414 protein-coding genes, 4 tRNA genes, 9 pseudogenes and 1 riboswitch (2 of these 428 cut by a window edge) are annotated in these 458036 nt (G+C 58.8%); of the genes and pseudogenes, 244 read left to right on the top strand and 183 right to left on the bottom strand.

Annotation, left to right across the window (positions count from 1 at the left end; genetic code table 11):
• A protein-coding gene (locus tag AB4N43_RS11690; RefSeq protein WP_059181574.1) for a glutathione S-transferase family protein crosses the window boundary here: on the top strand, nucleotides 1-487 show its 3' portion. The gene continues 449 nt to the left of window position 1, outside the view; the window shows 487 of its 936 coding nt (coding positions 450-936); the start codon falls outside the window, past its left edge; its stop codon occupies nucleotides 485-487.
• Nucleotides 488-586: 99 nt separating this feature from the next.
• On the opposite strand, the gene AB4N43_RS11685 is transcribed toward AB4N43_RS11690, so the two are convergent.
• Both AB4N43_RS11685 and yejK read right to left on the bottom strand, forming a co-directional pair.
• Nucleotides 587-937 carry a glutaredoxin family protein gene (locus AB4N43_RS11685; RefSeq protein WP_027924874.1) on the bottom strand — a complete coding sequence of 117 codons (351 nt, stop codon included), beginning with the start codon at nucleotides 935-937 and terminating at the stop codon, nucleotides 587-589.
• Entirely contained in the window at nucleotides 937-1941 is a 1005-nt protein-coding gene (gene yejK, locus AB4N43_RS11680; RefSeq protein ID WP_027924875.1) for a nucleoid-associated protein YejK, read from the bottom strand. The genes AB4N43_RS11685 and yejK overlap by 1 nt, the downstream gene beginning before the upstream one ends.
• A 394-nt stretch (nucleotides 1942-2335) precedes the next feature.
• Here yejK and AB4N43_RS11675 point away from each other — a divergent pair, with 394 nt between their 5' ends.
• Nucleotides 2336-2617 carry an HU family DNA-binding protein gene (locus AB4N43_RS11675; protein WP_007905514.1) on the top strand — a complete coding sequence of 94 codons (282 nt, stop codon included), beginning with the start codon at nucleotides 2336-2338 and terminating at the stop codon, nucleotides 2615-2617.
• A 110-nt stretch (nucleotides 2618-2727) separates the two neighbouring features.
• Here AB4N43_RS11675 and rlmF read toward each other — a convergent pair whose 3' ends face one another.
• The 5 genes from rlmF to AB4N43_RS11650 all read right to left on the bottom strand — a co-directional run bounded on the left by rlmF (nucleotide 2728) and on the right by AB4N43_RS11650 (nucleotide 9374).
• Nucleotides 2728-3750 carry a 23S rRNA (adenine(1618)-N(6))-methyltransferase RlmF gene (gene rlmF / locus AB4N43_RS11670; protein WP_460154073.1) on the bottom strand — a complete coding sequence of 341 codons (1023 nt, stop codon included), beginning with the start codon at nucleotides 3748-3750 and terminating at the stop codon, nucleotides 2728-2730.
• 176 nt (nucleotides 3751-3926) lie between these two features.
• Nucleotides 3927-6773 carry a valine--tRNA ligase gene (locus AB4N43_RS11665; protein WP_027924877.1) on the bottom strand — a complete coding sequence of 949 codons (2847 nt, stop codon included), beginning with the start codon at nucleotides 6771-6773 and terminating at the stop codon, nucleotides 3927-3929.
• 223 nt (nucleotides 6774-6996) lie between these two features.
• Nucleotides 6997-7386, bottom strand: coding sequence for a DNA polymerase III subunit chi (locus tag AB4N43_RS11660; protein WP_460154071.1), 390 nt, complete (start codon nucleotides 7384-7386; stop codon nucleotides 6997-6999).
• A gap of 8 nt (nucleotides 7387-7394) precedes the next feature.
• Complete coding sequence (locus AB4N43_RS11655; RefSeq protein ID WP_059181573.1) at nucleotides 7395-7823, bottom strand: DNA polymerase III subunit chi; 429 nt, start codon at nucleotides 7821-7823, stop codon at nucleotides 7395-7397.
• A gap of 60 nt (nucleotides 7824-7883) precedes the next feature.
• Nucleotides 7884-9374, bottom strand: a complete 1491-nt coding sequence (locus AB4N43_RS11650; RefSeq protein WP_027924880.1) for a leucyl aminopeptidase — start codon at nucleotides 9372-9374, stop codon at nucleotides 7884-7886.
• 308 nt (nucleotides 9375-9682) lie between these two features.
• Between AB4N43_RS11650 and lptF the strand changes: the two genes are divergently transcribed.
• From lptF to pdxJ, 8 genes are all read left to right on the top strand, one after another.
• Complete coding sequence (gene lptF / locus AB4N43_RS11645) at nucleotides 9683-10801, top strand: LPS export ABC transporter permease LptF (RefSeq protein WP_027924881.1); 1119 nt, start codon at nucleotides 9683-9685, stop codon at nucleotides 10799-10801.
• The gene (gene lptG, locus AB4N43_RS11640) at nucleotides 10794-11855 is read left to right on the top strand and encodes an LPS export ABC transporter permease LptG (protein ID WP_027924882.1); all 1062 of its coding nucleotides are present in this window, start codon (nucleotides 10794-10796) and stop codon (nucleotides 11853-11855) included. The genes lptF and lptG overlap by 8 nt, the downstream gene beginning before the upstream one ends.
• A 170-nt stretch (nucleotides 11856-12025) precedes the next feature.
• Nucleotides 12026-13825: a translation elongation factor 4 gene (gene lepA, locus AB4N43_RS11635; protein WP_027924883.1), complete on the top strand. Its 1800-nt coding sequence runs from the start codon at nucleotides 12026-12028 to the stop codon at nucleotides 13823-13825.
• A 5-nt stretch (nucleotides 13826-13830) separates the two neighbouring features.
• Nucleotides 13831-14685 carry a signal peptidase I gene (lepB, locus tag AB4N43_RS11630; RefSeq protein WP_027924884.1) on the top strand — a complete coding sequence of 285 codons (855 nt, stop codon included), beginning with the start codon at nucleotides 13831-13833 and terminating at the stop codon, nucleotides 14683-14685.
• Between the two features lie 184 nt (nucleotides 14686-14869).
• Nucleotides 14870-15559, top strand: a complete 690-nt coding sequence (gene rnc / locus AB4N43_RS11625; protein WP_027924885.1) for a ribonuclease III — start codon at nucleotides 14870-14872, stop codon at nucleotides 15557-15559.
• Nucleotides 15552-16454, top strand: a complete 903-nt coding sequence (era, locus tag AB4N43_RS11620) for a GTPase Era (RefSeq protein ID WP_027924886.1) — start codon at nucleotides 15552-15554, stop codon at nucleotides 16452-16454. Before rnc ends, era begins: the two co-directional genes overlap by 8 nt.
• A 171-nt stretch (nucleotides 16455-16625) precedes the next feature.
• On the top strand, nucleotides 16626-17315 hold the full coding sequence (gene recO, locus AB4N43_RS11615) for a DNA repair protein RecO (protein ID WP_027924887.1): 690 nt from the start codon (nucleotides 16626-16628) through the stop codon (nucleotides 17313-17315).
• A gap of 47 nt (nucleotides 17316-17362) precedes the next feature.
• Entirely contained in the window at nucleotides 17363-18106 is a 744-nt protein-coding gene (gene pdxJ / locus AB4N43_RS11610; protein WP_027924888.1) for a pyridoxine 5'-phosphate synthase, read from the top strand.
• 62 nt (nucleotides 18107-18168) lie between these two features.
• On the opposite strand, the gene mltF is transcribed toward pdxJ, so the two are convergent.
• A complete protein-coding gene (mltF, locus tag AB4N43_RS11605; protein ID WP_027924889.1) occupies nucleotides 18169-19629 on the bottom strand; it encodes a membrane-bound lytic murein transglycosylase MltF in 1461 nt (486 codons plus the stop codon).
• A gap of 273 nt (nucleotides 19630-19902) precedes the next feature.
• Here mltF and purL point away from each other — a divergent pair, with 273 nt between their 5' ends.
• Nucleotides 19903-23799, top strand: a complete 3897-nt coding sequence (gene purL, locus AB4N43_RS11600; protein WP_027924890.1) for a phosphoribosylformylglycinamidine synthase — start codon at nucleotides 19903-19905, stop codon at nucleotides 23797-23799.
• Nucleotides 23800-23804: 5 nt separating this feature from the next.
• Nucleotides 23805-24116: a YqfO family protein gene (locus AB4N43_RS11595; RefSeq protein WP_059181570.1), complete on the top strand. Its 312-nt coding sequence runs from the start codon at nucleotides 23805-23807 to the stop codon at nucleotides 24114-24116.
• A 305-nt stretch (nucleotides 24117-24421) separates the two neighbouring features.
• Here the strand turns inward: AB4N43_RS11595 and nagE are convergent, their stop codons facing one another.
• The 7 genes and pseudogenes from nagE to AB4N43_RS11560 all read right to left on the bottom strand — a co-directional run bounded on the left by nagE (nucleotide 24422) and on the right by AB4N43_RS11560 (nucleotide 33138).
• Nucleotides 24422-26137 (bottom strand): N-acetylglucosamine-specific PTS transporter subunit IIBC, encoded by a 1716-nt coding sequence (nagE, locus tag AB4N43_RS11590; RefSeq protein WP_194939947.1) that lies wholly within the window; start codon nucleotides 26135-26137, stop codon nucleotides 24422-24424.
• Nucleotides 26138-26183: 46 nt separating this feature from the next.
• Entirely contained in the window at nucleotides 26184-28700 is a 2517-nt protein-coding gene (gene ptsP, locus AB4N43_RS11585) for a phosphoenolpyruvate--protein phosphotransferase (RefSeq protein WP_460154063.1), read from the bottom strand.
• A gap of 152 nt (nucleotides 28701-28852) precedes the next feature.
• A complete protein-coding gene (locus tag AB4N43_RS11580; protein WP_460154208.1) occupies nucleotides 28853-29863 on the bottom strand; it encodes an SIS domain-containing protein in 1011 nt (336 codons plus the stop codon).
• Nucleotides 29864-29878: 15 nt separating this feature from the next.
• Nucleotides 29879-30961, bottom strand: a pseudogene (nagA, locus tag AB4N43_RS11575) (N-acetylglucosamine-6-phosphate deacetylase); the annotation flags it as partial.
• A 30-nt stretch (nucleotides 30962-30991) separates the two neighbouring features.
• Entirely contained in the window at nucleotides 30992-31723 is a 732-nt protein-coding gene (locus AB4N43_RS11570; RefSeq protein ID WP_027924896.1) for a GntR family transcriptional regulator, read from the bottom strand.
• A gap of 313 nt (nucleotides 31724-32036) precedes the next feature.
• Nucleotides 32037-32540 carry a L,D-transpeptidase family protein gene (locus tag AB4N43_RS11565; RefSeq protein WP_027924897.1) on the bottom strand — a complete coding sequence of 168 codons (504 nt, stop codon included), beginning with the start codon at nucleotides 32538-32540 and terminating at the stop codon, nucleotides 32037-32039.
• A 46-nt stretch (nucleotides 32541-32586) separates the two neighbouring features.
• A complete protein-coding gene (locus AB4N43_RS11560; RefSeq protein ID WP_027924898.1) occupies nucleotides 32587-33138 on the bottom strand; it encodes an NUDIX hydrolase in 552 nt (183 codons plus the stop codon).
• A 146-nt stretch (nucleotides 33139-33284) separates the two neighbouring features.
• Between AB4N43_RS11560 and AB4N43_RS11555 the strand changes: the two genes are divergently transcribed.
• The 5 genes from AB4N43_RS11555 (at nucleotide 33285) to purT (ending at nucleotide 36520) form a co-directional block, all read left to right on the top strand.
• Nucleotides 33285-33884 (top strand): CoA pyrophosphatase, encoded by a 600-nt coding sequence (locus tag AB4N43_RS11555; RefSeq protein WP_027924899.1) that lies wholly within the window; start codon nucleotides 33285-33287, stop codon nucleotides 33882-33884.
• Between the two features lie 53 nt (nucleotides 33885-33937).
• Nucleotides 33938-34462, top strand: a complete 525-nt coding sequence (locus tag AB4N43_RS11550) for a gamma carbonic anhydrase family protein (protein ID WP_027924900.1) — start codon at nucleotides 33938-33940, stop codon at nucleotides 34460-34462.
• Entirely contained in the window at nucleotides 34459-34674 is a 216-nt protein-coding gene (locus AB4N43_RS11545; RefSeq protein WP_027924901.1) for a DUF1289 domain-containing protein, read from the top strand. Before AB4N43_RS11550 ends, AB4N43_RS11545 begins: the two co-directional genes overlap by 4 nt.
• 97 nt (nucleotides 34675-34771) lie before the next feature.
• The gene (locus tag AB4N43_RS11540; protein WP_027924902.1) at nucleotides 34772-35239 is read left to right on the top strand and encodes a 7-cyano-7-deazaguanine/7-aminomethyl-7-deazaguanine transporter; all 468 of its coding nucleotides are present in this window, start codon (nucleotides 34772-34774) and stop codon (nucleotides 35237-35239) included.
• 99 nt (nucleotides 35240-35338) lie between these two features.
• Nucleotides 35339-36520 carry a formate-dependent phosphoribosylglycinamide formyltransferase gene (purT, locus tag AB4N43_RS11535; RefSeq protein ID WP_027924903.1) on the top strand — a complete coding sequence of 394 codons (1182 nt, stop codon included), beginning with the start codon at nucleotides 35339-35341 and terminating at the stop codon, nucleotides 36518-36520.
• Between the two features lie 86 nt (nucleotides 36521-36606).
• Here purT and AB4N43_RS11530 read toward each other — a convergent pair whose 3' ends face one another.
• The 3 genes from AB4N43_RS11530 to AB4N43_RS11520 all read right to left on the bottom strand — a co-directional run bounded on the left by AB4N43_RS11530 (nucleotide 36607) and on the right by AB4N43_RS11520 (nucleotide 40191).
• Nucleotides 36607-37920 (bottom strand): MFS transporter, encoded by a 1314-nt coding sequence (locus tag AB4N43_RS11530; RefSeq protein ID WP_027924904.1) that lies wholly within the window; start codon nucleotides 37918-37920, stop codon nucleotides 36607-36609.
• Between the two features lie 210 nt (nucleotides 37921-38130).
• Nucleotides 38131-39366 (bottom strand): transporter associated domain-containing protein, encoded by a 1236-nt coding sequence (locus tag AB4N43_RS11525; protein WP_194939945.1) that lies wholly within the window; start codon nucleotides 39364-39366, stop codon nucleotides 38131-38133.
• 12 nt (nucleotides 39367-39378) lie between these two features.
• Nucleotides 39379-40191, bottom strand: coding sequence for a cytochrome C assembly family protein (locus AB4N43_RS11520; protein ID WP_027924906.1), 813 nt, complete (start codon nucleotides 40189-40191; stop codon nucleotides 39379-39381).
• A 195-nt stretch (nucleotides 40192-40386) separates the two neighbouring features.
• On the opposite strand from AB4N43_RS11520, the gene ffh reads away from it, so the two are divergent.
• The 5 genes from ffh (at nucleotide 40387) to rplS (ending at nucleotide 43959) form a co-directional block, all read left to right on the top strand.
• Nucleotides 40387-41763: a signal recognition particle protein gene (gene ffh / locus AB4N43_RS11515; protein ID WP_027924907.1), complete on the top strand. Its 1377-nt coding sequence runs from the start codon at nucleotides 40387-40389 to the stop codon at nucleotides 41761-41763.
• A gap of 251 nt (nucleotides 41764-42014) precedes the next feature.
• Nucleotides 42015-42266, top strand: a complete 252-nt coding sequence (rpsP, locus tag AB4N43_RS11510; RefSeq protein WP_007944872.1) for a 30S ribosomal protein S16 — start codon at nucleotides 42015-42017, stop codon at nucleotides 42264-42266.
• A 5-nt stretch (nucleotides 42267-42271) separates the two neighbouring features.
• Complete coding sequence (gene rimM, locus AB4N43_RS11505; RefSeq protein WP_008014731.1) at nucleotides 42272-42808, top strand: ribosome maturation factor RimM; 537 nt, start codon at nucleotides 42272-42274, stop codon at nucleotides 42806-42808.
• Complete coding sequence (trmD, locus tag AB4N43_RS11500) at nucleotides 42790-43563, top strand: tRNA (guanosine(37)-N1)-methyltransferase TrmD (protein ID WP_154503229.1); 774 nt, start codon at nucleotides 42790-42792, stop codon at nucleotides 43561-43563. The genes rimM and trmD overlap by 19 nt, the downstream gene beginning before the upstream one ends.
• 45 nt (nucleotides 43564-43608) lie before the next feature.
• A complete protein-coding gene (rplS, locus tag AB4N43_RS11495; protein WP_003175895.1) occupies nucleotides 43609-43959 on the top strand; it encodes a 50S ribosomal protein L19 in 351 nt (116 codons plus the stop codon).
• Between the two features lie 58 nt (nucleotides 43960-44017).
• On the opposite strand, the gene AB4N43_RS11490 is transcribed toward rplS, so the two are convergent.
• Entirely contained in the window at nucleotides 44018-45829 is a 1812-nt protein-coding gene (locus AB4N43_RS11490; protein ID WP_460154056.1) for a cation:proton antiporter, read from the bottom strand.
• Between the two features lie 106 nt (nucleotides 45830-45935).
• Between AB4N43_RS11490 and xerD the strand changes: the two genes are divergently transcribed.
• The 6 genes from xerD (at nucleotide 45936) to AB4N43_RS11460 (ending at nucleotide 52653) form a co-directional block, all read left to right on the top strand.
• Nucleotides 45936-46832 (top strand): site-specific tyrosine recombinase XerD, encoded by an 897-nt coding sequence (gene xerD, locus AB4N43_RS11485; protein WP_027924909.1) that lies wholly within the window; start codon nucleotides 45936-45938, stop codon nucleotides 46830-46832.
• A 207-nt stretch (nucleotides 46833-47039) separates the two neighbouring features.
• Nucleotides 47040-47771 carry a bifunctional protein-disulfide isomerase/oxidoreductase DsbC gene (gene dsbC, locus AB4N43_RS11480; protein WP_010462985.1) on the top strand — a complete coding sequence of 244 codons (732 nt, stop codon included), beginning with the start codon at nucleotides 47040-47042 and terminating at the stop codon, nucleotides 47769-47771.
• A gap of 133 nt (nucleotides 47772-47904) precedes the next feature.
• Nucleotides 47905-49209 (top strand): homoserine dehydrogenase, encoded by a 1305-nt coding sequence (locus tag AB4N43_RS11475; protein ID WP_027924910.1) that lies wholly within the window; start codon nucleotides 47905-47907, stop codon nucleotides 49207-49209.
• A gap of 109 nt (nucleotides 49210-49318) precedes the next feature.
• The gene (thrC, locus tag AB4N43_RS11470; RefSeq protein WP_059181564.1) at nucleotides 49319-50728 is read left to right on the top strand and encodes a threonine synthase; all 1410 of its coding nucleotides are present in this window, start codon (nucleotides 49319-49321) and stop codon (nucleotides 50726-50728) included.
• A 121-nt stretch (nucleotides 50729-50849) separates the two neighbouring features.
• Complete coding sequence (locus AB4N43_RS11465) at nucleotides 50850-52202, top strand: transporter substrate-binding domain-containing protein (RefSeq protein WP_059181563.1); 1353 nt, start codon at nucleotides 50850-50852, stop codon at nucleotides 52200-52202.
• Nucleotides 52203-52365: 163 nt separating this feature from the next.
• Nucleotides 52366-52653, top strand: coding sequence for a DUF3509 domain-containing protein (locus AB4N43_RS11460; RefSeq protein ID WP_027924913.1), 288 nt, complete (start codon nucleotides 52366-52368; stop codon nucleotides 52651-52653).
• A gap of 170 nt (nucleotides 52654-52823) precedes the next feature.
• Here AB4N43_RS11460 and AB4N43_RS11455 read toward each other — a convergent pair whose 3' ends face one another.
• The gene (locus AB4N43_RS11455; protein WP_059181562.1) at nucleotides 52824-53750 is read right to left on the bottom strand and encodes a TIGR02285 family protein; all 927 of its coding nucleotides are present in this window, start codon (nucleotides 53748-53750) and stop codon (nucleotides 52824-52826) included.
• Nucleotides 53731-54930 carry a CaiB/BaiF CoA transferase family protein gene (locus AB4N43_RS11450; protein WP_410921457.1) on the bottom strand — a complete coding sequence of 400 codons (1200 nt, stop codon included), beginning with the start codon at nucleotides 54928-54930 and terminating at the stop codon, nucleotides 53731-53733. The genes AB4N43_RS11455 and AB4N43_RS11450 overlap by 20 nt, the downstream gene beginning before the upstream one ends.
• A gap of 147 nt (nucleotides 54931-55077) precedes the next feature.
• Here AB4N43_RS11450 and AB4N43_RS11445 point away from each other — a divergent pair, with 147 nt between their 5' ends.
• From AB4N43_RS11445 to AB4N43_RS11435, 3 genes are all read left to right on the top strand, one after another.
• A complete protein-coding gene (locus AB4N43_RS11445) occupies nucleotides 55078-55620 on the top strand; it encodes a YaeQ family protein (RefSeq protein ID WP_027924916.1) in 543 nt (180 codons plus the stop codon).
• Nucleotides 55621-55675: 55 nt separating this feature from the next.
• A complete protein-coding gene (recJ, locus tag AB4N43_RS11440; RefSeq protein ID WP_460154052.1) occupies nucleotides 55676-57385 on the top strand; it encodes a single-stranded-DNA-specific exonuclease RecJ in 1710 nt (569 codons plus the stop codon).
• Nucleotides 57386-57636: 251 nt separating this feature from the next.
• Nucleotides 57637-58743 carry an NADH:flavin oxidoreductase/NADH oxidase gene (locus AB4N43_RS11435; RefSeq protein ID WP_027924918.1) on the top strand — a complete coding sequence of 369 codons (1107 nt, stop codon included), beginning with the start codon at nucleotides 57637-57639 and terminating at the stop codon, nucleotides 58741-58743.
• Nucleotides 58744-58949: 206 nt separating this feature from the next.
• Here AB4N43_RS11435 and AB4N43_RS11430 read toward each other — a convergent pair whose 3' ends face one another.
• Nucleotides 58950-60575 (bottom strand): glucan biosynthesis protein D, encoded by a 1626-nt coding sequence (locus tag AB4N43_RS11430; protein ID WP_460154051.1) that lies wholly within the window; start codon nucleotides 60573-60575, stop codon nucleotides 58950-58952.
• 392 nt (nucleotides 60576-60967) lie between these two features.
• Between AB4N43_RS11430 and AB4N43_RS11425 the strand changes: the two genes are divergently transcribed.
• Nucleotides 60968-61153 carry a hypothetical protein gene (locus AB4N43_RS11425; protein ID WP_027924920.1) on the top strand — a complete coding sequence of 62 codons (186 nt, stop codon included), beginning with the start codon at nucleotides 60968-60970 and terminating at the stop codon, nucleotides 61151-61153.
• Between the two features lie 101 nt (nucleotides 61154-61254).
• Here AB4N43_RS11425 and AB4N43_RS11420 read toward each other — a convergent pair whose 3' ends face one another.
• The 8 genes from AB4N43_RS11420 to AB4N43_RS11385 all read right to left on the bottom strand — a co-directional run bounded on the left by AB4N43_RS11420 (nucleotide 61255) and on the right by AB4N43_RS11385 (nucleotide 71332).
• A complete protein-coding gene (locus tag AB4N43_RS11420; protein WP_460154050.1) occupies nucleotides 61255-62739 on the bottom strand; it encodes an APC family permease in 1485 nt (494 codons plus the stop codon).
• A gap of 242 nt (nucleotides 62740-62981) precedes the next feature.
• Nucleotides 62982-64406, bottom strand: a complete 1425-nt coding sequence (locus AB4N43_RS11415) for a gamma-aminobutyraldehyde dehydrogenase (RefSeq protein ID WP_059181560.1) — start codon at nucleotides 64404-64406, stop codon at nucleotides 62982-62984.
• Nucleotides 64407-64571: 165 nt separating this feature from the next.
• Nucleotides 64572-65381: an ABC transporter permease gene (locus AB4N43_RS11410; protein ID WP_194939941.1), complete on the bottom strand. Its 810-nt coding sequence runs from the start codon at nucleotides 65379-65381 to the stop codon at nucleotides 64572-64574.
• Entirely contained in the window at nucleotides 65371-66318 is a 948-nt protein-coding gene (locus tag AB4N43_RS11405) for an ABC transporter permease (RefSeq protein WP_007948691.1), read from the bottom strand. The genes AB4N43_RS11410 and AB4N43_RS11405 overlap by 11 nt, the downstream gene beginning before the upstream one ends.
• A 1-nt stretch (nucleotide 66319) precedes the next feature.
• Nucleotides 66320-67357, bottom strand: a complete 1038-nt coding sequence (locus tag AB4N43_RS11400; RefSeq protein WP_027924925.1) for an ABC transporter ATP-binding protein — start codon at nucleotides 67355-67357, stop codon at nucleotides 66320-66322.
• A 236-nt stretch (nucleotides 67358-67593) separates the two neighbouring features.
• The gene (gene ydcS, locus AB4N43_RS11395) at nucleotides 67594-68745 is read right to left on the bottom strand and encodes a putative ABC transporter substrate-binding protein YdcS (protein ID WP_027924926.1); all 1152 of its coding nucleotides are present in this window, start codon (nucleotides 68743-68745) and stop codon (nucleotides 67594-67596) included.
• Between the two features lie 82 nt (nucleotides 68746-68827).
• Nucleotides 68828-70315 carry a gamma-aminobutyraldehyde dehydrogenase gene (locus tag AB4N43_RS11390; protein WP_081743987.1) on the bottom strand — a complete coding sequence of 496 codons (1488 nt, stop codon included), beginning with the start codon at nucleotides 70313-70315 and terminating at the stop codon, nucleotides 68828-68830.
• A gap of 102 nt (nucleotides 70316-70417) precedes the next feature.
• Entirely contained in the window at nucleotides 70418-71332 is a 915-nt protein-coding gene (locus AB4N43_RS11385) for a LysR family transcriptional regulator (protein WP_027924928.1), read from the bottom strand.
• A 176-nt stretch (nucleotides 71333-71508) separates the two neighbouring features.
• Here AB4N43_RS11385 and AB4N43_RS11380 point away from each other — a divergent pair, with 176 nt between their 5' ends.
• The 16 genes from AB4N43_RS11380 to AB4N43_RS11305 all read left to right on the top strand — a co-directional run bounded on the left by AB4N43_RS11380 (nucleotide 71509) and on the right by AB4N43_RS11305 (nucleotide 91074).
• A complete protein-coding gene (locus AB4N43_RS11380) occupies nucleotides 71509-72192 on the top strand; it encodes a tellurite resistance TerB family protein (RefSeq protein ID WP_027924929.1) in 684 nt (227 codons plus the stop codon).
• 231 nt (nucleotides 72193-72423) lie between these two features.
• The gene (locus tag AB4N43_RS11375) at nucleotides 72424-75093 is read left to right on the top strand and encodes a YncE family protein (RefSeq protein WP_460154046.1); all 2670 of its coding nucleotides are present in this window, start codon (nucleotides 72424-72426) and stop codon (nucleotides 75091-75093) included.
• A gap of 367 nt (nucleotides 75094-75460) precedes the next feature.
• Nucleotides 75461-77083 carry a methyl-accepting chemotaxis protein gene (locus tag AB4N43_RS11370; RefSeq protein WP_027924931.1) on the top strand — a complete coding sequence of 541 codons (1623 nt, stop codon included), beginning with the start codon at nucleotides 75461-75463 and terminating at the stop codon, nucleotides 77081-77083.
• Entirely contained in the window at nucleotides 77083-77619 is a 537-nt protein-coding gene (locus tag AB4N43_RS11365) for a chemotaxis protein CheW (protein ID WP_460154044.1), read from the top strand. The genes AB4N43_RS11370 and AB4N43_RS11365 overlap by 1 nt, the downstream gene beginning before the upstream one ends.
• Complete coding sequence (locus AB4N43_RS11360) at nucleotides 77616-78878, top strand: CheR family methyltransferase (protein ID WP_027924933.1); 1263 nt, start codon at nucleotides 77616-77618, stop codon at nucleotides 78876-78878. Before AB4N43_RS11365 ends, AB4N43_RS11360 begins: the two co-directional genes overlap by 4 nt.
• Nucleotides 78875-79558 carry a chemotaxis protein CheW gene (locus AB4N43_RS11355; protein ID WP_027924934.1) on the top strand — a complete coding sequence of 228 codons (684 nt, stop codon included), beginning with the start codon at nucleotides 78875-78877 and terminating at the stop codon, nucleotides 79556-79558. The genes AB4N43_RS11360 and AB4N43_RS11355 overlap by 4 nt, the downstream gene beginning before the upstream one ends.
• Complete coding sequence (locus AB4N43_RS11350) at nucleotides 79555-81825, top strand: response regulator (RefSeq protein ID WP_460154042.1); 2271 nt, start codon at nucleotides 79555-79557, stop codon at nucleotides 81823-81825. The genes AB4N43_RS11355 and AB4N43_RS11350 overlap by 4 nt, the downstream gene beginning before the upstream one ends.
• Nucleotides 81822-82832: a chemotaxis response regulator protein-glutamate methylesterase gene (cheB, locus tag AB4N43_RS11345; protein ID WP_027924936.1), complete on the top strand. Its 1011-nt coding sequence runs from the start codon at nucleotides 81822-81824 to the stop codon at nucleotides 82830-82832. The genes AB4N43_RS11350 and cheB overlap by 4 nt, the downstream gene beginning before the upstream one ends.
• A gap of 48 nt (nucleotides 82833-82880) precedes the next feature.
• Nucleotides 82881-83882, top strand: a complete 1002-nt coding sequence (locus AB4N43_RS11340) for a response regulator (protein ID WP_027924937.1) — start codon at nucleotides 82881-82883, stop codon at nucleotides 83880-83882.
• Nucleotides 83883-84152: 270 nt separating this feature from the next.
• A protein-coding gene (prfB, locus tag AB4N43_RS11335; protein WP_155953740.1) for a peptide chain release factor 2 occupies nucleotides 84153-85248 on the top strand; the annotation gives its coding sequence in 2 pieces (ribosomal slippage) (nucleotides 84153-84224 and nucleotides 84226-85248; 1095 coding nt in all).
• Between the two features lie 71 nt (nucleotides 85249-85319).
• Complete coding sequence (gene lysS, locus AB4N43_RS11330) at nucleotides 85320-86822, top strand: lysine--tRNA ligase (protein WP_027924939.1); 1503 nt, start codon at nucleotides 85320-85322, stop codon at nucleotides 86820-86822.
• Nucleotides 86823-86921: 99 nt separating this feature from the next.
• The gene (locus AB4N43_RS11325) at nucleotides 86922-87638 is read left to right on the top strand and encodes a TetR/AcrR family transcriptional regulator (protein WP_027924940.1); all 717 of its coding nucleotides are present in this window, start codon (nucleotides 86922-86924) and stop codon (nucleotides 87636-87638) included.
• Between the two features lie 175 nt (nucleotides 87639-87813).
• Complete coding sequence (locus tag AB4N43_RS11320; RefSeq protein WP_027924941.1) at nucleotides 87814-88368, top strand: hypothetical protein; 555 nt, start codon at nucleotides 87814-87816, stop codon at nucleotides 88366-88368.
• A gap of 36 nt (nucleotides 88369-88404) precedes the next feature.
• A complete protein-coding gene (locus tag AB4N43_RS11315) occupies nucleotides 88405-89682 on the top strand; it encodes a flavohemoglobin expression-modulating QEGLA motif protein (RefSeq protein ID WP_027924942.1) in 1278 nt (425 codons plus the stop codon).
• A 151-nt stretch (nucleotides 89683-89833) separates the two neighbouring features.
• Nucleotides 89834-90748: an alpha/beta hydrolase gene (locus AB4N43_RS11310; RefSeq protein WP_027924943.1), complete on the top strand. Its 915-nt coding sequence runs from the start codon at nucleotides 89834-89836 to the stop codon at nucleotides 90746-90748.
• Nucleotides 90745-91074 (top strand): hypothetical protein, encoded by a 330-nt coding sequence (locus AB4N43_RS11305; protein WP_027924944.1) that lies wholly within the window; start codon nucleotides 90745-90747, stop codon nucleotides 91072-91074. Before AB4N43_RS11310 ends, AB4N43_RS11305 begins: the two co-directional genes overlap by 4 nt.
• 192 nt (nucleotides 91075-91266) lie before the next feature.
• Here AB4N43_RS11305 and AB4N43_RS11300 read toward each other — a convergent pair whose 3' ends face one another.
• The 3 genes from AB4N43_RS11300 to AB4N43_RS11290 form a co-directional block, all read right to left on the bottom strand.
• A complete protein-coding gene (locus tag AB4N43_RS11300) occupies nucleotides 91267-92055 on the bottom strand; it encodes an OmpA family protein (protein ID WP_059181555.1) in 789 nt (262 codons plus the stop codon).
• Between the two features lie 56 nt (nucleotides 92056-92111).
• Entirely contained in the window at nucleotides 92112-92513 is a 402-nt protein-coding gene (locus AB4N43_RS11295; protein WP_027924946.1) for a DUF4398 domain-containing protein, read from the bottom strand.
• Nucleotides 92514-92820: 307 nt separating this feature from the next.
• Nucleotides 92821-93165, bottom strand: a complete 345-nt coding sequence (locus AB4N43_RS11290) for a hypothetical protein (protein WP_027924947.1) — start codon at nucleotides 93163-93165, stop codon at nucleotides 92821-92823.
• 214 nt (nucleotides 93166-93379) lie between these two features.
• Between AB4N43_RS11290 and ppc the strand changes: the two genes are divergently transcribed.
• The 7 genes from ppc to AB4N43_RS11255 all read left to right on the top strand — a co-directional run bounded on the left by ppc (nucleotide 93380) and on the right by AB4N43_RS11255 (nucleotide 100687).
• Complete coding sequence (ppc, locus tag AB4N43_RS11285; protein WP_460154036.1) at nucleotides 93380-96010, top strand: phosphoenolpyruvate carboxylase; 2631 nt, start codon at nucleotides 93380-93382, stop codon at nucleotides 96008-96010.
• 288 nt (nucleotides 96011-96298) lie between these two features.
• Entirely contained in the window at nucleotides 96299-96946 is a 648-nt protein-coding gene (adk, locus tag AB4N43_RS11280; protein WP_027924949.1) for an adenylate kinase, read from the top strand.
• An 87-nt stretch (nucleotides 96947-97033) separates the two neighbouring features.
• Complete coding sequence (gene tsaB, locus AB4N43_RS11275) at nucleotides 97034-97708, top strand: tRNA (adenosine(37)-N6)-threonylcarbamoyltransferase complex dimerization subunit type 1 TsaB (RefSeq protein ID WP_460154034.1); 675 nt, start codon at nucleotides 97034-97036, stop codon at nucleotides 97706-97708.
• Nucleotides 97709-97967: 259 nt separating this feature from the next.
• Nucleotides 97968-98273, top strand: a complete 306-nt coding sequence (locus AB4N43_RS11270; RefSeq protein ID WP_027924951.1) for a hypothetical protein — start codon at nucleotides 97968-97970, stop codon at nucleotides 98271-98273.
• A complete protein-coding gene (locus AB4N43_RS11265; protein WP_027924952.1) occupies nucleotides 98273-99133 on the top strand; it encodes a DUF72 domain-containing protein in 861 nt (286 codons plus the stop codon). The genes AB4N43_RS11270 and AB4N43_RS11265 overlap by 1 nt, the downstream gene beginning before the upstream one ends.
• Before the next feature lie 34 nt (nucleotides 99134-99167).
• Nucleotides 99168-99989: an isocitrate lyase/PEP mutase family protein gene (locus AB4N43_RS11260; RefSeq protein ID WP_460154031.1), complete on the top strand. Its 822-nt coding sequence runs from the start codon at nucleotides 99168-99170 to the stop codon at nucleotides 99987-99989.
• A gap of 2 nt (nucleotides 99990-99991) precedes the next feature.
• A complete protein-coding gene (locus AB4N43_RS11255) occupies nucleotides 99992-100687 on the top strand; it encodes an extensin-like domain-containing protein (RefSeq protein ID WP_194939937.1) in 696 nt (231 codons plus the stop codon).
• Between the two features lie 18 nt (nucleotides 100688-100705).
• On the opposite strand, the gene AB4N43_RS11250 is transcribed toward AB4N43_RS11255, so the two are convergent.
• Nucleotides 100706-101326, bottom strand: a complete 621-nt coding sequence (locus AB4N43_RS11250; protein ID WP_027924955.1) for a hypothetical protein — start codon at nucleotides 101324-101326, stop codon at nucleotides 100706-100708.
• 93 nt (nucleotides 101327-101419) lie between these two features.
• On the opposite strand from AB4N43_RS11250, the gene AB4N43_RS11245 reads away from it, so the two are divergent.
• On the top strand, nucleotides 101420-102202 hold the full coding sequence (locus AB4N43_RS11245) for a class I SAM-dependent methyltransferase (RefSeq protein WP_027924956.1): 783 nt from the start codon (nucleotides 101420-101422) through the stop codon (nucleotides 102200-102202).
• Between the two features lie 118 nt (nucleotides 102203-102320).
• Here AB4N43_RS11245 and AB4N43_RS11240 read toward each other — a convergent pair whose 3' ends face one another.
• Nucleotides 102321-102965, bottom strand: coding sequence for a TetR/AcrR family transcriptional regulator (locus AB4N43_RS11240; RefSeq protein ID WP_027924957.1), 645 nt, complete (start codon nucleotides 102963-102965; stop codon nucleotides 102321-102323).
• Between the two features lie 93 nt (nucleotides 102966-103058).
• Between AB4N43_RS11240 and AB4N43_RS11235 the strand changes: the two genes are divergently transcribed.
• From AB4N43_RS11235 to AB4N43_RS11225, 3 genes are all read left to right on the top strand, one after another.
• The gene (locus tag AB4N43_RS11235) at nucleotides 103059-104159 is read left to right on the top strand and encodes an efflux RND transporter periplasmic adaptor subunit (protein ID WP_027924958.1); all 1101 of its coding nucleotides are present in this window, start codon (nucleotides 103059-103061) and stop codon (nucleotides 104157-104159) included.
• 6 nt (nucleotides 104160-104165) lie between these two features.
• Nucleotides 104166-107231, top strand: a complete 3066-nt coding sequence (locus AB4N43_RS11230; RefSeq protein WP_027924959.1) for an efflux RND transporter permease subunit — start codon at nucleotides 104166-104168, stop codon at nucleotides 107229-107231.
• 95 nt (nucleotides 107232-107326) lie between these two features.
• Nucleotides 107327-108694 carry a Fic family protein gene (locus AB4N43_RS11225; RefSeq protein ID WP_460154028.1) on the top strand — a complete coding sequence of 456 codons (1368 nt, stop codon included), beginning with the start codon at nucleotides 107327-107329 and terminating at the stop codon, nucleotides 108692-108694.
• Nucleotides 108695-108758: 64 nt separating this feature from the next.
• On the opposite strand, the gene AB4N43_RS11220 is transcribed toward AB4N43_RS11225, so the two are convergent.
• The 3 genes from AB4N43_RS11220 to plsB all read right to left on the bottom strand — a co-directional run bounded on the left by AB4N43_RS11220 (nucleotide 108759) and on the right by plsB (nucleotide 112689).
• Nucleotides 108759-109448, bottom strand: coding sequence for a DUF4197 domain-containing protein (locus tag AB4N43_RS11220; RefSeq protein ID WP_027924961.1), 690 nt, complete (start codon nucleotides 109446-109448; stop codon nucleotides 108759-108761).
• Nucleotides 109449-109488: 40 nt separating this feature from the next.
• Complete coding sequence (locus AB4N43_RS11215; RefSeq protein ID WP_050590220.1) at nucleotides 109489-110091, bottom strand: hypothetical protein; 603 nt, start codon at nucleotides 110089-110091, stop codon at nucleotides 109489-109491.
• Nucleotides 110092-110205: 114 nt separating this feature from the next.
• Complete coding sequence (gene plsB, locus AB4N43_RS11210) at nucleotides 110206-112689, bottom strand: glycerol-3-phosphate 1-O-acyltransferase PlsB (RefSeq protein WP_027924962.1); 2484 nt, start codon at nucleotides 112687-112689, stop codon at nucleotides 110206-110208.
• A 165-nt stretch (nucleotides 112690-112854) separates the two neighbouring features.
• Between plsB and AB4N43_RS11205 the strand changes: the two genes are divergently transcribed.
• On the top strand, nucleotides 112855-113064 hold the full coding sequence (locus AB4N43_RS11205) for a cold-shock protein (protein ID WP_010462862.1): 210 nt from the start codon (nucleotides 112855-112857) through the stop codon (nucleotides 113062-113064).
• A 135-nt stretch (nucleotides 113065-113199) separates the two neighbouring features.
• Here the strand turns inward: AB4N43_RS11205 and AB4N43_RS11200 are convergent, their stop codons facing one another.
• From AB4N43_RS11200 to AB4N43_RS11185, 4 genes are all read right to left on the bottom strand, one after another.
• Nucleotides 113200-113577 (bottom strand): hypothetical protein, encoded by a 378-nt coding sequence (locus AB4N43_RS11200; RefSeq protein ID WP_007947690.1) that lies wholly within the window; start codon nucleotides 113575-113577, stop codon nucleotides 113200-113202.
• A gap of 84 nt (nucleotides 113578-113661) precedes the next feature.
• Nucleotides 113662-114471 (bottom strand): putative RNA methyltransferase, encoded by an 810-nt coding sequence (locus AB4N43_RS11195; RefSeq protein ID WP_027924963.1) that lies wholly within the window; start codon nucleotides 114469-114471, stop codon nucleotides 113662-113664.
• Complete coding sequence (gene dapE, locus AB4N43_RS11190) at nucleotides 114471-115622, bottom strand: succinyl-diaminopimelate desuccinylase (RefSeq protein ID WP_027924964.1); 1152 nt, start codon at nucleotides 115620-115622, stop codon at nucleotides 114471-114473. Before dapE ends, AB4N43_RS11195 begins: the two co-directional genes overlap by 1 nt.
• Before the next feature lie 197 nt (nucleotides 115623-115819).
• Nucleotides 115820-118411 (bottom strand): glycosyltransferase, encoded by a 2592-nt coding sequence (locus tag AB4N43_RS11185; RefSeq protein ID WP_059181551.1) that lies wholly within the window; start codon nucleotides 118409-118411, stop codon nucleotides 115820-115822.
• Nucleotides 118412-118629: 218 nt separating this feature from the next.
• On the opposite strand from AB4N43_RS11185, the gene tcdA reads away from it, so the two are divergent.
• Nucleotides 118630-119445 (top strand): tRNA cyclic N6-threonylcarbamoyladenosine(37) synthase TcdA, encoded by an 816-nt coding sequence (gene tcdA, locus AB4N43_RS11180; protein ID WP_032833614.1) that lies wholly within the window; start codon nucleotides 118630-118632, stop codon nucleotides 119443-119445.
• A gap of 31 nt (nucleotides 119446-119476) precedes the next feature.
• Here the strand turns inward: tcdA and AB4N43_RS11175 are convergent, their stop codons facing one another.
• From AB4N43_RS11175 to AB4N43_RS11160, 4 genes are all read right to left on the bottom strand, one after another.
• On the bottom strand, nucleotides 119477-119881 hold the full coding sequence (locus tag AB4N43_RS11175; protein ID WP_460154025.1) for a SufE family protein: 405 nt from the start codon (nucleotides 119879-119881) through the stop codon (nucleotides 119477-119479).
• Nucleotides 119878-121083: an aminotransferase class V-fold PLP-dependent enzyme gene (locus tag AB4N43_RS11170; RefSeq protein ID WP_027924968.1), complete on the bottom strand. Its 1206-nt coding sequence runs from the start codon at nucleotides 121081-121083 to the stop codon at nucleotides 119878-119880. The genes AB4N43_RS11175 and AB4N43_RS11170 overlap by 4 nt, the downstream gene beginning before the upstream one ends.
• 134 nt (nucleotides 121084-121217) lie before the next feature.
• Nucleotides 121218-122252: a 2,3,4,5-tetrahydropyridine-2,6-dicarboxylate N-succinyltransferase gene (gene dapD / locus AB4N43_RS11165; protein WP_027924969.1), complete on the bottom strand. Its 1035-nt coding sequence runs from the start codon at nucleotides 122250-122252 to the stop codon at nucleotides 121218-121220.
• Between the two features lie 32 nt (nucleotides 122253-122284).
• Nucleotides 122285-122593, bottom strand: a complete 309-nt coding sequence (locus tag AB4N43_RS11160; protein WP_231986532.1) for an arsenate reductase — start codon at nucleotides 122591-122593, stop codon at nucleotides 122285-122287.
• A 234-nt stretch (nucleotides 122594-122827) separates the two neighbouring features.
• On the opposite strand from AB4N43_RS11160, the gene AB4N43_RS11155 reads away from it, so the two are divergent.
• Entirely contained in the window at nucleotides 122828-124459 is a 1632-nt protein-coding gene (locus AB4N43_RS11155) for a Na+/H+ antiporter (RefSeq protein ID WP_059181547.1), read from the top strand.
• Between the two features lie 39 nt (nucleotides 124460-124498).
• On the opposite strand, the gene AB4N43_RS11150 is transcribed toward AB4N43_RS11155, so the two are convergent.
• The 4 genes from AB4N43_RS11150 to map all read right to left on the bottom strand — a co-directional run bounded on the left by AB4N43_RS11150 (nucleotide 124499) and on the right by map (nucleotide 130283).
• Complete coding sequence (locus AB4N43_RS11150; RefSeq protein ID WP_194939930.1) at nucleotides 124499-125230, bottom strand: M12 family metallopeptidase; 732 nt, start codon at nucleotides 125228-125230, stop codon at nucleotides 124499-124501.
• 165 nt (nucleotides 125231-125395) lie between these two features.
• A complete protein-coding gene (gene dapC, locus AB4N43_RS11145; RefSeq protein WP_194939929.1) occupies nucleotides 125396-126595 on the bottom strand; it encodes a succinyldiaminopimelate transaminase in 1200 nt (399 codons plus the stop codon).
• A gap of 153 nt (nucleotides 126596-126748) precedes the next feature.
• Nucleotides 126749-129451, bottom strand: coding sequence for a [protein-PII] uridylyltransferase (locus AB4N43_RS11140; protein WP_027924972.1), 2703 nt, complete (start codon nucleotides 129449-129451; stop codon nucleotides 126749-126751).
• 49 nt (nucleotides 129452-129500) lie between these two features.
• Nucleotides 129501-130283 carry a type I methionyl aminopeptidase gene (map, locus tag AB4N43_RS11135; protein WP_027924973.1) on the bottom strand — a complete coding sequence of 261 codons (783 nt, stop codon included), beginning with the start codon at nucleotides 130281-130283 and terminating at the stop codon, nucleotides 129501-129503.
• Nucleotides 130284-130655: 372 nt separating this feature from the next.
• On the opposite strand from map, the gene rpsB reads away from it, so the two are divergent.
• From rpsB to ispD, 23 genes are all read left to right on the top strand, one after another.
• Nucleotides 130656-131393, top strand: coding sequence for a 30S ribosomal protein S2 (rpsB, locus tag AB4N43_RS11130; protein ID WP_003219330.1), 738 nt, complete (start codon nucleotides 130656-130658; stop codon nucleotides 131391-131393).
• A 191-nt stretch (nucleotides 131394-131584) separates the two neighbouring features.
• Nucleotides 131585-132448, top strand: a complete 864-nt coding sequence (gene tsf, locus AB4N43_RS11125; RefSeq protein WP_007949329.1) for a translation elongation factor Ts — start codon at nucleotides 131585-131587, stop codon at nucleotides 132446-132448.
• 211 nt (nucleotides 132449-132659) lie between these two features.
• Nucleotides 132660-133403 (top strand): UMP kinase, encoded by a 744-nt coding sequence (gene pyrH, locus AB4N43_RS11120; RefSeq protein ID WP_003172271.1) that lies wholly within the window; start codon nucleotides 132660-132662, stop codon nucleotides 133401-133403.
• Nucleotides 133400-133957: a ribosome recycling factor gene (gene frr / locus AB4N43_RS11115; RefSeq protein ID WP_007949335.1), complete on the top strand. Its 558-nt coding sequence runs from the start codon at nucleotides 133400-133402 to the stop codon at nucleotides 133955-133957. The genes pyrH and frr overlap by 4 nt, the downstream gene beginning before the upstream one ends.
• Nucleotides 133958-133970: 13 nt before the next feature.
• Nucleotides 133971-134726, top strand: coding sequence for a polyprenyl diphosphate synthase (uppS, locus tag AB4N43_RS11110; RefSeq protein WP_027924974.1), 756 nt, complete (start codon nucleotides 133971-133973; stop codon nucleotides 134724-134726).
• The gene (locus AB4N43_RS11105) at nucleotides 134726-135532 is read left to right on the top strand and encodes a phosphatidate cytidylyltransferase (RefSeq protein ID WP_460154020.1); all 807 of its coding nucleotides are present in this window, start codon (nucleotides 134726-134728) and stop codon (nucleotides 135530-135532) included. Before uppS ends, AB4N43_RS11105 begins: the two co-directional genes overlap by 1 nt.
• A complete protein-coding gene (gene ispC, locus AB4N43_RS11100; protein WP_410921442.1) occupies nucleotides 135529-136719 on the top strand; it encodes a 1-deoxy-D-xylulose-5-phosphate reductoisomerase in 1191 nt (396 codons plus the stop codon). The genes AB4N43_RS11105 and ispC overlap by 4 nt, the downstream gene beginning before the upstream one ends.
• A gap of 53 nt (nucleotides 136720-136772) precedes the next feature.
• A complete protein-coding gene (gene rseP / locus AB4N43_RS11095; RefSeq protein WP_059181545.1) occupies nucleotides 136773-138125 on the top strand; it encodes a sigma E protease regulator RseP in 1353 nt (450 codons plus the stop codon).
• Between the two features lie 74 nt (nucleotides 138126-138199).
• On the top strand, nucleotides 138200-140590 hold the full coding sequence (gene bamA / locus AB4N43_RS11090) for an outer membrane protein assembly factor BamA (protein WP_027924978.1): 2391 nt from the start codon (nucleotides 138200-138202) through the stop codon (nucleotides 140588-140590).
• Nucleotides 140591-140635: 45 nt separating this feature from the next.
• A complete protein-coding gene (locus tag AB4N43_RS11085) occupies nucleotides 140636-141139 on the top strand; it encodes an OmpH/Skp family outer membrane protein (protein ID WP_010462812.1) in 504 nt (167 codons plus the stop codon).
• Between the two features lie 2 nt (nucleotides 141140-141141).
• Nucleotides 141142-142197, top strand: a complete 1056-nt coding sequence (gene lpxD / locus AB4N43_RS11080) for a UDP-3-O-(3-hydroxymyristoyl)glucosamine N-acyltransferase (RefSeq protein ID WP_027924979.1) — start codon at nucleotides 141142-141144, stop codon at nucleotides 142195-142197.
• A gap of 108 nt (nucleotides 142198-142305) precedes the next feature.
• Complete coding sequence (gene fabZ, locus AB4N43_RS11075) at nucleotides 142306-142746, top strand: 3-hydroxyacyl-ACP dehydratase FabZ (RefSeq protein WP_008154051.1); 441 nt, start codon at nucleotides 142306-142308, stop codon at nucleotides 142744-142746.
• Nucleotides 142743-143519 (top strand): acyl-ACP--UDP-N-acetylglucosamine O-acyltransferase, encoded by a 777-nt coding sequence (gene lpxA / locus AB4N43_RS11070; protein ID WP_027924980.1) that lies wholly within the window; start codon nucleotides 142743-142745, stop codon nucleotides 143517-143519. Before fabZ ends, lpxA begins: the two co-directional genes overlap by 4 nt.
• 2 nt (nucleotides 143520-143521) lie before the next feature.
• The gene (gene lpxB / locus AB4N43_RS11065; protein ID WP_460154015.1) at nucleotides 143522-144652 is read left to right on the top strand and encodes a lipid-A-disaccharide synthase; all 1131 of its coding nucleotides are present in this window, start codon (nucleotides 143522-143524) and stop codon (nucleotides 144650-144652) included.
• Nucleotides 144653-144663: 11 nt separating this feature from the next.
• Nucleotides 144664-145290, top strand: a complete 627-nt coding sequence (gene rnhB, locus AB4N43_RS11060; RefSeq protein ID WP_027924982.1) for a ribonuclease HII — start codon at nucleotides 144664-144666, stop codon at nucleotides 145288-145290.
• A 76-nt stretch (nucleotides 145291-145366) separates the two neighbouring features.
• The gene (gene dnaE / locus AB4N43_RS11055) at nucleotides 145367-148888 is read left to right on the top strand and encodes a DNA polymerase III subunit alpha (RefSeq protein WP_027924983.1); all 3522 of its coding nucleotides are present in this window, start codon (nucleotides 145367-145369) and stop codon (nucleotides 148886-148888) included.
• Nucleotides 148889-149039: 151 nt separating this feature from the next.
• The gene (locus AB4N43_RS11050) at nucleotides 149040-149987 is read left to right on the top strand and encodes an acetyl-CoA carboxylase carboxyltransferase subunit alpha (protein ID WP_027924984.1); all 948 of its coding nucleotides are present in this window, start codon (nucleotides 149040-149042) and stop codon (nucleotides 149985-149987) included.
• Nucleotides 149988-150120: 133 nt separating this feature from the next.
• Complete coding sequence (gene tilS / locus AB4N43_RS11045; RefSeq protein ID WP_460154013.1) at nucleotides 150121-151449, top strand: tRNA lysidine(34) synthetase TilS; 1329 nt, start codon at nucleotides 150121-150123, stop codon at nucleotides 151447-151449.
• A gap of 274 nt (nucleotides 151450-151723) precedes the next feature.
• The gene (locus AB4N43_RS11040; RefSeq protein ID WP_027924986.1) at nucleotides 151724-153355 is read left to right on the top strand and encodes a CTP synthase; all 1632 of its coding nucleotides are present in this window, start codon (nucleotides 151724-151726) and stop codon (nucleotides 153353-153355) included.
• Nucleotides 153356-153360: 5 nt separating this feature from the next.
• Nucleotides 153361-154206 (top strand): 3-deoxy-8-phosphooctulonate synthase, encoded by an 846-nt coding sequence (gene kdsA / locus AB4N43_RS11035; RefSeq protein ID WP_007949350.1) that lies wholly within the window; start codon nucleotides 153361-153363, stop codon nucleotides 154204-154206.
• A 156-nt stretch (nucleotides 154207-154362) separates the two neighbouring features.
• Nucleotides 154363-155652, top strand: a complete 1290-nt coding sequence (gene eno, locus AB4N43_RS11030) for a phosphopyruvate hydratase (protein ID WP_027924987.1) — start codon at nucleotides 154363-154365, stop codon at nucleotides 155650-155652.
• Between the two features lie 328 nt (nucleotides 155653-155980).
• Nucleotides 155981-156259: a cell division protein FtsB gene (gene ftsB, locus AB4N43_RS11025; RefSeq protein ID WP_027924988.1), complete on the top strand. Its 279-nt coding sequence runs from the start codon at nucleotides 155981-155983 to the stop codon at nucleotides 156257-156259.
• The gene (gene ispD, locus AB4N43_RS11020; RefSeq protein WP_027924989.1) at nucleotides 156256-156963 is read left to right on the top strand and encodes a 2-C-methyl-D-erythritol 4-phosphate cytidylyltransferase; all 708 of its coding nucleotides are present in this window, start codon (nucleotides 156256-156258) and stop codon (nucleotides 156961-156963) included. The genes ftsB and ispD overlap by 4 nt, the downstream gene beginning before the upstream one ends.
• Before the next feature lie 70 nt (nucleotides 156964-157033).
• Here ispD and AB4N43_RS11015 read toward each other — a convergent pair whose 3' ends face one another.
• On the bottom strand, nucleotides 157034-157930 hold the full coding sequence (locus tag AB4N43_RS11015; protein WP_027924990.1) for a LysR substrate-binding domain-containing protein: 897 nt from the start codon (nucleotides 157928-157930) through the stop codon (nucleotides 157034-157036).
• Between the two features lie 107 nt (nucleotides 157931-158037).
• On the opposite strand from AB4N43_RS11015, the gene AB4N43_RS11010 reads away from it, so the two are divergent.
• The 8 genes from AB4N43_RS11010 (at nucleotide 158038) to rpoS (ending at nucleotide 165183) form a co-directional block, all read left to right on the top strand.
• Nucleotides 158038-159150 (top strand): S-(hydroxymethyl)glutathione dehydrogenase/class III alcohol dehydrogenase, encoded by a 1113-nt coding sequence (locus AB4N43_RS11010; protein WP_027924991.1) that lies wholly within the window; start codon nucleotides 158038-158040, stop codon nucleotides 159148-159150.
• Between the two features lie 8 nt (nucleotides 159151-159158).
• Complete coding sequence (fghA, locus tag AB4N43_RS11005; protein WP_059181540.1) at nucleotides 159159-160004, top strand: S-formylglutathione hydrolase; 846 nt, start codon at nucleotides 159159-159161, stop codon at nucleotides 160002-160004.
• A 53-nt stretch (nucleotides 160005-160057) separates the two neighbouring features.
• Nucleotides 160058-160531, top strand: a complete 474-nt coding sequence (ispF, locus tag AB4N43_RS11000) for a 2-C-methyl-D-erythritol 2,4-cyclodiphosphate synthase (RefSeq protein ID WP_059181539.1) — start codon at nucleotides 160058-160060, stop codon at nucleotides 160529-160531.
• Nucleotides 160528-161586 (top strand): tRNA pseudouridine(13) synthase TruD, encoded by a 1059-nt coding sequence (truD, locus tag AB4N43_RS10995; RefSeq protein ID WP_194939924.1) that lies wholly within the window; start codon nucleotides 160528-160530, stop codon nucleotides 161584-161586. The genes ispF and truD overlap by 4 nt, the downstream gene beginning before the upstream one ends.
• Nucleotides 161574-162323, top strand: coding sequence for a 5'/3'-nucleotidase SurE (gene surE, locus AB4N43_RS10990; protein ID WP_027924995.1), 750 nt, complete (start codon nucleotides 161574-161576; stop codon nucleotides 162321-162323). The genes truD and surE overlap by 13 nt, the downstream gene beginning before the upstream one ends.
• A 41-nt stretch (nucleotides 162324-162364) precedes the next feature.
• Entirely contained in the window at nucleotides 162365-163000 is a 636-nt protein-coding gene (locus AB4N43_RS10985) for a protein-L-isoaspartate(D-aspartate) O-methyltransferase (protein ID WP_172825954.1), read from the top strand.
• Between the two features lie 211 nt (nucleotides 163001-163211).
• The gene (locus AB4N43_RS10980; protein ID WP_194939923.1) at nucleotides 163212-164069 is read left to right on the top strand and encodes a peptidoglycan DD-metalloendopeptidase family protein; all 858 of its coding nucleotides are present in this window, start codon (nucleotides 163212-163214) and stop codon (nucleotides 164067-164069) included.
• A 106-nt stretch (nucleotides 164070-164175) separates the two neighbouring features.
• Nucleotides 164176-165183: an RNA polymerase sigma factor RpoS gene (gene rpoS / locus AB4N43_RS10975; protein WP_027924998.1), complete on the top strand. Its 1008-nt coding sequence runs from the start codon at nucleotides 164176-164178 to the stop codon at nucleotides 165181-165183.
• 467 nt (nucleotides 165184-165650) lie between these two features.
• Here the strand turns inward: rpoS and fdxA are convergent, their stop codons facing one another.
• Together fdxA and mutS are read right to left on the bottom strand one after the other, a co-directional pair.
• Nucleotides 165651-165974 carry a ferredoxin FdxA gene (gene fdxA, locus AB4N43_RS10970; RefSeq protein ID WP_027924999.1) on the bottom strand — a complete coding sequence of 108 codons (324 nt, stop codon included), beginning with the start codon at nucleotides 165972-165974 and terminating at the stop codon, nucleotides 165651-165653.
• A 142-nt stretch (nucleotides 165975-166116) separates the two neighbouring features.
• Nucleotides 166117-168684: a DNA mismatch repair protein MutS gene (mutS, locus tag AB4N43_RS10965; RefSeq protein WP_172825953.1), complete on the bottom strand. Its 2568-nt coding sequence runs from the start codon at nucleotides 168682-168684 to the stop codon at nucleotides 166117-166119.
• A 213-nt stretch (nucleotides 168685-168897) separates the two neighbouring features.
• Here mutS and AB4N43_RS10960 point away from each other — a divergent pair, with 213 nt between their 5' ends.
• From AB4N43_RS10960 to recX, 7 genes and pseudogenes are all read left to right on the top strand, one after another.
• A complete protein-coding gene (locus AB4N43_RS10960) occupies nucleotides 168898-169632 on the top strand; it encodes a LexA family transcriptional regulator (RefSeq protein ID WP_027925001.1) in 735 nt (244 codons plus the stop codon).
• A 497-nt stretch (nucleotides 169633-170129) separates the two neighbouring features.
• Entirely contained in the window at nucleotides 170130-170477 is a 348-nt protein-coding gene (locus AB4N43_RS10955; protein ID WP_027925002.1) for a phage holin family protein, read from the top strand.
• 128 nt (nucleotides 170478-170605) lie between these two features.
• Nucleotides 170606-171169 (top strand): glycoside hydrolase family 19 protein, encoded by a 564-nt coding sequence (locus AB4N43_RS10950; protein WP_027925003.1) that lies wholly within the window; start codon nucleotides 170606-170608, stop codon nucleotides 171167-171169.
• Between the two features lie 18 nt (nucleotides 171170-171187).
• Nucleotides 171188-171312 (top strand): annotated as a pseudogene (locus AB4N43_RS10945) (lysis protein); the annotation flags it as partial.
• A 74-nt stretch (nucleotides 171313-171386) separates the two neighbouring features.
• Nucleotides 171387-171887: a CinA family protein gene (locus AB4N43_RS10940; RefSeq protein ID WP_027925004.1), complete on the top strand. Its 501-nt coding sequence runs from the start codon at nucleotides 171387-171389 to the stop codon at nucleotides 171885-171887.
• 83 nt (nucleotides 171888-171970) lie between these two features.
• Nucleotides 171971-173023, top strand: a complete 1053-nt coding sequence (gene recA, locus AB4N43_RS10935) for a recombinase RecA (protein ID WP_007907270.1) — start codon at nucleotides 171971-171973, stop codon at nucleotides 173021-173023.
• Nucleotides 173024-173031: 8 nt separating this feature from the next.
• Nucleotides 173032-173499, top strand: a complete 468-nt coding sequence (gene recX / locus AB4N43_RS10930; RefSeq protein ID WP_027925005.1) for a recombination regulator RecX — start codon at nucleotides 173032-173034, stop codon at nucleotides 173497-173499.
• A 44-nt stretch (nucleotides 173500-173543) separates the two neighbouring features.
• On the opposite strand, the gene AB4N43_RS10925 is transcribed toward recX, so the two are convergent.
• Nucleotides 173544-174662: an LOG family protein gene (locus AB4N43_RS10925; RefSeq protein ID WP_027925006.1), complete on the bottom strand. Its 1119-nt coding sequence runs from the start codon at nucleotides 174660-174662 to the stop codon at nucleotides 173544-173546.
• Nucleotides 174663-175033: 371 nt separating this feature from the next.
• On the opposite strand from AB4N43_RS10925, the gene AB4N43_RS10920 reads away from it, so the two are divergent.
• The gene (locus tag AB4N43_RS10920) at nucleotides 175034-175228 is read left to right on the top strand and encodes a hypothetical protein (RefSeq protein ID WP_027925007.1); all 195 of its coding nucleotides are present in this window, start codon (nucleotides 175034-175036) and stop codon (nucleotides 175226-175228) included.
• On the opposite strand, the gene AB4N43_RS10915 is transcribed toward AB4N43_RS10920, so the two are convergent.
• On the bottom strand, nucleotides 175229-175654 hold the full coding sequence (locus tag AB4N43_RS10915) for a PA3611 family quorum-sensing-regulated virulence factor (protein ID WP_027925008.1): 426 nt from the start codon (nucleotides 175652-175654) through the stop codon (nucleotides 175229-175231).
• 189 nt (nucleotides 175655-175843) lie between these two features.
• On the opposite strand from AB4N43_RS10915, the gene AB4N43_RS10910 reads away from it, so the two are divergent.
• The 3 genes from AB4N43_RS10910 (at nucleotide 175844) to AB4N43_RS10900 (ending at nucleotide 177887) form a co-directional block, all read left to right on the top strand.
• Nucleotides 175844-176602 carry a tRNA-uridine aminocarboxypropyltransferase gene (locus tag AB4N43_RS10910; protein WP_460154005.1) on the top strand — a complete coding sequence of 253 codons (759 nt, stop codon included), beginning with the start codon at nucleotides 175844-175846 and terminating at the stop codon, nucleotides 176600-176602.
• A 196-nt stretch (nucleotides 176603-176798) separates the two neighbouring features.
• On the top strand, nucleotides 176799-177449 hold the full coding sequence (gene erdR, locus AB4N43_RS10905) for a response regulator transcription factor ErdR (protein WP_027925010.1): 651 nt from the start codon (nucleotides 176799-176801) through the stop codon (nucleotides 177447-177449).
• Between the two features lie 75 nt (nucleotides 177450-177524).
• Entirely contained in the window at nucleotides 177525-177887 is a 363-nt protein-coding gene (locus tag AB4N43_RS10900; protein ID WP_008010143.1) for a diacylglycerol kinase, read from the top strand.
• Here AB4N43_RS10900 and AB4N43_RS10895 read toward each other — a convergent pair.
• A complete protein-coding gene (locus AB4N43_RS10895; protein WP_027925011.1) occupies nucleotides 177884-178810 on the bottom strand; it encodes a LysR family transcriptional regulator in 927 nt (308 codons plus the stop codon). The two genes, AB4N43_RS10900 and AB4N43_RS10895, sit on opposite strands and share 4 nt — an antisense overlap.
• Nucleotides 178811-178932: 122 nt before the next feature.
• On the opposite strand from AB4N43_RS10895, the gene fpr reads away from it, so the two are divergent.
• A complete protein-coding gene (gene fpr, locus AB4N43_RS10890) occupies nucleotides 178933-179712 on the top strand; it encodes a ferredoxin-NADP reductase (protein WP_003443014.1) in 780 nt (259 codons plus the stop codon).
• A 123-nt stretch (nucleotides 179713-179835) separates the two neighbouring features.
• Here fpr and tsaA read toward each other — a convergent pair whose 3' ends face one another.
• From tsaA to rimO, 6 genes are all read right to left on the bottom strand, one after another.
• Nucleotides 179836-180534, bottom strand: a complete 699-nt coding sequence (tsaA, locus tag AB4N43_RS10885) for a tRNA (N6-threonylcarbamoyladenosine(37)-N6)-methyltransferase TrmO (RefSeq protein WP_194939921.1) — start codon at nucleotides 180532-180534, stop codon at nucleotides 179836-179838.
• A 161-nt stretch (nucleotides 180535-180695) separates the two neighbouring features.
• Nucleotides 180696-181466 carry an SDR family oxidoreductase gene (locus tag AB4N43_RS10880; RefSeq protein WP_027925013.1) on the bottom strand — a complete coding sequence of 257 codons (771 nt, stop codon included), beginning with the start codon at nucleotides 181464-181466 and terminating at the stop codon, nucleotides 180696-180698.
• A gap of 193 nt (nucleotides 181467-181659) precedes the next feature.
• Nucleotides 181660-182130 (bottom strand): YehS family protein, encoded by a 471-nt coding sequence (locus AB4N43_RS10875; protein WP_008010137.1) that lies wholly within the window; start codon nucleotides 182128-182130, stop codon nucleotides 181660-181662.
• Between the two features lie 76 nt (nucleotides 182131-182206).
• Complete coding sequence (locus AB4N43_RS10870; protein ID WP_027925014.1) at nucleotides 182207-182917, bottom strand: rRNA pseudouridine synthase; 711 nt, start codon at nucleotides 182915-182917, stop codon at nucleotides 182207-182209.
• 83 nt (nucleotides 182918-183000) lie between these two features.
• Nucleotides 183001-183474: a GNAT family N-acetyltransferase gene (locus AB4N43_RS10865; protein ID WP_027925015.1), complete on the bottom strand. Its 474-nt coding sequence runs from the start codon at nucleotides 183472-183474 to the stop codon at nucleotides 183001-183003.
• 113 nt (nucleotides 183475-183587) lie between these two features.
• Entirely contained in the window at nucleotides 183588-184925 is a 1338-nt protein-coding gene (gene rimO, locus AB4N43_RS10860; RefSeq protein WP_027925016.1) for a 30S ribosomal protein S12 methylthiotransferase RimO, read from the bottom strand.
• 288 nt (nucleotides 184926-185213) lie between these two features.
• Between rimO and AB4N43_RS10855 the strand changes: the two genes are divergently transcribed.
• A complete protein-coding gene (locus AB4N43_RS10855; protein WP_027925018.1) occupies nucleotides 185214-187115 on the top strand; it encodes a potassium transporter Kup in 1902 nt (633 codons plus the stop codon).
• Between the two features lie 190 nt (nucleotides 187116-187305).
• On the opposite strand, the gene AB4N43_RS10850 is transcribed toward AB4N43_RS10855, so the two are convergent.
• A complete protein-coding gene (locus AB4N43_RS10850; protein ID WP_027925019.1) occupies nucleotides 187306-187629 on the bottom strand; it encodes a DUF3077 domain-containing protein in 324 nt (107 codons plus the stop codon).
• 531 nt (nucleotides 187630-188160) lie between these two features.
• Between AB4N43_RS10850 and AB4N43_RS10845 the strand changes: the two genes are divergently transcribed.
• Nucleotides 188161-188451, top strand: a complete 291-nt coding sequence (locus tag AB4N43_RS10845) for a Phd-YefM (RefSeq protein WP_027925020.1) — start codon at nucleotides 188161-188163, stop codon at nucleotides 188449-188451.
• A gap of 71 nt (nucleotides 188452-188522) precedes the next feature.
• The gene (locus tag AB4N43_RS10840; protein WP_460153999.1) at nucleotides 188523-188750 is read left to right on the top strand and encodes a type II toxin-antitoxin system RelE family toxin; all 228 of its coding nucleotides are present in this window, start codon (nucleotides 188523-188525) and stop codon (nucleotides 188748-188750) included.
• A 389-nt stretch (nucleotides 188751-189139) separates the two neighbouring features.
• Here the strand turns inward: AB4N43_RS10840 and AB4N43_RS10835 are convergent, their stop codons facing one another.
• The 4 genes from AB4N43_RS10835 to AB4N43_RS10820 form a co-directional block, all read right to left on the bottom strand.
• Nucleotides 189140-190438 (bottom strand): virulence factor family protein, encoded by a 1299-nt coding sequence (locus AB4N43_RS10835; protein ID WP_059181529.1) that lies wholly within the window; start codon nucleotides 190436-190438, stop codon nucleotides 189140-189142.
• Complete coding sequence (gene mprF / locus AB4N43_RS10830; RefSeq protein ID WP_059181528.1) at nucleotides 190438-193080, bottom strand: bifunctional lysylphosphatidylglycerol flippase/synthetase MprF; 2643 nt, start codon at nucleotides 193078-193080, stop codon at nucleotides 190438-190440. The genes AB4N43_RS10835 and mprF overlap by 1 nt, the downstream gene beginning before the upstream one ends.
• A gap of 278 nt (nucleotides 193081-193358) precedes the next feature.
• Nucleotides 193359-193435 (bottom strand) — tRNA-Met (locus AB4N43_RS10825).
• Nucleotides 193436-193668: 233 nt separating this feature from the next.
• Nucleotides 193669-193745 (bottom strand) — tRNA-Met (locus AB4N43_RS10820).
• Nucleotides 193746-194045: 300 nt separating this feature from the next.
• Between AB4N43_RS10820 and dinB the strand changes: the two genes are divergently transcribed.
• Nucleotides 194046-195107 carry a DNA polymerase IV gene (gene dinB, locus AB4N43_RS10815; RefSeq protein ID WP_027925673.1) on the top strand — a complete coding sequence of 354 codons (1062 nt, stop codon included), beginning with the start codon at nucleotides 194046-194048 and terminating at the stop codon, nucleotides 195105-195107.
• Between the two features lie 102 nt (nucleotides 195108-195209).
• Here the strand turns inward: dinB and AB4N43_RS10810 are convergent, their stop codons facing one another.
• From AB4N43_RS10810 to AB4N43_RS10795, 4 genes are all read right to left on the bottom strand, one after another.
• Nucleotides 195210-196163 carry a hypothetical protein gene (locus AB4N43_RS10810; RefSeq protein WP_027925672.1) on the bottom strand — a complete coding sequence of 318 codons (954 nt, stop codon included), beginning with the start codon at nucleotides 196161-196163 and terminating at the stop codon, nucleotides 195210-195212.
• Nucleotides 196164-196180: 17 nt separating this feature from the next.
• Nucleotides 196181-197896: a proline--tRNA ligase gene (locus AB4N43_RS10805; RefSeq protein ID WP_027925671.1), complete on the bottom strand. Its 1716-nt coding sequence runs from the start codon at nucleotides 197894-197896 to the stop codon at nucleotides 196181-196183.
• A 130-nt stretch (nucleotides 197897-198026) separates the two neighbouring features.
• The gene (locus AB4N43_RS10800) at nucleotides 198027-199586 is read right to left on the bottom strand and encodes an AmpG family muropeptide MFS transporter (RefSeq protein WP_059181527.1); all 1560 of its coding nucleotides are present in this window, start codon (nucleotides 199584-199586) and stop codon (nucleotides 198027-198029) included.
• Nucleotides 199587-199630: 44 nt separating this feature from the next.
• Nucleotides 199631-199984 carry an MGMT family protein gene (locus AB4N43_RS10795; protein ID WP_027925669.1) on the bottom strand — a complete coding sequence of 118 codons (354 nt, stop codon included), beginning with the start codon at nucleotides 199982-199984 and terminating at the stop codon, nucleotides 199631-199633.
• Between the two features lie 164 nt (nucleotides 199985-200148).
• Between AB4N43_RS10795 and AB4N43_RS10790 the strand changes: the two genes are divergently transcribed.
• Nucleotides 200149-201156 carry a DUF481 domain-containing protein gene (locus tag AB4N43_RS10790; protein WP_027925668.1) on the top strand — a complete coding sequence of 336 codons (1008 nt, stop codon included), beginning with the start codon at nucleotides 200149-200151 and terminating at the stop codon, nucleotides 201154-201156.
• A 114-nt stretch (nucleotides 201157-201270) separates the two neighbouring features.
• On the opposite strand, the gene AB4N43_RS10785 is transcribed toward AB4N43_RS10790, so the two are convergent.
• The gene (locus AB4N43_RS10785; RefSeq protein WP_002554837.1) at nucleotides 201271-201480 is read right to left on the bottom strand and encodes a cold-shock protein; all 210 of its coding nucleotides are present in this window, start codon (nucleotides 201478-201480) and stop codon (nucleotides 201271-201273) included.
• A gap of 354 nt (nucleotides 201481-201834) precedes the next feature.
• Between AB4N43_RS10785 and dcd the strand changes: the two genes are divergently transcribed.
• Together dcd and AB4N43_RS10775 are read left to right on the top strand one after the other, a co-directional pair.
• A complete protein-coding gene (gene dcd, locus AB4N43_RS10780; RefSeq protein ID WP_007904652.1) occupies nucleotides 201835-202401 on the top strand; it encodes a dCTP deaminase in 567 nt (188 codons plus the stop codon).
• Nucleotides 202402-202508: 107 nt separating this feature from the next.
• On the top strand, nucleotides 202509-202718 hold the full coding sequence (locus AB4N43_RS10775) for a hypothetical protein (protein WP_007947208.1): 210 nt from the start codon (nucleotides 202509-202511) through the stop codon (nucleotides 202716-202718).
• Nucleotides 202719-202765: 47 nt separating this feature from the next.
• Here AB4N43_RS10775 and pdeM read toward each other — a convergent pair whose 3' ends face one another.
• The 10 genes and pseudogenes from pdeM to AB4N43_RS10725 form a co-directional block, all read right to left on the bottom strand.
• Nucleotides 202766-203422, bottom strand: coding sequence for a ligase-associated DNA damage response endonuclease PdeM (gene pdeM / locus AB4N43_RS10770; protein ID WP_027925667.1), 657 nt, complete (start codon nucleotides 203420-203422; stop codon nucleotides 202766-202768).
• A complete protein-coding gene (locus AB4N43_RS10765; RefSeq protein WP_460153995.1) occupies nucleotides 203422-205908 on the bottom strand; it encodes a ligase-associated DNA damage response DEXH box helicase in 2487 nt (828 codons plus the stop codon). Before AB4N43_RS10765 ends, pdeM begins: the two co-directional genes overlap by 1 nt.
• A gap of 158 nt (nucleotides 205909-206066) precedes the next feature.
• Nucleotides 206067-206831: an ABC transporter ATP-binding protein gene (locus AB4N43_RS10760; RefSeq protein ID WP_027925665.1), complete on the bottom strand. Its 765-nt coding sequence runs from the start codon at nucleotides 206829-206831 to the stop codon at nucleotides 206067-206069.
• Nucleotides 206832-206844: 13 nt separating this feature from the next.
• A complete protein-coding gene (locus AB4N43_RS10755; RefSeq protein ID WP_027925664.1) occupies nucleotides 206845-207963 on the bottom strand; it encodes a succinylglutamate desuccinylase/aspartoacylase family protein in 1119 nt (372 codons plus the stop codon).
• Between the two features lie 24 nt (nucleotides 207964-207987).
• The gene (locus AB4N43_RS10750; protein WP_027925663.1) at nucleotides 207988-208698 is read right to left on the bottom strand and encodes an ABC transporter permease; all 711 of its coding nucleotides are present in this window, start codon (nucleotides 208696-208698) and stop codon (nucleotides 207988-207990) included.
• On the bottom strand, nucleotides 208695-209423 hold the full coding sequence (locus AB4N43_RS10745; RefSeq protein ID WP_027925662.1) for an ABC transporter permease: 729 nt from the start codon (nucleotides 209421-209423) through the stop codon (nucleotides 208695-208697). The genes AB4N43_RS10750 and AB4N43_RS10745 overlap by 4 nt, the downstream gene beginning before the upstream one ends.
• A 57-nt stretch (nucleotides 209424-209480) precedes the next feature.
• On the bottom strand, nucleotides 209481-210263 hold the full coding sequence (locus AB4N43_RS10740) for a transporter substrate-binding domain-containing protein (RefSeq protein ID WP_027925661.1): 783 nt from the start codon (nucleotides 210261-210263) through the stop codon (nucleotides 209481-209483).
• 310 nt (nucleotides 210264-210573) lie between these two features.
• Nucleotides 210574-212260, bottom strand: a pseudogene (locus AB4N43_RS10735) (ATP-dependent DNA ligase).
• Nucleotides 212257-213291, bottom strand: a complete 1035-nt coding sequence (locus tag AB4N43_RS10730) for a ligase-associated DNA damage response exonuclease (RefSeq protein WP_027925659.1) — start codon at nucleotides 213289-213291, stop codon at nucleotides 212257-212259. Before AB4N43_RS10730 ends, AB4N43_RS10735 begins: the two are co-directional and overlap by 4 nt.
• A 189-nt stretch (nucleotides 213292-213480) precedes the next feature.
• Nucleotides 213481-215931: a penicillin acylase family protein gene (locus tag AB4N43_RS10725; protein ID WP_460153993.1), complete on the bottom strand. Its 2451-nt coding sequence runs from the start codon at nucleotides 215929-215931 to the stop codon at nucleotides 213481-213483.
• Between the two features lie 428 nt (nucleotides 215932-216359).
• On the opposite strand from AB4N43_RS10725, the gene AB4N43_RS10720 reads away from it, so the two are divergent.
• Nucleotides 216360-216917 (top strand): cysteine hydrolase family protein, encoded by a 558-nt coding sequence (locus AB4N43_RS10720; protein ID WP_027925657.1) that lies wholly within the window; start codon nucleotides 216360-216362, stop codon nucleotides 216915-216917.
• Nucleotides 216918-217100: 183 nt separating this feature from the next.
• On the opposite strand, the gene AB4N43_RS10715 is transcribed toward AB4N43_RS10720, so the two are convergent.
• The 3 genes from AB4N43_RS10715 to AB4N43_RS10705 all read right to left on the bottom strand — a co-directional run bounded on the left by AB4N43_RS10715 (nucleotide 217101) and on the right by AB4N43_RS10705 (nucleotide 218452).
• A complete protein-coding gene (locus AB4N43_RS10715) occupies nucleotides 217101-217319 on the bottom strand; it encodes an SEC-C metal-binding domain-containing protein (protein ID WP_194939912.1) in 219 nt (72 codons plus the stop codon).
• Complete coding sequence (locus AB4N43_RS10710) at nucleotides 217316-217810, bottom strand: LEA/WHy family protein (protein ID WP_460153991.1); 495 nt, start codon at nucleotides 217808-217810, stop codon at nucleotides 217316-217318. Before AB4N43_RS10710 ends, AB4N43_RS10715 begins: the two co-directional genes overlap by 4 nt.
• A 165-nt stretch (nucleotides 217811-217975) precedes the next feature.
• Complete coding sequence (locus AB4N43_RS10705) at nucleotides 217976-218452, bottom strand: YchJ family protein (protein WP_027925655.1); 477 nt, start codon at nucleotides 218450-218452, stop codon at nucleotides 217976-217978.
• A 437-nt stretch (nucleotides 218453-218889) separates the two neighbouring features.
• Between AB4N43_RS10705 and AB4N43_RS10700 the strand changes: the two genes are divergently transcribed.
• The 4 genes from AB4N43_RS10700 to AB4N43_RS10685 all read left to right on the top strand — a co-directional run bounded on the left by AB4N43_RS10700 (nucleotide 218890) and on the right by AB4N43_RS10685 (nucleotide 223149).
• Nucleotides 218890-220263, top strand: a complete 1374-nt coding sequence (locus tag AB4N43_RS10700; protein ID WP_460152538.1) for a transposase — start codon at nucleotides 218890-218892, stop codon at nucleotides 220261-220263.
• A gap of 258 nt (nucleotides 220264-220521) precedes the next feature.
• The gene (locus AB4N43_RS10695; protein ID WP_154946640.1) at nucleotides 220522-221466 is read left to right on the top strand and encodes a hypothetical protein; all 945 of its coding nucleotides are present in this window, start codon (nucleotides 220522-220524) and stop codon (nucleotides 221464-221466) included.
• Nucleotides 221467-221560: 94 nt separating this feature from the next.
• The gene (locus AB4N43_RS10690) at nucleotides 221561-222364 is read left to right on the top strand and encodes a hypothetical protein (protein ID WP_154946639.1); all 804 of its coding nucleotides are present in this window, start codon (nucleotides 221561-221563) and stop codon (nucleotides 222362-222364) included.
• A 248-nt stretch (nucleotides 222365-222612) separates the two neighbouring features.
• Nucleotides 222613-223149, top strand: coding sequence for a hypothetical protein (locus tag AB4N43_RS10685; protein WP_154946638.1), 537 nt, complete (start codon nucleotides 222613-222615; stop codon nucleotides 223147-223149).
• A 131-nt stretch (nucleotides 223150-223280) separates the two neighbouring features.
• Here AB4N43_RS10685 and AB4N43_RS10680 read toward each other — a convergent pair whose 3' ends face one another.
• A complete protein-coding gene (locus tag AB4N43_RS10680) occupies nucleotides 223281-225116 on the bottom strand; it encodes a retron Ec67 family RNA-directed DNA polymerase/endonuclease (RefSeq protein WP_154946637.1) in 1836 nt (611 codons plus the stop codon).
• Nucleotides 225117-225496: 380 nt separating this feature from the next.
• On the opposite strand from AB4N43_RS10680, the gene AB4N43_RS10675 reads away from it, so the two are divergent.
• The 6 genes from AB4N43_RS10675 (at nucleotide 225497) to AB4N43_RS10650 (ending at nucleotide 230961) form a co-directional block, all read left to right on the top strand.
• The gene (locus AB4N43_RS10675) at nucleotides 225497-225670 is read left to right on the top strand and encodes a hypothetical protein (protein WP_191629274.1); all 174 of its coding nucleotides are present in this window, start codon (nucleotides 225497-225499) and stop codon (nucleotides 225668-225670) included.
• A gap of 522 nt (nucleotides 225671-226192) precedes the next feature.
• Nucleotides 226193-227419 (top strand): molybdopterin-dependent oxidoreductase, encoded by a 1227-nt coding sequence (locus AB4N43_RS10670; protein WP_414929074.1) that lies wholly within the window; start codon nucleotides 226193-226195, stop codon nucleotides 227417-227419.
• Between the two features lies 1 nt (nucleotide 227420).
• Nucleotides 227421-227762 carry a hypothetical protein gene (locus AB4N43_RS10665; RefSeq protein WP_074877428.1) on the top strand — a complete coding sequence of 114 codons (342 nt, stop codon included), beginning with the start codon at nucleotides 227421-227423 and terminating at the stop codon, nucleotides 227760-227762.
• Entirely contained in the window at nucleotides 227759-228250 is a 492-nt protein-coding gene (locus AB4N43_RS10660; RefSeq protein WP_414929073.1) for a c-type cytochrome, read from the top strand. Before AB4N43_RS10665 ends, AB4N43_RS10660 begins: the two co-directional genes overlap by 4 nt.
• On the top strand, nucleotides 228247-229695 hold the full coding sequence (locus AB4N43_RS10655; protein ID WP_460153987.1) for a cbb3-type cytochrome c oxidase subunit I: 1449 nt from the start codon (nucleotides 228247-228249) through the stop codon (nucleotides 229693-229695). The genes AB4N43_RS10660 and AB4N43_RS10655 overlap by 4 nt, the downstream gene beginning before the upstream one ends.
• Nucleotides 229696-229698: 3 nt before the next feature.
• Nucleotides 229699-230961: a cbb3-type cytochrome c oxidase subunit II gene (locus AB4N43_RS10650; protein WP_414929071.1), complete on the top strand. Its 1263-nt coding sequence runs from the start codon at nucleotides 229699-229701 to the stop codon at nucleotides 230959-230961.
• Here the strand turns inward: AB4N43_RS10650 and AB4N43_RS10645 are convergent.
• The 5 genes from AB4N43_RS10645 to AB4N43_RS10625 form a co-directional block, all read right to left on the bottom strand.
• A complete protein-coding gene (locus tag AB4N43_RS10645) occupies nucleotides 230952-231206 on the bottom strand; it encodes a hypothetical protein (RefSeq protein ID WP_154946631.1) in 255 nt (84 codons plus the stop codon). The two genes, AB4N43_RS10650 and AB4N43_RS10645, sit on opposite strands and share 10 nt — an antisense overlap.
• Nucleotides 231207-231260: 54 nt before the next feature.
• Nucleotides 231261-231908, bottom strand: coding sequence for a response regulator (locus tag AB4N43_RS10640; RefSeq protein ID WP_127929393.1), 648 nt, complete (start codon nucleotides 231906-231908; stop codon nucleotides 231261-231263).
• A 38-nt stretch (nucleotides 231909-231946) separates the two neighbouring features.
• Nucleotides 231947-235165, bottom strand: coding sequence for a hybrid sensor histidine kinase/response regulator (locus AB4N43_RS10635; RefSeq protein ID WP_460153984.1), 3219 nt, complete (start codon nucleotides 235163-235165; stop codon nucleotides 231947-231949).
• 80 nt (nucleotides 235166-235245) lie between these two features.
• Nucleotides 235246-236433, bottom strand: a complete 1188-nt coding sequence (gene pvrR, locus AB4N43_RS10630; RefSeq protein WP_008041712.1) for a response regulator cyclic di-GMP phosphodiesterase PvrR — start codon at nucleotides 236431-236433, stop codon at nucleotides 235246-235248.
• On the bottom strand, nucleotides 236420-239242 hold the full coding sequence (locus AB4N43_RS10625) for an ATP-binding protein (protein ID WP_460153981.1): 2823 nt from the start codon (nucleotides 239240-239242) through the stop codon (nucleotides 236420-236422). Before AB4N43_RS10625 ends, pvrR begins: the two co-directional genes overlap by 14 nt.
• Before the next feature lie 430 nt (nucleotides 239243-239672).
• Here AB4N43_RS10625 and AB4N43_RS10620 point away from each other — a divergent pair, with 430 nt between their 5' ends.
• The 12 genes from AB4N43_RS10620 to AB4N43_RS10565 all read left to right on the top strand — a co-directional run bounded on the left by AB4N43_RS10620 (nucleotide 239673) and on the right by AB4N43_RS10565 (nucleotide 252554).
• Nucleotides 239673-240578, top strand: a complete 906-nt coding sequence (locus AB4N43_RS10620; RefSeq protein ID WP_154946630.1) for a cation diffusion facilitator family transporter — start codon at nucleotides 239673-239675, stop codon at nucleotides 240576-240578.
• A gap of 239 nt (nucleotides 240579-240817) precedes the next feature.
• Complete coding sequence (locus AB4N43_RS10615; RefSeq protein WP_127929389.1) at nucleotides 240818-241393, top strand: fimbrial protein; 576 nt, start codon at nucleotides 240818-240820, stop codon at nucleotides 241391-241393.
• A 66-nt stretch (nucleotides 241394-241459) separates the two neighbouring features.
• Complete coding sequence (locus AB4N43_RS10610; RefSeq protein WP_127929388.1) at nucleotides 241460-242155, top strand: fimbrial biogenesis chaperone; 696 nt, start codon at nucleotides 241460-241462, stop codon at nucleotides 242153-242155.
• 37 nt (nucleotides 242156-242192) lie between these two features.
• On the top strand, nucleotides 242193-244811 hold the full coding sequence (locus AB4N43_RS10605) for a fimbria/pilus outer membrane usher protein (RefSeq protein ID WP_127929387.1): 2619 nt from the start codon (nucleotides 242193-242195) through the stop codon (nucleotides 244809-244811).
• A gap of 9 nt (nucleotides 244812-244820) precedes the next feature.
• Entirely contained in the window at nucleotides 244821-245738 is a 918-nt protein-coding gene (locus tag AB4N43_RS10600) for a fimbrial protein (RefSeq protein ID WP_127929386.1), read from the top strand.
• A gap of 20 nt (nucleotides 245739-245758) precedes the next feature.
• Nucleotides 245759-246250 (top strand): fimbrial protein, encoded by a 492-nt coding sequence (locus AB4N43_RS10595; RefSeq protein WP_127929385.1) that lies wholly within the window; start codon nucleotides 245759-245761, stop codon nucleotides 246248-246250.
• A gap of 1 nt (nucleotide 246251) precedes the next feature.
• Complete coding sequence (locus tag AB4N43_RS10590) at nucleotides 246252-246773, top strand: fimbrial protein (protein ID WP_154946629.1); 522 nt, start codon at nucleotides 246252-246254, stop codon at nucleotides 246771-246773.
• A gap of 801 nt (nucleotides 246774-247574) precedes the next feature.
• Complete coding sequence (locus AB4N43_RS10585) at nucleotides 247575-248993, top strand: cytochrome ubiquinol oxidase subunit I (protein WP_154946628.1); 1419 nt, start codon at nucleotides 247575-247577, stop codon at nucleotides 248991-248993.
• A 3-nt stretch (nucleotides 248994-248996) separates the two neighbouring features.
• The gene (cydB, locus tag AB4N43_RS10580) at nucleotides 248997-250004 is read left to right on the top strand and encodes a cytochrome d ubiquinol oxidase subunit II (RefSeq protein ID WP_127929382.1); all 1008 of its coding nucleotides are present in this window, start codon (nucleotides 248997-248999) and stop codon (nucleotides 250002-250004) included.
• Between the two features lie 15 nt (nucleotides 250005-250019).
• Nucleotides 250020-250181 (top strand): DUF2474 domain-containing protein, encoded by a 162-nt coding sequence (locus AB4N43_RS10575; protein WP_008041684.1) that lies wholly within the window; start codon nucleotides 250020-250022, stop codon nucleotides 250179-250181.
• 146 nt (nucleotides 250182-250327) lie between these two features.
• Entirely contained in the window at nucleotides 250328-251485 is a 1158-nt protein-coding gene (locus tag AB4N43_RS10570; protein ID WP_127929381.1) for a TDT family transporter, read from the top strand.
• A gap of 196 nt (nucleotides 251486-251681) precedes the next feature.
• Nucleotides 251682-252554, top strand: a complete 873-nt coding sequence (locus AB4N43_RS10565) for a LysR family transcriptional regulator (RefSeq protein WP_032832643.1) — start codon at nucleotides 251682-251684, stop codon at nucleotides 252552-252554.
• A gap of 269 nt (nucleotides 252555-252823) precedes the next feature.
• On the opposite strand, the gene AB4N43_RS10560 is transcribed toward AB4N43_RS10565, so the two are convergent.
• The 5 genes from AB4N43_RS10560 to AB4N43_RS10540 are packed head-to-tail and all read right to left on the bottom strand — an operon-like array spanning nucleotide 252824 to nucleotide 256165.
• Nucleotides 252824-253414 (bottom strand): HvfX family Cu-binding RiPP maturation protein, encoded by a 591-nt coding sequence (locus AB4N43_RS10560; protein WP_008041676.1) that lies wholly within the window; start codon nucleotides 253412-253414, stop codon nucleotides 252824-252826.
• Nucleotides 253415-253426: 12 nt separating this feature from the next.
• Nucleotides 253427-254086: a putative DNA-binding domain-containing protein gene (locus AB4N43_RS10555; RefSeq protein WP_008041669.1), complete on the bottom strand. Its 660-nt coding sequence runs from the start codon at nucleotides 254084-254086 to the stop codon at nucleotides 253427-253429.
• Nucleotides 254083-254916, bottom strand: a complete 834-nt coding sequence (locus tag AB4N43_RS10550) for an MbnB/TglH/ChrH family RiPP precursor modification enzyme (RefSeq protein WP_008041667.1) — start codon at nucleotides 254914-254916, stop codon at nucleotides 254083-254085. Before AB4N43_RS10550 ends, AB4N43_RS10555 begins: the two co-directional genes overlap by 4 nt.
• Nucleotides 254913-255215 (bottom strand): hypothetical protein, encoded by a 303-nt coding sequence (locus AB4N43_RS10545; protein WP_008041665.1) that lies wholly within the window; start codon nucleotides 255213-255215, stop codon nucleotides 254913-254915. Before AB4N43_RS10545 ends, AB4N43_RS10550 begins: the two co-directional genes overlap by 4 nt.
• Nucleotides 255216-255229: 14 nt before the next feature.
• Nucleotides 255230-256165 carry an MBL fold metallo-hydrolase gene (locus AB4N43_RS10540; RefSeq protein WP_008041663.1) on the bottom strand — a complete coding sequence of 312 codons (936 nt, stop codon included), beginning with the start codon at nucleotides 256163-256165 and terminating at the stop codon, nucleotides 255230-255232.
• 610 nt (nucleotides 256166-256775) lie between these two features.
• On the opposite strand from AB4N43_RS10540, the gene AB4N43_RS10535 reads away from it, so the two are divergent.
• The 3 genes and pseudogenes from AB4N43_RS10535 to AB4N43_RS10525 form a co-directional block, all read left to right on the top strand.
• Complete coding sequence (locus AB4N43_RS10535; protein WP_460153975.1) at nucleotides 256776-257030, top strand: DUF2790 domain-containing protein; 255 nt, start codon at nucleotides 256776-256778, stop codon at nucleotides 257028-257030.
• A 104-nt stretch (nucleotides 257031-257134) separates the two neighbouring features.
• Nucleotides 257135-257359 (top strand): hypothetical protein, encoded by a 225-nt coding sequence (locus AB4N43_RS10530; RefSeq protein WP_008041660.1) that lies wholly within the window; start codon nucleotides 257135-257137, stop codon nucleotides 257357-257359.
• Nucleotides 257360-257676: 317 nt separating this feature from the next.
• Nucleotides 257677-257824 (top strand): annotated as a pseudogene (locus tag AB4N43_RS10525) (group II intron reverse transcriptase/maturase); the annotation flags it as partial.
• Nucleotides 257825-258361: 537 nt separating this feature from the next.
• Here AB4N43_RS10525 and AB4N43_RS10520 read toward each other — a convergent pair.
• The 3 genes and pseudogenes from AB4N43_RS10520 to AB4N43_RS10510 form a co-directional block, all read right to left on the bottom strand.
• Nucleotides 258362-258573, bottom strand: a pseudogene (locus tag AB4N43_RS10520) (transposase domain-containing protein); the annotation flags it as partial.
• 92 nt (nucleotides 258574-258665) lie between these two features.
• Nucleotides 258666-259436: a group II intron maturase-specific domain-containing protein gene (locus AB4N43_RS10515; RefSeq protein WP_224794872.1), complete on the bottom strand. Its 771-nt coding sequence runs from the start codon at nucleotides 259434-259436 to the stop codon at nucleotides 258666-258668.
• Nucleotides 259409-260026, bottom strand: a pseudogene (locus AB4N43_RS10510) (reverse transcriptase domain-containing protein). The gene AB4N43_RS10515 and the pseudogene AB4N43_RS10510 overlap by 28 nt, the downstream one beginning before the upstream one ends.
• Before the next feature lie 275 nt (nucleotides 260027-260301).
• On the opposite strand from AB4N43_RS10510, the gene AB4N43_RS10505 reads away from it, so the two are divergent.
• A complete protein-coding gene (locus tag AB4N43_RS10505) occupies nucleotides 260302-260490 on the top strand; it encodes an MbcA/ParS/Xre antitoxin family protein (RefSeq protein ID WP_224794871.1) in 189 nt (62 codons plus the stop codon).
• Nucleotides 260491-260811: 321 nt separating this feature from the next.
• A complete protein-coding gene (locus AB4N43_RS10500; protein WP_224794870.1) occupies nucleotides 260812-261090 on the top strand; it encodes an XRE family transcriptional regulator in 279 nt (92 codons plus the stop codon).
• A gap of 330 nt (nucleotides 261091-261420) precedes the next feature.
• Here the strand turns inward: AB4N43_RS10500 and AB4N43_RS10495 are convergent, their stop codons facing one another.
• The 3 genes from AB4N43_RS10495 to AB4N43_RS10485 all read right to left on the bottom strand — a co-directional run bounded on the left by AB4N43_RS10495 (nucleotide 261421) and on the right by AB4N43_RS10485 (nucleotide 264893).
• Nucleotides 261421-263085, bottom strand: coding sequence for a hypothetical protein (locus tag AB4N43_RS10495; RefSeq protein ID WP_460153973.1), 1665 nt, complete (start codon nucleotides 263083-263085; stop codon nucleotides 261421-261423).
• Nucleotides 263085-264233, bottom strand: a complete 1149-nt coding sequence (locus AB4N43_RS10490; RefSeq protein ID WP_154946615.1) for a tyrosine-type recombinase/integrase — start codon at nucleotides 264231-264233, stop codon at nucleotides 263085-263087. The genes AB4N43_RS10495 and AB4N43_RS10490 overlap by 1 nt, the downstream gene beginning before the upstream one ends.
• A 162-nt stretch (nucleotides 264234-264395) precedes the next feature.
• Entirely contained in the window at nucleotides 264396-264893 is a 498-nt protein-coding gene (locus AB4N43_RS10485; protein ID WP_027925654.1) for a DUF6231 family protein, read from the bottom strand.
• 189 nt (nucleotides 264894-265082) lie between these two features.
• Here AB4N43_RS10485 and AB4N43_RS10480 point away from each other — a divergent pair, with 189 nt between their 5' ends.
• The 4 genes from AB4N43_RS10480 to AB4N43_RS10465 all read left to right on the top strand — a co-directional run bounded on the left by AB4N43_RS10480 (nucleotide 265083) and on the right by AB4N43_RS10465 (nucleotide 267760).
• On the top strand, nucleotides 265083-265772 hold the full coding sequence (locus AB4N43_RS10480; protein WP_027925653.1) for an OmpA family protein: 690 nt from the start codon (nucleotides 265083-265085) through the stop codon (nucleotides 265770-265772).
• A gap of 91 nt (nucleotides 265773-265863) precedes the next feature.
• On the top strand, nucleotides 265864-266583 hold the full coding sequence (locus AB4N43_RS10475; RefSeq protein WP_027925652.1) for an OmpA family protein: 720 nt from the start codon (nucleotides 265864-265866) through the stop codon (nucleotides 266581-266583).
• Between the two features lie 147 nt (nucleotides 266584-266730).
• Nucleotides 266731-267009 (top strand): DUF1145 domain-containing protein, encoded by a 279-nt coding sequence (locus AB4N43_RS10470; RefSeq protein ID WP_194939911.1) that lies wholly within the window; start codon nucleotides 266731-266733, stop codon nucleotides 267007-267009.
• Complete coding sequence (locus AB4N43_RS10465) at nucleotides 267002-267760, top strand: hypothetical protein (protein ID WP_027925650.1); 759 nt, start codon at nucleotides 267002-267004, stop codon at nucleotides 267758-267760. The genes AB4N43_RS10470 and AB4N43_RS10465 overlap by 8 nt, the downstream gene beginning before the upstream one ends.
• Before the next feature lie 36 nt (nucleotides 267761-267796).
• Here AB4N43_RS10465 and AB4N43_RS10460 read toward each other — a convergent pair whose 3' ends face one another.
• On the bottom strand, nucleotides 267797-268261 hold the full coding sequence (locus AB4N43_RS10460; protein ID WP_027925649.1) for a CopD family protein: 465 nt from the start codon (nucleotides 268259-268261) through the stop codon (nucleotides 267797-267799).
• Nucleotides 268262-268360: 99 nt separating this feature from the next.
• Between AB4N43_RS10460 and dinG the strand changes: the two genes are divergently transcribed.
• The 5 genes from dinG (at nucleotide 268361) to pdxH (ending at nucleotide 276373) form a co-directional block, all read left to right on the top strand.
• Nucleotides 268361-270505: an ATP-dependent DNA helicase DinG gene (gene dinG / locus AB4N43_RS10455; RefSeq protein WP_027925648.1), complete on the top strand. Its 2145-nt coding sequence runs from the start codon at nucleotides 268361-268363 to the stop codon at nucleotides 270503-270505.
• A 95-nt stretch (nucleotides 270506-270600) separates the two neighbouring features.
• Entirely contained in the window at nucleotides 270601-273111 is a 2511-nt protein-coding gene (locus tag AB4N43_RS10450; RefSeq protein WP_460153971.1) for a beta-galactosidase, read from the top strand.
• Between the two features lie 225 nt (nucleotides 273112-273336).
• Complete coding sequence (locus AB4N43_RS10445; RefSeq protein WP_027925646.1) at nucleotides 273337-274482, top strand: EstA family serine hydrolase; 1146 nt, start codon at nucleotides 273337-273339, stop codon at nucleotides 274480-274482.
• A 115-nt stretch (nucleotides 274483-274597) separates the two neighbouring features.
• The gene (locus tag AB4N43_RS10440) at nucleotides 274598-275701 is read left to right on the top strand and encodes an OmpA family protein (protein ID WP_027925645.1); all 1104 of its coding nucleotides are present in this window, start codon (nucleotides 274598-274600) and stop codon (nucleotides 275699-275701) included.
• Between the two features lie 24 nt (nucleotides 275702-275725).
• Nucleotides 275726-276373, top strand: a complete 648-nt coding sequence (pdxH, locus tag AB4N43_RS10435) for a pyridoxamine 5'-phosphate oxidase (RefSeq protein ID WP_460153970.1) — start codon at nucleotides 275726-275728, stop codon at nucleotides 276371-276373.
• Between the two features lie 5 nt (nucleotides 276374-276378).
• On the opposite strand, the gene AB4N43_RS10430 is transcribed toward pdxH, so the two are convergent.
• Nucleotides 276379-276615, bottom strand: a complete 237-nt coding sequence (locus tag AB4N43_RS10430) for a hypothetical protein (protein WP_027925643.1) — start codon at nucleotides 276613-276615, stop codon at nucleotides 276379-276381.
• A gap of 132 nt (nucleotides 276616-276747) precedes the next feature.
• Here AB4N43_RS10430 and AB4N43_RS10425 point away from each other — a divergent pair, with 132 nt between their 5' ends.
• On the top strand, nucleotides 276748-277212 hold the full coding sequence (locus tag AB4N43_RS10425) for an outer membrane lipoprotein (RefSeq protein ID WP_027925642.1): 465 nt from the start codon (nucleotides 276748-276750) through the stop codon (nucleotides 277210-277212).
• A 252-nt stretch (nucleotides 277213-277464) separates the two neighbouring features.
• Here AB4N43_RS10425 and AB4N43_RS10420 read toward each other — a convergent pair.
• A pseudogene (locus AB4N43_RS10420) lies at nucleotides 277465-278387 on the bottom strand (S-type pyocin domain-containing protein); the annotation flags it as partial.
• A 121-nt stretch (nucleotides 278388-278508) separates the two neighbouring features.
• On the bottom strand, nucleotides 278509-279696 hold the full coding sequence (gene nhaA / locus AB4N43_RS10415) for a Na+/H+ antiporter NhaA (RefSeq protein ID WP_027925641.1): 1188 nt from the start codon (nucleotides 279694-279696) through the stop codon (nucleotides 278509-278511).
• Between the two features lie 236 nt (nucleotides 279697-279932).
• Between nhaA and AB4N43_RS10410 the strand changes: the two genes are divergently transcribed.
• On the top strand, nucleotides 279933-281030 hold the full coding sequence (locus tag AB4N43_RS10410) for a PLP-dependent cysteine synthase family protein (protein ID WP_172825951.1): 1098 nt from the start codon (nucleotides 279933-279935) through the stop codon (nucleotides 281028-281030).
• Between the two features lie 117 nt (nucleotides 281031-281147).
• On the opposite strand, the gene AB4N43_RS10405 is transcribed toward AB4N43_RS10410, so the two are convergent.
• Entirely contained in the window at nucleotides 281148-282761 is a 1614-nt protein-coding gene (locus AB4N43_RS10405; protein ID WP_027925639.1) for an NAD(P)/FAD-dependent oxidoreductase, read from the bottom strand.
• A 94-nt stretch (nucleotides 282762-282855) separates the two neighbouring features.
• Entirely contained in the window at nucleotides 282856-283509 is a 654-nt protein-coding gene (locus AB4N43_RS10400) for a COG3650 family protein (RefSeq protein WP_460153969.1), read from the bottom strand.
• Nucleotides 283510-283643: 134 nt separating this feature from the next.
• Here AB4N43_RS10400 and AB4N43_RS10395 point away from each other — a divergent pair, with 134 nt between their 5' ends.
• A complete protein-coding gene (locus AB4N43_RS10395) occupies nucleotides 283644-284744 on the top strand; it encodes an acyltransferase family protein (protein ID WP_410921424.1) in 1101 nt (366 codons plus the stop codon).
• 19 nt (nucleotides 284745-284763) lie between these two features.
• On the opposite strand, the gene AB4N43_RS10390 is transcribed toward AB4N43_RS10395, so the two are convergent.
• Nucleotides 284764-285363 (bottom strand): short chain dehydrogenase, encoded by a 600-nt coding sequence (locus tag AB4N43_RS10390; protein WP_027925637.1) that lies wholly within the window; start codon nucleotides 285361-285363, stop codon nucleotides 284764-284766.
• 104 nt (nucleotides 285364-285467) lie between these two features.
• Between AB4N43_RS10390 and AB4N43_RS10385 the strand changes: the two genes are divergently transcribed.
• Nucleotides 285468-286394, top strand: a complete 927-nt coding sequence (locus tag AB4N43_RS10385; RefSeq protein WP_027925636.1) for a LysR family transcriptional regulator — start codon at nucleotides 285468-285470, stop codon at nucleotides 286392-286394.
• 146 nt (nucleotides 286395-286540) lie between these two features.
• Here AB4N43_RS10385 and AB4N43_RS10380 read toward each other — a convergent pair whose 3' ends face one another.
• The 9 genes and pseudogenes from AB4N43_RS10380 to AB4N43_RS10340 form a co-directional block, all read right to left on the bottom strand.
• Entirely contained in the window at nucleotides 286541-287023 is a 483-nt protein-coding gene (locus AB4N43_RS10380; RefSeq protein ID WP_059181513.1) for a DoxX family protein, read from the bottom strand.
• Nucleotides 287020-287782 (bottom strand): annotated as a pseudogene (locus AB4N43_RS10375) (HvfC/BufC family peptide modification chaperone). Before AB4N43_RS10375 ends, AB4N43_RS10380 begins: the two are co-directional and overlap by 4 nt.
• On the bottom strand, nucleotides 287779-288633 hold the full coding sequence (gene bufB, locus AB4N43_RS10370; protein WP_460153968.1) for an MNIO family bufferin maturase: 855 nt from the start codon (nucleotides 288631-288633) through the stop codon (nucleotides 287779-287781). Before bufB ends, AB4N43_RS10375 begins: the two are co-directional and overlap by 4 nt.
• Before the next feature lie 25 nt (nucleotides 288634-288658).
• On the bottom strand, nucleotides 288659-288961 hold the full coding sequence (locus AB4N43_RS10365) for a BufA1 family periplasmic bufferin-type metallophore (protein WP_460153966.1): 303 nt from the start codon (nucleotides 288959-288961) through the stop codon (nucleotides 288659-288661).
• A 302-nt stretch (nucleotides 288962-289263) separates the two neighbouring features.
• Nucleotides 289264-289965 (bottom strand): ABC transporter ATP-binding protein, encoded by a 702-nt coding sequence (locus AB4N43_RS10360; RefSeq protein ID WP_027925631.1) that lies wholly within the window; start codon nucleotides 289963-289965, stop codon nucleotides 289264-289266.
• Nucleotides 289966-290733: a high-affinity branched-chain amino acid ABC transporter ATP-binding protein LivG gene (livG, locus tag AB4N43_RS10355; protein ID WP_027925630.1), complete on the bottom strand. Its 768-nt coding sequence runs from the start codon at nucleotides 290731-290733 to the stop codon at nucleotides 289966-289968.
• Nucleotides 290730-291986: a high-affinity branched-chain amino acid ABC transporter permease LivM gene (locus AB4N43_RS10350; protein ID WP_027925629.1), complete on the bottom strand. Its 1257-nt coding sequence runs from the start codon at nucleotides 291984-291986 to the stop codon at nucleotides 290730-290732. The genes livG and AB4N43_RS10350 overlap by 4 nt, the downstream gene beginning before the upstream one ends.
• Complete coding sequence (gene livH / locus AB4N43_RS10345; protein ID WP_027925628.1) at nucleotides 291983-292906, bottom strand: high-affinity branched-chain amino acid ABC transporter permease LivH; 924 nt, start codon at nucleotides 292904-292906, stop codon at nucleotides 291983-291985. Before livH ends, AB4N43_RS10350 begins: the two co-directional genes overlap by 4 nt.
• A 232-nt stretch (nucleotides 292907-293138) precedes the next feature.
• Nucleotides 293139-294266 carry a branched-chain amino acid ABC transporter substrate-binding protein gene (locus AB4N43_RS10340; RefSeq protein ID WP_027925627.1) on the bottom strand — a complete coding sequence of 376 codons (1128 nt, stop codon included), beginning with the start codon at nucleotides 294264-294266 and terminating at the stop codon, nucleotides 293139-293141.
• Between the two features lie 350 nt (nucleotides 294267-294616).
• On the opposite strand from AB4N43_RS10340, the gene AB4N43_RS10335 reads away from it, so the two are divergent.
• A complete protein-coding gene (locus AB4N43_RS10335; protein WP_027925626.1) occupies nucleotides 294617-294922 on the top strand; it encodes a DUF2288 domain-containing protein in 306 nt (101 codons plus the stop codon).
• A 295-nt stretch (nucleotides 294923-295217) separates the two neighbouring features.
• Here AB4N43_RS10335 and AB4N43_RS10330 read toward each other — a convergent pair whose 3' ends face one another.
• A complete protein-coding gene (locus AB4N43_RS10330; protein WP_027925625.1) occupies nucleotides 295218-297419 on the bottom strand; it encodes a hypothetical protein in 2202 nt (733 codons plus the stop codon).
• A 196-nt stretch (nucleotides 297420-297615) separates the two neighbouring features.
• Between AB4N43_RS10330 and AB4N43_RS10325 the strand changes: the two genes are divergently transcribed.
• Nucleotides 297616-298512 carry an NAD(P)-dependent oxidoreductase gene (locus AB4N43_RS10325; RefSeq protein WP_081744011.1) on the top strand — a complete coding sequence of 299 codons (897 nt, stop codon included), beginning with the start codon at nucleotides 297616-297618 and terminating at the stop codon, nucleotides 298510-298512.
• Here the strand turns inward: AB4N43_RS10325 and AB4N43_RS10320 are convergent.
• Both AB4N43_RS10320 and AB4N43_RS10315 read right to left on the bottom strand, forming a co-directional pair.
• Entirely contained in the window at nucleotides 298403-300685 is a 2283-nt protein-coding gene (locus AB4N43_RS10320; protein ID WP_059181509.1) for a putative bifunctional diguanylate cyclase/phosphodiesterase, read from the bottom strand. The two genes, AB4N43_RS10325 and AB4N43_RS10320, sit on opposite strands and share 110 nt — an antisense overlap.
• A gap of 148 nt (nucleotides 300686-300833) precedes the next feature.
• On the bottom strand, nucleotides 300834-301199 hold the full coding sequence (locus AB4N43_RS10315; RefSeq protein WP_027925623.1) for a YkgJ family cysteine cluster protein: 366 nt from the start codon (nucleotides 301197-301199) through the stop codon (nucleotides 300834-300836).
• A 290-nt stretch (nucleotides 301200-301489) separates the two neighbouring features.
• Here AB4N43_RS10315 and AB4N43_RS10310 point away from each other — a divergent pair, with 290 nt between their 5' ends.
• Entirely contained in the window at nucleotides 301490-302839 is a 1350-nt protein-coding gene (locus AB4N43_RS10310; protein ID WP_460153963.1) for a spinster family MFS transporter, read from the top strand.
• Between the two features lie 95 nt (nucleotides 302840-302934).
• On the opposite strand, the gene rapA is transcribed toward AB4N43_RS10310, so the two are convergent.
• On the bottom strand, nucleotides 302935-305781 hold the full coding sequence (rapA, locus tag AB4N43_RS10305) for an RNA polymerase-associated protein RapA (RefSeq protein ID WP_027925621.1): 2847 nt from the start codon (nucleotides 305779-305781) through the stop codon (nucleotides 302935-302937).
• Nucleotides 305782-305999: 218 nt separating this feature from the next.
• On the opposite strand from rapA, the gene AB4N43_RS10300 reads away from it, so the two are divergent.
• The 3 genes from AB4N43_RS10300 (at nucleotide 306000) to ccoM (ending at nucleotide 306820) form a co-directional block, all read left to right on the top strand.
• Nucleotides 306000-306341 carry a hypothetical protein gene (locus AB4N43_RS10300; protein WP_027925620.1) on the top strand — a complete coding sequence of 114 codons (342 nt, stop codon included), beginning with the start codon at nucleotides 306000-306002 and terminating at the stop codon, nucleotides 306339-306341.
• A 59-nt stretch (nucleotides 306342-306400) separates the two neighbouring features.
• A complete protein-coding gene (locus tag AB4N43_RS10295) occupies nucleotides 306401-306562 on the top strand; it encodes a hypothetical protein (RefSeq protein ID WP_007935839.1) in 162 nt (53 codons plus the stop codon).
• A 144-nt stretch (nucleotides 306563-306706) separates the two neighbouring features.
• The gene (gene ccoM, locus AB4N43_RS10290) at nucleotides 306707-306820 is read left to right on the top strand and encodes a cytochrome c oxidase subunit CcoM (protein WP_027925619.1); all 114 of its coding nucleotides are present in this window, start codon (nucleotides 306707-306709) and stop codon (nucleotides 306818-306820) included.
• Nucleotides 306821-307001: 181 nt separating this feature from the next.
• Here ccoM and AB4N43_RS10285 read toward each other — a convergent pair whose 3' ends face one another.
• Nucleotides 307002-308477 carry an inorganic phosphate transporter gene (locus AB4N43_RS10285; protein ID WP_027925618.1) on the bottom strand — a complete coding sequence of 492 codons (1476 nt, stop codon included), beginning with the start codon at nucleotides 308475-308477 and terminating at the stop codon, nucleotides 307002-307004.
• A 377-nt stretch (nucleotides 308478-308854) separates the two neighbouring features.
• Complete coding sequence (locus AB4N43_RS10280) at nucleotides 308855-309055, bottom strand: hypothetical protein (RefSeq protein WP_007935837.1); 201 nt, start codon at nucleotides 309053-309055, stop codon at nucleotides 308855-308857.
• 675 nt (nucleotides 309056-309730) lie between these two features.
• Here AB4N43_RS10280 and pcaR point away from each other — a divergent pair.
• The 11 genes from pcaR to pcaC all read left to right on the top strand — a co-directional run bounded on the left by pcaR (nucleotide 309731) and on the right by pcaC (nucleotide 320594).
• On the top strand, nucleotides 309731-310573 hold the full coding sequence (pcaR, locus tag AB4N43_RS10275; protein ID WP_027925617.1) for a pca regulon transcriptional regulator PcaR: 843 nt from the start codon (nucleotides 309731-309733) through the stop codon (nucleotides 310571-310573).
• Nucleotides 310574-310715: 142 nt separating this feature from the next.
• Entirely contained in the window at nucleotides 310716-312062 is a 1347-nt protein-coding gene (locus tag AB4N43_RS10270; protein ID WP_027925616.1) for a 4-hydroxybenzoate transporter PcaK, read from the top strand.
• A 270-nt stretch (nucleotides 312063-312332) separates the two neighbouring features.
• Nucleotides 312333-313190 carry a CoA transferase subunit A gene (locus tag AB4N43_RS10265; RefSeq protein WP_059181506.1) on the top strand — a complete coding sequence of 286 codons (858 nt, stop codon included), beginning with the start codon at nucleotides 312333-312335 and terminating at the stop codon, nucleotides 313188-313190.
• A complete protein-coding gene (locus tag AB4N43_RS10260) occupies nucleotides 313190-313969 on the top strand; it encodes a CoA-transferase subunit beta (protein WP_027925614.1) in 780 nt (259 codons plus the stop codon). Before AB4N43_RS10265 ends, AB4N43_RS10260 begins: the two co-directional genes overlap by 1 nt.
• Nucleotides 313966-315171, top strand: coding sequence for a 3-oxoadipyl-CoA thiolase (gene pcaF / locus AB4N43_RS10255; RefSeq protein ID WP_172825950.1), 1206 nt, complete (start codon nucleotides 313966-313968; stop codon nucleotides 315169-315171). Before AB4N43_RS10260 ends, pcaF begins: the two co-directional genes overlap by 4 nt.
• Nucleotides 315172-315208: 37 nt before the next feature.
• Nucleotides 315209-315913 carry a protocatechuate 3,4-dioxygenase subunit beta gene (gene pcaH / locus AB4N43_RS10250; RefSeq protein ID WP_027925612.1) on the top strand — a complete coding sequence of 235 codons (705 nt, stop codon included), beginning with the start codon at nucleotides 315209-315211 and terminating at the stop codon, nucleotides 315911-315913.
• Between the two features lies 1 nt (nucleotide 315914).
• Nucleotides 315915-316481, top strand: a complete 567-nt coding sequence (pcaG, locus tag AB4N43_RS10245) for a protocatechuate 3,4-dioxygenase subunit alpha (RefSeq protein WP_027925611.1) — start codon at nucleotides 315915-315917, stop codon at nucleotides 316479-316481.
• 192 nt (nucleotides 316482-316673) lie between these two features.
• Nucleotides 316674-317978, top strand: coding sequence for an MFS family transporter (locus AB4N43_RS10240; RefSeq protein WP_059181505.1), 1305 nt, complete (start codon nucleotides 316674-316676; stop codon nucleotides 317976-317978).
• Between the two features lie 45 nt (nucleotides 317979-318023).
• Nucleotides 318024-319388, top strand: coding sequence for a 3-carboxy-cis,cis-muconate cycloisomerase (locus AB4N43_RS10235; protein ID WP_059181504.1), 1365 nt, complete (start codon nucleotides 318024-318026; stop codon nucleotides 319386-319388).
• Between the two features lie 11 nt (nucleotides 319389-319399).
• Complete coding sequence (gene pcaD / locus AB4N43_RS10230; RefSeq protein ID WP_059181503.1) at nucleotides 319400-320188, top strand: 3-oxoadipate enol-lactonase; 789 nt, start codon at nucleotides 319400-319402, stop codon at nucleotides 320186-320188.
• Between the two features lie 13 nt (nucleotides 320189-320201).
• Nucleotides 320202-320594, top strand: coding sequence for a 4-carboxymuconolactone decarboxylase (gene pcaC / locus AB4N43_RS10225; protein ID WP_027925607.1), 393 nt, complete (start codon nucleotides 320202-320204; stop codon nucleotides 320592-320594).
• A gap of 129 nt (nucleotides 320595-320723) precedes the next feature.
• Here the strand turns inward: pcaC and AB4N43_RS10220 are convergent, their stop codons facing one another.
• The 7 genes from AB4N43_RS10220 to emhA all read right to left on the bottom strand — a co-directional run bounded on the left by AB4N43_RS10220 (nucleotide 320724) and on the right by emhA (nucleotide 330820).
• On the bottom strand, nucleotides 320724-321542 hold the full coding sequence (locus tag AB4N43_RS10220; RefSeq protein ID WP_059181502.1) for a methyltransferase domain-containing protein: 819 nt from the start codon (nucleotides 321540-321542) through the stop codon (nucleotides 320724-320726).
• A 20-nt stretch (nucleotides 321543-321562) separates the two neighbouring features.
• Nucleotides 321563-321931 carry a DUF1641 domain-containing protein gene (locus AB4N43_RS10215; protein WP_194939897.1) on the bottom strand — a complete coding sequence of 123 codons (369 nt, stop codon included), beginning with the start codon at nucleotides 321929-321931 and terminating at the stop codon, nucleotides 321563-321565.
• Between the two features lie 26 nt (nucleotides 321932-321957).
• Nucleotides 321958-323148: an NAD(P)/FAD-dependent oxidoreductase gene (locus tag AB4N43_RS10210; protein WP_194939896.1), complete on the bottom strand. Its 1191-nt coding sequence runs from the start codon at nucleotides 323146-323148 to the stop codon at nucleotides 321958-321960.
• Between the two features lie 192 nt (nucleotides 323149-323340).
• Nucleotides 323341-324600 carry an OprD family porin gene (locus AB4N43_RS10205; protein WP_059181500.1) on the bottom strand — a complete coding sequence of 420 codons (1260 nt, stop codon included), beginning with the start codon at nucleotides 324598-324600 and terminating at the stop codon, nucleotides 323341-323343.
• Between the two features lie 437 nt (nucleotides 324601-325037).
• A complete protein-coding gene (gene emhC / locus AB4N43_RS10200; protein WP_059181499.1) occupies nucleotides 325038-326498 on the bottom strand; it encodes an efflux RND transporter outer membrane subunit EmhC in 1461 nt (486 codons plus the stop codon).
• On the bottom strand, nucleotides 326495-329659 hold the full coding sequence (gene emhB, locus AB4N43_RS10195; protein ID WP_027925601.1) for an efflux RND transporter permease subunit EmhB: 3165 nt from the start codon (nucleotides 329657-329659) through the stop codon (nucleotides 326495-326497). The genes emhC and emhB overlap by 4 nt, the downstream gene beginning before the upstream one ends.
• A gap of 3 nt (nucleotides 329660-329662) precedes the next feature.
• A complete protein-coding gene (gene emhA, locus AB4N43_RS10190; protein ID WP_027925600.1) occupies nucleotides 329663-330820 on the bottom strand; it encodes an efflux RND transporter periplasmic adaptor subunit EmhA in 1158 nt (385 codons plus the stop codon).
• Between the two features lie 265 nt (nucleotides 330821-331085).
• Here emhA and emhR point away from each other — a divergent pair, with 265 nt between their 5' ends.
• Entirely contained in the window at nucleotides 331086-331718 is a 633-nt protein-coding gene (gene emhR / locus AB4N43_RS10185; RefSeq protein WP_027925599.1) for an efflux system transcriptional repressor EmhR, read from the top strand.
• Nucleotides 331719-331941: 223 nt separating this feature from the next.
• Here the strand turns inward: emhR and AB4N43_RS10180 are convergent, their stop codons facing one another.
• The 3 genes from AB4N43_RS10180 to AB4N43_RS10170 are packed head-to-tail and all read right to left on the bottom strand — an operon-like array spanning nucleotide 331942 to nucleotide 334523.
• A complete protein-coding gene (locus AB4N43_RS10180; protein ID WP_027925598.1) occupies nucleotides 331942-332991 on the bottom strand; it encodes an alkene reductase in 1050 nt (349 codons plus the stop codon).
• A 28-nt stretch (nucleotides 332992-333019) separates the two neighbouring features.
• On the bottom strand, nucleotides 333020-334186 hold the full coding sequence (locus AB4N43_RS10175) for an MFS transporter (RefSeq protein WP_027925597.1): 1167 nt from the start codon (nucleotides 334184-334186) through the stop codon (nucleotides 333020-333022).
• 34 nt (nucleotides 334187-334220) lie between these two features.
• Nucleotides 334221-334523, bottom strand: coding sequence for an ArsR/SmtB family transcription factor (locus AB4N43_RS10170; protein WP_007983055.1), 303 nt, complete (start codon nucleotides 334521-334523; stop codon nucleotides 334221-334223).
• 171 nt (nucleotides 334524-334694) lie between these two features.
• Here AB4N43_RS10170 and AB4N43_RS10165 point away from each other — a divergent pair, with 171 nt between their 5' ends.
• The gene (locus tag AB4N43_RS10165; protein ID WP_027925596.1) at nucleotides 334695-335273 is read left to right on the top strand and encodes an acyl carrier protein phosphodiesterase; all 579 of its coding nucleotides are present in this window, start codon (nucleotides 334695-334697) and stop codon (nucleotides 335271-335273) included.
• Between the two features lie 107 nt (nucleotides 335274-335380).
• Here the strand turns inward: AB4N43_RS10165 and AB4N43_RS10160 are convergent, their stop codons facing one another.
• Both AB4N43_RS10160 and olsB read right to left on the bottom strand, forming a co-directional pair.
• Nucleotides 335381-336172: a lysophospholipid acyltransferase family protein gene (locus AB4N43_RS10160; protein ID WP_027925595.1), complete on the bottom strand. Its 792-nt coding sequence runs from the start codon at nucleotides 336170-336172 to the stop codon at nucleotides 335381-335383.
• Nucleotides 336172-336927 (bottom strand): L-ornithine N(alpha)-acyltransferase, encoded by a 756-nt coding sequence (olsB, locus tag AB4N43_RS10155; protein WP_027925594.1) that lies wholly within the window; start codon nucleotides 336925-336927, stop codon nucleotides 336172-336174. Before olsB ends, AB4N43_RS10160 begins: the two co-directional genes overlap by 1 nt.
• A gap of 154 nt (nucleotides 336928-337081) precedes the next feature.
• Here olsB and AB4N43_RS10150 point away from each other — a divergent pair, with 154 nt between their 5' ends.
• From AB4N43_RS10150 to AB4N43_RS10130, 5 genes are all read left to right on the top strand, one after another.
• Nucleotides 337082-337960, top strand: coding sequence for an acyl-CoA dehydrogenase middle domain-containing protein (locus AB4N43_RS10150; RefSeq protein ID WP_059181495.1), 879 nt, complete (start codon nucleotides 337082-337084; stop codon nucleotides 337958-337960).
• A 157-nt stretch (nucleotides 337961-338117) separates the two neighbouring features.
• Nucleotides 338118-339212: a serine hydrolase domain-containing protein gene (locus tag AB4N43_RS10145; RefSeq protein ID WP_460153952.1), complete on the top strand. Its 1095-nt coding sequence runs from the start codon at nucleotides 338118-338120 to the stop codon at nucleotides 339210-339212.
• A complete protein-coding gene (locus AB4N43_RS10140) occupies nucleotides 339209-339529 on the top strand; it encodes a hypothetical protein (protein ID WP_059181493.1) in 321 nt (106 codons plus the stop codon). The genes AB4N43_RS10145 and AB4N43_RS10140 overlap by 4 nt, the downstream gene beginning before the upstream one ends.
• A 209-nt stretch (nucleotides 339530-339738) precedes the next feature.
• The gene (locus AB4N43_RS10135; RefSeq protein WP_027925590.1) at nucleotides 339739-340329 is read left to right on the top strand and encodes a YceI family protein; all 591 of its coding nucleotides are present in this window, start codon (nucleotides 339739-339741) and stop codon (nucleotides 340327-340329) included.
• Nucleotide 340330: 1 nt separating this feature from the next.
• Entirely contained in the window at nucleotides 340331-341488 is a 1158-nt protein-coding gene (locus AB4N43_RS10130) for a phospholipase D-like domain-containing protein (RefSeq protein WP_027925589.1), read from the top strand.
• 149 nt (nucleotides 341489-341637) lie between these two features.
• Here AB4N43_RS10130 and bglX read toward each other — a convergent pair whose 3' ends face one another.
• The gene (gene bglX / locus AB4N43_RS10125) at nucleotides 341638-343929 is read right to left on the bottom strand and encodes a beta-glucosidase BglX (RefSeq protein WP_460153949.1); all 2292 of its coding nucleotides are present in this window, start codon (nucleotides 343927-343929) and stop codon (nucleotides 341638-341640) included.
• 235 nt (nucleotides 343930-344164) lie between these two features.
• Here bglX and AB4N43_RS10120 point away from each other — a divergent pair, with 235 nt between their 5' ends.
• The 4 genes from AB4N43_RS10120 to AB4N43_RS10105 all read left to right on the top strand — a co-directional run bounded on the left by AB4N43_RS10120 (nucleotide 344165) and on the right by AB4N43_RS10105 (nucleotide 347547).
• Nucleotides 344165-344773, top strand: a complete 609-nt coding sequence (locus tag AB4N43_RS10120) for a LemA family protein (RefSeq protein ID WP_027925587.1) — start codon at nucleotides 344165-344167, stop codon at nucleotides 344771-344773.
• Nucleotides 344774-344807: 34 nt separating this feature from the next.
• Nucleotides 344808-345563, top strand: coding sequence for a TPM domain-containing protein (locus tag AB4N43_RS10115; RefSeq protein WP_059181490.1), 756 nt, complete (start codon nucleotides 344808-344810; stop codon nucleotides 345561-345563).
• A gap of 28 nt (nucleotides 345564-345591) precedes the next feature.
• Nucleotides 345592-346209, top strand: coding sequence for a TPM domain-containing protein (locus tag AB4N43_RS10110; protein ID WP_027925585.1), 618 nt, complete (start codon nucleotides 345592-345594; stop codon nucleotides 346207-346209).
• A 123-nt stretch (nucleotides 346210-346332) separates the two neighbouring features.
• Entirely contained in the window at nucleotides 346333-347547 is a 1215-nt protein-coding gene (locus AB4N43_RS10105) for a class I SAM-dependent methyltransferase (protein ID WP_059181489.1), read from the top strand.
• Between the two features lie 74 nt (nucleotides 347548-347621).
• Here the strand turns inward: AB4N43_RS10105 and AB4N43_RS10100 are convergent, their stop codons facing one another.
• Nucleotides 347622-348512: a DMT family transporter gene (locus AB4N43_RS10100; protein WP_027925583.1), complete on the bottom strand. Its 891-nt coding sequence runs from the start codon at nucleotides 348510-348512 to the stop codon at nucleotides 347622-347624.
• A gap of 301 nt (nucleotides 348513-348813) precedes the next feature.
• Between AB4N43_RS10100 and AB4N43_RS10095 the strand changes: the two genes are divergently transcribed.
• The 3 genes from AB4N43_RS10095 to AB4N43_RS10085 all read left to right on the top strand — a co-directional run bounded on the left by AB4N43_RS10095 (nucleotide 348814) and on the right by AB4N43_RS10085 (nucleotide 350225).
• Nucleotides 348814-349395, top strand: a complete 582-nt coding sequence (locus AB4N43_RS10095; RefSeq protein ID WP_027925582.1) for a DJ-1/PfpI family protein — start codon at nucleotides 348814-348816, stop codon at nucleotides 349393-349395.
• A gap of 14 nt (nucleotides 349396-349409) precedes the next feature.
• Nucleotides 349410-349715: a ribbon-helix-helix domain-containing protein gene (locus AB4N43_RS10090; protein WP_027925581.1), complete on the top strand. Its 306-nt coding sequence runs from the start codon at nucleotides 349410-349412 to the stop codon at nucleotides 349713-349715.
• 165 nt (nucleotides 349716-349880) lie between these two features.
• The gene (locus AB4N43_RS10085; protein ID WP_027925580.1) at nucleotides 349881-350225 is read left to right on the top strand and encodes a YegP family protein; all 345 of its coding nucleotides are present in this window, start codon (nucleotides 349881-349883) and stop codon (nucleotides 350223-350225) included.
• 118 nt (nucleotides 350226-350343) lie between these two features.
• Here AB4N43_RS10085 and AB4N43_RS10080 read toward each other — a convergent pair whose 3' ends face one another.
• Nucleotides 350344-351363 carry a DUF4917 family protein gene (locus AB4N43_RS10080; RefSeq protein ID WP_027925579.1) on the bottom strand — a complete coding sequence of 340 codons (1020 nt, stop codon included), beginning with the start codon at nucleotides 351361-351363 and terminating at the stop codon, nucleotides 350344-350346.
• A 156-nt stretch (nucleotides 351364-351519) separates the two neighbouring features.
• On the opposite strand from AB4N43_RS10080, the gene yiaY reads away from it, so the two are divergent.
• On the top strand, nucleotides 351520-352668 hold the full coding sequence (gene yiaY, locus AB4N43_RS10075; RefSeq protein ID WP_027925578.1) for an L-threonine dehydrogenase: 1149 nt from the start codon (nucleotides 351520-351522) through the stop codon (nucleotides 352666-352668).
• Here the strand turns inward: yiaY and AB4N43_RS10070 are convergent.
• The gene (locus tag AB4N43_RS10070; RefSeq protein ID WP_460153945.1) at nucleotides 352665-353831 is read right to left on the bottom strand and encodes a multidrug effflux MFS transporter; all 1167 of its coding nucleotides are present in this window, start codon (nucleotides 353829-353831) and stop codon (nucleotides 352665-352667) included. The two genes, yiaY and AB4N43_RS10070, sit on opposite strands and share 4 nt — an antisense overlap.
• Before the next feature lie 18 nt (nucleotides 353832-353849).
• Complete coding sequence (locus AB4N43_RS10065; protein WP_410921416.1) at nucleotides 353850-355082, bottom strand: aminotransferase class I/II-fold pyridoxal phosphate-dependent enzyme; 1233 nt, start codon at nucleotides 355080-355082, stop codon at nucleotides 353850-353852.
• 198 nt (nucleotides 355083-355280) lie between these two features.
• On the opposite strand from AB4N43_RS10065, the gene AB4N43_RS10060 reads away from it, so the two are divergent.
• From AB4N43_RS10060 to AB4N43_RS10040, 5 genes are all read left to right on the top strand, one after another.
• Nucleotides 355281-355463 (top strand): hypothetical protein, encoded by a 183-nt coding sequence (locus AB4N43_RS10060; RefSeq protein ID WP_059181487.1) that lies wholly within the window; start codon nucleotides 355281-355283, stop codon nucleotides 355461-355463.
• 65 nt (nucleotides 355464-355528) lie between these two features.
• Nucleotides 355529-356167, top strand: a complete 639-nt coding sequence (locus AB4N43_RS10055) for a LysE family translocator (RefSeq protein WP_027925574.1) — start codon at nucleotides 355529-355531, stop codon at nucleotides 356165-356167.
• An 18-nt stretch (nucleotides 356168-356185) separates the two neighbouring features.
• On the top strand, nucleotides 356186-357535 hold the full coding sequence (locus tag AB4N43_RS10050; protein WP_027925573.1) for a sensor domain-containing protein: 1350 nt from the start codon (nucleotides 356186-356188) through the stop codon (nucleotides 357533-357535).
• Nucleotides 357536-357651: 116 nt separating this feature from the next.
• Nucleotides 357652-357810, top strand: coding sequence for a KGG domain-containing protein (locus AB4N43_RS10045; protein WP_081744010.1), 159 nt, complete (start codon nucleotides 357652-357654; stop codon nucleotides 357808-357810).
• Nucleotides 357811-357885: 75 nt separating this feature from the next.
• Nucleotides 357886-358389, top strand: a complete 504-nt coding sequence (locus AB4N43_RS10040) for a DUF4142 domain-containing protein (protein ID WP_027925572.1) — start codon at nucleotides 357886-357888, stop codon at nucleotides 358387-358389.
• 66 nt (nucleotides 358390-358455) lie between these two features.
• Here the strand turns inward: AB4N43_RS10040 and AB4N43_RS10035 are convergent, their stop codons facing one another.
• Nucleotides 358456-358866, bottom strand: coding sequence for a low affinity iron permease family protein (locus AB4N43_RS10035; protein WP_027925571.1), 411 nt, complete (start codon nucleotides 358864-358866; stop codon nucleotides 358456-358458).
• 291 nt (nucleotides 358867-359157) lie between these two features.
• Here AB4N43_RS10035 and tam point away from each other — a divergent pair, with 291 nt between their 5' ends.
• Nucleotides 359158-359928, top strand: coding sequence for a trans-aconitate 2-methyltransferase (tam, locus tag AB4N43_RS10030; RefSeq protein ID WP_194939885.1), 771 nt, complete (start codon nucleotides 359158-359160; stop codon nucleotides 359926-359928).
• Nucleotides 359929-360189: 261 nt separating this feature from the next.
• Here the strand turns inward: tam and AB4N43_RS10025 are convergent, their stop codons facing one another.
• The gene (locus tag AB4N43_RS10025) at nucleotides 360190-360918 is read right to left on the bottom strand and encodes a class I SAM-dependent methyltransferase (protein WP_027925569.1); all 729 of its coding nucleotides are present in this window, start codon (nucleotides 360916-360918) and stop codon (nucleotides 360190-360192) included.
• A 612-nt stretch (nucleotides 360919-361530) separates the two neighbouring features.
• On the opposite strand from AB4N43_RS10025, the gene AB4N43_RS10020 reads away from it, so the two are divergent.
• Nucleotides 361531-361716 (top strand): hypothetical protein, encoded by a 186-nt coding sequence (locus AB4N43_RS10020; RefSeq protein ID WP_027925568.1) that lies wholly within the window; start codon nucleotides 361531-361533, stop codon nucleotides 361714-361716.
• A gap of 491 nt (nucleotides 361717-362207) precedes the next feature.
• Here AB4N43_RS10020 and AB4N43_RS10015 read toward each other — a convergent pair whose 3' ends face one another.
• From AB4N43_RS10015 to AB4N43_RS09940, 16 genes are all read right to left on the bottom strand, one after another.
• Nucleotides 362208-362477, bottom strand: a complete 270-nt coding sequence (locus AB4N43_RS10015) for a hypothetical protein (RefSeq protein ID WP_027925567.1) — start codon at nucleotides 362475-362477, stop codon at nucleotides 362208-362210.
• A 709-nt stretch (nucleotides 362478-363186) separates the two neighbouring features.
• Nucleotides 363187-363552, bottom strand: a complete 366-nt coding sequence (locus AB4N43_RS10010; protein ID WP_460153940.1) for a DUF7079 family protein — start codon at nucleotides 363550-363552, stop codon at nucleotides 363187-363189.
• On the bottom strand, nucleotides 363537-364319 hold the full coding sequence (locus tag AB4N43_RS10005) for a hypothetical protein (protein WP_410921412.1): 783 nt from the start codon (nucleotides 364317-364319) through the stop codon (nucleotides 363537-363539). Before AB4N43_RS10005 ends, AB4N43_RS10010 begins: the two co-directional genes overlap by 16 nt.
• 10 nt (nucleotides 364320-364329) lie before the next feature.
• Nucleotides 364330-364875 (bottom strand): PAAR domain-containing protein, encoded by a 546-nt coding sequence (locus AB4N43_RS10000; protein ID WP_410921411.1) that lies wholly within the window; start codon nucleotides 364873-364875, stop codon nucleotides 364330-364332.
• Between the two features lie 328 nt (nucleotides 364876-365203).
• Nucleotides 365204-365277, bottom strand: a tRNA-Gly gene (locus AB4N43_RS09995).
• Between the two features lie 181 nt (nucleotides 365278-365458).
• Complete coding sequence (locus AB4N43_RS09990) at nucleotides 365459-366343, bottom strand: alpha/beta fold hydrolase (protein WP_410921410.1); 885 nt, start codon at nucleotides 366341-366343, stop codon at nucleotides 365459-365461.
• A 311-nt stretch (nucleotides 366344-366654) separates the two neighbouring features.
• A complete protein-coding gene (locus tag AB4N43_RS09985; RefSeq protein WP_460153937.1) occupies nucleotides 366655-367347 on the bottom strand; it encodes a pseudouridine synthase in 693 nt (230 codons plus the stop codon).
• A gap of 56 nt (nucleotides 367348-367403) precedes the next feature.
• Entirely contained in the window at nucleotides 367404-367598 is a 195-nt protein-coding gene (locus AB4N43_RS09980) for a cysteine-rich CWC family protein (RefSeq protein ID WP_027925563.1), read from the bottom strand.
• 3 nt (nucleotides 367599-367601) lie between these two features.
• Entirely contained in the window at nucleotides 367602-369089 is a 1488-nt protein-coding gene (locus AB4N43_RS09975; RefSeq protein ID WP_460153935.1) for a sensor domain-containing diguanylate cyclase, read from the bottom strand.
• A gap of 189 nt (nucleotides 369090-369278) precedes the next feature.
• Nucleotides 369279-371057 (bottom strand): allophanate hydrolase, encoded by a 1779-nt coding sequence (atzF, locus tag AB4N43_RS09970; RefSeq protein ID WP_460153933.1) that lies wholly within the window; start codon nucleotides 371055-371057, stop codon nucleotides 369279-369281.
• Nucleotides 371058-371082: 25 nt separating this feature from the next.
• Nucleotides 371083-374712 carry an urea carboxylase gene (gene uca / locus AB4N43_RS09965; protein WP_460153931.1) on the bottom strand — a complete coding sequence of 1210 codons (3630 nt, stop codon included), beginning with the start codon at nucleotides 374710-374712 and terminating at the stop codon, nucleotides 371083-371085.
• Nucleotides 374713-375015: 303 nt separating this feature from the next.
• The gene (locus tag AB4N43_RS09960) at nucleotides 375016-375657 is read right to left on the bottom strand and encodes an urea amidolyase associated protein UAAP2 (protein ID WP_410921406.1); all 642 of its coding nucleotides are present in this window, start codon (nucleotides 375655-375657) and stop codon (nucleotides 375016-375018) included.
• 11 nt (nucleotides 375658-375668) lie between these two features.
• The gene (locus AB4N43_RS09955; protein ID WP_027925558.1) at nucleotides 375669-376394 is read right to left on the bottom strand and encodes an urea amidolyase associated protein UAAP1; all 726 of its coding nucleotides are present in this window, start codon (nucleotides 376392-376394) and stop codon (nucleotides 375669-375671) included.
• Between the two features lie 12 nt (nucleotides 376395-376406).
• Complete coding sequence (locus AB4N43_RS09950; protein WP_027925557.1) at nucleotides 376407-377195, bottom strand: ABC transporter ATP-binding protein; 789 nt, start codon at nucleotides 377193-377195, stop codon at nucleotides 376407-376409.
• Complete coding sequence (locus AB4N43_RS09945) at nucleotides 377192-378007, bottom strand: ABC transporter permease (RefSeq protein ID WP_027925556.1); 816 nt, start codon at nucleotides 378005-378007, stop codon at nucleotides 377192-377194. Before AB4N43_RS09945 ends, AB4N43_RS09950 begins: the two co-directional genes overlap by 4 nt.
• A gap of 16 nt (nucleotides 378008-378023) precedes the next feature.
• Nucleotides 378024-379091, bottom strand: a complete 1068-nt coding sequence (locus tag AB4N43_RS09940) for a putative urea ABC transporter substrate-binding protein (protein ID WP_027925555.1) — start codon at nucleotides 379089-379091, stop codon at nucleotides 378024-378026.
• Nucleotides 379092-379152: 61 nt separating this feature from the next.
• Nucleotides 379153-379253, bottom strand: a riboswitch (guanidine-I (ykkC/yxkD leader).
• Nucleotides 379254-379536: 283 nt separating this feature from the next.
• Here AB4N43_RS09940 and AB4N43_RS09935 point away from each other — a divergent pair.
• The 5 genes from AB4N43_RS09935 to AB4N43_RS09915 all read left to right on the top strand — a co-directional run bounded on the left by AB4N43_RS09935 (nucleotide 379537) and on the right by AB4N43_RS09915 (nucleotide 388331).
• The gene (locus AB4N43_RS09935; RefSeq protein WP_059181471.1) at nucleotides 379537-379770 is read left to right on the top strand and encodes a hypothetical protein; all 234 of its coding nucleotides are present in this window, start codon (nucleotides 379537-379539) and stop codon (nucleotides 379768-379770) included.
• Between the two features lie 167 nt (nucleotides 379771-379937).
• Nucleotides 379938-380390: a hypothetical protein gene (locus AB4N43_RS09930; protein ID WP_081744009.1), complete on the top strand. Its 453-nt coding sequence runs from the start codon at nucleotides 379938-379940 to the stop codon at nucleotides 380388-380390.
• A 253-nt stretch (nucleotides 380391-380643) separates the two neighbouring features.
• Complete coding sequence (locus AB4N43_RS09925; protein ID WP_460153928.1) at nucleotides 380644-381849, top strand: glycosyltransferase family 4 protein; 1206 nt, start codon at nucleotides 380644-380646, stop codon at nucleotides 381847-381849.
• A 30-nt stretch (nucleotides 381850-381879) separates the two neighbouring features.
• A complete protein-coding gene (locus AB4N43_RS09920) occupies nucleotides 381880-382737 on the top strand; it encodes a hypothetical protein (protein WP_027925551.1) in 858 nt (285 codons plus the stop codon).
• A gap of 2 nt (nucleotides 382738-382739) precedes the next feature.
• Nucleotides 382740-388331, top strand: a complete 5592-nt coding sequence (locus AB4N43_RS09915) for a calcium-binding protein (RefSeq protein ID WP_460153927.1) — start codon at nucleotides 382740-382742, stop codon at nucleotides 388329-388331.
• Nucleotides 388332-388454: 123 nt separating this feature from the next.
• Here AB4N43_RS09915 and AB4N43_RS09910 read toward each other — a convergent pair whose 3' ends face one another.
• Nucleotides 388455-389567, bottom strand: a complete 1113-nt coding sequence (locus AB4N43_RS09910) for an enoyl-CoA hydratase/isomerase family protein (protein WP_027925549.1) — start codon at nucleotides 389565-389567, stop codon at nucleotides 388455-388457.
• 132 nt (nucleotides 389568-389699) lie between these two features.
• Here AB4N43_RS09910 and ung point away from each other — a divergent pair, with 132 nt between their 5' ends.
• Nucleotides 389700-390392 (top strand): uracil-DNA glycosylase, encoded by a 693-nt coding sequence (gene ung, locus AB4N43_RS09905; protein WP_027925548.1) that lies wholly within the window; start codon nucleotides 389700-389702, stop codon nucleotides 390390-390392.
• Between the two features lie 94 nt (nucleotides 390393-390486).
• On the opposite strand, the gene AB4N43_RS09900 is transcribed toward ung, so the two are convergent.
• Genes AB4N43_RS09900 through AB4N43_RS09885 form a run of 4 tightly spaced genes read right to left on the bottom strand, consistent with a single transcriptional unit; the run spans nucleotide 390487 to nucleotide 394530 of the window.
• On the bottom strand, nucleotides 390487-391527 hold the full coding sequence (locus AB4N43_RS09900; RefSeq protein WP_027925547.1) for an AbrB family transcriptional regulator: 1041 nt from the start codon (nucleotides 391525-391527) through the stop codon (nucleotides 390487-390489).
• Entirely contained in the window at nucleotides 391520-393034 is a 1515-nt protein-coding gene (locus tag AB4N43_RS09895; protein WP_027925546.1) for a tripartite tricarboxylate transporter permease, read from the bottom strand. Before AB4N43_RS09895 ends, AB4N43_RS09900 begins: the two co-directional genes overlap by 8 nt.
• A 1-nt stretch (nucleotide 393035) precedes the next feature.
• A complete protein-coding gene (locus tag AB4N43_RS09890) occupies nucleotides 393036-393494 on the bottom strand; it encodes a tripartite tricarboxylate transporter TctB family protein (RefSeq protein ID WP_027925545.1) in 459 nt (152 codons plus the stop codon).
• Between the two features lie 58 nt (nucleotides 393495-393552).
• The gene (locus AB4N43_RS09885; protein WP_027925544.1) at nucleotides 393553-394530 is read right to left on the bottom strand and encodes a Bug family tripartite tricarboxylate transporter substrate binding protein; all 978 of its coding nucleotides are present in this window, start codon (nucleotides 394528-394530) and stop codon (nucleotides 393553-393555) included.
• 394 nt (nucleotides 394531-394924) lie between these two features.
• Between AB4N43_RS09885 and AB4N43_RS09880 the strand changes: the two genes are divergently transcribed.
• Nucleotides 394925-395596 (top strand): response regulator, encoded by a 672-nt coding sequence (locus tag AB4N43_RS09880; RefSeq protein WP_007944085.1) that lies wholly within the window; start codon nucleotides 394925-394927, stop codon nucleotides 395594-395596.
• Nucleotides 395589-396977, top strand: coding sequence for a sensor histidine kinase (locus AB4N43_RS09875; RefSeq protein ID WP_027925543.1), 1389 nt, complete (start codon nucleotides 395589-395591; stop codon nucleotides 396975-396977). Before AB4N43_RS09880 ends, AB4N43_RS09875 begins: the two co-directional genes overlap by 8 nt.
• 115 nt (nucleotides 396978-397092) lie before the next feature.
• Here the strand turns inward: AB4N43_RS09875 and AB4N43_RS09870 are convergent, their stop codons facing one another.
• Both AB4N43_RS09870 and ygfZ read right to left on the bottom strand, forming a co-directional pair.
• On the bottom strand, nucleotides 397093-397914 hold the full coding sequence (locus AB4N43_RS09870) for an HDOD domain-containing protein (RefSeq protein ID WP_027925542.1): 822 nt from the start codon (nucleotides 397912-397914) through the stop codon (nucleotides 397093-397095).
• A 34-nt stretch (nucleotides 397915-397948) separates the two neighbouring features.
• Nucleotides 397949-398890: a CAF17-like 4Fe-4S cluster assembly/insertion protein YgfZ gene (ygfZ, locus tag AB4N43_RS09865; RefSeq protein WP_460153923.1), complete on the bottom strand. Its 942-nt coding sequence runs from the start codon at nucleotides 398888-398890 to the stop codon at nucleotides 397949-397951.
• Between the two features lie 149 nt (nucleotides 398891-399039).
• Here ygfZ and AB4N43_RS09860 point away from each other — a divergent pair, with 149 nt between their 5' ends.
• Nucleotides 399040-399294 (top strand): FAD assembly factor SdhE, encoded by a 255-nt coding sequence (locus AB4N43_RS09860; protein WP_027925540.1) that lies wholly within the window; start codon nucleotides 399040-399042, stop codon nucleotides 399292-399294.
• On the top strand, nucleotides 399278-399730 hold the full coding sequence (locus AB4N43_RS09855) for a protein YgfX (protein WP_460153921.1): 453 nt from the start codon (nucleotides 399278-399280) through the stop codon (nucleotides 399728-399730). Before AB4N43_RS09860 ends, AB4N43_RS09855 begins: the two co-directional genes overlap by 17 nt.
• On the opposite strand, the gene nadB is transcribed toward AB4N43_RS09855, so the two are convergent.
• Nucleotides 399699-401315: an L-aspartate oxidase gene (gene nadB, locus AB4N43_RS09850; RefSeq protein ID WP_059181469.1), complete on the bottom strand. Its 1617-nt coding sequence runs from the start codon at nucleotides 401313-401315 to the stop codon at nucleotides 399699-399701. The genes AB4N43_RS09855 and nadB overlap by 32 nt on opposite strands.
• A 555-nt stretch (nucleotides 401316-401870) precedes the next feature.
• Between nadB and rpoE the strand changes: the two genes are divergently transcribed.
• The 4 genes from rpoE (at nucleotide 401871) to AB4N43_RS09830 (ending at nucleotide 405642) form a co-directional block, all read left to right on the top strand.
• Complete coding sequence (gene rpoE / locus AB4N43_RS09845; RefSeq protein ID WP_007944079.1) at nucleotides 401871-402452, top strand: RNA polymerase sigma factor RpoE; 582 nt, start codon at nucleotides 401871-401873, stop codon at nucleotides 402450-402452.
• A 30-nt stretch (nucleotides 402453-402482) separates the two neighbouring features.
• Nucleotides 402483-403070, top strand: a complete 588-nt coding sequence (locus AB4N43_RS09840) for a sigma-E factor negative regulatory protein (RefSeq protein WP_027925537.1) — start codon at nucleotides 402483-402485, stop codon at nucleotides 403068-403070.
• Nucleotides 403071-403078: 8 nt separating this feature from the next.
• A complete protein-coding gene (locus AB4N43_RS09835) occupies nucleotides 403079-404035 on the top strand; it encodes a MucB/RseB C-terminal domain-containing protein (RefSeq protein WP_027925536.1) in 957 nt (318 codons plus the stop codon).
• Between the two features lie 182 nt (nucleotides 404036-404217).
• On the top strand, nucleotides 404218-405642 hold the full coding sequence (locus tag AB4N43_RS09830; RefSeq protein WP_460153918.1) for a DegQ family serine endoprotease: 1425 nt from the start codon (nucleotides 404218-404220) through the stop codon (nucleotides 405640-405642).
• Nucleotides 405643-405715: 73 nt separating this feature from the next.
• On the opposite strand, the gene AB4N43_RS09825 is transcribed toward AB4N43_RS09830, so the two are convergent.
• Nucleotides 405716-407149 carry a M48 family metalloprotease gene (locus tag AB4N43_RS09825; RefSeq protein WP_027925534.1) on the bottom strand — a complete coding sequence of 478 codons (1434 nt, stop codon included), beginning with the start codon at nucleotides 407147-407149 and terminating at the stop codon, nucleotides 405716-405718.
• Between the two features lie 98 nt (nucleotides 407150-407247).
• Between AB4N43_RS09825 and AB4N43_RS09820 the strand changes: the two genes are divergently transcribed.
• Nucleotides 407248-407487 (top strand): sulfurtransferase TusA family protein, encoded by a 240-nt coding sequence (locus tag AB4N43_RS09820; protein WP_027925533.1) that lies wholly within the window; start codon nucleotides 407248-407250, stop codon nucleotides 407485-407487.
• Between the two features lie 31 nt (nucleotides 407488-407518).
• Entirely contained in the window at nucleotides 407519-408589 is a 1071-nt protein-coding gene (locus AB4N43_RS09815) for an AI-2E family transporter (RefSeq protein ID WP_027925532.1), read from the top strand.
• A 114-nt stretch (nucleotides 408590-408703) separates the two neighbouring features.
• Here the strand turns inward: AB4N43_RS09815 and AB4N43_RS09810 are convergent, their stop codons facing one another.
• Nucleotides 408704-409177, bottom strand: a complete 474-nt coding sequence (locus AB4N43_RS09810; RefSeq protein WP_027925531.1) for a peroxiredoxin — start codon at nucleotides 409175-409177, stop codon at nucleotides 408704-408706.
• Nucleotides 409178-409187: 10 nt separating this feature from the next.
• Nucleotides 409188-409748: a glycine cleavage system transcriptional repressor gene (locus tag AB4N43_RS09805; RefSeq protein ID WP_027925530.1), complete on the bottom strand. Its 561-nt coding sequence runs from the start codon at nucleotides 409746-409748 to the stop codon at nucleotides 409188-409190.
• Between the two features lie 325 nt (nucleotides 409749-410073).
• On the opposite strand from AB4N43_RS09805, the gene dapA reads away from it, so the two are divergent.
• The 5 genes from dapA (at nucleotide 410074) to AB4N43_RS09780 (ending at nucleotide 413764) form a co-directional block, all read left to right on the top strand.
• Nucleotides 410074-410952 (top strand): 4-hydroxy-tetrahydrodipicolinate synthase, encoded by an 879-nt coding sequence (gene dapA, locus AB4N43_RS09800; protein WP_027925529.1) that lies wholly within the window; start codon nucleotides 410074-410076, stop codon nucleotides 410950-410952.
• A 17-nt stretch (nucleotides 410953-410969) separates the two neighbouring features.
• The gene (bamC, locus tag AB4N43_RS09795) at nucleotides 410970-412085 is read left to right on the top strand and encodes an outer membrane protein assembly factor BamC (protein ID WP_027925528.1); all 1116 of its coding nucleotides are present in this window, start codon (nucleotides 410970-410972) and stop codon (nucleotides 412083-412085) included.
• A gap of 4 nt (nucleotides 412086-412089) precedes the next feature.
• Entirely contained in the window at nucleotides 412090-412848 is a 759-nt protein-coding gene (locus tag AB4N43_RS09790) for an MBL fold metallo-hydrolase (RefSeq protein WP_123433871.1), read from the top strand.
• Between the two features lie 28 nt (nucleotides 412849-412876).
• Nucleotides 412877-413590, top strand: a complete 714-nt coding sequence (gene purC / locus AB4N43_RS09785; protein ID WP_007944067.1) for a phosphoribosylaminoimidazolesuccinocarboxamide synthase — start codon at nucleotides 412877-412879, stop codon at nucleotides 413588-413590.
• An 84-nt stretch (nucleotides 413591-413674) separates the two neighbouring features.
• A tRNA-Ser gene (locus tag AB4N43_RS09780) sits at nucleotides 413675-413764 on the top strand.
• Between the two features lie 140 nt (nucleotides 413765-413904).
• Here the strand turns inward: AB4N43_RS09780 and AB4N43_RS09775 are convergent.
• Nucleotides 413905-414195: a DUF3077 domain-containing protein gene (locus AB4N43_RS09775; RefSeq protein ID WP_059181455.1), complete on the bottom strand. Its 291-nt coding sequence runs from the start codon at nucleotides 414193-414195 to the stop codon at nucleotides 413905-413907.
• A 605-nt stretch (nucleotides 414196-414800) separates the two neighbouring features.
• On the opposite strand from AB4N43_RS09775, the pseudogene AB4N43_RS09770 reads away from it, so the two are divergent.
• Nucleotides 414801-414983: pseudogene (locus tag AB4N43_RS09770) on the top strand (toxin-antitoxin system HicB family antitoxin); the annotation flags it as partial.
• Between the two features lie 171 nt (nucleotides 414984-415154).
• Nucleotides 415155-415487, top strand: a complete 333-nt coding sequence (locus AB4N43_RS09765) for a hypothetical protein (RefSeq protein ID WP_460153914.1) — start codon at nucleotides 415155-415157, stop codon at nucleotides 415485-415487.
• Between the two features lie 29 nt (nucleotides 415488-415516).
• On the opposite strand, the gene AB4N43_RS09760 is transcribed toward AB4N43_RS09765, so the two are convergent.
• Together AB4N43_RS09760 and AB4N43_RS09755 are read right to left on the bottom strand one after the other, a co-directional pair.
• The gene (locus tag AB4N43_RS09760; protein ID WP_460154207.1) at nucleotides 415517-416122 is read right to left on the bottom strand and encodes a cupin domain-containing protein; all 606 of its coding nucleotides are present in this window, start codon (nucleotides 416120-416122) and stop codon (nucleotides 415517-415519) included.
• Nucleotides 416123-416187: 65 nt separating this feature from the next.
• A complete protein-coding gene (locus tag AB4N43_RS09755) occupies nucleotides 416188-418149 on the bottom strand; it encodes an oxidoreductase (protein WP_460153913.1) in 1962 nt (653 codons plus the stop codon).
• A 217-nt stretch (nucleotides 418150-418366) separates the two neighbouring features.
• On the opposite strand from AB4N43_RS09755, the gene AB4N43_RS09750 reads away from it, so the two are divergent.
• From AB4N43_RS09750 to AB4N43_RS09685, 14 genes are all read left to right on the top strand, one after another.
• Nucleotides 418367-419416: an ABC transporter substrate-binding protein gene (locus AB4N43_RS09750; RefSeq protein ID WP_027925901.1), complete on the top strand. Its 1050-nt coding sequence runs from the start codon at nucleotides 418367-418369 to the stop codon at nucleotides 419414-419416.
• Between the two features lie 75 nt (nucleotides 419417-419491).
• Nucleotides 419492-420274 (top strand): class II aldolase/adducin family protein, encoded by a 783-nt coding sequence (locus AB4N43_RS09745; protein ID WP_027925900.1) that lies wholly within the window; start codon nucleotides 419492-419494, stop codon nucleotides 420272-420274.
• Nucleotides 420275-420525: 251 nt separating this feature from the next.
• Entirely contained in the window at nucleotides 420526-421173 is a 648-nt protein-coding gene (locus tag AB4N43_RS09740; protein ID WP_027925899.1) for a TetR family transcriptional regulator C-terminal domain-containing protein, read from the top strand.
• A 92-nt stretch (nucleotides 421174-421265) separates the two neighbouring features.
• Entirely contained in the window at nucleotides 421266-421982 is a 717-nt protein-coding gene (locus tag AB4N43_RS09735; RefSeq protein WP_027925898.1) for a response regulator, read from the top strand.
• A gap of 5 nt (nucleotides 421983-421987) precedes the next feature.
• Entirely contained in the window at nucleotides 421988-422761 is a 774-nt protein-coding gene (locus AB4N43_RS09730; protein ID WP_027925897.1) for a substrate-binding periplasmic protein, read from the top strand.
• Nucleotides 422758-425019, top strand: coding sequence for an ATP-binding protein (locus AB4N43_RS09725; RefSeq protein WP_460153909.1), 2262 nt, complete (start codon nucleotides 422758-422760; stop codon nucleotides 425017-425019). The genes AB4N43_RS09730 and AB4N43_RS09725 overlap by 4 nt, the downstream gene beginning before the upstream one ends.
• A 193-nt stretch (nucleotides 425020-425212) precedes the next feature.
• Nucleotides 425213-426625 (top strand): amino acid permease, encoded by a 1413-nt coding sequence (locus AB4N43_RS09720; protein ID WP_460153907.1) that lies wholly within the window; start codon nucleotides 425213-425215, stop codon nucleotides 426623-426625.
• Nucleotides 426626-426957: 332 nt separating this feature from the next.
• Nucleotides 426958-427749 carry an enoyl-CoA hydratase/isomerase family protein gene (locus tag AB4N43_RS09715; RefSeq protein ID WP_194939864.1) on the top strand — a complete coding sequence of 264 codons (792 nt, stop codon included), beginning with the start codon at nucleotides 426958-426960 and terminating at the stop codon, nucleotides 427747-427749.
• A 41-nt stretch (nucleotides 427750-427790) separates the two neighbouring features.
• Complete coding sequence (locus AB4N43_RS09710; protein ID WP_059181450.1) at nucleotides 427791-428951, top strand: acyl-CoA dehydrogenase family protein; 1161 nt, start codon at nucleotides 427791-427793, stop codon at nucleotides 428949-428951.
• Nucleotides 428952-428969: 18 nt separating this feature from the next.
• On the top strand, nucleotides 428970-431069 hold the full coding sequence (locus AB4N43_RS09705; protein WP_460153905.1) for an acetate--CoA ligase family protein: 2100 nt from the start codon (nucleotides 428970-428972) through the stop codon (nucleotides 431067-431069).
• Between the two features lie 10 nt (nucleotides 431070-431079).
• Nucleotides 431080-432687 (top strand): 5-guanidino-2-oxopentanoate decarboxylase, encoded by a 1608-nt coding sequence (locus AB4N43_RS09700; protein ID WP_460153903.1) that lies wholly within the window; start codon nucleotides 431080-431082, stop codon nucleotides 432685-432687.
• A 27-nt stretch (nucleotides 432688-432714) separates the two neighbouring features.
• Nucleotides 432715-433905, top strand: coding sequence for a pyridoxal phosphate-dependent aminotransferase (locus AB4N43_RS09695; protein ID WP_460153901.1), 1191 nt, complete (start codon nucleotides 432715-432717; stop codon nucleotides 433903-433905).
• Nucleotides 433898-435313 carry an aldehyde dehydrogenase family protein gene (locus tag AB4N43_RS09690; RefSeq protein WP_027925889.1) on the top strand — a complete coding sequence of 472 codons (1416 nt, stop codon included), beginning with the start codon at nucleotides 433898-433900 and terminating at the stop codon, nucleotides 435311-435313. Before AB4N43_RS09695 ends, AB4N43_RS09690 begins: the two co-directional genes overlap by 8 nt.
• A gap of 67 nt (nucleotides 435314-435380) precedes the next feature.
• Entirely contained in the window at nucleotides 435381-436085 is a 705-nt protein-coding gene (locus AB4N43_RS09685; protein WP_460153899.1) for an NAD(P)H-dependent oxidoreductase, read from the top strand.
• A gap of 190 nt (nucleotides 436086-436275) precedes the next feature.
• Here AB4N43_RS09685 and AB4N43_RS09680 read toward each other — a convergent pair whose 3' ends face one another.
• Nucleotides 436276-436467 carry a YegP family protein gene (locus tag AB4N43_RS09680; RefSeq protein ID WP_010462174.1) on the bottom strand — a complete coding sequence of 64 codons (192 nt, stop codon included), beginning with the start codon at nucleotides 436465-436467 and terminating at the stop codon, nucleotides 436276-436278.
• A gap of 277 nt (nucleotides 436468-436744) precedes the next feature.
• Between AB4N43_RS09680 and AB4N43_RS09675 the strand changes: the two genes are divergently transcribed.
• The 6 genes from AB4N43_RS09675 to AB4N43_RS09650 all read left to right on the top strand — a co-directional run bounded on the left by AB4N43_RS09675 (nucleotide 436745) and on the right by AB4N43_RS09650 (nucleotide 442352).
• Nucleotides 436745-437713, top strand: a complete 969-nt coding sequence (locus AB4N43_RS09675) for a glycosyltransferase family 2 protein (protein ID WP_460153897.1) — start codon at nucleotides 436745-436747, stop codon at nucleotides 437711-437713.
• 3 nt (nucleotides 437714-437716) lie between these two features.
• A complete protein-coding gene (locus tag AB4N43_RS09670; protein ID WP_310271170.1) occupies nucleotides 437717-438427 on the top strand; it encodes a class I SAM-dependent methyltransferase in 711 nt (236 codons plus the stop codon).
• Complete coding sequence (locus tag AB4N43_RS09665) at nucleotides 438424-438810, top strand: GtrA family protein (RefSeq protein ID WP_027925885.1); 387 nt, start codon at nucleotides 438424-438426, stop codon at nucleotides 438808-438810. The genes AB4N43_RS09670 and AB4N43_RS09665 overlap by 4 nt, the downstream gene beginning before the upstream one ends.
• On the top strand, nucleotides 438807-440930 hold the full coding sequence (locus AB4N43_RS09660; protein ID WP_460153894.1) for a DUF6311 domain-containing protein: 2124 nt from the start codon (nucleotides 438807-438809) through the stop codon (nucleotides 440928-440930). Before AB4N43_RS09665 ends, AB4N43_RS09660 begins: the two co-directional genes overlap by 4 nt.
• Before the next feature lie 72 nt (nucleotides 440931-441002).
• Nucleotides 441003-441929, top strand: a complete 927-nt coding sequence (locus tag AB4N43_RS09655) for a LysR substrate-binding domain-containing protein (RefSeq protein ID WP_410921396.1) — start codon at nucleotides 441003-441005, stop codon at nucleotides 441927-441929.
• A gap of 57 nt (nucleotides 441930-441986) precedes the next feature.
• Nucleotides 441987-442352: a 5-carboxymethyl-2-hydroxymuconate Delta-isomerase gene (locus tag AB4N43_RS09650; protein ID WP_027925882.1), complete on the top strand. Its 366-nt coding sequence runs from the start codon at nucleotides 441987-441989 to the stop codon at nucleotides 442350-442352.
• A gap of 2 nt (nucleotides 442353-442354) precedes the next feature.
• Here the strand turns inward: AB4N43_RS09650 and AB4N43_RS09645 are convergent, their stop codons facing one another.
• Entirely contained in the window at nucleotides 442355-443287 is a 933-nt protein-coding gene (locus AB4N43_RS09645) for a LysR family transcriptional regulator (RefSeq protein WP_027925881.1), read from the bottom strand.
• A gap of 109 nt (nucleotides 443288-443396) precedes the next feature.
• Nucleotides 443397-444581 (bottom strand): cyanate transporter, encoded by a 1185-nt coding sequence (locus tag AB4N43_RS09640; RefSeq protein ID WP_027925880.1) that lies wholly within the window; start codon nucleotides 444579-444581, stop codon nucleotides 443397-443399.
• 402 nt (nucleotides 444582-444983) lie between these two features.
• Here AB4N43_RS09640 and AB4N43_RS09635 point away from each other — a divergent pair, with 402 nt between their 5' ends.
• From AB4N43_RS09635 to AB4N43_RS09610, 6 genes are all read left to right on the top strand, one after another.
• Nucleotides 444984-446366, top strand: coding sequence for a glutamine synthetase family protein (locus AB4N43_RS09635; RefSeq protein WP_027925879.1), 1383 nt, complete (start codon nucleotides 444984-444986; stop codon nucleotides 446364-446366).
• Nucleotides 446367-446534: 168 nt separating this feature from the next.
• Entirely contained in the window at nucleotides 446535-448184 is a 1650-nt protein-coding gene (locus tag AB4N43_RS09630; RefSeq protein WP_059181439.1) for a phosphoethanolamine transferase, read from the top strand.
• A 71-nt stretch (nucleotides 448185-448255) separates the two neighbouring features.
• Nucleotides 448256-448918 carry a class I SAM-dependent methyltransferase gene (locus AB4N43_RS09625; protein WP_194939859.1) on the top strand — a complete coding sequence of 221 codons (663 nt, stop codon included), beginning with the start codon at nucleotides 448256-448258 and terminating at the stop codon, nucleotides 448916-448918.
• A 122-nt stretch (nucleotides 448919-449040) separates the two neighbouring features.
• Nucleotides 449041-450174 carry a ribonuclease D gene (gene rnd, locus AB4N43_RS09620; protein ID WP_027925876.1) on the top strand — a complete coding sequence of 378 codons (1134 nt, stop codon included), beginning with the start codon at nucleotides 449041-449043 and terminating at the stop codon, nucleotides 450172-450174.
• Nucleotides 450171-450464, top strand: coding sequence for a YcgL domain-containing protein (locus AB4N43_RS09615; protein ID WP_007898694.1), 294 nt, complete (start codon nucleotides 450171-450173; stop codon nucleotides 450462-450464). Before rnd ends, AB4N43_RS09615 begins: the two co-directional genes overlap by 4 nt.
• A gap of 121 nt (nucleotides 450465-450585) precedes the next feature.
• Nucleotides 450586-451518, top strand: a complete 933-nt coding sequence (locus AB4N43_RS09610) for a D-2-hydroxyacid dehydrogenase (protein WP_027925875.1) — start codon at nucleotides 450586-450588, stop codon at nucleotides 451516-451518.
• Nucleotides 451519-451580: 62 nt separating this feature from the next.
• Here the strand turns inward: AB4N43_RS09610 and AB4N43_RS09605 are convergent, their stop codons facing one another.
• Complete coding sequence (locus AB4N43_RS09605) at nucleotides 451581-452174, bottom strand: nitroreductase family protein (RefSeq protein ID WP_027925874.1); 594 nt, start codon at nucleotides 452172-452174, stop codon at nucleotides 451581-451583.
• Between the two features lie 165 nt (nucleotides 452175-452339).
• On the opposite strand from AB4N43_RS09605, the gene AB4N43_RS09600 reads away from it, so the two are divergent.
• Complete coding sequence (locus AB4N43_RS09600; protein ID WP_027925873.1) at nucleotides 452340-452789, top strand: YcgN family cysteine cluster protein; 450 nt, start codon at nucleotides 452340-452342, stop codon at nucleotides 452787-452789.
• Nucleotides 452790-452823: 34 nt separating this feature from the next.
• Nucleotides 452824-454053, top strand: a complete 1230-nt coding sequence (locus tag AB4N43_RS09595) for a hypothetical protein (RefSeq protein WP_460153889.1) — start codon at nucleotides 452824-452826, stop codon at nucleotides 454051-454053.
• A gap of 111 nt (nucleotides 454054-454164) precedes the next feature.
• Here the strand turns inward: AB4N43_RS09595 and AB4N43_RS09590 are convergent, their stop codons facing one another.
• From AB4N43_RS09590 to AB4N43_RS09575, 4 genes are all read right to left on the bottom strand, one after another.
• Nucleotides 454165-454542 carry a YgaP family membrane protein gene (locus AB4N43_RS09590; protein WP_027925871.1) on the bottom strand — a complete coding sequence of 126 codons (378 nt, stop codon included), beginning with the start codon at nucleotides 454540-454542 and terminating at the stop codon, nucleotides 454165-454167.
• 91 nt (nucleotides 454543-454633) lie between these two features.
• Complete coding sequence (locus AB4N43_RS09585) at nucleotides 454634-455104, bottom strand: RNA methyltransferase (RefSeq protein WP_008153126.1); 471 nt, start codon at nucleotides 455102-455104, stop codon at nucleotides 454634-454636.
• 193 nt (nucleotides 455105-455297) lie between these two features.
• Nucleotides 455298-455669, bottom strand: a complete 372-nt coding sequence (locus AB4N43_RS09580; protein ID WP_007944009.1) for a YajD family HNH nuclease — start codon at nucleotides 455667-455669, stop codon at nucleotides 455298-455300.
• 50 nt (nucleotides 455670-455719) lie between these two features.
• Complete coding sequence (locus AB4N43_RS09575; protein ID WP_027925870.1) at nucleotides 455720-456406, bottom strand: spermidine synthase; 687 nt, start codon at nucleotides 456404-456406, stop codon at nucleotides 455720-455722.
• A 95-nt stretch (nucleotides 456407-456501) separates the two neighbouring features.
• Between AB4N43_RS09575 and AB4N43_RS09570 the strand changes: the two genes are divergently transcribed.
• Complete coding sequence (locus tag AB4N43_RS09570) at nucleotides 456502-456792, top strand: hypothetical protein (protein WP_027925869.1); 291 nt, start codon at nucleotides 456502-456504, stop codon at nucleotides 456790-456792.
• Here AB4N43_RS09570 and AB4N43_RS09565 read toward each other — a convergent pair.
• Nucleotides 456789-457262, bottom strand: coding sequence for a cyclic nucleotide-binding domain-containing protein (locus AB4N43_RS09565; RefSeq protein ID WP_460153886.1), 474 nt, complete (start codon nucleotides 457260-457262; stop codon nucleotides 456789-456791). The two genes, AB4N43_RS09570 and AB4N43_RS09565, sit on opposite strands and share 4 nt — an antisense overlap.
• Nucleotides 457263-457494: 232 nt before the next feature.
• Nucleotides 457495-458036, bottom strand: the end of a protein-coding gene (locus AB4N43_RS09560; protein ID WP_027925867.1) for a S9 family peptidase. The gene runs 1513 nt beyond the window's last position; only the last 542 of its 2055 coding nucleotides appear in the window; the start codon falls outside the window, past its right edge — the gene reads right to left on this strand; it ends in the stop codon at nucleotides 457495-457497.

Below are 458036 nucleotides of genomic sequence, written 5' to 3'. Positions count from 1 at the left end.
GCAGGCGAAACATCAATGGCCGACGATCATGGCGCGGCTGGAACAACAGTTGCAACGCGAGCAGGGTGACTTCCTGCTTGGCGAGCCGTCGATTGCCGACTTTGCTCTGGTCCATTCACTGTGGTTCCTCAAGGCGACGCCGGTCACTTCACCGCTGGTTGATGCCTATCCGGCTGTGTCGGCCTGGTTTGGGCGGGTGATGGGCTTCGGGCATGGTGCGTCCAGCGAGATGACGTCCGCGGAGGCACTGGAGGTGGCGCGCAATGCCACGCCAGCGGCTTTGCCGGATGAGCAGTTCGAAGAACCGAACGGGTTTGAACCTGGCGAGCAGGTGAAGATCGCGGCCATCGATTACGGCGTTGATCCGGTGGTGGGTGAATTACTGTTTGCGGGCAGTGAGGAATTGATTCTGCGCCGTGAAGACGAACGTGGCGGCGTGGTGCATGTGCATTTTCCGCGCTTTGGGTTCCGCATCGAGAAGCATTGACGTACAAACTGTGGGAGTGGGCTTGCTCGCGATGGCTGCGTGTCAGTTAACGATGATGTCGACTGATGCACCGCTACCGCGAGCAAGCTCCCACAGTTGTTATTTCAGGGCCGCGAGGATTGCGTCCGGGTCATACCCGCGAATCAGCGTCCCGTTCACATCGATGATCGGAATCCCGCCACCCCCCAACGCCTCATACGCCGTACGCGCCTGGGCATCCTTCTCGATATCGAATTCCTTGTACGGAATGCCTTTCTGATCGAGAAAACGCCGGGTCAGTTTGCAGTAACCGCACCAGTCGGTGGCATAGAGCACGACGTTGGCCTTGGCCTGTGCCTGCTCCGACACCACTTGCGAAGGGTTGAACACCCGCTCGATCTTGCCCCAGTTCTGGTAAACCACAACGACCAGCAGAATCAGCAGGAATTTCTTCAGGATGCCGTTCAGCATCAGTTGCGTCGCTTGAGCTGGTCGGTCAACTGAGTTGGCAAGCCCTTGATGATCAGTGTGCCGGCTTCTTCGTCGTACTCGATCTTCGAGCCCAACAGGTGCGCTTCAAAGCTGATGGACAGGCCTTCCGCGCGGCCAGTGAAGCGGCGGAATTGATTCAGGGTGCGTTTGTCTGCCGGAATCTCTGGCGACAGGCCGTAATCCTTGTTGCGGATGTGATCGTAGAACGCTTTCGGACGTTCTTCGTCGATCAGCTCGGAGAGTTCTTCCAGGCCCATCGGTTCGCCGAGCTTGGCCTGGCTGCTGGCGTAATCGACCAGGGTCTTGGTTTTCTCGCGGGCGGATTCTTCCGGCAAATCTTCGCTTTCCACGAAATCACTGAACGCCTTGAGCAGGGTGCGGGTTTCCCCCGGGCCGTCGACGCCTTCCTGGCAGCCGATGAAGTCGCGGAAATACTCCGAAACCTTTTTCCCGTTCTTGCCTTTGATGAACGAAATGTACTGCTTGGACTGTTTGTTGTTCTGCCATTCGGACACGTTGATCCGCGCGGCCAGGTGCAATTGGCCCAGGTCCAGGTGGCGGGATGGGGTCACGTCCAGCTGATCCGTCACAGCAACGCCTTCGCTGTGGTGTAGCAGCGCGATCGCCAGGTAATCGGTCATGCCCTGCTGGTAATGGGCGAACAGCACGTGGCCGCCTACTGAGAGGTTTGACTCTTCCATCAGCTTTTGCAGATGTTCCACTGCCACCCGGCTGAACGACGTGAAGTCCTTGCCGCCCTCGAAGTATTCCTTCAGCCAGCCGCTGAACGGGTGCGCGCCGGATTCGGCATGGAAGAAACCCCAGGCCTTGCCTTGTTTGGCGTTATAGCTCTCGTTAAGGTCGGCAAGCATGTTCTCGATGGCGCTCGACTCGGCAAGTTCAGAGTCGCGGGCGTGAAGAACTGCAGGTGTGCCGTCGGGTTTTTTGTCGATCAGGTGGACGATGCAATGACGGATCGGCATGGGCTTCTCGGCTGATTGAAGAGAGGAGGGCGTGCTCCCCGAAAAAGTGCCAAGTGTACCGCAACCACTGGTTTTGGCGCGGCATGAAGGGTAAATCCGGGGCGACCGGCGGCGCTTATGCGTTTTTTTCCCGTTTTAGAGCAATAAAGCTGACCAAATGGGTAGCTAGAGGCGGATATTTCCCCGTCTCTGTGCTAGTTTTGCCCCGTCTTGCGCGAAGTCACTGCGTTAAGCGTGCATTCAGCATTTGTCAGGTCGAACCAAACCCTGATTTCGGTATCTATAACCCCGATCCAGTGGTTATTGGCCGAGGGTGCCAGATCCAGAAGATCGGGCTCGATGGCTGACACTGCACTCTGCAATCCATATGAATTTGATAGGGAAGGAACACTACATGGCTCTTACTAAAGACCAACTGATCGCCGACATCGCTGAAGCTATCGACGCGCCAAAAACCACCGCGCGTAACGCTTTGGACCAACTGGGCCAAATCGTTGCTGATCAGCTGGAAAACGGCGGCGAAATCACTCTGCCAGGTATCGGCAAACTGAAAGTGACTGAGCGTCCTGCCCGTACTGGCCGTAACCCTTCGACTGGCGCTGCCATCGAAATCGCTGCCAAGAAAGTTATCAAGCTGGTTGTGGCCAAAGGCCTGACCGACGCTGTTAACAAGTAAGACTTGTTAAAAAAAACCGTGCTCCGGAGCAATCCGGACACGGTTTTTTTATGTCTGCGATTCAGCGATTGTCCTGCACCACCGCTGAACCAACGCAGGAGTGAGCCTGCTTAGCTCTTGCGAACCCAGCGTTCGCGCCAGACCTGCTGCTCGGATTTGGTCTGGAAGGTCCAGGCCACGAAGCGGCTCTGCTTCTGGCCCTGGGACATTTCCACCACCTGGCTTTCCAGCACACCGGCTTTTTTCAGTGCCGTCTGGATTGCAGGCAGGTTCGAGGCCTTCGAGACCAGCGTGCTGAACCACAGCACTTTATGCTGGAAACTCGCACTTTCGGCGATCAGTTGCGTCACAAACCGCGCTTCGCCGCCTTCACACCACAACTCAGCCGATTGACCACCGAAGTTCAGCACCGGCAATTTACGTTTCGGGTCGGCACGGCCCAGGGCACGCCATTTACGCTCGCTGCCCTTGGTCGCTTCGTCCATCGAGGCGTGGAACGGCGGGTTGCACATGGTCAGGTCAAAGCGTTCACCCGGCTCCAGCAAGCCCAGCAGGATGTGCTTGGGATTATTTTGCTGACGCAACTGGATGGCTTTGTTCAGACCGTTGGACTGCACGATGGCTTTGGCGGCAGCGACGGCCGTCGGGTCGATTTCCGAACCGAGGAAGTGCCAGCGGTAGTCGCTGTAGCCGATCAACGGATAGACACAGTTGGCGCCCATGCCGATGTCGAGCACTTTGACCGGCGCGCCGCGAGGGATTTCACCGTCATTGACGCTGGCCAGCAAGTCGGCGAGGAAGTGCACGTAGTCGGCACGCCCCGGAACCGGTGGGCAGAGGTAATCCGCCGGGATGTCCCAATGCGCGATGCCGTAAAACGACTTGAGCAACGCCCGGTTGAACACACGCACCGCGTCGGGGCTGGCGAAGTCGATGCTTTCCTTGCCGTACGGGTTGATGATCACGAACTTCGCCAGTTCCGGCGTGGTTTTGATCAGTGCCGGGAAGTCGTAGCGACCCTGATGGCGGTTGCGCGGGTGCAGGTTGGCTTTTTCACGCGGTTCCACGGCTTTGGTCGGGGTGGCGGTGTCAGGCTTTTTGCGCGCAGGTCTTGGTGTGCGGGGGGCGTTCATGGGCGTTGTCGATTCGGGTATGGCTAAAAGTGACGGGTATTGTCCCACATCCAGCCGTTGTGAACCCAATTGTGACAAACACCACATTCCCCCTGTAGGAGTGAGCCTGCTCGCGAAGGGGCAGGCACAAAAAAGGGAGGCCGTTACGGGCCTCCCTCTTTCATTGCGATGTGCCGTTACAGACTGGCAATCCGCGCATGCTGCTCGGCCAGCTTGCCCAAAGCCTGTTCGGCTTCGGCCAGTTTGGCGCGCTCTTTCTCGATGACTTCAGCCGGAGCCTTGTCGACGAAACCAGCGTTGGACAGCTTGCCACCGACGCGTTGGACTTCTCCCTGCAGACGCAGGATTTCCTTGTCCAGGCGCGCCAGTTCGGCGTCCTTGTCGATCAGGCCAGCCATCGGCACCAGCACTTCCATCTCGCCCACCAGTGCGGTGGCGGACAGCGGTGCTTCTTCGCCGGCAGCCAACACCGTGATCGATTCAAGACGAGCCAGCTTCTTCAGCAGTGCTTCGTTCTCGGTGAGACGGCGCTGGTCTTCAGCGCTGACGTTCTTCAGGTAGATCGGCAGCGGTTTGCCAGGACCAATGTTCATTTCGCCACGGATGTTACGCGTGCCGAGCATCAGTTCCTTGAGCCATTCGATGTCGTCTTCGGCGGCCGGATCGATGCGCTCTTCATTGGCCACTGGCCAAGGTTGCAGCATGATCGTCTTGCCCTGAATACCGGCCAGCGGCGCGATGCGCTGCCAGATTTCTTCGGTGATGAACGGCATGAACGGGTGCGCCAGACGCAACGCCACTTCCAGGACGCGAACCAGTGTACGGCGGGTGCCGCGCTGACGCTCGACCGGCGCGTTTTCGTCCCACAGCACAGGCTTGGACAGTTCCAGGTACCAGTCGCAATACTGGTTCCAGATGAACTCGTACAGGGCTTGCGCCGCCAGGTCGAAACGGAACTGGTCGAGTTGACGGGTCACTTCGGCTTCGGTGCGTTGCAGCTGCGAGATGATCCAGCGATCCGCCAGGGACAGTTCGTAGGCTTCGCCGTTCTGGCCGCAGTCTTCGCCCTTGTCCAGAACATAACGCGCGGCGTTCCAGATCTTGTTGCAGAAGTTGCGATAGCCTTCAACGCGGCCCATGTCGAACTTGATGTCACGACCGGTGGACGCCAGCGAGCAGAAGGTGAAGCGCAGGGCGTCGGTGCCGTAGCTGGCGATACCGTCGGCGAACTCGTCGCGGGTCTGCTTCTCGATCTTCTTCGCCAGTTTCGGCTGCATCAGGCCGGAGGTGCGTTTCTGTACCAGCTCTTCCAGTTCGATACCGTCGATGATGTCCAGCGGGTCCAGGACGTTGCCCTTGGACTTGGACATCTTCTGGCCTTGGCCATCACGCACCAGGCCGTGCACATAAACGGTCTTGAACGGAACCTGCGGCGTGCCGTCTTCGTTCTTCACCAAATGCATGGTGAGCATGATCATCCGGGCAACCCAGAAGAAAATGATGTCGAAACCGGTCACCAGCACATCGGTGGAGTGGAATTTTTTCAGGAATTCGGTCTGCTCAGGCCAGCCGAGCGTGGAAAAGGTCCACAGGCCCGAACTGAACCAGGTGTCGAGAACGTCGTTGTCCTGTTGCAGCGCAATGTCCGGACCGAGATTGTTCTTGGCGCGCACTTCGGCTTCGTCGCGACCGACGTAGACTTTGCCCGACTCGTCGTACCAGGCCGGAATCCGGTGGCCCCACCACAACTGACGGCTGATGCACCAATCCTGGATGTCGCGCATCCACGAGAAGTACATGTTTTCGTATTGCTTGGGCACGAACTGGATGCGGCCATCTTCAACGGCTGCAATCGCTGGCTCGGCCAACGGCTTGGTCGACACGTACCACTGGTCGGTCAGCCATGGCTCGATGATCGTGCCGGAGCGGTCGCCTTTCGGCACTTTCAGGGCGTGATCATTGACGCTGACCAGCAGACCGGCGGCGTCGAATGCAGCAACGATTTGCTTGCGGGCTTCAAAGCGGTCGAGGCCGGCGTATTCGGCCGGGATCTTGCCGTCGATGCTTTCGTTCAGCGTGCCGTCGAGGTTGAACACCTGGCAGGCCGGCAGTACGGCAGCGTTTTTGTCGAAGATGTTCAGCAGTGGCAGGTTGTGGCGTTTGCCGACTTCGTAGTCGTTGAAATCGTGGGCCGGGGTGATTTTCACGCAGCCGGTGCCGAATTCAGGGTCGCAGTAATCGTCGGCGATGATCGGGATGCGGCGGCCGACCAGCGGCAGCTCGACAAATTTTCCGATCAGAGCTTTGTAGCGTTCATCGTTCGGGTTAACCGCGACGGCGGCGTCGCCGAGCATGGTTTCCGGGCGAGTGGTCGCGACGATCAGGTAATCATTGCCTTCCGCGGTTTTGACGCCGTCGGCCAGCGGGTACTTGAGGTTCCACAGGAAACCTTTCTCGTCGTGGTTTTCCACTTCGAGGTCGGAAATCGCCGTGTGCAACTTGGTGTCCCAGTTGACCAGACGCTTGCCGCGGTAGATCAGGCCGTCTTCATGCAGGCGCACGAAGGCTTCTTTCACCGATTCCGAGAGGCCGTCATCCATGGTGAAGCGCTCGCGGCTCCAGTCGACGGACGAGCCGAGGCGACGGATCTGACGGCTGATGTTGCCGCCGGATTCATCCTTCCATTCCCAGATTTTCTCGAGAAATTTCTCGCGACCCAGGTCGTGGCGGCTCTGGCCTTTGGCTTCGAGTTGACGCTCCACCAGCATCTGCGTGGCGATACCGGCGTGGTCGGTGCCCGGCTGCCACAGGGTGTTGCGACCCTGCATGCGGCGGAAACGGATCAGGGCGTCCATGATCGCGTTGTTGAAGCCGTGACCCATGTGCAGGCTGCCGGTGACGTTCGGCGGCGGGATCATGATGGTGTAGGACTCGCCCGCGCCTTGCGGGGCGAAGTAATTCTCAGACTCCCAAGTGTTGTACCAGGAAGTTTCAATGGCGTGCGGCTGGTAGGTCTTATCCATGCGCGGCGGGACCCTATTGGCATTTATTCAGGAAAAGCCGGCAAGTATAGCGGGGCATGGGGCGCAGGGCGAGCAGGTGCGGACAGGGCGCAGTCAAATCCAGCGCTGATCTACTGTGGGAGCGAGCTTGCTCGCGATGGCGGTCGGTCGGTCAACATGGATGTTGAAGGTTATGGCCTCATCGCGAGCAAGCTCGCTCCCACAGGGATTGGGGGGATTCTGGTTATTCGTATTGGCTGAGAAGCCGTTCCATCCGCGCTTCAAGGCGACGTTTGATTTCGGTTTCAATATGCGGGGCGAAGTCGTCGATCACGTCTTGCATGATCAACATCGCAGCAGCGCGCAGTTCGCCGTCCAGGTGCAGCAGGGCGTCGGGGCCTTTGCTGGTGTTCGGCGCGGGTTGCGCGGCAGGGGTGGGCGGTGGTGTCGGTTCGACCGGCTGCGGCACATTGCCGACAGACTCGAACAACATGGGAATCTGTTCCTGATCACCGTCGATGACCGTGTCGGTCAGCAGCGGAGGTTGCAGGTTGTCATCGCCGAGCAATTGGCGGATCGACTCGAGGTCGTCCAGCAGGTGCGCGGACTTTTGCTGCGGTTTCGGAGTGTCCATCGGAATGCTCAGAGTCGCTGTAAACGGTGGTCTTGCAGAGGATAGCCCTGTTCGCGGTAGAAACGGAAACTCTCCCGCGCAGCCGCACGAATCGTCGGATCTTCCACCACTATTTCCGCCACGCGGGCAAATTTGTTGGCGAATACCGGCACTTTCAGGTCGAGATTGACCAGCAGGTCCTGGTGCTGACCGCAGTCTTCACCCAGTCCCAGCACAATCAAACCGTCCGGTTCACTGTCGGCGGGCCCATGAGGGACGAAGCTTTCGCCCTTGAACGCCCAAAGGCGCGCATCAAGGTCGTCGCGCTGGCTAGCATCGCTGCAATGCAGGTAAATGCGGTGGCCCATGCGCCAGGCTTTTTCGGTGAGCTTGCAGGCGAAATCCAGGCGTGCCGAAGGATCGGCGCTGGGCAGGATATAGAAGTCGACTTTGGTCATTGCGGTTCCTGAGCCAGGCGCGGCGTCACCCAAAGGCAACGCCACCCCGGTTCATCGGTTTCAGGCTTTGGCGCGGTCCAGCAGGTATTGGGTCAGCAATGGAACCGGACGGCCAGTGGCGCCCTTGTCCTTGCCGCCGCTGGTCCATGCGGTGCCGGCGATGTCCAGGTGCGCCCAGTTCAGGTTCTTGGTGAAGCGCGACAGGAAGCAGGCTGCGGTGATAGTCCCGGCTTTCGGCCCGCCAATGTTGGCGATGTCGGCGAACGGGCTGTCCAACTGCTCCTGGTACTCATCGAAGAGCGGCAATTGCCAGGCGCGGTCGTCAGCGGTCTGGCCGGCGCTCAGCAGTTGGCCGATCAGTTCGTCGTTGTTACCCAGCAGGCCCGAGGTGTGGGCGCCCAGGGCCACGACGCAGGCGCCGGTCAGGGTCGCGATGTCGATCACGGCTTGCGGCTTGAAGCGTTCGGAGTAGGTCAGGGCATCGCACAGCACCAGACGGCCTTCGGCGTCGGTGTTGAGGATTTCCACGGTCTGGCCGCTCATGGTGGTGACGATGTCGCCAGGGCGCGAAGCGTTGCCGCTCGGCATGTTCTCGGCGCACGCCAGGATGCACACCAGGTTGATCGGCAGTTTCAGCTCAAGCACAGCACGCAGGGTGCCGAACACGCTGGCAGCGCCGCCCATGTCGTACTTCATTTCATCCATGCCGGCGCCCGGCTTCAGGCTGATGCCGCCGGTGTCAAAGGTGATGCCTTTGCCGACCAGGGCATACGGCTTCTCGGATTTCTTGCCGCCGTTGTATTGCATGACGATCAGGCGCGGAGGCTGGGCGCTGCCCTGGCCCACGGCGTAGAACGAACCCATGCCCAGTTCCTTGATTTTCTTTTCATCAAGAACTTCTACTTTCAGGGTTTTGAATTCTTTGCCGAGGTTCTTGGCCTGCTCGCCGAGGAACGTCGGGTGGCAGATGTTCGGCGGCAGGTTACCCAGATTACGGGTGAAGGCCATGCCGTTGGCGATAGCGGTGGCGTGAGTCACGGCGCGCTCGACTTCAGCCTGCGCAGCCTTGATGGTCAGCAGGGTGACTTTCTTCAGGGCGCGAGGTTCCGCTTTCTGGCTCTTGAACTGGTCGAAGGTGTATTCGCCGTCCACCAGGGTTTCAGCCAGCAGGCGGGTCTTGCCGTAGCTGTCGCGGCCCTTGACCACGATTTCGTCCAGCGCCAGCACGGCGTCGGTGCCGCCCAGGCCTTTCAGGGTGTTGAGTACGCCGGCAATGATTTTGCGGAACGGGCGGTCGCCCAGCTCTTCGTCCTTGCCCACGCCAACCAGCAGAACGCGGTCAGCCTTGAGGTTCGGCAGGCTGTGCAGCAACAGGCTCTGGCCGACTTTGCCGGCGAGGTCGCCGCGCTTGAGCACAGCGCTGATCGCACCACCACTCAGTTCGTCCAGCTGTTTGGCCACGGCGCCGAGCTTGCGGCCTTCGCCGACGGCGACGACCAGCGTGGCGGTCTTCAACGTTTCTGGGCTAACGCTTTTTACAACCAGTTCCATGTCCGGGTCCCTGAATAATGGTCAACGTGCGTGGGCAAAACGGCGACGCACAGACGCTTGCTTATATAGATGGTAAGACGCAGGTCACGGCCCGCGACAAAGGCCGCAGTTTGAACCTCGCTCCCTGCGCCTGACAACCCTCGGTTGTACGATCTTCAACGCATTGAACGCCAGCTTGAGCATGCGCAGTGACAGGGGCACTCATTCACAGGATAATGCGCCATCTTTTTCGGCGGCTCTGCCCTGCAGGCTGTCTGATACGTTTGCTTGTTTGGCCGCCTTAGCCTGACAACCCTGGAGTGTCTGGTTTGATTGTCTTCCGTTATCTGTCCCGCGAAGTCCTGTTGACCTTGAGCGCAGTCAGCGCCGTGCTGCTGGTCATCATCATGAGCGGTCGCTTCATCAAATACCTCGCCCAGGCGGCCTCGGGCCTGCTGGATCCGGGCTCGCTGTTCCTGATCATGGGCTTTCGCCTGCCGGGTTTCCTGCAGCTGATTCTGCCGCTGGGCCTGTTTCTCGGGATCCTGCTGGCGTACGGTCGCCTGTACCTCGAAAGCGAAATGACCGTGCTGTCGGCCACCGGCATGAGCCAGCAGCGACTGTTTGTCATTACCCTGTTTCCGGCCACGCTGGTGGCGTTGATCGTGGCCTGGCTGAGCCTGAGCCTGGCGCCACAAGGTGCCAATCAGTTCCAGCTGCTGCTGAATAAACAGGATGCGCTGACCGAGTTCGATACCCTCGAGCCGGGTCGCTTCCAGGCGTTGCGTGACGGGACCCGGGTGACCTACACCGAACAGTTGACCGATGATCGCGTCAATCTGGCAGGTGTGTTCATTTCGCAGAAGAACACCAACTCTGACCAGAAGGATCGCGGGATTTCCGTGCTGGTGGCCGAGAAGGGCCGCCAGGAAATCCGCCCGGACGGCAACCGCTACCTGATTCTCGACAACGGTTATCGCTATGACGGTAATCCGGGGCAGGCCGACTATCGCGCGATCAAGTACGACGAGTACGGGGTATTGCTGCCAAAGCCGGACGTCAGTGACGAAGTGACCGACCGTGATGCGATGAGCACTCGTTCCTTGATGGGGACCGAGGACACGCGCTTGCGCGCCGAGTTGCAATGGCGTCTGTCCTTGCCGTTGCTGGTGTTCATCGTGACGCTAATGGCGGTGCCGTTGTCGCGGGTCAACCCGCGCCAGGGCCGTTTCCTCAAGCTGCTGCCGGCGATTCTTCTTTATATGGCTTACTTGACCATCCTGATTGCCGCCCGTGGCGCCCTCGATAAGGGCAAGATCCCGCCGGCCCTTGGGTTGTGGTGGGTTCACGGGGTGTTTCTGATCATTGGACTCGGGTTGCTTTACTGGGAGCCGTTGCGCCTGAAGATGGCGAGTCGCCGCAGCGCGCTGGAGGTGGCTCGTGGTTAAGCTCGATCGCTACATCGGTAGCAGCGTATTCATGGCCATCCTGGCGGTACTGGGGATCATTCTCGGCCTGGCGACACTGTTTGCCTTCATCGACGAGATGAGCGAAGTCAGCGATACCTATACGCTGATGGATGCTTCCAGTTACGTCTTGCTGACGGCGCCGCGCCGTCTTTACGACATGTTGCCAATGGCGGCACTGATCGGGTGCCTGATTGGCCTGGGCAGTCTGGCCAGCAACAGTGAGCTGACCATCATGCGCGCCGCGGGTGTGTCGATCGGTCGTATCGTCTGGGCGGTCATGAAGCCGATGCTGATCCTGATGGTCGTGGGCGTGCTGATCGGCGAATACGTGGCGCCGGCCACCGAAGTCACGGCACAAGCCAACCGCTCGCTGGCCCAGGGCAGTGGCGATGCGCAAAGCGCCAAGCATGGCTTGTGGCACCGCCAGGGTGATGAGTTCATCCACGTCAACTCGGTGCAGCCCAACGGCATTCTTTACGGTGTGACCCGCTATCGCTTCGATAAGGAGCGGCACATGCTGTCGTCAAGCTTCGCCAAGCGTGCCGAGTTCGACAAGGATCACTGGCAGCTCAGCGACGTCACGACCACGGTGTTCCATGACAAGAGCACCGAAGTGGTCACCACCCCCGTCGAGCGCTGGGATATTGCCCTGAGCCCGCAGTTGCTGGACACCGTGGTGATGGCGCCCGAGTCGCTGTCGATCAGCGGATTGTGGGGTTACATCCACTATCTGGCGGATCAGGGCCTGAGCAATGGCCGCTACTGGCTGGCGTTTTGGGTCAAGGTGTTGCAGCCACTGGTGACGGCGGCGCTGGTACTGATGGCGATTTCCTTCATCTTTGGTCCTTTGCGTTCTGTGACCCTCGGCCAGCGGGTGTTTACCGGCGTTCTGGTGGGCTTCACCTTCCGTATCGTCCAGGATTTGCTGGGGCCTTCGAGCCTGGTGTTCGGTTTCTCGCCGCTGTTTGCGGTGCTGATTCCGGCCGGTGTCTGTGCCCTGGCGGGCGTCTGGCTGTTGCGCCGGGCTGGTTGATCGGGGGTTTTTCCTGACCCCGTCGCCATCTGAATCGCCCCTGTCGCAAGACCGGGGCGTTTTTGTACGTGCCGTCTGACCTGCGAACGTGACGCTTGCGCCGTGGATCAGGTACAATTCCCGGCTATTTTTCGGCGGGCTATGCCTGCAGCCTTTTTGAGTGTTGATCCGTGAGTGATTTGAGTCATATCCGCAATTTCTCCATCATCGCCCACATTGACCATGGCAAGTCGACGCTGGCTGATCGATTCATCCAGATGTGCGGCGGCCTTGCCGAGCGCGAAATGGAAGCCCAGGTACTGGACTCCATGGACCTGGAGCGTGAACGCGGGATCACCATCAAGGCCCACAGCGTCACCCTTTATTACACCGCTCGCGATGGCATCAAGTACCAGCTGAACTTCATTGACACCCCCGGCCACGTTGACTTCACCTATGAAGTCAGCCGGTCGCTGGCGGCCTGTGAAGGTGCGTTGCTGGTGGTCGATGCCGGTCAGGGCGTTGAAGCGCAGTCGGTTGCCAACTGCTACACGGCGATCGAGCAGGGCCTGGAAGTCATGCCGGTCCTGAACAAGATCGACCTGCCACAGGCCGATCCGGACCGCGTCAAAGAAGAAATCGAAAAAATCATCGGCATCGATGCTACCGATGCGGTCGAGTGCTCGGCCAAGACCGGTCTGGGCGTCGACGAAGTGCTCGAGCGCCTGGTCGCGACCATTCCTGCGCCGACCGGCAACTACGAAGATCCGCTGCAAGCGTTGATCATCGACTCCTGGTTCGACAACTACCTGGGCGTTGTTTCCCTGGTGCGTGTGCGTCACGGTCGTGTGAAGAAGGGCGACAAGATCCTGGTCAAATCCACCGGCAAGATCCACCTGGTGGACAGCGTCGGTGTCTTCAACCCGAAACACACCCCGACGGTTGACCTGAAGGCCGGTGAAGTAGGCTTCATCATCGCCAGCATCAAGGACATTCACGGTGCGCCAGTAGGTGACACCCTGACCTTGAGCTCGACGCCAGACGTTGACGTGCTGCCAGGTTTCAAACGCATTCAGCCGCAGGTTTACGCCGGTTTGTTCCCGGTCAGCTCCGACGACTTCGAAGATTTTCGTGAAGCCCTGCAAAAGCTCACGCTCAACGACTCGTCCCTGCAGTACACCCCGGAAAGCTCTGACGCCCTGGGCTTCGGCTTCCGTTGCGGGTTCCTCGGCATGCTGCACATGGAAATCATCCAGGAGCGCCTGGAGCGCGAGTACAACCTGGACCTGATCACCACGGCGCCGACGGTAATTTTCGAGCTGTTGCTGAAAACCGGTGAAACGATTTACGTCGATAACCCGTCGAAGCTTCCGGACCTGTCCTCGATCGAAGACATGCGTGAGCCGATCGTGCGGGCCAATATTCTTGTGCCGCAAGAGCACCTGGGCAACGTCATTACCCTGTGCATCGAAAAACGTGGCGTGCAACACGACATGTTGTTCCTCGGTTCCCAGGTCCAGGTGACCTACGATTTGCCGATGAACGAGGTGGTCCTGGACTTCTTCGACCGTCTGAAATCGACCAGCCGTGGTTATGCGTCGCTCGATTACCATTTCGATCGTTATCAATCGGCTAGTCTGGTGAAACTGGATGTGCTGATCAACGGTGACAAGGTCGACGCTCTGGCGCTGATCGTGCACAAGGATAACGCGCACTACAAAGGTCGCCAGCTGACCGAGAAGATGAAAGAACTGATTCCGCGCCAGATGTTCGACGTTGCGATCCAGGCCGCCATTGGCGGGCAGATCATTGCGCGAACCTCCGTCAAGGCTCTCAGAAAGAACGTATTGGCCAAATGCTACGGCGGTGACGTTAGCCGTAAGAAGAAACTGCTTGAAAAGCAAAAGGCCGGTAAAAAACGCATGAAGCAAGTCGGCAACGTGGAAATTCCACAAGAAGCCTTCCTTGCAGTGCTCAGGTTGGATAGTTAGGTCCTATGTCACTAAATTTCCCGCTGTTGCTGGTCATCGCCGTGTTCGTCTGCGGCCTGTTGGCGTTGCTCGATCTGGTTTTCCTGGCGCCGCGTCGGCGTGCTGCCATTGCCTCCTATCAGGGCAGCGTCAGCCAGCCTGACGGGGTGGTGATCGAGAAACTGAACAAAGAGCCGCTGCTGGTCGAATACGGCAAGTCGTTCTTCCCGGTGTTGTTCATCGTGCTGGTCCTGCGTTCGTTCCTGGTGGAACCGTTCCAGATTCCGTCCGGCTCGATGAAACCGACCCTGGACGTGGGCGACTTCATTCTGGTGAACAAGTTTTCTTACGGGATCCGCCTGCCGGTGATCGACAAGAAAGTCATCGAAGTCGGTGATCCGCAGCGCGGCGATGTGATGGTGTTCCGTTACCCGAGCGATCCGAACGTCAACTACATCAAGCGTGTAGTGGGCCTGCCGGGCGACACGATTCGCTACACCGCCGACAAGCGTCTGTTCGTCAACGGCGAGTCGATAGCCGAGCAACTGGTCGGCTCCGAGCCGGGAACGCTGGGCAGCGCTGAGCTCTACAAGGAAAAACTCGGCGTTGCCGAGCACTTGATCCGCAAGGAAATGAGCCGCTATCGCGCCACGCCGGACCATTCGTGGACCGTGCCCGCCGGGCACTATTTCATGATGGGCGACAACCGCGACAACTCCAACGACAGTCGCTACTGGGATGATCCAAGCATTCCCAAGGATCTGCTGGGCATGGTTCCCGACAAGAATATCGTCGGCAAGGCCTTCGCAGTCTGGATGAGCTGGCCGGAACCCAAACTCAGTCACCTGCCGAATTTCTCGCGGGTTGGCCTGATCAAGTAATCACACACGGCGCTGTTGAACACAGCGCCGAATGCTTTTCTGGAGTCGGCACAATCGGCGCCAGCAGCATGAAGCCAATGATATTCAGGACGTTATTTTTGAACACAGCGTTAATTGTCCCAGGCCTGCGCCGTATCACGGCGATGGCGGTGGAATCCAACCACGAACTCAGCGTGGGTAAACCGTGAGCGTCTCCTTAAGTCGTCTCGAGCGTCAGCTCGGCTACACCTTCAAGGACCAGGAACTGATGGTTCTGGCCCTGACTCACCGCAGCTTTGCCGGGCGTAACAACGAACGCCTGGAGTTCCTCGGTGATGCCATTCTTAACTTCGTCGCTGGCGAGGCGCTGTTCGATCGCTTCCCGCTGGCCCGCGAAGGCCAGTTGTCGCGTTTGCGCGCACGCCTGGTGAAAGGTGAGACGCTGGCCGTACTGGCCCGCGGTTTCGATCTGGGCGACTACCTGCGCCTGGGCTCTGGCGAACTGAAAAGCGGCGGCTTCCGTCGCGAGTCGATTCTGGCCGATGCCCTGGAAGCGCTGATTGGTGCGATCTACCTCGACGCCGGCATGGACATGGCGCGCGAGCGTGTGTTGGCCTGGCTGGCCGGTGAGTTCGAAGGCCTGACGCTGGTCGACACCAACAAAGATCCAAAAACCCGCCTGCAGGAATTCCTGCAATCGCGTGGTTGTGAGCTGCCACGTTACGAAGTGGTGGATATCCAGGGTGAGCCGCATTGCCGGACGTTCTTCGTCGAATGTGAAATCACCCTACTGAATGAAAAAAGCCGAGGTCAGGGTGTGAGTCGTCGTATTGCCGAACAGGTAGCGGCCGCCGCAGCACTGATTGCCCTGGGTGTGGAGAATGGCAATGACTGATACAAACGCAACTCGCTGTGGCTATGTTGCCATCGTCGGCCGTCCCAACGTGGGCAAGTCCACGCTGCTGAACCACATCCTGGGTCAGAAACTGGCGATCACCTCGCGCAAGCCGCAAACCACCCGCCACAACATGCTGGGCATCAAGACCGAAGGCGCCGTGCAGGCGATCTACGTCGACACCCCGGGCATGCACAAGGGCGGCGAAAAGGCGTTGAACCGCTACATGAACAAGACCGCTTCGGCGGCGTTGAAAGACGTCGACGTGGTGATCTTCGTGGTTGACCGCACCAAGTGGACCGACGAAGACCAGATGGTTCTCGAGCGCGTCCAGTACGTGACCGGTCCGCTGATCGTGGCACTGAACAAGACGGATCGCATCGAAGACAAAGCCGAGCTGATGCCGCACCTGAGCTGGTTGCAGGAACAGCTGCCGAACGCGCAGATTATGCCGATCTCGGCCCAGCACGGGCACAACCTCGAAGCGCTGGAGCGTGTGATCGCCGGTTACCTGCCAGAAAACGATCACTTCTTCCCGGAAGACCAGATCACTGACCGCAGCAGCCGCTTCCTCGCCGCCGAACTGGTACGCGAGAAAATCATGCGCCAGATGGGCGCCGAGCTGCCGTACCAGATCACCGTGGAAATCGAAGAGTTCAAGCAGCAGGGCAAAACCCTGCACATTCATGCCTTGATCCTCGTTGAACGCGACGGCCAGAAGAAGATCATCATTGGCGACAAGGGCGAGCGCATCAAGCGCATCGGCACCGAGGCGCGCAAGGACATGGAGCTGCTGTTCGACTCCAAGATCATGCTCAACCTCTGGGTGAAAGTGAAAGGCGGCTGGTCTGATGACGAGCGCGCGTTGCGTTCGCTGGGTTACGGCGACCTGTAAACCTGTTCCAGATACACCGAAGCACCCTGTGGGAGCGAGCTTGCTCGCGATAGCGGTCTGCCAGTCAACATCAATGTTGAATGCCAGGCCCTCATCGCGAGCAAGCTCGCTCCCACATTGGTTTTGGGTAGTTTATAAATCTGTGCTCACTCATTGAGAACGCTGACTTCCATGTCCCAAACCCCACCCATCGGCCAACCCGCCTACGTCCTCCATTCCCGCGCCTACCGCGAAAACAGTGCGCTGGTGGATTTCCTCACGCCGCAAGGTCGGCTGCGGGCGGTGTTGCGCAGTGCGCGGGGCAAGGCGGGGACGTTGGCGCGGCCGTTCGTGCCGCTGGAAGTCGAGTTTCGCGGGCGTGGCGAGCTGAAGAACGTCGGGCGCATGGAAAGTGCCGGCGTCTCCACCTGGCTCAGCGGTGAGGCGTTGTTCAGCGGCCTCTACCTCAACGAACTGTTGATCCGTCTATTGCCTTCCGAAGACCCCCATCCCGGGGTATTCGATCATTACGCCGCGACTCTGCTCGCGCTGGCCGAAGGTCGACCCTTGGAGCCGTTGTTGCGCTCGTTCGAATGGCGCCTGCTGGACGACCTCGGCTACGGCTTTGCGCTGACCATGGACATCCACGGCGAACCCATCGCGCCGGACGGTCTCTACCGTTTGCAGGTGGATGCGGGGCTGGAGCAGGTCTATCTGCTGCAACCCGGTTTGTTCAATGGCACCGAACTGTTGGCCATGGCCGATGCTGACTGGTCCGCGCCCGGTGCACTGTCCGCTGCCAAGCGGCTGATGCGCCAGGCATTGGCCGTGCATTTGGGCGGTCGTCCTTTAGTCAGCCGCGAGCTGTTTCGCAAGCCGTAGTCTCCCCGTATGCTGTGCGCCGAATCTTTAAATTCAGGAGCGCTTCCGTGACCACCAGCAATCGCATTCTTCTTGGCGTGAACATTGACCACGTTGCCACCCTGCGTCAGGCCCGGGGCACTCGCTATCCGGATCCGGTCAAGGCGGCACTGGACGCGGAAGAGGCGGGCGCTGACGGCATCACCGTGCATTTGCGCGAAGACCGCCGGCACATTCAGGAACGCGACGTTCTGCTGCTCAAGGACGTGCTGCAAACCCGCATGAACTTCGAAATGGGCGTCACCGAAGAAATGATGCTGTTCGCCGAGCACATTCGCCCGGCGCACATTTGCCTGGTCCCGGAAACCCGTCAGGAACTGACCACTGAAGGTGGTCTGGATGTAGCGGGGCAGGAAGCACGGATCAAAGCCGCCGTGGATCGCTTGTCGAAGATCGGTTGCGAAGTGTCGCTGTTTATCGACGCGGATGAACGCCAGATTGAGGCCTCCCGTCGTGTGGGTGCGCCGGCGATCGAACTGCACACCGGGCGTTACGCCGATGCCGAAACACCGACTGACGTGGCCGAAGAGCTCAAGCGCGTAGCCGATGGTGTAGCGTTTGGCCTGGCTCAGGGGTTGATCGTCAACGCCGGGCACGGTTTGCACTACCACAACGTAGAAGCCGTGGCGGCGATCAAAGGCATCAACGAGCTGAACATTGGCCACGCGCTGGTGGCGCATGCGTTGTTTGTTGGCTTCAAGTCGGCGGTGTCGGAAATGAAAGCGCTGATCCTGGCCGCCGCAAAAGCCTAAAGCCCAGACACAAAACCCTGTGGGAGCGAGCTTGCTCGCTCCCACATTGGTTTGGGGGGCTGTTAGAGCGGCGCAGGTTCCTGAGCCGGTTTCGACTTGTCGATCCCCGGCACATGCAGATTGCCTTCGGCCACCTGGTCACCTTCAAGCTGTGGCTGCGTGACCCACGTCAGGATGTCGTAGTAACGACGGATGTTCGCCACGAAATGCACCGGCTCGCCGCCTCGGGCGTAGCCATAGCGTGTCTTGCTGTACCACTTTTTCTCGGAAAGGCGCGGCAGGATTTTCTTCACGTCCAGCCATTTGTCCGGGTTCAGCCCTTCCTTCGCCGCCAGTTTGCGCGCGTCATCCAGGTGGCCGCTGCCAACGTTGTAAGCCGCCAGGGCAAACCAGGTGCGATCCGGCTCCTGAATCGACTCGTCCAGTTGATCCTTCATATAGGCCAGGTACTTGGCGCCGCCCATGATGCTCTGCTTGGGGTCGAGGCGGTTGGACACGCCCATCGCCTGTGCGGTGTTCTGGGTCAGCATCATCAGGCCGCGCACGCCGGTCTTGGACGTCACCGCCGGTTGCCACAACGACTCCTGATAACCGATCGCGGCCAGCAGGCGCCAGTCGACTTGTTCCTTCTTGGCATACGCCTTGAAGTGCTGTTCGTATTTGGGCAGCCGCTGCTGCAAATGTTGGGCGAACGTGGTGGCGCCCATGTAGCCGAGGACGTCGACATGCCCGTAATAGCGATCCTTGAGGCGCTGCAGGGTGCCATTTTTCTGCACCTTGTCGAGGTAGGCGTTGATTTCGTTGAGCAGGCTGTTGTCTTCGCCGGCGGCCACGGCCCAGCTCTGGTTGCTGGCGTCGCCGAGGTCAAAGGCGACCCGTATGTTGGTGAAGTACACCTGGTTCATCGCGACTTCGTTGGAATCGACCAGCGTCAGGTCGATCTGGCCTTCATCGACCATGCGCAGCAGGTCGACGACTTCAACCGCGTCGGATTCTTCGTATTCAATGCCGGGGTATTTCTTTTTCAGCTCTGCCAGCTGTTCGGCGTGGGTGCTGCCCTTGAGCACCATGATCTTCTTGCCGACCAGGTCGCCCGCATCGGTCGGCCGTGACTGGCCGTTGCGGTAGATGATCTGTGGGGTGACTTCCAGGTAGGAGTGGGAAAACCGCACCTGCTTTTTGCGTTCCTCACTGCTGACCAGGCCGGCAGCAGCCAGCACCGGGCCGTTAGGCTTGCCCACCTGATTGAACAGGTCGTCGAGGTTGTCGGCGGTCTCGATCTTGAGTTCCACCCCCAGATCGTCGGCGAAGCGCTTCACCAGCTCGTATTCGAAGCCGGTTTCACCGTTACGATCCTGAAAGTAGGTGGCGGGGCTGTTTCGGGTAACCACCCGCAGCACGCCATCCTCCTTTACGCGCTCCAGCGTGTTGGGTTTATCAACACAGCCACTGAGCATCAGGAAGAGTCCGGTTGCGATCAGCCATTTGGCGTACCGCGGACGCAAAGCCGTTGGGGAAAACATCTGCGCAGTATACGCAAAGGACCACGGCCGCCATATCTCGACAGAGGAGGGCTTGTCTGCTAGGCAATTGAAAACCGCTCCGGAGCCCGCAGGAATGGGCCCGAACCGCATTTTGTGACAGAAAAAATAACCCTTTTTGAGCGCCATTCTCAGGCCTGGATCCCCGGTCCGACACTTGGGTGCAGCCGCCTGTACCGTTTCGGGTGATGTCGCGGGCGGTTTAGGCTAGAATGCACGGCCTCAAAGCACACCCCTCCCGAGGCTGTCCCGAAGATGTTGATCCTGCGCGGCGCTCCTGCCCTTTCTGCCTTTCGCCACAGCAAACTCCTTGAGCAACTGAGCCAGAAGGTCCCGGCTGTCAGCGGCCTGTATGCTGAATTCGCTCACTTCGCCGAAGTGACCGGCGTCCTGACCGGCGACGAACAGCAGGTGCTAGCGCGCCTTCTGAAGTACGGCCCAAGTGTTCCGGTACAAGAGCCGACCGGCCGTCTGTTCCTGGTGTTGCCGCGTTTCGGCACCATCTCGCCGTGGTCCAGTAAAGCCAGCGACATCGCTCGCAACTGCGGCCTGAGCAAGATCCAGCGCCTGGAACGCGGCATCGCGTTCTATGTAGCCGGTCAGTTCAGTGACGCCGACGCGCAACTGATTGCGGACGGTCTGCACGACCGCATGACGCAAATCGTTCTGGCCAACCTCGAACAGGCCGCCGGCCTGTTCAGCCACGCCGAACCGAAGCCGCTGACTGCGATCGACGTGCTGGGTGGCGGTCGCGCCGCGCTGGAAAAAGCCAACACCGAGCTGGGCCTGGCCTTGGCCGAAGACGAAATCGACTACCTGGTCAATGCCTTCGTCGGCTTGAAGCGCAACCCGCATGACATCGAACTGATGATGTTCGCCCAGGCGAACTCTGAGCACTGCCGTCACAAGATCTTCAACGCCAGTTGGGACATCGACGGTCAGAGCCAGGAAAAAAGCCTGTTCGGCATGATCAAGAACACCTACGTGATGCACAGCGAAGGCGTTCTGTCGGCTTATAAGGACAACGCCTCGGTGATCGTCGGCAACGTCGCCGGCCGTTTCTTCCCGGACCCTGAAACCCGCCAGTACGGCGCGGTGCAGGAACCGGTGCACATCCTGATGAAAGTCGAAACCCACAACCACCCGACTGCGATTGCCCCGTTCCCGGGCGCATCCACCGGCAGTGGCGGTGAGATTCGTGACGAAGGCGCGACCGGTCGTGGCGCCAAGCCGAAGGCTGGCCTGACCGGCTTCACCGTGTCCAACCTGCAAATCCCGGGCTTCGAACAGCCGTGGGAAGTGCCATACGGCAAGCCTGAGCGCATCGTCACCGCGCTGGACATCATGATCGAAGGCCCACTGGGTGGCGCCGCGTTCAACAACGAATTCGGTCGTCCGGCCCTGACCGGTTATTTCCGTACCTTCGAACAGTCGATCACCACCCCGCGTGGCGACGAAGTTCGTGGTTACCACAAGCCGATCATGCTGGCCGGCGGCATGGGTAACATCCGTGCCGAACACGTACAGAAAGGCGAGATCACTGTTGGCTCCAAGCTGATCGTGCTCGGCGGCCCGGCGATGTTGATCGGTCTGGGCGGCGGCGCGGCTTCCTCCATGGCCACCGGCACCAGCTCGGCTGACCTGGACTTCGCTTCCGTACAGCGTGAAAACCCTGAGATGGAACGTCGCTGCCAGGAAGTCATCGACCGTTGCTGGCAGTTGGGTGACAAAAACCCGATCAGCTTCATCCACGACGTGGGTGCGGGCGGTCTGTCCAACGCCTTCCCGGAACTGGTCAACGACGGCAACCGTGGTGGCCGTTTCGAACTGCGCAACATTCCAAACGACGAGCCGGGCATGGCCCCGCACGAAATCTGGAGTAACGAATCCCAGGAACGCTACGTGTTGGCGGTCGGCCCGGCCGACTTCGAACGCTTCCAGGCGATCTGTGAACGTGAGCGTTGCCCGTTCGCCGTGGTTGGCGAAGCCACTGCCGAGCCGCAACTGACCGTCACCGACAGCCACTTCGGCAACAGTCCGGTGGACATGCCACTCGAAGTGCTGCTGGGCAAAGCCCCGCGCATGCACCGTTCGGCCGTTCGTGAAAACGAACTGGGCGACGACTTCGATCCGTCGACGCTCGAGATTGCAGACTGCGTAGAGCGCGTTCTGCATCACCCTGCCGTGGCGAGCAAAAGCTTCCTGATTACTATCGGCGACCGCACCATCACCGGCCTCGTGGCCCGTGACCAAATGGTCGGCCCGTGGCAGGTTCCGGTGGCCGACGTTGCCGTCACCGCCACCAGCTTCGACGTCTACACCGGTGAAGCCATGGCCATGGGCGAGCGTACTCCGCTGGCACTGCTGGACGCTCCGGCGTCGGGCCGCATGGCCATCGGCGAAACCCTGACCAACATTGCCGCTTCGCGCATCAACAAGATCTCCGACATCAAACTGTCGGCGAACTGGATGTCCGCTGCCGGTCACCCGGGTGAAGACGCGCGTCTGTACGACACCGTGAAAGCGGTCGGTATGGAACTGTGCCCTGAGCTGGGTATCACCATCCCGGTGGGCAAGGACTCCATGTCCATGGCCACGCGCTGGAGCGACGAAGGCGTCGACAAGACGGTCACTTCGCCAATGTCTCTGATCGTGACCGGTTTCGCGCCAGTGGCTGACATCCGTCAGACCCTGACCCCGGAACTGCGCATGAACAAGGGCACCACCGACCTGATCCTGATCGATCTGGGCCGTGGCCAGAACCGCATGGGCGCCTCGATCCTGGCCCAGGTGCACGGCAAGCTCGGCTCGCAAGCGCCGGACGTCGATGATTCCGAAGACCTCAAGGCCTTCTTCGCGGTGATCCAGGGCCTGAATGCCGACGGTCACCTGCTGGCGTACCACGACCGTTCCGACGGTGGTCTGCTGACCAGTGTGGTGGAAATGGCCTTCGCCGGTCACTGCGGTCTGAGCCTGAACCTCGATGGCCTGGCAGAAACTTCCGCCGACATCGCCGCGATCCTGTTCAACGAAGAACTGGGTGCTGTGATCCAGGTTCGTCAGGACGCGACCCCGGACATCCTTGCGCAGTTCAGCGCGGCCGGCCTGGGCGACTGCGTGTCGGTGATCGGTCAGCCGATGAACAACGGCCAGATCAACATCACCTTCAACGGCGAAACCGTGTTCGAAGGTCAGCGTCGTCTGCTGCAACGTCAGTGGGCCGAAACCAGCTACCAGATCCAGCGTCTGCGTGACAACGCCGACTGCGCCGAGCAAGAGTTCGACGTGCTGCTGGAAGAAGACAACCCGGGCCTGAGCGTCAAGCTCAGCTACGACGTCAACCAGGACGTCGCCGCGCCTTACATCAAGAAAGGCATTCGCCCACAGGTTGCCGTACTGCGTGAGCAGGGCGTCAACGGTCAGGTGGAAATGGCGGCCGCGTTCGACCGCGCCGGTTTCAACGCGATCGACGTGCACATGAGCGACATTCTGGCCGGCCGTGTCGACCTGAACGACTTCAAAGGTATGGTCGCTTGCGGCGGTTTCTCCTACGGTGACGTCCTCGGTGCCGGCGAAGGCTGGGCCAAGTCCGCACTGTTCAACAGCCGTGCTCGCGATGCGTTCCAGGGTTTCTTCGAACGTACCGACAGCTTCACCCTCGGCGTGTGCAACGGTTGCCAGATGATGTCCAACCTGCACGAGCTGATCCCGGGCAGCGAATTCTGGCCGCACTTCGTACGCAACCGCTCCGAGCAGTTCGAAGCGCGCGTGGCGATGGTTCAGGTCCAGGAGTCGAACTCGATCTTCCTGCAGGGTATGGCCGGTTCGCGCATGCCAATCGCTATCGCTCACGGTGAAGGCCATGCCGAGTTCGCCAGCGAAGAAGCGTTGCTGGAAGCGGATCTGTCGGGTTGCGTGGCGATGCGTTTCGTCGACAACCACGGCAAGGTCACCGAAAAATATCCGGCCAACCCGAACGGCTCGCCGCGCGGGATCACCGGTTTGACCAGCCGCGACGGTCGCGTAACGATCATGATGCCGCACCCGGAACGCGTGTTCCGCGCTGTGCAGAACTCGTGGCGTTCAGAAGACTGGAACGAGGACGCACCTTGGATGCGTATGTTCCGTAACGCTCGCGTGTGGGTGAACTAAGCGTCGTGTACAAGCTGAGCTTTTTTGTTCCGGCCAGTCATGTGGAGCAGGTCAAGAGTGCCGTATTCGCCGCCGGTGGCGGACGGATCGGCGCTTATGATCATTGCGCGTGGCAGGTGCTCGGCCTAGGCCAGTTTCGCCCGTTGGATGGCAGTCAGCCGTTCATTGGCGAAGCGGGGCAGGTCGAGCAGGTTGAGGAATGGAAGGTTGAGCTTGTGGTCAGCGATGAGTTGATTCGCGCGGTGGTGGTGGCTTTGAAAGAGAGCCATCCCTATGAGACGCCGGCTTATGAGGTGTGGCGGTTGGAGGATTTCTGATCTTCCTGGCTGCTGAAATGAGAAACCCGCTGAATTTGCGTTCAGCGGGTTTTTTGTTGGCTGCGATGGCGGCCTGATAGCCGACCGATCCCTACCAGATGCACCCAATCCAACTGTGGAGCTGGCTTGCCAGCGATGGCGGCCTGTCAGCCGACCAATCTCCACCAGATACACCCAATCCAACTGTGGGAGCCTGGCTTGCCAGCGATGGCGGCCTGATAGCCGACCTATCTCTACCAGATGTGCCCAATCAAAAATGTGGGAGCGAGCCTGCTCGCGAAGACTGACTATCAGGTACCAACGATCTAAACCTTGGCACTCACCTCACTACGATTCACCAACACCTCCAGCGCATCACTCAAACTCGATGCCTTGTCGCCGATCAGCAGATGCCAAACGCCGCCCTCAAGTTGGCTAACCCCCTGACACCCCAGCGCCTTCAAATCACATTCCGACAACGCCTTGCCATCGGCCAGTTGCAACCGAATCCGGGTCATGGCAATGCAGTCCATCTGCAGCACATTCTCGCCTCCGCCCAAGGCATTCAGCCATTGCTGCGCCTCTGAAGTCGCCACAGCAGCAGGCTTCGGAGCATCGATTACCGCAGCCGGTGAAGACACAATCGCTCGCCCCAACGCCGGCATCGCCAAGCGAATTTCATCCGCAATGCTGTCCGCCATTGGCCCAACCACCACCTGCAAACTTCCGCCTTTCCCCGGACGCACCACCGCCATCGCCCCCAGCGCTTTCAACTCGGCATCGTTGGCTTTGTTGCGATCCACCATGTCCAGTCGCAACCGTGTCGTGCACGCACCCACCGTGATCAAATTCTGCGCGCCACCCAGCGCCTTGATGTAAGCCCCGGCCCGTTCGTTCTCGGCGACCACCACCTTGTCGCCCGTCGGCACTTCTTCACGCCCCGGCGTTTTGAGATTGAAACGGCGAATACAAAAATCAAACACCACGTAGTAGATCACCGCATAAGCCAGCCCTACAGGAACCACCAACCAACCATTGGTGGATTTCCCCCAGCCGAGAATCATGTCGATGAACCCACCGGAGAAGGTGAACCCGAGGTGAATGTTCAGCGCGTTGGTGATTGCCATCGACAACCCCGTCAACAGCGCATGCAGTAAATACAGAAATGGCGCGAGGAACATGAAGGCAAATTCGATCGGCTCGGTCACGCCGGTCAGAAACGAGGTGAGGGCCATCGACAGGAAAATCCCGCCCATGACCTTGCGCCGCTCCGGCAGGGCGTTGCGGTACATCGCCAGGCAGGCGGCGGGCAGGCCGAAGATCATCATCGGGAACATGCCGGTCATGAACTGGCCGCCCTTCGGGTCGCCGGCGAAGTAGCGTGACAGGTCGCCGGTGACCATGGCGCCCGTGGTCGGGTCGGTGAAGTTGCCGAAGACGAACCACGCCATGTTGTTGAGGATGTGGTGCAGGCCGGTGACGATCAGCAGGCGGTTGAACACGCCGAAGACGAAAGCACCGAAGCTGCCGCTCTCCATCATCAAGGCGCCGAAGCTGTTGATGCCTTGCTGGATCGGTGGCCAGATCAACCCGAAGATCACGCCCAGGCCGACGGCGGCAAACCCGGTGACGATGGGCACAAAGCGCCGGCCGCCGAAGAACGCCAGATACTCCGGCAGCTTGATGTCCTTGAAGCGGTTGTACAGAGCACCGGCCATCAAGCCGCTGACGATCCCGGCGAGCATGCCCATGTTGATGTTCGCATCCAGCACCTTGAGGGTGGAGATCATCACTAGGTAACCAATCACCCCGGCCAGGCCTGCGGTGCCGTTGTTGTCCTTGGCGAAACCGACCGCGATGCCGATGGCGAAGATCATCGCCAGGTTGGCGAAGATCACTTGGCCGGCGTCGTGGATGATCGCGATGTTCAGCAAATCGGTATCGCCCAAGCGAAGTAATAACCCGGCAATCGGCAGGATCGCGATCGGTAGCATCAATGCGCGCCCGAGGCGCTGCAGGCCTTCGATGAAGTGTTGGTACATGGCGGTTCTCCCTGTGCTCTTTTTATTTGAGAGTTGTAGTTGTTGTTCAGCTCAGAGGCCATTGCTGGTGGCAGGCGTGACGCACGGCCGCAGCGCTGCTCAGTTTGAGCAGGTCGTGGCTGATGCGTCGGCATTCGGCGGCGTCGAGGTGGCGCACGCGGTCTTTGATTTCGCCGATTTGCACCGGGCTCACCGACAACTCGCTGACCCCCAAGCCAATCAACACCGGCGTCGCCAGCGGGTCGGACGCGAGTGCACCGCAGACACCAACCCAACGGTTATGCACCGCCGCGCCCGCGCAGGTCTGTGCGATCAAGCGCAGCAGCGCCGGGTGCATGGCGTCGACGCGTGAAGCGAGGCCCGCGTGGTCGCGGTCCATGGCCAGGGTGTATTGCGATAAGTCGTTGGTGCCGATGGACAGGAAATCTGCATGTTCGGCCAAGTGCTCGGCCATTAATGCGGCGGCCGGGACTTCGATCATCACCCCAAGCTCCGGGCCTTCACTCACGCCGAGCTCAGAACACAACGCCTCAAGGCGCTTGCGAATGTGCAGCAGCTCGTCGACCTCGGTGACCATCGGCAGTAGGATCCGGCAGCGCGATATCGGGCGAACATGCAGCAGTGCGCGCAGCTGCTGATCGAGCAATTCCGGGCGCACTTGAGCCAGGCGAATGCCGCGCAGGCCAAGCACCGGATTGGCCTCGACCGGCAGGGGCAGGTAATCGAGTTGCTTGTCGCCGCCGACGTCGATGGTGCGGATGATCACCGATTTGTCGCCCATCGCATCGAGCACGGCCTGATAGGCGAGGCGCTGTTCCTGTTCATCCGGCGCGGTGTTGCGATCCACGAACAGAAACTCGGTGCGCAGCAGGCCGACGCCATCGGCGCCATTGGCCAGCGCGTCGGCCGCTTCTGTGCTGGACGCGACGTTGGCGGCCACCTCAATGTGCAGTCCATCGAGCGTCAGTGCACGGGTGTACGCCTGAGACTGTTGAAGAGCGCGGCGCTGCTGATGATCGAGTTGCGCCTGACGCACGTCGGCCAGGCGTTCGGCTGTCGGTGCCAGTTCGAGACGAGCACCGTCAGCGTCCAGCACCACCGATTGACCTTGCTCAAGATTCAGCAGCGTCGAGCCCAGTGCAACCATGCAAGGCAAGCCTTTGCCACGCGCAAGAATCGCCACGTGGGAGGTCGCGCCGCCCTCGGCCATGCACAACCCGGCGACGCCTTGCTGGCTGAGTTGCAACAAGTCGGATGGGGTCAGTTCGTGCGCCGCGACAATGGCGCCCGCCGGCACGTCGTACTGCCAGGCTTCGCCGAGCAAGGCGCGCAACACGCGTTGTTTGAGGTCGCGCAAATCATTGGCTCGCTCGGCCAGCAACGGGCTGCCGAGTTGTTGCAGGACTTCGCACTGGGCGTCGATTGACTGGCTCCAGGCGTGGGTCGCGGCGGCGCCTTGGACGATGGAGGCATTCGCCGCGTCCAGCAGTGCCGGATCTTCAAGCAGCGCCAGGTGTGCCGCAAAAATCGCTTCTTCGTCGGTGTTCTTGTGCTTTTTGGCCTGGGCCAGGGTGTGCTCGATTTCGCTGCGCACGAGGATCAGCGCGGTATCGAGCGCATCTTGTTGCTGCTCGGAATCATGACCGCCGGCGTCAACCGGCAGGCTGATGGCGTGCAATCGAAACAGTGGCCCACCCACCAGACCTGGCGCGGCACAAACACCGTGCAGCACACCGGCTTCGGCCGGACGATTGCGTTGGGCAATCGGCGTTGGCGCGGCAGCGTGGCTGTCTTCGGCCAAGGCGGTGGACAGCGCGGTCAACAAAGATTGCAGCGCCGCTTCGGCGTCCACGCCCCGGCAACTGACTTGCACTTCATCCTGCTCGCCGACCGCCAGCGCCATCAGCCCGATCAGGCTGTCACAGGTCGCCGATTTACCACCGAAATGCAGCTGCGATTTGCTCTTGAAACCTTGCGCGGTCTGGCGAATCAGCGCCGCAGGACGCGCATGTAATCCTCCGCGAAAGGCGACCTGAACATGCCCGTTAACTTCGATGCCTGAGGCGTCGGTTTCGACCTGGGCTCCGCAAGCCTGCCGGCGAATGATGTGCAGCAAAGGCTCGCCGACCTTGACCGATTTCAGAGTGATCGGCCGTGCTTGAAAATCCCCGCTGTTGGTCAGGATCATCAGGCTGACCAGGCTTTTGCACTGCTGCGCAACCTTGTCCAGGTCATAGCGTAACAGCGGCTGGCCATTGCTGACCCGCGCGCCTTCCTTGACCAGCATCGAGAAGCCTTCGCCCTGCAACTCGACGGTGTCGAGGCCCAGGTGCAGCAGCAGTTCGGCGCCGTTGTCGGCGCGCAAGGTGATCGCATGACCGGTTCGGGCCACGTGCACAACGAGGCCAGCGCAAGGGGCATGAAGGGTGTCGTTCAGTGGATCGATGGCGATCCCGTCGCCCATGGCGCCGCTGGCGAACACCGGGTCCGGGACCTTGGCGAGCGTGAGCACCGGGCCGCTGAGCGGGGCGCTGAGGGTCAGCTCTTTATTGTTGTTCTGCATGGCTCGGTCTCATTAAAAAACAACAGTTCGGATCATCTCGCCCTGTAGCCGCTGTCGAGTGCAACGAGGCTGCGATCAGTTCAAAGCAGGATCAAAAGACCGCAGCCTCGTTGCGCTCGACAGCGGCTACGGGGTTATTCGTTGCCGTTCGATCAATGGGTACGCGTGACTTTGCTCAAATGACGCGGTTGGTCCGGGTCCATGCCACGAGCGACGGCCAAACCGGCAGCCATCACGTAGAAACTCTGGATCGCCAGGATCGGATCAAGGGCCGGGTGTTCGGCGCGGGTCAGGGTGAGGTCGCGTTCGGCGATGTCATCAGGCGCGGCCAGCAATACACAGGCGCCGCGTTGGCGCATGTCGGCGGCGAGGCTCAGCAAACCGGCCTGTTCGGCACCGCGTGGGGCGAAGATCAGCAATGGATAGTGTTCATCGATCAAGGCCATCGGGCCGTGGCGGACTTCGGCGCTGCTGAACGCCTCCGCCTGAATCGCCGAGGTCTCCTTGAATTTCAGCGCCGCCTCCTGGGCGATGGCGAACCCGGCGCCGCGACCGATCACCATCAAGCGTTGGCAATTGCGCAGGGCGTCGATGGCCATGCTCCAATCCTGTTGCGCGGCGTCACGCAGACCTTCCGGCAGGGCGTTGCCGGCTTCGAGCATTTCTACATCTTCTTTCCAGTGCGCGATCAGACGAGCGCTGGCGCTGAGCGTGGCGATAAAACTCTTGGTCGCGGCGACGCTGCTTTCGGTGCCGGCCAACAGCGGCAGGCTGAATTCACAGGCTGCTTCCAGTGGCGAACCTTCGGCATTGACCATGGAAATGCTCAGGGCACCACGCTTGCGCAGCAGGCGCAGGCTGTTCACCAGATCAGGACTCTGCCCGGACTGCGAGAAGGCAAACGCCACCTGGCCGCTGACCTTCAGCGGCGCTTGCTGCATGGTCACCACTGACATCGGCAACGACGCCACCGGAATGCCCAGCAGTTGCATGGTCAGGTAGGCGAAGTAACTGGCGGCATGGTCGGAGCTGCCACGGGCGACGGTCATTGCCACTTGCGGCGGCTGACGGCGCAGGCGTCCGGCGATCTCGATCATCTGCGGGTCGAGCTGTTGCAATTGGGCCTGCACGGCCTCGAACGAGGACAGCGCCTCTTCAAGCATTTTGAAGTCAATGTCTTCTCCTTCGACCATGACGGCGGTCAGTGTGAGTGAGCGATCCAGCCGCACGCAGTCGGCCCAGCTGCCCGGTGTGAGGCGGCCGCGTTCTTCAAGGCCGAGGTAATCGGCGGGGAATTGCGAAAGGCGTTGCGAGGCCTCGGCAATCGGCAGACCGATCTTCACCAGATTGCGCAACGCTTGATCCATGGTCAGGGTGCTGCCGGCGAGGGTGCCGTCGGGCAAGCGTACGCCGCCCAGGCATTTGGTCACGGTGTGGCTGCCGAGTTTGTATTCACCGTCGGGCATGCCGGCGGCGGCGGTGGAGTCGGTCACGCAATACAGGCACGGGATCGAGCGCAGGGCCACGCGGATCGCGCCGGGGTGCACATGCAGCAGGTCCGGAATCAGCTCGGCGTATTTGGCGTGGGCCAGTGCTGCGCCGACGATGCCCGGCTCGCGGTGATGCAACGGGCTCATGGCGTTGTAGAGGTGAGTGAAACTGCTCGCACCCGCCGCCAGCGCTGCGACGCCTTCCTCGTAGCTGCCGAGGGTATGGCCGATTTGCATGCGCACGCCCCGAGCGCTGAGGGCGCGGATCAAGGCGTCATGGCCGGCGATTTCCGGGGCGATGGTGATCACGCGGATCGGCGCCAGCGCCAGATATTCTTCGACTTCGGCCATCAGCGCGGTGTGGGCGAAATTCGGTTGGGCGCCGAGTTTGCCAGGGTTGATGTACGGGCCTTCGAGGTGCACGCCGAGTACCCGGGCGCTGCCTTTCGGGCGCGTCTCGCAGAACTCGCCGACCGCTTTGAGCACGCTGAAAATCTCTGCGCTGGGCGCAGTCATGGTGGTCGCCAGTAGCGACGTGGTGCCGAAACGCACGTGGGTTTTGGTGATGGTTTCGAAGGCCGAGGCGCCTTCCATGATGTCTTTGCCACCGCCGCCGTGCACATGCAGGTCGATGAAACCCGGCAGCAGATAAGGCAGGTCGTTATCTGCCGGATCGCACGGTTGGCCTTCGATCGACACGACCTTGCCGTGTTGGTGAATCAGCCGGCCGCGAACCCAGCCGTGGGCGGTGAGGATGTTGTCTTCGGACATTTCGGTTCTCGGTCTTGGTGACGCAGTTCTTTATCGACGAAGCTCTGCGACAAAGTCGTAGTAATCGTTGCGGCAATAGGTGTCGGTGACTTCGATGGGGGTGTTGTCTTCCAGGTAACCGACCCGCGTCATCAACAACATGGCGGTGCCAGGGGCGATGCCGACCAGGGCGGCGAATTCGTCCGAGGCGTTGATCGCCTGGATGTGTTGCAGCGCGCGCACGACCGGTTTGCCGATGCCGTCGAGGTATTCGTAGAGGGAGTCGCCCACGGCCTGCGGTTTGGGAATGATCGAGGCGGGCAGGGTGCTCATCTCGATCGCCATCACGGTGTCGTCGGCTTTGCGCAGGCGTTTGAGACGCGCGACCTTGTCGTTGGGCGACAGACCGAGGCGGATCAGTTCTTCGTGGGTCGGCGGGGTGATTTCACGTTCCAGCCATTGCGACCCCGGAACGAAGCCCTTGAGCCGGAGCATTTCGCTGAATCCCGAAAGACGCGACAGCGGTTGTTCCAGGCGTGGGGTAATGAACGTGCCGGAACCCTGATGGCGGCGGATCAGGCCTTGCTCGAACAACACTTCCAGCGCCTTGCGTGCGGTGACGCGGGAGATGCCGAGCCTTTCGCTGAGGCTTCGCTCCGACGGCATGGCCTGTTCGGCTTTCCACTGGCCGGCATGGATGGCCGCTTCCAGATTGCGCGCCAGTTGCAGGTACAACGGCGTGGGTTGGGTGTCGTCGGGGCGCAGGGCCTGGAGATCGTTCATGGCAGGAGTCCGGGGCGGATATTGGAATGTTGTCGCCCGTGAATGGGCTGAAAATTAATACCACTTAAATACCATGTCAATGCCAGTACTTGGCTGTGGGCGTGGAAAAACCTGCCCTGATAGGCGGACTTATAGGCGGGTGGATTGAAGTGGTATTAACGAGGGGGCTTTTGAACGCAAAGATCGCAGTCTGTGGTGACGCTTGCGCGGGGAATTGGTATCACCCCGGCAGGCGTTGTCTCAGGCTGCGATCTTTTGAGATTATTTTTTGCTGGCGACCGAAGGTAGCCGTTTGTGGCGAGGGGGGCGGAGTTTACGGGCGGATTTCGATCATCGTGCCGTCCGGTACCAGGTTCCAGACTTCGCGCATGTCCATGTTGCGCATGGCGATGCAGCCGTCGGTCCAGTCCAGGGTGTGGAACAGGTCTTCAGGGGTATCTTCCGTGTCCGGGGTGCCGTGGATCATGATCATGCCACCGGGATCGACACCTTCACGCCGCGAACGGGCGGAGTCGCTGATGTTCGGGTAGGAGATGTGCATCGCCAGATTGAAGCGGTCGCTGACTTTGCGCCAGTCCACCCAATAGAGGCCTTCTGGCGTGCGTTTATCGCCCTCCATCAGCTTCGGCCCCTTGGGATGTTTGCCCAGGGAAATGCGATAGGTCTTGAGCGGCTTGCCGCCATTGATCAATTGCAATTGGTGGGCGGACTTGAGAATCAGGACTTTTTCGATGGCTTTGCCGTCCAGGGTTTCCGCTACGGAAGCCTGCGACATTGCGACGAACGACAAACAGAACACGGCAAGCAACCAGCGCATTGAAACGATATCCCTAGAGGTGTCGGCTATTTTAGTTATAGATGTTTTAAGTGATGGCAGGCTGAGCAAGTGGCGGGATCGACTCGGACCGCACAGGGTAATCCTCGGTCCGCCGGTCAGCGAAGAAGCATTCTAAGGTACGACCCACGGTGCGGAAAGCCAGGTCGGACCAAGGGATGTCGGCTTCTTCGAAAAGCTGCACTTCCAGGCTCTCGGGGCCGGCTGAAAAGTCCAGGTCCGCAAGCTCGGCACGAAAGAACACATGCACCTGACTGATGTGCGGCACGTCGATCAGCGTATAGATGCTCAGGTTGCGTACCCGGGCGCAGGCTTCTTCGGCCGTCTCACGAATGGCCGCCTGCTCGATGGTTTCGCCGTTTTCCATGAAACCGGCCGGCAGGGTCCAGTAACCGCGCCGTGGCTCGATGGCGCGTCGACACAGCAACACCTTCGAACCCCAGGTCGCGACACAGCCGGCGACGATATTGGGGTTCTGGTAATGAATCGTATCGCAGCTGTCACAGACAAACCGCAGGCGTGAATCGCCTTCGGGAATGCGCTGGGTCACCGGGTTGCCGCACTGACTGCAAAATTTCATGCTTGGGTTCCTGAATGCTGCGCCTATCTTGGCGTGCGGCGGTGTCTGTCGGCAAGTTGTCGTTTAGCGACATGCCGTGTTTATGGGGTTGGGCGGTCGGTTCGATTGGTGCATGATGCAGGGTAAGGCACAGATCGAGAACACTCATGCTGGACGAGCTACTTCATCGGGTAAGCAACCACACGCCGACAACGCTGGAAACCGATAAACGTTTCCCCGAAGCCGCGGTTCTGGTGCCCATCACTCGCAGTGATGAACCGGAACTGTTGTTGACCCTGCGCGCCAGCGGGCTCTCGACCCATGGCGGCGAAGTCGCCTTCCCCGGCGGACGCCGAGACCCCGAAGACCCCGACCTGATTTTCACCGCGCTCCGTGAAGCCGAAGAAGAAATCGGCCTGCCGCCGGGCCTGGTCGAAGTCATCGGCCCGCTCAGCCCGCTGATCTCCCTGCACGGCATCAAGGTCACGCCCTATGTCGGCGTGATTCCGGACTTCGTCGAGTACCGGGCCAACGATGCCGAGATCGCCGCGGTGTTCAGCGTGCCGCTCGAATTCTTCCGTAAAGATCCACGCGAACACACCCACCGCATCGATTACCAGGGCCGTAGCTGGTACGTGCCGAGTTATCGTTATGGCGAATACAAGATCTGGGGCCTGACGGCGATTATGATCGTCGAGTTGATCAACCTGCTCTATGACGCCAAAATCAGCCTGCATCAACCGCCCAAGAGTTTTATCAACACCTGAAGCCATCGTTCGTATGGCGTGAACCGAGCCTGCCTGGCCTTGAGGACAACAAGATGAAATATCGCCTGGGCGACGCCCGCGTCGAAACCCATCCGCAGAGCTGGGTCGCACCCAATGCCGTGCTGGTGGGCAAGGTCAAACTGGAGGAGGGCGCCAACGTCTGGTTCAACGCCGTGCTGCGCGGCGACAACGAACTGATCCTGATCGGCAAGAACAGTAACGTCCAGGACGGCACCGTGATGCACACTGACATGGGCTACCCGCTGACCATCGGCACCGGCGTGACCATCGGCCACAACGCCATGCTGCATGGCTGCACCGTGGGCGATTACAGCTTGATCGGTATTAATGCGGTCATTTTGAACGGTGCGAAGATTGGCAAGAACTGCATCATCGGCGCCAATTCGCTGATCGGCGAAGGCAAGGAAATCCCGGACGGTTCGCTGGTCATGGGGTCGCCGGGCAAAGTGGTGCGGGAATTGACCGAGCCGCAGAAAAAGATGCTCGAGGCCAGCGCCGCCCACTATGTGCATAACTCGCAGCGCTACGCCCGCGATCTGGCCGAGCAGGAAGAATGAGCGCCACAGAACGGCCGGTGCTATCGCCCTGCGTGAATATTTGCGCGTTGGACGACGATGACATTTGCACCGGGTGTCAGCGCACGGTGGAAGAGATCACCCGCTGGAGCCGAATGACCAACGACGAGCGCCGCGCGGTGTTGGGGTTGTGTCATGAGCGGGCCAAATCCAGCGGCCTGCTCTGGATGATCGGCAAAACCCCAGACCTGTAGCAGCCTTCGGCCGCTGCTACAGGGTTTGCGTCGGGTTTGGTTGTTGGGCAGGGCTGAAGTAATCTGTGCGCCAAATTGACAGGTATCCCCACGCCCCATGCTCTTCCTGATCGCCTACATCTGCAGCGTCGTGCTGATCAACTACGCCTTTTCCACTGCCCCGCACCTCGACATTATCTGGTCGGCCTGGGGTGGGCTGGTGTTCGTGCTGCGCGACATGGTGCAAACCCGCTTCGGCCACGGCGCCATCGCCGCGATGCTGGCCGCGCTGGTGCTGTCCTACGTCACTTCCGATCCGTCCATCGCATTGGCCAGCGCCACGGCATTCGCGGTGTCCGAGTGCATCGACTGGCTGGTGTTCAGCATCACCAAGCGCCCGCTGCACGATCGCCTGTGGATAAGTTCGGCGCTGAGCATTCCTCTCGATACCTTCATCTTCTTCGGCATGATCGACGCCTTCACCCCGGGCGTGATCCTCACCGCCATGGGCTCGAAGTTCGCCGGCGTGACCGCCGTGTGGCTGATCATGGCCTGGCGCTTGCGCAAACAGGCCGTCGTCAGCTGAAGCCAAAGCCTTCGGTTCATGTAAAATGCCGCGCTTTCTCCCCATGGGAAGCGCGCCAGGCGCCGCATCCCTCGATGATCCGCTTCTTGAGGACCTGAGATGACCCGTATCGGAACTCCATTGTCGCCAACCGCGACCCGCGTATTGCTGTGTGGCTGTGGTGAGTTGGGCAAGGAAGTGGTGATCGAGCTGCAACGCCTGGGCGTTGAAGTGATTGCCGTGGATCGCTACGCCAACGCGCCGGCCATGCAAGTCGCCCATCGCAGCCACGTGATCAACATGCTCGACGGTGCTGCCCTGCGTGCCGTGATCGAAGCCGAGAAGCCGCACTTCATCGTGCCGGAAATCGAAGCCATCGCCACCGCCACCCTGGTTGAACTGGAAGCCGAAGGCTTCAACGTGATCCCGACCGCGCGCGCCGCGCAACTGACCATGAACCGCGAAGGCATCCGCCGCCTGGCCGCCGAAGAGCTGGACCTGCCGACCTCGCCGTACCACTTTGCAGACACCTTCGAGGACTACAGCAAAGCCGTTGAAGACCTCGGCTTCCCGTGCGTAGTCAAGCCAGTGATGAGCTCGTCGGGCAAGGGTCAGAGCCTGTTGCGCAGCGCCGATGACGTCAAAACCGCGTGGGACTACGCGCAAGAAGGCGGTCGTGCCGGCAAAGGTCGCGTGATCGTCGAAGGCTTCATCGACTTCGACTACGAAATTACCCTGCTGACCGTACGCCATGTCGGCGGCACCACGTTCTGCGCGCCGGTCGGTCACCGTCAGGAGAAGGGCGACTATCAGGAATCCTGGCAGCCGCAAGCCATGAGCCCGGTTGCCTTGGCTGAGTCCGAGCGCGTTGCCAAAGCCGTGACCGAAGCCTTGGGTGGTCGTGGGCTGTTTGGCGTTGAATTGTTCATCAAAGGGGATCAGGTGTGGTTCAGCGAAGTCTCGCCGCGTCCGCATGACACCGGCCTGGTGACCCTGATTTCCCAGGACCTGTCGCAATTCGCGCTGCACGCGCGGGCAATTCTGGGCCTGCCGATCCCGTTGATCCGTCAGTTCGGGCCTTCGGCTTCGGCGGTGATTCTGGTGGAGGGGCAATCGACCCAGACCGCTTTCGCTAACCTGGGTGCGGCATTGAGCGAGCCGGACACGGCGTTGCGTTTGTTCGGCAAGCCTGAAGTGAATGGTCAGCGCCGGATGGGTGTGGCGTTGGCGCGGGATGAGTCGATTGAATTGGCTCGGGCTAAAGCGACCCGTGCTGCTCAGGCTGTTGTTGTAGAGCTGTAACCGAGGCGCGACTATCGCGAGCAAGCTCGGCGCCTACAGGGAACGCGGTTCCTGTAGGCGCCGGGCTTGCCCGCGATGGCGATCTATCAGGCCACCCGATTCAAATCGTTGTGACGCGTCTCCTTCAGGCACAGCACCGCAATCAAGCTCAGCACCGCCGCCCCCGACACATACCCTCCGACATAACTCAAACCCCCCATCGCTACCAGTTTCTGCGCAAAGAATGGCGCCGCCGAGGCCCCGACGATCCCGCCCAGGTTGTAGGCAGCCGACGCACCGGTATAGCGAACGTGAGTTGGAAACAGCTCCGGCAGCAACGCACCCATCGGCGCAAACGTCACGCCCATCAGAAACAGTTCGATGCACAGGAACAGCGCTACACCCCAGGTCGAGCCGTGAGTCAGCAGCGGTTCCATCAAGAACCCGGACAGAATCGCCAACACGCCACCGATGATCAGTACCGGTTTGCGTCCATAACGGTCGCTGGCCCATGCCGACAGCGGCGTTGCGGCGGCCATGAACAGCACGGCGAAGCACAGCAGGGCGAGGAAGGTTTCACGGGTATAGCCGAGGGTCGACACACCATAACTCAGCGAAAATACCGTCGAGATGTAGAACAGCGCGTAGCACACCACCATCGACCCGGCGCCCAGCAGCATCGGTGCCCAGTATTGGCTGAACAGCTCGACCAGCGGGATTTTCACCCGTTCCTGACGGGCCATGGCATTGGCGAATACCGGGGTTTCGTGGAGCTTGAGGCGCACGTACAACCCGACCATCACCAGGACGGCACTGAGCAGGAACGGAATCCGCCAGCCCCACGAGCGGAATTGTTCGTCATTGAGGGTCATGGCCAGGGTCAGGAACAGCCCGTTTGCCGCCAGAAAACCAATCGAAGGGCCAAGCTGCGGAAACATACCAAACCAGGCGCGTTTGCCCTTGGGCGCATTCTCGGTCGCCAGCAACGCCGCACCGCCCCATTCACCGCCCAGTCCCAGGCCTTGGCCAAAGCGCAGCACGCACAGCAGGATCGGTGCCCAGGCGCCAATGCTGTCGTAACCCGGCAACACGCCGATCAACGTGGTGCAGACGCCCATCAGCAGCAGCGAGGCCACGAGGGTGGATTTTCGCCCGATACGGTCACCGAAATGGCCGAATAACGCTGAACCCAGCGGTCGCGCAAGAAAGGCGATGCCGAAGGTGAGGAACGCCGACAGCATTTGCGCGGTGCCGGAGGTCTGCGGGAAAAACACCGGCCCGATCACCAGTGCGGCCGCAGTGGCATAGACGTAGAAGTCGTAAAACTCGATGGCGGTGCCGATGAAGCTCGCGGTGGCCACCCGAGTGGCGGAGTTCGTCGGCGCAGGCGTGGTTTCGGTATAAGTCGTGCTGGTCGTCATGCGGTTATCCCTGACAGTCATGTGCCCCAGTGGAGCGAATTATTATGGTCGAACACCCAGGGATGTGGGTTTTGATGCGGAGTGCGGGTAGCACAGGGGTGGGGCGGGGCTTGGGTAAGCGCTCCGATTATAGGAAGGCGCCTAACGATCAAACAAGCGCAAATCCTTGTAGCAGCCTTCGGCAGCTGCTACAGGGGGAGGGCGGGGTGATTAGAGGATGGCTGGCACCGAGCTGGTATGCCAGATCAGCACCCGCGTGACGCGATTATCTTCGGTTTCCAGAATCTCCAGCCGGTAGCGCCCGATCTTCAGGCAGACCGCGCTGTCCGGAATGGTTTCCAGCGCTTCGGTCACCAACCCGTTAAGGGTTTTCGGACCGTCACTAGGCAGATGCCAACCGAGGCTCTTGTTCAGATCGCGAATTGACGCCGCACCATCGATCACCAGGCGCCCGTCGGCCTGCGGATGGATGTGCGGATTGTCCAGGCTGTGCTGGCTTTCGAATTCGCCGACGATTTCTTCCAGAATGTCTTCCAGGGTGACGATGCCAAGCACTTCGCCGTACTCGTCGACCACCATGCCCAAGCGGCGCTGCTGCTTGTGGAAATTCAGCAATTGCAGCTGCAGCGGGGTGCTTTCCGGGACGAAATACGGGTCATGGCTGGCCGCCATCAGCGCCTCCATGGTCAGGCTGGCATCCGGCAGCAAATGACGAATGTGCCGGGTATTGAGCACCGCTTCAACCTGGTTGATGTCGCTGTGGAAGACCGGCAGGCGCGTGCGCTTGTTGTGGCGCAATTGCTCGATGATTTCCTCGATCGGGTCGTCGAGGTTGATGCCGTCGACGTCACTGCGCGGCACCAGAATGTCGTTGACCGTGATGTTGTCCAGCGCGTGGATGCCGGACAGCGGGTGCGGGCGGCAGACATTGTGGTCGTGATCGTCGTGGCGATCCCCGGGTATTTCATCTTCGCTCTGCTGCACCACTTTGACTTTGCGGGCGAACGGTCGCATCAGCAATTGGCTGATGGCGTTGAGCAGCCAGGCGGCCGGGTAGATGATTTTCAGAGGAACACCGAGCAAGGTGTTGCCCAGGTTCAGCACGGCGTCAGGGTAGCGAGTCGCGAAGGTGCGCGGCAGGTAGTCGGCGAATATCAGCAGTGCGGCGCCAGCACCGATGCAGGCAGCCCACGGACCATTGGCCGACCAAGTGAAAATCGCCAGCAAGGTGCTGATGACCATGACCAGCGCGCGACACAGGGTATTGCAGAAAATCAGGCTGTTGAGCGGAAAGCTCAGCTTCGCCACCGGTTTGTCGCTTGAGCGCGAGGCGGTGCGCTGGGCCAGCAAATGCTGTTGTGCCACTTCGATGGCGGTAAACAGCCCCGACCATAAAATCAGCAGGGCCAATACAGCGAGCATCGGCCCTATGGGCAAGTCGTCCATTAATGCCGCTCGTCAGATATGCAGGATGTATTCACGAACCAGCTTGCTGCCGAAATACGCCAGCATCAGCAGGCAGAAACCGGCGAGGGTCCAGCGAATCGCCTTGTGTCCACGCCAGCCGAGTCGGTTACGGCCCCACAGCAGCACGCTGAAGACAATCCAGGCCAGGCACGCCAGCAAGGTTTTATGCACCAGATGCTGGGCGAACAGGTTGTCGACAAACAGCCAGCCGGAGATCAATGACAACGATAGCAGGGTCCAGCCGGCCCACAGGAAACCGAACAACAGGCTTTCCATGGTTTGCAGCGGCGGGAAGTTCTTGATCAGCCCTGAGGGATGCTTGTGCTTGAGCTGGTGGTCTTGAACCAGCAGCAGTAGCGCCTGGAACACCGCGATGGTGAACATGCCATAAGCGAGGATCGACAAGAGGATATGGGCGAGGATGCCCGGCTCTTCGTCAATGACCTGTACGGTGCCGGCCGGCGCAAACTGCGCCAGCAGCACGGTCGCGGCCCCCAACGGGAACAGCAATATGAGCAGGTTTTCCACCGGGATTCGCGAGCAGGCCAGCAGGGTCAATGCGATGACCGCTGCGGCAATCAGGCTGGCGGCGCTGAAAAAGTCCAGGCCCAGGCCGATCGGCGTCAGCAGGTGGGTGAACAGGCTGGCGCTGTGGGCCAGTACGGCCAGCACGCCGAGCGTGACCAGCAGGCGCTTGTTCGCCTTGGCGCCGGTGGCCAGACGAGAGCCCTGATATAGAGTCGCAGCGGCATATAAGCAGGCGGCGGCGAGAGTGGTAAGCAAACTGGGTGACAAGGGGAGCATAAATCCTGTTAGGCAAGCCCGAAAGGCGCTGAGTTTGGCATAGAACCCCCGCTGCACGAAAGTGTGAGGTGTCCGCCAGACGCAGTCTTCGCTATAATCCGCGACCTGCCCACGCCGCAGGCTCGCCGAGCACATGTTTATTCCGGTCTGGGCCGCCATTATCCCGGTCTACACAGGGCCTGAAAGGATCGCGCAATGTTTGAAAACTTAACCGACCGTCTCTCGCAGACGCTGCGCCATGTCACCGGCAAGGCCAAGCTGACCGAGGACAACATCAAAGACACCCTGCGCGAAGTGCGCATGGCGTTGCTCGAAGCCGACGTCGCCTTGCCAGTGGTCAAAGACTTCGTCAATTCGGTCAAGGAGCGCGCTGTCGGCACCGAGGTGTCGCGCAGCCTGACGCCGGGCCAGGCCTTTGTGAAGATCGTCCAGGCCGAGCTCGAAAGCCTGATGGGCGCAGCCAACGAAGACCTGAACCTGAGCGCCGTTCCACCTGCCGTGATCCTGATGGCCGGTTTGCAGGGCGCCGGTAAAACCACCACCGCCGGCAAGCTGGCGCGCTTCCTTAAAGAGCGCAAGAAGAAGTCGGTCATGGTCGTGTCCGCGGACGTTTACCGTCCAGCGGCGATCAAACAGCTGGAAATGCTTGCCGGTGAAGTCGGTGTGACCTTCTTCCCGTCCGACCTGAGCCAGAAGCCGGTCGACATCGCGCAAGCGGCTATTAAAGAAGCAAAACTGAAATTCATCGACGTGGTCATCGTCGACACCGCCGGTCGTCTGCACATCGACGAAGAGATGATGGGCGAGATCAAGGCGCTGCACGCCGCGATCAACCCGGTCGAAACGCTGTTCGTGGTTGACGCCATGACCGGCCAGGATGCTGCCAACACCGCCAAGGCGTTTGGTGATGCACTGCCGCTGACCGGCGTGATCCTGACCAAGGTCGACGGTGATGCCCGTGGCGGTGCCGCACTGTCGGTTCGCGCCATCACCGGCAAGCCGATCAAGTTCATCGGTATGGGCGAGAAGAGCGACGCGCTCGATCCGTTCCACCCTGAGCGTATTGCTTCGCGCATCCTCGGCATGGGCGACGTGCTCAGCCTGATCGAACAGGCCGAAGCCACCCTCGACAAGGACAAGGCCGACAAACTGGCCAAGAAACTGAAGAAAGGCAAAGGCTTCGACCTCGAAGACTTCCGCGATCAGTTGCAGCAAATGAAAAACATGGGCGGCCTCGGCGGCCTCATGGACAAACTGCCGAACATCGGCGGCGTCAACCTGGCGCAAATGGGCAATGCCCAGGGTGCGGCAGAAAAGCAATTCAAGCAGATGGAAGCCATCATCAACTCCATGACCCCGGCCGAGCGCCGCGACCCTGAGATGATCAGCGGTTCGCGCAAGCGCCGGATTGCCATGGGTTCCGGCACTCAGGTGCAGGACATTGGTCGCTTGATCAAGCAACACAAGCAGATGCAGAAGATGATGAAGAAATTCTCCGCGAAAGGCGGAATGGCCAAGATGATGCGCGGCATGGGCGGTATGTTGCCCGGCGGCGGCATGCCAAAGATGTAAAGAATTCGCGTCGGCAGTCATGTCGGCGCAACCCCCACACGGAAGTGGGATCTCCAGCAAACCCGCACTTGGCGGGAGCTGACTGGCCGTTTTCAACGACGGCTCTATAGCAAATCTGGATGGCGTCCGATAGGCCGCCGGAAAAAGTCATTTGCAAAAGTCCGGATATTCCTTAGAATATGCGGCCTTTCGGGCACCTATGCCCGCTGTGCCTTTAGATTTGCAGCACCGACTACAGGAACGATGTTCACATGCTAACAATCCGTCTTGCCCTTGGCGGCTCCAAAAAGCGCCCGTTTTACCACTTGACCGTAACCGACAGCCGCAACCCGCGCGACGGTTCGCACAAGGAACAGGTTGGTTTCTTCAACCCTGTTGCTCGTGGTCAAGAAGTCCGTCTGTCCGTGAACCAAGAGCGCGTAGCCTACTGGCTGAGCGTTGGTGCACAACCTTCTGAGCGTGTTGCTCAGTTGTTGAAGGACGCGGCTAAGGCTGCGGCCTGAGCAATATGAACGCGACGCCAGCTGTTGCTGATGATTTGATCGTTATCGGCAAAATTTATTCGGTTCATGGCGTTCGCGGCGAAGTGAAGGTGTATTCCTTTACTGATCCGACAGAAAACCTGTTGCAGTACAAAACCTGGACGCTCAAGCGCGAAGGCAATGTGAAACAGGTCGAGCTGGTCAGCGGACGTGGGAACGACAAGTTCCTGGTCGCGAAGCTCAAGGGTCTTGATGATCGTGAAGAAGCTCGTCTTCTGGCCGGTTACGAGATCTGTGTGCCGCGCAACCTGTTCCCTGAATTGACCGACGGCGAGTACTACTGGTACCAGCTGGAAGGTCTGAAGGTTATTGATCAACTCGGGCAATTGCTCGGGAAAATCGATCATCTTCTGGAAACCGGCGCCAATGATGTAATGGTGGTCAAGCCTTGCGCTGGCAGCCTGGATGATCGCGAACGCCTGTTGCCCTATACGGAGCAATGCGTGTTGGCCGTCGACCTTGCCGCAGGCGAGATGAAGGTGGAATGGGATGCGGACTTCTAAGCGTGGCTAACTTGCGCGTAGAAGTGATCAGTTTGTTTCCCGAGATGTTCTCCGCCATCAGCGAGTACGGCATCACCAGTCGGGCGGTGAAACAGGGGCTCTTGCAGCTCACCTGTTGGAACCCGCGAGACTACACGACGGATCGACATCACACTGTGGATGATCGCCCATTTGGCGGTGGTCCGGGCATGGTGATGAAGATCAAGCCCCTGGAAGATGCTCTGGTTCAGGCCAAAGCAGCAGCCGGGGAGGCGGCGAAGGTAATTTACCTGTCCCCCCAAGGCCGTCAACTGACTCAGTCGGCGGTGCGCGAGTTGGCGAATCTGGATGCATTGATCCTGATTGCCGGCCGCTATGAAGGCATTGACGAGCGATTTATTGAAGCTCATGTCGATGAAGAGTGGTCGATTGGCGACTATGTACTGTCTGGCGGCGAGCTGCCGGCGATGGTCCTGATCGATGCGGTTACACGACTGCTGCCTGGAGCTTTAGGGCATGCGGACTCCGCCGAGGAAGATTCCTTTACGGATGGTTTGCTGGATTGCCCGCACTACACCCGACCGGAGGTGTATGCGGATCAGCGTGTTCCCGACGTGTTGCTAAGTGGCAATCACGCGCATATCCGGCGTTGGCGTTTACAGCAGTCCCTTGGTAGGACCTTTGAACGACGCGCCGATCTTCTGGAAAGCCGCTCGCTTTCTGGAGAAGAGAAGAAGCTGCTCGAGGAATACATCCGCGAGCGGGACGATAGTTAACAACGTATCGATGGTAGATCCGACGATTTACCTTAGGAGCACAGCATGACTAACAAAATCATCCTTGCACTCGAAGCAGAGCAGATGACCAAAGAGATCCCTACCTTTGCCCCGGGCGACACCATTGTCGTTCAGGTGAAAGTGAAGGAAGGCGACCGTTCGCGTCTGCAAGCGTTCGAAGGTGTTGTTATCGCCAAGCGTAACCGCGGCGTAAACAGTGCATTCACCGTTCGTAAAATCTCCAACGGTGTTGGCGTAGAGCGTACTTTCCAGACCTACAGCCCGCAAATCGACAGCATGGCCGTTAAACGTCGCGGTGACGTACGTAAAGCCAAGCTGTACTACCTGCGTGACCTGTCCGGTAAAGCAGCTCGCATCAAGGAAAAACTGGCTTAAGTCCAGCTTCCGATGCAGAAAAAAGCAGCCTTCGGGCTGCTTTTTTGTTGCCTGCGATTTACGCTGCCGCGCTATCTTCAGGCTGAATCAATGCCAACACCGTCCACCCTGCCGAAGGTTTAAGCGCACAGTCCGGCGTCACCACATGCACCCAGCCGCTGTCATCGCGAGCAAACAACAACGTCGCCCGCTCACCATGCAACGCCTGATACTCCTCCCAGCCAAAGCCCTCGGTCAGATGCGTGCTGTACAGCTCCGCCCCCTGATGCAGCTGATTGGCCAGTTTTACGTAAGTTAACTCCTCATTGCCCAGCAAACGCCCGCGATGCTCATGGCTGGCGCGATGCTTGTCGGTGCGTCGGCTCTCCTGACCGCTGGCCAGCCCGAACAAGCGTTGATGACCAAAGTCATGACGAAAGCGCATCGACGCCAGTGTGTTCAGTTCGCCGGACGGCGATAGCGTCAGCAAATGTCCCAGCCCGACCAGGTCCAGGTGCGCGTCCGCATGCTGCGACGCCGGATTGCCGAAGTACGTCGGCAAGCCCTCCATGCGCGCCGCTCGAATATTTTCCCAGCTCGAGTCCGTCAGGAGCACTCGACTGCCCAGTTGTTGCAAGGCTTTGCCCAAGGTTCGCGCCGGAGCGTTGGCCCCGACGATCAGAAAGCCGCTGGGCGCCGGTTCAGCCACTTTCAGCAAGCGCGCCAACGGTCGCGCTGTGGCACTTTGCAGCACCACCGTGCCAATGATCACGGCAAACGTCAGCGGCACCAGCAGCAAGGCACCTTGGTGACCGGCCTCATGCAGGCGAATCGCGAAAATCGCTGACACGGCCGCCGCGACAATCCCGCGCGGGGCTATCCACGACAGCAGCGCCCGTTCGCGCCAGCTCAGATTCGAGCCGAGGGTGGAGAGCGTCACGTTCAAGGGACGTGCGATGAACTGAATGATCAGCAGCAGAATCAGCACCAGCGGCCCGAGGCCGATCATGGCGTTCAGATCGAGGCGCGCCGCCAGCAAGATGAACAGCCCCGAAATGAGGAGCACGCTGAGGTTTTCCTTGAAGTGCAGGATATGCCGCACATCCACCCCTTTCATGTTGGCCAGCCACATGCCCATCAAGGTCACGGCCAGCAGTCCGGACTCGTGCATCACTTCGTTGGCGGTAATGAAAATGCCCAGCACCGCGGCCAGCGCGGCCAGATTGTGCAGGTACTCCGGCAGCCACTGGCGCCGAATGATCATGCCGAGCACCCAGCCACCGGCCACCCCGAACACGCCGCCGCACAGAATCACGCCGCCAAAGGTCAGCAAGCTATGGCTCAAGCCTTCACCCGCGGCGCTGGCGATGATGAAGCTGTAGACCACCACGGCGAGCAAGGCACCAATCGGGTCGATGACGATGCCTTCCCAGCGCAGGATGTTGGCGATCGACGCTTTGGGCCGCACCACGCGCAACATCGGCACGATCACCGTGGGGCCGGTGACCAGCGTCAGGCTGCCGAACAAGATGGCGAGCAACCAGTCGAAACCCAGCAGGTAATGGGTCGCGACGGCGATGACCACCCAGGTCGAGAGCGCGCCGATGGTGACCAGTCGATGCACCACGCTACCTATCTCGCGCCATTCCGACAGGTGCAGCGTCAGGCTGCCTTCAAACAGGATCAGCGCCACCGCCAGCGACACCAGCGGCATCAATAGCGGCCCGAACATGGCCTGCGGGTCGAGCCAGCCCAGAATCGGCCCCACCAGAATGCCGGTGAGCAGCAGGAAAAGAATCGCCGGCAATTTCAGGCGCCACGCCAGCCACTGACAACCCAACGCCGCTGCGCCGATACCGCCAATCGCCAACAGAATCTGCTGTTCGTTCATTGAAGCTCCTGTTCCTTGAAGTAGCGGGCTATGAAAGACTAGCGGCCATTTATTCCGTTCACCCTTTTTTCGCACGCTGTCTCAAGACTGCGTGTCTAGAGCGATCATGCCTGCTATCGATCATCCCCTGATAGACCAATTCCTCGACGCCCTGTGGCTGGAGAAAGGTCTTTCCGACAACACCCGCGATGCCTACCGCAGTGACCTGGCCCTGTTCAACGGCTGGCTGCAGGAGAAGGGCCTGGAGTTGGTCAATGCCGGTCGCGAGTTGATCCTCGATCACCTGGCCTGGCGTCTCGAGCAGAACTACAAACCCCGTTCCACCGCGCGATTTCTCTCAGGTGTGCGTGGCTTTTATCGCTATCTGCTGCGGGAAAAACTGATCGCCGTCGACCCGACCTTGCGCGTCGACATGCCTCAGTTGGGGAGGCCGTTGCCTAAATCCCTGTCGGAAGCCGACGTAGAAGCCTTGCTCAAGGCGCCGGATCTAAGCGAGGCCATCGGCCAGCGTGACCGCGCCATGCTCGAAGTGCTTTACGCCTGTGGTTTGCGAGTGACCGAGCTGATCAGCCTGACGCTGGAGCAAGTCAACCTGCGCCAGGGTGTGCTCAGGGTGATGGGCAAGGGCAGCAAGGAGCGACTGGTGCCGATGGGGGAGGAGGCGATTGTCTGGGTCGAACGCTACATGCGCGACGCCCGTGGCGAGCTGCTCGGTGGTCGTCCCAGTGATGTGTTGTTTCCCAGTCAGCGCGGCGAGCAAATGACCCGCCAGACCTTCTGGCACCGCATCAAGCACCAGGCCAAGGTCGCCGGGATCGGCAAGTCGCTGTCGCCCCACACCTTGCGCCATGCCTTCGCCACGCATCTGCTCAACCACGGCGCCGACCTGCGTGTGGTGCAAATGCTGCTCGGCCACAGCGATTTGTCGACGACCCAGATCTACACCCACGTCGCCCGGGCGCGCTTGCAAGACCTGCATGCCAAACATCATCCGCGCGGTTGACACAGGACTCTGTAGCAGCCGGACGCAGGCTGCGCCAGCCGCTACATAAAGCGTCGTGCACCGTGAGCGAAATGTCGTGCATCAGGCGCATTCGGCCACACGGACCTTATGTGGTAGGCTTTGCCGGTTTGTACGATGGGCGGTTATGACCCGGTGTTTCGGCACGGGCGTTCTGATCGTCCCATTTGTCCGCCTTCAGGAGTTCTCATGCGTCTGACCCAGATTTTCGCCGCCGCCGCCATTGCGTTGGTCAGCACCTTTGCCGTCGCCGATGACGCGGCCGACAAAGCCATTCGTAAAAGCCTGGAAAACCTCCAGCTCGAAGTACCGGTAGAAAGCATCTCCGCCAGTCCGCTGCCGGGCCTGTACGAAGTCAAACTGCAAGGCAGCCGCGTGCTCTACGCCAGCGCCGATGGCCAATATGTGGTTCAGGGCTACCTGTTCCAGCTCAAGGACGGCAAACCGGTCAACCTGACCGAGAAGACCGAACGCCTGGGCGTGTCCAAACTGGTCAACGCAATCCCTGTCGCGGAAACTGTGGTCTACCCGGCCATCGGTGAAACCAAGTCGCACATTACCGTGTTCACCGACACCACCTGCCCTTACTGCCACAAACTGCACGCCGAAGTGCCTGAGCTGAACAAGCGCGGCATCGAAGTACGCTACGTCGCGTTCCCGCGTCAGGGCCTTGGCTCGCCGGGTGACGAGCAACTGCAAGCGGTCTGGTGCTCGAAAGACAAGAAAGCGGCCATGGACAAAATGGTCGACGGCAAGGAAATCAAGGCCGCCAAGTGCGATAACCCGGTTTCCAAACAGTTCGCCCTCGGTCAGTCGATCGGCGTGAACGGCACACCGGCCATCGTTTTGGCCGACGGTCAGGTCATTCCGGGCTACCAGCCTGCGCCACAAGTCGCCAAACTGGCATTGGGCGCGAAGTAAATTCGCATCGTCACGGTCAGCCATTGACGATCGTGGTCCGGCAGCGTCATCGCCAGGCCATTAATAGAGAGCCGCGAGCACGCGGCTGTTTTCACGGCCGACCTTGAGTCGGCCGTTTTATGGGGAGTTCACAGTGAAACCGGTCAAAGTAGGCATCTGTGGGTTAGGAACCGTCGGTGGCGGTACCTTCAACGTACTTCAGCGCAACGCCGAGGAAATTGCTCGTCGTGCCGGGCGTGGAATCGAAGTGGCACAAATTGCCATGCGCACGCCAAAGCCTCAGTTCCAGACGACCGGTATTGCGATTACCAACGATGTCTTCGAAGTGGCCACGAACCCTGAGATCGACATCGTTATAGAGCTGATGGGCGGCTACACCGTTGCCCGCGAGCTGGTACTCAAGGCCATCGAGAATGGCAAGCATGTGGTCACCGCGAACAAGGCATTGATTGCCGTTCACGGTAATGAAATTTTCGCCAAGGCTCGCGAGAAAGGCGTGATCGTGGCGTTCGAAGCGGCTGTGGCCGGTGGCATTCCGGTGATCAAGGCGATCCGTGAAGGCCTGTCCGCCAACCGCATCAACTGGGTCGCCGGCATTATCAACGGCACCGGCAACTTCATCCTCACCGAAATGCGTGAGAAAGGTCGCACCTTCGAAGACGTGCTGGCCGAGGCGCAAGCCCTGGGCTACGCCGAAGCCGATCCGACCTTCGACGTTGAAGGTATCGATGCCGCTCACAAGCTGACGATCCTGGCGTCCATCGCGTTCGGTATCCCGCTGCAGTTCGACAAGGCTTACACCGAAGGCATCACCAAGCTGACCACCGCTGACGTGAATTACGCCGAAGCGCTGGGCTACCGCATCAAGCACCTCGGCGTGGCTCGCAGCACTGCGGCCGGTATCGAGTTGCGTGTGCACCCGACGCTGATTCCGGCCGATCGTTTGATCGCCAATGTCAACGGCGTGATGAACGCCGTCATGGTCAATGGCGATGCTGCCGGTTCGACCCTGTTCTACGGCGCAGGTGCCGGCATGGAGCCAACCGCTTCGTCGGTGATCGCCGACCTGGTGGACGTGGTTCGCGCCATGACCTCCGACCCGGAAAACCGCGTACCGCACCTGGCCTTCCAGCCGGATTCGTTGTCGGCGCATCCGATCCTGCCGATCGAAGCCTGCGAAAGCGCCTACTACCTGCGCATTCAGGCCAAGGACCATCCGGGCGTGTTGGCCCAGGTGGCGAGCATCCTCTCGGAGCGCGGCATCAACATCGAATCGATCATGCAGAAAGAAGTGGAAGAGCATGACGGTCTGGTGCCGATGATCCTGCTGACGCACCGTGTGCTGGAACAGCACATGAACGACGCGATTGCCGCCCTTGAAGCGTTGACGGGTGTGGTCGGTCCGGTTGTACGGATCCGCGTCGAGCACCTGAACTAAACAAAAGCAGCGGCAAGCTGCGAGCTCCAAGCGGCAAGTCAAAGGCAGTCCGGCTTTTACTTGCAGCTTGTAGCTTGAAACTTGAAGCTCAAACCAAAGGTTTGCCCCTATGCGTTATATCAGTACCCGCGGCCAGGCACCGGCCCTGAATTTCGAAGACGTCCTGCTGGCCGGTCTCGCCACCGACGGCGGTCTGTACGTCCCGGAAAACCTGCCACGATTCACCCAGGAAGAAATCGCTTCGTGGGCCGGCCTGCCGTATCACGAGCTGGCTTTCCGGGTGATGCGCCCGTTCGTTACCGGCAGCATCCCGGACGCCGATTTCAAAAAAATCCTCGAAGAAACCTACGGTGTGTTCTCGCACAGCGCCGTTGCGCCGCTGCGTCAGCTGAACGGCAACGAATGGGTTTTGGAGCTGTTCCACGGCCCGACCCTGGCGTTTAAAGACTTTGCCCTGCAACTGCTCGGTCGTTTGCTCGACTACGTGCTGGAAAAGCGCGGGGAACGCGTGGTAATCGTTGGCGCCACCTCCGGTGATACCGGTTCGGCCGCCATCGAAGGCTGCAAGCACTGCGAAAACGTCGACATCTTCATCCTGCACCCGCACAACCGTGTGTCCGAAGTGCAGCGTCGCCAGATGACTACCATCTTCGGCGAGAACATCCACAACATCGCCATCGAAGGCAACTTCGATGACTGCCAGGAAATGGTCAAGGCGAGCTTCGCCGACCAGAGCTTCCTCAAAGGCACACGCCTGGTCGCGGTGAACTCGATCAACTGGGCGCGGATCATGGCCCAGATCGTTTACTACTTCTATGCATCGCTGCAACTGGGTGGCCCGGCGCGTTCGGTATCGTTCTCGGTGCCGACCGGTAACTTCGGCGACATCTTCGCCGGTTACCTGGCGCGCAACATGGGCCTGCCGATCAATCAGTTGATCGTCGCCACCAACCGCAACGACATCCTGCACCGCTTCATGAGCGGCAATCAGTACGTCAAGGAAACCCTGCACGCCACGCTGTCGCCGTCGATGGACATCATGGTCTCGTCGAACTTCGAGCGCCTGCTGTTCGACCTCCACGGTCGCAACGGCGCAGCGATTGCCGGGCTGATGGACAGCTTCAAGCAGGGTGGCGGTTTCAGCGTCGAACAGGAACGCTGGACCGAAGCCCGCAAGCTGTTCGATTCCCTGGCCGTGGATGACGCACAGACCTGCGAAACCATCGCCGAAGTGTACGAACAAACTGGCGAGCTGCTGGACCCGCACACCGCCATCGGCGTGAAGGCTGCGCGCGAGTGCCGTCGCAGTCTGGACATTCCAATGGTGATCCTTGGGACGGCCCATCCGGTCAAATTCCCGGATGCCGTGCAGAAAGCGGGTGTAGGAAAAGCGCTTGAACTCCCTACACATCTTTCTGATTTGTTTGAGAGAGATGAGCGTTGCACCGTGTTGCCAAACGACCTGAAAGCCGTGCAGGCCTTTGTCAGTCAGCATGGCAACCGTGGCAAGCCGTTGTAACCGCTAAAAGCTGTCACATTTTGAAGCCCGTCTCCTGACGGGCTTTCTCATTTCTGCGTGCCACACTTGTTGCGTTTTCGCCCCATGAAGGACGGGCGAGTTGATCGCGAAGGAAGTGGTAATGCAGTTTTTCAAAAGGCTCGGACCAGCCGTGTGCTGGATGTTTTTAGTCAGTGTCATGGGCTTTACCCACGCGGCGCTGGCAGCGCAATGGGTGAATTCCGAGGCGAAGGAGGCGGTTGTCGATGCGACGATCAAACTCGACGCAGAGGAATTGCGATGGATTGCCGAGCACCCGCAAGTCACCGTCGCATCGGTGCAGTACCCGTTGTATCTGTTCAAGGATGAGCACGGCCGATGGAGTGGCTTGAACAACGATCTGCTCAATCGCATCAGTGCCATGACAGGCTTGAAGTTTGTTCACGAAGAATCGTTTTCCACTGATCAGATGCTCGGGCGTCTGGAAAGCGGCGCCGCGGACATGAGCACGACACTGGCAGTGAATGACGAACGCAAAGGCTTTCTGGATTTCAGTCATGCCTTTGGTGGTGCTGGCTGGGTGTTCGTGGGGCGGGCAGAAGAACCTCTGGTGCAGTCCCTCGAGCAGTTGTCGAAAAAAGTCCTGGTGCTGCCGACCCGGCATGCACTCGAAGGTACGATTCGCCACGACTATCCGGCGATCGAACTGCGCTCGGTCAAAACCTATGCCGAAGCCAGGGCATTGGTTGAAAGCGGTGAAGCCTTTGCCACCATCGAAAATGAAATCGGGGCGCAGCTGTATCCGCTGGGGCAACTCAAGGTCGGGCGTGCGGTGGAGGGCAAATGGGAGGCCGATCATCTGGCCGTACGCAAAGGTCAGTCGCCGTTGCTGAGCATCCTCAACAAGGCGCTTGAGGCCTTTCCACCTGCCGAGTTGCGGGCCATTCGCTTGACGTGGCTCAGCGGAATCGGATCAATGAAGACGCCCACCCTCTGGCAGCGGCTTAGCGATTGGGGGTGTTGGGGCTTGGTTGTCGTCGGTCTTTTTGGTCTGCTTTCATTGCTCTGGAACCGACGCCTGGCCGGCTTGAACCAGCAACACCTGAACGACGAGATGAACCTCAACGATCAACTCGCCTTCCAGCATGCCTTGATGGATGCCATGCCCGATCCGGTGTTTGTACGTGATCTGCAAGGGCGTTTGATCATGTGCAACAAAAGTTATGAAGAGAGTCTGGCAACCCGTTTCGACCAGATTCAGGGGCGACAGTTGATCGAACTCGATCTCCTGCCCAAAGTGACGGCAGAGCGCTTGCATGCAGAGTTCATTACCCTGTTGAGTACACGCAAGCCCCGGTTCGTTGAGCGTCAATTGGAGTTCAAGAACGGTGTCAGGGATATCTATCAGTGGACGGTGCCGTTCTACAGCGGCGATGGCCAATTGCGCGGTCTACTCGGAGGCTGGACGGATAAAGACAGGCGGCGGGGTAAGTGATGCGGCTGTTTTTTCCCTGTCATCTTTGCCGTGCATGCTCTATCGACCAGAGGCGCCGACGCGCCTGCACCTGGAAATCCAGAACTTTCTTCTCGGGCCAGTGGTCATTAACTGTGAGCACGCCCCAGGCACTTTGTTTTCGGACTATTGAGTGGTGATCGAGATGGAAAGTATCAGTCTATTGCTCGGTGAGGCACTGAGCCCGTATCAGGTCACGCTGACCCCGTCGGGTGCCCATGGCGAATGCCTGGTGACGTTGAAGAATGCGACCGGCGCGATAGTGGTGGAACGCGCCTTCAATCAGGCTCAGTTGACCGACAAGCGTCTGCTGACCGATGTCGTCGACGGATTGCACCGCGACGTGCTCATTGCCGAAGGACGGCTGGAGCCCTGTGTTATCGCGGCGTTGCGTAATGCAGCCCAGGAGAAAATGCTGGCTCGCAGAAATTGACGTGATTGTTGTGGGAACCTTCCTGCGCTTAGGTCAGTCAGACCATGTAACAGCAGGATCAAGCATTGTGCTCCGGTGCTTGTAGCTTGCTGCTACTGGTCTTTATGTAGGCCACGTTTAACCCCGAGTCGTCTCCCCACTTCTCGGGGTTTCTTTTTGCCCGCGATTTGTCAGTGCTCGGCCTGATGCTCGAAAAACGCCTTGGTTTCTGCCAGATAATCCTTACGCCTTTCGGGATCGAGCCAGTCGGCATACAACGGGTCCAGTCGCTCATGAGGCAGTGTGCGCAATAGCTGGTTTATTCTGCTGATCGCCTGGCGTCCCTGGTCTGTATTGGTGCAACCGATGTGCCCTGACATGTATTTGCCCGTGCCCTTGATCGGATAAAACGCCAGTTCATCATCGGAAATGTGCTCTTGACGAGCCAGGTAGCGAATTTCTGGCCAGTAACCCAGCACCACCTGCAATCGTCCCAGACGTTGCATCTGCAACAGGCTGCCGAGCGCATCGTTGCCGTAGTGAGGCGTCAGAGCACCGGCCGGTGCCTGCTTTAGCAATGCATCGAGGACTTGTCCGTAACTGCGTTCGGCCACCACGCCGACTTTCTTGCCACTGCCGGCCAACAGCGCTGCCAAATCGACTTCACCATCGCTCAGAAACGGTTCAAGCACGGGTCGATTTTCCTTGCGAACCACAAGTCCATTGCTCACGGCGCGGAAGGCTGGAATCGAAAAGGCGATCCACTGTTCCCGCTCCTTGGTCCAGACCAGCGAGGGATCGCAGGTAAACGACGGTTCGTGAAGCATCTGCATACCGCGGGCGCGGTTGACCCGCATCAGGATGTGTTCGTATTGCGGCATGCCGGCAATCAACAGCGGCAGCATCTGATCGATGATCCCCTGACCTTTTTTCGGGCCCTCGAAGATCATCGTCGGTGGCAAATCACGCAGCAACCAGATCAGCGTCTCTTTAGGTTGCGCCGAGACGGGGAGTGCCAGCCCGGCCAACAGCCAGAAAGCCGCCATTGCGCACCCGTTGCGGGGGGCGTGGAGGGCTGATGAAAGCAGGCGCTTCAGCTTAGATGGCCCCGTCTTCACGCAGCTTTTCGATCTGTACCTTGTCGTAACCAAGATCGTGCAGTACCTGCGCATTATGTTCGCCCAACTGCGGCCCGACCCATTCCGAAGTGCCGGGTGTCTCTGAGAGTTTCGGCACAATGCCCGGCATCTTGAAATCTTTACCGTCCGGAAGCTTGGCCTGCAGGAACATTTCCCTGGCCAGGTATTGCGGGTCGCTGAACATGTCTTCGGCACTGAAGATCCGGCTGGCCGGCACGTCAGCCTGATTCAGCCGTTCGATCACGGTATCCAGCGGCAGTGAATTGACCCAGCGATCGATCACGCCGTAAATCTCGTCACGACGGCTGTCACGTCCGTCGTTGCTGGCCAGTACCGGGTCATTGGCCAGGTCTTCGCGGCCGATGATCAGCATGAACCGTTTGAAAATCGCATCACCGTTGGCGCCGATCTGCACATGTTTGCCGTCGGCGCTGGTGTGGATCGAAGAGGGTGTGATGCCCGGCATGATGTTGCCGGTGCGTTCGCGAATGAAACCAAACACATCGAACTCCGGCACCATGCTTTCCATCATGGCGAAGATGGCTTCGTACAACGCCACGTCGACCACTTGGCCGAGGCCGCCGTTCACTTCGCGATGACGCAGGGCCATCAGCGCGCCGATTACGCCCCAGAGTGCTGCAATCGAGTCACCGATGGAAATCCCGGTGCGCACCGGTGGTCGGTCTTCGAAACCGGTGATGTAGCGCAAGCCGCCCATGGACTCACCGACCGCGCCGAAACCTGGCTGGTCCTTCATCGGCCCGGTCTGACCAAAACCGGAGAGACGTACCATCACCAGTTTCGGGTTCAACGCGTGCAGGACGTCCCAACCCAGGCCGAGCTTTTCCAGCACACCGGGGCGAAAATTCTCGATCAGGATGTCCGCTTCAGCGAGCAGTTTTTTCAGAATCGCCAGGCCATCCGGGTGTTTCAGGTTCAGGGTCAGGGACTTTTTATTGCGCGCCTGGACGAACCACCACAGCGAGGTGCCTTCGTACAGTTTTCGCCATTTGCGCAATGGATCGCCACCGTCGGGGGATTCGATCTTGATCACTTCGGCGCCAAACTCGCCGCAAATGCGCGAGGCAAACGGCCCGGCGATCAACGTACCCAATTCGATGACTTTCAGACCTGAGAGCGGTTTTCCGGTGAGCGGCATGCGGGATCCTGTAGGACAAAGGCTGAGCAGAGATAGCGTTTTAACATAGCCGAACGTCAGACGAGCAAGCAGAATCGCCTTCAGTTCGATGATTGCCTACAGCATCGGTTAGACTTGCCGCCTTTCCTCGTATCAAGAAGCCCGTTCATGGCCCAGCCGTCCACGACCTACAAGTTTGAACTGAACCTCACCGACCTCGACCGCAGCATCTACGAGACCGTGAAGCAGACCATCGCCCGTCACCCTTCGGAAACCGAAGAGCGCATGACCGTGCGGCTGTTGGCCTACGCCTTCTGGTACAACGAGCAGCTGTCATTCGGTCGTGGTCTGTCTGACGTGGATGAACCTGCCCTGTGGGAAAAGAGCCTGGACGACCGCGTCCTGCACTGGATCGAAGTCGGCCAGCCAGACGCCGATCGCCTGACCTGGTGCTCGCGTCGCACCGAACGCACGAGCCTGTTGGCTTATGGCAGCCTGCGCGTCTGGGAAACCAAAGTGATCCCTGCGATCAAAAACCTGAAGAACGTGCACATTGCTGCCGTGCCTCAGGAAATCCTGGAAACCCTGGCCAAAGACATGCCACGGGTGATCAAGTGGGACGTGATGATCAGCGAAGGGACGATTTTCGTCACCGACGACCGTGGTCAGCACGAAGTCCAGTTGCAATGGCTGCAAGGCGAGCGCGGCTAATACTGCGCTGGCAACAGACTCATCCCACGTAATCAAGAGAAGCTTCCGTCACCCCATGCGTATCGAACCTCGCCTGTTGCCCGACACCCTGCCATTTCTCGGTGATTTGCCGCCGCTGCTGACCCGCCTGTACGCGGCGCGGGGCGTGCTGACCGAGGCTGAACTGGACAAGAGCCTGGCGCGGCTGATTCCGTTCCAGCAGCTCAAAGGCATCGATGCCGCCGTGGATTTGCTGGTGACGGCGCTGGAACAGCGCCAGCGCATTCTGATCGTCGGCGACTTTGACGCCGATGGTGCCACGGCCAGTACCGTGGGCGTGTTGGGCTTGCGCCTGCTGGGTGCGGCTCACGTCGACTATCTGGTGCCAAACCGGTTTGAGTACGGCTATGGCCTGACGCCGGAGATTGTCGAAGTCGCGTTGACCCGTACGCCGCAATTGCTGATCACCGTGGACAACGGTATTTCCAGTGTCGAAGGCGTGGCGGCGGCGAAAAAGGCCGGTCTAAAAGTGCTGGTCACCGACCACCACTTGCCCGGCGATGAAATGCCGCTGGCCGATGCCATCGTCAATCCGAACCAGCGAGGGTGCGATTTCCCGAGCAAGGCATTGGCCGGTGTCGGGGTGATTTTCTATGTACTGATGGCGCTGCGTGCGCGTTTGCGCAGCCTTGGCTGGTACGAGAGCATGCCGCAGCCGAACATTGGCGAGTTGCTGGACCTGGTGGCGCTGGGCAGCGTCGCCGACGTGGTGCCGCTGGATGCCAACAACCGGATTCTGGTCCATCAAGGTCTGGAACGGATTCGCGCCGGGCGTGCGCGGCCGGGGATCAAGGCGATTCTCGAAGTCGCCAAGCGTGAGCCGGCGCGCATCACCTCTACCGATCTGGGCTTCATTGTCGGCCCGCGCCTTAACGCGGCAGGGCGGCTGGACGACATGAGCCTGGGCATCGAATGCCTGCTCACCGACGACGCGGGGCTGGCGCGGGAAATGGCCGTGCAACTCGACGGCATGAACCAGGACCGCAAATCCATCGAACAGGGCATGCAGCGCGAAGCGCTGGCGCAACTGAAGGATTTGCCGGTCGAGTCGATGCCGTTCGGTTTGTGCCTGTTCGATCCCGAGTGGCACCAGGGTGTCATCGGCATCCTTGCTTCACGGATGAAAGAGCGCTATTTCCGCCCGACCATCGCCTTTGCCGATGCCGGTGACGGCTTGCTCAAGGGCTCGGGGCGTTCGGTTCAGGGGTTCCACATTCGCGACGCGCTGAGCGTGGTGGCCGCGCAACATCCCAACCTGATCAGCAAGTACGGCGGCCACGCGATGGCGGCCGGGCTGACGCTACCGGAAGCGAATTTTCCGCTGTTTGCCGAGGCCTTTGATGCGGAAGTGCGTCGGCAATTGCGTGAAGAAGACCTGACCGGCCGGCTGCTGTCGGACGGCACGCTGGCGGTCGAAGAGTTCCACCTCGAACTGGCGCGGGCCCTGCGTCATGCCGGTCCTTGGGGGCAGCACTTTCCGGAGCCGCTGTTCCATGGCCTGTTCCAACTGGTTGAGCAGCGCGTTGTCGGTGAACGCCACCTGAAAGTGGTACTGAAAAGCGAATGCGGTTCGGTGAAACTCGACGGCATCGCTTTCGGCATCGACCGTGATATCTGGCCGAACCCGACCATCAAGTGGGTGGAACTGGCCTACAAACTCGACCTCAACGAGTTTCGCGGTAACGAAACCGTGCAGTTGATGATTGCCCACATCGAACCGCGGTGACCCCATCGCGGGCAAGCCTTGCTCCTACAGGCGCATGGCGTGCCCGCGATAGCGATCTTCCTGACGCCAAATATCCCAGGAACCCTCCCTCATCCCCCGATGTCGACTAGGCTCTAAGCACTGCTTGATTATCCTTGTGACGTCTTGTCGAATTTTTTGCCCGCGGGGGCGGGTGCTGCGCCTTTTTCCTGTCACTCGTCGACTTTTCAAACAGAACCCTGGAGCCTGCCCACTGATTCGAGAGGTGCCCCATGAGTCTGCTGCTTGAACCCTATACCCTGCGTCAATTGACCCTGCTCAACCGTATCGCGGTCTCCCCGATGTGCCAGTACTCCAGCGTCGATGGGCTGGCCAATGACTGGCACCTTGTCCACCTCGGCAGTCGTGCGGTCGGTGGCGCCGGCCTGGTGTTTACCGAAGCAACCGCCGTCACCGCCGACGGGCGCATCACCGCTCAAGACCTTGGCCTGTGGACTGACGAGCAGATCGAACCCCTGCAACGCATTACCCGCTTCATCGCCGCTCAGGGCGCTGTGGCCGGCATCCAGTTGGCACACGCCGGGCGCAAGGCCAGCACTCATCGGCCGTGGCTCGGCAAACATGGCAGCGTTAAACCCGAAGACGGCGGCTGGGTGCCGGTAGGCCCGTCGACTATTGCTTTCGACCCGCAGCACACGCACCCAAGGCAACTCGAAGAAAGCGAGATCGCTGAGGTCATTCAGGCTTTTGTCGCTGCTGCCCAGCGTGCATTGACCGCCGGATTCAAAGTGGTCGAAATCCACGCCGCCCACGGTTACCTGTTGCATCAATTTCTGTCGCCCCTGAGCAATCAGCGCCGCGATCAATACGGTGGTTCATTCGAGAATCGCATCCGACTGGTGCTGCAAGTCACCGAAGCGGTGCGTGCGGTATGGCCTGAAGAACTGCCGCTGTTCGTGCGGGTATCGGCCACCGATTGGGTGGAAGATGGCTGGAACCCGGATGAAACCGTGGAGCTGGCGCGCCGCCTCAAAGGGCTGGGCGTGGACCTGATCGACGTGTCCTCGGGCGGTACGGCGGCCAATGCCGAAATTCCGACAGGACCCGGTTATCAAACCCGCTTCGCCGAGCGCGTGCGCAAGGAGTCGGGCATTGCCACCGGTACGGTCGGCATGATCACCGAGCCGGCCCAGGCCGAACATATCTTGCGCACATGCCAGGCGGACATCATCTTCCTGGCGCGAGAACTGCTGCGCGATCCGTATTGGCCGCTGCATGCCGATGATGATTTAGGCGGGCGCAAGGCTATCTGGCCTGCGCAATACCAGCGGGCGACGCACCGGGATCAGCCGATACATGAGTCGGATTTGCGTGACTGAATGCGGCTGTAAAACCAAAAAGCCCCGATCGATGTGATCGGGGCTTTTGCGTTTCTGGGCGGGAACATTTGTCGCCTGTCAGGCCGTCTTCGCGGGCAAGCCCGCTCCCACAGGGTTCAGTAGAGTTCACTCCTTTTGTGCAACACAGCCGATCCTTGTGGGAGCGGGCTTGCCCGTGAAGAGGCCCGCCCAGACAACCCTTAACTTCAGGTGTACTTACGCTTATCCGGCGCCGGCGGAAAGTACTGATACAACCAGGTCTCACTCAACGTCCGGTCATTGGTCCGGATGAACAACCGCAGCTCTACCGGCTCCACGCTGTCATTGGTCGGGAACCAGTCAAAGGTAATGCGATAACCCTTGATGTCGTCCAGCACCAACACATTGAAATCCTTCACCTGCCCGTTCGAGCACGTCACCACGGGCTCGATCCCTGCGCCTTCCGGCAAGCGATCCAGACCGCCACCGGTGAAGTCCACCGCAAAGCGCCGCGCCCAGACTTCCGGGTAATGCTCGCCCGGCGCCCAGCCTTCGGTGAAGCCGCCCATGCCCGAACGGGTCGCATTGACCCGCGCCAGCGGCGTGCCGACCGGAGGCAGCGCGCTCCAGTAGAGCTTGTAGCCGTAATTCAGGGAATCACCGGCCGCGACCGGTTTTTTCGGGGTCCAGAACGCGACGATGTTATCCAGCGTCTCGCCGGTGGTAGGAATTTCCAGCAGATCGATAGAGCCTTCGCCCCACGCCGTTGTCGGTTCTACCCACAGGCTCGGACGCTTGCTGTACCAATCGACGGTGTCCTGGTAGCTGGCGAACTCATGGTCGGTCTGTACCAGGCCGAAACCTTTCGGATCGGTGTCGGCAAAGGCATTGAATTGCAGTGTCGCGGGGTTGTTCAGCGGGCGGCAGATCCACTCACCGTTGCCGCGCCACATCGCCAGACGATCCGAGTCGTGGATCTGCGGGTGAATGGTGTCGCACATGCGCCGCTCATGGGTGCCGCAGCTGAACATGCTGGTCATCGGCGCGATGCCCAGTTGCTCGATGGCGGTACGCGCGTTGATGTGGGCATCGACAGCCATGACCACCTGACTGGCCTGGCAATCGATGTCGAAACGGTAAGCACCGGTCGCGCTCGGCGAATCCAGCAGGGCGTAGACCACGAAACGGGTGCTGTCCTTGTCCGGCGTCTCGAACCAGAACTTGGTGAAGTCCGGAAACTCCTCGCGCTTCTTGGCGTACGTATCAATCGCCAACCCGCGCGCCGACAGACCGTACTGGCCGGTGGCGTCTACCGCACGGAAGTAACTCGCGCCGAGGAAAGACAACACATCGTGCCGGTCCAGCTCCGGAGCCTTGAACAGCTTGAACCCGGAAAACCCCAGGTCGCCCGTCAGCTGCTTGGTGTCGACCGTGGTTTTTTCATAGTTGAACAGCGAAGGGCGGAAATGCACCGCCCGCGCCTGACGCGTCTTGGGATCGACGCTGTACATGCGCACCGGCTGCTTGAACCCCATGCCGACGTGGAAAAACTGCACGTCCAGCTGACCGTTCAAATCCTTCCACAGCGAGTGATTCGCGTCGTAGCGGATCGCGTTGAAGTTCTGCGGCGTCATGGTCGCCAGCGTCGGCGGCAGCACCTGCTTGGTGTCCTGATAGCGGTTGCCGGCGAGCTGCTTGGCCTGAATCTTCAGCGCTTCAAAATCGAACGCTTGAGCCTCGCCATCCGCCGTACCGTTGCCCGCCCAGGCACGGCTGGCCAACAGGCCGGTGGCGGACAAACCGGTGTAGGCCGCGATGGCCATGGACGCTTTGAGCAAATTCCTGCGATGCATAAGTACAACCTGTCGTGAGCAATCCCGCGCCGTTCCTGGCACGTGCTGGATCAAAAATAACGGTTCGGACATGCCTTCGACCAAACGCAACGGACTGTAAAGAGATGCCAAATAGCTTAAACCGTTCGATCACAGACCAAAATTGATGGATAGCACTTTGATGGTTCGGCAATGAAACAAGACATTTCGGTTCATTTTTCTGACAGCGCCTTCTGATTTATAGGGCATTTCTGCTTTTTTTGACTAATTACTCTAAAAACCGCTTTTCAGTGCCGGGAATGTTCCTATTCTGTGCTCATGACCGGCTCCAGCCCTTAAGGCCGGCGACAAACAAAAAGGAGAGGGCGATGCGGTTTTTGAAGTTTTCTCGGTCTTATAGAAGGACATCGTCGATGACAAAAGTACAAGGCATCACCGAAATGTTAGGCATTCTTCCTTGCCTGGCCAGCGGCCGGCGAAGGCGCCGACTCAGCCCGGACGAAATGAAGTTGTTGGAACGGTATCGAGAGCTGTCGGAGAGCGACCGGATTGCGATGCGGTATCTGGTGGATGCGATGCGGACTGTTTCGCGGTTTTGAGGGTTGGAGATTAAGTCTTGTTGGAAAGCCAAGGGGCGGACTGTGAAGTCTGCCCCTTTTTCATCTTTTACCCCGCATCGCTGCGGGTTGAGCAAGTATGTTTACCGACTAGCCTTCCAAGCGTCCCCCGAAGGCGCAGTCCCGTGGTCATACGGCTTGGCCATCCACATGTACAACAAGCCCAAACCAATCACGATCGCCGTGCTCAGCACCATGGCGTAGTTGATGTACCACGCTGCATCCGGTGTGCGTGGCCAGGCCATGTTGACGATCGCGCCGACGCCGTAGGCCAGCGCGCCGATGTTTACCAGCCAGCCCCACGCACCGAGGGTGAATTTGCCGCTCGGTTTCCAGCCTTTCATGCGGGCATAGAGGGCCCCGAGTACGATCATCTGGAAGGCCAGGTAGATGCCGATCGCCGCGAAGCTGACGATGGTTGCCACGGCATCCTGCAGGAAGAAGCCGAGGATGATGATCAGCGCCGGCAGGACACCGGAGACGAACAGCGCCGCTACCGGCACCTGAGTGGCTGTAGAGATCTTTTTCAGCAGTGAGCTGCCGATGATCATTTCATCGCGCGCGTAGGAGTACAGCAGACGGCTCGCCGCCGCTTGCAGGCTGATGACGCAGGAGATAAAGGAAATCATCACCACGCCCATCACCACTTTCGAACCGACCGGGCCGAAGGCGTTGTTGAGGATGGTGGTGACCGGGTCTTTGTCGGTGCCGTTGATCACGGTTTGCATGTCCGGCACGGCGAGGATCAGCGCCAGGCAGGCGAACATCGCTGCGATGCCGCCGATGTAGATGGTCATGCGCATGGCCACCGGGATTTTCTTGCTCGGGTTCGGGGTTTCTTCGGCCACATCGCCGCAGGCCTCGAAGCCGTAGTACAGGAACATCCCCGCCAGCGAAGCGGTGAGGAAGGCGGGCAAGTACGAGCCGTCGACGCTGATGTCGAAGGTGTTGAACAACACGCTGAGCGGCTGATGACGCTCGAACACCAGCAGGTAAACGCCGACGATCACCGCGCCGACCAGCTCGCACAGAAAACCGAACATGGCGATGCGCGCCAGTACCTTGGTGCCGCTGAGGTTGACCAGGGTGGCGAACAGCGTGAGGAACAGGGCGATGATGATGTTGGTGTTGTTGCTCGGCTCAAAACCCATCATGGCGGCCAGGTACGGACCGGCACCGACGGCAACGGCGGCGATGGTGACGCACAGGGCGATGGAGTAGATCCAGCCGACCATCCACGCCCAGCGTTTGCCCACCAAGCGGCGGGCCCACGGGTAGACGCCACCGGAAATCGGGAATTGCGAAACCACTTCACCGAAGATCAGGCACACCAGCAACTGGCCGCAACCGACCAGCAAATAGGCCCAGAACATCGGTGGCCCGCCTGCGGCCAGACACAGGCCGAAGAGGGTATAAACCCCTACGACCGGCGAGAGGTAAGTGAAGCCCAGGGCGAAGTTTTCCCACAGGCTCATGCTGCGATTGAAGTTCGACGTGTAACCCAGTTTGCGTAACTGCTCGGCGTCGCTGTCGGCGACGGCTACAGCGAGTTCGGGTGTTGTACTCATAGTGTGTCAGCTCCGGAAAATCGGCAGATTTCGGATGTCCGAAACCGTGGCGGGGCCGTGAGGCGCTGCCCGGATCGGTGGTTATTGTTTTGGCTTCTTTGGGGTGGAACCTGGGTGATGCTAAGTGCCGGTTTCTTCCTTGAGTTTGCGGTGATGCCATCGCGGCGGTGCGGCGATCCGACAAGCCCGGCTCCCACAGGTCTTGCGCAATCCCTGTGGGAGCTGGCTTGCCTGCGATGCTTTTAGTGTTTGAACATCACATGCCGGACGACGGTGTAGTCCTCCAGGCCATACATCGACATGTCCTTCCCGTAACCGGACAGTTTCTGACCGCCATGCGGCATTTCACTGACCAGCATGAAATGCGTATTCACCCACGTGCACCCGTATTGCAAGCGAGCAGACATCCGATGGGCGCGGCCGACATCCGCGGTCCAGACTGACGACGCCAGGCCGTAGTCCGAATCGTTGGCCCAGCCCAGCACCTGCGCTTCATCGGTGAATTGGGTCACCGACACCACTGGCCCGAACACTTCGCGGCGAACGATTTCGTCATCCTGATGCGCATCGGCCAACACGGTCGGCTCGAAGAAGAACCCGTTGCCTTCCACAGTCTTGCCGCCGGTGATCAGGCGAATGTGCGGTTGCGCGATAGCGCGCTCGACAAACCCGGCCACACGGTCGCGGTGTTGCGCGGTGATCAGCGGCCCCAGTTCGGTCGACGGATCATCCTGCAAACCGTACTTGATGCTGCTGACCGCCTCGCCGAGTTTCTCGACGAATTTTTCGTAGATGCCAGCCTGCGCATAGATGCGGCACGCGGCGGTGCAGTCCTGGCCGGCGTTGTAGAAACCGAAGGTGCGGATGCCTTCCACGGCGGCGTCGATGTCGGCGTCATCGAAGATGATCACCGGGGCCTTGCCGCCCAATTCCATGTGCATGCGTTTGACGCTGTCGGCGGTGCTGGAAATGATGTTCGAGCCCGTGGCAATCGAGCCGGTCAGCGACACCATGCGCACTTTCGGGTGGGTGACCAATGGGCTGCCAACCGATGGACCACGACCAAACACCAGGTTGAGTACGCCGGCCGGGAAAATGTCCGACGCCAGTTCGGCCAGACGCAGGGCGGTCAACGGGGTTTGCTCCGACGGCTTGAGCACCACGGTATTACCGGCGGCCAGGGCGGGGGCGATTTTCCAGGCGACCATCATCAGCGGGTAGTTCCACGGCGCGATGGAGGCGATCACGCCGACCGGGTCGCGGCGGATCATCGAGGTGTGGCCCGGCAGGTATTCCCCGCCCGCCGAACCGCTCATGCAACGGCTGGCGCCGGCGAAGAAACGGAACACGTCGGCAATGGCCGGGATCTCGTCGTTCAGCGCGGCGCTGTAGGGTTTGCCGCAGTTGTCCGATTCCAGTTTGGCCAGCTCTTCGCCATGGGCTTCGATGGCGTCCGCGAGTTTGAGCAGCAGCAGAGAACGTTCTTTCGGTGGGGTTTGCGACCAGCTGTCGAAGGCAGCATCGGCGGCGCGCACGGCCGCATCGACCTGGGCTTCGCTGGCTTCATTGATTTCCACCAACACGCGACCGAGGGCCGGGTTGAATACGGGTTGGGCGGGGCCTTCGCCGTCGATCAGTTGGCCGTTGATCAAGAGTTTGGTTTGCATGGTTCTGTCCTCTTCAAAACTATTGTTGTTCTTCTGTGGAAATCAGGCCCTGTGGGAGCGGGCTTGCCCGCGATAGCGGTTTTACAGTCGACACATGTGTTGAATGTCAGTCAGTCATCGCGGGCAAGCCCGCTCCCACAGAGATAATTGTTGTCTGTGAGTTGTTTACTTACCGCCGCTCCCGGCAACACTCTCGCCACCCCGGGTCAGGTAATAGGCGCCAAGGATCGGCAGCATGGTCACCATCATCACCAGCATCGCGACGACGTTGGTCACCGGCACGTCCCGAGGGCGGCTGAGCTGGTTGAGCAGCCACAGCGGCAGGGTGCGTTCATGGCCGGCGGTGAAGGTGGTGACGATGATTTCGTCGAACGACAGGGCAAACGCGAGCATGCCGCCAGCCAGCAACGCCGAGCCGAGGTTCGGCAGGACGATGTAGCGGAAGGTCTGCCAGCCATCGGCACCGAGGTCCATCGAGGCTTCGATCAAACTGTGCGAAGTGCGGCGCAAACGGGCGATGACGTTGTTGTAGACGATCACTACGCAGAAGGTCGCGTGGCCGACGATGATGGTGAACATCCCGGGCTCGATCCCCAGCGTCTTGAAGGTCGCCAGTAATGCGATCCCGGTGATGATCCCCGGCAACGCAATCGGCAGGATCAGCATCAGCGAGATGCCTTGTTTGCCGAAGAAGTCCCGGCGGTACAACGCCGCTGAAGCGAGGGTGCCAAGGACCATGGCGATCAAGGTCGCGATGGAGGCGATCTCCAGCGAGAGCTTGATTGCTTCCAGCACGTCCGGCCGCGAGAACGCCACGCCGATCCACTTCAGGGTGAAACCCTTGGGAGGAAAGCTGAACGCGGCATCTTCGGTATTGAAGGCGTAGAGGAAGATGATCAGGATCGGGAAGTGCAGAAACACCAACCCGCCCCAGGCTGCGATTTTCAGGCCTATAGAGGCTTTCTCAGAGTGCATCGAAGGCCCCCAGTCGTTTGACGATAGTCAGGTAGATGGCGATCAACACAATCGGCACCAGGGTGAAGGCCGCCGCCATTGGCATGTTGCCGATCGCGCCTTGCTGGGCGTACACCATGCTGCCGACGAAGTAGCCCGGTGGGCCGACCAGTTGCGGCACGATGAAGTCGCCCAGGGTCAGGGAAAAGGTGAAGATCGAACCGGCGGCAATGCCCGGAATCGACAGCGGCAGAATCACTTGCATGAAGGTCTGGCGCGGTTTGGCGCCGAGGTCTGCCGAGGCTTGCAACAGCGATGGCGGCAGACGTTCCAGCGACGCCTGGATCGGCAGGATCATGAACGGCAGCCAGATGTAGACAAACACCATGAAGCGACCCAGATGCGAGGTCGACAAGGTGCTGCCGCCCACGCCCGGAATGCCCAGCACAAACTGCAACACCGGCTCCAGCCCCAAGTGCTGAACGAACCACTGTGCGACACCGCCCTTGGCCAGCAGCAAGGTCCAGGCATACGCCTTGACGATGTAACTGGCCCACATCGGCATCATCACCGCGATATAGAAAAACGCCTTGGTCTTGCCGGTGGTGTAGCGCGCCATGTAGTAGGCGATCGGGAACGCGACGATGGCGCTGGCGATGGAGACGACGACGGCCATGCTCAAGGTGCGCAGGATGATGTCGAAGTTCGACGGCTGGAACAGCGCCGCGAAGTTCGCCAGGGTCAGGTCGGGTGTGACCGCCATGGTGAAGTCATCGAAGGTGTAGAAACCTTGCCACAACAGCACCAGCAACGAGCCGAGGTAAATAGCGCCGAACCATAGCAGCGGCGGCACCAGCAGCATCGACAGGTACAGGTTCGGCCGGCGATACAACAGGTTGGAAAACCTGCGCAACGGCGAACCGCTGGCCGGGGTTTGAGGGATAGCCACGGTGTTCATCTCACACCCCGCCGACAACGGTGTCGTGCAGCGGGATCATCGCTTCCCGTGCCCAGCGAGCGCTGATGCGTTGCCCGGTCTGGTGCTGGGCGCTGACGTCCAGCCATTGGTTGTTGGCCTGGCTGATGTTCAGGGTCTGACCGTTTTCCAGTTTCATCTCGTAGCGCGTGGCGCTGCCTTGGTACTGAATGTCGTGGAGCAAACCGCTGACTTCGATCTCGTGGCTGGCCAACGGCCCTTCGGCAAATCGCACGTGTTCCGGGCGAATCGAAAACGGCTGTGGGTTGCCACTCAACTGCTTCGCCAGATCGCCGCGAATCACATTCGAGGTGCCGACGAATTCGGCGACAAAGGTCGTGGCCGGTTTCATGTAGAGATTGCGCGGGGTGTCGACCTGTTCGATGCGGCCTTTGTTGAACACGGCTACGCGGTCAGACATCGACAGCGCTTCGGTCTGGTCGTGGGTGACGAAGATGAAGGTGATGCCGAGTTGGCGTTGCAGTTTCTTCAGCTCGCTTTGCATTTGCTCGCGCAGTTTCAAGTCAAGGGCGCCCAATGGCTCGTCGAGCAGCAGCACACGCGGGCGATTGACCAGCGCGCGGGCCAGAGCCACACGCTGGCGTTGACCACCGGACAGTTGCACCGGTTTGCGCTCGCCGTAGCCGCCGAGGGCGACCATGTCGAGGGCTTCTTCGGCGCGTTTCTGCCGTTCGGCTTTACCAACGCCTTTGACTTTCAAACCGTAGGCGACGTTGTCGAGGACGTTCATGTGCGGGAACAGCGCGTAATCCTGAAATACCGTGTTGACGTCACGCTCATACGGCGGCAGCCCGGCGGCTTCTTCGCCATGAATGCGGATCGAGCCTGCACTCGGTTGTTCGAAACCGGCAATCAGGCGCAAACAGGTGGTTTTGCCCGAGCCGGAAGGGCCCAGCATGGAGAAAAACTCGCCGTCCTGGATGTCGATGGAAACCCGGTCTACGGCTTTCACTTCGCCGAACAGACGGGAAACGTTGGTGAACTGGACTGCAAGCGTCATGGTGCGGTGCTCCAAAAAAGGCGAGGGCCGTCACAGCGGCCCTGCCTGGACTTCTGAAAAATCTGAATCAACTTTCTGGTTGGAAAACTTATTGTGGCGAGGGAGCTTGCTCCCGCTGGAGTGCGCAGCACTCCCAAAAGGACTGATGCGGTCTCTCTGATTGACCGCATTAACGGGTTTTGGGGCAGCTTCGCCACCCAGCGGGAGCAAGCTCCCTCGCCACAGGGGCCGGTGGGTTAGCGGCCGCCCATAATCGCGATGTAGTCCTGGGTCCAGCGGCTGTATGGCACGAACTTGCCGCCTTCAGCCTGCGGGGTTTTCCAGAAGGCGATCTTCTCGAACTGGTCGAAACCATTGGTCTTGCAACCTTCAGCGCCGAGCAATTCGCTGCCGGTGCACGCCGCTGGCACCGCTGGCAACGAACCAAACCACGCCGCCACATCACCCTGGACTTTCGGTTGCAGCGACCAGTCCATCCACTTGTAAGCGCAGTTCGGGTGCTTGGCCTCGGTGTGCATCATGGTGGTGTCGGCCCAACCGGTGGCGCCTTCTGTCGGGATGGTCGACGCAATCGGCTGCTTCTCGTTCATCAGGCCGTTGACTTGATAGGGCCAGGCGCCGGACGCGACCACGCCTTCGTTTTTGAAGTCGCTCATCTGCACGGTGGTGTCGTGCCAGTAGCGGTGGATCAGCGGCTGCTGCGCGCGCAGCAGATCGAGCACGGCTTTGTACTGGGCTTCGGTCAGTTCATACGGGTTCTGGATACCCAATTCCGGCTTGGCGGTTTTCAGGTACAGCGCGGCGTCGGCGATGTAGATCGGGCCGTCATAGGCCTGCACGCGTCCCTTGTTCGGCTTGCCGTCCGGCAGGTTTTGCGCATTGAACACCACGCCCCAACTGGTCGGCGCAGTCTTGAACACGTTGGTGTTGTACATCAACACGTTCGGGCCCCACTGATATGGGGTGCCGTAGGTCTGCTTGTTGACCACGTACCACGGCGCATCTTTCAGACGCGGGTCGATGTTCTTCCAGTTCGGGATCAACGCGGTGTTGATCGGCTGCACACGCTTGCCGACGATCAACCGCAACGAAGCATCGCCAGACGCGGTGACCAGGTCGTAACCGCCCTTGGCCATCAAACTGACCATTTCATCGGAAGTGGCGGCGGTTTTCACATTGACCTTGCAGCCGGTCTCCTTCTCGAAACCGGTCACCCAGTCGTAGGCCTTGTCGCTTTCGCCACGTTCGATGTAGCCCGGCCAAGCCACAATATCCAGCTGACCTTCGCCGGCCCCCACCGCTTTCAGCGGTTCGGCGGCCTGGAGGCTGGCACTCGCCAGCAGCGCGGTGGTGATTGCACTGAGCAGTGCGGTCTTGTGCACGAACATGGGAATTCCCTCTTCTTTAATTATGGTCGGGGCAGTTGTGAACGTGGTGAAGCATGCCGTTAGCGGCTTGTTATTAGCGTAGTCAGAGATGCTGTCCGTGGCGCGCCATGATGTGGCGCACCACGCTGTAGTCCTGGAGCGAATCGCTGGATAAGTCTTTGCCGTAGCCCGAACGCTTCAAGCCGCCATGGGGCATTTCGCTGACCAGCATGAAATGGCTGTTGATCCACGTGCAGCCGTACTGCAAACGCGCCGCGACCTGCATCGCCTTGTCGAGGTTCTGGGTCCAGACCGAGGAGGCGAGGCCGTATTCCGAGTCGTTGGCCCAGTCCACCGCTTGTTCGAGCCCATCGAAACGGGTCACAGTGACCACCGGCCCGAACACTTCGCGCTGGACGATCTCATCGCTCTGCTTGCAGCCGGCCAGCAGTGTCGGTTGGTAGTAGAAGCCAGCGCCGGAGTGCACTGCCGCGCCGGTCACCCGTTCGATATGCGGCTGGCCGAGGGCGCGTTCGACGAAACTGGCCACGCGGTCGCGCTGGCGGGTGCTGATCAGCGGGCCGATTTCATTGTCGGCGTCGCGTTTACCGGCAAAGCGCAGGCTGCTGACCGCCGCGCCGAGCTCGGCCACCAACCGGTCATGAATCCCGGCTTGTGCATAAATCCGGCACGCGGCGGTGCAATCCTGACCGGCGTTGTAGTAACCGTAAGTGCGCACGCCTTCGACCACCGCTTGAATGTCCGCATCGTTGCAGACGATCACCGGCGCTTTGCCACCGAGTTCAAGGTGCGTGCGTTTCAACGTCTTGGCAGCGGCCTGGAGGATTTTTTGCCCGGTGACGATATCGCCGGTCAGCGACACCATGCGGATTTTCGGGTGGCTGACCAAATGGCTGCCGACGCCTTCACCGCCGCCGCAGACGATGTTGATCACGCCGCGCGGCAGGATTTCTGCCAGTGCCGGGGCCAGGGCCAGGATCGACAGCGGCGTGTGTTCGGACGGTTTGAACACCAGCGTGTTGCCGGCGGCGAGGGCCGGGGCGATTTTCCACGCGGCCATCATGATCGGGTAGTTCCAGGGCGCAATGGACGCGACGACCCCGATAGGATCGCGACGGACCATGCTGGTGTAGCCCGGCAAGTATTCGCCGCTGAGCTGGCCGGTCTGGCAGCGCACGGCACCGGCAAAGAAGCGGAACACATCCACCGTCGCGCTCAAGTCGTCCTGACGAGCCAGGTGCAACGGCTTGCCGCAGTTCAGGGATTCGAGACGGGCGAGGAGGTCGGCTTGTTTTTCGATGGCGTTGGCGATGTCCAGCAACAGGTTTGAACGTTGCTGCGGGGTGGTCCTCGACCAGCTGGCAAAGGCGTTATGCGCGGCGAGGATGGCGGCTTCGACTTGCTCGGTGCTGGCTTCGGCGATGTGGGTCAGCACTTCCCCGGTGGCGGGGTTGAGGATCGGTTCGACAAAACCCTGACCTGCGACCAATTCGCCATCGATCAACAACGCGGTGAACAACGGGGTCTGCGCGCCAGCCATTTTTCGGGTTCTCTTTTCTTGTGTGGCCATGCTGCTCCCTGTGACTGGGGCCCGGCCGTCTTATATAGATGCAGCAAGACTAGTGCGCGGACCCGAGGTCGACAAATACTAAATACTGAAGGTGGCGTTCGATTAAATAGATGGCTTGCGTCCGCCGTGGGGTTGCTCGCGGGCGACGGTCAGGAAAGGATCGACCAGCGCCGGACGCGCAGTGCCGCGGCGCCAGGCCAGGCCGACGTCAAGGGTCTGACTCAAGTCGGCAATCGGCCGCGCTTCAATGATGTCGCCCTCCAGCGACCACGGTCGATAGGTCATGTCAGGCTGGATCGACACGCCCAAACCGGCGGCCACCAGGCTTCGCACGGCTTCCGTTGACGCGGTTCTCAGGGTGATGCGCGGTTGCAGGGAAGCGGCGGACCACATGCGCTGGGCGTTGCGGTCCATTTCATCGACGTTCAGTTGAATCAGCGGTTCGCGCGCCACGTCGGCGAGGTTGATGCTGTCGTGTTCGAGCAATGGATGCTGCGCCGGCAGCCATAAACGGTGGGGCGAATGCGTCAGGACTTCGGTTTGCAGGGCGTGACGGTCTTCGAGGTTGGAGAGGATCAGCACACCAACGTCGATCTCGCCGCTGACCAGCAAATGCTCGATGTAGGGGCGTTCATCCTCCATCACCCGGATCTCGACGTTGGGGTAGGCGCGCTGAAAGCGGGTGAGCAAATCCGCCAGGTAGTAACCGGCCACGAGGCTGGTTACGCCAATGATCAACTGGCCGGCCACCTGGTCGGTGCTCTGTTGCAGGCTGCGTTTGGCGTTATCGACGGTGGCGAGAATCAGGTGCGCCTGGCGCAGAAACTGATGGCCCTGGTGAGTCAGGCTCATGCCCTTGGCGTGTCGGTTGAACAGGCCGACGCCAATCTCTTCTTCCAGTTGCTGAATCGCCAGGGTCAAGGTCGATTGGGAAATGAACGCGGTTTGCGCGGCGGCAGAGATCGAACCGGTCTCGGCCACGGCGATAAAATGACGAATCTGACGCAGGGTCATCATGGGGAAAGTACCCGGTGGACGGTTTTTATAGATTTGCTTGAGTGTATATCGTTTTAATCGATGGGCCTGTGGGCGTTACAGGATATGAGCAACATCTGGAAGCACTCTCGCCGGCAGGGGGCGGCCACTTTCGATCTAGGCTGGTGGCCGGTTACCCCTTTCGTGGAGACGGCAAAATGAATACCCGTGGTTTGCTCGATCAACTGCTCAAGTCCGGTCAGGATCTGGTGAAGAACAAGGCTGGAGGCAATCAGAACAAGGCGTCCAGCGGTGGGCTCGGTGGTTTGCTCTCGGGCGCCAGCGGCGGTGCGATAGCGGCGGGTGCCATGGGGCTGTTGCTCGGCAGCAAAACGGGCCGCCGTGTTGGCGGCAAGGTGCTGACCTATGGTGGCCTCGCCGCACTGGGTGTGATTGCCTACAAGGCGTTCGGCAACTGGCAGGCCCAACAAGGCACTGCCTCGCAGAGCGAACCGCAAACCCTGGACCGCTTGCCTGCGGCGCAGGTCGAGTTACACAGCCAGGCGATTCTCAAAGCCTTGGTGGCCGCCGCCAAAGCCGACGGCCACATCGATGAGCGCGAACGTGCGTTGATTGAAGGCGAATTCACCAAACTCGACAACGATCAAGAATTGCAGCACTGGCTGCACGCCGAACTGAACAAGCCGCTCGACCCGTCCGACGTCGCCCGTGCTGCGTGCACCCCGGAAATGGCCGCCGAAATGTATATCGCCAGCGTGATGCTGGTGGATGAGCAGAACTTCATGGAGAAATCCTACCTCGATGAGTTGGCGCGGCAATTGAAGCTGGAACCGGGGTTGAAGGCGGAGTTGGAGAGGCAGGTGAGACAGGCATCGATGTAGCCGACGAAGGTTCTCGAAACGGCCTCTACTACCTATTCATAATCCGCCGCTCTTGCAAAAGCGGGGCGGGTTTTATCGCTTGTGGGGGGGATGAGACGAATAACTCAGTCAGTGCCGCTCGTCTTAAAACACCACGTACCTGTTAATTCTGACAGTAGCTGGAAAATCATTTAAGGCATTTGATACCGCTACCTACGCCGCTCTCTCGCGGCGCGACAAGGAGCGTGTGTGATGACCGATCTTTCAAATGATTCCAAGACCCTGGCGCTGTCACCCCCTTACATTGTCGATGCAACGCCGGACGTCAAAAGCGAAGACCCCACTGCAGGAGTGCCGCTGTTAGGGGTTCCTTTGAGGCTTACAGGGGGCGGGCATCTGAAAGTGGTTGTGGATCCGCCCTCTCCGGGGGCGGATTCTGTGGTACTCCATCTCAACGGCAGTGTCACGCCCATCGACGCCCCTGTGACGGTCGATCCGGTCACAAAACGCACCACGTTCGAAGTGTCCGGGGCTCTGCTTCGCAATGGCCTGCAATATTTCAATTATGTAGCCAAGCGTATCGGTGGCAGCGATGAGCCGTCGCCCAATCTGTGGGTGCTGTACAGCAGGGATCGCCCAGGTGGTCTGGACCCGATAGTCGACGACCAAGACATCCACGAAGGGCTGGTTATTGATCTGCCTGAGGACGTCAAACAAAGCGGTGTCGACCTGGTAGCGGCCGAGCGAGGCGTCCCGCTTACCGTCTCTTACGCGTTTGCCAAATTGCACGACGTGGTGACCGTAAACTGCAACGGATTTCCGTTCAATCACATTGTGACGGCGGGCGATATCGGTGGCGGGTTCGACATCTTGCTGCCTAAAGCCGCTTTCATTGGCGGCGGCAACAGCCTGACCTTCAAGATTTTTTATACGGTCAAGGACCAACTGGGAAACAGTACCCAAAACTCACTGCCATCGCCGGCCCTCTCGATCAAGGTCGACCTGACGCCCAAAGTTGAACTCCCACCTGCGCCTTTTGTGCCAGCGCTGGCAGGTAATGTGATCTTTCCCGGCAAGCACACCGCGGGTTTCGTGGTCCGGGTGGATTGGACCAAAGGCTTCAAACCCGGTGATAGAGCCAAACTGGTGGTGAAGGGCGGAGCTGCGGGAGCAGGAACACCGGTATTCAACTTTGTGGCGTTCAATGCCAACTTCCGCGCCAATTTCCAGCTGACCCCGGCGTTCATTCTGGCGAACGCAGGCCGGGAGGTGGTGTTCACGTGGACTCTGTTGAGTGGTGGCGTGGAGACCGGGTCCGAGCCGCTGACCCTTATAATCGAAAGCGTCAATGTGACGGATACGAATTTTCCCAAGCCGGAAATTGTTGAGGCTTATGGGACGAACGCTGTGGATCTGCGGGCGTTTACAGGCGATGCAAAGATCGTCTGCGCACCTTGGCCATTTATTGGAGTGGGGCAAAAATACTGGCTGCATGTCTTGGGCACTGGCATGGATGACAACCCCAAGACTGTCCCCATTGCTGTGGGAAAAACCTTGACGCCGGAAGAGATCCACAACGGGCTAGACGGTGTGGTGCCACGTAAAGAGCTGGAGCTGTTCAAGCCGGGGCATCAGTTGAGGGCGCGGCTGCGCGTGGACTTCTACCCCAATGAAAACGTAGACACGATCAGGACGTTCACGCTGACCTACTACACGCTAGTCACCGCCGGGATGAAAGCCATCCTGGAGTTCATTAATGCACCTTATCGCGTTGCGCCCTTGGGTCGCCTGACCGACATATCGTTGAAACTGGTTGACGAAACGGGCAATTTCATCAGAGAGGCGTCGGTACGTGTGACTATTCCGGGCATTTTCAGATACTCGGACGGCACGACAGGGCGGCGTGAGTTTAAGACGAGTTTACTTGGTGAGTTGGTCATCCGGGGGGTGACTGGGCCGGATGCGCCAGCCACCAATTACACAATCACGGCTGAATATAATGGTAAAACTGTGATTGCGAAGTTAAATGTGACGGCCAGAGGGGCGGTTGGAGAAGTAGATCTTGGCTTTGTTCCACACACTTATATTGGTCATGGGTACCATACGCTTATGGTAAGCCCGGATGGGACCAAGATATGCGTGATGAAACCCGCTAATGATAATGGCAGTTTGGCAATTATCGATGCCGAGACCTTGCAGATGTCCGACAAGTCTGTGGCGCGTTTGAACGCCTTTAACTTTGCGATCGGACTTGATAGCAATCAGGTCTTTATAAGCAGCACTCACAGCTATAGTCGTACAGTTTATGATTTGTCGACTGGAACGCAAGTGCTGATTCCAACGAATACTTATAACTCGGGGGGATGTGTCTTTGATCGGGAGGGTGCTCATGCCTATGTGACAAGTCAACAAGGGTTGAGAAAGACCGATATCGTGTTTAAGCGTGAAAAGGATATTCCAGGCCCGAGCAGCAGTGGTCCAATTATTCTGAGTTCCGACGGTCGACGTATATTTACTTTCGCTGGTGGGTCTCTATATGGCATTGATACAAGTAATGACACGTTAGTCAAAGTCGTCTCGCAAGGCTGGAACGCAAATACAATTGCAATAAGTCCGGACGGTAAACGTCTTTACGCCGATGATAGGTCTTCCCCAAGGATCAGAGTTATTAACCCCGAAACATTGCTCACTATCCAGTCGGTCGACGTTTTGAAACCGGGCCTGATTACCTTGAGTCCGGATGGGCGGATACTCTTTTTTGCCAGTGAAGGAACCGTAACGGTTCTCGATTCCTTAAGCCTTAAGGAGGTCAAGACGTTCCCGGTCCAGGGTGATCCCTGTGCCCTAGGGTGTAGTCCTGATGGTTCCCGCCTCTATATTGCCTATAAATCCAAAACATCTATCACGGCTATTCAGGTCTAGTAACCCTGTAGGCAAGTACGCGCACATTAATAAGATGGCTGATTGTCTATTCTTGGGAACTGATCAGTCGCTTAAACCCCGCCATCGCTCTTTGCGAGCAGGCGCGCTTTTGCATTGGACCGCGTCCATTCGGACAACTTGGTTCAATGTGGGAGCCGTGCTTGCCCGTGAAGACGCCTTCAGCCTCACCCCATCACCCTCAGGCGCATCCACGACTCATTTCTTCCGATCCTCCACCGACACCCTCTCCCGATCCCACCGTCATCCCACGGTCTCCACCCAGGGCGAGAATTGGCGTCCCCCGTCTTATAAATGAAACACCCTCGGCTATACTCCGCAGCACTTGAACGACCCCCGAGGACTGACTGTGAAGAACTGGACGTTGCGCCAACGCATCTTGGCGAGTTTTGCGGTGATCATCGCCATCATGCTGTTGATGGTGGTCGTCTCGTATTCGCGGCTGTTGAAGATCGAAGCCAGTGAACAAAGCGTTCGCGATGACGCGTTGCCGGGGGTGTATTTCAGCTCGATGATTCGCAGCGCCTGGGTCGACAGTTTCCTTCGGACCCAGGAAATGCTCGGCCTCAAGGAAGGTCAGGGCATCAGTGCCGAGGACGCCGCCGATTTCCAGGCGTTCGAGGCGCGACTGGTGGAGCAGATCAATAACTACCGTGCCACCGTCACAACGGAAGAGGACAAGGTCGAAATCGCGGCCTTCGAAAAACTGCATGAGGATTTTCAGAAGATCCTGATGAAGGTGCTCGACCTGCATAAGAACAATCAGGAAGCCGACGCCATCAAGCTGTTCAACGAACAGCTGACCCCAGCGTGGACCGCCGGCCGGATGAAACTCAATGACATCATCCGCGAAAACAAAACCGTGGCCGATAACGACATAGCCGCCATCGACGATGCCGTGCTTGAGGCAAAAATCAGCATGGGAATTTCCCTGCTGGTGGCGGTATTGGCTGCCGGTTTCTGCGGTTTGTTGCTGATGCGCGCGATCATGGCGCCGATGAACCGGATCGTGGAAATCCTCGAAATCATGCGCACCGGTGACCTCAGCGGTCGTTTGAACCTGGAGCGCAAGGACGAATTCGGCGCGGTGGAAACCGGCTTCAACGACATGATGACCGAGCTGACGTCGCTGGTGTCTCAGGCCCAGCGCTCATCGGTACAAGTCACCACCTCGGTCACCGAGATCGCCGCCACGTCCAAGCAGCAACAAGCCACCGCCACCGAAACCGCCGCCACCACCACGGAAATCGGCGCGACCTCCCGTGAAATCGCAGCGACCTCCCGTGATCTGGTGCGCACCATGACCGAAGTGTCCACCGCGGCCGACCAGGCCTCGGTGCTTGCCGGTTCCGGGCAGCAAGGGCTGGCGCGCATGGAAGACACCATGCACTCGGTGATGGGCGCGGCCGATCTGGTCAACGCCAAACTGGCGATCCTCAACGAGAAGGCCGGCAACATTAATCAGGTGGTGGTGACCATCGTCAAAGTTGCCGACCAGACCAACCTGTTGTCGCTGAACGCCGCCATCGAGGCCGAGAAGGCCGGTGAATACGGGCGCGGTTTTGCCGTGGTAGCCACTGAAGTGCGGCGTCTGGCGGACCAGACTGCCGTGGCCACTTACGACATCGAGCAAATGGTGCGCGAGATCCAGTCGGCGGTATCGGCCGGGGTCATGGGCATGGATAAATTCTCCGAAGAAGTGCGCCGTGGCATGTCCGAAGTGCAGCAGGTCGGCGAGCAGCTGTCGCAGATCATCCACCAGGTTCAGGCGCTGGCGCCGCGGGTGTTGATGGTCAACGAAGGCATGCAGGCCCAGGCCACCGGCGCCGAACAGATCAACCACGCGCTGGTGCAGTTGGGTGATGCCAGCAGCCAGACTGTCGAGTCGTTGCGCCAGGCCAGTTTTGCCATCGACGAACTGAGCCAGGTGGCCGTCGGCCTGCGCAGCGGCGTTTCGCGATTCAAAGTCTGATGAGCGAACTCGCGGCTAAACGCGGCGCCGGAGTGCCGGTCAAGCAATCGTTGTACCTGGTGTTTCGCATCGGCAGCGAGCGCTTTGCCTTGCAGGCCATCGAAGTGGCGGAAGTGCTGCCGCGGCTGCCGTTGAAACCGATTGCCCAGGCACCGCATTGGGTCGCCGGGGTGTTTGCCTATCGTGGCGCGGTGGTGCCGGTGATCGACCTCAGTGCGCTGACCTTCGGGCAACCGGCGCAGGCCCGCACCAGCACGCGGCTGGTGCTGGTCAATTACCGCCCACATGAATCAACCCCGACGCAATGGCTGGGGCTGATTCTGGAGCAGGCGACTGACACGCTGCGTTGCAACCCGGCGGACTTCAAGCCCTATGGCCTGGAAAATCGCCAGGCGCCTTACCTCGGGCCGGTACGCGAAGATGCGCAAGGTTTGCTGCAATGGGTGCGGGTTGCCGATTTACTCGATGATCAAGTTCGCGCGCTGTTGTTCCCGTCGCCGCCTCTCGATCCGGCGCTGCTTGAGGAGCGGCCATGAGCAGCGATCAACGATTTTTCGATTTCCTCAAGGAGCGTATCGGCCTCGACGTGACGTCGGTCGGCCCGGCGATCATTGAGCGCGCAGTGCGTCAGCGCAGCATTGCCTCCCGTGCGCTGACGGCTGACGAGTATTGGCACACGCTGCAAGGGTCGCAGGATGAACAGCAGGCGCTGATCGAAGCGGTGATCGTGCCCGAGACCTGGTTTTTTCGTTACCCGGAATCGTTCGCGACGCTGGCGAAACTGGCCAGCAAACGCCTGGCCGAGATCAACAACATGCGCGCGCTGCGGATTCTCAGCCTGCCGTGCTCAACCGGCGAAGAACCCTATTCCATCGCCATGGCCTTGCTCGATGCCGGACTAAAGCCCCATCAGTTCAAGGTGGAAGGTATGGACGTCAGCCCGCTATCGGTGGAAAAAGCCCGGCGTGCGTTGTACGGCAAAAACTCGTTTCGCGGTCAGGACATTGCCTTTCGTGACCGGCATTTCAGCGCCGAACGCGACGTCTATCGCCTCAGTGATCGCGTGCTTGAGCAGGTGCGCTTGCAGGTCGGCAACCTGCTCGATCCGGCGTTGCTGGCCAGCGAGCCGCCGTATGACTTTGTTTTCTGCCGCAACTTGCTGATCTATTTCGACCAGCCGACTCAGCAGCAGGTATTCGAGGTGCTCAAGCGCCTGACCCATGTCGACGGCGTGCTGTTTATCGGCCCGGCCGAGGGCGGTTTGCTCGGGCGTTTTGGCATGCGTTCGATTGGCATTGCGCAGTCGTTTGCGTTCAGCCGTCAGCGTGTGCCGGAGCCAGAACCGTTTCCCCTGTTCGTGCCGGCCCCGTTGCCGGTGCGACAATCGGCGCGCAGCGTGCCTCCGCCACCGGTGCGCAATCGACCGTTCGCCACCCTCACGCCGCCCCCGGTCACGGCGAAAGCCTCGGACGCCACCGCGTTGCTCGCGAACATCGCCGTGCTGGCCAACGAAGGCAAAAGTGTTGAAGCGCGCATCGCGTGCGAACAGTATTTACGCAGTCACGAACCGGTCGCCCAGGTGTTTTACTGGCTGGGACTGCTCAGCGATGTCAGTGGCAACGCCCTCGAAGCCCAAGGTTTTTATCGCAAGGCGTTGTACCTTGAACCGCAACATCCCGACGCGTTGATGCACCTGGCAGCCTTGCTGCAATCCCAGGGCGATGCGGCGGGTGCCAGACGATTGCAGGACCGCGCCGCCCGCAGCGGGCGCGCCGACAGTGAGCGTAAACGATGAGCGCCTCCGACACCTTGAACGTCACCCATGAAGATGCCCAAGCCATTGACGATTGCTGGAACCGCATCGGTATTCACGGTGACAAGTCCTGCCCGCTGTTGGCCGAACACATTCACTGCCGCAACTGCGCGGTGTACTCCGCCGCCGCCACGCGTTTGCTTGATCGCTATGCGTTGCAGCAGGACGACCGCGTGCAACACTCGGCGACGGTCGAATCGGACATAAAAACCCGATCGCTGCTGATGTTTCGACTCGGCGAAGAATGGCTGGCGCTGGCCACTCGCAGCCTTATGGAAGTGGCGCCGTTGCAAGCCATTCATTCCTTGCCGCATCAGCGTTCCCGGGCCTTGCTCGGCGTGGCGAATGTGCGCGGCGCATTGGTCGCGTGCCTGTCGCTGGTGGAATTGCTCGGGCTCGACGCCACCCACAACGTGGCTTCCAGCGCGAGGGTCATGCCGCGCATGTTGATCATCGCCGCCCATGGCGGGCCGGTGGTAGTGCCGGTGGACGAGGTCGACGGGATTCATGCCATCGACGAGCGCATTCTCGAGACTGTCTCACAATCCGGCACTCAGGCGAGCGGCAAGTACACCCGCGGCGTGTTGCCCTTCAAAGGTCGTAGCTTGCGTTGGCTGGATGAAGAACAATTGCTGTCTGCTGTGACCCGGAGCCTCGCATGACCCCCGAGCAAATGCGCGACGCCTCGTTGCTGGAGCTGTTCAGCCTGGAAGCCGAAGCCCAGACCCAGGTCCTGAGCGCAGGCCTGCTGGCATTGGAGCGCAATCCGACCCAGGCCGATCAACTCGAATCCTGCATGCGCGCGGCGCATTCGCTCAAGGGTGCGGCGCGGATCGTTGGTGTCGACGCCGGGGTCAACGTTGCCCATGTGATGGAAGACTGTCTGGTCAGTGCTCAGGAAGGGCGCCTGTACCTGAGTCCCGAGCACATTGATGCGTTGTTGCAAGGCACCGACCTGCTGATGCGCATCGCCACACCCAACAACAGCGTGACGCCATCGGATATCGAAACGTATGTGGGGTTGATGACGCAGTTACTCGATCCGCTGGCGCCCGCCGCGCCGCTGATCGACGGGCGTCAATCCGAACAACCACGCGTCGAGCTGCCGGTGCCGGTGGTTGAGCCGCCGCCTGCCGCGCCAGTTGATGCTCCCCAAAAGACCAAGCGCACCACCGAAAACGGTGAGCGCGTGCTGCGCGTGACGGCCGAACGCTTGAACAGCCTGCTCGACCTGTCGAGCAAATCCCTGGTGGAAACCCAGCGCCTCAAGCCGCACCTGGCGACTATGCAGCGCCTCAAGCGCATGCAGAAAAACGGTCTGCGGGCCCTGGAAAACCTCAACGTCCATCTCAAGGATCACGCCTTGAGTCTGGAAGCCCAGGAAGCACTCGCAGATGCACGGCGGTTGCTGGCGGAATCCCAGCAACTGCTGAACGAGAAAAACGCCGAGCTGGATGAATTTGCCTGGCAGGCCAGTCAACGCGCACAGGTGTTGTACGACACGGCGCTGGCCTGTCGCATGCGCCCATTTGCCGATGTGTTGACCGGGCAGGTACGCATGGTTCGCGATTTGGGCCGGGACCTGGGCAAACAGGTTCGTCTGGAGATCGAGGGCGAGAAAACCCAGGTCGACCGCGACGTCCTGGAAAAACTCGAAGCGCCACTGACGCACTTGCTGCGCAATGCTGTGGATCACGGCATCGAGTCCCCGGAACAGCGGCTGCTGGCCGGTAAATCGGCGGAAGGTGTGATTCGTCTGCGCGCCTCCCATCAAGCCGGACTGCTGGTGTTGGAATTGAGTGATGACGGCCATGGTGTTGATCTGGAAAAGGTCCGTCGCACGGTCATCGAGCGGCAGTTATCCCCAGCGCAAACCGCCGCTCAACTCAGTGAAGAAGAGCTGCTGACGTTTTTATTCTTGCCCGGTTTCAGTCTGCGCGACACGGTGACCGAAGTGTCCGGGCGCGGCGTGGGACTGGATGCGGTGCAGCACATGGTCCGCCAGTTGCGCGGTGCGGTGGTGCTGGAGCAGACGGCGGGCGAGGGCAGCCGTTTCCACCTCGAAGTGCCGCTGACGTTGTCGGTGGTCCGCAGCCTGGTGGTGGAGGTCGGAGGCGAGGCTTATGCGTTTCCGCTGGCCCACATCGAACGCATGTGCGACCTCGAGCCGGAAGACATTGTGCAGGTCGAAGGCCGGCAGCACTTCTGGCACGAAGGGCGGCATGTCGGGTTGGTGGCGGCCAGTCAACTGTTGCAGCGCCCGATCAACCCGAACAGTCAGCAAACCCTCAAGGTCGTGGTCATCCGCGAGCGCGAAGCGATTTACGGCGTAGCGGTCGAGCGTTTTATCGGCGAGAGGACGTTAGTGGTATTGCCGCTGGACGAGCGACTGGGCAAGGTGCAGGACATCTCCGCCGGGGCGTTGCTCGACGACGGTTCGGTGGTGCTGATCGTCGACGTCGAAGACATGCTGCGCTCGGTGGATAAGTTGCTCGATACCGGGCGCCTGGAACGCATTGCCCGCCACAGCAATCAAGCGGTCGAGGCGGCGCGCAAGCGGATTCTGGTGGTCGACGACTCACTGACGGTTCGCGAGTTGCAACGCAAACTGCTGCTCAATCGCGGCTACGAGGTGGCGGTGGCCGTTGATGGTATGGATGGCTGGAACGCCCTGCGTTCGGAGGATTTCGATCTGCTGATCACCGACATTGATATGCCGCGCATGGATGGCATCGAATTGGTGTCATTGTTGCGCCGCGACAACCGCCTGAAATCGCTGCCGGTGATGGTGGTGTCGTACAAGGATCGTGAAGAGGATCGCCGTCGTGGACTGGACGCCGGGGCCGACTATTATCTAGCCAAAGCCAGTTTTCATGACGATGCCCTGCTTGATGCGGTGGCTGAGCTCATCGGTGGAGCACGGGCATGAAAATCGCAATCGTCAATGACATGCCCATGGCGGTGGAGGCCTTGCGCCGCGCCCTGGCGTTTGAGCCGGCGCACCAGGTCATCTGGGTCGCCAGTGATGGCAAGGAAGCGGTGCAAAAGTGTGCCGAGCAGACACCGGACCTGATCCTGATGGATTTGATCATGCCGGTGATGGACGGGGTCGAGGCCACCCGGCGGATCATGGCCGAAACGCCGTGTGCCATTGTGATCGTTACCGTCGATCGCCAGCAGAACGTACACCGGGTGTTCGAGGCCATGGGCCATGGCGCCCTGGACGTGGTCGATACCCCGGCGCTCGGCGCCGGTAATGCCCAGGAAGCGGCGGCGCCGTTGTTGCGCAAGATCATGAACATTGGCTGGTTGATCGGCGAGCGGGGTAACCGCGAGCGAACTGTGCCGAGCCCGTTGCGCAGTGCTGGGTCGCGCCAGCGCCTGATTGCCATCGGCTCATCCGCCGGCGGACCGGCCGCGCTGGAAATTCTGCTCAAGGGCTTGCCGCGAGATTTTTCGGCGGCCATCGTGCTGGTACAGCATGTCGATCAGGTGTTCGCCGCCGGCATGGCTGAATGGCTCGGTAGCGCCAGTGGCTTGAATGTGCGCCTGGCGGTCGAGGGCGAAGCGCCTCAGGCCGGAACCGTGTTGCTGGCCGGCACCAACCACCATATTCGATTGTTGAAAAACGGCACGCTGGCCTACACCGCCGAACCGGTCAACGAAATCTACCGGCCCTCGATCGATGTGTTTTTCGAGAGTGTGGCCAATTACTGGAGCGGAGACGCCGTAGGGATTTTGTTGACGGGTATGGGACGTGATGGCGCACAGGGGCTTAAACTCATGCGCCAACAAGGTTACCTGACCATCGCTCAGGACCAGAAAAGCAGTGCGGTATACGGAATGCCCAAAGCGGCCGCGGCCATCGACGCCGCCATGGAGATTCGCCCACTGGACAAGATAGCGCCACGATTGCTGGAGATATTCGCCAAATGACCGCCATTAGCAGCAATCCTGGCCCAAGAAGTACTCAGGTGACCGCACATGAATGACTTACAGCTCGACGGCTTCAAAACCGACGAAAACGCCGCCATGGTGTTGTTGGTGGACGATCAGGCAATGATCGGCGAAGCGGTGCGTCGCGGGTTGTCGAACGAAGACAATATTGACTTCCACTTCTGCGCAGACCCGCATCAGGCCATCGCGCAGGCGATCCGCATCAAGCCGACGGTGATTCTTCAGGATCTGGTGATGCCGGGTCTGGACGGCTTGAGCCTGGTGCGCGAGTACCGTAATCATCCGGCGACCAAGGACATTCCGATCATTGTCCTGTCGACCAAGGAAGACCCGCTGGTCAAGAGCGCGGCGTTTGCCGCCGGGGCCAATGATTATCTGGTCAAGCTGCCGGACAACATCGAGCTGGTGGCACGAATCCGCTATCACTCGCGCTCCTACATGACGCTGTTGCAGCGTGACGCGGCGTACCGTGCGTTGCGGGTCAGCCAGCAGCAACTGCTCGACACCAATCTGGTGCTGCAGCGGCTGATGAATTCCGATGGCCTGACCGGGCTGTCGAACCGCCGGCATTTCGATGAGTACCTGGAGCTGGAGTGGCGCCGTTCGCTGCGTGACCAGAGCCAACTGTCGCTGCTGATGATCGATGTGGATTACTTCAAGTCCTACAACGACAGCTTCGGGCATCTGGAAGGCGACGAAGCCTTGCGCAAGGTCGCGGCGGCGATCCGCGACGCCAGCGCTCGTCCGTCTGACCTGCCGGCCCGTTACGGTGGCGAGGAGTTTGCGTTGGTACTGCCCAACACCACGCCAGGCGGTGCACGCCTGGTGGCGGAAAAACTCCGCCAAACTGTGGCTGCACTGAAGATTCCGCACCTTTCGCCGACCGAAGGCTCCAGCCTGACCATCAGCATTGGCCTGTCCACCATGGTCCCGCAACCGGGCAGCGATTGTCGGCAATTGATCTCGGCGGCGGACAAGGGGCTGTACCTGGCGAAGAACAATGGGCGCAATCAGGTCGGAATCGAGTGAGGTAATGCACGACCTGTAGCCGCTGTCGAGCCTACTAGGCTGCGTCCGGCGGCGAAGCCGCCGTAAAACCGTACAGCGCGGTCCTCCAGACAAACCGTGTGCGCAGGATTGGCGAGGACTTCGTCCTCGGACGCGGCCTCGCGGGGCTCGACCGCTGCTACAGGAATGTTTGAGTCATTCGCGCCTAAAGCCGCCAGGCGGGCTGCCGTGGAGGCCTGTTTACGTTATACTCGCCGGCTTTCAAAAGTTCGCCAACGAGTGCTGCCCGCCATGGAAATCAACCCGATCCTTAACAGTATCAAGGACCTGTCCGAGCGCTCCGAAACTATTCGGGGGTATCTTTGACTACGATCAAAAGCATGAGCGTCTGACTGAAGTCAATCGCGAGCTTGAAGATCCGTCTGTCTGGAACAACCCGACGTACGCTCAGGAACTGGGCCGCGAGCGGTCCCTGCTGGCGCAGATCGTCGAAACCCTCGACGAAATGCACTCCGGCCTGGCCGACGCCAAAGACCTGCTGCTGATGTCCGCCGAAGAAGAAGACCAGGCCGCCGTCGATGACGTCGCCGCCGAAGTCGAGCGCCTGCGCGAGTCGCTGGAAAAACTCGAATTCCGTCGCATGTTCAGCGGTGAAATGGATGCCAACAACGCCTACCTGGACATCCAGGCCGGCTCCGGTGGCACCGAGGCCCAGGACTGGGCCAACATCCTGCTGCGCATGTACCTGCGCTGGGCTGACAAACGCGGTTTCGACGCGACCATCATGGAACTGTCCGCCGGTGAAGTCGCCGGGATCAAGGGCGCGACCGTGCACATCAAGGGCGAATACGCCTTTGGCTGGTTGCGGACCGAGATCGGCGTGCACCGTCTGGTGCGCAAGAGCCCGTTCGACTCCGGCAACCGCCGCCACACCTCGTTCTCGGCCGTGTTCGTGTCGCCGGAAATCGATGACAACATCGAAATCGACATCAACCCGTCGGACCTGCGCATCGACACCTACCGCTCCTCCGGTGCCGGTGGTCAGCACGTAAACACCACCGACTCGGCCGTACGTATTACTCACGTACCGACCAACACCGTGGTCAGCTGCCAGAACGAACGCTCCCAGCACGCCAACAAAGACACCGCGATGAAAATGTTGCGGGCGCGCTTGTACGAGCAGGAAGTGCAGAAACGCAACGCCGCGTCCCAGGCCCTGGAAGACACCAAGTCCGACATCGGCTGGGGTCACCAGATCCGCTCGTATGTACTCGATGCGTCGCGAATCAAGGATTTGCGCACTAACATCGAACGCAGCGACTGCGACAAGGTGCTCGACGGCGACATCGACGAATACCTGGTGGCCAGCCTGAAACAAGGCCTGTAAACCGCCAGTCAAGACCTCAAGTCCCCTGCCACCGGTGGGGGCAACGAACCTGTGATGGAATTTTTAAAGACATGAGCGACCTAGAACTCGACCCGCAAGCCCTGCAACAGGAAGAAAACTCCCTGATCGCCCTGCGCAAGGAAAAGCTTGCTGCCGAGCGCGCCAAGGGCAATGCCTTCCCGAACGACTTCCGCCGCGACAACTACTGCAATGACTTGCAGAAACAGTACGCGGACAAGACCAAGGAAGAGCTGGCAGAGGCTGCAATCCCGGTCAAGGTTGCCGGTCGCATCATGCTCAACCGTGGCTCGTTCATGGTGATCCAGGACATGACCGGTCGCATCCAGGTCTACGTCAACCGTAAAACCCTGTCCGAAGACACCCTGGCCGCGGTGAAAACCTGGGACATGGGCGACATCATTGCTGCCGAAGGCACCCTGGCCCGTTCGGGCAAGGGCGACCTGTACGTCGAAATGACCAGCGTGCGCCTGCTGACCAAGTCGCTGCGCCCGCTGCCGGACAAGCACCACGGCCTGACCGACACCGAACAGCGCTACCGTCAGCGTTACGTTGACCTGATCGTCAACGAAGAAGTGCGCCAGACCTTCCGCGTTCGTTCGCAAGTCATCGCGCACATCCGCAGCTTCCTGATGCAGCGTGACTTCCTCGAGGTCGAAACGCCGATGCTGCAAACCATCCCGGGTGGCGCAGCAGCCAAGCCGTTCGAGACTCACCACAACGCGCTGGACATGGAAATGTTCCTGCGTATCGCGCCTGAGTTGTACCTCAAGCGCCTCGTTGTCGGCGGTTTCGAGAAAGTGTTCGAGATCAACCGCAACTTCCGTAACGAGGGCGTTTCGACTCGTCACAACCCTGAATTCACCATGTTGGAGTTCTACCAGGCGTACGCCGACTACGAAGACAACATGGACCTGACCGAAGAACTGTTCCGCGAACTGGCGCAGCTGGTTCTGGGCAGCACCGACGTGCCTTACGGCGACAAGGTGTTCCACTTCGGCGAACCGTTCGTACGTCTGTCGGTGTTCGATTCGATCCTCAAGTACAACCCTGAGCTGACCGCTGACGATCTGAATGACATCGACAAGGCGCGTGCCATCGCCAAGAAGGCCGGCGCCAAGGTGCTGGGCTTCGAAGGTCTGGGCAAGCTGCAAGTGATGATTTTCGAAGAGCTGGTCGAGCACAAGCTGGAACAGCCGCACTTCATTACCCAGTACCCGTTCGAAGTGTCGCCACTGGCCCGTCGCAACGATGACAACCCGAACGTCACCGACCGTTTCGAACTGTTCATCGGCGGCCGTGAAATCGCCAACGCCTACTCCGAGTTGAACGACGCGGAAGACCAGGCCGAGCGCTTCATGGCGCAGGTCGCCGACAAGGACGCGGGCGACGACGAAGCCATGCACTACGACGCCGACTTCGTTCGCGCGCTGGAGTACGGCATGCCGCCAACGGCGGGTGAAGGTATCGGTATCGACCGTCTGGTGATGCTGCTGACCAACTCCCCGTCGATCCGTGACGTGATCCTGTTCCCGCACATGCGGCCGCAAGCGTAAGTGTTTCAATTAAAAAGCCGCCTTTTCAGGCGGCTTTTTATTGCCTGTCTGGTACAAACGTATCAATTTATTGCTTTCATCTGAGAGGAAAGACCTGTCGTGAATCGTGCAATGGCTCAAGAAGGTGCAGCGGGTATCGCCACTGCGGTCGCTGAAAGTGTTCAGTACCAGGGCCGCAAGGCCAGCCGACAGGGCAGCGAGCAGCGTCGACAGGACATTCTCGATGCGGCGATGCGCATTGTCGTGCGCGATGGCGTGCGGGCCGTGCGCCACCGCGCAGTGGCGGCCGAGGCCGGTGTGCCGTTGTCGGCCACCACCTACTATTTCAAGGACATCGATGACTTGCTCACCGATACCTTTGCCCAATACGTGGAGCGCAGCGCGGCGTTCATGGCCAAGTTGTGGGTGAACAATGAGGGCTTGCTGCGCGAGATGGTGATCAGCGGCGACGGCAGCCCCGAGGCGCGCTCCCAGCTGGCGGACGACATTGCACGGTTGATGACGGACTATGTTCACCGGCAATTGATCAACCGTCGCGAACACTTGATGGCTGAACAGGCGTTCCGTCAGGAGGCCTTGTTGAACCCGCGCCTGGCGGAATTGGTGCGCTCGCATCAGCAGATTCTCCTCCAGGGCACCTGCCAGCTTTTCGAGGTGTTGGGTTCGCGTGAGCCACGAGAGGATGCCAAAGTGTTGACGGCGATTATCGGACGGATGGAATATCAGGGCCTGCTCAACGACGCCGAGCCTGTGGGTGAAGAAGAAATGCTCGGTATCCTCAATCGCTACATGCACTTGGTACTCGCGTCGGTGTGAGTTGAGCACGGTCCCCGTAGCCGCTGGCGAAGGCTGCGTTCGGCGACGAAGTCGTCGTAAAACCTGCCACCGTGTTCCTTCAGGTTGATTCGGGATTCAGAGTTTACGACTGCTTCGCAGCCGAACGCAGCCTTCGGCAGCTGCTACAGGACTGCGTGTGCATAGGGAGTGTTGAATGAAAGCCTGGCGCGTCATTGTGATCGCCTTGTCGTTCCTGCTGCTCAGTGGCTGTCTGGTGACCTTCAAGGAACCGCTGCCCGCGAGCGACCCCGCGCCCAAAGGTTTGCTCGGCAAATGGACCAGCACTAACGCCTGGGGCGAGCCGATGAACCTGGAACTGACGCGCATCGGTGACCATCGTTATCAGGCGGTCAGCTACTTCAAGGCCAAACCCGGCGAACGCGAAGCCTATCCCTTCACCGTCTCGCGCCATGGCAGCCGCTGGTACCTGTCGGCGAAAGTGCCAGCCAAATACGGCGGCCATTTCACCATTGCCGGTTTCGAACTCACGGACAAACATGAATTGGTGGTCTACAACCTCGACCTCGAGCAGATCAACCAGGCACTCGGACAAAAAGTCTTGAGCGGCGAAGGTTTTCAGACCGACGACGGCGACGGCGTATTGGTCGACAACGCACTGGATCAGGTCTTCAGTTACCTCGACGATCCGGCCAATTCCGATGTCTTCGTCGAAGCGGTGCGCTATCAACGCCTGGCCAACAGCAAATAGACTCAGCACATAACGGTTTTTCTACAGGAGTTTCGGGTGGACGATTACCAGCAGACGATACGCATTTTGTCCGATCGCATTGTGCTGGCGCAGACGCCGATTCGCGTCCTCGATGCGGTCAAGTGGGACGACAGCATCCGCAAGGGATTCCTCAAGGCCAAGGGCAAGGAAATGCCGGCGGTGGACCGCGATTACTACCTCAATCGGCCACTGACGTTCGACTCCAGCAAAGTGAAACTGGAGTTCCAGAACATCGAGCGCGACATTACCCGCCAGCTCGGCCAGTTCAACCCGGTCGGCCAGATCATGCGCCGCATGTGCAAGGAATACCGGATGGTGGTGCGCATGCTGGAAGCGCGCGGCACCGAGGATTTTGGCCTGATTTCCCAGGAACTGTACGGTGCTGCGTCCGACGCGTTCCACGCCGGTGACCCGACTCTGGCCGATCTGGGGCTGATGCTTTCCGATTACCTGAACAACATCGACGGCCGTGGCGATCTCAAGGATGAGCCAAAAATCCTTACGGCCAAGGAAGCCGTGCACCTGCTGCAAACCCGCTTGAACAAGGTCTTTGGCGAAGCCGAGGAAACCATTCGGGTGTTCGAGTCCGACGGGATCGTCGCCGATGCGGCGGCCGGTGCGGACTACATCAAGATCCGCGCCGATGCGATGTTCAACGACCGTGACGTGCGCGCCCTGGAAGTCCACGAAGGGCTGGTGCATGTCGGCACCACGCTCAACGGGTTGAACCAGCCGATCTGCACCTTCCTGTCCAAGGGCCCGCCGTCGTCGACGGTGACCCAGGAAGGTTTGGCGATCCTGATGGAAATCATCACCTTCGCGTCCTACCCGAGTCGCCTGCGCAAACTCACCAACCGTACCCGCGCCATTCACATGGTGGAGGAGGGCGCGGACTTCCTGCAGATCTACGAGTTCTTCCGCGAGCAAGGCTTCGAAATGGCGGAAAGCTACGGCAACGCCAGCCGGGTATTCCGTGGTTCGGTGCCCGACGGTCTGCCATTTACCAAAGACTTGTCCTACCTCAAGGGCTTCATCATGGTTTACAACTACATTCAGTTGGCCGTGCGTAAAGGCAAGCTTGAGCAGATCCCGCTGCTGTTTTGCGGCAAGACCACGCTGGAAGACATGCGCACGCTGCGCCAGTTGGTTGATGAAGGGTTGGTGGTGCCGCCGAAGTATTTGCCGGATCAGTTCCGCGACCTGAACGCGCTGTCGGCGTGGATGTGCTTCTCCAACTTCCTTAACCATTTGAGCCTGGACCGGATTGAAGCGGATTACTCCAACATCCTCTAACGATCCCGAATACCCCTGTAGGCGTGAGCCTGCTCGCGATTGCGTTTCAACATTCAACATTGATGTTGGCTGACACACCGCTATCGCGAGCAGGCTCACTCCTACAAGGGGATGTGTATTTTCAATTCTGAATTTTGCGAGGTTTCAACGGATGAGATTCCTCGGCATGGTTTGCCTGCTTCTGACCTTGAGCGGTTGCAGCTCCCTGCTGTTCTACCCCGAGCCCGGCCAGTTGTTCACCCCGGAAAAAGCTCATCTCGAATACCGCGAAGTCACCCTCGTCACTGCCGACGGTCTCAAGCTCAACGCCTGGTGGTTGCCGGCCAAAAAGGGTGTCGACGTCAAAGGCACGGTGCTGCACCTGCATGGCAATGGCGGCAACTTGCCGATGCATCTGGGTGGGAGCTGGTGGCTGCCCAAGGCAGGTTATCAAGTGCTGCTGATCGACTATCGCGGCTACGGTTTATCCGAAGGGAAACCGAGCCTGCCGGCGATCTATCAGGACATCGACGCCGCGTTCAAATGGCTCGACCAGGCCCCCGAAGTCAAAGGCAAACCGCTGATCCTGCTTGGCCAAAGCCTCGGCGGCTCGATGGCCGTGCACTACCTGGTTCAACACCCCGAACGTGAGAAACAGCTCACGGCCCTGGTCCTCGACGGAGCACCGGCCAGCTATCGCAGCGTCGGCCAATTTGCCTTGAGCACTTCATGGCTGACCTGGCCGTTCCAGGTGCCGTTGTCCTGGCTGGTGCCGGACGATGAAAGCGCGATCTACTCGATGCCGCAGCTCAAAAGCGTGCCGAAACTGCTCTATCACAGCATCGACGATCCAATCGTGCCCCTTTCCAACGGCATCCGTCTGTATCAAGCTGCGCCGCCGCCGCGTGTGCTGCAACTGACCCGAGGCGGTCATGTGCAGACGTTCGCCGACCCGGTCTGGCGAAAAGTCATGCTGCGTTATCTCGACGACCCGCAGCATTTCAACGGCCTGCGCCGCCTGGGTGAAATCCCCAATTACCCGGCACCCCCGAATTCAGAAGATGAACCACCAGAGAGCCCGCAATGAGTGAAGAACGTAACGCCATCCCGCTGATCATCACCGGTATCTGCAGCATCCTCGGCACCGTGGGTGCCTTGTGGTACTACGGTTACCTGCATTTCGCCAAGCCTGAGGACGCGTTGCTGCTCAACGAATTCACCATGCTCAAGACCATGCCGGGCGAGGACTACAAAGTCTCCCTGGAGCCTGCCGCGCAAGTGGCGCAGTGCATTGATGGCGTGCTGGTGCTGTTTGATACCGAGCAAAAAGGCCTGACCGGTGTGCTGGTCGACAGCAAGAAAAAGGCGGTGCGTTGCATGGGGCAGGAAACCCCGCAGAAGCTGGAGCAGTAACCCCATTTTGCGAGCACCAAATTTCCTCTGTGGGAGCGAGCCTGCTCGCGAAGGCGGCGAGTCTGCAAAAACATATTTTGAATGTTGAATGGCTTTCGCGAGCAGGCTCACTCCTACAGGATTTGTTTTTTGCTCCATGAAAAAGCCCCGACTGAGCCATCAGCCGGGGCTTTTTGTTTAAGCAGATGTTACTTAGTTCGAGCTAACCGCCGAACGCGGAATCACCGGCTGGTTATCATTGGAAATGGTCACCTCCACCCGACGGTTCATCGCCCGGCCCGACACGCTATTGTTTTCAGCAACCGGGTATTCCTTGCCATACCCCTGAGCCACGATGCGCGCCGGATCAACGCCCATTTTCACCAGTGCCGTGCGCACCGAATCGGCCCGACGCTCCGACAGCGACTGGTTGTGGCCCTCGGTGCCGGTGCTGTCGGTGTAACCCTCGACGATCACTTTGCGATCCGGGTTTTCCGAGAGGAACTGCGACAGTTTGTTGATGTTCGCCAGACCGCTGGGCTTCAGGTCTGCGTGGTCGGTGGCAAACAACACATCACCAAACGTCACCAAGGTGCCGCGGTCGGTTTGCTTGGCGTTAAGGCTGGCCTGCAACTGCTTGATCTGCGTGTCACGCGCATCCAGACGCGCCTGGGCACGTTGGGCCGAAGCGTTTTTCAAGTTGGCTTCAGCGGTGCGCAGGGCGATGGTCTGCTTGGCCACTTCAACGCGCTGATTGGTCAGGTAAGCCAGTTGATCGACCTTGGCCGCGTCTTGCTTGTCGCGGTACGCCTGATCGGCTTTGTCCAGGTAATCACTGGCGTCTTTGGTTTCCAGTGCCGCAACTTTGCTCGCTTGCGGGTTGGCTTGCAGGCCGCTGTAGTTGGTGCGCGCCTGTTCCAGGTTCGCGTTAGGCGGGGTGGAGCAGGCAGCCAGGGCAACACTGGCGGCGAGGAGAGCGGGGATCATCAATTGTGTACGCATAATCATTCGTCCTTTTTAATCGGTAAGAGCTTCAGGTCCGGGGTCTGGATGCGCGCTTACTGCACGGTGCGCTGACTTTCCTGACGCAGTTCCTGAACACCTTGCTGAGAGTCCTTCAGTGTCTGTTGAGCTTTCATCGCCTGAGCCTTGCGTTCGGCCACACGAGCGTCCCACTCGGCTTGCTCGGCGAGCATCCGCGCCTCGTCATACTTTTTGTCGTGCATGGCGATTTCGGCTTGTTTGAATTTGTCTTGAGCGGACTTCATCTCCACAGCCGCAAACTCGGTGCCGCCGGCACTGACCGCGTCATTGACGGCGGATTGGGTGACCGCGTATTGCTCGGTCGGCGGGTTACCGGCGCAACCGGCCAGAATGAAACTGCTGCCAATTGCCAGGGCAGCCAGTTTCAGGCCACGCAAGTGGGTGGATGAGGTGGTTTTCATAGTCTTCAACTCCATTGGAATTACTCCTGTAAAACTTGAATATCCATCCTGGTATGGAGCCGTAACCGACTGACGTGATGTGCAAAATGAGACGACCGTACCAGGCGTGGTTACTGGTTACGACCAAAGGCATTTTTTAAAAGTTCAGAGAAATTCACCGTGCCTGCGAAAAAGCACGAAAGGCTCTATATCGGGAACTTTGGCGGCGAGAGGCGGTATTCCGGGGCTTTTTATCGCTCAGGAATTCACGTTTTTTGATGGGTATTACTTCCCTGTAGGAGCCCCCTTGCCACAGGGCTCCCACAGTTTTACATCAGCAGGATCAGTGTTTCTGCTTGTCACTACCGACCGACAAATCATGCAAATGCCGCCGCGACAATGCGAGAAAACGCGGTGTAGGACCGACGTCTTCGTACAGCGGATCACCTTCTTCATCAGTCGCCACAACGGTCGAGCCCTTCACATACGGAAAGCTTTTTTCCAGCTCTTCCAGGGCGGCGCCAATCAGCTCGCCGAGCAGTTCTTCAGGTTGGCGTTTGGGGTACATCTCGGTAATGGCCGCCAGCCGTGCGGCGGCTTCCACGTCCAGGTGAATCGTGTAGCCCGTCTCGGTCAGGCGACCCTTGGCGTTTTCTTCCCAATGCTGGGCAAGCTCGCGAATTTTCATAGTGACCTCAATGCGTTCCTGCTCGTGGCAGGCCGTTTCAGTGTCCGGCAGTGGCCGGCGAAAGCCGTTGTGCGGCTTCCTCTTCAGACTAGCTTCTGCGCGCCGGGTTTAAAGTCCCTTCGTCGTTTGCTTGTAAGAACGGCTTTACGGCGGCACTCTTGGGGTCAAAGCATGATGTTCATGGCCGCCCGGATTTTTTGCTGGAGAACTGCTGATGACCGATATTGATGCACGCTTGCGCGAAGACGTTCACCTGTTGGGTGAGTTGTTGGGCAACACCATTCGTGAACAGTACGGGGACGGTTTTCTCGACAAGATCGAGCAGATCCGCAAGGGTGCCAAGGCCGACCGCCGCGGTTCCATGAATGCCGAACTGAGCGCCAGCCTCAACCAATTGAGCGAAGACGAGTTGCTGCCGGTGGCGCGGGCGTTCAACCAGTTTCTCAACCTGGCCAACATCGCCGAGCAATATCAGCTGATTCACCGCCGCGAAGCGTCGCAGCCCGCGCCTTTTGAGGCCCGCGTGTTGCCGGAACTGCTCGCTCGCCTGCGCGCCGAGGGCCACAGCGCTGACGCTTTGGCCCGGCAATTGGGGCGACTGGAAATCGAACTGGTACTGACCGCGCACCCGACCGAAGTGGCGCGCCGCACGCTGATCCAGAAGTACGACGCGATTGCCGCGCAACTGGCCGCGCAAGACCACCGCGACCTGACCCCGGCCGAGCGCGAGCAGATCCAGGCGAAATTGCAGCGCCTGATCGCTGAAGCCTGGCACACCGAAGAAATCCGCCGCACCCGCCCGACACCTGTTGATGAAGCCAAATGGGGCTTCGCGGTGATCGAACATTCGCTGTGGCAGGCGATCCCCAATTACCTGCGCAAGGCCGATAAAGCCCTGTTTGACGCCACCGGCCTGCACTTGCCGCTGGAGGCCGCGCCGATTCGTTTCGCCTCGTGGATGGGCGGCGACCGCGACGGCAACCCCAACGTGACCGCTGCCGTGACCCGTGAAGTGTTGCTGCTGGCGCGCTGGATGGCCGCCGATTTGTACGTGCGCGACGTCGATCACCTGGCGGCGGAACTGTCGATGCAGCAGGCCAGCGAAGCCTTGAAAGCCAAGGCCGGAGACAGTGCCGAACCGTATCGCGCGGTGCTCAAACAGTTGCGTGAACGTCTGCGTGCCACGCGCAATTGGGCGCACGCCTCTTTGACGACGACCACCCCGGCACCGGCCGATGTGCTGCAAAACAACCGTGACCTGCTCGATCCGCTGGAGCTCTGCTATCAGTCGCTGCATGAGTGCGGCATGGGCGTGATCGCCGACGGTCCGCTGCTCGATTGCCTGCGTCGGGCAGTGACGTTCGGCCTGTTCCTGGTGCGCCTCGATGTGCGTCAGGACGCCTCGCGGCATACCGCCGCCCTGACCGAAATCACCGATTATCTGGGCCTCGGACGTTACGAAGACTGGAGCGAGGAGGAGCGCATCGCCTTCCTGATGCGCGAGCAGAACAACCGTCGACCGTTGCTGCCGGCGTATTTCAAACCCTCTGCCGATACCGCCGAAGTGCTGGCGACCTGCCGGGAAATCGCCGCCGCCCCCGGCGCTTCACTGGGTTCGTATGTGATCTCCATGGCCGGTGCCGCCTCCGACGTGCTCGCGGTGCAACTGCTGCTCAAAGAGGCGGGCGTACTGCGGCCGATGCGCGTGGTGCCGCTGTTCGAAACCCTGGCGGACCTCGACAACGCTGGCCCTGTGATTGAAAAGCTATTGCTGCTGCCGGGCTATCGTTCGCGCTTGCAAGGCCCGCAGGAAGTGATGATCGGCTACTCCGACTCGGCCAAGGATGCGGGGACGACAGCGGCGGCCTGGGCGCAATATCGGGCACAGGAACGCTTGGTCGACATCTGCCGCGAGCAGCAAGTGGAACTGCTGTTGTTCCACGGTCGCGGCGGCACCGTGGGGCGTGGCGGTGGTCCGGCGCACGCGGCGATTCTGTCGCAGCCGCCGGGTTCGGTCGCCGGGCGTTTCCGTACCACCGAGCAAGGGGAAATGATTCGTTTCAAATTCGGCCTGCCGGACATCGCTGAGCAAAACCTTAATCTGTACCTGGCCGCAGTGCTGGAAGCGACCCTGCTGCCACCGCCGCCACCAGAGCCTGCGTGGCGCCATTTGATGGACGAATTGGCCGCCGATGGGGTCAAGGCGTACCGCGCCGTGGTGCGTGAGAACCCGCAATTCGTCGAGTATTTCCGCCAGTCGACGCCGGAACAGGAATTGGGCCGCTTGCCGCTGGGCAGTCGCCCGGCCAAACGCCGCGCCGGCGGAATCGAAAGTCTGCGCGCGATTCCGTGGATCTTCGGCTGGACTCAAACGCGCCTGATGTTGCCGGCCTGGCTCGGCTGGGAAGCCGCGTTGAGCAAGGCGCTTGAGCGCGGTGAAGGCGAGTTGTTGGGGCAGATGCGCGAGCAATGGCCGTTCTTCCGCACCCGCATCGACATGCTGGAAATGGTCCTGGCCAAAGCGGATGCAGATATCGCCCAATCCTACGATGAGCGTCTGGTCGAGCCGGATTTGCTTCCTTTAGGTGTGCACTTACGCGACCTATTGTCGCAGGCGTGTGCCGTGGTGCTTGGGTTGACTGGTCAGTCGCAGCTACTGGCACATAGCCCAGACACCCTCGAATTCATCCGGTTGCGCAACACCTACCTCGACCCGCTTCATCTATTGCAGGCGGAGTTGCTGGCCCGTTCGCGACAACAGGATGTGGCCCAAGGCAGCCCGGTAGAACAGGCGTTGCTGGTGTCTGTGGCGGGGATTGCCGCCGGTTTGCGAAATACCGGCTAAGGTTTTTGCCGTGGGGCGAGGCACTCGGCGCAGGCGGCGGGTGCCTGTGGGCGAGGGCCGGAAAAGGTCGGTCAGGCGACAGTTAATGATGGGGTTGCGACTTGGGGCACTCCATCAAAAGGTCACGTCAGGCAGCGGTTTCTCCGACTTTCGGCGGCTTGTGTGGTCCGGGCCTGCTGTGTATCTTGATCAGCCTTTGGCCGTTTGGGCGGCCACGACCCTATTTTTGAGATTGGCCCCACGAGGCGAATCTGACGTTATCCATATAAAAAATTGAGGAGCACATCGATGCGCGTCATTCTGCTGGGAGCTCCCGGGGCCGGTAAAGGTACTCAGGCTAAGTTCATCACCGAGAAATTCGGCATTCCGCAAATCTCCACTGGCGACATGTTGCGTGCAGCCGTCAAGGCCGGCACCGAGCTGGGCCTGATCGCCAAGAGCGTCATGGACAGCGGCGGTCTGGTCTCCGATGACCTGATCATCAACCTGGTCAAGGAACGCATCAGCCAGGCCGATTGCGCCAACGGTTTCCTGTTCGACGGTTTCCCGCGCACCATTCCTCAGGCTGAAGCCCTGGTGAAGGCCGGTGTCGAACTGGACCACGTGCTGGAAATCGACGTCAAAGACGAAGACATCGTTCAGCGTATCGCCGGCCGTCGTGTTCACGAGGCCAGCGGCCGCGTGTACCACATCGTCTACAACCCGCCGAAAATTGCCGGTAAAGACGACATCACCGGCGACGAGCTGGTACAGCGCAAAGACGACACCGAAGAAACCGTGCGTCATCGCCTGTCGGTCTATCACGCCCAGACCGAACCTCTGGTGAAGTTTTACCAGGAGCTGTCCGCCGCTCAAGGCAAACCGAAGTACAGCCACGTTGAAGGTGTTGGCTCGGTTGAAGCGATCACCGGTAAAGTGCTTGAAGCACTGAGCTAAAAAAACGCTTCATCTTCTACGGCCCGCTTGCGGGCCGTAGTTGTTTATACTGGCGCACTTTTTCTGACCTCTCTTACGGAAACATCGATGAGCACCTTGCTGGCCCTGGACACCGCGACTGAAGCTTGCTCCGTTGCCTTGCTGCATGACGGCAAAGTCACGAGCCATTACGAGGTGATCCCGCGCCTCCATGCGCAGAAGCTGTTGCCGATGATCCAGCAATTGCTTGCCGATGCCGGGACCACGCTGCAATCAGTCGATGCCATCGCGTTTGGCCGTGGCCCGGGCGCGTTTACCGGTGTGCGGATTGCCATTGGCGTAGTCCAGGGCTTGGCATTTGCGCTGGATCGCCCGGTGTTGCCGGTGTCGAACCTGGCCGTGCTGGCGCAACGCGCGTACCGTGAACACGGTGTGAGCCAGGTGGCGTCCGCCATCGATGCGCGGATGGATGAAGTGTATTGGGGCTGCTACCGCGAAACGGCGGGGGAGATGCGCCTGGTGGGCAATGAAGCCGTGTTGCCGCCGGAAGTGGCGGCGTTGCCGACGGATGCCAGTGGCGAATGGTTTGGCGCGGGCACGGGTTGGGGGTATGCCGAGCGCATTGCCGTGAACCTGACCGGGCAGGACGCGGGCATGTTGCCGCATGCCGAAGACCTGCTGACCCTGGCGCGTTTTGCCTGGGAGCGGGGTGAGGCGATTGTGGCGGATGAGGCTCAGCCGGTTTATCTGCGCGATAAAGTGGCGACGCCTAAGGCGCGTTGATTTCTCGGTATCGAGTAGGTCCAATCGCGGGCAAGCCACGCTCCCAGAGTTTTGAGCCAGCTGCAGACGTTGTGAACCACCCAAATCCTGTGGGAGCGTGGCTTGCCCGCGATGGCGATCTACCCAGCGCAGCCAATCGTCGATTTATACCCCCAGCTTTTAAACCTTTTCCCGATTCTGTGTTCTAGTTATCACCAAGCGGTTTGCGAAGCGTTCAATGCGCCACTAAACTGCCATCATTGATACCGGACATGTACTCATGCGTATAGACGGCGTTTCCTCTCAGTCCTACCCCATCAAGCGCAAGCCTCGCAAAGGCCCTGTGGCGGAAGACGATTACGTCGATATCGACGGTGAGCTGGAAATTCCCTCCGAAGAGCAAATGGCTGCCCGTGCCGCCAAAGCCTCGGCGCAACGCCTGAGCAATCTGCCGGCGCGCCAGCAAGACATGATCTACCACCGCGCCATGAGCAAAAGCGTCGCCACGGCACTCGCCAGCTACCTGAGCACGGCCACTTTTGTCGATTGGGATACGGATGTGCTGGGTCTTGACCTGTACATCTGATGCGACTGCCTTACTACCTCGGCTGCCCGTCCTGGAGTGAAAACGCCTGGCGCGATTATCTCTATCCGCCAGACGCGAAATCCTCCGAATTTCTAAATCTCTATACCCAAGTATTCAACGCCGTAGAAGGCAACACGACTTTCTACGCGAGCCCGGCTGCGTCCACTGTCGAGCGCTGGGCCGAGGCCATGCCCGAACACTTTCGTTTCACCGCCAAGTTTCCTGGCGATATCAGCCATGGCGGTGACCTGCGCGAGCAACTGACCGCCGCCGAAACCTTTGTGCAATTGCTCCGCCCCTTGGGTGAGCGGGTTTCGCCGTTGTGGCTGCAATTGTCGAAAAGTTTCACGCCGCAGCGATTGCCCGAACTGGCCGCGTTCATTGATGCGCTGGATCACCCGCTGGCCATCGAAGTGCGCCACGATGCGTTTTTTGCCAAGGGTGATGCCGAGCGCATGCTCAATCGCCTGCTGCTGGATCGCGGTGTCGAACGGATCTGCCTTGATCCGCGTGCGCTGTTCAGCTGCACGTCGACCGATCCCTCGGTGCTCCACGCCCAATCGAAAAAGCCCAAAGTGCCGCCACGCCCGGCGGCGTTCACCCAGTTCCCGCAGGTGCGTTTCATCGGCCATCCTCAGCTGGAAGCCAACGATCCGTTCCTGCAGCCGTGGGTCGAAAAAATCGCCACATGGATCGAAGAGGGGCGCACGCCTTACATCTTCCTGCACACCGCCGACAACCTGCTGGCCGCCAGGCTGGCGCAACGTTTTCACGCACAACTGATGCTGCGTTTGCCTGGCCTGCCGCCGCTGCCTGAGCTATACAGAGAACCCGCAGCAGAACAACTTGGCTTGCTCTGAGGCGGATTCGTCCCCCTTTTCAGGAGTCTGCCCAATGGATGCGCAAACCCTTCGAGCCCAGGCGTTCAAAGCGCTGCACGAACGCGACGCGGCTTTTGTCATTCCCAACCCGTGGGACGCCGGCTCGGCGAAGATGCTAGCCAGCCTCGGTTTCGAGGCGCTGGCAACCACCAGTGCCGGCTACGCTTTTTCCAATGCGCGCCCGGATGGCGCATTGACTCTCGACGATACGCTGGCGAATGTCCGGGCGATTGTCGCGGCCACTGATCTGCCGGTGGCGGTGGACCTGGAAAACGGTTTTGCCGACGACCCCGTCCAGTGCGCCCAGAGTATTTTGCGCGCAGCTGAGGCCGGTGCGGTTGGCGGCTCTATCGAAGATGCCACGGGCCGTGAAGCGGCGCCGATCTACTGCTTCGAACATGCCGTGGCGCGGATTGAAGCGGCGGTGGCGGCAGCGCGCAGTTTGCCGTTCCCCTTCATGCTGACCGCGCGCGCCGAGAATTTTCTGCACGGCAATCCTGATCTTGCCGACACCCTTCGCCGCTTGCAGGCGTTCGCCGAGGCCGGTGCCGACGTGCTCTATGCGCCGGGGCTGCGCAGTGCCGAAGAGGTATTGGCGGTGGTCCGTGCCGTGGCGCCCAAACCGGTCAATGTGTTGATGTCCGGCGGGCTCAAGTTGACGGTCGAGCAGTTGAGCGAAATGGGCGTCAAGCGCATCAGCGTCGGATCGGCCCTCGCGTTGGCGGCGTATGGCGAATTTTTCCGGGCGGCTGAAGAGATCAAGACTTCCGGCACGTTCGGGTTTACCTCGCGCTCCATGCCGTACGCGAAGGCTAATCTACTGTTCAAAGGCTGACGATGCGGTTGAGGGGATGGCTGTTGTTGATGCTGGTGCTCATTGGCGCGTCAGGCTTGAGTGTCTGGCGCGGTTGGGTCTCCCTGCCGCCACCGTGGAACCCTTGGGCGCCACTGGACGTAAACGCCGAACCGAATCTGCTGACCCGCTACAAGTTGATGCGCTTGAGCGATGACCCACAGTTGTGCGATCAGGCCCTGAGCAATTCCGGATTGCGCGTGACTCGCCAAGCCGACAGTCCCGACGCCACATGCCCGCTGATCAACACGTTGCGTGTGCAGGGTGGCGAAGTGGCCCTGAGCAGCAGCTTCCTTGCCAGTTGCCGCCTCGCGGTGTCGTTCGCGCTGTTCGACCGGCATGTCCTGCAACCCGCGGCGCAGGCGGTTTACGGGCTGGCGGTGACGCGAGTCGAGCATCTGGGCAGTTTTGCCTGTCGCAATGTGTATAACCGCGACAAGGGCAGGCTCAGTCAGCACGCGTCGGCCAATGCCCTGGACATTGCCGGTTTCCGCCTCGCGGATGGGCGAACTGTCAGCGTGCTCAAGGATTGGCCAAAAGATAATCAGGACGCGCGTTTTCTGCGTCAGGTCCGCGACGGTGCGTGCGACCTGTTCAGTGTGGTGTTGAGCCCGGATTACAACGCCGCCCATCACAATCATTTTCATGTGGATGCCGGGCCGTGGTGGGTGTGTCGCTGATGGCCTGTTATTGAAGGATCAGGCGGCGATGCGCAGGTTTTGCAGAACGATCGGGCGAGCCCAGCCATTATCGAAGTCGAGTTGTTTCTGTTGTTCCACCAGCTCTTCGGGGGAGAACGGTGGGAACGGTTTGTCCAGCAGGTCCATCTCGAATTCGGCGATCGGCAGGTGCAGCGGACGCGGTTGTGGCGCCGGGCCGGCTTCCGGCACGGGTTGACCGGCGGTGAGCACGATAGGGCGAACCCAGCCGCTTTCGAAGTCCTGTTGTTTTTGCTGAGCGACGATTTCTTCCGGCGGGAACGGTGGCGCCGGTTTGTCGGCCAGGTCCATTTCGAACTCGGCAATCGGCAAAAACAGTGGCTCCGGTGGGCGGACCACGGTATCCGTCACATTGCATTCGCGCTGGGAGACGATGTGTGCCAGCAGATCGCTGCCGACGGTGGGCTCGACCGGGCTGTCGAGATCGACCGGTGGAAACTTGAGCGACTCGGGAACCCCATCACCTGGCTGATCGGCCAGCGCCCGGGCAAAAAAATCTTGCCACAGGTGACTGACACCGCCCAACGCCTGGGTGTTTCGCAGGTTGTAATCGCCGTAGGGCGAGATAAAACCTGTGATTGTGGGTTGAAAGTCTGACATTTCTCTCGGTCGACGCTCAGCTCTGGCAAAATGCCCGTTAGTTTTGTTATCGGCCGTTTTTGCCGATCATTAATTTTTTGAGCGTGTTTTCCGATGATTGATCAACCGGCAGTTTGCCGCATCCATGTCGAGGCCCTGGGCACGACCTTTCAGCCCCAGGCCGAGCAATGGGCCGAGCGCCTGGGCTTGCCGTTGCAGGTGGATGATGGCGAGTTCGCCTTGCAGGTCGGCGAGCAAGGTTTGCAGCTGCAACAACTCGGGGCGGATGCGCCGGGGCCGGTGCGGGTGGACTTCGTCGAAGGCGGGGCGGCGCATCGCCGGTTGTTCGGTGGCGGCACGGGACAGATGATCGCCAAGGCTGTTGGCATCGCGCAGGGCGTGCGTCCGCGTGTTCTGGATGCCACGGCGGGCCTCGGCAAGGATGCGTTCGTGCTGGCGAGCCTGGGCTGCGAGATGAGCCTGATCGAGCGTCAGCCGCTGATCGGCGCCCTGCTGGAGGATGGCCTGGCGCGCGGCGCGGAAGATTTCGACGTGGCTCCCATCGTGGCGCGCATGCGTTTGCTCAAGGGCAATTCGATTGAAGTGATGCGTAACTGGGAGGGTGAGCCGCCGCAGGTGATCTACCTCGACCCGATGTTTCCCCATCGCGAGAAAACCGCGTTGGTGAAGAAGGAAATGCGCTTGTTCCGGCCGTTGGTGGGCGATGACCCGGATGCGCCGGCGTTGTTGGAGGCCGCATTGGCGTTGGCCAGCCACCGGGTAGTGGTCAAGCGGCCGCGCAAGGCGCCGTGCATTGCAGGGCCGAAGCCGAGTCATGCGCTGGACGGGAAATCCAGCCGGTATGACATTTATCCGAAGAAAGCGCTCAAGCCCTGAGACCGAGTCGCTCCCATCGCGAGCAAGCTCGCTCCCACATTGGATCTGTGCAACGCCAGAGATCCTCTGTGGGAGCGAGCTTGCTCGCGATGGGGCCAGACCAGTCACCCCATTTCTATCAGGCTGTCTGCGGCCGATAAGCCCGCATAAACAACCCCACCACTTCCTGCACATGGTCTTCGGCCGCCTCCCCGGTCACCGGCCCGCCGCAGCCATACAGCAACCGAAAATTGCCCCCACCCTTGAGCAAGCAGAAGAAATGCTCAGCCGCATTACGCGGTTTATCAATGCTCAGCACACCGCTTTGATCAACCTTGGTCAGCAACCGCTCCATGCCATCCAGCATGCGTTGCGGCCCGGCCTCGAAAAAGATCAGCGAGAGTTTCGGGTCCTGGCTGCCGAGGGTGATCATCAGGCGGTGCAGGTTCACGGATTCGTCGCTGTTGATCAGCTGATGAAAGCCGTGCGCGATATTCAGCAGCACCGTTTCAACCGCAACCCCATCCGCCAGTTCGAAAAACAGCGGCGGCAGTTGCTCTTCGCACTTGGCGACCACGGCGGCGGAGAACAGCGTTTCCTTGTCGTTGAAGTGGCTGTAGACCGTCAGCTTGGACACGCCCGCCTCAGCCGCCACGGCATCCATGCTGGTGTTCGCGTAACCCTTGCTCACAAACAGAATTTTAGCCGCATCGAGGATGGCCTGGCGCTTGGCCAGATCCTTGGGGCGGCCCGGACCGCTGGGTGCTGAAAGATTGTTCGACATATTCCGCTTTAATACTGGACTGGTGAGTTTGCTATTAATACCATACTGCTCAGTATAATTATTCCAAGCACCATTAGCGAAAGGTCGTTCACCATGTTCCGCTATGCCTTGTCCCTCGCGTTGCCAGTCAGTCTGGCGTTTTTTTTGACGGCGTGTGGTCACGAAGAGGCGCCGCAAGTCACCCTTCGTCCGGCCATGGTGGTCCAGCCAGAGCCTTCGGCGCAGGCGATGGAAAGCTATCCCGGTGAAGTGCGGGCTCGCTATGAACCGGATCTGGCGTTTCGCATTGGCGGCAAAGTCAGCCGACGACTGGTCGAGGAAGGGCAGCGCGTCAAGGCTGACCAGCCTCTGGCCGAGCTCGACCCTCAAGACGTACGCCTGCAACTGGAAGCCACCCGCGCGCAGGTCGCCGCCGCCGAGGCCAATCTGAGCCTGGTGCGCACCGAGCGGGATCGCTACAAGACCCTGATGGACCGTCAGATGGTCAGCCATTCGCAGTACGACAATGCCGAAAACCTTTACCGGTCCGGTGAAGCCCGCCTCAAGCAAATCAAAGCCGAATTCAATGTCTCGACCAATCAGGCGAGCTACGCGGTACTGCGCGCGCCCCAGGATGGCGTCGTGGCCAAGCGGGCCGTGGAAGTCGGGCAAGTGGTGGCCGCCGGGCAAACCGTGTTCACCCTCGCCACCGATGGCGAACGTGAAGTGCTGATCAGCCTGCCGGAACAGAGTTTCGGCCGCTTCAAGGTCGGTCAGCCCGTGTCGGTAGAACTCTGGACCCAACCGGATCAGCGCTTCGCCGGCCGCATCCGCGAACTGTCGCCCGCCGCCGATCCAAAATCGCGCACCTTCGCCGCCCGCATCGCGTTTACCGCCGGCAAAGTCCCGGCGGAGCTTGGCCAAAGCGCCCGGGTGTTTATCCAGACGGCAGAAACCATCGCGCTGTCGGTGCCGTTATCGGCGGTCACCGCGGAAAACGGCGCGACCTATGTGTGGGTGCTCGGGGCCAACAACACCCTGAAAAAAGCCCCGGTGCGGGTCGGTCCGTTCGGCGAGAAAACCGTGACTGTGCTCGAAGGCCTGAACGCCAGCGACTGGGTAGTGGCCGCCGGTGTCCATGTGCTTCACGACGGGCAGCAAGTGCGTCCGGTGGATCGCTCCAACCGCGTGGTCAATCTGGCGGACAAGGAGTAATTCCCGATGCGCTTCAACCTTTCCGAATGGGCGTTGCGTAATCGCCAGATCGTACTGTTCCTGATGCTCTTGCTGGCCGTCGTCGGTGCGCTTTCCTACACCAAGCTCGGTCAAAGCGAAGACCCGCCGTTTACTTTCAAGGCCATGGTGATTCGTACCAACTGGCCGGGGGCTACGGCTCAAGAAGTGTCGCGTCAGGTCACTGAACGCATCGAAAAGAAACTGATGGAAACCGGCGAGTACGAGCGCATCGTCTCGTTCTCCCGTCCGGGTGAGTCCCAGGTCACCTTTGTCGCGCGCGATGCCATGCATTCCAAGGACATTCCCGAACTCTGGTATCAGGTCCGCAAGAAGATCAGCGACATCCGCTACACCTTGCCGCCGGGCATTCAGGGGCCGTTTTTCAACGATGAGTTCGGCACCACCTTCGGCAACATCTACGCCCTGACCGGCGACGGTTTTGATTACGCGGTGTTGAAGGACTACGCCGACCGCATTCAGATCCAGCTGCAACGGGTCAAGGATGTGGGCAAGGTCGACTTGCTCGGGCTGCAGGACGAGAAGATCTGGATCGAGCTGTCCAACGTCAAACTCGCCACCCTTGGCTTGCCATTGGCCGCCGTGCAGCAAGCGCTTGAAGAACAGAATGCGGTGTCGACGGCCGGGTTCTTCGAAACCACCAGTGAGCGATTGCAGCTACGGGTCTCGGGGAATTTTCAGACGGTCGATGAGATCAAGAACTTCCCGATTCGCGTCGGTGATCGCACGTTCCGCATTTCCGATGTGGCCGACGTTCGCCGCGGTTTTAACGATCCTCCCGCACCGCGTATGCGCTTCATGGCCGAAAATGCTATCGGTCTGGCCGTGGCGATGAAGGATGGCGGCGACATTCTGGTGCTGGGTGAGGCACTGGAAAAAGAGTTCGACCGCATCCAGAACAACCTCCCCGCCGGGATGCAATTGCGCAAAGTGTCGGACCAGCCCGCCGCGGTGAAAACCGGGGTCGGCGAATTCATTCAGGTGCTGGTCGAAGCCTTGGCGATTGTGTTGCTGGTGAGCTTCTTCTCACTTGGCATGCGCACTGGCATGGTGGTCGCACTGGCGATTCCGCTGGTGCTGGCAATGACCTTTGCCTGCATGTATTACCTCGGCATCGGCCTGCACAAGATTTCCCTCGGCGCGCTGGTGCTGGCGCTGGGCCTGCTAGTGGACGACGCGATCATCGCCGTGGAAATGATGGCGATCAAAATGGAGCAGGGCTTCGACCGTATCAAGGCAGCCAGTTATGCCTGGACCAGTACGGCGTTCCCGATGCTCACCGGTACGCTGATCACCGCCGCCGGCTTCCTGCCGATTGCTACCGCGCAATCGAGCACCGGCGAATACACCCGCTCGATCTTCCAGGTGGTGACCATCGCGCTGCTGGCCTCGTGGGTCGCTGCGGTAGTGTTTGTGCCGTACCTGGGGGAAAAACTCCTGCCGGATCTGGCGAAAATTCATGCGGCGAAACACGGCACGGATCAGCCCGACCCTTACGGCACGCCGTTCTATGAGCGGGTCAGACGTTTGGTGGAATGGTGCGTACGGCGACGCAAAACGGTGATCGTGCTGACGATCATGATGTTTGTTGCCTCGGTCATGCTGTTCCGTTTCGTGCCGCAACAGTTTTTCCCGGCGTCGGGGCGGCTGGAGCTGATGGTCGATCTGAAACTGGCCGAAGGCGCCTCCCTGAGCAACACCGCCGACGAAGTCAAACGCCTGGAAGCCTTGCTGAAGGACCGCGCCGGTATCGACAACTATGTGGCCTACGTCGGCACCGGTTCACCGCGTTTCTACCTGCCACTGGATCAGCAACTGCCGGCGGCGAGCTTCGCGCAAGTGGTGGTCCTGGCCAAGACCATCGAGGATCGCGAAAGCCTGCGCACCTGGCTGATCGAAACCCTCAACGAACAATTCCCGGCCCTGCGTGGGCGGGTCACGCGTCTTGAAAACGGGCCTCCAGTAGGCTATCCGGTGCAGTTCCGGGTGACCGGCGAGCACATCGACGAAGTCCGCGCCCTGGCCCGTAAAGTGGCGGCCAAGGTTCGCGAGAATCCGCACGTTGCCAACGTCCACCTGGACTGGGAAGAACCGAGCAAAGTGGTGTACCTGAACGTCGATCAGGACCGCGCCCGAGCGCTGGGCGTGAGCACGGCGAACCTGTCGAAGTTCCTGCAAAGTTCCCTGACCGGTTCCAGCGTCAGCCAGTACCGCGAAGACAACGAGTTGATCGAAATCCTGCTGCGCGGCACCTTGCACGAACGCACCGAACTGTCGTTGCTGCCTAGCCTGGCCGTGCCGACCGACAATGGCCGCAGCGTTGCACTGTCGCAGATCGCGACGCTGGAATACGGCTTCGAAGAAGGCATCATCTGGCACCGTAATCGCCTGCCCAACGTCACCATTCGCGCCGACATCTATGGCAAGGAACAACCTGCCACGCTGGTGCAGCAGATCATGCCGACGCTCGATCCGATTCGCGCCGAATTGCCGGACGGCTACTTGCTGGACGTCGGCGGCACGGTCGAAGATTCCGCCCGTGGACAGAACTCGGTGAAGGCCGGTGTGCCGCTGTTCATCGTGGTGGTGTTGACGTTGCTGATGCTGCAACTGCGCAGCTTCTCGCGCACGGTGATGGTGTTCCTCACCGCGCCGCTGGGGCTGATCGGCGTGACCTTGTTCCTGTTGGTTTTTCGCCAGCCGTTCGGTTTTGTCGCGATGCTGGGGACCATTGCGCTGTCCGGGATGATCATGCGTAACTCGGTGATTCTGGTGGACCAGATCGAGCAGGACATCGCGGCAGGTCTCAAGCCCTGGCAGGCGATTATCGAGGCGACCGTGCGCCGCTTCCGCCCGATTGTGTTGACTGCATTGGCGGCGGTACTGGCGATGATTCCGTTGTCACGCAGTGTGTTCTTCGGGCCGATGGCGGTGGCGATCATGGGCGGTCTGATCGTGGCGACGGCGTTGACGTTGCTGTTCTTGCCGGCGTTGTATGCGGCGTGGTTCAGGGTGAAGAAAGAGCCGGTCTGACTTCCTACATGTATTTCAGAATCCTCTGATGTTGAGTCAGAGGACTCTGAATGCTGTACTCACGACTCAGTTTTACGAGTATTGAGACAGTCGTCATGAAGAGGCCACCGGTTGTAACGGGCAGGACCGATCCGGTGTTCGACCTGTTGATGAAATTCCCCCACAAGGAACGCCTCCCTGACTACCTGGCCCTGCTGAAGCCGCTGGATGATCAGGGGCGCTACCTTCCATTTGATGAATTGCGTTACCGCTGGGCGCCGGGGCTGGATTCCAGAGTGTGCTGGGCCTTGGTCAAAAAGGCCCGGACAACACAATATTCCTGCCTTCTGCCCTTGGGCGAACCGGTCCAGTGGTGCAACTTCGTGCTGACGCCATTGGCGCAGAAAGCCATTTCGGCAGTCGATCGGCAAACCACCCCCGCTGCGCTGGAATACATGACCAACCAGATCGATGAGCGCGCGCATTTCAGCTATCTGCTCAATGACCTGATCGAAGACGAAGCCATCAGCAGCAGCCAACTCGAAGGCGCTGCCACCACCACGCGGGTGGCAAAGGACATGCTTAAGCGCCATCGCCTGCCGCGTACACCCGATGAGCGAATGGTCATTGGCAACTATCAGATGATGAACTTTGCCTGGGAAAAGCGTTATGAACCACTGAGTGTGGAACTCATCACTGCAATGCACCGTGTTGGCGTCGAGGGTATTGATGACGCGCAGTATTCGCCGGGTGAATTCAGAGGCAACGATGATGTGGTGGTGCAGGACGGTGAGGGCAACACCGTGCATACACCGCCGCCCGCCGCAGGGCTGGTGTCACGCTTGCAGGTGCTGACGAAGTGGATCAATCAGTCCCACAACGATATCAATTGTGAGGACTACCTCCATCCGCTGATGAAAGGCATCGCGCTGCATTTTGCCTTGGGTTACGAGCATCCTTTCCGCGATGGCAATGGTCGTGTTGCGCGGGCGCTGTTTTACTGGTTCATGTTCAAGAATGATTTCTCGGCATTTCGCTACATCGCGATCAGCGTGTTGTTGCGCAACGCACCCGTGAAATACGGGCGGTCGTATTTGAATACCGAGGCCGATGAGCTGGACCTGACTTACTTCATTGATTTCCAGTGTTCGGTGGTCCTGCGGGCCGTCAGCGGTTTTACCGAGGTCTATCGCAAGCGTCTGGCCTACGCCGAGCGCTTTGATCGCTGGTTGATGGCGTCCGGCTTTTTCGACCAGCTCACCGAGAAGCAACGCGCCGTTTATCAAGTGGCCAAGAGCGGGATGGCCAAGGAGTTCACCGCCGTCAATGTGAAGGAAAATCTCGACTGTTCTTACAACACGGCTTCGGCGACCTTGAACGGGCTGGTTGATCTGAAGGTGTTCGAGAAACGGAAGATGGGCCGCGAGTGGGTATTCTTTTTACGGGCGGCCCCCGTTACACCATCCATCATCGAGGCCGTTTAAATGAAAAGCCCGCTGAAGTCGTAAAGGTCAGCGGGCTTTTTCTACAGGGTTCAGGCGCTCGGAATTACAACGTTCCAAACACCTTTTTCGCCAGACTGGTCGCCGCTGCCGCGGGGTTCTGGCGAATGGTTTCTTCCTGTTTGCCGATCATCTCGAACAAACCGTTCAGGGCTTGCTCGGTCACGTAGTTTTCGACGTTGGCGTTCTTGGCATCCAGCACACCCATGGTCGCCGCCTGACCGGCGAACGTGTTGTATTGCTTGGCCAGGCCGACCTGATCAGTGGCTTGCTTCACAATCGGCAGGAACTTCGTGCGGATCTGTTCGCGACTGGTTTTGTTCAGGTATTGAGTGGCCGAGTCATTGCCGCCGCTGAGGATGCCCTTGGCATCTTCCACACTCATTTTCTTCACCGCGTCCACGAGGATCGGCTGGGCCTGGGTCACGGCAGTTTCAGCCGCTTTGTTCATGCTGGCTTCCAGTTCGTCGACCTGATCGCCCATGCCGAACTGCTTCATCTTGCCGGCGACCTTGCCGAGTTTGCCCGGCAAACCGATTTTCACCTCAGGGTTGTTGCTGAAGCCACCCGGTGTGCCGAGTTGTTTGACCGCCAGTTGTGCACCTTGGGTCAGGGCATCCTTGAGGCCGCCAGTGGCATCTTTTTGCGACAGGTCGTTGAGCGACAGCGCCAGTGCGCTGGCAGAGATCATCAGGCCTGCGCAGAGGCCGGCGAAGCGAAGGGTAGGGCGGAACATGACAGCTTCCTTGTTCGGTTTATTGTGAGCGTGAAGGTTATCAGGCTTTGCTGAAGGGTTTTAATACAACAGAACCGGGATAGACTTCGATTGAGTTGCGGTATCCATTTTCAATCGCCGTCAGGGTATAGCGTTTACCTGGCACAACAGTGTTCGGATCGTATTCCAGATAAAACGCCTCTGCCATTTGTTCACTGATATGCACTTGAGTCAGTTGCAACGTCGCATTGTCGTGCTCATGGGCAACAATGGTCACTGCGTGTTCAGGCGCCACCGCTTGAGGTTCTTGCGCCTGGATGTAGAGGCGACCGATCGGGCTCAGGTGCAGTGTTTGGCGGTGTGGTGCGCGGTGAACAACAATGAAGTGGTCCAGATCAATCAACAGCGGCACACCGTTGTGGGTCATGCTGACATTCACGCGGTATTTGACGCTGACATCGGAATAACTGTGCGCAAACGTAAAGTTCCAGCGGCCGCTGTACAGCAACGGTTTACGGGATTGCGCCACTTTAATGAGAGCCTGAGTGTTTGCCGTATAAACGCTTATATAAGTCTCGGCCTCGCCACCGTCAGGGGGTATAAAGTCTTCAGGCAAACTCAATGTCAGGGTGATGTAGTGGGTGGGGTTATCTAATGAGTTCATCGTGATATCCATATCGTGGTGGGGTACTTGAAGGGATCTATTAATCCATAATCGGACAACTATAAGAACGTCCCTGTTCTTATAGTTGTTGTCAGGGCGTTACTGACGATCCCACTAAGCCTGATCCGCCGCATCTTCACTGCGATGCAACGCTACCTGACGGATCGACAAGCGAATCTCCGCCGGCAACACCCGTTTGGCCGCGCCTTCGGCCAGTTCGCCGAGCAATTCGTGATAGCTCAACTTGCCGGCTTCGTCGCGCTTGAGCACCTCGAGGTCCAGCATCGTCTGGATGAAGTGACGGAACAGGCTCTTGTCGAAGAATTCCGGGGCGTTCAGGCCATGGAGGATCGACAGGCGCTGGGCCATGACCGTGCACAAGTCTTCCAGCTCCTCGGCGCTGATGCTGTTCTGGCCGCTGTTGAGCAGCAGGGACACGGTCATGTAGAAGCGCTGCAAGGTCTGGGCGATGCTCTTGGACAGCAAGGTCAGCAGCACAAAATGCCGTGAGCTGGGTGCCGGGCGCAGGTAGACATCGTTTTCGAAGCGCAGCAGGCCTTGTTCGACAAACGCTTGCAGCCATTGGTCGATCACGGCGTCCAGTTCATCCATGGACCAGCGAATGAACAGTTCCGATTGCAGGTACGGATACAGTGCGCGGGTGTAACGCAGGATCTGGTCGCGGTTCATGCGCGAAGCGCTCTGGAAAAAACTCGCGAGCAGTGCCGGCAACGCAAAAATATGCAGTACGTTGTTGCGGTAGTAGGTCATCAGGACGGCGTTCTGCTCGTCCAGGTACAAAATTTTGCCCAAGGCATCGCTCTGCTCGGACAGCAGGTCCATGTCCTTCACATGCTCGATCAGCGCACGACCGTCACCTTCCGGTAGCGTGGTGTGCGGCGAATACGGAACCTTGCGCAGCAGTGCCAGATATAGATCGAGCACCCGCGCCATGGCGCGATCATCCAGCGCCAGACGGCTGGTGGACAGCAACGCCAGCGCCACCAGATTCACCGGGTTGATCGCTGCCGCTTCGTTGAGATGCTGTGCGACTTTATCGCCGAGGCGGTTAGTCGTTTCGTTGAGCCAGGCCGGTTTGAATTGCGGGCCGAGTTCCTGTTGGCGCCAGTCCGGCTGTTCGCTGTCGAGGAACTCCGCCAGTTTGATCGGCTCGCCGAAGTTCACCGCCACCTGGCCGAAGCGCTGCTTGAGCGCGCCGATGACCTTGAAAATATCGAAGATCGACTCTTTCTTCTTGGTCGCACCACGCAGTTCACCGAGGTAGGTCCGGCCTTCCAATACGCGCTCGTAACCGATGTACACCGGCACAAACACGATGGGCATGCGCGACGAACGCAGGAAGCTGCGCAGGGTAATCGCGAGCATCCCGGTTTTCGGTTGCAACATGCGCCCGGTGCGCGAGCGGCCACCCTCGACGAAGTATTCGACCGGGAAACCTTTGGTAAACAAGGTGTGCAGGTACTCGTTGAACACGGAGGTGTACAGCGGGTTGCCCTTGAAGGTGCGGCGCATGAAGAACGCACCACCGCGACGCAGCAGGCCGCCGATCCCCGGCATGTTGAGGTTGATCCCGGCGGCGATGTGCGGCGGGGTCAGGCCATTGCGGAACAGCAGATAGGACAGCAACAGGTAGTCGATGTGGCTGCGGTGGCAGGGCACGTAGATCACTTCGTAACCCGGGGCGACCTTTTGCACGCCTTCGATGTTGTTGACCTTGATGCCGTCGTAAATCTTGTTCCAGAACCAGCTCAACACCACTTCCATGAAGCGGATTGCGGTGTAGGTGTAGTCGGAGGCTATCTCGTTGCCGTAGCGCAGGGCCTGGGCCTTGGCTTTCTCCGGGGAGATGTTCTCGCGCTCGGCTTCGTCGAGGATCGCTTGCTTGACCAGTGGCTGGTTGAGCAAGCCCTTGACCAGATTGCGCCGGTGGGAAATGTCCGGGCCGATGACGGCGGCTTTGAGGTTGCGGAAGTGCACCCGCAGGATCCGCTGGGCCATGCGCACGGTGCGCTCGTGGCCCTTGTTGTGATCGATCAGCTCGCGCAGGTGAATCGGCGCGGAAAACTGCACGCGGGTCTTGCGTCCGAGCACGATGATACTCAGCAAGCGACGCAGGCGACCGGTGACCGCCCAGCTGTCGGCGAAGAGCAATTTCCATGGGCTCGATTCGCTGTCCGGCGACTGGCCCCAGAACACGCTGACCGGAATGATCTGCGCGTCTTCGGCGGCATTCTGGCTCAGGGCACTGACCAGGCGAGTCAGGGTGGGCGGCGCGCCGCGTTTGTCCTGACGGCCGAGCCAGTCGGGCTCTGGCGTGAGGTAAAAGAACGCGGCGGGTTCCACCAGGTTACCCACTGAAACCGGCAACACCGGGCGAGGCAGGCCGGCCTTGCTGCATTCGGTGTCGACCACGGCGAGGTCGGTCAGCGAAGGGTTTTGCAGGACGTAGAACACCGGACGACTGCGGTCGAGGTTGAGGGTAAACGACGACTGGTTGATCGTCTCCGAGCGAACCCAGAGATACAACAGTCGGCGCAGGGTGCCAAACACAAGACGGCGGAACGGGGAACGGGTCATACGGCTTCTGCATGAGTGAATAAAACCGAGCGTTTGCTCGGGTGGGCGATAGTGTGCCGTATTCACCGAAAATCGGCAAAAAAGCGGCTAAGTAAAGTGAGTTGAGAGTTTTGACGGCTGTCATATACTCGGCCGTTCAAAATAAAAACAAGGGGGTACTGATTCATGGCTACGCGCGAAACCGGCAACGTGAAGTGGTTCAACGACGCCAAGGGCTACGGCTTTATTCAACGCGAGGACGGGGTGGACGTGTTCGTGCATTACCGCGCGATTCGCGGCGAAGGGCACCGTTCGCTGGCTGAAGGCCAGCAGGTTGAATACGCCGTGGTGACCGGCGAGAAAGGGCTGCAGGCTGAGGACGTTGTAGGTTTGTAAACCCGATCTTCAGATCACCCAGAACCACTGTGGGAGCGAGCTTGCTCGCGATGACTGACTGACATTCAACATTGATGTTGGCTGACAGGGCCCCATCGCGAGCAAGCTCGCTCCCACAGGTTTTGTGTGCTGGTTTTAAGCAGTTTTCCAGGTGATTTCTTCTTCACCGTCAGCGCTGATACGCATCCAGCGATCCGCTGTCTCTTCACCTTCTTCCTCGACCCACGTACCCGGCGCGCAACGCACTTCGACGTTCAGCGCGGCAAAGGCTGCGCGGGCGCAGGCAATGTCGTCTTCCCATGGGGTCTGGTCGCTGTCCAGAAACAGGCTGTTCCATTTGCCCACGGCTTTTGGCAACCAGGTCACCGGCACGTTGCCGGCCTTGCACTTGTATGTCTGGCCTTTCTGAACCCAGTCGGTGCACGGGCCCAACGCAGTGCCGAGCCAGGCCGCGATGGCCTTGTAGTCGACGTCGGCGTCTTTCAGGTAAATCTCGATATCGGGTTGGCGCATGGATGTCCTCACTGCGGGTCTGAAAAATCCATTCGCGGATTTAGCCGGCCTCAAGCCGTTGCTCAAGACCAAAAAATTAAGGGTTTATTGAAGAACGAAGTAATCGTAGCGCATCGACACAGTGACCTCGAACGGCTCGGCCTGTTCGATGACCGCTGCGCGGCGTTCGGCACTGGCGCGCCAGCCGTGGGGCGTCATGGCCAGCAGGTTCGCGCGGTCCTGACCCTCTGCAAGCGTCAGTTTGAATTCCAGGGTTTCACTGTGCGCCAACGCCATGCCGTCCGGCACCAGGGCCAGATGCTTGTCGTCGGTGTATTCGCGGACTTCGTCGTACAGCCGCTCGCGTAACTCCATCAGATGGCCGCTGGTCGGCCCGACTTTCATCAAGCCGCCACCGGGGCTGAGCAGGCGTTTGGCTTCTTCCCAATCCAATGGGCTGAAGACGCTGGCGAGAAACTGGCAACTGCCGGAAGCCAACGGCACCCGCGCCATGCTGGCAATCAACCAGGTCAGCTGCGGGTTGCGTTTGCAGGCGCGTTTGACCGCTTCGCGGGAGATGTCCAGCGCGTAACCGTCGGCATTGGGCAAGGCCTCGGCGATTTGCGCGGTGTAGTAACCCTCGCCACAGCCGATGTCCAGCCAGCGCTGTGGCGCATAGTGCGCCGCCAGTTCCGCCAGACGCTTGGCCACCGGCGCGTAGTGGCCGGCGTTCAGGAAATCGCGGCGGGCTTCGACCATGGCCAGGTTATCCCCAGGGTCGCGGCTGTTTTTGTGCTGCACCGGCAACAGGTTCAGGTAACCCTGGCGCGCGCGGTCGAACCGATGCCCGGCGGGGCAGGCCACGCCGTTGTCCACCGCGTTCAGCGGTTCACTGCAGATCGGGCAAGCGAGCATCAGGCGAGCAACTTGATCAGGGTCTGGTAGTAGATTTCGGTCAGCACGTCGAGGTCGGCGGCCAGTACACGCTCGTTGACCTGGTGGATCGTGGCGTTGACCGGGCCCAGTTCAACCACTTGCGTGCCCATGGTCGCGATGAAGCGACCGTCGGAGGTGCCACCGCTGGTGGACGCCTTGGTGTCGCGGCCGGTGATGTCCTTGATGCTCGACGCCACGGCATCCAGCAACGCCCCCGGCTCGGTCAGGAACGGCAGACCGGACAGCGCCCAGTCGATGTGCCAGTCCAGGCCATGCTTGTCGAGGATGTCGGCGACGCGTTTTTGCAGGCCTTCAACGGTGGATTCGGTGGAGAAGCGGAAGTTGAACACCGCCACCAGGTCGCCCGGGATCACGTTGGTCGCGCCGGTGCCGGAATTGACGTTGGAGATCTGGAAACTGGTCGGCGGGAAGAAATCGTTGCCGTGGTCCCAATGCTCGGCGGCCAATTCGGCCAGGGCCGGGGCAGCGAGGTGGATCGGGTTCTTGGCGAGGTGCGGATAGGCCACGTGGCCCTGAACACCACGAACGGTCAGCTTGGCACCGAGGGAGCCGCGACGGCCGTTCTTGACCACGTCGCCTACCAGCGTGGTGCTCGACGGTTCGCCGACGATGCACCAGTCCAGACGTTCCTTACGCGCGGCGAGGCGTTCAACCACCGCCTTGGTGCCGTGGTGCGCCGGGCCTTCTTCGTCGCTGGTGATCAGGAAAGCGACCTTGCCCTTGTGGTCCGGGTAATCGGCAACGAAGCGCTCGGCGGCCACGGTCATCGATGCCAGGCTGCCCTTCATGTCCGCCGCGCCACGGCCGCAGAGCATGCCGTGTTCGTCGATCAGCGCATTGAACGGGTCGATCTGCCAGGCCGTCACCGGACCAGTCGGCACCACGTCGGTGTGACCGGCGAAGCACAGCACCGGGCCGTCATGTTTGCCGTGGGTCGCCCAGAAGTTATCCACATCTTCGATGCGCATCGGTTCCAGCATGAAACCGGCATCGCCCAGGCGCTGCATCATCTGCTTCTGGCAATCGGCGTCGACCGGCGTCACGGACGGACGGCGGATCAGGTCGATGGCGAGTTGAAGGGTCGGCGAAAGGTCGGCGTGGGCCGTCATGGAAAACTCCGGAAGCTAATTGTGTAGGAGCAGAATTTGCTCGCGATGAACGATGATGAGGTCTTTCTGTTACACCGAGTCGCATCAATCGCGAGCAAGCTTTGCTCCTACAGGAATTGGTGCTGGGCGCGCAAAATGGCGGTTATCTTAAAGCAAAACGGCGACCATTGGCCGCCGTTTAGTGCATCCATACAGATTTAGACGGCGGGTGCCGGCTCCGGCTCGGCGGCCGGTTTCGGCAGCGAAGACAGGAACGCCATGATCAGCGCCGCCAGGTATGGCAGCGATTGCACCAGCAACATGGTCACCCAGAAGCGCATGTCGTTGCTCGGCAAGCCGTTGACCAGAAAGATCCCCAGCGCCGCGCCCCACAACAGCAGCATGATGAACACCTCTTCACGGGCCTCCGAAATTGCCACCCAGAAGCCGTGGTTATCGGCGTTTTTCGGGGTGCGGAAGAACGGAATGCTGCTGGTGAAGAAGCCGTACAGCACCGCTTTGGCGATGGTGTGCGACAACGCCAGCCCGGCCAGAGCCGCGCAGAACGCATCTTTGAGGTTCACGCCGACGGCGCGGCGATACAGGAAGATGATCTTGCCGACCTTGAACACGAACAGCGCCAACGGCGGGATTGCGAAAATCAGCAACGGAGGATCGACCCGCTGCGGCACGATGATCATCGCCGCCGACCACAACAATGCGCCGACCGTGAAGAAGATGTTCATGCCATCTGCGACCCACGGCAGCCAGCCCGCAAGGAAGTGGTAACGCTGGCCACGGGTCAGCTCGGTGTCCTTGCCGCGCAGCAGGCTGGCGGTGTGGCGCTTGATGATCTGAATCGCTCCGTAGGCCCAGCGGAAACGCTGTTTCTTGAAGTCGATAAAGGTATCGGGCATCAAGCCTTTGCCATAGCTGGTGTGGTAATACGCCGCCGACAGGCCTTTTTCGAACACGCGCAGACCCAACTCGGCGTCTTCACAGATGCACCAGTCAGCCCAGCCGAGCTCTTCAAGCACCGAGCGCCGGGTCATGGTCATGGTGCCGTGCTGGATGATCGCGTCACGGTCGTTGCGGGTGACCATGCCGATGTGGAAGAAGCCTTTGTATTCCGCGTAGCAGAGCTTTTTGAAGGTGCTTTCGTTCTGATCGCGATAGTCCTGCGGCGACTGCACCACCGCAATTTTCGGATCGGCGAAGTGCGGCACCATGTGCTTGAGCCAGTTCGGATCGACGCAGTAATCCGAGTCGATTACCGCGATGACTTCGGCATCCTTGGCGGTGTGCGGGATCAGGTAGTTCAGCGCGCCGCCCTTGAAACCGGCCAGCGGTGCAACGTGGAAGAACTTGAAGCGCGGGCCGAGGGTTTCGCAGTAATCGCGCACCGGTTCCCAGACCGCAGGGTCCTTGGTGTTGTTGTCGATGATCAGGACTTCGAAGTCCGGGTAATCGAGGTTGGCCAGCGCGTTGAGGGTCTGTTTGACCATCTCCGGCGGCTCGTTGTAGCAGGGCACGTGGATTGAGACTTTCGGTCTGTAGTCCGAGTCGCCCACCACCGGCAGGAATTCACGACGACGCTTGTGAGTCCAGACCGCTTCGGCCAGTTCATGCGCCTCGGTCAGCAGAACGATAAAGACCCCGAGCGCGCCGAGGGCCAGGAGGAATCCAACTGTCAGGCTGAACCAGGTGCTGTATTGCTGGCTGTAGTCGTAACCGATCCACACCAACACCGAACCGCACAGGAACGCGATAAAGGTCAGGAAGGTACGGCCACGCTGGCGCAGGGCCGAGCCGTCGATCATCAGCAGGGTCAGGGACAGCAATGCCAATACGGCCGAGCCGATCGCCAGCACGCGCCATTGCGGGATCGCGACCACCGGGCCCTCGAAGTTGAATTTCTGCTGGCGCGCGGCATTGAACACACCCCAATACGCGCCCACCGAACCTTCGTCGCTGGCCTTCCACGGCTGGTCAAATGCTTCGATCACGAAGTAGTTGAAGCCCTGGCGGTTGAGTTTGTTGACCAAGGTGCGCAGGTAGATCGCCTGATCCGCCGGGCTCGCATCGGTGCCGCCACGCATACGGCCGTTGCTCGGCCAGCCAACCTCCGAGAGCAACAGCGGTTTTTTCGGGAACATCTTTTTCAGGTCGCGGGCGCGGTCAAGGACGAACTGGCCGGCTTTGTCCACCGGGATGAATTCCCAGTAAGGCAAAACGTGGGCGGCGATCAGGTCGACGTGCTTGGCCAGTTCCGGGTGTTCTTCCCAGACGTGCCACTGCTCGGACGTGGTCACCGGCACCTTCACGGCGGCGCGCACGCGATCAAGGATCACGCTCAGTTCGGCAGCGGTAATTTCCTTACGGAAGATCGCCTCGTTACCGACCACCACGCGAACCACACTGCGGGAGGTGTTGGCAATTTCGATGGCACGGGTGATTTCGCGCTCATTGCGCTCCTGGTCCGGGCTGATCCAGATCCCCAGGGTCACGCGCAGGCCGAATTCCTCGGCGAGCTTGGGAATGTCTTCCAGGGTGCCGTCGACCGAGTAAGTACGGATGTTGTCCGTCAGCTTACTCATGATCTCCAGGTCGCGACGCATTTGATCGTCGGTCGGGTACTGCTCTTTCTGCGGGTACTGGCCTTGCTGGAACGGCGAGTACGAGAAGCCGGAGATCTGTTCAGGCCAGTTGGGGGCGGTGACCGGGCGGTTGATCAGCGCCCAGAAGCCGGTAAACAAGGCTGCGATGGCGAGCACCACGACCAGGTTGAGTCCAAATTTGCGGGATGACATAGCTATTTCAGGTTCCAAAGACTGTGGAACGAAGGAACGGTTGGCGGTCGCCAAGGGGCGCGCATCCTACACCGGGCATTCTCTTTTCGTACAGCGGACAGGGAATTGCCGGACATTGGGCAATTTGCTTTCACATAAGTTCTTACACTTGTAGCCAGAAGGTTAAAAGTTCTCGCGCAGTGGCCCTATAATGCGCGCCGGTTTTTGGGGTATTGGTCATGAGTACAGAAGATCCGCGGTTTGCAGGCATCGCCCGTTTGTATGGCATCGAGGGGCTGGAGCGCCTGCGCGCTGCGCATGTGGCAATCGTTGGCGTCGGCGGCGTGGGTTCGTGGGCTGCGGAAGCCATCGCCCGGTGTGGCGTGGGCGAGATTTCGCTGTTTGACCTCGACGACGTCTGCGTCAGCAACGCCAACCGTCAGTTGCACGCGCTGGACAGCACCGTCGGCAAACCCAAAGTTGAAGTGATGGCCGAGCGCCTGCGCGGGATCAATCCGGACTGCTCGGTGCACGCGGTGGCGGATTTCGTCACCCGCGAGACCATGGCCGAGTACATCACGCCGAACATTGACTGCGTGATCGATTGCATTGACAGCGTCAACGCCAAGGCCGCGCTGATTGCCTGGTGCAAGCGGCGCAAGATCCAGATCATCACCACCGGCGGTGCGGGTGGGCAGATTGATCCGACGCTGATTCAGGTGTGCGACTTGAACCGTACGTTCAATGATCCGTTGGCGTCGAAAGTGCGCTCGACCTTGCGTCGCGACTACGGCTTCTCTCGCACCGTGACTCGCCATTACAGCGTGCCTTGTGTGTTTTCTACTGAGCAACTGCGCTACCCGAAACCGGATGGCAGCATCTGTTTGCAGAAGAGTTTTGTCGGCGATGGCGTGAAGCTGGACTGTGCGGGCGGGTTTGGTGCGGTGATGATGGTAACGGCGACGTTCGGGATGGTGGCGGCGACCAAGGCTGTGGACAAGATTGTGGCGGGTGTTCGGCGCCCTTCGGATCGGGTCAAGCCTGAGGTTGGATAATTGTTCCCACGCAGAGCGTGGGAACAATCAGTTACTGAGCCATCTCATTCATTCGCTGGAGCACGGCATTCAGGCCATTGCTGCGCGACGGCGACAGCTGCCGCGAAAGCCCGAGTTGATTGAACCACTCCGGCAAATCCACCTGCCGCAATTCAGCCGCCGACAACCCGTTGACCCGCGCCAGCAGCAACGCCACCAACCCGCGAATCAACCGCGCGTCGCTGCTTGCCGCAAACTGCCAATGACCGTCCAGCAGCGCGCCCACCAACCAGACCTGGCTTTCACAGCCATGCACCCGGTTGGCATCTACCTTATCCACATCGCTCAACGCCGGCAGGCGGTCGCCCCATTGCATCAGCAATCGCGCGCGCTGTTCCCAGCCGGCAGCGTTTTGGAACGTCTCCAGCGCCGCCACCGCATCGGCAGGCAGATTCATCTCAACAGCTCCAGCGCCTGATCCAGCGCTTCAAAGAATCGCTCCAGGTCTTCGGAATCGTTGTACAGCGCCAACGACACCCGGATCGCCCCGGCCAGTTCGAAGCTTTTGAGGAGCGGCATCGCGCAGTGATGCCCGGCGCGAACGGCAATTCCCTGTTCGGTCAGCAAATGCGCCAGGTCTGAGTTATGCACACCCTCGACGACAAAACTCGCCAGGGCCAGTTGCGGTTTGCCCAGCAATCGAATGCCGTTACGGGCCTCAAGACCCTTCAGCAAGTAATCATGCAGCGCGGCTTCATGGGCGTTAACGGCGCCCTGATCGAGCCCGGTGAGGTAATCCAGGGTCGCGCCCAGACCAATCACAGCGGCAATAGGTGGCGTTCCGGCCTCTAAACCCAGCGGGGCAGGGCGGAAGCGTGCGTGGTGGTAATCCGCATCCAGCACCATTTCGCCGCCGAATTGCCAGTGACGCAGTTGCTTCAGTGCCTCGTTGCGGCCGAACAACACACCGAGGCCATCGGGGCCATAGAGCTTGTGGCTGGAAAACACATAGAAGTCGCAACCCAGTGCCTGCACGTCATGCCGGCCATGCACCACGCCTTGAGCGCCGTCGACCACGGTCAACGCATCGTGCGCCTTGGCCATCGCCATTAAGGACGGCAGTGGCTGCCAGACGCCGAGCACGTTGGACAGCTGACTGACCGCCAGCAAGCGGGTTTGCGGCCCAATCAACTGCGCGGCGGCCTCAAGATCGATCAAGCCGTCGGCATCCAGCGGCAGGATCACCAGATTCAGCTCGCGCCGCTGGGCCAGTTGCTGCCATGGCAGCAGGTTGGCGTGATGCTCCAGGGCGCTGATGACAATCTCATCGCCCGGATTGAAAAGATGTTCCAGGCCATAGGCCAGGAGGTTCAGCGCGGATGTCGCGCCATGGGTAAAGATGATCTGCCCGCCATCGCCAGCATTCAGCCATTGCGCGACTTTGCTGCGACTGGCCTCGAACGCTTGGGTGGCGTGGGCGCCGGGCAAGTGTTGCGCCCGATGCACATTGGCTGCGCCATTGGCGTAGTAATGCGTCAGGGCATCCAGCAGGGCTTGAGGCTTTTGCGTGGTGGCGGCGTTGTCCAGATAGGTCTGGTCTTGCCGTTGCAGAGCGGCGATGGCCGGAAAATCGGCGCGCCAGGGAGAGGGGATCATCATGTTATTTCGGCCCTGGTAAACATGGGCGGGTGTACGCCAAACCCGTAGGAGCAAAGCTTGCTCGCGAAGCTTTTAGTGGCCTCAGGGGCCCCATCGCGAGCAAGCTCTGCTCCTACAGGTGATCGTGACGTCGCTTAGTTGTGAGCGTGCAGCGCTTCGTTCAGTTCGATGGCCGATTTGTGGGTTTTGCATTCCACGGCACCGGTCTCCGAATTGCGACGGAACAACAGGTCAGGTTGGCCGGCCAGTTCACGCGCCTTGACGACTTTGACCAGCTTGTTGTTTTCGTCCAGCAGCGCCACTTTGGTGCCAGCGGTCACGTACAGGCCCGACTCAACGGTGTTGCGGTCGCCCAACGGAATACCGATACCGGCGTTCGCGCCGATCAGGCAGCCTTCACCGACCTTGATCACGATGTTGCCACCGCCCGACAGGGTACCCATGGTCGAGCAACCGCCGCCCAGGTCCGAACCCTTGCCGACGAATACGCCAGCGGAAACGCGGCCTTCGATCATGCCCGGGCCTTCGGTGCCGGCGTTGAAGTTGACGAAACCTTCGTGCATCACGGTGGTGCCTTCGCCGACGTAAGCGCCCAGACGGATACGTGCCGCGTCAGCGATACGCACGCCGGCCGGTACCACGTAGTCGGTCATTTTCGGGAACTTGTCCACCGAGAACACTTCCAGCAACTCGCCACGCAGGCGGGCTTCCAGTTGATGCTCGGCCAGTTCGGACAGGTCGATCGCGCCCTGGCTGGTCCATGCCACGTTCGGCAGCAGCGGGAACACGCCGGCCAGGTTCAGGCCATGGGGCTTGACCAGGCGGTGCGACAGCAGGTGCAGCTTGAGGTAAGCCTCAGGCGTGGAAGTCAGTTGCACGTCTTCGGCCAGAATGGTCGCGACCAGCGGCTTGTGGCTCTCGGCCAGACGGGTCAGCAGGGAAGCCTGGGCAGCGTCGACGCCTTTCAGCGCTTCAGCCAGTTGCGACGCCTGAGCGGTGCTGAAAGCGATGGCCTGATTGCCTTCGGTGTAACCCAGGACCGGCGCGATGGCGGCGATGACTTCAGCCGACGGATGCAGGACAGGGGCGGCGTAGAACACTTCCAGCCATGCGCCTTGACGGTTTTGAGTGCCGACACCGAAGGCCAGGCTGAACAGGGAATTGGACATGTGAATACCTCTACAAAATTGAACGGGCTGGCTTACTTGAGCGCTGCCGCGTAGATATCTGGCTTGAAGCCAATCAGGGTTCGGTCACCGAGATCGAGCACCGGGCGCTTGATCATCGAGGGTTGTGCGAGCATCAGTTCGATGGCTTTCGGCTGGTCGAGATCGGCTTTGCGTTCGTCGTCGAGCTTGCGAAAGGTCGTGCCTGCACGGTTCAACACCACTTGCCAGCCGTGCTCGTCGCACCATTGGGTCAGGTGTTCACGGTCGATTCCGGCCGTTTTGTAATCATGAAAGTCATAGCTGACAGCGTGTTCATCGAGCCAGGTGCGCGCCTTTTTCATGGTGTCGCAGGCTTTGATGCCGAAAAGGTGCAACGTTTTGCTTGAAACGGTCAAGGAATTGCCCCCTTTGCAGGTGCTGAAAAAAAAGGTGACGGATTATGCCATGGCCTTCCGGTTAAAACGCAAAACCTGTGGGAGCTCAGATCCGCCTGCGACATTGGTGTAACGTCCGTCGTGCAGTCTATGCGGCTAATATGGCACTTCGATGCTGTCGATTGCTGGGAACCGCGCTTTATGCAAACCGCCTATACCGTTCTTATCCTGTTGATGCTGGTCGGCGTTTCGCGTCTGATCGGACGGGTGATCCCGCTGCCGCTGCCCTTGGTGCAAATTGCTGCCGGGGCGTTGCTGGCGTGGCCGACCCTGGGTTTGCACGTGGCACTCGACCCGGAACTGTTCCTCTTTCTGTTCCTTCCGCCGCTGCTGTTCTCCGACGGCTGGCGCATGCCCAAGCGTGAGTTCTGGCGACTGCGCGGGCCGATCCTGACGTTGGCGGTGGGATTGGTCCTGTTCACTGTAGTCGGCGCGGGTTACTTCATTCATTGGTTGATCCCGAGCATTCCACTGCCGGTGGCCTTCGCCCTTGCCGCCGTATTGTCGCCGACGGATGCCGTGGCGGTATCGGCCATTTCCCGCAATCGCTTGCCCATGCCCTTGATGCACATGCTCCAGGGCGAGGCGCTGATGAACGATGCCTCGGGTCTGGTGACCTTCAAATTCGCTTTGGTCGCTGCGGTGACGGGCGTGTTCTCGCTGGCCAGTGCCAGTCTGGCGTTTGTATTGGTGGCGGTTGGAGGCCTGGCCGTCGGCGTGGCACTGAGCTGGCTGGTCGGGCGCTCGCGGTCGTGGATGATTGCTCGCGGTTGGGATGACCCGGCGACTCACGTGGTGTTCATGTTGCTGCTGCCGTTCGCCGCTTATGTGTTGGCTGAACGGCTCGGTGCCTCGGGCATTTTGTCGGCGGTGGCGGCGGGGATGATGCAGAGCTGGCTCGACTTGCTGCCGCGCCAGACCAGCACCCGACTGCTCAACCGCAGCGTTTGGTCATTGCTGGAATTTGCCTTCAATGGCCTGATTTTCCTGTTGTTGGGCTTGCAGCTGCCGGACATCATCAAGGCGGTGGCCAGCCATGAAACCTCGCTGTGGCCGACGCTGCTCTACCGCTGTCTGGATGTGCTGGCGATTTTCCTGGTCCTGCTGGTGTTGCGGTTTGTCTGGGTGCAGAGCATCTGGCGTTTGTCGGTGTTGATGCGGCGCTTGCGCGGCAAAGGCGAGATGACGCATGTGCCGACGATGCGTTCCTGTTGGCTGCTGACGGTCGGCGGAGTACGCGGTGCGGTGACGTTGGCGGGCGTGCTGTCGGTGCCACTGATGATGGGGGGCGAGGCATTCCCTGAGCGCGACCTGCTGATCTTCATCGCGGCCGGGGTCATCCTGTTGTCGCTGATTTCAGCGTGTATCGGCTTGCCGCTGTTACTGCGCGGCATTGAAATAAGTCCTGACGACAAGCGCCGCAATGAAGTGCGAGACGCGTGGCGCAAGACCGCTGAAGCGGCGATTCATGCGCTGGAAATCGAAGAGGCCAAGCCTGTAGACGCGAGTGAGGCAGCGTTGGCTGTCGAACTCAAGGCACGGATCATGTCCGAGTATCGGCATCAGCTGGATGTGTTCAATGATTCGGCGGAAGCCCAGGCGCTGGCCTTTCAGATGGATCTGCTGGAGCGCCGATTACGACTCAAGGCGCTGCGGGCGCAACGCCTGGAGTTGTATAACCTCAGTCGTCATCACCAGATTGGTGATGACGTGCTGCGAGAGGTGTTGGGTGAGCTGGACTTGAGTGAGGCCAATCTTGGGCTGGTTAAATAGTCTAAGCGGGCTCACTCGGATCTATGGATAACTTGATTGCTAACGTTTTGGATAAAGCAACGACATCAGTTTCTTATCTTTTTTACTTATTTTACGGTTGATAGGGATTTCCCAATTTTTTAGAGTCAGCGTGTTAGCGACCGGGTGGTGCATGATGGATTTTCTGTCGTACGAGGTATAAATCGCTTCGATTGTATTGAAGGGCTCAAAGAGATTGCTATCGACCTGTTCTTTGGTCAACGGGTTCATCTCTCTATTCTGGTAAAACTCATACACCTTCGGTTTGTCCCAGGGAATATTGGCTTCGGGGTGTTGATGTTCGTGCATTGCTCCCAAGGCGTGACCAAACTCGTGAGTCACAATCACTGCGAAATCTTCATGGTCAGGTTTGACTCCCAGGTTCATGGTCGGCCAGTCGGGATGAATCAACAGCGCGTCGGTGCCCAGCATTGAGCTGTTTTCATTGTTCCTGGTAGCGATCCGAATCTCGCCCTGCAAATCATCGACGAACTCAAACTTGAGATTGATATACGGCAGCCATTGGCTAGCGGCGTCGATGATTTTCTGTTTGTGCTCATCGTCGGGGCCATCGATAAAAGCGATTTTGAGCGTGCGTCCGTTTGCCCAGAGTTTCGAGTAATTGATCAGCGAGCGTTTGCGCCGGGTGCCGGTTGCGGAACCTGCGTTATCAGGGTTTTCGTTAACAGCAGCGTCGTAGGATTGTTGATCATCGGGCCACTGGATGAGGTTGCAGTCTTCAATACTGTTCATTGGCTACTTCTTCCATGAAGTTAGAGTAAAAGTCGTGTGAGTGCGCACAGCAATGCGCTACATGAGAGTAAGGGGCGGCTGCAGTTCAGTGAACTTTAATTTTGGCAGAAGTGTAACTTGCTGTATGAGAGGCCCGCGCTGCGTTGCACAGTGCGGGCCGGATACTTACTTATTACGAGTAATAAAGTCGCGAATTCGCTTCGCCGCTTCTACGCATTCGTCCAACGGTGCGACGAGTGCCATGCGCACGCGACCAGCTCCCGGATTAGCGCCGTCAACTTCACGGGACAAATAGGAACCCGGCACTACCGTCACGTGTTCTTCAATAAACAGGTCACGGCAGAACGCTTCATCGTCGCCTGCAACATTGGGCCACAAGTAAAAACCGCCATCCGGACGCTGCACGTCCATCACCGGGCTGAGGATTTCCAGCACCGCGTCGTACTTCTCGCGGTACAGCGCACGGTTGGCGCGCACATGCACTTCGTCATTCCATGCGGCCACGCTGGCCAGTTGGGTCTGAACCGGCATCGCGCAGCCGTGGTAGGTGCGATACAGCAGGAAGCCCTTGAGAATGTCTGCGTCACCGGCCACAAAACCCGAGCGCAGGCCCGGCAGGTTGGAACGCTTGGACAAGCTGTGGAAGACCACGCAACGTTTGAAGTCTTTGCGACCCAGCGCCACGCAGGCGCTGAGCAGGCCGGCTGGCGGGGTTTGTTCGTCGAAGTACAGTTCGCTGTAGCACTCGTCGGCGGCGATCACGAAGTCGTATTCATCCGCCAGGGCGATCAGCTTTTTCAGAGTGTCGACCGGGATCAGTGCACCGGTCGGATTGCCTGGCGAGCACAGGAACAGGATCTGGCAGCGTTTCCAGATGTCTGGCGAAACGGCATCGAAGTCCGGATTGAAGCCGTTTTCGTCCAGGCACGGCAGGTAGTGCGGCTTGGCCCCGGCGAGAAACGCCGCGCCTTCGTAGATTTGATAGAACGGGTTCGGGCTGACTACCAACGCATCGTCGCCACGGTTGACCACGGTCTGCGTGAAGGCGAACAGCGCTTCGCGAGTACCGTTGACCGGCAGCACGTTACGCGCCGGGTCGAGCCAGCCGTTCGGAACGCTGAAACGGCGTTCGCACCAGGCGGCGATGGCTTCACGCAGGGCCGGGATGCCGAGGGTGGTCGGGTACACGGCCATCTGATCCAGATTGCTGGCCAGGGCTTCGGCCACGAAACTTGGCGAGCGGTGTTTCGGCTCGCCGATGGACAGCGCGACAGGGCGTTTGTCCGGGTTTGGCGTCACGCTGCCGAGCAGGGCGCGGAGCTTCTCGAAGGGGTAGGGCTGCAACTGGTTCAGAGCGTTGTTCATCGGTAGATCTCGTTCGGTGTGGGGGCTGGCTTTTGTAGGCGCCAGGCTTGCCCGCGATGCAGGCGCCTCGGTTTGTCAGTGCACCGAGGTGATGCTATCGCGGGCAAGCCCGGCTCCTGCATAAGCGCTTTCCCACAGGGAAAGTTGGTTTGTTCAGATGCTGATGCGGGAAAGCTTGATATCGGGTTCGTGGCTGACGCTCAGCTGTTCAACGATTGCATCCTGCAAGCGGCTGCACAGCAACGGGTCCGACAATTGCTGGTTGTTCGCGTCGGTAATGAAAAACACGTCCTCCACCCGCTCGCCCAGCGTGGCAATCTTGGCATTTTGCAGCGACAGGTCGAACTCCAGGAAGATCGTGCCGATTCGCGCCAGCAGGCCTGGACGGTCGGGCGCCGTGAGTTCCAGGACCGTGACCGGACGCTGGGCGTCGTTGTGGATCGTCACCTGTGGCGCAAAGGCGAAATGCTTGAGCTGGCGCGGCACCCGGCGCTGGATGATGGTCGGGTAATCGTCCGGATTGCGCAGGGCTTCGGTCAGGCCGTCACGGATCTGCTTGACCCGCGCCGGGTTGTCGCCAATCGAGTCGCCGTCGGTGTCGAGCACGATGTAGGTGTCGAGAGTGAACTGGCTGCTGGAGGTGATGACGCGGGCGTCATGAATGTTCAGGTTGAGCTGGTCCATCGCGGCCACGGTCACGGCGAAGAAGTCGTGCTGGTCCGGCGCATAAATGAAGATCTGCGTGCCGCCCTCGAACTCGCGCTGAGTGGTTTCCTTGATCAGCACCAGGGGTCCGCCGTCGGCCGGCTGCTGGAGAATCGCGTCGCTGTGCCAGGCCACGTCGCCGGCGGTGTGACGCAGGAAGTAGTCATCGCCGAGCTGCGCCCACAGTTGCTCGACGTCGTCCGGGTCGGTACCGCCGCGCACGAGGATGTCCAGTGCCGCGCTCTGGGTCTGGCGGATCTGCTCTTCGCGATCGACCGGATTCTCCAGGCCGCGGCGCAAGGCGCGCTTGGTCTCGGTGTAGAGCTGGCGCAACAGGCTGGCACGCCAGGAATTCCACAGGGTCGGGTTGGTGGCGTTGATGTCGGCGACCGTCAGCACGTACAGATAATCGAGGCGGGTTTCATCGCCGACAATCTGTGCGAAATCGTGGATCACCTGCGGGTCGGACAAGTCCTTGCGCTGTGCCGTGGTCGACATCACCAGGTGGTTTTGCACCAGCCAGACGATCAGGCGGCTGTCCCACACCGGCAACTGATGGCGCTGGCAAAAGGCTTCGGCATCCACCGCGCCGATTTCCGAGTGGTCGCCATGCCGGCCCTTGCCGATGTCGTGGTAAAGCCCGGCCATATAGATCAGCTCGGGCTTGGGCAGCTTGCCCATGAGCTTGGCGGCCAGCGGGAATTTTTCCGACACTTGTGAGTACTGCAGCTTACGCAGGTGTTTGATCAGGTTCAGGGTGTGTGCATCGACCGTATAGATGTGGAACAGGTCGTGTTGCATCTGGCCGACGATGAAGCCGAACTCCGGCAAATAGCGCCCGAGGATGCCGTAACGGTTCATCCGGCGCAGGTTGCGGTGAATACCGATCTTGCACTTGAACAGCTCGATAAACAGGCTGGTGTTACGAATATCGTTACGGAAGTCGTCGTCGATCAGGTGCCGATGTTCGCGCAGGAGACGGATGGTATCGGCGCGAACACCTTTGATTTCCGGCTGCTGGGCCATCAGCACGAAGATTTCGAGCATGGCAAACGGCGTGCGCCGGAACACGTTGTCGTTGCGCGCCTCGATGTAGCCGTCGTGCAACTGGAACCGCGAGTTGATCGGCTGCGGTGGCGCTTCGTCTTCCGGGGCGAGGATGACTTCTTCGAAGTGCTGGATGATCAGGTCGCTGAGCTGGGCAATGCTCATGACCACCCGGTAATACTGTTGCATGAAGTTTTCGATGGCTTGCTTGGCGTCATCACCGACGAAGCCCAGCAGCCCGGCAATCGAGCGCTGGTGATCGAACAGCAAGCGATCTTCGGAGCGACCGGCGAGCATGTGCAGCGCGTAACGGACTTTCCAGAGAAATTCCTGGGACGAGGCCAGCAGGGCGTTTTCGCTCTCTACCAGAAAACCTTCGCCGGCCAGTGCACGCAGGTTCAGGGTGCCGTATTCACGACGGGCCACCCACAGAATCGTCTGGATATCCCGCAGGCCGCCGGGCGAACCTTTGACGTTGGGTTCCAGGTTATATTCGGTGTCGTTGTATTTGTGATGACGGGCTTTCTGTTCGGCACGCTTGGCCAGAAAGAAGTCCTTGCTTGGCCACATGTGCGCGGTGCTGGTGACATCCAGCATGCGCTGGCGCAGGCGCTCGGGGCCGCAAATAGTGCGACTTTCCATCAGGTTGGTGACCACCGTCAGGTCCGCGCGGGCTTCAACGGCGCATTCATCCACCGAACGAACACTCTGACCGACTTCCAGGCCGATGTCCCACAACAGCGTCAGAAAACGCTCAATGGAATCGCGGAAAACCTCGTGGTCGGCGCTGTCCAGAAGGATCAGCAGATCGATGTCGGAATACGGGTGCAGTTCACCGCGACCATAGCCGCCGACCGCGACCAGCGCGATGTCGGCGTCTTCACTCCAGTTGAACTGCTCCCAGGCCTTTTGCAGGATGTTATCGACGAACCAGGCGCGATCCTCGATCAGCCGGCGAATGTCGCGGCCGCTGCGAAAGCGCCCGTCGAGAACCTCGCGGGCCTGGCGGATCGCCTTCTTGAAGGCGGCAATCGGGCTTGCCTTCAGGGCCAGTTCAGCCTGGAACTGGCCGCGGTCGAAGAGTTCGGGATCCACCTGCGGCATCGATTGGCTTTCCTGTCTATCTATAAGGCTGAGAGCGTTGCGGTCCGGATCAGGCCGAAACGCGCGCGATGGTGTCGTCGGCGCGCAGGGTGAAGATCTCGTAACCGGTTTCGGTGACCAGCAGGGTGTGCTCCCACTGGGCCGACAGCTTGCGGTCCTTGGTGATCGCGGTCCAGCCATCGCCCAACACCTTGGTGTCGGCCTTGCCCTGGTTGATCATAGGCTCGATGGTGAAGGTCATGCCCGCTTTCAGTTCCATGCCGGTGCCGGCACGGCCGTAATGCAGGATTTGCGGCTCTTCGTGGAACACTTTGCCGATTCCGTGACCACAGAATTCGCGAACCACCGAAAAACCGTTCTTTTCGGCGTGCTTCTGGATGATTTCGCCGATGTCGCCGAGGCGGCAGCCGGGTTTGACGATTTCAATCGCCTTGTACATGCATTCCTGGGTCACTTGCGACAGGCGCTCGGCCCAGACCGGCACGGTGCCGACGTGGAACATGCGGCTGGTGTCGCCGTGGTAACCGTCCTTGATGACGGTGACGTCGATGTTCAGGGTGTCGCCATCCTTCAACGGCTTCTCGTTCGGAATACCGTGGCAGACCACGTGGTTGATCGAGGTGCAGATCGACTTCGGGTAGCCTTTATAGTTGAGCGGCGCGGGAATGGCTTTCTGCTCGTTGACGATGTAGTCGTGGCAGATGCGGTCCAGCTCATCGGTGGTGATGCCCGGTTTGACATGTTCGGCAATCATTTCCAGCACATCGGCGGCCAGTTTGCCGGCGATGCGCATTTTTGCGATGTCCTCTGGGGTTTTGAGGGTGACGGTCATACAGGCTCTCTCTGCGCTCGATGGCGCTTGTCAAAACGAAATGGGCGGTGTGCGATCGATCTTCGCGGCCCTGAAAAACCTGATTCTATCAGACGATCAGTGCAAATCTGAGCCTTCGTGCGTCGCATCTCTCTATAGATAGGCGCATTCTTGAACGATTCCACGGGTCTATTAAGGGTGCGCATCAGGATTTGAGAATCCGGGTTCCGTTTTTTTCAGCCTTGTGGTATAAAATGCGCCGCTTTCCGGGGATACCCCGAAAGGCTTAAATCCACACACGTGTCGACACGATGACCTGGGTGCCTTCAGCTGATGCTGCTGGTTGGTCATTGGGATACGTGGAGGCCAAACCCGACTTATTAAGGAACTATCATGTCCCAAGTCAACATGCGCGATATGCTGAAGGCCGGTGTGCACTTCGGTCACCAAACCCGTTACTGGAACCCGAAAATGGGTAAGTACATTTTCGGCGCGCGTAACAAGATTCACATCATCAACCTTGAAAAAACCCTGCCAATGTTCAACGAAGCTCTGACTTTCGTAGAGCGTCTGGCCCAGGGCAAAAACAAGATTCTGTTCGTCGGCACCAAGCGTTCCGCTGGCAAGATCGTTGCTGAAGAAGCAGCACGTTGCGGTTCGCCGTACGTCGATCACCGCTGGTTGGGCGGCATGCTGACCAACTTCAAAACCATCCGTGCTTCCATCAAGCGTCTGCGTGACCTTGAAGTGCAAGCCGAAGACGGTACTTTCGCCAAGCTGACCAAGAAAGAGGCGCTGATGCGCACTCGCGACCTGGAAAAGCTCGATCGTTCCCTGGGTGGTATCAAGGACATGGGCGGTCTGCCAGACGCTCTGTTCGTTATCGACGTTGATCACGAGCGCATCGCGATCACCGAAGCCAACAAGCTGGGCATCCCGGTTATCGGCGTAGTCGATACCAACAGCAGCCCGGAAGGCGTTGACTACATCATCCCAGGCAACGATGACGCAATCCGCGCTATCCAGCTGTACATGGGTTCGATGGCTGACGCTGTGATCCGCGGTCGCAACCACGTTGCTGGCGGCACCGAGCAGTTCGTTGAAGAAGCTCCGGTAGCAGCAGCTGAGTAATTGACGCCTTGGCGTTGACTCAGTAAGCAAAAAGGGGGCTTGGCCCCCTTTTTGCCACCTCGAAAACCGTTTGTCGGCCCCGCACTTGCAGAGCTGTAACGTGCAGCGGCTTACAACGGTGGTTCGGGAAGAATTGATCGCCCGTTCGATCGGGTGGAATGGTTGAAAACCTATCCAAGAGGATTTTGAAAATGGCAGCAATTACTGCAGCGTTGGTTAAAGAACTGCGTGAGCGTACCGGCGAAGGCATGATGGATTGCAAGAAAGCCCTGGAAAAGGCTGACGGCGACATCGAAAAAGCCATTGATGACATGCGTGCTTCCGGCGCAATCAAGGCTGCCAAGAAAGCAGGCAACGTGGCTGCAGAAGGCGCTATCGCTCTGAAAGAAGACGGCAAATCTGCTGTTCTGCTGGAAGTGAACTCGCAGACTGACTTCCTGGCCCTGCAGGACGACTTCAAGGCATTTGTTGCTGCTAGCGTTGAAAAAGCGTTCGCTGACAAACTGACCGACGTCGCTCCGCTGATCGCCGCTCAAGAGGCTGATCGCCTGGTACTGGTTGGCAAGGTTGGCGAAAACGTCAACATCCGTCGCCTGGTACGCGTTGAAGGTGATGTTGTTGGTGGTTACCTGCACGGCAACAAGATCGGTGTTGCAGTTGTCCTGAAAGGCGGCAACGTTGAACTGGCCAAAGACATCGCTATGCACGTAGCGGCCAGCAACCCAGAGTTCCTGCTGCCTTCGGAAGTTTCTGCCGAAGCAATCGAGCGTGAAAAAGCTGTGTTCCTGCAGCTGAACGAAGAAAAAATCAAAGGCAAGCCAGAAAACATTGTTGAAAATATGGTCAAAGGCCGTATCAGCAAGTTCCTGGCTGAAGCAAGCCTGGTTGAGCAGGCGTTCGTCAAGAACCCTGAAATCAAGGTTGGCGAACTGGCCAAGAAAGCCGGTGCTGAAATCGTTTCTTTCACCTACTTCAAAGTAGGCGAAGGCATCGAGAAGCCAGTCGACAACTTCGCTGAAGAAGTTGCTGCCCAGCTGGCTGCTGCCAAGTCGTAAGACGGTTTTTTAAACTGTCGCCCTGAAGAGGCTGCCCGCTTACGCGCGCAGCCTCTTTTCAGATGGGCCGCCAATTTTTAATTGGTTTCCCGTTGGAACTGGCTTACAAAGCCATGTTCCGATGGCGCTGAAGCAGCGCCAAGCTAGAGTGAACGCAGCTGTAAACAGCTCGCAAAGAATTTTTTAAAATACGCCGCAGGAGAGATTCGCAATGGCTCAGCAGGGCAGTGGTTATCAGGCTCGCTATAAACGCATTCTACTCAAGCTTAGCGGCGAGGCCCTGATGGGCTCGGAAGAGTTCGGGATCGATCCGAAAGTTCTGGATCGCATGGCGCTGGAAGTCGGCCAGCTGGTCGGTATCGGCGTTCAGGTCGGTCTGGTGATCGGTGGTGGCAACCTGTTCCGCGGTGCAGCGCTGAGCGCGGCCGGCATGGATCGGGTGACGGGCGACCACATGGGCATGCTGGCCACTGTGATGAACGCCCTGGCCATGCGCGATGCGCTGGAACGTGCCAATATCTCGGCCATCGTGATGTCGGCTATTTCCATGGTGGGCGTGACCGATCACTATGATCGCCGCAAAGCCATGCGCCACCTGAACGCCAAGGAAGTCGTGATTTTCGCGGCGGGTACCGGTAATCCATTCTTCACCACGGACTCGGCGGCCTGCTTGCGTGCAATCGAAATCGATGCCGATGTCGTGCTCAAGGCGACCAAGGTCGATGGCGTCTACACCGCTGACCCATTCAAAGACCCGCATGCCGAGAAGTTCGATCATCTGACTTACGATGAAGTGCTGGATCGCAAGCTGGGCGTGATGGATCTGACGGCCATTTGCCTGTGCCGCGACCACAAGATGCCATTGCGCGTCTTTAACATGAACAAGCCCGGCGCCCTGCTGAATATCGTGCATGGTGGCGCTGAAGGGACCCTGATCGAGGAAGGCCAACAATGATCAATGAAATCAAGAAAGACGCTCAAGAGCGCATGCAGAAATCCCTGGACTCTCTGAACCATGCATTTGGTCAGATTCGTACCGGCAAGGCTCACCCAAGCATCCTGGGTAGCGTGATGGTGCCGTACTACGGCACAGACACGTCCATTACCCAAGTGGCCAACATCACGGTAAAAGACTCCCGCACCCTGCAGGTCGTCGCGTTTGAGCGCAACATGCTCGCGGCCGTCGACAAGGCGATCCAGAGTGCTGGCCTGAACCTCAACCCGACCAACCTGGGCGAGTTGCTGCTGATCTCCATGCCTGCCCTGACTGAAGAAACCCGCAAGGGCTTCACCAAACAGGCGCGCAGTGCCGCTGAAGATGCTCGTGTTGCCGTGCGCAACATTCGTCGCGATGCCTTGGGTGACCTTAAGAAGCTGGTCAAGGACAAGGAAATCAGCGAAGACGAAGAACGTCGTGCCGCTGCCGATATCCAGAAGCTGACCGACAAGGCTGAGGCTGACATCGATGCGGCCACCAAGCAGAAAGAAGCCGACCTGATGGCCGTATAAGGGTCGCGTTTTCATGGATAAGACCAAGCAGACTGCGCCGTCCGCGGTGCCGCGCCATGTCGCGATCATCATGGATGGTAATAATCGCTGGGCGAAGAAGCGCTTTATGCCGGGTGTCGCCGGGCATAAAGCGGGCGTGGATGCGGTTCGTGCGGTAATCGAGGTGTGCGCCGAGGCCAAGGTCGAGGTGCTGACCCTGTTCGCTTTCTCCAGTGAAAACTGGCAGCGCCCTGCAGATGAAGTCAGTGCCTTGATGGATCTGTTCTTCAAGGCATTGCGTCGCGAGGCCAAGCGCCTCAATGACAACAACATCAGTCTGCGCATCATCGGTGATCGCTCGCGCTTTCACCCCGAGCTTCAAGCTGCCATGCGTGAAGCCGAAGCGATGACCGTCGGTGCCAACCGTTTTGTCCTGCAGATCGCCGCCAACTACGGCGGTCAGTGGGACATTGCGCAAGCCGCTCAGCGTTTGGCGCGGGAAGTTCAGGCCGGGCATCTGCGCCCGGAAGACATCACTCCGGAATTGCTGCAAACCTGTCTGGCCACGGGCGATCTGCCGTTGCCAGATTTGTGCATCCGTACAGGTGGCGAACACCGCATCAGCAACTTCCTGCTGTGGCAGCTGGCTTATGCCGAGTTGTACTTCTCCGACCTGTTCTGGCCGGACTTCAAACACGATGCCATGCGAAGTGCGCTGGCCGATTTCGCTTCTCGCCAGCGCCGCTTCGGTAAAACGAGCGAGCAGGTCGAGGCTGGAGCCCGGGTTTAATGCTTAAACAACGAATCATCACCGCACTGATCCTGCTACCGATCGCTTTGTGCGGGTTTTTCCTGCTCGAAGGGTCCGGTTTTGCGCTGTTCATCGGGCTGGTCGTGACGCTTGGTGCCTGGGAATGGGCGCGGCTGGCCGGTTTTACCGCCCAGCCGATTCGCGTTGCCTATGCTGCAGTGGTCGCGTTGATGCTGTTTGTCATGCACATCCTGCCGGGGCTTGCGCCCTGGGTACTGGGCGCTTCGGTGCTCTGGTGGGCGGTGGCGACGTATCTGGTGCTGACCTATCCGCGTTCCAGCGAACATTGGGCCAGTGCCGCCTGCAAGCTGATGATTGGTTTGCTGATTCTGTTGCCGGCCTGGCAAGGTCTGGTCCAGATCAAACAGGAGCCCTTGGGGAACTGGTTGATCATGGCGGTGATGGTGCTGGTCTGGGGTGCCGATATCGGCGCGTACTTTTCCGGTCGTGCCTTCGGCAAGCGCAAACTGGCGCCACAGGTCAGTCCCGGCAAGAGCTGGGAAGGCGTTTACGGAGGCCTGGTGCTGAGCCTGGTCATCACCGCAATCGTCGGCTTGGTGCGCGACTGGAGTTTCGCCCAGATGCTGATGGGGCTGATCGGCGCGGCAGTGATTGTCTTCATTTCCGTGGTGGGTGACCTCACCGAAAGCATGTTCAAGCGTCAATCAGGCATCAAGGACAGCAGTAACCTGCTGCCGGGGCATGGTGGTGTGCTTGATCGAATCGACAGCCTGACGGCTGCGATCCCGGTATTTGCCGTGCTGTTGTGGATGGCTGCACCGTGAGCCGCCCTCAACAGATTACTGTGCTGGGGGCGACCGGTTCGATTGGTCTGAGCACCCTCGACGTGATTGCTCGTCATCCTGCGCGTTATCAGGTGTTCGCCTTGAGCGGGTTCACTCGCTTGAGTGAGCTGTTGGCCCTGTGTGTGCGTCATACGCCGCGGTTTGCGGTCGTGCCGCAAGCCGATGCTGCCCGAACCCTGCAGGACGATTTGCGCGCGGCCGGCCTGTCGACCCGTGTGCTGGTAGGGGAGGAGGGGCTGTGTCAGGTTGCTTCCGATCCTGAAGTCGATGCCGTCATGGCGGCCATCGTTGGCGCGGCGGGCTTGCGTCCGACCCTGGCGGCGGTCGAGGCGGGCAAAAAGATTCTGCTGGCGAACAAGGAGGCGCTGGTCATGTCCGGCGCCCTTTTCATGCAGGCCGTGCGCAAAAGCGGCTCGGTGCTGCTGCCGATCGACAGTGAACACAACGCGATTTTCCAGTGCATGCCGCAGGATTTCGCCCGTGGGCTGGGTGTGGTTGGCGTGCGTCGGATTCTTCTGACGGCCTCTGGCGGTCCGTTCCGACAGACACCTTTGTCTGAACTGACGCATGTTACCCCCGACCAGGCGTGCGCTCATCCAAACTGGTCCATGGGGCGCAAGATTTCGGTCGATTCGGCCAGCATGATGAACAAAGGGCTCGAGCTGATCGAGGCCTGCTGGCTGTTCGATGCCAAACCGTCCCAGGTCGAAGTGGTGATTCACCCTCAGAGCGTGATTCATTCTCTGGTCGACTACGTCGATGGTTCGGTGCTCGCGCAGTTGGGTAATCCGGACATGCGAACACCGATCGCCAATGCCCTGGCCTGGCCGGAGCGTATCGACTCGGGTGTGGCGCCGCTGGACCTGTTTACCATTGCGCGCCTGGACTTCCATGCGCCCGATGAAGAACGTTTCCCTTGCCTGCGCCTGGCGCGTCAGGCTGCCGAGGCTGGTAATAGCGCACCGGCGATGCTGAATGCGGCGAATGAAGTGGCTGTGGCGGCGTTTCTCGACGGGCGGGTTCGCTACCCGGAAATCGCGAGTATCATCGAGGAAGTGTTGAACCTCGAGCCTGTAGTGGCGGTGGATGATCTCGAGGCCGTGTTCACGGCTGACGCGAAAGCGCGAGTACTGGCCGGGCAATGGTTGAGTCGTCACGGGCGGTAAGTGCTGCAATACGTTGGTCCATGCAGCACCGGATAGGATTGCGGAGAAAATAGATGAGCGCGCTCTATATGATTGTCGGCACCCTGGTGGCTTTGGGTGTGCTGGTTACCTTCCACGAATTCGGCCATTTCTGGGTCGCACGTCGCTGTGGGGTCAAAGTGCTGCGTTTCTCCGTAGGCTTCGGCATGCCGTTGCTGCGCTGGCACGACAAGAAAGGCACTGAGTTCGTAGTGGCTGCCATCCCGTTGGGCGGCTACGTGAAAATGCTCGATGAGCGTGAAGGCGAAGTGCCGGCCGATCAGCTCGAACATTCTTTCAATCGCAAATCTGTCGGCCAGCGTATCGCAATCGTGGCTGCCGGCCCGATTGCCAACTTTCTGCTGGCCATGGTTTTTTTCTGGGTCTTGGCAATGCTCGGCAGCGAGCAGGTACGGCCGGTTATCGGTGCGGTCGAATCCGGCAGTATTGCCGCCAAGGCCGGTTTGACTGCGGGTCAGGAAATAGTTGCCATCGATGGCGAGCCAACGACCGGCTGGGCTTCGGTGAATCTGCAACTGGTTCGCCGTCTTGGCGAGAGCGGTTCACTTCAATTGTTGGTGCGTGAGCAGGGTTCCACTGCGGACTCTCCTCGCGAGCTGATGCTGGATAAGTGGCTCAAGGGTGCTGACGAACCGGATCCGATCCGTTCACTGGGTATCCGTCCTTGGCGTCCGGCGTTGCCGCCCGTGTTGGCCGAACTTGACCCTAAAGGGCCGGCGCAGGCTGCTGGCCTGAAGACCGGCGATCGCTTGCTGGCTCTGGATGGCAAGGCGCTGGACGACTGGCAACAAGTGGTCGACACCGTCCGTATGCATCCGGATACCAAAATCATGCTGCGCGTCGAGCGCGATGGTGCTCAAATCGATGTCCCTGTGACGCTGGCCGCTCGCGGCGAGAGCAAGGCGCCTACCGGTTACATGGGGGCCGGGGTGAAAGCGGTCGATTGGCCGCCAGAGATGATTCGCGAAGTCAGTTACGGTCCTGTGGCCGCGATTGGAGAGGGTGCTCGACGCACCTGGACCATGAGTGTACTGACCCTCGATTCGCTCAAGAAAATGTTGTTCGGTGAGCTCTCGGTAAAAAACTTGAGTGGACCGATAACCATTGCTAAAGTGGCGGGCGCTTCTGCCCAGTCGGGCGTTGCTGATTTCCTGAATTTCCTTGCTTATCTGAGTATTAGCCTGGGAGTTCTGAATTTGTTGCCTATTCCTGTACTGGATGGGGGGCATTTGTTGTTTTATCTGATCGAGTGGGCGCGTGGTCGTCCCTTGTCGGATCGGGTGCAGGGTTGGGGGATGCAGATCGGTATCAGTTTGGTGGTCGGGGTGATGTTGCTTGCTCTGGTCAATGATTTGGGCCGTCTGTAACACTTCGCTGAATTGCGAATCTGCCGCATTTTGCGGCAGTTTGTTTATTGCCAGTTGGAATAAGAAAGGACTTCATGAAACGTCTGCTGCTAACTGCGGTTCTCACCGTATTGATGATCGCCGAAGTTCACGCCGAGTCCTTCACTATCTCTGATATTCGCGTCAATGGCCTCCAGCGGGTCTCCGCGGGTAGCGTCTTTGGTGCTTTGCCGTTAAACGTCGGCGAACAGGCGGACGATCGTCGCCTGGTGGAATCCACTCGTGCTTTGTTCAAAACCGGGTTCTTTCAAGATATCCAGCTGGGCCGCGATGGCAACGTCCTGGTCATCACGGTAGTCGAGCGCCCATCGGTCGCGAGTATCGAGATCGAGGGTAACAAGGCGATCTCCACTGAAGACCTGATGAAGGGCCTCAAACAATCCGGTCTGGCCGAAGGCGAGATCTTCCAGCGTGCCACGCTCGAAGGTGTGCGTAACGAACTGCAGCGTCAATACGTCGCTCAGGGTCGCTACTCGGCCACCGTCGACACCGAAGTGGTACCGCAGCCACGTAACCGCGTCGGCTTGAAGGTCAACATCAACGAAGGCACCGTCGCGGCTATCCAGCACATCAACGTGGTGGGTAACACGGTCTTCCCTGACGAAGACCTGATCGACCTGTTCGAACTGAAGACCACCAACTGGTTGTCCTTCTTCAAGAACGACGACAAGTACGCCCGTGAAAAACTCTCCGGTGACCTGGAGCGTCTGCGCTCCTACTACCTGGACCGTGGCTATATCAATATGGATATCGCTTCGACCCAGGTATCGATTACCCCGGACAAGAAACACGTCTATATCACTGTCAACGTCAACGAAGGCGAGAAGTACACCGTTCGTGACGTCAAGCTGAGCGGTGACCTGAAAGTCCCTGAAGATCAGGTCAAGTCCCTGCTACTGGTTCAGAAAGGCCAGGTGTTCTCGCGCAAGCTGATGACCACCACCTCGGAACTGATCACTCGCCGCCTCGGTAACGAGGGTTACACCTTCGCCAACGTCAGCGGCGTGCCTCAGCCTCACGATGAAGACCACACTGTCGACATCACCTTCGCTGTCGATCCGGGCAAGCGTGCCTACGTTAACCGCATCAACTTCCGTGGCAACACCAAGTCCGAAGACGAAGTGCTGCGCCGTGAAATGCGTCAGATGGAAGGTGGCTGGGCTTCGACCTACCTGATCGATCAATCCAAGACCCGTCTTGAGCGTCTGGGCTTCTTTAAAGAAGTGAACGTCGAAACCCCGGCTGTACCGGGCGTCGATGACCAGGTTGACGTGAACTACAGCGTTGAAGAACAAGCTTCCGGTTCGATCACTGCGAGTATCGGTTTCGCGCAAAGTGCCGGCCTGATCCTCGGTGGCTCGATCACCCAGAACAACTTCCTGGGTACCGGTAACAAGGTCAGCATCGGCTTGACCAAAAGCGAATACCAGAGCCGCTATAACTTCGGTTATGTCGACCCGTACTGGACTGCAGACGGTGTGAGCCTGGGCTACAACGCTTTCTATCGCACCACCGACTACAAAGACCTCGACGTCGACGTAGCCAGCTATGCCGTAGACAGCCTGGGTGCTGGCGTGAGCGTCGGTTACCCGATCAGCGAGACGTCGCGTCTGACCTTCGGCCTGACGGCACAGCAAGACAAGATCAAGACCGGTCAATACACCGTCGACGAAATCTTCGACTTTGTTAACCGTGAAGGCGATCAGTACCTGAACTTCAAGGCGTCGGCCGGCTGGTCCGAGTCCACCCTGAACAAAGGCGTATTGGCGACCCGTGGTCATTCTCAAAGCCTGACGGCGGAAGTCACTACACCAGGTAGCGACCTGTCGTTCTTCAAGCTCGATTACCGTGGCCAGTTGTTCCAGCCATTGTCTGAGAACTACACCATGCGCCTGCACACTGAATTGGGTTATGGCGATGGTTACGGTTCGACCGATGGCTTGCCATTCTATGAAAACTACTATGCTGGTGGTTTCAACTCGGTTCGTGGCTTCAAGGACAGTACATTGGGCCCGCGCAGTACGCCGAGCCGTGGTCAAGGATCTACCGGTAACCCGGGCACGCTGGCTGACCCGGATCAGGATCCACTGCCATTCGGTGGTAACGTCCTGATTCAAGGTGGTGCGGAGATTCTGTTCCCGCTGCCGTTCGTCAAGGATCAACGTTCCCTGCGTACCTCGGTATTCTGGGATGTGGGTAACGTGTTCGACTCCAAGTGCGAGCAGACGACCAACACTAATCCTGCGTCGAAGTCCAATACGCAGTGCAACGACATCAGCCTCAGCAACATGGCCAGTTCCGTCGGTGTAGGTGTGACATGGGTCACTGCGCTGGGTCCGCTGAGTTTCGCGCTGGCAATGCCAGTAAAAGAACCGGATAACGCTGAAACTCAAGTGTTCCAATTCTCTCTTGGTCAGACGTTCTAAGCGTCTGCCCCAAAATAATGACAATGGATTTTGTAGGGGTGCATCGTGCGTAAGTTGACTCAATTGGTTCTCCTCGCCACCGTACTGGTAGCAGGCCCGGCTTTTGCCGACATGAAAATCGCCGTTCTGAACTATCAGATGGCACTGCTGGAATCCGACGCGGCCAAGAAATACGCCGTGGATGCCGAGAAGAAATTTGGTCCGCAACTGAGCAAGCTCAAGACGCTGGAAAGCAGCGCCAAAGGCATTCAGGACCGTCTGATGGCTGGTGGCGACAAGATGCAGCAAGGCGAGCGTGAACGCCTTGAGCTCGAGTTCAAGCAAAAGGCCCGTGACTTCCAGTTCCAGTCCAAGGAGCTGAATGAAGCCAAAGCCGTTGCCGACCGTGAAATGCTGAAGCAGCTGAAGCCGAAACTGGACAGTGCTGTGGAAGAAGTCATCAAGAAAGGTGCTTTTGACCTGGTCTTCGAGCGTGGCGCAGTGATTGATGTCAAACCTCAGTACGACATCACTCGCCAGGTTATCGAGCGCATGAATCAGCTGAAGTAACTATGACTGCGACTATAAAGCTTGGCCAATTGGCCGAGTTCCTCGGCGCCACGCTACGTGGCGACCCGGAGAAAGCAATTACTGGGCTAGCCACTTTGCAAGAGGCTGGCCCAGCTCAGTTGAGCTTTCTCGCAAACCCTCAATACCGTAAATACCTGGCAGACAGCCGGGCCGCAGCGCTGTTGCTGAAGGCCGCTGATGCCGAAGGTTTTGCCGGTAATGCGCTGGTGGTGCCTGACCCGTATCTGGCCTACGCGCGTATTTCCCACCTCTTCGATCCAAAACCGAAAGCGGCTGCCGGAATTCATCCGACAGCCGTTGTGGCCGAGGACGCGGTGGTTGACCCGGCCGCGAGTATTGGTGCCTTTGCGGTGATCGAAAGCGCGGCACGTATTGCTGCCGGCGTGACTATCGGCGCGCATTGCTTCATCGGTGCCCGTTGCGAAATTGGCGAAGGTGGCTGGCTCGCCCCGCGGGTCACGCTGTACCACGATGTGCGCATCGGTAAGCGTGTGGTGATTCAGTCAGGTGCCGTACTCGGCGGCGAAGGCTTCGGCTTTGCCAACGAGAAAGGTGTCTGGCAGAAAATCGCCCAGATCGGTGGCGTGTTGGTCGGCGATGATGTGGAGATTGGCGTGAATACCGCTATCGACCGCGGCGCATTGGCCGATACCGTTCTCGGTAATGGCGTGAAGCTCGACAACCAGATCCAGATCGCCCACAACGTTCAGGTCGGTGATCACACCGCCATGGCCGCCTGTGTCGGGATCTCCGGCAGCACCAAAATCGGCAAGCATTGCATGCTCGCTGGCGGTGTCGGGCTGGTAGGTCATATCGAAATTTGCGACAACGTTTTCATCACCGGGATGACCATGGTGACCCACTCGATTACCGAAAAGGGCGCCTATTCTTCCGGTACGGCCATGCAGCCAGCAGCCGAATGGCGCAAAAGCGCGGCTCGCATCCGTCAGCTCGATGACATCGCGCGGCGTCTGCGACAGCTGGAAAAGCGTGTAGGGGAAGTGACCCCTGACGGTAATGCTTCATCAGATGGCTGATACCATTTCCATATCAAGTGTGCACAGCCGTTAGACTGCCTGCTTGATTTGCTAGAGGGGCGCGCGTCAGTCGCACGCTCCCAATCTTTACATAGGCTTCCCCCCGAAATGATGGACATCAACGAGATTCGCGAATACCTGCCTCACCGTTACCCGTTCCTGCTGGTGGACCGGGTCGTGGATCTGGATGTGGAAGGCAAGCGCATTCGCGCCTACAAGAATGTCAGCATCAACGAACCGTTTTTCAATGGTCACTTCCCTGCGCATCCAATCATGCCGGGCGTACTGATCATCGAAGCGATGGCTCAGGCTGCCGGCATTCTTGGCTTCAAAATGCTCGACGTGAAGCCTGCCGACGGCACGCTCTACTACTTCGTCGGCTCCGACAAGCTGCGTTTTCGCCAGCCTGTCACCCCAGGCGATCAGTTGATCCTCGAGGCCCGCTTTATCAGCTGCAAGCGTCAGATCTGGAAGTTCGAATGCCAGGCTTCGGTCGACGGCAAGCCAGTCTGCTCCGCTGAAATCATCTGTGCGGAACGCAAACTATGAGTTTGATTGACCCTCGCGCAATCATCGATCCGACGGCCATTCTGGCCGACGACGTCGAGGTCGGCCCGTGGTCGATCGTCGGCGCAGGTGTGGAAATCGGCGAGGGAACAGTGATCGGGCCGCACGTGATTCTCAAAGGCCCGACCCGAATCGGTAAGCACAACCGCATCTACCAGTTTTCGTCGGTAGGTGAGGACACGCCCGATCTGAAATACAAAGGCGAAGAAACCCGTCTGGTCATCGGTGACCACAACGTCATCCGGGAAGGCGTGACGATTCACCGCGGGACCGTTCAGGACCGTTCGGAAACGACCCTGGGCGATCACAACCTGATCATGGCCTATGCCCACATCGGTCACGACAGCGTCATCGGCAACCACTGCATCCTGGTCAACAACACGGCGTTGGCCGGCCATGTGCACGTTGAAGATTGGGCGATCCTCTCCGGTTTTACCCTGGTTCATCAGTATTGCCACATTGGCGCCCACAGCTTTTCCGGCATGGGCACGGCCATTGGCAAGGACGTTCCAGCGTACGTCACCGTGTTTGGCAACCCTGCCGAAGCGCGCAGCATGAACTTCGAGGGCATGCGTCGTCGTGGCTTCAGCGAAGACGCAATCCACGCGCTGCGTCGTGCCTACAAGGTTGTTTACCGCCAGGGCCTGACCGTCGAGCAAGCACTCACCGAACTGGCCGAGCCCTCGGATCAGTTCCCGGAAGTCGCGGTGTTCCGTGATTCCATCCAGTCTTCGACTCGCGGCATCACCCGTTAATCATGGCTAATCTGCGTATCGCGCTGGTAGCGGGTGAGGCTTCCGGTGACATTCTGGGCGCGGGTCTCATGCGCGCACTCAAGGCTCAGCATTCTGCGGTGGAGTTCATCGGTGTCGGTGGTCCGTTGATGCAAGCCGAGGGCCTGACCTCGTATTTCCCGATGGAACGTCTTTCGGTCATGGGCCTGGTGGAAGTGCTGGGCCGATTGCGCGAACTGATGGCGCGGCGCAAGAAGCTGATCGCCGACCTGATCGCCGAGAAACCGGACGTGTTCATCGGTATCGATGCCCCGGACTTCAACCTCAATATCGAACTCAAGCTGCGTCAGGCCGGGATCAAGACCGTGCATTACGTCAGCCCGTCGATATGGGCGTGGCGGCAGAAGCGTGTGCTGAAGATTCGCGAAGGCTGCGACCTGATGCTGACGCTGTTCCCGTTCGAAGCAAAATTCTATGAAGAGAAGGGCGTGCCGGTGCGGTTCGTCGGGCACTCCCTGGCCGATGCGATCCCGCTTGAGGCTGATCGGGCCGCGGCGCGTGCCGAACTTGATTTACCGGACGGTCCGCTGGTTGCGCTGATGCCCGGCAGTCGCGGCGGCGAAGTGGGGCGCCTTGGTGCGTTGTTCCTTGACACCGCTCAGCGTTTGCGAGCCCTGCGCCCTGGCGTGCGTTTCGTCATGCCGTGCGCCAACCCGGAGCGCCGTGCGCAGCTTGAAGAATTGTTGGCCGGCCGCGATCTGCCGCTGACCTTGCTCGATGGCAAATCCCATCTGGCGCTGGCCGCCTGTGATGCGGTTCTGATCGCTTCCGGTACGGCGACCCTTGAAGCATTGCTGTACAAGCGGCCGATGGTGGTGGCGTATCGACTGGCGCCCCTGACGTTCTGGATTCTCAAGCGCATGGTGAAAAGCCCTTACGTGTCCTTGCCGAACCTGCTGGCACAGCGTCTGTTAGTGCCCGAGTTGCTGCAGGACGATGCAACGGTCGAAGCCTTGGCTCAGACGCTATCGCCACTGATCGAGGGTGGTGAAGAACAGACTCGCGGCTTCGACGAAATTCACCGGACCTTGCGTCTGGACGCCTCCAACCAGGCTGCGGATGCAGTGCTGAAGCTGATCGGCCAAGTACAATGAGTAAAACAAGCATGCAAATGGGGCTGGATTTCACCTTGGTCGCTGAAGTCGAGGAATTGGTTGCCGGTGTTGACGAAGTCGGTCGCGGTCCACTCTGCGGTGCCGTGGTGACGGCTGCGGTGATCCTTGATCCGAGTCGGCCGATCCTCGGCCTCAACGATTCGAAGAAGCTCACCGAAGCCCGCCGCGAAAAGCTCTACGACGAAATCTGCGAAAAGGCCCTGAGCTGGTGCATCGCTCGGGCCGAAGTGGAAGAGATCGACGAACTGAACATCCTGCACGCCACCATGCTGGCGATGCAGCGCGCGGTCGAAGGGCTGCACATCCAGCCGAAACTGGCGATGATCGACGGCAATCGTTGCCCGAAACTGTCCATGCGCGCGGAAGCGGTGGTGCAGGGCGACGGCAAGGTTCCGGCCATTGCCGCGGCATCGATTCTGGCCAAGGTCAGCCGCGACCGCGAGATGGCGGCATTCGAACTGATTTACCCCGGTTACGGCATCGGCGGGCACAAAGGCTACCCGACGCCCGTTCATCTGGAAGCGCTGGCCCGCCTTGGCCCGACGCCGATTCACCGCCGCTCGTTCGCCCCGGTGCGCCTGGCGTACGAGGCGCGGGAAAGTCTGATCGAGAGTTAGTCGCAAGGCTGATGTTTTACTCAAGGCCCGGTACAATCCGGGCCTTGTTGTCTTCACGTTTCTAGACAGGATCACTATGCCGGCTTCATTCGTTCATCTACGCCTGCACACTGAATATTCCCTGGTCGACGGTCTGGTGCGGATCAAACCGCTGGTCAAGACCCTGGTCGGCATGAACATGCCTGCCGTAGCGGTCACCGACCAGAACAACATGTGTTCCCTGGTCAAATTCTACAAAGCCGCCATGGGCGCCGGGATCAAGCCGATCTGCGGTGCCGACTTGTGGTTGTCGAACAAGGACCCGGACAACGCCCTGAGCCGGATCAGCCTGCTGGCCATGAACGCGGTCGGCTATCGCAACCTGACCGAACTGATTTCCCGTGGCTTCATCGACGGCCAGCGCAACGGCTCGGTGATCATCGAGCGCGAATGGGTCGCCGAAGCCAGCGAAGGCCTGATCATGCTGTCGGCGGCGAAAGAGGGCGAAATCGGTCTGGCCATGCTCAGTGGCAACCCGGCTGAAGCGGAAAACCTCGCGCGCGAATGGATGGCGGTGTTCCCGGATCGTTTCTACCTGGAAATCCAGCGCACCAACCGCCCCAACGACGAAGAGCAGTTGCACGGTGCCGTGGCCCTGGCCGAGAAAATCGGCGCGCCACTGGTCGCAACCAACGATGTGCGCTTCATCAAGCAGGAAGACTTCGCCGCCCACGAAACCCGCGTTTGCATCGGTGAGGGCCGCGCCCTCGACGATCCGCGGCGTTCGAAGAACTACAGTGATCAGCAATACCTCAAAAGCGCCGAGGAAATGGCCGAGCTGTTCAGTGACCTGCCCGAGGCGTTGGAAAACACCGTCGAAATTGCCAAGCGCTGCAACATCGAAGTGAAACTGGGCAAGCACTTCCTGCCCAACTTCCCGATTCCCGATGGCATGACCATCGACGAGTATTTCCGCAAAGTGTCGTTCGATGGCCTGGAAGAGCGCCTGACCGTTCTGCTGCCCAAAGACACCACGGAAGACTACGAGGCCAAGCGTCAGGTCTACGTCGACCGGTTGAATTTCGAGCTGGATATCATCATCCAGATGGGGTTCCCCGGTTACTTCCTGATCGTGATGGACTTTATTCAGTGGGCCAAGAGCAACGGCGTGCCGGTAGGTCCGGGCCGGGGGTCGGGCGCCGGGTCGCTGGTGGCCTATGTACAGAAGATCACCGACCTCGACCCGCTGGAATACGACCTGCTGTTCGAACGTTTCCTCAACCCGGAACGGGTATCGATGCCCGACTTCGACGTCGACTTCTGCATGGACGGTCGCGATCGGGTAATTGAATACGTGGCCGAGAAATACGGTCGCAACGCGGTGAGCCAGATCATCACCTTCGGTTCCATGGCGGCCAAGGCTGTGGTCCGGGACGTGGCGCGGGTGCAGGGCAAGTCCTATGGTTTGGCGGATCGTCTGTCGAAGATGATTCCGTTCGAAGTCGGTATGACCCTGGAAAAGGCCTATGAGCAGGAAGAGATCCTGCGTGACTTCATCAAGGTCGATGAAGAAGCCGCCGAAATCTGGGAGATGGCCCGCAAGCTTGAAGGCGTTGTGCGTAACGTCGGTAAACACGCCGGTGGTGTAGTGATTGCGCCGACCAAACTGACCGACTTCTCGCCGATCTATTGCGATGAAGCCGGTGACGGCCTGGTAACCCAGTTCGACAAGGATGACGTTGAAGCCGCCGGTCTGGTGAAGTTCGACTTCCTCGGTCTGCGGACCCTGACGGTTATCGACTGGGCGCTGAAAACCATCAACCGCGACCGCGCCAAGGTCGATCAGCCGCCGCTGGACATTGCGTTCATTCCGCTGGACGACAAGCCGACCTACACGCTGCTGCAAAAAGCCGAAACCACGGCGGTGTTCCAGCTCGAATCCCGCGGCATGAAGGAGCTGATCAAGAAGCTCAAGCCCGACTGCCTGGAAGACTTGATCGCACTGGTGGCCTTGTTCCGTCCGGGCCCGTTGCAATCGGGCATGGTGGACGACTTCATCAACCGTAAGCACGGTCGCGCCGAACTCGCGTACCCGCACTCGGATTACCAGTACGAAGGCCTCAAACCGGTACTGGCACCGACTTACGGCATCATCCTGTATCAAGAACAGGTGATGCAGATTGCCCAGGTCATGGCCGGTTACACCCTCGGTGGTGCGGACATGCTGCGTCGGGCCATGGGTAAGAAAAAGCCCGAAGAAATGGCCAAGCAGCGCGGCGGTTTCATTGAGGGCTGCGCGACCAACAACATCGATGCGGACCTTGCCGGTAACATTTTCGACCTGGTAGAGAAGTTCGCCGGTTACGGCTTCAACAAATCCCACTCCGCGGCGTATGGCCTGGTGTCGTACCAGACCGCGTGGCTGAAAACCCATTACCCGGCACCGTTCATGGCGGCGGTGCTGTCGGCGGACATGCACAACACCGACAAGGTCGTGACCTTGATCGAGGAAATTCGCAGCATGAAGCTGCGCCTCGACGCGCCGGATGTGAATGCCTCCGAGTTCAAGTTCACAGTGAATGACGAAGGCCGGATCATTTACGGCCTCGGTGCGATCAAGGGTGTGGGCGAAGGTCCGGTAGAGGCGATCACCGAGGCGCGCCAGGACGGTCCGTTCAAGGACCTGTTCGATTTCTGCGCCCGTGTCGATCTCAAGCGGATCAACAAACGTACCCTCGACGGTTTGATCCGCAGCGGTGCGCTGGATCGTCTGGGGCCTTATTTCCATGACGAGCCGAAAGCTTATCAAGCGAGCATCGACCAGAATCGCGCGGTGCTGCTGGCGGCGATGGAAGGGGCGATCAAAGCTGCCGAGCAAACTGCTCGCACCCAGGACAGCGGCCATGCCGACCTGTTCGGCGGGCTGTTTGTCGAAGAAGACGCCGACGTCTACGCCAGCCACCGCAAGGCCAAGGAACTGACGCTCAAGGAACGGCTGAAAGGGGAGAAAGACACCCTGGGCCTGTACCTGACCGGTCACCCGATTGACGAATACGAAGGTGAAATCCGTCGCTTTGCCCGTCAACGCATCATCGATTTGAAACCGGCCCGCGATACCCAGACCGTCGCCGGCATGATCATCGCCCTGCGGGTGATGAAGAACAAAAAGGGCGACAAGATGGGCTTCATCACCCTCGATGACCGCTCCGGACGGATCGAGGCGTCGCTGTTTGCCGAGGCGTTCCATACCGCGCAGTCGCTGTTGCAGACGGATGCGATGGTGGTGGTCGAAGGTGAGGTCAGCAATGACGACTTCTCCGGCGGCCTGAAGCTGCGGGTCAAGCGCGTAATGAGCATGGAAGATGCGCGCACCAACCTTGCCGAGAGCCTGCGCCTGAAGTTGCAGACCAAGGATTTGAAGGGTGATCAGCTACGCTGGCTGGGTGAGTTGTTCAAGCGGCATCGCGGCGCATGTCCGATCACCATGGAGTACACGAGCCCCGATGCAAAGGCCTTGCTGCAGTTTGGCGAGACCTGGCGAATCGATCCGGCGGATGCGTTGATTCAAGCCTTGCGTGACCAGTTCGGGCGAGACAACGTCTTCCTCCAATACCGTTGACGGTCAGGTGACATCCTTGTGATTCAGAGCTGCCCCTGATCTCGACCCAATTTTTAATCTCGACCTGAACGCGCCTGTCCCTTAAGGTAGGGCGCGAATAGACAACCGGCCGGCCCAAGCTCTCTTGGACGTCGACCCAAGACGGACGCCTATGAACCCGAATTTTCTAGATTTCGAACAGCCGATCGCCGACCTGCAAGCCAAGATCGAAGAGTTGCGCTTGGTCGGTAACGACAATTCGCTGAATATCGGCGATGAGATCTCCCGCCTGCAGGACAAAAGCAGCACGCTGACCGAAGACATCTTCGGCAAGCTGACCAGCTGGCAGATCGCACGTCTGGCGCGTCATCCGAAACGCCCTTATACCCTGGACTACATCGAACACATCTTCACCGAGTTCGACGAGCTGCACGGTGACCGTCACTTCTCCGATGACGCTGCCATCGTGGGTGGTATCGCCCGTCTGGACGACCAGCCAGTGATGATCATCGGTCACCAGAAAGGCCGTGAAGTGCGCGAGAAGGTTCGCCGCAACTTCGGCATGCCGCGTCCGGAAGGCTACCGCAAGGCGTGCCGCCTGATGGAAATGGCCGAACGCTTCAAGATGCCGATCCTGACCTTCATCGACACCCCGGGCGCTTACCCTGGTATCGACGCTGAAGAGCGTAACCAGAGTGAAGCGATCGCCTGGAACCTGCGTGTCATGTCGCGCCTGAAAACCCCAATCATCGCCACCGTAATTGGTGAAGGCGGTTCCGGTGGTGCGTTGGCGATTGGCGTTTGCGATCAGTTGAACATGCTGCAGTACTCGACCTACGCGGTGATTTCGCCGGAAGGTTGCGCCTCGATTCTGTGGAAAACCGCCGAGAAGGCCCCGGACGCCGCTGAAGCCATGGGCATCACCGCCGAGCGCCTGAAAGGCCTGGGTATCGTGGACAAGGTCATCAGCGAGCCATTGGGCGGTGCACACCGTGACCCTGCCGCTGCGGCCGCCTCGATCCGTGCCGAACTGAGCTCACAACTGGCGATGCTGAAGAAGTTCGACAACGACGCGCTGCTGGCCCGTCGTTACGCGCGACTGATGAGCTACGGTCTCTGATCTGACCTCGCTTTTCCCATGTGGGAGCGAGCCTGCTCGCGATGGCGGCTTAACATTCAACTAATCTGTTGGCTGTTAGACCGCTATCGCGAGCAGGCTCGCTCCCACATTTGTTTTGTGCAAAGGGAACGCCATGAGTCGGCCAATGATTGATCTGCCTGCCAGGCTTTTGCAGAATTTGAAACCGTGGCGCAATGCTACGGCCTGGCGCGTCGCCTTTAGTGGTGGGCTCGATTCCACCGTCCTCCTGCACTTGCTCGCCCACCTGGCAAAAACCGAATCCCTGCCTGCGCTCAGCGCTATCCATGTCCATCACGGCCTTCAGGTCGCGGCTGATGCGTGGCCGGCACATTGCCAATCCGTCTGTGATGCCTTGAGTGTGCCGCTACACGTCGTTCATGTTCAGGTTCAATCCGGCGCCAGCCTCGAGCGTGCCGCCCGGGATGCGCGCTATGGCGCATTCGTTGAAGCCACTCAGGCCAATGAACTGCTGCTGACTGCTCAGCACCGTGACGATCAGGCGGAAACCCTGTTGTTTCGACTGTTGCGCGGGGCGGGGGTGAGAGGTCTGTCGGGGATGCCGAGCGCGCGTCCGTTGGGGCGGGGTTATCTGCTGCGACCCTTGCTGGATGTCAGTCGCGCCGAACTCGAAGCGTATGCAACGGAGCATCAACTGCACTGGATCGAAGACCCTTCGAACCAGGATCGGCAGTTTTCGCGCAACTATCTGCGGCATCAGGTGTTCCCGGTATTGACCGAGCGCTGGCCGCAAGCGATGGCGACCATGGCTCGCAGCGCCGCGCACTTGAGCGAAGCACAGGCATTGCTGGATGAGCTGGCGCAAATCGATCTGGCCGAAGCGACGACGGTCAATGATTTTGACTGGCTGGGCGTGCCCTCATTGGCGCTCGCTCCTCTTTTACGACTCTCCGCCGCTCGTCAACGCAATGCGCTAAGCCATTGGCTCGCAGCGCTGACTCGATTGCCGGACAGCGACCATTGGTCGGGTTGGGAAGATGTGCGCGACGCTACGGGTGATGCGCGTCCGGTCTGGCGGCTGGCGGATGGCGAGCTGCATCGGTCGGCCGGGCGTATCTGGTGGCTGTCGGGCTGTTGGCTGCGCAATCCGCCGCCTGCCGTGCATTGGACCGATCCTTCGAAGTCGCTGGCGTTGCCGGAAAATGGTCTGCTCACGCTCACCGGGCAAATCCCCGATGGCCCGCTGCAAATCCGCTATCGTGAGGGAGGTGAGGTCATGCATTTAGCTGATCGCGGCCACCGCGACCTCAAGCGTTTGCTCAATGAGCGTGGGGTTCCGGCCTTCGCCCGTGGCAGATTGCCGCTGCTCTGTCGCGACGAGCAATTGCTGGCAGTGGGCAGCGTACAGGGCTTGAATGGCAGTGGGCAGGACGGCTGGCTTTTGCATTGGCGGCCACCTGGCGAAGATCAAGGTTTGAGCTGAAAGGGGCTTTCCGGTAGACTACGCTCCCTTCTTGATACAACTTCTGTGGATTCGCCTGAATTGCAGGAGTTGCCGATTACCAAGCAGTCTTTGCTGGGCGATTCCAAAAAATGTGTAGCGAGCAACGCACCGGTGTTTTATCTGCCGGTCTGTCCCAACGCGGCGGTTTTTTTGAAAGGTGCACTGTGATTAATGCAGGTGATCGGGGGCTTCGGCCTTCCTTCGCTTTCCCCGGCGGCTCGGACCGCTTTAACGCAGACTTCTAGGGTTTTTCATGACGCGCTACATATTCGTCACGGGCGGTGTTGTTTCTTCATTGGGGAAAGGCATCGCATCGGCTTCATTGGCGGCCATCCTGGAGGCGCGGGGACTTAAGGTCACCATGCTGAAGCTGGACCCGTACATCAACGTTGACCCGGGCACCATGAGCCCGTTCCAGCACGGTGAAGTGTTCGTCACCCATGACGGCGCCGAGACCGACCTGGACCTGGGCCACTACGAGCGGTTCATCCGCACGACCATGACCCAGAACAACAACTTCACCACCGGCCGTGTCTACGAGCACGTGCTGCGCAAAGAGCGCCGTGGTGATTACCTGGGCGCAACCATCCAGGTGATCCCGCACATCACTGACGAAATCAAGCGCCGGATCATCAAGGGCGCCGGCGATGCCGACGTGGCGATGGTCGAGATCGGTGGCACCGTGGGTGACATCGAGTCGCAACCGTTCCTGGAAGCGATCCGCCAATTGCGTTTCGAAGTCGGCGCCAAGCGCGCAATGCTGATGCACCTGACACTGGTGCCGTACATCGCCACGGCCGGCGAAACCAAAACCAAGCCGACCCAGCATTCGGTCAAGGAACTGCGTTCCATTGGCCTGCAGCCGGATGTGCTGGTTTGCCGTTCCGATCACCCGATCGACATCTCTTCGCGCCGCAAGATCGCGCAGTTCACCAACGTTGAAGAGCGTGCAGTGATCGCGCTGGAAGACGCCGACACCATCTACAAGATCCCGGGCATCCTGCATTCCCAGGGCCTGGATGATTTCGTCGTCGAGCGTTTCGGCCTGCAATGCGGCAGCGCTGACCTCTCCGAGTGGGAAGCGGTGGTTGATGCCAAGCTGAACCCGGAACACGAAGTGACCATCGCGATGGTCGGCAAGTACATGGAACTGCTGGACGCCTACAAGTCGCTGATCGAAGCGATGAGTCACGCCGGCATCAGCAACCGCACCAAGGTCAACCTGCGCTACATCGATTCCGAAGACATCGAAAACCAGGGCACCGCGCTTCTGGAAGGTGTTGACGCGATCCTCGTACCTGGCGGCTTCGGTCTGCGTGGCGTGGAAGGCAAGATCACCGCCGTTCAATACGCTCGCGAAAACAAGGTTCCGTACCTCGGCATCTGCCTGGGCATGCAAGTGGCCGTGATCGAGTTCGCTCGTAACGTGCTGGGCTGGAAAGATGCCAACTCCACCGAGTTCGATCGTGCCAGCGGCCATCCGGTCGTGGGTCTGATCACCGAGTGGGAAGATGCTACCGGCGCGGTGGAAACCCGTACCGAATCGTCTGACCTGGGCGGCACCATGCGCCTCGGTGCTCAGGAGTGCCTGCTGGAGCCGGGTTCGCTGGTGCACGACTGCTACGCCAAAGACGTCATCGTCGAGCGTCACCGTCACCGCTACGAAGTGAACAACAACCTGCTGCCGCAGATTATGGAAGCCGGTCTGAAAATCACCGGTCGTTCCGGTGACGGCGCGCTGGTTGAAGTGGTCGAAGCTCCGGATCATCCATGGTTCGTTGCTTGCCAGTTCCACCCTGAGTTCACCTCGACGCCACGCGACGGTCACCCGTTGTTCAGCGGTTTCGTTAAAGCAGCATTGATTCAACACCAGAAGAAGGCATAAATCTGATGGCGCAGAAGATCATCCGCGTAGGCGATATCGAGATTGCCAACGACAAGCCAATGGTGCTTTTCGGTGGCATGAACGTGCTGGAAAGCCGCGACATGGCGATGCAGGTCTGCGAAGAGTATGTGAAGGTTACCGAGAAACTCGGCATCCCTTATGTGTTCAAGGCCAGCTTCGACAAGGCCAACCGTTCCTCCGTGACCTCTTACCGTGGCCCCGGCCTGGAAGAAGGCATGCGGATTTTCCAGGACATCAAGCAAGCCTTCGGCGTGCCGATCATCACCGACGTCCACGAGCCTGACCAGGCCGCGGTCGTCGCTGAAGTCTGCGACATCATTCAATTGCCGGCCTTCCTGTCGCGCCAGACCGACCTCGTGGTCGCGATGGCCAAGACAGGCGCGGTGATCAACATCAAGAAAGCCCAGTTCCTGGCACCGCACGAGATGAAACACATCCTGAGCAAGTGCGTGGAAGCGGGCAACGATCAGTTGATCCTCTGCGAACGCGGTTCGAGCTTCGGCTACAACAACCTGGTTGTCGACATGCTCGGCTTCGGCATCATGAAGCAGTTCGAATACCCGGTGTTCTTCGACGTGACCCACGCGCTGCAAATGCCCGGTGGTCGCTCCGATTCCGCCGGTGGTCGCCGTGCCCAGGTGACGGATCTGGCCAAGGCAGGCATGAGCCAGTCGCTGGCCGGCCTGTTCCTCGAAGCCCACCCGGACCCGGACAACGCCAAATGCGACGGCCCTTGCGCCTTGCGTCTGGACAAACTGGAGCCATTCCTGGCCCAGCTCAAAGCGTTGGACGAACTGGTGAAGAGTTTTCCGACGGTAGAAACCGCGTAAACCTCAATTCTCCGGTAAAGTACCGCACGATTTGTTGCTCAGGCCCTCGGGCCTGAGCCTTATCGTCCGCAAGTCTGCCCGCTGCACCTCACTTGCCGACGGTAAAAGATTTCCTCTAGCTGCGTCGTTTTCGTCAACTTTGGAGTGTTTACAACAATGGCAAAAATCGTCGACATCAAAGGTCGTGAAGTTCTCGACTCCCGTGGCAATCCCACCGTGGAAGCGGACGTGCTTCTCGATAACGGCATCATCGGCAGCGCCTGCGCGCCGTCCGGTGCTTCCACTGGCTCGCGTGAAGCACTCGAGCTGCGTGATGGCGACAAGAGCCGTTACCTGGGCAAAGGCGTTCTGAAGGCCGTGGCCAACATCAACGGTCCGATCCGTGACCTGTTGAAAGGCATGGACCCAAGCGACCAGAAAGCGCTGGATCACGCGATGATCAAGCTCGACGGTACCGAAAACAAAGGTTCCCTGGGCGCCAACGCGATCCTCGCCGTTTCCCTGGCTGCGGCCAAGGCAGCAGCACAGGACCAGGATCTGCCGCTGTACGCTCACATTGCCAACCTGAACGGCACCCCGGGTGTTTATTCGATGCCGGTACCGATGATGAACATCATCAACGGTGGCGAGCACGCCGATAACAACGTCGACATCCAGGAATTCATGGTTCAGCCGGTTGGCGCCAAGTCTTTCTCGGAAGGCCTGCGCATGGGCACCGAAATTTTCCATCACCTCAAAGCTGTGCTGAAGGCACGTGGCCTGAGCACTGCTGTCGGTGACGAAGGTGGTTTCGCACCGAACCTGGCTTCCAACGAAGACGCTTTGAAAGTGATCTCCGAAGCCGTGGCCAACGCCGGTTACAAGCTGGGCACCGACGTGACCCTGGCTCTGGACTGCGCGGCGAGCGAGTTCTACGAAGACGGTAAATACAACCTGTCCGGCGAAGGCCAGGTGTTCACCGCTGAAGGTTTCGCTGATTACCTCAAAGGCCTGACCGAGCGCTATCCGATCATCTCGATCGAAGACGGCCTGGACGAGTCCGACTGGGCTGGCTGGAAAATCCTCACCGACAAGATCGGCGAGAAGACCCAGCTGGTAGGCGACGACCTGTTCGTGACCAACACCAAGATCCTGAAAGAAGGCATCGATAAAAAGATCGCCAACTCGATCCTGATCAAGTTCAACCAGATCGGCACCCTGACCGAAACCCTGGAAGCCATCCAGATGGCCAAGGCCGCTGGTTACACCGCCGTGATCTCGCACCGCTCCGGCGAAACCGAAGATTCGACCATCGCCGACCTGGCTGTGGGCACCTCGGCTGGCCAGATCAAGACCGGTTCCCTGTGCCGTTCCGACCGCGTATCCAAGTACAACCAACTGCTGCGTATCGAAGAGCAGTTGAATGGCAAAGCCAAGTACAACGGTCGTGCCGAGTTCCGCGGTTGATAGAGTGCCGTGCCTCGCCAATACTGCGCCTTTTTGACGGTGCCTTTTGTCGTCATACTGCGTTGCCGCTCCTCGCCATAGCCAGCTATGACTCGTCGCGGCGCCTTGTCTGACAACAACAGTCACTCGTCAAAAAGGCGCGTATTGGTGAGGCACGGCACTGCATGGTAAAAAGACACCGGATTGTGTCGGAAAAATCGCTACAGCGACGTTTTTGCCACTAATCTGATGCCTTATAAGCACAAGCCTGGATTTTCCAGGCTTCGTGCTATCAGAAGCTTCAATGTTTTTGCATGGCTGTCTTTTTTCACTGGAAACCTGATATTCGATGCGCAGTCCCAATTGGTTGTTCCTAGTCTTGCTCTTGTTGCTGGCTGGCCTGCAATACCGCCTGTGGGTGGGTAATGGCAGTCTGGCGCAAGTGGCAGAGTTGACTCAGCAGATCAAGGATCAACAGGCTGAGAACGAAGGGTTGCTGGAGCGCAATCGGGTCATGGACGCCGAAGTCGGTGAGTTGAAAAAAGGCATGGAGACCGTCGAAGAACGGGCTCGCCATGAGTTGGGCATGGTCAAGGACGGTGAAACCCTTTACCAGCTGGCTCGATGAATTCCCCATTACCGGCCTTCTGGGCCGTGATTCCTGCCGCGGGCGTCGGTGCCCGTATGGCCGCAGACCGTCCCAAGCAATACTTGCAACTGGGCGGGCGCACTATTCTCGAACACAGCCTCGGCTGTTTCCTTGATCACCCGTCCCTGAAGGGGTTGGTGGTCAGTCTTGCTGTTGATGATCCTTATTGGCCAAACCTGGCCTGTGCTGGCGACTCGCGAATTCAGCGGGTTGACGGCGGTGCCGAGCGTTCCGGGTCGGTGCTGAATGCGTTGCTGCATTTGCATGCGTTGGGTGCTGATGATGAAGACTGGGTGTTGGTGCACGATGCTGCGCGGCCGAATCTGAGTCGTGACGATCTGGACAAGTTGCTGGGTGAGCTGGCAAATGATCCGGTCGGCGGGTTGCTGGCGGTTCCGGCGCGCGACACCCTCAAGCGGGTCGACAAACATGGGCGTGTGGTTGAAACCGTGGATCGCAGCGTGATTTGGCAGGCTTATACGCCGCAGATGTTTCGCCTGGGTGCCTTGCATCGGGCGCTGGCTGACAGTCTGGTGGCGGATGCGGTAATCACTGATGAAGCGTCGGCGATGGAGTGGGCTGGTTTGGCGCCGCGTCTGATTGAAGGCCGGTCCGATAACCTCAAAGTTACGCGTCCTGAAGATCTCGAATGGCTTCGTCAGCGTTGGGCTAATCGCCGCTGAATTCTTCGCTGGCTGTTCAACCGCCATCGCGAGCAAGCTCGCGATAGGTCAGACACAGGCAACAAATAACTTAGCTCCGATACTCCGGCCGCTCAGCCAACCCTTCCTTCAAATAATCCACCAACTTGCGCACCTTCGGCGACAGATGCCGCTGCTGCGGATAAAGCGCCCATACCGCCGTGTTAGGCGGTTGATGCGCATCCAGCAGTGAAATCAATTCGCCGCTTTTCAAATGTTCCAGCACGTAATAGTCCGGCAACTGACACAACCCCACGCCCTGTAGCGCCGCATCCAGCACCGCTTGCCCACTGTTGCAGCGCCAGTTTCCCTGGACCCGCTGCGAAAATTCCCGCCCGTTCTGTTCCAGTTGCCACATGTCCGAGCTGCCAATGAGGCAGTTGTGGCGGCTCAGTTCCGACAAGCTGTGCGGGCGGCCATAGCGTTCCAGATAGGAGGGCGATGCGCACAGGTACATGCGTCGTGGTGCCAGACGTGTAGCGACCAATCGCGAATCCTGTAGGCGTCCAAGACGAATCGCCAAATCCAGACCTTCGTGCACCAGATCGAGCGGGCGGTTGCTCAGTTCGATATCGACACGCAGCTGTGGGTAAAGCCCCATGAAGCGCGTCACCAGCGGCACGATGAAGCGCTCTCCGTACGCCACGGCACAGGTCATGCGCAGCATGCCTTTGGGTTCGCTGGTCAAGTCGCCCACTGCGCGCAGGGCTTCTTCGCGACCGTCTTGCAGGCGCTGGCAATGTTGCAGGAAGGTTTGCCCGGCTTCGGTCAGCGTGACCCGGCGCGTGCTGCGGTACAGCAAACGAGTTTGCAAGCGCTCTTCCAGGCGTACGATTTGTCGACTGATATGGGAGGAAGAAACCCCAAGACGTTCCGCTGCGGCCGTAAATTGGCTGCATTCAGCCACGGCGACGAACTCGTCGATCCCTTCCCAGCGGCTTTCGGCCATCGTTGATTATCCCTATATGGCAATAATGTTTTGCTTTTGTCCTGATTATTCACCGTAAGGCCGTGTATTACACTTCCTGTCTCGTTTTTATTCGCTGGAGAATCCACATGATCAAGTCGCGCGCTGCCGTTGCCTTCGAGGCCAAGAAACCCCTCGAGATCGTCGAAGTCGATGTCGCCATGCCCAAGGCCGGCGAAGTTCTGTTGCGTGTGGTTGCCTCCGGCGTCTGCCATACCGATGCCTACACGCTGTCCGGCGCGGATCCGGAAGGTATCTTCCCGTCGATCCTCGGTCACGAAGGTGGCGCGGTGGTTGAAGCGATCGGCGAGGGCGTGACCTCGGTTGCGGTGGGCGATCATGTGATCCCGCTGTACACCCCGGAATGCCGCCAGTGCAAATTCTGTCTGTCGGGCAAAACCAACCTGTGTCAGGCGATTCGCGCGACCCAGGGCAAAGGCCTGATGCCGGATGGCACTTCGCGCTTTTCCTACAAGGGTCAGCCGATTTTCCACTACATGGGCACGTCGACGTTTTCTGAATACACCGTGTTGCCGGAAATCTCGGTCGCCAAGATTGCTAAAGAAGCGCCACTGGAAAAAGTCTGCCTGCTGGGTTGCGGTGTCACCACCGGCATCGGCGCGGTACTGAATACGGCCAAGGTGAAACCGGGTGATACCGTGGCCATTTTCGGCCTCGGCGGCATTGGTCTGTCGGCGGTGATTGGCGCGGTAAAAGCCAAGGCTGCACGCATCATCGCCATCGACATCAACCCGGCCAAATTCGAGATCGCCAAGCAGTTGGGTGCAACCGACTGCGTGAACCCGAAAGACTTCGACCGTCCGATCCAGGAAGTCATCGTCGACATGACTGATGGCGGCGTCGACTTCTCCTTCGAGTGCATCGGCAATGTGCAATTGATGCGCGCCGCCCTTGAGTGCTGCCATAAAGGCTGGGGCGAGTCGGTGATCATCGGTGTCGCCGGTGCCGGTCAGGAAATCTCCACCCGTCCATTTCAGCTGGTCACCGGTCGCGTCTGGCGCGGTTCTGCGTTCGGCGGCGTGCGCGGCCGTACCGAGTTGCCAAGCTACGTCGAAATGGCCGAGACCGGCGAAATCCCGCTGGACACGTTCATCACCCACACCATGGGCCTGGAAGATATCAACAAGGCGTTCGACCTGATGCATGAAGGCAAGAGCATCCGTTCCGTCATCCACTTCTGAGGTCGGTCATGAGCCTGGAAAATATCTCCTGCCAGAAAAGCTTCGGCGGCTGGCACAAACGTTACCGGCACCGGTCAGACGTGCTCGGCTGCGAGATGGTGTTTGCCGTATACCTGCCGCCTCAAGCGGAGCAGGGCGGCAAGCTTCCGGTGCTGTACTGGTTGTCCGGCCTGACCTGCACCGACGAAAACTTCATGCACAAGGCCGGCGCCCTGCGCATGGCTGCCGAGCTGGGGTTGATCATCGTCGCGCCGGACACCAGTCCGCGCGGTCCTGATGTGCCGGGTGATCCGGACGGCGCCTGGGACTTCGGCCTCGGTGCCGGTTTTTACCTGAATGCAACCCAAGAGCCGTGGTCGCGACACTATCGGATGCATGACTATGTCGTGCAGGAATTGCCGGCATTGGTCGAAGCTCATTTCCCGGCGTCGGACAAACGTGGCATCAGCGGTCACTCCATGGGCGGCCACGGTGCGCTGGTTTGTGCGTTGCGTAATACGGGGCGTTATCAGTCGGTGTCGGCGTTCTCGCCGATCAACAATCCGATGGACTGTCCGTGGGGTCAGAAGGCCTTCTCCCGTTATCTCGGCGAAGACCGTTCGAAGTGGCGCGAATGGGATGCGTGCGCCCTGATCGCCGAGGCTGACGAGAAGCTGCCGCTGTTGGTCGATCAAGGTGATCGCGACGATTTCCTCGCCACCCAGCTCAAGCCTGAAGCCTTGCAACAGGCCGCCAAACTGGCCGGTCATCCGCTGACGTTGCGTCTGCAACCCGGCTATGACCATAGCTATTTCTTCATCGCCAGTTTCATCGACGACCACTTGCAACATCATGCGCGCGCTCTAGGCGCCTAATGTTCGACAAAGCAGGTAGAATCACGCCCTGACAAAAATCGGGGCGTTTTTTTATGCGTATTGGCCACGGCTATGATGTGCACCGTTTCGCTGAAGGCGATTTCATTACTCTGGGCGGCGTGCGCATTGCACACGGCTTCGGGCTGCTCGCTCACTCCGACGGTGACGTCCTGCTGCACGCCTTGAGCGATGCCTTGCTCGGCGCCGCTGCGCTGGGCGATATCGGCAAACATTTCCCGGACACTGACCCGACCTACAAGGGCGCCGACAGCCGTGTGCTGTTGCGTCACGTCGTCTCGCTGATCCACGCCAAGGGCTGGAAAGTCGGCAACGTCGATAACACCATCGTTGCCCAGGCGCCGAAAATGGCCCCGCATATCGAATCGATGCGCGCGCTGATTGCCGCGGATCTTCAAGTTGAGTTGGATCAAGTGAACGTGAAAGCTACCACCACCGAAAAGCTTGGCTTTGTCGGTCGCGAAGAAGGCATTGCCGTGCACGCCGTTGCCTTGTTGCTGCGCGCATGAACGAATCGCAATTGCTTGGCCCACGGGCCTATGGTGACGCTCTCGGCACCGCTGTTCTGAAAGCCACGGCAGAAGATTTCCAGGTCGATGAAGTGCTCAACATCCCCCTCAGTGGTGATGGCGAGCATTTATGGATCTGGGTAGAAAAGCGCGGGCTGAATACCGAAGAAGCGGCACGGCGAATCGCCAAGGCAGCGGGCGTGCCATTGCGCACCGTCAGTTATGCCGGGCTCAAGGACCGTCAGGCGCTGACGCGCCAATGGTTCAGCGTACAGCTGCCCGGCAAGGCTGATCCGGATTTGTCGGCAGCAGAAAACGACACACTGAAAATCCTCAAGACCGGTCGGCACAAACGCAAGCTGCAACGTGGCGCTCACTCGGCCAATGGCTTCACGTTGCGCCTGACGCAATTCGCTGGCGACAAAGCCGCGATTGAAGAACGACTGCAGCTGATTGCCAAGCAAGGTATTCCCAATTATTTCGGCGCCCAGCGTTTCGGCTTTGACGGCGGCAACGTGGTCGATGCCCGTGCCTGGGCCGCGCGCAAGGCGTTGCCGGAGCAGCGCAACGTGCGTTCGCGCCTGCTCTCGACGGCGCGCAGTTTCCTGTTCAATCAGGTGTTGGCGGCGCGTGTTGCCGACGGTACCTGGCAGCAAGCCTTGGTCGGCGATCTGCTGGCCTTCACCGACAGCCGCAGCTTCTTTCCGGCCGGTGAAGAGGAGTGCAGCGACCCGCGACTGGCGATTCTCGACTTGCACCCGACCGGCCCGCAGTGGGGCGAAGGTGACTCGCCGGCGTCAGGCGTTGTCCATGAACTGGAGCAGGCAATCGCCGCGCGCGAAGCGGAGCTGCGCGATTGGTTGATTAACGCCGGAATGAGCCACGAACGTCGCATCCTGCGGCTGCCCATTGGCGGGTTGACGTGGCATTATCCCGAGCCTGACATTCTGCAACTGGAATTCGTCCTTCCGGCCGGATGCTTTGCCACCGTATTGGTGCGCGAGCTTGTTGATCTGGTGCCGGTGGGGCAGACGGACAGCCCATGCGTATTCTGATTTCTAACGACGATGGGGTAGCCGCACCCGGTCTCGCCGCGCTTTATGCTGCGCTGGCGGATTACACCGAATGCGTGGTTATCGCCCCGGACCAGGACAAAAGCGGCGCCAGCAGTTCGCTGACGCTCGACCGTCCGTTGCACCCGCAAACCCTGGCCAACGGCTTCATCAGCGTGAACGGCACCCCCACCGATTGCGTGCACCTGGGCCTTAACGGCCTGTTGGAGCAGCAACCGGACATGGTCGTTTCGGGGATCAACCTCGGCGCCAATCTGGGCGATGACGTGTTGTATTCCGGTACGGTGGCGGCGGCCCTTGAAGGGCGTTTTCTTGAGCGTCCTTCGTTTGCCTTTTCATTTGTCTCGCGACAAATAGAGAACCTTGCTACCGCCGCTTACTTTGCGCGCAAGTTGGTTGAAGCCCATGGCGATCTCGACCTGCCACCGCGCACGGTACTGAATGTGAACATTCCCAACCTGCCGCTGGACCATATCCGCGGTATTCAGCTGACCCGCCTCGGTCATCGCGCACGTGCTGCGGCGCCGATGAAAGTGGTCGATCCGCGGGGCAAGTCCGGTTACTGGATCGCCGCCGCCGGGGATGCTGAAGATGGCGGCCCAGGCACCGATTTCCATGCGGTGATGCAGGGCTATGTTTCGATCACCCCGCTGCAACTGGATCGCACCTTCAACGATGCCTTCAGAAGTCTCGATGGCTGGCTGGAGGGACTGCGCTAATGTCTCGTGAACAAGACGATATGCTGCGCCGCGGCATCGGCATGACTTCTCAGCGGACCCGCGAACGCCTTATCCAGCGCCTGTACGAAGAGGGCGTTTCCAACGCCAAAGTGTTGGAAGTCATTCGCCGTACACCCCGTCACCTGTTCGTCGACGAAGCGCTGGCCCATCGGGCTTACGAAGACACGGCGCTGCCGATCGGGCATAACCAGACCATCTCCCAGCCTTACATGGTGGCTCGCATGAGCGAGTTGCTGCTGGAGGCAGGTCCTTTGGACAAGGTGATGGAGATCGGTACCGGGTCGGGCTACCAAACGGCTGTCCTGTCGCAGCTGGTCGAGCGGGTGTTCTCCGTGGAGCGCATCAAGGTGTTGCAGGACCGGGCCAAGGAACGCCTGGTGGAGCTGAACCTGCGAAACGTGGTGTTTCGGTGGGGCGATGGTTGGGAGGGCTGGCCGGCACTGGCGCCTTACAACGGCATTATCGTCACGGCAGTGGCCACTGATGTGCCGCAGGCCTTGCTCGATCAGTTGGCACCGGGTGGGCGCCTGGTCATCCCTGTCGGCTCCGGCGAGGTGCAGCAATTGATGCTGATCATCCGCGAAGAAAACGGCTTTTCCCGACGTGTTCTGGGGGCAGTGCGATTCGTGCCATTGCTCAACGGGCCACTGGCCTGAGCATTTGTTTTGGCGCGCTGAATTCTCTTCGATTGGCCGTGTCTTACAGCGGCATCGATTGGTTAAACGGTATTTATCGTCAGTCAGCAAACGTGTGCGCGAAGCGAATTCGCTTCATTAAAGGTAAAGCCTGTCCGGCCCGTTATACTTGCGACATCTCGAGCCGGAACACGGCAATCCACAATTTCAGCCACCACAAAGGGAGCGGCGGGTGAGTCTCACAGTCATTGCGCAGCGTATGAGTACAACGAGCTTTCAGCGCCTGGTGACTGGCCTTGTCTTGAGCACCTTGCTGGTCGGTTGCTCCAGCACCAAATCGAGTAACGTCGGCGTCGTCGATCGCAACAACGCGGCCCCCCAACGTCCGGCAACGACGACGGGCCAGTATGTCGTTCGACCAAAAGACACCCTGTTCTCGATCGCTTTTCGCTACGGCTGGGACTACAAAGCCCTCGCAGCGCGGAACAATATTCCTACGCCCTATACGATCCATCCGGGTCAGATAATTCGCTTCGATGGCCGCACCGGATCAACGCCGACAGCGGTTGCCAGTACGAGCGATTCCACGCCTTCGTCGTCGCTGAAAACCACGGTAATCCGGCGCCAGCCGAATGGCGCAACCACCAGTACTACGGTGGTTGCACCGTCCGTCGCCAACAAACCTGCACCCGCTCCATTGCCGCCAGCCGGCCCGGCCCCGACCGGCTGGGGATGGCCATCTAATGGCATTCTGATTGGTAAATTCTCCTCAAACGGTAGTTTGAATAAAGGAATTGATATCGCCGGAGATTTGGGACAGCCTGTTTTAGCTGCGTCTGATGGGACGGTGGTATACGCCGGGAGTGGCTTAAGGGGCTACGGCGAATTAGTCATCATCAAACACAGTGAAACCTACGTCAGTGCCTACGGACATAACCGCAGGCTGTTGGTACGGGAGGGGCAGCAGGTCAAAGTCGGACAGACAATTGCCGAAATGGGGTCAACGGGTACAGACCGGGTGAAACTGCATTTTGAGATTCGCCGCCAAGGTAAACCTGTAGATCCGCTGCAATTCCTGCCACGTCGTTGATTTGTTAGCCAGCCTGTTCCGTCACGTAGAGGGAACAGGCTCCAGCGTTGCCAAGGATAAAGGCGCCGCTTGAGCTTGAGGTCGAACTCACCAAAGGACTATAACAATGGCTCTCAGTAAAGAAGTGCCGGAGTTTGACATCGACGATGAGGTTCTCCTGATGGAGACCGGCATCGCCACGGATTCGATGTCGAATGATGAAGGGGCAGCTCCACCTTCCGTTCGTGCTAAATCCAAACACTCCGCTTCGTTAAAACAGCACAAGTACATTGATTACACGCGGGCACTTGATGCCACGCAGCTGTATCTCAATGAAATCGGCTTTTCCCCGTTGCTCTCCCCGGAAGAAGAAGTTCATTTTGCGCGCTTGTCGCAAAGTGGCGATCCGGCCGGGCGCAAGCGCATGATTGAAAGCAACCTGCGGCTGGTGGTTAAAATCGCCCGGCGTTACGTCAATCGTGGGCTGTCGCTACTGGACCTGATCGAAGAGGGCAACCTCGGCCTGATCCGGGCAGTGGAGAAGTTCGACCCCGAACGCGGCTTCCGTTTTTCGACCTACGCAACCTGGTGGATTCGTCAGACCATCGAGCGCGCGATCATGAATCAGACCCGGACTATCCGGTTGCCGATCCATGTGGTCAAAGAGCTGAACGTGTACCTGCGGGCCGCACGGGAGCTGACGCAAAAACTCGATCACGAACCCTCACCCGAAGAAATCGCCAACCTGCTGGAAAAACCAGTGGGCGAGGTCAAGCGCATGCTCGGCTTGAACGAGCGGGTTTCTTCGGTCGACGTCTCGCTGGGTCCGGATTCGGATAAAACCCTGCTGGACACCCTGACTGATGACCGTCCAACCGACCCTTGTGAGCTGCTGCAGGACGATGATCTGTCCCAAAGCATCGATCAATGGCTGTCGGAGCTGACCGACAAGCAACGCGAAGTGGTGGTACGTCGCTTCGGCTTGCGCGGTCACGAGAGCAGCACGCTTGAAGACGTAGGCCTGGAGATTGGCCTGACTCGGGAACGGGTCAGACAGATTCAGGTCGAGGGCCTGAAGCGCCTTCGGGAGATTCTCGAGAAAAACGGCCTGTCGAGCGAGTCGCTGTTCCAATAAGCGATCGGCTCAACCGGCAGTAAAAGACCCCGACTGACTCGGGGTTTTTTATTGCCTGCAAGATGGGCGGGGATTGTCGCAGGTTTGTAGTCTTGCGCTGTAAGTCTTTGCTTACTCTTTCGTAAGTGTTCGTTATTTTTAAAAGGCAGTACTCGTCCATATTCCTAAGCGCGCATTCCTATCTTTTTGATTTATATGGATATTTGTTTTTGTTAAGAGCATATGACAAACGTTTTTGACGATCCCGCTCAATTGCACCAGGCAGAGAACCCTCTAGTATCTGAACTGTGTCGACGGACAGACACGCCCTTGGAAGAGGGGAACGGACATCGCAGGAAGCGGTTCATCAGGACGATGAAAAGGAATACAGGGAATAGGGAAAAATGTGGGCGGGTCAAACCGCCCCTTTTTTTGCCTGTAGAAAAGCAAAAAGGCCCGCTAGGGGCCTTTTCGGGAACGCGCGGGAATCAGCGTTCGAGATCTTTGATCTTGCCTTTGACGCCATCCCACTCTTCAGCGTCGGGCATCGATTCTTTCTTCTCGGTGATGTTCGGCCAGATTTCGGCCAGCTCAACGTTCAACTGAATGAATTCCTGCATTTCTACTGGCACTTCATCTTCGGAGAAGATGGCCACGGCAGGGCATTCTGGTTCGCACAGTGCGCAGTCGATGCACTCATCCGGGTGAATCACCAGGAAGTTCGGGCCTTCGTAAAAGCAGTCCACCGGACACACTTCTACGCAGTCGGTGTACTTGCACTTGATGCAGTTGTCGGTGACGACGAAGGTCATTTCTAATTTTCTCCTCAGGCGGCGGCAGCGGAGCCCCTTCACGTTGGGGTCGCCAGGTTCGGGAGCGATAGTCTGCTGGCCAGGCTATTAGCCAGCAGCATCCCAAACCGCGCGAGATTCTAACAGCTTGCAGGCAAGTGCGTTAGATCCGGTTCTTTAGTGTATAGAGCATTTCGAGCGCACGGCGCGGCGTCATGTCATCCAGATTGAGCTTGGTCAATTCATCCAGCACCGGGTGCGGCAGGCTGGCGAACATATCGCTTTGCTGCGGCGCGGCCGGTTTGCCCTTGGCAGGTGCAGGAATTTCATGGGGCAGGGCGGTGGCTTCCAGGCGACCCAAGTGCTCGCGAGCACGCACAATCACTTCGCTCGGCACGCCGGCCAGTTGCGCCACGGCCAGGCCGTAACTCTGGCTGGCAGGCCCGGGCAACACGTGGTGGAGGAACACGATGCGTTCGTTGTGCTCGGTGGCATTGAGGTGAACGTTGGCCACCAGCGGTTGCGCCTCCGGTAGCACCGTCAACTCAAAATAGTGGGTGGCAAACAGGGTGTAAGCGCGCAGATGGGCCAGCCGCTCGGCAGCCGCCCAAGCCAGGGACAAGCCGTCGAAGGTGCTGGTGCCGCGACCGACTTCGTCCATCAGCACCAGGCTACGTTCGGTGGCGTTGTGCAAAATGTTCGCGGTTTCGCTCATTTCAACCATGAAGGTCGAGCGGCCGCCCGCGAGGTCATCGCTGGAACCGATCCGGGTGAAAATCCGGTCCACCAAGGACAGTTCGCAACTGGCCGCCGGCACGAAGCTGCCGATGTGCGCGAGCAACACGATCAACGCGGTCTGACGCATGTAGGTGGATTTACCGCCCATGTTCGGACCGGTGATTACCAGCATACGCGTGTTGTCGTCGAGGCTCAGGTCGTTGGCCACGAACGGCGTGCTCAGCACTTGCTCGACCACTGGGTGACGACCCTGGGTGATGCGCATGCAGGGCTCGTCGACGAAACGCGGGCAGTTCAGGTCGAGGTTCAGCGCACGTTCGGCGAGGTTGCTCAGCACGTCCAGCTCGGCCAGCGCAGCGGCGGTGTCCTGCAGTGGCGGCAACTGGGCGATCAGGTCTTCGAGCAGCGCTTCGTAAAGCATTTTCTCGCGGGCCAGGGCACGACTCTTGGCCGACAGGGCCTTGTCCTCGAACGCCTTGAGTTCCGGGGTAATGAAACGCTCGGCACCTTTCAACGTCTGGCGGCGGATGTAGTCGGCCGGCGCGGACTCGGCCTGTTTGCTGGGCAACTCAATGAAGTAGCCGTGAATGCGGTTGTAACCGACTTTCAGGTGCGACAGACCGGTGCGGGCTTTCTCGCGTGCTTCCAGATCGATCAGGAACTGCCCGGCGTTTTCGCTGAGCGATTGCAGATCGTCGAGTTCGCTGTCGTAACCGGTCTTCAACACGCCACCGTCACGGATCACCGCTGGCGGGTTGTCGATAATGGCTTTTTCCAGCAGCGCCGCCAGTTCTGGATAGGTGCTGGTGGTCTTGGCCAGTTGAATGATGTGCGGCGCTTCCAGCTCGGTCATCGCCACTTGCAACTGGGGCAGCGCGCCCAGTGCATCGCGCAGACGAGCGAGGTCGCGAGGGCGGGCATTACGCAGGCCGATCCGTGCCAGAATCCGCTCGATGTCGCCGATTTCCTTGAGCTGTGGTTGCAGTTTCTCGAAGCGGTAGCCGTCGAGCAGGCACGTGATCGACGTCTGACGCGCCAGCAACACGGTCAGGTCCCGCAACGGACGGTTCAACCAACGGGTCAGCAAGCGGCTGCCCATGGCGGTCTGGCAGCGATCGACCACCGATTGCAGGGTGTTGTCGCGACCACCGGCCAGGTTGGTGTCCAGTTCCAGGTTGCGACGGCTCGCGCCGTCCAGCACCACGGTGTCATCCAGGCGTTCATGGCGCAGGCTGCGTAAATGCGGCAGAGCGGTGCGCTGGGTTTCCTTGGCGTAGCTGAGCAGGCAACCGGCAGCGCCGATGGCCAGGGTCAGGTTCTCGCAACCAAAACCTTTAAGGTCCTGAGTAGAGAATTGCTGGCACAGACTTTTCAGCGCCGAGTCGCGCTCGAAATCCCACGGCGCACGGCGACGAACCCCACGACGTTTTTCCGCCGGCAGGTCTTTTGGCCAATCGTCCGGGATCATCAGCTCGACCGGATTGACCCGCTCCAGCTCCGCCAGCAGGTTTTCCCAACCCTTGATTTCCAGCACCGTGAAATTGCCGCTGGTGATGTCCAGCACGGCCAGGCCGAACAGGCGCTCGTCACCCAGCACCGCCGCGATCAGGTTGTCCCGACGCTCATCCAGCAGCGCTTCATCACTGACCGTACCCGGCGTGATGATCCGCACCACCTGACGATCCACCGGCCCTTTGCTGGTCGCCGGATCACCGACCTGCTCGCAAATCACCACCGATTCGCCGAGCTTGACCAGTTTCGCCAGGTAACCTTCCGCGGCGTGGTAAGGAATCCCACACATTGGAATCGCTTGCCCCGCTGACTGCCCACGAGCAGTCAGGGTGATGTCCAGCAACTTGGCGGCCTTCTTCGCGTCTTCGTAGAAGATCTCGTAGAAGTCGCCCATGCGGTAGAACATCAACTGGTCAGGGTGCTGGTTCTTCAGGCGCCAGTACTGCTGCATCATTGGCGTGTGGGAAGACAGATCGGAGATGGCTTTATTCATCGGAAATTCAGGAAAACTCGTTGAAAGGTGTAGGGCAAAAGGAGGGGCATTGGCCCGGCTTTTCCGCGATGGGCGCAAGATTACCATGGGCGGTCCGCCCGACGCAGGCATGAAAGCCCCACGGCACATTTACACTGAATATGCACGAATTATGCAAAACAGCATTTGTCTTCGGCGAAAAGAACAAGCACTATGCGCGTTATGCAAAAACGCAACGTTTCTACTGTCTTAAGAGCACTGCTGGATCAGCACGGGATCTCCCCCACGGAGCTTCACCGTCGCACCGGCGTGCCTCAATCCACACTCTCGCGGATTCTCAGCGGGAAGATCGTCGACCCTTCGGATAAACACATCTCGAAGATCGCCGAGTACTTCGCCGTGAGCACCGATCAGTTGCGTGGCCGCGCCGATGTCGCGCCCGCCGCCCATGCCGCGCGCAATGAAGTGCATTCCGAACTCAAGGACATAAGTCTGTGGGACGACGATACGCCCGTCGATGACGACGAGGTGTCGGTTCCCTTTCTTCGCGAGGTTGAATTGGCTGCTGGATCAGGAAGATTCGTCATCGAAGAGAGCGAGCGCTCTAGCCTGCGCTTCGGCAAACGCAGCTTGCGTCACAACGGGGTGCAGTTCGACCAGGCAAAATGCGTGACGGTGCGCGGCAACAGCATGTTGCCGGTGCTGCGCGATGGCGCCACCGTTGGCGTGAACGCCGGCAAGTGCGGGATTGGCGACATCGTTGATGGCGACCTTTATGCGATCAACCATAACGGCCAGTTGCGGGTAAAACAGCTGTATCGCCTGCCGACCGGCATTCGCCTGCGCAGCTTCAATCGTGATGAGCACCCGGACGAGGACTACACCTTCCAGGAAATCCAGGAAGAGCAGATTGTCATCCTCGGTCACGTCTTCTGGTGGGGCATGTACGCCCGTTAACCTCGTCACCTTCAGATAAAACCCGCCATCGAGCGGGTTTTTTTTCGCCTGTCGAAACCGGCTGAGCCTTTGTCCGTGGGGCTTCAATGCGGTGGTGCATTTTAAATACGTAAAAAAATGCATTAGCGCATTGACTGTATATGCATCCATGCATATTCTTTGTCTCAAGCCGCTCAACAAAGCAGCTCGAAACGAAGTTCTTTAGTTCCACCACAAAGGCAGCGATGAACCGGCCTCAACGGTTCAGAGGGTTGGCAACTGACCCGGGTGTGCAGCGTAAAGCACCAGAAGCAGTTATCCGGCGGGCAGGGACCGCGGTCGGCGAAACAATATGAATGGACTCGTACCGCGCCAGTAGCGCCGAAAGGTCAATGCAGGACCGCATTACTGAAAAGCCCGGCAATCACCGGGCTTTTTGGAATGCCTACCTTCCATCAGGCACCTCAAGAAAACACTGTTTTAAAGAACCACTCATCAATCACTCCCGGAGGCGTGACATGACAAACGAGCAACTAGCGTTGCTGGACATGCCGATATGGCTCGTCATCGTCCTTGCCCTGGTGGGCGGGGTGTCCGGCGAAATGTGGCGCGCCGACAAGGACGGCGCTCGCGGCTGGTCACTGCTGCGACGCCTGGCCTTGCGGTCCGGGGCCTGCATGGTCTGTGGGGTCTCGGCCATCATGCTGCTGTACGCCGCCGGTGTGTCGATCTGGGCGGCCTGCGCCTTTGGCTGCCTGACAGCAATGGCTGGGGCCGACGTGTCCATCGGGCTTTATGAGCGTTGGGCTGCGAAGCGCATGGACGTGTGCGATGTGCCCCCGCGTGACACCCATCAGGATCGTTGAAACTCAAGACCAATGGATTGGCGAGCAGTGGTGCCGACCAGCATCCGGCCTGCAAGGACGCAGGTCTCCCACGGCCAGTGCCGTTCATTCAAACCCACCATAAACGGTTTATTGACCGAGGACCTTTTATGCCGCTAACCGATGGGCAACTGCTAAAAATCATGCCCAACGCCCGCGTCCAAGCGGGCGTTTTCATTTCTGCGCTCAATGCCGCCATGGCTCGTTTCAACATCAATACCCCGAAACGTATCGCCGTCTTTCTCGCTCAAGTCGGCCATGAGTCCGGGCAGTTGCAATACGTACGTGAACTCGGCAGTGAACAATATCTGAGCCAATACGACACCGGTGCCTTGGCTACTCGCTTGGGTAACACTCCTGCACAGGATGGTGATGGTCAAAAGTACTGCGGCCGAGGCTTGATCCAGATCACTGGCCGCGATAACTATCGCCAATGCAGTCTTGGATTGTTCGGTGATGATCGCTTGCTGTTTATTCCGCAACTGTTGGAAAAACCTCAATGGGCCGCTGAGTCCGCGGCCTGGTACTGGGCGCAGAACGGCCTTAACGAACTCGCCGATCACGACCAGTTCAACAGCATTACTCGTCGCATCAATGGTGGGCTGAACGGCCTGGAGGATCGTCTGCAACTCTGGGCGCGGGCGAGGGCGGTGCTATGCCAGTCTTCGGTCTGATCTCTTGGCGGGTTATTGGCGGGACTTGACCCGGCGCATGCTCAACGATGGTCGCCATCACCGACACCGGGGACCGTGGACTGATTGCCTTGCAAGCTTGTCAGGCCTATATCAGAGCCCTTGCGCCCTCACATTTTGATTGATCCTGCGCCTTGCAAGCGCGATACGCTCGTGTACGGTAGTTCTCATTCCGCTTCCGTTCGCTCAGGAGATGACCGTGAAAGAAATCACCCAACTGGCCGCTGAACTGGGCAGGCGCTTGCAGGTGCTCAATGCCCATGTCACGGCCGCCGAATCTTGCACGGGCGGGGGGATCAGCGAGGCGATCACCCGTATTCCGGGAAGTTCGGCGTGGTTCGAGGCTGGCTATGTCACTTACTCCAATCGACAGAAAACCCAGCAATTGAACGTGCCGGTCGAGTTGTTTTCGACGGTGGGGGCGGTCAGTCGCGAGGTGGTCGAGGCAATGGTTCGCGGTGCCCAGGAAAAGAGCCGGGCGCATTTTGCCGTGGCAGTCAGCGGTGTGGCGGGGCCGGATGGCGGCTCTGCGAGCAAGCCGGTGGGCACGGTCTGGCTGGCCTGGGGCGTCGGTGAGCAGGTGTTCAGCGAGGTGCAGCACTTCCCTGGCAACCGCGACGAAGTCCGCCGACAAACGGTGAAGGCCGCGCTAGAGGGGCTGCTGCGCCATGCCGCCACAGAAATCTCAAATCAGGGGTAGGCGATCCTGAATCGCTGTGGAATAATACTGGCTACTTATACAGGTGTTGGCCGTCAGGCCTTATTGATTACGTGAGGACTTTAATGGACGACAACAAGAAGAAAGCCTTGGCTGCGGCCCTGGGTCAGATCGAACGTCAATTCGGCAAGGGTGCCGTAATGCGTATGGGCGATCAGGACCGTCAGGCGATCCCGGCTATCTCCACTGGCTCTCTGGGTCTGGACATCGCGCTCGGCATTGGCGGCCTGCCAAAAGGCCGTATCGTTGAAATCTACGGTCCTGAATCCTCCGGTAAAACCACACTGACACTGTCCGTGATCGCCCAGGCTCAAAAAGCCGGCGCGACCTGCGCATTCGTCGATGCCGAACACGCCCTTGATCCTGAGTACGCCGGCAAACTGGGCGTCAACGTTGACGACCTGCTGGTTTCGCAGCCGGACACCGGCGAGCAGGCCCTGGAAATCACCGACATGCTGGTGCGTTCCAACGCCGTTGACGTGATCATCGTCGACTCCGTGGCCGCTCTGGTGCCAAAGGCAGAAATCGAAGGCGAAATGGGCGACATGCACGTCGGCTTGCAAGCCCGACTGATGTCCCAGGCGCTGCGTAAAATCACCGGTAACATCAAGAACGCCAACTGCCTGGTGATCTTCATCAACCAGATCCGTATGAAAATCGGCGTGATGTTCGGCAGCCCGGAAACCACCACCGGTGGTAACGCGCTGAAGTTCTACGCGTCGGTTCGTCTGGACATCCGTCGTACTGGCGCGGTGAAAGAAGGTGATGAAGTCGTCGGTAGCGAAACCCGCGTCAAGGTCGTGAAGAACAAAGTGGCTTCGCCGTTCCGTCAGGCCGAGTTCCAGATTCTTTACGGCAAAGGCATCTACCTCAATGGCGAGATGATCGACCTGGGTGTTCTGCACGGTTTCGTTGAGAAGTCCGGCGCCTGGTATGCCTATGAAGGCACCAAGATCGGTCAGGGCAAGGCCAACTCGGCCAAGTTCCTGGCAGACAATCCGGAAATCGCCGCCAAGCTCGAGAAGCAACTGCGTGACAAGTTGCTGACCCCGGCGCCGGACGTCAAAGCATCGCCAGTCAAAGAGACGGCTGATGACCTGGCTGACGCTGATATCTGATTGATCCGATGACCGCCGTACTCGATACACTCGTCGCGGTGCGGCGAACCGCAATGGACCTGCTCGCTCGACGCGAGCACGGTCGAGTCGAGCTGACGCGTAAACTGCGTCAGCGAGGCGCCCTCCCTGAAATGATCGACACAGCACTCGACCGCTTGACGGAAGAGGGCCTGCTGTCCGAATCCCGTTACCTCGAAAGCTTTGTTTCTTACCGCGCCCGCTCCGGTTATGGCCCTTTGCGTATTCGCGAGGAGCTTGGCCAGCGCGGTCTGCAACGGGCCGATATCGAACTCGCGTTGCGCGAGAGCGGTATCAACTGGCAGGAGCAGTTGGAGGATACCTGGCGGCGTAAATTTTCCGGGCATCTGCCGATAGATGCTCGGGAGCGTGCCAAGCAAGGGCGCTTCCTGAGTTATCGGGGATACTCCATGGAGATGATCAGCCGCTTGTTCAGTGGCCGGGGAATGGATGATTGATAAAAAATGGCCCGCTATTTCGATAGCGGGCCATTTTTTTTGCCTCACATAACCTTGGAGGGCTCGCGCGTGCGCTGCTGCGTTTGGGGGGTAGATTGCGCCCAGTTTTGCGGCAGGTTGATGTAGTCCACCAGTTCACGCAGGCGACCATGATCACGCGCGTTAAAGTTGAAGGCCAGTCGCGCCAAGTGGCTGAACTGCGCTTCATCGTGCTCTTCGCCGCTGTAGGCGTGCTGATGGAAGCGATCGCTCAGGCACAGGTCGGCAAATGCTTCCTGCATGTGGTCAAGCGTTTGCTCACTGAGGGTGTGGTTCATGCGAATCACAAACTGATGCTTGAGCCAGCGGCTGGAGTGGAAGTTGCTGTAGAACTGGTTGATCTGTTCCACCGCTTCTTCAGCGCTGTAGACAAGGCTCACAAGCTTCATGTCGGTCGGCAGGATGTAGCGGTTTTCCTCCAGTTGATGGTGAATGAAGTCCAGCGCGCCTTGCCAGAACTTGCCGCCCGGTGCGTCCAGTAATACCACCGGCACCAATGGGCTTTTGCCGGTCTGAATCAGTGTCAGTACTTCCAGCGCCTCATCCAGGGTGCCGAAACCGCCTGGGCACAGGACCAGTGCATCCGCTTCCTTGACGAAGAACAGCTTGCGGGTGAAAAAGAAGTGGAAGGGCAGCAGGTTGGCGGTGCCTTGCACCGTGGGGTTGGCATGTTGTTCGAACGGCAGGGTGATGTTAAAGCCCAGGCTGTGCTCCCTGCCGGCCCCTTCGTGCGCCGCCGCCATGATGCCGCCGCCAGCGCCAGTGATGACCATCAGGTCCGAGCGCGCCAGCGCGGCGCCCAGTTCTCGGGCCAGACCATACAGTGGGTGTTCGATCGGTGTTCGGGCCGAGCCAAACACGGTGACTTTACGTCGGCTGCGGAACTGCTCGAGTACACGGAAGGCGTGCTCCAGTTCGCGCAGGGTTTGAAGGGTTATCTTGGCATTCCAGCGGTTGTGATCTTCCTGGGCCATGCGCAGCACTGTCAGGATCATGTCGCGGTAGATGGGGATGTTGGGGCTGTTGGGTGACACCAGGTTGAGTTGTTCTTCGACCTTGTTGGTGAGGTCGTGGCCGCTTTCTTCAAAATGACGGCTTAGCAGGTCATTCGGTTGGTAAGGCATCAATTTCTCCTTCCATACAGGCTGTGTTTTCCCTTGAAGCAGGAAACATTCGCACACTTGGCACAACAAGACGCGTCGCGGGCGGCCCCTTTCCAGCCCGGAAAAGTGAATGGGATCACTATGAATCTAGACCCTCGCAGAGATTTACGCTGGCTTGATCATTGCGCCGCAAAGTGTTTCCTGGCAACCGCTTATTGACGATTTGCAAGGTGATTTCACCGCTCGTCTGAACGCACGCCGAGTGTCGGGCGCTCTGATTTACTAAGCTACAGATGCGACACGACAACTTTGCGTCAAAGGCAGGGCGCGCGGTTCTAGAAGTTGAAGGAATTTTCGCTCAAGCAGGGCGAGGAGCAGGGAGGCGGGATGTTATGGCCAGAGTGATTCTGGAGATCGATACGCGACTGTATCGATTGCTCAAGTCATCAGCCGAGACCCATCACGTGAGTCTCGAGGAGGAGTGCTGCCGACGTCTGGAGGGAACTGAGCGACGGTCACATTACTTGCAGGCGTTGCTGGCAGAATTGCGCGCCGAGGATGAACAACGGCGCGCCAAATCCGGGTGATTACTTTTTCTTCTTGGCCGCCGGTTGCAGGCAATCCGACTCCTTGAAGCGCTCGCTGGCCACCGGACGGTTGGTTTTGACCTCGGTGAACTCGTAGCGCATGGTCGCGCCCTTGGCCATCAGCTTGCGAAAGCCCGGGTTGTTGCACACGGTAGAGCCCAGCTGGAAGTAAACAGCCTTGGGGTCGGCGCGCATCTTGTCAGCGTGGCTGCTCTGGACGCTGAGGTGGTTGATCAGCTCGGTGCCTTCAACGGTATAACCCTGATCGAGAATATCTTCGTTGATCGCCCGTGGCGTGCCGACGCTGCTTTGGGCGGCTACGTTTTGCAGCATTTTGTTCAGTTCCGTGTCTTTCAAGGACGCAGCCTGAGCGCTGAAGGACGACGCCAGCAGAATGGCAGCGGTGGGAACGATAAGGCGCAGCATGAAACTCTCCTGGTTCAGTGACTGGTGCTTCGACCCGTCACATGACTGTGCGTTCAGTGGCGGCGAATTATAGGGGACGCGCTCCGGACGGTACAGGCTTGCGCTGGCTGCTCTGATAAACTGGCGGCACTTTATGCCCAGCCGAGTGCTTTTCGTGTCGATTTCCTCCTTCTGCCGGCGCTGCCTGCGATGAACCTTGCCATTCCGCCCTTTGCTGCCAACGCCGTGGCCCGCTTGCGCGATTCCCGAGAAGAAGAGGGGATCAAGCCGATTCAGGCCCGAGGCTGGAGGGCGCCGCGTTGCCGTTCCTGCCGGGTCATCGAGAGTCATTGTCTGTGCGCCTGGCGCCCGCAGGTCGAGGCGCGCTCCGGTGTGTGCCTGATCATGACCAACAAGGAAGTGTTCAAACCGAGCAACACCGGTTGGCTGATTGCCGATGTGGTACGCGACAACCATGCGTTTATCTGGTCTCGCACCGAGGTTGATGAACAATTGCTGGCGTTGCTGGCCGACCCGCAGTGGCAGCCCTATCTGGTGTTTCCGGGGGAATACGTTGAGCCCGAGCGTGTCACCAACACGGTGGACATGGACAGTTCGAAGCGTCCTCTGTTTATTCTGCTGGACGCCACCTGGACAGAAGCCCGGAAGATTTTCCGCAAAAGCCCTTACTTTGATTGCTTGCCGATCCTCAGCCTGTTGCCCGAGAAGCTGTCTCGATACCGATTGCGCAGGTCGACCCGCAGTGAGCATTTGTGCACCGCCGAAGTGGCTGCACTGTGCCTTGATCTGGCCGGGGATACCGCAGCGGCCTCGGCGCTGGACGCCTATTTCGACGTGTTCAGCCAGCATTACCTGGACGCGAAACGGCAACTGGACATGAACGTCGCCACGCCCGCTCATGCCGAGCTGATGCCCTTCGTGCAAAACTCGGCCCCAGCCATCTGCTGATTGTCGCCCATACTGCAAAGAACTGTACTGCCCATGCACCTTGACCACCCAGTCTTGGCTGGGCATGCTTGGCGCCGATTGGGGCGCGGCCAGGTTTGATACGCCGTTTTCAGCTGTTATTGGCGTTGAACGTGCCCCGTTGGTGCAGCTCCGTGGCTGTGCCTTGAGTCGTTTGAAAAACAGGATCATTTGAAAAATGGCCACATACGAAATCCTGATTGCCGATGATCACCCGCTGTTTCGAAGCGCGCTGCATCAGGCCGTGACTCTGGGCCTGGGCCCGGATGTTCGTCTGGTGGAAGTGGCGAGCATTGCCGAGCTGGAAGCCCGCCTGGATGAAAAGTCCGATTGGGATCTGGTGCTGCTGGATTTGAACATGCCCGGTGCCTACGGTTTTTCCGGGCTCGTGCTGTTGCGCGGTCAGTACCCGCAAATTCCGGTGGTGATGGTGTCCGCGCAGGAAGAAGCGTCGATCATGGTCAAGTCCCGTGAGTTCGGCGCCAGTGGGTTCATTCCAAAATCCAGCGACCTGAGCGTGATCCAGAAAGCCGTGCGTGCCGTACTGGACGGCGACGTATTCTGGCCGCCGCAAGCGTTTGAAGCGGTCAACGTTTCCGAGGAAGCCAAGGCCGCCAGCGAAGGCCTTGCCAGCCTGACACCCCAACAGTTCCGGGTGTTGACCATGGTCTGTGAAGGTTTGCTGAACAAACAGATTGCTTACGAGCTGAGTGTCTCGGAAGCAACGATCAAAGCCCATGTCACGGCGATCTTCCGCAAGCTGAATGTGCGGACCCGGACCCAGGCTGCACTACTCTTGCAACAACTTGAGTCAATTCCAAGCCACTAAACAGCTCCATGTTCACGCTATTTTGACTTTGCTTGATCTAGCGTTCCCATTCCTATCTGGTCAGTTGCCCACTCTATGTCACCTTTCAAAGGCCAAACCGGCCTCAAGCGTATCCTCAATGCCTCCGGCTATTCGCTGGATGGCCTGCGCGCAGCCTTCACCGGCGAAGCGGCCTTTCGCCAACTGGTGTTGCTCAACGTCATCCTGATTCCGCTGTCGTTCTTTTTGAACGTCAGCCGTGTCGAGCAGGCGCTGCTGATTGCCGTCTGCCTGTTGGCGCTGATCGTCGAGTTGCTGAACTCAGCGGTGGAAGCGGCCATCGATCGCATTTCCCTGGAATTGCACCCGCTGTCCAAGAACGCCAAGGACATGGGCAGCGCAGCTCAATTCGTGGCGCTGAGCATGATCGCGCTGGTCTGGGCGGTGATTCTGCTTTAAGCGATATTCGGCAGAACGATCTCGTCGCTGCGCTGAACCCCTGCGGTGAAAGCGCGGCACAGGTCGAGGAACTCGCGCATCGCCGATGTCTGATATTTCTGTTTGTGCCAGATGAAGTAGAACTGTCGCGCCAGGTCCAGGTCCGGTGTTTCCACGGGAACCAGGCTGCCACGACGGAACGCATCGCGCAGTGCCAGCCGTGAGATACACCCAATCCCCAATCCCGATTCCACTGCGCGCTTGATCGCTTCGGTGTGTTCCAGTTCGAGCCGGATATTCAGCGAGCTGCGATGGTGACGCATGGCCTGGTCGAAGGTCAGTCGTGTGCCAGAGCCTTGCTCACGCAATATCCATGCCTCGTGACTCAGCTCCTCCATGGTCGCGATACCGCGTTTGGCCAATGGATGCTGCGGTGCGCAGAACACCACCAGCTCATCCTCGACCCAGCTTTGCACTTCGATGTCCGGATGGCTGCAGTCGCCTTCAATTAGACCCAGATCAATTTCATAGTGGGCGACTTGTTGCACGATATTGGCAGTGTTCTGCACGTGCAGCTTCACCTGGCTTTCCGGATGACGCTGCATGAAGCTGCCGATCAGCAGGGTGGCCAGGTAGTTGCCGATGGTCAGGGTCGCACCGACCGCCAGCGAGCCGAAACCGGACTTGCCGTTGAGCAGGTCTTCGATTTCCTTGGACTGATCGAGCAGGGCCACGGCTTGGGGCAGCAGCTGTTTGCCGAGGGCATTGAGGCTCAGCCGTTTGCCGGCGCGGTCGAACAGCTGGCAGCTGGACTGGCGCTCCAGTTCGGTGATCGAGGTGCTCGCCGCCGATTGCGAGAGGTTGAGCAAGCCCGCAGCACGGGATACGCTTTCCTGCTGGGCGACGGCGACGAATACTTGAAGTTGACGGAGAGTAAATCGCATATCGATATAACCGATAACCCTTATCTTAATAATCCATTTAACAGATATTGTCTCTGCCTTTAGAATGCGATGCAATTGCGCACATCATCGGCGCAGGCAAAATCTCCAGGAGTCCCACGTACATGAGCAACATGAACCACGAGCGTGTCCTCAGTGTTCATCACTGGAACGACACTCTGTTCAGCTTCAAGTGCACCCGTGATCCGGGTCTGCGCTTCGAGAACGGTCAGTTCGTGATGATCGGCCTGCAACAGCCCAACGGCCGCCCGCTTATGCGCGCTTACTCGATTGCCAGCCCGAACTGGGAAGAGCATCTCGAGTTCTTCAGCATCAAAGTGCCTGATGGCCCGCTGACTTCCCAGTTGCAGCATCTGAAGGAAGGCGACGAGATCATCATCAGCAAGAAGCCTACCGGCACCCTGGTGCTGGATGACTTGAAGCCTGGCAAACATTTGTACCTGCTCAGCACCGGTACCGGTCTGGCGCCGTTCATGAGCGTCATCCAGGACCCGGAAACCTACGAGCGTTTCGAAAAAGTGATCCTGTGCCACGGCGTACGTTACGTCAACGAAGTCGCTTACCGCGAATTCATCACCGAGCACCTGCCGCAGAACGAATTTTTCGGCGAGGCCCTGCGTGACAAGTTGATCTACTACCCGACCGTGACCCGCGAGCCGTTCGAGAACGAAGGTCGCCTGACCGACCTGATGCGCAGCGGTAAGCTGTTCAGCGACATCGGCCTGCCACCGATCAACCCGCAGGACGACCGCGCCATGCTGTGCGGCAGCCCGAGCATGCTCGACGAGACCAGCGAAGTGCTGAACAGCTTCGGCCTGAAAGTGTCGCCGCGGATGCGCGAGCCGGGTGATTACCTGATCGAGCGAGCGTTCGTCGAGAAGTAAGCAATAGCGTTGTTTTACCTGTGGGAGCGAGCTTGCTCGCGATAGGGGAGTGTCAGTCGACATCAATATTGACTGACACACCGCCATCGCGAGCAAGCTCGCTCCCACAGTTGTTTCTGGTGTTTAGATTTTCGCGGGGATGACTTCCAGGACGCGGATAACCCCGGCCTCGGGATAATGCCAACGCACGTCCAGGTCCCAGAACTGTGCGCCGTATTCCCGCTCCGGTGTAGGAATCTGGTACGCCGGACGTGGGTCTTGTGCCAGGCATTGCTCGATCAACGCCACCAAGGGCTCTTCAAGGCGCTGAGCATGGCCATGAGCCTGTTGCAGCGCGGCATCCGTCCACTGCACGGGAATCAGCTGCGGCGCGGCGCTGGCGATGTTGTTGGAGGCGCTGTCGATGATGTCGGCGTAAGGCACGTAAGGTTTGATGTCGAGAATCGGCGTGCCGTCCAGCAAGTCGATCCCGGATATCCACAGGCGATTGGCTTCGACCTTGTCCAGCTTGACCACGGATTGACCGATGCCGTTGGGCCGATGCGTAGCGCGGGTGGCGAATACGCCCATGGATTTGTTGCCGCCTAGACGAGGCGGGCGGACTTTCAAGCGCGGTTTTTCTTCCAGGGCCTGGTGGAACAGGAACAGCAACCAGACGTGACTGACCTGTTCCAGGCCTTGCACCGCATCGCCCTGATCGAACGGCGCGACCAACTCCAGTACACCGCGAGCGGCCGGGGCCAGTTGCGGTTGGCGCGGGATGGCGAACTTCTCCTTGAAGCAGGAGCGCACGAAGCCGATGGGGGAAACGCTGTAGGTCATGATCTGGGGTCGAGGCGGGGTCAGGACGGGCATGATAACCCGAGCGGCCACAGGATCGGTGGTGCCAGTCAGTCCGTCATCGCGGGCAAGCCTCGCTCCCACAGGGAAATGCATTCCAACGGTGGGCGCGTGGCTTGCCCGCGATGGCCGCACCGCCAATCTCAGAGACTGAACCCACCATCCAAAGGAATAATATTCCCGGTCATATACGCCCCCGCCGTACTCGCCAGACTGATCGCCAGCGCCGCCATCTCTTCCTCTCGGCCCCAACGCTTCATCGGAATCAGCGCCGTATCCTCGGCCAACGCCTGTTCATCATTGCCAATGTGCTGGGTCATCTTGCTCGGGAAACGCCCCGGCGCGATCACGTTGACGTTGATGTGCTGGCTCACCAGTTCCCGCGCCAGAATCCGCGACAATTGATGTAGGGCGGCTTTACTTGGCCCGTAGGCATACGCCTGCTCACCAAAGGACGAAATCCCGGCCACCGAGCCGATGTTGATGATCCGCGCCGGATTGGCTTCGGAGCCGGCTTTGCGCAGCAGCGGCAAAAACTGCTGAATGCAGTTGAACACCGACGTCACGTTGAGCTGCATGACCTTTTCCCAACCCTTGACCGGGTAGCTCTCCAGCGGAGCGCCCCACGTTGTGCCGGCGTTGTTCACCAGAATATCCAGATGAGTGATCTGCTCGCCCAGGCGCGTAGCCAGTTGAAGCACACCTTCTTCGGTGGCCAGGTTGGCCGCTACGCCATGGCAGCGCCCGAATGCGTTCAACTCGTCAGCCGTTTGCCGGCAAGCTTCAGCATCCCGGGCGCAGACGTACACGGTTGCGCCGGCTTCGACATAAGCCTTGGCGATCATTTTGCCGATACCACGGGTGCCACCGGTCACCAGTGCAGTGCGGCCTTGCAGGGAAAAGTACGGGTGCATGGCGAATCCTGAGCGTTGAGGGTCAGTACACCCTAGTCGTCAGTCGCCGTCAGCGGAGCCACTATTTTTGCGAGGAATGAGGGGCCATTCGGCCCAGTCTGAGTCCGCTTCTGTAGGAACACAGCTTGCTGGCGATGGCGTTTTGAAGATCGCTATCGCACAGCAAGCTGTGCTCCTACAGGGGACGAGGCGCTTACTGCGGCCGAACGCGCAGGGTCAGGCCTTTGAGGAAGTTGCGCAGCAACTGGTCGCCACAGGTGCGGTAGTTGGTGTGGCCGAACTTGCGGAACAGCGCGCTTAGCTCAGGCTTGGACACCGGAAACTCGGCAGCCTTGAGGATCGCGTGCATGTCGTCTTCTTTCAGTTCGAAGGCCACGCGCAGCTTTTTCAGGATGATGTTGTTGGTCACCGGGACTTCGATCGGCTGCGGTGGACGGCTTTCGTCCTTGCCGCGCTTGAAGATCACCAGGCCATCGAGGAAGTGCGCCATGACTTCATCCGGGCAGCGGACGAAGCCTTCTTCGTCTTCTTCTTTCTTGTCGAGGTAAGTCAGCAGGTCTTCCATGGACACGTCCATGCCGCCGAGCTTGATGATCTCGATGACCTTCTTGTCGCTGATGTCCAGCATGTAGCGAACGCTGCGCAATACGTCGTTATGAATCATGGTGTGCAATCCTGATATTCAGCAGTGGGCGCCGCAGCAAACAGCGGCGCCGGAATGTGTGGCGGCGGGAGAAGCCTTAGAACTTCTCTTTGCCGGACAGGTAGCGCCATTGGCCCAGCGGCACTTTGCCGATGGACACACCGCCGATGCGGATGCGGCGGATGGCGACGACCTTCAGGCCGACGGCCTGGCAAAACAGGGCGATCACGCCCGGTTGCGGGTTCTTCATCGCAAAGCGCAGGCGGTTTTCGTTCTGCCAGCTGGCCTTGACCGGCGGCAGTTCCTTGCCCTTGTACGTCAGGCCGTGGTTCAGGCGGTTAAGGCCGTGAGCCACCATATCGCCTTCAACCTCGACCACATACTCTTGCTCGATCTTGCTGGCATCGGCAGTGAGTTTGCGCAGAATCTTCCAGTCCTGGGTGAACACCAGCAAACCGCTGGCGTTGGCCTGCAGGTCGGTGCTGGCGGTCAGGCGCAGGAAATGGCCCTTGAGCGGACGTTTGCTGAAGCGGTGTTCTTCGCTCAGCGTCTCGGCGCTCAGGGTGGCCATGGCGGTGTCCGCGTCCATGCCCACGGGCACGTTCAACAGGATAGTCACCGGTTCTGGTGCAGTGGCCTTGGCCTCGGGGTCGAGTTCGACTTTTTGCGTGCCGACCTTGAATTGCGGCTCGTCGATGACTTCACCGTCCACGGTCACCCAGCCGCCCTCGATGAACAGCTCCGCCTCCCGACGGGAACAGCCGACGAGTTCGATGAGGCGTTTGGAGAGACGAATCGGGTCAGTCATGACAGGGCCGTAACAAAAAAGGGGTGGGCATTGTACCTGCGTGGCGCCGGTTAATCGCGGGTCCATTTTGCAAGGTGAGACTTTTAGCCGCGTTGAGCGCGCTGATCTGCCTGCTTCATGCGCATATGCAACAGCGGATAAGGCTGGCCCATGCCGTCAAACTCGGAACGGCCGATCACTTCGAAGCCTTGTTTGAAGTAAAATCCCAGCGCTTGCGGGTTCTGTTCGTTGACGTCCAGTTCGTCGGCATTCAGGTGTTCCATGGCATAGCGTAGCAACTGTTTGCCCAGGCCCTGGCCGCGGTGGGCGGGATCGATGAAGAGCATTTCGATCTTGCCGGCGGCGACCCCGGCGAACCCGGTGATGCGTTGGCGCGGGTCCCGGGTGCAAATCAGCATCACGGCATCGAGGTAGCGGGTCAGCACCAGATCTTTCAACAACAGGATGTAACTGTCTGGCAGAAAGTCATGGGTGGCGCGCACCGAGGCCTCCCAGACCCGGGTGAGTTCTTCGTAGTCACTGTGTTTCGGGGTGTGGATGACCGAATGATGGCGCATGGCCGGATGTCCTGTGTGCAGTGGGGTGTGCGAGTCCTTTCTCCCACAAAACGATAGACGTAAAAAAGCCCCGCATCTCGTCAAGAGAGCAGGGCTTTTCGTATTTTTTGCGTTTAGATCTGTTCAGCCCACAGGTCGTATTCGTCGGCGTCGGTCACTTTGCACCAGACTTTGTCGCCCGGCTTCAAGTTGCTGCCGTTGTCGATGAACACGTTGCCGTCGATTTCCGGGGCGTCGAAGAAGCAACGCCCAACCGCGCCTTGCTCGTCGACTTCGTCCACCAACACTTCGATTTCACGGCCGATGCGCAGTTGCAGGCGCGCCGAGCTGATCGCTTGCTGGTGCGCCATGAAGCGGTCCCAGCGGTCTTGCTTGACGTCGTCCGGCACGATGGCCGCGTCCAGCAGGTTGGCCGGGGCGCCTTCGACGGGCGAGTACTGGAAGCAGCCGACGCGGTCGAGCTGGGCTTCGGTCAGCCAGTCCAGCAGGTACTGGAAATCTTCTTCGGTTTCGCCAGGGAAGCCGACGATGAAGGTCGAACGGATGATCAGGTCCGGGCAGATCTCGCGCCAGTTCTTGATGCGCGCCAGGGTCTTGTCTTCGAAGGCCGGGCGTTTCATGGCTTTCAGGACTTTCGGGCTGGCGTGCTGGAACGGGATGTCCAGGTACGGCAGGATCTTGCCGGCGGCCATCAACGGGATCAGCTCGTCGACGTGCGGGTACGGGTAAACGTAGTGCAGGCGAACCCAGACGCCGAGGGAGCTCAGGGCTTCGCAGAGTTCGGTCATGCGGGTTTTCACCGGCGCGCCGTTCCAGAAACCGGTGCGGTATTTCACATCAACGCCGTAAGCGCTGGTGTCTTGGGAAATTACCAGCAGCTCTTTGACGCCGGCCTTGACCAGGCGCTGAGCCTCGTCGAGCACGTCACCGACCGGACGGCTGACCAGTTTGCCGCGCATCGACGGGATGATGCAGAAGCTGCAGCTGTGGTTGCAGCCTTCGGAAATCTTCAGGTAGGCGTAGTGGCGCGGGGTCAGCTTGATGCCTTGCGGCGGCACCAGGTCGATCAGCGGGTTGTGATCCTGACGCGGCGGCACGGCGTCGTGCACGGCGTTGACCACTTGCTCGTACTGCTGCGGACCGGTCACGGCCAGCACGCTTGGGTGCACCTTGCGAATGTTGCCTTCTTCGACGCCCATGCAGCCGGTCACGATAACCTTGCCGTTTTCCTTGATGGCTTCGCCGATCACTTCCAGCGATTCAGCCTTGGCCGAGTCGATGAAGCCGCAGGTGTTGACCACCACGACATCGGCGTCCTCGTAAGTGGACACGACGTCATAGCCTTCCATGCGCAGCTGGGTAAGGATGCGCTCGGAGTCGACCAGTGCTTTGGGGCAACCCAGGGATACGAAGCCAACCTTTGGATTGGCCGGCGCAGGAGTGGTGGACATGTCTAACCTCGGTATTTGTGACGCCTCCAGCCGAGTCGGCAAGGCGACAAACGGGCGCTTTTCTGCGCCTCTGATCAAAAAGTGCGCAATTCTAGCGATCAGTCGTTCACTTGACCAGCTTTATGCAGGGAAATACGACGAGTGCTGCGCTATGCTTCGCGCCGTTAGGCTTTACCAAATATTTACAGTCAACATATCGTCTGTAACCTGAAGTAAAACAGCGCATGCTGCGTGGCAATGCATAGTGCTTCTTCCAAAGAAGTCCGTTCTGGGTAGTAGGAGTGGTGGATGGGTCAGGCAAGTAGTCAGGCAGCGAGCGCCGGGCATTCGGCGGCGAAGCCGATCGGCATGCTGGTCGCGGCGGTCGGGGTGGTTTACGGCGATATCGGCACAAGCCCGCTGTACACCCTCAAAGAAGTGTTTTCCGGTGGCTACGGCGTGCCGGTCAACCATGACGGCGTGCTGGGAATACTGGCGCTGATCTTCTGGTCGCTGATCTGGGTCGTCTCGATCAAGTACATGATGTTCGTGCTGCGCGCCGACAACCAGGGCGAGGGCGGGATCATGGCCCTGACGGCGCTGGCCAGACGGGCGGCGTCGGGGTATCCCAGGTTGCGAGGGTTGCTGGTGGTCTGCGGGCTGATCGGTGCGGCGCTGTTCTACGGGGACAGCATGATCACCCCGGCAATTTCCGTCCTCTCGGCGATTGAAGGTCTTGGCTTGGCGTTCGATGGCATCGACCATTGGGTGGTCCCGCTGTCGTTGGTCGTGCTGGTGGCGCTGTTCCTGATCCAGAGCCACGGCACCGCGCGAATCGGCATTCTGTTCGGGCCGATCATGGTCACCTGGTTTGTGGTGCTGGGGGCGCTGGGCGTCTACGGGATCATGCAGCACCCGGAGGTGTTGCAAGCGCTGAACCCGGTCTGGGGCGTGCGTTTCTTCACCCAGCACCCGGGCATGGGCGTGGCGATCCTCGGCGCGGTCGTGCTGGCGTTGACCGGCGCCGAAGCGCTGTACGCCGACATGGGCCACTTCGGTCGCAAGCCGATTGCCCGCGCCTGGTTCATCCTCGTGTTGCCGGCGCTGGTGCTGAACTACTTCGGCCAAGGCGCGCTGTTGCTGGGGGATCCGGAAGCCGCTCGTAACCCGTTCTATCTGTTGGCGCCAAGCTGGGCGTTGATCCCGCTGGTGGGCCTGTCGACCCTGGCCACGGTGATCGCCTCGCAAGCGGTGATTTCCGGTGCGTTCTCCCTGACCCGTCAGGCGATCCAGCTCGGCTACATTCCGCGCATGCACATCCGCCACACCTCCAGCGCCGAACAAGGCCAGATTTACATCGGTGCGGTGAACTGGGCGCTGATGGTCGGCGTGATCCTGCTGGTGCTGGGCTTCGAATCCTCCGGCGCCCTGGCCTCGGCGTACGGCGTGGCGGTGACCGGCACCATGCTGATGACCACCATCCTGGTGTCGGCGGTGATGTTGCTGCTGTGGAAATGGCCTCCGGTCCTCGCGGTGCCGGTGTTGATCGGCTTCCTGCTGGTGGACGGCCTGTACTTCGCCGCCAACGTGCCGAAAATCGTCCAGGGCGGCGCCTTCCCGGTGATCGCCGGTATCGCGTTGTTCGTGCTGATGACCACCTGGAAACGCGGCAAGCAATTGCTGGTCGAACGCATGGACGAAGGTGGGCTGCCCCTGCCGATTTTCATCAGCAGTATCCGTGTGCAACCGCCGCATCGCGTGCAGGGCACCGCCGTGTTCCTGACCGCACGCCCGGATGCGGTGCCTCATGCGCTGTTGCACAACCTGCTGCATAACCAAGTGCTGCACGAGCAAGTGGTGCTGCTGACGGTGGTCTACGAAGACATCCCACGGGTACCGCCGAGCCGACGCTTCGAAGTTGATTCCTACGGCGAAGGGTTCTTTCGGGTGATCCTGCACTTCGGTTTCGTCGACGAACCGGACGTGCCACAGGCGCTGAAACTGTGTCACCTCGATGACCTGGACTTCAGTCCGATGCGCACCACCTACTTCCTCAGCCGCGAGACGGTGATTGCCTCCAAGCTGGAAGGCATGGCCCGTTGGCGAGAGGGGTTGTTTGCGTTCATGTTGAAAAACGCCAATGGCAATTTGCGCTTCTTTAATCTGCCGTTGAACCGGGTGATTGAGCTGGGGACTCAGGTAGAAATGTAAGCCTCAACAAAAAGCCCCCGTTGCCGTGAAGGTGGCGGGGGCTTTTTTGTGTCTGGCATTTGATCCCGACCCAATGAAAATCCCTGTGGGAGCGGGCTTGCCCGCGATAGCGGTATGTCTGTCAAATCAATGCTGGATCTGCCGCCGTCATCGCGGGCAAGCCCGCTCCCACAAGGGAATTGCGGTGTTACTAGCTTACGGGACGCTCTTCTTCGGATTCGGTCTTTGTCCGGGCAGGTCGTGGGGTTAGGACCTTCAGCACATCATCAATGACTGCCTTACCCATTGCCGTCAGGTAGTGCGCGGCCCATGCGTGGCGGTCAGTGTCTCTTGCGTAGGCAGCATCCTCGGCGAATGATTTTCCGAGGAAGAGGAGGTCGGAGGCTTGGGCTAAAGCTTCGACGATGGGGACGCCGGCGCGGACGTTGAATAGCGCTTGATCCGAGCAGTAGATGAGGGGGGTGAAGCCGATGGTTTTTAAATCTGAAATCGCGGACGGATCTATTTTGCTCATTGTTTCGCTCCTTAAAACGAGGAGCTGCCACATTCGTTACCACACGAATGGGTGGCAGCTGTACGCAGGGTGGTAAACCGGAAGAGCAAAGGAACCGGCAGACCCGAAGGTCTCCCACGCACAGCCGCCATAACACTGGATGACAGGCGAAAACGCATGAAATCGTGTTGGGAGCGCTGTTGCACTTTGCTTTGCCGGGTTACCACACCCGATCACTGCATCTGCAGCGACGTCCGGAGACTATCCCGTCAAAGAAAAGAGAAAAGCGCAACAAGGCGGCAAAGTGCCCAAACGCGAGATTCGGAGTTTGCCTACAAGGTCTGCGGGCGTCATCTGATATTGCGACACCAGAAGTAAACGAAACTAAACACGGCGGGAGCGTTTACACGTCCTTCGGCTCACTTTTTCTCAGGGTGAAAAACGCTGGATGAGAAACTCGCGTTTTTTGCAGCTTGCTGTATGTCTAATTCAACGCAATACTCTGCGTAGAACTGTGTGTTCAAATTTGCATGATTGTGTAGAGAGGTGAGTATGACGGCATTACTGGAGCGTGCTGACCAAGCAATTTCGGTGACTGCAATGGTCAGGGGGTTCAGTGCGAGGCTAAAGGAGATTTCCAGCCGAGCCACCGAACGACTGGTCATTTTCAAAGACAACCAACCCGCAGCGGTCATTATCAATGTCGATGCGTATCAGGAAATGCTCGACGAGCTCGAGGACCTCCGGGTTGAAGCGGCGGCTCGAGAGCGACTGATCGGTTTTGATCAGGCCAAGGCTGTCAGCCACGACGATATGCGGGCGCGGTACGCCAAGAAAGACTAAAGGAGCTGTGGATGGTTTGGGGCGTTATCTATCATCCGGAGGTTCAGAAGGATCTGGATCTGCTGTGAGCTGTGGCGGCGAACCGCATTCTTGATGTGATCGAAGAGCGGATTATCAATGGTGAGCCAGATAAGAGCGGCAAGCCCCTAAGAGCCAGTCTTGCAGGTTGCAGACGGATCCGGACAGGCGACACACGAATTGTTTATCGAGTCGATGGCAAGGCCATTCAGGTACTGATCGTCGCAGTCGGAGCCCGACGTGATGAAGAGGTCTATGACGCCGCAGAGCGTCGCCTATAAGTAGACGCCTCCGTTGCCGTGAAGGTAGCGGGGGCTTTTTTGTGTCCGAACACATAACTTGAAGACGACGGAGACTCAATGTGAGAGCGGTGTTACTTGCTCTGGGGCAGTTTTTCTTCTGATTCGGTCTTTGTTTGGTTCGGTCGAGAGGTCAGAATCTATTGAACTGTGTTGACGGCTCGATTTTTCCAATAACAAAAGTGTCCACGTTTTATGGAGTGTGGACACTTGGACTTTCTAGCTTGATGAAGAGTCAAGACATTTAGGAGAATGGAGTCGAGGTCGAGTTCGACATACCGTCTACTAGCTGAAAGCACTTCACGTCCGCACATGTAAAAAAGCCCCCGCAACCAAACAGCTGCGGGGGCTTTTTCGTGGCGACGCTCAGATCACTCTTGCGCCGTCGCGTCTTCCTTGGCCTGTCGCTTGACGATGATGTCCACAAGGCGCTGGGCCAGTGCCGGGTAGTTCTCGTCGAAGTGGTGGCCGCCAGGCAGTTTGATCGCTTCGCCCACGGCGGTCTTGTCGGTGCAGCCGCTTTCGTCGACTTCTTCTTCGCCGTAGATGCACACCACTTTTTCCGGTGGCAGCTTGGCCATTTCCGGGCCGGTGGCGGCTTCTTTGCCGGCGTTGCCGAGCCAGCCTTCGACTTCGATTTCGAAGCTGCCGGTGCGGGCGAAGGCCAGCAGGATGATCGCGTCGACGCGCTGTTGTTCCGATTCGGCCAGGCGGTTGTAGATCGCTGGCAGTACGTCAGCGCCGAACGAGTAACCGGTCAGGATGAAGCGCTTGGTGCCCCATTTCTGCCGGTAGTGCTGCATCAGTTCGGCGAGGTCCAGGGCGCTTTGCTCCGGGCTCTTGTGCTGCCAGTAGTAGCGCAGGGTGTCGATGCCGACCACCGGGTAACCGATCTTGGCCATTTCGCCCGCTACGTCACGGTCAAGGTCACGCCAGCCGCCGTCGCCGGAGAGGAACAGGGTGACGGTGTCCTTGGCCTGGCCGGCCGGTACTTCAACAACCGGGATCTGCAGGCCACCGGCGGCTTTGTCACCGCCGACAAGAATCTTGCGCAGTTCGTTGTTCAGCACTTGCGGCAGGTTGATGTCGTAATCGCTGATGCTGGTTTCGGCGTTGGGTTGATCGCGCACGAAACCGGCGCTGGTGTCGTCCGGGTTGTCGTTCCATGCCACCAGCCAGTGGCCGTGGGCGGCGCTTTTCGGCAGCAGGTGGGTGCAACCCGGTTTTTCCAGGGCCAGGTCGACGGAAACGGCCTGAGCCTTGTCGTTCTTTTGTTCGGACAACCAGCGCCACGCCAGCACGGCGCCAGGGCCGATACCGCTGACCAGGGTCGCCGGGCCTTTGAGTTCTCTCAGGCCCGATTGCAGGGCGCGGCTTTGCAGCAGGCAGTCTTTGGGCAGGATCACCTGGACAATCTGCGCCGAGCTGGAGCGGCTCAGGGTCATCAACTGCTGATCGCTGAGCTTCTGGTCTTCATTGACCGCCACCAGTACCTGGGCTTTCGGTGTGGTCCCGGGAATCACACGGGTCATCGCCGCGCCATCAGCCGGTGTCAGCAGTTCGAGCGTCGGAGCCGGTGCCGGACGTTTCAGGTACCAGTAACCGCCACCGAGAATCAGGGCCAGCACTACCAGTGTGGCCAGTACGTACCGCAAGGAGCGTTGAATCATCAGCGTTTCACCAATCCGGTCAAGCCGCCCGCAATCAGGGCAGCAGTGTCGGCCAGGGCTACCAGCGGATCGAGTCCGGCGGGCACGGCCATATAACGGGGTTCCCAGTCAGGCTGGAACTTGTCTTTGAAGCGGCGCAAGCCTTGGAAGTTGTAGAGCTGCTCACCACGGCGGAAAACCATCGAGCCCAGGCGCTGGGTCAGTGGTGCACCACGACGGGGTTGCAACCCCGACAACGGCACCATGCCCAGGCTGAAGCGCGCGTATCCATGATTTTTATAATGTTGAATCAGGCCGACCATCATGAACTCCATGGTCAGTTTTGGCGCGTCCGGGTGCGCACGCATCAGGTCGAGGCTGGCCAGGTCATGGCCATAAGTCTCGAGCAAATTGGCGAACGCTACCGGGCGACCTTCGAAGCGGATCACCGCAATGCGGAAATGCTTGAGGTAATCATCGCTGAAACGGCCCAGCGAGAAGCCTTTCTCGCGCACGTTCTTGCCGGTCAGCCAGGCATCGGAAATCACCTTGAGCTCATCCATTGGCGCATGACCCGGCTCAAAGATCTCCAGCGATAACCCGTCGCGGGTACCGCGGTTCCAGGTGTAGCGCAGGTCTTTCATCTCTTTGCCCTTGGCTTCGAGATCAAATCGATGCAGATCGACTCGGGCTTCTTCGCCCAATTTGATCGCGGTCAGGCCGATGTCCATGTAGTACGGCAGGTTCTCGGCGCGCACCTGATAGAACACAGGACGGGCGTGGTGGACGTCGCAAAGGTCGCGGAACTGCCAGATCATTTCCGCCCGTTGCTGGGTCGGGCCGATCGGGTCGTACAACGCCACCAGGCTGCGCCCGCGGCGGGCGTACATCAGAAACGCCTCGTCGTCAGGGTGGAACAGCAGCGCCTTGTCACCGGTCAGGGCGAGGCCGCCATCCGGTTGGGCTGAAGCCATGAGGATCTTGGACGCGCGCTCCAGTTCATCCGGCGTCGGCAAATGGATGACCGGGCGGGCGGTGCGCAGCAGCCAGGTCAGGGACACCACGACCAGCAGCACGGCGGCGCCCAGCAGCGAGCGCAAGCCACGCGGCGCATCAGCATCGAGGGTGAACTGCCACCAGAGTTGATGGCTGTACGGAACGTCCTGATACGCAAACAACAGCAGCCAGATCGAGGCCCCCAGCACGCACAGGCTCGACACCAGATACAACGGCGAGAACGGCAGTTCGGTGAGGCGGCTCGGGCGATAGAACGAGCGACGGAAAACCCCCAGCAAGCTGGCGATGAGGGTCATCAGGCAGGCTTCTTCCCAGTCAAAACCCTTGAGCAGGGAGAGCAGGGCGCCGACCAGCAGCAAAATAGTGGTCAGCATCCAGGCGGCCGACAAACGTCGGCGCAGGCCTTGAGCCAGCAACAGGCACAGCACGCCGATCAGGCTGGCGCCGAAGTGCGAGGCGTCGACCAGACGATGCGGGATCAGGAAACCGATGTGTTCCAGGCGGGTATCGATTTCCGGGGTCACGCCAGAAAACAGCAGCACCACGCCAGACAGGAACACCAGCACCGCCAGAATCGGAGCAGCGAGACCGGACGCCGCGCGCAGGGACTGACGCGACTGAAACAGGCGCTGGCCTTCATTAATCAGCAGGAAGATGCAGGCCACCAGCAAAGGCAACACCACATAAATCAGTCGATACAGCAGCAGGGCGGCGGCCAGTGGTGCTGCGCCGAGTGAATCGGCGAAGGCGGCCAGCAGGATCGCTTCGAATACGCCGACCCCGCCCGGTACGTGGCTGAGCACACCCGCGGCCAATGCCAGCAAGTACACCAACAAAAAGGCGCCGAAGGGCGGAGCTTCCGGCAGCAACAGATAGAGCACGGTCGCGGCGGCGGCCACGTCCAGGGCAGTGATGATCAGTTGCAGGAAGGTCAGGCGGCGGCCGGGCAGGCGCAAGGTGCGGCGACCGACTTTGACCAACAGGTTATCCGGTGAAGGCTGTTCCGGCAGGCGGCGGCGGTAGATGCCGATGGCCAGCACACTAAAGAGCAGCAGGACAGCTGCGGCAATCACGCCGAGCAAGGTCTCGGACAGACCCAGGGCGGTAGAGGCGGCCGGCAGGTCACTAAGGGTTGCCAGCGCGGCCAGCGGAGGCAGGGCGCAACCGAGCGACAGGCTGGCAAACAACGTCATGTGAGCGACGTCTCCAGCCCCCAGGCCATGACGCGCATATAAACGGTAGCGAACCGAGCCCCCCGAGAGCATGGAAAGGCCAATGGCGTTGCCGATGGCAAAGGCCGTGAAGCCACCAAGTGCAAGGATTCGCGGCGGCAGCGTTACACCCGCATAGCGGCTGGCCGACCATTCGTAACCCAACAGAATGATGAAGCCGACGATGGTCGCACCCAGTGCGCCGAGCAGGGCCGGTTTCGGGACTTCCAGGATCGAGTCATGCAAAGCGTACAGGTCGAGTTCGCTCAACAGATGACGACAGGCAATCAGCGCGATCGCGAACAACAGCAGCGTGACCGCCAGGCCAATGGGCTGACGGTATTTGCTGATCAGATCGAGCAGGTGCAAACGCCCGGCCTTGATCGGTTGTGTCGCTGTGACGGTGTCTTGTGGATCAGACGAGTTGGCGCGCATCAATCACCTCTTGGATTGTGCGCGACAGGATGGAGGTATCGAGCCAAGTTACCAATCCCTGTAGAAAAAAATAATCACGAATATTAACGCCTCTCACCGGTTTGCGGCGATGGCCTGTCATGAGTCGTAGAGGGGGCTGCCTGAGTTGCAGCATAGTCTGAACTCGGCTGCCTGATGATCCCTGACGCTTCACGACACTGTGACAGATCATTGTTGCGAAAGGACTTTTTCTGCAGATACAAAAAAGGCCACTCTTTCGAGTAGCCTTTTTTGATGTTTGGTTGCGGGAGCCGGATTTGAACCGACGACCTTCGGGTTATGAGCCCGACGAGCTACCAGACTGCTCCATCCCGCGTCTGTGTGGCGGCATTCTACAGGCGAACGGCGGGGTGTCAACCGTTAATCCAGATATAGGTCAAATAAGCGCAAATGAGCGGGCGAACGGTTGCAGGGGAGACCTAAGTTTCGGAATCAGAACGATTTCTCATTTCTGGCCACGATCATCTAAAGGCGCCATTTCTTCGCTCACACCTACAAAACAGGCGCGCACAAAAAAGGCCACTCTTTCGAGTAGCCTTTTTTGATGTTTGGTTGCGGGAGCCGGATTTGAACCGACGACCTTCGGGTTATGAGCCCGACGAGCTACCAGACTGCTCCATCCCGCGTCTGTGTGTCGGCATTCTACAGAGGATCGCCGGGGTGTCAACCTCAAATTATGGAAAAACCTGTTCCTGTTCAACCGCTTAGCTTGCAATCAAGACCTGGATAACGGCTGAAAGGCACGCCCGGCAAGGCTTGCAGCTCTATTGGATGCTCTCAGTCGATTGATAAAATAAATGCACTGGGTCCTTTCCTACGTGTGAAAAAGAACATTCAGACTACTGGTGCTATATACAGGTGCGAGTGAGATACTGCTTATCCGACACGCCAACACGCCCTTTCTCCGTCATGAACTGCGCTTTTATATGACCCAGCGAAAAATCATCCACGTCGATTGTGACTGCTTTTACGCTGCCATCGAGATGCGTGACGACCCGCGCCTGGCCGGCAAACCGTTGGCAGTGGGTGGTTCGGCGGATCGGCGGGGAGTGATTGCGACCTGTAACTATGAGGCGCGCGCCTATGGCGTGCGTTCAGCCATGTCTTCCGGGCATGCGTTGAAGCTGTGCCCGGACCTGACCATCGTCAAGCCGCGCATGGACGCCTATAGAGAAGCGTCGAAGGAAATTCACACGATCTTTCGCGACTACACCGACATGATCGAACCGCTGTCCCTCGATGAGGCCTACCTCGACGTGTCGGACAGTGCGCATTTCGGTGGCAGCGCGACACGTATCGCCCAGGACATCCGTCGGCGGGTGTCCAATCAATTGCATATCACCGTGTCGGCCGGTGTGGCACCGAACAAGTTTCTGGCCAAAATCGCCAGTGACTGGAAAAAACCCAACGGGCTGTTCGTCATCACGCCGGATCAAGTGGAAGACTTTGTCAGCGGCTTGCCAGTCAGCAAACTCCACGGCGTGGGTAAAGTCACGGCCGATAAGCTGGGCAGGCTCGGCATCGTCGATTGCTCGCATTTACGCGAGTGGGACAAATTGGCGTTGGTGCGCGAATTCGGCAGCTTTGGTGAGCGACTCTGGAGTCTGGCCCGTGGGATAGATGACCGTTTGGTCCACAACGACAGTCGGCGGCAGTCGATCAGTGTTGAAAACACCTACGACGTAGACTTGCCGGACCTGGTGAGCTGCCTGGATAAATTGCCCGAACTGCTGGAAACCCTGGCGGGGCGCATGGCGCGAATCGATAGCAGCTATCGGCCGGGCAAGCCGTTCGTCAAAGTGAAATTCCACGACTTTACCCAGACCACGCTGGAGCAGGCCGGGGCAGGGCGGGATTTGGGGAGTTATCAGCTTTTACTGACCCAGGCGTTCAATCGCGGTGGGAAACCGGTGCGGTTGTTGGGGGTTGGGGTCAGGCTTGAGGATTTGCGGGGCGGGTTTGAGCAGATGGAGTTGTTTGAGCGGTAGTTTGGTGGTGAATTGAGGGCCTCATCGCGAGCAAGCTCGCTCCCACAAGGATCTACGGTGTTGCATAGATCCAGTGTGGGAGCGAGCTTGCTCGTGATGCTTTTAGTTCGGTCCCGGATCCGCTACCAAACGCCCTGCATCCTTGGTCAGCGACTTGAGGAATTCAGTCTGCAACTCAGGATCATTGCGCGTCAGTTCGATCAGGCTTTGTTCCAGTTCGCTGGCTTCTTCTTCAAGACCCAGGTCTGAAAGGCGCTTGACCCGGTGTACCCACTGGCTCACTTCGTCGTCTTCAAGGTCGTCATAAATCAGCCCGTGGGCTTCGAGCAACTTGCCGCGCAAAGAGCTGCTGACCGCCAGGGATGAGTCGGTATGCACATCGTCCTGCCCATCTTCGACACTGATCAGCAGGCGGGTCAGATGATTGATGTCATGTTCGGCGAACGGGCTGTCCAGCAGATTCAGGCGCAGAACGCCGTTTTTGTCGGTGCTCAGCTCGAATGTTTCCTTGCCGGCCTTGACCTCCACCGGACGCTCACTCCAGGGCAGGCTCGAGTATTCGGTGCGTTTGTCGCGCTGAACCTCGTCGATACCGGCCAGGTTTTGCTGCGCACGACCGTGGGATTGCACGTTCATGAACGGGTTGAGCCCGGCGAAACCGTAGCTCAGCCAATCCTTGGTCACGCTGTCGGGCAGATTGCCGAGGGCAAACACGTTAACCACGTTCGCACCGACACCGGCCACGACGGCCACTGCGCCCAGCGGGACCTCGTAGACCTCCCGCCAGGGTTGGTAAGGCGTGTAGCGATCGTAGTGGCGCGTGACTTCAAATTCGGTGACTTCGAAGGTCTTCTGCTCGTGGATTTTCACCCGACGTTGCGGCAGATCAAGCACCTTGGGCTCGCCGACATCGATCTGCAGGCTGTGATCGAGCAGTTTGCGCTCGACACGTTCCTCGTGCTCGCTGCGTTGCGACATGTGATTGGCGCAGCCGCTGACCAGCAGGGTGCCGCACAGGGCGGCACCACCGAGGCCTAAGGTGTTTCGCTTGAACATGACTTCTCTATCTGGTGTCAGCGGCGGATACGGGCCTGGAGGAAAGACAGCACGTCAGCGACCGGCAGCGCTTGCGCTTCAGGTTCGGTGCGGCTTTTGTATTCCAGATTGCCTTCGGCGAGGCCGCGGTCACTGACCACGATCCGGTGAGGAATGCCGATCAGCTCCATGTCCGCAAACTTGATGCCCGGGCTGGTTTTCTTGTCGCGGTCGTCCAGCAGGACTTCGAAGCCGGCAGCCGTCAGTTCTGCGTACAGCTTGTCAGTGGCTTCGCGAACCTGTTCGGTTTCGTAGCGCAATGGCACCAAGGCAACCTGGAACGGCGCAAGCGTGTCGCTCCAGATGATGCCGTTGGCGTCGTTATTCTGCTCAATGGCCGCCGCGACCACGCGGGAAACGCCGATGCCGTAGCAACCCATTTCCAGGGTAACCGGCTTGCCGTTCTCGCCCAGCACTTCGCACTTCATCGCTTTGCTGTACTTGTTGCCCAGCTGGAAGATGTGCCCGACTTCGATGCCGCGCTTGATTTCCAGGGTGCCCTTGCCATCCGGGCTTGGGTCACCGGCGACTACGTTGCGCAGGTCGGCAACGGTCGGAACCGGCAGATCACGCTCCCAGTTCACGCCGAAGTAGTGCTTGTCGTCGATGTTGGCACCGATGCCGAAGTCGCTCATCAGCTCGACGGAACGGTCGATGATGATTGGCAATGGCAGGTTCAGCGGGCCGAGAGAGCCGGCGCCGGCGCCAATGGCGTCGCGCAGTTCGCTTTCGGACGCCATCACCAGTGGGCTGGCAACGCCTGGCTGGTTGGCGGCCTTGATTTCGTTCAGCTCATGGTCGCCACGGATGATCAGGGCAATCAGCTTGCCTTTCTCTTCTGCGTGAACGACCAGGGTCTTGATGGTCTTTTCGATCGGCAGATTGAATTTTTCCACCAGCGCGGCAATGGTCTTGGTGTCAGGTGTATCGACCAGACGCAGTTCTTCGGCCGGTGCTGGACGAGAAGTTTCACGCGGCACGGCTTCGGCTTTCTCGATGTTCGCCGCGTAGTCGGAACCGTTGCTGAAGACGATGTCGTCTTCGCCGGATTCAGCCAGAACGTGGAACTCGTGGGAGCCGGCACCGCCGATGGAGCCGTTGTCGGCTTCTACAGGGCGGAACTTCAGGCCCAGACGGGTGAACACGTTGCAGTACGCCTGGTGCATGCGGTCGTAAGTGACCTGCAGCGAAGGCTGGTCCGCGTGGAACGAGTAGGCGTCCTTCATGATGAATTCACGGCCGCGCATCAAACCGAAGCGTGGACGGATCTCATCACGGAATTTGGTCTGGATCTGGTACAGGTTGATCGGCAGCTGTTTGTAGCTGCTCAACTCGTTGCGCATCAGGTCGGTGATGACTTCTTCGTGGGTCGGGCCGGCGCAGAAATCGCGACCGTGGCGATCCTTGAAGCGCAGCAATTCAGGGCCGTATTCTTCCCAGCGACCGGATTCCTGCCACAGCTCAGCCGGTTGTGTGCTCGGCATCAACACTTCGAGAGAGCCCGCGGCGTTCATTTCTTCACGAACGACGGCCTCGACCTTGCGCATCACTCGCAAGCCCATCGGCAGCCAGGTGTAGAGGCCCGAGGCGAGTTTGCGGATCATGCCGGCGCGCAGCATCAGCTGGTGGCTGATCACGACCGCGTCGGAAGGCGTTTCTTTCTGTGTGGCGAGCAAAAATTGACTGGTGCGCATGGTTGGCCGTTGTCGGTTGCTGATGACGAGAAATGACGGAGCATTGTACGGGCGAGATCCGCTGGCGTACAGGCGTGCGGTCGGTGGTGTGGCACGAGGGCGGGATTCATGCCGCCCTTTGCGATGCTTCCTACGATTCTTCCACGATCTGGGTCGGCACCGGTTCCGGTGTCGGTGTCGGACCTGCGCGACGGCTTTCCTGGTACCAGTGCAGGGCGATCAGCAGCAGTGTCGGAACACCGAGCAGGGCAGTGATCAGGAAGAAATTGTGGTAGCCGAACTTCTCGACCATGACCCCTGAGTACCCGCCGATCAGGCGTGGCAACAGCAGCATGATTGAACTGAGCAGGGCGTACTGGGTGGCGGAGAACTTGAGGTTGGTCAGGCTCGACAGGTAGGCGACGAACGCCGAGGTCGCCAGGCCGGAACTGAAGTTGTCCAGGGAAATGGTGACGATCAGCATGTTCAGGTTGGCGCCCATGTCGGCGAGCATCAGGAACAACAAGTTGGTGCCGGCCGATGTAATGCCGCCGATCAGCAGAATCGGCAGAATGCCGAAGCGCACGATCAACAGGCCGCCCATGCCAGCGCCGACCAGCGTCATGATCAAACCGAAGATCTTGCTGACACCGGCAATCTGATCTTTGGTGAAGCCCTGATCGATATAGAACACGTTAGCCATGACGCCCATGACCGTGTCGGACATCCGGTAGGTGGCGATCAAGCCGAGCAGCAGGAACGCTTGCCAGCGGTAGCGCGTAATGAAGTCGTTGACCGGCGTCAGCACGGGCGCCAGACCGCGGCGACCTATGGTCGACAGGCACAGGGCGGTCAGCGTGGTGTAGAGAATCGCCCGCAGCAGCGCCCGGTCTTCGAGGACCAGATCGAGCAGGCTGACGCCGCCGAACAGCACGCTGGCGAAGTCGGTGTTATAGAGCTGGGTGAACATGGCGGGCACGGACACCAACAGCACGATCAGCACGAACACCGACGCCAGTTGATGCACAAAGCTGTAGCGGCCGGCCTGAAGCTGGGTGCGCAGTGGCACGGGCGGTTCGCGCATGAATATCGAGGTGAGCAACGCCGGGATCATCAGGGCGCCGAACAGCACGTAGGTGCCGGCCCAGGCCGAATGCTGATAGTTGAAGCCGGTGGAGCCGAAACCCTCGGCGAAGAACAGGGCGCCGGCGGTCGCCAGCAACGCGGCGATTCGATAGCCGGACATATAGCTGGCGGCGAGGGCGGCCTGGCGACTGTCTTCGGCGATTTCCAGGCGATAGGCGTCTACAGCGATGTCTTGCGTCGCCGAAGCGAAGGCAACGACCACGGCAATAGCGATCAACCAGGACAAATGTTTTTGTGGGTCGCAAAACCCCATGCCGATCAGACCGAGGATCACCAGCGACTGCGATAGCACCAGCCACGAGCGTCGACGCCCCAGCTTGCCGAGAAATGGCAGGCGCCATTGGTCCAGCAACGGGGACCACACCCATTTAAAGGCGTAGGCCAAGCCGATCAGGCTTGCATAACCAATGGTTTCGCGGGCTACACCGGCCTCGCGAAGCCAGACGGAAAGCGTTGAAAACACCAGCATGTAGGGCAGGCCGGCGGCGAAACCAAGCAGCAACAACACGAGCGTCGAGGGGCTGGCATAGGCGGCGAGCGCGGCGCGCCAGGTTTTACGGGGCATGGGCTGGAGTCTGCCTCAAGAAATACGGAAACAAAGGGCGCACTCTAACCGCTGTGCTCTACCGGACGCCAGCCATGGCGCTGAATATCAACACGATTATTCAGGACGCTGATGCCTTCAGCACGTAATCGCGCGCGCTGCTCATCCCCTGAAGGGCTGCCCACCGGCAAGCTGATCCGACCACCGGCCCCCAGCACCCGGTGCCAAGGCAGTTTCGTGTCACCCGGCAATTGGCTCAGTGTGCGTCCGACCCAGCGAGCGGCGCGACCGAGTCCGGCCAGCTCTGCCAATTGACCATAGCTCACCACTTTGCCCTCGGGCACTTGTGCCAGGGTCAGGTACAGCGCCGTGCGTCGGATTTGCGCCGGGCTTTCGGTATCAGCGGTTGGGTCGGTCACGTCCGGTGGTTCCTGAAAAAGTTCGCTTTGCCGTCTGTAGAGTAAGTCGTGGATCACTGATTGAGAAATGAACTCAATAGAAATAGTCGGGTCAGTCCTTGCTAGGGCCTTATTCCTGAGGATAATGCCGACTTTTTTTCGCAATCTTGAGCCTGTCCTTGCTTATGTTGTCCAGAACCTTGCTGTGCCTCGCTGTTGCCAGTGCCTCCTCACCTTTGCTCGCTGATACCGTCTGGTTGAAGAACGGTGACAAGCTGAGCGGCAAGATCACGCTGTTCGATGGCGGCAAATTGCTGATTCAAACCGAGTACGCCGGTGCGGTCCCGATCGACTGGAAGCAGGTCAAAACCCTGGAGAGTGATCAGGAGTTGCTGGTCAAGCAGGATGCCTACACCGGCGAGAAGACCAAGTCGCTGCATGCGGCCGATGACGGCAAGGTGACGCTGCAAAACGGCGAGGCACCGAAGACGGTCGAGTTGGCCAGTATCCAGCAGATCCTCAAACCCAAGCCGGTCGTGGAAGATCTGGTGTGGAAGGGCAATATCGACGCCGCGCTGGATTACCAGCGGGCGGAAAATGACACCGACGACTATGACATCGACTTCAAGACCACGGCGCGCCACGGTAAATGGCGGCATATCGCAGAAGGCGAGTACAACCGCGAATTCCAGGATGGCGTGGTGACCACAGACAACTGGCGGGCTGAATACTCCCTCGACCGCTTCCTCACCGAAAAATGGTTCTGGCAGGGTCGGGCTGTTTATAAGCGCGACAAAGTCGAAGACCTGTCCCGTCAGCGCACCGTCGGTACCGGTCCGGGCTACCAGTTCTGGGACAACGAATTGGGCGCATTCTCCCTGGGCTCGCTGGTCAACCGTACGGACTACGAGTTCACCGACGGCAGCAAGGAAAACTTCTATTCCCTGGCGATGAAGTGGGATTACAACCGCTACCTGATTGGCAAGAAGGTGGAGTTCTTTACCAATGGGGAGATTGGCAAGCCGTTGTCGGGCGTGGCCGATTACGCGCTGGATTCAGAAATTGGCTTGCGCTACAAGGTAACCGAATGGGCTTCGCTTAACCTGAAGGCGGAGCGGGATATCATCAGCGGTACCGATGAATCTGATCTGGACAAGACGCGCTACACCGCAGGGTTTGGCGTGGCCTGGTAAGGCGTCAAAGAAAAATCGCAGCCTGGGGCTGCGATTTTTTGTGCCTGCAAAAACACACAGGCACAAAAAAGCCCCGCTTTTAAGGGCGGGGCTTTTTACTAAAGCAAGTACAAGTTAGATAACTTGAACTTCTTCAGCTTGCATGCCTTTCTGACCGCGGGTAGCGATGAAAGAAACCTGTTGGCCTTCTTTCAGGCTTTTGAAGCCGTCGGATTGGATAGCTTTGAAGTGAACGAACAGGTCGTCACCGGATTGTGGAGTGATGAAGCCGAAGCCTTTTTCATCGTTGAACCACTTAACGGTACCGGTTTGGCGATTAGACATGGTGTAACTCCTTGAACAAAGATAACTGCGACTCAGGAAGAACCCTGGCCGAGACTGAGTGCAAAGAGCAGGAAAAATTCTTGTAGATGGTTGGATCGAAATTCAACATATCGTGTAGAGATTCTCAGTGACACAAGCAGCACAGTGGCGCCACCTTAACCCTTTTTCCGGGACGTGCCAATGCTTCTTGCGAAGGTTTCTCTGTTTTCAGGACTGACGGTCCATTGGTTTGACGCAAAGGCCCTGAATTCATGGGACATCGTCGAGAATTGTGCCCCACACTTTGAACCCGGAGCGCGCGCCCGGTAAGATGCCGGACAGAATTTTTCCACCTCGCTATTCAGGACACCCGCCATGAGCATCAAATCGGACAAGTGGATTCGCCGCATGGCGCAAGAGCACGGGATGATCGAACCTTTCGTTGAGCGCCAGGTGCGCGGCAGCGACGATAGCCGTGTGATCTCCTACGGCGTGTCCAGCTACGGCTACGATGTGCGTTGCACCAATCACTTCAAGGTGTTTACCAACATCAATTCGGCGATCGTCGACCCGAAAAACTTCGATGCGGGCAGCTTCGTCGATATCCACAGTGACGTCTGCATCATTCCGCCTAACTCCTTCGCCCTGGCCAGCACCGTCGAATACTTCCGCATTCCGCGCAATGTATTGACCATTTGCCTGGGTAAAAGCACCTACGCGCGCTGCGGCATCATCGTCAACGTCACCCCGCTCGAGCCCGAGTGGGAAGGTCACGTGACCCTGGAGTTTTCCAACACCACCAATCTGCCGGCAAAAATCTACGCGAACGAAGGTGTGGCGCAGATGCTGTTCCTTGAGTCTGACGAAGAGTGCGAAGTCTCCTATAAGGACCGTGGCGGCAAGTATCAGGGGCAACGTGGAGTGACTCTGCCGCGCACCTGATCCGTTCATCTGGCCAATCAGCGGGAATTCTTGAGCGGGTAGACACTCTATTGGGTGTACTGCCCGGTTCGCGCACAGCGGACGGGGCCTTCGCTCAGGAGTGCTTTATGAAGATCGATCCTCGAATAAGTGCCGAACTGGCAAGGCTTGAGCCCAATCAGATTGGCGTTTTGGCCTGGTCCTTGTTGGCACATCCACCCGTCAGCATGGCGGGGGGCATCCCCGGTCAACCCGACCCCGATACTCCAAACGAGCAGCCTACGGAACCCGGTGAACCGACCTTGCCGGATGAACCACCTCCCGCGCCTGTCGCATGATCTGCTGTTGAAAATGAATGGCCAGTCAGCTGATGTCCTTGAAGACTTCAGCTGACTGGCCATATTTCGTTGTCGCCGATCACAAAGATCCTGCAACGGTCATCCCGCTCGACCTGATACCCACCGGTAAACGCCCCAAAGGCCGGTAGCAGGCTGACGGCTTCTCCCAGCCTGAAACATGCCAGTCGCAAACTTTGCCGACCTTTGCCTCTTAATCGATAAACGGGATGGACGTGCCCGGCAAGCACGTGGCGATCAGGATGAGGGGCGGGTTCATGCTGCAAGGCGAACGGCCCCAGTAGCAACGGCTCAGGCACTATCCGGATGTTCAGCGAGGCAGGTGGATCGCCCGCTCGTTTGTCGTGGTTGCCGCGAATCAGCGTCATCGGCAAATCAGCATGCCGAGCCCGCCATTCGGCCAGCGCGCTCAACGTGGCCGCTGCATGAGAGCCGGGCCCGTGAAGAAAGTCCCCGAGAAACATCAGTTGGCGGCAGGGCAAGGCAGCCAGCAAGCCGTCAAGCACCGCGATATTACTGGCGGTCGTGCCATGAGGCACCGGTTGGCCAAGGCTGCGATACGCCGCTGCTTTACCAAAATGCACATCGGCAATGAGCAGGGCGTGTTGCGCTGGCCAGTAAATGGCTTTTTCCGGCAGCAGCCACAGGTCTTCACCGGCCAGTCGAACGGGGTAGGGCGTGCTCATCAGGTTTTCCCGGTTTCGGCGGTTTTCTCAAGATCGGTGACCATGCGTCGGATACGGTCTGCGAGTTTTTCCGAGCTCATGCTTTCGCGCATGCGCTCAACCAACAGTGGAAACCCCAGCGGTGTAGGGCGTTTGAGCTGATGCAGGTCCAGTTGCAGACGGTTGATACGCTCCAGCGTCTGTTCCAGGCGCTGGATATCCAGTTCTTCCCGCAGGACTTCTTCCCCGGCCTGCGCCAGTAACAGATTCCCGGCGTCGTACTGTTTAAACACTTCAAAGAACAACCCGCTCGACGCCTGAACCTGACGTGTACTTTTCGGTGCGCCCGGATAGCCGGCAAACACCAGCCCGGCGATCCGCGCGATTTCCCGAAAACGGCGAAGCGCCAGTTCTCCAGCGTTCAGACTGGCGAGCACGTCTTCCAGCAGGTGCTCGGGGCTCAACAGTCCGGGACTCAACACTTGCGGCCAGTCCACAGGCGTGGCACTGAGCAACTCCAGCCCATAATCATTCACCGCGATGGAAAACGTTACCGCCTGCTGCTGACTCACGCGCCACGCCAACAAACTCGCCAGCCCCAGATGCACCTGGCGCCCGGCAAAGGGATACAGGAACAGATGCCAGCCTTCGCGAGACTTGAGGGCTTCGGCCAGCAATGTTGTCGACGTCGGCAAACCGGACCAGCGTTGCTGCACCTCTAAGAGAGGTCGCAATGCGCGCATTTCCGGGCCGACACATTCGCCCTGCGCCGCTGCACTGAAACGCTCGACCACCGCTTGCGCCAGCTCATTGGAAAGCGGCATCCGTCCGCCATTCCAGCGCGGCACCGCGGCTTTTTTCGCGGTGCTGCGTTTGACATAAGCGGTCATGTTTTCCACCCGGACCAATTCGAGCAGGCGCCCGGCAAACAGAAAACCGTCGCCCGGTTTCAATCGCGCGATAAACCCTTCCTCGACACTGCCCAATTGCTTGCCGCTGCCGCCCTTGCTCCAGAACCTCAGCTGGATACTCGCATCGCTGACGAGGGTGCCGATGCTCATGCGATGTCGCCGCGCCAGTCGCGCGTCGGGCACGCGCCACACGCCGTGCTCATCCGGTTCCACCCGGCGGTAGTCCGGATAGGCTGTCAGAGAAAGCCCACCGTGGCGTACGAACGCCAGCGCCCAGGTCCAATTCGCGACAGTGAGGTCGCGATACGCCCAGGCCCCGCGTACTTCTTCATACAGCTCATCGGGCAGAAATCCACCGCCCAGCGCCATGCTGACCAAGTGCTGAACCAGCACATCCAGCGGTTTATGCGGTGATTCGCGGGGCTCGATGTGTCGTTGTGCCACGGCGTCTTGTGCCGCAGCCGCTTCGATCAGTTCCAGGCTGTGCGTCGGCACCAGCGTCACCCGTGAAGTCCGTCCCGGCGCATGCCCGGAACGGCCGGCCCGCTGCATCAGCCGCGCCACGCCTTTGGCCGAGCCGATCTGCAGCACCCGCTCCACCGGTAAGAAATCCACACCCAAGTCCAGACTCGAGGTGCAAACCACCGCTTTAAGTTGACCTTCCTTCAATGCTCGCTCGACCCAGTCACGGGTATCGCGCGACAGTGAGCTGTGATGCAAGGCGATCAGCCCGGCCCAGTCGGGGCGTGCTTCCAGCAAGGCCTGATACCAGATCTCGGATTGGGCGCGGGTGTTGGTGAACACAAGGCTGCTGGGACTGGATTCCAGCTCTGCGACAACCTGCGGCAACATCTTCAAACCGATATGCCCGGCCCAGGGAAATCGCTCGATGGCGGGCGGCAACAACGTATCGACGAGCAGCGCCTTGGACGTCTGGCCCTGAACACTGATGCCGCCCCCTTGTGGGATAAGTACCTCTTCAGCGTGAGCCTGATTACCCAACGTCGCGGAAACACCCCACACGATCAGTGCCGGATTCCATCGGCGCAGTCGGGCCAGGGCCAGTTGCAATTGCACGCCGCGCTTGTTGCCCAGCAACTCGTGCCATTCGTCGACCACCACCATGCGCAGGGTTGCCAGCGCCGTTTGCGCATCGGCGCGGGCGAGCATCAGGGTCAGGCTTTCAGGCGTGGTGATCAGGGTGGTGGGCAGGCGCCGGCTCTGTCGTGCCCGTTCGCTGCTGCTGGTATCGCCGGTGCGCAGGCCGACGCTCCATGAAATCTGTAAGTCGAGCAGTGGCGTTTCCAGGGCGCGAGCGGTGTCGGCCGCCAATGCGCGCATGGGGGTTATCCACAGGACTGTCAGAGGTTGGGCGATCGGTTTTCGTTTACGAGAGGTTTCAACGGCTGTGACAGACGCGGCAAAGCGATTGAGCGCCGCAAACCAGACTGCATAGGTTTTGCCGGCACCGGTGCTGGCATGCAGCAATCCGGACTCGCCGCGTTTAACCGCGGCCCACACCTGTTTCTGAAAGACGAACGGCTTCCATCCGCGGGCGGTGAACCAGTGTTTTGCGTAGTCGGGGGAGGTTCCCATACCGGCGGTGTGCGCTCTGAAAGTCTTCTTTCAGTGACCGTGCGGGGGGGCGAAAGGTTTAATGAAACAACGCGATCCTGCAGGAGCACGGCTTGCCGGCGATGGCGGTCTCAAGGATGCCATCGCGAGCAAGCTTTGCTCCTGCAGGAAGGTATGGATTACTTGAGGTTGCCGCTGAGAAACTGCTTTAGCCGTTCGCTCTTCGGATTGCCCAGCACGTCGTCCGGCGCGCCTTCTTCTTCCACCAGCCCCTGGTGCAGGAACAGCACCTGGCTCGAGACTTTGCGGGCGAAGCTCATTTCGTGCGTCACCATTATCATGGTCCGGCCTTCTTCGGCCAGGCCCTGGATCACGCGCAGTACTTCACCCACCAGTTCCGGGTCGAGCGCCGAGGTCGGTTCGTCAAATAGCATGACTTCCGGTTCCATGGCCAATGCGCGAGCAATCGCGACTCGTTGCTGCTGACCACCGGACAGGAACGCCGGGTACTGGTCAGCGACGCGCGCGGCCAGGCCAACCTTGTCCAGATAACGCCGCGCGCGGTCTTCGGCCTCTTCCTTGCTGCAACCCAACACCCGGCGCGGGGCCATGGTGATGTTTTCCAGTACGGTCATGTGGCTCCACAGGTTGAAGTGCTGGAACACCATGGCCAGGCGAGTGCGGATTCGTTGCAGTTCATTGGCATCGGCCACGTGCATGCCGTGGCGATCCTTGATCATGCGGATATTCTGGCCGTCCAGGCTCATCGCCCCGTCGTTGGGCTGTTCGAGAAAGTTGATGCAACGCAGAAAGGTACTTTTACCCGAGCCGCTGGCGCCGATCAGGCTGATCACGTCGCCGGTGTTGGCCTTGAGCGAAACGCCTTTGAGGACTTGATGATCGCCGTAGCTTTTATGCAGGCCTTCGATGGTCAGTTTGTACATGGGGCAGACATCCTCAAGGCGAAAGTAGGTAGCCGCTGCGATAGGCTTCGGCGCCCGCGACATGCGCGATCACCATGCCGGCAGTGGCCATGCGCCGTAGCGAGCGGGCGTACATCAACCCGGCGGCGGTGCAATGAACGGGGGTGACGCGATCGTTGATCGGGTCAATGATTTCGGCGATCAATTGCCCGGCTTCGAGGTATTCCCCCGGCAGTGCGGTGAACACCAGCAAACCACCGACCGGCGTTTCCACAGGTTCGACGCCGGCCAGCGGCGTGGCCGGGTAGGGCAGTTCGGGCAGTGGCGCCGGTTCGCCGGCGATGGCACCGAAGTGAATCAGGTAATCGATCAGGGCCTGGCAATCGAGGCTGGCCAGCGGATGATTGACGTCACCCTGGCCGCGCAATTCGACGGTTACCGAAAAACTGCCCAGCGGAATGTCGAAGCGTTCGCCGAAGCGCTCCTTCAACTGCCACCAGAGCAGGGTGAAACACTCATCGAACGATTGGCCGCCGGAATCCGTGGCCAGCAAACTCGCCTCGGCACCGATGTAGCGCGCCAGCGGCTCGACCTGCGGCCAGGCTTCGGGCGTGGTGTAGAGGTGCGCGACGGCTTCGAAATCGCAATGCAGGTCCAGCACCATGTCCGCGTCGCAGGCCAGCCGTTGCAGGGTCAGGCGCTGGGATTGCAGTTGGGTGCTGGCGGTTTGCCGGGCGAGGGCGTTGCGCAAACTGTCGCGAATCAGCCCGAGGTTGCGCTGCGGATCGTCACCGAGTTGGGCTTCGATCTCGTTGCCGACCGCTTCGCTGACATCGACGAACCAGCGGTTGAAGTTCTGCCCGCTTTCGAGCTCGTAACGGCCCAGCGGCACATCCATCAACACTTGCTCCAGGCCCACCGGGTTGGCCACGGGAACCAGCACGATTTCGCTGCGCAGGCGGCCACTGGCTTCAAGCTCCGCCAGGCGTTGCTTGAGGTGCCAGGCCACGAGCATGCCGGGCATTTCGTCGGCGTGCAGGGACGACTGGATGTAGATCTTGCCTTGGGCCGACGTGGGGCCGTAATGAAAACTGTGAATCTGTCGTGCAGTCCCCGGCAGCGGGGCCAGCAGGTCATGAATCTGGTGGCGCATGTCTCTTTATCCCTAAAGCGGGTCCTAGTGGGTCGGCCCGAGGAAGGCCAGCCAGCGGCGTTCGGCGAGACGGAACAGGCCGACCAGCGCGAAGGTCACGGTCAGGTAGATCAGCGCGGCAATGCCGAACGACTGAAAGGTCAGGAAGGTCGCCGAGTTGGCGTCCCGAGCGACTTTCAAAATGTCCGGGATGGTCGCGGTGAACGCCACGGTCGTTGAGTGCAGCATCAGGATCACTTCGTTGCTGTAATACGGCAACGAGCGACGCAGGGCCGACGGCATGATCACGTAGGCGTACAGCTTCCAGCCGGTCAGGCCGTAGGCTTTGGCGGCTTCGACTTCACCGTGGTTCATGCTGCGAATCGCCCCGGCGAAAATCTCCGTGGTGTAGGCGCAGGTGTTCAGGGCGAAGGCGAGGATGGTGCAGTTCATCGCGTCGCGAAAGAACGCATCCAGCACCGGCTGAGCCCGAATGGCCGCCAGGCTGTAGATCCCCGTGTAACAGATCAATAGCTGGATATAGAGCGGCGTCCCGCGAAACAGATAGGTATAGAACTGCACCGGCCAACGGATGTAGAAGCGCGGCGACACACGGGCGATGGACAGCGGGATCGACACGATAAAACCGAAGAAGATCGAAGCGCTGAGCAGCCACATCGTCATGGCCAGGCCGGTGATGTTGTTGCCGTCGCTATAGAGGAAGGGTTTCCAGTATTCCTGCAGAAGTTCGATCATCGTACGGCCTCCCGGGTACCGGCGGAGTAACGACGTTCAAGCCAGCGCAGAATGAAGTTGGACGCGCTGGTGATCACCAGGTAGATCAGCGCGGCAAGGACCAGGAAATAAAACAGCTGATAGGTGCTTTTACCGGCGTCTTGAGCAGCCTTGACCAGATCGGCAAGGCCGATGATCGACACCAGGGCCGTGGCCTTGAGCATCACCATCCAGTTGTTACCGATACCCGGAAGGGCATAACGCATCATTTGCGGGAACACGACGATCCAGAAACGCTGGCCGCGCTTGAGGCCATACGCGGTGGCTGCTTCGACCTGACCCCGTGGGACGGCGAGAATCGCGCCACGGAAGGTTTCGGTGAAATACGCGCCATAGATGAAGCCAAGGGTGATGACCCCGGCGCTGAACGGGTTGATCTCGATGTATTCCCATTCCATGTAATCGGTCAGCGACGTCAGCCAGGTTTGCAGGCTGTAGAAAATCAGCAGCATCAGGACCAGGTCCGGAACGCCGCGAATAAGGGTGGTGTAAAGCTGGGCAGGCACGCGCATCAGTTTGACTTTTGACAGCTTGGCACTGGCGCCGAGTAGCCCGAGCAACACGGCCACCAATAACGACAACGCCGACAACTTGATCGTCATCCAGGTGCCTTGCATCAGCAACGGACCGAAGCCCTTGAGGCTGAAGGCAGAGAGCCCCAGATTTTGTAATAGGTTTTCGAACATAAAATCAGCAACCTGATCGGATGAAAAAAGCGCCCATCGCGAGATGGGCGCCGGGCATTATTTGCCGCTGTACAGATTCAGATCGCCAAAGTGTTTCTTCTGAATGGTGGCGTAAGTGCCATCATCGTGTAACGCTTTGATACCTTTATCCAAAAGTGCCTTCAGCTCGGTGTTACCTTTCTTAATGCCGATGGCGGTTTTGGCTGGCAGCAAATGGTCGTCGACCGGCTTGCTGACATCATAGTCGGCGCCTTGTGGCGACTTCAGGAAGCCCAGTTCGGCTTGCAGCATGTCCTGAATCCCTGCGTCGAGACGACCGGAGGTCAAGTCGGCGTAGACCTGATCCTGGTTGGCGTAGGCCTGGGTTTTCACGCCAGCCTTGTCCAGAACGGCTTTTGCATAGGCTTCCTGGATGGTGCCTTGCTCGTAGCCGACGGTTTTGCCCTTGAGCGAGGCGACATCTGCGGTGACGCCAGAACCTTTCTTCGACACGTAAGCGGTTGGGCCGGAGAACAGCTCGCTGGAGAAGTCGATGACTTTTTCGCGGGCTTCGGTGACGGTCATCGACGAGATCACACCGTCGAATTTATTGGCCTTGAGGCCCGGAATCATGCCGTCGAAATCGCTTTCGACCCATTTGCACTTGACCTTCAGCTCGGCGCAGATCGCGTTCCCCAGATCGATATCGAAGCCTACCAGGCTACCGTCGGCCGCTTTCGACTCGAACGGTGCGTAGGAAGGGTCAACGCCAAAACGCAGTTCCTTGTATTCCTTTGCCATGGCAGAACCAGCAGCCATGCACAACGCCAGTGCAGAAAGGGTCAGCAATGCTTTTTTCATTATTCAATCCCTAAGAACCAATATGAGCGCTTGTGGCGCAGAATTATTGTTACTGGTAAGCGTAAGACCTATTGAAAGTAGCAATTTCCGAACCAGAGTCCCGAACAAGCGTTTTAAAAGGTCATACAAGAAGTGACTGCGCGGGAATTGTGCACGAAAACGGGCGTCGTGGAAGTGCTGCACCAAGATGGTTCATGTCGGCACAAATTAATGTAGGAGTGAGCCTGCTCTCGATAGCGGTGTGTCAGTTACCAAAGGGTGCCTGACACACCGCTATCGCAAGCAAGCTCGGCTCCTACAGGGTATCGGGTTAGCTGAGCAGATTTTGCAGGGTGCCCAGATTGTCAGCGTCTTCGACTGATTTGTCCTGACGCCAGCGCAGCATCCTGGGGAAACGCACAGCGATCCCGCTCTTGTGGCGTTTTGACAGGGCAATGCCTTCGAACCCCAGCTCAAACACCAGGCTGGGTTTCACGCTGCTCACCGGGCCGAATTTCTCCACCGTGGTTTTGCGCACGATGCTGTCGACCTGGCGCATTTCTTCGTCAGTGAGTCCTGAATAAGCCTTGGCAAACGGCACCAGTGTACGTTCGCTGGCGTCGGGTGGGCCGTCCCAGACCGCGAAGGTGTAATCGCTGTAGAGACTGGCCCGCCGTCCGTGGCCTCGTTGGGCATAGATCAGTACCGCATCGACGCTGAACGGGTCGACTTTCCATTTCCACCACACGCCCATGTCCTTGGTCCGACCCACGCCGTACAGCGCATCCCGCGCCTTGAGCATCATGCCTTCGACGCCGAGACGGCGGGAGGCTTCCTTTGGCGGGCGAGGTCGAACCAGTCATCGCCGGTCAACATCGGGGAGAGCAGTAACACCGGGTCATGGCAGGTGGCGATCAACTGCTCCAATTGCGTGCGACGCCGGGCCTGCGGCTGCGTGCGCCAGTCCTCACCGGCCCACTCCAGCAGGTCGTAAGCGAGCAGGACCACCGGCACCTCATCGAGGATTTTCTTGCCGAGGATCTTGCGTCCGATGCGCTGCTGCAACAGGGCAAACGGTTGCACGGAGGGGGCGGCGGGAGAGGCTGGATCGAAGGCATCTTCGGTGTCGGGGCGGACGCTTTTCCAAGCAACGATTTCGCCGTCGATCACGGTGCCGTCGGGTAAGCCGTGCATCAGGTGATCGAACTCGGGAAAGCGCTCTGTCACCAACTCTTCACCCCGGGACCAGATCCACAAACGCCCGTCGCGCTTGACCACTTGGGCGCGGATGCCATCCCATTTCCATTCCACCAGCCATTGGCTGGCGGGGCCAAGCAACCCATCGAATTGCTCGACCGGTTGCGACAGCGCATGGGCCAGAAAAAAGGATACGGCTGACCGCCCCGTTCAGCGTGTTCACCTGCGGATTCGGCGGCGATCAGTTTCAGATAACTCGCCGCATTCGGGCGATTTGTCAGGTCGGTGTACGCGACCATGCGCTGGGCCACGCGTTTGCTGTCGAGCCCGGCCATGGCCGCCAATGCACGGGTCACCAGCAGCTTGGAGACGCCCACGCGGAAGCTGCCGGTGATCAGTTTGATGCACAACATCAGGCTGGCGCGATCCAGTTGCGCCCAGAGTTCGGGCAGGCGCTCGGCAAGCACTTCGGGCGACTCGCCGCGCAAGGGCAGCAGCTTGTCTTCAATCCAGAGCGCCAATCCGTCGGTGGAGCGGTGCGGCGATTCGGGCAACACCAGCGAGATGGTTTCCGCCAGATCACCCACCGCTTGATAACTTTCTTCGAACAGCCAGGGTTCAAGCCCGGAAACGGCTTGCGCCAATTCACGCAGCACGCGCACGGGGACCAATTGCCGGGGCCGCCCACCGGACAAAAAATACACTGCCCATGCGGCATCTTGCGGTGAGGCCTGGGCAAAGTAGTGTTGCATCGCGGCCAGTTTGGCATTGCTCGACGTGGTGGCGTCGAGTTCGGCGTACAGCTCGGCGAATGCCTTCATGCCAGCACCTTGTCTTTCTCGGGTTCGATCCCGGCGTTTTCTTCCTCGTCGTCGCCGTACTCGGTGTCGAAGCTTTGTGCATCCAGACCTTGTTCGCGCAGATGGCGTACCAGCACGCCGACCGAACCGTGGGTCACCATGACTCGCTCGGCGCCGGTCTGTTCAATCGCCCACAACAGGCCCGGCCAATCGGCATGGTCGGACAGAACAAATCCGCGGTCGACTCCGCGCCGGCGGCGGGTGCCACGCAAACGCATCCAGCCGCTGGCGAAGCCGTCGCTGTACTCGCCGAAACGCCGCATCCAGGTGCTGGCGCCCGCCGACGGCGGGGCGATGATCAGGGCTTTGCGCATCATCGGGTCGCTCTTTTTTACTTCGCCGGCATAGATCGTGGGCGGCAGATAAACGCCGCTCTGGCGATACACCTGGTTGAGCGGCTCCACGGCGCCGTGCACCAGAATGGGGCCGAGGCTGGCGTCGATGCCGTGGAGAATGCGCTGGGCTTTGCCAAACGAGTAGCAGAACAGCACGCTGGCAATGTCGGCGGCGGCATTGGCCTGCCACCACTGATTGATCTCGGCAAACACCTGTGCCTGAGGTTGCCAGCGATAGATCGGCAGGCCGAAGGTCGATTCGGTGATGAACGTGTGGCACCGCACCGGTTCGAAGGGCGCGCACGTGCCGTCGGCTTCCGTCTTGTAATCCCCCGAGGCAACCCAGACCTCGCCCCCGTACTCCAGACGCACCTGGGCCGATCCGAGGACATGGCCGGCGGGGTGAAAACTGAGGGTGACGCCATGATGGTTGAGGGGCTGACCGTAAGGCAGGGTTTGCAAATTGATGTCGGCACCGAGGCGAGCGCGCAGGATGCCTTCGCCGGCTGACGCGGCCAGGTAATGACGATTGCCGCTACGAGCATGGTCGCTGTGAGCATGGGTGATGATCGCGCGTTCGACCGGCCGCCACGGGTCGATGTAGAAATCCCCGGCCGGGCAGTACAAACCTTCAGGACGCGCGATAACAAGTTCCATGTCGTTACCAAAATGGAGGGACTTGTTAGCTATGAGGTTGGCGTGAAGCCAGAAGTTCTATCGAGATTTCAATGACGAGAAACATTCCCCCTGTAGGCGTGAGCCTGCTCGCGACAGCGGTGTGTCAGTCACTCAAAATGGTGGCTGACACACCGCTGTCGCGAGCAGGCTCACGCTACAGGATCGGGGTTATTTGCCGGGTGTCAGGGTCAACTGAGTCTTGCCGTACACCTTGTCAAAGTTCTGCGGCTGCATCGGCAGGCTCATGTATTGCCCTTTGAGCCAAGGATCGATGCTGTTCAGATAATTAGGGCTGGCAGGGTTGCCCGACTGACCGGTGCCGTTCTGGCCCATCAGCGGTTCGGTCTGGCCGAAGTCGACGATGAAGCGCATGGCCGGTGCCAGGGTGGTGTTGAAATCCTGACCCCAGGCGAACGCCGCGGTGTTCAGCGTGGTGTGGTCCCCGCCTGCCGCAACCGGGCCGCGAACAGTCTGGCCATTGGCGTTTTTCCATTCGTAGCGGTGCAGTTTGCCCCACTGCCAGGCCTTGTGATCGCCACCCAACTGGCTGTCGCCAGCGCTGATCGCTGCCGCCAGACTGCGCGCGAGGATCGCCGGTTTGTCTTCTTTCTGCGGTGTGCGGGCGTCATCCCAGAACGGACTGTCTTCGCGCCCCAGCAGATGATCGGCCTGCGCCGCGTAGGACAACTTGCCATTGGCCACGAAGGCTTTCCACGTCGGGCTGCTTTCCGGACCCAGCTCGTCGAGGAAGATTTGCTTCATGCTTTCCTGGAGGAACAATTCGTAAATCGCTGCATCGGCGGAGGTCGTGCTGAGCTTGCCGTCGAACGCCATCAGGCGGGTATAGGCCTCGTGAGCCTTGCCGCGATCGGCAGCCGGCAGCGCTTCAATCGCCTGCTTGAGCGGTTGGGACATGCCCGGTGCTTCAAACATTTTCTTCAGCTTGGCGGCGAAGGTGGTGGTCTGGTCGTATTGCATTGCGATCACGCTGCGCGTGTCGTGTTTGCCAGCGCCCGCCAGTTCGGCCAGACGTTCACCACGTTCCGGCGCTGCCCAGGAATTGGACAGTTGCATGCCGTAGCCATGGGGAATGACGCGCTGGTTGGCGGTGCCGAGCCAGCCTTGGGCCGGGTCCTGGTCGTAGGGGTGCAGCATCGGGTCGGCGTAACCGTCCCAGTCGTAGCGACCTTCCCAGCCCGGCGATGGCAGCAAGCCTTCGCCTTCGCGACGGTTCGGGTAGCGGCCGGTAACTTGCCAGCCAATGTTGCTCGCATCGGCAAACACCAGGTTCAGGGCGATGGCGCGGATTTCGCGGCTGGCGTCCGAGGCTTTCTCGACGGTTTGGGCCCGGGACAGGTCGAAAAACGCGTCCAGGGATTTGTCATCGGTGAAGCTCGGCATTTGCAGGGCCAGGCCGAAACCGTTGGCCAGCGTGGTGCCCTGGGCGCTGTTGAGCAGTGGACCGTGACGGGTTTCGTACACCGCTTCACGAATCGGCCGCTGGCCTTTGACGAAGTAGGTTTCGTTGCGCACGACGGCGGGCTGCCATTTGCCGCCGACTTCGTAGGTGAGGCCGTTGCCCTGGCGTTTGATTTTTTCCAGGAACAGGTCCTGGTTGTCGCCCATGACCGTGGTCATGCTCCAGGCCACTTTGCCGTTGAAACCACCGAGCACCATCGGCAAACCGGCGATGGTCACGCCCGCCGCCTGATATTTCGGCGCGCGGATCTGCACGTAGCTGAACAGCGACGGCACGCCCAATGGGCCATGGCTGTCACTGGCCAAAATGCTTTTGCCCGTGCGGCTGCGTTGCGGGCCGATCGCCCAGTTGTTCGACGAGGTGGCGCCCAACAGATTCAGGTCGGACAGTTGCCCCGTGGCTTTACTGATTTCGGCCAGTCCGGGAATCGCGCCGTTGAGCTTGATGCCCTGCAGTTTGTCGGCTTCGCCCAGCGGCAGTTTTTCATCGGGCGCGGACGGCGTCAGCCACGCGAGTTTGTCGGTGGTGACGGTCTGGGCCAGCATCAACGAGGAAATTTCTTCCGGCAGGTTGGCCGACTGGCTGAAGTTCAGCAGGCAGAAAATCAGCGCCGAATCTTCCGGTTTCCAGTATTCAGGCTTGTAGCCGGTGGCCGCGAGGTCGGCTGGCAGCTTGTCGCGGTAGCGGAACAGGTAGGCGTTGACGCCGCGCGCATAGACTTCGAAGAAGCGTTTGAGGCGCGGCGAAGAGGCTTTATACAGCTCGCCGGCGCTTTTCTTCAGATTGACCGCGCGCATGTAGCGATCAGCGTCCAACAGGTCGGCGCCGGACATTTCTGCCAGACGACCTTCGGCCAACAGGCGCAGGGTGACCATTTGCGTGATGCGGTCGCTGGCGTGGACGTAACCAAGGGCGAACAACGCGTCGTGGAAGCTGTTGCTTTCGATAAGCGGCATGCCCATGGCATTGCGACGTACCGAGACGTTCTGCGCCAAGCCCTTGAGCGGCTGCACACCGGAAGTCGGCGGGAGGGTGTCCTGCGCGTTCCAGGTCTGACAACCGGACAGGCTCAAGACACCGGCTACTGCTGCGGCAACGCCGAACCGGGGAAGAAAATGTGTAAGGGCTGGCGAGGCCATGGCAAAGCTCCTGCGGGGGTAAAGGCGCAATAAAGGCGCTACGTTAGTGAGCAGGAGGAGGGCGCGCAAGCGGCGGGCGGGGTTATTTCAAGATTTGTCTGACGAAGATCGTTCCCACGCTCTGCGTGGGAATGCCTCAACGGGCGCTCCGCATTCGGCTTTGGATGGACGCGGAGCGTCCTGGGCTGCATTCCCACGCAGAGCGTGGGAATGCTCGAGGGGAAAGGCTCAGGATTTTGGTGGGTTGATTTTGGCTGCCAAGGCATAGGCTTTGATGGTCGCCGGACGGTTCTGGATGTGGTTGAACCCAGGTGGGGACAGCAACCGCGGGCATCAGGTCGTCCTGTTTGCGTTCGATGGCTTGCCTGTGAGAGGAGGTGATGCTGAAGTGCGTGAAATTCAATGACCCCGCAGGAGAAAAAACCGGCATGGAGCTCAAGACCCGCGCAGCACTCGTCATCATCGATCAACAAAAAGGCATTCTGCATCCCCGGCTCGGTCGCCGGAATAATCCTCAAGCCGAGGAGCGAATTCTTGATCTGTTGGCATTTTGGCGCCGAACCGGGCGGCCGGTGATTCACGTGCAGCACCTGTCTCGCTCACCGGATTCAGTGTTCTGGCCACAGCAGTCGGGGGTGGAATTTCAGGAGCGGTTCCAGCCAAAGACCGGCGAACAACTGATCCAGAAACAGGTGCCGGATGCCTTTTGTGCGACGGGGCTGGAGGCGAGTTTGCGCGAGGCGGGGATTGAGCAATTGGTGATTGTGGGGGTGGCAACGAATAACTCGGTGGAGTCCACGGCGCGAACGGCCGGGAATCTGGGATTTGAGGCGTGGGTGGCGGAGGACGCGTGTTTTACCTTCGATAAGGCGGACTATTTTGGCAAGGCGCGTTCAGCCGAGGACGTGCATGCGATGTCGCTGGGGAATTTGCATGGGGAGTATGCGACGGTTTTAAGCACTGAGCAGATTCTGCAGGTTGACTGAAAACCCTGTGGGAGCGAGCTTGCTCGCGATAGCGGTCTGGCTGAAAAATTGATAGTGAATGTGATGTAGTCATCGCGAGCAAGCTCGCTCCCACAGGGGTTTATGTTGGACACAAATCCAATGTGGGGGTGGGCTTGCTCGCGAAGGCGATTCAACCGGCGAAGAAATTCTTCGCCCGAAGCATCAAGCGCCGTGGCACTTCTTGAATTTCTTGCCATTGCCGCACGGGCAAGGGTCGTTGCGGCCGACGTCTTTCAGGGCGTTGCGCACCGGTTCCTGGTGAGCGTGGCCGCAGTTCGGACCGTGAACATGGTCATGGTCGTGATCATGGTGATCATGGTGGTCGTGATGGTCATGATCGTGGTTACAGTCAGGGCCATGGACGTGGGGTTGCTGGGTCATCGGGTGTGCTCCGGAATTAAATCGGCGGGGATTATCACGCCATTGCGCGCAAGGTGCACGTCATGCGCGATGAATAAACCGGTTTGCAGTACACCTTCCAGACGATAGGGAATGGGTTGGTCGGGTTTTTTCAGCATTTTCACCAGATCGCGCACCTTGGGCCACAGGTTGGTCCGGATCGGAACCTTGAAGTAAGCGCTGTGTTTGGGGCCGACCGTAAACCAGTGATCGTACTCACCTTCGGTCAGCAAGATGTCACCCAAGTGAATTCGGTACTCGAGGCTGCGCACGGTCAAGTCACTGTCGTTGGGGTTGTCGATGCGAAAGTGCAGCAAAAATTTCTGCTCCAGCAGTTTTGCCCGCACGACTTCGACCTTGACCAGATGCACTTCGGGGTCCGGCTCGTCATCCTCGAACCACGACGCACAGCCAGCGAGCCCCAGAAACAGGAGCAGGCTGAGCAGATTAAGTGCGTGTCGCCGGGTGATCATGGTCGTGTATCTCCCTTGAACCTGTAGCAGCTGCCGAAGGCTGCGTCCGACTGCGAAGCAGTCGTATTCCTGTCACCTCTATCCCACTGAAACAACGCGCTGCCTGATTTCACGACCGCTCCGCAGCCGAACGCAGCCTCCGGCAGCTGCTACAGGTCGCTCACCTCAACTGTTGAAATACCCCGCGCAACATTTCTTGAATTTCTGCCCGCTGGCGCATGGACAGGCGTCATTGCGTCCGGCCTTGAGTTGCACGGTCGGATCGATGAAGTACCAGTGGCCGGCGTTCTGCACGAAGGACGAGCGCTCGCGGTGGCTGTGTTCGCCGCTGCCATCGTGCCAGCGCGCGGTGAAGGTCACGAAGGCGTGTTCCGGCTGGCCGCCGAAGACTTCGGAGCTTTCCACCTCCAGGCCCAGCCAGGTGCTTTGAGCGCTCCAGTCGCTGATGGACTGACGATTCAGGCCGGCCTGTTGCGCGGGCAGGGTAGTCGCCACCAGATAGTCGATCAGCCCCAGCACGTAGGCGCTGTAGCGCGAGCGCATCAAGGCTTCGGCACACGGCGCCGGATGCCCGGCGTGGTAATGACCGCAGCAGGCATCGAGCAAGGTGCCGCTGCCGCAAGGGCAAATGGATGTACTCATTGCTTCCGGAGCCTTGATAACAGTTACATGTGTTTTATCTTCCATAAATCAGTCACTTACCTAATTTAACTTTTTTCACGTATTTATTACGTGTGGAGCGAGCGAGTGACTGCCAATCTGCCTCTTAGCAATTCCATGGCAACCCCTCATTTGAGCGTTCGTCAGAGGTGGAGGTTAGTCTATGACGGTCAGAGGGCACGCGATTTCAGAATCGATTACGTAACCGAAGAAAATCCAGTTTAAGTGGTCGAGCTTTCGTCCATGAACGCGACTTGGGTGCACTTGGGTTTGAAGGTGTTGATGCAGCTGCAACGGGTCCTTCTGGCCGTTTTTTGCCCCCCGTGACAGGCAGATAACGGCCGATTCTGTTGAAAAAGTAGCTCCCCTGTCTGGCCTGCGGCAAAATTGCTTCATTGGCCGGCGGGGGATCACACAGCATGATGGGACAGTTATCGAGTGGGCAGGAGCGACTGTTTTACTCGTTCAACCTTGAAGATCACATCCCAGCCAATCACCTTCTGCGCAGCATTGATCGGTGTCTCGATCTGAGTGATTTGCGCCATCACCTCGCCGACTTCTATAGCCCGATTGGGCGCCCGTCGATTGATCCTGAATTGATGATCCGCATGTTGATCGTGGGCTATTGCTACGGCATACGCTCAGAGCGGCGGTTGTGCGAAGAGGCCCATTTGAACTTGGCGTATCGCTGGTTCTGCCGATTGAGCCTTGAAGATGAAGTCCCCAATCACTCGACCTTTTCCAAAAACCGACACGGCCGTTTTCGGGACAGCGATCTGTTTCGCTGGCTGTTCAATGAAGTGCTGCGTCGTTGCATGGACGCCGGTCTGGTCAAGGGCGAAGGCTTTGCCGTGGACGCCAGCATCATCAAAGCGGATGCGAGTCGGCAGCGCGGTGTACCGGGTGATGAACCGGTCAACTGGAGCGATCCGGCCCTGAGCACCCGCGCCGTGCGTGAGTATCTTGAGGCACTCGATGAAGAGGCTCTGGCCGAAACGCTACCGAAGCGTCTATCGCTGACTGATCCTCAAGCCCGCTGGACCGCAGCTCCAGGTGGCCCAGCGTTCTACGCTTACTCCACGAATTATCTGATCGATACCGAGCACGGCGTGATCATGGATGTGGAACCCACACCGGCTCATCGAACCGCAGAAGTCGAGAGCACCAAGACGATGATCGATCGCGTTGAGGCGCAGTTCGACATCAAGCCGGAACGCCTCATTGGCGACACCGCTTACGGTACCGCGCCGATGCTGGCCTGGATGGTGGAGGAAAAGGACATCGAGCCACATGTGCCGGTGTGGGACAAAACCGAACGCAAGAACGACAGTTTTTCGAGCAACGATTTCCGCTGGAATGAAGAGACTGAGGAATACTGCTGCCCGGCTGGCAATGCATTACGTAGCGAATGGCGAGCCTTCAAGAACGAGCGTTCGCACGTCACCAAAGCCAACACCATCATCTTCCGATCCAGACAGACTGACTGCGCGACGTGTCCGATGAAAGCCAAGTGCTGCCCGAACACGTCGTTTCGCAAGATCGCTCGCAGCGTTCATGAAGCCGCTCGTGACGTGGCTCGACGCATCGCGGCGACGCCGGAGTACGTGCGCTCTCGCCACGAACGTAAGAAGGTCGAAATGTTGTTCGCCCACCTCAAGCGCATCCTGAAATTGGATCGCTTGCGACTACGTGGCATGAGAGGCGCGACCGATGAGTTCACACTGGCGGCTGCGGTACAGAACCTGCGTCGACTGGCCAAACTTACATCCCAAGGGCCGCCTGCCCCGGGATAGGTGCGCCTGCACTAAGCCAAAAACCTCAAATTAACCCAATAACAAAGCAACAATGGTCAACGAAGGGCCGAGAAACCACTCAATGTGGTGAGTAGGTTCTCTGGTGGTGGCTGTGCCTGAGTTCAGGTGATCTGAAAATCCGACTTTTTCAACAGAATCGGCCAAAAGCAGCCGGTGGACAAACTAGTGGCAAATCGGTAGCGTCGACCTGCTGCGCTGAATCTTTACTGCCCACAGATAATCTTTTGAGAAGCAAGAATGAGCAAGCCAGGTGATGACCTTGAAAAGATTGTAGAGATAATTGAGCGCTCTATCTCACCTACAGCACGAATAGAACAAAACGTATTTCTTCCGGTGTTGACTTCAACACAAGGCCACACTGCTCAGTGTGACATTGTGATAAGAAATGGATCGCCTCCCAGAGAGACACTTACAATTGTAGAAGTACAAGATCGCAACTCTAAAGTCGACATTAATACCTTTCGTGGCTGGCTAGGAAAAATTGAAGATGTTGGAGCCCAACATCTTATATGTGTTTCTAGAAAGGACTTTGCTTCCAGCATCAAGGAGAAAGCTGGACAATCCGGCTCAAAAATATTTCTTGTCACATTGAAGGATCTGTCGCCGGAAAAAATCCCCCTGGATTTTATAAAATTCGTCTTCCAGTATCAATATATAAACATCAAGCACATTCAAAGTATGAGGCCATATGTTGGGCCAGGCCAAATTGCAAAGCTAGGGCTAAAATCACTACAATATGAGCTTGGAGACAAAATATGGTCTCTAGATAAAATAAACATGATTTCATTATTAGAGATATGCAGGGCTTCAATTAAAAACAATCAGGACTTACTTAGCCAGCCGACCATCAAACATGGCGTGGGAAATGTATCGTTTAGTATTGTCGGCGAAGATACCATTTACTGTTATCACAATGATGATTTTGTACGTATCGGTCTGGATTGCGATTTTGAATGGGAATCCGAGCATACCGAAATCCCAATGTCTGTCGCCTCCTATGAGCAAGATCAACATGGCGCATTGGCGTGGCTTTTTGAGGTGGCGCATAACAGTGAAAGCGGCCCGATCTCAATCAAGCTCCCTGTCATTAAGCTAGATAACGGTAACTATGAAATCCTCGACAGCATCATAAATTCTCAATTTGAATACACCTTCGAAATAATACCGAAATCAAGCAATTAGCAAGCATGCATAACAAGCGGTTCAAGTCGTTCTATACACTCACTCGGAACGGGCTAAAGCCCGCCCCTTAACCTAACTGTTATGTGTCTTAAACATGAAAAATCTTGAAAATCTCCTTGAGCGAATTGATCGAATTACAGCACCTGTACGGCAGATAACCAAGCACCTAAACATGGCCATACCTCCGTATATTCAAAGGCACAACGAGGTCATGCAATCCGCCGTTAAACACATCTCCACGGCTTATCAACCATTATTTGAGCAAGTTAATACCACTTTCGCAAAAGTGGTAGAAGCCGCGCAGCGCTGGCAAGAGGCAAGGAAAGAAGATGTAACAGTGATGGCAGATAACGGCTGGTATCCAAACTGGTTTACTTTCTTTTACACACCCGAAACAGAACCAAGCTCAATCGATGAGCTAATGAGCATGCACTTAAATGAAAACTGGGAAGACATAACACAAAAAATACTGGAGCTCTGCCAAAATCGCACGCACATATTAGAAGCCGCTTTTGATCTGCATAAGTCGGGAAACTACATAGCTTCTATACCGCTATTTCTTGCTCAGGCCGACGGAATTTGCTGCGAGTCACTGAAAAGTTTTCTATTTACCAAGAATGAAACAGAGGAGAGAATAAAAGAACTAATCGACAACGGGCAGATCGAAACAAACATGCTCACAAATATTTTTCTTGAGCCATTCAAGCTAAAAAATCACCACAACGCAGGAATATCGAAGGCCACCGCCCAGGCTAAAAATAAAGCCCCAAATAGAAATGGCATACTTCATGGTCACCGAAAACACTTGGACTACGGCACAGAAATAAATTCGCTGAAATGCTTTTCTTTATTAAGTTTTATTACATATTCAACCAAAGAGATCATAAGGAGCACATAATAAACGGTTCAAGTCGTTCACTTCGCTCATTTGGGGCGCGCTAGAGCCGGTCAGCACAAACGTTATGAATGCCTGCAAAGGGTCGGTTTCAGCCGGTCGTGGAAGGGAGAAATCGGCCAATTGCTGTCATTCTTGACGGTCTGTTATCGGCCAAAAGAAGCCAATGGACACGATGCTAACAATTTCGTAATCTCAGCGTGACCATGTGGCGTTTTCCTGTCCACTAGCTTAATCGTTAGGACTGCAAGATGATCTGGGAGAGTTGGTACTGGAAGCAACCGCTGCTCGAGGTGGCAGAGCGACTCGAGTGTTTCAAGGCGTCCAATGATCTATCCGAAGAACAAATCACCCAAGTAGAGCGAGACATCTTCATCGGTTTCTATTCGGTAAGGAAGCTTTTCGAGGCCCCCGCCAAGATTACAGATAAAACACGCAGCCTTTCTCTTTTCCTTCAAAGACATTCAAACCTAAAGCCCGTAACGTGGCGAAATAACCACAAGCTCGACGAGCTTTATGACCTATCCAAGAGCTGCAAGGAGACTAGGGATGTTCTGTTCGTTTGTGGGCGAATCATCCACAGTTTCGTTTTTGCGCCCTGCGAGTCAGAAGCCGGCGGACTTTACGGGGCGTTCTTTAGCTCTGATCGGGACAAGGACAGCCACTTGTACTTCATCAGTATCGATCAAGTGATTTCATTATTTACCCAAGTCGGCAGTGATGATCCCTGCCACATTGAAATTTCTCGTGATCCAAGTACGGGCAGAGAGATACTGGTCGTCAAGTGAGAGCTGACGCACTTTTTCAGAGCTGACATAGAATCGCGATTTTCAACTTTTCTTGGTGCTTTAACATACTCTGTGCCGAAAGCGGTCAACCCGGAAAATTACATTAGTAACCGCTAGGACTACCAAAGTCCCTATTTGATCGAGTCGTAATGCTCTATGCATTGCACAATCCTATTCAGGAGAACTCTAAAGCCAGAAAAATCCACGCTACTTTTATTCGCTAAAATCACCTTTTTAGCAAAAATCTCTTTGCCGTATTCTTTTTTGATATCAACTTTATTTGTATGATTGAATGTTTTTCCAGAAATTACTTCGTCTCGTACCTTCTGGCTGAATAACTCCTCGATTGCTGTGTGCTTGTCTGGAACTCCGCGGGGGGTCAGTACAATGTACAAGTTTTCGAGGGCGTGAATAAACTCAGCGCCACGGCACTCATTTTTACCTGGTGTGCTTGGGTAGCATGTCGCTCGAATCTTATCGCCACTCAGAAGAGCATTGATAGAATCAAATCCACTATCATTATCCAGTATAATGATCACCGGGTTGCTGGGCTTCGGTGCCTTATAGAAATTATAGTGCGTTGCAAATGTTTCAATAAAATCTTTAAGGTAAGAGGTGCCTCCATACAGCTGTAGTAGAAACCGCGTCCGCTCACTATATTTAAAAAGTGAAATCAGGAGTTGATATGGAGATGTTGCTGATTTCGGTTTGGCTAGCTTTGGATAATCAGCCACAAGACTGCTTATAGCTGATTTTAAATATATGTTATCAGTTTTTCCCTCGCAAAGTATTGTAGGCTTATCGTTTGCGTAAAACGAGCGATAGTACAGGAATTGGCTAAACGTTCGTTCCCTGCCACTAAGAAGCTGCCGAGTATTCAGCCCATGTTTAGATAAGGCGTACTCTGGGTTCAAGTGCGGCTTTTGACGCAAGCGATTATAGAAATCTACTTGATCTATAAAATTCAGGCGGCCTTCCAACTCTAATATGTTGCCTTCGAGAACTTCATCGCCTTTTTTTGTATTGAACTGACCGCTTTTGAAAAGTAGATGACACTGGGATTTTACCGTGCGCCAATATTCGCTTTTTACATTGGGTTTTTTGTTAACGACCAAGCCAGTGACATCTTGACGAGAGCTTTGATACTGAATTCTAGTCTTCTTCGCGTTCAACTCAAAACCTGCTCGTTGAATCTCCTTTTTAAACTGGTATCCGGTAGTGTATACCCCGTCTTCTTCACTCATGAGCTGTGTAGGGAAGGTTTTTTCTCGAGTAGAGAAGGTGATATCGTCAGCGTAACGCGAGTACGTACAGGAGTTCGCCTGTGCTAATGCCGCTAACCGGATATCCAAAATGTGAGTTATTAGATTTGTAATGACCGGTGAGCACGGGCTTCCTTGCGGTAGCTTATTGTCATAACAGGCGATTTGCGCGATGACCGTTGCGATACTCGGGTCAAGACGAAAATGGTTGTTTGTTATAAAAAAACCTCTAACGCGACCAAAGTTGAAACTATCGAAAAAATCTTTTATATCCACATTAAGGACATTTTTTCTATTTAAGTGCATCATGGCGTTTGTGATGATTGAGCGCTTACGTACAAAACCATGCGAAAGCGTAGACATAAAAGTGTATTCGATAAATTTCGATTTTTTAACATCAGAAGATTTATCTTTTTTTGTTGTTATGAATTTCGTTTTGTTTGCGTGCGCAGGTTTGTCTTTGTTGATTTCTTCAATGCAGTCTTGCAGAAGAATGGATAGAGAAGACTGTAAGGATTTAAGTCGCTCAGACGGCGAATGAATTGTGCGAGTGCCACCGCTTTTTTTGGGGATTTCAAAACTAGAATACTGTGTCGATGGCTTTAATACATATAGTAAGTATGTAAGCGATGAGGCTTTAATGCCTAAAAGTAGGGCAAGTTCAGGCTTCGTTCGTACTGCTCGCAGAGCGTCGATTTTTTTCATTTTAGGCACTGAGCTGAAAGGAGATGATGGCTTATGGGCACTCCTACGCAAACGGAGGGACCGTCAAGTGTCGACAAGTCTCATAAGGCAATCCTTTCGGACGTTTTTCCCACTGATCGCGATCCGCGATCCATAAATCTGCCCACAAGCCGAGGCGCAAGCTATCAAAATGATATCGCAGCTGCAACGTGTTACTCAAAAATCCTCATCCGCACATACCCCAAAAGCGACCGCTCTTGGCCGTTTTTTGCCTGTCGCGAAGGACGACAACCCAAAGCGGACCTCGCTTGTAGCTGAAGTTGACCGACCATGAAACCGTATTGCAGCATGGAGTTGACGTGTGGCAGCGCTGTGCGGCCACTCCGTTGGCCGGAAGCTTTATGAGTGATGCAAGCGCTACCTTCGCACCTAACCGGATGAAGCTCATGATCATGGTGTTACCGAAGATCGAACTCAATGAGCTGTCGGTGAAAGCGGAAGCAGACGGTTTAACGCTGAATGATCTTGTCCCTATTTGCGAAAGGTTCGGCGTTGCACCGCAGAGCCGTGGTTGAAGTAGGCATGACTAACGACATGTCTCAGCCCGCTTTCTCGCTTTACCAGGCATTCGATCAGGGTGAATGGTTCCGCAGTAACGACCCACCGGAGAATGACCCCCAGTGAGAAATACACGAAGCCGGTGGTCGAGGAAATAATGCGTACCCTTAGATACTAGCGATGTGCTGCTAACGACTGGCCGTCGAAATTGTCAACAATGCTGCGAAAGCATTTATTTATATATCCATGATCGAAGTAAGTTGTGTCGTGATGCACGAGTTGAAATGTAGAGAGGGACGGGAATGAGGTATAGACGATTCTTATTGATCGACGTAGCGGGGTGAGCGCGAAACAAGATAAAAGTTGCGTTTAATATTGTTTCTCATGTGCGAAGTTATTTCAGAATCGTCTGATGGTGGCTGGCTGAAGTGTCAACTTAAACTATTTAGTGGGGGGGAGGTTTCGCTTTAATAGTAAGCGCTATTTTATTTTAAATGCAAACCCCCCTGTGGGCACTCTGCCGGCCACAGTGAGTAAACATGAATACAGACGACACTTTTTTGAAAATCAACCGCAGGCGCCTGCTCGGACTTGCAACCGGAGCCGGTTTGGTTGGCCTTCTGCCCAGGCAGGCGCTTTCGGGCTCGCCGGACTCGGCCATTGCAGGCCAGACTGCATCGAGGGAACAGGTGCGCTACCCGGAAAAGACCGGGATGATTCTGATCACCGATCGACCGCCGCAACTGGAAACCCCGCTGCATTTCTTTCGTCAAGATCTGACGCCAAATTCGGCACATTTTGTGCGCTGGCACTTGTCTGGTTACCCGACTGAAGTAGATACGCGAACCTTCCGTTTGCGTCTCGACGGCCTCGTCGACAAACCGCAATCGTTCACTCTCGAAGAACTGGTCAAGGGTTTCGATCCGGTCACGTTGGTGGCGATGAATCAATGCTCCGGTAACGCACGTAGTTTGTTCAGTCCGCAACCGCCTGGCAGCCAATGGCAATTCGGCGCGATGGGTAATGCGCAATGGACAGGCGTACGGCTCAAAGATGTGCTGGCGCTTGCTGGGGTCAGATCCGGGGCAGTGGAAGTGGCGTTTTCCGGGCTGGACGAGTCGCCCATGCCAGGGCTGCCCAAAGTAGTCAAATCGTTGAAGTTCGATCATGCCGTCGATGGTGACGTGATGATCGCTTACGCCATGAATGGTGAGCCGTTACCTATGCTCAACGGCTTCCCGCTACGCCTAGTGGTGCCGGGCTGGTACGCGACGTACTGGATCAAATCGCTGGCACACATCGAGGTGCTCGAAAAGCCTTTGAGCAATATCTGGATGGACGTGGCCTACCGCATTCCTGATAACCCGGAAATCAACGAAGAACCGGGAAATCTGGCGAAGAAAACCGTTCCGATCAATCGCTTTGCTACCCATTCGATTTTCGTGCGTCCCGAGCCAGAAGAGCAGTTGTTGCTCAATCATCCGATGATGCTCGAAGGATTGGCCAATGACGGCGGCGACGGCATAGCCCGCGTCGAGGTGTCGTTGGACAACGGCCGCACTTGGGTCGACGCACTACTGGATCCTGAGATCGGGCGCTTTTCCTGGCGACGCTGGCGTTACCTTTGGACGCCACGCGAGAAGGGGCGTTACACCTTTCTAGTTCGCGCGACCAATCGCGCAGGCGAGGGGCAACCGGTCTCGCAGTGGAATCGTGGCGGCTTTGCGCGTCGCATGATCGAGAGCACCAGCGGAATGGTGGTCTGACATGGCCCGCCATTATCTGCCGTGCCTATTGGCATGCGCACTCAGTCCGACGCTCCACGCGCAAGAGTCGCCGGATGTGAATTTCGGCCAGGCGGTACACAGCATCACCGTGCCGCACAACGAGCCGTACCTGCTGGACGGGCCGGGACGTGCAGAATTTCTTCAGCAATGCGTGATTTGTCATTCGCCACGCTACGTCGTCATTCAGCCTACCTACCCCCGCAAAACCTGGGCGGCCGAAGTGGCGAAGATGCGCGACGAATACGGCGCGCCGATTCCCGATGCGGCGGTTGAGCCGATCCTCGATTACCTGATGTTCCTGCAAGGTAAGCCCGCGCCATGAGTGATGTTGAAACAAACGCCAGACATTCGAGCATCTCACGCGCGGCGCTGGTCATGCTGGTCGGCGTGTTGAGTCTGGGTACCGTTATTGCCTGGAGCGTGGTGCGCATGCCCGCGAGTTCGACCATTAGCCCGCGTGGCGACAACTTGCCCGGCGTGCCCCAAGGGACGACGTTTGACCCGGGCCGAGCGTCTGCCCTGATCCAAACCGGCAAAGTGGTGGTTCGCCAGCGTTGTGCCGGTTGCCATGACGCGCAGCAACGTCTGGAAGGGCCGTCCTGGCAAGCGATTGTGGCGCGCTACCAGCAACATGTTGGCGCAGATCCCATGGGTGCCGATGCCTTGGCGCTGATGAATACCGCCATTGGGCACCCGCGTCCGGGATGGGACGGATATACCCCGGGACCTTTAGCCATTGCTTTGACACCCGATGCACAACTGGGCGTGGCCGCCTGGATATTGAGTCATGCACGAGAAGAAATTAAATGAGAAGCCTTGATTCGGCATCGGCCGGAATTGCTCAACGACAGCTGGAATATCTACCGCGCACCGACTACGACCTGATCAAGGCGCACAGTTACGCGGCGGTCATCACGCTATTTCTGTCCGCCATAGCCGGCCTGCTGGTCGCGCTCAAACTGACCCTGCCGGAGTTGCTGGGTAACCACGCGGCATTATCTTGGGGCAGACTGCGATTCGATCACACCCAAGGCATCTTCTTCGGCTGGTTGGGTAACGCGTTTTTCGCGTTCTGCTACCACATGGTGCCTCGTCTGGCTGATCGTCCGGTTTACAGCCGCAAGCTCGGCTGGGGGATTTTCCTGCTCTGGAACTTCGGTGTGCTCTTGCCGGGATGGGCATTGATTTCGCTAGGCCTGGATAACCAGTGGCTCGCGGTGCAGTCGCTGGAATGGGCAGAGTTCCCGATGCTCATCGATCTGCTCGCGGTGCTCGGCTTGCTGCTGATCTGCGTGCAGTTCACCGGACCTTTTGTGCTCAAGCGTCAGTCCGGGGGGGTGTATATTTCCGTTTGGTACCTGGTGGGCGGCGCAGTCTTCAGTTTGCTGGCCTATCCAGTCGGCAACTTCGTCCCGGCTTTTATACCGGGGGCGCAGGGAGCTGCCTTCAGCGGACTGTGGATTCACGATGCGGTCGGGCTGTTTGTCACGCCATTCGTGTTGGCGATTGCCTATTACATTATCCCGGCGACCACCCAGCGGCCGATCTACAGCCATTTTCTGTCGATGATCGGATTCTGGTTTCTGTTTTTCTTCTATCCCTTGAATGGCACCCACCATTACGTCTATTCGGCAGTGCCGATGGATGCGCAGAAGGCGGCGATCATTGCCTCGGTGTACCTGGGGATGGACGTAATCCTTGTGGTATTCAATCTGTTGATGTCGCTGCGTGGGCAGGCGACGAAAGTCGCCAGTGACGTGCCGTTGCGGTTCGTTTGGACCGGCATCATTTTCTACCTGCTGGTCAGCCTGCAAGGCGCATTCCAGGCTTTGATGCCAATCAATCGATTGACGCATTTCTCGGATTGGGTCATCGGCCACTCGCATCTTGCGATGCTCGGTTTCGCCACCTTCATCGCTGCCGGCGGCATTGCCCATGCGTGGCAGCGGATACCGCACGCGCGCTACAACGACGCCGCCATGAACTGGGCCTTCTGGCTGATTACCGTTGGCCTGTTGCTGATGTTCTTCACGTTGACGGCCGGAGGGCTGGTACAGGCGCACCTTTGGGCGAGCCCCGCGCCGTGGATGGATTCGGTTCGCGCATCACTTGCCTACTGGTGGCTGCGAGACATATCGGCAGTACCGCTGCTGGCAGGTTTTGTATTGTTTTTCTTCGGGCTGACCACGGGGCCGCGATCGGCTTCGTGCAACGTCGCAGCCCCTCGCTTCCACAGTGCAATGGCAGGAGCCTGATCCATGAAAACGGCTAATAGACACCGTGTTTTCAACAGCGTTTACCTGATCATTTTTGTTGCCGGCATTGGTTTTTTTGCGTTGTCGTTCTACTTGCTGGGGATCTTGCCCGGTCAGGAACTGCAAAAGGAAATTAACGCGCGCGCACCCGCTGACATGGCCGATTACACGGCACAGGAAGAGCGGGGTAGAACTATATATGGCCGTGAGGGTTGCGGTTATTGCCATACTCAACAGGTCCGTTTTGTTGCTGAAGACGTTGCCCGTTGGGGCGCGCCAACGCAGGCCTGGGAAACCCGTTTTGATTATCCGCAGCTGTGGGGTACGCGGCGCATCGGCCCGGATCTGGCGCGCGAGTCGGGTGTGCGCAGTAACGATTGGCAGCTTACCCACTTGTTCAACCCGCGCTTCGTCGTAGGCGACTCGGTGATGCCGGGGTATCCATGGTTGTTTGACGGCGATGCTGCAAAACCCACAGCCGATGCGGTGAGTCTGGTGGCTTATCTACAAGCGTTGGGGCGGCCACGGATTGTCTCCGGTTACGACGATGAAACAGCGCCAGCGCCTTCGCCAATGGCCGCGGGACATGCCGACAGCATGGACACATCCACGCTCGCGGCGCGGCGCCAGGCGATCTCGGCACAAGCACGGCTAGACGCAGCGGTGCCGCAATTCTCTCTGCCAGACAATCCGGAAGATTACTCAGTCGCTCTGGCCGCCGGGAAAACTGCCTTTGAGCAAAATTGTACGGCGTGTCACGGTGCGACGGGGGCCGGTGACGGACCAGGAGCCGCATCGCTTCTTCCGCGACCGGCAGATTTGCGCGCCGCCAGCTTCACCTCGGGGCGCATAGCAGATGCACTGTGGAATGGTCGCTATGGCAGTTCCATGCCGGCGTGGCGCGATCTCGACAACTCAACGCTCGCCGCGTTGACGGTGTACGTTCAGAGCCTGCACACCTTGCAAGCTTTGCCAGAGACCGCTACCGGCGAAAGCACTGTGCAGACCACCGCACTCTTCGAGAAAAACTGCAGCAGCTGTCACGGCGCAACTGGGCAGGGCGATGGCCCGGCAGCTCGCAGCCTGGCTCCGCGCCCGGCTAACTTTCAGCTCAAGCAAGGCAACCCTGACTATCTGGAAATGGTCCTGCGCAACGGCATCCCCGGCACCGCCATGCCACCGTGGGAGGAAGTCTTGACCGATCAACAACGCCACAGTCTGGTGCGTTACTTGCGTTCTCTTTATCAACCTTCTGCTCAGGAATAACCCATGTTCGCTTTTATGGTCATCACCATGACGTTGATCGTCTTTGCCTGCACAATCGCCTGGCTGTCCAGCAAGGCAATGAGGAATTGGTCGGAGGGGTCCAAATACCAGATGCTCAAGCGAGAGCAGACGTACGAACGGGCGCAACGGCGTGACGTCGCCTTACTCGGTTGCGAAAGCGCTGCGAAGAAAGCGACTGTTTGAATAGATTGATTGCGATCTGATAGTCCGATGTCGGCGTTCACGCTTATCCAGGTGAACGCTTTTTTTTTCGATAGAATTCGGCTGACAGATCAGCCTTAGTTAAACACGTTACTTTCCAGGCAATACGTTAGCAGATCCTGATCACTGGAAACCTCCAGCTTGCGCATGGCCGCAATCTTTTGCGTGCTGATGGTTTTTGCACTACGGGAAAGGTTGCGGGCAATCGTGGTTACGCTCTGCCCGGCGACAAACATGCGCAAGATTTCGAACTCCTTGGGCGACAGCCGAGAGATCCTTTCATCCAGCGCTACATTGGGCTCCTTTACGCACGTCGGCGCCGGCTTGGCGCTGTTGAACGAGCGACCTTGCGCCACGGCCATCAATGCCAATTGAATCTCCTCATGCAGCTGGCTTTTCTGAATGACCCCGACGACGCCCAATTCATGTAGTCGCGTCAGGATCAACGGGCTGGAGATCATGGTCAGTACCAGGACTTTCACATCGGCAAAATGCCTGAGCAGGTATTCCACCAGCTTCAGGCCATCTCCGTAAGGTGAATCAGCGGGCATGTTGAAGTCGGTGATCACAAGATCGACGGATTCACGCTTGAGCAGCTCGATCAGTTCGTTCGAGCACACAGCCTCACCCACGACGCGATAGCGGTCATCGCGCTCTATCAGCTCACGTACACCCAATAACACGATGGGGTGATCATCGGCGATCACGACGTTGAGTTTTGCCATGTTCGGCTTTCCCTGACTTATTGTTGAATGCATACTGATTACGCCAGCGCGTCGAGCATTGCTTCCAGTCGCCCCAGCATAGCGCCGATCTCGGTGGCCAAAGCCGGAGTAAGAGGCCGACCATCCAGGCGACTCTCGAGGCTGACACAAGCGTCCGCCAAACTGTCGGCCCGCACGGCGCCCAAAGCTCCGGCCATGCTGTGCAGATGACGACCAAGTGCAGCCGCGTCGTTGTCTTGAAGTGAGGCGGTGACCTTGTCAATGTCCTGTTGCATGGTGCTGAAGAACAACGCACGCATTTTCGGCGAAAACTGCGGCTGATCAGGGCGAGGAACATCAGGTGCACGCTGGTCGGGATCAACGGCAAGCAATGGATCGGCGACTTTGCAATGTTTGAGCAATTGCGTGCGCAGCATGTGCAGGTTCAACGGCTTGACGAGCCAAGCGTTCATGCCCACCGCCGCACAATGTTCGCCTTCATCGCGCAAGGCATTGGCTGTGACGCCGATGATCGGCAAATCAGCATCGTTCCTGCGCAGTGCCCTGGCCAGTTCATAGCCATTCATGACGGGCATGTTGACGTCGGTCAGCACCATGTCGAACAAGCCTGGCAGCCATTGGTGCAGCGCTTGTTCGCCGTCGGCCGTGGCGACCACTGTGCAGCCCAGCGCCTCCAGTTGCTCTTTGATGATCGCCCGATTGATCGGGTTGTCTTCGGCAATCAGAATGTTCAGATCCAGGCGTCGGACCTGCTCCGTGAGCGCCGTTCGGCTTCGTTTACCCGCACCTTGTTGCGCGAAACTGACCGCCCAAGCCATCGCCCGGATGTCATGCGCATCGACCGACCAACCTTCGGCGGTGTATTCCGCCGGGTTTGCCCCCGCGGTCGTGGCGATGACGCGCGGGCCGGCCCAGGCAGGTTGCGAGGACGGCAGCACATCGAGCAGCAGCGCTGAAGAGCCGGGCAAGTGTTTCGCGTCCGGCCCGAGGATGCGGGTTTCTTGGCCCAGTCGGTTGAACCAGTTGCAGACATGCTGTGCCAGTTCGGGCGCCGGTGCCTGTACGTAAATCGGCGGCGCATCAGGGGCGAACTCAGGGCAGTCGCTCAGTTGGCCTTCTGCGCAAGCGACATGCAAATGCAGAGAGAAACTACTGCCCAGTCCGGGTTCGCTGACCACTTTCAATTTTCCGGCCATCAGTTCACACAGCCACCAGCAGATCGCCAGGCCGAGGCCGGCGCCGGCTTCGCTGGACGTATCGCGCACTTGATAGAACGGGTCGAACAGCTGCGTTTGCTGCGCTTGGGAAATGCCGATTCCGGAGTCGCTGACCTGCCATTGCAGGTTGGCGCCACCGGTGTTTTGATCCAGCAGCCGTAGTCGCAATACCACGCGGCCGTTGTCGGTGAACTTGATCGCATTGCTCAGCAGATTATTGAGAATCTGCCGGATGCGCAGCGGATCGCCTTGCACCCGGTCCGGGACCGACGAATCAATGCAGGCATAAAGCTGCAGGCCTTTGGCCTCGGCGCACGCACTGTAGGCGCGCAAAGTATCTTCGGTAAGCTCCAGCGGGCAGAAGTCCTGAGCTTCAATGGTCATCTGCCCGGATTCGATTTTCGATACATCGAGTACGTCGCTGATCAGCTGAAACAGGGTGGCCGACGAACGATGAATGGTGCGCAAGTATTCCTGTTGACGCGGCTTGAGATCGGTCAGGCCCAACAGTTCGAGCGTGCCTAGAACGCCGTACAACGGCGTGCGGATTTCATGACTCATGGTCGCCAGAAAGCGCGTTTTCGCCTCGTTCGCCGAATCGGCCGCACGCAATGCCTGCTCCAGTGCCGCGGCATCATTTATATGCCGGGTCACGTCATGGAATGCGCAGATCCAGACATCCTCGCCATGGTAGCGAGCGCCTACCACCCCCGCGTGCAGATGGCGCCCATCGATTTCGAGGTCGGTCTGCCCGGGGCTGGTCAGCGGGCGCTTCTGGTTGAGGACCGCGATCAGTCGGTCGCTTTGATGCCACTCTTGAATATGCTGGTTTTCCAGCAATACTTGATGATCACTGCAATGCACCACACACAGCCCGGTGGGCGCAGCGTCGATGACTGCGCGGCTGAATGCCTCGCTTTCGGCAATGCTCTGATGCGCTTGATGCGCGGGGAGCACCACGCGGGTTTTGTACCACCGGTTGAAGGCCCGGCCACCACCAATGGTGGCAATCATTAACGTCAAAACGCCGAGCAGTGGCCACCACGCGTAATCGATAAAGCTCTTGAAGCCGACTACGTAAACCGCTGTCCAGCGTTGCGGGCCTTCATTGGAAATCTTGAACACCAGACCGTCGAGGCGAACATTCAGCCCTTCGCTCAACGTCCGGTCGGGCGGCTCGGTGCCGACCAACAGATTGCCGTTGGGCGCGGTGAGACTGAAGCGGTCGTAGATCGACCATTTCATGATGCGCTCGATATCGTTGATCTGGCTCAGGTTCAACAGCGATGCCACGACTACCCACGGACTGGCACCGCCAATGTCCAGTTGGCTTGCCGGCAGGTCGACATTGATGTAAGCCAGTACCCTCGGAGCGACGTCTTTATCCACTTCAGCACCATAGCGAACCCAGTGAACCCGGCTGTCCAATGGTTGCGGATTCTTCTCCTGCAGACGCTGCAATACGTGCGTCAGTACTTGCTGGAAGCTGACCCCCTGGATCTGCCTGGCGCCGCGTAATTGCCCGGCGGCGGGCACGGCGATATCAAAGTTGTCCGGGACGTTGAGTAGAAACACCTGGGGCGACTGATAGTGCGAGGCCGACCAGAATGCGCTGTAGTAACTGGCTAGGTGCGCGCCCAACGCGAACACCTTGGCGCGCTCAGCCGTTTCAATCGCTGCCGGGTTGATCTTGACGCTGAAGGGCAGGGAAAAAGACAGCTCTTGAGCCCGGTAAATCCCGCTGCCTTGCTCGGGCATAGGTTCTTGCACAGACATGCTCATCCGCTGCGTATTCAGCGTGAGTCCCTTGGCACTTTGCTTGGCGATAGCGCTGAGGAAAGTGTCTTGTTCGCCAATGTTCTCCATCAGTCGTGCGAAGTGATAACGCACCGCATCACGCTGTTCGGCGACCATACGATTCAGGCCCCAGACGCTGAGACCAACCAACACTGATGCCAGACCGCACAGCACCACGACACCTTTATTCATGCGCAGCGAGCTACTGGCCAGTTTGTGCAATCGCACATTGGGATGAGTCATTGGACCAGCCTGTTGGAGACGCTTGTATAAGCCTTGGACACCGCTACCTCTGATGCAAACAGAATCTGTGCGCCAGGGATTCAATCCACTACAGCCGGGCCGTCCTGGGTCAGCAGTTGCTGAAATTCGGATGATGACACCGCATGGGAAATGAGAAAACCCTGAACCTGAGTGCAGTTGATTCTACGCAATAGCGCCAGCTCCTGTGCTGTTTCCACGCCTTCGGCCACCACCGTGAGACCCAACTGACGTCCAAGTGCGACGATGCTGGTCAGGGCCAGAGTCAACTCTTCATTTTCGCCGCAGCCGTGCACCAGCGCCCGGTCAATCTTCAGTTCGGTGAACGGCGTCGACACCAGATTCATGTACGAACTGTAGCCCTGACCGAAATCATCCTGCGAAAGCCCGAATCCCTTCATGCGCAATCGGCACGCACCAGCGTAGAAGTTGCTGATATCGTCGGGCATCGAACACTCCATCAGTTCAAAACAGATCATCGCCGGGACGCCATGGTGCTTGAGGACAAATTGCAGAATCCGGTCCGGCAGGTCTGGACTGTTAAGCAAGTGGGTGGGCAAGTTGATTGACACGGGAATCGCGTAGCCTTGAACGTCCCATAGTTTCTGTGCCTTCATCGCTTGCTCGAGAATACACCAGAGCAGGCTTTCCTCCAGGCCAAACGCCTTGAAGGCGGGCAGAAACATACCCGGCAAAAGCACCCCATGCTCGGGATGGATCCAGCGTGCCAGCGCCTCTGCTGCGACGATACGGCCGTTGGTCAGCGACTTTTTTGGCTGGAACCAGGCTTGCAATTCACCGTTGTCCAGACCCGCGAGTATCGCCAGGTGATCAATTTTCGGGCCGGGCGGAGGCTGGGTGGCTTGATGCGTTTTTCTCAACTGCTCGGTTAGCTTACGCAATGCACCGCTCTTGACCGGTTTAGAAATCAGGCCGATGACGCTGACGCCTAGATTGCGCGCTGCGAGGCTGGCGCTGGTCAGCATGCGTCGGGAGGCGACGCTCATGATCGCCAGCGCGGGCCTCGAACCTGATTCTGCCAAACCCTGAATGAACTGGACGCCGTCCATCCCCGGCATCAGCAAATCAGTCAGCACCAGATCGAAGTCGCGCCTTTTCAGGCAGTCCAGCGCTACGCTGCCTTCTTGAGCGAACTTCAGCTCAAAGTCTCCCAGCTCGCTGAACAGATTCCGTAAATACAGTTGCTGGAACGGGTGATCTTCAACGATCAGGATACTAAGTGGTTTCATTGGAAGTTCTTTCGTAAGGCGCCAGTTGGTTGTGTAAGGCCTGCAACGTGAAAGGTTTGACCAGACAATGGTTCATTCCAGCAGCCAGACACAGGGCTTCTTCGCCGCGCATGGCGTTGGCGGTTGCGCCGATGATCGGCACGTTGCAACCCAGGCGGCGCAACTCTCGCGCAAGTTCGTAGCCATTTTTGCGCGGCATGTTGACGTCGCTCAGAATCATGTCGAAGCGACCTCTGCGCCACATCGTCAGTGCCTCCTCACCATTGCCGGCCAGTTCTGCCGTACACCCTAGTTCCTGTAATTGGTCATGCAGGATCAACCGGTTGATGACGTTGTCTTCAGCCACCAGTATGTGCAAATGCAACTTTTTCAGCTGCCATTGCAGGTTGTCATTTTCCGGTTTGATTGCCGAAAGCCCTTGGGCCCGGCTGACGGCCTGATGAATGGCCTCCAGATAGTTGATGTTGACGACCCAGCCGCCGGAACCTGCTTGGGGTTCGTTGTAGCCCTCGCCGGTGGCCATCACCAGCTGCCCCGTCCATTCAGGGGCCACGCGCGCTTCGTAGCAACCGGGATGCAACTCAAGCAGCACGCTGTCTGGCGTATCGGCGCCGCGCGAAGGGCGATCGAGTTGCGGGCGTGCGCCCCATCGACGCAACCAGCCGCTCATGGCTTCCGCGAGTTCGCGAACGGGTGAAAGCACAAACACCACTTTTGGCAACAGCGGCGTGAAACTGTCATTCAACGCGGGGCTTGAGGGCTGTTCCAAAGAGAGAGTCAGCGAAAAACTGCTACCTAGTCCGGGTTCGCTGACCACGCGGATACTGCCATTCATCAAGTGAGTGAGGCGCTGGCAGATGGGCAGACCGAGGCCAGTACCGGCGATCACGTTGGCGTGGCCGCGAGTTTGGTAGAAGGGTTCAAAAATTCGTGTCTGGTCCTCCTGAGTGATGCCTTTTCCAGTGTCCGAGACTTGCCAGAACAAGTTGGCGCGCTCGCCGTCGCGGCCAATCAGACTCACGCGTAGGACGATATGACCCGCGTCGGTGAATTTGACGGCGTTGCTCAGCAGGTTGTAGAGAATTTGGCGGATGCGCGACACATCGCCGATCATCCGTTCCGGCAATTTCGGATCAATCACCGCGTATAGATCAAGGCCCTTGCCGTGGGCTGCTGCTGCGTATCCCTGGATCACTTCGTGAATCAGTTCGAGTACGCTGAACTCTGTGAGTTCGAGTGCCAGTTGCCCGGCTTCGATCTTCGATACATCGAGTACATCGCAGATCAATTGCAACAGCGTCGCAGATGATCCTTCGATGGTGCGCAGATAGTTGGTTTGTTGCGCATCCAATTCGGTTCGGGCCAGCAATTCCAAGGTGCCCAACACGCCATATAAAGGCGTGCGGATTTCATGACTCATGGTGGCCAGGAACAGGGTTTTTGCTTCGTTCGCTGCATCGGCCAGTTGCCGCGCCTGATCCAGCGCATCTTCAATCTGAGTGCGGGTGCTGATGTCACTGAAGGCGCAGAGCAAGACGTCTTCGCCCTTGTAACGGGTGGGCGCGCAACTCAGGTACAGGTGACGGCCGTCGGCGGCTTCGAAGTAGTCAGTGACTTGCGGGTTCATCTCATCGAATGCCTGGTAGATCCAGCGCGGACTGAGCCGTTCACGCTCACCACTCTGGCCCAGCCATTGCTGTGACAAGGTGTTTTCCAGCACCACCTGGCCGTTGGCGCGCCGCAGTACACACAGCGCAACGGGTGCGGTCTGAATCACGTCGCTACTGAATAGTTCGCTTTCGACCAGTGCCTGGATCCGACTGATGGTGGGCATGATAAACCGATCTTCGAGGCGTCGAATCACAATCCACACAAGGCTGATGCTGAACAGGCAGAACAGTAGGGCGCCGCCAAGTCGTGGCCATAGTGCGATGAGCACATCACGCAAATCGATGGAGTAGACCAACTGCCAGTCGGATGACTTCAATTGTTTGCGCATCACAAGATTATCGGGCAGGAAATGTTTTCCAACAAAGCCAAAGAAATTCTGACGCTGCATTTGCATGAGATTTTTACAGATCTGTGCAGGTTGACTGTTGCTGAACACCAGCATGCCGTCGGGGTTGAACATCATGAACTGCCCAGCGCTTTGATCATCCAACGCATGGGATACTTCGCGGCCGTCCATCTCAAGTCCCAACCACCCGGAATCGAGGTCGTGCGCATCAAGGCGAATGAATATGTATAACTGAGAATGACTGGACGATTGATTGGTCAGCCACAACTCGTCCATCGCACTGGAATTCTCACCTTTCAACGCTTGCAAGCGTTCGAGCATTGCCTGGGGAAAGTCGGCCACGATCGGTGTCGCCGTATAAAGTCTTTTCACCTGAAGATTGTTGCCACTGCTGACGTACAGCAAGTTGACCTGCTTGCTCCTCAGATATTGCCGAATCCGCTCGCTCAGCCAAATGCTCCATTGCTTGCCGCGCGTATTGCCCAGTAGTAAATGGATTTCTTCCGGTGATACTTGCGGCTTTACGCCATCGGGCTTGCGAATCGCCGACAGGCTAAGGCTTTCGAGCAGCGCTTCGCGGGTGGTGAAAAAGGTATGGGCTTCAGCAATTGCACTGCTCATGTGGCTGCGTCTGCGCGACACTTCGGCGTTGAACGTCAGCAGCAGAAAACTGTAGACGCCGCTTAGTATGCCAACGAGCAAAACCACGCCAAAAATACGCAACAAACGTCTTGCGGCATTTGGCGTAGAGAGGAGGGGATTGATCTGGTAAAGGTAGTTCTTCAGTTTCATCTGACTACCCTATCGATAGGGTATTTGAGCGGGTATCAGGCGATTCCTAAAACTGGCGTTCTTTGTGTTTATTCGCTGACGTAGAGGTCGCATCGCTTTAGTTTAGTGTCGTAAGAATTTATAAGCCGCAGAGGACTGTCTGGCTCGGTCAGGCTTTTGGTATTTTCATATGACGATTTTCATTGATTGATCACGCTACTACACAGCTATAACGATAGGAACATAAGACGATTCCTAAATATCAATAATTATTTCTTTGTAGCCCTATGGCAGCTTTCCGGGACAAGGATTGTGTGTTCGTATATAGGACGATTCTTATATACATTTGCTAGTATATTTCTCGGGGCTGCGTAAAAGGCTGTGGTGTAGACTAAGCTTCGCAAGACTAGCTGCGCTATGCGGCGAGTTGAATTATGTCGTAGGAGGCTATGTGAGTAACCGTGTTGAGCAGGCAATGCTCAAACAATCGACCGCTCTGATGTTTGCTGTGGCAATTGCCGCTATCATCACGGGTTTTTTTTCTGGCTCCCAATCGATTTTGTTCGATGGGTTTTTTTCGTTGGTCGCAACCTTCATCAAAGTTCTAATGCTGATCACCGCCAAGTTGATTGCCAAGGAAAGCAACCAGCGCTTCCAGTTTGGCTTCTGGCACCTGGAACCGATGGTACTGCTCATCGAGGGCAGCTTTCTGTTATTGATTGCAATTTACGCCTTCCTCAGCGGTATGTTCGGCATAATCAATGGTGGTCGCGAAGTCGAATTGAGCATAGTGATCCCTTTTGCTGCACTGCTTAGCATCGTCTGTTTGGGCTATTTCTTCTACGTCCGCTATCGCAATCGTACGTTGAAATCTTCGCTGATCCAGTTCGACAATATCAGTTGGCTGGTGGATGCAATGCTTTCGATCGGCTTGCTGGTTAGCTTTCTCACCGCGTTGGTGCTCAAGTCGCAAGGCTATGGCGCATGGGCCGCTTACGTCGATCCATCTATCCTGATCCTGTTGGGGCTGAGCATGCTCGCACCGGCGCATAAGATCTTAAGGCCAGCGTTACGCGATGTACTTGGGATCGTCCCAGATCAGCTAGATGAAAAAGTTCGCCGAGTGATGGACGAGGTTAAAGCTAATCAGGGTTTTTCCGAATACGTCTCGTATGTTCAGAAACATGGACGCGCGCGGTTTATCGAAATTCATGTAGTGTTGCCGATGGACTATCAATTGCAGGATGTGGGAAAGCTAGATGCACTCAGGGAACAGATTTCCGCCAAGCTTGGCAAGCCGGACGCGACACGATGGTTGACCATCTGCTTTACCGGAGATCGAAAGTGGATTGCCTGATCTTCTTAGGGAACAAACGAGAGCGTGCATGAGCGCATGCGACTACCGGTAGTAAGTAAGTGAACAGCATTGTTGCCTTGCCGCGCATTTTTATTCGTGCAGATTAGTGACGTTTAAGAATCGTCTTATGGGCTGGGTGCATGTGCCAGTACATCATTGAATCACCTGCTACGGCAAGCCGTGGAACAGGGACGTTAAATGATGTAATGGCACATCTACTACAGCTAAGGGTAACTTTCATGGTTAAGAGTATCTGTAAATGCACCGCTCTGTGTGGTTCCTCATTGTTGATCCTGATGGCCGCCGTCAGCGCGCAGGCATCGGACGGCCAAGTTGAATTCACGGGTTCGATCAACGACAACGCTTGTACCATCAGTACCGAAAACGTGAAGAAGTCGGTCGATTTGGGGCAGGTCCGCGTGGGTGACTTTGCCAACACGGTCGGCGCCACCGCTGGATCCGTTCCGTTTTCCATCTCGCTGGAAAACTGCAGCAGTGCGACGTTGAAAAATGCGGCGATCACCTTCCGCGGACAGCAATCGTCTTCCGATCCAACGATCCTGGGCATGACCGGTGCCAATCAGGTAGCGGGGGTCGGTATTCAAATCAACGATGCCCGCACCGGAGCCAAGCTATCCCTCAACACCGCCAGCACGGATTACGTGTTGCGCCCGCAGTCCAATACCTTTGATTTCACCGCATCCTATGTGCGTCTGGTTGCAGACACAGAGGGTGCTGATGGCAAGCCTGGTGTTCGCGGTATCGGCACCGGTCAGGTGAATGCACTGGCCAGTTTCGATGTGACCTACAAGTAATCATGATATTAACGCCAGGGGTCGCATTCAGCAGCGAGCCCTGGTGTTAACCGAGGACTATTTATCATGCGCTTAAAAGTTGCGGCCATTACGGCTCTGGCGGCGTGTTTTTGGTTGCCCCAGCTTCAGGCGGGCGTCAACGTGGGCACCACACGCGTGGTTTATCAAGGTAAAGACAAAGAGGCGAATCTCTCTCTGGCCAATACCGATGATGATTCGCCTTATTTGGTTCAGTCTTGGGTAAGTCCTTATGACAATCGCGACACCAGTGCCGATGAATTTATTATTACTCCGCCGTTGTTTAGACTCGATGCGAAAAGTCAGAATATTCTGCGAATAATCGCAACCAACGTACAGCACTTGCCCGACGATAGGGAGAGTTTGTTCTTTATCAATGTCAAGGCTATCCCGGCGGTGGGCCCCGAGCAGCACAGTCAGAACGTACTGCAGATTGCATTGAAAACGACGATCAAACTTTTTTATCGTCCGGAACACTTGAAGGGATCATTGAAGGAGGCTGTCGATCAACTGCAGTGGAACGTTGACGATGGCAAACTGAGTGTTAGTAATCGCTCAGGTTTTAATGTAGTGGTGAGTGAGGTATTGGTTAATAACACCATTAACAAAGATTTTCCTGAAGTCATTAAGCCCGCTAGTACGCTGCAGTCCGCACAAGCACTTAAATCGGGCGATAAAATTGTACTAAGTTACATAAATGAATACGGCAGCACCGTCAAGGTAGATCCCGTCACAGTTCACTGAGCATTAAGGTTCTAAATCTTAAAGAAAGGACTCTCTCATGCCTCGTTTGCGCATGTGTGCCTATGCGCGCCTACCCAAGTATTGGAGTTGCTTTGCCCTGATTACTTCAGGATTGACAACCCCTGTGGTTTACGCGGATTACAGCTTCGATGCTTCATTTCTGGAAATTGGCGGAGGTAGCACTTCGACCGAAGTTGCTGAGCAAGTCAAGACCATGAGCAAGGGGCAATTGCCGGGCGTGTACCGTGTCAATGTGACCGTCGATAATCGGAAGGTAGAGCAACGTGACGTACGATTCGTTCAGGAAGCAGCGAATCAGAAACCGACTCCCACGGGATTGTTCCCCTGTTTCAGTGTTGATGACCTGGCAGCGTTGGGGGTTGAATCGAGTCGGCTTGCTCAGGCCGATATCAGTGCCGACCAATGTGTCTACTTCAACAGTGATTTGGCTGATATCACCTATAGCTACGACTTTCATAAGCAGCATCTGGATCTGCAGATTCCGCAGGCGTACATCGGCAGCGTTCCGTTTGCAGTCAGGCGTAAAAGCTGGAGTGACGGGGAGCAAGTAGCCTTCTCCAACTATAATTTTTCCGGTAGCCATTACGAAGCGCCGTACGGCAATCGTCAGTCACAGTTCGGTAGTTTGCGCAGCGGTATCAATACTGGTGCCTGGCGCTTGCGTAATTTTTCGACCTGGCAGAAAAGCACCAACGTCGAGGGCAATTGGAAATCGGTAGATTCCTATGCCCAGCGCGATCTGGGCGACATGATGGCCATTGCCACAATCGGCGAGAGCTCTACCGATAGCGAATTATTCGACTCCATTTCCTTTCGCGGTGTCGGCATTGAGTCGGACCTGGACATGCTGCCTGAAGACTCGCGCAACTTCGCGCCCGTCGTGCGTGGCGTGGCAAACGGTCGATCATTGGTCACGTTACGCCAGCGCGGTTACGTGATCAGTGAACAATGGGTGCCTTCCGGTCCGTTCGCCTTAAAGGATCTTTATTCAACTTCCAGTAATGGCGATATCGAGGTGAGTGTTGAAGGCCCCAATGGCGAGCGTCAGGTCTACACCCAGTCATTTTCTTCGGTGCCCTACATGATGCGTGAAGGCCAGCAAAGCTACTCGTTGACGGCAGGGCAGTATCGACCGGCTGATGGGGCGATCAGCCAGGAAAAACCAGCCTTTGTGCTGGGCACGTTGCGCCGCGGATTGAGCGACGGCACGACGCTGTTTGGCGGCGCCATAGTCAGTGATCAATACAAATCATCGCTATTGGGTTTTGCTTATGATTTTGCCGGCGTCGGTGCGATTTCCATCGACGTGACCCATGCGGTCAGCGATGACATGGGGGCTGAGGCTAAAACGCTTTCGGGTCAGTCCTATCGTTTTCGCTATTCCAAGACGTTAGACCTGACTAATACCAACTTCAGCCTGATTGGCTATCGCTATTCCACGAGCGGTTATTACAGCTTCAATGAGGCGGTCAATGCGCGCAGTAATCGTTCGTTAACCCCCTATGTCGATGATGCCCTGGACAGCAGCCGGGCATTTTCGCCGTACCTGCAAGGCCATATGAAAAGCAGCTTTACAGCCAGCGTATCGCAGCAATTAGGCGATTACGGTGGCATGTTCGCCAGCCTTACCAAGACCGATTACTGGAATATGGCCCAGAGCAACACGTCGTTGCAGCTGGGTTACAGTTTCAGCGTGGGCTATGCCTCTTACAACCTGGGGCTGGCGCAGAACAACAGCAGCGGTGATGACACTCGCAGCCTGTCCTTGAGTGTGAGCATTCCTCTGGGACAGCCTGGCAGCAGCAGCCGTATTGGTTTGAGCAGCACCCAGGATTCCAACGGCGGAGCCACTCGCTCAGCCACTTTCAGCGGCTCCAAGTTCCAGGACGATGCGCTGTCCTACACCTTGGGCGTCAACCAGCAGGTCAGTAATGATGAACGGGTCGTGGGAGGTTCGGTTGCCGCACGTTACAACGGTGCCAATGGAATTTGGCACGGTTCGTACAACAGCGATAAAAACAATCGGCAATTGGACTTTGGCGTAGAAGGGGCTGTCGTCGCCACGCGGGATACAGTGATGTTTTCTCAGCCGCTGGGGGAAACGAACATTATCGTGGCCACACCCGGTGCCGCCGATGTCGGCGTGTTGACCCGAAGCGGCGTCAAGACCAACAGCAGTGGCTACACGATTATTTCGTCGGCCCAACCTTATCGTAATAACCGAGTGTCGCTCAACACTGACTCGTTATCCGATGATGTCGATATTCCTGCACTGGTCCAGGAAGTCACGCCTAACCGCGGCGCTTTCGTGTTGGCCAATTTTCAGACCCATAACGGTCGTCGCCTGCTGGTCAGTGTCACCACACAGCAGGGCACGCCCGCGCCGTTTGCAGCACAAGCCCAAGTATTCGATCTGGAAGACAACTTGCTCAGCGACGCGATGATTGCAGACAAGGGCAGGGTGTTCCTGACCGGCGTGCCGGACAAATTCCGACTGGTCATCAAGGTTAACGAAAAACTTTGGTGTAGCGAGGACCTGGACTTAAAACAATACAGCCTGCCGGCAACGGGTATTGGTCAGTTCAAGGTCACTTGCACTCCCTCCAAAAAAATAATGGCTGACCATAACGAATGAGGTGGTCCTATGCGTGATCTGACAATGGGAAAATTTATCTGGATAAGAAAAATCCGGTGCTGCTTTTTAATTGTTTTTTGCAGTCTGGCCAGTCGATACGCTATGTCTGCGGACCCGGTGCTTAGTTTAACTTGCAGCAACACCGAGATGACCGTGAATCTAAAAGAGGTCATTCCACTTAGTCCTTTCCAGACCCGCTTTGCAGGAACTTGCAAAGTCAACTCAATCATTGCGCTAGGTGGATACTACACCCAAGCCCAGCATGGGCAGTCCAACACGGGGCGAGACTTAACGGTAGTGGCGGCGGCAACTGGTTATGACGTGCCCTATGAGAGTGCTCCAGCAAATACTGCTTGTTTTGAACCGGGCAATTGTGACGGGTACCTAGACGTCGGTGATACTCTTTCATACGATTTCATCATCTCTGGGACCACTAGGACCACGCCAGGATTTTATTTTGGAGGGGTGACCTTATATGGAACCGATGTGGCTTTCGCGAGTAAAGTCGCCATCGGGGTGGTGAATTTCGCCTACACGGTTGTTCAACCTACTTGCTCCATCAGCTCAGCGTCCCATCTTGCCCTTGGGTTCGGTGCGCTTACGAGCAACGACTTCGCCTCGTCGCAGCAGGTGGCTGAAATCAGCTTGAGCTGCAGCGCAGCCACGCAGGTCAATGTCACGCTTGTACCGACTCAAAGCGCGGTCAATGGTTCCCCTGGTGTATCCGCAACTACCCTTGACGGTTTATCCATGGCCGCCACATGGGTCGACAGCACCTCTGCCGTTGTCTTTAACACACCGCGCAATTTTGCAATGAACAAGGGTAGCAACCTCATCCAACTTGGATTCCGTCCCAAGCTCAATGCTGGCAGTTCCCCTGTCGGGGATTTTTCCAGCCAGTACACACTGAACATTGTCTATCCCTGATCTTCTAAAGGAACTCGATCATGAAATTGCCTTTCTCGCTGACCGCTGCAGTTGTCGTGATGCTGACCTGCCGGTCTGCACTCGCGATTACCGATACTGTCACCATTAATGTATCTGGCACGCTCACCAGGCCGCCTTGCACGGTGACCAGCAGCAAGACGTTGAGTGTGAATTTCGGCAGCCTGCGTTATGACCAGGTTTCCTCCGCGCCGGTGATCCCAGTGCCCGTTACGCTGACTTGCCCGGCGAACTCTTCTTTGAGTGTCAGCGTCAAGGCATCGGGCGTCATGGCTGGCTCGACCACCCAGGCGGCAACAGACAAGGCCAATCTGGCGTATACGCTGACGCTGAACAGCGACAGCTCGGAAGTTGATATCACAGGGGCAAAACGTACGCTGACCAAGCAAAGCGGCACCGTAGACTTGAGCATGAAGGCAAAGCTCGTTGCGACGGGTGCGCTTACCGAAGGTAATTTCAGTGCTTCGACGATGATCAATATCGAGTACCTGTGATATGTCAACGGTCATCAGGGTGATGCTGTGGGGGACGTTATTGTCTGCGGTCATGCTTTGCTCCACCAAGACCATAGCCGCCGATACCACTCGTCTCGACATCAGCGGCAGCCTTATCAAGCCGCCCTGTACCGCCAATTTTGGGGCGACGCAAAGCGTTGATCTTCCCAGCGTGAGTCTCAACTCATTGAAAATGGGGCTTAACGAGTGGACAGACGTTGCCCTGGGTTTCCAATGTACGCAGGGCAGTAAGGTGCAATTGCGCTTCACTGCCGGCAACGGCGCCTACGACGCCTCTACGTTGCGTACCACGTTGGACAAACTGGGATTGAAAACCCGTCTGAGCGACGTGACAGGCACTGTCCGCGAAGTGGATCTCAATTTTGGCGAGCCACTGACGTTCTTGGTCGAGGCGACAGCGCTGAATCTCAAGCTTTCGGTCAAGCCGGTACTCGGCGTACAGGAGTTACCTGCGGTTGGCAGTTATAACGCAACCCTGATGATGGAGATCGTTTACCTGTAGCGCCAGGCTTTAATTTATGAAATCGGTAGGTCGTTTTTTCCGAGAAACTGCACCTCTTCCCTCCGTTAAAGAACCCTAATGCCGGCGTACACGAAAGAAAAAATGTCCTGAACTTTGTCATAGTTTCGGGCGTCTACGCTTGTCGGCGATTTAACCTCGATTTTTTATACGCACTCCGTTCGCCATACTGCTGAGTTAATCGAGCCTCAATCACCTCATGGGTCATGATTGTCGACAGCTGTTTGTGCCTTGTAGCATCGCCTTGATTAAATGTTGAGTTAAGCGTCATGTTCACGACAGAGATGCCCCGTTAAAAGCCTTATCGGAAAAATCGATAAGGCTTGCCGATAATACGGTAAAAAGCCGATAAGAAAATGACTTAAACTACACAGCTTCACATCAGAAGGATTACTAAAGCGCGTTATCACGCATAAGAAGTATGAGCATCGTACAGGTCGTAGCTGTTCTTAATGGCTTTGCTGAGCTCCATTTCTATAGTTCCTGGAAAAAGCGAACTGTGGGGTTTTATGGAGGGTCAGTTTCGCGTGGTTTAACACTCATTCAAAGACGGAGTCTTTAAGTCAAGACTCACTGTGTTCCAATGAATTGCGTTTTGTATTCAATTCTGGTGGTTGAAGTTTGGTTTATGATCTTTTGCTGATTTAAAAGACTTGAGCCGGCTTATCTTTCGTGGTTCCGCGTGCCATCTCGGCAGAGAAAGTACATCGGTAATGTAGAGCGCAGTCACTTACTTCAAAGTACTGTTGCAGTCATGCTTTATCTGCATATAAGAGGGCAGTTATGTTCAACCTACAGGCATTAGACTTGGCGCGAATGCAGTTTGCATTTACGGTGTCGTTCCATATCCTGTTCCCGGCCATCACCGTCGGTTTGGCGGGTTACCTGGCCGTTCTTGAGGGGTTGTGGCTCAAGACCCGTAACGACACCTACCGTGATCTGTACCACTTCTGGTCGAAGATTTTTGCGGTCAACTTCGGCATGGGCGTGGTGTCCGGCATTGTGATGGCCTATCAGTTCGGTACCAACTGGAGTCGCTTTTCGGACTTCGCCGGTCCCGTCACCGGGACGCTGCTTACCTATGAGGTGCTCACCGCCTTCTTTCTTGAGGCGGGCTTTCTGGGTGTGATGTTGTTCGGCTGGGGCCGCGTCGGGCGCGGACTGCATTTTTTCTCGACCGTAATGGTGTCTCTTGGAACGCTGATATCGACCTTCTGGATTTTGGCGTCCAATAGCTGGATGCAAACCCCCAATGGCTTCGAAGTCGTTAACGGGCAGGTGATTCCGACGGATTGGCTGGCGGTCATTTTCAACCCATCGTTACCCTACCGCCTCGCACACATGTCGATCGCTGCGTTTGTTGCCACCGCCTTCTTTGTCGGTTCATCGGCTGCCTGGCATCTGTTGCGCGGCCGTGATAACCCGGCGATCCGCACCATGCTGTCGATGGCCATGTGGATGGCGTTGATCGTCATGCCCATTCAGATCATGGTCGGTGATATGCACGGCCTGAATACGCTGGAACATCAGCCGGCAAAAATCGCTGCGATTGAAGGGCATTGGCAAAACCGTGGTAACGAACCGACACCGCTGATTCTGTTCGGCTGGCCGGACATGAAAGCCGAGAAGACTAGATTCACCGTCGAAATTCCATACCTGGGCAGTCTGATACTGACCCATAGCCTGGAGAAACAGGTTCCCGCCCTGAAATCGTTTGCCCCTGAAGATCGCCCGAACTCGACCATCGTGTTCTGGTCGTTCCGGGTGATGGCCGGCCTCGGCATGTTGATGCTCTTCACCGGATTGTGGAGCTTGTGGTTGCGCAAACGCGGAACGCTTTACCAGTGCCGCCCCTTTCTGTACTTGGCGATGTTCATGGGGCCGTCCGGTTTGATCGCGATTCTCGCCGGTTGGCTCACCACCGAAATCGGTCGTCAACCGTGGGTGGTGTATGGCCTGTTGCGTACTGCCGATGCTTCCTCAAACCACAGCGTGGCACAGATGAGCCTTACCCTGGTGCTGTTTGTGGTGGTGTATTTCGCGCTGTTCGGTACCGGTTTCGGCTACATGATGCGCCTGGTGCGCAAAGGTCCGAAGACCAACGAAGGCGCAGAAATCAGACACGCAGGTTCTGGTCTTTCCGCTACCGACGACACCGTTGAAGGCGATCACCGCCTTAGCCCGAACAAGAAGGGGAACTGAGTTATGGGTATTGATCTTCCATTGATTTGGGCCGTGGTCATCATTTTCGGCATCATGATGTACGTGATCATGGACGGCTTCGACCTGGGGATTGGCATTCTCTTTCCGTTCATTCCGGGCAAGACCGATCGTGACGTGATGATGAACACCGTCGCCCCCATCTGGGACGGTAACGAGACCTGGCTCGTACTGGGTGGCGCGGCGCTGCTCGGTGCCTTCCCGCTGGCTTACTCGGTGGTATTATCGGCATTATATCTGCCGCTGATTCTGATGCTGTTCGGGCTCATATTCCGGGGCGTGGCCTTTGAGTTCCGCTTCAAGGCCAAAGAACACAAGCGTCATATCTGGGACAAAGCCTTCATCGGTGGTTCGCTGGTCGCCACATTCTTCCAGGGCGTGGCGCTGGGGGCGTTCATCGATGGTATACCGGTGGTCAATCGGCAGTTCGCTGGTGGTGAGCTGGACTGGTTGACACCCTTCAGCCTGTTTTGTGGCCTGGCCCTGATCGTCGCGTATGCCTTGCTGGGTTGTACCTGGCTGATCATGAAAACCGAAGGCAAGTTGCAAGAACGGATGCATAACCTGGCTCGGCCGCTGGTTCTCGTGCTGCTGGCGGTAATCGCTATCGTCAGTATCTGGACGCCACTCACCCATCCCGAGATTGCCGCTCGCTGGTTCATCCTGCCGAACCTGTTCTGGTTCCTGCCGGTGCCGATTCTGGTGCTGATCACAACCTGGTGCCTGCTCAAGGCGGTGGCGCGCAACGCGCACTACACGCCGTTCCTGCTGACCCTGCTGCTGGTATTCCTCGGCTACAGCGGTTTGGGCATCAGTCTGTGGCCGAACATCGTGCCTCCGTCCATTTCAATTTGGGAGGCTGCTGCCCCACCGCAAAGCCAGGGCTTTCTCCTGCTGGGTACCTTGTTCACTATCCCGTTCATCCTGGGTTACAGCTTCTGGAGCTACTACGTGTTCCGCGGCAAGGTTACCCACGAAGACGGTTACCACTAGCAGAGGGCTGCTCCAATGGACAGTAAGACAATTGTTGAACCGGCCGAGCATAAGCCACTACTGCGGCAGAAGTTGGGCTGGATGCTGGTGATTTATGTGGGCAGCGTGGCGGCACTAGGTGTGTTTGCCATGCTGATCCGACTGTTCATGCAGGCGGCGGGGATGAAGTCGCACTGACCAACATTCTGATACTGGATACAGCCTCTTCAAAAAGTCGAGAGTTGCCCGAAGAGGCTGTTCTTTGCCGAACCGCGAAATTGCGATAAGCAACTCACCCAAAAAATGAGCGCACGCTCAGCCACACATACATCAGGAAGATTGTCATGTCGCTTAAAGATCTCGCAACTATCAATGCGGGAGCCAAACCCCTTAGCCATTTGAGTCGACCTCGCGATGCGATACGCCAATTCACGCCGAACTGGTTTGCAGCGACCATGGGCACCGGCATTCTTGCCTTGGCCCTGGCTCAGTTTCCTCTAGCCATCCCTGGCTTGAGGTCCATTGCTGAAGGGCTCTGGATGTTCAATATCCTTCTGTTCTGTACCTTCAGTGCGATGTACATGGCTCGGTGGATCATGTTTTTTGACGAGGCCAAGCAGATCTTCGGGCACTCCACGGTCTCGATGTTCTTCGGCACTATTCCGATGGGGCTTGCGACCCTTATCAATGGTCTTATAGTGTTCGGCGGTGCTCGTTGGGGCTCAGCGGTCATACCGTTGGCTGAGGCCCTATGGTGGATTGATGTGGTCATGGCGCTCGCTTGCGGTGTGCTGATTCCTTACATGATGTTCACCCGTCAAGAGCACAGCATCGATCAAATGACGGCCGTCTGGTTGCTGCCAGTTGTCGCTGCGGAAGTCGCGGCTGCAAGTGGTGGGGCGCTGGCTCCGCACCTGCTCGATACCGGCGCGCAATTTGTTATGTTGATTACCAGCTATGTACTGTGGGCCTATTCGGTTCCTGTCGCGCTGAGCATTCTGGTCATCCTGCTGTTGCGCATGGCGTTGCACAAACTTCCCCACGAAAGCATGGCTGCATCCAGCTGGTTATCCCTGGGGCCTATCGGTACGGGTGCGTTGGGCATGCTGGTCATAGGCAGTGACGCTCCCGCGATCTTTTCGGTGCAGGGATTGCAAGGGATTGGCGAGGTTGCTCAAGGCATTGGCCTGATTTCCGGCATTCTTTTCTGGGGCCTAGGGTTGTGGTGGATGGCAATGGCCACCCTCATCACGGTCCGTTACTTTAAGGCGGGTGTTCCTTTTAATCTGGGGTGGTGGGGGTTTACTTTTCCTATCGGCGTCTATGCCCTCACGACTCTCAAGTTGGGCGCTATTCTGCATTCCATCTTTTTCAATGTTTTTGGCGGATGCTTGGTGTTGGTGTTGGCGGTCCTGTGGTTGATCGTGGTTTCCAGGACGATTGCTGGCGCGTATCGAGGACATCTTTTCGTCTCGCCATGCCTGGCGTCTTTGGCTAAATAGTCAACTCATCAATAGCGGCCTCAGGCTTGCGAGCCTGAGGTCAGCGGCCAACCTGACCTCCTGCATGACCTCTCTTTATTTACTCAGCCTGGGTGCCAAGTGAGTGCTGTTTCATTAGCGCTGACTGCATCGTCCAGATCCTGGAACGTCTGAGTACCCGCCAGCATTCGCTTATAGCCATGATTATTTCCCTTAAATGAACCTTCATCATCTCTTAATCTTTCATACGATTACCAAGACCGGCAGCATCACGGCCTGTGCAAAGGCGTTGCACATTTCGCAACCAGCGTTGTCTCGCGAATTGCGAAAACTTGAGGAGCGCTTCGGTCTAACACTTTTTGAACGCCAACCGCGTGGTATGCGTTTGACGCATGCCGGCGACGTTCTTGCCGGATATGCCGATCGGCTCTTTGATATTGCCAGAACGGCTGACCTAGCAATGAAGGAACTCGAAAGCGCCAAGATTGGGCACTTATCCATAGCGGCGAGCAGCACTATCGGCACCTATGTCTTGCCGCGCGTTCTTGCACGTTTTCGCAATAACAACCCAGGTGTAAAGGTCAGTCTTTTCGTGAATAACACGGAACAGGTTTCTGAAGCCGTTGCAGATATGCGCTATTCGCTGGGCTTTATTGAAGGTCCTTTGCATATAAAAGGATTGACCGCTACCCGTTTTCGCGAGGACGACTTGCTGCCAGTGGTCGCCGCGTGGCACCGGTTGGCCGATGCTACCGCCATTAAACCCGGGGATATCGATGACGAGCCATTGCTGATGCGCGAGGTGGGATCGGGCACCCGCGAATTGGTGGCGGCAGTACTCGAAGACCTGGGTGTGCAGCAAGGATCAATCATGGAGTTTGGCAACACCGAGGCCATCAAACAGGCTGCCATTCATGGTGGCGGTATCGCTTGGCTGCCCTCCATCAGTATCACCGATGAAGTGGCCAATGACGTACTCATCCCTCTACCCTGCGCGCAGCTCACGCTACGCCGAACGTTGAGTATTGTGCGTCGCGCGGCTGTCCCTGATGGGCCGGCCGAGCGCGAATTACTCTCCTTGCTCGGGTGAGCCGGATGAGAGCGCCTTATCAGATGTATGTGCTCGCGCGAATATCATCAATCAAATGGCGTTCTCGTTTCTGTGTCTTTTGGAACTTTGTGAAGAGGCAAAAAAAGGGCTGAGTAGCGAACTCAGCCCAAAGCTAATTAAACGGAACCCACGGGCCCGGCTTGGGTTTAGCTGTTACCCGTCGCCGGCCGTTGATGAAAATGCCTGGTGACATTGACCAAGGGGCTACCTGGCGCGTCCTGAATCGAACCGCCACGCTAGCTATATGGTCACTTCGGCCAACGCGGGAAGATCTTGGCCAGCCAATGGTCTGCGCTGACATAGCGACCTGCGCCATAGAAGAACAGCACCATAATCATGATGGCGTAGGTCACCGTGAATTCGATGCCGTTGTTGAGGATTATTGGGTCACCCAATTCCGTTACATAGTTGAAGCGGCCCGGAAAGGATTGTTGCAGCCAAGTCATGAGACCACTGAGCCGCATACTGGCTTCGGTGGATTTGTCGGCAATCGCGGCCCAGCCGTGGGACCAATGGACAGCCAGACCGGCGACGGTCATCAATATCGCCAATGGGATAGTGACGATGCGGGTGAACAGACCCAGGGCAATGCAGATCAGTCCTGCTACTTCGGTTCCCGTAGCAAGCGTGGCCATCAGCGTGGGCAAAGGCATGCCGAGACCGCCTTGAGCCGCTGGAGTGGCGAACCACTCGACCAGTCCACTGAAACCGGTAACTTTGGCGTGGGCGCCCTCGTAGAGGGTCGGCAGCAGATACAAACGGATGGAAAGGAGCGCTACGAAATCCAACTTTTTGGACTTTTCGAGGCCGCGATTCAGAAGTGCGATCAGTTTAGCCATGGTGATGCCTTACTATTCGTGGTGTGAAGTAATGAGTTCGTGCGCAAGCGCGTGGGTGAACCAGTGTGCTGACTCTTGTGGCGATATGAGCCGCTCGCCGTCTGTGAAGGAGGACAGTTCTGCGATGTCGTGATTTGAAAGCCTTTGCGTCATGACCCTATGGTCGAATGTGCGAAAGATGGCATAGGCATAAGGCGCATCGTGGTTTAGCAGTGCCTGCGCCGCATGTTGGTCGTCCGTATGCAGATCAAAGGGAGTGGCCAGCCATCGCACGGTGGGGTTGAGGTAAACATGGGTTGGGCGACGCGCCTCCTGTCCATCGGGATAGGGGACTGGGGTCTTATCGACCTCTACGTCAAACAGCATCCATTCGTACTCGATAAGGGGCCGCCCGATACCTGGCGGCAGGCGCGGCTGCATGAAGCGGACAAACTCGGTCGCAAGGTGAATGAATTCGGCCCGCGTTGCGCCAAAGCATTTGTAAAATGCGTCGATATCCTGGCGCAGGCGCTCGGCACCGCGATGTTGGGTAAACCGTGGGAACATCGTGGTGACTAGCTCTTGCGCGTTCACCCGGACCAACTCTCCATACGGGCCGAGATCACCGCGGCGAACGGCCTGACACCGACGCTCTGCTTCGCTGGTGACCTCTGGTGCGATGCGAACGTTCATTGCAGTTTCCCGGTCGAGCCGGTCATGGCCTCATGGATGCCGCGCAGTTCCTCACATAGCTCGTCAAGGCTGGGTATATTGTTGTCGCGCTCCAGCACAATGGGCTGCTCACCGAACCGATGAACCGCATAGGCACCCAGATTAAGCACGGCGACCGAAACGTCGGTTCCATGGGTATCCAGGACCCGCTCTTGAGGACCATTATCCAGATGGCCGGCAACGTGAAAGTAAGTCACCGCATCCGTTGGTAATGCATCTATGAATGCGTGCGGATCGAATCCGTGATTGCGCGAGTTCACATACGCATTGTTGACATCCAATAGCAGCCCGCAGCTTGAGGCGTCGATCAGCCGAGCGATGAATTCGGTCTCGGCCATCTGCCCCTCCTCATCGTAGTAGTAGGAGATGTTCTCCAGCGCGATACGCCGGGACAGGTAATCCTGCACTGCCTTGATCTTATCGACCATCAGCTGCAGGCTGGCCTGCGTGCGACTTACCGGAATCAGCTCGTAAAGGTAGCCGCGGCTATCGCGTGACATGCTGACGTGATCGCTATAGATCGCAATGTCGTAGTTGTCCAGGAAGGTCTTCACTGCGCTCAAGTAATTCATATCCAGCGGTTGTGCGTCGCCGATGGACAGGCTCAAGCTGTGTGCAACCATTGGATATTTATCCGCGATGGCGTCGAGTTGTTCCATGCTCTCTCCACCCAACCCCATCCAGTTGTCGGGTACGACTTCCAAAAAGTCGAAGTCATTCCGGATGGGGCCGTTGGCGAGAGACGAGGCAAACTCACGTCGGAGCCCAAGCCCTCGTCCTTGGATGATCATTGGCCACAAACCCCTTCGGAGAGCTTCTTCTGGGTCGTTTCGGCGATGTCGTAACCCTCAGCGGTCAGGCCACATTTACCGTCACGTGTGCGGACCAAGCGACCCTGTGGGTCCTGACTGAGTTTGGCCTGGCCGTAGATCTTCTCGGTGCCGCACTTACCGCTGGCACACTTGCCACCACCCGTGGTGGTCTTGGCAGTGGCCGGTGGTGGGGTTTCACCGGCGTGAGCCGGCTGGCTGATGACGGCGAGCGAGGCGAGCGAAGCTACGGCGATGGATAGTGCGAAGGTGTGTTTCATTGGATGCTCCTGAGTCATGGCATTTCGAAGCGCGACAGATCACGACCTGCGTAAACCGGGCCGTGGTAGTAGCGTTTGATAATTTCGACGTTGCTATCCTTATTCTTCAAAGACTTACCCATGAAGTGATTGAGGATGAGCATTTTGGGATTGACGGCTGCGGCAATCTTGCCAACGACCGTGGGTGTTGCATGGAGGAATTTAGAGGTGTCGTCGGCATCGTCATCGATGGCAGCCGGCATAACCAAAATGTCAGCGCCCTTGGCAAAGTCGACGAACCCGGCACGGCTGCCGTTCTGATCCGCGGAGATCACGATCGTGCCGCACTTGCCTTCGATGCGAAACGCCAGGGTCGGCACATCACCGTGCGGAATGCCGTACGCATAAACCTTAACCTCGGCGTCTTGATAAACGAGGGAGGCTTTCTCGGCGTGGCGATCCACGTTGATAATCGGGCTGACCTTTAGATTCAGCCCATCACTGCCATCATGCAGACCCTCGAGATAGGCAAACGAGCCCGTCTTGGCAGCAAACGTGTCATGGAAGAATTCCGTCATGCTCGGGAATGAGTCAGATCCATCCGGACCGACCAGTGCGGTTGTGTGGCCCGAGGCCATAAAATACGCGCCCTTCAAGATGGCGGGTAAGTCGACGCTATGGTCTGTGTGGAAGTGCGAAATGCCGATGAAGTTCAGGTCTTCCAATCGGGCATGCGCCTGACCAAAGCGCAGGTACGTACCACCGCCAGCGTCAATGAGCAGTCGCGACTTTCCATCAATCCAGACTATCTCCCCCGATGATGCACGAGCGTCGTCAGAGATTGGGCCACCAGAACCGAGCAGTTGAATGCTCATGGAATGCGATGTGTCACAGCTAGTTGTAGCGGCGAATGCACCGCAGGAGAGTGTCGCCAAGCTAAGAGCGGTGGCGATTCGCAAGATTTTTTTCACAGTGAAGCTCCAAGCGGACTGAAGTGGAATGTGCGGGTCACCGAGTGGTGCCAAGCAGCACCAATGAGGTGTGACACATCGTCATCGACAGCTGACATATGCACCATTGCTTGTTTTTGATAGGTCGCATGCCTTTTTGGTATGCATTAAAGGCGATGTTGCCGCGTAGGTAGATTTCACACTCTCGTTGGGCAGGGGGACGCAAGCCATGCCGATAGGGCATGGCGCACATGCGAAAAATGTCATCTTGCATGTCGGGTGAAAGTGGAAGAATGAATTCGAATCAATCACCGACCCATCCGCATTACTTGCTAATGGAAATACCATGGTCATTTCTCGTCCCTTTTTTCGCGCTGAACTTGTCTCTGGAGGTCGTTCCCCCGTTCACCCCGATGGGGGATCAGACTGTTCTAGGCGGTATCTCAATTGTGAGTGTCCGGCTCATTAGCCCGATACACATCTCATGCAGTTACGCCTCATGAATCTTAAGGTGGGGCGAGATTGCACTATAACTTTGTCATTGTTCTGTTCGTAGATTATTTGTGTCGGATTAGTTGCTGTAGGCTAATTATCAGCTAATAAGAAACTAAACAAATAGAGAGGTAATTCAATGAAATTGTTTATGCTTGGATTTGCTGCCTTGCTCACCAGCGGTTCAGTTTTTGCCGATACTACCGAGAACTCACCGGTGATCCACGATAAGACTGGTTTCTATGTTTCTATGGATATCGCAAAAGTCATATCAGTTACTGATATCTCGGGCCAGTGCGGTGTGATTCCCGCACGTCTCGATTACTTGGACCATCAGGGGCGGGAGCATGTTTTGGACTATCTGGTTCAAGGAGATTGCCCGAACGAAAACTGATGATCACTAAGCGGTCAATTAATAACGACACTTCCTAAAGTGCCATTCATAAATTCATATAGCCCAAGCGGCACCCTCCGTTATTACCTCAGGAAATTTATTCTATGAAACTGTCCACCCTTGTCATGGCCGGCCTATTGTCCGTCATATCTGTCTCTGCCTTTGCCGAAGACGGTTCTGACCGGGCCCGCGCCCGTTGGGAGGCGTTCCAGGCCAGCCAGGTGGAGGCCCATGCTGAAGCCGCGCAAAAGGCCTTGGCAGCCCAGACCAAATACAACGATTCCTCTGCAGCAGGCACTATTGAACAGAAGCAACAGCCCGATATCTGATCATTCGAACCGTTCCCGACATTCACTTCTTTTATACTCGGCTAACTTGGATTTGGTGTTTAATTTAGCGCGCGATAATACGGGCGTTTATTGTTTGTGCGCCAGGCATTGCGCGTTGCGCGTTAGCGCAACCAGCTTAGCTGTGGTAGCCCCGCTGGTGACTTGGTGGTGAAACTCTCTGCACTCCCGGCAAGGGGAAGAAGCCAGAGGCAAGGGTGTCGCGGGTGACTGCGAATCTGAAGGAAGCATGTGAAACGCAGATTATATTCCAAAAGAAAACTGTTACTTCTAGTCCCGGATGGTATCCGAGGAAGACTCTGACAGGGTCAAGCATCGACGGCGTCCGTGACGTGGACGAACGCGGAGCCGGACACGCTTATGGCGCGGGTGCTTGCACCCGCCAACCTCAAGCGTGCGTTTCAGCGCGTAGTCAGCAACAAGGGCGCACCGTGTGCCGATGGCATTATTACTTGGGTTGCGGGATGAGCTGGCACCAACAGCCGAGACTAAAAGAGGGGAACTCAACTAGCGATAATCTTTTATTAGTTGCTTGTGACGCGGGATTAGTTCTGATCGTTGTTTTGTGCTCGCTGAGCTTCTTTTTCCTTTCTGTGATTATTTATATCTAGTCTGGCACCCCAAGCGGTGACGACGACTCCAAAAACGACCAACAGAATCAGTTGAGTGGTAAGCATGGCTGTCTCCCTGTAAAGGGTCTATTGGACTTGCAATTGCATTCCATGCCAAATTGAATTTGTTACAGTATCTTGCAGCGACGGACGCTTTTACGAATGCGCACTAAACCCTGTCAGCTCGACGCTTCTGATTTTAAGAATCTTCTTATATCAACCAGATAATTCAGCTGTCATCTTCTTCTCCATTTATTTCTCCCGACATTGAAGATAGATAGATCCAGAAAGATTTACACAACCCTTTTTACGCTGGCTATTTTTTATACTGCGACAGCTGTTGGTGCCGCCCCGTCTTGCGCAACTAAGTCGGTTACCAGTTATGCGCCAGCAACTGCGCAATATTACTGGCCCGCTGCGTCGGCAGGCGCGTGAGGACGTCCTTCAAATAAGCATACGGATCATGCCTGTTGAGTCGCGCTGACTGGATCAAATTCATGATCGTCGCCGCCCGTTTGCCGCTGCGCAGCGAACCTGCAAAAGCTAGTTCTTACGACCCACGGCCCACGACTGGATCTGGTTGTCGGGTAGTCAGACGCGGTTGCCCGCGTCCAACCCCCTAAGAACCGTGCATGCGAGTTTCCCAGCACACGGCTCAAGCCTCTGCTAAGGCACCCCTAGGCACCCGGTTGTACATCATCGGCATAGGCAAATTGCACATCCCTAGGGCAGCGCAGGTGGTAGATCTCAAGATTAGCGGCTGCGTCCGTCCCGCCATGACCTAGCTTCACAATATGGCGACTGTGCCACGGTGTGTCTTTGGTCACCGGCTTGAAGCAGGCGCAGCACCTGCCGCCCTGTTGCACCCATATCCGATACAGCTTGGCTCGACCTTTTACGGAAGTGAGCATCCTCTTGCCCCAGCGGGATTCGAAGTACTCATCCCATGTAGGGTCGTGAGGGTTGGCAGCGGCCTTAATCTTAATATGTCGCACAATCGGTGTGTCTGAGGCGTCTACTAGCGTGTACTGACGCTTCCGACCATCGGCGGATTTTTCAGTACACGAGAACACCCAACGGCGCGCCCCTTGTACTTTGAAATACCGATCCTTCACCCATCGGCGTGTCTTGCGAGGGTGGCGACGTACCGCCCATCGCCAGAGCATTTCCCACACTGCGCTGTCCACCTGGTTGAAGACCTTCTTGGCGACGACATGACTGTGATAGTTCGCCCAGCCCTGTAGAACCGGAGTGAGCAAACCTATCAAGTTAGCCTGTCGTATCGTTTTGTTGGTCTTGATCAACTCTCGCAGCTTGGCAAGGAGAGCCCTGATGTTCGCCTTGGACGGCTTGATCAGGAGCTTGCCGTTGTACTTGCGCAGGTTCCATCCGAGGAAGTCGAACCCGTCCCTTATGTGCGTTATCTTGGTTTTTTCCGGAGAGAGCACGAGACCGCGCTCCGCCAGAAATTCAACACGGCGGGCCTGACTTCATTCTCCAGCCATTCTTTCGAACAACCAGTGATGATGAAATCATCTGCATAACGCACCACGCGCATTTTTCGGGCTGTCCACTTCGCGTTGGGAAATCTCTTCGCCAGCATCGCTTCCAACCCATCCAGCGTCATGTTCGCCAACACCGGGGATATGATGCCTCCCTGCGGGGTTCAGGCGTGGCTGGGGAATAGCTGCTTTTGGTAGACATAACCAGCCCGGAGCCATTTCTGCAAAATCGCCTTATCCATGGGGATGTTGGCGATCAACCAGTCATGGCTGATATTGTCGAAACAGCCTTGAATGTCGCCCTCTAACACCCACTCCGCGTTTGCTTTTCGTGACAGCACACCAAAGCACTGTGCGGCGGCATCCGCAGTTGAACGTTCCGGCCTGGAGCCAGGCGAATCGGCTAGCCGGCGCGACGGGCGCGGTTGTGCACATGGGGCGCGTGGCTGATGGGGTTTTCCGACCAAGCCACCTTTCCTCGCGACGGAAAGGGCTGGATGCTTCTTGCACAATACCCCAGCCAAAAGGCGAGCCATGTTGGCTGAAGTGATGCACGAAACGGCTTACCAGACCTATCGGCGCCGGCTGGAGACGTGGCTGCAAATCCCCCTTGACGCTTCTGAGCAGGATATCCACGAGTTCATCATGGGGGGGCTCGTCCGCGAGTGTCGAGACGGTCTGCAACCTGGGTGCATTCAGCCCAGTAGCGCGCCATCAGATCATTTCGCCTGCTGTCCTCAGCACTCGGTTGGCTCGCGGTCAGCGCCTGAGTGAGAGTGATCGGCTGTTTCGTCTTGTGCACGTGATGGCCATGGCCGAGGTGCTTTTTGGCGACGACCAAAAAGCCCCGCGCTGGCTCAGCAAACCCAAGGCGCGCTTTTCGGGTGCCACCATGGCGCTGCTCTCCACCAGCAAGGGCACTCGTGTAATTGAAGAAATGCTATTGAAGTGGCAGAAGGTTGGCGTTTTGGGGGGCACGGGCGAAAACGGTGGCGGGTAAGCGTCGATTCGATTAAGTATAATTTCTAGCGCGTCACGCGTGGTGAAGTGCTCCGAACCAAGAAACGGCCCCAACCGAGTCCGCTGCAGTGCATCGGTTGAGTAACCAATGGTCCAGTTTCGCAAGGTGTGATGCTTGGGCGCTTTTTCTAAAGGGACGTCATTAGTGAAAAAAAAACAGTGTATAAAATTGCAGACGCAAAGGCGTAATCGTCCGGTTATTGTCTAGGAATCATCATACTATGCATCTCCAAGCGCAGACCGACCAAGTGATCTCTGCATCAGTTGGTCAGCACATTCAGATTCTGCGATTGAAAAAAATATGAGCCTGGGAGATGTGGCTAAAGAAGCCGGGATCAGTCGTCAGACGCTGCACCTTTTGCTTAATCATGGGAAAGGTACGCTGGTGAATTTAATTTCCGTACTTAGAGCTATTAATGAGCTAGAGCGATTGAGTTCTTCATTGGAGGAGGTTCGGCCAAGTCCATTGCAGATCATTCGAATGGAAGGCAAAAAACGCCAGAGGGCTTCGGGTCGTCGAACGGCAACTGATGAAAGTTCCGTCGCGACTTATAACTCGAAAAAAGTCATTGATTGGTAATCGAACTTTTGTCGTGCCAGGCGGCGTTTTGCTGTTGTCAGCGAAGGTGCGTTGCCGGACGGTTACTTCCATATGAAATCGGTGCAGGAAAAGCATATGGGCTTCGAAGGTAAATTATCGTAGGTGCATCACCTAGCCGGGAGATGGCGGCAACTTCGGTGGATTATCATCCATGGACGACCGCGGACACTTCTTCCTTAGACGCTGAAAGCACGCTTAAGGGATTGGCCGAGAGCACGTCCTGGGGCCGTTTCCCGCCGAGGAAGGTATTTGGCGACGCAAACCAGAACGCCATTGCCCACCCGTCCTTTATCGCGGTCAATGTCGAAATTACACTTTCCAGCGCAGAAAACGGCCGAAAGCCTTGTGCTGGGTCGAGTCCGTAGATCGGGAAATAATCAACGCCTTCATGGCGCAAAGCAAAAATCTTACCTGCCTGCTTCCATTTGTTGGGCTGCGAGCTGGGGTTGTTGGGGCGTACTCTCTTGCCCAGCGCCGATTGTCCATACGTGAGCGTTCGGCCAGCACGCGGAAGTAGAAGCTGAATAGCTTGTACAGATCCTCGGAGGTCACAGCGTAGTGATTGCATCGCAGACAGTTCATGAAATTCATGCAAGTCGCTCCCTCGCGCTTGGGAGCGTACTGACCGTTCACCGGGTCGGCGCAGCGGCCCATGGGGGTATCCTTATACGTCGCTCCAATTGTGTTGCTTAGCAACTCCTGGACCAATACCTCCCACATGAACTGCCAATTGCGGCGTGCACCGTCACTGGGTAACAAGTAGTTACGATCTGCTACCCGCGGGGTATTGCCTAAAGCCGCGGCAGTGACTGCCAAGTCGCCATCGGTCAGTTCGAATATTCGGTTGGCGAAGGTCTTGCGAAGGCGAGAGATGTTAATGCGCAGTGGCTTTCCGTCTATGTCGGTCAAATTATAACGAGCGACAAGGAGGCTTATTGCAGCTGACAGTGAACGTCCATTTAACGCAGTGATTTCGCCGGTATTATTCGGGGAGCGAATGCGATGCAGCCACACGCGGCCCTTCAGGTCGTCCGGTACCTGTGCATCTAGAGGCTCAGTTAGAGTCATCGTGCGACGGATTAGCCGCTCCACATTGGTCCTCACGCTCGGCGTAGATTCCAATAGACGCTCGGCGTCTGATGCGGCGCGGAGGACCGCCTTGCTGGTGCTGTACCCCCGCCTTTTCCATAACACCAGGAATACGGTATCGTCTTTGGGGTGCGGGCGCAGGCATTCACGGTCCATTTCCAGCAATGGCGTAGTATTGCGTCCAGTGTGCAGTGCCACCACTAACAGAACAAAGCAAAGGAGTTCTCCGGTCAAAGGTGCACCGTCGTCCCAGATTGGTCTAATTGCCTGTCGTAGCGCCACCGTAAACGCTTGCCGTTCGCGCTTGGATAGCGCCGTCTCGCCTTTGGTCTTGCGGTTGACGTTCGGATAGGGATTCTTGGGGAAGGTGGCCGCATCGCCGGAATTAACTAAATGGATCAGTCCGCGGTGTCCCAAAGCGAGTAGTACGGGCTTGGTTTGCGCGTAAAGGGTCTTCTGAGTGCTACTTGACACGTCTAGCCCAGCGAGATGGATGAGATAACCGTCGATCAAGTCGCGACTAACATCCTCCAAAACCAATTCACGGCCAAATGCCGTCGCCCGCAGCGTGCAGTATTCGAGGAAATAGCGCATCCCATGCCTGCAGTAGCCACTCACCGTGCTCGTAGCGACAATAGCGTCCCCATCTGACAGAAAGCGTTCGATCTGGCGCTGGCAGGCATAGGTGATGGGATTGATGCCAACGCCGTACCAGCTGGCAAAATCGAAGCTACGGGCTTGGGAGGCGTTCCGCCTGAATGCGATCTTGGTGTTACTCGGCGGAATTACTTCATCCAGAATGACCACATTGCCTGACGTGTCGCGGTCTTGGTGGACTTGCGGGACGTTGAGGTCTGTCTTGGTAAATACCTTACGCTTACCCATCAGATCCCTTCCGCCAATGCGTTCAACTCATCGTCATATGCCAGCACCGCTTTGTCGGCCATTTCGTTGACCAGGTGCAGATACACCATGGTTGTCTGAATCGAGCTGTGGCCGAGTTGCCTCTGAACAAAGACCAAAGGCTCCAGCCCACTCTCAGGAGTACGCTGGAGGCTGACTAGGGTTTGGGTGGCATAGGTGTGCCGGAGCATGTGCGTATGGACCTTTATTCCAGCCCGCTTGCCGATCTCGCTGATGATCCGGTTGAGGCTCTTGCCGTCGTCACCATAGGGTTCCCCGAACTGATTAAGCAGCAGTGCCTTTTGTGGGGTTTTGCTTAGCGATGCACGCTCGCCGCGCACCTTCGTCACATAGCGATAGAGTTCAGCCATGAACTTGCGGTTGACGTAAATATCCCGTGGCTTGCTCCCCTTAGTCACCATACCGCTGCCATCGAACGGATCCAGCGGAATGGGAAGGTTGCGTTCGGCACGTTCAGCCTTGTCTGGGTCGAAGACATATGCCCTCGGGAAGGCAGCGATTTCCTCGCGGCGCAGACCTGTATGTAACGCTAGGCGAATCATTATCCGGTGATGAGGATTCTCTGCAGCGGCCAGGAGAGATTTGATCTCGGCCATGCTCAGAAACTTGGGCAGGATCTTGTGGCGACGCGGCATCACATCGTTTGCCATCGTCTTACCGCCTCTGGCATCGACATGCTCAAGGAAGCTCAATTCGCGCTTTACGGTGCGTTCTTCGTATGAGAAGGGCACGCGTTTCACCCACCCCTTCTCCAGTGCGTATTCGTAGAACTTGCAGATGTAAGTCAAGCGCTGGCGAGTGGTGTTTAGTTTCAGCTCGCACGTATTCAGGCAATAGTCACGATAGGCTGCAACTAGACTCTTCGCCTCGCCACGATCAACGTCGCGCCAGTCCAACTCATGGGCTTGAAGGAAGCTAAAGAAGTCGTAGACAGCGCGCCCAGTGCTGGGCCAAGAACGATCAGACCCAATTTCGCCGCGAAGCAAGTAGTGGCGAAAAAACTGATTGGCGGGAACACAACTCTCCATCGAGTCCCATAGCAAAATAGGGAAATCCGGGTATGGTTGCCCAGCTATCAAAAAATCTTTAGTCGCCCTCACAAGCTCCATCTGTCTTCCCTCACGTGATCAGACACCCACCCCTTTAGTCTGCTTTGACAGATGCAGGGCTGTTAGATCGCCCCCCGATCACCAGCTGCGGCTATGGGTTCGCAAGGGAAGGCCTACCAATACTATGGGAATCTAACTCTTGCAAGGCGTCAGATCATTGCATTACCACCAATATTTCCCGAAGTTTTCCGGATTGGCCCAAAAGCGTGAGTTGAGCCAGTCGGGTACTTGTTTGTAGTCAAGCAGATCATAGGTGAACAGGGTCAACACTTGTTCATCGCGCTGGAAGCGCTCGCTGGCTTGCAGGGCCAGGGAGAAAAAATCCGTCTCCTGCCAGCCGCTGGCCGACAAGTCCGCCAGCACCGCAATGCGGCTGGCGTTGAGGTTGCGGATCCCGCCGAGCAGGTTCAAGCCGTCGCGCTTTGGCAAGTGTTCGAGGCAATCGACCGCCAGCGCCAGATCGAACCGGCGTGCCGCCAGTTCCGCCGGCAACGGTCCCGGTGCCGTGTGGGCGACACACGTATCCGGGTGCGCAAGCTTGAAGGCTTCCAGGGCGGGAAACTCACTGGCCCCGATCAGCAACAGCTGCGCGGGAGCGTAAAGGTCCAGCAAAGCGGCCAACGCCTGTTGCGGTGTGCGCGAAGAAATAGCTGCAATCATCAAAGATCCTCAATCAGAGCACCAAGACTAGCCTGCCCAAACGTCCGGGCCTAGAGCGGGTTTAGCGCAAATGCGCCAATCCGTCGTGTACACGGGATAAAACAGCAATGGCCTATTGCTGGCGGAGTTTAATAGTCGGGTCTTTACTACCTGAATCGGTTCTAAGCCGATCCCTCAGGAGAAAACTAGATGAGCATAGTTCGGACAGCATTACCCTTGGTTCTGCTCACCAGTGTGTTGACTGGTTGCGCAGGTTTGCAGAAAACCGACTGGCCGACCTGTGCGGCTGTCGGTGGTGTCGTGGGTGCGGGTCTCGGCGCGACCGAGAGCTCCGCGTGGGCAGGCTATGGCGCGCTGCTCGTCGGCGGCACGGCAGCGGCCTATTGCTGGGTTCACGGTGATGGCGACGAAGACGGTGATGGTGTACCGGATAGCCGCGACAAGTGCCCGGGCACACCGCACGGCGTGACAGTCGATGCCAACGGTTGCCCTCCACCTGCACCGGTGGTTGAAGAGGCTGTTGTGGTCAAGGAAGAAACCATCGTCATCCGCGATGTTCACTTCCAGTTTGACAAAGCCACCCTCACACCATCCGACAAGCAGGTCCTCGACAAGATCGCCACTCGCTTGAAGGCGGAAGCGCCTACCGCTCAACTGACCGTTACCGGCCATACCGACAGCGTGGGCAGCGATGCCTACAACCAGAAACTGTCGGATAAACGCGCTCACTCGGTGGTTGAGTACCTCATCGAGCAAGGCGTGCCACGCAGCAGCTTCGTGTCTGTAGTAGGTGCCGGTGAAAGCCAGCCGGTCGCCGATAACAAAACGGCTGACGGCCGCGCGATGAACCGTCGCACGGAAATCAAAATCAACCGTTAAAGTCCCTTCCGCTCCGTGGCTTGTATAGTCGCGGATGCGGGTCTTTACTCCTGTGTAACCGGTATGGGCCGGTAACACAGGAGCTTTCAATATGAGCGTTCTCACAAGGACCGTCCTACCGGTTCTGCTGCTTGGCAGCCTGTTGACCGGTTGCGCAACTCACAGTGATGGCACTGCCCCCCTCAATCAACGCACCTGGCCAATCTGCAGCGTCATAGGCGGGCTGGTGGGTGGCGGTTTGGGCGCCATCGAAAGTGGCGGCTGGGCGGCCGGAGGAGCAGCGCTCGGAATCCTGACTGGCGGCTTGATCTGTTACGCCCAGGATGGCGACGAAGATGGCGACGGCGTTTTTGATCGACGTGATCGTTGCCCCGATACTCCCGCCAATACGCCGGTCGAACATCATGGTTGCCCGCTGCCGCAATACCCGGCCAGCGTGAAACCTGTCGAACCTGTACCCGAAGAAGTCATCACCCTCAGCGATGCGGGCGATGTGCTGTTTGCGTTCAATCAATCTGACCTGACCCCGTCTGCGCAGAATCAGCTGACTGCGCTGATGCCGAAATTGCAAAGCGCCGATGTGGTGAGTATCAAGGTGGTCGGCCATACCGACAGTGTCGGTTCCGATGCCTACAACCAAATGTTGTCGGAACGTCGCGCCACCAGCGTGGCAGCCTATCTGATGAACCAGGGGCTGGACCCGAACAAACTCACCAGTGAAGGCAAGGGCGAAAGTGAGCCCATCGCCGATAACGCGACTGACGAAGGCCGCGCGAAAAACCGTCGCGTGGAATTGCATATCAATCGCTAAGCCGCGATATAGAGCCATCGGCCCGCCAATAAGGGGGGGCGATGGCCATTCGGCGGTCTTCATGAAGAATTTTCCGTTGCCCTCTGGCGCATCCCGCGTGGAAGCCGTTACTGTGCGCCCAAAGAATAATGATCAGCGGGGGAGCGTATGAAGGTGTTTTGGGGGCTGGGGAAGTTATTGACCCTGCTGTTCTGGCTGGTGGTGCTGGTCAATCTGCTCACGCCGTTTGTTTATCCGTTGCACCCATTGGTCAATCTGGCCGGGGGCCTGCTGGCACTGTTCCATCTGCTGGAGCTGGTGTTCTGCAACCGCAGCCTCAAAGGCCGCGCCCACCCTTGGCGTGATCGCTTGCAGATTGCCATTTTCGGCGTCTTCCATCTTCAAACCATCCCGGCTCCCTCCGCACCGAAGGCTTCCCATGCGTAATCTCTGTCTGCTCGCCGCATTTATCAGTCCATTGGCCTGCGCTCAGGTTGTCAGTGTCGAAGCCAACTCGTTGATGCGCCTGCCCAACACGGCCAGCACCTTGCAACTGGAGCGGCTGGAAGTCGCGGATTACGGCACTTTGCTGATTCCTTCGAACGTCACCGAAGTGACGGTGGGCGAATTGCACTTGGGGCGTGAAGCGCGAATTGCCATCGTGCCGGGTGAACAACCGCTGGAATTTAAAGTGCACCGTGCCGAGTTGTCGGAAGGCAGTCAGATCACTGCGCGGGGCGCGCCGGGGAGTTTCCAGAAGGCGGCACGCTCGGGGCGCAATCTGAACTTGCAGATCAAGGCGTTGACCGCTCCGCAATTGTTGGTCGATGCTCGCGGCGGTGCGGGCGCACCGGGGTTTTTCGGTCTTGACGGCGCCAATGGCCAGGATCCGGGTTGTACCTATGGTCAGGCCGGTCGCGGTGCCGATGGCAGCGATGGCAGTGATGGTCAGCCGGGGGCTGCGGGCGCACTGGTGAAGCTGGAAGTGCCGCGCGATTTCCCGGCGGATAAAATCAAGGTGCAGGTCGCTGGCGGTGCCGGCGGTCTTGCAGGTCCTGGTGGTAAACCGGGGGCGGGTGGCCAGGCCAAAGGCTGCCTGGTGTACAAGGCCGATGGCGGCAAAAGTGGCCGTCCGGGAGCGGATGGCCAGCCTGGTCCTGCCGGGGCGGCGGGTTCGGTAACGGTTCAACGGTTGTAATCCTGATCGTTCCCACGCAGAGCGTGGGAACGATCATCAGAACATCGGCCGGGCCGCAGCAATCGCCACCAGCAACAGACCCACCATCAAATTAATCCCCACCAACCGCCGAATCTTCCCGAGCACGGCTGCACCCGTCGGCCAATCCTGCGCGTTCACTGCAATGCGCAACTCCGGCAGCATCAGCGCCTGGATCCGGATAAACAGCGCCGTCATCACCACGTACAACCCCATCATCACCTGCACATAACGCGGCGCGGCCTCAAACCCGGCGTATTGCAGATGAATCATGCCGACCCCGCTGATCGGCAGCAGCACTACCGCGACCCAGACCCAGCGGAAAAAACCTTGAAACACTTCCACCCACAGCTTCAGCCGGGCGGGGCCTTCCAGCGCCTTCATGGCCGCGGGGCGCAAAACCATCCAGGCGAAAAACATGCCGCCCACCCACACCAGGGCGGACAGGACATGCAGGGTATAAACGATGCCAAAAGGTGTCATTGGGGTACTCCGTTCTGCGCGGGATTAATTAGCGGGGTATGATAGCCGCCGAACCGAACCACTGAAAATTTATCCAGCATTTTTAGCGCCCGACAATCCATGATCAGCACCGAACTCAAAACCACGATCCAGGGCGCCTATTCGCGTTTTCTCGAAGCCAAGAGCCTCAAGCCGCGCTACGGCCAACGCCTGATGATCGCCGAAATTGCCAAGGTCCTCGGGGATATCGACACCGACGACGAAGGCCGGCGCAGTGGCGACCCCGCGATTGTTGCGGTGGAAGCCGGCACCGGTACCGGCAAAACCGTGGCCTACAGCCTGGCGGCGATCCCGACCGCCAAGGCTGCCGGCAAACGCCTGGTCATCGCCACGGCCACCGTCGCCCTGCAAGAGCAGATCGTCTACAAGGATTTGCCCGATTTGATGCGCAACAGCGGGCTGAATTTCAGCTTCGCGTTGGCCAAGGGCCGTGGGCGCTACATGTGCCTGTCCAAGCTCGACATGTTGCTGCAGGAAGGCCACGCACAAACGGCCACGGCGCAGTTGTTCGAAGAAGAAGGCTTCAAGATCGAGGTCGACGAGGCCAGTCAGAAGCTGTTCACCAGCATGATCGAAAAACTCGCCGGCAATAAATGGGACGGCGACCGCGACAGTTGGTCGACGGCGCTGGAAGATGCCGACTGGGCGCGTCTGACCACCGATCACAGCCAGTGCACCAACCGCCATTGCCCGAACTTCGGCCAGTGCGCCTTTTATAAGGCCCGCGAAGGCATGGGCAAGGTTGACGTGATCGTCACCAACCACGACATGGTGCTGGCCGACCTGGCCTTGGGCGGCGGTGCCGTGCTGCCAGACCCGCGCGACACCATCTACGTGTTCGACGAAGGTCACCACCTGCCAGACAAGGCCATCGGCCACTTCGCCCATTACACGCGCCTGCGTTCCACTGCCGACTGGCTGGAAACCACCGCGAAAAACCTCACCAAACTGCTGGCCCAGCACCCGCTGCCCGGCGATTTGGGCAAGTTGATCGAGCAAGTGCCGGAACTGGCCCGCGAGATCAAGACCCAGCAACAATTCATGTTCACCGCCTGCGAGCAGGTCGCCGATTTCAAACCCGGCGAAGACGTCGAAGGCCGCGAGCGGCCGCGTCATCGCTTCGTCGGCGGGGTGATTCCCGAGCACATGCGCGAGATGGGTGTCGAGCTGAAGAAGGGCTTTGCCCGGCTCACCGACCTGTTCACCCGACTCACCGAGTTGCTCAAGGAAGGCATGGACGGCGAGGTCAACATCGGCATCGCCAGCAATCAGGCCGAAGAGTGGTACCCACTGTTCGGCAGCCTGTTGTCCCGTTCCTCGGGCAATTGGGAGTTGTGGGTGGCGTTCACCGCTGAAGACCCGGAAGACAACCCGCCCATGGCCCGTTGGCTGACGTTGGCCGAAAGCGGTTCGCTGTTCGACATCGAGGTCAACGCCAGCCCGATCCTTGCCGCAGAAATGCTTCGGCGCAACCTGTGGAACGTCGCTTACGGCGCATTAGTGACCTCGGCAACCCTGACGGCCCTCGGCACGTTCGACCGTTTTCGCATGCGCGCCGGCCTGCCGAAAAAAGCCGTGACCGCCGTGGTCCCAAGCCCGTTTCACCACGCCGATGCCGGCGTGCTGCGCGTGCCGGACCTGAAAGCCGATCCGCGGGATGCACCGGCCCACACCGCGGCGATCATTCGTGACTTGCCGCAACTGGTTGAAGGCTCCCGGGGCACGCTGGTGCTGTTTTCTTCCCGCAAACAGATGCAGGACGTGTTCGACGGCCTCGACCGCGACTGGCGCAAGCAAGTGTTCATTCAAGGCAACCTGTCGAAGCAGGAAACCTTGAACAAGCACAAGGCACGTGTCGATGGCGGGGATTCCAGTGTGCTGTTCGGCCTCGCAAGTTTTGCCGAAGGGGTCGACTTGCCGGGCGCGTACTGCGAGCACGTGGTGATCGCGAAGATCCCGTTCTCGGTGCCGGATGATCCCGTCGAAGCCGCGCTGGCGGAATGGATCGAGGCCCGTGGCGGCAATCCGTTCATGGAAATCTCCGTGCCGGATGCCTCGCTGAAACTGGTCCAGGCCTGCGGTCGCTTGCTGCGTACCGAAGAGGATCGCGGCACCATCACCTTGCTCGATCGACGTCTGGTCACCCAGCGTTACGGCAAAGCCATCCTCAATGCGCTTCCGCCATTTCGCCGCGAAATTTCCTGATACACCGGTGGGCACATTTGCCCGCCGCGTTGTCTATCTCTCTACCATCGCTTTTCCATTGACCCTTGAAGGTCGTTAGGGAGATCCACGTTCCTATGATTCGCCGTTCGTTGCCCGCTGTATTTGCCCTGATGTTCGCAGCCCCTTTGCTGGCAGCCCCCGCCGGCCAACAGACGCTGTTCAACTTTGTACGCCCCGCTGACGTGGTCCAGGTGGCGACTCAGGACGCCAGCCTGCCCCAATCCAATGCGGAACAAACAGCCGAAGGCGAAGTGTTGCGCCGGGTGACGTTCAACCCGGTGGCCCAGCCGAGTTTGCGTTTGACCCCGCAAACCGGCGCCTGGGACTGGTCGCAATCGGGCGCCATGAGCCTGCGAATCCAGAGTGCAATGGATTGGGCCGTGACCCTGTACGTGAAAATCCAGAGCAATGACGGCAAGACGCTGGTCAGTCGCGTCGATTTGCCGGCCGGTCCTGCGCAGACCTTGCTGGTGCCGTTGGTGGCAAGCTCATCGTTGAGCCAGGGCATGAAAGCCGGGCCGCCCATGCCGATGACCGTCGACGGCCAGCGCATGTTGCTGGCCAGCAGCGCCGGTGAGCTGGATCGCAGCCAGGTGGTGTCGGTGACCTTGTCGATGGATCAACCGAAAGTGGCCCAGAACATCTTGCTCGAACGTTTTGGTGTGCAGGACGGTGATGCCGTGACCCGGGCCGTTTATGGCGGGTTAGTGGATGCATACGGTCAGTCGACCCGGGCCAAATGGCCAGAAAAGATCAGCAGCGATGAGCAATTGAAAAGCGCAGCCGCCAAGGAACAGCAACAACTGAAAACCTGGCTGGCCGAGCGCGAAAAATCCTCTCTGGACACCTACGGTGGCTGGACCAAAGGCCCGATATTCAAGGCCAGCGGCTTTTTCCGCACTGAAAAGCGCGACGGTCGCTGGTACCTGGTCACCCCGCAAGGGCATCCGTTCTATTCGCTTGGGGTCAACACCGTGGCCCCGGACGTCAACCAGACTTACGTTGCCGGCCGGGAGTGGATGTTCGAGTCCCTGCCAAAACCCGACGAGCCGCTGGCCAACCATTTTGGCGACGGTGACAACCGTGGCGGTAACGGTGCCGATCAGGGCCGCGGCTATAACGCCGGTCGCTGGTACGATTTTTACGGTGCCAATTTGCAGCGCCTGTATGGCGCACCGTGTGCGCTGGGCAGTGACACCAAGGCCGGTGTTGCCGAAGCGGCCAAGGCCGATGCGGTCGAAGCGACGGTCGAGAAGGCTGCCGAGCAACCTGTTACGCCTTCTATTGCCGAAGCCGGAGTCGCCGAAGCGGCCAAGACCGGCGCCGCCGAAGCGACCGAGGCGAAAGCAGTTGAGCAGAAACCCGCCGAACCCTGCAAAGCAGTGGTGGATGAACAACGCTGGACCAACCACACCCTGGATCGCCTGCAAGCCTGGGGCTTCAACACCATCGGCAACTGGAGCGCCCCGGCGCTCGGCGACGCTGATCGCGTGCCGTACACCTTGCCGCTGTCGATCGTCGGCGATTACGCCAGCATCAGCACCGGCACCGACTGGTGGGGCGGCATGCCCGACCCGTTCGATCCACGTTTCGCCATGGCCACCGAACGCGCCGTGGCCATTGCCGCCCGCGATCATCGCGACGACCCGTGGCTGATCGGCTACTACGCCGACAACGAATTGGCCTGGGCCGGTCCCGGTAACGACCCGAAAGCCCGTTATGCGCTGGCTTACGGCACCTTGAAAATGACCACCGACGTGCCGGCCAAACGTGCGTTCCTCAAGCAGCTGCGCGACAAATATCGCAATCAAGCGGGGCTGTCCAAAGCGTGGGGCATCGATTTGCCGGCCTGGGAATTGATGGAAGACCCGGGCTTCGTGCCGCCGCTGCCAAGCGCTGACCACCCGGAAATCGAGGCTGACTTCAAATACTTCCAGCAGGTCTTCGCTGATACCTACTTCAAGACCCTCTCCGACTCGCTGAAGTGGCACGCGCCGAACCAGCTGTTGCTGGGCGGTCGTTTCGCCATCAGCACCCCGGAAGCCGTGGACTCCTGCGCGCAGTATTGCGACGTGTTGAGCTTCAACATGTACACCTTGCAACCGCAGGACGGTTACGACTTCGCCAAGCTGCGCAGCCTCGACAAACCGGTGCTGATCACCGAATTCAACTTCGGCTCGGCGGATCGCGGTCCGTTCTGGGGCGGCGTGACGCAATTGGCCAAGGAAGAAGACCGTGGGCCGGCCTACGCGAACTTCCTCAAGCAGGCGCTGAGCGAGCCTTCGATTGTCGGTGTGCATTGGTTCCAATACCTGGACCAACCCGTGACCGGGCGTTTGCTGGACGGTGAGAATGGTCACTTTGGTCTGGTAGGGATTACTGATCTGCCGTTCCAAGGGTTTGTGGAGGCCGTGCGCAAGAGCAACCTGGCGGCTGTCGATCAGTTGAGCAAAGAGGCCGTGAAAGCAGCGGCCGAGGCCGACAAGGCCAGCCACGATGCGGAGGGCGGCAGAAAGGCCGAGGCCGGAAAAGGGCCGGGGAAGGGCACTGGAAATGCGGGTGGGCATTCCGGTAATGGTCATTAAGTTCTAAAAGCATCGCGAGCAGGCTCACTCCTACAGGGGATCTTTGGTGTGGCGAAGATCCCCTGTAGGAGTGAGCCTGCTCGCGATGGCGTCCGAAAAGACACCACAAATTTTCTCATCCAATCCATGGGCAACCGACCGCCCAGCCCAACCCTGTTCCCAAAACGGCTAATGGCTGGAACAATGCGGGCCACTTTGTATAGCGAATATCCGGGAGCAATGCGGGTGCAGATTCAGGGTCATTACGAGCTTAAGTTCGAAGCCGTGCGCGAAGCTTTCGCGGCGCTGTTCGACGATCCTCAGGAACGTGGCGCAGCCTTGTGCATCCAGGTCGGCGGTGAAACCGTCCTTGACCTCTGGGCCGGCACCGCCGACAAGGATGGCAGCGAAGCCTGGCACAGCGACACCATCGCCAACCTGTTCTCCTGCACCAAGACGTTCACCGCGGTCACGGCCCTGCAATTGGTGGCTGAGGGCAAGCTGCAACTGGATGCACCGGTAGCGCGCTATTGGCCCGAATTTGCCGCCGCCGGCAAAGAGTCCGTGACCCTGCGTCAATTGCTCTGCCATCAGGCAGGCTTGCCGGCGTTGCGCGAATTGCTGGCCCCGGAGGCACTTTACGACTGGCAAACCATGGTCGACGCCCTCGCGGCCGAAACGCCGTGGTGGACGCCGGGCCAAGGCCACGGCTACGCCGCGATCACTTACGGCTGGCTGGTGGGCGAGTTACTGCGCCGTGCCGACGGTCGTGGGCCGGGCGAATCCATCGTCGCTCGCGTTGCCAGGCCATTGGGCCTGGATTTCCACGTCGGCCTGGCTGATGAAGAATTCCATCGCGTGGCGCACATCGCGCGTGGCAAGGGTAATGTCGGCGATGCCGCCGCCCAGCGCCTGTTGCAAGTGACCCTGCGTGAACCGACGGCCATGACCACCCGGGCCTTCACCAATCCGCCGTCGATCATGACCAGCACCAACAAACCCGAATGGCGGCGTATGCAGCAACCTGCCGCCAACGGTCATGGCAATGCGCGCAGTCTGGCCGGGTTCTACGCCGGCCTGCTCGATGGCAGTTTGCTGGAAGGCGAAATGCTCGATGAGCTGACCCGAGAACACAGCCTCGGCGACGACAAGACTTTATTGACCCGGACCCGCTTTGGTCTGGGTTGCATGCTTGATCAACCGGACGTTCCCAACGCGACCTACGGCCTCGGCCCACGGGCGTTCGGCCATCCGGGCGCTGGCGGCTCCATCGGTTTTGCCGACCCTGAACACGATGTAGCCTTCGGTTTTGTGACAAATACCCTGGGGCCGTACGTCTTGATGGATCCACGCGCGCAGAAGCTTGCGCGAGTACTGGCCACTTGTCTGTAAAACCCGCTCAAGGGTTCCAGTACCGGAACCCGGCAGCCTTTTCGGTTTCAAAGCGTCAGTTTGTGCGGGCCGCTTCGGTCTGACTTTTCATTACTTCATATTTCGTGGATATCCGATGTCATCCAAACCAACTCTCGCCCTGGCCCTGTGCTTTGCTATCACCGGTTGTGCACAGACCCCAAAAAGTGATTCCGATGGTGGCAGCTGGTGGCCGTTCGGTTCGTCCGACAAAGTCGCCGCTAAAGAGCCGAGCCCAGTTCCTGCCCCGGCCCCACTGAAACCTGCTGCCACCGCACCTGTTGCCAAAAGTGAGAGCGCCAGCCCTTGGTACTGGCCGTTCGGTGCCGATGATGCCGCTGCCAAGACCGCTGCCAAGCCGGAAATAAAACCTGAAGCCAAACCGGTCCCGGTCGCCAAGGCTGATACCAACGCGGGTAACTCGTGGTGGTGGCCGTTCGGCGGCAAGGATCAGAGCGCTACCAAGGTTGCGCCAATAGACCCGAAAGTCACCCAGGCCTGGCTCGACGACTACGAACCGCGTCTGCGTGAAGCGATCAAGGACAGCAACCTGCAACTTGAACGCCGCGAAAACGTATTGGTGGTGACCGCGCCGGTAGAAGGCTCGTTCAACCCGGATCGTCCAGCTATGCTGCTGCCTGTCACCCTCGGCCCGTTCACCCGTGTCGCGAAAATCCTTGAAGTCGATCCGAAAACGGCCGTGCTGGTACTCGGTCACAGCGATACGTCGGGTGCGGCACCGGCCAACGTGAAACTGAGCCAGGAACGTGCACAAGCCGTCGCCGCCATCTTCCGTCTCAGCGGTTTGCAGCGTGACCGCCTGATGCTCCGCGGCATGGGCGGTGACGCCCCGCGTGCGGCCAACGACAGTGTTGAAGGCCGTGCCTTGAACCGTCGCGTGGAATTGCTGGTGACCCCGCAGAACACCATGGTGGCGTTGCTGGCCAAGTACAACATGCCGGCTCCGGCGCCAGTGACTATGATCGCGGCGAAGGACATCAAGCCAGTGGCCACACCGGTCACCCCTGCGCCAGCGGCGAAGAAAGCGGCTGTGCCGGCGACGAAAAAGGCCCCGGCGAAGAAAGCCACTGCCAAGAAAGCACCGGCTAAAACCGCAACGCCAGCGAAGAAGACGGTGCCGGCTAAAGCAGTTGCCGACGCCAAGAAAGTTGACGTCGCGGCTGACGCCACCAAAAAGTGATTCGTTAACCAAAAGGAATGCGCCATGACCCAAGGCCTGGCTGATATGCGTCGTGACTACACCCGTGATGGCCTGACCGAGGCGCAAGCCCCGGCAGAGCCGTTCGGGCTGTTCCACCAGTGGTTCGCCGACGCGGTGAAAACCGAGCAAGCGCCGGTGGAGGCGAACGCCATGACTTTGGCGACGGTCGATCAGGACGGTCGGCCTCATTGCCGCATTCTGTTGCTCAAAGGTCTGGACGAGCAGGGCTTCACGTTCTTCACCAACTACGAAAGCGCCAAGGGTCAGCACTTGGCGGCGAATCCGTTCGCGGCCATGACCTTTTTCTGGCCGGACCTGGAGCGCCAGGTGCGCATCGAAGGTCGGGTGGTGAAGGTTTCGCCCGAAGAATCCGACGCCTACTTCCAGGTTCGTCCACTGGGCAGCCGACTCGGTGCCTGGGCGTCACCGCAGAGCCGGGTGATTGCCGATCGTGCCGAACTGGAAGCGCTGCTCAAGAACACCGAGCAACGTTTCAGCGATACAGCGCCGCACTGCCCGGATCACTGGGGCGGTTATCGCTTGCTGCCGGAACGCATCGAGTTCTGGCAGGGTCGTGCGAGCCGCCTGCATGATCGCCTGAACTACCGCCTACAGGGCGCTGACTGGATTCTTGAACGTCTGGCACCCTAAGCAGTCTACCGTTCGGGATACCTTGCTGCAGCGGCCTCAAGCCACTGGGGCAGGTCCCGACGCTTGATCTTCTGTGCGTGAGCGTTCGCCAGTTGCTGGAGCATGAAAGCTTTTTTCTGTTCGTCCTTCCCAGCCAAAGCCAATGCCAGGTCGCGGTCCATCCAGCGTTTTATCCGAACGTACAGCCACCAATGGAAGTACAAACCGGCGACGGTAGTGATGAAAACGATGAAGTAATCCATGACAATCCTTGGGGCGTGAATGTGCAGTGGCGCCTGTACCGGGCCTGAATCAAAACATTTTTATCCCGACCATGCCGTGACAGGCGTCAAGCTGCGGGGTTTAATGATCACCTGTCCTTTGGAGTTGATGCTATGCGTAAGTCTGTTTTGTTGGTTGCTTCCTTTTCCACGATGGCGATGTTGCTCACCGGCTGCCAATCCAGCCTGACCGGTGACTCCTACTCCCGTGATGAAGCGCGTCGTGTGCAAACGATTCGCATGGGCACCATCGAAGCGCTGCGCCCAGTGAAAATCGAAGGCACCAAAACCCCAATCGGCGGCGCTGCAGGTGCAGTGGTCGGCGGCGTTGGCGGTAGCGCCATCGGCGGCGGCAAAGGCAGCATCGTTGCCGCAGTCATCGGCGCAGTCGCCGGCGGCCTGGTAGGTTCGGCGGCCGAAGAAGGCCTGACCCGCACCCAAGGCGTCGAAATCACTGTGCGCGAAGACGACGGCAGCATGCGCGCCTATGTTCAGCAAGTTCAGGAGAATGAAGTGTTCCGCGTTGGCGAACGTGTGCGGATTTCTACTGTAGATGGCACGAGCCGCGTGTCGCACTAAGCGGGATGGGTAAAGAAAAACCCCGATCAGGTGACTGGTCGGGGTTTTTTGTGTCTGTGGTTTTCACCTGTTGCACATCAGTTGCAGTCTCTCTAGAGACAAGTCGTAGCCGTCAAACTCGCTATCATATTGCTCCCGGTTCCGGTTCACGGTGCCGCACGGGTGCCGATGAATACTCCAAGCCTTCAGGGAAATCGACGTTTAGTAGCCGCGCTATCTGAAGGATTTGACTGTCGGTTAGCTCAAGTTCAACAAAGACAGAACAATGTAAACCGGCTTCACCCCTGACCCCGCCGGAAACACAAGAATGAAATCCTTGTACTCAGGCGGATACACCGGGTTCACAATAATGCTGGCCGCCGCCGGCGTCGGCGGATACACCCAGATATGCGGCGCCTGCGGTGCAGCCTCCAGTGCTGGAATGCCGAGGGTGTCCGAGCCATCCACGGCCGGTGTCCAGATCAGTTCAACACTTCCCCCGAGATCCGCCACCTGCTGGCTGCCGCGCAGTGTGAACTGCACGACATCGACCATTTCCCAATCGCGGTTTTTGCCGGTGTAGAACCCGTAGCCCTTGAGGCTGCCGTCAGCCTGCTGCTCGACCTGCAATCGAACGCGGGTTCTGGCCTGTTTCAGGGCACGCAGTTGTTCGTCGGTATAGAGCGCGCTATCACCCGGGCTCGGCGTCCAGAACAACGCGACGACACCGGCCAATGTGGCGGCAGCGGCGGCTTCAAGTGCCAATAAAGGTGCAGCGAGCGCCGGGGCTCTAAGTGCCAGTCGACCTACGCCGAGGGAGACTGTACTGCCGCTGATGGTTTCGAGATTCAGCACCCCGGCATCGTCTGTATCACGAGCACCGAGCCAGACAATTTCTCCGTAATCCTTGAGGCTGTCGGTCGGAACCACACCCGAAGGATTCGAGTAATCGATAATGGCGTCTGGCAGGTTGCAGGACTTGGCAAAGACGCATCCCGCGCGAGGGATGTCGGGTTTTTTCGTCGAGGCCTGAAGCCTATCTTCAAAAGCCTGCTGCCGGGCGAGCATGGCGTCGTAAGCGCTTTGTCGCGCATCGCGCTCGGCCAGTTCGGTGGCTGTCATGAAGCGGTGGGTAACGTGATGACCGTCACCGGAGGGGGGCTTTTAGCCCTGGGGACTTCCTTGTTGCCAGCCACTGATCTTCCTTGCGTTCGTCCGTCGACAGCCCCCAATAAAGGAGCTGTGCGACGTTAACGAACGAGGCGGATCGTGGCTGTAGGATGAATCCTTGATGCTGCTAGGAGCGTTCGCTTTCGCTCAGGACTGCAAAACGGCGCTCTTGCGACTCGCCATCGCCGTCACCGCATAACCAATCAATGCCGCGAGAATCGACCCGGTCAGAATCCCCATCCGGTCCATCCCGGCGTAGTCGCTGACGCCTGGCTCAAACGCCAGCGAGCCGACGAACAGACTCATGGTGAAACCGATCCCGCAAAGGATCGATACCCCCAGCACATGGCCCCAATTGGCGCCTTGGGGCAGGGCGGCGATGCCGATTTTCACCGCCAGCCAGGTCAGGCCGAACACACCCACGGTTTTACCCAGCAGCAGGCCGGTGGCGATACCCATCGGTACGTGGTGGGTGAAGCTTTCAACGGTGACACCGCTCAGAGACAGGCCGGCGTTGGCGAAGGCGAACAGCGGCAGGATGCCGTAAGCCACCCACGGGTGCAGGGCGTGTTCAAGGGTCAGCAGTGGCGAAGACTCGGCGTTTTTGGTGCGCAGCGGGATGCAGAACGCCAGGGTCACACCGGCCAACGTGGCGTGGACACCGCTCTTGAGCACGCAGACCCAGAGGATCAAGCCGATGATCATGTACGGTCCAAGCTTCACCACGCCGAGCCGGTTCATGGCGATCAGCGCGATGATGCAGGCAGCCGCCAATGCCAGCGACAGCGTCGACAGGGTGCCGGAATAGAAGATCGCGATGACGATGATTGCGCCCAGGTCGTCAATGATCGCCAGGGTCATCAGGAACAGCTTCAGCGACACCGGCACGCGTTTGCCTAGCAAGGCGAGTACGCCGAGGGCAAAGGCAATGTCGGTGGCCATCGGGATGGCCCAGCCACCCAAGGCTGCCGGATCGTCACGGTTCAAGAACCAGTAGAGCAGCGCCGGCACGACCATACCGCCAATCGCCGCGGCGCCGGGCAGGACGATTTGCGAAGGGTTCGACAACTGGCCGTCGAGGACTTCGCGCTTCACTTCCAGGCCGATCAGCAGGAAGAACATCGCCATCAGGCCGTCGTTGATCCACAGCAGTAACGGCTTGGCGATTTTCAGCGCGCCGATCTGAGCGACGACAGGGGTGTCCAGCAGCCCGCTGTAGAGCCACGACAACGACGAGTTGTTGATGATTAAAGCCAGGGCTGCCGCGGCGATCAGTAACAGACCGCTGGCAGCTTCCAACTGAAAGAAACGCGTGAAAGTGCTACGCAGAGGCAAGGTCGCTCTCCATCGATGAATTCAAAAGGTGGCACACCCTAACCCGTACCGTTAGTTGTTAAAACAAAAGTTATATTCTTTTTTGTTATATGCAGTAACAACGTGAAGGTTGGGACCGGGCTTGAGCCTAGCAGTTGCCGGCCGTATTGAACGTCAGCTGTACCTGTGCGGGATGTAGGTTTTTTCCTAAGCTTGAAGGCTGAGCCTTACAAGAAGGCCGACTCAACGAGAAAACCATCATGAGCGACAACCGACAGTGGGCCCGCGAAGCCATCCGGATCATCGAAGCAGACTTCCAGCGCAGCGCCGATACCCACCTGATCCCCTTGCCGCTGCCGGGTTTTCCGGGCATTGAATTGTATTTCAAGGATGAATCCAGCCATCCCACCGGCAGCCTCAAGCACCGCCTGGCGCGTTCGTTGTTCCTGTATGCGCTGTGTAACGGTTGGCTCAAGCCCGGTGCGCCAGTCATCGAGGCGTCCAGCGGTTCGACAGCGATTTCCGAGGCGTACTTCGCCAACTTGCTGGGTTTGCCCTTTATTGCGGTGATGCCGGCGACCACCTCGAAAGAGAAAATCGCGCAAATTGCTTTCTATGGTGGCAAGAGTCATCTGGTCGACGACCCGACCCAGATCTACGCCGAATCCGAACGGTTGGCGCGCGAGCATGACGGTCATTTCATCGACCAGTTCACCTACGCCGAACGCGCCACCGACTGGCGGGCGAACAACAACATCGCCGAATCGATCTTCCATCAGATGCGTTTCGAAAAGCACCCTGAGCCGAGCTGGCTGATCTCCAGCCCCGGCACCGGCGGCACCACCGCGACGCTGGGGCGTTACGTGCGGTATCGCCAGCATTGCACCCGCGTGCTGTGCGCCGATGCCGAGCGTTCGGTGTTTTTCGATTACTACCAGACCGGCGATGCCAGCCTGCGCCTGGAGTGCGGTTCGCGGATCGAAGGGATCGGCCGGCCGCGGGTGGAAGCGTCGTTCCTGCCCAAGGTGATTGATGCCATGGTCAAAGTGCCGGACGCGTTGTCCCTGGCGGCGATGCACTATCTGGCGCAGCGGTTGGGGCGGCGAGTGGGCGGTTCGAGCGGGACCAACCTGATCGGCGCCTTGATGGCGGCTCAGCAGATGGCAGCGGCGGGGGAGTCGGGGTCGATCGTGGCGATTCTGTGTGATGGCGGCGAACGTTATGCCACCACGTACTACGACCAGGATTGGCTCAAGGGCCAGGGCTATGAATTGAGTGGTTTGATGGAGAGGGTGGCGGCGAGTGTCGAGCGCGGTGAGGCGCTACCATCGACGGTACTGCGCGCCAACATCTGACACACTGAAGATCCCTTGTAGCAGTGAGCCTGCTCGCGATAGCAAAAGATCAGTCAACATCTCTGTTGACTGTTAATCCGCATCGCGAGCCGGCTCACTCCTACAGGGGGATGTGCATCAGGCTTCCAGGCCGAGGATATCGCGAGCCACGGCTTCCGCAATGCGAATACCATCCACACCCGCCGACAGAATCCCGCCCGCATAACCCGCGCCTTCACCCGCCGGGAACAAGCCCTTCACATTCAAGCTCTGCATCGATTCATTACGGGTAATGCGCAGCGGTGACGAGGTGCGTGTCTCGATCCCGGTCAACACCGCGTCATGCAGCGAGTAACCGCGAATCTGCTTCTCGAACGCTGGCAGCGCTTCACGAATCGCCTCGATGGCAAACGCGGGCAAGGCCAACGCCAAATCACCCAATGCAACGCCAGGCTTGTAGGACGGCTCAACACTGCCCAACTCAGTCGACGGCTTGCCGGCAATGAAGTCACCGACCAGTTGCGCCGGCGCTTCATAGTTGCTGCCACCGAGCACAAACGCATGGGATTCCAGGCGTTCCTGCAATTCGATGCCGGCCAGCGGGCCGCCCGGGTAATCGACTTCCGGGGTGATGCCAACGACGATTCCGGAGTTGGCGTTGCGTTCGTTACGCGAGTATTGGCTCATGCCGTTGGTGACGACGCGGTTCGGCTCGGACGTCGCCGCGACCACGGTGCCGCCTGGGCACATGCAGAAGCTGTAGACCGAACGGCCGTTCTTGGCGTGGTGCACCAGTTTGTAGTCGGCCGCCCCGAGTTTCGGGTGGCCGGCGTACTTGCCCAACCGTGCGCGGTCGATCAGTGACTGCGGGTGTTCAATGCGGAAACCCACCGAAAACGGCTTGGCTTCCATGAACACGCCACGGCCGTGGAGCATGCGGAACGTGTCCCGGGCACTGTGGCCAAGGGCAAGAATCACGTGTTTCGAATGGATCTGCTCGCCGCCGTTGAGTTCGACGCCGACCAGTTGGCCGTCCTCGATCAACACATCGGTGACGCGTTGCTGGAAGCGGACTTCGCCGCCCAGTGCGCGAATTTGCTCACGCATGTTTTCCACGACACCGGTCAGACGGAACGTACCGATGTGCGGTTTGCTGACGTAGAGGATTTCGTCCGGCGCACCGGCCTTGACGAACTCGTGCAGGACTTTGCGACCGATGAATTTCGGGTCCTTGATCTGGCTGTACAGCTTGCCGTCGGAGAACGTCCCCGCGCCGCCTTCACCGAACTGAACGTTGGATTCGGGGTTCAGCACGCTTTTACGCCACAGGCCCCAGGTGTCCTTGGTGCGCTGACGCACTTCGGTACCGCGCTCGAGGATGATCGGCTTGAAGCCCATTTGTGCGAGCAGCAGCCCGGCGAAAATCCCGCACGGCCCGAAGCCTACGACTACAGGGCGTTGTTGCAGATCGGCCGGTGCGTGGCCGACCACTTTGTAACTGACATCCGGCGCCACGTTGACGTTACGGTCATCGGCGAACTTGTGCAGTATCGCGGCCTCATCCTTGGCGGTGAGGTCGATGGTGTAGATGAAGCACAGTTCGGAGGACTTTTTGCGCGCATCGTAGCTGCGCTTGAACAAGGTGAAATCGAGCAGATCATCGCTGGCGATGCCCAGGCGCTGCACGATGGCAGGGCGCAGGTCTTCTTCGGGATGGTCGATCGGCAACTTCAGTTCAGTGATTCGTAACATGGCAAGACCCGGTTCGCGGGGCGCACAACTGCGCCAAGGCGTTGGAAACCGGTGATTATAAGCCCCAAAGGCGGATTCCGTGAGGCTTAAACGATCAGTCGTTGCGCGCACCGCCGAAATACGCGCAACCACGCTGTACCTGGCCATTGATGCGCAGTTCGGCGCTCATGTGCTGGACGCTGCCGGTGCTGCTGTCGGTGCAGCGTTGCGGCGCGACCCACAGTTCGATGTGCTGGTTATTGGCTTCGGTACTGAGGTTGAAACGGCCGTCGCCCAACTGTTCTTCCACATAAGGGACGGCCAGGGGCGGTTGACCGGCGCGATCGACCACCATGCCTTTGCCGCTGACCTTGACGTTCCACTCAGGCAAGTGACCGGCCGCGCGCAGGATCTGCAGTTTGAAATTGGGATCGTCGCACGCCGTGCCCGAGCGCTCGACGCGGTACAGCTGCTCCAGATCAAGGCGGCTGTCGACGATGCGCCCGCGCACATCGGCAAACAACTTGCCCTTGGTATCGGCCAGAGACGCCGCCTGTTGCAGCACACTGGTGCCGCCGGTGTCGTTGACCACATAGCTGCTGGTTTCATTGCAGGGCTGGAACAGCAACTTGCCGTCCGCCGCCGTCAACTGGCCTTGCATACGGGTCTGGCCCGCGTGGGAGGCACTTTCACGCGGGCCATCAAACAACTGACAGGCAGCAAACAGCGGCAGCAGGGCAACGACGACTAAGGAACGGGCAACACGCATCTTTGGCTCTCCAGACAAGTGCCGCCACGTTACTCAGGCACGCTCGTGATCACAAGGCTTGTGTGCCAGGGATTGAGTTGCCGGGTGCGTCCCAGCATAGTGGCGCCCTTGTCCAGGATCGGGCTCTTTTCGGCATGAACCAACGTCTCTCTATTTTCCCCAAACGGTTGTACGCACTGGATGCACTGCGAGGTATCGCGGCGTTGGCGGTGGTGTTCTGGCATTGGCAGCACTTCTTTTTTCAAGGGGCAGTGCCGGGCCCGCTGCAAACCGAACTGCAACCTTTCTATAGCGTGTTCGCCTTGTTTTATCGACACGGTGGCGATGCGGTCGCGTTGTTCTTCAGCTTGTCCGGGTTCATCTTTTTCTGGTTGTTCGGTCATGCCGTGGCGCGTAGGGAGCTGACCGGAAAACAGTTCTTCATCGAGCGTTTCAGCCGCATCTATCCGCTGCATCTGGCGACCTTCGCCGCTGTTGCGCTATTACAGATGATCTATACACGGCATACGGGCAACGCTTTTGTTTATCCGTTCAACGATCTCTATCACGGCGTGTTGAATGTATTTCTCGCCCCTGCCTGGGGATTGGAACAAGGCTGGTCATTCAACGCCCCGGCCTGGTCGATTTCGGTTGAAGTGCTGCTCTACGCGGCATTCTTCCTGCTGTGGCGTTATTCGCCCCTGCCCATGCTGATCAGCATTTTCTTGATCGCCGTGGCCGCTTATGTGTTTCCTGCGCAGTACAAAATCACCTTGGGCGTGTTCAGCTTTTTCTGCGGTGGTGTTGGCTATGTGTGGGTGACGTGGCTGCTGCAACGAATGCCACCGCGCTGGGTGGGCATGGGGTTGACGATCGGGTGTGCGGCGGGGTGGTGGTTGTTCGGCGCTGATCAGCCGCTGATCAAATGTGTGCTGTTGTTCCCGCTGACGATCATGGCCATTGCAGCCTGTCATCAGGTACTGGAACCGGTTGCCCGGCGCTTGGCGTGGCTGGGGGATATCAGCTACGCCTCCTATTTGCTGCATTTCCCGCTGCAAATTATCGCCGCGCTGTTGGCGGATAAATTCTTTGCGGGGCGAAGCGTCTTTTATCAGCCGTGGACGTTGCTGCTGTTCTTTGCGGTCCTGATCGGTGCCAGCCTGATTTGCCACCGCTGGTTCGAACGGCCAATGCAACAGTGGCTGCGCCAGTTCGGGCGCGAGCGCCTGGCGAGCGAAGTGATCGCTCGCCAGTAATGCCTGTCAGAAAGGACGGTCAGCCGACGTGAAACGTCTGACCTGTCTGCAAGCCTTCCACGCTTTTGGCGTAGGCCAATGCCACATCGGCTGCGGGAACCGGTTTGAACCCGCGGAAGTAAGGCGCGTATTTGCCCATGGCTTCCAGCAGCACGTTCGGGCTGATCGAGTTCACGCGCAGGCCGCGAGGCAGTTCGATGGCGGCGGCGCGGACGAAGCTGTCCAGCGCTCCGTTGACCAACGCGGCCGAGGCACCGCTGCGAATCGGGTCATGGCTGAGCACACCGGTGGTGAAGGTGAACGAGGCGCCGTCATTGGCGAACTCGCGACCGATCAGCAACAAATTGACCTGGCCCATCAGTTTGTCTTTGAGGCCCAGGGCGAAGCTGTCTCCGGTCATTTCATCCAGCGGCGCGAAGGTCACGTTACCCGCCGCGCAGATCAGGGCATCGAACTTGCCGGTCTGTTCGAACAGCTTGCGGATCGAGGCGCTGTCGCTGATATCCACTTGAAAGTCGCCACTGTTGCGGCCGATGCGGATGATTTCGTGGCGCTGGGACAGTTCCTTGTCGACGGCCGAGCCGATGGTGCCGCTTGCGCCTATCAATAGAATTTTCATCGTGCTGATTCTCGATTGGTTGAAAGTGATCTCAGTCTAGAGTGGTTTTTTCTGTTGATAAGCGCACTAATAGGCAACCTTTGGTTTTCAAATGGAAACAATCCATGAGCGAAATGGATGACCTGGCGGCGTTCGCGGTCTTGATCGAAGCCGGCAGTTTTACCTTGGCAGCGCAGCAACTGGGTTGCAGCAAAGGCCAATTGTCCAAGCGCATCAGCTTGCTGGAAACACGGTTTTCGGTGGTGCTGCTGCAACGCACGACGCGTCGTTTAAGCCTGACGGCGGCAGGCGCGGCGCTGTTGCCGCAAGCTCAGGCGCTTGTCGTCCAGGTCGAAAGGGCGCGTCAGGCGTTGGCGCGGTTGAAGGACGACATGGCCGGGCCGGTGCGTATGACGGTTCCGGTATCGCTGGGGGAAACCTTCTTCGATGGTTTGTTGCTGGAGTTTTCCGGCAAGTACCCAGAGGTGCAGATCGAGCTCGATCTGAACAACAACTTTCACGACCTGTCTCGGGATGGTTTCGATCTGGCGATTCGTTCCGAGGTGGGCAAGGACGAGCGATTGGTGGCTCGGCCACTGCTGGCCTGGCACGAGATGACCTGCGCCAGTCCGGCGTATCTTGAACAGTATGGCGAACCGCAAACACCGCAGGCCCTGGCCGAACACCGTTGTCTGCTCAACAGTCATTACAGCGGTCGCGAAGAATGGCTCTATCACCAGCAACATGAGTTGTTGCGCGTACGGGTGTCGGGGCCGTTTGCCAGCAATCACTACAGCTTGCTGAAAAAAGCCGCATTGGCGGGGGCCGGCATTGCGCGCCTGCCGTCCTATTTACTGCAAACGGAATTGGCTGACGGGCGATTGCGCTGGCTCCTGCGTGATTATCAGACGCGGCGCATGCCGATGTACCTGGTTCACCCGTATCAGGGCGGTTTGCCGAAACGCACGCAGGTGCTGGCGGATTACCTGATCGGCTGGTTCAAGCGCAGCGGTGAGGCGCTGGATCGCCTTAGCCTCGCACGGTCCGTGTAGCCGCTGTCGAGCTCGCGAGGCTGCGTCCGGCTGCGCAGCAGTCGTAAAATCAGTCACTGTGGTCTGACAGGTAAACCGCGTTTGCAGGTTTTGCGACCGCTTCGCGTTCGAACGCAGCCTTCGGCAGCTGCTACAGGGGGGCTGGGTTAGCGGGCGAAGCGTCGGGCGATCAGGTGATCAATCGACAATTTCCCCGGCCCCGTCGCCATCAAATACAGCAACACCGCCGCCCAGGTGCCGTGAGTCGGGTACGCATCCGGGTACACGAACAGTTGAATCGTCAGGGTCATGCCGAGCAAGGCCAACGCCGAAAAACGCGTGGCAAAGCCAATCAAAATCAGTACCGGGAAAAAGTGCTCGGCAAACGCCGCCAAGTGCGCTGCGATCTCTGGCGACAGCAACGGCACGTGGTACTCGCTCTTGAACAATGGAATGGTCGAATCGGCGAGGCGAGGCCAGCCGAGCTGGAAGGTGCCGTCGATCAAATCAATGGCGAGGCCTTCGACCTTGGTTTGTCCGGACTTCCAGAACACCGCCGCGATGGAGAACCGCGCAATGAAGGCGATCAGGCTCTGTGGAATCATCTCCAGCAGCGCGATAGCGCGGCTGATCGGGTTCTGAGTGTTCATGGCGATACCTTGTTGTGGTGGAGGTGAGTAAGGGGCGTTGTGGCTGATCAGCAAGGCCAGGGTTTGGCTGAGGTCGAACGCGGGGGCGGACGCTGCTGCCCGGAGCAGCGGCTGACCGTTTTGCAGGTTCTGAATGAAGGCGCTGGCGCCGGGTTCGATGACGAAGACTTCAACGTCCAGGCCATTGCGCAGGATCAACGCGTGTTGCCCGTGGTCCAGATCAATCCCGGCCAGCGTTGCGTCTTGCTGATGGGCAGCCCAGATCGAGACCACGGCGAAGGCTGACGTCAGCAGGTTGAGCGAGGGGTGAAGTTCGACGCTCAGCTCGCTCAGGGTGTGCGGGGCAGCGAGCGCTGCGCCGATCTGTTCAGGGTTCAACGGCTGGGCGTCGGCCGCGTGATAGGCGAGGGTGCGCAGGCGTTCCAGTCGCGCGACATCGGCCAGGTACGGCACGCTGACCGCCGGTTCGAAGCCTTCGATAAAGTCCGCCAAGTCGTGGCCGTAATCCTTGATCAACGGGCTCTGAGGCGCATTGCCGAGCAAATAGATCGCGGCCATGGCACGGAAAAATTCATTGCCGACCAATTGCGCAACCACGGGGTAGCTGTGCGCCAAGGCGTTGATCAGCGAACTCTGTACGTTATTGCGATACACCGCGAACCGGCTGGCGGGATCGGCGCCGTTGGCACTGAACACACCTTCGGGGCAGTTCAGTCGGGGATCAAGCAGGGCAGCAGCAAACGCGGCGTGCGTGTTCATGACCGGCCTCCCGCGCACCGCAACCGTTCATCGGCCTGACGCGCCTCGGCGTGCAAGACGCTGAAGGCCGGCAACTGATTGTCGCGTTCGATCAGGGTCGCTATCGGGCCTGTTCGCTCCAGTACGTGCTGGTACAAGGTCCAGACGGCGTTATCGATGGGGGCGCCGTGATCATCGATCAGCAGACGGTCACCGAGGCTGTCGGTGTCTTCGGCGAAGCCGGCCAGATGAATCTCGCCGACGGCATGGAGGGGCAGGGCGTCGATGTAAGCCGACAGATCGCGCTGATGATTGATGCTCGATACATAGACGTTGTTCACGTCCAGCAACAACCCGCAGCCCGTGCGACGGATGACTTCGTTGATGAAGTCAGCTTCATCGTACGTCGAGCGTTCAAACGCCAGATACGTTGCCGGGTTCTCCAGCAGCATCGGGCGTTTGAGGGTGCTTTGGACGTGATCAATGTGTTCACAGACGCGGCTCAGCGTCGGCGTGTCATAGGCCAGGGGCAGCAGGTCATTCAGAAACACCGGGCCATGGCTGGACCAGGCCAGGTGTTCGGAAAAGGACTGGGGTTGATAGCGCTCGATCAGTACGCCGAGACGCTTGAGGTGCTGAATGTCCAGTGGACCTTCAGCACCAATCGACAAGCCCACGCCATGCAGCGACAGCGGGTACTGCTCGCGAATCAAACCCAGGTAGTGATGAAACGGGCCGCCGGCCACCATGTAGTTTTCGGCGTGGACTTCGAAAAAGCCGATGTCCGGTTGTGAACCGAGCACTTCACGAAAGTGCTCGGTCTTGAGCCCCAGCCCGGCGCGGGGCGGGAGCCCGAACGGTAGATTGTTCATGGTCGACACTCGGGCTGGGTTGGGATCAGGCTTTGGCTTTGAACGCTTCCATTTGCCCGAAACCGGTCGGCGAGGTCTTGCTTTCGGTGGTGGCGCAGGTGCCTTTAGGGACGAGTTTCCAGGCGTTAGGCTGGAAATCGGTTTTCGAAGTGCCAGCGCAGGTGGTGCCGGCGCCTGCTGCACAATCGTTATGACCTTTCATGGCCACGCCGAAGCATTTTTCCATGTCGTCGGCCGCGTGGGCGGTGGACACGGTGGCCATGCTCAAGGCAGAACCAAGGGCCAGAACCAGGGCTGTGGCGGACAGGGTGCGGGTGGAAGCAGTCATGATGTTTCTCCGGTTTTTGAGGTGTCGGTCAGCAACGTTTGTGCTGGCTTACCCCTCTAGAGAAACGTCGTGGCGATGCGTTACAGCGGTCTCCAAAACTTTTTTAAAAAACTTCAATACACACCACATCCCTGTAGGAGTGAGCCTGCTCGCGATCTCGGTGGAGGAGTCAACACAGGTGTTGAATGTGAAATAGCTATCGCGAGCAGGCTCACTCCTACAGGAGATTTCCTTTGTCCGGAAGGTGTGTGGCAGGCACAAAAAAAACGGCCCGAAGGCCGTTTTCTGTTTACCGCAAAGACTCAACCACCCAGATACGCTTCACGCACTTTCGGGTCAGTCAGCAGGGCTTCACCGGTGCCTTGCATCACCACACGGCCGTTCTCCAGAACGTACGCGCGGTCGGCAATCTTCAGCGCCTGGTTGGCGTTCTGCTCGACCAGGAACACGGTCACGCCATCCTTGCGCAGTTGTTCGATGATGTCGAAGATCTGCTGGATGATGATCGGTGCCAGGCCCAACGAAGGTTCGTCGAGCAGCAGCAGCTTGGGCTTGCTCATCAGCGCACGGCCGATGGCGAGCATTTGCTGTTCGCCGCCGGACATGGTGCCGCCGCGCTGGGCGAAACGCTCTTTCAGGCGTGGAAAAAGTCCGAGAACCTTGTCCATCTGTTCCTGATAGTCGCCCTTGTCGGTGAAGAAGCCACCCATGGCGAGGTTTTCTTCCACGGTCAGGCGGGAGAACACCCGACGACCTTCCGGCACCACGGCAATGCTCTTGCGCATGATCTGCGCCGAGGTCTGCCCCACGAGCTCTTCGCCCATGTACTTGATGCTGCCACTGTGGGCCTGCGGCGAACCGCAAAGCGTCATCAGCAGGGTGGATTTGCCCGCGCCGTTGGCGCCGATCAGGGTGACGATTTCGCCCTGGCGGATTTCCACGTTGACGCTGTGCAGGGCCTGGATCTTGCCGTAGAAGGTGGAAACGTTTTCGAATTGCAGCATTTACGCTTCCCCCAGGTAGGCTTTGATCACTTCGGGATTGTCGCGGATCTGTTCCGGCGTGCCGTTGGCCAGGGGCGTGCCCTGGTTGATCACGACGATGTGGTCGGAAATGCTCATGACCAGTTTCATGTCGTGTTCGATCAGCAGCACGGTCACGTTGTGCTCTTCACGCAGCACACTGATCAGCGCCTTGAGGTCTTCGGTTTCCTTCGGGTTCAGACCGGCCGCCGGCTCGTCGAGCATGAGGATCCGCGGGCGGGTCATCATGCAGCGAGCGATTTCCAGGCGACGTTGCTGACCGTAAGCCAGGGTGCCGGCAGGCCGGTTGGCGAAGGCCTTGAGGTTGACCTTCTCCAGCCAGTACTCGGCGAACTCCATGGCCTCGCGTTCGCTTTTGCGAAAGCCCGGGGTCTTGAACAGGCCGGCCAGGAAGTTGGTGTTCAAGTGACGGTGCTGGGCGATCAAGAGGTTCTCGACCGCGGTCATGTCCTTGAACAACCGCACGTTCTGGAAGGTGCGCACCACGCCTTTGAGGGCGATCTTGTGGCCTGGCAGGCCTTCGATCGGCTCGCCGTCCAGCAGGATGCTGCCGCCGCTCGGCTTGTAGAAACCGGTCAGGCAGTTGAACACGGTGGTCTTGCCGGCGCCGTTGGGGCCGATCAATGCCACGACCTGTTTTTCCTTCACGGTCAGGGCGACGCCGTTGACCGCCAGCAAGCCGCCGAAGCGCATGCTCAAATTGTCTACTTTCAGGATCTCGCGGCTCATTTGCGCAGCTCCATGTGAGGACGTTGCATGGGCAGCAGGCCTTGAGGGCGCCAGATCATCATCAGCACCATCAAGGCGCCGAACATCAACATGCGGTATTCACTGAACTCACGCATCATTTCCGGCAACAGAATCATCACCGTGGCCGCCAGTACGACGCCCAGTTGCGAGCCCATGCCGCCCAGCACCACGATGGCGAGGATGGTTGCCGACTCGATGAAGGTGAAGGACTCCGGTGTCACCAGGCCCTGACGCGCGGCAAAGAAGCTGCCGGCGAAACCGGCGAAGCACGCGCCCAGGGTGAACGCTGACAGCTTGATTGCGGTCGGGTTCAGCCCCAGCGCCCGGCAGGCGATTTCGTCTTCACGCAGCGCTTCCCAGGCACGGCCCAGAGGCATGCGCAGCAAGCGGTTGATGACGAACAGGGCGAACAGCGACAACAACACCGCGATCAGGTAAAGGAAGATCACCTTGTTCACCGGGTTGTAGACCAGGCCGAAGTACTCGTGGAAGGTCTGCATTCCCTCCGCGGCCGTTTTATCGAACGTCAGTCCGAACAGCGTTGGCTTGGGAATGTTGCTGATGCCGTTCGGGCCACCGGTGATATCGGTCAGGTTACGCAGGAACAGACGGATGATTTCACCGAAGCCCAGGGTCACGATCGCCAGGTAGTCACCCCGCAAACGCAACACCGGGAAGCCCAGCAGGAAGCCGAACGTGGCCGCCATCAGGCCGGCAATCGGCAGGCAGATCCAGAAGCTCAGGCCGTAGTAATGCGACAGCAGCGCATAACTGTAGGCGCCGACGGCATAGAAACCGACGTAGCCGAGGTCGAGCAGGCCCGCCAGGCCGACCACGATGTTCAGGCCCAGGCCCAGCATCACGTAGATCAGCACCAGAGTGGCGATGTCCACCGCGCCGCGGGAGCCGAAGAACGGCCACACCAGTGCACCGATGATCAGCGCAATGATGATCCAGCGCTGGGTGGTCGGCAGGGTCAGGAAGTTACTGGCCTTGGCCGGCATGCCCGGCATGCTCGGCGAAGATTTCCAGGCCGCGCTGATCGACTTGTCGAACAACACTCGCAGGAACATCAGCACCGAGCAAACGGCGATGATGAGCAGCGTGGTGTTGCTGGTGCCATGGACTTCGAGGTTGATGCCGACGATGGTCAGTTTCAAACCCAGTACCGGGTAGGCGACGGCCCACACCAGCAAGGCGCTGAACAGCGCCTGTCTAAGATTCCTAGTCATACTTTTTCAACCTCCGGACGGCCCAACAGGCCGGTAGGCCGGAACAACAACACCAGAACCAATAGACCGAAAGCCACGACGTCCTTGTACTGGTCGCCGAAGATGTCGGCACCAAAGGCTTCCGCTACCCCCAACACGATCCCGCCGAGCATGGCGCCGGGAATGCTGCCGATACCGCCCAATACCGCTGCGGTGAAGGCCTTGAGGCCGACGAGGAAACCGGCGTTCGGGTTGATCACGCCATACTGCATGCTCAGGAGCACGGCTGCGATGGCCGCCAGTGCAGCACCGATGACGAAGGTCAGGGCGATGATGTTGTTGGTGTTGATACCCAGCAGGTTGGCCATCTTGATGTCTTCGGCACAGGCACGGCAGGCGCGACCCAGGCGAGAGCGGGAGATGAACAGCGTCAAGCCGAGCATGGCGACGAACGTCACCACGAACACCACGATTTGCATGTAGGAAATCAGCACTTCATGTGCGCCACCTGGCCCGATGGTGAAGTTACCAGGGATCAGGTTGGGGATGGATTTGTCCTTGGAGTCTTGCGCCAGCAGAACCGTGTTCTGCAGGAAGATCGACATGCCGATGGCGGAAATCAGCGGAATCAGACGGTTGCTGCCGCGCAAGGGGCGGTAGGCGATCCGTTCGATGCTGTAGCCGTAGGCACTGGTCACGACGATGGTCGCGAGGAAAGCGGCAGTCATCAACAGCGGAACGCTGTCGAGTCCCATCATGGACAGGCCCGCGATGGCGATGAACGCCACGTAGGAACCAATCATGTACACCTCGCCGTGGGCGAAGTTGATCATTCCAATGATGCCGTAAACCATCGTATAGCCGATGGCGATCAGGGCATACGTGCTGCCAATGGTCAGGCCATTAACCAGCTGTTGGAAAAAGTGATAGATGTCAGGCATTACAGCGCTCCTAAAAACCTGATACGCATTTCACTGGTGGAGTCATTTTCCCGCTCGAGCCCCGTGGATCTGCACCCACTTCGAACGCGAGGTTTGCCAGCGAACCGCTGATGACGGTTTTGAGATTTTCAGGTGGGGAGACTGGCGGATCACGCCAGCGCGGCCCAAAACGTTCGTAAAACAAAGCCCACGGCACGCCGTGGGCTTTGTTGGCAGTCAGTCAGGCAAGGCCTTACTGAGGTGAAGCTTCAGTTTTTGGTTTGCCGAAGTGCCACTCGTAAACCACAAATTTGAAGTCTTTCAAGTCGCCCTTGGCGTCGAACTGCAGATCGCCAGTCGGGGTCTTGAAGGTGCCAGCGTGGATAGCAGCAGCCACTTTGGCAGTGTCTTCGCTCTTGGCGGCTTCGATACCACCGGCAATCACTTCAACAGCCGAGTAGGCCGGGAACACGAACGGACCGCTCGGGTCTTCTTTCTTCGCCTTGAACGCGTCAGCCAGGGCAACGTTGGCCGGATCCTGGTCGAAGGATTTCGGCAGGGTCACCAGCAGACCTTCGGAAGCGTCTTTGGCGATCTGCGAAATGGAGTCGTTACCCACGCCTTCCGGACCCATGAACTTGGCTTTCAGGCCTTTTTCCTGGGATTGACGCAGGATCAGACCCAGCTCCGGGTGGTAGCCGCCGTAGTAGACGAAGTCGACGTTGGCTTGCTTGAGCTTGGCGATGATCGAGGAGAAGTCCTTGTCGCCGGCGTTGATGCCTTCGAACACGGCAACCTTGACGTTTTTGCCTTCCAGGGTTTTCTTCACGGCGGTGGCGATGCCTTCACCGTATTGCTGTTTGTCATGCAGAACAGCAACGATTTTCGGTTTGACGTGATCGGCAATGTAGTTACCGGCGGCAGGGCCTTGGGCGCTGTCCAGACCGATGGTACGGAATACCATTTTGTAACCACGAGCGGTGATGTCCGGGCTGGTGGCAGCCGGAGTGATCATGATCACGCCTTCGTCTTCGTAGATGTCCGAAGCCGGTTGAGTGGAGCTGGAGCACAGGTGACCGACCACGAACTTGACGCCGTCGTTGACGACCTTGTTCGCGACCGCTACCGCTTGTTTTGGATCACAGGCGTCATCGTATTCAACGGCTTCGAGTTTCTTGCCGTCTACGCCGCCTTTGGCGTTGATCTGTTCGATGGCCATTTTGGCGCCACTGAACTGCATGTCGCCGTATTGGGCTACAGGACCGGTCTTAGGGCCGGCGATGCCGATCTTGATGGTGTCAGCTGCGAACGAATGGCTGGCAACCCCGGCCAGAACCATAGCGGCAAACAGTTTGGAAATCTGCTTAGTAGCCTTAGTCATAGTGCTCCACTCTTACTGTTGTAGTTTTTATAGTCCTGGCGCCGTAGCAGCAGAACCGGGTCAGATATCTTCGATACCCTCCGGAAAATGCCCCCGACAACTGTACCGGTACAGTGTAGAGCGCCAATTGTTAGCCTGGGAAGCTGGCGCCGGGGGGCAAAACCTGAGGGTGTCGCTTTTTTGAAAGAAAAAGACAGAATCACGGCGGGATGTTAGCTGGCTAATTGCTTGATTCAGCGGCATTCCCTGGCTTTCCTGCTCTTTTCGATCGGTGACTCAATTGCATCCGGGTTTTTCTGGCGGACCACCGACGTTATCATTCGCGTCGATTTCTTTTCCGGACAGGACCCATGACTCAAGAACCTAGCACCCTCTATGCCAAGCTGCTTGGTGAAACCGCATCTATTACCTGGAAAGAGTTGGAGCCGTTCTTTGCCAGGGGTGCCCTATTGTGGGTCGATCCCGGGCTGGATTTGATCGCGGCCGCCGAAGCCGTGGCGACTGACGAAGGGGAGAAAGTGGCTGCCTGGCTGGCTGCCGACCAGGTCGCCAAGCTGTCTGAAACGCGGGCGCTGGATCTTTTTGAGCGCGACCCGGCGTTGTGGGCGGTGGTGGTTTCGCCGTGGATTCTGATCCAGGAAAGGGCGACGAGCTGAATCGCTGCGCCTTATTGGTGCGTCGTGCGGGCGAGCAAAAGTGTGTAGGTGAGTAGCGTGATGGCACGTTGCCGTAGAGAAAGGCCACAGGCATGGCCAGCATCACGGTGACGTAAACGTAACGGGAACAGTTTGTCGGGCAGCCTGAGGGCTGCTTAATTGTTTCTGGATGTTGGAAAGACTGACATTTTCAGCGGATTTGAGGGGCTCATCGCGAGCAGGCTCACTCCTAGAGGGGAACGCATTCCACATGTAGGAGTGAGCCTGCTCGCGATGGCGGCAACCTGGTCTGGCGTCAGACCGAGAAAGTCTTGCCAGTATGGTTATTCAGCGAAATAACCTTGGTTTTGCCAATGCGGTGACGGTAGATCTCACGCAGGTACTTGATCGCCTTCTTCACGCAATCACGCGACAGGCGAATGTCGTTGATCGAGACAAACTTGTCCTTGTCGTTGATCAGCTCGCGGTACTTCTTCTCGTACATCGGTTTGATCGCGTACCAGTTGGTATCGAGGATCTTCGCCGGGTTCTCGAATTCGTTGAGCAAGTCGTCGATCCGGTCTTCGTCGAATTCTTCATTAATAATGAAGTCGAGGATCGAGTTGTCCAGCGTCTCGTCGAAGCGGTACGGGTTCTTCGCGAAGCAGCGCTTGATGAACGCGACGATCAACGTCAGGAAGTCGTCCGACAGGCACGGGCTCTTGGCAATCAGGGTGGTCAGCGACAAGTTGGCCGAGGCGCCGATCACCAGCGCGTAGCGCTTGAGCGTCGTGTTCGGGAACAGGCTGTTGAGGTGGGTCTTCAACCGGTTCAAGTCCATGTAGGACAGCTTGTAGTCTTTCGGCAAGGAAACGATCGACACCACCGACGAGCAGTTCTTGAAGAAGTGCAGGTCGTGCAGCGCGGCCGCGTCGTAACCGGAATTCTTGTACTGCTCAAGCGAGGCGCGATAGCGCTTGGATTCGATCGGCAGCAGGCTGATGCCTTCGATCGCCTGGGTCACTTTGTTGAAATGCGGCAGGTCGATGGAGCGGAAGAACAAATCATCGATGTTCAGGCGCTGCGGCTCTTTCTCGAACACCTTGAACTTGTCGCTGCTTGGCGGCGGGGTTTCCGGCACCACGGATTCGGCGTAGGCAATCGCCACCGGGCCGGCCAGGCTCATGAACAGGTCGTTGGCGTCGAGGCGAATGGTTTCGCCGATGTCGATGCCGGCGCGACGGAAATAGTTCTGGTCGTAGTCGGTCGTCACCGCCTGCGCCGTCAGAATGTTGAAGATCTGCTGCGAGATGTACTGGTTGGCGTGTTTTTCCATCGCATTGACGTCAATGTTCTGGATGTTGCCGTCATCGCTTTCTTCGGCATAACGCATGATGTCGTTGGAGATCAGCATCATGGCGTTCCATGGGCGGATACGGCCCATGACGCTGGCTTCGCTGCTGTCTTCGTTGGCGAAGTTGTAGGAGAAATCCCACTCTTCTGACAGGTATTTACACAGCAGGCGACCGGCGTTGATGTGCAGCGCCTCGGACATTTCGCTGCGGTGATCGGAAATGTTCGGCAGCACGCAGATGCCGCTGGTGAAGATCGGCTCGAAGACGAAGGAATGACCGCTCTTGCCGTCATGTTCGTCCATCGGTTTGGTGTCGAACGTCTTGTTCATGTACGAGTGCTGCTGGGCCAGGCCGAACTCCGAGGCCATGCCCGAACCGGTACCGCCGCCGGCACTGAAGATCGAGAAATACAGACGCGACTGGTTGGCCTTGATCCCGCAGCTGTCGATCAGGTACGAGTGAATCATCTTCCAGTCAGGGCTGGAGAAACGCTGGGTGTCCTTGTTCAGGATGATCTTGGCCAGGTACTGACCGAGGATCGGCGCGTTACCGGCACCACCGGCGTGGACTTCCGACAAGTCCATGATTTTCATTTTGCTGTAGTCGCGCAGGAACCCGCTTTTTTCGCCCTTGCGCGAGAAACGGATGCGGCCGGCGATGTCTTTGTCGAGGTCGCCAAGCATCACCAGCGGTTCTACCAGGAACACCGGTTTGGCGCCCTTGTTGGTGCCCAGGCGCAAGTTGTTACGAATCCATTGGGCCGGGCTGTAGCCCTTTTCCGCAAAGCGTTTGTCCGGCGACAGACGGTCTTCGTTGTTGAATTCATTGAGGTAGAACTTGCGGGCGTTGTACACCAGCTCCGCGACGTCCAGAGCAATGTTCGAGCCGCAACGACCAAGACCGATCAGGCACACCGACGGGAATTCCTGGTCGTTATGCTGTTCGCTCACGCCTTCCAGGTGGGGCGGGCGCGGGAACACCATGTCGCGCAGGCCGTCGAGGTTATCGAGGATGCGGTCGGTATTGGTTTCAGTGAAATACAGGTATTGCTGAGTGGCCAGCGGGCGCGCCGGGGTCAATGGCTTCGACGATGAGGGGCTGTTCGCCGCAGGGCTCAGAGTCAGATCGGAGACCGTAGTGGCCGGGTTATTTTTAGAAGTCATTGGGCGCCATCTACCTGGACTGGTTGGCTGAGCGACAACTGTCGTCAAACCTTCACGGAATGGGATCTCGCGTCTTTTTTATGCGCGTATTTGGCCAAAGTCTCAGGGACTCGCCTGAGCATCAGTGGGTGGAATCCTTTCCTTAGTCATGATGGATCGGCCAATATTCGGCGATCTTTAATCAAAAGGAGGCTAAATGATGTCAACGCTACCTTCGTTGGGGTTCGCCGGTATTGGTCTGATGGGGCTGCCCATGTGCCGGCGCCTGCTGGCTGCGGGCTATCCGTTGACCGTGTGGAACCGTAACCCGGGCAAGTGCGCGCCGTTGGTGGAGGCCGGTGCCCGACAAGTGGCAACCCCCGCCGAACTGTGCCAGCACGCCGACATCATCCTGCTGTGCCTAGCGGACACCGCGGTGGTGCGTGAGGTGGTGTTTGGTCCGGTCGGGGTGGCCTCGGGGGCAAAAAGCGCTCAGTTGCTGGTGGATTTTTCCAGCCTGGAACCCAGCGCTACACGAGAAATGGCCAAACAGCTGCTCGACAGCACCGGGATGAGTTGGCTGGATGCGCCGGTGTCCGGTGGTGTGGTCGGCGCCGAGGCCGGCAGCCTGGCGATCATGGTGGGTGGCGAAGCGGTGGATCTGCAGCGAGTACGTCCGCTATTGCTGACTCTGGGCCAGCGTGTCACCCACATGGGCGGCGTCGGGGCCGGGCAGGTGACCAAGGCGTGCAATCAGATGATCGTGGCGTGCAATGCGCTGGTGATCGCCGAAGTGGTGGCGTTGGCCGAGTCTTCCGGGGTTGACGCCCGGTTGATCGCCGAGGCACTGGCCGGTGGTTTTGCCGATTCAAAACCGTTGCAGATCCTCGCCCCGCAAATGGCCGAGAGCCAATTTGAACCGGTGAAATGGCATGTGCGCACGCTGCTCAAAGATCTCGACACCGCCGTGAAGTTTTCCCGCGAACAGGGTTCGGCGACCCCCCTCAGCGGATTGGCTGCGCAACTGATGCGCCTGCATGGGAGCCAGGGATTCCTGGAAAAAGATCCATCGACGTTAGTGCAGATGTACCGCGAGCCTGGCTCAGAGGTGTGACGTTGAACGAATGCTTGCGCTGGTTGATTTCGTTCAACACCGGACGCAACTCAGCCAGTGGCACTGGGCGACTGAGCAGGTAGCCCTGAACGAAATCGCAGCCCAGGCGTTCGAGAAAATCGTACTGCTCGAAGGTTTCGACTCCTTCGGTGACCACCTGCAAATGCAGGCTGTGGGCCATGACGATGATGGCCTGGACGATTTCCATGTCCTGTGTGGCTTTGGGAATGTCCTGGATAAACGAGCGGTCGATCTTCAGCGTGTTCAGCGGAAGGCGCTTGAGGTAGGCCAGGGACGAATAACCGGTGCCGAAGTCATCGATCGACAAGGAGACCCCGAGGGCACGAATCTGCCGTAGCAGCACCAGCGTGTTGGCGAGGTTGCCCATCAGCGCATTTTCGGTGACTTCCAGCTCCAGCCGTTGCGGCGCGACCCCGGAGGCGTGCAGCGCGAGTTCGATTTCGTCGGCCAGCTCTTCACGCGCAAGGTTCAGCGGTGAGCAATTGACCGCGATCTTCAGTTCCTCGCAACCGTGCCGGGACAATTCACCCAGGTCTTCGCAGGCTTTGCGCAGCACCCAGTTGTCGAGCTCATGGATCAGGCCATTGGCCTCGGCAATGGCAATAAACCGATCAGGCGCCAGCAAGCCATGAACCGGGTGTTGCCAGCGAACCAGTGCTTCGAGCTTACTGACCTGGCCGGTTTTCAGGTCGAAGATCGGCTGGTAATACAGCATCAATTCATTGTCTTTACGCAGGGCGTGCCGCAGTTCTTCTTCGAGTTGCAGCTCCATCGTGGCGCGGGTCTTGAGGTTGGAGCTGAAAAAATTCAGGCCGTTGCGACCTGCGTCCTTGGACTGGTACAGCGCCAGGTCGGCGTTTTTCAACAGTTCTTCACAGGTCTTGCCGTCTTGCGGGAACAGGCTGATGCCGATGCTGGTGGTCATGACCATGTTGCGCCCGGAGAGCTCGATGGGCTCCTTCATTTTCAGCATGATGCGCTGGGCCATGTGCTGCGCTTCTTCGGGATCATTGAGGCCGATGAGGATGCAGAACTCGTCCCCGCCAAATCGGGCCACGACATCTTTGTGGCTGCGCACCGAGCTTTTGATATGGCCGGCCAGCACTTTGAGCAATTCATCGCCAGCGTCATGGCCAAGGCTGTCGTTGATGCGCTTGAAGTGGTCGATGTCGAGGAACATCACCGCCAGCATGCCCCCTTCGTTGGTCTTCTCGATCAGTTTCTCGGCGAATATCTGATTGAAGCCACGACGGTTGATCAGGTTGGTCAAGGCGTCGTAATGCGCCACTTGCTGCAGCGACAGGCGCGCCTGATCCAGTTGGCTGAGCAGCGAGTTGACCCGCTGCAGATCACGCTCCTTGTGTTGCAGTTTTTTGTCCGCCAGTGCCGCGCTGATGCTGCTGCCGATGATCAGCAGCGTAATGACCGCCACCGTCAGCGCCAGTTGCAGGTGGCTGTGTTCGCTGACCGGCGCCAGGACGCTACTGCTGGGTATCACCAGATTGAAGGCGGCCATCCCGGTGAAATACATGCTCAGGATGCCGGCCCCGAGGAGGAGGCTGGCGCTGTACTTGAGCAGTTGGTGAAACATCCCGGTGCCGTCACGCAAATAGCGCGACAGCAGCAGTGCCGCGAGGCTGGCGCCAATCGCGATGGCGATGGATAAGGCAAACAACGCCGGCTGGTAGTAGACCGTGGCACTCGATTGCATCGACGCCATGCCCACGTAATGCATGGCGGTAATCCCCAGACCGACCCACACCGAGGCCTTGAGGCAATGCCGGACATTCAGGTCGGGGAAGCTGAGGGTGTACATCACCAGCCAGGCCGCGCACAGGGCGATTGCCAGTGAAATCAGGGTGACGGGGAGTTGGTAGTGAATGTCGACAGGTGCCTGGAACGCGAGCATGCCGATAAAGTGCATGGCCCAGATTCCGCCTGCCAGGCACCCACTGCCGACCCAGCGCCAAAGCCTTTGCGAAGCCGGACTTTCCGCATGCGCCACACGCTCTGCCATATCCAGCGTGGCAAAGCAGCCAGCACACGCCACGACATAAGCCAGCAGCACCAGAAAAGGGTCATGCGTGCAATTGAGTATGAATTGCCCGCTCGCTGTCAGCTCGGTAATGAAATGCAGACCAAGCCACTCCATAGCACGCCCCGTCGTTGTCATCCCGGCCGGCGCAATGAACGCCAGCGAATGTCATCGAGTATAGAGGCCGTGTCTGGAGTGCAAGGGATGATGTCAAAATGGTTCCATATGATTTTGGCATCATGGTAATCGCGTTTGGTGCTAAGCCTCAGGCGCTTTGTTCAAAGGGGATTTCGTACGCCGGTTGCAGGGCTGGAAGGCCGAATGCTGCCCGGGCCGCGTCGCAATCCACGTTCGCTTCGCCATTTTCCCAAGACGCCTCAAATTCCCGGCAGGTGCTGGAACGCTCGTTGTAAATCGAGCATTTGACCTCGCTGCCGACGGTCCCCTCCAGGCTGATGCAGCGGGTGGGTTTGCAGTCGGTGCCGAGCATCGCCACGCGACTGGGACTGATCGACGCGACCAGCTCATCCGGCACCGTTCCCCCGGACGAGGCGCATTCGCCCCAGAAAAAAGACACACGGAAATGGGAACAGCAGGCACCGCAATTCAGACACGGACTGACTTCGGACATGGTCGATGATCTACGCAGGAGGGGGTACGCAGGGGAGCGGACAGGGGCGCTATTCTAGACTTCGCAACGGGCTTTGGAAGGGGGTATGAAAGGTATTTTTCAGCGACGGACGGTACCGTGAAAATAGCGGCCGGATCCCCGTGAATCCTGGGCCTGGCGGTCAGCGCGCCTGCGTGAATCCATGGCCTGATATCAGCCTTGTCAATAATGACAGACAGCGTGGGTGGGCCTGTCTAGATTGGCGGTTCCGGGGACAGTGAGGCCCCAATAACAATAAAAGAGACGGACCCATGCAGAACTCGACCCAAGCGGCGAATGCCTGGCGCATTCTGTTCCTGTTGTTCCTGGCCAACCTGTTCAACTTCTTCGATCGCACCATTCCCGCCATCATCATCGAACCGATCCGCATGGAGTGGCACCTCAGCGACTTTCAGTTGGGGATCGTCGGCACCGCTTTCACCCTGGTTTACGCGATTGCCGGCCTGCCGTTGGGGCGGATGGCCGATACCGGGTCACGCCGCAAGCTGATGGGTTGGGGCCTGGCGGTCTGGAGCGGGCTGACCGCGGTCAACGGACTGGTGGGCAGCTTCTGGAGTTTCCTGATCGTGCGCATGGGCATCGGCATCGGTGAAGCCAGTTACGCACCGGCTGCCAACTCGTTGATCGGCGACCTGTTCCCGGCGCACCGCCGGGCGCGGGCGATGGGCATTTTCATGCTGGGTCTGCCGCTGGGGTTGTTGCTGGCGTTCTTTACCATCGGCGCGATGGTCAAGGCGTTCGACAGCTGGCGCGCGCCGTTCTTTATCGCGGCCGTGCCGGGGCTGATCCTGGCGATCTTCATGTTCTTCATTAAAGAGCCAAAGCGCGGCGCAGCAGAAACCGTGCAGGTGTCGCAGGAGCGCGTCGACCGGCCGATCCGCCGGGTGCTGGCGGTGCCGACGTTCCTGTGGCTGGTGATGGCGGGACTGTGCTTCAACTTCGCGACCTACGCCTGCAATTCATTCCTGGTGCCGATGCTGCAGCGCTATTTCCTGATGCCGCTGCAGGAAGCCGCGGTGGCCACGGGGGTGATCGTCGGCGTGACCGGTTTGTTCGGCCTGACGCTCGGCGGCTGGGTCGCTGACAAGATTCACCAGCGAGTGGCCAACGGGCGGCTGTTGTTTGCCGCGTTCAGTTTGATTATTTCGACCGTGTGTACGGGGTGGGCACTGCACGCCGGGCGCATCGAGATCGGCGTGTTTGTCGCGGTCTTCAGTGTGGGCTGGTTGTTTGCCTACAACTTCTACACCTGCGTCTACACCGCGATTCAGGACGTGGTCGAGCCGCGATTGCGGGCCACGGCGATGGCACTGTTCTTTGCCGGGTTGTATTTGCTGGGCGGTGGATTGGGGCCGGTGGTAGTGGGCGGTTTGTCCGATCACTTTGCGCACACGGCGATGCTGGCGGCCGGTGCCGAGCAGATGACCGAGGCGTTCAAGGCCGTCGGTTTGCATGACGCGATGTACCTGATTCCGGTGGCGTTGTTCTTCACCATGGTCTTTTTGTTTATGGCTTCGCGGTGTTTTGTGCGGGATGCGAAACGGATGAAGGCAGGGTTGGTGGCGGTGGTTGAGCCTGGGGTTTCTGTGGCGACTGCATAAATGATCGTTCCCACGCGAGCGTGGGAACGATCAGCAGACAAAAAAAGGCCCGCATCACTGCGGGCCTTTTTATTTAGCCGGGTAGAGCAGGGGACTTAACCCGCCACCAACACCCGAATCGCTTCCAGTCGCAACGCAGCCTTTTCAAGCATGGCCAACCCTTGCTCGCGCTGTTTGCGCAGGGCAATCAGTTCGCTGTCGCGCACGGTCGGGTTCACGGCTTGCAACGCGGTCAGGCGCGCCAGTTCTTCATCGGTATCCGCCGCCAGGCGACGCTGCGCCTCGGCCACACGCTCGGCGTGACGCGGCAGAATCTTCTCTTCGCCAGCATTGATCCGTGGCGTCAGCTGATCGCGCTGGGCCTGGATGAATTTGTTGGCGCTGGCACGCGGTACGCTTTCCAGCTGATCGTTCAAGGTCTCGAACGACACACGGGCCGACAGGTCGTTGCCGTTGGCATCGAGCAGGCAGCGCAGCGCGGCCGGCGGCAGGTAACGGCCCAGTTGCAGCGAGCGCGGGGCAACCACTTCGCTGACGTAGAGCAGTTCCAGCAACACGGTGCCAGGCTTGAGCGCCTTGTTCTTGATCAGCGCGACGGCGGTATTGCCCATCGAGCCGGACAGGACCAGGTCCATGCCGCCCTGCACCATCGGGTGTTCCCAGGTGATGAACTGCATGTCTTCGCGAGACAGCGCCTGGTTGCGGTCGTAAGTGATGGTCACGCCTTCGTCGTCGCCCAGCGGGAAGCTGGCGTCGAGCATTTTTTCGCTCGGCTTGAGGATCAGGGCGTTTTCCGAATGGTCTTCGCTGTCGATGCCGAAGGCGTCGAACAGGGTTTCCATGTAGATCGGCAGGGTGAACTGATCGTCCTGCTCAAGAATGTCTTCGACCAGCGCATCGCCTTCGCCCGCGCCGCCGGAGTTGAGCTCCAGCAAGCGGTCACGGCCGGTGTGCAAGTCGGCTTCCAGACGCTCACGCTCGGTGCGGGCTTCGTCGATCAGCGCTTGCCACTCGCCGTCGTCGGCCTCTTCCAGCAGCGGCAGTAGGCGCGGGCCGAACTGATGCTGCAAGGCGTTGCCGGTCGGGCACGTATTGAGGAATGCGTTCAGCGCTTCGTGGTACCACTGGAACAGACGCTCTTGCGGGCTGGTTTCCAGGTACGGCACGTGCAGCTCGATGATGTGCTTCTGGCCGATCCGGTCCAGACGCCCGATACGCTGCTCCAGCAGGTCCGGGTGTGCCGGCAGATCGAACAGCACCAGGTGGTGCGAGAACTGGAAGTTGCGACCTTCACTGCCGATTTCCGAGCAAATCAGCACTTGTGCACCGAACTCTTCGTCGGCGAAGTAGGCGGCGGCGCGGTCACGCTCGAGAATGTTCATGCCTTCGTGGAACACCGTGGCCGGGATGCCGGAACGCACGCGCAGGGCGTCTTCCAGGTCCATGGCGGTTTCGGCGTGGGCGCAGATCACCAGCACTTTGGTGCGCTTGAGCATCTTCAGGGTGTCGATCAGCCACTCGACGCGCGGGTCGAATTTCCACCAGCGTTCTTCTTCGTTGGCGTCTGGCTGGGCCTGGAAGCTGACTTCCGGGTACAGCTCGGCGTGATCGCCCAGCGGCAGTTCGAGGTATTCATCCGGGCACGGCAGCGGGTACGGGTGCAGTTTACGCTCCGGGAAACCCTGCACGGCGGCGCGGGTGTTTCGGAACAGCACGCGGCCGGTGCCATGGCGATCCAGCAGTTCACGCACGAGGCGCGCGCTGGCTTCGGTGTCGCCATCGTTCACGGCGGTCAGCAGGGCTTCGCCTTCGTTGCCGAGGAAACCGTGAATGGTCTTGTGCGCTTCAGGCGACAGGCGCCCTTTGTCCAGCAGCTCCTGAACGGCTTCGGCCACCGGGCGATAGTTTTCGCTCTCGGCGCGGAAGGCGGCCAGGTCATGGAAACGGTTCGGGTCGAGCAGGCGCAGACGGGCGAAGTGGCTGTCCTGGCCCAGTTGTTCCGGGGTCGCGGTCAGCAGCAGCACGCCGGGAATGGTCTCGGCGAGTTGTTCGACCAAGGTGTATTCCGCGCTGGCCTTGTCTTCATGCCACACCAGGTGGTGGGCTTCGTCGACGACCATCAGGTCCCAACCGGCGGCAAACAGCGCGTCCTGGGCCTTTTCGTCTTCGACCAGCCACTCCAGTGCAACCAGTGCGAGCTGGGTGTCTTCGAAGGGGTTGGTGGCATCGCTTTCGATGAAGCGTTCTTCGTCGAACAATGCGACTTGCAGGTTGAAGCGGCGGCGCATCTCGACCAGCCACTGGTGCTGCAGGTTCTCGGGAACCAGGATCAGCACACGGTTGGCGCGGCCCGAGAGCAGTTGGCGATGGATTACCAGACCGGCTTCGATGGTTTTACCCAGGCCTACTTCGTCCGCCAGCAGAACGCGCGGCGCAATGCGGTCGGCGACTTCGCGGGCGATGTGCAACTGGTGCGCGATCGGTTGTGCGCGCACGCCACCGAGGCCCCACAGCGCGGACTGCAATTGGCGGCTGGTATGTTCCAGGGTGTTGTAACGCAGGGAAAACCAGGCCAGCGGGTCGATCTGCCCGGCGAACAGACGGTCGCTGGCCAGACGGAACTGAATGAAGTTCGACAGCTGGGTTTCTGGCAGCGTGACGCTTTCGTTCTGCGCGTTGAGACCGTGGTAGACCAGCAGGCCATCGACGTCGTCGACTTCCTGGACCGTCAGCTTCCAGCCTTCGAAGTGAGTGATCGAGTCACCGGGCGAAAACCGCACGCGGGTGAGGGGCGCATTCCGTAGCGCGTACTGGCGAGTCTCGCCAGTGGCCGGGTAGAGCACGGTCAACAAGCGGCCGTCCTGTGCCAGAACGGTGCCTAAACCCAGCTCGGCTTCGCTGTCACTGATCCAGCGTTGCCCCGGTTGATACTGCTGCGCCATGCTGCCTGACTCCCACCTTGAAAAAGCGGGCTATCTTAACGGAAGGAGGCCCTCAGGGCCAAAGGACTCTCATAAAAACTCGCAGTCTTACGTTAGCCCAATGAAGTCGTGCTTGCCGGTCAGGGCACTGATGAGTGCCAAACGGGTCACAGTTTGCGACCGATGGCTCAAGTCGCCATCCCCGCAGCCGACAGCCTGCTGACAGGAGACTAAAAATTATGCTGCTACCGATGCTCCCCTTGAGTGCCGTGCCAATCACCTCACAGCACGACCCGATCCGTCAGCGCCCGGATATTCCGCCAGTGGTGCCGGTGCAGGAAAGCTCGAACGAAAGCACGATCGACCTGCAGCAGCGCGATCCCGAGGAAGCGGCTTTTCAACTGCGCGAGGAACAACGCCGCAAGCTGGAGCGCGAGCGTCGCCGCCGCGAGGCCGATGAAGACCCCGAGGAGCACCTGGCCATTCCCGGTGACGAACTGAATGCCGACAACACCGTGCCGGTGGCCCCGTTGATGGAGGATCAGCCGCGTCAGGGCTTGTGGGTCGATATTCAGATTTGAGTTGTGGCGGGTCAGACCGCATTATTGCGATATACCCGTCAAACGATGCACTGAGCACCATGAGCCAAGACGATAAGCTGATTGATCTCAACTCTGAACGCGCCAAGCGGGTTCACGACCTTAATGAAAAACGTCTGAATGAAGTTCGACAGGCGTTTGAGCAGGCAATGCCTTTGGGCAAAGCCAAGAAAAAACCGAAGAACAAACCGAAAAAGCGTTGAAACCCCCTGCATCTGTTGATGCAGGTCAGTTATTACCCCGCCTTTACGCCCGGTCTCGGGCGACATTGATCCAGGTCAATTTTTTCTTCTGCCTGTTTGGTTAACTTAGCCCTATCGCAACAGGGCAAGCCCAGGAGGCCAGTCATGTTTTTCGACAACGTGGTGATCGCCGGAGTGCTGACTGTCAGCCTCATGGTCATGTTTTTCGCAGGGTTTGGATTTTTTATCTGGAAGGATTCGCACAAGCGTAAGCCGTAGTTCTTTCCGGATGTAATGAGCACGCAAGGCATTTTGGGCAACTTCGGTTGCCCTTTTTTTTGCCTGCAATTTAGACCTGGCAATACAAAACCCTTGTAGGAGTGATCTCCCCCTGAATTAGAAATTGCGCCCACAAAAAGCCCGACTCAATGGTCGGGCTTTTTCATTGCTCGGCGATGTATCAGCTACCCAGTGCCTTCGACGCCAGCCAGAACAGGCCGGCCGACAGGCCCACCGTCGCAGGCAGGGTCAGGACCCAGGCCAGCAGGATGGTTTTCACCGTGCCGCCTTGCAGGCCGCTTTTGTTCGCGACCATGGTGCCGGCCACGCCCGAGGACAGCACGTGGGTGGTGGAGACCGGCAGGCTGAAGATGTTCGCCAGGCCGATCATGCACGCGGTGGTGATCTGCGCCGACATGCCTTGGGCGTAGGTCATGCCTTGCTTGCCGATCTTCTCGCCGATGGTCAGTACCACGCGTTTCCAGCCCACCATGGTGCCCAGGCCCAGAGCCAGGGCCACCGCCAGAATCACCCAGAACGGCGCGTATTCAGTGGTGGTGGTCAGGTCTTTGCGCAGTTTGTCCAGGTCAGCCTTTTCACGGGCATTGAGGCCAGGCAACTTGCCGACTTTCTTCGCCGTGTCATCCAGGCAGAGCAGGTAGCGTCGCACTTCGATGCGGCTGTCCGACGACAACGAGTGGTAGTCCGACACGCCTTTAAGGGTGCCGAGCAGGGCGGTAATGGTCGGTTCGGTCTGTTGCGGGTTGCAACGGAATTTCTCCGGCAGATCACCTTCTATGCTTTTGCCCAGCGCCAGGTATTCACCCAGGGTGTCGGCATTGCGCTTATAGAACTGGCTCAGGTGCAGGGTCGCATCGCGGGTCCGTTCGATCTGGTACGTCGTGCTGCCCAGGTCGAGTACGAACTGCGCCGGCACGATACCGATCAGCACGAGCATGATCAGGCCGATACCTTTCTGACCATCGTTGGAGCCGTGCACGAAGCTCACGGCCATGGCCGAGATCACCAGGACCAGACGGTTCCAGAACGGTGGGTGCTTCTTGTCATCGAGCTTGCGGCGCTGGTCCGGTGTCTTGTGCATCTTCGACAGTGGACGCCACCATTTAAGGCCGATCAACACCAGTGCCGCGACGAGGAAGCCGGCCATTGGCGAGAACACCAGGGAGGCACCGATGTCGATCGCCTTCTGCCAGTTCACGCCATCGGCCAACGGAATATCGTTGATCAACGCGTTGGCCAGGCCGACACCGAGGATCGAACCGATCAGGGTGTGGGAGCTGGAGGCCGGGATACCGAAGTACCAGGTGCCCAGGTTCCAGGTGATGGCGGCAGCAAGCAGCGAGAACACCATGGCCAGTCCGTGACCGGTGTTCACATTGATCAGCAGTTCTACCGGCAGCAGGTGGACGATGGCATACGCCACGCCAACACCGCCCAGCAGCACGCCGAGGAAGTTGAACACCCCGGAAAAGAACACCGCCAGATGGGGCGGCATGGCTTTGGTGTAGATAACAGTGGCCACCGCGTTTGCGGTGTCATGAAAGCCGTTGATGAACTCGAAGGCGAGGACAAAGGCCAGGGCGAGCAAGAGGCTCACAAGCACCCAAGCATCCAGTCCGCTGAATAAATCGATCATGAAGGTTTTCTGACCCGGTCGTAAGGGGGCGCGATTATGCCAGAAAAGACTGCTAATCAATGCACTTGCTGCTCATCGGTAACATTCTTCAACGAAATAATTGGCGAGGGACGCCAATCTCCCAGCGTTTTACCGGGTTTTACAAGCTATTGAATTAAAAGGAGAAATCAACAGGAACAAGGGTTTCGCTCGTGGAGTCGAGAGGCTTGAACGCTTGTGTGAAATATCTGAGAAGAGGGTCAGAAACGAGCCATTTGCCTCATCCGAGGGGTGAGGAGGCCGCTGCCCGCTTGTAGCGGGCACGAAAGGCTTGATCGATGCCACCCGCTTTTAGCGGGAGCAGACGCAGACCCCTGAAAGAATTCGGGCCGAGTCGGTCAAGGCTCTTCGGCTTTGAGTTCCTTTTCCATCTTCTGCAGTTCTTGGGTGAACGCCTGGTCCTGAACGGTGGCGCGTTTACGCCAGGGTTTACGTTCCGGTTCGGGCTGGGCGGCGTAGGTGGTGACTTCCCCGCCGTAAACTTCCTTGTAACGTTGTTCCTGGCGCTCAAGTTCCGCGCGCAGTTCGTCTTTCGTCACAGTGCTACCTGTATGAGTTGGGATAATTTCCGGTGAAACGCGCTGCATCGAGTCGATTGACCACGCTCATAAAAGGGTAATGCCCGGGAAGGCAACCTTTTGACGGCATGTGAACAATACTTCCATGTTGCAGGCGGCCACGACACCAGAGAAAAACAGCTGACGTAGCATCAGGTTCCTGTTTCAGCGAGCGCATTGGCGGAGCATATGAAATGAGCGTCAGGCGCTTGCTGCGGGCAACGACAATGGGACATCGCGCTGCCGGGTGACAGAGTCGGTGGATAAAAAACCGCTTCGCCACTGGATTGCATTATAGCGGTCGATTCGAAGAACACTATCACCGAGGCGTTAAAAGTAGTTCGTCATGTGTGATTGTTTTGTTACTGACAAGTGTTAACGGCAACTAGGAGGCCGATGATGTCATTGTGCAGCGATGTCTTTCTGGCGCCATTAAGGCGAACAACTTAAACCGCTTACATCGACCTTTAAGAAGTCGACCAGACAAAAAATAAAAACGGGCAGTTAATGGCGTGAGTCGCATCAGGCCTTGCGTGGCATTGATTGCGATTATCGGCCTGCCGTCCGATAATCGCCCAATCTTGGCGGTCCCGGACTTGTGTGCAGAAGCAGGGGCCGCGTGTAATAGCCGCTGATCCGCCTCGGAAAGGACCTGTCATGAATGATCAAATGCGCAACTCTTTCACTTCAGTGGCGCCGCCGATCGTCGCCTCACCCGCGAAGCGAATCCAGGCCCTGACCGGCGACCCTGATTTCATGACGTCCCTGGCGCGTGGCCTGGCGGTGGTGCAAGCGTTTCAAGAGCGCAAGCGCCACCTGACCATTGCCCAGATCAGTCACCGCACGGAAATTCCCCGCGCCGCCGTGCGCCGTTGCCTGCACACCCTGATCAAACTTGGTTACGCCACCACCGACGGTCGTACCTATTCGCTGCTGCCCAAGGTGTTGACCCTGGGTCATGCTTATTTGTCTTCGACGCCACTGGCGGTATCAGCCCAGCCGTACCTGGACCGCATGAGCGAGCAACTGCACGAAGCCTGCAACATGGCCACGCTGGAAGGCGATGACATTTTATACATCGCGCGCTCGGCGACCACACAGCGGCTGATTTCGGTCGACCTTTCAGTCGGCGGTCGCCTTCCGGCCTATTGCACGTCAATGGGCCGGATTCTGCTCGCCGCACTGGACGATACCTCGCTGCGCGAATATCTCGATCACGCAGAGTTGCAAGCCAAGACCAGCCGCACCCTGCATACACCCGAGGCGTTGCTCGAATGCCTGCAAGAGGTGCGGCAACAAGGTTGGTGCATCGTCGATCAGGAGCTGGAACAGGGTCTGCGTTCGATTGCTGTGCCGGTGTATGACGCATCCGGTCAGGTGGTGGCCGCCTTGAACGTCAGCACCCACGCTGGCCGTGTCAGTCGCAACGAACTGGAACAACGCTTCCTGCCCGGACTGCTCAGCGCCAGTCGCGACCTCAGCGCACAGCTCTTCGCCTAAGCCTCTTCTATTTAAGCTGTTCGATAAACGCACAGACTCGCGTTTATCGAATTGACGCTCTTTCCCTTGGATCATTACTGTCGCGGCAGCGCCAGCTCAGGCTGGCACCTGTCCGACTGCGTTCTTGCGTGGAATAAAAATAATGAACCAGCCCCAGTCTGCTGTAGGTCACTGCCTCGATGTGCAGTCCTTCATCAATGCTCAACCCATTTCGCGCTATCAGTGGCGAGTGGTGATCCTGTGTTTCCTGATTGTCTTCCTCGATGGCCTCGACACCGCGGCCATGGGCTTTATCGCGCCTGCGTTGTCGCAGGATTGGGGGATTGACCGCGCCAGTCTCGGCCCTGTGATGAGTGCCGCATTGATCGGCATGGTCTTCGGCGCGCTGGGTTCCGGCCCGTTGGCTGACCGCTTCGGGCGCAAAGTCGTGCTGGTGGGGGCGGTGTTGTTGTTTGGCGCGTTCAGCCTGGCGTCGGCCTACAGCACCAATGTCGATCAATTGCTGGTGCTGCGTTTCCTCACCGGCCTGGGTCTTGGTGCCGGCATGCCGAACGCCACCACCCTGCTGTCGGAATACACCCCGGAGCGCAAGAAGTCCCTGCTGGTGACCAGCATGTTCTGCGGCTTCAACCTCGGCATGGCCGGCGGCGGGTTTATCTCGGCCAAGCTGATCCCGGCGTTTGGTTGGCACAGTTTGCTGCTGATCGGCGGAATTCTGCCGCTGATCCTCTCGGTCGTCCTGCTGTTGTGGCTGCCGGAGTCGGCGCGCTACCTCGTGGTCCGTAACCGTGGCACCGACAAAGTGCGCAAGACCCTGGCGCCCATCGACCCGACCATCGTCGCCCAGGCTTCAAGCTTCAGCGTGCCGGAACAGAAAACCGTGAAGGCGCGCAACGTGTTCGCGGTGATCTTCTCCGGCACCTACAGCACCGGCACCTTGCTGCTGTGGCTGACCTATTTCATGGGCCTGGTGATCGTGTACCTGCTGACCAGTTGGCTGCCGACACTGATGCGTGACAGCGGCGCGAGCATGGAGCAGGCCGCGTTCATTGGCGCACTGTTCCAGTTTGGCGGGGTGCTGAGCGCGGTGGGCGTGGGCTGGGCGATGGACCGGTTCAATCCGCACAAGGTCATCGGCATTTTCTACCTGCTGGCCGGGGTGTTTGCCTACGCGGTAGGGCAGAGCCTGGGCAACATCACGCTGTTGGCGACGTTAGTGCTGGTGGCGGGCATGTGCGTCAACGGTGCGCAATCGGCGATGCCTTCCCTGGCGGCGCGGTTTTATCCGACACAAGGGCGGGCGACCGGGGTGTCATGGATGCTCGGGATTGGCCGGTTTGGCGCGATTCTCGGGGCTTGGATGGGCGCGACGTTGCTCGGGCTGGGCTGGAATTTTGAGCAAGTGCTGACGGCGCTGGTGATTCCGGCAGCGTTGGCGACTACGGCGGTGGTGATCAAGGGCATGGTCAGTCATGCGGATGCGACTTGATCGCCTGATCTGGAATCTTCAGCGGCTCTGATGGCCTCTTCGCGAGCAGGCTCACTCCTGCAGGTGACCGCGTTCCCCCTGTGGGAGTGAGCTTGCTCGCGATGCTTTTGATCTTCGATAGGCAGACAACAATCTGTTCGATAAACGAACGCTTAGTCGATTATCGGATTGTTTGGTGTTTTGCACAGGCTTAACCTTCAGTCATTCCGGCGCTGCGCATCGCGCCTTTTTCTTCCACTGTCGGTTGATCACAAAACGGGAGCCTGCCCCATGGCTGAAATCCTTTCGCTGCACGACGCGGTGAAGCAATTCGTAAACGACGGCGATACGGTCGCGCTCGAAGGCTTCACCCATCTGATCCCTACGGCGGCGGGTCATGAAATCATTCGTCAGGGCAAGAAAGACCTGACGCTGGTGCGCATGACCCCGGACTTGATTTACGACCAGTTGATCGGCGCCGGTTGTGCTCGCAAATTGATTTTCTCCTGGGGCGGCAACCCGGGTGTGGGTTCGCTGCACCGTCTGCGTGATGCCGTCGAAAAGCAGTGGCCGCATCCACTGGAGATCGAAGAGCACAGCCACGCCGACCTGGCCAATGCTTACGTCGCCGGCGCATCCGGCCTACCGTTCGCGGTGCTGCGGGCCTACGCCGGCTCCGACCTGCCGAAGGTCAATCCACTGATCAAGACCGTGACCTGCCCATTCACCGGTGAAGTGTTGGCGGCCGTGCCGTCGGTGCGTCCGGACATCACCGTGATTCACGCGCAGAAGGCTGACCGCAAAGGCAACGTGCTGCTGTGGGGCATTCTTGGTGTGCAGAAAGAAGCCGCACTGGCCGCCAAGCGTTGCATCGTCACCGTCGAAGAAATCGTCGACGACCTCAATGCCCCGATGAACGCCTGCGTCCTGCCAACCTGGGCCTTGAGCGCGGTTTGCCTCGTCCCTGGCGGCGCACATCCGTCCTACGCCCACGGTTACAACGAGCGCGACAACCGCTTCTACCAGGCCTGGGACCCGATTGCCCGCGACCGTGAAACCTTCACCGCGTGGATCAACGAATACATCCACGGCTGCGCTGACTTCAGCGAGTTCCAGGCCAAGCTGGCCGCTGCTTCGGAGGCCAAGTAATGACTTACACCACCAATGAAATGATGACCGTCGCCGCCGCGCGCCGTTTGAAGAACGGTTCGGTGTGCTTCGTCGGCATCGGCCTGCCGTCGAAAGCGGCCAACCTGGCGCGCCTGACGTCGTCGCCGGATGTGGTCCTGATCTACGAATCGGGTCCGATCGGTGCCAAGCCGAGCGTATTGCCGCTGTCGATTGGTGACGGTGAGCTGGCGGAAACCGCCGACACCGTGGTCCCGACCGGTGAGATTTTTCGCTATTGGTTGCAGGGCGGGCGCATCGACGTCGGTTTCCTCGGCGCTGCGCAGGTCGACCGTTTCGGCAACATCAACACCACCGTGGTCGGCGATTACCATGCGCCGAAGGTTCGCCTGCCGGGTGCCGGTGGCGCGCCGGAGATCGCCGGTTCGGCTAAAAGTGTGCTGATCATCCTCAAGCAGTCGGCGCGTTCCTTCGTCGATAAACTGGACTTCATTACCTCGGTCGGCCATGGCGAGGGCGGTGATTCACGCAAGCGTCTCGGTCTGCCGGGCGCTGGTCCGGTCGGCATCATTACCGACCTGTGCGTCATGGAACCGGAAGCCGGCACCCATGAATTTGTGGTCACCGCGCTGCACCCCGGCGTGACCCGTGAGCAAGTGGTCGCCGCCACCGGTTGGCCGATTCGTTTTGCCGACACGGTTGAAAACACCGCTGAGCCCACCGACGTCGAACTGACGGCGCTGCGGGATCTTGAAGCCCGCACTGCCGCCGCCCACGGCCAAGCACCCGGAGAAGCCTGATGCGTGACGTTTATATCTGCGACGCCATTCGCACCCCTATCGGCCGTTTTGGCGGCGGTCTGTCGACCGTTCGCGCTGATGATCTGGCCGCTGTGCCGATCAAGGCGCTGATGGAACGCAACCCGTCGGTGGACTGGACGGCGGTGGACGAGGTGTTCCTCGGCTGCGCCAACCAGGCCGGCGAAGACAACCGGAACGTCGCCCGCATGGCATTGCTGCTGGCCGGGCTGCCGGAAAGCATTCCCGGCGTCACGCTCAATCGCCTGTGCGCATCGGGCATGGACGCCATCGGCACGGCGTTCCGCGCCATCGCCAGCGGTGAAATGGAGCTGGCGATTGCCGGCGGCGTCGAGTCGATGTCCCGCGCACCGTTCGTGATGGGCAAGGCCGACGCGGCGTTCTCGCGCAACATGAAGCTGGAAGACACCACCATCGGCTGGCGTTTCATCAACCCGTTGATGAAAGCGCAATACGGTGTGGATGCGATGCCGCAGACCGCCGACAACGTGGCCGACGATTACGAAGTGTCTCGCGAGGATCAGGACGCTTTCGCGCTACGCAGCCAGCAGCGCACAGCCGCCGCGCAGGCCGCAGGATTTTTCGCTGAAGAAATCGTCGAAGTGCGGATTGCCCACAAGAAGGGTGAAACGGTCGTGACGCAGGACGAGCATCCTCGTGGCGATACCACACTAGAGATGTTGGCCAAACTCAAACCGATCAATGGCCCCGACAAAACCGTCACCGCAGGCAACGCTTCGGGCGTCAACGATGGTGCAGCAGCGCTGATTCTGGCCTCGGCCGAAGCCGTGAAAAAACACGGCCTCACCGCCCGCGCCAAAGTGCTGGGCATGGCGAGTGCCGGTGTCGCCCCACGGGTGATGGGCATTGGCCCGGTCCCGGCGGTGCGCAAACTGACCGAGCGTCTGGGCGTGGCGGTCAGCGATTTCGACGTCATCGAACTCAACGAGGCCTTCGCCAGCCAAGGCTTGGCGGTGCTGCGTGAACTGGGCATTGCCGACGACGCGGCCCAGGTCAACCCGAACGGTGGCGCCATTGCTTTGGGCCATCCGCTGGGCATGAGCGGTGCGCGCCTGGTCCTGACCGCGTTGCATCAGCTGGAAAAAACCGGTGGCAAGAAAGGCCTGGCGACCATGTGTGTCGGTGTCGGCCAAGGTCTGGCCCTGGCGATCGAACGCGTCTGACACGTCGCGTCGACAAATAAGAACAGAGGAAAGCGCAATGACTGACAAGCCTGGTTACCGTCGTCCGCAGGAAGGCACTCAGCCGGAATACCTGCACCCGACGTATCAATCCACCAACCTTCGCTCGCCGTCCAAACCGTTGGTGTTTCTGCCCCATTCGCTGTCGGAAATCACCGGCCCGACCATCGGCGCCGAACGCGTCAACGAGAAGGACAACGACCTGACCGTTCAGCACAAGGGCGAGCCGTTGGGTGAGCGGATCATCATTCACGGCCGTGTGCTCGATGAAAACGGTCTGCCGGTGCCGGGTATTCTGGTAGAGATCTGGCAGGCCAACGCCGCCGGTCGCTACAACCATGCCCGCGACCTGCACGACGCGCCGCTCGACCCGAATTTCACCGGCACCGGCCGCACCGTGACCGATGCCGATGGCTGGTATCAATTCCAGACCATCAAGCCCGGCGCCTATCCATGGGGCAACCACCACAACGCATGGCGTCCGGCGCATATCCATTTCTCGTTGTTCGGGCCGAGCATTCTCACGCGGCTGGTCACGCAGATGTATTTCCCGGGTGACCCGTTGCTGGCTTACGACCCGATTTACAACTGCGTGCCGGACACCCGCGCCAAAGAGCGTTTGATCGCCACGTTCGATCTGGAAAAAACCGTCCCTTCCTACGCCCTCGGTTATCGCTGGGACATCGTCTTGCGCGGCCGCGACGCCACGCCGATGGAGAAATAAGATGACGCTGAACGCGACCACGTCCCACACCGTCGGGCCGTATTACCACATCGGCCTGACCTGGCTGAACCGCGAAGACCTGACCGTCGAACAAACCCTGGGCCAACGCGTGGCGATCACCGGGCAAGTCATCGATGGCAACGGTGATGTCGTCAACGACGCGATGCTGGAAGTCTGGCAGGCCAACGCCGCCGGCAAATACGACCATCCGGAAGACGACCAGGACAAACCGCTGGACCCGAACTTCGAAGGCTTTGGCCGGGTGCCGGTGGATGCAGAAGGGCGCTTTCGTTTCACCACCATCAAGCCGGGCACGGTCGAAGGCCTGAAAGGCTCGACCCAGGCGCCGCACCTGGTGGTGCTGGTGTTCGCGCGCGGGTTGGTGAAGCATTTGCTGACGCGGATTTACTTTGAGGGTGACGCGGCGAATGTGTCGGATCCGCTTCTGGAGTGTGTACCGGCCGAGCGTCGCAGCACGTTGCTGGCGAAGCAGGATGCGTCCGGCGTGTATCAGTGGAATGTGATCCTGCAAGGGACTGAAGCCGAGACGGTGTTCTTCGACTATTAAACGTACACCGCAAATCCCTGTGGGAGCGAGCTTGCTCGCGATGGCGGCCTGTCAGTCAACGTTGACGACAGTTACACCGCTATCGAGAGCAAGCTCGCTCCCACAAGGGGATTTGTGTGCCTGATCTATCTGGGGAACAGGACTGTTGCGAAGTGTGTCTAGACTCTCACTGTCCCCATTGAGTGAAAAACAATGACAACGACCGCTGCTTCAACAGAACACTACACCGGCGAAGAGCGCAGCAAGCGCATCTTCGCCATTGTCGGCGCCTCGTCCGGCAACCTCGTGGAATGGTTCGACTTCTACGTCTACGCCTTTTGCGCGATTTATTTCGCCCCGGCCTTTTTCCCCTCCGACAACCCCACGGTGCAGTTGGTCAACACCGCTGGCGTGTTCGCCGCCGGGTTCCTGATGCGCCCCATCGGCGGCTGGATTTTCGGCCGGGTAGCGGACAAGCACGGGCGCAAGAACTCGATGATGATCTCGATTCTGATGATGTGCTTCGGTTCGTTGCTGATCGCTTTCCTGCCGACCTACAAGGACATCGGCGTCTGGGCGCCGGTGCTGTTGCTGCTCGCGCGTTTGATTCAAGGGTTGTCGGTGGGCGGCGAGTACGGCACCACCGCCACCTACATGAGCGAAGTCGCGCTCAAGGGACAGCGAGGATTTTTCGCCTCGTTCCAGTACGTGACGCTGATTGGCGGGCAATTGCTGGCGGTGTCGCTGGTGGTGATCCTGCAACAGTTCCTCACCGAGGATGACCTGCGTGCCTACGGCTGGCGGATTCCGTTTGTGGTCGGTGCGGCAGCCGCGCTGATTTCACTGTTCCTGCGCCGTTCGCTGAAGGAAACCAGCAGCAAGGAAATGCGTGAAAACAAGGACGCCGGCAGTATCGCAGCACTGTTCCGCGACCATAAAGCCGCGTTCATCACCGTGCTCGGTTACACCGCCGGTGGCTCGCTGATTTTCTACACCTTCACCACGTACATGCAGAAATATCTGGTGAACACCGCCGGCATGCAGGCCAAGACCGCCAGCTACATCATGACCGGTGCACTGTTCCTTTATATGTGCATGCAGCCGTTCTTCGGCATGCTCGCCGACAAGATCGGCCGGCGTAATTCGATGCTCTGGTTCGGCGCCCTCGGGACCTTGTGCACCGTGCCGATTCTGTTGAGCCTGAAAAGTATCAGCAGTCCGTTCCTGGCCTTTGTGCTGATTACCGTGGCGCTGGCGATCGTGAGTTTCTACACCTCGATCAGTGGCCTGGTGAAAGCCGAGATGTTCCCGCCGGAAGTGCGCGCCCTCGGCGTTGGCCTGGCGTACGCGGTGGCGAATGCGATCTTCGGTGGTTCGGCGGAATACGTGGCCCTGAGCCTCAAAGCCCTGGGCATGGAAAACTCCTTCTACTGGTATGTCACGGTGATGATGGTGGTGGCGTTCCTGTTCAGTTTGCGCCTGCCCAAGCAGGCAAAGTATTTGCACCACGACCTCTGATCTTTCCGCGCGGGCCTGACGGGCCCGCGCCATCAAGGACTGTTTATGAACGATCGACCGGGCAATCAATTGTTCGATGCCTATTTCACTGCCCGCGATATGCGTGAAGTGTTCTGCGATCAGGGCCGCGTGCAGGCCATGCTCGATTTCGAAGCGGCACTGGCCCGGGCCGAGGCGCGTGTCGGGCTGATTCCGCAAACGGCTGTCGCTTCGATTGAAGGCGCGTGTCAGGCCGGGCATTACGACTTCGCCGCCCTCGGCGAGGCGATTGCCACCGCAGGCAATTCCGCCATTCCGTTGGTCAAGGCGTTGGGCAAGCAGATCGCGGCCAATGATGCTGAAGCCGAGCGCTATGTGCATTTGGGCGCCACCAGCCAGGATGTGATGGACACCGGTCTGGTGTTGCAACTGCGCCAGGCACTGGCCTTGATCGAAAGCGATCTTGCGCAACTGGGCGACACCCTCGCCACTCAAGCCCAGCGTTATGCCGCCACGCCGCTGGCTGGACGCACCTGGTTGCAGCACGCCACACCGGTCACCCTCGGTATGAAAATCGCCGGGTGGCTGGGGGCGGTCACCCGCAGCCGTCAGCGCTTGCAAGAACTCAAGCCACGTTTGCTGGTGCTGCAATTTGGTGGCGCCTCGGGAACCCTGGCCGCCCTCGGCGCGCAAGCGATGCCGATTGCCGAAGCGCTGGCCGGCGAGTTGCAACTGACCTTGCCGGATCAGCCTTGGCACACTCAACGTGATCGTCTGGTGGAGTTTGGCTCGGTGCTGGGACTGATCGCCGGCAGCCTCGGCAAACTCGGTCGCGACATCAGTCTGTTGATGCAGACCGAGGCGGGCGAAGTATTCGAACCCTCGGCGCCGGGCAAGGGTGGATCCTCGACCATGCCGCACAAGCGCAACCCGGTGGGTGCTGCGGTGCTGATCGGTGCGGCGACTCGGGTTCCCGGTTTGCTCTCGACGCTCTTCAGCGCCATGCCCCAGGAACACGAGCGCAGCCTCGGTCTGTGGCATGCCGAATGGGAAACCCTGCCGGAGATTTGCTGCCTGGTGTCCGGCAGCCTCAAGCAAGCCTTGCTGGTGGCGCAGGGGCTGGAAGTGGATGCGGCTCGCATGGCGCGCAACCTCGATTTGACCCAGGGCCTGGTGCTGGCCGAAGCGGTGAGCATCGTCCTTGCCCAGCGGGTCGGCCGCGACACCGCGCATCATTTGCTGGAACTCTGCTGCAAACGTGCGGTGGCTGAACAGCGGCATCTGCGCGCCGTCCTGGGTGACGAGCCGCAAGTGACCGCCGAGCTTTCGGCGGCTGAACTCGATCATTTGCTGGACCCCGCCCATTACCTCGGCCAGGCCCATACCTGGGTCGAGCGGGCGGTGGCTGAACATTCTGCGTTGACTGCCTGAAGGAGATTGCTGTGGCTTTTGTACAACTCGCCGAGGGCGAACTGCACTACCAAATAGAGGGGCCTGAAGATGCACCGGTCCTGGTGCTGTCCAACTCGCTGGGCACCGATCTGCACATGTGGGACGCACAGATTGCAGCGTTCACCGAACACTTCCGGGTGTTGCGTTTCGACACCCGTGGCCACGGCCTGTCTCTGGTGACCCCCGGCCCGTACAGCATCGAGCAACTGGGCCATGACGTGCTGGCGCTGCTGGATGCCTTGCATATTGAGCGTGCGCATTTCTGCGGGTTGTCCATGGGCGGCTTGATCGGCCAATGGCTGGGGATCAACGCCGCTGATCGACTGAACAAACTGGTGGTGTGCAACACCGCGGCGAAAATCGGCGATCCGTCGATCTGGAACCCGCGCATTGAAACCGTGCTGCGTGACGGTCCGGCCGCGATGGTCGCGCTACGCGATGCCTCGATTGCGCGCTGGTTTACTCCGGACTTTGCTGCCGCCAATCCGTCTGCCGCGAAGCGAATCACCGACATGCTGGCCGCCACGTCGCCTGAGGGGTACGCCGCCAATTGCGCAGCCGTGCGGGATGCCGATTTCCGTGATCAGTTGTCGTCGATCAAGGCGCCGCTGCTGGTGATCGCCGGCACCGAAGACGCCGTGACGCCGCCGTCCGGTGGGCACTTCATTCAAGAGCACGTGGCGGGCGCCGAATACGCCGAGTTCTACGCCGCGCACTTGTCCAACGTCCAGGCCGGCGCCGCGTTCAGCGCGCGGGTGTTGGCGTTTTTGTCAGCTTAGTAAGGGGATGGTTGTGGACGAAAAACAACGTTACGACGAGGGCATGAAAGTCCGTCGCGCAGTACTCGGCGACGCTCACGTCGACCGCAGCCTGACCGCCCTGACCGAGTTCAACTCGGAGTTCCAGGAGATGATCACCCGCCACGCCTGGGGTGATATCTGGACCCGCCCGGGCCTGCCGCGCCACACCCGCAGCCTGATCACCCTTGCCATGCTGATCGGCATGAACCGCAATGAAGAACTGAAATTGCACCTGCGCGCCGCCGCCAATAATGGCGTATCCCGTGGCGAGATCAAGGAAGTGATCATGCAGAGCGCAATCTACTGCGGCATCCCGGCGGCGAATGCAACGTTCCATTTGGCGGAGTCGGTTTGGGATGAGTTGGGGGTTGAATCGCGGGAGTGACCTCGGGTTTTGATGGTGCCTGAGCTGAGGCCTTCGCGAGCAGGCTCGCTCCTACATTAGACCGCATTCTTCCGGGAGGATTTCGGTCAACTGTAGGAGTGAGCCTGCTCGCGATAGCGATGCCATGGCTTACACAGTAGCCACAATGAAAACCCGCTTGAACGGAAACAACGTGTGCCCATCCCCCTCCCGCGGATATTGCGCATGCACCCGCATCATGAAGTGATAGATGAACCTCGCCTGTTCGTCATCCTTCAATCCCTGCATGACCTCCCTTAACGCCGACACCTTGATCCAGTCATAAATCGGCGACTTGCCGTCAACCACCTGTAGCTGCTCGGTTTCCCAGATATCCAGCGTGGCACAGAGCGGCGCCAGCAATCGGTAGTAGTCCTCCAACGACAACAGTGGCCGCCGGGCCATGGTTTCACGCAACTGCGGTGTGCCCAACGGCTGACCGTTGTGGCCGCCATCGTCGAGGGTTTCGAGCATCAGCTGATACCACGGCGCATCCCGCCAGTCAGGCATGTGCGCCGCCAGACAACCGCCCGGGTCGAGGTGTGTGAGCAATCGGGGCAACAGTCGTTGATGATCGTCGATGAAATGCAGCACGGCGGCGGCAAATAGCAGATCGGCGGGTTGTTCGGGCTGCCAGTTTTGCAGGTCGCACTGCTTCCAGTGGGCCCTGATCGGCAAGGCTCTGGCCTCCTGAAGCATTTGCTCAGAACTGTCGATACCCATCAAGTGCGCGCGGGGCCAACGCTTGGCCAGCAGCTGTGTCGCAATGCCCGTGCCGCAGCCCAGGTCGTAGATGCGACGGGGGTTCTTGATGTCGACACGGTCGAGCAGTTCGTTGACCGGTCGTTGCCTGAGGCGGGAAAACTGCTGGTACGCCTTGGCGTCCCAGTGAGTACAGGCGTTCCCTGCCGTTTCGAGTTTGACGCTCATGAGGTGATCCTCTCTGGCGATTACAGTTGCCTTCCGATGACATTCAGGGATTTCAGGACAACCGCCACGCCTTTGCGTGTGTCCGGATCGTTCAGCATTTTGATCAGCGCATAGGCGCCTGGTGGGGCGGCGGCGCTGACCTCGGCTTTGGCCAGGCGCACGGCATTGCCAATCATCCAGGTGGACGCCGTGGCGTTTTCGAACAGCTGCGCCAGTTTTTCGACCATTGCAGGGTCCAGCAGGTCGATCATGTCCGAGACCAGCGACAGCGCATCGACAATATTGTCCAGCCGCCCGCCGTCGAGCAACGGCTGAAGTTTGGCCATCAAGGCGTTCAGCCCCGGCGTTCCGGTCGCACCGACCGCCAGTGTTTCATCCAATGAGTTCATCACCGTTCACTCCTCCCTGTGCAGGGTCAAAGCATTCCGCGGGCAACCGCCCAATACAGGCCACGATTGAAGCCATGCCTGAGCAGGCCGCCAAGTTTGGTCGGCGGAGTCGGCGACACGTCACGGGCATAATTGTACACCAGTGGCATGCCGGCATTGAGGCCCATTTGCGCGACGGCCTGAACACGCCCGTCATAGACGCTGTGGGGCGCGCCAAGGCGAATCTGCGCGGTAATATTGTTGGCGATCACCGGCGCCTGGTTGTGGCAGGCGCCTCCGGCCTTGCTCACCGGCAGGTCGACGGTGTCGCCAATCACGTAGACGTTTTCGAGGCCATAAACCTGCAGGGTTTCGTGGTTAGTCGGCAGCCAGCCTTCGTTATTCGGGGCTTGCGAAACGCCGCACTCCAGCACTGCATCCACGGCGCGGATCGGTGGCGTTGCCATCAGGATGTCGAACGGTTGCGCGTCGCCTTCTGCCGAGTAGGCGATCTTCTGATCCGGATCGACCCGGTCGAGGGTGAAGCCGCGTTGGAAGTGAATGTTTTTCTGCTCGAAAATGCCGGGCAGTATTTCTCCCGTAGGCCTTTGCAGAAACAGGCAGTTGCGCAGCAGCTGAGCGGTGGTCGGGTAGGTGTAGACGATTTCCACCTGGTCGCGTACACCCCGAAGCCGCAGAAAATCATCGAGCATCAGCGTGGTTTCCACCGGGGCAATGCCGCATTGATGCGGCACGTTGGGTGTGTGCGGAAAGGACACTGTGATGAAAATCCGGCCCTTCTTGATCGTGCTCAGGCGTTCTGCCAGTTGCCGGGCGGGTTGATATTGGTAGAAGTGGTCGCCGGCTTCTTTCAAGCCTTCGATACGCTCCGGTGCGGGTACGCAACCGGTGGCGATGACCATAAAGTCATAGCCATAACATTTGCCGCTGCGGGTTTTCAGGCTTTGGCCGGGAAAATCGAAGTGTATGACTTCCTCGATGTGAAAGCTGATTTCCGGGCGCAACAATGAACGTTCCGGGCGCTTGAGTTCTTCTTCAAAGAACTGATTGAACGCCACATACATGAACGCAGGTTTGTAGAAGTGATCGGGGGAATTGGACAGTAATGCAATCGAGACTTCGCCACGCAGGATTTCTGGATACAACTTGCTGGCCAGTTGATTGGCCAGCATGGTTCCACCTACGCCGCCACCGACGATAACTATTCGCTTGCTCATACCTGACCTCCGTGGTCATGGCAGCTTCGCGTACAGCATCCGGAGATAACGGAAGAAAAAATGGGGCTCCTACATCAGGCTGGAGAATTTAAACGCACAGCCTGACTGTATCTGCGCTTGTGCAAACCGCCAGTACCAAGTGACCAGTGGTTAGCGCCGGCATTACCTGAGCGCGCATGCCGGCGCTGAGTTTTATAACAAACTGATCGGATAGCTGACGATCAACCGGTTCTCGTCGAATTCGTTGTTGCTGAAGTCGCGGCGGATGGTCGAGTTGCGCCATTTGACGTTGAAGTCCTTCAGCGCGCCGCTTTGCACGGTGTAGCCCAGTTCCGACTCGCGGCCCCATTCCTTGCCGTCGGTGACGGTGCCGGTGTGGACGTTGTCGCCGCTGATGTAGCGGTTCATCAGGGTCAGGCCCGGAATGCCGAGGGCGACGAAGTTGTAGTCGTGGCGCACCTGCCAGGATTTTTCCTGTGCGTTGTCATAACTGGCGTTGTAGCTGTCGTTGGCCAGGGTGCCGCCGCTGGTGCCGTTGACGCGCATCCAGGCGCTGTCGCCAGTGAGTTTTTGCAGGCCGACATAGAAGGTGTTGCCGCCGTATTTGGCCGAGAACAGGCCAGACCAGGTCTTGTTGTCGAGATCGCCGGCGCGGGCGCTGCCGTCATCCTTGCCGTAGAAAAAGCCGAGGTTGGCGCCCAGGGTCCAGTCGCCCAGTGGCTGGCTGTGGATCAGATTGACGAATTGCTGGCTGTAGATGTCCTTGAGTTCGGCGTTCCACAGGCCAATCTGGGTGCGCTTGTCGTTGAAGGCGTATTCACCGCCCTGGAAGTTGAAGCGGTCGGAGGTGAAGGCCGGTTTCCCGTTCATCGACATGTCGCTCATGCTGCTGTCGTCGCGTGGGCTGTTGGCGCGGAACTGGCCGCCGTAAAGCGTCAGGCCGGCGATTTCCTTCGAGGTGATCTGGCCGCCACGGAAGGTTTGTGGCAGGGAGCGACCATCGTCTGAACGCAGGATGGGCAGCACCGGCATCCATTCACCGACCTTGACTTCAGTCTGGGACAGCTTGGCCTTGAACGCGACGTTGGTGCGACCGAAGTTGTCCGCCGGGCGTCCGTCATGGTCCAGTGGCAGCAACTGCGTACCGCCGGTGCCTTTGCCGCCGTCGAGCTTCACTGAATACAAACCCAACACATCCATACCGAAACCGACAGTGCCCTGGGTGAAGCCGGATTTGGCGTCGAGGATGAAGCTTTGCGTCCACTCTTCAGCCTTGCCTTGAGCCTTGGTCGGGTTGGTGAAATTGCGGTTGATGTAGAAGTTGCGCAGGTTCAGGTTGACCTTGGCGCCGTCGACAAAACCCGCTTCCTCGGCCATGACAGGCAGGGCAGCGCTGGCCAGGGCGATGGCGATTAGGCTGGGAAGATAATACTGCGCGGTGGAAGGCGTCATGGGGCGGTCTCTCTAATTGTTAGGGATGAAACAGGGCGCTGCCGCAACGTCGGAATTGCGGACAAAGGATTCGAAGTTGTGAAAATCGGAACGGATCAGCCGGACAGGGCAGGGCGCGGGGACATGGTGTCGAACCTGATGTTATTGGTCTTGTGGGGGCAGATGGTGAGGGGAATGAACCAGCTGGTTCAATTGGCAAAAGCGGGTTTTGGGCGATAATCGAACGTAAGATTGGATTAGATTTTGTGTCGTTTGCGCGGGCCTCTTCGCGGGCAAGCCCGCTCCCACAGGTTTCTATGTTTGCCGCAAATCACATACACACAGAAATCCACTGTGGGAGCGGGCTTGCCCGCGATGAGGCCAGTGCTGACAACACAGTGTTCGGCAGACAACAAAAAGCCCACCAAAAGGTGGGCTTGATGTTTTTCATAACGCGATCAGAACAACTTCATCTTCGGCGCGTCTTCTTTGAGCGGTTCGACTTTCGCCGTCTGCTCATTCCAGCCACCGCCCAAGGCCTTGTACAGATTGACCGCACTGACCAACTGCGCCAGGCGATCAGTGATCAGCACTTGTTGCGCGTTGAACAGCTGACGCTGGGCGTCGAGGAAGGTCAGGTTGCTGTCGACACCAATGCGGTAACGACGCTCGGCCAGGCGGTAGTACTCCTGGTTGGCGGTGACGTTGTCACGCTGCGCCTGCAACTGGTGGGTGTAGGTCTCGCGGGCAGCCAGGCCGTCGGCGACTTCCTGGAAGGCCGTTTGAATGGACTTCTCGTAGTTCGCCACGCCGATGTCTTTCTGGATTTTCGAGTAATCCAGGCTGGCGCTCAGGCTGCCGGCGTTGAAGATCGGCAGGTTGATCTGCGGCGAGAACAGCCAGGTGCCCGAACCGCCCTTGAACAGACCGGACAAGTCCGGGCTCAGGGTGCCGGCGTTGGCCGTCAGGCTGATGCTCGGAAAGAACGCAGCCCGTGCCGCGCCGATGTTGGCGTTGGCAGCTTTGAGGTTGTATTCGGCCTGGAGGATGTCCGGACGACGTTGCAGCAAGTCCGATGGCAGGCCGGCGGGTACGTCGCTCAGCAAATCGTCGGACAGTGGCTTGGCCGCTTGCAGGTTGGCCGGGATGCCGGTGCCAAGCAGGAGCACCAGGCTGTTTTCATCCTGAGCGACCTGGCGGGTGTACTTCGCCAGTTGAACCCGGGCGGTTTCCACCGAGGTGCGCGACTGGGCGAGGTCCAGCGCAGACGCAACACCGACTTCGGCACTGCGCGCGGTGAGCTTATAACTCTCCTCGAACGCACCGAGGGTGTCCTGGGTCACTTTCAGCAGTTCCTTGTCGGCTTGCCAGGCCAGGTAGGCGTTGGCCACGCTGGCCACCAGGCTGAGCTGCGTGCTGCGTCGACCTTCTTCAGTAGCGAAGTACTTCTGCAGCGCTTCTTCGCTCAGGCTGCGAACCCGACCGAACAGGTCGAGTTCATAGGCACTGATGCCGACCGTCGCCGAGTAGGAACTGGTGATGCCCGCCTGGCCGGACTGCGAAGCGTCAGCCGGAACGCGCTGACGGCTGCCGGTGCCGTTGGCCGACACGGCCGGGTACAGGTCGGCGCGCTGGATGCGGTACTGCGCTGCAAAGGCGTCAATGTTCAAGGCAGCGACACGCAGGTCACGGTTGTTTTCCAGTGCGACCTGGATCAACTGTTGCAGGGCCGGGTCATGGAAAAACTGCTTCCAGCCTTGCTCCGCTGCCGCCTGGCCAGGCGCCTGGGCCGGCGAATACGCCGGGCCTTGCGGGTATTGGGCTGCCACCGGTGCCGCAGGTTGCTGATAATCAGGTATCAGCGAGCAACCACCGAGCACAAACGCGGCAACGGCTAGGGAGAGTAGCGACTTGCTCATTGGCCAGCCTCTTTAGGAGTTTCAGTGGCGTCATCCTGGTCGACTTTTTTGCGCTGACCGATGGACGACACAGTGACGAAGAACAGTGGGACCCAGAAGATCGCCAGAACGGTGGCGGTGATCATACCGCCAATCACCCCGGTGCCGATGGCATGCTGGCTGCCCGAACCTGCACCGGTGGAAATCGCCAGGGGTACCACGCCCAGAACGAAGGCCAGCGAGGTCATGATGATCGGTCGCAGACGCATCCGGCAGGCTTCAATCGCCGCATCGCGCAAGCTACGCCCTTGTTCATGCAGTTCCTTTGCAAATTCGACAATCAGAATGGCGTTTTTCGCCGCCAGGCCGATGGTCGTCAACAGGCCCACCTGGAAGTACACGTCGTTGGACAGGCCACGCAGGCTGGTCGCCATCAGTGCACCGATGATCCCCAGCGGCACCACCAGCATCACCGCAATCGGGATCGACCAGCTTTCGTACAGCGCCGCCAGACACAGGAACACCATCAGCAACGACAGGGCGTACAGCGCTGGCGCTTGCGAACCGGACAAGCGTTCCTCGTAAGACAGGCCGGTCCAGGAAATACCGACACCCGCCGGCAGTTTCGCGGCAATGGCTTCGACTTCGGCCATGGCTTCACCGGTGGAGTAGCCCGGCGCCGGGGAACCGAGGATTTCCATCGCTTCCACGCCGTTGTAACGGGCCAGCTTCGGCGAGCCGTAAATCCATTCACCCTTGGCAAACGCCGAGAACGGAACCATGGTGCCGACGCTGTTGCGCACATACCATTTCTTCAGGTCTTCCGGGCTCATACGCGAGCCGGGCTGGCCTTGCACGTACACCTTCTTCACTCGACCACGGTCGATGAAGTCGTTGACGTAGCTACTGCCCAACGCAATCGACAGGGTGTTGTTGATGTCGGCGATGGTCACGCCCAGGGCGCTGGCCTTCTCGTCGTCGATTTCCAGTTGGTATTGCGGTTCGTCGTTCAGGCCGTTCGGGCGCACTTGCGTCAGAATCTTGCTTTGCGCGGCCATGCCGAGGAACTGGTTACGGGCAGCCATCAGCTTTTCGTGACCAATGCCGGCACGGTCTTGCAGGAACACGTCGAAACCGGTGGCGTTACCCAGTTCCAGTACCGCCGGTGGCGCAAAGGCAAACACCATGGCATCGCGGAAGGTGAAGAAGTGCTGCTGTGCACGGGCCGCCACCTTGAACACGTTGTTGTCGGCGTTACGTTCGTCCCATGGGCGAAGCATGATGAACGCCATACCCGAGCTCTGGCCGCGACCGGCGAAGTTGAAGCCGGTCACGGTAAACACCGAGTTCACTGCATCGCCTTCACCGCCATCCTTGCCCGGACGCAGCAGGAATTCACGCATCTCGTCCACGACCACCTGGGTTCGCTGGGCCGTTGAACCGGCCGGCGTCTGCACCTGGGCGAACAGTACACCCTGGTCTTCTTCCGGCAGGAACGCTGTTGGAATACGGGTGAACAACCAGATCATGCCGACAATGATGATGAGGTAGGCCAACAGGTACGGCGCCTTGTGCGCGAGCATGCTGCCCACGCCGCGCTCGTAGCGTTTTACGCCACGGTCGAAATTACGGTTGAACCAGCCGAAGAAGCCGCGCTTGGGTGTGCCGTGCTCACCCTTCGGAATGGCCTTGAGCATGGTGGCGCAGAGCGCCGGTGTGAAGATCAGTGCAACCAGTACCGACAAGGCCATGGCCGAGACGATGGTGATCGAGAACTGCTTGTAGATCACGCCGGTGGAGCCGCTGAAGAACGCCATTGGCAGCAGAACCGCCGACAGCACCATGGCGATACCGACCAGTGCGCCCTGGATCTGCCCCATGGATTTCTTGGTGGCCTCCTTGGGTGACAGGCCTTCTTCACTCATGACCCGTTCGACGTTTTCCACCACGACGATGGCGTCGTCCACCAGCAAGCCGATGGCCAGGACCATACCGAACATGGTCAGGGTGTTGATGCTGAAACCGGCGGCCGCGAGGATGCCGAATGTACCGAGCAGTACCACCGGCACGGTCATCGTGGTGATGATGGTGGCGCGGAAGTTTTGCAGGAACAGGAACATCACCAGGAACACCAGCACGACGGCTTCGACCAACGTGTGAACCACACCTTTGATCGACTCGGTCACCACTGGAGTGGTGTCATACGGAAACACCACTTCCATCCCTTGCGGGAAGAACGGCTTGAGGTCGTCGATGGTCTTGCGCAGGGCTGTGGCGGTATCCAGGGCGTTGGCGCCGGTGGCCAGCTTCACGGCCAGGCCGGACGCCGGAGCGCCGTTGAACTGGGCGTTGATGCTGTAGTTTTCACCGCCCAGACCCACCTCGGCGACATCTTTCAAGCGAACCTGAGAGCCGTCCTTGTTGACCTTGAGCAGGATTTTATTGAATTGCTCAGCGGTCTGCAGACGGGTCTTGCCGATGATCGTGGCGTTCAGCTGCGTGTCGGGCAGGGCCGGCAAACCGCCGAGTTGACCGGACGAGATCTGCACGTTTTGCGCGGCAATGGCGGTTTTGACGTCAACCGGGGTCAGGTTGAAGTTGTTCAACTTGGCCGGGTCGAGCCAGATACGCATGGCGTACTGGGAACCGAACACCTGGAAGTCGCCGACACCGGCGGTCCGCGAGATCGGGTCCTGCATGTTCGACACGATGTAGTTGGACAAGTCGTCCTTGGTCATGCTGCCGTCACGCGAGACCACGCCGATGACCAACAGGAAGTTCTTCACGGCCTTGGTCACGCGGATACCTTGCTGCTGCACTTCTTGCGGCAGCAGCGGGGTGGCCAGGTTCAGCTTGTTCTGGACCTGAACCTGCGCGGTATCGGAGTTGGTGCCTTGCTCGAAGGTCGCGGTGATGGTCATGGTGCCGTCGGAGTTACTTTCCGAGGACACATAACGCAAGTGGTCGATGCCGTTGAGCTGTTGCTCGATCACCTGCACCACGGTGTCCTGTACCGTTTGTGCCGAAGCACCCGGGTAGGTCACAGAGATGGCGATCGCCGGAGGCGCGATGCTCGGGTATTGGTTGATCGGCAGCTTGAGGATCGATAGTGCCCCGACCAGCATGATCACCAGGGCAATTACCCAGGCGAAAATCGGACGGTCGATAAAAAATTTCGACATGGTTTACTCCCCTTTGCCGCTGGAAGCCTTATCAGCTGCCTGTGCGGGGGCCGGGTTCTTTACGCCAACGTTGGTCGCTTCACTGGCTTTGACTTCGATGCCAGGTTTGACGAATTGCAGCCCTTCGGTGATCAGGCGATCGCCTGCCTTCAGGCCGTCCTCGATCAGCCATTGGCTGCCGACGGTGCGGCTGGCCTTGAGCTGACGCAACTCGACCTTGTTGTCAGGACCGACGACCAGTGCAGTCGGGGTGCCTTTCAGGTCACGGGTCACGCCTTGTTGCGGCGCCAGAATGGCTGCTGCGTTCACACCGGACTGCAACTGGGCGTGCACGAACATACCCGGCAGCAGGGTGTGTTCCGGGTTCGGGAACACGGCGCGCAAGGTCACGGAACCGGTGGTCTGATCAACCGAGACTTCGGAGAATTCGAGCTTGCCGTCCAGCTTGTACTGGCTGCCGTCTTCGAGGGTCAGCTTGACCGTTGCCGCGTTGTCGCCAGCCTTTTGCAGGCGACCGCTTTCCAGTTCACGGCGCAGTTGCAGCAATTCCACCGAGGACTGCGTTACGTCGACGTAGATCGGGTCGATTTGCTGGATCACTGCCATCGGATCGGCCTGGCCGCTGGTGACCAGCGCGCCTTCGGTCACGTTCGAGCGACCGATACGACCGGTCAGCGGCGCGTAGACCTTGGTGTAGCGCACGTTGATCTGGGCGGTTTGCAAGGCGGCTTCCGATTGCAGGCGGTTGGCCACGGCCGTGTCGTATTCCTGACGGCTGACGGCTTGCTCGTTGACCAGTTGCTTGTAGCGGTCGGAGATCGACTTGGTCTGTTGCAGGTTGGCTTCGGCACTTTTCAGGGTGGCGTCATACACCGACGAATCGATCTGATAGAGCTGTTGGCCAATCTTGACGTCGCCGCCTTCCTTGAACATGCGCTTGAGAATGATGCCGTTCACCTGAGGACGCACTTCGGCGATGCGGTACGCGCTGGTACGGCCCGGCAGGTCGGACGTCAGCGTAAACGTTTGCGGTTGCAGGGTAACGACGCCGACCTGAGGAGGCGGTGCGGCTGGTGCCGCTTCTTCCTTTTTGCATCCGCTGAGCAGCGATGCCAAGGCGACGGCAGTGACCAGAGCGGTAACAGCTGGCTTGAATTGCATGAAAATCCTCGGGTCAGGCGCGCAAAGTGCGCACTAGAAAGGTGGAAGGGTAAAAATAGGGTGCTGAGTGGATAAGTAGCTTGCTAAGGAATATACTTACGTTCATGGTTGTTTGTAAACACCTTGGCTGTGTACCCACTTCGCTACAAAAGCCGTTCGAAGGTTTGAATTCTAAGACGGGGACGGCGCCCAAGAGCGAACGCTCCACTTTTATTCAGCTGATGTTCAGACATCACTGAAGCATCCTGATTGAGGTTTTACTGCCATGGTCCGTCGCACCAAAGAGGAAGCTCAAGAAACCCGCGCCCAGATACTCGAAGCGGCAGAGAAAGCCTTTTATGAAAGGGGCGTGGCACGCACGACACTGGCGGACATCGCGACCCTGGCCGGCGTGACTCGCGGTGCCATCTACTGGCATTTCAGCAACAAGGCCGATCTGGTGCAGGCCATGCTGGATACCTTGCATGAGCCACTGGATGAGATGGCCAGGGCCAGCGAAAGCGAAGAAGAACTCGACCCGCTCGGCTGCATGCGCAAGCTGCTGATTCATTTGTTTCATCAAGTTGCACTGGACCCGAAAACCCGACGCATTAATGAGATTCTGTTTCATAAGTGCGAATTCACCGATGAAATGTGCGATCTGCGCCAACAGCGCCTGACGGCCAGCCTTGATTGCAATGTGCGCATCGGCCTGGCCCTGCGTAATGCCGTGAATCGGGGGCAAATGCCCGCAGACCTCGACACGGCGCGCGCGGCCATCAGCCTGCACGCGTACATCGATGGCATCCTGTACAAGTGGTTGCTGGCCCCCGACAGCTTTCAATTGCACGCCGAAGCCGAGCGTTGGGTCGAGACCGGGCTGGACATGCTGCGCTTGAGCCCAAGCCTGCGCAAATGAAACAAAATGCGTAATCGGCGTCGCCACTGTCAACTTTCCAGGCGGGTGCCGATGCCATAGGGTGCTTTTATATACGGACGCTCGCCAGGATGACAGGTAGCGAGCTACGTATTTTGTAGGAATTTTGTGTCTTGGATGTGAACGTGTGTGATCACGCCACGTTAAAAACCAAAAAGCCCCGGCTCTCACGAGTCGGGGCTTTTTGCATTTCAGTGACGGATGCTTACAGCGCAGGGTAGTCGATGTAACCGACCGGGCCTTTTGCGTAGAACAGTTCTGGACGTGCTTCGTTCAGCGGCGCATCGGCCTTCAAACGGGCCGGCAAGTCCGGGTTGGCAATGAACGGCACACCAAAGGCGACCGCATCGGCCTTGCCGCTGGCCAACCAGGCGTTGGCGCTATCCTTGGTGAAGCGTTCGTTGGCGATGTACGGGCCGCCGAAGGCTTCTTTCAGTTGTGGGCCGAGGCTGTCGCCGGCTTCTTTCTCGCGGGAGCAGATGAAGGCGATGCCACGCTTGCCCAGTTCGCGAGCGACGTAGGTGAAGGTTTCGGCCAGGTTGTCGTCGCCCATGTCATGGGAGTCAGCACGCGGTGCCAGGTGCACACCCACGCGGCCGGCGCCCCAGACTTCGATGGCTGCGTCGGTCACTTCCAGCAGCAGGCGTGCACGGTTTTCCAGGGAACCGCCATAGTTGTCGGTGCGCTGGTTAGTGCTGCTTTGCAGGAACTGGTCGAGCAGGTAACCGTTGGCGCCGTGGATTTCCACGCCGTCAAAACCGGCAGCCTTGGCGTTCTCGGCACCGGTGCGGTAAGCGTCGATGATGTCGGCGATTTCAGCGGTTTCCAGGGCACGCGGCGTTGGATAGTCGGCCAATGGGCGAACCAGGCTGACGTGACCTTTTGGCTGGATGGCGCTCGGTGCGACCGGCGCTTCGCCGTTCAGGTACGAGGTGTGGGACACCCGGCCGACGTGCCACAGTTGCAGGAAAATCTTGCCGCCCGCGCCATGGATCGCTTTGGTCACGTTAGCCCAGCCACGGACCTGGTCGTTGGACCAGATGCCCGGGGTGTCCGGGTAGCCGACACCCATTGGCGTGACCGAGGTGGCCTCGCTGAGAATCAGGCCGGCGGAAGCGCGCTGGACGTAGTATTCGGCCATCAGCGCGTTTGGCACGCGGCCTTCGTCGGCGCGGCAACGGGTCAGCGGCGCCATGATGATGCGGTTGGCCAACTCGATGTCGCCCAGTTTGATCGGATCGAAAATAGTCGTCATGAAAACACCCTCGTGAGGTTCAAGTGGATTAGTGAGTCGCTGGAGCCAGTTCGGGATTGCCGCTCTGGCGGAAAGTAATCAGGGTCACCAGCAGGGCGAGTACCGCCAGTGCGGCAGCCGCGAGCGGTACGCTGGTCAGGCCGAAGCCGTGGGCGATGACACTGCCGCCGACCCAGGCACCGAGGGCGTTGCCGATGTTGAAAGCGCCGATGTTCAGGGTCGACACCAGGTTCGGTGCCGCTTTGCCAAAGGTCACCACGTTCACTTGCAGGGCCGGCACGGCGGCAAAACACGCGGTGGCCCAGAGGAACAGGGTGATTTCGGTCGGGATCAGCGCAACGCTGGTCCACGTCAGCACGGTGGAGACCACGGCCATGCTGATGAACACACCAATCAGCGTCGCAGCCATGCCTTTGTCCGCCAGTTTGCCGCCGATGATGTTGCCGACGGTCAGGCCCAGGCCGATGAGCATCAGGGTCCAGGTCACGCCACGTGGCGAGACGCCGGTAACTTCGCCCAGCAACGGCGCGACGTAAGTGAAGAGGGTGAAGACCGAGGCCGCGAACAGCGCAGTCATGCTCAGGGACAACCAGATCCCGGCACCCTTGAGCGCAGCCAGTTCGGCACGCATGTCGAGTTTTTCTTCATCACGCTTGGCCGGCAGGAAGCGGATCAGGCCAATCAGGGCGATCACACCAATTACCGTCACGGCCCAGAAGGTCGAGCGCCAGCCGGCCTGTTGGCCGAGCGCGGTGCCCAGTGGCACGCCGAGCACGTTGGCCAGGGTCAGGCCGGTGAACATCAAGGCCACGGCCGAAGCGCGTTTGTTGGCCGGCACCAGGCCTGCCGCCACCACCGAACCGATACCGAAGAAGGCACCGTGGCAGAGCGCCGTGACAACGCGTGCAAACATCAACACGTTGTAGTCACTGGCGAGGGCGCAGAGCAAGTTGCCGATGATGAAGATCCCCATCAACGCCACCAGTGCAGCCTTGCGCGGCAGTCGGGCGGTGGCCAGCGCCATGAACGGCGCCCCGATGGCCACGCCCAGGGCGTAACCGGTCACCAACCAGCCAGCGCCGGGGATCGACACACCGAGGTCAGCCGCCACATCGGGCAGCAGGCCCATGATGACGAACTCGGTGGTGCCGATGGCGAAGGCACTCAAGGCCAGTATGAGAAGCGAGAGGGGCATTGTTGATTCCTTGTCGGCTGACTGACGTTAAGGGTCAGAGCTCTTTACTGAAGGTCTTGAGGAATTCCTGGATGGTTTCCTCATTACGTTTGAAAAAATGCCACTGGCCGACTTTGCGGCTGCTGATCAGGCCGGCGCGTTGCAGCGTCGCCAGGTGCGCGGACACCGTGGACTGCGACAAGCCGCAACGTTGATCGATCTGCCCGGCACAAACGCCGTGCTCGTTGCTGTGGGACTGGTCAGGAAATTCGACGGTAGGGTCTTTGAGCCAGTGCAGGATTTCTCGCCGTACTGGGTGTGCCAGGGCTTTTATTATTTCGTCGAGATTAATGGTCATGGGGGTGAGCTCGTGATGGTTAAAACGCTATATCGCGATGAGGCGAACTTTAAATCGGTATTTCGCGATATACAAATATGATTTGGCTCTGAGCCGCTAACAATTCGGTATATCGAGTTATAACGATACGTGGGATGTAAAGATCCAAAGGCGCAGTGCTAAGCTGCGCCTATGAACTATCTCGCACATCTTCACCTCGGTGGCCAGCGTCCCGGTCAATGGCTCGGCAGTCTCTATGGCGATTTCGTCAAAGGACGGCTGCAAGGGCAATACGCGCCGGAGATCGAGGCGGCCATTCAGCTGCACCGCAGCATCGACGTGTTTACCGACCGCCATCCGCTGGTGGATGTTGCGTTGTCGCGGTTTTCCACGACACGCCGGCGTTACGCCGGGATCGTGCTCGACGTGTTTTTCGACCACTGCCTGGCACGGGACTGGACGCTGTACGCCGACCGGCCGCTGGAGTTGTTCACGTCGGATGTGTACCGGGTGCTGGCGGCCGAGCCGCAGTTGCCGGAACGGTTGGCGAGCATCGCGCCGCACATGGTGGCGAATGACTGGTTGGGGTCGTATCAGGAATTCGAGGTGCTGGAACAGGTGCTGCGGGGGATTTCTCGGCGGTTGACCCGGCCGGAGGAACTGGCGGGGGCGATGCAGGAATTGCGGGTGTTGTATGAACCGTTGAGTGACGATTTCAGGCTGTTCTACCCACAGCTCCAAACCTTTGCCCAACACTACCCAACACCTTGAACCCAATGTAGGCGTGAGCCTGCTCGCGATGGCGGCATAACATTCAACAATGATGTGAATGAAAGACCGCTATCGCGAGCTGGCTCACTCCTACAGGGGATGTGTGTTTAAGCAGCGATGGCCGGGCGCATCGGGATTGGCTGCTTCTCCGCAATCGCCCCAAACAACGCTTTCTGCACCGCTTGCTGCGCTTCGAACGCCAGCGCTGCACGTTCGCGACCTTCGCAAGCAATCGGCTTGAGCAGGTGAATCTCCACATCCCCCCGGTCATTGGCAAACAAGCGCATCAAATGCGACAGCAGATCATCGTCGCCAATGAACGGTGCCAAGGTGTCGAGCTGACCGTCACGCAAATAACGAATCGCCACCGGTTGCAGCTGCACCTCTGAATCAATTGCCGCCGACAGCAAGCGACCATGAAAGGTACGCAACGACCGGCCATCGGTGGTGGTGCCTTCCGGGAACATCAGCAGCGGATGCTCCTGTTCCAGGTGGCGGGTCATTTGTTTGCGGATCAGTTGACTATCGCCCGACCCACGACGAATAAACAGACTGCCAGCCTTGGCCGCCAACCAGCCCGCCACCGGCCAGGTGCGCACTTCGGCCTTGGACAGGAACGACATCGGCGTGAGCATGCCCAGCAGCGGGATGTCAGTCCAGGACACATGATTACTGACCCAGAGCATCGGTTGCTTGGGCAATTCACCCTGAACAGTCACGTGGAAGGGCAGGGCATTGCTCAACCGCGTCATGAAAAATCGCGACCAGCGTTGGCGGCGGACCATCGAGTGGGCGATGCCCATGCGCTCGAACAGACCGAACACGCAGGCCATGCTCAATCCCAGCGCGACCACCACCAGCACTCGCGCAATCCGCGCGTACACCCGCAACCGATTCATCACATGGCCGCCTTGAAGTGCTTGGCGTAACGCGGGCAGAGCTCGTCGCGCTTGAGCAGGATGAACACGTCGGCCACCTGGAAATCTTCGTCCCAGCAAGGCTCGCCGCAGATCTTCGCGCCGAGGCGCATGTAGGCCTTGAGCAGCGGCGGCATTTCGGCGATCACGTTAGAAGGAATATCCAGCGTCGGCAGCGGCTTTTTCGGCTCGGCGCGCAGGTGTTCGGTGCACAGGTAGCGTTCGCGCAGGCGCTGCATGATCGCGTGGGCCTGGATGCCGCCGTCCTGCATCGGGATGCTCGCGCAGCCCATCAAATAGCTGTAGCCGCCCTGATTCAATACTTCGGCCAGTTCACCCCAGAGCACAGCGATGGTGCCGCCGTTGCGGTAGGCCGGGTCGACGCAGGTGCGGCCGATTTCCAGGATCGGGCCTTTGAGATGCACCAGGCCGTGCAGGCTGAATTCTTCTTCGCTGTAAAACTTGCCCAGGCTGCTGGCCGCCGTGTGATCGAGCAAACGGGTGGTCGCCACCAGGCGCCCGGTATTCAAGTCACGCACGCCGATGTGGGCGCAATGAACATCATAGTCATCCATGTCCAGACCCAGCTCAGCGCCCTTCAGCTTGGCGTTGAACTCGCCGCTGAACACGTTGAAGCGCAAGGCCTGGGCTTCCTGCAAGGCCTCGCTGCCGATCAGGCGTTCGGCTTGCAGGCGGCGGTCGTTGCCGGTGTCGCGGATGCGGGCGATCTGAGTCATGGCGATTCTCCGTGCGGGCTGCTCACCCGTCTTGGGTTACAGCGGATCGACTTTCTTTATGCAGCCGTTTTGTGCAAGGTCAGGCTATGTAGCCCCGGTGTCATCGCCATTAAGCTTTGGTGATGCTTATATGACAGCCCACGAGGAGCCTCTTATGCCCTGGCAAAACCTGTTGATCCGCCAAGAACGCCTGCCCGCCAACCCAGATCTGGCGGAAGGTTTCGTGACCTTGTTGCACCAGTTGGGCACGGTGACGCCGTTTGAACTGGCCGTGGCTGGCGGGCGTTTGATGGCCACGCCGGGGCTGGCGTTTCTGGTGGGGTATCAGGCAGCGTTGCGCATGCTCTGGCCGAGCGCGCCGCTGAGCCTCGGCGCGCTGTGTGCGACCGAACAGCGCAGCCTGCGACCGGCGGACATGCAAACCCGTCTCACGGATTTGCGCCTGAGCGGGCGCAAGGATTTCGTCACCGCCGGTGATGCCGCCGAATGGCTGCTGATCGCTGCCCGCAGTGAAGCGCCCGGCGACCCTGTAAGCCTGAGCCTGGCGGTGGTCTATCCCGATGAACCCGGCGTGCGCCTGGAAAAGCTGCCGGCGATCCCGCTGATGCCGGACATCAGTCATGGCCGCTTGTTTCTCGACAATGCCCAGTGCGAGTTGTTGGCGGGGGATGGTTGGGATGCCTACGTCAAACCGTTCCGCACCCTTGAAGATGTGTACGTATTGAGCGCCATGACGGCGTGGCTGTATGGCATTGGCCAGGACAGCGACTGGCCGCAAGCGTTGCAGTTGCGGTTACTGGCGCTGCTGGCCGGGTGCGCTGAAGTCAGCCGTCAGGCACCGAACAATGCGGCCGGGCATGTGTTGCTGGGTGGGTTGTTTGCGCAGTTCGAGGGGCTCAAGGTTGAAATTGATCTGGCGTTGGCCGATGGGCCGGGGCATTGGGCGGCGATGTGGCAGCGGGATCAGGCGGTGATGGATTTGGCGGCGGGTGCCAGAGGTAAGCGGTTGGCCAAGGCATTAGCCGTGAATTAAAGGGCCCCATCGTGAGCAGGCTCACGCCTACAGTTTGAAATGCATTCCCCTGTAGGCGTGAGCCTGCTCGCGATGGGGCCAGTATGGGCAACACAGATCCAAAAACTGTCATCAACCTCAACTAGGCTCAGCAAGTTAATCCTCCCGAGCCCACCCCATGTTCAAAGGCTTGTCCCTCATTGTCATGCTGCTGCTCAGCCTCCCGACCCACGCTGACAACTGGCCGGCCGAGCAATGGTCAACCGCCCCGGTCATCACCGGGGCAGCGCTTCAAGCCCTGGAAACCTACGCCTTCCCACCCCGTGACGACAGCACCCGAAAAGGCGTGCGCACCGACGCCTTGCTGGTGATCCGCGACGGTCAATTGATCTACGAACGCTACGCCGGCCCGACCACCGCCGACACGCCACACCTGACATGGTCGATCAGCAAAAGCCTCATGGCCACGGTGCTGGGTGTGGCCTATGGCGAAGGCCTGTTCAAACTCCAGGACCCGGTGCAGACGTTTTATCCGCCGATGAAAAAACACCCCGGCGTGACCATGGCCGACCTGCTGCATTGGGCTTCGGGGCTGGACTGGCAGGAAGACTATGAATACGCCCCGTTGAAGTCCTCGGTGGTGGCGATGCTCTACACCCGTGGTCATCAGGACATGGCTGCGTTCACCGCCGAGCATCCCGAATACGCCGAGCCCGGTCAGGCCTTTCGTTACTCCAGTGGCGACAGCGGTTTGCTCGCCGCCGCGCTGAAAAATATCGTCGGCCCGGCACGTTATCCAGACTATCCGTGGACTGCGCTGTTCGAGCCCTTGGGCATCCACCATGCCGTTTGGGAAACCGATGCCACGGGCACTTTCGTCGCTTCGTCCTACGCCTATCTCACGGCTCGCGATCTGGCACGCATCGGGTTATTGATGGCGCGCGACGGGCGCTGGCAGGGTCGTCAGTTGCTGCCCAAAGACTGGGTCGCCTTCAATCGCGAACCGTTCGCCCGCTATCACGCTCATCAGGATGACGCCGTACCTGGCGGTCAATGGTGGCTCAATCGCGCAGTGGACGGGGCGGCACAACCCTGGCCCGATGCGCCGGCCGATACCTTCGCCGCACTGGGTCATTGGGGGCAGGCGATGTACGTTATTCCCAGCGAAAACCTGGTGATCGTGCGCTATGGCGATGATCGCGACGGGAGCTACCAGCACAACGAATTGCTCAAACTCGCGCTCAAGGCGTTTGCTCAAAAGGTGCAGCCATGAGTTTTCTTCGACACAGACCGTTCAGCGCGTTGTTCCTGGTATTGCTGGTCGCGTTGCTCAGCTGGATCTGGCAGGAGCGAGTGGCGCTGTGGGCGTTCCCTGACATCATCAGCGCCTACACCGCCAAGGAATATTGCTCGTGCCGGTATGTGATGAACAACGAGATCGGGTATTGCCACCGCTATGTAAAGCAGTGGCTGCCGACCAGCAGTTTTGTCGATGATGCCGCCAGCAAACGGGTCACGGTCAGTGGCATGGGCCGTAGCAACAGCGCTGTGTGGATCGGCGAACGCCAAGGTTGCCGTCTGCAACCCTGACGCCCACGAACCTTTGTAGCCGCTGCCGAAGGCTGTGTTCGGCGGCGAAGCCGTCGTAAAACCAAGCACCGCAGTACTTCAGGTTGCCCCGCTTCGCAGGATTTCACGACGGCTTCGCCGCCGAACGCAGGCTTCGCCAACGACTACAGGTTTGCATCTTGCTGCCGGGCGGTTAAGGTTCGTGCAGGTTTATCTGCACACGAGTCTCTATGTTCAACCGCTCCCTCTCTAAAACCCTCGCGCTCCTGCTGTTGGCCGGTGCCACGCTGTCGGCCCGCGCCGATTGGTATCTGGACGGGGAGTCCTCGCGGCTGTCGTTCATCAGCACCAAAAACGCCAACCTCTCCGAAGTGCAGCGCTTTCTGGTGTTGCACGGCAAGGTCGACGCCAAAGGCCTGGCCGAGGTGGAAGTCGAACTGGAGTCGGTGAACAGCGGCATCCCCTTGCGTGATGAACGGATGCGCAAAGAGCTGTTCGAGATCCAGACCTATCCTGAAGCGTTGATTACTGCGCAGATTGATCTGCGTCCAATCAACGACCTCGCGCCCGGCGCGCAGTTGGAGTTGCGCTTGCCGCTGACCGTCAACCTGCATGGCAAGCAACATCAATACAACGCCGAATTGCTGGCGACGCGCCTCGATGACCGACGCTTTCAAGTGGTAACCCTGGAGCCGCTGGTAATCAATGCCGAAGATTTTGATCTGGCTCCCGGGCTGGAAACGTTGCGCAAGGTTGCCGATCTGTCGGCCATCAGTCTGTCGGTACCGGTGGGTGCGGTACTGATTTTCACGGCGCGCTGACATGGCCGGCGCAATCTTTCCCTGGCGTGAAGGCAACCACTTCGAGCTGCTGATCGACGGTCCGCAGTTTTTCCCACGCATGCTGGTCGCGATTGCCCGCGCCGAAGAACAGGTCGAGCTGGAGCTGTATCTGGTGGAGGCGGGCGCCTGCGCCGAGGCCATGGTGCAAGCCCTGGTGTCGGCAGCCGAACGCGGTGTGCGCGTGCGCTGCCTGTTCGATGACTATGGCAGCCTGGCGTTTACCCTGACCTTGCGTCAGCGCCTGACGGCGGCCGGGGTCGAATTGCGTTTCTACAATCGCCTGAGCTGGCGGCGTTGGGTCGGCAACTTCTACCGCGATCACCGCAAGCTGTTGCTGGTCGATCAAAGTCTGGCGGTGGTCGGTGGCACGGGCGTCACCGATGAGTTCTGGACGCCGGGTGAAGACACCAGCGAATGGCACGAAGTCATGGTGGAAATCACCGGGCCTTTGGTCATTGACTGGCAATTGTTGTTCGACCGCCAATGGATCGCCAACCGCCATCGACGGGCCTGGAAACCGGCCTCGCATTTTGGCTTGCCGCGCCTGCCACGAGTGCCGTCGATGGGTGAAGGCATGGGCCGGGTGGCCTATGCCGACGCCCGCCAGCACCGCGACATTCTGCAATCGCTGGTTCGCGCGCTGAACAGCGGCCAGCAACGCATCTGGCTGGCGACGCCGTACTTCCTGCCGACCTGGAAAGTCCGCCGCTCACTGCGCCGGGCCGCCGGTCGGGGTGTTGACGTGCGCCTGTTGTTGACCGGGCCGCGCACCGATCACCCGTCGGTGCGTTACGCCGGGCATCGCTACTATCCGCGACTGCTCAAGGCCGGGGTGAAAATTTTCGAGTACCAGCCGTGTTTCCTGCACCTGAAAATGGTCCTGATCGATGATTGGGTGAGCATCGGCTCATGCAATTTCGATCACTGGAACTTGCGCTTCAACCTGGAAGCCAACCTTGAAGCGCTGGACCCAGGGCTGACGCTGGCAGTGGCGGGGAGTTTCGAACGGGACTTTGCGCAGAGCCAGGAAGTCAGCCTCGAAGAATGGCAACGCCGGCCATTGTGGAAGCGGGTCAAGCAACGGATCTGGGGCTGGGTGGATCGGCTGGTGGTGAACCTGCTGGATCGCCGCGGATAGCCGCCGTACCCAAAAAACCATTGGAGGAAAACCACTGTGGGAGCCGAGCTTGCTCGCGATGGCGGCGTAACAGTCAACATAGGTGTTGGATGTTATGGCCTCATCGCGAGCAAGCTCGGCTCCCACAGGTTTTTGCGGTGTTTGAATAATTACAGCAACTCAAAGCTCTGCTGTGTCACGTCCTGGGAGTCCAGGCCGATCTGCACGTTGAACTTGCCCGGCTCGGCAGCGAACTTGAGCTGGGTGTTGTAGAACTTCAAGTCGTCCTCGGTGATGGTGAAGTGCACGACTTTCTGTTCGCCGGCCTTGAGCATGACTTTCTGGAAGTTCTTCAGCTCCTTGATCGGTCGGATCATCGAGCCAGTCACGTCCTGGATGTACAACTGCACCACGGTTTCGCCGTCGCGTTTGCCGGTGTTTTTCAACGTGACGCTGGCGTCGAGCTTGCCGGTCTTGTTCAGTGTGGTCGACGACAGGGCCATGTCGCTCAGGCTGAAATCGGTGTAGCTCAGGCCGAAACCAAACGGGAACAGTGGGCCGGTGGTGTCATCGAAATACTGCGAGGTGTAGTTGCCCGGTTTGCCCGGCGTGAATGGCCGGCCAATGCTCAGGTGGTTGTAGTAGGTCGGAATCTGACCCACCGAGCGCGGGAAGGTGATCGGCAGTTTGCCCGACGGGTTGTAGTCGCCGAACAGCACGTCAGCGATGGCGTTGCCGCCTTCGGTGCCGCTGAACCAGGTCTCCAGAATCGCGTCAGCCTGTTCCTTCTCTTCGAGAATCGACAGCGGGCGGCCGTTCATCAACACCAGCACCAGTGGCTTGCCGGTGGCTTTCAGGGCCTTGATCAGATCGCGCTGGTTGGCCGGGATGTTGATGTCGGTGCGGCTCGACGATTCGTGGGACATGCCACGGGACTCGCCCACCGCTGCCACCACCACGTCGGCATCCTTGGCGGCTTTCACCGCTTCATCGATCAGCACTTGCGCCGGACGCGGATCATCCACCACTTCCGGGGCGTCGAAGTTGAGGAAGTTCAGATAATCCAGGACCTTCTTGTCACTGGTGATGTTGGCGCCACGGGCGTAGATCAGCGAGGCCTTGTCGGCGACGGCGGCGTTCATGCCGTCGAACAGGGTCACCGATTGCGCCGGTTTACCCGCCGCTGCCCAGCTGCCCATCATGTCGATGGGCGCCTTGGCGAGCGGGCCGACCAACGCGATTTTCGCGGTTTTCTTCAGCGGCAGGGTTTCGTTCTGGTTCTTCAGCAACACCAGGCTGCGACGCGCGACGTCACGGGCCTCGGGGCGATGCAGGCGGCTGTCGGCGTAGGTGTCGGCCGGATCATCTTCAGCCTTGCCGATGCGCAGGTACGGGTCCTTGAACAGGCCCATGTCGTACTTGGCGCCGAGCACTTCACGCACGGCGTTGTCGATGTCGCTTTGCGCGATCTCGCCCGATTTCAACAGCCCCGGCAGTTCTTTGCCGTACAGCGTGTCGTTCATGCTCATGTCGATGCCGGCCTTGATCGCCAGCTTCGCGGCTTCGCGGCCGTCAGCGGCGACGCCGTGCTTGATCAACTCGAAAATCGCCCCGTGGTCGCTGACCGCCAGGCCTTTGAAGCCCCATTCCTTGCGCAACAGGTCATTCATCAGCCAGGTGTTGGCGGTGGCCGGCACGCCGTTGATCGAGTTCAGGGCAACCATCACCCCGCCGGCACCGGCGTCAATCGCCGCGCGGTAAGGTGGCAAGTAGTCCTGGTACATCTTGACCGGGCTCATGTCGACCACGTTGTAGTCGCGACCGCCCTCGACCGCGCCGTACAAGGCAAAGTGTTTGACGCTGGCCATGATGCTGTCAGCCGCGTTGGCGCCTGAACCCTGGAAGGCTCGGACCATCACGCCGGCAATGCGCGACACGAGGTAGGTGTCTTCACCGAAGCCTTCGGAAGTCCGGCCCCAGCGCGGGTCGCGGGAGATGTCGACCATCGGCGCGAAGGTGATGTCGAGGCTGTCCGCCGCGGCTTCCTTGGCGGCGATGCGCCCGGAGCGGCCGATGGCGTCCATGTCCCAGCTCGAAGCCAGGGCAATCGGGATCGGGAAAATGGTGCGGTGGCCGTGGATCACGTCATAGGCGAAGAACATCGGGATCTTCAACCGGCTGCGCATGGCCGCGTCCTGCATCGGGCGGTTTTCCGGGCGGGTGATCGAGTTGAACGTGCCGCCGATGTTGCCGGCCGCGATTTCCTTGCGGATCAGTTCGCGTGGCATTTCCGGGCCGATGCTGATCAGGCGCAATTGGCCGATCTTTTCATCGAGGGTCATCTGCTTCATCAGGTTACTGATGAAGGCGTCCTTGTTCTCCAGAGGTGCGGGGGTCGTGGCGGCCAATACGTTATGACTGGCCAGGCTGACGAACAGGCCCAGCAAATACAGCTTCTTCATGAATTGTTTTCTCAAAAGCCTAAACGGCAGTGAATACGCGCCGATCAGCCAAAAGTTAGGGAGCGACTATTGTTGTTCAAGTAAATGCAGCACACTTCTGCGTGTTTTTTGTGCAGGGGCATCTTTTAGCCCATTGGCTCGTTGCAATCCAGTGGCGGCGGCAGATTATGCCCCAAGTGCCCGGTCAGAAGAGTGTGATTGGTTTTTCAACGGAATGTGCCAGGGAGTGACCCAGATGAATGCAAGACACCACTATCGCTCGAGCTTGCAGGTGGCAGCCCTGATGCTGTTGACCACTGTGCTCGCGGGCTGCGGCATCAATACGATTCCGACCCTCGACGAGCAGGCCAAGGCCGCGTGGGGCCAGGTGCAGAACCAGTATCAGCGTCGCGCCGACTTGATCCCCAACCTGGTGGAAACTGTCAAAGGCTATGCCAAGCACGAAGAAGAAACCCTGACCGCGGTGATTGAAGCACGGGCCAAGGCAACATCTATTCAGGTGGACGCCAAGACCCTGGATAACCCGGAAAAACTCAAACAGTTCCAGCAGGCCCAGGATCAACTGACGGGGGCTTTGAGCCGTTTGATGGTGGTGTCCGAGCGTTATCCGGACCTGAAGGCCAACCAGAACTTCCTCGCCTTGCAGTCGCAACTTGAAGGCACCGAAAACCGCATCGCCGTGGCCCGTCGTGATTTCATCCTCGCGGTGCAAAAGTACAACACTGAGATTCGTACTTTTCCCGGTCGCTTGTGGCACACCGTTTTGTACAGCGATTTGCCGATCCGCGAAACCTTCGAGGCGACCACGCCGGATGCCGATAAGGCACCTCAGGTAAAGTTCTGACCGGCTAAAAGCATTACCACGGATGAGGTTGCCAATGCGCGTGTTGAAAGTGGGGCTGATGCTGTTGTTCTGGGTGTGTGCCCTGACGGCGCAGGCCGAGTTGAAGTTTCCGGCGCTGACCGGGCGGGTGGTCGATAACGCCCAGATGATCGAGCCGTCGGTGCGCGAGCAACTGACACAACAACTTCAGGCCCATGAAAGCGCCACTGGCGAGCAGTTGGTGGTGGTCACGTTGCCGGACTTGCAAGGCACCGACATCGCGGACTTCGGCTACCAATTGGGCCGAGCCTGGGGCATTGGCCAGAAAGATAAAAATAACGGCGCGCTGCTGATCGTTGCGCGCGATGAGCGTAAATTGCGCATCGAAGTCGGGTATGGCCTCGAAGATCGACTGACCGACGCGCAAAGTTCGGTGATTATCAATCAGGTGATCACCCCCGCGTTCAAGGCGGGTAACTTCAGCAAAGGTATCAGCGACGGGGTCGCGGCGATGCTGGTGGTGTTGGGCGGCAGTCCGCTGGATGAACCCTCAACGGTCTATGAGCCGCGCGGTGATGAGGACAGCGACTTCGTGGCGCGTCATCCCGGCGTCTTCGTGTTTCTGGTGATGCTGTTCATCCTGACGATTTTTGTCTTGCAGATGCTCGGGCTTCTGCCCGCCGGCCGAGGGGGCTCGGGTGGTTCGGGCGGTGGTTTCGGCGGCGGTGGGTTTGGTGGCGGCGGTGGAGGCGGGGGCTTCAGCGGCGGCGGGGGCAGTTTCGGGGGCGGCGGTTCGTCGGGCGGCTGGTGATAACAATAATGAGCAGGCACTTTTCAACATGGCATTACTGACTGAACACGAACAACGCAAAGTCGCCGAGGCGATTGCCCGGGTCGAGCGCGACACTGACGCCGAACTGGTGACCGTGCTCGCTGCCCGCGCCGACGACTACGCATACATTCCGCTGCTGTGGGCCAGCCTGCTGGCGCTGATGGTGCCGGGGATCGTGCATTACCTCAGCGGATGGCTGACCCTGCACAGCTTGCTGCTGGTGCAATGGATCACTTTTGTGGTGCTGTGCCTGGTGTTCCGCCTGCCGAAAGTCACCACGCACCTGGTCCCGCGTTCAGTGCGGCACTGGCGCGCCTCGAACCTGGCGCGCCGGCAATTCCTGGAGCAGAACCTGCACCACACGGTCGGTAGCACCGGAATGCTGATTTTTGTCTGCGAGGCTGAGCGCTATGTGGAAATCCTGGTGGATGAAGGGATTTCCAGGCGGCTGGACAACAAGAACTGGGATTCGATTGTGGCGGCGTTCACCCAGCAGGTGAAACAGGGGCAGACGTTGCAAGGGTTCGTGACGTGCATCGAGGCGTGTGGTGAATTACTTAAAGTGCATGTGCCGGTAACGCAGGTGCGCAATGAATTGCCGAACCGGTTGGTGGTGTTAGGCTGATGCTTGACCACGCTCCAGCTGCTACAGATCGTGCCGTTCGGGAAATTACCCGTGCCCTGCATCGACATCCCCCCTAAAATACCCGCCATTCCCCGATTCGCTCCGCCCGAGGCCGTTTTGCCCATGTCCGTCACCGCCACTCCCGCCAGCCTCGCGCCGGATCACCACGCCCAGTTCATCGACCTGCTGCAAACCAGCCTCGACGCCAACGCCTTTATCAAGCTGGTGCTGGCCAAGTACGTCGGTACCGAAGCGGATTTACAGCGCCTGATCATCAAGCAGCTGACGGTCAAGGATCAGCCTTGCCTGTCCTTCGTCTATCGCTACAAAACCCGCGACATCACCAAGAACCTGCCGCTGGCCGAAGGTGTCGCGACCATCGCCGCGCTGCTGCCGGCCTCGTTCAAAAACGCGCATTTGTTGTCATTGACCGATGAAGCCCAGCTCGAATACAGCAAAAAGGGCAAGTCTTCGCTGTTCAAGAGCAAACCTCAGCAATTGCGTGAAGTGCCATCCGCCGAGCACAACCGCGAAAAAAACCGCTTCCTCGACCTGAGCCGGCCGTTCCTCGCCGACCTTGGCGTGACCAACAGCAAACATGAGCTGATCCCGGCGATGTCGCGCAAGTGGAAGCAGATCAACAAGTTCATCGAAGTCTTCAGCCATGCGCTGACTACCTCACCGCTGGCGCTGGACAAGCCGGTGCAGGTGGCGGATTTCGGTTCGGGCAAGGGTTACCTGACGTTCGCCATCCACGACTACCTGCGCAACACCTTGAACGCTGAAGGCGTGGTGACGGGTGTCGAGTTGCGCGAAGAAATGGTCAACCTGTGCAACGCCGCTGCGGCGAAACTCGAGCACCCGGGGCTGGTGTTCAAATGCGGTGACGTGCGCAGCGTGGCACCGAGCGAGCTGGACGTGATGATCGCCCTGCATGCCTGCGATATCGCCACCGACTACGCGATTCACACCGGCATTCGTTCCGGCGCCTCAATCATCATGTGCTCGCCGTGCTGCCACAAACAGATCCGCCTGCAAATCCAGAGCCCGGCACTGCTCAAGCCGATGCTGCAATACGGTCTGCATTTGGGCCAGCAAGCTGAAATGGTCACCGACAGCTTGCGCGCGTTGTTCCTTGAAGCCTGCGGTTATGAAACCAAGGTGTTCGAGTTCATCTCGCTGGACCACACCAACAAGAACAAGATGATCCTGGCGGTCAAACGCGCCGAGCCGGTGGACCCGGCCCAGCTGTTGGTGAAGATTCAGGCGCTGAAGGATTTCTACCACATCAGCGAACACTGTCTTGAAACCCTGCTGCGGGCTGACGGCTACCTCTGAGCCCTGTAGGAGCCCGGCTTGCCGGCGATGGCGATTTCGAATACGCCATCGTTAGCAAGCCGGGCTCCTACCGTTCAGGCGGTGGCGATGCGTGCGGGTTTAACCGCGGTCTTGCGGCCCAGCATCACGGTCACGATCACCCCGGCGGCAAACAGCCAGGTGATCGGCTCGATGTGTTCACCAAAGAACAACGCCGAAAATGCAATCGTGAAGAAGATCTGCAACAACTGAATCTGACTGACCCGAGCAATCCCGCCCATCGCCAACCCGGCGTACCAGGCAAAAAAACCAATGAACTGCGAAAACAGCGAAACATAACCAAACGCCCACCAGGTCTTCGCTGAAATTTCGCCTTGATGTTGCAGCGCCAGATACACCACCGGTCCGATCAACAGCGGTGTCGACAACACCAGCGCCCAGCAGATCACCTGCCAGCCGCCCATTTCCTTGGCCAATCGACCGCCCTCGGCGTAGCCCAGACCACCCACCGCAATTGCCCCGAGCATCAACAAGTCACCGGCCTGAATGCTGCCGGCACCGCTGATCAACGCATAACCCAGCACCAATGCACTGCCCAACGCGGCGCAGGCCCAGAAGGCTTTTGACGGCCGTTCGTGGGATAACCACGCGGCGTACAGCGCCACGCACAGCGGTTGCAGACCGTTGACCAGGGCACCGTGGGACGCCGGCAAGGTTTGCATGGCCCACGCCGACAACACCGGAAAACCGAGAATGACCCCGGCGATCACCAGGGTCAGGCCTTTGACCTGTTTCCAGGTCGGCCATTTCTCCCGTCGCCACAGCAACAGCAACGCCGCCGGCACCGCCGCGAACAGCGCCCGGCCGAGGCCATTGAGCAGGGGATGCAGTTCCTGCACGACGATTCGCGTGAAGGGCAGGGTGAGGCTGAAAATCACAACGCCGAGCAGGCCGAGGGCCATGCCGGTGTTTTCGCGCGAGGACATGATTTGGGGACCAGAATTCAGGGTGAGGGGAAGTGCCTTCATCTAGCCACAAACCGCGTTGGCTGCGCTGTTACAGCTAGGCGCAGAGTTATCCGTACAGTTTGAGGGCGCCATCGCGGGCAAGCCACGCTCCCACAGTTGATCGCATTCCCATGGACGACTCGGTCAACTGTTGGGCGCGTGGCTTGCCCGCGATGAACGATGATGCGGTCCATCAGGTAGTAGCAGGTTATTACCCGACCCACTGGATAAGGACTACCTTGAATACTCCTGCCAATGTTCCCCCAGAGGAGTCCTCCCCATGGCTGCCAAGAAAATCCTGATGCTGGTCGGCGATTACGTCGAAGACTACGAAGTGATGGTGCCGTTCCAGGCGCTGCTGATGGTCGGTCACACCGTCCACGCCGTGTGCCCGGACAAAACCGCCGGCCAGACCGTGCGCACCGCGATCCACGACTTCGAAGGCGACCAGACCTACAGCGAAAAACCCGGCCACCTGTTTGCCCTGAACTTCGATTTCGCCAAAGTCGCTGAGTCCGACTATGACGCGCTGCTGATCCCCGGCGGCCGTGCGCCGGAATACCTGCGCCTGAACGACAAAGTCCTGGACCTGGTGCGCGCCTTCGACAAGGCCGGCAAGCCGATTGCTGCCGTGTGTCATGGCGCGCAATTGCTGGCAGCGGCCGGAATTCTCGAAGGCCGCGAGTGCAGTGCTTACCCGGCCTGCGCCCCGGAAGTCCGTCTGGCGGGCGGCACGTTCATCGATATCCCGGTGACGCAAGGCCATGTTCAAGGCAATCTGGCCACTGCCCCGGCCTGGCCGGCGCACCCGAGCTGGCTCGCCGGTTTCCTCGGGTTGCTGGGCACCAAAATCACGCTGTAACGAGGGACCTGTCCATGTGCGAGCTTTACGTCAAGGCCGATCCGATCCTCTACGAATCGCGCTCCCGCTCGCTGCGCATCTGCGGGGTGGTCACCACCCTGCGGCTGGAGAACCAGTTCTGGGACATTCTCAGCGAAATTGCCGAAGTCGATGGCATGACCACCAACCAACTGATCGCCAAGCTGTATGAAGAGGTGATGGATTACCGGGGGGAAGTGGTGAATTTTGCCTCGTTTTTGCGGGTGAGTTGTATGCGGTATCTGAGTCAGCGGCGGGTCGCTGTGCCGGAATTGTCGGTGGTTCGGGCGGTGGTGAAGTAGCGAGTACCGCGTAGACCCATTCGCGAGCAGGCTCACTCCTGCAGGGGATCACATTTCCATCGTAGGAGTGAGCCAGCTCGCGATGGGGCCTGTGCAGGCGACAGAAACCGTGGTGTGGTCTTTACTCTGAAACGCGAAACCTCTCAATCGCCAAGGAGAAAGAGCATGTCCGGATGGTACGAAGTGAGCAAAAGCAGCAGTGGCCAGTTCAGGTTTGTTCTCAAGGCCGCCAATGCCGAAACCATTCTGACCAGCGAGCTGTACACCACCCGCGCCGCCGCCGACAAAGGCATTGCATCGGTTCAGTCCAACAGCCCGCTGGATGAGCGCTACGAAAAAAAGACCACCAAGGATGGCCATCCTTATTTCAACCTCAAGGCCGGTAACCACGAGATTATCGGCAGCAGCGAGTCGTACGCCTCCGCTGCCGCGATGGATAAGGGCATTGCCAGTGTGAAAGCCAATGGGCCGACCACGGTGATCAAGGACAAGACCTTGCCGGTGCTCTAAACACACATTTCAAACTCACACACATCCCGCTGTAGGAGTGAGCCTGCTCGCGATCGCTGCTTAGCATTCGACGAAGAGGTTGAATGTCAGACCGCCATCGCGAGCAGCCGCCTCGCCGCTAAACCTCAACCGGAACCGTAAGCTTCGGATTCCCCAACGCGTGCGTCTTCGAATCAAAAAACCGCAGCGCTGATCCCGTCCCCTCAAACACCTTCGCGTAATGCCGCTTCTGATGCTGGATAAACGCCTTGCTGCGCGGATAAATCGAGATCGCCACCACCGACGGTTTCGCCTGGCGCAACGCATGAACGATATGGCTATCCTGCTCGCCCAGCGCATGTCCAAAGACACACAACCCGTCGCCATGCCCCAATAACTGGTCATAACAGAACGACAGATAATCCGAGCTGCGAATGGTCTTGAGCTTGTCCTGCGCCGGCCCTTCGTTCACGAACAGCGGCACGTCATCCAGGGTCTTGATCGTATTGTTGATCGCGAAACTGCCGAGCAGCGTGCCCTCGGTCGACATCAGCTTGCGCGCCGTGCCGTCCTGATTGCGCACCAGGTGCAAACCACCGTGCAGGTACAGCAAACGGGTTTTATCGGTCGCCGTGACGCTCAGGTCAAAGCCCGGCTCGGCGCCCTGGAACAGGTCGGTGATCGCGTCCGGCTGATGCTGGATGGACCAGTAATTGAGCAAGTCATAGTTGGTGGTAAACACCGTCCGATAGTTGCCCAGTTCCGAGCTGATGGTCGCCAGCGTCGAAGGCACGACCAGTCGCCATGGAATATGTACTGCATGCACGGTGTTGATCAGCGCTTCCTTGATCGCGTAATAGCGATTGCGCGGTGCGGCGGAGCTGACGGCCAACGCCTTGTTCACGCGACTGGTGGTTTTCAGCGCGCTCAGCACTTGTTCGAAACTGCGTGTCTGCATCGCCTCGAACACGCTCAGCTCGGACTGGCTCAGCGGTTTTTCTTCGACGGTGCGCGCATTCTCGAACAGCGAGTCGTAACCAAAGTCGTCCCACACCGCACGGCTGGCGCCGTTGCCCACCAGCAGGCCGCTGAACGAGGCGGTGGCGCGCAAGGCGTTCCAGTCTTCAAGTTGGGCATCAACATCCTGGAAATCGGTCATTGCGGTCAAAGTCTCAAAGCAAAAGGTCTGATGGGCGGCGACTTTATCACGACCATGACTTGAGCCAGATCAAGTTACTGCGTGAGCGAAGGGTCGAAGCTGTGGGCGTCCCGCTGGATCGGCGTCGCCGATTCGGCCCAGCCAGGAGAATCGCTCATGAGCAGCACGTTTTTCATTCCCGCCGTGAACATCATGGGCACGGGTTGCCTCGACGAAGCCATGGACACCATTGGCAAGTATGGCTTTCGCAAAGCGCTGATTGTCACCGACGTCGGGCTGGCCAAGGCCGGCGTTGCGAAAATGATTGCGCAAAAACTGGCGATGCAGGACATCGACTCGGTGATCTTCGACGGCGCCAAACCCAACCCGAACATGGCCAACGTTGAGCTCGGCCTGGGCTTGTTGAAGGAAAGTTGCTGCGATTTTGTGGTGTCTCTCGGGGGTGGTTCGCCCCACGACTGCGCCAAGGGCATCGCGTTATGTGCGACCAACGGCGGGCAGATCCGCGACTATGAAGGTGTCGATCAATCAAGCAAACCGCAGCTGCCGCTGATCGCGATCAACACCACCGCCGGCACCGCCAGCGAGATGACGCGTTTTTGCATCATCACCGACGAATCGCGCCACGTGAAAATGGCCATTGTCGACCGCAACGTCACGCCGCTGCTGTCGGTCAACGACCCGGCGCTGATGGTCGCCATGCCCCAGGGGCTGACGGCCGCCACCGGCATGGACGCACTGACCCACGCCATCGAAGCGTACGTCTCCACCGCCGCCAACCCGATCACCGATGCTTGTGCACTGAAGGCGATCACGTTGATCAGCAACAACCTGCGGCTGGCGGTGCGCAACGGCGATGACATGGCGGCGCGGGAAAACATGGCCTACGCGCAATTCCTGGCGGGCATGGCGTTCAATAACGCGTCCCTGGGTTATGTCCACGCCATGGCTCACCAATTGGGTGGGTTCTACGACTTGCCTCATGGCGTCTGCAACGCAGTGCTGCTACCCCACGTTCAAAGCTTCAACGCTCAGGTGTGCGCCCCGCGCTTGACCGACGTGGCTCATGCGATGGGCGCCGACATCCGTGGTTTCAGCCCTGAAGAGGGTGCTCAAGCGGCTATTGCCGCGATCCGTCGCCTGTCCAGTGATGTGGACATCCCGGCCGGATTGCGTGAGCTCGGCGCCAGACTCAATGACGTCCCCATGCTTGCCACCAATGCGCTGAAAGACGCCTGCGGTTTTACCAATCCCCGGGCGGCGGATCAGCGCCAGATCGAGGAGATTTTTCGCAGCGCCTTTTAGGCCGTTTTGCGACCGGGCGCGAGCATGACGCACAGCATCGCGCCCACCGCCAGCAAGGTACAGAGCAACGACAACGGCCATGCCTGCTGACTGGCGATCAGGCTGGCAACACCGCCAATGATCGCTGCCATCAGTTGATGAATAAAGCCGCTCAACGCCATCGCATAGGCACCCCCGACCGGTGAACCGTCGTTCGCCAGTGACAGGCTGATCGGGTACGTCAACGACTGCCCGAACACTGCCACGCAATAGGGCAACCAGAACAGCAGCGCAATGGAGGTGCCGACGAGGCTGCCCAGCAACATCACCGCGCTCCCGGTCAGCACCAGAGCGACGCCCACCGTCATCAACCGGCGCTGACCGGTGCGCAGTACCAAGGCATTGACCCCCAGTGCTCCCAGAAAGTACGCCGCGCTGATCGGCCAGCCCAGCAGGCCATATTCCACGGCCGACCAGTTGAACGGCCCTTGCAGAATCAGCGGCGCGGCCGTGTTGAAGGCAATGATCACCCCGTAGCCGAGGCCACCGGTAAGCGCCGGCAGCAAGAACGCCCGATCACGCAGAATGCGCCCGTAACTGGGCCACGCAGACGTCTGAACGTTGTCCTCGACCAGCACCGCAAAAGAAATCCGCGCCACGACGATCGCCATCAACAGGCTCGTGCCACCCAGCAGATAGAAAATCGCCGGCCAGCCCAGTGCGACCTGAATGACCGACCCCAGGTATTGGCCGATGCCCAGCGCTATCACGAACGAAATCGAAATCCACGACAACGCCTTGGCCAACAGCTCACCGCGGAAACTGTCGCGGATCAACACCCGTGCCATGACTGAAATCCCGCTGGCACCAATGCCTTGTAGCAGCCGAAAAAACAGAAACGCTTCAAGCGTCTGGCCCAGCGGCAGCGCAAGGTTGGCCAAGCCATAAATGCCAAGTGCCGCGAGCAGCACCGGTTTGCGGCCGATGCGCTGGCCGAGGCTGCCCCAGAACAACATCGGCAGCGCCATGCCGATCAGATACACCGCCAGTCCCCAGGACACCTGCGAAGCGTCGGCGGACAGGTGCCGAGCCATCTCCGGCAGCGCCGGCAGGTAAATGCTCATGCCCAGTTGCGCGAGGAAAACCGTGCTGCAGGTGACGAGGAGGGTGGTGCTGCTCTTCATGGAATCATCCCTGGATGTCTAGCGGGCGTCCCCGGCGCAGGTGCGTAAAAGCTCGGTGACGAGTTCACAAAAATGTCGAATCAGCGTCGGCTCCATGTCGGCGCGTAGCGTGATTCTGATGGCGGCCTTGCCTTGTGCAACCACGGGGAAAAACACCGCCGAGGTAAAGAAACCCAGATTGGATAATTCGATGGCAATACGGTTGGCCAGCCTCGCTTCACCGCAGTGGATCAAGCGAATCGGCATGTTGCTGGCGTATTGTGCGGTTCGAATCAGGCTGTCAAAGAGGCGGATATTAACCTGAAGCTTTTCCTGTAACGCAGTCAATGCAGGCGTGTGATGCAGCAGGATGGACGCTCTGCCCGCACCGATGGACGCGCTGTTCAGGCTTTGCGACCAGTTACTGGGGCCGCCGTAGCGTTGAATCAGTTTTTTCTGCCGTTCGTTGCCCAGCATCACCATTCCGCCGCTGGCGCCAAATGACTTGGCCAATGAGGCGACAATCAAGGCGTCATCCTCCAGCGCCTGCAACCTGGGACGCACGAGGCCCGCACCGAACGTGCCGACAGCGGACAAAGCGTGAGAATCGTCGAGGTAAAGAAACAGGCCGTAACGGTCCTTCAGGTACAACAGGCTGTCCAGGTCGGCGACCCCGCCCATGCTGTACGCACCGTCGGCCACATACGCGACCCTGGCATGTTGCTGGCACTGCGTTTCCAGAAAATCCATGTCGTTGTGCGGGCTGGTCACGACCCTGGTTTCGTCGGCGCAGGCGGCTTTGAGGTGACTCATCGAATAGTGTGCCAAGCGGTCAAACACCATCACCGGCGACCGGTTCTCGGTGAACACGCCGCTGGCCAGCAGCGGCAGGACGCCGGCACTCGCCGCGCTGCACGACAAGGTGCTCAGGCATGTGGCGCCGAACAACGCTGACAGCTCCGTTTCGTACTGATCGAGGATTGCCAGTTTGCAGCGATTTTTCGAGTTGGCGATGCGCAGGGTGCCGGTTTCCCACAAGGTGGTCATGGCGCCATCGAGTAAGTCGGGATGGTGATCCAGGCCCAGGTAGGAGGTAGTACAGAAGTGATGAAAAGCGCGTCCGTGCTGGTCAACCATGCGGTTGCTGCTTCTGATGTCGACGTTCAGCCCCGCGACTTTTCCCGCTTCCGCGGTTTCCCAGTCGTGATCGGCTAGCGAGATCAGTTTTCGATAGTTGGTGAAAGTGTTTGCCGCGTGCGTTGTCTGGTCCATGTGACGTGTCTGTCCTTGAGTGATGAAACCGTCCGTGTGTTTCCAGACTTTACAGCGTGGGGTGTGGGCGCTGAATCGGCCGTTTCCTGTTCGGTTGAGTGTTACAAGAGATTTACATGTAGGGCGATGGCGTGTGAGGTTGTGGGCAAAAACCGAGCTATCTGCCGACTCAGCCGAACTGAAGTCATCGAGCCCTCCATGCTGCCAAAAAGCCTGATCCGCCGTCTCGACCTGATCATCCTTGTGATATCGATGTGGCGGCGCGTCGTTTACGTTTGTGTTGGCGTGGCACACGTGGCGGGGTGGGGATCAGGTGTTGAATTGGCTGAATGGGCGGAACGACGACCCAACGCAGGAATGAAGTTCTTCGACGATCAGTAAGTCCACGCACAAGGACCTGAGATAGACTGGCGCCCATTCACCAGACAGTTCAAAAGGATTTCCTGATGACCCCATCGCTGCTAATGGCTGTTCTCGCCTCGGGCTTTATCTACGGCATCACGCCGGGGCCGGGTGTGTTGGCGGTGTTCGGCATTGGCGCGGCGCGCGGTCGGCGGGCGGGGGCGGGGTTCTTGTGTGGGCATTTGCTGGGCGATGTGGTCTGGTGCAGTACCGCGTTGATTGCAATAGTCGGGGCGCGGGAAATCGGTAGCACGGCATTCGATGTGTTGGGCGTGTTCAGCGGGTTGTATTTGTTCTGGCTCGGTTTGCGCGCCGTGCGGGCGAAACGCAGCAGTGCCGAAGCGCCTCAAGGCCCGGCCCGCCAGCCGTTCTGGCACGGCATTCTGTTCGGTTTGACCAATCCCAAGGCTTACCCGGTGGCGGTGGCCACGTTTACCGCACTGCTCTCGAGCCGCGCGGAGCTGCTGCACTGGTCGATGCTGCCGTGGTTGATTGTGCTGAGCTTCGTCGGTGGCCTGATCGCCTACGCTATTCTCATCGGCATCGTCGGTGCGCGGCAGGTCCGGACCCTGTATCAACGTCACGAACTGGCCATCACCCGGTTGTGCGGGGTCATGTTTATCGGTTTTGCCATTAATGCCCTGGCGCACGCGTTGCCGGGACTGGTCACAAACAAGACTTGAGGCCATATGCAAGACACCATGGCATCCAGAAATTCCGCGCCGTTGGCGAGCTACATCGATCTGTTGCTGGACGCCGTTTGTGCGGTCGACAAGCAAGGTCGCTTCGTTTTTGTCAGTGCGGCGTGCGAGCGCATTTTTGGCTATACCCCCGACGAGCTGATCGGCCAAGTGATGATCGACATGGTGCATCCTGGCGACCGCCAGCGCACCCTCGACGCCGCGCGGGAAATCATGGGCGGTGAGCCCAAACTCAACTTCGAAAACCGCTACCTGCGCAAGGACGGCCAGGTGGTGCACATCCTCTGGTCGGCGCGCTGGTCGGAAGTCGATCAATTGCGCATCGCCGTGGCCCGGGACATCACCGAACGCAAGCAGGCCGAGTCCCGGCAAGCAGCGTTGTACGCGATTTCCGAAGCGGCTCACGCGGCGGAAGACTTGCTGGCGCTGTTCAAGCGCATTCACCTGATCATCGGCGAATGGCTGCCTGCGCTGAATTTCTCCGTGGCGCTGTATGACGAACACTGCGCGCAGCTGAATTTCCCCTATCACGTCAACGACCACGAACTGCAACCCGAGCAGCCCGGCACCATCACCGGGCGCCTGTGTGCAGAAGTGATCCGCAGCGGCTTGCCCATTTTGCTGACCCCGGACCAGGGCCATTCGCCCGCAGGTTTTGAGACGTTGGTCGAGGGCCCGAATTCACCGTGCTGGCTGGGCGTGCCGCTGAATTCGCAAAACGGCACCATCGGCGCGCTCATCGTCAAAAGCGTTGCGGGTGGCGAGCGCTACACCGAACGGGACAAGGAGCTGCTGCAATACGTCTGCGCCCAGGTCGCGACCGCCATCGAGCGCAAGCAGTTGCATGCCCGGTTGCAGCGAATGGCGCAGTACGACCAGTTGACTCAATTGCCCAATCGCGAGCTGCTGCGTGATCGTCTCAAGGCTTCGCTGGCGCTGGCCCGGGCCGATGGTGGGCGCATGGCGTTGCTGTACGTCGACCTCGACCGTTTCAAGGACGTCAACGACACCCATGGCCACGCGGTGGGCGACATGCTGTTGCAAGCGGTGGCCAATCGGATCAAGGGGTGCGTACGCGAAACCGATACCGTGGCGCGCATCGGCGGGGACGAGTTTGTGGTGTTGTTGCACAGCATCCACGGCCTGGAAGACGCCGACGGCGTGGCGGAAAAAATTCTTCAGGTCCTGGCGCAGCCGCTGCGTCTGGACGGGCACAACCTGAACATCCACACCAGTATCGGCGTCGCTCATTACCCCGAGCACGGCACCGAGGAAAAGCAGTTATTCAGGCATGCCGACGAGGCCATGTACGCTGCCAAACGCCAGCATCATCTACGACTCGAAGTCTGATAGTTCGCCGCCGTTCGTCGCGGCGTTTTCAGGTTTTCTAAACCTTTTGGGGCTCGTTCATTCTGATTTTATGCGGGCTGTTGCTCGCCTGGATCATCACCAAGAGGTAGAGAATCATGCCTAACTCAAGAAACTCGAACTCGGGAAACTTCGCCAACGATCGAACGAAGGCGTCTGAAGCCGGTCGCAAAGGTGGGAAAACCACCACAACGACGGTCGATAAAGACTCTACGAAACCCGAAATGGGCCGCAAAGGTCCTCAGAAGTCCAAGTAGTGATTGAAGGTGGTTTTGATCGAGAGGCGGGGGCGCAAGCTCCCGCTTGAATTTTTTCAGAAGGAGGGCGCGACCATGAGCCGGATGGCCACCCGAATACGTCATGCAAGTTTTGCCACGTTCCTGGGATTGTTCGCAGGCAGTGCCTTTGCCCAGTCCCCCGCCGAATTCATCAACGATGCCTCGGCCCAAGGCATGGCCGACATCGAAGCCAGTCGCCTGGCGCATCAGAAAACCGAATCCAAAGAGGTCAAGGACTACACCATCGTCGTCATCAACGACCGCACCACCGCCAACCAGCACCTGGCGAAAATCGCCAAGCAACTGGATCTGCCAGTGGCCCCTCGCGAAGAAGTGGTCGATAAGGCCAAAGCCTTGATGCCGCAAGCGATGGACGGCGCAACCTTTGACCAGGCCTACGCCGCCAGTCAGGTGAAAACCACGCAGCAAGCCATCGAGCAACTTCAACAGGAAGCGCAAACCACGGACATTCCGCAAATCAAAGCATTTGCTGAAGAAACCCTGCCCAAACTGCAAAACCATCTGCAAATGGCCAGGGCGTTGCAGGCCGGTCGCTAGTTCAAGTCTTTACGCCATTCAGAGCAAACGGCGCGTGATTCACATCACGCGCCGTTTTGTTTGTGCTCAGCACTTGTTCAAACCCTGTTTGCGCGGGCTCGTCGTCGCCAGCCCCGCCAAGTCATGCACATCTTTTTCGCCCATGGCGCGATAGTGGCGGCGCAGCGCTTCCAGTTGTTTGAGGTCCAGTAGTTCCAGCCCCAACATCGCGTTCTGCGCCTCCTTGTTCACCCGCAGCAACTCATCGATTTTCAGATGCAGAATGTCGGTGTCGCGGTTCTGCGTGTTCTGGATCAGAAACACCATCAGAAACGTGATGATCGTGGTTGAGGTGTTGATGACCAGTTGCCAGGTGTCGTTGAAACCAAAAATCGGACCGCTCGCGGCCCACAGAATAATAAGAATAAGCGCCCCCATGAATGTCTTGGGACTGCCGGCCCACAGGGCGAGTTTCTGCGAGATTTTTGCGAATTTCATTGCCGTGTTCCTTATTGGGATGCGCCTGAATTTCAGACAGCGACGGCGTGTTGAAAATTCTACTTACATTTTCGGATCCGGCAGTGACGCTTGTTTGTAGCAGCTGGCGAAGCCTGCGTCCGGCTGCACAGCCGTCGTAAAACCTGAGTTCCCGGTCTCCCTACAAGTTGAGTTTGGACAGTCAGGGTTATTTCTCAAAGATCGGGATAGGGCTGCACATACTGGTCGAGGTATCGTATCGGACCGGTTGTCAGCCTCTGGCCCACAACAACGCACCGACAGGAGAACGCAATGAGTTGGTCCGCCAAACAATACGTCGCTTTTGAAGATGAACGCACCCGCCCGGCGCGAGACCTGCTCGCCGCCATCCCGCCGGTGGATGCGCGCTCGGCCATCGACATCGGGTGCGGTCCCGGCAATTCGACCGAGTTGCTGGTCGAGCGCTTCAGCGGCGCCACGGTGCGTGGGGTCGACAGTTCGAGCGACATGATCGAGGCCGCTCGCAAGCGCTTGCCAAACGTGCAGTTCGACACTGTTGATATCGGAACCTGGGACGATAACGGCCCGTTCGACGTGATCTTCGCCAATGCCGTGTTGCAATGGCTGCCCGATCACGCGACGTTATTGCCGTCGCTGGCCGCCCGACTGACCGAGGGCGGCAGCCTGGCCATCCAGATGCCCGACAACCTCAACGAACCGTCCCATCGCCTGATGCGCGAAGTGGCCGCCGAAGGCCCTTGGGCCAGCAAACTGGCGGACGCCGCCGGGCAACGCACCGAGATGGCCAGTGCCAGCGATTACTACTCGATGCTGCGGCCACACTGTGCGCGCGTCGATGTGTGGCGCACCACTTACCATCATCCGCTGGCAGGTGGCGCGTCGGGTGTGGTCGAGTGGTTCAAGGGCAGCGGTTTGCGGCCGTTTCTCGAACCGCTGGATGACACGGAAAAGACGCACTACCTCAAGCAATACCATGCCGCGATCGAGCAGGCTTATCCGGCGTTGAGCGATGGTTCGGTGCTGTTGCCGTTTCCGCGGTTGTTTATTGTCGCAACCCGATAGTGCAAAAAGGGACGGATCTCGCTGAGCGTTATCTGTCCCTGTACTTGGCACTCAAATATTCAAAAACAAACGAAGCAAAGCCGAACAACCCGATCATCGAAATGATCATGATCCCCAACTCTGAATTGTCCATGTTGATCTCTAGGTGAAAGTTGAGCCGACAGAATAAAGCACCTTTAGTCAGGCCCAACATCGCGCTACTGCTTCTTTACCGGATTTCAAAGACCTATACGTAAAATATACGAGAACCCGACGCGGCTCTTAGCGATGAACGCTAACCAGCAACATCATCGGCCGTTCCCGCTCTTCGGCCAGCGCCGGTTGAGCCGCCACTTCTGTATCACTCGGCCCCCATTCGTTGACATGCTGAATACTGAAACCCGCGCCAATCAGCGTATTGAACAGCGTGCCAAGGGTTCGGTGCTGCTTGATCACGCCTTCCGCCAGCCAGTTCGTCACCCGCTCACCTTCCCGTTGATAGCTGTCCACCGGCCAACGCTTGCGTCCCTCGCCGTCGATCAGCCAACCCGGATTGCGCGGGGCCATGAAGATCGGGTGCTCGATGGAAAACACAAAGCGCGAACCAGGTTTAAGGGCCGCGTGGATCGTGGCGAACAACCCGGACAGATTCTTGATGTAGTGCAGCGCCAGTGAGCTGTAAGCCAGGTCGAAACCAGCTATGGGTAAATCAAGCTGTTCCAGATCTGCCCGTGAATAGTGGATGTTGCCCACCGATGTGGTCTTGCGAGCCTGCTCCAGCATCTTTTCCGAGACGTCCAGACTAAGCACGCTATCAGCGCCTTGCTCACTGGCCCAGCGGCTGAACCAGCCGTAACCGCAACCGAGGTCCACTACCTTCAGGCCTTTCATCGGCGGCAGCATTGATTTGAGTGTTGGCCATTCCGGTGCCGCGTCGAGGCCTCCAAGGGAACGGCCCATTTGGCTGTAACCGTGGAAAAACTCCGGATCGTCGTAGATGTTTTGAGTCATGTCGGGTTGCTCTGTTGAGATCGTTGGTGGGCGGAATTTGGGCCGCGCCGATTGGTTTCCCTCGAAGCGTTGTGGCGCGTATTCGTTGATGGCCGCGCGGTGGGGAGGGGCGTTGGAGATGGTGGAAATGCTAGCGGGTCGGGCGGGGAGGGGAAACGGGTTGAGCGTTGCGGATTTGTAAGCAAGGCCCATGTAAAGAATCGGCGATTCGGTTAAGGCCGAACTGCAAGACGATCAACCGACCGAAAAACAGTTAACGCTCCTTCATGCGCAGCTCTCGGATGTTGCCTACAACCTAAGCGGGAATCACCCGCTATCCACTGGTGGGTAGATAGGAAATAGTGCTCCGCAGAACGGACTGCACGATAGGTGATGAGTGATTGACGTCCGACAGATTTTGCCGGCTTCGCAGACAACGACGCTTAGGTTGGCGGCTAAAAGCCGAGAAGGATGATCAATGCACCAGAACGATCGCGAAAATTTAGAACTCGATAAACTATTGGTCGCCGATACTCAACATACATCGCTGGTACTTGAGCTTTGCAACCACACGGCTCACATTGTCAGGAACAGTTCACGGACTCAACACGGACTGCGAGAGGAGAAAGAAACATGTCCACTCATCGTAGTAATGGAGCAAGCATCGAGCAATTGCATCGTGAAATGGAGGCTTTAGCTGAAGAGATGAGACGCCCGGCCCCGACCAAAATCCGCACTACGTTGTTGCCGTTCAGCATCGGTGCTGCATTCGCGCTGACCCTGTTTGTCGCCGTCGCTTTTGTCGCAAAACATCTTTAATTCTCTGTCGGCTCAGATACCTTTTTTTCGTACTATCTGAGGCGCTGAAACAAACCTCATCGCTGTGCCCTCCTGGCAACCTCCCACCAACTAGCGCTTGTCGGCTATCTACCGTGCACAACTGATCAGCGGCGTCGTATAACTCACATCAGGTCCTGCCGCATAATCCAGTCCGGATTAGTCGGCACATCGTCCCTCGTCCTGAACGCCAATCTGACCAAACACCGTTATTAACCGAGTCGCCTCGGTTGTGTACCGCAGAAGTCACCACCCTGTTCTCCCTGCAACCGTGCCTTTTGGAAATGCCGCAGAAGGTGAAGTCGCTACGCTAAGTAGGGTGTGCCTGCCATATCTTGGCTTCCATCATTTGCGTAGCCGCGAGGTCTTCCTGAAACACCGCGTCACCTGATTCCACGACTGCTGCGCAGCCGGACGCAGGCTTCGCCAGCTGCTACGAATCGAGGGCGCCCCGAAAGGCGCCCCTTATCACATCAGGACGGCTCTGCATCCATGCGTCGAGCGATCACGTCCAGCACATCGCAACCGTCGCGCAAAGGCACGCAGCAGAGCAATGCAAAATCGCTGAGGATGACCGAGTCGGTGGTGATGTCACCTCGCATGGCGAGGTTTTCGAGCATCTGCGTCACGGCTCGAATTCTGTAACTGGCCGTGCTGAGCAGTGAGTGCAGCGGTTGGGTAGTGTTGACGAACAGGGAAGGTAGATCGTCGGCGTTGCTGGTTAAAGCCATATATTCTTTCATGCGTGATTACCGTTAGTAGGTGAAAGACCTACCACTCAATCGTCGCCAAACAATAGGGTGGTAGCTGTACGCAGGTTGGCGAACCGGACAACGGTAAAACCGGCAGACCCGAAGGTCTCCCACGCACAGCCACCATGAAAAGCGCAGCAAAGTGCAGTCAGAAACTGCTCCGAAAATCTCGGAAATTCCTGAATCGTTGTCATCGAGTCGCCAAACCCGATACGCCATTTGGACGCGCTCGGACTATAGGCCTCGTGACAAAGGCACAGCAATGCGCAAGTGTACGGACAATTCCCTGTGTCGTGTAGGACGTTGCCTTTTCGAAGATTGGCCACTTTCGTGCCACCAGTGAATCGGTGATCGACACCTGCTAGGCAGACGTTGACTGGCTTGTTCAGAATGAAGAATCAGCGTTCTACACAAATTTCACGGAAAAAAACCGGTCACTAAGGACCGGTTTTTTGTCTTGGCTGTCCGTCAGGCAGGACCAACGCTTGTACCGATGAAAGGCTCCAGATCGCGAGACACGGTCTCCGCGTTGATCTGATCATACTGCGCGTGAGTGCCGAGGAAACCTTTATGAGCGCAAGAAAAACACTTACAAAGCATCGACTTTACGCGAAATCGTTAATTTCCCCACTCGGCCAATTCAGTCAAACACCCGCCCCAAAAAACCAGACATCAAGTCCGGTTTGGGCGCGGTTTGCAATTACTGGAAATGATGAAATTTCATGAGTTCCTTCCAGATGTAACCGTAGCTGTAGCGTAGCCATGCCACTTTGAACAGGTCGAAGCGACGACGAAACCAACTGTGTTCTCGCGCTTTGAGTTCTTTGGCTATTTCATCGAGTAACCATTCATCCTTAAAACCAGTCCACACAGGAGGGACGGGCGTTTCAAGGTTGCTGAAGCACACAGGTGCGACCTCTGAGTACAAGATTTCTTCAACAACCTTTGGGTCATAGCCTCGAATTCGCTCCGTGATAGAAGCGTAGTCAACAGTGCTGTCTACAAAGGCCTCTGCCAGCGCGATCTGGATGCTCGCTCGTTCCGCAGGAGTCAGAATATGTCCCAATGGGCCAGCTCCTCTAGCTCTGCGTCGAATGTATCAGCTGCGACCCCGCCGGCAATGCCGCCGACAACGCTACCGATGAGAACGACGGCGATGGCGCAGGCCGGAGCTCCAGGACCACAAAGAGCGGATATGCCCAAGCCCGCCAAAAATCCACCTGCCGCACCACCACCCAGGATGGTGGCTTGACGCGCCGTTTCCTTGGCCTTGTCGTCAGCGTTCAGGATTTGGTAAGTGGCCAGCACCGCTGTCATGATGATGCCAACCTTGCCCATGACAGACATGATTTTAGTGCCAGAAGTGAACTTGGCATTGGCACTGCCGGACCGCTCCAGAGCTTTGTACAGGACTTCTTTCTGTTGAGCTTTAGAAAGTTGTTCGTAGTTCTTGTTGAACTGAGTTTGAGATTTTTCGTTCAGGATGTCGCTGTGTGTTCGGCCGGCCTTCTTCTTTTTTTGCACGATGGCCAGGCCCTGTGCAGAGGTCAGCTTGCGGTGTTCGAACATGATTTTGTTGCGCATCTCGTTGCTGAACTTTGTCGCGTCCTCAACGCTGATGTTGCCGGCTCTCACCTCGGCAAAAATCTGCTGTGACATTCGTCGAATATTGCCCTCGTAACTTGCGCGGACGCGTTCGTCCTTGATGGCATCGATGGAAAATCGACTGGCCGCCCCCTCCATGCCAGCAACCGCCATCTCAAGGGGAGACCGCTCGAGGGTATGTTCACTTTTTACAACATAACTTCCGGTTACCAGGTTCGGTTCCGTCACGAGAATATCCTTATCCCAAAATGTCGTTCAGCAGTCCGTCGATACCTGCGGTTGTGCAGGTGTTCTCGTGTTGAGCAAATGCCAAGGTATGGCATGCCTTTCCGGTGGGGTTGGAAAACTTGACCGAATTGTTTGCGTCAAAGACGCCGGGCATGGAGGACCCATCGTCAAAGTGAGCCGTGCAAGCAAATCCTTCGTAGCTTTCTTCTGCGGGAATCTTGAATCCGATCCAGTTCCCGTGAATGACCATGGGCGTAGGCGCAATAAAGGGGGCAGCGGTATGGGTGCTTCCGATGATGACCGTACCCGAACCGCCGATCACGACATCGCCATGGGTGCCAATAGATCCGACCAGTGCGGCATTTTTGCCGTTGATAAACACTGTGCCGGACACTTCCGAGGCTAGCGCACTACCACAGGTGCACGTGTCACCTTTGCGAGCGGCTGCAAGTCCGTCGAAGAACACATCAGGAGAACCGGAGGCGATAGCTTTGGGGCCGTGCCCAGGGATGGGGCAGCTGGTTGGGTCGGTGATACGTGCAGCTGGCTTTGCCATGCTTGACTCCCTGTCAACGAATTTAACGGGGACGACTGTATCAGACTTGCTTTGAGAAATGGCTCGCGAAGATGTCAGCAAGATCATCCCTGGGTATGCGACGGGAGATGAGGAGCAGAGTTAAACGACTAAGCTTGATCAGCTGCAGGTGATGGCTTGCAAATAGTGATGTGATGCCGGCAGATAGCACGCCGGTGAGGGTGGAATAGATTCAGGGGGGCTGGGCGCAGGTGTCTGTTTAAGTTCGTTAGGTGTCTGAGAAAACCAGAAACAGACACCTTAACAGACACCAAATTGAAGCGGAGTAGGCTGGAGGCCTTGAAAATAGTGGAGCGGGTGAAGGGAATCGAACCCTCGTTATCAGCTTGGGAAGCTGGAGTAATGCCATTATACGACACCCGCTCAGAGCGGCTGACTTTGTACCAGATGTGCGCGTGGAAATGAAGTTTTTCTTTGCGCTGGACTGCTTTAGCGCAGAGGCAACACGGCACACACCACAAAACGGTCTATCGCGGGCAAGCCTCGCGCCTACAGGAATGCGTTCAACGACTGTAGGGCGATGCTTGCTCGCGAGGACGCTGTTTCAGATTGCCAGTGCATGGTGATCCTGGACGTAGTGGTAACGCGTTCGGCTGGCGTGTGGTTCAGGTTTCAGGAATCCCAGCAGTGCATTGCGGCTGTCTCGGCAGGCGGCTTTGTGTTCCATGTCGAGAAAGTGGCCGGTGGCTTCCAGGGTCGTGAAGGTGGCGTGTTGCACATGGTTGGCGAACAAGCGCGCGCCATCGGCGGCGGTGTATTCGTCCCATTCGCCGTTCATGAACAGCACCGGTACGTTGATTTTCTCCGCAGCCTTCAGGAAGCACTGGCGATCACTGTGCAGCAGGTCGCTGATGTGGAAGTGCATCTGCCCGTATTCGTGATCGGCCAGGCTGCTGACGTGCCGGTAGTTGAAGCGCTTGAACAGAGTCGGCAAGTGTTTACCGATGGTGCTGTTCACCAGGTTACCGACCCGGTCGCCGTCGCGGCTGCCGAGGTAGTCGACGCCGCGCTCGAGGTAGTCGAGCATGTGCGCGTTGATCTCCGGGGAGAACGAGCTGATCACGGCTTTTTCGATCCGGCGTGGCTGGTGGGCAAGGGCGACCAGGGTCGCGGCGCCGCCCCAGGAAAACGACAGCACGTGTTCGGCGCCGAAATGGTCGATCAGTTCCAGAAGGATCTGCCCTTCGACTTCCTTGGTCAGCAATTTCTCATGCAGGTTGTGGACCTTGGACTTGCCCGCGTAGGGCTGGTCGTAGCAGACCACGTTGAACTGCGGATGAAGGTTTTTCACGGTTTGTGCAAACGACGCAGTCGTGGCCATCGAGCCGTTGACCAAGATAATGGTCTTCTCTGCGGCGTCTGCGCGATAGAACTCCGTGTAAACCCGATACTGACCCTGTATATCCAGCACAGCGATTTCTGGCCTCATGTCATAAGACTCCTGGCAAGCGGGTATGCGCGCAAATGAGATTGCACGAGCTTTGTGACAGGTAGGCATACGCCTGGAATTTGGAGGCCCATGTCGATCCGTACAGCAGGTCGACGGGTATTATTATTGGCGGGCAGTCTGCCGGTCTGAGGCGGAACCTGAGGGTTCTCTAACCGACAAAAAGTTTCTTAGAAGTATGTTGTGACTCATCAGTCACATTTCGGCTGACGACCTGATTCAAGCAGGGGTGACGTCTTCGCGCAAGTGTCATTGGTAAATTGTTCGACAACTTCTGCTGAGCGGTCGCCTGCTTAGATCAATTGAATCTCTTCGGTGCGCAATGCGCGGTACTCGCCCGGTTTTAGCGCGTTATCGAGCGCCAGCGGGCCCATGCGCTCGCGGTGCAGGCGCAGGACCTTGTTGTCGAAATGACCGAACATGCGCTTCACCTGGTGGTACCGGCCTTCGACAATGCTCAGCCGCGCCGATTTCGGCCCCAGCAGTTCCAGCCCGGCAGGCTGGGTGGTGAGGTCTTCGAAGGCGAAGTACAGCCCTTCGGTGAACTTCAACGCATATTCCGGGCCGATGCCCTGCTCGGTCTCGACGTAGTAGACCTTGGGCAGTTTGGTCTGCGGTTGGGTCAGGCGTCGCGACCAGCTGCCGTCATTGGTGATCAGCATCAGACCGGTGGTGTTGAAGTCGAGGCGGCCGGCGATGTGCAACTCGTCCTTGTCCGGTTCGTGGATCAGGTCCAGGACCGTCGCGTGCTCGGGGTCGCGGGTGGCGCTGACGCAGCCGGGTGGCTTGTGCAGCATGAAGTAGCGCGCAGGTTTGCCGGCTTGCAGGACCTCGTCATCGACTTCGACGCGGCTGAACTCGAGCACCTCGGCATGTGGGTCGCTGACGATACTGCCGTCGATCCGCACGCGCTTTTCCACCAGCAACAGACGCACCTGCTTACGGTTGAAGCGCGGCAGGTTACTGAGGAAACGGTCAACGCGCATGGCAAGGGTTCGGTGGGAAAAGGGCGCGTATCTTACGTGATCGGCCGGGCGCTTGCTTACAGCTGCGCCTCGACCTGCGCGCAGCGTGGGCACAGGCAGGATTTATCGCGCAGTTCCGGCGGCAGCGCTTCGAGCACGGCCGGGTCGATGCTGACGCCATAGCACCAACAGGCGCGATCAGCGGTTTTCGGATCGGCCAGGGTGCAGTCGTTGGACGCACCGCAGGCCGGGCAGAAGTCAGGCTTGTTCATGGATTATTCATAGCTGGAGTGAGACTTTTCCACGCAGGTGCGATTACGGCCGGATTGCTTGGCCCGGTACATCGCATGATCGGCGCGAGAGAGCAGGGTGTGCAAGGTGTCATCCGGCTGCAAGGTGGTCAAGCCGATACTGACGGTCAGCTGCAAGGCCCGATCGTTGTAGGCATAACGCTGTGTTTCCACATGCTGGCGAATTTTCTCGGCGACTTTCAGACCGGTCTCACCGTCGGTGTCCTTGAGCAAGACGATGAATTCTTCACCGCCCCAGCGGCAGACGATGTCTGCGTGCCGCAGGCAACTCTGCAGATCCCGGGCGAAGCCGATCAGCACCTGATCGCCGGCCAGATGGCCGTAGGTGTCGTTTAATGCCTTGAAGTGGTCCAGGTCCAGCAGCAATGCGGTCAGCGGTTTCGGCTCGCGCTGGGCTTCGTGCATGGCTTGCGCGGCCAGCAGGTCGAAGCCGCGACGGTTCGGTAATTCGGTCAGGCTGTCGAGCGTCGCCTGGGCCTGGATCTTGTCCTGATAACGCTTGATCACCCGGTTCAGCAGGGCTAGCACAATCAGCGTGACGAGCAGGCAAATCAGCAGGTTGAGGTACAGCGACTGACGGATTTCACTGAGGGCACCGTCTTCGCGCTTGTCGACAAACAGATACCAGTTCAGCTCCGGAATGAACCGCACGTTGAGGAAATGTCCCTGGCCCTGCACGGAATATTCGTAGCTGCCGCTGTGGGGTTTGGGCAGTTGGCTGACCAGGGTTTTCATGCTGTCGAGCTCAGCGAGACTCTGCCCGATTTTTGCGCCTTGCGGGCCGCCCTCGGCACCGGTGAGCACCAGGCGCCCGAAGTTGTCGACGAAATACACGCTGCGCTGATAGCGCTGCTGATACTTGTCGATCAGCTTGATCACTGCATCGACGGTCAGGCCGACACCCGCCGCGCCGATGAAACGGTCGTCGTAGTCGTAGACCTTGTAGTTGATGAAGAAGGTCAGGTTGTCCTTGTTGGCCATGTCCGGGTCGACATTGATTTCGTAAGGCTCGGCCATGTCGCGTACACGGAAATACCAGGTGTCCCGGGGCTCGCTGGCCTTGATCTGTTTGAGCACGCCTTTGGCGTGGTAGTAGGTCAGGGTGCTGTTGGAGACGAAAAACGCGGTGTAGGCGCCGTAATGGGTCATGACCTCGTTGAGGTAGCGGGTCATTTTTTCCGGCTCGTGCTCGCCGTTGACCACCCAGTCGCGCATGAAGGTGTCGCGGGACATCATCGAGGAAATCAGGATGGGCCTGACCAGGTCTTTCTGGATTTCCGAGTAGACCGTGTCCGATGTCAGTGGCAGTTCGGTGTTGACGATGTTGTCGCGAATCGACGCTCGCGAGGCGTAGTAACTGAGGAAGGACGTGGCGAGGAAGCCTGCGCCCAGCAGCGCAATCAGTGTGAGGACCAACGAACGTTGCGAATACAGCGGCGAGCGAAGCGGCATGACGATTCCGTTGGCAGAGACCCGATGGCAGGCATTCTAATGGCACTGCCGGGAAATAACTGCTCTATGTGCGCAGAACACGGTCCTTGTGGGAGTGAGCCTGCTCGCGATGGCGGTGTGTCAGTCGACATCTATGTCGGATGTTATGACGCTATCGCGAGCAGGCTCACTCCCACAAGGGGACGGTGTTTAGGTCAGGGATTGCAGGTAAGCGCGCCATCCACCGAGGTGGCTGATATCCACTGCGCCTTCCAATCCATACGCCTCGCAGATAAACCCGCTCTCCCAACGCCCATCCGCCAGTTGCACTTTGCCCAGCCCCAGCGGCGCCGGAATCCCGGTCAGGAACGAGCCCAACTCGCTGCTCGGCAATTCCCAAACCTCCACCGCAATCGCCACACCGCCATCCTTCACCCGCACCATCCCCGGACGAAACGGTGGGCCGCCGGCCAAGGCATACAGTTGATAGTCCGGCGAACTGAACGTCGTCTCAACCAACCGCGCCCCACGGCGCTTCAATTGCCAATTCAGCGCCAAGCCGTCCAGGTGCGCGCCACACACCACCAGCCGCGCCCGATCGTTACGCGCCGCCGTCGTTGGCGCCGCCGTGGTCAGACCTTGCTGGCGCTGGAAAGCATCCGCCACGCTCAGCAAATACTGATCGGTAAACGCCCGGCCAAACAGTGTCACGCCCCACGGCAGGCCATTGCCCATAAAGCTGCTAGGCACCGCGACGGCGGCGTAGTCGAGCAGGTTCATGAAGTTGGTGTAGTAACCCAGTTCCGAATTGCGCAGCACCGGTTCGGCGTCCAGCTGCGCCCGTGTCACCGGGCGGCCGATGGTCGGCGTGAGCACGCAGTCGAGTTCTTCCAGCGCCTTGTCGCACAACGCTTTCAACGCTTGCAGCCGATACTGCGCGCGGAAAGTTTGTACGCCGGTCACCGCTGGCGCCTTGGCCAGCACCGCACGAATCACTGGCAGCACCGCTTGCGGATTGTGCTCCATCAACTCCCCGGCGATGCTGTAGCGTTCAGCCACCCACGGCCCTTCGTAGAGCAAACGGGCCGCTTCGAGAAACGGCGACATATCCAGTTCGACGGCTTCACCGCCCAACGCCTCGAGCCGGTCGATGGCATCCCCAAACAACAGCGGGCCTTCGGGGCAACCGAAAAATTCCAGGTCCTGCGCGCGCGGTACGCCGAAGCGGAACGGGCGCGGCGTACCGAATGCTGCGCCGTCATTCCACTGCGGATTGCGGCGGCTGTATTCATCACGCGGGTCGAGGTGGGCGGTGAGCGCGAGTAACTGGCTGGCCTCGCGAGCGGTCGCGGTGAAGGTCGTCACGCAATCGAGCGTGCGACAGGCCGGCACCACACCCGCCGTGGAGATCAAGCCTTTGGTGGCTTTCAATCCCACCAGATTGTTCAACCCCGCCGGCACACGCCCCGATCCCGCCGTGTCGGTGCCCAACGAAAAGCTCGCCACGCCGAGCGCTACCGCCAACGAAGACCCGGCGCTGGAGCCGCCCGACGGATACTCCGGCAACACGCTGTTCGGGCATGCCCCATACGGTGAGCGGCTGCCGTTGAGGCCGGTGGCGAATTGATCAAGGTTGGTCTTGCCCAACGGGATCGCCCCCAGCGCCAGCAACTGCTCGACGATGGTCGCCGATTGCTCTGGCACGTAGGCAAAGTCAGGACACGCGGCGGTGGTCGGAATACCGGCCAGGTCGATGTTGTCCTTGATCGCGAACGGCACGCCGTACAACGGCAGGCTGTCGATGTCGCGGCCGTCGAGGGCGGCGAGGTACGGTTCCAGTTCTTCGACACTGAGCAAGTGGATGAACAGGTGATAGTCCGGGTTCAGCGCGGCGGCTTTGTCGCGCAGACCCGACAGCAATTGACGGGGCGTGATGTTGCCGAGGCGATAAGTGCTGCGCAGGGCGTCGAGTTGCAGATTGATGTTCATGGCGTTAATCCTTTTAGAAATGGGTTCAGTCGAGTTCCAGCACCACGACGCGCTGTCCGGCGCGCACGGCGGAACCGGGCTGCACACGAATCTCACGCACCACACCAGCCGTCGGCGCGAGCAGCGGAATTTCCATCTTCATCGACTCCAGAATCACCAGCACATCGCCGGCTTCCACGCGGCTGCCGGTCTCCACCTGAACCTGCCAGAGGTTGCCGGCGATGTGGCTGTCGACGCTCATTTCACCGTTGGCGAGCGCGGCCTCTTCGGTCGCCTCCGGGACCAGTTCTTCGCTGTCGAAATGCGCTTGGCCGCTGGCGATCCAGCGTTCGCGTTCAGCGTTAAAAGCGCCTTGTTGCTGATCGCGAAACGCAGCGATGGTCTCGGCTTCTTTCGCCAGGAATGCCTGATAGTCCGCCAGGTTCAACTGGCTGTGCTCAATGTTCAGCTCGAAACGCCCGAGCGGGAAGTCCTTGCGGATGCGCAGCAGTTCATCGGCGCTCACCGGGTAGAAACGGATCTGGTCGAAGAAGCGCAGCAGCCACGGTTTGCCATCGAACGCGGCGACTTCGCGATAGCGGTTCCACATCTGCAAGGTGCGCCCGACAAACTGATAACCGCCGGGACCTTCCATGCCGTAGACGCACATGTAGGCGCCACCGATGCCCACCGAGTTTTCCGCGGTCCAGGTGCGGGCCGGGTTGTATTTGGTGGTCACCAGACGATGACGCGGGTCCAGTGGTGTGGCGACGGGTGCGCCGAGGTAGACGTCGCCCAGGCCCATCACCAGGTAGCTGGCGTCGAACACCGTGCGCTGCACTTCGTCGAGGTTGGGCAGGTCGTTGATGCGACGGATGAACTCCAGATTGCTCGGGCACCACGGCGCGTCCTTGCGCACGGTGGTCATGTATTTCTCGATGGCCAACTGGCAGGCCGGGTCGTCCCAGGACAGCGGTAAATGCACGATGCGCGAGGGCACTTGCAGGTCTTTGGCGGCGCACACGGCGTCCCATTCACCGGCGACGATGCCGAGCAGGTCGGCCAGCGGCAGTTGCTCGGGTTGGTAGTGCACTTGCAGCGAACGGATGCCTGGGGTGAGGTCGATCACGCCATGCAGGTGTTTGCTTTCCAGGGCTTGCATGAGGGCGTGGGCGCGGAAGCGCAAAACAAGATCAAGCTCCGGCGCGCCGATTTCGAGCAGCAGGTGAGTATCCCCGGAAAGGCGTGCAACCAGCCGCGTATCCCCCTGACCGATATCCAATACAACAGGCGACATAATTCCCTGTGGGAGCTGGCTTGCCTGCGATGAAGTCGATGCGGTGTCTGGCCTGGCCCCATCGCAGGCAAGCCAGCTCCCACAGGGGGAGTTCCATTTCAATGCGAGAGTGCGGGCGGTCTGGATATCGACCGGGATGAATTGCACTTTGTCCCCGGCCTTCAATTGACCCAGCTGCCAAAGGTCCGCCTCGATCACCGTCACCGGGCACACAAACCCACCCAGACTCGGGCCGTCCGGCCCCAGAATGACCGGCATATCCCCGGTAAAATCCACCGCCCCGATGGCATACGGATTGTCATGAATGTTCGACGGATGCAGCCCCGCTTCACCGCCGTCGGCCCGCACCCATTCCGGCTTCGGCCCGATCAGGCGCACGCCGGTCCGGCTGGAGTTGAAATGCACTTCCCACTGGGTCGAGAAGAATGTGCCGATATAGTTTTCAGTGAAGTATTCCGGCGCGCCATGCGGGCCGTAGATCACGCGAATTTGTCGTACGGCAGACATCTCAGCGACTTCAGCCAGTTCGGCACCCGCGCTGCGGTCGAGCAAAGCAGGCACATGCAACACATCCCCCGCCCGCAACGCACGACCGCCATGCCCGCCAAACTGACCGAGGGTGAAGGTGCTTTTGCTCCCCAGATAATCCGGCACCTGCAAGCCACCGCGTACGCACAGATAGCTGCGCGCGCCCGCACCGGCCATCGTGCCGAGGCCCAACGTGGCGCCGGCCGGAATCAACAGCGTCGTATTCATCGCGACGGATTCACCGTTCAGCGTCAGTGGAATCACCGCGCCAGTCACCGCCACCACCGCATCACAATTGAAGCGCAGCAACGGTCCGCTCATGGTGATTTCCAGCGCGGCGGCACCTACTTCGTTGCCCAGCAAAAGATTGCCCAGACGCAACGCGCGACTGTCCATCGGACCCGACGGTGGTACACCCACCGCCCAATAACCGAGGCGCCCCGGATAGTCCTGAACGCTGGTTTGCGTGCCGGCGCTGAGCACTTCAAAGGTGTTGGCCTGATACACCAGGCCTTCCAGGCAACGCGTCCACGGCTGGCCGCTGGCGAAAGGCACATCCAGCAAAATCTGCCGCAGATAATCGCGGTTGGTTTCCACGCCATAGAGCAGGCTGTCGCCCAACGCCTGATGCAGATCGGCGCGTGCTTCTTCGCGGGTCGGCGCCCAACTGATGACCTTGGCGATCATCGGGTCGAAGTATGGCGGAATCTCGCAACCGGCCTCGACCCAGGTGTCGATGCGCAGTTGGATGCCGTTGGCGGCCGGGAAATTCACGGCGGTGAGCAAGCCCGGGCTTGGCTGGAAATCACGCCCCGGATCTTCGGCATACAGTCGTGCCTGAATCGCATGCCCTTCGGCTTTCAACCCTCGGCTCAACTCACGCAGCGGCGGCAAATCACCCGCCGCGAGTTCGACCATCCAGCGCACCAGATCGACGCCCCAGACTTGTTCGGTAACGCCGTGTTCCACCTGCAAACGGGTGTTCACTTCAAGGAAGTAGAAGCGCTGGTCTTCGCTGTCGAAGACAAATTCCACGGTGCCGGCGCTGCGGTAGTTCACCGCTTTCGCCAGTTTGATGGCCGCTGCGCACAGGTCGTCGGCCATGCCTTCCGGAAGGTTAGGCGCCGGGGTTTCTTCGAGGACTTTCTGGTTGCGCCGTTGTACCGAGCAGTCGCGCACGCCGAGGGCAATCACCTCGCCGCGACCATCGCCGAACACCTGGACTTCCAGATGCCGCGCGCGCTGGATGTACTTCTCGATGAACACGCCGGCATCGCTGAAGTTGTTCTGGCCGAGGCGTTTCACCGCCTCGAAGGATTCGCTCAGTTCAGCCGCGCTGCGGCACACACGCATGCCGATACCGCCACCGCCGGCAGTGCTCTTGAGCATCACCGGGTAGCCGACCTGTTCGCCGGCGATCAGGGCGGCGTCGAGGCTGTCGAGCAGTTCGGTGCCTTCGAGCATTGGCACGCCGTGTTGCTTGGCCAAGGCGCGGGCGGTGTGCTTGAGGCCGAACACGCGCAGCTGTTCAGGCGTCGGGCCGATGAAGGCGATGTTGGCAGCTTCGCAGGCTTCGGCGAACGCGGCGTTTTCCGAAAGGAAACCGTAGCCGGGATGAATCGCCGTGGCGCCGGTGGCTTTGGCGATGGCGAGGATTTTGTCGACCGCCAGATAGGTGCCGGCCGCCGCGCCTTCACCGAGGCTGTGGGCTTCATTGGCTTGCAGGATGTGCAGGCTGGCGGCATCGGCTTCGGAGTACACGGCGACGCCTTTGACCTGCAAATCACGCAGGGTGCGCAGGATGCGGCAGGCAATGGCGCCACGGTTGGCAATCAGGACTTTTTCGAACATGGCATAACCCCCGGAGGCGATTGCGCATCAGCCTCGACCTGGGATGCGGGCCGTCCCGCAGTTTTTCGATAGGCGCCAGGGTCGTCCCCGACGGCAGAATCACTTCTCTTGCGAACAACGCCGAACCTGTGGGAGCGGGCTTGCCCGCGATTGGGCCGGCACATTCAACATTGATGTGGCAGACGTACCGTCATCGCGGGCAAGCCCGCTCCCACAGGGTTTAGTGGTGGTTTTACTTTTTGAGGCACTGGCCGGAGCGGGCCTGGCACAGGGTGAACAACCATTTACGCAACCGCGCGATTTTCAGTTCCATACCAGTAACTCCGCAGGTGTCGGGTTGTAGGCGTTGCACGGGTTATTCAATTGCGGGCAGTTGGAGATCAGTACGATCACGTCCATCTCGGCCCGCAGATCGACGTATTTGCCCGGCGCCGAAATGCCGTCTGCAAAGGTCAAGCCGCCGTCCGCCGTGACTGGCACGTTCATGAAGAAGTTGATGTTCGCCCCGATGTCGCCCTTGCCCAGTCGCCCGTCGTGGACGCAGGCGCGCAGGTAATTGTCGCGGCAGCTGTGCATGTAGCGTTTTTCCAGGGCGTAGCGCACGGTGTTGCTCTCTTGTGCGCAGGCGCCGCCGAGGGTGTCGTGACGGCCGCAGGTGTCGGCGACGATGGTCAGCATCGGTTTGCCGAGGTTGGAATACAGGACGCTGCCGGTGCTCAGGTAGACGCTGTTTTGCCGACGCAGCGTGCGTTGCACGTCGTAGCGTTCTTTCGGATTGGCCACGCTGTAGAACAGCGTATCGACGGCTTGATTGCCTTCCAGGTCGAGGATGCGCAAGGTCTGGCCGGCCTTGACTTCCATCAGCCACGGTTCGCCGGCCGGGATGGTTGCGCGGTAGATCGCAGTGTCAGGTTGTTTGTGAGCGGTAGCGATAGCAAGTGACATGGCAGCGATCCTCAAGCGAACAAACGGTCGGTGTTGATGAAGCCGCGCTCGTTTTCCGGGCGCGAAGTGCGGCAGTGTTCGGCGACGCTGGCGTCGGCGTTCATCCAGCTGAGCTTCAGCGGTTTTGGCGCGTAGTCGGGCGAGGGGTCCATCGGGTGTTGCAGTGCGGTGAGCACCACCAGTGTGTCCATCGGCGCGTACAACTCGATGTAATCGCCCGCCCGGGAATTGCCTTCGACGAAGTGGAAGCGCCCGGCTTCGTCGACGTCGACGCGGCTGAACAGGTTGAGGGTCATCAGCAGATCGGACAGGCCCAACCCCCACTTGCCGAGCTCGACCAGCAGGTTGTCGGTGCCGTTGCGGAAGAAGCCGTTGCGCAGTTCCTGATAGCGGCCGGCGCCGTATTTTTCCGCGACTTCTTCAGCGCAGAGCACACCGCCGAGGCTGTCGCTCCAGCCGCAGGTGTCGGCGGTGATCGCGGCCAGTACGCGGCCCATGTCCGAGTACAGGCAATGGCCACGGGTAAGCTTGGCGGTGTGTTGGCATTTGAGGCTGTCGGGCAGGTTCAGGCGTTCGGTTTTTTCGTTGGCATTGAGCAGCGTCAGGCTGACGTTGGCACCGCCGCGCAGGTCGGTCAGGCGCAGCAGTTGGCCGCGCTTCAACACGAACGAACGATGGCCGCCACCGGGCAGTAATTCTTCGGCGAAGGGGGTGAACAGTTGGGTCGAATCAGTCATGTGCAGAATCCTCTAAGCGATACGAAGCGTGCCTGCCATGGGCATCGGCAGGGCGTCGACGGCGGCACGGGTGGTGCGGCGGTCGCTGTTCAAAGGGATGTCGTAGGTGATGCGCGCGCCATAGGCACCGGGGGCGTGCGGGTCGATGCGAACCTTGTCGAACACCAGCAGACGCGTGCCGAGGCTGAAACCTTCGGACAGGTCGTGAGTGACCATGAACACCGTCAGTTGGGTCTCGCGCCACAGCTCCAGCAGCAAGGCGTGCATGTCTTTGCGGATACCTGGATCGAGCGCGCCGAAGGGTTCGTCGAGCAGCAACACCCGAGGTTTCATGATCAGCGCTTGGGCGATGGCCAGCCGTTGCTGCATGCCGCCGGACAGCTGCGCCGGGTATTTGTCCAGCGAGTGGCCGAGGCCGACTTTGTGCAGCAACACCGAAGCCTGTTCGCGCGCATCACGCTTGGCGCTGCCGAACAGGCGTCCGATCAAGGGCGAGCGCGGCAATTCGAGACCGAGGGCGACGTTGTCCAGCACGGTCAAATGCGGGAACACCGAGTAGCGCTGGAACACCACGCCACGGCTCGAATCCGGTTCGCCTGCCAAGGTTTGGCCATCGAGCAGGATCTCGCCGCGACTGGCGCGTTCCTGGCCAAGCAGCAAGCGCAGGAAGGTCGATTTGCCGCAACCGGAAGCGCCGACCAGTGTGCAGAACTCACCCTCGTTGACGTTCAGGTTCAGGCCTTCGAGCACCACCTGATCGCCGTATTGCTGCCAGACGTTTTTTACCGTGATGAAGCTCATGCGCGTGCTCCTTCATACCAAGGGAAAGCACGTTGGGTCAGGCGCTTCAGGCCCCAGTCCATCAGCCAGGCGAGGAGGGTGATCCACACCACGTACGGCAGGATCACGTCCATCGCCAGGTAACGGCGCACCAGGAAGATCCGGTAGCCGAGGCCGTCGGTCGAGGCGATGGCTTCGGCGGCAATCAGGAACAACCATGCCGAGCCGAGCATCAGCCGCAACGAGATCAGCAGACGCGGCAACAGCTGCGGCAGCACCACGCGCAGCATCAGGGTCCAGGTCGAGGCGCCGAGGGTCTGGGCCTTGATCAGCAACTCGACCGGAATTTCCCGGGCGCGCTGTTCCAGATCACGGGCCAGGGCCGGGGTGATGCCGATCACGATCAGCATCACTTTTGACAATTCCCCAAGGCCGAACACGATGAACAGAATCGGCAGGATCGCCAGCGGCGGCACCATCGACAGCACTGTCAACAACGGTGACAGCGGCGCGCCGAACAGCGGCAACGTCCCGGCCGCCATGCCCAGGCACAACCCTGCCAATGCGCTGATACCGAGGCCGATGGCCAAGCGGCGCAGGCTTGAGGCGCTGTCCTGCCAGAGCAGGTATTCGCCGGTACGGGAGTCGGCGACGAAGGCCAGGCGCTTTACCGCGTCGGTCATCTGCACGGCGCTCGGCAGCAGCTTGTCGTTGGGGTTATCCATCAGCCGCTCGGCCGAGCCCATGAAGTAGGCGAACAGCACCAGGGCGAACGGCAGGATCACCAACAGCAGGCGACTCGGGCGATCCGGGTGGCGATTGATCAGGCGCATGGCCAGCTCCTCGTGATTACAGCTGGGCGTCAGCAGCCATCTGCACGTAAGTCGGGTCGAAGCGCAGCTTGAGGTTGGACTTGTCACCGCTGGTCACACCGTTGGCGAATGCCATGCCGACCGCGCTGGTGTCCTTGGCGCCTTCGCCGAGCAAGCCGTGCTGGAACGAGAACTCGGCGACTTTGCGCATGGTTTCCGGCAGTTGCTTGCTGGTGGAGAAGTCCAGCGCCTCTTTAGGCGTGGCGAACAATTTGGTGGTGTCCAGTTGCGCCTGGAAACCCGGCAGGTCGGTGCCGGAGGCCTTGGCCATGTGTTCAAGCGCGGCTTTGCTGGCAGCGTTTTTCGCGTTCATCAACTCGACCACTTCGAACCAGGCGCCGGTCAGCGCTTTGCCCAAGGCCGGGTTGTCTTTGAGGGTGGCGCTGTTGACCACCATCATGTCCATGATCTCGCCGGGGATCTGGCTGGAGTTGAACACTTCGGTGACGTCAGGCTTGGCCTTGATGTCCGAGAGCATCGGGTTCCAGGTGGTGACGGCGTTGACCTGCTCGGTGTTGAAGGCGGCCGAGATGTCGGCGTCGGAGGTGTTGACCACTTTCAGGTCTTTCTCGGTGAGGTCGACCGAATCCAGCGCGCGGGCCAGCAAGTAGTGGGAAACCGAGAGCTCCACGAGGTTGACGTCCATGCCCTTGAGGTCGGTGATTTTCTTGCCGTCACCCTTGAGCACAATACCGTCGTTGCCGTTGGAGAAGTCGCTGACGATCAGCGCGGTGCTGTCGACGCCGCCAGCGGCCGGAATGGTCAGCGCGTCCATGTTGGTCATGGTGCAACCGTCGAACTGGCCGGCGGTGTATTGATTGATCGATTCGACGTAGTCGTTGAGCTGCACCACGTCAATCTTGATGCCGTACTTCTTCGCCCATTTGTCGACGATGCCTTGGCTGCCGGCGTATTCCCATGGCATCCAGCCGGCATAAATCGTCCAGCAAACGCTGAAGTGGTCTTTCTGGGCGGCCTGGGACGAGAAACTCACGAAGACTGCGAACGCAGCGGCGAGCAGGGCGGGTAAACGAAGCTGGGACATGGTGGTTCTCCAGTTGATCAGGGGCGGGCAGGAGTCAACGCGGCACCGCGAACGGTGGCTTGTCTCCCGGGCTTTTGTCCCGCCGTGTAACCTCAACTGGAGGTCGCCAACTCTCGGACCAGCCACTCGCACAAGCGAGCCGGAACCCTAGTCAGCCATTGCAAATTGTGGTGCCGCGAACCTGTGATGAACTCCTGCACACAGTTGCTAAAGCGAGAGGCGTGCCAAGTCGACGCGAGCGCTCTAACGCGGGGGATGACGCGCGGATGGGCGCCGGAAGGGCAGGCGCGTTGCCTTTTGATGGTGCGCGGCTGCACCGCAATGGGACGGGTGGGCCGCTGATCTGAAGGTGTTCGTGGTGCAGCACTCGACGCTGGTTTTCCAGTCAAACGCTATGTCAGCCGACCGTTGCCGGCTGCTGTCCCGGGTCTTTTCGGAGGCCGTCATGCTGCGTCGAATGGTGTTCTGTGCGTTGCTGGGTGTGGGGTTGTCTGGCTGCTACTACTACGCAGGCTACGACGACGTGTACACCGCACCTTATTACTACCCCGGTTATTACTCGCCCTATTACTACGGTGGCTATTACAGCCCACGGTATTACGGGGGCTATCGCTACCGTTATTACGGTGGTCACGGGCCGCGTTATTACGGCGGTGGATATCACCGCTGGCACCATTAATCAGCGTGTGAATAGATGAAAAACCTTTCATCGGCCAGATGTTTCAATGTGTTTCAAGAACGCACCAGATTTCGAAATCGATGTCTGATCTTTCGACAGTCCCCGAATAATTGACTGTCGCTCGCCAGCGTCGCTGGTGTGGCTCACTCGCGGTCCAGGAGGCCGCCATGAACTGTCGAAAACAGCTCAGCCGAATTCTTCTGATTGCTCTGTCCGGATTGTCCCTGGGTGCTTGCGTGCCCTATTCCGATGGAGGAGACAGCTACTACGGTTCCGAGGTCTATACCTCGCCAGCGCCCACCTATTACGCCGGTGGCAGTTCCTACTATTCCGGTGGCGGGGGTTATTACTCACCACCGCCCCGGTACTACTCACCGCCCGCGCGGTATTACCAGCCAACGCCGCGCTATTACTATCAGCCAAGGGTGTATCAACCGGCCCCGCGTTATTACCAGTCCCGAGGCGATTACCGGGGCCATCAGAACCAAGGGTGGGACGGGCATAACCGAGGCGGCTGGAATAATGACTACCGGGGGGGTGGCGGACGCAACAACAACCACGGTGGACGCGGTGACCACAATGGTCATGGCGATCACGATGGCCGGGGTGGCCACCGGTAGGCATCACAAGACACTTTTTCGAGAAAGCGGCGCGTCAAGCGCCGTTTTTTTTTCCTCAGAAAAAGCTCGTAGGGAGAAAAAAATGAGGGCACTGCCTGATCAATTCGAAATTCACTCGCTTTGCTCCATCTCCTCGGACGTTCTCGGAACCCTCCTACATTTTTATTTCTGAACGTTTGTTAGCGTTTGTGCATTCGTATTGATGTTCGAAAAAATTCAATTAAATCGGGGTGCACATGAAAGAACCTGAATCATGAATTTACTGATTATTCATCAAAACTTTCCAGGTCAATTTCGACACGTTGCGTCGGCGGCGTTGAATCGAGCAGGCGTTAGGGTTACTGCCATTGGACGAACTACTTCTCCAGGCTTGCCAGGAATAAAATTATTCAGATATCGGCCGGTAAGAAAAGTATCAGGTTGTACGCACCCGTTTTTACATAAATATGAAGGCGCAATAGTTGATGGGCAACAAGTACGTCGAATATTACTTGGTCTTAAACAAGACGGTTATTGCCCTGGCGTGATACTTGCTCATCCGGGATGGGGTGAAACGCTGTTCATCAAGGATGTGTATCCCGACGTCCCTCTTATTCATTTGTGTGAGTATTATTATCATCCGAAAGGTACGGATGTCGATTTTGATCCGGAATTTCCGTCTACCCCAGATACTTCTTCAAGCCTTCGTCCGCTTAATTCGATGCATTTGTTGAATCTTGAGCAATGTGATATTGGAATTGCGCCAACCCACTGGCAACGGAGTCTGTTTCCTCGAGCGTACCATTCTAAAATTCACGTAATTCATGAGGGAGTACCTCTGCAAGTAACCGAGTATGTGCCGGTTTCCTCTGTGCAGTTAAATAGCGGGTATGTGCTGGAGACCGGGCAGCCAATCGTTACCTATGTCGCCAGAAATCTTGAGCCTTATCGTGGCTTTCATAGTTTTATGAGATCTATTCCTTATATTCAGGCCGAGTGCCCGGATGCCCAAATTGTAATCGTGGGAGGTGATGAAGTCAGCTATGGGCGTTTGCCGAAAGGGTTTGAGAGTTGGCGTAGTAAATTGGTCGCTGAGTTGGATCTGGATCTTTCCAGAATACATTTTACGGGACGGTTACCTTATAAAACTTATAGGGCCATTTTGGAGGTTTCAAAAGCACATGTTTATTTGACTTATCCCTTTGTTTTGTCTTGGTCATTGTTGGAGGCGATGGCGTCTGGGTGTGTTGTCATAGGTTCAAATACCGCTCCAGTTGAAGAGGTTGTCGTTGATGGCGTCAATGGGATGTTAGTCGATTTTTTTGACGCTGAGGCGATAGCTGGAGAAGTATGCAGGGTTTTGCAAAACGCTGATGATTTCAGTTTTATGAGAGAAAATGCGAAATCGACAGCGAGCAGATTTGATCTGAAATACGGAGTGCAAGGCTATTTCGATATTTTTGATCGGGTAATTCAATAGGCTGGTTTATCATTTTAAATGGAGTTTGAAATGTATAAGGTGATTCGCAAGGATGCATATTGGTGGTGTAAAACCATAATCAAGTACGGTTTGGTTGTGGTTCTTTGTTCTTGGTTGGTGAGTTGTTATGTTGAATCGGAGCGCATGGCGGAGGAGCAAGATCGTAGCCGAGAGATATCAAAGAAATGCAATCAAAAACTAGCGGGTATGGAGCATGTTCCAATATTGGGAGGAAGCCTTCTTGATATAGCTAAAATACCGGGGTTCCATTTTGGTTCTGCCACAAGGAATGGCCAGTGCATTGCAACGCTCCTGGAAGGAGACTTCTGGTGGACTGGCACTGAACTTCGCCCCACTTATCAGGACCTCGGGAACGAGCCGTTATCCCATTGGAGGTATTTTAGTTTGGCTGCCAGGTTGTACACAAGGACAGAGTCCACCGAGCCAATTAACATGGGACGTCAGACCAAGGAATGGCCAGAAGAGCTTATTGTGAAGCTCAAGAATTATCCCGGTCTGGAACTCTGGCTCAATGCTCCCCCTCCTAGTGTTGAAAATGAATTCGCGGTAAGCGGTTTTATAATGCGCGATTGGCGCCGAAGTGATGGAACTCCACGAGTGATTGCATGTGATGGTTTGGGTTCTCCATCTAGCGAAGTTTTGGAAAGTGGGTTCAGCAGAGAGGTTTTGTTAACGTTTAATAAATCACAACTGGAAAACCTGGATTTTGGTCAGTTAAATACCCGTTGCACAGTGGGGTTGCATAATTTCGATTTTGCAGGTGGAGACGCTCGTGTTCATCTAGGGACGCGGTCGCTGCGTGTTGCTCCTGCAGCGCTTAAATTTATTAGTGAATATCTTTCGAGTGCCATAATTACAGGGAAGTAATGATGAGTTATGTTTTTAATGCTGAAGAGAAAGAAAAAATTATTGATGCTGTCAGTGTATGCACCGGAATGAAGTTCGATCTGCATGATAAAGAGTATAAGGCAGTTGCGGTGGTGAGTACGAACTGTGAGCCCTTTTATCAAACATTGTCAGATATGATTGGTGAAAAGCTTTCTGGTTTTGTGGTTTTTGATGAGAGTGTCAAGAAGGTTTTCAAGAGTGCTAAGTTGTGGCTTGATGTGGCGATCGATGCGAACGGAGGGAACGGTGCTTATTCAGCGTTGATCCGTGCTTACACAGTGCGGCAAGGACAGTTGCGACTGAATAAAATGTTTAGTGAAGAATTGATGCAGGAGTCATCGAACCAAGTGGCCGTCAACTTCATGAATACTTTGCTGTACGGATCAATTGAATTCAACTTGGCACCGTGGACCGTGCCTGCAATTGACCAAATCGCTTCCATCGATGCAAGCGCCATCGGTAAAATACTGTTTCCTCAGGAAGGAGCGGAAAAAGACACCGCTGCAAGTCGCAACGCTGGATGGTCTGGCACAATTGGCTTTAGTCTGTTGGGCGGGGAATATCCCTATGAAACGTGGCGATTGATTTCGGCAGGTGATCCCGACTCGGAAATAAAAGGAAGACACGAACTGGCGAGAGTTAATAGGCTGGATGATTTTAAGAATATCTTGTTCGCCATCGATTCCTACAATGTAGCGCTTGAAGCAGTGGCCAAAAATTTTGGTTGGAATGCATTTGAGAGCCTGTTTTCAGTTGTGCCTGAGCAGATAAATATTGCGCGCAGCAGTCGAAGTTATAATCCGTTCATCCAGTCTATTATCAAAGGTACACCTATTTCATCCGCGGTGGATTTGATATTAAGGTATGGGGTGAATGCCTTCCTTGATATGTTCAAACTAACCTATGATGGTGTTTCTTCAGCGTCACTCACTACAGATGCAACATTTGCCGCAAACGCCCATGCGTTTTTCTCGTCTTTATCACCGAGCCAATCTCAAAATATTGTTGCCAGGGCAATTAGAGAATATGGCAGCGCTTCTGATTGGGGAACACTAGCGGCCCAGGAGTCGCCTGCCGGGATGGCGCTACGGAATTCCCTGAAATACTTGAGTGAAATAGTCATTGAAAGAATTGACGGTTTTTCAGGGAGGGGACTAGAACTCTACGACTCTAAAACCGGCGAAGGCTTTATCACCGAACGATGGCTGGTTGATCGCGCGGATATGTTAGGTCGCTTGATAGCCAGGACCAACGGATCATTCGGAGAAAACACGATTCAGGCCCATTCCTACTCGGATCTTCAATCAGGTAAACAAGTGTCTATGACTACCGGGGTTTCAAATCCTCTGGTGATGTTTGGTGATGATGGAAGTCGTTCGCTCAGCGGCGGCCCCAATAGCGACCATCTCTATGGTGGCTTGGGTAATGACACGATCATCGGCCTCGAAGGAAATGATTACATTGAAGGTGGTCAGGGGCGTGATTGGTTAAAAGGCGGAGATGGCAGAGACGTGCTACGCGGTATGTCTGGGGATGATGTATTAGTCGGCGGTCAAGGTAACGATATTCTGATTGGAGGCGTTGGCAGTGATCGATACGAGTTTTCGAGTGGTGATGGCGTCGATCAGATTTCCGACTTTGACGTTGATGGCCAGATACTTATAAATGGTTTACCTATTCCTGCCCTTAAGCGTAGTGGTCCTCTGAGCAATACTTGGGTTACGGAAGATGGGGCTATCGCTTTAACTGTCATCGAAGAGCTTTCTGAAAAAACGCTCCATATCAAATACGGCCGGAATGATCTGGTTTTTATTAAACACTTCACGCCTGGCATGTTGGGCATCCTTCTCCCGGATTACCAAAGCCAGGACTTTTCAGGGCCTGGTCTAACCGTCGTGGGCGACTGGAAAGCAAAAGACACCGACCCCACTGTTCCCGGTGATCAGCTCGCTCATGATGAATTGGGCAACGTTATCGTGCGTAAGGTGAAGCAGAGAAATAAGGCAGATGTGCTTCACGGATCGACGAACGACGACGTCCTAATCGGGCTTGGTGGCTCCGATCAGCTATTTGGTAAAGCCGGAAATGACCGGTTGTTTGCAGATCAGCCGTTAACAATCGAACAAGCGATGGCTGCTGGAGCTGGTCCCGGAAAGGCAAGTCGTGGCGATTGGCTTGATGGGGGGCAGGGTGAGGATCTACTCGTGGGCACTGAGTCCCGAGACGTGCTGCTCGGTGGCGACGGTCCAGATACGCTCATGGGAGGAGCTGGCGATGACAATTTATCCGGTGATGATGTGACCGGGATGCTGGAAAAAACCTGGAATTTCAAAAGGATTGATGTCCCCATTGGTGAAGGTGTCGTTAGCAAGCGTAACGTCTTTGCCCGTGCCTCTCTCAGCGCTCCTGCGGGAGGTGGCAATGACGTTCTTTTTGGTCAGGGAGGCAGTGACTTTATCAACGGCGGCTGGGGCGATGATTTACTCGATGGTGGAACTGAAAATGATGTTTTGAGTGGCGATGGGGGGAATGACACTCTTCATGGTGGCAACGATAACGACATTTTGTTGGGTGACAACCTGGATTGGGGAGGCGGTCTGCAAAGTCGGCACCACGGCAACGATTTGTTGGAGGGGGGCGATGGTAATGATTCCCTGGCCGGTAATGGTGGTAGCGATGTGTTGTACGGCGGTCTCGGTAACGATGAGCTGACCGGCGATGACTTTGTTTTGCAGGGTGTTGAGGGTAACGCAGCAAATTACTTCGGTAATGATTTTCTGGATGGTGGTGCAGGTGACGACACTCTACAAGGTGGCGGTGCTGATGATTCTCTTTATGGCGGCGCCGGCAACGATGTTTTATCCGGGGATTACTCCGATCACCCGGCTCGATACCAAGGTAATGATTTTCTAGATGGCGGTACTGGTGATGACACGCTTCGAGGCATGGGGGGCTCCGACACGCTGATAGGGGGCGAAGGGAATGACGCCTTGGATGGAGACGAGCACAGCCAGCCAGCCGGACTAACCAATAATGACTACATTCGAGGTGACGCTGGAAACGATACGCTCTGGGGAGGCTTAGGCGCCGACACGCTTCACGGTGGTGCCGATGATGGCTTCTTGCTGGGTGATTATGAGCAAACACCCGAAACAGAGCACGGAGCGGACTATCTTGATGGCGGTTCAGGAAATGACACCCTAATAGGCGGTGGCGGAAACGACACTTTGTATGGTGGTGCAGGTGCAGATTACCTTCGCGGTGGTTCCGGTAATAACGTATATAAAGGAGGCCGCGGCAACGACTATTTGGATGGGGAAGACGGCGATGATACCTATCATTTTGGCATTAGTGATGGGCTCGATGTTATTGCTGATGCAGGCGGAAACAACGTCATAAAGTTCGACCCTGGATTTACTGTGGGTAATTTAAAAGCTGACATCATTGTTGTAGATGTTGGTCCGGTATTACGAATTTTTAACGGGCTGGGTGATGCTGTTCTGATTCGTGGTTACGATAAATGGCAATATTCATCGTTCAGTTTTAGTGACGGTTCTGTTTTAAGTTTTCAGGACGTTATGAAAATAGTCCATGGCCCGACAGATGTTTCGTCCTTGGCGGAAACGTTTGTGGTGCAAGGTGTAGACGACAGCGTCATTGGGGCTCCAAATAATACTCATATTCAGTCGCAATTAGGAGATAAAGAAAAAACCAATGGGGCGGAGGATGCCAATAATGCTGTGGTTGATATTCCACGAGTTGAAGCTGAAGCTAGTAAATTGTGGAGCGAAGAGTTTCTGGTGAATATGAAAAAGCGCCGCTCGGCATTCATACTAGCATCGGGTTTTGTGCTGAATTCTCAGGGTGCCTGGAGCAAAAATCATATCGTTGATGACGACTACAGCTACCACGAAAAAACTAACATAATTGTTGAACGCTTCCAGGCAGGATCATTGTCAGAGACCCCGGAGCGAATGAGTCTGGTTTCTGGGAGGGCGGTAATTAGCGAAAGAACTTCAAGTGCAACGTCCCATGCTGAGTCCAGACTCCCTGTAGTAGGCGGTATGAAATACAAGCCAAAACAAGAGCCACAGTATTACCCCTCCGGCTCAAGCCATGGTGGTTTTTCTTTAAGTGCTGGGGAAGTTATTGTCGAGCATAAAAGCGCGACTGGTTTCATTCAAGGTTGGTATGTGTATCCACCTGGAAGCTTCGAAGGTAGTGAGTTGAGTTATAAGAAATTCATTTGGGATGTGACGACTGAATCTATCACTCACCAAATTGTTCAAGGCGATGATGAGGGTGGCAGGGTAAATCTCGAAGCCGGTAATATTTTTCATGGTGGAACAGGTGACGACTTGGTGGTTACTTATGAGGCTCCCAATATTTTTTATCGAGAGTATGAGGATAGGATGTCCGGTGCGTTTTTGTCAGGCGGGGCAGGAAACGATACGCTGCTCGGATCAGAGGGCCAAGATTATTTGATCAGTGGCTCAGGGCATGATTGGCTTTACGGAGGAAATGGTCCAGATACTTATATAATAGCCGCGCATAGTGGAGCGACTACTATTGTTGCGGATATTTTAAGCCCTGTTTTTCTTCGTCCAGAAGTGGGCGTTGCCGAGTGGAAAGCTGAGTTCGGATTAGACGATACGGACACCATTAGATTTCCTGAAGGGGTAACGCTTGAGCAGTTGCAGTTAAGCTGGGGTGCTGTGTTAGTTGAGGCGGTTAATATTGAGTTGGCGCCAAACCCCAAACCCGACACCTATCGCAATCCACCCCGTGGACAGATGCTGTATTCGACACTTGATATCTCTTGGAGTAAAGATCAACAAGTTCGCATTGTATTGCCGAATGCTAGTGATCTCGGCGGTTCTGGCATTGAAGTTGTGAAGTTCGCAGATGGGTCAGACATCAGTCTGGAACGCCTTATAAGTAATGGTGAATTGGGTCCCGCGCCTGATACTTATCGCCACGGTGTTTTTATCGATAATGCGCCGGAGTTTGTCTCCCTTAGGGATGATAAAAAACTCCCCCTTGTTGGCGGTCAAGGTAATGATACTTTGAGCGGTAATGGAGATATGCGGGGCATGCAGGGGGATGACGTGATCTCGGGTGGTGCAGAGGACGATATCCTGTGGGGAGGGCCTGGTAACGACACTTTAAACGGCGGCGCGGGTAATGATATTTACAAGTATGAGGGGCTTGGAAGAGATTTAATTGTTAATGCGTCTGGCGGTATGGATGGCATCGATTTTACAGACTTTGGTGCATCCATTCATCAGTTGAAATTTCATCGCGATAATAACGATCTCGTCGTAGTGGTGAATTATGGTGTGGCTCCGAAGATACGAGTGGCCAATCATTTTTTAGGCGGTGACTCCGCGATAAGTTTTGTAAGAACTCAAGGAATGGATAGAACCACTCAGGACTACACCGCTGATCAATTGGTTGGGCTTCTACATCCTCTACCCCCGCTAAGGGATATGGACGATATATTTCTACGTGGTGAGGAGGGGGTTTTGGAGGCGACCAAGGAAATAGCTGAATTTTATGGGCTTAAAATTTAGCTACAGCCCCGAAAAAAAACAGGCAGTGATTATTAGCTAGATCGTACCAAGCGACTTGATCTTGAATTAAAGCCGCCCGCGATAGCCTCCTTTAATATGGCTATCGCGGACAACGCCAGCATTTTAGTATTCGGATAAATCCGCCAGCGGATGCCGACCTTCCCAAGCCTTCTGAAAGTGCGCATCCACCACCGCACCCGGCACATTATTGATGTCTGGCCAATGCCAATGCGGTTTCTGGTCCTTATCAATCAACCGTGCCCGCACACCCTCGCTGAATTCCGGATGACGGCAGCAGTTGAGGCTCAGGGTGTATTCCATCTGGAAAACCTGAGCCAGAGACATATGCCGGGCCCGGATGATTTGCTCCCAGACCAAGTGCGCGGTCAGCGGCGAGCCTTCGCTCAGGGTTTTTGCGGCACGGCTGAGTAACGGATCGGCGCTGTCGCGTTGCAGGCTGATGGCTTTCCAGGCGCAACTCACATCACTGACATCCAGCAGTTCATCGATGTGCTGGCGCCGTGGCAACCACTGGGCTTCGGGCATTTGTGCAACCGCTTCCTGCTGCAAGGCCTTGAGCAAACTGTTGAGTTGCATCGGCGTTTGCTCCTGCCAGTTCAGCTGCAGCAACCCTTGGATCAATTCCTCTTGCTGTTCATCCAGCAGGAAGCGGTCGGCGAGGTCCAGGTCGATGGCATCGCGTCCGTTCATATGGGCGCCGGTCAGGCCCAGAAACAGGCCGAGTTTGCCGGGCAGTCGCGAGAGGAACCAACTGGCGCCAACGTCCGGGTACAGGCCAATGCTGATCTCGGGCATCGCCAGCCGACTGCTCGGCGTGACAATCCGGATGCTCGCGCCTTGCAACAACCCCATCCCGCCTCCGAGCACATAACCATGGCCCCAGCAGATCAACGGTTTCGGGTAGGTGTGCAGTTTGAAGTCCAGGCGATATTCCGCCGCAAAGAAGTGCGCGGCCAGGGGCGGCACCTCTCCGGGATGCGCACGACAGGCTTCCACCAGGCTGCGCACTTCACCGCCCGCACAGAAGGCCTTGGCGCCGTTGCCGCGCAGTAACACGCAGACGATTTGCGGGTCCTTGGCCCAGGTGTCCATTCGATCGCTCAGGGCGTTGATCATCGGCAAGGACAGGGCGTTGAGGGACTTTTCGGCATCGAGGCTGGCGATGCCGATGCGCGCGCCGTCGGTGCCGGTGAGTTCTTCGAAGTGCAGATTCATCGTGACCTCGATCGGGAATTTGAGCGTTCAGTATGATCGCTGTTGAGGAAAGTGCCGGATGTGCGTCAGATCAATTGACAAGCGTGATGGGCTTTCCTAGGGTTCGCCCCATTGTTTTTGCCGGATGTAACCATGACTGCTGACGACCGTATCAAACTCGAACCGAGCTGGAAGGAGGCACTGCGTGCCGAATTCGACCAGCCCTATATGGCGCAGTTGCGTGAATTCCTGCAACAGGAGCGTGCGGCAGGCAAGGAGATCTATCCTCCGGGCCCGATGATCTTCAACGCACTCAACTCCACGCCGCTGGACAAGGTCAAGGTCGTCATCCTCGGTCAGGATCCCTACCACGGCCCGGGCCAGGCCCATGGTCTTTGCTTCTCGGTGCAACCGGGTGTCCCGGCACCGCCGTCGTTGGTGAACATCTATAAAGAATTGAAGCGCGACCTGAACATCGATATTCCTAGCCATGGCTACTTGCAGAGCTGGGCCGACCAGGGCGTGCTGATGCTTAACACCACCATGACGGTCGAGCGCGCCAATGCCAATGCGCACAAGGATAAGGGCTGGCAGTTTTTCACCGACCGGATCATCGAGGTTGTCAGCGAGCAGCAGCCGCATCTGGTGTTCATGCTGTGGGGCGCGCATGCCCAGAGCAAGCAGAAGCTGATCGACGCGACCAAGCACCTGGTGCTGACGTCGGTGCATCCGTCGCCGTTGTCCGCGTATCGCGGATTCCTGGGCTGTGGGCACTTCAGCCGGACCAACAAGTTTCTTGAGCAGAATGGCGAGACGCCGATTGAGTGGCGGTTGCCGCCACTCTAAAAGCATCGCGAGCAAGCTCGCTCCCACAGGGTTTTTGTGAACGCTGAAGATCCAGTGTGGGAGCGAGCTTGCTCGCGATGGCGGCACCTCGGTCTCAAGAGGACTCAGGCATCCGGTTCCAATACTTGAACAACGGCTCCGCCAGAAACAGCACAAACAACAACCGCATCACCTGCATCGCCGTCACCAGCGGCACCGACAATTGCAGCGTCTCTGCCGTCAGGCTCATCTCCGCAATCCCGCCGGGCATCATGCCCAAAGTCAGCGAACGCAGATCCAGATGGGTCAACGCACTCAACCCCAGCGCCGCCGCCGTGGCGATCAACATGGTCAACACCGTGCCGATCAAGGTCCGTCCCATGAACGAAGGCGCCCGCCGGAAAAACTGTCGGTTGAAGTGACAGCCCAGGCCGCTGCCGATCAGCCATTGGCCAATCTGACTGCCGCCGTGGGGCAAACCGATGTGCAAATCCCAACCGATGCTCACCGCTGCACTCACCAGCAACGGCCCGAACAGCCACGGATTGGGTTGACGAAGACGCTCCCAGAGCCACGCCGCCAAGGCGCCTGCCGGGAACAAAAGGGCCAGCCACCACCCATTGACGGCTGTCGGATGAGCAACCGGCGCACCGTCCCCCAACAGATACTTGAACGCCGCCGGCACACACAGCACCACCACCAGCACGCGCAGACTTTGTCCGGCCGCGACACGGCTGAGTACTGCGCCATTGCGCGCGCCGAGGTTGACCATTTCCCCGGAACCGCCGGGCATGCTGGAAAAGAAGGCAGTGGCGCGATCCTCGCCGGTACGGCGCATCAACCAGACGCCGACCACGGCCGACAGGCTGGTGACCAGCGCACCGAAGAAGATCAAACCGAAATGACTCAGCACCTGCTCCATCACCACCGGGGTGAAGTGCAAACCGATGCCGATTCCTACAATCCACTGGCCGCACTTGCGGCCGCCAGGGATTTCCGCCAATTGCCACGGCGTCAGGCAGCGCACGAGGATGATCGCCAGCAACGAGCCGACCATCCACGGCAGCGGCCAGCCGACCTGACTGGCAAGGAAACCGCCCAGCGCGCCGACCAGCGGCGTACCCCACCAGGCGTTGAACGGTGTTCGATCAGACATCGGCGATCGTGCGTTGGGCAGCCGAACGTTTACGCCAGATACGCACGATCGGCATCAACAGCATGATCGCGGTCAGTACCCAGACACCGAACGTGATCGGGCTCGACCAGAGGATTTCCAGCGCACCGTTGGAGATCGACAGCGCCCGACGCAGGTTCTGCTCCATCAATCCGCCAAGGATGAAACCCAGCAGGACGGGCGACAACGGGAAGTCCAGCTTGCGCAGGAGGTAGCCGAAGATGCCGATGCCGATCATCAGGAACAGGTCGAACGTGGTGGCGTGTACCGCGTAGACGCCGATCCCGGTGATGATCGCGATCACCGGCACCAGTGCCCAGTTCGGCACGGCGAGGATGCGGGTGAAGATGCGGATCATCGGGATGTTGAGGATCACCAGCATGATGTTGGCGACGAACAACGAAGCGATCAGGCCCCAGACGATATCGGGTTGCTGTTGGAACAGCAGGGGCCCCGGTGTGATGTTGTACAGCGACAGGGCGCCGATCATCACCGCCGTGGTGCCCGAACCCGGAACACCGAGGGTCAGCATCGGCACCAGTGCGCCGCATGCTGCGCCACCGATGGCGGTTTCCGGTGCCGCCAGGCCACGCATGTCGCCCTGGCCAAAGGTGCCTTTGGCGCCGGCAATACGTTTTTCGGTCATGTAGGCCACGGCGCTGGCGAGGGTCGCACCGGCACCCGGCAACACGCCCATGATGAAGCCCAGCACACCGCAACGAATGTTCACCACGAACACCGCCGAGGCTTCCTTGAAGTTGAACATCATGCGGCCGGTGGCTTTCACCGCTTCCTGACCGTGGTGGGTTTTTTCCAGCAGCAGGAGAATTTCACTGATGGAGAACAGCCCCAGCACCAGCACGACAAATTGAATACCGTCGGTCAGGTGGATGTTGTCCCCGGTGAAACGGTACACACCGCTGTTGGCATCGATGCCGACGGTCGACAAAAACAGGCCGATCAACGCGGCAATAAACGTCTTCAGCGGTCGGTCACCGGCCATGCCGCCAAGGCAGACAATGGCGAATACCATCAGCACGAAATACTCCGCCGGGCCAAAGGCAATCGCCCATTTCGCCAGTAGCGGGGCGAACAGCACCATGCCACAGGTGGCGATGAACGCACCGATGAACGAACTCCATGCCGACAACGACAGCGCGACACCGGCCAGGCCTTTGCGGGCCATCGGGTAACCGTCGAGGGTGGTCATGACGGTGGACGCTTCACCGGGAATGTTCAGCAGGATCGAGCTGATTCGCCCGCCGTATTCGCACCCCAGGTACACCGCCGCCAGCAGGATCAATGCCGATTCCGGCGGCAGGCCCAGGGCAAACGCGATCGGAATCAACAGCGCCACGCCGTTGATCGGGCCCAGACCCGGCAACAGGCCGACCACAGTGCCAATCAGGGTGCCGCACAAAGCGGTCACCAGGTTGTACGGGCTCAGCGCGACGCCGAAACCCTGACCCAAATAGCCAAGCGTATCCATATCAGTTCTCCAGAACGTCGAGCACGCCCAAGGGCAGCGGGACATCCATCAACTTGTCGAACAGCAGGTAAAGGCCGACGGCCATTAGCGTGATGATCACAATGCTGGGCACCCAGCGACCGCCGTACAGGCGCGCCATCGGAATGCCGATCAGGATGCTGGCGACGATGAAACCAAGGGGTTCGAAGGTGCCGGCAAACACCAGCAACAGCGCCACGCAAATGCCGATTTTGTTCAGGGTCTCGCGGTCCATCGGGGGTTCGTCAGCGTCGTGCTTGATCGGTGCGGGACGAAATACCATGTACAGCAGCGCAAGGCCCATCAGCCCGAGCATCAGCAGCGGAAAGGCTCGCGGCCCCACTGGTTCGTAGGAAAAAGCCGCTTGATACGGCCACGCCATCAGCGCCAGGCCAACACAGGCCAGCAACAGCACCGAAGCAAAAATGCGTTGTAAGAGCATGGGAAACTCCTGTGCCGCAGCCCCGCGAAACGGGGCCGCGGCCGCTAGACAGAGGCGATCACTGGATCAGGCCGAACTCTTTGGCCAGCACTTTGTAGTCCGCAACCTGCTTCTTCACGTAGGTGTCCAGCTCCGGGCCGGTCATGGCGAACGGGAACAGTTCACGCTGATCGCGCAGCTTGGCGAAGTCTTCGGACGCCAGCAGCTTGTCGAAAGCGTCTTTCCACCAGGCGTAGTCTTCGTCGCTGACCTTTGGCCCGAGGTAGAAGCCGCGAACCACCGGCCAGACGATGTCGTAGCCTTGCTCTTTGGCGGTCGGGATGTCTTTCATTTCCGGCTCGTCCAGGCGCTTCTCGGCGAACACGGCCAGCAAGCGCATGTCGCCGCTCAGGATGTGTGGCATGGAGTCGGAGATGTCGGTGCTGCCGACCTGAATGTGGCCGCCGAGCAGGGCGGTGGCGATTTCACCGCCGCCTTCGAGGGCGACGTAACGCAGGTCACGCGGGTTGATCCCGGCGGCCTTGGCGATCAATGCGGTTTGCATCCAGTCCTGGCTGCCGACGGTGCCGCCGGAACCGATCACCACTTTGCTCGGGTCTTCTTTCAGTGCCTTGACCAGATCGTCGAGGGTTTTGTAAGGCGAGTCGCTTTTCACCGCGATGGCGCCATAACTGGTACCGACGGCAGCCAGCCAACGCACGTTGGTTTCATCGAAACGCCCGAACTTGCCTTGGGCCAGGTTCAGCAAAGAGCCGCTGGACCACGCCACCAGCGTGCCAGCATCGGCGGGGCGCTGAGCGACCACCGCGTTGTAGGCCACAGCGCCGACACCGCCGGGCATGTAGGTCACGCGCATCGGTTTGGTCAGCAGTTTTTCGTTGACCAGCGCGCTCTGCGCCAGTTTGCAGGTGAGGTCGAAACCGCCGCCCGGGGAGGCCGGGGCGATGCATTCCGGACGTTTGGGTTCGGCCATCAATTGGCCAGCAAACAGCATGCAGCTGGCGGCGAGGGCGAAACGGCGCAGTGATCGATTCATTATTGTCTCCACGGGAGTTTTTGTTTTTGGGGATGTTTCAGGTGCGGCGGTTTCGCGTCGTGCAGCCGACAACGGCGCTGGCAAGCATCAACGACGGGATTCTGAAGAAAAGGTGGGGCGGGCAAGCCTGAAGCTGTGTGGACAGCATGGTGCAGTACCTCGTTTTATTGTTCTTATTGGCGAAAACGCGTCATGGCGTTTTTCGGGAGCTACATTTCAAAGCACGACTGGAAGGCCGGCAGTCGAAACCCTCCGTGGTGCGACTCTAACGGCCCAACCTTTCACTAACCTTTCAGCAGGCTTTCACGGCTTTCGGGCTTCACAGCAGCGGATGCGGCTGTAAACTCCGCGCCAAAGAATGGCGTCGACCATCCCCTGAATGAGGTAAAGATCCATGCGCGTTCTGCTCGTCGAAGACCATTTGCAGTTGGCCGAAAGTGTCGCCCAGGCGCTCAAGAGCACCGGGCTGACCGTGGATGTGCTGCACGATGGCGTCGCCGCAGACCTGGCCTTGAGCAGCGAGGAATACGCCATGGCCATTCTCGATGTCGGCCTGCCGCGCATGGACGGTTTTGAAGTGCTCGCGCGCTTGCGCTCTCGGGGGAAGAACCTGCCGGTGCTGATGCTGACCGCACGCAGCGACGTCAAGGATCGGGTGCATGGCCTGAATCTTGGCGCTGACGATTACCTCGCCAAACCCTTTGAACTGACCGAACTCGAAGCCCGGGTCAAAGCCTTGTTGCGCCGCAGTGTGCTGGGCGGTGAGCGTCAACAGCGCTGTGGCGTGCTGGCCTATGATCTGGACACCCGGCGCTTCACCCTCGGTGAAGAATTGCTGACCCTGACTTCGCGCGAACAGGCGGTTCTCGAGGCGTTGATCGCCCGGCCCGGTCGGGTGATGAGCAAAGAGCAACTGGCCTCCCAGGTGTTCGGCCTGGACGAAGAAGCCAGCCCTGACGCCATCGAAATCTACGTGCATCGCTTGCGCAAAAAACTCGACGGCCAACCGGTCGCGATCGTGACGTTCCGTGGCCTTGGCTACTTGCTGGAAAGCCGCGATGCATAAGCCCAGCAGCCTGCGCTGGCGGTTGCTGTGGAACCTCGCGCTGTTGCTGGTGGTGTTAATGCTGGCCAGCGGTTTGAGCGCGTATTGGAATGGTCGCGAAGCGGCCGACACGGCGTATGACCGCACGTTGCTGGCGTCGGCGCGAACCATTGCGGCGGGTGTCACCCAGCGTGACGGCACGCTCAGTGCTGACGTGCCCTACGTGGCGCTGGATACGTTTGCCTACGACAGTGAGGGGCGAATTTTTTACCTGGTCAATGACATCCATCAAAACTTGATTTCCGGTTACGAAAACCTTCCTGCGCCACCGCCCGGAACGCCGCGCACCGATGACTACCCGGCGCTGGCACGGTTTTACAACGCCACCTATCGCGGGCAGAACGTGCGGGTGGTCAGCCTGCTCAAGCCGGTCAGTGAGCCGAACATGAATGGCATGGCGGAAATTCGCGTGGCCGAAACCGATGAAGCACGGGTCAGCATGGCGCGCAGTCTGGCGGCGGATACGCTACTGCGGCTGGGCATGCTGGCGATTGGCGCGCTGTTGCTGGTGTGGTTCGCGGTGAGTGCGGCGTTGCGTCCGCTGGAGCGCTTGCGCACGGCGGTGGAAGAACGCCAGTCGGATGATCTTCGGCCATTGCCGTTGGTGGAAGTGCAGCACGAATTGTGGCCGCTGGTACGCGCGCTCAATCACTTTACCGAGCGGTTGCGCGGACAGTTCGAGCGCCAGGCGCAGTTCATCGCCGATGCTGCCCATGAACTGCGTACGCCGCTGGCGGCGCTCAAGGCGCGGCTGGAACTTGGCCTGCGGGCGAGTGAACCGGAAACCTGGCGCAGTACCCTGGAAACGGCGGCCCAGGGCACGGACAGATTGACCCACCTGGCCAATCAATTGCTGTCGTTGGCACGGGTCGAAAACGGTGCGCGGGCCATTGCCGAGGGCGGCGCGCAGTTGCTGGATTTGAGTCAGTTGGCCCGGGAGTTGGGCATGGCCATGGCGCCGTTGGCCCATGCGCGCGGCGTGGCCCTGGCACTCGAAGCGGACGAGCCGGTGTGGCTGCGCGGTGAGCCGACGTTGCTGAACGAACTGCTGAGTAACCTGGTGGATAACGCATTGGCTCATACGCCGTCGGGCGGCAATGTGATTCTGCGGGTCACGGCACCGGCGGTGCTGGAGGTCGAGGATGACGGGCCGGGGATTCCGGTGGATGAGCGGGATCGGGTGTTTGAGCGCTTTTATCGGCGTAATCAACAGGTCGCCGGGTCTGGGTTGGGGCTTGCGATTGTGGGGGAGATCTGCCGCGCGCATCTGGCGCAGATCAGTCTGCATGATGGCGAGACGAAGGGGTTGAAGGTTCGAGTGAGTTTTATTGCCGGGGAGTGAGGGTGCTTGGTATGGCCTCATCGCGAGCAGGCTCACTTCTACAGGGGATTTTCAGTTCAGCGCAGATCCAGCGTAGGAGTGAGCCTGCTCGCGATGGGGGGCGACGCGGTCTCGACTAGTAAAACATCGACCGCGATTCTTCCAGATCCTTGATCACCGCGTCGTTTTCCAGATCAATCCCAAGCTTCTTGAATGACGGCACGCTGGTCAGGTCGAAACGGGCCAACGGGTGGTCGCTGTCCTTGTGGCAATACAGGCTGGCCACTTGCACCAGATCCACGTAATCAATCCGCTCGGATTCACGCTTGAAGTCCAGGTATTGTCCCGGAACCATCACCAGTTTCTCCGGAAACTCCCAGACCCTGAGCAGTTTGTCGCCGATCAGGGGGTGAATGTGGTCGATCACATGGTTGAGGCTGACCGGGTCGGACAGCAGCTCATAGTGATCTTCGGCGTAGGTCAGAATCGGCAACACGCCAATCTGATGCACCAGACCGCCGAGGGCGGCCTGGTCGGGCTTGAGTTGCGTGTAGCTGCGGCACAGCGCATAGCTGACCCCGGCGATCTCCAGGCTTTTGCGCCAGACATCGTGCATCTTCTGCTGCACCACCTCGGAGCGGGCGTGGAAAATCTGTTCCATCACCAGACCGATCGCCAGATTGCTGCTGTAGTTGACGCCCAGTCGCGTGATCGCCGTGTGCAGGTCGTTAACTTCTTGAGTCGCGCGCAGCAGTGGGCTGTTGACCACTTTGATCAGGCGCGCCGACAACGCCGTATCACGGCCGATCACTTTGCTCAGGGTGCTGACACTGATTTCCGGGTCTTCGGCGGCCTTGCGAATCTGCATGGCCACTTCCGGTAACGTTGGCAGAACCAGGTCATCGTTATCGATGGCCTCAACCAAATCCTGTTGGACCTTTTCCGCCAGATCGCTCATTTCGTTTCTCTAGGTGTTGCCACAAATGCTGCAGTTAACGCTGGATCTCGCGATCGCGGTCCAGTGAGTAAGGCAGGTCGAGCAAGTTCAGGGCGGGTCCTTCCAGGGTGCCGAGATGAATGTCGCCACCCTCGGCAGCTTCGGCTTGCAGCACGGCAAGGAGTTCAATGTTTTGTTCCGCGTTGGCCGCCAGCACCACTTCGCCGATGGAACTGCCATGGCTCGGGGAAAACAGCGGCGTGCCGGGGGCGGGCAATTCGCTGGCGTCCAGGGTCAGACGGTACAAGCGGCGCTTGAGTTTGCCCAGGTACTGCATGCGCGCGACGATTTCCTGACCGGTGTAGCAGCCTTTCTTGAAGCTCACACCACCGACGGCTTGCAGGTTGAGCATCTGCGGAATGAATAATTCTCGTGTTTGCGGCATGACCTGACCGATCCCTGCGCGGATCTGGCCCAGCAGCCATTGATTCAAAGTGCCTTCGGCCAGCAGGGCGGACAGCTTGCCCTTGATGGCGACGGCCTGATCGGCGGCGACCCACAGTTCCGCGCGATCCGGCGAGACGCGGATGGCGATCAGGCCTTCGAGACGCACGACACTGTCGGTGTCTGCCGGCAACGCCAGGCCAAGGCTGCTCAGCGCGGCATCGCCATGATCAATGCCGAAGCGGACCCAGGCGGCGCTTTCGTCGGTCAATTTGGATTTGGAGAACACGGCGTACTTATTCAGGTCCGCCAGTTGCGGTTCCAGCAGTTCGGTGGCCATGGCCATCACTACGCCGTCACCTTCCAGCAGGATGCGGAAACTCGACTGCATCCGGCCTTTTTGCGTACAGCGCGCGCCCAGGCTGGCCTGGGTTTCACTGAGGTAATTGAGGTTGCAGGTCAATTGGCCTTGCAGGAATTTGCCGGCATCCGCGCCGCGGACCGCGAGAACGCCTTCGTGAGACAGGGTGCAGAAAAAAGCAGAATCGGCCATGGGTCATCGCAGGGTAAAGAGTCTGGGGGACATCATAAGGGGGCGCCCGTGAAATGGGTAGTTCACAAAAGGTCGGCAGTGCCCGACCAAAGCCGACTGTTCGACGAGGCGCGGGGCTGTATACTTGCCGCCTATTTGAGGAGCGCTCCATGGTCGAAGATGTTGAACTGAATCGCCTCTACTGGCACAGCCGCCGCGGCATGCTTGAGCTGGACGTATTGCTGGTGCCGTTTGTAAAAGAAGTCTACCCGCACCTCAATGAGGTCGACCGCGATTGCTACTGCAGGCTGCTCAAGTGTGAAGATCAGGACATGTTCGGCTGGTTCATGGAGCGCGCCGAATCGGAAGATCCGGAGCTTCAGCGCATGGTTCGCATGATCCTGGACCGTGTCCAGCCCAAGTAATGCGTTCGAATGCCGCTGGCATGCCTCACGGCAGTTGCTGGCGGCGTATCTTCTGGCCCAGCTGTTCGCGCTGGGCTCGTTGTTTCTTTTGTCTATACCGGTCTGGGCCAGTGTGCTCGGCGCTTTCTGCTGTCTGGCGCATGGCGTTTGGGTATTGCCCCGTCAGATTCTGCTGACACATCCGCAGGCATATCGCGGCTTGCGTCGCGATGCCGAAGGCTGGCAGTTGTGGAATCAGGCGCGGGGTTGGCAGCCGGTGCAGTTGCGACCGGACAGCCTGGCGCTGCCGTTGATCGTGGTGCTGCGGTTTCGCCTGCGCGGCGAACGACGTATCCGGTCGATCTGCGTACCCCGCGACTCGCAGGCGGCGGATGTGCACCGACGCCTGCGGGTTCGATTGACGTTCAGTCGACGTAGGTGGGCGGCACCAGAATAGTGTCCAAGGCAACCGGTAGCATATTCGGATAGTCGAGGGTGTAATGCAGGCCCCGGCTTTCCTTGCGTTCCATGGCGGACTGGATCATCAGTTCTGCCACCTGGGCCAGGTTGCGCAATTCGATCAAATCGCGGCTGACCTTATAGTTGCTGTAGAACTCGTCGATCTCGTCCAGCAGCAGCCGCACGCGGTGTTGCGCTCGTTGCAGGCGTTTGTTGGTGCGCACGATGCCGACGTAGTCCCACATGAATCGGCGCAGTTCATCCCAGTTGTGCGCAATGATCACGTCTTCGTCGGAATCGGTGACCTGGCTCGCATCCCAGATAGGCAGGGCGGCGGGGATCGATACGTGCGGCAACTGTTCAAGAATGTCCGCCGCCGCCGAACGGGCGTAAACGAAACACTCCAGCAGCGAGTTACTGGCCATGCGGTTGGCACCGTGCAGACCGGTGAAACTGGTTTCGCCAATGGCATACAGCCCCGGCACGTCGGTGCGGCCGTTCTGATCGACCATCACGCCGCCGCAGGTGTAGTGCGCCGCCGGAACCACCGGGATCGGCTGCTTGGTGATGTCGATGGAAAACTCGAGGCAGCGTTCGTACACCGTCGGAAAGTGCGTCTTGATGAACGCTTCGGGTTTGTGGCTGATGTCCAGATAGACGCAGTCGATACCCAGGCGCTTCATTTCATGGTCGATGGCCCGGGCAACGATGTCCCGTGGCGCCAATTCTGCGCGCGGGTCGAAGCGCTGCATGAAACGCTCGCCGTTAGGCAGTTTGAGGTGCGCACCTTCGCCGCGCAGGGCTTCGGTAATCAGGAAGCTTTTTGCCTGCGGGTGGTAAAGGCAAGTGGGGTGAAACTGGTTGAACTCCAGGTTCGCCACCCGGCAACCGGAACGCCAGGCCATGGCGATGCCATCTCCGCAGGCGCCGTCGGGGTTGCTGGTATAGAGGTAGACTTTGGCCGCGCCACCGGACGCGAGGATGACGAAACGTGCGCCGTAGGTGTCGACTTCACCGGTCCCGCGGTTGAGTACATAGGCGCCGAGGCAGCGGTCGCCTTCCAGTCCGAGGCGTTTTTCGGTGATCAGGTCCACCGCTACGCGCTGTTCCAGCAATTCGATGTTGGGCCGTTGTCTGGCCTGGGCCAGCAACGTTTTGAATATCGCAGCGCCGGTGGCATCGGCGGCATGAATGATGCGCCGATGGCTATGGCCGCCTTCGCGGGTCAGGTGAAACTCGAACCCGCCGTCTTCGGTTCCGGATTGTTCATCGCGGGTAAACGGCACGCCTTGGTCGATCAGCCATTGAATCGCTTCTTTACTATGCTCGACGGTAAAGCGCACGGCGTCTTCATGGCACAGGCCACCGCCGGCATTGAGGGTGTCGTCGACATGGGACTCAACGGTGTCGGAGTCATCCAGTACGGCAGCGACGCCACCCTGGGCCCAGAATGTCGAGCCGTTGGCGAGGTCGCCTTTGCTCAGCACCGCGATGCGCAAGTGACCGGGCAGGGTCAGCGCAAGACTCAAACCGGCAGCGCCGCTGCCAATCACCAGAACATCGTGTTGAAACTGTTGGCTCATTTCAGGATTCCGCTCAAAGCGACCCGGGTCGGGGTTGGCGCAAGACTGCTGGAACGGCGAGTCAAGTCGGCCACACAGCCCACTAGTATATAGAGGGGGGAGCGGCACAATACCCGAGCGCATATGGCATTGTGAAACTACTGTGACGGGAAATACTCGACGCTTCGTCGGATGGTTTTTTGACCGGTTCGACAACAAGGCGACTGTATCGTGGATTTAACAGTATTTTTCTACTCACGGTCTCACAATGTCGGTGCCGTCCGGTTTTAAATAATGGAACTTTTGCCAAAGGCCAAAGATCAATAGACGGTTGCCTGATTCAAGGGACAGTGTCGGCTTCAGGGCAGGATCTGCAGTTTGATCCTTGCTGGCGAATCCGACGACAAGATTATTCGCGCAGCCGGTAACCCGCGCTGCGCTTTTCGTGCGTGCCAAATCAGAGCCCGCAGGAAACTTGCTTGGAGGGGGAGAACTTTTGCGGAAAGCCCGAGTCTATGTTTGCAAGTCTGGTCGTTTAGTTATGCAAGCTTCCTCCGAGCTTATCGAGGAGTGTTCATGCTAACCCAGGAAGAGGATCAGCAGCTGGTCGAGCGCGTTCAACGTGGCGACAAGCGAGCTTTCGATCTGCTAGTGCTGAAATACCAGCACAAAATTCTCGGGTTGATCGTGCGTTTCGTGCACGACACCCATGAAGCCCAGGATGTGGCGCAGGAAGCCTTTATCAAGGCATACCGAGCCCTAGGGAATTTTCGCGGAGACAGCGCGTTTTATACGTGGCTTTACCGCATCGCCATTAACACGGCGAAAAACTATCTGGTTTCGCGCGGCCGTCGGCCGCCGGATAGCGATGTCAGTTCCGAGGATGCAGAGTTCTACGATGGCGATCATGGCCTCAAGGATCTCGAGTCGCCAGAACGAGCGTTGCTGCGGGATGAGATCGAAGGCACCGTCCATCGGACCATCCAGCAACTGCCAGAAGATTTACGTACGGCTTTAACTTTACGTGAATTCGATGGTCTGAGTTACGAGGACATTGCAGCCGTCATGCAATGTCCGGTGGGTACCGTGCGCTCCCGGATTTTCCGCGCTCGGGAGGCCATCGATAAAGCCCTGCAGCCGTTGTTGCAGGAAAACTGAGACAGCGGCGACAGCCAAGAGAGGAACGCCATGAGTCGTGAAGCCCTGCAGGAATCGCTGTCCGCAGTGATGGATAACGAAGCGGACGAACTGGAATTGCGTCGGGTATTAAATGCCTTTGACGATGTTGAAACCCGTGAAACCTGGGCTCGTTACCAAATCGCTCGGGCAGTCATGCACAAGGACTTGCTGCTTCCACGTCTGGATATCGCTGCGGCAGTGTCTGCTGCGTTGGCCGACGAAGCCGTACCGGCAAAAGCCTCCCGTGGTCCATGGCGCAGCCTGGGTCGCCTGGCAGTAGCCGCTTCGGTCACACTGGCTGTACTGGCCGGCGTTCGTTTGTACAACCAGGACGAGATCGCTGGTGTCGAACTGGCTCAGCAATCCAATCAACCGGGTCTGGCCGTTCCTCAGGTCAAGGGTCCAGCTGTATTGGCAGGCTACAATGAGAGTTCGGATGCCACTGGCCCTATGGCCAACGGTGTATTGCAAGGTCAGCCAGGCTGGCACGATCAGCGTCTGCCAAGCTACTTGCGCCAACATGCTCAACAAGCTGCATTGAAAGGCACTGAAAGTGCTCTGCCTTATGCTCGTGCAGCAAGCCTGGAAAACCGCTAAGGAGGATCATGCGCGCCATACCTCTACTTTCGCTTCTGCTCGCAGGCTGGTTTGTCGTACCAGCCCACGCTGATGAAGCCCAGGACTGGTTGACCCGTCTGGGCCAGGCCGAGCAACAGCAAAGCTTTCACGGTACTTTCGTTTACGAGCGTAACGGTAGTTTTTCTACCCATAACATCTGGCATCGCGTCCAGGATGGCAAAGTCCGAGAGCGTTTACTCCAGCTCGACGGCTCCGCACAGGAAGTCGTGCGCATTGATGGGCATACTCAATGCGTCAGCGGCACCCTGATAGCAGGATTGGGGGATTCACCCAATACCGCTGCTCGTGCACTGGATCCACAAAAGTTAAAGAATTGGTATGACCTTGCCGTCATCGGCAAGTCGCGTGTGGCTGGGCGTGCGGCAGTGATTATTTCGCTGACGCCACGTGATCAGCATCGATACGGTTTTGAGCTCCATCTGGACAAAGAAACCGGCCTGCCACTCAAGTCATTGTTGCTCAATGACAAAGGGCAGTTGCTGGAGCGATTCCAGTTCACACAACTGGATACCGCTGACGTCCCGTCTGACAAAGACTTGCAGGCGGGTGATGATTGCAAGGCTGTCACCCTCGACAGTGACAAGGCTTCCGCCATTAAGGTCGCTCAGGTGTGGCATTCGGACTGGCTACCACCCGGTTTTGAGTTGACCAGCAGCAGTGCTCGCAAAGATCCGGAGACCAAAACACAGGTCAACAGTCTGATGTATGACGATGGCCTGGCGCGTTTCTCGGTTTTCCTTGAACCGTTGAATGGCGCAACCGTGACGGACACTCGCACACAATTGGGCCCCACCGTTGCTGTATCCCGCCGTCTGACCACGCCTCAGGGCGAAGTGATGGTGACCGTGGTCGGAGAGATCCCGATAGGCACCGCAGAACGGATTGCGCTGTCCATGCGCACCGATGCCACCGCAACCAAGTAGTGGGTCATTACCGAAATGTTTGGTGAGCATTTCAATTTGCAAAAAAACCTGAATTTTTCTATAGGTCAGAGCCTCACGGCTCTGGCCTTGTTTTGTTGTTCCCGGAACAAAAATACCGGCGTATTGTTCCCGGTGTTCCTTGCTCCATATCGCTTAACCATGCTCGTCGTAACGGGAGCCGTATGTCGATACCACGCTTGAAGTCTTACCTTTCCATTGTTGCCACCGTGCTGGTACTCGGTCAGGCGGTCACTGCGCAAGCGGTCGAACTGCCTGATTTCACCCAGTTGGTCGAGCAGGCCTCGCCTGCCGTGGTGAACATCAGTACCACCCAGAAACTGCCGGACCGCAAAGTGTCCGGGCAAATGCCGGACCTTGAAGACCTGCCGCCACAGCTGCGCCAGTTCTTCGAGCGGGGCATGCCTCTACCGCGTTCGCCTCGTGGTGATCGCCAGCGTGAAGCCCAGTCCTTGGGTTCTGGCTTCATCATTTCGCCTGATGGCTACATCCTGACCAACAACCATGTGATTGCCGATGCGGATGAAATCCTCGTGCGTCTTGCTGATCGCAGTGAGCTGAAAGCCAAGCTGGTCGGCACTGATCCACGTTCCGACGTGGCGCTGCTGAAGATTGAAGGCAAGGGCCTGCCAGTGCTTAAACTCGGCAAATCCCAGGACCTGAAAGCCGGTCAGTGGGTGGTCGCCATCGGTTCGCCGTTCGGTTTCGACCACACCGTGACCCAAGGCATCGTCAGCGCCATCGGGCGTAGCCTGCCAAACGAAAACTATGTGCCGTTCATCCAGACCGACGTGCCGATCAACCCGGGTAACTCGGGTGGCCCGCTGTTCAACCTTAATGGCGAAGTGGTCGGGATCAACTCGCAGATCTACACCCGCTCCGGGGGCTTCATGGGCGTATCGTTCGCGATCCCTATCGATGTCGCCATGGATGTTTCCAATCAGCTCAAAGACGGTGGCAAAGTCAGCCGTGGCTGGTTGGGTGTGGTGATTCAGGAAGTGAACAAGGACCTGGCCGAGTCGTTTGGTCTTGAGAAACCGGCCGGTGCGCTGGTCGCTCAGATCCAGGACGATGGCCCGGCAGCCAAGGGTGGCCTGCAAGTGGGCGACGTGATCCTGAGCATGAACGGTCAGCCGATCGTCATGTCGGCCGATTTGCCACATCTGGTAGGCGCACTGAAAGCGGGCGCCAAGGCCAATCTTGAAGTGATTCGCGAAGGCAAACGCAAGAACGTCGAACTGACGGTCGGCGCGATTCCTGACGAAGGCAAAGAACTGGATTCGATGCCTAAGTCGGGCGTTGAAATCAGCAGCAATCGTTTGGGGGTCTCCGTCGCCGAACTGTCTGATGAGCAGAAGAAAACCTACGACCTCAAAGGTGGTGTGGTGATCAAGGAAGTTCAGGACGGTCCTGCCTCGCTGATTGGCTTGCAACCAGGTGACATCATCACTCACCTGAACAACCAGGCCATCAGCTCCAGCAAGGAGTTCACCGAGATTGCCAAGGCGCTGCCGAAGAACCGATCGGTATCGATGCGGGTTCTGCGTCAAGGTCGTGCCAGCTTCATCACCTTCAAACTGGCTGAATAAGCCGGTTGTTGGCTGAATAAAAAAACGCCTCGAAAGAGGCGTTTTTTTGTGCCCGGAATTTGCAGCCAGGCCGTCAGCCCATCATGTCCTTGATCATGCGCTCCTGCTCCATCAACTCACGCTGACGTGCATCGATACGCGAAGACAACGGGAAGTTGCTGCCAGCCTTACGCTTGGCGAAGTCCAGTTGCTGAATGGCCTGACGATAGTCGCCGACCAATGCAAAGTACTCCGCGCGAGCTTGATGCAGGCCGATGATGTTGCCGGAAAGGCCGCGAGTCTCGGCCACCTGATACCACACGTCAGGATCGTCCGGGCGTGACTTGAGCAGGCCTTCCAATGCCTTTTCAGCATCGGCGGTGCGGTTCTGTTTCAGCAGCAGATCGACACGCACCTGATTCAGCGGATAGTTGCCGGGGTATTGCGTGAGCAACCGGTCGACGCGTGATTGAGCATCCGGCAGGCGATTGTTGGTGATGTCCAGATCGACTTCCGCCAGGTTATAGATGATCTCGTTCGGCGCCTTGGCCAGCAGAGGCTTGAGGTTCTCCCGAGCTTCATTCAACTGACCCCCCTTGATCTGGGCGATGGCCAGGCCATAACGCGCGACATCGTTTTTCGGGTTTTCTTCAAGCAGGGCACGGAAGCGCTTGGCGCCCAGGCCAGGGGTTTCTTCGTAGAACAACTGGACGCGCGCGCGAATCAGCTGATAACGCAGGGTGTCCTCGATGCCGCCCTGCGGAGCCTGTTCGGCGCGGTTGCGGGTGTCGGCGATCCGCGATTCGGTGACCGGGTGAGTCAGCAGGAATTCCGGTGGCTTGGCGTCGAAGCGGTACTGGCGCCCCAAGCGCTCGAACATGGTCGGCATCGAGCGCGGGTCGTAACCGGCTTTTTCCAGATTGACGATGCCGATGCGGTCGGCTTCCTGTTCGTTCTGACGCGAGAAGCGTCGCTGTTCCTGGATCGCCGCCGCTTGCGTACTCGCAATGGCCGCGATCCCGGCATCGCCGGCACCGGCCGCCGCAATCACGATCCCGGCCAGCAGGGCGGCCATCATCGGCACTTGCATGCGTTGCTGCGCTTCAATGCCACGGGCAAAGTGGCGTTGCGACAAGTGAGCCAATTCGTGAGCCAGTACCGAGGCGTATTCACCCTCGGTCTGCGCATTGAGGAACAAGCCGCCGTTGACCCCGACAATCCCGCCCGGCGCCGCAAAGGCGTTGAGCTGCGGGCTGTTGATCAGGATGAACTCCAGGCGCCGGTCATTGACCTGGCTGGTCTCCACCAGTCGGTAAACGCTGGATTCGACGTAATCCTTGAGCTGCGGATCGTTGAGCTGCGCCACCTGGCTGCGCAGCAGCGCCAGCCACGCACGGCCCAACTGGTGTTCCTGTTGTGGCGAGACGATGGCAGAACTGGCGTCGCCGAGTGACGGCAGGTCGTCGGCAAAGCCCGGTGAGGCAAGCAGGCAAGCGAGCGTCAGCAGGGTAGGGCGCAAAAAAGTCATGCACAAAGCCTTAGTCGACAAAGACCTTACTGTAGCCGGACACTGGGCTTGGGACCAGATATTCTAGGCAACTCAACCACCTGACTCGGAGTGAAACAATGACCGACGCTGTAGAGCATGACGTCGAACTGGACGCCAGCGGCCTGAATTGTCCGTTGCCCTTGCTCAAGGCCAAGCTGGAGCTCAATCGCCTGGCCAGCGGCGCGGTGCTCAAGGTAATCGCCACGGATGCGGGTTCGCAGCGTGACTTCCGCACCTTTGCCCGATTGGCCGGTCATACGCTGCTTCGCGAAGAAGATGAGGCGGGTGTTTACCGCTACTGGTTAAAAAAAGCCTGAAACCTGCTGCGTTCGTTTTTAAGGAATATTGATGTTCAAGGTGTTACGCGACTGGATTCAGCGCTACTTTTCCGATGAAGAAGCCGTGGTGCTGGCGGTGCTGCTGGTGCTGGCATTCACCGCCGTGCTCACCTTGGGCGGCATGCTCGCGCCGGTACTGGCCGGGATGGTGCTGGCGTACCTCATGCATGGCCTGGTGGCCACCCTCGAACGTTTGCGCATGCCCGGTGGCGTGGCGGTGGGGCTGGTGTTCACACTGTTCATGGGGGCGCTGCTGGTCTTCATGATTGTCCTGGTGCCGCTGCTGTGGCATCAGCTGATTACGCTGTTCAACGAGTTGCCCGGCATGCTCGCCAAGTGGCAGTCGCTGTTATTGCTGCTGCCCGAGCGCTATCCGCATCTGGTGTCCGATGAGCAGGTATTGCAGGCCATCGAAGTGGCACGGGGCGAGATCGGCAAATTCGGCCAGTGGGCGCTGACGTTCTCGTTGTCGAGTCTGCCGTTGCTGGTGAACATCATGATCTACCTCGTTCTGGTGCCGATCCTGGTGTTCTTCTTCCTCAAGGACCGGGAGATGATCGGCCAGTGGGTGCGCGGTTACCTGCCCCGTGAACGGGCGTTGATCACCCGCGTCGCTCATGAAATGAACCGGCAGATTGCCAATTACATTCGCGGCAAGGTCATCGAGATCTTCATCTGCGGCGGTGTGACCTACATCGGTTTTGTCGTGCTGGGGCTTAACTACGCCGCGCTGCTGGCCTTGCTGGTGGGCGTGTCGGTGGTGGTGCCTTACGTCGGCGCTGTGGTAGTGACCGTGCCGGTCATGCTGATTGCTCTGTTCCAGTGGGGCTGGAGCGATCAGTTCATCTATTTGATGGCGGTCTACGGGATCATTCAGACGCTGGACGGCAACGTGCTGGTGCCGTTGCTGTTCTCGGAGGCGGTCAACCTGCACCCGGTCGCGATCATTTGCGCGGTGCTGTTGTTTGGCGGGTTGTGGGGATTCTGGGGGGTGTTTTTTGCGATTCCGCTGGCGACGCTGTTCAAGGCCGTGCTGGATGCGTGGCCGCGCAAGGAGCCAGAAGTCGCGCCGCTGCTTTAGTACTACAGTGAGGCTGATGGCCTCCATCCCGAGCAAGCTCGGTCCCACAGGAATATCACGATACCTGTGGGGCCGAGCTTGCTCGCGATAGCGTCGTAACAGGCGCCAAAAAAATCAGGCCTTATTCAAAGCCTGAGCCGCCGCCAACACCGCATCCACATGCCCCGGCACCTTCACACCGCGCCATTCCTGACGCAGTACACCGTTCTTGTCGATCAGGAACGTGCTGCGATCGACGCCCATGTATTCCTTGCCATACAGCTTCTTCAGCTTGATCACATCAAACAGCTGGCAAAGCGCTTCTTCCTTGTCGCTGATCAGCTCGAAGGTGAACGCCTGCTTGGCCTTGAAGTTTTCGTGGGACTTGAGGCTGTCACGCGACACGCCGAACACTTCGGTGTTGGCCGCTTTAAACGCCTCAAGCTGATCGCGAAAGCCCTGACCTTGAGTGGTGCAACCCGGCGTGCTGTCCTTGGGATAGAAGTAGATCACCACTTGCTTGCCTTTAAGGCCCGCGAGGCTGACGGTCTGTCCATTGGTGGCGGGTGCTTCGAAGTCGGCAACCGGTTGGTCGATGGCAACGGCCATGAAAGCTTCCTTACATTGGGTTTTGTGGGCGCCACGGTTCGATCAGCGCGTCCAGGTTCAGCGCGTCGGCGAAATCCAGGAACTGATCGCGCAGCCAGCTGATCTGCACGCCAGCCGGCAAGGTCACGGTAAACGTGGCGTTGAGCATGGTGCCGCCGGTTTGTGGCGCCTGATAGGTGTCACAGGTCAGGTTTTCCAACTCGACGTTGTGGTCCATGAAGAACTGGCACAGCTCATTGATGATGTCAGACCGGTAGGCCGAACTGACATAAGCCACGTAAGGCAGCGCCTGAGGACGGTTCTCCAGGGCCGCGCTGCGCACCACATTGACGGTGAACGCATGCTTTTTGGAGAGGCTCGGCAAGCTGCCTTCCAGACGCGCCAGGGCGTCCCAGCTACCGGAAATCTCGAGGATCAACGCACTGCACTCGCCATGACGGGTCAGGCGGGAAGTGACCACGGCGCAGCGATTTTCATGGCTGGCGCGGCACAGGACGTTAGTCAGCTCCATGGGGTTGGCGCCGAGGGCACTGATGACAAGGAATTGTTCGCGAACTGTGGGGGTGGACATGCAGCATTCCTAAAGCGATGAGCGGTCGGTACGACTAAGGGCTTTTTTCGGGGACAAGCCTGCGGATGCGAATTCAGAAAACCCGAGTCACAAGTTGCAACGTGCTCCAGTGAGGCCGGAGCGAGGGGTGGCAACGCTGGATCGGGGCTTGTGATGCCGTAAATGGAGGCTTGAACCTGGCGTACGAGCTTATCAGTACCGATCAAAGTCTGAAGGGTAGCGAAAAGCAACGCCAAGGGGAATGGCGGCAGCGCAGTACTTTGCTTGTGCAAGCATCTTGGCGCCAGTACCATTACCGCTCTCTTTTTCCGGCAGGAGCGGTTTCATGATTGCGGGCAGTATGGTGGCACTGGTCACACCCATGGATGCACAAGGGCGTCTTGACTGGGACAGCCTCAGCAAACTCGTGGACTTCCACCTTGAAAACGGCACCCATGCCATTGTCGCGGTCGGTACTACCGGCGAGTCGGCAACCCTCGACGTAGACGAGCACATCGCGGTCATCAAGGCCGTGGTCAAACAGGTCAATGGCCGTATTCCGGTGATCGCCGGCACCGGCGCCAATTCGACCCGTGAAGCCGTCGAACTGACCCGCAACGCCAAAGCGGCCGGCGCCGATGCCTGCCTGCTGGTCGTTCCGTACTACAACAAGCCGACTCAGGAAGGCTTGTACCAGCACTTCAAGCACATCGCTGAATCGGTCGACATTCCACAGATCCTCTACAACGTTCCTGGCCGCACCTCCTGCGACATGCAGGCCGAGACCGTGATTCGCCTGTCCACCGTGCCGAACATCATCGGTATCAAGGAAGCCACTGGCGACCTGAAACGTGCCAAGGCAATCCTTGATGGCGTGAGCAAGGACTTCATCGTGCTGTCCGGCGATGATCCGACCGCTGTCGAGCTGATCCTGATGGGCGGCAAGGGCAATATCTCCGTCACCGCCAACGTTGCCCCGCGCGAAATGGCCGACCTGTGCGAGGCCGCGCTCAAGGGCGACGCCGAAACTGCACGGGCCATCAACGAAAAATTGATGCCGCTGCACAAGGACCTGTTCATCGAAGCCAACCCGATTCCGGTGAAGTGGGCTTTGGTCGAAATGGGCCTGATGCATGAAGGCATTCGCCTGCCGCTGACCTGGCTGAGCACACCTTGTCATGAAACGCTTCGCTCGGCCCTGCGCCAGTGCGGCGTCCTGGTTTAATTGAGGAAGTACAACGCATGAAGCGAATGGCCGGACTTTCCGCACTTGCCTTGATTATCTCCAGCACCAGTGGCTGTGGATGGGTCTGGGGCCCGGAAGGTTATTTCCGTGACCGTGGTAGCGACTACCTGGAAGCGCAACAGACAGCACCCATGCAATTGCCACCGGATGTCACCACCGCCAAACGTCTGGATCCGCTGCTGCCGATCCCGCGTAACGTGGCCGATGACACCGCCAAGGGCGAATACATCGTTCCTCGTCCGCAGCCGTTGTCGGCGTCGGCCGATGCCAGTGCCTACTCCCTGCAGAAAGTCGGCGATTCGCGTTCGATCCTGGCGCAGAACCCTCCGGCCGAAGTCTGGCCAGTGGCTGTGCAGTTCTTCCAGGACAACGGTTTCCGTCTGGATGAACAAAAGCCGCAAACCGGCGAATTCACCACGACCTGGCAGCATTCCGACGAACTGTCCGCAGCGATGGCTAAACGCCTGAGCGCAGCCGGCGTCAGCACCGACAGCCAGACCCGCGTGCGAGTGCGGATCGAGCCGGGCGTGCAGCGCAACACCAGTGAAGTCTATGTGGTCAGCGCCGAGCGTCCTGCCGGCAGCACCGCCGATGTGGACTTCACCAACCGTTCGGTCAACACCGGCCTGGACGCAGCACTGGTCGACGACATGCTCGCGAGCATGAGCCGCATTTCGGAGAAGGGCGGTTCGGTCTCCATGCTGGCTTCGCGTGATTTCGATACGCCAAGTCGTATCAGCATGAGCGAAGACGGCAGCGGCAACCTGGTTCTGAACGTCGGCAACGACCTCGACCGTGCCTGGTCGAGCGTCGGTCGTGCGCTGGAACAGGGCGAATGGCGCGTTGAAGACATCAACCGCAGCCTGGGCCTGTACTACATCAACCTGTCCGAAAAAGCCGAGAAGAAAGACGAGAAGCCTGGCTTCTTCAGCAACCTGTTCGGCAGCGCGCCGAGCAAGGAAGAAGTTGAAGCCCGTGCCGAGCGTTATCAGGTTCGCCTGAGCAAGGTCGGTGAAAACGTCCAGGTAACCGTCGAGAAAAACATCAACACCGTGGCGCCGGCAGACGTGGCGCGTAAAGTGTTGAGTGAGATTCAGGACAAACTGGGCTGATCACATGCGTTTTGCCGTTCTCGGCAGCGGTAGCCAAGGGAACGGCACGCTGGTAGCCAGCGATGACACGTATGTGCTGGTGGATTGTGGTTTCTCCCTGCGAGAAACCGAAAAACGCCTGCTGCGCCTGGGTGTGAACCCTGCGCAGTTGAGCGCGATACTCGTGACCCACGAACATGCCGACCACGTGCATGGCGTGGGTTTGCTGTCTCGGCGCTACAATCTGCCTGTCTACCTCAGTCGCGGGACCCTGCGCGGGATGCGCAAACCGATTGAACCGGCTGGCCTTCTGGCCGGCGGCGAGCAACTGCAGATCGGCGCTCTGAGCATCGGCGTCATTGCCGTGGCCCACGATGCACAGGAGCCGACGCAATACGTCTTCAGCGACGGTGAGCGGCGCTTCGGCCTGCTGACCGACCTGGGCTCGTATTGCAACACGGTGCTGGACGGCTATCGGGACCTCGATGCGTTGATGATCGAGTCCAACCATTGCCGTGACATGCTGGCTCGCGGTCACTACCCCTACTTTCTCAAGCAGCGGGTGGGCGGTGAACTGGGACATCTGAACAACCACCAGGCGGCATTCCTGGTGTCTGAGTTGGGCTGGCAAGGCCTGCAACACCTGGTCCTGGCCCATCTGAGCAGCAAGAACAACCTGCCGCAGCTGGCCCGGCAATGTTTTGTCGACACCCTCGGGTGCGACCCGGACTGGCTGCAACTGGCCGATCAAGATTCAGGGCTCGACTGGCGACACATCGCCTAGCCCATCTACTTAGCAAGCGGAGCCCATCATGGAAAAACGTGAAGAACTCTACCGCGGCAAAGCCAAATCGGTTTACAAGACCGATGACGCTAACCGCTTGATCCTGCTGTTTCGCAACGACACCTCGGCGTTCGACGGCAAGCGCATCGAGCAGCTCGACCGCAAAGGCATGGTGAACAACAAGTTCAACGCTTTCATCATGCAGAAACTCGAAGCCGCCGGCGTGCCGACCCAGTTCGACAAACTGCTGGGCGACAACGAATGCCTGGTGAAGAAGCTCGACATGATCCCGGTCGAGTGCGTCGTGCGTAATTACGCCGCCGGCAGCCTGGTCAAGCGCCTGGGCGTCGAAGAGGGCATGAAGCTCAACCCTTACACCTTCGAACTGTTCCTGAAGGACGACGCCAAGGGCGACCCGTTCATCAACGAATCCCACGTCGTGGCCTTCGGTTGGGGCACCGCCGAGCAACTGGTTCGCATGAAAGAACTGTCGCTCAAGGTCAACGAAGTCCTGAGCAAACTGTTCGACGACGCCGGCCTGCTGCTGGTCGACTTCAAACTCGAATTCGGCGTATTCCACGACGGCTCCATCGTCCTGGGCGACGAATTCAGCCCGGACGGCTGCCGCCTGTGGGACAAGGCCACCGGCAAGAAAATGGACAAGGACCGCTTCCGTCAGGGCCTCGGTGACGTCATCGAAGCCTACGAAGAAGTCGCCAATCGTCTGGGCGTACCGCTTTAATCGACGCAAGCATCTGATAGCACAGAATTATTTTGCTTAGGGGGGTTCGCTTCCTGCGAAAGTGTTGTTATGATGCGCGCCGTTGGAGAGATGCCAGAGTGGCCGAATGGGACGGATTCGAAATCCGTTGTACCTTCACCGGTACCTAGGGTTCGAATCCCTATCTCTCCGCCATTACATAGAAAAAGCCCCGTAGCTGAAAAGTTACGGGGCTTTTTCGTTTCTGATGTTTCGCTCAGGGAATTTTTAGCTTCGCTTTCAACCAGAGTTGGAAGCCCCTGATATCTCGGGCGAATACTCAGAGTGGCGGGGCACTAACTTGCTGTCTTTTCACTCTTCCGAACAGGCCGTGGCGAAACAGCCTTCACCACATCATCGATTAGCGCTTTTCCCATCGAAGTCAAATAGTGCGCAGCCCAAGCATGACGGTCGGTGTCTTTTGCATAAGCTGCGTCCTCTGTGAGTGCCTTGGCCAGGAACAGGAAGTCCGAGGCCTGTGCCAATGCAACACTGATGGGCACACCCGCGCTGACGTGGAACATTGCATTGTCTGAGCAATAGATAGGGGTGAAGCCGATCGTTTTTGTTTCTGCAGGTTCGGTCATTTTCCACCTCCAGTGAAGGGGCGGTTTTGGAGGAGATCGAGCGAAGGAGCTTTACGCAACATGGAGTCGCGCAGAGAGAAAAGACCAAATTTGTACGGATTTACAATGTGCATTTGTCCAACTCCTTGACATAAAGAGCTGCCACTTCGTTTCCAAGCGAATGGGTGGCAGCTGCGCGCAGGTTGGAAACCGGGAGTCAAGGAGACCGGCACGCCCGAGGGCGTCCCACGCACAGCCGCCATAACACAGCATTGCAGGCAAAAAACGGCTGCAATAGTCATGGGGTTGCTGTTGCGTGACTCAACGGGTTTCCAAGCCCGATCGCTGAATGTTCAGCGACGTCTGGAGAGTATCCCGTCGAATATATGGCCACAAGGCGGCAACCTGCTCAAAAGCACAGCAAGCATACCCCCTTACGCAACTCTCGGATTTTGCCTACAACCTCGTCGAGAGTCACCCAGATATTCTGGTAACCGTGAAACACAAAACCTGAACGCCAAACATTCAGCGACTGCTCGAAACGCCGGGCACCAGACGTTCAAAGAAGCAAGACCCAACGTAGTTCGTGATGTGAGGGCTTTTCTTGGACAAGCAGGAGTCACCCCATGAACGAAATGAACTACCAAGGCTATACCGCCCGCATTGAATACAGCGAAGAAGACAGCCTGTTTGTCGGCCACATCACGTGCATCAAGGATATCGTTGGCTTTCATGGCGAGTCAGTACGGGAGCTTCGAGAAGCATTTGAAGTGGCCGTCACTGATTATCTGGATACGCGTGCCAATCTCTCGACCCGCCTAGCACGCGGTACCGAATGACGACCGTGATAGTCCACCAATCCGGTATCACTACCGCCAAGCGATAACCGCGAAGCACCATTCCAAATTCAGGAAACAAGGCAAATCCACGTCATTAGCTATCATGCAATACACAACAAATATCCGGATGACGGAGGACGCATGAACAAATGGCAACGGCTTTGGTTGTCTGTGAAGCTGATAACAGCCGTAGCGGCCTGCGTAGCCGCCGGTGTTCAGGCTTTCTTTTACATGATGGACAGCACTGACGCCTCCCGAATACACCCGCTGAGTATTCTGGTTGCCGGGCTGATCTTCGGCTTCATCACCTTCGGACTTCTTTCATTCATTGAAGAAGGTATACGGCGACTGTTAGCCCCATTGTTCACCGCCAAACCCCAACCTCAAGCGAACGCTGATGCCGATTCAGAGCTGGTAGCGCAGCCGCCGCTCATCCTGTCTGCTGATGATTCAACTCAACAGAAGAGCCTGTGAGCTGACATTCGGCGGCCAATGCCAAACCCTCAAAACGTAGGCGGCGTCACCACCCAAATCACCACCGCATCCACTTCCCCGGGGTTCCCATACCGATGCGGTTCCTGGCTGGAAAAACTAAAGCTATCCCCTTCACCCAGCAAAAAGTGCCGTTCCCCCACCCACAACTCAAAACTGCCCGACAGCACATACCCCGCCTCTTCACCTTCATGGCTGTAACTTTGCTGACTGTAAGCCCCCGGCGGAAACCGTGAGTGCAGCATCTCCAGTTGCCGATTCGGCTGCGGCGTCAGTAGGTGATCAACGATGCCGTCTTCGTAATGCACGCTCATCCGGGTGTTTTTGCGCACGACAATGCCGTCATCTTCCGGCGCCGTTTGCGTTTCGCTGGCGAAGAACCATTGAATGGTCACGCCCAGGCTCCGGGCGATGTTGAACAGGGCCGGGATGGAAGGGTAGGCGAGGTTGCGTTCGAGCTGGCTGATGTAGCCCGCTGTCAATTCGCTCATCTGCGCCAGTTCGGCCAGGGTCATGCCCCGGCGTTTGCGCAAGCCTCGAATCCGAGTGCCGAGAAAATGCGGTTCCGCCGAAGGCGTGGCGGCGTCCTGTATGGGCGCGCCGGTGGCAGGCTGCATCTTGCTGCTGTTGCTCATGGCGTGCTCCAAACCGGGGTTCGCAAAACCCCGGAGTATAAACAGCCTTAAAGCTCCCAGGCGACTTTCAAACCCTCGTAGATGGCTTCTTCGGCGGTGCGCGGGGCGAGGCAGTCGCCGATGCGGCGAAACTCCACCAGGCCTTGCAGTTCTGCGCCGAGGGTATCGACGGGTTGATGGCCCTGGCAGAGCACCAGGGTGTCGATGTTTTCGAAGATCATCGGCTCGCCGCTGGCGGTGTGTTGCAGGTAGACGGTGTTGTCGTCGCAGCCATAGAGGCGGGCGTAGGGGGTGATCGGGATGCCGAGCTTGTGCAGTTCGCCGGCCAGTTGATCACGCACGTACAGCGGCAGGTTTTCCCCGCAATGGGTGCCGTTGACCGCCAGTTGCACTTGATGCCCGGCGCGGACCAGGCGTTCGGCGATGCCGGGGCCGATCCAGTCGCAGCGCCAGTCGACCACCATCACCGAACGACCGATTTGTACCTCGTCGCGCAGCACTTGCCAGGCGTCGACCACCTGTAAGTCACCGCCGCGCTCGAACGCCGGCCAATACGGTTCGGCACCGGTGGCGACGATTACCATGTCCGGCCGTTCGCGCTCAACCAGCGCCCGGTCGACGCGGGTGTTGCGCACCACGCGCACGCCGGCCAGTTCCATTTCCCGTTGCAGGTTGGTGCTGGCGCCGCCGAATTCAGCGCGTTTTGGTAACAGTTGCGCGAGCAAAACCTGGCCGCCTAGTTGCGAGTTGGCTTCGTACAGAGTTACGTCGTGTCCGCGCTGGGCGGCGACGGCAGCAGCCTTCATGCCGGCGGGACCACCGCCCGCGATCATGATGCGTTTACGTTGCTTCGCCGGTTGCCGTTGGCCGAAGATCAATTCGCGCCCGGTTTCCGGGTGCTGGATGCAGGAAATCGGCAAGCCTTTGTGGAAGTGACCGATACAGGCCTGATTGCAGGCGATGCAGGCGCGCACATCTTCGACGTGGCCGGTGTCGGTCTTGTTGGGCATTTGCGGGTCGCAGATCAGCGCGCGGGTCATGCCGCAGACATCGGCCTGACCGCGCGACAGAATCAACTCGGCTTCCTGCGGCTGGTTGATGCGCCCGGTGACGAACAGCGGAATCGACAGGCCGGCCTTGAACGTTCCGGCCTCCTTGGCCAGGTACGCCGCTTCGATCGCCATCGGCGGCACGATGTGCACCGCGCCGCCCAAGGAAGCCGAGGTGCCGGCAACAATGTGCACGTAATCCAGCAGCGGTTGCAGCGATTGCACGGCCGATAAGGATTCGTCTTCGGTCAGCCCTTCGGGATCGCGTTCGTCGGCGGAGATGCGCAGGCCGATGATGAAATGCTCGTCGGTGTTGGCGCGCACGGCGGCGATCACTTCGCGCAGAAAACGCAGGCGCTGGTCGAGCTCACCGTTGTAGCCATCGGTGCGACGGTTGACCCGTGGATTGATGAATTGCGCCGGCAGGTAACCGTGGCTGGCGACCACTTCGACGCCGTCGATGCCCGCCTGATACAAGCGTCGGGCCGTCGCCCCGTAACCGGCAACGATCTCGTCGATCATCGTCTGATCCAGCGCCCGCGGCATCACCCGGAAGCGTTCGTTGGGCACCGCCGATGGCGAGTACGCGACGGCCAGCAGGCCATCGCTGGACTCCATGATTTCGCGCCCCGGGTGGAAGATCTGCGACAGCACCACGGTGCCGTGTGCGTGGCAGCTCTCGGCAATCTTTCGATAACCCTCGATGCACGCGTCATCGGTCGCCATCAGCACGTGCGAGGTGTACCGCGCGCTGTCATGCACCCCAGCCACTTGCAGCACGATCAGCCCGACACCGCCTTCGGCTCGCGCGGTGTGATAGGCGATCAGTTGCTCGTTGACCAGGTTGTCGGTGGGCATCGACGTGTCGTGACCGCTGGACATGATGCGATTTTTCAGGCGTTTGCCCCGCAGCTGCAAGGGTTCGAACAGGTGTGCAAAAGCGGCGGAAGAGGACGGCATGGTGCGGGTACTCCGGGCAGGCTGAAGCCGAAAGGCCGGGTTTTCGGCATTGTTATTATTTGCCTATAGAAATTTACCTTCAGTAAAAAATCAACTTGTTTTTTTACTGTCGCTCGCAGTAGATTCATTTGGCGCCCGCACCTGGGGCGAACCTCACAACAATAAAAAAGGGTCACGGCGGCGTTGAGTCGCGTGGCACCTGCAAGAGGAACCACTGATGAAATCGAACACGCTCAAGCACGGTTTTTATCCCTTGATGCTGTCCCTGGCCATGGGCCTGGGCAGCGCTCAGGCAGCACCGGACATGGTGGTGGTAGGTTACGGCGGTGCCGGCCAGAAAGCCCAGGATGTGGCGTTTTTCCAGCCGTTCAGCGTCGCGGATCACAGCAAGCTGATCCAGAGTGAATACAACGGCGAGATGGCCCGGATCAAAGTGATGGTCGATACCGGCAATGCTGATTGGGACGTGGTGCAGATCGAAGGCCCGGACCTGATGCGCGGCTGCGATGAAGGCATGTACGAGAAACTCGACTGGAGCAAACTCGGCCGCGTCGATCAACTGATACCCGATGCGGCACAGGCGTGCGGTTCGGCGGCGCTGGTATGGAGCGTGGCGATTGCCTACGACACGCAGAAACTGGCGCAGGCCCCGACGTCGTGGGCAGATTTCTGGGACGTGCAGAAAATCCCCGGCAAGCGTGGCCTGCGTAAACGCGCGGTGTACAACCTGGAATTCGCCTTGCTGGCCGACGGGGTGAAAGTCGAGGACGTGTATTCCGTGTTGAACACCCCGCAAGGTGTCGACCGCGCCTTCGCCAAACTCACCCAGCTCAAGCCTTACATTCAGTGGTGGGAAGCCGGCGCGCAACCGGCGCAATGGCTGATGGCCGGGGATGTGGTGATGACCTCGACCTACAGCGGACGTGTGGCCGCGGCCGCGCAAAACGGCAGTCACCTCGGGCTGGTCTGGCCGGGCAGTCTGTATGGCATGGATTACTGGGCGATCATCAAAGGCTCGAAACATGTCGATCAGGCCAAGCGCTTTATCGCCTTCGCCAATCAGCCGGATGCTCAGGTCAAGTACGTCGAGCAGATTCCGTACGGCCCGACCAATACCGAAGCCGCCGCCAAACTGGACAGCAAACTCGCGCAATGGGTGCCCACCGCGCCGCAAAACCTGAAGGGTGCGCTGTCGATGGACGTGGCGTTCTGGGTGGATCACGGTGAAGAACTTGAAGAGCGCTTCAACGCCTGGGCCAGCAAGTAATCGCAAGCGGCTGGACGTGGCAGCGCGTCCAGCCTTACTGTTTCGCGCAGTCGATCAGCCTGGAGACCTAGAACAATGAACGAGATCGCCACGTTTTCTCAGCGCAGCGCCACCGAGCAACACCTGCGTGAGGAGTTGGCCGCCTGCTACCGATTGATCGCGCACTTTCGCATGACCGATCTGATCTTTACCCACATCTCGGTGCGCATACCGGGGCCTGAGCATCACTTCCTGATCAATCCGTATGGGTTGATGTTCGATGAAATCACCGCGTCCAACCTGGTGAAGATTGGCCTGGATGGCCATGCCGTGGAGGCGTCGCCGTACCCGGTGAATCCGGCGGGGTTTGTGATTCACAGCGCGATTCACGGGGCTCGTGAAGACGCGCAGTGCGTGCTGCACACCCATACCAAATCCGGATGTGCGGTCGCGGCGTTGAAGTGTGGGTTGTTGCCGGTGAACCAGATCTCGATGGAGTTCTATGGCCGGGTTGCGTACCACGATTATGAAGGGGTGGCGCTGGACATGGGTGAGCAGGAACGTCTGGTGCGGGACCTTGGTGATAAGCCGGTGTTGATGCTGCGCAACCATGGTTTGTTGACTGTGGGGGAGACCGTCAGCCAGGCGTTTTTGCGCATGTATTACCTGGAGAAAGCTTGCGAAATTCAGCTTGCCGCGCAGGCAGCGGGTGAGTTGGTGTTGCCGTCGGCGGAGGTTTGCGAACACACCGAGCGCCAGTTCAATGACCCTGGCCGGCCGCTGGAAGAAGGCGAGTTGAGTGACCCGGATGCCATGCAATTGGCTTGGGCTGCGATGCTGCGATTGCTTGATCGGGTGGCGCCGGGTTATCGGGATTGACCGATGTTCCTCTATTGATCGGGCTGGCCCCTTCGCGAGCAGGCTCGCTCCCACAGGGTTTTGTGTCGGGCACAAATAATCGGGTGCAACTCAGATCAAATGTGGGAGCGTGGCTTGCCCGTGATGGGCGCGACACGGTCTCAGAACCCTGCAACCGACTAGAGACTTTCCACCCTCTTGCTGTACAGTCGTTCAGCGCGCGGATTAACCCACCGCGTCCCTAACGATTGATCCCACGGAGAGTGTCGCGCATGAGTCAGGAAGCCCGTTTTTCCCGCATGGAGCCGGAGTTGCGCAAGGCCAATCTGATCGAGGCGACGCTGGTGTGCCTCAAGCGCCACGGTTTCCAGGGCGCCTCGATCCGCAAGATTTCCGCCGAGGCCGGTGTTTCGGTCGGGCTGATCAGCCATCACTATTCTGGCAAGGATGAACTGGTGGCCGAGGCCTATCGCGCGATCACCGGCCGCGTCATGAGCCTGCTGCGCGAGGCCATGGCCCACGCGGCACCCAATGCCCGCGAACGACTGTCGGCATTCTTCCGCGGTTCGTTTTCCGCCGAATTGCTCGATCCGCAATTGATCGACGCCTGGCTGGCATTCTGGGGCGCGGTGCGTACCGCCGAGTCGATCAACCTCGCACACGAACATTCCTACGGCGAGTACCGCGGCATCCTGCGCAAGGTCCTGACCGATCTGGCACAGGAAGAAAACTGGGAAAATTTTGACGCCGATCTCGCCGCCATCAGCCTCAGCGCCTTGCTCGACGGTTTGTGGCTGGAGTCGGGCCTCAACCCCGGCACGTTCACGCCGGAGCAGGGCATCCAGATTTGCGAAGCCTGGGTCGACGGATTGCAAGCGGGCGGTCGCCAACGGTTTTGCGTCCAGACGACGGGCTGTTGATCAGTCGTTCAGCAGTCGATACTCTCTGGCGCCACAGCAACAAAACACTCTAATAAGAAACACGCCTTCGGGCACACGCGGGACACCATGCGATGACTCCTCGGGTATTGATCGTCGACGACGATCCGTTGATTCGCGAACTGCTGCAGGCCTACTTGTCCCAGGAAGGTTACGAGGTGCATTGCGCCGCCACGGCGGAGCTGGCCGACACGTTCCTGGCGAGCCAGACGGTCGATCTGGTGATGCTCGATATCCGCCTGCCGGGCAAGGACGGTCTGACGCTGACCCGGGAGCTGCGGGTGCGTTCGGAAGTCGGGATCATTCTGATCACCGGGCGCAACGACGAAATCGACCGCATCGTCGGCCTTGAATGCGGCGCCGATGACTACGTGATCAAACCGCTCAACCCTCGCGAACTGGTGTCCCGGGCGAAAAACCTGATACGCCGGGTGCGTCACGCGCAAACGCCGCAACCGGTGGCAGCCGTCGCCAAACCGGTCAAACAGTTCGCTGACTGGGCGCTGGACACCGACCGCCGACGACTGATCGACCCGACAGGCACCGAAACCCTGCTGACCCACGGCGAGTACCAATTGCTCAGCGTGTTCCTGCGCAACAGCGGCCACACCTTGAGCCGCGATCAATTGATGGACCAGATCCGCAACCGCGAATGGGTACCCAACGATCGCTCCATCGACGTGCTGGTCGGACGCTTGCGCCGCAAGTTGCACGACGACCCGGCCGAGCCGCAATTGATCATTACCATTCACGGCGCCGGTTACCTGTTCACCGCCAGCGTGGCGGCCTGAACCCGATGTGGCGGGTATTTGGCCTGCTGTTGGCGCTGGCCGCGACCCGCGCGATGGCCGCGGAAAAAGTGCGCTACTGCGACTACCCGGTCTACCCGCCGATCTCCTGGAGTGACGGCAAACAAGTACGCGGCCTGGCCCCGAGCGTGGTGAAAAACCTCTTTGGGCGACTGGGTTATGACGTCGACATCGTCGTGCTGGGCAACTGGAAGCGCTGCCTGCTCGACGTCGCTGAAGGCCGGGTCGATGTGGTGTTGGCTTATAGCACCGCGCAACGGGAGCAGAGCATGGTGTTTTCGACGGTGCCGGTGTTGCGCGAGGAGGTAGCGTTGTTCATCAATCGTCAGCACCCGGTGAAATTCGAGCGTCTGGAGGACCTGGCCCATTACCGTGGCGGGTTGCTGTTCGGTGAAAGTTACGGCGTCGATTTCGATCGCTTGGTCGCGCAACACCAGAACATCGAATGGGTCTCTGACAGCGGCCAGAACTTCGGCAAACTGATCCGCGCACGTATCGATTTCATCACCTCGGAACGACGCACCGGTCAGCTGTACGTCGAGAACCTGCCGGGCGCGCAAGACATCGTCGCGCTACCGAATGCCTTGAGCGTCGACTATTTGCGGGTGGCCATATCGCGCAAGTCCCCCTTGGCCAAGCGCATGCCGCAGATCGACGCGCAACTGAAACGCATGGTCGATGCTGGAGAAGTCGAGCAGTGGTTGAATGAAAGCGAAGTCACCTACCGTGACATGGTCAACCTGCCGGCGAACGCCAAATGATCCGCGCGCGTCCGGGTGGATTACTGCGACGTCTGCTGCTGTTTATTCTGTTGTTCAGCCTGTGTTTCACCGTGCTGGCGAGCACCGTGCAGCTGTACTTCGAATACCGCCGCGAGATGCGCGACATCGACTCGCGCATGGAGCTGATTCGGGCCGGTTACCTGGCCAGTCTGGAGCGCAGTCTCTGGGACTTGAACCAGGAACAACTGAACGTGCAGTTGCGGGGCCTGGTGGACTTTTCCGATGTGGCGCGGGTGCACCTGATCAGCCCCGATTTCGATCTGCTGCAAGGCAATGCCGACCCGATCGGGCCGTTGCGCATCGAGCGTTTTGAACTGGATTATCAACCACCAACCGGGCCTTCACGGCACTTGGGCCAGTTGGAGGTCAGCACCGATCTGGGCGCGGTGCATCAGCGCCTGTTCGCCACCGGTTTGACCAGCCTGCTGTGGATGAGCGTGTTTCTGTGCGGTCTGGCCGTGGCGTTGTCGGGGCTGTTCTACCGCTTGGTCACCCGGCACCTGCAAGTCATGGCCGAGTTTGCCCGACGCATCGCTGCCGGTGACTGGCACGAGCCGTTGCACCTGGACAAACGCCGGCACGTTCACGAAGACGAAATCGACACCGTGGCCCACGCGCTGGACGACATGCGCCGGGCCATTCTCAGCGACATTGACCGCCGCGAAACCGATCGGCTGGCCCTGCAAGACAACCGTGATGAATTGCTCAGGCTGGTCGAGCGCCGCACCGCCAGCCTGATGCGCGCCAAGGACGAAGCCGAGGCCGCCAACCTCGCCAAGTCGCGTTTTCTGGCGACCATGAGCCACGAGTTGCGCACCCCGCTCAACGGCATTCTCGGCATGGCCGAATTGCTGCGCGGCGCACGTCTGGATGAGCGTGACGGCAAACGTCTGGATGCGCTGTACAAGGCGGGCGAAGGGCTGCTGTCGATTCTCAACGAAGTGCTGTATTTCGCGCGATTGGAGGAGGGCGTCAGTCACCCGGAACCGGTCGACTTTTCGGTCCGGCAATTGCTCGATGAGGTGCTGACGCTGCTGGAACCGCGCGCGCTGAGCAACGACACGACGCTGCACTGTCGAATCGATCCACAGGTCGCCGAGCGCTATCACGGAGCCGAGCAATTCTTGCGTCAGGTGCTGAGTAATTTGCTGGCCAACGCGATCAAGTTCACCGAAGGCGGCAAGGTTGAGGTCGACGTCGCGCTGCTGGCTCAAGGTCCGGAACAGACCGGGCAACGGCTGCGCGTGAGCGTGACAGACAACGGCATTGGCATCGCCCCGGCCATGCAGGAGAAGATCTTCGAACGTTTCACCCAGGCCAGCGAAGAGGTGGCGCAACGCTTTGGCGGAACCGGTCTCGGGCTGGCGATCAGCAAGCATCTGGTCGAGCAGTTGGGCGGGCGGATTGGCGTCGAAAGCGAAGTCGGGCGGGGCAGTTGTTTCTGGTTCGAACTGACGTTGCAGGCGTCTACCGGCCTCACCACGGTGGCGCACAGCAGCGAGTCGGTGCAGGCGCTGAAGGTGCTGGTGGTCGAGGATGTGGCGCTGAACCGCGAAGTGGTCAGCGGCTTGTTGCAGCGTGACGGGCATCAGGTCTGGCTTGCCGAAGAAGGCGAGCAGGCGCTGGCGCAGTGTGCCGGGCAAGCCTTCGATTTGATCCTGCTCGATGTGCACCTGCCGGGCATCAGCGGCGTCGAGCTGTGCAAGCTGATCCGCCACACCCAAGGCCCGAACCGTCAGGCGCGGATCTTCGCCCTGACCGCCAGCGTGCAGCCGGCCTTGATGCGCGGTTATCTGGAGGCCGGCATGGACGGCATTCTCGCCAAGCCGCTGAAGCTCGAAAACCTGCGACAAGTGCTGGCCGGGCAACTGCCGGTGTCCACATCGCAACCAGATGACGAGGCGATGGACTGGCCGCTGCTGGACACCCATCGGACCTTGCTCGGGGAACAGAAACTGCAGGGCTTGCTGGCGGTGTTGCGTGACTCGATCCATCAGCATCGTGACGCACTCACCGAAGCCATCGAGGCTGACGATTGCACTGAAGTCGCCCACCTGGCCCATCGACTGGCCGGCAGCTGCGACTCATTGGGCTTTCGTGCGTTGGCCAATGTGCTGCGCGCTTTGGAAGAGGCCGCGATGGTCAATGATGAGCAGACGATGCGGACCTTGGCTTCTCAACTTCATGCGCAATTGCGGCGTTCGCAACAGACGCTGGCTGAGTTGTTGTCCCGCTGACGTACAAGTTCGTTACGACTTTTTACAACTTCGATCTTTACGGTCAACCGGACCTTACATGCGCTTCCAATAATCGAGGCAACCGCCACAGCGCGGTCTTCGAAGCTTATTGGAGATAATAATAATGAACTGCCGTAAAGCTGATCCTTCCCCGCGCCATGCCGCACACCTTGCTGACTATTGAGGTGCGGACATGAGCGAAACTACCGAAACCAAAGGCATCCAACTCACCCGCGCCCTGAAAAGCCGGCACATTTTCATGTTGTCGCTGGGCGGCGTGATCGGCACCGGGCTGTTCATGGGCTCCGGCGTGACCATCAACCAGGGCGGGCCGGTGGGCGCGATTCTGGCGTATCTGGTCGCCGGTTTCCTGATGTACCTGGTGATGGTCTGCCTGGGCGAACTGTCCGTACAAATGCCGGTGTCCGGCTCGTTTCAAACCCACGCCACCAAATTCATCGGGCCGGCCACCGGCTTCATGATCGGCTGGGTGTACTGGATGAGCTGGGCGACCACTGTGGGCCTGGAATTTACGGCGGCGGGCATGTTGATGACGCGCTGGTTTCCGGCGGTGCCGATCTGGTATTGGTCGGCGCTGTTCGTGGTGGTGCTGTTCGGTTTGAACGCGCTGGCGACCCGCGCCTTCGGTGAAGCGGAATACTGGTTCTCCGGGATCAAGGTCGCGGCGATTCTGGGCTTTATCGTCGTCGGCGTGCTGGTGATCTTCGGCGCCATCCCGCTGACCAGTGGTGCTCCGGCGCCGATGATGAACAACCTGATCGGCGACTCACTGTTCCCCAACGGCCTGTCGGCGGTGTTCGCGGTGATGATGACCGTGGTCTATGCCTTCCAGGGCTGCGAGATCATGGGCGTGGCCGCCGGCGAAACCGATCAGCCGGAAAAAAGCATCCCGCGCGCGGTGCGCAACGTGGTGTTTCGCGTATTGATTTTCTACGTGCTGGCGATTGTGGTGCTCTCGGCGATTGTGCCGTGGCAGCAGGCCGGGTTGATGGAAAGTCCGTTCGTGCAGGTGTTCGACATGGTCGGCATTCCTTATGCCGCTGACCTGATGAACTTCGTGATCCTCACGGCGATTCTGTCGGTGGGCAACTCCGGCCTGTATGCCTCGACGCGCATTCTGTGGGCGATGTCCAAGACCGGCATGGCGCCGAAAAGCCTGTCGCCTTTGAGCAAACGCGGCGTACCACTGCGGGCGCTGAGCATCACCTTGTGCTTTGCACTGGTGTCGCTGATGACCAGTTTTGTCGCGGCAGACACGCTGTTCATGGTGCTGATGGCAGTGAGTGGCATGTCCGGCACCGTGACCTGGATTGTGATCGCGTTGGCGCAGTACAAATTCCGTCGGGCGTATCTGCGTGATGGCGGCAAGCTCAGTGATCTGAAGTACCGGGCGCCGTGGTTCCCGCTGCTGCCGCTGACGTGCATTGCGTTGTGCTGCTCATTGTTTGTGTTTCTCGCGCTGGATGAAACGCAACGGCCTTCGCTGTACTGGGGCTTTGGGTTTATTGCGTTGTGCTACGGCGCGTACTTCCTGATTCATCGCAAGCGCGAAGCGGTGTTGGCACCGAGTTTGCCGACCGTTTAATTTCCTGATTCCAAACGATTCCCTGTGGGAGCGAGCTTGCTCGCGATAGCGGTCGATCAGTCAGCAGAGATGTTGAATGTGATACCGCAATCGCGAGCAAACTCGCTCCCACAGTTGTTTTGCGGTGGGCTGTAGGCAGTTGTTCGAAGTTGTAACAGCGCTATCTTCATGGCGCTGGATAAATAAAATAAATCCTTTAAATACAATTAGATAGACAGCTTTTTAAGCTGTTACAGCGCATTTTCCTGCCGATTGCCGCCTTACTGAACACTCGTTTAGTATGGCATCAAGTCGCATCACCTCAGACCAATCACAATAATTCGAGGATTCGCATGACTACTCAATCTTCTCTGCTCAGTCAGGTTGAAGCCGGCGTTGCCTGGATCACCCTCAATCGCACGGCCCAGCGCAATGCGCTGGACATCCCGACCCTGAAAAACCTCCACGCCTTGCTGGACCAATTCAACGCCGACCCCGCCGTGCGAGTCGTTGTACTGACCGGCAGCGGTCGCAGTTTCTGCGCCGGTGCCGACCTGGCCGAATGGGCCGAAGCCGAAGCCCGTGGCGCCCTTGAAACCTACGGCTGGACCGAAACCGCTCACGCCTTGATGAGTCGTCTGTACAGCCTGGAAAAACCGACCATCGCCGCCATCAACGGCACTGCCGTCGGCGCCGGCATGGACCTGACGCTGTGCTGCGATTTACGCATCGCTGCGCAATCGGCGCGCTTCAAGGCCGGTTATACCAGCATGGCTTACTCGCCGGACGCTGGCGCCAGTTGGCATCTGCCTCGGCTGATCGGTACTGAACAAGCCAAACGCCTGTTGTTCCTCGACGAATTGTGGGGCGCCGATCGCGCGTTGGCCGCCGGCCTGGTTGGCGAAGTCTGCGCCGATGAGCAACTGCTCGACGTCACCACTGAACTTGCTTCGCGCCTGGCCAACGGCCCGACATTCGCCTTCGCCCAGACCAAAAAACTCATGCGTGAAAGCGCTCAGCGCAGCCTGCCCGAGCAGCTGCAAGCCGAACTCGCCGCCGGCCTGTTGTGCGGCCGCAGCGAAGACGGTAACGAAGCCTTGCGCGCCTCGATCGAAAAACGCCCGGCCAATTTCATCGGTCGCTAAGTCCCGACACCACCTCCAGCACACGAACAACAGGTAGCCCCATGAATTTCCAACTGACCCAAGAACAAGAAATGTTGGTGGACGCGGTACGCAGTTTTGTCGCCAAGGAACTGCTGCCCCATGAGGAAGCGGTCGACCGTGCCGACGAAGTTTCCCCGGAGCTGGCGGCACAGATTCGCGGCAAGGCCATTGCCGCCGGTTTCTATGCCTTCAACATGCCGGAAGAAGTCGGCGGCGGCGGTCTGGACTACCTGTCTCAGGCGCTGATCGAACGTGAGCTGTCGAAGGTCTCCTGGGCGTTGCATGTGTTCGTTGCCCGGCCGTCGAAAATCCTCATGGCCTGCACCGGTGATCAGATCAACGACTACCTGTTGCCGTGCATCCAGGGCGAGAAAATCGACTGCTTCGCGCTGACCGAACCGGGTGCCGGTTCCGACGCCAACGCGATCAAGACCCGCGCCGTCCGCGACGGTGATGACTTCATTCTGAATGGCAGCAAACACTTCATCAGCCACGCCGGCCACGCCGACTTCGCCATCGTCTTCGCGGTGACCGACACCTACGAGCACAACGGCCGCCAGCGCAATGCCGTGACCTCGTTCCTGGTCGACCGCAACACGCCGGGCATGACCATCCGCCGCGGTCCGAAGTGCGTGAGCAACCGCGGTTACCACACCTACGAAATGTTCTTCGACGATTGCCGTGTCCCCGCGTCCAAAGTGCTGGGCGAAGTCGGCAAGGGCTGGGACGTGGCCAACGCCTGGCTGACTGCCGGGCGCGTCATGGTTGCCGCCAACTGCGTCGGTCAGGCGCAACGGGCGCTGGATGTGTCGCTGCAATGGGCGGCGGATCGCAAGCAGTTCGGCCAGCCAATCGGCACCTATCAAGGTGTCTCGTTCAAGCTCGCGGACATGGTCACGCAGATCCGCGCGGCCGAACTGCTGACCCTGCACACCGCGTGGAAAATGGACCAGGGCACCATGACCGATGGCGAAGCCGGCATGGCCAAACTGTTCGCCAGTGAAGTGCTCGGCAAGGTCGCTGATGAGGCGGTGCAGATTTTCGGTGGCATGGGCCTGATGGATGAATGCCCGGTGGAGCGCATCTGGCGTAACGCGCGGATCGAGCGTGTCTGGGAAGGCACTTCGGAGATCCAGCGCCACATCATTTCCCGCGAATTGCTGCGGCCGCTGTTGCGCTGATCGGCCCGGAGAATGTTTATGTCGCAGACGATTCGTGACAACCTCAAACGCCTGCTCGCACCGCGCCATCTGGCGTTTGTCGGTGGCCGCAGCATGGCCCGCGCGCTCAAGCGCTGCGCCGAAGGTGGCTACCAGGGCGAGATGTGGCTGGTCAATCCGCAGCACGACACACTTGAAGGCGTGCCGTGTGTGCGCAACATCGCCGAACTGCCGTGCGGCCCGGACGCGGTGTTCATCGCGACCAACCGCGAACTGACCCTGACCTGCGTCGCCGAACTGGCGGCCAAGGGCGCGGGCGGCGCGATCTGCTACGCCTCCGGGTTTGCCGAAACCGGCGCTGAAGGCCAGGCCTTGCAACAACAGTTACTCAAAGCGGCTGGCAACATGGCGTTGCTCGGCCCCAACTGCTACGGCTTGCTCGACTACCTGCACAGCTCCGCGCTGTGGCCGGTGGCCCATGGCGGCAAACCGGTGGAGAAGGGTGTTGCCGTGCTGACCCAGAGCGGCAACTTCGCCTATAACCTGTCGATGAGCAACCGCTCGCTGCCGGTGGCCTACATGGCGTCGGTCGGCAATCAGGCGCAACTGGGCATTGCCGAATTGATGGACGTGTTGCTCGATGAGCCGCGCGTCACGGCCATCGGCCTGCACCTCGAAGGCCTGAAAAACGTGCCGGGTTTCGCCCGTGCCGCACACAAGGCGCTGGAGAAGGGCATCCCGATCATCGCCCTGAAAACCGGCGTGTCGCAGATCGGTGCCGAACTGGCGCTCAGTCACACCAGTTCGCTGTCGGGCTCCGACGCGCTCTACGACAGCCTGTTTGCGCGCCTCGGCGTGATCCGCGTCAGTGGCCCGGTGAGTTTTGTCGAAACCCTGAAAGCCGCGGCCTGCGGCCAGTTGCCGGCGGGTAACAGCCTGATTGCTTTGGCCTGTTCGGGTGGCGATGCCGGGCTGATTGCCGACTACGCCGAACGCAATGACTTGAGCCTGCCCAAGCTCGATGAAGGCCAGGTCGGGGAACTGGCACAGGTCCTTCCAACCTACGCCAACCTGGTCAATCCGCTGGATTTCACCACGGCGATCTGGGGTGACGGCGAAGCGTTGAACCGCATGCTCGACAGTGCCCTGCGCACCGAAGCCGACGCCGCGATGCTGGTGCTTGATTACCCGGCTGAGTTCACCGGGGAGCGCAAGGAATGCGACCTGCTGCTGGAGCTGTTTTGCGCCGCGCTGGTGCGCCACGGCAAGACCGGTTTCGTCACCTCGGCGTTTCCCGAATTGCTTCCGGCTCACGCTCGTGAACGTCTGCATGCGCAAGGCGTCGCTGCGTTGCAAGGCGTGGAAGACGGCTTGGCGGCGTGGGGACGAATCGCCGGTTATCAACGCAATCGTCGGGCGCTGCTGGCGCTCGGTGAGTCGGCGCTGGTGCCGCACTGTCCGCACGCCTTGGTTGGCGAAGGACGATTGCTCAACGAGTGGGATTCGAAAAAAGCATTGCATGCCTTCGGCCTGCCGACGCCCAACGGCGTAATGAGCACGCCGGACAACGCGCTGAGTGACGCCGACGCACTGGGTTATCCGTTGGTGCTCAAAGCGGTCAGCGCGCAACTGCCACACAAAACCGAAGCCGGTGCCGTAGCGCTGAACCTCAAGGACGCCACGGCCCTGAGCGCCGCCCTGGAAAAAATGCGCGCAAGCATTGCCGAGTACGCGCCGCAGGTGCCGTTCGATCACGTGCTGCTGGAGCCGATGGCTAAACCGCCGCTGGCTGAATTGATCGTCGGTATCAAACGCGAAAACGACTTCGGCCTCGCCTTGGTTATCGGTGCTGGCGGGATTCTGGTGGAGTTGCTCAAAGACAGTCGCAGCCTGCTGCTGCCGACCACCGACGGCGCCATTCGCAAGGCCGTTTTAAGCCTGCGCAGTGCGGCGTTGCTGCAAGGGTTTCGCGGACGCGAAGCGGCGGATCTGGATTCGCTGGTGACAGCGATCCGTGCGGTGGCCGATTACGCCTGCGAAAACGCCGGGCAGTTGCTGGAACTCGATGTGAACCCATTGTTGGTCGGTGCCGCTGGCACGACTGCGGTCGATGCGTTGATTCGCCTTGGCCACGAGTGAGGATGTGAACATGCAAACCACAACATTGACCGGTGGCCAGGCCCTGGTGCGTCTGCTGGCCAACTACGGCGTCGACACCGTGTTCGGCATTCCCGGCGTGCACACGCTGGAGTTGTATCGCGGCTTGCCCGGCAGCGGCATACGCCACGTCTTGACCCGCCACGAGCAGGGCGCCAGTTTCATGGCTGACGGCTATGCACGCGTCAGCGGCAAACCGGGCGTGTGCTTCATCATCACCGGGCCGGGCGTGACCAATGCTGCCACCGGTATCGGCCAGGCGTATGCCGACTCGATTCCGATGCTGGTGATTTCCAGCGTCAACCACACCGCCAGCCTCGGCAAGGGTTGGGGTTGTCTGCACGAGACCCAGGACCAACGCGCGATCACCGCACCGATCACCGCGTTCTCGGCGGTCGCATTGAGCGCCGAGGACCTGCCCGAACTGATCGCCCGGGCCTACGCGGTGTTCGACAGCGAGCGTCCACGCCCGGTGCACATCTCGGTGCCGCTGGACGTGTTGTCGGCAAAAATCAGCCGCGACTGGAGCAACGACGTGGTCCGTCGTCCAGGTCGTGGCGCCGCCTCAACCACCGCGCTGGACGAGGCTGTGGCCAAGCTGCAAAACGCCAAGCGGCCGATGATCATTGCCGGTGGCGGTGCGTTGAATGCGCAACAAGCGCTGCAAGAGATCAGCACCCGACTCGCCGCGCCGCTGTTCACCAGCGTCGCCGGCAAAGGTTTGTTGCCGCCGGATGCGCCGCTGAACGCGGGCTCGACCCTGTGCGTTGAACCCGGCTGGAACCTGATCGCCGAGGCCGATGTTGTGCTGGCGGTCGGCACTGAAATGGCCGACACCGATTTCTGGCGCGAGCGCTTGCCGCTGAATGCCGAACTGTTGCGCGTGGACATCGACCCGCGCAAGTTCAACGATTTCTACCCGTGTGCGGTGGCATTGCACGGTGATGCCCAACAAACCCTCGTCGCGCTGCTGGAACGTCTACCGTCCACCGCGCGTGATGCCAGCGCAGCGATTTCTGCCGTCGGGGCCTTGCGCGAAGCTGTGAAGGCAAGCCATGGCCCGTTGCAGTCGATCCACCAGGCGATCCTTGACCGTATCGCCGCCGAGTTGCCGGCCGACGCGTTCATCAGCACCGACATGACCCAACTGGCCTACACCGGCAACTACGCCTTCAACAGCCTGGCACCGCGCAGCTGGTTGCACCCGACCGGTTACGGCACCTTGGGCTATGGCTTGCCAGCCGGCATCGGCGCCAAGTTCGGCGCGCCGCAGCGGCCAGGGCTGGTGTTGGTCGGCGACGGTGGTTTCCTCTACACCGCGCAAGAGCTGGCGACCGCCGTCGAAGAGCTCGACAGCCCGCTGGTGGTGCTGCTGTGGAACAACGACGCGCTGGGGCAGATTCGCGATGACATGCTCGGGCTCGACATCGAACCGATTGGCGTACTGCCGCGCAACCCGGATTTCGCCGCCCTCGGTCGCGCCTTCGGTTGCACCGTGAGCCAGCCGCAAAGCCTCGCCGAGTTGCAAACCGATCTGCGCCACGGCTTCAAGCGCAACGGCGTGACCCTGATCGAACTCAAGCACGCGTGCGCGCACTGATTTTCCTTTTCTGGCAGAGGTATCGCCATGCGCTTTTCCGATCTGACTCAACGTATCGCCGGTGACGGCGCTGCCGCGTGGGACATCCATTACCGCGCACTCGCGCTGCAGGAGCAGGGTGAAGACATTCTGCTGCTGTCGGTTGGCGACCCGGATTTCGACACCCCGGCGCCGATCGTGCAGGCCGCCATCGACAGCCTGTTGTCCGGCAACACCCACTACGCCGACGTGCGTGGCAAGCGCGCCTTGCGTGAAAGCATCGCCAGGCACTACGGCCGCCGCAGTGGTCAACAGGTCTCGGCCGATCAGGTTATTGTCCTGGCCGGCGCGCAATGCGCGTTGTTCAGCGTCGCCCAGTGCGTGCTCAACCCTGGCGATGAAGTGATTGTCGCCGAGCCGATGTACGTGACCTATGAAGCGGTATTCGGAGCCTGTGGCGCTGTGGTGATTCCGGTGCCGGTGCGCTCCGAAAACGGTTTCCGTGTGCTGCCTGAAGACGTCGCGGCCCGCATCACCCCGCGCACTCGGGCATTGGCGCTGAACAGTCCGCACAACCCGTCGGGCGCCAGTTTGTCCCGCGCCACCTGGCAGGCGTTGGCCGACCTGTGCATCGCCCACGACCTGTGGCTGATTTCCGATGAGGTTTACAGCGAGTTGTTGTTCGACGGCGAGCACGTCAGCCCGGCCAGTTTGCCGGGCATGGCCGAGCGCACCGCGACGCTCAACAGCCTGTCGAAATCCCACGCCATGACCGGCTGGCGAATCGGCTGGGCGGTGGCACCACCGGCGCTCGCGGCGCACCTGGAAAACCTCGCGCTGTGCATGCTCTATGGCTTGCCGGACTTCGTGCAGGACGCCGCCGTCGTTGCACTGGAAAGCAACTTGCCCGAGCTGGAGGCCATGCGCGAAGCCTATCGCCAACGCCGTGATCTGGTTTGCGAATGCCTGGCTGATTGCCCCGGCGTGAAGGCCTTGAAACCCGATGGCGGGATGTTCGTGATGGTCGATATCCGCGACACCGGGCTCAGCGCCCAGGCGTTTGCCGACCGCTTGCTCGACCGCCATGGCGTGTCGGTGCTGGCCGGTGAAGCCTTCGGTCCGAGCGCTGCCGGGCACATTCGCCTGGGGCTGGTGTTGGGCGCGGAGCCGTTGCGTGACGCCTGCCAGCGCATCACCCGTTGCGCCACTGAATTGCTGGAGTGTCAGGTTTATGCATAACCATAAAGCGCTGTTTATCGATGGCCGCTGGCAAACCCCGTCGGGGCAGGGCATCGCCGAGGTGATCAACCCGGCCACGGAAGAAGTCGCAGGTTCAGTGCCGCTGGGCGATGAGCGCGATGTCGACAACGCGGTGGCCGCCGCACGCAAAGCGTTCAGCTCATGGTCGCGCACGCCATCGAGTGTGCGGGCCGGTTACATCCGCGCCCTCGCCGAGCAGTTGCGCGCGCGGGCTGATGAGATGGCTTCGGTTATCACCACTGAACTGGGCATGCCGGTGCAGTGGTGCCGCTCGGTGCAGGTCGACGGCCCGATCACTGGGCTGGAGCAGTACGTCGAACTCGCAGGCCTGATGGACGAAGTGCGTGAGGTCGGCAACTCGCTGGTGATTCGCGAAGCGGTGGGCGTGTGCGCCTTCATCAATCCGTGGAACTACCCGCTGCATCAATTGATCGGCAAGCTCGCCCCGGCGCTCGCTGCCGGTTGCACGGTGGTGGTCAAGCCGAGCCAGGAAACCCCGCTGCACGCCTTTTTGCTGGCGCAGATGATTGAAGCCATCGGCTTGCCGGCCGGCGTGTTCAACCTGGTCAGCGGGCCGGGCTCGAAGGTCGGTGAAGCGCTGGCCAAACACCCGGATGTCGACATGGTGTCGTTCACCGGTTCCACCGGCGCCGGGGTTCGCGTGGCACAAGCCGCCGCGCCGTCGGTGAAGCGCGTGTGCCTGGAACTGGGCGGCAAGTCGCCGCTGCTGATTGCCGAAGACGCCGACCTCGCCGCTGCTGTGCGCTACGGCGTGCAAGACGTGATGATCAACTCCGGGCAGACCTGCACCGCGCTGACTCGCATGTTGCTGCCGGCCAGTCGTTACGCCGAAGCGGTGGAACTGGCCATCGCCGAAACCCAAAGCCTGCGCATGGGCGATCCGCTCGACCCGCAGAGTTTCCTTGGGCCGATGTGTTCGGCGGCGCAACGGCGCACCGTGCGTGACTACATTCAGGTCGGCCAGCAGGAAGGCGCGCGGCGGGTGTGCGGCGGCGATACGGCCGACGCCTTCGAGCGTGGTTTCTACGTCAGCCCGACGCTGTTCGCCGATGTTGATAACCGGATGCGCATCGCCCAGGAAGAAATCTTCGGCCCGGTGCTGTGCCTGATTCCCTACACCGATGAAGCGCAGGCGATTCAGCTCGCCAACGATTCGCCGTTCGGCCTGTCCAGCGGTGTCTGGGCCGGCAGTGCCGAACGCGCCTTGCACCTGGGGCGGCAGTTGCGTGCCGGGCAGTGCTTCCTCAACGGCGCAGCGTTCAATTATCAGGCGCCCTTCGGTGGCTACAAACAATCGGGCAATGGCCGGGAGTGGGGCGAGGAAGGGCTTAACGAATTCGTTGAAGTGAAGGCGATTCAGGTGTGACCGCTCGATGGACGGGCTTGCATTTGCGACTTCAAACTCAACGTTGGTCAATGTTTAAGGAATTGTCATGAAAGTACTGATCGTCCACGCTCACCCGGAACCGCAATCTTTCACCGCCGCCCTGCGTGACCAGGCCGTCGCCACCCTTGAAGCCCAAGGGCATGAGGTGCAGGTCAGCGACTTGTACGAGATGAACTGGAACCCGGTGGCGAGTGCCGATGACTTTTCTTCGCGGGAGAACCCGGAGTACCTGGTGTATGCGCTGGAGCAACGGCTGGGTGTGAAAAGCCAGTCGCTGGCGCCGGACATCCAGCAAGAGCTCGACAAGTTGTTGTGGGCTGACCTGCTGATCCTCAATTTCCCGATTTTCTGGTTCTCGGCGCCTGCCATGCTCAAAGGCTGGATCGACCGGGTGCTGGTGTCGGGGATCTGCTACGGCGGCAAGCGCTTTTACGATCAGGGCGGCTTGAGCGGCAAGAAGGCGCTGGTGACCGTGACCCTGGGCGGGCGCGAACACATGTTCGGTGACGGCGCGATTCATGGTCCTCTGGAAGACATGCTGCGGCCGATTCTGCGCGGCACGCTGGCGTATGTCGGCTTCGACGTGCTGGAACCGTTTGTGGCGTGGCATGTGCCGTACATCAGCGACGAGGCGCGCAAGGAGTTCCTGGTGAGCTATCAGCAGCGACTGGAGCACTTGAGCGATGACCAGCCGATGCAGTTTCCGCGGTTGGCGCAGTTTGATGAGGCGTTGTATCCGTTGCCGGTTTGAGGCGGGTTTTTACCTGGCGTTTGATGGTGTTCTTTGCGGCCCCATCGCGAGCAAGCTCGCTCCCACAGGTTTTGCAAACGACGCAAATCCACTGTGGGAGCTTGCTCGCGATGAGGACAGTGAATCCAGCCAAAAAACCAATGGCTCGCCACCTACCCCAGCCGGGCAGCCTGGGCAATGCCTATCAGGCTTAAATCTCCTTCACCGGCGTCTCACCCTCAACCCCTTTGATCAACCCGATGGCATGCAGGCAATCGGCCTTGTTCACATACGACTCGCCACTGGCGATGGTCTCGTGATTCCCCGCCCTCAACCGCCAGCGCCATTGTCCTTTGCCGGTGCTCGGGGTGCCCTTGGATTGCCTGTAAATCTCGAAATACATACTGCTCGCTCCATGCGATGGGTTATTGCGACAACCTGTGTGACGCGTCGTGGGCAAGCCTAGCGGAGCTGGCTTTTTTGGCCACCGGGCATTTGTTTCCAGGCATTTGAAAATATTTCTGCCAGCGCCGGCAGGCCGGTGGGAATGGCCAAAACCCCCTCTGATTCGCCCTTGCATCACCTCCCATGGTCCTGCTTAATACGACTCGACTCATGGCGTCGAGAAACTGTCGACGACCCCGGATTGTAGAAAAACCACTATAAAAAAGAGCAATCAATTGACTCATCAGCACGGAACGCAACTGGCCGGGCATTTGGCGTTATCGCTCGTCATCCCGGTGTTCAATGAAGCCGCCACCGTCGACTTGTTCCTCGCGCGGATCAATGACGTCTTCAAGGACGAGGCGCTGATCGGTCTGGAACTGGTGTTCGTCAATGACGGCAGCACCGACACCACACTGGATCTTTTGCTGGAACGCCAGTTGACGGACCCGCGCCTGCGCATCGTTGACCTGAGCCGCAATTTCGGCAAAGAAGCCGCATTGACCGCAGGTTTGCAGACCGCCACCGGCCAGGTCGTGGTGCCGATCGACGTTGATTTGCAGGACCCGCCCGAGGTTATTCTCGAGATGATTGCCCGCTGGCGTGAAGGTTATGAAGTGGTGCTGGGTCATCGTGTGAGTCGCAACACCGACTCCTGGGCCAAACAGACCTCGGCCAACTGGTTCTACCGCCTGCACAACAAAATCGCCGAGCAACACCTGCCGGAAAACGTCGGCGATTTCCGCCTCATGGACCGCTGCGTGATCGATGCCTTGCAGTCCTTGCCCGAGTCCCGGCGCTTCATGAAAGGTTTGTTCGCCTGGGTCGGTTTTCGCACCACCCAGGTCAACTACGAGCGCCCGGAGCGGGCGGCCGGAGCGACCAAGTTCAATGGCTGGCGGTTGTGGAACTTCGCATTGGAGGGCATCACCAGTTTCAGCACCGAACCGCTGCGGATCTGGACCTACCTCGGGCTGCTCGTTTCGCTGATTTCCTTCTCGTTCGCCATCTTCATCATCGTGCGCACCCTGATTTCCGGTATCGACCTTCCGGGTTATGCCTCGTTGATGGTGGCGGTCACCTTTCTGGGCGGCCTGCAATTGATTGGCATCGGGGTGCTGGGTGAGTACCTGAGCCGAACCTACATCGAATCGAAACGCCGGCCGGTGTATCTGGTACGGCGTGTCTATGACCCCAAGGACTGAACCGTGGATCTCAAGGAAACCGACATTCTCGGTTCAAGCATCGATCAGCATTGGTATTACGCCTCCAAAGCGGCGGCGACCACACGGTTGCTCGGCAGCACTCCGATCAGGAAAATTCTCGATGTGGGCGCAGGCTCCGGGTTCTTTTCTCACCATCTGCTGAGTCATTCATCGGCCAGCGAAGCGTGGTGTGTGGACATCAGTTACGACGCCGACTCGGACGCCAGCACCGCCGGCAAACCGGTGCATTACCGGCGCGAAATCGATGCGGTGGACGCCGACCTGGTGTTGCTGATGGACGTGCTGGAGCATGTCGACGACGACGTCGGGTTGCTCAAGGCCTATGTCGACAAAGTCCCGTCCGGCAGCCGATTCCTGATGACGGTGCCGGCGTTCCGTTTTCTCTGGAGCGGGCATGATGAGTTTCTCGAGCACAAACGCCGCTACACCCTGGCGCAACTGGAAACCGTGGCCCGAGCGGCCGGCTTGACGGTGCAGCAGGGCACTTACTATTTCGGCCTGGTGTTCCCGATTGCCGCCACGTTGCGATTGCTGCCCAAAGGCGCGCAACCGTCGCCGCCACGTTCGCAACTCAAGCAGCATCACCCGCTGGTGAACACGCTGTTGAAGACCTTGTGCAACATCGAGTTGCCGTTCATGAAGGCCAATCGTCTGGCCGGGTTGACGGTGTTTGTGCTGGCGCAGAAACCGTGACGTCAACCGAAAAATCCGCCCTGATCAAGCGTGGCCTGCGCTTTGCCGTCACCGGGTTGTTCGTCACCGCCCTGCATGCATTGGTGGCCGTGCTGTTCATCAATTACGTGTCGCCGTTGCCACCATTGGCCAACGGCGTGGCGTTTGCCGTGGCGACCGTGGTGTCCTACGTGATCAATACCACCTGGAGTTTTTCCGCACGATTGCACGGCCGGACGCTGCTGCGTTTCATGATGGTGTCCGGCGCCGGTTTTCTGTTGGCGATGCTGGTGGCCTGGGCCGCGCAGATGGCCGGGCTGCATTACCTGCTGGGGATTGGCGCCGTGGCGCTGACGATTCCGGCCTTCACCTTTGTACTGCATAACTTCTGGACGTACCGATGAAGGATCTTGTTAAACGCCTGCCGCTCAACCTGTTGCCCTTGTTGATCGGTGTTGTGGCTTTTTTCATCGTGGTCGGGCCGAGGGCACTGAACCCGCAAAACATTGCGTGGCTAGGGAACGGTGATCCGGCGACGCACTATTTGGGCTGGGTGTTTTTCCGTCAGTCGCCGTGGTCCTTTCCCGTCGGGCTCAATCCTTCCTACGGGCTGGAGTTGGGTAACGGCATCATTTTCTCTGATTCCAATCCGCTGCTGGCCCTTTTGTTCAAACCGTTTGCCTCGCTATTGCCGATGCCTTTCCAGTATTTCGGGTTGTGGTTCCTCGCCTGCTTCGTCTTGCAGGCCTGGTTCGCGTGGAAACTGCTGGGGCTGGTTTCTTCCCATGTGGGCGTACGTGCCGTGGGAACGGCGCTGTTTGTCTTCGCGCCGCCGATGATCATGCGCATGCCGTTCCACTTGTCACTCGGTGGGCATTTTCTGGTCCTGGCTTCGTTGTATCTGGGGCTGCACCCGAATTTGCGCCGTCGACGCCTGGCCTGGGGCGCGTTGCTGGCGGCGGCTGCGTTGATTCATGCGTATTTTCTGGCGATGGTCGCCGTGATCTGGATCGCCGATCTCACTGCCGGTTATTTCAGGAAAAACATGACGCTGCAGTCGGCTGCCATCGAATTGATCGGGCTATTTTCGCTGGTCAGTTTTTGTTGCTGGCAGGCGGGCTATTTTTCTGTGGGCGGCGGCGCGGTATCGGATGGTTTTGGCCTGTACGCCATGAACCTGCTGTCACTGATCGATCCGGGCAATTGGTCAGGGCAGTGGTCCTATGTCCTCAAGGATATGCCCGGTGTTCAGGGGTATGGCGACGGTGAAGGGTTTCTCTATCTAGGGCTTGGGCTGATCACACTGGGCATTTGTGCGCTGGTGGGGCTGCTTCAAGGCCAAACCGGTTTTGCTCGGCGATTGGGCCAGCGCCCCCTATTACTGGTGGCGCTGGTGGGGCTGTGCCTGTTCTCGATCTCCAATCATGTTGCGCTCGGCTCACTGGAATGGACCTATCCGTTGCCGCAGTGGGTGATCTCGATCGCGAACATTTTCAGGGCGTCAGGGCGGATGTTCTGGCCGGTCTACTACGCGATTATCTTCGCCATCATTTTCCTGGTGATTCGCGCCAATACCCCGCGTACCGCCGTGAGTCTATTGTCCCTGGCGTTGCTGATCCAGGTGCTCGATACCCACGCCGGCTGGATAGGCGTGCGCAAACAATTGATGGTTGAACCGGCGTCGAAGTGGGTGTCGCCCATGGTCGATCCGTTCTGGAACAGTGCTGCGGCCCATTACCGGAACATTCGCTGGATCGTTCCGCAGAATCTGTCCCCGAAGTGGATGTCGGTGGCTGATTTTGCCGGTGCCCATGGGCTGGCAACGAATGCCGTGTACCTCGGGCGGATGGACACGGCCAACTGGATCAAATCCGAGCAGGAGACGGCGCGTGAAATGACCTCGGGCAAGTATGCCGCCGACTCGTTGTACCTGCTTGATGAGCGGGCGTTGATCCAGGCGGTGAGAAACGTTGATACCCGAACGGACCTCTTCGCCAGGATTGACGGGTTCACAGTGCTGGCCCCGGGCTGGAAACAATGCAGCACGTGCCTGCAGCTGGCCTCGCAAATCAACCCGCTGGATCTTGTGCCCTCCGTCGAACCCGGACAAAAGACCCTGTTCAATTACGGCGGCAAGGGCGGGGCACTGCTCGCCAATGGATGGTCCGAGCCAGAACTCTGGGGCACCTGGTCGAAAAGTCCCGACGCCGAAGTCATGTTCCGGGTTCCGGCACCCGTGCATTCCTTGCGTCTGGAAGCCACGGCGTTCCTTCCGCCAGGGCATGCGCGGCAACGTGTCGTCATCAACATCAATGGCGTACCGGCCGTGAATACCCGGCTTGAGCAGGCTGATGGCAACATCATCGATGTGGCCCTTACGGCCGAGATGCAGCAACGGGTGTCGAGTCAGGGGGTGTTGATTGTGCAATTGCAGTTCGCCGATGCCGTCAGCCCGAAACAGTTCGGGATGGGGCCGGACGTTCGACCGCTTGCACTCGGGTTGAAGTCCTTGACCGTCAATTGATGTCCGCTGGACATAGACGCCTCCCTCGGGCCTTTCTACACTGCCTCATGTGTTGGGGACCGGGGGCAAGGAATGAATCGTAATGAGCTGCGCAAGGCGGACATCAACCTGATGGTGGTGTTCGAAACGTTGATGCTCGAGCGCAACGTGACGCGGGTGGCAGAGAAGCTGTTTCTCGGTCAGCCGACCATCAGCTCGGCGCTCAACCGCTTGCGGGCGATGTTCAACGATCCGCTGTTCATCCGTGTCGGCCACCGCATGGAACCGACGGCCCGCGCCGAGGAGTTGATTCAGTACCTGTCACCGGCGCTGGATTCGTTGTCGGTGGCGTTGAGCCTGACCCACAGTTTCGACCCGGCCAGCAGCACCATGACGTTTCGCATCGGGCTGTCAGATGACGTCGAGTTCGGCCTGCTGCCTCCGTTGCTGCGCGCCTTGCGCCAGGAAGCGCCGAAGGTGGTGTTTGTGGTTCAGCACGTCGATTACTGGCGCATACCGGACTTGCTCGCGTCCGGCGACATCACGGTCGGCATCAGCCAGACCCGCGGCCTGCCGGCCAACGCCAAGCGCAAATTGTTGCGCCACATTCAGCCAAGCATCCTGCGCGCCGATGCGTCCGACACACCGCTGACGCTCGATGAATATTGCGCACGCCCTCATGTGCTGGTTTCCCACACGGCGAACGTCAGTGGTTACGCCGATGAGTGGCTGGCCGAGATTGGCCGGACGCGTCAGGTGGTGCTGTCCGTGCCGCAATACAGCTCGTTGCCGGCCTTGCTCGCGGGCACCGATCTGATTGCCAGCCTGCCGGATTACACGGCCGACGCCATGGCGGCTACCGGTTTGCTGTTCAAGGAACCGTTCCCGTTCAAGACCCCGACCCTGGACCTGTCGATGGTCTGGCTCAGCCATGTCGATACCGACCCCGCCGAACGCTGGTTGCGTTCGCGCCTGGAGGTGTTCATGAGTGAACGTCCACCCTTGCCGCTGCCCGAGTGAGTCAGACAGCGCTGTGTTATACGTAGGATCTTTCTGCCCACTATCTGGAGCCGCGTCATGCCACACGTGCACATGGAATACACCGCCAACCTGCCTGGGCTGAACGCCGACGTGGCGTTGATCCGGCTCAATAATGCCTTGGTGGCGTCCGGTCAGTTTGCGGCAGAGTTCGACATCAAGAGTCGGGCACTGAAGGTCGAGACCTTCAAGGTCGGCACTGCGTTGAATGAACGGGCGTTTGTGCATGTGAAACTGGCGCTGTTGAGCGGTCGCTCACCGCAGATCAAACAGCAGCTGTCGGAAAGCCTGCTGGCGGTGGTCCAGGACCTGTGCGAATGGCCAACCGGTGTCGAAGTGCAGTTGTGCGTGGAAATCCTCGATATCGATCGCGAGTCCTACACCAAGACCGCCATCACCCCCTGAATTCAGGCCACCTGCTCGGCACAGACGTCAATCACCTGCTCGCGCAGCCAGGTGTTGGCACTGTCCTGATCGGCACTTTGACTCCACTGCATGTCCAGGGTGAAACCCGGCAGGCCATTGGGCGCTTCGCAATGATTGAAGATCGCCTCGTTGGCGAGCAATTGCTGGATACGGCGGGGCAGGGTCAGGATGTAGTCGGTGCCAGTGATCATCTTCAGTGCCGCGCTGTAGCTGTTGGCTCGCGCGACAATCTGCCGCTTGTGCGCCTGTTGCGCCAGCCAGCCGTCGACCATGTTGGTGCTGGACGTCCATGGGGTTGGAAATACATGCCGGCGTTGCACAAAGGCTTGCAGGCTCAGCCGTGACTCCAGTGGCGTGGCGCGTTTGTCGAACACACAGACCAGATCATCTTCCAGTAACAGCCGGGATTTGAAGTCGGTGTGGCTGCGATGGAAATTCGGGCCGAAACAGATCACCAGGTCGAGGCGGCCATCGCGCAACTCGTCGACCGGGATGTCGGTTTCGAACTTGTGCATGTTGACCATCACCGGCAGGTCGGCGAAATCGAAGCGCTTGAGCAGACGCGGCAGAATCAACTGCTCGAAGTACTCCGGCGCGCAAATGTTGAACGTCACCGCTTGCAAGGTCGGGTCGAACGCTTGGGTGCTGGCGTGGCACAGGTTGATACTTTCGAGAATTTTCAGCACATGCGCGTACATGGTGCTGGCTTTGTAGGTGGGGCGCATGCCGGTGCGGGAGTTGATAAACAACTCGTCTTCAAAACTGGTCCGCAGCTTTTTCAGGCAGTAACTCACCGTGGACTGGCTGACACAAAGCGCCTCCGACACACCGGTGACGCTGCTTTGCTCGTACACGGCGACAAACACCATGAGGTCCTGCATGTCGAGCTTTCGAAGCAAGTTACTGTTCAGCATCCGTTCTGTCTCGCTGTGTTCCGTGCGCGATCAATGCGCAAACGTGTGCGAAAGATCCTAACGGAACGATGGTGCCAGGAGAATGCCTTGTAGGAAGTTTCTGCGCCGATCAGTCGATGTGTTGGTGGTAATGCCGCGGGTCGAAGCGCAGGACCATCAGGATCATCAACCCAACGACCCCTGTCAGCGCCCACCAGGCCCATTCGAAACTGCCCAGTTGGTCACGAATCATTCCGGCCATCAGCGGTGAAAGGCCGGCGATCAAGTACCCGATGCCTTGCACGAATGCCGTCAGGGCGCCGGCGCGTTGCGGGTCATCGAGGTGATCCAGCGATACAATCAGGCTCATCGGGAACAGCCCGCCGATGCCCAGCCCCAGCAGGCACGGCCAGAGCAGGCTCAACTGTTGCAGGCAGAGAATCAGCCCGCAGAAGCCGGCCATGATCAGCGCCAGCAACACCACCAGCACCAGACGCCGGTCACGACTGCGATTGGCAATGGCAGGCGTCACCAGCCCGGACAACACTTCCATGGCCGTCAAAAAGCCCAGCAGCAACCCGGCGTGTTGCTCGCTCCAGCCTTGTTCCACGTAGTAAGGCGCGAGCCAGGCCAGCACACAGGTGTAGGACGCGGTGCCCAGACCGAAGAAGATGGCGAGTAACCAGGCGCGGGAATTGGCGAAAAAACTCGGCCGGCGGGTTGATTGCGTCGAGCGTGCCGTAGATTCGCCACGCAGGCCAGACCATAGCAGCAGGGCCATCACGGCCAGCGCCGCCCAGATCGCCAGGCCGAGGCGCCAGCTACCACTTTGGTTCATGACCAGCGGCGCAAACGAGGCTGCAATCGCCGCGCCGCCCATGATCGACGTGACATAAAGCCCCATGCACAGGGCGACGTTGTCACTGAACCGGGCCTTGATCAGCGCCGGCATCAGGGCCTGGATCAGCGCAATACCGACACCGGCCAGCACCGCACTGAGGATCAGTTCGACGGCCGAATCGAGAAACAGTCGCGACGCCGTGGCCACGCCAATGATCAACAGCGACAGCACCACCGTGCGCTGTTCGCCGAAGCGTTGGCTGACCCGCAAGCCAAAAAACATCGCCAGGCCCATGGCCATGACCGGCAGCATCGTCAGCAGCGAGGCCATGCTGAAACTCAGCGCAATGTCCGCGCGAATCGACGACAGCAAGGGCCCGACCGCCGCCATCGACGGACGCAGGTTAAGAGCGACGAGCATGATGCTGAACATCAGCCAAAGGGCAGGGCGGGTCGTCGCGCGAACGTTTTCCATCAAACAGGCCTTCAAAAACAAGGCCCCGATTAGGCTCGCCAGGGCTGGCGGCCGCAAATCAGATAATCCGCAGCACTATTTAAAAATTAAATACCTCAGCCATCAGGGTGTTTGGAGATGATTGTTTAGTCCATCTGCAACCAAGGTTCTTCAAATCCCGATTTAAAGACCTGACCGCCCGTGTGACGCTGCCGCTCATCTGTCCTCTACGGTTTTACCTATGGGCGATTGTCCCGTCGCACTTCCCTCCGAGCTGGCCTTCTGGGCGCTGTGGCATTGCCGTCACGCACGCCCCCCGGATTCCTGTATTTCCCGTTGATTGTTCTGACAGGTCCCGCGCCATGCGCTGGATCACCTCGGCGACGCCTGCGCGTTTGCCTGACGCGGAAAAAGAGAATACCCATGAGTTGTGCCACGACCTCGTTCGCCTCCCCGCAAGAAGCCCTGACCTTTCTCGAACAGAACCCGGACATTGAAATGTTCGAGCTGTTCATCCTCGACAACAACGGTGTGCCACGGGGCAAGCTGCTGCATCGCGATGAACTGCTGGCGGTGTACGAGAGCGGTCGGCCGCTGCCGAGCACCATTCTGGGCCTGACCATCAATGGCGACGACGTGGAAAACTCCGGACTGGTCTGGGACGTCGGCGACATTGACTGCCGTGCCTACCCGATCAGCGGCAGCCTGACGCGCATGCCGTGGCGGTTGATTCCGACAGCGGCGGTGCAAGTCAGCATGCACCCCAAAGAAGGCATGCCGGCGACGATCGCCGATCCCCGGCACTTGTTGGCGAAAGTGATCGAAGGCCTGCAAGCCGACGGTTACTACCCGGTGATGGCGGCGGAGCTGGAGTTTTATCTGCTGGATCAGCAGCGCGACAGCAACGGGCGGCCGCAACCGGCGCGGGATGTCGATGGCGGGCGGCCGCGCACGACGCAAGTCTATGGCTTGCGTGAACTGGAGCAGATCGAACCGTTTCTGGCCGATCTCTACAGCGCCTGCAAGCTGCAAGGCATTCCGGCGCGCACGGCGATTTCCGAATACGCGCCGGGGCAGGTGGAAATTACCCTCGAACATCGCACCGATGCCCTACAGGCAATGGACGAAGCCGTGCGTTACAAACGATTGGTCAAGGGCGTGGCCCACAAGCACGGGATGACGGCCTGCTTCATGGCCAAACCCTTCGACGATCTGGCGGGCACGGGGATGCACATGCATGTCAGCCTCGCGGACAGAGAGGGCAACAACCTGTTCGCCAGCGAAGCCCCGGACGGCACGCCGTTGCTCAGGCAGGCGGTCGGCGGCATGCTCAGTACCTTGCTCGATTCTTTGCTGTTGTTCTGCCCGAATGCCAACTCCTACCGGCGATTCCAGACCAACAGCTATGCGCCCCTGGCGGCGACCTGGGGCGTGGACAACCGCACGGTGAGTCTGCGCGTGCCTGGCGGGCCGGCGTTTTCCCGGCACATCGAACACCGTATTTGCGGCGCTGATGCCAACCCGTACCTGGCCGCCGCGGCGATACTGGCTGGTATCCATCGCGGTATTCGCGAACAACTCGACCCGGGTGCGCCGGTGGAAGGCAACGGGTACGCCCAGGCCACGGAGCTGTTACCGACCGATTGGCTGACCACGTTGCGCGCGCTGGAAGGCTCGACCTGGGCGCGTGAAGCGTTCGGACAACCTTTTCTGGGCGTCTACCTGGCCGTTAAGCGCGCCGAGTATCGACAGTTTATGGGCGAGGTCGGCGAGCAGGACTGGCGCTGGTACCTGAACCAGGCCTGAACCATTCTCAATTATTCATAACGTTGGTCGCAGGTTTAATAAGCCAACTATTCGTTGGCTTCTTTTTCACAAAAAATTGATGGTTGGCTGCTTAACATTAGTGTTGTCACGGTCAATGAAATTTTCACATTTGCCGTAGGCACTTCTTTTCAGGAACAGCCGATCACCATGTTGAAGATTAAAGCCGTGCGCCCGGAATGGGTGACACTGATTGCCAGCGCCTTTTTGTTAACTGCCTTCAATTTTGTGTTGTGGCAGCACCTGTTTGAAATCACCGCAGCCGACGGTAAAGGCATCGTCGTGCGCGTGGCATTCGGGGCGATGATTCTGGCGGCTTTCAACATTGTACTGACCTTTCTGGCGTTCAAGCGTGTGCTCAAGCCGGTCCTGACGCTGATCTTCATGATCAGCGCCGGGGTGGCCTACTTCATGAGCCAATACGGTGTACTGATTGACACCGGCATGTTGCGTAACTTTGCACAAACCAATGCGACGGAAGTAAGAGACTTGCTCTCGTTGAAGTTGATGGCGTATATCCTGTTCCTGGGTGTTTTGCCGTCGTTGTTATTGTGGAAAACACCGATCAGTTATCGTCGCTGGCACCACGAGTTATTAAGCAAGGTGTTGGTAAGTGTTGTGTCCGCTGTCGTTATAGGTGGCGTGGCCCTGATTAACTATCAGGGCTTGTCTTCTTTGTTCCGTAATCACCATGAGTTGCGCCTGATGGTTGTGCCGAGCAACTACATTGGTGCCTCCGCTGGTTACTTGCGTGAACAGGTTGCGTCTGCCCATCAACCCTTTGTCAAAATCGGCGAAGACGCGCAGAAGAACCCGGTCTGGCAATCCCATGGCCGCAAATCCCTGACCGTACTGGTGGTGGGCGAAAGCGCCCGGGCCGAGAACTTCGGCATCCTGGGCTATGGCCGCGACACCACCCCGAAGCTGAGTAAAGAAGCCGGCCTGATTTCGTTTACCGATGTGCATTCCTGCGGCACCGAAACCGCCGTGTCCGTGCCGTGCATGTTCTCCAACATGGGCCGCAAGGACTACAACGCCAGCAAGGCGAAGAATGAAGAGGGCCTGCTCGATGTGCTTAAACGGGCCGGCCTGGACGTGATCTGGCGTGACAACCAGTCGGGCTGCAAAGGCACGTGCGACCGGGTCACCATCGACGACGTAAGCAACCTGAAAGACCCGGTGCTGTGCGCCAACAGCGAATGCCGCGACGAAATCCTGCTGCAAGGTTTGCAACATTTCATCGACACACTCGATAAAGACACCGTGTTGGTCTTGCATCAAATGGGCAGCCATGGCCCTGAATACTTCAAGCGTTACCCGAAAGAGTTCGAGCATTTCACGCCGGTTTGTGAAAGTAACGCGCTGAACAATTGCAGTCGCGAAAGTATCGTTAATGGTTACGACAACACGTTGGTGTACACCGACCACGTGCTGTCGACCCTGATCGATCTGTTGCGCAAGAACCAGGAGAAAGTGGATACCGCGATGCTGTACCTGTCCGACCACGGCGAATCTTTGGGTGAATACAATCTGTTCCTGCACGGCACGCCTTACATGCTGGCGCCGGAGCAACAGAAACACGTGGCCATGCTGGCGTGGTTCTCCGACAGCTATCAGAAGTCGTTCTCGGTAAACACACATTGCCTGCAACTGAGTCGCGACAAGCCATTGAGCCAGGACAACCTGTTTCATTCGATGCTGGGGCTGCTGGAAGTCAACAGCAAGGTCTACAACCAGGATCTGGATATGTTTGCCGGCTGTCGCGGTGCGGTGGTCGACGGCGTGTTGGCCAAGGATTGAACGCTTCAACTTTTTCAGACACTGGCCGCTAACTTGCGGTCGCAAGAGTCATCATCAAGGGTCAATTGCACATGTCTGCGCAACCCACATCCGCCATCGAGCTTGAGTTCGCCCGGCGCTACGATCAGGAACACGCCCGCGTCTGCCGTCAGCCGCAACCGCGTAGCCTGATGGGGCGCCTGGCGTTCTGGCGCGAGGAAAACCTGGTGCGCAATGCGCTCAAGGTGGCGGGCGAGCCGGGGTTGATCCTTGACGTGGCCTGCGGTGCCGGGCGCTTCTGGCCGGTGCTGGCCGAGCACGCAAACCGCGTGATCCTCGCGTCGGACCCGTCCCAGGACATGCTTAACCATGCGCAGACTCACCATCCGCAAAGCCTGCTCAAGCGGATCAAGACCTTTCAGAGCTCAGCGTTCAGCCTGGGCTTGTCCGTCAATGCGGTGGACTGCATTTTTTGCATGCAACTGTTTCAGCACATCACCTGCGCCGAACATCGGATGGTCATGCTCCAGGAATTCCACCGGGTCAGTCGCGATACGGTAATTGTGGCGGCTCGGATCGACGGCTATTTTAATCTGCGCCGACCAGAGACGGAGGCCGTTCACGCCCCGCAGCCGGTCAGCAAGGCCGAGATTGAAGCGGACTTCAAGCAAGCCGGTTTCCGGGTGCTGAGCCATCAGGACGTCCTGCCGGGTTGCAGGTGGATGCGGGTCTACGTACTCAGTAAGACCAGTTAGTCTCCGCTTGTCAGACATTTATTGCTGTCGGGCAGGTCTTTTCGCTAAAGCTCTTGTTCAGTGATGCGCGGAAATCGCCGGGGGCGATATATACTGCGCGCCATTCTTCAAGGGAGAGCCGTGTGGCCATCGATATTCACTGGATTCGCGACAACGATAGCCTCGGTCAGTTTTGCGCCGAGTGGCAGCAACTGCCATTCGTTGCCCTCGACACCGAATTCATGCGGGTCGACACCTTTTACCCGATTGCAGGCCTGCTGCAGATCGGCGATGGCGTACGCGCTTACCTGATAGACCCACTGACCATCGACAACTGGAAGCCCTTGGCCGCGTTGCTGGAAAACCCGGCGGTGGTCAAAGTCGTGCATGCGTGCAGTGAAGACCTCGAGGTCTTGCTGCGCCTGACCGGCAGCCTGCCGGCGCCGCTGTTCGATACGCAACTGGCGGCCGCCTACCTGAACCTGGGTTTCTCCATGGGTTACTCGCGATTGGTGCAAGAGGTGCTCGGCATCGACCTGCCCAAGGGTGAAACCCGCTCCGACTGGTTGCAACGTCCGCTGTCCGACACCCAGATCAGCTACGCCGCCGAAGATGCTCTGCACTTGGCGGAGGTTTTCGTACAGCTTCGTCCGAAGCTGTCTGAGGACAAATACAACTGGGTCCTGGACGACGGCGCTGAGCTGGTGGCCAACCTGCGCCGCGAGGTCGACCCGTACGAGGTTTATCGCGATGCCAAGCTGGCCTGGAAACTGTCCCGCGCCCAACTCGCCGTGTTGCGTGAACTGTGCGCCTGGCGTGAGCGCGAGGCCCGTGCCCGTGACTTGCCGCGCAACCGCATTGTCCGTGAGCACTCCCTGTGGCCGCTGGCGCGGACTCAGCCGGACAACCTCGGCGCGCTGGCGAAAATCGAAGACATGCACCCGCGCACCGTGCGTCAGGATGGCGAGTTTCTGCTGGATCTGATCAAGCGCGCCGGCAGTGTGTCGCCCGATCAATGGCCGCCTGCTGTGCCGGAGCCGCTGCCGGTGGATGCCGCCGTGCTGGTCAAACAGCTGCGCGCCATTGGTCAGGCCGAAGCCGAACGCTTGAACATCGCGCCGGAACTGATGCTGCGCAAGAAAACCCTGGAAGCGCTGCTCAAGAGCGGCTTCCCCAATGGTCCATACCAATTGCCTGATTCGCTGCGTGGCTGGCGCCGCGAATTGATGGGCCAGGCATTGCTCGACAGCCTGGCCACCGCCGGAGAACAGCCTTGAAACGTATTTGCTCGATCTACCGAAGCCTGAAGAAAAACGAGATGTACCTCTATGTGCTCAAAAGCGATGCACTGGAGCGCGTCCCGGAATCATTGATGGCCGCCTTCGGCAAACCGCACCACGCGTTCGATCTGGTGCTGACCCCCGAGCGCAAGCTGTCGCGCGAGGACATCACGGTGGTCCTGGAAAACCTCGAAAAGCAGGGCTACCACCTGCAAATGCCACCGGCCGAAGACGAATACATCGAACACTTGCCGGAAGAGTTGCTGCGCCGCAACGACCCGATGTAAGCGGCAGACAGGCTCTGTTCAGCGTCTGTGTGAAACACTGGAATGATTTTTGGCGATGACCGCGACGAGGGAACCATACTCGCTCGGCGGTCGTCTGCACGGCTTTTGAAAGGTTTGAAACATGCGCGTTCTGATTGCTGAACACGACCACCCGGTATACGCACAATTGCTGCGTCAGGCGGCACCTGAGCTGGAAGTGCTCACCAGTGGCGACTCCGCTGAACTGGCCCGTCTGGCGGCTGATTGCCCGGTCTGGCTGGGTCAACCGGATCTGCTGGCCACCCTGTTGCGTCAGGGTCATGAGCCGCAATGGCTGCAATCGACCTGGGCGGGCATCACGCCGCTGCTGGTCGACGGCTTGCCCCGTCACTATCGCCTGACCCGCGCGGTCGGCATTTTTGGCCAGGTCATGGCCGAATACGTGCTGACCTACATGCTCGGCCACGAACGCGAAGTGCTGGCGCGGCTGGTCAGTCAGGTCGAGCGCAAATGGGACAGCCGCCAGGGCCAAAGCCTGGCGGGGCGCAAAGTGTTGATCGTCGGCACCGGCGACATCGGCCAGACCGTGGCGAAGTTTCTGCTGCCGTTTGGCGTCGAGTTGTACGGCATTGCCAGCGAAGCTCGCGAGCAGGCACCGTTTATCGAAGTCGGCGCGCTGGCGGATTTGCCGCGTCTGGTCGGCGAAGTGGATTACGTGATCAATCTGCTGCCCAATACCCCAAACACCCACGACCTGTACGACGCGACACTGTTCAAGCAATTCAAGCCGACCGGGTTGTTCATCAACGTCGGTCGCGGTGTGGCGGTGGTCGATGCCGATCTGGTCGAAGCCTTGAAAGAAGGGCATCTGGCGGGCGCGGTAATTGATGTCTGCCGTCAGGAGCCGCTGCCGCAACGTCATCCGTTCTGGACGGCCTGGGGCTTGCTGCTGACCGGTCACAGCTCGGCACCGACCTCGCCATCGATGATGGTGAATTTGTTTGTCGAGAACCTGCGGGCGTACGAGGCGGGTGAAGCGCTGCGCGGAGAAGTGGATTTCGAGCGCGGCTACTGAGTTCACCCTCAATCAAATGTGGGAGCGAGCAAGCTCGCTCCCACATTGGTTTTGCGGTGTTGTTAGAGGGTGAAGTCGCCTTCAGCGGCCAGTTCGCTCAACGGGCGACGCGGGCTCGGCTCTTCGCGCGCTTGCAGGTAATCCGCCAGCGTCGCCTTATCCCCCAGTTTGCCCACCGCCACGGCGGCGTGCAGTGCATAACCTTGCGGAATGTTCAGCTCCTTGCGGGTCAGCTCCTGATCAAAACCGGCCATGCCGTGGGTGTGCCAGCCGCTGAGGCTCGCTTGCAACGCCAGGTGCCCCCACGCCGAACCCGTGTCGAAGGTGTGCCACAGCGCCGGGGTTTCTTCAGTCGCGCCCGGTGCGATGAAGGTGGTTTTCGAAATCACGATCACCAGCGCCGAGGCGTGTTGTGCCCAGCTGCGGTTGAATTCGTTCAGCAGCCCCAGGTAACGCTCCCAGTTTGCCGTGTCGCGACGCGCGTAAAGAAACCGCCAAGGCTGCGAGTTGTAGGCCGACGGTGCCCAGCGCGCAGCTTCGAAGAAACTCAGCAGGGTCTCTTCAGGAATCGCTTCGCCGGTGAACGCGCGGGGCGACCAGCGATCGGTGAATTGCGGGTGAATGGCATAGTCGGCAACGCGTGGATTGGCACTCATCAAGAGATTCCTTGCTACGTTTGAAGTGAGGGAGCGACGCAAAACCCTACTGGGCGGCGCAAAAACTGACAAGTCCGTTCTACCGGCAGTCGCCAATGCTTGGCCCGCAAGGGCCTTGGCACTAGACTGGCGGCCTTTTCACCACCTGATGTTGATGCTTGAGCCATGGCCGCCAAAGTCGAACCGTTCTGGATACGCAAAACCCTCGATCAACTCGATCAAGAGGAATGGGAGTCGCTGTGCGACGGCTGCGGCCTGTGCTGCCTGCAAAAACTCGAAGATGAAGACGACAACAGCGTCTATTACACGCGCATCGCCTGCAAACTTCTGGACCTGAAAACCTGCCAGTGCACCGATTACCCCAACCGGCGTGATTTCGTCCCGGACTGCATCCAGCTCACGCCGGGCAAGGCCGACGAGTTCAAATGGCTGCCACCGACCTGCGGCTATCGCCTGGTCAGTGAAGGCAAGGACTTGCCGCTCTGGCACCATCTGGTGTGCGGCGACCGCGATGCGGTGCACCACCAACGAATTTCACAATCCGGGCGCATGCTCGCCGAAGGCAGCGTGCCTGAAGATGACTGGGAAGATCACCTGATATTCCGCGCGGGTTAATGGCTGACAGATTCAGCTTCACTAAGGAGTGTGTATGGCTGTGGGATGGCGGCTGGCGTTGGCAGTCGGGCTAGTGGCCCTGAGTGCGCCCGTGTGGGCGGCGAAGAAAGTCGATCTGGATTACCACGTGCGCCTGTTGCCGCAAAGCGATCAGGCGGAAGTACGCCTGACACTGGCGCAGGGTTCGGCGGTGCGCAGCCTGGATTTTGACCTGGGCGACGGCAGCCACTACAGCGACTTCAAGGCCGACGGCCAATGGCAACTCACGCCGGGCAAAGCCGCACGGGGTGTTTGGCATCCTGCCGCCGACAAGGCCAGCCTGACCTACCGCGTGCGTATCAGCCACGGGCGCAAAAACGGCAGTTTCGATACGCGCATGACACCGACCTGGGCGTTGATGCGTGGTGATGACCTGGTGCCCGCCGCCAGACTCGATCAACAGGACGGCATCGAGTTGGTTTCGCGCCTTGAGTTCGAGTTGCCGACCGGCTGGAAAAGCGTCGAAACCGCCTGGCCGCGGATCGGCAAGAATAAATTTCGCATCGACAACGTGTCCCGATTGTTCGACCGGCCCACCGGCTGGATGCTCGCCGGTCATCTCGGCAGCCGTCGCACCCGATTGGGCGAAACCGAAGTCACCGTCACTTCGCCTCAGGGCCAGGGCATGCGCCGCATGGACGTGCTGACGCTTTTGACCTTCGTCTGGCCGCAAGTGCAAGCTGTGTTTCCGCGTCATCCAGGCAAACTGCTGATTGTCGGCGCCAACGACCCGATGTGGCGCGGTAGCCAGGCCGCGCACGAGTCGATCTACTTGAATACACGTCTTGCGCTGGTCAGCGAAAACGGCAGCAGCGCGCTGGTGCGTGAACTGGCGCAGGTGTTCGCACGGATCAACGACAAACAGCGCAGCGAATGGATCAGCGAAGGGTTTGCCGAGTACTACTCCATCGAACTGGTGCGCCGCGCCGGCGGCATGAGCGATGAACGGTATGAAAGCCTGCATGGCAAATTGGTCAAGGACAGCCAGAAGGTCACGACCGTGCGTGGCGACCAGATCAGTCCGGCGCAAGTGTCGAAAGCGGTGGTGATGCTACAGGAACTGGATCGCGAAATTCGCTTGAAGACGCGTAACAAGCGATCGCTGGATGATGTGTTACGCGGGGCGATGCATCTGGAGAGTGTCGATACCAAGGAGTTTGTTCAGCTCGCCGAGAGCGTCATTGGCGAGCCTTCCAAAGTTCTCGATACCGAGTTGCTCCAATGATACCGCCATCGCGAGCAGGCTCACTCCTACAGGATTTTGTGTACACCACAAATCAACTGTAGGCGTGAGCCTGCTCGCGATGAGGCCCTAAGCCTCAATACTTTTTCTGGATCAAACCCCTGTCTTCGGCGACTTCAACGAATCATTCCCCGTCACCGTAGCCGTCTTGGTCGCCGCCTCGGCATTTGCCTTCAACGTGCGCAATTCTTCCCCGGCCCGCTCAATTTTCGCCCGCACGTTGTCCATGTCCTGGCGGCTCTTCTCGATCATGCTTTTGACCGAACTGTGCCCGGTGATCCCGCGGGCCAGTACCACACCGCCGATCGCCACTTGAATCAAGCCGAAAATCCCGCCGCGACGCAGGCCCTTGCCCATCATCACTACGCCACCGGCCACGGAGCCTGCGCGCTCCCAACCGTAAACGTTGTGCTCGGAACGGCTCTGGAACGGGGTGGATTCAATGCGTTCTACGCGTTTGAGTTCGCTCATGATCTTTCTCCTGGCAGGAAGGGCTGCGTCGTCGTGGATAGTTAAGCTGACTGCCGAGGCGGGCGGCTTGTTCCATCGGATGTGCGTCGAATCAGCGAAATTTCGCCCCGGAACGGGTGTTGAGCCCTTTGGACATGCGGTCGTAAAGCACGACGTTGACGGTGGCCGCCAGGTTCATGCAACCGGTGGTCGGGATGTAGACCACGTCTTCGCACCAGTCGCGAATCTCTTTATCCAGCGAGCCGTCTTCCGGGCCGAAGATGTAGAGGGCGCGATCGGGGTGGGTGTATTCCGGCAGGGAGCGCGCACCTTCGACCAGTTCCACGGCCACCGGCACGCAGCCCAGCGGCAGGATTTTTTTCAGGTCGTCGATGCCGATCAGCGGGATGTCGTAGTGGACGCGCTTGGTGTCGGTCACGAAGTCGGCGGCGCGTTCATAACGCTTGCCGGTGTAGAACACGGACGCCACGCCATAGCAGCCGGCGGCACGCATGACCGAACCGACGTTTTCCGGTGATTTGGGGTTATACAAACCAATGCAGCTGTACCGTTTATCTGCCACGAGCGGGGTGCCTTCGGGGAAAAAACGGCGATTATACGGGGATTGGGGGAGGGGTGTTCAGTGATCATTCCCACGCTCCGCGTGGGAATGCCTCAACGGACGCTCTGCGTTCGGCTCTAGATGGGACGCAGAGCGTCCCGGGCTGCATTCCCACGCAGAGCGCGGGAATGATCAGGCATGGGGTCAGTCGACTTCAGTCTTCTTTTTTCATCAACCCAGCCAACGCCGCAAACGGGTTATGCGTTGCCTTGGCGATTTTCGGCGTGCTCAGCGAGCCTTCGCCGAAATACTGCTGGTCGGTATATCGCGAGTGTTCATTGTCGTGGCAGTACAGGCACAACAGTTCCCAGTTCGAGCCGTCTTGCGGGTTGTTGTCGTGGTTGTGGTCGCGGTGGTGCACGGTCAGTTCGCTCAGGCGCTTGCCGGAAAACTCACGGGCGCAGCGGCCGCACACATGCGGGTACATCTTCAGGGCCTTGTCGCGGTAGCCCATTTCCTTGTCGCGCTGGTTGTCGGCGAGGATGCGGTCCAGCTTCGAAGTATTGGTCGGGGTGGACGAACTCATGGGTTCACCTTTGTAAAAAAGACTAATGACGGTTATGACGTGAGTTTAGCTCAGCCCTTGAGCTTCTCGGCAATCCAGATGGTGTGACGCGTGCCCTTGTTGCCATGGGCAAAGACCTGGACTTCCTCGGCCTTGAAACCGGCCTTCTTCAATTTGTCGGAAAACTGCTTGTCGGCGCTGGCCGACCACACCGCCAGTACGCCTTTGGGCCGCAGGGCCTTGGCGCAGGCACTCAGGCCACCGGCGGAATAGAGCCAGCTATTGGCTCGTTGGGTCAGGCCTTCGGGGCCGTTGTCGACGTCGAGCATGATCGCGTCGAAGCCTTGCGGCTCGGCTTGCAATACCTTGGCCACGTCTTCCATGCGGATCACGGTGCGCGGGTCGAGCAACGGGTTGCCGGCCTTCTCGCCCAGTGGACCTCGGTTCCACTCCACCACACCCGGCACCAGCTCGGCGACCACCACTTCGGCCGTCTTGCCCAAATGCTTGAGCGCCGAGGCGAGGGTAAAGCCCATGCCCAGACCGCCGATCAGCACGCGAGAATTTGGCCGGCCGGCGACTTTGCGACACGGAATCTCGGCCAACGCATCTTCGGAGCCGTGCATGCGGGTGTTCATCAGTTGCCCGCCGTCGCCACCCTGGATCTTGATGACGAAATCCTCACCGTATTCGAACAGGCACAGGGCACCGCCGTTTTCAGGGATAGGGGCAGTGTCGAGCAGAACGAAACGTTTCATGGGGCTCTCTTGAGAAGGATTGGCAAAAACGGTGAGGGCAAACGGACGCCGTTGGGAGTAGCCTGAAAGTGACCACAAGGCCAACGGAGCCATTGATGAAGCGCACTATTCTAACGGCCATTGCTCTGGCCGCGCTCTCGATTACTGCTGTGCAGGCGCAAACGCTGCAATCCATCCCTGTCAGCCCCGCGCCCATGCCCGGTTCGCCCGGCACCGCCACACCGACCCCGTACCCGCAGATCACTGCGCCGTCCTTGCCAAAAGCCGGGCCGGGCAGTGGTGGTCCGCCGTTGGTGCCGATTGAAATGCCCAGCCCGCCGACTAAAGACCAGCCCGTGCCGAGGATCGAGCAAAACCCGTCGAAAGCCAAATCGCCGGGCGGTTAAACCTGCTGCTCAAGCAGTTGCCCGTCGGCCATGCGCAAGCGTTTGGAAAGGGAGACGGCGAGGGCGCGAATGATCTTGGCGGCGATTTTCGGCGCGTCGTTGATCATCTTTTCCAGCGAGTCCTTGCCCAGGTTCAGCAACTGACAGTTGCTGGCGGCCACGCAGCTGGCTGAGCGTCGTTCGCCATCCAGCACGGCCATCTCGCCGAACGAGCGGCCGCTGCGCAATGTGGTCATGGTTACCAGCTGCCCGTCACCGTTGGTTTTTTGCACCGCCACCTGGCCGGTGTGAATGATGCACATGAAACTGCCGGAATCGCCCTCGTGGAAAATCTCCTCGCCCTGCGCCACGGTGCTGATGCTGAAGTAACCCGAGGCCGCCGCGAAGTCGGCGGGCAGCAATTGGTCGAACAGGCCGCAGTCCATCAGCCAATCGCGAATTTCGTTGTTCAGTAAGGTCGGTTCTGACATGTCGTCACGGTCTTTTTCTTGTGTCTGTTGCTGGTCAAGGTCCTGAGCTCTCCACTAATCCCTGTAGGAGCCGAGCTTGCTCGCGATGAGGCCATCAAATTCAACATCAATATTGAATGTGATGCCCCAATCGCGGGCAGGTCGAATCGTCGCACCGCCGGCTCCTACAGGAGATAGGTGTTGTACCGGGCCCGGGGTCTGGTCTTAAGACCGGCACACCGGGCCAAGTTCCTCAGGCCATGCCCAAAACCTTGAACAAAAATGCGTATTCGAGCGCTACGTCACGCAATCCCTGATATCGACCGCTCATCCCGCCATGCCCGGCACCCAGTTCGGTCTTGAGCAGAAGGGTATTGCTGTCGGTTTTGGTCGCGCGCAATTTCGCCACCCACTTGGCCGCTTCCCAGTACTGCACACGGCTGTCGTTGTAGCCGGCGATCACCAGGGTCGCCGGATAGGCTTGCGCGGTGACGTTTTCGTAGGGGGCGTAGGTCTTGATCCGATCATAAACGTCCGGCTCTTGCGGATTGCCCCATTCGTCGTATTCCGTGACGGTCAGCGGCAGGTCTGGGTCGAGCATGGTGTTGAGCACGTCGACGAACGGCACTTCGGCAATCGCCGCGCCGAACAATTCCGGGCGCTGATTGAGCACAGCGCCAATCAGCAAGCCACCGGCACTGCCGCCGCTGATCGCCAGTTGCGGCGCGGTGGTGAAGCCGTTGGCGATCAAATGCTCAGCACAGGCAATGAAGTCGCTGAAGGTGTTGTGCTTGT

It is taken from the genome of Pseudomonas sp. S2_B07 (genome assembly GCF_054668435.1).
The sequence above is the reverse complement of the archived record's forward strand: the minus strand, read 5'-3'. Positions and strand labels throughout refer to the sequence as shown.

Excerpts from the sequence above, each read along its gene's own strand:
- AB4N43_RS09600 (WP_027925873.1), top strand. The coding sequence starts at position 452,340 with ATGGCCGCCAAAGTCGAACCGTTCTGGATACGCAAAACCCTCGATCAA.
- AB4N43_RS10875 (WP_008010137.1), bottom strand. The coding sequence starts at position 182,130 with ATGATTCATAACGACGTATTGCGCAGCGTTCGCTACATGCTGGACATC.
- nagE (WP_194939947.1), bottom strand. The coding sequence starts at position 26,137 with ATGTACCAACACTTCATCGAAGGCCTGCAGCGCCTCGGGCGCGCATTG.
- AB4N43_RS10750 (WP_027925663.1), bottom strand. The coding sequence starts at position 208,698 with ATGATCGAACTTCTGCAGGAATACTGGAAACCCTTCCTCTATAGCGAC.
- AB4N43_RS10330 (WP_027925625.1), bottom strand. The coding sequence starts at position 297,419 with ATGACTTCTAAAAATAACCCGGCCACTACGGTCTCCGATCTGACTCTG.
- AB4N43_RS11465 (WP_059181563.1), top strand. The coding sequence starts at position 50,850 with ATGCAGTTTTTCAAAAGGCTCGGACCAGCCGTGTGCTGGATGTTTTTA.
- AB4N43_RS10205 (WP_059181500.1), bottom strand. The coding sequence starts at position 324,600 with ATGACGCCTTCCACCGCGCAGTATTATCTTCCCAGCCTAATCGCCATC.
- AB4N43_RS10605 (WP_127929387.1), top strand. The coding sequence starts at position 242,193 with ATGCCTCGTTTGCGCATGTGTGCCTATGCGCGCCTACCCAAGTATTGG.
- AB4N43_RS10730 (WP_027925659.1), bottom strand. The coding sequence starts at position 213,291 with ATGGAACTTGTTATCGCGCGTCCTGAAGGTTTGTACTGCCCGGCCGGG.
- tsaB (WP_460154034.1), top strand. The coding sequence starts at position 97,034 with ATGAGCACCTTGCTGGCCCTGGACACCGCGACTGAAGCTTGCTCCGTT.
- AB4N43_RS11215 (WP_050590220.1), bottom strand. The coding sequence starts at position 110,091 with ATGAACTCATTAGATAACCCCACCCACTACATCACCCTGACATTGAGT.
- AB4N43_RS11260 (WP_460154031.1), top strand. The coding sequence starts at position 99,168 with ATGGATGCGCAAACCCTTCGAGCCCAGGCGTTCAAAGCGCTGCACGAA.
- dcd (WP_007904652.1), top strand. The coding sequence starts at position 201,835 with ATGAGCATCAAATCGGACAAGTGGATTCGCCGCATGGCGCAAGAGCAC.
- AB4N43_RS10680 (WP_154946637.1), bottom strand. The coding sequence starts at position 225,116 with ATGAAAAAAATCGACGCTCTGCGAGCAGTACGAACGAAGCCTGAACTT.
- AB4N43_RS10090 (WP_027925581.1), top strand. The coding sequence starts at position 349,410 with ATGTGCGAGCTTTACGTCAAGGCCGATCCGATCCTCTACGAATCGCGC.
- AB4N43_RS10295 (WP_007935839.1), top strand. The coding sequence starts at position 306,401 with ATGAGCCAAGACGATAAGCTGATTGATCTCAACTCTGAACGCGCCAAG.
- AB4N43_RS10745 (WP_027925662.1), bottom strand. The coding sequence starts at position 209,423 with ATGTTCGAAAACCTATTACAAAATCTGGGGCTCTCTGCCTTCAGCCTC.
- AB4N43_RS10020 (WP_027925568.1), top strand. The coding sequence starts at position 361,531 with ATGTCCACTCATCGTAGTAATGGAGCAAGCATCGAGCAATTGCATCGT.
- pcaH (WP_027925612.1), top strand. The coding sequence starts at position 315,209 with ATGACTGACAAGCCTGGTTACCGTCGTCCGCAGGAAGGCACTCAGCCG.
- kdsA (WP_007949350.1), top strand. The coding sequence starts at position 153,361 with ATGGCGCAGAAGATCATCCGCGTAGGCGATATCGAGATTGCCAACGAC.
- AB4N43_RS09825 (WP_027925534.1), bottom strand. The coding sequence starts at position 407,149 with ATGACTTTTTTGCGCCCTACCCTGCTGACGCTCGCTTGCCTGCTTGCC.
- AB4N43_RS11430 (WP_460154051.1), bottom strand. The coding sequence starts at position 60,575 with ATGCATCGCAGGAATTTGCTCAAAGCGTCCATGGCCATCGCGGCCTAC.
- AB4N43_RS10380 (WP_059181513.1), bottom strand. The coding sequence starts at position 287,023 with ATGAACACTCAGAACCCGATCAGCCGCGCTATCGCGCTGCTGGAGATG.
- nadB (WP_059181469.1), bottom strand. The coding sequence starts at position 401,315 with ATGAGCCAACAGTTTCAACACGATGTTCTGGTGATTGGCAGCGGCGCT.
- AB4N43_RS09650 (WP_027925882.1), top strand. The coding sequence starts at position 441,987 with ATGCCACACGTGCACATGGAATACACCGCCAACCTGCCTGGGCTGAAC.
- AB4N43_RS10180 (WP_027925598.1), bottom strand. The coding sequence starts at position 332,991 with ATGACGACTATTTTCGATCCGATCAAACTGGGCGACATCGAGTTGGCC.
- AB4N43_RS10175 (WP_027925597.1), bottom strand. The coding sequence starts at position 334,186 with ATGCCCCTCTCGCTTCTCATACTGGCCTTGAGTGCCTTCGCCATCGGC.
- AB4N43_RS09755 (WP_460153913.1), bottom strand. The coding sequence starts at position 418,149 with ATGCCGTCCTCTTCCGCCGCTTTTGCACACCTGTTCGAACCCTTGCAG.
- AB4N43_RS11665 (WP_027924877.1), bottom strand. The coding sequence starts at position 6,773 with ATGGATAAGACCTACCAGCCGCACGCCATTGAAACTTCCTGGTACAAC.
- AB4N43_RS10880 (WP_027925013.1), bottom strand. The coding sequence starts at position 181,466 with ATGCACCCGTACTTTTCCCTGCAAGGCCGCACTGCACTGGTGACCGGT.
- recO (WP_027924887.1), top strand. The coding sequence starts at position 16,626 with ATGTCCCAAACCCCACCCATCGGCCAACCCGCCTACGTCCTCCATTCC.
- AB4N43_RS10535 (WP_460153975.1), top strand. The coding sequence starts at position 256,776 with ATGAAATTGTTTATGCTTGGATTTGCTGCCTTGCTCACCAGCGGTTCA.
- AB4N43_RS10720 (WP_027925657.1), top strand. The coding sequence starts at position 216,360 with ATGGAGCTCAAGACCCGCGCAGCACTCGTCATCATCGATCAACAAAAA.
- AB4N43_RS10920 (WP_027925007.1), top strand. The coding sequence starts at position 175,034 with ATGGCCAGAGTGATTCTGGAGATCGATACGCGACTGTATCGATTGCTC.
- AB4N43_RS11150 (WP_194939930.1), bottom strand. The coding sequence starts at position 125,230 with ATGAACAGTATTGAAGACTGCAACCTCATCCAGTGGCCCGATGATCAA.
- AB4N43_RS11350 (WP_460154042.1), top strand. The coding sequence starts at position 79,555 with ATGACCCCCGAGCAAATGCGCGACGCCTCGTTGCTGGAGCTGTTCAGC.
- AB4N43_RS11290 (WP_027924947.1), bottom strand. The coding sequence starts at position 93,165 with ATGAAAATTCGCGAGCTTGCCCAGCATTGGGAAGAAAACGCCAAGGGT.
- AB4N43_RS09570 (WP_027925869.1), top strand. The coding sequence starts at position 456,502 with ATGAAGCGCACTATTCTAACGGCCATTGCTCTGGCCGCGCTCTCGATT.
- AB4N43_RS09750 (WP_027925901.1), top strand. The coding sequence starts at position 418,367 with ATGAAATCGAACACGCTCAAGCACGGTTTTTATCCCTTGATGCTGTCC.
- AB4N43_RS09695 (WP_460153901.1), top strand. The coding sequence starts at position 432,715 with ATGCGCTTTTCCGATCTGACTCAACGTATCGCCGGTGACGGCGCTGCC.
- AB4N43_RS11235 (WP_027924958.1), top strand. The coding sequence starts at position 103,059 with ATGTTCCGCTATGCCTTGTCCCTCGCGTTGCCAGTCAGTCTGGCGTTT.
- AB4N43_RS09805 (WP_027925530.1), bottom strand. The coding sequence starts at position 409,748 with ATGTCCACCCCCACAGTTCGCGAACAATTCCTTGTCATCAGTGCCCTC.
- AB4N43_RS09740 (WP_027925899.1), top strand. The coding sequence starts at position 420,526 with ATGAGTCAGGAAGCCCGTTTTTCCCGCATGGAGCCGGAGTTGCGCAAG.
- AB4N43_RS11435 (WP_027924918.1), top strand. The coding sequence starts at position 57,637 with ATGAGTCTGCTGCTTGAACCCTATACCCTGCGTCAATTGACCCTGCTC.
- AB4N43_RS09680 (WP_010462174.1), bottom strand. The coding sequence starts at position 436,467 with ATGTATTTCGAGATTTACAGGCAATCCAAGGGCACCCCGAGCACCGGC.
- dapE (WP_027924964.1), bottom strand. The coding sequence starts at position 115,622 with ATGACGGCCCACGCCGACCTTTCGCCGACCCTTCAACTCGCCATCGAC.
- AB4N43_RS09810 (WP_027925531.1), bottom strand. The coding sequence starts at position 409,177 with ATGGCCGTTGCCATCGACCAACCGGTTGCCGACTTCGAAGCACCCGCC.
- ydcS (WP_027924926.1), bottom strand. The coding sequence starts at position 68,745 with ATGTTCGTGCACAAGACCGCACTGCTCAGTGCAATCACCACCGCGCTG.
- AB4N43_RS10315 (WP_027925623.1), bottom strand. The coding sequence starts at position 301,199 with ATGTCCGAAGTCAGTCCGTGTCTGAATTGCGGTGCCTGCTGTTCCCAT.
- AB4N43_RS10325 (WP_081744011.1), top strand. The coding sequence starts at position 297,616 with ATGATGTCAACGCTACCTTCGTTGGGGTTCGCCGGTATTGGTCTGATG.
- dnaE (WP_027924983.1), top strand. The coding sequence starts at position 145,367 with ATGCCGGCTTCATTCGTTCATCTACGCCTGCACACTGAATATTCCCTG.
- AB4N43_RS10800 (WP_059181527.1), bottom strand. The coding sequence starts at position 199,586 with ATGCCCCGTAAAACCTGGCGCGCCGCGCTCGCCGCCTATGCCAGCCCC.
- AB4N43_RS11205 (WP_010462862.1), top strand. The coding sequence starts at position 112,855 with ATGGCTACGCGCGAAACCGGCAACGTGAAGTGGTTCAACGACGCCAAG.
- AB4N43_RS09690 (WP_027925889.1), top strand. The coding sequence starts at position 433,898 with ATGCATAACCATAAAGCGCTGTTTATCGATGGCCGCTGGCAAACCCCG.
- AB4N43_RS11360 (WP_027924933.1), top strand. The coding sequence starts at position 77,616 with ATGAGCAGCGATCAACGATTTTTCGATTTCCTCAAGGAGCGTATCGGC.
- AB4N43_RS10715 (WP_194939912.1), bottom strand. The coding sequence starts at position 217,319 with ATGACCCAGCAACCCCACGTCCATGGCCCTGACTGTAACCACGATCAT.
- AB4N43_RS09590 (WP_027925871.1), bottom strand. The coding sequence starts at position 454,542 with ATGAGCGAACTCAAACGCGTAGAACGCATTGAATCCACCCCGTTCCAG.
- AB4N43_RS10615 (WP_127929389.1), top strand. The coding sequence starts at position 240,818 with ATGGTTAAGAGTATCTGTAAATGCACCGCTCTGTGTGGTTCCTCATTG.
- AB4N43_RS10115 (WP_059181490.1), top strand. The coding sequence starts at position 344,808 with ATGCGCGTGTTGAAAGTGGGGCTGATGCTGTTGTTCTGGGTGTGTGCC.
- AB4N43_RS10335 (WP_027925626.1), top strand. The coding sequence starts at position 294,617 with ATGACTCAAGAACCTAGCACCCTCTATGCCAAGCTGCTTGGTGAAACC.
- AB4N43_RS10545 (WP_008041665.1), bottom strand. The coding sequence starts at position 255,215 with ATGAAACACACCTTCGCACTATCCATCGCCGTAGCTTCGCTCGCCTCG.
- AB4N43_RS11265 (WP_027924952.1), top strand. The coding sequence starts at position 98,273 with ATGCGACTGCCTTACTACCTCGGCTGCCCGTCCTGGAGTGAAAACGCC.
- AB4N43_RS10505 (WP_224794871.1), top strand. The coding sequence starts at position 260,302 with ATGGCCGAGGTGCTTTTTGGCGACGACCAAAAAGCCCCGCGCTGGCTC.
- ung (WP_027925548.1), top strand. The coding sequence starts at position 389,700 with ATGACTGCTGACGACCGTATCAAACTCGAACCGAGCTGGAAGGAGGCA.
- AB4N43_RS10470 (WP_194939911.1), top strand. The coding sequence starts at position 266,731 with ATGAAGGTGTTTTGGGGGCTGGGGAAGTTATTGACCCTGCTGTTCTGG.
- AB4N43_RS09870 (WP_027925542.1), bottom strand. The coding sequence starts at position 397,914 with ATGAGCGATCTGGCGGAAAAGGTCCAACAGGATTTGGTTGAGGCCATC.
- AB4N43_RS10160 (WP_027925595.1), bottom strand. The coding sequence starts at position 336,172 with ATGAATCGGTTGCGGGTGTACGCGCGGATTGCGCGAGTGCTGGTGGTG.
- rpsP (WP_007944872.1), top strand. The coding sequence starts at position 42,015 with ATGCTAACAATCCGTCTTGCCCTTGGCGGCTCCAAAAAGCGCCCGTTT.
- AB4N43_RS10810 (WP_027925672.1), bottom strand. The coding sequence starts at position 196,163 with ATGTTCAAGCGAAACACCTTAGGCCTCGGTGGTGCCGCCCTGTGCGGC.
- bglX (WP_460153949.1), bottom strand. The coding sequence starts at position 343,929 with ATGAAGAAGCTGTATTTGCTGGGCCTGTTCGTCAGCCTGGCCAGTCAT.
- AB4N43_RS10440 (WP_027925645.1), top strand. The coding sequence starts at position 274,598 with ATGTCATCCAAACCAACTCTCGCCCTGGCCCTGTGCTTTGCTATCACC.
- AB4N43_RS10460 (WP_027925649.1), bottom strand. The coding sequence starts at position 268,261 with ATGACACCTTTTGGCATCGTTTATACCCTGCATGTCCTGTCCGCCCTG.
- AB4N43_RS11390 (WP_081743987.1), bottom strand. The coding sequence starts at position 70,315 with ATGGCCACACAAGAAAAGAGAACCCGAAAAATGGCTGGCGCGCAGACC.
- AB4N43_RS11270 (WP_027924951.1), top strand. The coding sequence starts at position 97,968 with ATGCGTATAGACGGCGTTTCCTCTCAGTCCTACCCCATCAAGCGCAAG.
- AB4N43_RS10805 (WP_027925671.1), bottom strand. The coding sequence starts at position 197,896 with ATGCGCACCAGTCAATTTTTGCTCGCCACACAGAAAGAAACGCCTTCC.
- AB4N43_RS09625 (WP_194939859.1), top strand. The coding sequence starts at position 448,256 with ATGTCTGCGCAACCCACATCCGCCATCGAGCTTGAGTTCGCCCGGCGC.
- AB4N43_RS10050 (WP_027925573.1), top strand. The coding sequence starts at position 356,186 with ATGGCATCCAGAAATTCCGCGCCGTTGGCGAGCTACATCGATCTGTTG.
- bamA (WP_027924978.1), top strand. The coding sequence starts at position 138,200 with ATGAAACGTCTGCTGCTAACTGCGGTTCTCACCGTATTGATGATCGCC.
- AB4N43_RS09960 (WP_410921406.1), bottom strand. The coding sequence starts at position 375,657 with ATGTCACTTGCTATCGCTACCGCTCACAAACAACCTGACACTGCGATC.
- AB4N43_RS09910 (WP_027925549.1), bottom strand. The coding sequence starts at position 389,567 with ATGAATCTGCACTTCGAAGAACTCACCGGCACCGACGGCGCGCGCATC.
- AB4N43_RS09685 (WP_460153899.1), top strand. The coding sequence starts at position 435,381 with ATGAAAGTACTGATCGTCCACGCTCACCCGGAACCGCAATCTTTCACC.
- AB4N43_RS10485 (WP_027925654.1), bottom strand. The coding sequence starts at position 264,893 with ATGATTGCAGCTATTTCTTCGCGCACACCGCAACAGGCGTTGGCCGCT.
- recX (WP_027925005.1), top strand. The coding sequence starts at position 173,032 with ATGACCGCCGTACTCGATACACTCGTCGCGGTGCGGCGAACCGCAATG.
- AB4N43_RS11580 (WP_460154208.1), bottom strand. The coding sequence starts at position 29,863 with ATGCTTGAAGAGGCGCTGTCCTCGTTCGAGGCCGTGCAGGCCCAATTG.
- rseP (WP_059181545.1), top strand. The coding sequence starts at position 136,773 with ATGAGCGCGCTCTATATGATTGTCGGCACCCTGGTGGCTTTGGGTGTG.
- AB4N43_RS10210 (WP_194939896.1), bottom strand. The coding sequence starts at position 323,148 with ATGAGCAAGCGAATAGTTATCGTCGGTGGCGGCGTAGGTGGAACCATG.
- AB4N43_RS10450 (WP_460153971.1), top strand. The coding sequence starts at position 270,601 with ATGATTCGCCGTTCGTTGCCCGCTGTATTTGCCCTGATGTTCGCAGCC.
- AB4N43_RS10430 (WP_027925643.1), bottom strand. The coding sequence starts at position 276,615 with ATGGATTACTTCATCGTTTTCATCACTACCGTCGCCGGTTTGTACTTC.
- AB4N43_RS10950 (WP_027925003.1), top strand. The coding sequence starts at position 170,606 with ATGCCGCTAACCGATGGGCAACTGCTAAAAATCATGCCCAACGCCCGC.
- AB4N43_RS10845 (WP_027925020.1), top strand. The coding sequence starts at position 188,161 with ATGACGGCATTACTGGAGCGTGCTGACCAAGCAATTTCGGTGACTGCA.
- AB4N43_RS10070 (WP_460153945.1), bottom strand. The coding sequence starts at position 353,831 with ATGAAGAGCAGCACCACCCTCCTCGTCACCTGCAGCACGGTTTTCCTC.
- AB4N43_RS10475 (WP_027925652.1), top strand. The coding sequence starts at position 265,864 with ATGAGCGTTCTCACAAGGACCGTCCTACCGGTTCTGCTGCTTGGCAGC.
- AB4N43_RS10560 (WP_008041676.1), bottom strand. The coding sequence starts at position 253,414 with ATGGCTAAACTGATCGCACTTCTGAATCGCGGCCTCGAAAAGTCCAAA.
- lpxB (WP_460154015.1), top strand. The coding sequence starts at position 143,522 with ATGGCTAATCTGCGTATCGCGCTGGTAGCGGGTGAGGCTTCCGGTGAC.
- ftsB (WP_027924988.1), top strand. The coding sequence starts at position 155,981 with ATGCGCAGTCCCAATTGGTTGTTCCTAGTCTTGCTCTTGTTGCTGGCT.
- map (WP_027924973.1), bottom strand. The coding sequence starts at position 130,283 with ATGACCGTCACCCTCAAAACCCCAGAGGACATCGCAAAAATGCGCATC.
- AB4N43_RS10660 (WP_414929073.1), top strand. The coding sequence starts at position 227,759 with ATGAGTGATGTTGAAACAAACGCCAGACATTCGAGCATCTCACGCGCG.
- AB4N43_RS09720 (WP_460153907.1), top strand. The coding sequence starts at position 425,213 with ATGAGCGAAACTACCGAAACCAAAGGCATCCAACTCACCCGCGCCCTG.
- AB4N43_RS11300 (WP_059181555.1), bottom strand. The coding sequence starts at position 92,055 with ATGCGTACACAATTGATGATCCCCGCTCTCCTCGCCGCCAGTGTTGCC.
- AB4N43_RS09725 (WP_460153909.1), top strand. The coding sequence starts at position 422,758 with ATGATCCGCGCGCGTCCGGGTGGATTACTGCGACGTCTGCTGCTGTTT.
- rlmF (WP_460154073.1), bottom strand. The coding sequence starts at position 3,750 with ATGAACGCCCCCCGCACACCAAGACCTGCGCGCAAAAAGCCTGACACC.
- AB4N43_RS09835 (WP_027925536.1), top strand. The coding sequence starts at position 403,079 with ATGCGCGCCATACCTCTACTTTCGCTTCTGCTCGCAGGCTGGTTTGTC.
- AB4N43_RS09645 (WP_027925881.1), bottom strand. The coding sequence starts at position 443,287 with ATGCTGAACAGTAACTTGCTTCGAAAGCTCGACATGCAGGACCTCATG.
- AB4N43_RS11200 (WP_007947690.1), bottom strand. The coding sequence starts at position 113,577 with ATGCGCCAACCCGATATCGAGATTTACCTGAAAGACGCCGACGTCGAC.
- dapD (WP_027924969.1), bottom strand. The coding sequence starts at position 122,252 with ATGTCCAATTCCCTGTTCAGCCTGGCCTTCGGTGTCGGCACTCAAAAC.
- AB4N43_RS11185 (WP_059181551.1), bottom strand. The coding sequence starts at position 118,411 with ATGTCATCCCGCAAATTTGGACTCAACCTGGTCGTGGTGCTCGCCATC.
- AB4N43_RS10025 (WP_027925569.1), bottom strand. The coding sequence starts at position 360,918 with ATGACTCAAAACATCTACGACGATCCGGAGTTTTTCCACGGTTACAGC.
- AB4N43_RS09660 (WP_460153894.1), top strand. The coding sequence starts at position 438,807 with ATGAAGGATCTTGTTAAACGCCTGCCGCTCAACCTGTTGCCCTTGTTG.
- rimM (WP_008014731.1), top strand. The coding sequence starts at position 42,272 with ATGAACGCGACGCCAGCTGTTGCTGATGATTTGATCGTTATCGGCAAA.
- dinB (WP_027925673.1), top strand. The coding sequence starts at position 194,046 with ATGACCCAGCGAAAAATCATCCACGTCGATTGTGACTGCTTTTACGCT.
- emhR (WP_027925599.1), top strand. The coding sequence starts at position 331,086 with ATGGTCCGTCGCACCAAAGAGGAAGCTCAAGAAACCCGCGCCCAGATA.
- AB4N43_RS10170 (WP_007983055.1), bottom strand. The coding sequence starts at position 334,523 with ATGACCATTAATCTCGACGAAATAATAAAAGCCCTGGCACACCCAGTA.
- AB4N43_RS11460 (WP_027924913.1), top strand. The coding sequence starts at position 52,366 with ATGGAAAGTATCAGTCTATTGCTCGGTGAGGCACTGAGCCCGTATCAG.
- ppc (WP_460154036.1), top strand. The coding sequence starts at position 93,380 with ATGACCGATATTGATGCACGCTTGCGCGAAGACGTTCACCTGTTGGGT.
- AB4N43_RS11385 (WP_027924928.1), bottom strand. The coding sequence starts at position 71,332 with ATGATGACCCTGCGTCAGATTCGTCATTTTATCGCCGTGGCCGAGACC.
- emhA (WP_027925600.1), bottom strand. The coding sequence starts at position 330,820 with ATGCAATTCAAGCCAGCTGTTACCGCTCTGGTCACTGCCGTCGCCTTG.
- AB4N43_RS10685 (WP_154946638.1), top strand. The coding sequence starts at position 222,613 with ATGATCTGGGAGAGTTGGTACTGGAAGCAACCGCTGCTCGAGGTGGCA.
- AB4N43_RS10220 (WP_059181502.1), bottom strand. The coding sequence starts at position 321,542 with ATGAGCGTCAAACTCGAAACGGCAGGGAACGCCTGTACTCACTGGGAC.
- fdxA (WP_027924999.1), bottom strand. The coding sequence starts at position 165,974 with ATGACCTTCGTCGTCACCGACAACTGCATCAAGTGCAAGTACACCGAC.
- AB4N43_RS09790 (WP_123433871.1), top strand. The coding sequence starts at position 412,090 with ATGCGTTTTGCCGTTCTCGGCAGCGGTAGCCAAGGGAACGGCACGCTG.
- AB4N43_RS10650 (WP_414929071.1), top strand. The coding sequence starts at position 229,699 with ATGAAAACGGCTAATAGACACCGTGTTTTCAACAGCGTTTACCTGATC.
- AB4N43_RS11340 (WP_027924937.1), top strand. The coding sequence starts at position 82,881 with ATGAATGACTTACAGCTCGACGGCTTCAAAACCGACGAAAACGCCGCC.
- dapC (WP_194939929.1), bottom strand. The coding sequence starts at position 126,595 with ATGAACAACGCTCTGAACCAGTTGCAGCCCTACCCCTTCGAGAAGCTC.
- AB4N43_RS10495 (WP_460153973.1), bottom strand. The coding sequence starts at position 263,085 with ATGGGTAAGCGTAAGGTATTTACCAAGACAGACCTCAACGTCCCGCAA.
- recA (WP_007907270.1), top strand. The coding sequence starts at position 171,971 with ATGGACGACAACAAGAAGAAAGCCTTGGCTGCGGCCCTGGGTCAGATC.
- ispD (WP_027924989.1), top strand. The coding sequence starts at position 156,256 with ATGAATTCCCCATTACCGGCCTTCTGGGCCGTGATTCCTGCCGCGGGC.
- AB4N43_RS09890 (WP_027925545.1), bottom strand. The coding sequence starts at position 393,494 with ATGCTCTTACAACGCATTTTTGCTTCGGTGCTGTTGCTGGCCTGTGTT.
- AB4N43_RS11685 (WP_027924874.1), bottom strand. The coding sequence starts at position 937 with ATGCTGAACGGCATCCTGAAGAAATTCCTGCTGATTCTGCTGGTCGTT.
- uca (WP_460153931.1), bottom strand. The coding sequence starts at position 374,712 with ATGTTCGAAAAAGTCCTGATTGCCAACCGTGGCGCCATTGCCTGCCGC.
- adk (WP_027924949.1), top strand. The coding sequence starts at position 96,299 with ATGCGCGTCATTCTGCTGGGAGCTCCCGGGGCCGGTAAAGGTACTCAG.
- AB4N43_RS11375 (WP_460154046.1), top strand. The coding sequence starts at position 72,424 with ATGACCGATCTTTCAAATGATTCCAAGACCCTGGCGCTGTCACCCCCT.
- AB4N43_RS10530 (WP_008041660.1), top strand. The coding sequence starts at position 257,135 with ATGAAACTGTCCACCCTTGTCATGGCCGGCCTATTGTCCGTCATATCT.
- fabZ (WP_008154051.1), top strand. The coding sequence starts at position 142,306 with ATGATGGACATCAACGAGATTCGCGAATACCTGCCTCACCGTTACCCG.
- surE (WP_027924995.1), top strand. The coding sequence starts at position 161,574 with ATGCGTATTCTGATTTCTAACGACGATGGGGTAGCCGCACCCGGTCTC.
- AB4N43_RS11380 (WP_027924929.1), top strand. The coding sequence starts at position 71,509 with ATGAATACCCGTGGTTTGCTCGATCAACTGCTCAAGTCCGGTCAGGAT.
- AB4N43_RS10040 (WP_027925572.1), top strand. The coding sequence starts at position 357,886 with ATGAGCCGGATGGCCACCCGAATACGTCATGCAAGTTTTGCCACGTTC.
- AB4N43_RS11660 (WP_460154071.1), bottom strand. The coding sequence starts at position 7,386 with ATGGACACTCCGAAACCGCAGCAAAAGTCCGCGCACCTGCTGGACGAC.
- AB4N43_RS11050 (WP_027924984.1), top strand. The coding sequence starts at position 149,040 with ATGAACCCGAATTTTCTAGATTTCGAACAGCCGATCGCCGACCTGCAA.
- AB4N43_RS11305 (WP_027924944.1), top strand. The coding sequence starts at position 90,745 with ATGAGTGAAGAACGTAACGCCATCCCGCTGATCATCACCGGTATCTGC.
- AB4N43_RS10755 (WP_027925664.1), bottom strand. The coding sequence starts at position 207,963 with ATGCGCCACCAGATTCATGACCTGCTGGCCCCGCTGCCGGGGACTGCA.
- purL (WP_027924890.1), top strand. The coding sequence starts at position 19,903 with ATGTTGATCCTGCGCGGCGCTCCTGCCCTTTCTGCCTTTCGCCACAGC.
- AB4N43_RS10655 (WP_460153987.1), top strand. The coding sequence starts at position 228,247 with ATGAGAAGCCTTGATTCGGCATCGGCCGGAATTGCTCAACGACAGCTG.
- truD (WP_194939924.1), top strand. The coding sequence starts at position 160,528 with ATGAACGAATCGCAATTGCTTGGCCCACGGGCCTATGGTGACGCTCTC.
- AB4N43_RS10855 (WP_027925018.1), top strand. The coding sequence starts at position 185,214 with ATGGGTCAGGCAAGTAGTCAGGCAGCGAGCGCCGGGCATTCGGCGGCG.
- AB4N43_RS10150 (WP_059181495.1), top strand. The coding sequence starts at position 337,082 with ATGCCCTGGCAAAACCTGTTGATCCGCCAAGAACGCCTGCCCGCCAAC.
- AB4N43_RS10670 (WP_414929074.1), top strand. The coding sequence starts at position 226,193 with ATGAATACAGACGACACTTTTTTGAAAATCAACCGCAGGCGCCTGCTC.
- AB4N43_RS10035 (WP_027925571.1), bottom strand. The coding sequence starts at position 358,866 with ATGAAATTCGCAAAAATCTCGCAGAAACTCGCCCTGTGGGCCGGCAGT.
- AB4N43_RS11255 (WP_194939937.1), top strand. The coding sequence starts at position 99,992 with ATGCGGTTGAGGGGATGGCTGTTGTTGATGCTGGTGCTCATTGGCGCG.
- AB4N43_RS10080 (WP_027925579.1), bottom strand. The coding sequence starts at position 351,363 with ATGACCGATTTCCAGGATGTTGATGCCCAACTTGAAGACTGGAACGCC.
- AB4N43_RS10665 (WP_074877428.1), top strand. The coding sequence starts at position 227,421 with ATGGCCCGCCATTATCTGCCGTGCCTATTGGCATGCGCACTCAGTCCG.
- mprF (WP_059181528.1), bottom strand. The coding sequence starts at position 193,080 with ATGCGCGCCAACTCGTCTGATCCACAAGACACCGTCACAGCGACACAA.
- AB4N43_RS09700 (WP_460153903.1), top strand. The coding sequence starts at position 431,080 with ATGCAAACCACAACATTGACCGGTGGCCAGGCCCTGGTGCGTCTGCTG.
- pdxH (WP_460153970.1), top strand. The coding sequence starts at position 275,726 with ATGACCCAAGGCCTGGCTGATATGCGTCGTGACTACACCCGTGATGGC.
- AB4N43_RS10045 (WP_081744010.1), top strand. The coding sequence starts at position 357,652 with ATGCCTAACTCAAGAAACTCGAACTCGGGAAACTTCGCCAACGATCGA.
- AB4N43_RS10565 (WP_032832643.1), top strand. The coding sequence starts at position 251,682 with ATGAACCTTCATCATCTCTTAATCTTTCATACGATTACCAAGACCGGC.
- AB4N43_RS09775 (WP_059181455.1), bottom strand. The coding sequence starts at position 414,195 with ATGACCGAACCTGCAGAAACAAAAACGATCGGCTTCACCCCTATCTAT.
- tsaA (WP_194939921.1), bottom strand. The coding sequence starts at position 180,534 with ATGACCTACAGCGTTTCCCCCATCGGCTTCGTGCGCTCCTGCTTCAAG.
- AB4N43_RS10700 (WP_460152538.1), top strand. The coding sequence starts at position 218,890 with ATGATGGGACAGTTATCGAGTGGGCAGGAGCGACTGTTTTACTCGTTC.
- frr (WP_007949335.1), top strand. The coding sequence starts at position 133,400 with ATGATCAATGAAATCAAGAAAGACGCTCAAGAGCGCATGCAGAAATCC.
- AB4N43_RS10390 (WP_027925637.1), bottom strand. The coding sequence starts at position 285,363 with ATGAAAATTCTATTGATAGGCGCAAGCGGCACCATCGGCTCGGCCGTC.
- ccoM (WP_027925619.1), top strand. The coding sequence starts at position 306,707 with ATGTTTTTCGACAACGTGGTGATCGCCGGAGTGCTGACTGTCAGCCTC.
- AB4N43_RS11570 (WP_027924896.1), bottom strand. The coding sequence starts at position 31,723 with ATGAACGATCTCCAGGCCCTGCGCCCCGACGACACCCAACCCACGCCG.
- trmD (WP_154503229.1), top strand. The coding sequence starts at position 42,790 with ATGGGATGCGGACTTCTAAGCGTGGCTAACTTGCGCGTAGAAGTGATC.
- rplS (WP_003175895.1), top strand. The coding sequence starts at position 43,609 with ATGACTAACAAAATCATCCTTGCACTCGAAGCAGAGCAGATGACCAAA.
- AB4N43_RS10740 (WP_027925661.1), bottom strand. The coding sequence starts at position 210,263 with ATGAAAAAAGCATTGCTGACCCTTTCTGCACTGGCGTTGTGCATGGCT.
- AB4N43_RS10240 (WP_059181505.1), top strand. The coding sequence starts at position 316,674 with ATGACAACGACCGCTGCTTCAACAGAACACTACACCGGCGAAGAGCGC.
- AB4N43_RS10915 (WP_027925008.1), bottom strand. The coding sequence starts at position 175,654 with ATGCTGCGCCTTATCGTTCCCACCGCTGCCATTCTGCTGGCGTCGTCC.
- AB4N43_RS10640 (WP_127929393.1), bottom strand. The coding sequence starts at position 231,908 with ATGGCAAAACTCAACGTCGTGATCGCCGATGATCACCCCATCGTGTTA.
- uppS (WP_027924974.1), top strand. The coding sequence starts at position 133,971 with ATGGATAAGACCAAGCAGACTGCGCCGTCCGCGGTGCCGCGCCATGTC.
- AB4N43_RS10215 (WP_194939897.1), bottom strand. The coding sequence starts at position 321,931 with ATGAACTCATTGGATGAAACACTGGCGGTCGGTGCGACCGGAACGCCG.
- AB4N43_RS11175 (WP_460154025.1), bottom strand. The coding sequence starts at position 119,881 with ATGAATCTGCCTGCCGATGCGGTGGCGGCGCTGGAGACGTTCCAAAAC.
- yiaY (WP_027925578.1), top strand. The coding sequence starts at position 351,520 with ATGAGCAGCACGTTTTTCATTCCCGCCGTGAACATCATGGGCACGGGT.
- dsbC (WP_010462985.1), top strand. The coding sequence starts at position 47,040 with ATGCGTCTGACCCAGATTTTCGCCGCCGCCGCCATTGCGTTGGTCAGC.
- AB4N43_RS11425 (WP_027924920.1), top strand. The coding sequence starts at position 60,968 with ATGACAAAAGTACAAGGCATCACCGAAATGTTAGGCATTCTTCCTTGC.
- AB4N43_RS11245 (WP_027924956.1), top strand. The coding sequence starts at position 101,420 with ATGATTGATCAACCGGCAGTTTGCCGCATCCATGTCGAGGCCCTGGGC.
- bamC (WP_027925528.1), top strand. The coding sequence starts at position 410,970 with ATGAAGCGAATGGCCGGACTTTCCGCACTTGCCTTGATTATCTCCAGC.
- rpoE (WP_007944079.1), top strand. The coding sequence starts at position 401,871 with ATGCTAACCCAGGAAGAGGATCAGCAGCTGGTCGAGCGCGTTCAACGT.
- cheB (WP_027924936.1), top strand. The coding sequence starts at position 81,822 with ATGAAAATCGCAATCGTCAATGACATGCCCATGGCGGTGGAGGCCTTG.
- AB4N43_RS11160 (WP_231986532.1), bottom strand. The coding sequence starts at position 122,593 with ATGAAAAAGGCGCGCACCTGGCTCGATGAACACGCTGTCAGCTATGAC.
- AB4N43_RS09950 (WP_027925557.1), bottom strand. The coding sequence starts at position 377,195 with ATGAGCTTCATCACGGTAAAAAACGTCTGGCAGCAATACGGCGATCAG.
- ygfZ (WP_460153923.1), bottom strand. The coding sequence starts at position 398,890 with ATGGCCGATTCTGCTTTTTTCTGCACCCTGTCTCACGAAGGCGTTCTC.
- AB4N43_RS09815 (WP_027925532.1), top strand. The coding sequence starts at position 407,519 with ATGTTCAAGGTGTTACGCGACTGGATTCAGCGCTACTTTTCCGATGAA.
- AB4N43_RS11105 (WP_460154020.1), top strand. The coding sequence starts at position 134,726 with ATGCTTAAACAACGAATCATCACCGCACTGATCCTGCTACCGATCGCT.
- AB4N43_RS10105 (WP_059181489.1), top strand. The coding sequence starts at position 346,333 with ATGTCCGTCACCGCCACTCCCGCCAGCCTCGCGCCGGATCACCACGCC.
- AB4N43_RS11410 (WP_194939941.1), bottom strand. The coding sequence starts at position 65,381 with ATGCACTCTGAGAAAGCCTCTATAGGCCTGAAAATCGCAGCCTGGGGC.
- AB4N43_RS10310 (WP_460153963.1), top strand. The coding sequence starts at position 301,490 with ATGCAGAACTCGACCCAAGCGGCGAATGCCTGGCGCATTCTGTTCCTG.
- AB4N43_RS11675 (WP_007905514.1), top strand. The coding sequence starts at position 2,336 with ATGGCTCTTACTAAAGACCAACTGATCGCCGACATCGCTGAAGCTATC.
- AB4N43_RS10360 (WP_027925631.1), bottom strand. The coding sequence starts at position 289,965 with ATGCTGCAATTCGAAAACGTTTCCACCTTCTACGGCAAGATCCAGGCC.
- AB4N43_RS10870 (WP_027925014.1), bottom strand. The coding sequence starts at position 182,917 with ATGACTGACCCGATTCGTCTCTCCAAACGCCTCATCGAACTCGTCGGC.
- AB4N43_RS09730 (WP_027925897.1), top strand. The coding sequence starts at position 421,988 with ATGTGGCGGGTATTTGGCCTGCTGTTGGCGCTGGCCGCGACCCGCGCG.
- AB4N43_RS10065 (WP_410921416.1), bottom strand. The coding sequence starts at position 355,082 with ATGGACCAGACAACGCACGCGGCAAACACTTTCACCAACTATCGAAAA.
- AB4N43_RS09565 (WP_460153886.1), bottom strand. The coding sequence starts at position 457,262 with ATGTCAGAACCGACCTTACTGAACAACGAAATTCGCGATTGGCTGATG.
- AB4N43_RS09980 (WP_027925563.1), bottom strand. The coding sequence starts at position 367,598 with ATGAACAAGCCTGACTTCTGCCCGGCCTGCGGTGCGTCCAACGACTGC.
- AB4N43_RS10235 (WP_059181504.1), top strand. The coding sequence starts at position 318,024 with ATGAACGATCGACCGGGCAATCAATTGTTCGATGCCTATTTCACTGCC.
- AB4N43_RS09955 (WP_027925558.1), bottom strand. The coding sequence starts at position 376,394 with ATGACTGATTCGACCCAACTGTTCACCCCCTTCGCCGAAGAATTACTG.
- ffh (WP_027924907.1), top strand. The coding sequence starts at position 40,387 with ATGTTTGAAAACTTAACCGACCGTCTCTCGCAGACGCTGCGCCATGTC.
- AB4N43_RS10145 (WP_460153952.1), top strand. The coding sequence starts at position 338,118 with ATGTTCAAAGGCTTGTCCCTCATTGTCATGCTGCTGCTCAGCCTCCCG.
- ptsP (WP_460154063.1), bottom strand. The coding sequence starts at position 28,700 with ATGCAGAACAACAATAAAGAGCTGACCCTCAGCGCCCCGCTCAGCGGC.
- AB4N43_RS11040 (WP_027924986.1), top strand. The coding sequence starts at position 151,724 with ATGACGCGCTACATATTCGTCACGGGCGGTGTTGTTTCTTCATTGGGG.
- AB4N43_RS09820 (WP_027925533.1), top strand. The coding sequence starts at position 407,248 with ATGACCGACGCTGTAGAGCATGACGTCGAACTGGACGCCAGCGGCCTG.
- atzF (WP_460153933.1), bottom strand. The coding sequence starts at position 371,057 with ATGAACATCAATCTGCAACTCGACGCCCTGCGCAGCACTTATCGCCTC.
- AB4N43_RS09935 (WP_059181471.1), top strand. The coding sequence starts at position 379,537 with ATGCTGCGTCGAATGGTGTTCTGTGCGTTGCTGGGTGTGGGGTTGTCT.
- AB4N43_RS11230 (WP_027924959.1), top strand. The coding sequence starts at position 104,166 with ATGCGCTTCAACCTTTCCGAATGGGCGTTGCGTAATCGCCAGATCGTA.
- AB4N43_RS11310 (WP_027924943.1), top strand. The coding sequence starts at position 89,834 with ATGAGATTCCTCGGCATGGTTTGCCTGCTTCTGACCTTGAGCGGTTGC.
- AB4N43_RS09630 (WP_059181439.1), top strand. The coding sequence starts at position 446,535 with ATGTTGAAGATTAAAGCCGTGCGCCCGGAATGGGTGACACTGATTGCC.
- fpr (WP_003443014.1), top strand. The coding sequence starts at position 178,933 with ATGAGCAACATGAACCACGAGCGTGTCCTCAGTGTTCATCACTGGAAC.
- plsB (WP_027924962.1), bottom strand. The coding sequence starts at position 112,689 with ATGACCCGTTCCCCGTTCCGCCGTCTTGTGTTTGGCACCCTGCGCCGA.
- AB4N43_RS10320 (WP_059181509.1), bottom strand. The coding sequence starts at position 300,685 with ATGGAGTGGCTTGGTCTGCATTTCATTACCGAGCTGACAGCGAGCGGG.
- AB4N43_RS09595 (WP_460153889.1), top strand. The coding sequence starts at position 452,824 with ATGGCTGTGGGATGGCGGCTGGCGTTGGCAGTCGGGCTAGTGGCCCTG.
- emhB (WP_027925601.1), bottom strand. The coding sequence starts at position 329,659 with ATGTCGAAATTTTTTATCGACCGTCCGATTTTCGCCTGGGTAATTGCC.
- AB4N43_RS09765 (WP_460153914.1), top strand. The coding sequence starts at position 415,155 with ATGAACAAATGGCAACGGCTTTGGTTGTCTGTGAAGCTGATAACAGCC.
- AB4N43_RS11170 (WP_027924968.1), bottom strand. The coding sequence starts at position 121,083 with ATGATGATCCCCTCTCCCTGGCGCGCCGATTTTCCGGCCATCGCCGCT.
- AB4N43_RS09985 (WP_460153937.1), bottom strand. The coding sequence starts at position 367,347 with ATGCGCGTTGACCGTTTCCTCAGTAACCTGCCGCGCTTCAACCGTAAG.
- AB4N43_RS10585 (WP_154946628.1), top strand. The coding sequence starts at position 247,575 with ATGTTCAACCTACAGGCATTAGACTTGGCGCGAATGCAGTTTGCATTT.
- eno (WP_027924987.1), top strand. The coding sequence starts at position 154,363 with ATGGCAAAAATCGTCGACATCAAAGGTCGTGAAGTTCTCGACTCCCGT.
- AB4N43_RS11250 (WP_027924955.1), bottom strand. The coding sequence starts at position 101,326 with ATGTCAGACTTTCAACCCACAATCACAGGTTTTATCTCGCCCTACGGC.
- AB4N43_RS11525 (WP_194939945.1), bottom strand. The coding sequence starts at position 39,366 with ATGGACGACTTGCCCATAGGGCCGATGCTCGCTGTATTGGCCCTGCTG.
- olsB (WP_027925594.1), bottom strand. The coding sequence starts at position 336,927 with ATGACTCAGATCGCCCGCATCCGCGACACCGGCAACGACCGCCGCCTG.
- lpxA (WP_027924980.1), top strand. The coding sequence starts at position 142,743 with ATGAGTTTGATTGACCCTCGCGCAATCATCGATCCGACGGCCATTCTG.
- AB4N43_RS11490 (WP_460154056.1), bottom strand. The coding sequence starts at position 45,829 with ATGAACGAACAGCAGATTCTGTTGGCGATTGGCGGTATCGGCGCAGCG.
- AB4N43_RS10865 (WP_027925015.1), bottom strand. The coding sequence starts at position 183,474 with ATGCGCCATCATTCGGTCATCCACACCCCGAAACACAGTGACTACGAA.
- AB4N43_RS11405 (WP_007948691.1), bottom strand. The coding sequence starts at position 66,318 with ATGAACACCGTGGCTATCCCTCAAACCCCGGCCAGCGGTTCGCCGTTG.
- AB4N43_RS10895 (WP_027925011.1), bottom strand. The coding sequence starts at position 178,810 with ATGCGATTTACTCTCCGTCAACTTCAAGTATTCGTCGCCGTCGCCCAG.
- AB4N43_RS10465 (WP_027925650.1), top strand. The coding sequence starts at position 267,002 with ATGCGTAATCTCTGTCTGCTCGCCGCATTTATCAGTCCATTGGCCTGC.
- dapA (WP_027925529.1), top strand. The coding sequence starts at position 410,074 with ATGATTGCGGGCAGTATGGTGGCACTGGTCACACCCATGGATGCACAA.
- AB4N43_RS10365 (WP_460153966.1), bottom strand. The coding sequence starts at position 288,961 with ATGACTGCTTCCACCCGCACCCTGTCCGCCACAGCCCTGGTTCTGGCC.
- AB4N43_RS11400 (WP_027924925.1), bottom strand. The coding sequence starts at position 67,357 with ATGACGCTTGCAGTCCAGTTCACCAACGTTTCCCGTCTGTTCGGCGAA.
- AB4N43_RS09900 (WP_027925547.1), bottom strand. The coding sequence starts at position 391,527 with ATGTCTGATCGAACACCGTTCAACGCCTGGTGGGGTACGCCGCTGGTC.
- AB4N43_RS10405 (WP_027925639.1), bottom strand. The coding sequence starts at position 282,761 with ATGTTACGAATCACTGAACTGAAGTTGCCGATCGACCATCCCGAAGAA.
- AB4N43_RS11555 (WP_027924899.1), top strand. The coding sequence starts at position 33,285 with ATGCTGGACGAGCTACTTCATCGGGTAAGCAACCACACGCCGACAACG.
- AB4N43_RS10340 (WP_027925627.1), bottom strand. The coding sequence starts at position 294,266 with ATGACTAAGGCTACTAAGCAGATTTCCAAACTGTTTGCCGCTATGGTT.
- AB4N43_RS11195 (WP_027924963.1), bottom strand. The coding sequence starts at position 114,471 with ATGCTCGCTTGCCCGATCTGCAGTGAACCGCTGAACGCGGTGGACAAC.
- AB4N43_RS09860 (WP_027925540.1), top strand. The coding sequence starts at position 399,040 with ATGGTCGAAGATGTTGAACTGAATCGCCTCTACTGGCACAGCCGCCGC.
- AB4N43_RS09580 (WP_007944009.1), bottom strand. The coding sequence starts at position 455,669 with ATGAGTTCGTCCACCCCGACCAATACTTCGAAGCTGGACCGCATCCTC.
- AB4N43_RS10575 (WP_008041684.1), top strand. The coding sequence starts at position 250,020 with ATGGACAGTAAGACAATTGTTGAACCGGCCGAGCATAAGCCACTACTG.
- AB4N43_RS10790 (WP_027925668.1), top strand. The coding sequence starts at position 200,149 with ATGTTGTCCAGAACCTTGCTGTGCCTCGCTGTTGCCAGTGCCTCCTCA.
- AB4N43_RS09605 (WP_027925874.1), bottom strand. The coding sequence starts at position 452,174 with ATGAGTGCCAATCCACGCGTTGCCGACTATGCCATTCACCCGCAATTC.
- AB4N43_RS10725 (WP_460153993.1), bottom strand. The coding sequence starts at position 215,931 with ATGGCCTCGCCAGCCCTTACACATTTTCTTCCCCGGTTCGGCGTTGCC.
- AB4N43_RS10130 (WP_027925589.1), top strand. The coding sequence starts at position 340,331 with ATGGCCGGCGCAATCTTTCCCTGGCGTGAAGGCAACCACTTCGAGCTG.
- AB4N43_RS11650 (WP_027924880.1), bottom strand. The coding sequence starts at position 9,374 with ATGGAACTGGTTGTAAAAAGCGTTAGCCCAGAAACGTTGAAGACCGCC.
- AB4N43_RS09715 (WP_194939864.1), top strand. The coding sequence starts at position 426,958 with ATGACTACTCAATCTTCTCTGCTCAGTCAGGTTGAAGCCGGCGTTGCC.
- AB4N43_RS10060 (WP_059181487.1), top strand. The coding sequence starts at position 355,281 with ATGCTGCCAAAAAGCCTGATCCGCCGTCTCGACCTGATCATCCTTGTG.
- AB4N43_RS09875 (WP_027925543.1), top strand. The coding sequence starts at position 395,589 with ATGCATAAGCCCAGCAGCCTGCGCTGGCGGTTGCTGTGGAACCTCGCG.
- AB4N43_RS11155 (WP_059181547.1), top strand. The coding sequence starts at position 122,828 with ATGCAAACCGCCTATACCGTTCTTATCCTGTTGATGCTGGTCGGCGTT.
- AB4N43_RS10785 (WP_002554837.1), bottom strand. The coding sequence starts at position 201,480 with ATGTCTAATCGCCAAACCGGTACCGTTAAGTGGTTCAACGATGAAAAA.
- AB4N43_RS10110 (WP_027925585.1), top strand. The coding sequence starts at position 345,592 with ATGGCATTACTGACTGAACACGAACAACGCAAAGTCGCCGAGGCGATT.
- AB4N43_RS11550 (WP_027924900.1), top strand. The coding sequence starts at position 33,938 with ATGAAATATCGCCTGGGCGACGCCCGCGTCGAAACCCATCCGCAGAGC.
- pyrH (WP_003172271.1), top strand. The coding sequence starts at position 132,660 with ATGGCTCAGCAGGGCAGTGGTTATCAGGCTCGCTATAAACGCATTCTA.
- AB4N43_RS10955 (WP_027925002.1), top strand. The coding sequence starts at position 170,130 with ATGACAAACGAGCAACTAGCGTTGCTGGACATGCCGATATGGCTCGTC.
- AB4N43_RS11220 (WP_027924961.1), bottom strand. The coding sequence starts at position 109,448 with ATGTTCCGCCCTACCCTTCGCTTCGCCGGCCTCTGCGCAGGCCTGATG.
- AB4N43_RS10600 (WP_127929386.1), top strand. The coding sequence starts at position 244,821 with ATGCGTGATCTGACAATGGGAAAATTTATCTGGATAAGAAAAATCCGG.
- AB4N43_RS09940 (WP_027925555.1), bottom strand. The coding sequence starts at position 379,091 with ATGTCCCAGCTTCGTTTACCCGCCCTGCTCGCCGCTGCGTTCGCAGTC.
- AB4N43_RS11365 (WP_460154044.1), top strand. The coding sequence starts at position 77,083 with ATGAGCGAACTCGCGGCTAAACGCGGCGCCGGAGTGCCGGTCAAGCAA.
- AB4N43_RS10590 (WP_154946629.1), top strand. The coding sequence starts at position 246,252 with ATGTCAACGGTCATCAGGGTGATGCTGTGGGGGACGTTATTGTCTGCG.
- AB4N43_RS11320 (WP_027924941.1), top strand. The coding sequence starts at position 87,814 with ATGAAAGCCTGGCGCGTCATTGTGATCGCCTTGTCGTTCCTGCTGCTC.
- mltF (WP_027924889.1), bottom strand. The coding sequence starts at position 19,629 with ATGTTTTCCCCAACGGCTTTGCGTCCGCGGTACGCCAAATGGCTGATC.
- AB4N43_RS10135 (WP_027925590.1), top strand. The coding sequence starts at position 339,739 with ATGTTCAACCGCTCCCTCTCTAAAACCCTCGCGCTCCTGCTGTTGGCC.
- AB4N43_RS10055 (WP_027925574.1), top strand. The coding sequence starts at position 355,529 with ATGACCCCATCGCTGCTAATGGCTGTTCTCGCCTCGGGCTTTATCTAC.
- ispF (WP_059181539.1), top strand. The coding sequence starts at position 160,058 with ATGCGTATTGGCCACGGCTATGATGTGCACCGTTTCGCTGAAGGCGAT.
- lpxD (WP_027924979.1), top strand. The coding sequence starts at position 141,142 with ATGACTGCGACTATAAAGCTTGGCCAATTGGCCGAGTTCCTCGGCGCC.
- bufB (WP_460153968.1), bottom strand. The coding sequence starts at position 288,633 with ATGAACAATCTACCGTTCGGGCTCCCGCCCCGCGCCGGGCTGGGGCTC.
- AB4N43_RS11295 (WP_027924946.1), bottom strand. The coding sequence starts at position 92,513 with ATGGAGTTGAAGACTATGAAAACCACCTCATCCACCCACTTGCGTGGC.
- rimO (WP_027925016.1), bottom strand. The coding sequence starts at position 184,925 with ATGTCCACCACTCCTGCGCCGGCCAATCCAAAGGTTGGCTTCGTATCC.
- livH (WP_027925628.1), bottom strand. The coding sequence starts at position 292,906 with ATGCCTGACATCTATCACTTTTTCCAACAGCTGGTTAATGGCCTGACC.
- purC (WP_007944067.1), top strand. The coding sequence starts at position 412,877 with ATGGAAAAACGTGAAGAACTCTACCGCGGCAAAGCCAAATCGGTTTAC.
- AB4N43_RS10425 (WP_027925642.1), top strand. The coding sequence starts at position 276,748 with ATGCGTAAGTCTGTTTTGTTGGTTGCTTCCTTTTCCACGATGGCGATG.
- AB4N43_RS10925 (WP_027925006.1), bottom strand. The coding sequence starts at position 174,662 with ATGCCTTACCAACCGAATGACCTGCTAAGCCGTCATTTTGAAGAAAGC.
- era (WP_027924886.1), top strand. The coding sequence starts at position 15,552 with ATGACTGATACAAACGCAACTCGCTGTGGCTATGTTGCCATCGTCGGC.
- AB4N43_RS11545 (WP_027924901.1), top strand. The coding sequence starts at position 34,459 with ATGAGCGCCACAGAACGGCCGGTGCTATCGCCCTGCGTGAATATTTGC.
- fghA (WP_059181540.1), top strand. The coding sequence starts at position 159,159 with ATGAGCCTGGAAAATATCTCCTGCCAGAAAAGCTTCGGCGGCTGGCAC.
- lysS (WP_027924939.1), top strand. The coding sequence starts at position 85,320 with ATGAGCGACCTAGAACTCGACCCGCAAGCCCTGCAACAGGAAGAAAAC.
- purT (WP_027924903.1), top strand. The coding sequence starts at position 35,339 with ATGACCCGTATCGGAACTCCATTGTCGCCAACCGCGACCCGCGTATTG.
- AB4N43_RS09655 (WP_410921396.1), top strand. The coding sequence starts at position 441,003 with ATGAATCGTAATGAGCTGCGCAAGGCGGACATCAACCTGATGGTGGTG.
- rnhB (WP_027924982.1), top strand. The coding sequence starts at position 144,664 with ATGCAAATGGGGCTGGATTTCACCTTGGTCGCTGAAGTCGAGGAATTG.
- AB4N43_RS10960 (WP_027925001.1), top strand. The coding sequence starts at position 168,898 with ATGCAAAAACGCAACGTTTCTACTGTCTTAAGAGCACTGCTGGATCAG.
- AB4N43_RS10000 (WP_410921411.1), bottom strand. The coding sequence starts at position 364,875 with ATGGCAAAGCCAGCTGCACGTATCACCGACCCAACCAGCTGCCCCATC.
- AB4N43_RS09885 (WP_027925544.1), bottom strand. The coding sequence starts at position 394,530 with ATGAATCGATCACTGCGCCGTTTCGCCCTCGCCGCCAGCTGCATGCTG.
- AB4N43_RS10690 (WP_154946639.1), top strand. The coding sequence starts at position 221,561 with ATGAAAAATCTTGAAAATCTCCTTGAGCGAATTGATCGAATTACAGCA.
- AB4N43_RS10285 (WP_027925618.1), bottom strand. The coding sequence starts at position 308,477 with ATGATCGATTTATTCAGCGGACTGGATGCTTGGGTGCTTGTGAGCCTC.
- AB4N43_RS09710 (WP_059181450.1), top strand. The coding sequence starts at position 427,791 with ATGAATTTCCAACTGACCCAAGAACAAGAAATGTTGGTGGACGCGGTA.
- erdR (WP_027925010.1), top strand. The coding sequence starts at position 176,799 with ATGGCCACATACGAAATCCTGATTGCCGATGATCACCCGCTGTTTCGA.
- AB4N43_RS09705 (WP_460153905.1), top strand. The coding sequence starts at position 428,970 with ATGTCGCAGACGATTCGTGACAACCTCAAACGCCTGCTCGCACCGCGC.
- AB4N43_RS09610 (WP_027925875.1), top strand. The coding sequence starts at position 450,586 with ATGCGCGTTCTGATTGCTGAACACGACCACCCGGTATACGCACAATTG.
- AB4N43_RS10140 (WP_059181493.1), top strand. The coding sequence starts at position 339,209 with ATGAGTTTTCTTCGACACAGACCGTTCAGCGCGTTGTTCCTGGTATTG.
- AB4N43_RS11420 (WP_460154050.1), bottom strand. The coding sequence starts at position 62,739 with ATGAGTACAACACCCGAACTCGCTGTAGCCGTCGCCGACAGCGACGCC.
- AB4N43_RS09745 (WP_027925900.1), top strand. The coding sequence starts at position 419,492 with ATGAACGAGATCGCCACGTTTTCTCAGCGCAGCGCCACCGAGCAACAC.
- AB4N43_RS10270 (WP_027925616.1), top strand. The coding sequence starts at position 310,716 with ATGAACCAGCCCCAGTCTGCTGTAGGTCACTGCCTCGATGTGCAGTCC.
- AB4N43_RS11560 (WP_027924898.1), bottom strand. The coding sequence starts at position 33,138 with ATGAAATTTTGCAGTCAGTGCGGCAACCCGGTGACCCAGCGCATTCCC.
- AB4N43_RS10850 (WP_027925019.1), bottom strand. The coding sequence starts at position 187,629 with ATGAGCAAAATAGATCCGTCCGCGATTTCAGATTTAAAAACCATCGGC.
- AB4N43_RS11240 (WP_027924957.1), bottom strand. The coding sequence starts at position 102,965 with ATGTCGAACAATCTTTCAGCACCCAGCGGTCCGGGCCGCCCCAAGGAT.
- AB4N43_RS10570 (WP_127929381.1), top strand. The coding sequence starts at position 250,328 with ATGTCGCTTAAAGATCTCGCAACTATCAATGCGGGAGCCAAACCCCTT.
- AB4N43_RS09915 (WP_460153927.1), top strand. The coding sequence starts at position 382,740 with ATGAGTTATGTTTTTAATGCTGAAGAGAAAGAAAAAATTATTGATGCT.
- tam (WP_194939885.1), top strand. The coding sequence starts at position 359,158 with ATGAGTTGGTCCGCCAAACAATACGTCGCTTTTGAAGATGAACGCACC.
- AB4N43_RS11355 (WP_027924934.1), top strand. The coding sequence starts at position 78,875 with ATGAGCGCCTCCGACACCTTGAACGTCACCCATGAAGATGCCCAAGCC.
- recJ (WP_460154052.1), top strand. The coding sequence starts at position 55,676 with ATGCGTATCGAACCTCGCCTGTTGCCCGACACCCTGCCATTTCTCGGT.
- AB4N43_RS10100 (WP_027925583.1), bottom strand. The coding sequence starts at position 348,512 with ATGTCCTCGCGCGAAAACACCGGCATGGCCCTCGGCCTGCTCGGCGTT.
- AB4N43_RS09920 (WP_027925551.1), top strand. The coding sequence starts at position 381,880 with ATGTATAAGGTGATTCGCAAGGATGCATATTGGTGGTGTAAAACCATA.
- AB4N43_RS10610 (WP_127929388.1), top strand. The coding sequence starts at position 241,460 with ATGCGCTTAAAAGTTGCGGCCATTACGGCTCTGGCGGCGTGTTTTTGG.
- xerD (WP_027924909.1), top strand. The coding sequence starts at position 45,936 with ATGCCTGCTATCGATCATCCCCTGATAGACCAATTCCTCGACGCCCTG.
- pdeM (WP_027925667.1), bottom strand. The coding sequence starts at position 203,422 with ATGAGCACGCCCTACCCCGTTCGACTGGCCGGTGAAGACCTGTGGCTG.
- AB4N43_RS10385 (WP_027925636.1), top strand. The coding sequence starts at position 285,468 with ATGAGCGAAATGGATGACCTGGCGGCGTTCGCGGTCTTGATCGAAGCC.
- AB4N43_RS10900 (WP_008010143.1), top strand. The coding sequence starts at position 177,525 with ATGTCACCTTTCAAAGGCCAAACCGGCCTCAAGCGTATCCTCAATGCC.
- AB4N43_RS09840 (WP_027925537.1), top strand. The coding sequence starts at position 402,483 with ATGAGTCGTGAAGCCCTGCAGGAATCGCTGTCCGCAGTGATGGATAAC.
- AB4N43_RS10760 (WP_027925665.1), bottom strand. The coding sequence starts at position 206,831 with ATGTACAAACTGACCATCGAAGGCCTGCATAAAAGCTACGGCGATCAT.
- pvrR (WP_008041712.1), bottom strand. The coding sequence starts at position 236,433 with ATGAAACCACTTAGTATCCTGATCGTTGAAGATCACCCGTTCCAGCAA.
- AB4N43_RS10085 (WP_027925580.1), top strand. The coding sequence starts at position 349,881 with ATGTCCGGATGGTACGAAGTGAGCAAAAGCAGCAGTGGCCAGTTCAGG.
- tilS (WP_460154013.1), top strand. The coding sequence starts at position 150,121 with ATGAGTCGGCCAATGATTGATCTGCCTGCCAGGCTTTTGCAGAATTTG.
- AB4N43_RS10595 (WP_127929385.1), top strand. The coding sequence starts at position 245,759 with ATGAAATTGCCTTTCTCGCTGACCGCTGCAGTTGTCGTGATGCTGACC.
- AB4N43_RS11445 (WP_027924916.1), top strand. The coding sequence starts at position 55,078 with ATGGCCCAGCCGTCCACGACCTACAAGTTTGAACTGAACCTCACCGAC.
- lepB (WP_027924884.1), top strand. The coding sequence starts at position 13,831 with ATGTCACTAAATTTCCCGCTGTTGCTGGTCATCGCCGTGTTCGTCTGC.
- AB4N43_RS11520 (WP_027924906.1), bottom strand. The coding sequence starts at position 40,191 with ATGCTCCCCTTGTCACCCAGTTTGCTTACCACTCTCGCCGCCGCCTGC.
- AB4N43_RS10400 (WP_460153969.1), bottom strand. The coding sequence starts at position 283,509 with ATGCGTGTTGCCCGTTCCTTAGTCGTCGTTGCCCTGCTGCCGCTGTTT.
- AB4N43_RS09830 (WP_460153918.1), top strand. The coding sequence starts at position 404,218 with ATGTCGATACCACGCTTGAAGTCTTACCTTTCCATTGTTGCCACCGTG.
- AB4N43_RS09990 (WP_410921410.1), bottom strand. The coding sequence starts at position 366,343 with ATGAGGCCAGAAATCGCTGTGCTGGATATACAGGGTCAGTATCGGGTT.
- AB4N43_RS09760 (WP_460154207.1), bottom strand. The coding sequence starts at position 416,122 with ATGCAGCCTGCCACCGGCGCGCCCATACAGGACGCCGCCACGCCTTCG.
- AB4N43_RS09945 (WP_027925556.1), bottom strand. The coding sequence starts at position 378,007 with ATGCGCCTGATCAATCGCCACCCGGATCGCCCGAGTCGCCTGCTGTTG.
- AB4N43_RS11540 (WP_027924902.1), top strand. The coding sequence starts at position 34,772 with ATGCTCTTCCTGATCGCCTACATCTGCAGCGTCGTGCTGATCAACTAC.
- AB4N43_RS10625 (WP_460153981.1), bottom strand. The coding sequence starts at position 239,242 with ATGAAACTGAAGAACTACCTTTACCAGATCAATCCCCTCCTCTCTACG.
- pcaG (WP_027925611.1), top strand. The coding sequence starts at position 315,915 with ATGACGCTGAACGCGACCACGTCCCACACCGTCGGGCCGTATTACCAC.
- AB4N43_RS09975 (WP_460153935.1), bottom strand. The coding sequence starts at position 369,089 with ATGCCGCTTCGCTCGCCGCTGTATTCGCAACGTTCGTTGGTCCTCACA.
- tcdA (WP_032833614.1), top strand. The coding sequence starts at position 118,630 with ATGAGTACAGAAGATCCGCGGTTTGCAGGCATCGCCCGTTTGTATGGC.
- yejK (WP_027924875.1), bottom strand. The coding sequence starts at position 1,941 with ATGCCGATCCGTCATTGCATCGTCCACCTGATCGACAAAAAACCCGAC.
- AB4N43_RS09640 (WP_027925880.1), bottom strand. The coding sequence starts at position 444,581 with ATGGAAAACGTTCGCGCGACGACCCGCCCTGCCCTTTGGCTGATGTTC.
- AB4N43_RS10120 (WP_027925587.1), top strand. The coding sequence starts at position 344,165 with ATGAATGCAAGACACCACTATCGCTCGAGCTTGCAGGTGGCAGCCCTG.
- AB4N43_RS09735 (WP_027925898.1), top strand. The coding sequence starts at position 421,266 with ATGACTCCTCGGGTATTGATCGTCGACGACGATCCGTTGATTCGCGAA.
- AB4N43_RS11450 (WP_410921457.1), bottom strand. The coding sequence starts at position 54,930 with ATGCCGCTCACCGGAAAACCGCTCTCAGGTCTGAAAGTCATCGAATTG.
- AB4N43_RS11565 (WP_027924897.1), bottom strand. The coding sequence starts at position 32,540 with ATGCGCTGGTTGCTTGCCGTGTTCTGTTTGTCGTTCGTCGCAATGTCG.
- AB4N43_RS09895 (WP_027925546.1), bottom strand. The coding sequence starts at position 393,034 with ATGGATACGCTTGGCTATTTGGGTCAGGGTTTCGGCGTCGCGCTGAGC.
- AB4N43_RS10705 (WP_027925655.1), bottom strand. The coding sequence starts at position 218,452 with ATGAGTACATCCATTTGCCCTTGCGGCAGCGGCACCTTGCTCGATGCC.
- AB4N43_RS10675 (WP_191629274.1), top strand. The coding sequence starts at position 225,497 with ATGAGTGATGCAAGCGCTACCTTCGCACCTAACCGGATGAAGCTCATG.
- AB4N43_RS09635 (WP_027925879.1), top strand. The coding sequence starts at position 444,984 with ATGAGTTGTGCCACGACCTCGTTCGCCTCCCCGCAAGAAGCCCTGACC.
- AB4N43_RS10775 (WP_007947208.1), top strand. The coding sequence starts at position 202,509 with ATGAAGATCGATCCTCGAATAAGTGCCGAACTGGCAAGGCTTGAGCCC.
- dinG (WP_027925648.1), top strand. The coding sequence starts at position 268,361 with ATGATCAGCACCGAACTCAAAACCACGATCCAGGGCGCCTATTCGCGT.
- AB4N43_RS10350 (WP_027925629.1), bottom strand. The coding sequence starts at position 291,986 with ATGACTAGGAATCTTAGACAGGCGCTGTTCAGCGCCTTGCTGGTGTGG.
- AB4N43_RS10710 (WP_460153991.1), bottom strand. The coding sequence starts at position 217,810 with ATGATCACCCGGCGACACGCACTTAATCTGCTCAGCCTGCTCCTGTTT.
- AB4N43_RS10095 (WP_027925582.1), top strand. The coding sequence starts at position 348,814 with ATGGCTGCCAAGAAAATCCTGATGCTGGTCGGCGATTACGTCGAAGAC.
- AB4N43_RS10500 (WP_224794870.1), top strand. The coding sequence starts at position 260,812 with ATGAGCCTGGGAGATGTGGCTAAAGAAGCCGGGATCAGTCGTCAGACG.
- AB4N43_RS11530 (WP_027924904.1), bottom strand. The coding sequence starts at position 37,920 with ATGACGACCAGCACGACTTATACCGAAACCACGCCTGCGCCGACGAAC.
- AB4N43_RS10835 (WP_059181529.1), bottom strand. The coding sequence starts at position 190,438 with ATGATTCAACGCTCCTTGCGGTACGTACTGGCCACACTGGTAGTGCTG.
- AB4N43_RS11655 (WP_059181573.1), bottom strand. The coding sequence starts at position 7,823 with ATGACCAAAGTCGACTTCTATATCCTGCCCAGCGCCGATCCTTCGGCA.
- AB4N43_RS09880 (WP_007944085.1), top strand. The coding sequence starts at position 394,925 with ATGCGCGTTCTGCTCGTCGAAGACCATTTGCAGTTGGCCGAAAGTGTC.
- AB4N43_RS10695 (WP_154946640.1), top strand. The coding sequence starts at position 220,522 with ATGAGCAAGCCAGGTGATGACCTTGAAAAGATTGTAGAGATAATTGAG.
- AB4N43_RS10300 (WP_027925620.1), top strand. The coding sequence starts at position 306,000 with ATGCTGCTACCGATGCTCCCCTTGAGTGCCGTGCCAATCACCTCACAG.
- rpsB (WP_003219330.1), top strand. The coding sequence starts at position 130,656 with ATGTCCCAAGTCAACATGCGCGATATGCTGAAGGCCGGTGTGCACTTC.
- AB4N43_RS10395 (WP_410921424.1), top strand. The coding sequence starts at position 283,644 with ATGAACCAACGTCTCTCTATTTTCCCCAAACGGTTGTACGCACTGGAT.
- thrC (WP_059181564.1), top strand. The coding sequence starts at position 49,319 with ATGCGTTATATCAGTACCCGCGGCCAGGCACCGGCCCTGAATTTCGAA.
- AB4N43_RS09925 (WP_460153928.1), top strand. The coding sequence starts at position 380,644 with ATGAATTTACTGATTATTCATCAAAACTTTCCAGGTCAATTTCGACAC.
- AB4N43_RS10985 (WP_172825954.1), top strand. The coding sequence starts at position 162,365 with ATGACTTCTCAGCGGACCCGCGAACGCCTTATCCAGCGCCTGTACGAA.
- AB4N43_RS10165 (WP_027925596.1), top strand. The coding sequence starts at position 334,695 with ATGAACTATCTCGCACATCTTCACCTCGGTGGCCAGCGTCCCGGTCAA.
- AB4N43_RS10015 (WP_027925567.1), bottom strand. The coding sequence starts at position 362,477 with ATGAAAGAATATATGGCTTTAACCAGCAACGCCGACGATCTACCTTCC.
- cydB (WP_127929382.1), top strand. The coding sequence starts at position 248,997 with ATGGGTATTGATCTTCCATTGATTTGGGCCGTGGTCATCATTTTCGGC.
- AB4N43_RS10550 (WP_008041667.1), bottom strand. The coding sequence starts at position 254,916 with ATGATCATCCAAGGACGAGGGCTTGGGCTCCGACGTGAGTTTGCCTCG.
- pcaR (WP_027925617.1), top strand. The coding sequence starts at position 309,731 with ATGAATGATCAAATGCGCAACTCTTTCACTTCAGTGGCGCCGCCGATC.
- AB4N43_RS11010 (WP_027924991.1), top strand. The coding sequence starts at position 158,038 with ATGATCAAGTCGCGCGCTGCCGTTGCCTTCGAGGCCAAGAAACCCCTC.
- AB4N43_RS11015 (WP_027924990.1), bottom strand. The coding sequence starts at position 157,930 with ATGGCCGAAAGCCGCTGGGAAGGGATCGACGAGTTCGTCGCCGTGGCT.
- AB4N43_RS10910 (WP_460154005.1), top strand. The coding sequence starts at position 175,844 with ATGAACCTTGCCATTCCGCCCTTTGCTGCCAACGCCGTGGCCCGCTTG.
- AB4N43_RS10265 (WP_059181506.1), top strand. The coding sequence starts at position 312,333 with ATGGCTGAAATCCTTTCGCTGCACGACGCGGTGAAGCAATTCGTAAAC.
- AB4N43_RS09575 (WP_027925870.1), bottom strand. The coding sequence starts at position 456,406 with ATGAAACGTTTCGTTCTGCTCGACACTGCCCCTATCCCTGAAAACGGC.
- livG (WP_027925630.1), bottom strand. The coding sequence starts at position 290,733 with ATGAGCCGCGAGATCCTGAAAGTAGACAATTTGAGCATGCGCTTCGGC.
- AB4N43_RS10490 (WP_154946615.1), bottom strand. The coding sequence starts at position 264,233 with ATGGAGCTTGTGAGGGCGACTAAAGATTTTTTGATAGCTGGGCAACCA.
- tsf (WP_007949329.1), top strand. The coding sequence starts at position 131,585 with ATGGCAGCAATTACTGCAGCGTTGGTTAAAGAACTGCGTGAGCGTACC.
- rpoS (WP_027924998.1), top strand. The coding sequence starts at position 164,176 with ATGGCTCTCAGTAAAGAAGTGCCGGAGTTTGACATCGACGATGAGGTT.
- AB4N43_RS10555 (WP_008041669.1), bottom strand. The coding sequence starts at position 254,086 with ATGAACGTTCGCATCGCACCAGAGGTCACCAGCGAAGCAGAGCGTCGG.
- rapA (WP_027925621.1), bottom strand. The coding sequence starts at position 305,781 with ATGGCGCAGCAGTATCAACCGGGGCAACGCTGGATCAGTGACAGCGAA.
- AB4N43_RS09930 (WP_081744009.1), top strand. The coding sequence starts at position 379,938 with ATGAACTGTCGAAAACAGCTCAGCCGAATTCTTCTGATTGCTCTGTCC.
- AB4N43_RS11415 (WP_059181560.1), bottom strand. The coding sequence starts at position 64,406 with ATGCAAACCAAACTCTTGATCAACGGCCAACTGATCGACGGCGAAGGC.
- AB4N43_RS10635 (WP_460153984.1), bottom strand. The coding sequence starts at position 235,165 with ATGACTCATCCCAATGTGCGATTGCACAAACTGGCCAGTAGCTCGCTG.
- AB4N43_RS11140 (WP_027924972.1), bottom strand. The coding sequence starts at position 129,451 with ATGCCGCAGGTGGATCCCGAACTCTTCGACCGCGGCCAGTTCCAGGCT.
- AB4N43_RS10480 (WP_027925653.1), top strand. The coding sequence starts at position 265,083 with ATGAGCATAGTTCGGACAGCATTACCCTTGGTTCTGCTCACCAGTGTG.
- AB4N43_RS11225 (WP_460154028.1), top strand. The coding sequence starts at position 107,327 with ATGAAGAGGCCACCGGTTGTAACGGGCAGGACCGATCCGGTGTTCGAC.
- AB4N43_RS10765 (WP_460153995.1), bottom strand. The coding sequence starts at position 205,908 with ATGGGAACCTCCCCCGACTACGCAAAACACTGGTTCACCGCCCGCGGA.
- emhC (WP_059181499.1), bottom strand. The coding sequence starts at position 326,498 with ATGAGCAAGTCGCTACTCTCCCTAGCCGTTGCCGCGTTTGTGCTCGGT.
- AB4N43_RS10260 (WP_027925614.1), top strand. The coding sequence starts at position 313,190 with ATGACTTACACCACCAATGAAATGATGACCGTCGCCGCCGCGCGCCGT.